Source organism: Serratia liquefaciens (genome assembly GCF_027594825.1).
Lineage (GTDB): Bacteria > Pseudomonadota > Gammaproteobacteria > Enterobacterales > Enterobacteriaceae > Serratia > Serratia liquefaciens_A.
Map to the genome: position 1 here is coordinate 3,579,543 of NZ_CP088930.1, position 461,373 is coordinate 4,040,915.

General features: G+C 56.2%; 412 protein-coding genes, 7 tRNA genes, 3 rRNA genes, 1 riboswitch and 2 other annotated features (2 of these 425 running past the window's edge). Of the genes, 274 read left to right on the forward strand and 148 right to left on the reverse strand.

Annotated elements, in window-relative coordinates; all coding sequences use genetic code 11:
• From LQ945_RS16395 to yjjJ, 8 genes are all read left to right on the forward strand, one after another.
• Positions 1-887, forward strand: partial view of a patatin-like phospholipase family protein gene (locus tag LQ945_RS16395; RefSeq protein WP_269934952.1) — the 3' portion only. It extends 235 nt beyond the left edge of the window; the window shows 887 of its 1,122 coding nt (coding positions 236-1,122); its start codon lies beyond the left edge, outside the window; the stop codon is at positions 885-887.
• Positions 884-1,660 (forward strand): TatD family hydrolase, encoded by a 777-nt coding sequence (locus LQ945_RS16400; protein ID WP_269934953.1) that lies wholly within the window; start codon positions 884-886, stop codon positions 1,658-1,660. Before LQ945_RS16395 ends, LQ945_RS16400 begins: the two co-directional genes overlap by 4 nt.
• Before the next feature lie 195 nt (positions 1,661-1,855).
• Positions 1,856-3,133 (forward strand): NupC/NupG family nucleoside CNT transporter, encoded by a 1,278-nt coding sequence (locus tag LQ945_RS16405; protein WP_269934954.1) that lies wholly within the window; start codon positions 1,856-1,858, stop codon positions 3,131-3,133.
• Positions 3,134-3,500: 367 nt separating this feature from the next.
• The gene (deoC, locus tag LQ945_RS16410; protein WP_044554098.1) at positions 3,501-4,280 is read left to right on the forward strand and encodes a deoxyribose-phosphate aldolase; all 780 of its coding nucleotides are present in this window, start codon (positions 3,501-3,503) and stop codon (positions 4,278-4,280) included.
• Positions 4,281-4,348: 68 nt separating this feature from the next.
• The gene (deoA, locus tag LQ945_RS16415; protein ID WP_182820709.1) at positions 4,349-5,671 is read left to right on the forward strand and encodes a thymidine phosphorylase; all 1,323 of its coding nucleotides are present in this window, start codon (positions 4,349-4,351) and stop codon (positions 5,669-5,671) included.
• Positions 5,672-5,740: 69 nt separating this feature from the next.
• Entirely contained in the window at positions 5,741-6,964 is a 1,224-nt protein-coding gene (gene deoB, locus LQ945_RS16420) for a phosphopentomutase (protein ID WP_044554100.1), read from the forward strand.
• Positions 6,965-7,130: 166 nt separating this feature from the next.
• Positions 7,131-7,862 (forward strand): purine-nucleoside phosphorylase, encoded by a 732-nt coding sequence (gene deoD / locus LQ945_RS16425; RefSeq protein WP_182820707.1) that lies wholly within the window; start codon positions 7,131-7,133, stop codon positions 7,860-7,862.
• 139 nt (positions 7,863-8,001) lie between these two features.
• Entirely contained in the window at positions 8,002-9,345 is a 1,344-nt protein-coding gene (gene yjjJ / locus LQ945_RS16430; protein WP_270101251.1) for a type II toxin-antitoxin system HipA family toxin YjjJ, read from the forward strand.
• Between the two features lie 219 nt (positions 9,346-9,564).
• Here the strand turns inward: yjjJ and LQ945_RS16435 are convergent, their stop codons facing one another.
• Positions 9,565-10,251, reverse strand: coding sequence for a YtjB family periplasmic protein (locus tag LQ945_RS16435; protein WP_270101253.1), 687 nt, complete (start codon positions 10,249-10,251; stop codon positions 9,565-9,567).
• Positions 10,252-10,355: 104 nt separating this feature from the next.
• Here LQ945_RS16435 and serB point away from each other — a divergent pair, with 104 nt between their 5' ends.
• The 3 genes from serB to nadR all read left to right on the forward strand — a co-directional run bounded on the left by serB (position 10,356) and on the right by nadR (position 14,096).
• Complete coding sequence (gene serB, locus LQ945_RS16440; protein WP_020825122.1) at positions 10,356-11,333, forward strand: phosphoserine phosphatase; 978 nt, start codon at positions 10,356-10,358, stop codon at positions 11,331-11,333.
• A 64-nt stretch (positions 11,334-11,397) separates the two neighbouring features.
• On the forward strand, positions 11,398-12,783 hold the full coding sequence (gene radA / locus LQ945_RS16445; RefSeq protein ID WP_020825123.1) for a DNA repair protein RadA: 1,386 nt from the start codon (positions 11,398-11,400) through the stop codon (positions 12,781-12,783).
• Positions 12,784-12,839: 56 nt separating this feature from the next.
• Complete coding sequence (nadR, locus tag LQ945_RS16450; protein ID WP_020825124.1) at positions 12,840-14,096, forward strand: multifunctional transcriptional regulator/nicotinamide-nucleotide adenylyltransferase/ribosylnicotinamide kinase NadR; 1,257 nt, start codon at positions 12,840-12,842, stop codon at positions 14,094-14,096.
• A gap of 33 nt (positions 14,097-14,129) precedes the next feature.
• Here nadR and LQ945_RS16455 read toward each other — a convergent pair whose 3' ends face one another.
• Positions 14,130-15,131, reverse strand: coding sequence for a zinc-binding alcohol dehydrogenase family protein (locus tag LQ945_RS16455; protein WP_270101254.1), 1,002 nt, complete (start codon positions 15,129-15,131; stop codon positions 14,130-14,132).
• A gap of 98 nt (positions 15,132-15,229) precedes the next feature.
• Here LQ945_RS16455 and LQ945_RS16460 point away from each other — a divergent pair, with 98 nt between their 5' ends.
• Positions 15,230-16,141 carry a LysR family transcriptional regulator gene (locus LQ945_RS16460; RefSeq protein ID WP_270101255.1) on the forward strand — a complete coding sequence of 304 codons (912 nt, stop codon included), beginning with the start codon at positions 15,230-15,232 and terminating at the stop codon, positions 16,139-16,141.
• 29 nt (positions 16,142-16,170) lie between these two features.
• Here the strand turns inward: LQ945_RS16460 and ettA are convergent, their stop codons facing one another.
• The 4 genes from ettA to LQ945_RS16480 form a co-directional block, all read right to left on the reverse strand.
• On the reverse strand, positions 16,171-17,838 hold the full coding sequence (ettA, locus tag LQ945_RS16465) for an energy-dependent translational throttle protein EttA (RefSeq protein WP_041414175.1): 1,668 nt from the start codon (positions 17,836-17,838) through the stop codon (positions 16,171-16,173).
• Between the two features lie 140 nt (positions 17,839-17,978).
• Positions 17,979-18,476, reverse strand: coding sequence for an OmpA family protein (locus LQ945_RS16470; RefSeq protein ID WP_020825128.1), 498 nt, complete (start codon positions 18,474-18,476; stop codon positions 17,979-17,981).
• A gap of 35 nt (positions 18,477-18,511) precedes the next feature.
• Entirely contained in the window at positions 18,512-19,759 is a 1,248-nt protein-coding gene (locus tag LQ945_RS16475) for a diguanylate cyclase domain-containing protein (RefSeq protein WP_269934959.1), read from the reverse strand.
• Positions 19,756-20,370: a YfiR family protein gene (locus tag LQ945_RS16480; protein WP_044554106.1), complete on the reverse strand. Its 615-nt coding sequence runs from the start codon at positions 20,368-20,370 to the stop codon at positions 19,756-19,758. The genes LQ945_RS16475 and LQ945_RS16480 overlap by 4 nt, the downstream gene beginning before the upstream one ends.
• A gap of 741 nt (positions 20,371-21,111) precedes the next feature.
• On the opposite strand from LQ945_RS16480, the gene sltY reads away from it, so the two are divergent.
• Complete coding sequence (gene sltY, locus LQ945_RS16485) at positions 21,112-23,040, forward strand: murein transglycosylase (protein ID WP_269934960.1); 1,929 nt, start codon at positions 21,112-21,114, stop codon at positions 23,038-23,040.
• 55 nt (positions 23,041-23,095) lie between these two features.
• Positions 23,096-23,425, forward strand: a complete 330-nt coding sequence (trpR, locus tag LQ945_RS16490; protein ID WP_262242108.1) for a trp operon repressor — start codon at positions 23,096-23,098, stop codon at positions 23,423-23,425.
• 21 nt (positions 23,426-23,446) lie between these two features.
• Here trpR and yjjX read toward each other — a convergent pair whose 3' ends face one another.
• Positions 23,447-23,986: an inosine/xanthosine triphosphatase gene (gene yjjX / locus LQ945_RS16495; protein ID WP_020825133.1), complete on the reverse strand. Its 540-nt coding sequence runs from the start codon at positions 23,984-23,986 to the stop codon at positions 23,447-23,449.
• A gap of 111 nt (positions 23,987-24,097) precedes the next feature.
• On the opposite strand from yjjX, the gene gpmB reads away from it, so the two are divergent.
• Positions 24,098-24,745, forward strand: coding sequence for a 2,3-diphosphoglycerate-dependent phosphoglycerate mutase GpmB (gene gpmB / locus LQ945_RS16500; protein ID WP_270101257.1), 648 nt, complete (start codon positions 24,098-24,100; stop codon positions 24,743-24,745).
• On the opposite strand, the gene robA is transcribed toward gpmB, so the two are convergent.
• Complete coding sequence (robA, locus tag LQ945_RS16505; RefSeq protein WP_182820696.1) at positions 24,742-25,611, reverse strand: MDR efflux pump AcrAB transcriptional activator RobA; 870 nt, start codon at positions 25,609-25,611, stop codon at positions 24,742-24,744. The two genes, gpmB and robA, sit on opposite strands and share 4 nt — an antisense overlap.
• A 342-nt stretch (positions 25,612-25,953) precedes the next feature.
• Here robA and creA point away from each other — a divergent pair, with 342 nt between their 5' ends.
• On the forward strand, positions 25,954-26,433 hold the full coding sequence (gene creA / locus LQ945_RS16510) for a protein CreA (RefSeq protein ID WP_044554110.1): 480 nt from the start codon (positions 25,954-25,956) through the stop codon (positions 26,431-26,433).
• A gap of 45 nt (positions 26,434-26,478) precedes the next feature.
• On the opposite strand, the gene arcA is transcribed toward creA, so the two are convergent.
• Entirely contained in the window at positions 26,479-27,195 is a 717-nt protein-coding gene (gene arcA / locus LQ945_RS16515; protein WP_004949989.1) for a two-component system response regulator ArcA, read from the reverse strand.
• Between the two features lie 634 nt (positions 27,196-27,829).
• On the opposite strand from arcA, the gene LQ945_RS16520 reads away from it, so the two are divergent.
• The 5 genes from LQ945_RS16520 to thrC all read left to right on the forward strand — a co-directional run bounded on the left by LQ945_RS16520 (position 27,830) and on the right by thrC (position 33,563).
• Positions 27,830-28,516: a tRNA/rRNA methyltransferase gene (locus LQ945_RS16520; RefSeq protein WP_262242106.1), complete on the forward strand. Its 687-nt coding sequence runs from the start codon at positions 27,830-27,832 to the stop codon at positions 28,514-28,516.
• Positions 28,517-28,728: 212 nt separating this feature from the next.
• On the forward strand, positions 28,729-28,797 hold the full coding sequence (gene thrL / locus LQ945_RS16525) for a thr operon leader peptide (protein ID WP_071998276.1): 69 nt from the start codon (positions 28,729-28,731) through the stop codon (positions 28,795-28,797).
• Positions 28,736-28,854 (forward strand) — a sequence feature (Thr leader region). (Overlaps the previous gene by 62 nt.)
• A gap of 25 nt (positions 28,855-28,879) precedes the next feature.
• Complete coding sequence (gene thrA, locus LQ945_RS16530; RefSeq protein WP_270101260.1) at positions 28,880-31,339, forward strand: bifunctional aspartate kinase/homoserine dehydrogenase I; 2,460 nt, start codon at positions 28,880-28,882, stop codon at positions 31,337-31,339.
• Between the two features lies 1 nt (position 31,340).
• Positions 31,341-32,270 carry a homoserine kinase gene (gene thrB, locus LQ945_RS16535; RefSeq protein WP_044554113.1) on the forward strand — a complete coding sequence of 310 codons (930 nt, stop codon included), beginning with the start codon at positions 31,341-31,343 and terminating at the stop codon, positions 32,268-32,270.
• Between the two features lie 3 nt (positions 32,271-32,273).
• A complete protein-coding gene (gene thrC, locus LQ945_RS16540; protein ID WP_044554114.1) occupies positions 32,274-33,563 on the forward strand; it encodes a threonine synthase in 1,290 nt (429 codons plus the stop codon).
• A gap of 63 nt (positions 33,564-33,626) precedes the next feature.
• On the opposite strand, the gene yaaA is transcribed toward thrC, so the two are convergent.
• Both yaaA and LQ945_RS16550 read right to left on the reverse strand, forming a co-directional pair.
• Complete coding sequence (gene yaaA, locus LQ945_RS16545) at positions 33,627-34,400, reverse strand: peroxide stress protein YaaA (RefSeq protein WP_269934965.1); 774 nt, start codon at positions 34,398-34,400, stop codon at positions 33,627-33,629.
• Between the two features lie 105 nt (positions 34,401-34,505).
• A complete protein-coding gene (locus LQ945_RS16550) occupies positions 34,506-35,930 on the reverse strand; it encodes an alanine/glycine:cation symporter family protein (protein WP_269934966.1) in 1,425 nt (474 codons plus the stop codon).
• 381 nt (positions 35,931-36,311) lie between these two features.
• Here LQ945_RS16550 and tal point away from each other — a divergent pair, with 381 nt between their 5' ends.
• The 3 genes from tal to LQ945_RS16565 all read left to right on the forward strand — a co-directional run bounded on the left by tal (position 36,312) and on the right by LQ945_RS16565 (position 39,435).
• Entirely contained in the window at positions 36,312-37,265 is a 954-nt protein-coding gene (gene tal, locus LQ945_RS16555; protein WP_270101262.1) for a transaldolase, read from the forward strand.
• Positions 37,266-37,415: 150 nt separating this feature from the next.
• Positions 37,416-38,003: a molybdopterin adenylyltransferase gene (gene mog, locus LQ945_RS16560; RefSeq protein WP_044554118.1), complete on the forward strand. Its 588-nt coding sequence runs from the start codon at positions 37,416-37,418 to the stop codon at positions 38,001-38,003.
• Between the two features lie 124 nt (positions 38,004-38,127).
• Positions 38,128-39,435 (forward strand): MFS transporter, encoded by a 1,308-nt coding sequence (locus tag LQ945_RS16565; protein WP_270101263.1) that lies wholly within the window; start codon positions 38,128-38,130, stop codon positions 39,433-39,435.
• 51 nt (positions 39,436-39,486) lie between these two features.
• Here LQ945_RS16565 and satP read toward each other — a convergent pair whose 3' ends face one another.
• Positions 39,487-40,086 carry an acetate uptake transporter gene (satP, locus tag LQ945_RS16570; RefSeq protein ID WP_041415204.1) on the reverse strand — a complete coding sequence of 200 codons (600 nt, stop codon included), beginning with the start codon at positions 40,084-40,086 and terminating at the stop codon, positions 39,487-39,489.
• A 324-nt stretch (positions 40,087-40,410) separates the two neighbouring features.
• Here satP and dnaK point away from each other — a divergent pair, with 324 nt between their 5' ends.
• The 4 genes from dnaK (at position 40,411) to nhaR (ending at position 46,057) form a co-directional block, all read left to right on the forward strand.
• Positions 40,411-42,324, forward strand: a complete 1,914-nt coding sequence (dnaK, locus tag LQ945_RS16575) for a molecular chaperone DnaK (RefSeq protein ID WP_020825147.1) — start codon at positions 40,411-40,413, stop codon at positions 42,322-42,324.
• 106 nt (positions 42,325-42,430) lie between these two features.
• Positions 42,431-43,561: a molecular chaperone DnaJ gene (gene dnaJ / locus LQ945_RS16580; RefSeq protein ID WP_020825148.1), complete on the forward strand. Its 1,131-nt coding sequence runs from the start codon at positions 42,431-42,433 to the stop codon at positions 43,559-43,561.
• Between the two features lie 235 nt (positions 43,562-43,796).
• Positions 43,797-44,963 carry a Na+/H+ antiporter NhaA gene (gene nhaA / locus LQ945_RS16585; protein ID WP_044554120.1) on the forward strand — a complete coding sequence of 389 codons (1,167 nt, stop codon included), beginning with the start codon at positions 43,797-43,799 and terminating at the stop codon, positions 44,961-44,963.
• A gap of 194 nt (positions 44,964-45,157) precedes the next feature.
• The gene (gene nhaR / locus LQ945_RS16590) at positions 45,158-46,057 is read left to right on the forward strand and encodes a transcriptional activator NhaR (protein WP_004950031.1); all 900 of its coding nucleotides are present in this window, start codon (positions 45,158-45,160) and stop codon (positions 46,055-46,057) included.
• A 69-nt stretch (positions 46,058-46,126) separates the two neighbouring features.
• On the opposite strand, the gene rpsT is transcribed toward nhaR, so the two are convergent.
• Positions 46,127-46,387, reverse strand: coding sequence for a 30S ribosomal protein S20 (rpsT, locus tag LQ945_RS16595; protein ID WP_012005147.1), 261 nt, complete (start codon positions 46,385-46,387; stop codon positions 46,127-46,129).
• A 390-nt stretch (positions 46,388-46,777) separates the two neighbouring features.
• Here rpsT and ribF point away from each other — a divergent pair, with 390 nt between their 5' ends.
• Genes ribF through ispH form a run of 5 tightly spaced genes read left to right on the forward strand, consistent with a single transcriptional unit; the run spans position 46,778 to position 52,481 of the window.
• The gene (gene ribF, locus LQ945_RS16600; RefSeq protein WP_270101264.1) at positions 46,778-47,716 is read left to right on the forward strand and encodes a bifunctional riboflavin kinase/FAD synthetase; all 939 of its coding nucleotides are present in this window, start codon (positions 46,778-46,780) and stop codon (positions 47,714-47,716) included.
• A gap of 32 nt (positions 47,717-47,748) precedes the next feature.
• Positions 47,749-50,565, forward strand: coding sequence for an isoleucine--tRNA ligase (gene ileS, locus LQ945_RS16605; protein ID WP_270101265.1), 2,817 nt, complete (start codon positions 47,749-47,751; stop codon positions 50,563-50,565).
• Complete coding sequence (gene lspA / locus LQ945_RS16610; RefSeq protein ID WP_270101266.1) at positions 50,566-51,075, forward strand: signal peptidase II; 510 nt, start codon at positions 50,566-50,568, stop codon at positions 51,073-51,075.
• 1 nt (position 51,076) lies between these two features.
• Positions 51,077-51,547 (forward strand): FKBP-type peptidyl-prolyl cis-trans isomerase, encoded by a 471-nt coding sequence (gene fkpB, locus LQ945_RS16615; protein WP_044554124.1) that lies wholly within the window; start codon positions 51,077-51,079, stop codon positions 51,545-51,547.
• Entirely contained in the window at positions 51,528-52,481 is a 954-nt protein-coding gene (gene ispH / locus LQ945_RS16620) for a 4-hydroxy-3-methylbut-2-enyl diphosphate reductase (RefSeq protein ID WP_044554125.1), read from the forward strand. The genes fkpB and ispH overlap by 20 nt, the downstream gene beginning before the upstream one ends.
• Positions 52,482-52,784: 303 nt before the next feature.
• On the opposite strand, the gene LQ945_RS16625 is transcribed toward ispH, so the two are convergent.
• Entirely contained in the window at positions 52,785-53,645 is an 861-nt protein-coding gene (locus LQ945_RS16625) for a LysR family transcriptional regulator (protein ID WP_231478998.1), read from the reverse strand.
• A gap of 255 nt (positions 53,646-53,900) precedes the next feature.
• Between LQ945_RS16625 and pvcA the strand changes: the two genes are divergently transcribed.
• The 3 genes from pvcA to LQ945_RS16640 all read left to right on the forward strand — a co-directional run bounded on the left by pvcA (position 53,901) and on the right by LQ945_RS16640 (position 57,100).
• Positions 53,901-54,866 (forward strand): L-tyrosine isonitrile synthase, encoded by a 966-nt coding sequence (pvcA, locus tag LQ945_RS16630; protein ID WP_182820682.1) that lies wholly within the window; start codon positions 53,901-53,903, stop codon positions 54,864-54,866.
• 90 nt (positions 54,867-54,956) lie between these two features.
• Positions 54,957-55,820: a TauD/TfdA dioxygenase family protein gene (locus tag LQ945_RS16635; protein WP_044554128.1), complete on the forward strand. Its 864-nt coding sequence runs from the start codon at positions 54,957-54,959 to the stop codon at positions 55,818-55,820.
• A gap of 20 nt (positions 55,821-55,840) precedes the next feature.
• Entirely contained in the window at positions 55,841-57,100 is a 1,260-nt protein-coding gene (locus LQ945_RS16640; RefSeq protein WP_270102999.1) for a glycosyltransferase, read from the forward strand.
• Positions 57,101-57,219: 119 nt separating this feature from the next.
• Here LQ945_RS16640 and LQ945_RS16645 read toward each other — a convergent pair whose 3' ends face one another.
• The 7 genes from LQ945_RS16645 to LQ945_RS16675 form a co-directional block, all read right to left on the reverse strand.
• Positions 57,220-58,122 (reverse strand): dihydrodipicolinate synthase family protein, encoded by a 903-nt coding sequence (locus LQ945_RS16645; RefSeq protein ID WP_270101268.1) that lies wholly within the window; start codon positions 58,120-58,122, stop codon positions 57,220-57,222.
• Positions 58,122-59,834: a dihydroxy-acid dehydratase gene (gene ilvD / locus LQ945_RS16650; RefSeq protein WP_270103000.1), complete on the reverse strand. Its 1,713-nt coding sequence runs from the start codon at positions 59,832-59,834 to the stop codon at positions 58,122-58,124. Before ilvD ends, LQ945_RS16645 begins: the two co-directional genes overlap by 1 nt.
• A gap of 2 nt (positions 59,835-59,836) precedes the next feature.
• Complete coding sequence (locus LQ945_RS16655) at positions 59,837-61,237, reverse strand: MFS transporter (RefSeq protein WP_182820678.1); 1,401 nt, start codon at positions 61,235-61,237, stop codon at positions 59,837-59,839.
• Between the two features lie 34 nt (positions 61,238-61,271).
• A complete protein-coding gene (locus LQ945_RS16660; protein WP_270101269.1) occupies positions 61,272-62,702 on the reverse strand; it encodes a sugar porter family MFS transporter in 1,431 nt (476 codons plus the stop codon).
• Between the two features lie 72 nt (positions 62,703-62,774).
• On the reverse strand, positions 62,775-63,422 hold the full coding sequence (locus tag LQ945_RS16665; RefSeq protein WP_270101270.1) for a 2-dehydro-3-deoxy-6-phosphogalactonate aldolase: 648 nt from the start codon (positions 63,420-63,422) through the stop codon (positions 62,775-62,777).
• A complete protein-coding gene (locus LQ945_RS16670; protein ID WP_269934976.1) occupies positions 63,419-64,321 on the reverse strand; it encodes a 2-dehydro-3-deoxygalactonokinase in 903 nt (300 codons plus the stop codon). The genes LQ945_RS16665 and LQ945_RS16670 overlap by 4 nt, the downstream gene beginning before the upstream one ends.
• A 100-nt stretch (positions 64,322-64,421) precedes the next feature.
• Complete coding sequence (locus LQ945_RS16675; RefSeq protein ID WP_044554136.1) at positions 64,422-65,153, reverse strand: FadR/GntR family transcriptional regulator; 732 nt, start codon at positions 65,151-65,153, stop codon at positions 64,422-64,424.
• A 322-nt stretch (positions 65,154-65,475) separates the two neighbouring features.
• Here LQ945_RS16675 and dapB point away from each other — a divergent pair, with 322 nt between their 5' ends.
• The 5 genes from dapB (at position 65,476) to kefC (ending at position 73,739) form a co-directional block, all read left to right on the forward strand.
• A complete protein-coding gene (gene dapB, locus LQ945_RS16680; protein ID WP_269934978.1) occupies positions 65,476-66,297 on the forward strand; it encodes a 4-hydroxy-tetrahydrodipicolinate reductase in 822 nt (273 codons plus the stop codon).
• Between the two features lie 469 nt (positions 66,298-66,766).
• Positions 66,767-67,915, forward strand: a complete 1,149-nt coding sequence (gene carA, locus LQ945_RS16685) for a glutamine-hydrolyzing carbamoyl-phosphate synthase small subunit (RefSeq protein WP_270101271.1) — start codon at positions 66,767-66,769, stop codon at positions 67,913-67,915.
• Between the two features lie 16 nt (positions 67,916-67,931).
• The gene (gene carB / locus LQ945_RS16690; RefSeq protein ID WP_020825167.1) at positions 67,932-71,156 is read left to right on the forward strand and encodes a carbamoyl-phosphate synthase large subunit; all 3,225 of its coding nucleotides are present in this window, start codon (positions 67,932-67,934) and stop codon (positions 71,154-71,156) included.
• A gap of 179 nt (positions 71,157-71,335) precedes the next feature.
• Positions 71,336-71,893 carry a glutathione-regulated potassium-efflux system oxidoreductase KefF gene (gene kefF / locus LQ945_RS16695; RefSeq protein WP_044554140.1) on the forward strand — a complete coding sequence of 186 codons (558 nt, stop codon included), beginning with the start codon at positions 71,336-71,338 and terminating at the stop codon, positions 71,891-71,893.
• Complete coding sequence (kefC, locus tag LQ945_RS16700; RefSeq protein ID WP_270101272.1) at positions 71,886-73,739, forward strand: glutathione-regulated potassium-efflux system protein KefC; 1,854 nt, start codon at positions 71,886-71,888, stop codon at positions 73,737-73,739. Before kefF ends, kefC begins: the two co-directional genes overlap by 8 nt.
• A 44-nt stretch (positions 73,740-73,783) precedes the next feature.
• Here kefC and LQ945_RS16705 read toward each other — a convergent pair whose 3' ends face one another.
• Positions 73,784-74,398, reverse strand: coding sequence for a LysE family translocator (locus LQ945_RS16705; RefSeq protein WP_270101273.1), 615 nt, complete (start codon positions 74,396-74,398; stop codon positions 73,784-73,786).
• 129 nt (positions 74,399-74,527) lie between these two features.
• Between LQ945_RS16705 and LQ945_RS16710 the strand changes: the two genes are divergently transcribed.
• The 4 genes from LQ945_RS16710 (at position 74,528) to LQ945_RS16725 (ending at position 78,498) form a co-directional block, all read left to right on the forward strand.
• Positions 74,528-75,328: a threonine/serine ThrE exporter family protein gene (locus LQ945_RS16710; RefSeq protein WP_044554143.1), complete on the forward strand. Its 801-nt coding sequence runs from the start codon at positions 74,528-74,530 to the stop codon at positions 75,326-75,328.
• Positions 75,325-75,789, forward strand: coding sequence for a threonine/serine exporter (locus tag LQ945_RS16715; RefSeq protein ID WP_020825172.1), 465 nt, complete (start codon positions 75,325-75,327; stop codon positions 75,787-75,789). The genes LQ945_RS16710 and LQ945_RS16715 overlap by 4 nt, the downstream gene beginning before the upstream one ends.
• Positions 75,790-75,932: 143 nt before the next feature.
• Entirely contained in the window at positions 75,933-76,415 is a 483-nt protein-coding gene (gene folA / locus LQ945_RS16720) for a type 3 dihydrofolate reductase (RefSeq protein ID WP_020825173.1), read from the forward strand.
• A 193-nt stretch (positions 76,416-76,608) separates the two neighbouring features.
• Complete coding sequence (locus LQ945_RS16725; RefSeq protein WP_270101274.1) at positions 76,609-78,498, forward strand: PhoX family protein; 1,890 nt, start codon at positions 76,609-76,611, stop codon at positions 78,496-78,498.
• Between the two features lie 39 nt (positions 78,499-78,537).
• Here the strand turns inward: LQ945_RS16725 and apaH are convergent, their stop codons facing one another.
• From apaH to lptD, 6 genes are all read right to left on the reverse strand, one after another.
• Entirely contained in the window at positions 78,538-79,389 is an 852-nt protein-coding gene (apaH, locus tag LQ945_RS16730) for a bis(5'-nucleosyl)-tetraphosphatase (symmetrical) ApaH (RefSeq protein ID WP_270101275.1), read from the reverse strand.
• 2 nt (positions 79,390-79,391) lie between these two features.
• The gene (gene apaG, locus LQ945_RS16735; RefSeq protein WP_012005174.1) at positions 79,392-79,769 is read right to left on the reverse strand and encodes a Co2+/Mg2+ efflux protein ApaG; all 378 of its coding nucleotides are present in this window, start codon (positions 79,767-79,769) and stop codon (positions 79,392-79,394) included.
• A 12-nt stretch (positions 79,770-79,781) separates the two neighbouring features.
• Positions 79,782-80,600 carry a 16S rRNA (adenine(1518)-N(6)/adenine(1519)-N(6))-dimethyltransferase RsmA gene (gene rsmA / locus LQ945_RS16740; RefSeq protein ID WP_262240587.1) on the reverse strand — a complete coding sequence of 273 codons (819 nt, stop codon included), beginning with the start codon at positions 80,598-80,600 and terminating at the stop codon, positions 79,782-79,784.
• Positions 80,593-81,585: a 4-hydroxythreonine-4-phosphate dehydrogenase PdxA gene (gene pdxA, locus LQ945_RS16745; protein ID WP_044554147.1), complete on the reverse strand. Its 993-nt coding sequence runs from the start codon at positions 81,583-81,585 to the stop codon at positions 80,593-80,595. Before pdxA ends, rsmA begins: the two co-directional genes overlap by 8 nt.
• A complete protein-coding gene (gene surA, locus LQ945_RS16750; protein ID WP_182820658.1) occupies positions 81,572-82,870 on the reverse strand; it encodes a peptidylprolyl isomerase SurA in 1,299 nt (432 codons plus the stop codon). The genes pdxA and surA overlap by 14 nt, the downstream gene beginning before the upstream one ends.
• 65 nt (positions 82,871-82,935) lie before the next feature.
• Positions 82,936-85,299 carry an LPS assembly protein LptD gene (gene lptD / locus LQ945_RS16755; protein WP_270101276.1) on the reverse strand — a complete coding sequence of 788 codons (2,364 nt, stop codon included), beginning with the start codon at positions 85,297-85,299 and terminating at the stop codon, positions 82,936-82,938.
• Between the two features lie 228 nt (positions 85,300-85,527).
• Here lptD and djlA point away from each other — a divergent pair, with 228 nt between their 5' ends.
• Positions 85,528-86,349 (forward strand): co-chaperone DjlA, encoded by an 822-nt coding sequence (gene djlA, locus LQ945_RS16760; protein ID WP_020825180.1) that lies wholly within the window; start codon positions 85,528-85,530, stop codon positions 86,347-86,349.
• A gap of 47 nt (positions 86,350-86,396) precedes the next feature.
• On the opposite strand, the gene rluA is transcribed toward djlA, so the two are convergent.
• The 3 genes from rluA to LQ945_RS16775 form a co-directional block, all read right to left on the reverse strand.
• Complete coding sequence (gene rluA, locus LQ945_RS16765) at positions 86,397-87,047, reverse strand: bifunctional tRNA pseudouridine(32) synthase/23S rRNA pseudouridine(746) synthase RluA (protein ID WP_270101277.1); 651 nt, start codon at positions 87,045-87,047, stop codon at positions 86,397-86,399.
• A gap of 56 nt (positions 87,048-87,103) precedes the next feature.
• Positions 87,104-90,010 (reverse strand): RNA polymerase-associated protein RapA, encoded by a 2,907-nt coding sequence (rapA, locus tag LQ945_RS16770; protein WP_182820654.1) that lies wholly within the window; start codon positions 90,008-90,010, stop codon positions 87,104-87,106.
• Between the two features lie 269 nt (positions 90,011-90,279).
• Entirely contained in the window at positions 90,280-92,643 is a 2,364-nt protein-coding gene (locus LQ945_RS16775) for a DNA polymerase II (RefSeq protein WP_270101278.1), read from the reverse strand.
• 184 nt (positions 92,644-92,827) lie between these two features.
• Between LQ945_RS16775 and LQ945_RS16780 the strand changes: the two genes are divergently transcribed.
• Complete coding sequence (locus LQ945_RS16780) at positions 92,828-93,598, forward strand: DedA family protein (protein WP_270101279.1); 771 nt, start codon at positions 92,828-92,830, stop codon at positions 93,596-93,598.
• A 27-nt stretch (positions 93,599-93,625) separates the two neighbouring features.
• Here LQ945_RS16780 and ilvN (LQ945_RS16785) read toward each other — a convergent pair whose 3' ends face one another.
• The 7 genes from ilvN (LQ945_RS16785) to sgrR all read right to left on the reverse strand — a co-directional run bounded on the left by ilvN (LQ945_RS16785) (position 93,626) and on the right by sgrR (position 101,054).
• Positions 93,626-93,919, reverse strand: a complete 294-nt coding sequence (ilvN, locus tag LQ945_RS16785; RefSeq protein WP_020825185.1) for an acetolactate synthase small subunit — start codon at positions 93,917-93,919, stop codon at positions 93,626-93,628.
• A 3-nt stretch (positions 93,920-93,922) separates the two neighbouring features.
• Entirely contained in the window at positions 93,923-95,617 is a 1,695-nt protein-coding gene (gene ilvB / locus LQ945_RS16790; RefSeq protein ID WP_270101280.1) for an acetolactate synthase large subunit, read from the reverse strand.
• Positions 95,618-95,728: 111 nt separating this feature from the next.
• Positions 95,729-95,842 (reverse strand): ilvB operon leader peptide IvbL, encoded by a 114-nt coding sequence (gene ivbL, locus LQ945_RS16795; protein ID WP_218167600.1) that lies wholly within the window; start codon positions 95,840-95,842, stop codon positions 95,729-95,731.
• 88 nt (positions 95,843-95,930) lie between these two features.
• The gene (gene thiQ / locus LQ945_RS16800; protein WP_044554155.1) at positions 95,931-96,635 is read right to left on the reverse strand and encodes a thiamine ABC transporter ATP-binding protein ThiQ; all 705 of its coding nucleotides are present in this window, start codon (positions 96,633-96,635) and stop codon (positions 95,931-95,933) included.
• On the reverse strand, positions 96,622-98,229 hold the full coding sequence (thiP, locus tag LQ945_RS16805) for a thiamine/thiamine pyrophosphate ABC transporter permease ThiP (protein ID WP_044554156.1): 1,608 nt from the start codon (positions 98,227-98,229) through the stop codon (positions 96,622-96,624). The genes thiQ and thiP overlap by 14 nt, the downstream gene beginning before the upstream one ends.
• Positions 98,205-99,191, reverse strand: a complete 987-nt coding sequence (thiB, locus tag LQ945_RS16810) for a thiamine ABC transporter substrate binding subunit (RefSeq protein ID WP_044554157.1) — start codon at positions 99,189-99,191, stop codon at positions 98,205-98,207. The genes thiP and thiB overlap by 25 nt, the downstream gene beginning before the upstream one ends.
• A gap of 58 nt (positions 99,192-99,249) precedes the next feature.
• Positions 99,250-99,355: riboswitch (TPP riboswitch) on the reverse strand.
• Between the two features lie 37 nt (positions 99,356-99,392).
• A complete protein-coding gene (gene sgrR, locus LQ945_RS16815) occupies positions 99,393-101,054 on the reverse strand; it encodes an HTH-type transcriptional regulator SgrR (protein WP_270101281.1) in 1,662 nt (553 codons plus the stop codon).
• 90 nt (positions 101,055-101,144) lie between these two features.
• Here sgrR and sgrT point away from each other — a divergent pair, with 90 nt between their 5' ends.
• The 3 genes from sgrT to LQ945_RS16830 all read left to right on the forward strand — a co-directional run bounded on the left by sgrT (position 101,145) and on the right by LQ945_RS16830 (position 104,297).
• Positions 101,145-101,318, forward strand: a complete 174-nt coding sequence (gene sgrT / locus LQ945_RS16820; protein ID WP_071827067.1) for a glucose uptake inhibitor SgrT — start codon at positions 101,145-101,147, stop codon at positions 101,316-101,318.
• 159 nt (positions 101,319-101,477) lie between these two features.
• A complete protein-coding gene (locus LQ945_RS16825) occupies positions 101,478-102,683 on the forward strand; it encodes a sugar efflux transporter (RefSeq protein WP_270101282.1) in 1,206 nt (401 codons plus the stop codon).
• Positions 102,684-102,824: 141 nt separating this feature from the next.
• The gene (locus LQ945_RS16830) at positions 102,825-104,297 is read left to right on the forward strand and encodes a DASS family sodium-coupled anion symporter (RefSeq protein WP_044554160.1); all 1,473 of its coding nucleotides are present in this window, start codon (positions 102,825-102,827) and stop codon (positions 104,295-104,297) included.
• A gap of 36 nt (positions 104,298-104,333) precedes the next feature.
• Here the strand turns inward: LQ945_RS16830 and leuD are convergent, their stop codons facing one another.
• The 5 genes from leuD to leuL form a co-directional block, all read right to left on the reverse strand.
• Positions 104,334-104,936 (reverse strand): 3-isopropylmalate dehydratase small subunit, encoded by a 603-nt coding sequence (gene leuD / locus LQ945_RS16835; protein WP_044554161.1) that lies wholly within the window; start codon positions 104,934-104,936, stop codon positions 104,334-104,336.
• 9 nt (positions 104,937-104,945) lie between these two features.
• Positions 104,946-106,346, reverse strand: coding sequence for a 3-isopropylmalate dehydratase large subunit (gene leuC, locus LQ945_RS16840; RefSeq protein WP_262240577.1), 1,401 nt, complete (start codon positions 106,344-106,346; stop codon positions 104,946-104,948).
• A 1-nt stretch (position 106,347) separates the two neighbouring features.
• On the reverse strand, positions 106,348-107,439 hold the full coding sequence (leuB, locus tag LQ945_RS16845) for a 3-isopropylmalate dehydrogenase (RefSeq protein ID WP_041414192.1): 1,092 nt from the start codon (positions 107,437-107,439) through the stop codon (positions 106,348-106,350).
• A gap of 2 nt (positions 107,440-107,441) precedes the next feature.
• Entirely contained in the window at positions 107,442-109,016 is a 1,575-nt protein-coding gene (leuA, locus tag LQ945_RS16850) for a 2-isopropylmalate synthase (protein WP_044554163.1), read from the reverse strand.
• Positions 109,017-109,105: 89 nt separating this feature from the next.
• Complete coding sequence (gene leuL, locus LQ945_RS24910; RefSeq protein WP_156033875.1) at positions 109,106-109,189, reverse strand: leu operon leader peptide; 84 nt, start codon at positions 109,187-109,189, stop codon at positions 109,106-109,108.
• Positions 109,190-109,869: 680 nt separating this feature from the next.
• Between leuL and leuO the strand changes: the two genes are divergently transcribed.
• The 5 genes from leuO to cra all read left to right on the forward strand — a co-directional run bounded on the left by leuO (position 109,870) and on the right by cra (position 116,838).
• The gene (gene leuO / locus LQ945_RS16855; protein WP_270103001.1) at positions 109,870-110,817 is read left to right on the forward strand and encodes a transcriptional regulator LeuO; all 948 of its coding nucleotides are present in this window, start codon (positions 109,870-109,872) and stop codon (positions 110,815-110,817) included.
• 462 nt (positions 110,818-111,279) lie between these two features.
• On the forward strand, positions 111,280-113,082 hold the full coding sequence (locus LQ945_RS16860) for an AMP-dependent synthetase/ligase (RefSeq protein WP_270101283.1): 1,803 nt from the start codon (positions 111,280-111,282) through the stop codon (positions 113,080-113,082).
• A 322-nt stretch (positions 113,083-113,404) separates the two neighbouring features.
• The gene (ilvI, locus tag LQ945_RS16865) at positions 113,405-115,123 is read left to right on the forward strand and encodes an acetolactate synthase 3 large subunit (protein WP_270101284.1); all 1,719 of its coding nucleotides are present in this window, start codon (positions 113,405-113,407) and stop codon (positions 115,121-115,123) included.
• A 2-nt stretch (positions 115,124-115,125) separates the two neighbouring features.
• Positions 115,126-115,617 carry an acetolactate synthase small subunit gene (ilvN, locus tag LQ945_RS16870; RefSeq protein WP_004932806.1) on the forward strand — a complete coding sequence of 164 codons (492 nt, stop codon included), beginning with the start codon at positions 115,126-115,128 and terminating at the stop codon, positions 115,615-115,617.
• A 216-nt stretch (positions 115,618-115,833) separates the two neighbouring features.
• Complete coding sequence (gene cra, locus LQ945_RS16875; RefSeq protein ID WP_020825201.1) at positions 115,834-116,838, forward strand: catabolite repressor/activator; 1,005 nt, start codon at positions 115,834-115,836, stop codon at positions 116,836-116,838.
• A 46-nt stretch (positions 116,839-116,884) separates the two neighbouring features.
• Here cra and LQ945_RS16880 read toward each other — a convergent pair whose 3' ends face one another.
• Positions 116,885-117,325, reverse strand: coding sequence for an L-alanine exporter AlaE (locus tag LQ945_RS16880; protein WP_044554167.1), 441 nt, complete (start codon positions 117,323-117,325; stop codon positions 116,885-116,887).
• Positions 117,326-118,195: 870 nt separating this feature from the next.
• On the opposite strand from LQ945_RS16880, the gene mraZ reads away from it, so the two are divergent.
• The 16 genes from mraZ to lpxC all read left to right on the forward strand — a co-directional run bounded on the left by mraZ (position 118,196) and on the right by lpxC (position 136,046).
• Entirely contained in the window at positions 118,196-118,654 is a 459-nt protein-coding gene (gene mraZ / locus LQ945_RS16885) for a division/cell wall cluster transcriptional repressor MraZ (protein WP_041414198.1), read from the forward strand.
• 2 nt (positions 118,655-118,656) lie between these two features.
• The gene (gene rsmH / locus LQ945_RS16890) at positions 118,657-119,598 is read left to right on the forward strand and encodes a 16S rRNA (cytosine(1402)-N(4))-methyltransferase RsmH (protein WP_044554168.1); all 942 of its coding nucleotides are present in this window, start codon (positions 118,657-118,659) and stop codon (positions 119,596-119,598) included.
• The gene (gene ftsL, locus LQ945_RS16895; protein ID WP_012005204.1) at positions 119,595-119,915 is read left to right on the forward strand and encodes a cell division protein FtsL; all 321 of its coding nucleotides are present in this window, start codon (positions 119,595-119,597) and stop codon (positions 119,913-119,915) included. The genes rsmH and ftsL overlap by 4 nt, the downstream gene beginning before the upstream one ends.
• 42 nt (positions 119,916-119,957) lie before the next feature.
• On the forward strand, positions 119,958-121,721 hold the full coding sequence (locus tag LQ945_RS16900) for a peptidoglycan glycosyltransferase FtsI (protein WP_044554169.1): 1,764 nt from the start codon (positions 119,958-119,960) through the stop codon (positions 121,719-121,721).
• Entirely contained in the window at positions 121,708-123,195 is a 1,488-nt protein-coding gene (gene murE / locus LQ945_RS16905; protein ID WP_044554170.1) for a UDP-N-acetylmuramoyl-L-alanyl-D-glutamate--2,6-diaminopimelate ligase, read from the forward strand. Before LQ945_RS16900 ends, murE begins: the two co-directional genes overlap by 14 nt.
• Positions 123,192-124,553: a UDP-N-acetylmuramoyl-tripeptide--D-alanyl-D-alanine ligase gene (gene murF, locus LQ945_RS16910; RefSeq protein ID WP_044554171.1), complete on the forward strand. Its 1,362-nt coding sequence runs from the start codon at positions 123,192-123,194 to the stop codon at positions 124,551-124,553. The genes murE and murF overlap by 4 nt, the downstream gene beginning before the upstream one ends.
• Positions 124,547-125,629, forward strand: a complete 1,083-nt coding sequence (mraY, locus tag LQ945_RS16915; RefSeq protein ID WP_012005208.1) for a phospho-N-acetylmuramoyl-pentapeptide-transferase — start codon at positions 124,547-124,549, stop codon at positions 125,627-125,629. The genes murF and mraY overlap by 7 nt, the downstream gene beginning before the upstream one ends.
• 2 nt (positions 125,630-125,631) lie before the next feature.
• Positions 125,632-126,951: a UDP-N-acetylmuramoyl-L-alanine--D-glutamate ligase gene (gene murD, locus LQ945_RS16920; protein WP_044554172.1), complete on the forward strand. Its 1,320-nt coding sequence runs from the start codon at positions 125,632-125,634 to the stop codon at positions 126,949-126,951.
• A 2-nt stretch (positions 126,952-126,953) separates the two neighbouring features.
• Complete coding sequence (ftsW, locus tag LQ945_RS16925; protein WP_262240608.1) at positions 126,954-128,150, forward strand: cell division protein FtsW; 1,197 nt, start codon at positions 126,954-126,956, stop codon at positions 128,148-128,150.
• A gap of 3 nt (positions 128,151-128,153) precedes the next feature.
• Positions 128,154-129,218 carry an undecaprenyldiphospho-muramoylpentapeptide beta-N-acetylglucosaminyltransferase gene (gene murG / locus LQ945_RS16930; protein WP_270101290.1) on the forward strand — a complete coding sequence of 355 codons (1,065 nt, stop codon included), beginning with the start codon at positions 128,154-128,156 and terminating at the stop codon, positions 129,216-129,218.
• A gap of 83 nt (positions 129,219-129,301) precedes the next feature.
• Positions 129,302-130,780 (forward strand): UDP-N-acetylmuramate--L-alanine ligase, encoded by a 1,479-nt coding sequence (murC, locus tag LQ945_RS16935; protein ID WP_044554175.1) that lies wholly within the window; start codon positions 129,302-129,304, stop codon positions 130,778-130,780.
• Positions 130,770-131,690 (forward strand): D-alanine--D-alanine ligase, encoded by a 921-nt coding sequence (locus LQ945_RS16940; RefSeq protein ID WP_269934995.1) that lies wholly within the window; start codon positions 130,770-130,772, stop codon positions 131,688-131,690. The genes murC and LQ945_RS16940 overlap by 11 nt, the downstream gene beginning before the upstream one ends.
• 1 nt (position 131,691) lies before the next feature.
• On the forward strand, positions 131,692-132,543 hold the full coding sequence (gene ftsQ / locus LQ945_RS16945; protein ID WP_020825213.1) for a cell division protein FtsQ: 852 nt from the start codon (positions 131,692-131,694) through the stop codon (positions 132,541-132,543).
• On the forward strand, positions 132,540-133,796 hold the full coding sequence (gene ftsA, locus LQ945_RS16950) for a cell division protein FtsA (RefSeq protein ID WP_004950148.1): 1,257 nt from the start codon (positions 132,540-132,542) through the stop codon (positions 133,794-133,796). The genes ftsQ and ftsA overlap by 4 nt, the downstream gene beginning before the upstream one ends.
• 74 nt (positions 133,797-133,870) lie before the next feature.
• Positions 133,871-135,025: a cell division protein FtsZ gene (ftsZ, locus tag LQ945_RS16955; protein ID WP_004950150.1), complete on the forward strand. Its 1,155-nt coding sequence runs from the start codon at positions 133,871-133,873 to the stop codon at positions 135,023-135,025.
• 103 nt (positions 135,026-135,128) lie between these two features.
• A complete protein-coding gene (lpxC, locus tag LQ945_RS16960) occupies positions 135,129-136,046 on the forward strand; it encodes a UDP-3-O-acyl-N-acetylglucosamine deacetylase (RefSeq protein ID WP_037426060.1) in 918 nt (305 codons plus the stop codon).
• A 14-nt stretch (positions 136,047-136,060) separates the two neighbouring features.
• Here the strand turns inward: lpxC and LQ945_RS16965 are convergent, their stop codons facing one another.
• The gene (locus tag LQ945_RS16965) at positions 136,061-136,585 is read right to left on the reverse strand and encodes a DUF721 domain-containing protein (protein ID WP_044554177.1); all 525 of its coding nucleotides are present in this window, start codon (positions 136,583-136,585) and stop codon (positions 136,061-136,063) included.
• 26 nt (positions 136,586-136,611) lie between these two features.
• Here LQ945_RS16965 and secM point away from each other — a divergent pair, with 26 nt between their 5' ends.
• The 3 genes from secM to mutT all read left to right on the forward strand — a co-directional run bounded on the left by secM (position 136,612) and on the right by mutT (position 140,453).
• Positions 136,612-137,145 (forward strand): secA translation cis-regulator SecM, encoded by a 534-nt coding sequence (gene secM / locus LQ945_RS16970; RefSeq protein WP_262240570.1) that lies wholly within the window; start codon positions 136,612-136,614, stop codon positions 137,143-137,145.
• An 89-nt stretch (positions 137,146-137,234) separates the two neighbouring features.
• Positions 137,235-139,946: a preprotein translocase subunit SecA gene (secA, locus tag LQ945_RS16975; RefSeq protein WP_269934997.1), complete on the forward strand. Its 2,712-nt coding sequence runs from the start codon at positions 137,235-137,237 to the stop codon at positions 139,944-139,946.
• A gap of 102 nt (positions 139,947-140,048) precedes the next feature.
• Positions 140,049-140,453, forward strand: a complete 405-nt coding sequence (gene mutT / locus LQ945_RS16980) for an 8-oxo-dGTP diphosphatase MutT (RefSeq protein ID WP_269934998.1) — start codon at positions 140,049-140,051, stop codon at positions 140,451-140,453.
• Positions 140,454-140,494: 41 nt separating this feature from the next.
• Here the strand turns inward: mutT and yacG are convergent, their stop codons facing one another.
• The 3 genes from yacG to coaE are packed head-to-tail and all read right to left on the reverse strand — an operon-like array spanning position 140,495 to position 142,109.
• Positions 140,495-140,686 (reverse strand): DNA gyrase inhibitor YacG, encoded by a 192-nt coding sequence (yacG, locus tag LQ945_RS16985; protein ID WP_262240567.1) that lies wholly within the window; start codon positions 140,684-140,686, stop codon positions 140,495-140,497.
• 50 nt (positions 140,687-140,736) lie between these two features.
• Complete coding sequence (zapD, locus tag LQ945_RS16990) at positions 140,737-141,489, reverse strand: cell division protein ZapD (RefSeq protein ID WP_044554181.1); 753 nt, start codon at positions 141,487-141,489, stop codon at positions 140,737-140,739.
• Between the two features lie 5 nt (positions 141,490-141,494).
• Complete coding sequence (gene coaE / locus LQ945_RS16995; RefSeq protein ID WP_270101291.1) at positions 141,495-142,109, reverse strand: dephospho-CoA kinase; 615 nt, start codon at positions 142,107-142,109, stop codon at positions 141,495-141,497.
• A 378-nt stretch (positions 142,110-142,487) separates the two neighbouring features.
• Here coaE and LQ945_RS17000 point away from each other — a divergent pair, with 378 nt between their 5' ends.
• Positions 142,488-143,531, forward strand: coding sequence for a GMP reductase (locus LQ945_RS17000; protein ID WP_262240565.1), 1,044 nt, complete (start codon positions 142,488-142,490; stop codon positions 143,529-143,531).
• Positions 143,532-143,596: 65 nt separating this feature from the next.
• Here the strand turns inward: LQ945_RS17000 and hofC are convergent, their stop codons facing one another.
• The 4 genes from hofC to nadC all read right to left on the reverse strand — a co-directional run bounded on the left by hofC (position 143,597) and on the right by nadC (position 147,778).
• The gene (hofC, locus tag LQ945_RS17005; protein WP_270101292.1) at positions 143,597-144,796 is read right to left on the reverse strand and encodes a protein transport protein HofC; all 1,200 of its coding nucleotides are present in this window, start codon (positions 144,794-144,796) and stop codon (positions 143,597-143,599) included.
• Positions 144,793-146,241 carry a type II secretion system protein GspE gene (gene gspE, locus LQ945_RS17010; protein WP_270101293.1) on the reverse strand — a complete coding sequence of 483 codons (1,449 nt, stop codon included), beginning with the start codon at positions 146,239-146,241 and terminating at the stop codon, positions 144,793-144,795. Before gspE ends, hofC begins: the two co-directional genes overlap by 4 nt.
• Entirely contained in the window at positions 146,238-146,687 is a 450-nt protein-coding gene (ppdD, locus tag LQ945_RS17015) for a prepilin peptidase-dependent pilin (protein ID WP_182825131.1), read from the reverse strand. The genes gspE and ppdD overlap by 4 nt, the downstream gene beginning before the upstream one ends.
• Before the next feature lie 200 nt (positions 146,688-146,887).
• Positions 146,888-147,778, reverse strand: a complete 891-nt coding sequence (nadC, locus tag LQ945_RS17020; RefSeq protein WP_270101294.1) for a carboxylating nicotinate-nucleotide diphosphorylase — start codon at positions 147,776-147,778, stop codon at positions 146,888-146,890.
• A gap of 85 nt (positions 147,779-147,863) precedes the next feature.
• On the opposite strand from nadC, the gene ampD reads away from it, so the two are divergent.
• Together ampD and ampE are read left to right on the forward strand one after the other, a co-directional pair.
• Positions 147,864-148,460, forward strand: coding sequence for a 1,6-anhydro-N-acetylmuramyl-L-alanine amidase AmpD (gene ampD, locus LQ945_RS17025; protein WP_044554188.1), 597 nt, complete (start codon positions 147,864-147,866; stop codon positions 148,458-148,460).
• Positions 148,460-149,314, forward strand: a complete 855-nt coding sequence (ampE, locus tag LQ945_RS17030; protein ID WP_262240561.1) for a beta-lactamase regulator AmpE — start codon at positions 148,460-148,462, stop codon at positions 149,312-149,314. Before ampD ends, ampE begins: the two co-directional genes overlap by 1 nt.
• A 70-nt stretch (positions 149,315-149,384) precedes the next feature.
• Here the strand turns inward: ampE and hemL are convergent, their stop codons facing one another.
• Entirely contained in the window at positions 149,385-150,674 is a 1,290-nt protein-coding gene (hemL, locus tag LQ945_RS17035; protein WP_182825134.1) for a glutamate-1-semialdehyde 2,1-aminomutase, read from the reverse strand.
• 179 nt (positions 150,675-150,853) lie between these two features.
• On the opposite strand from hemL, the gene clcA reads away from it, so the two are divergent.
• Positions 150,854-152,293 (forward strand): H(+)/Cl(-) exchange transporter ClcA, encoded by a 1,440-nt coding sequence (gene clcA, locus LQ945_RS17040; protein WP_270101296.1) that lies wholly within the window; start codon positions 150,854-150,856, stop codon positions 152,291-152,293.
• A gap of 89 nt (positions 152,294-152,382) precedes the next feature.
• On the forward strand, positions 152,383-152,727 hold the full coding sequence (gene erpA, locus LQ945_RS17045; protein WP_004950184.1) for an iron-sulfur cluster insertion protein ErpA: 345 nt from the start codon (positions 152,383-152,385) through the stop codon (positions 152,725-152,727).
• A gap of 60 nt (positions 152,728-152,787) precedes the next feature.
• Here the strand turns inward: erpA and LQ945_RS17050 are convergent, their stop codons facing one another.
• The 4 genes from LQ945_RS17050 to mtnN all read right to left on the reverse strand — a co-directional run bounded on the left by LQ945_RS17050 (position 152,788) and on the right by mtnN (position 155,389).
• Positions 152,788-153,036, reverse strand: coding sequence for a hypothetical protein (locus LQ945_RS17050; RefSeq protein WP_270101297.1), 249 nt, complete (start codon positions 153,034-153,036; stop codon positions 152,788-152,790).
• Positions 153,037-153,265: 229 nt separating this feature from the next.
• Positions 153,266-153,880, reverse strand: a complete 615-nt coding sequence (locus LQ945_RS17055; RefSeq protein ID WP_044554193.1) for a TRIC cation channel family protein — start codon at positions 153,878-153,880, stop codon at positions 153,266-153,268.
• On the reverse strand, positions 153,880-154,686 hold the full coding sequence (btuF, locus tag LQ945_RS17060) for a vitamin B12 ABC transporter substrate-binding protein BtuF (RefSeq protein WP_270101298.1): 807 nt from the start codon (positions 154,684-154,686) through the stop codon (positions 153,880-153,882). The genes LQ945_RS17055 and btuF overlap by 1 nt, the downstream gene beginning before the upstream one ends.
• 1 nt (position 154,687) lies before the next feature.
• Positions 154,688-155,389, reverse strand: a complete 702-nt coding sequence (mtnN, locus tag LQ945_RS17065) for a 5'-methylthioadenosine/S-adenosylhomocysteine nucleosidase (protein WP_020825234.1) — start codon at positions 155,387-155,389, stop codon at positions 154,688-154,690.
• 129 nt (positions 155,390-155,518) lie between these two features.
• On the opposite strand from mtnN, the gene dgt reads away from it, so the two are divergent.
• The 3 genes from dgt (at position 155,519) to LQ945_RS17080 (ending at position 160,012) form a co-directional block, all read left to right on the forward strand.
• Complete coding sequence (dgt, locus tag LQ945_RS17070; RefSeq protein ID WP_269935003.1) at positions 155,519-157,036, forward strand: dGTPase; 1,518 nt, start codon at positions 155,519-155,521, stop codon at positions 157,034-157,036.
• A gap of 190 nt (positions 157,037-157,226) precedes the next feature.
• Positions 157,227-158,666, forward strand: a complete 1,440-nt coding sequence (gene degP / locus LQ945_RS17075; RefSeq protein ID WP_270101299.1) for a serine endoprotease DegP — start codon at positions 157,227-157,229, stop codon at positions 158,664-158,666.
• 188 nt (positions 158,667-158,854) lie between these two features.
• Entirely contained in the window at positions 158,855-160,012 is a 1,158-nt protein-coding gene (locus LQ945_RS17080; protein ID WP_270101300.1) for a CdaR family transcriptional regulator, read from the forward strand.
• 5 nt (positions 160,013-160,017) lie between these two features.
• Here LQ945_RS17080 and garD read toward each other — a convergent pair whose 3' ends face one another.
• Positions 160,018-161,583 (reverse strand): galactarate dehydratase, encoded by a 1,566-nt coding sequence (gene garD, locus LQ945_RS17085; protein WP_270101301.1) that lies wholly within the window; start codon positions 161,581-161,583, stop codon positions 160,018-160,020.
• Between the two features lie 470 nt (positions 161,584-162,053).
• On the opposite strand from garD, the gene LQ945_RS17090 reads away from it, so the two are divergent.
• The 5 genes from LQ945_RS17090 to LQ945_RS17110 all read left to right on the forward strand — a co-directional run bounded on the left by LQ945_RS17090 (position 162,054) and on the right by LQ945_RS17110 (position 167,725).
• Positions 162,054-163,400 carry an MFS transporter gene (locus LQ945_RS17090; protein WP_270101302.1) on the forward strand — a complete coding sequence of 449 codons (1,347 nt, stop codon included), beginning with the start codon at positions 162,054-162,056 and terminating at the stop codon, positions 163,398-163,400.
• A 41-nt stretch (positions 163,401-163,441) separates the two neighbouring features.
• Entirely contained in the window at positions 163,442-164,782 is a 1,341-nt protein-coding gene (gene gudD / locus LQ945_RS17095) for a glucarate dehydratase (RefSeq protein WP_270101303.1), read from the forward strand.
• 41 nt (positions 164,783-164,823) lie between these two features.
• Complete coding sequence (gene garL / locus LQ945_RS17100; protein WP_270101304.1) at positions 164,824-165,594, forward strand: 2-dehydro-3-deoxyglucarate aldolase; 771 nt, start codon at positions 164,824-164,826, stop codon at positions 165,592-165,594.
• 31 nt (positions 165,595-165,625) lie between these two features.
• Complete coding sequence (garR, locus tag LQ945_RS17105; protein ID WP_270101305.1) at positions 165,626-166,510, forward strand: 2-hydroxy-3-oxopropionate reductase; 885 nt, start codon at positions 165,626-165,628, stop codon at positions 166,508-166,510.
• A gap of 75 nt (positions 166,511-166,585) precedes the next feature.
• Entirely contained in the window at positions 166,586-167,725 is a 1,140-nt protein-coding gene (locus LQ945_RS17110) for a glycerate kinase (protein WP_270101306.1), read from the forward strand.
• A gap of 36 nt (positions 167,726-167,761) precedes the next feature.
• Here LQ945_RS17110 and barA read toward each other — a convergent pair whose 3' ends face one another.
• Positions 167,762-170,503: a two-component sensor histidine kinase BarA gene (gene barA / locus LQ945_RS17115; RefSeq protein ID WP_270101307.1), complete on the reverse strand. Its 2,742-nt coding sequence runs from the start codon at positions 170,501-170,503 to the stop codon at positions 167,762-167,764.
• 68 nt (positions 170,504-170,571) lie between these two features.
• Here barA and rlmD point away from each other — a divergent pair, with 68 nt between their 5' ends.
• The 9 genes from rlmD (at position 170,572) to LQ945_RS17160 (ending at position 182,568) form a co-directional block, all read left to right on the forward strand.
• Positions 170,572-171,921: a 23S rRNA (uracil(1939)-C(5))-methyltransferase RlmD gene (rlmD, locus tag LQ945_RS17120; protein ID WP_270101308.1), complete on the forward strand. Its 1,350-nt coding sequence runs from the start codon at positions 170,572-170,574 to the stop codon at positions 171,919-171,921.
• A 9-nt stretch (positions 171,922-171,930) separates the two neighbouring features.
• The gene (gene relA / locus LQ945_RS17125; protein ID WP_262240553.1) at positions 171,931-174,162 is read left to right on the forward strand and encodes a GTP diphosphokinase; all 2,232 of its coding nucleotides are present in this window, start codon (positions 171,931-171,933) and stop codon (positions 174,160-174,162) included.
• A gap of 154 nt (positions 174,163-174,316) precedes the next feature.
• Positions 174,317-175,111 (forward strand): nucleoside triphosphate pyrophosphohydrolase, encoded by a 795-nt coding sequence (gene mazG, locus LQ945_RS17130; RefSeq protein ID WP_270101309.1) that lies wholly within the window; start codon positions 174,317-174,319, stop codon positions 175,109-175,111.
• Positions 175,112-175,182: 71 nt separating this feature from the next.
• On the forward strand, positions 175,183-176,046 hold the full coding sequence (locus tag LQ945_RS17135; RefSeq protein ID WP_270101310.1) for a hypothetical protein: 864 nt from the start codon (positions 175,183-175,185) through the stop codon (positions 176,044-176,046).
• Between the two features lie 393 nt (positions 176,047-176,439).
• The gene (pyrG, locus tag LQ945_RS17140; protein ID WP_020825241.1) at positions 176,440-178,077 is read left to right on the forward strand and encodes a glutamine hydrolyzing CTP synthase; all 1,638 of its coding nucleotides are present in this window, start codon (positions 176,440-176,442) and stop codon (positions 178,075-178,077) included.
• 81 nt (positions 178,078-178,158) lie between these two features.
• Positions 178,159-179,454 carry a phosphopyruvate hydratase gene (eno, locus tag LQ945_RS17145; RefSeq protein WP_262240551.1) on the forward strand — a complete coding sequence of 432 codons (1,296 nt, stop codon included), beginning with the start codon at positions 178,159-178,161 and terminating at the stop codon, positions 179,452-179,454.
• A gap of 298 nt (positions 179,455-179,752) precedes the next feature.
• Positions 179,753-180,943 (forward strand): NAD(P)/FAD-dependent oxidoreductase, encoded by a 1,191-nt coding sequence (locus LQ945_RS17150; RefSeq protein WP_270101311.1) that lies wholly within the window; start codon positions 179,753-179,755, stop codon positions 180,941-180,943.
• 10 nt (positions 180,944-180,953) lie between these two features.
• The gene (locus tag LQ945_RS17155) at positions 180,954-181,325 is read left to right on the forward strand and encodes a hypothetical protein (protein ID WP_044554201.1); all 372 of its coding nucleotides are present in this window, start codon (positions 180,954-180,956) and stop codon (positions 181,323-181,325) included.
• 46 nt (positions 181,326-181,371) lie between these two features.
• A complete protein-coding gene (locus tag LQ945_RS17160) occupies positions 181,372-182,568 on the forward strand; it encodes a methionine gamma-lyase (protein ID WP_270101312.1) in 1,197 nt (398 codons plus the stop codon).
• A gap of 29 nt (positions 182,569-182,597) precedes the next feature.
• On the opposite strand, the gene LQ945_RS17165 is transcribed toward LQ945_RS17160, so the two are convergent.
• The 8 genes from LQ945_RS17165 to LQ945_RS17200 form a co-directional block, all read right to left on the reverse strand.
• Positions 182,598-184,121: an HAL/PAL/TAL family ammonia-lyase gene (locus LQ945_RS17165; RefSeq protein WP_270101313.1), complete on the reverse strand. Its 1,524-nt coding sequence runs from the start codon at positions 184,119-184,121 to the stop codon at positions 182,598-182,600.
• Between the two features lie 10 nt (positions 184,122-184,131).
• Positions 184,132-184,989: a quaternary amine ABC transporter ATP-binding protein gene (locus LQ945_RS17170; RefSeq protein WP_269935016.1), complete on the reverse strand. Its 858-nt coding sequence runs from the start codon at positions 184,987-184,989 to the stop codon at positions 184,132-184,134.
• 5 nt (positions 184,990-184,994) lie between these two features.
• Positions 184,995-185,840: an ABC transporter permease gene (locus LQ945_RS17175; RefSeq protein ID WP_044554204.1), complete on the reverse strand. Its 846-nt coding sequence runs from the start codon at positions 185,838-185,840 to the stop codon at positions 184,995-184,997.
• 66 nt (positions 185,841-185,906) lie between these two features.
• The gene (locus tag LQ945_RS17180) at positions 185,907-186,872 is read right to left on the reverse strand and encodes an ABC transporter substrate-binding protein (RefSeq protein ID WP_270101314.1); all 966 of its coding nucleotides are present in this window, start codon (positions 186,870-186,872) and stop codon (positions 185,907-185,909) included.
• Between the two features lie 52 nt (positions 186,873-186,924).
• The gene (locus LQ945_RS17185) at positions 186,925-188,316 is read right to left on the reverse strand and encodes an amino acid permease (protein ID WP_270101316.1); all 1,392 of its coding nucleotides are present in this window, start codon (positions 188,314-188,316) and stop codon (positions 186,925-186,927) included.
• A 100-nt stretch (positions 188,317-188,416) separates the two neighbouring features.
• Complete coding sequence (gene hutH / locus LQ945_RS17190) at positions 188,417-189,952, reverse strand: histidine ammonia-lyase (protein ID WP_269935018.1); 1,536 nt, start codon at positions 189,950-189,952, stop codon at positions 188,417-188,419.
• Positions 189,949-191,640: a urocanate hydratase gene (hutU, locus tag LQ945_RS17195; protein WP_044554208.1), complete on the reverse strand. Its 1,692-nt coding sequence runs from the start codon at positions 191,638-191,640 to the stop codon at positions 189,949-189,951. Before hutU ends, hutH begins: the two co-directional genes overlap by 4 nt.
• A 464-nt stretch (positions 191,641-192,104) precedes the next feature.
• Positions 192,105-193,451, reverse strand: coding sequence for an MFS transporter (locus LQ945_RS17200; protein ID WP_262240544.1), 1,347 nt, complete (start codon positions 193,449-193,451; stop codon positions 192,105-192,107).
• Between the two features lie 321 nt (positions 193,452-193,772).
• Here LQ945_RS17200 and queE point away from each other — a divergent pair, with 321 nt between their 5' ends.
• On the forward strand, positions 193,773-194,444 hold the full coding sequence (queE, locus tag LQ945_RS17205) for a 7-carboxy-7-deazaguanine synthase QueE (RefSeq protein WP_044554210.1): 672 nt from the start codon (positions 193,773-193,775) through the stop codon (positions 194,442-194,444).
• 29 nt (positions 194,445-194,473) lie between these two features.
• Here queE and queD read toward each other — a convergent pair whose 3' ends face one another.
• A complete protein-coding gene (gene queD / locus LQ945_RS17210) occupies positions 194,474-194,833 on the reverse strand; it encodes a 6-carboxytetrahydropterin synthase QueD (RefSeq protein WP_020825254.1) in 360 nt (119 codons plus the stop codon).
• Between the two features lie 561 nt (positions 194,834-195,394).
• On the opposite strand from queD, the gene cysJ reads away from it, so the two are divergent.
• From cysJ to LQ945_RS17225, 3 genes are all read left to right on the forward strand, one after another.
• A complete protein-coding gene (cysJ, locus tag LQ945_RS17215) occupies positions 195,395-197,194 on the forward strand; it encodes an NADPH-dependent assimilatory sulfite reductase flavoprotein subunit (protein WP_270101324.1) in 1,800 nt (599 codons plus the stop codon).
• A complete protein-coding gene (cysI, locus tag LQ945_RS17220; RefSeq protein ID WP_270101325.1) occupies positions 197,194-198,909 on the forward strand; it encodes an assimilatory sulfite reductase (NADPH) hemoprotein subunit in 1,716 nt (571 codons plus the stop codon). Before cysJ ends, cysI begins: the two co-directional genes overlap by 1 nt.
• A 71-nt stretch (positions 198,910-198,980) precedes the next feature.
• A complete protein-coding gene (locus LQ945_RS17225) occupies positions 198,981-199,715 on the forward strand; it encodes a phosphoadenylyl-sulfate reductase (RefSeq protein WP_020825257.1) in 735 nt (244 codons plus the stop codon).
• Positions 199,716-199,776: 61 nt separating this feature from the next.
• Here the strand turns inward: LQ945_RS17225 and LQ945_RS17230 are convergent, their stop codons facing one another.
• Positions 199,777-200,853, reverse strand: a complete 1,077-nt coding sequence (locus tag LQ945_RS17230; RefSeq protein WP_044554213.1) for an aminopeptidase — start codon at positions 200,851-200,853, stop codon at positions 199,777-199,779.
• A 276-nt stretch (positions 200,854-201,129) separates the two neighbouring features.
• Between LQ945_RS17230 and LQ945_RS17235 the strand changes: the two genes are divergently transcribed.
• From LQ945_RS17235 to LQ945_RS17260, 6 genes are all read left to right on the forward strand, one after another.
• Positions 201,130-201,402, forward strand: coding sequence for a hypothetical protein (locus LQ945_RS17235; RefSeq protein WP_270101326.1), 273 nt, complete (start codon positions 201,130-201,132; stop codon positions 201,400-201,402).
• A gap of 187 nt (positions 201,403-201,589) precedes the next feature.
• Entirely contained in the window at positions 201,590-203,020 is a 1,431-nt protein-coding gene (gene cysG / locus LQ945_RS17240; RefSeq protein WP_270101327.1) for a siroheme synthase CysG, read from the forward strand.
• 9 nt (positions 203,021-203,029) lie between these two features.
• Positions 203,030-203,938 carry a sulfate adenylyltransferase subunit CysD gene (cysD, locus tag LQ945_RS17245; RefSeq protein WP_044554216.1) on the forward strand — a complete coding sequence of 303 codons (909 nt, stop codon included), beginning with the start codon at positions 203,030-203,032 and terminating at the stop codon, positions 203,936-203,938.
• A gap of 11 nt (positions 203,939-203,949) precedes the next feature.
• Positions 203,950-205,377 (forward strand): sulfate adenylyltransferase subunit CysN, encoded by a 1,428-nt coding sequence (cysN, locus tag LQ945_RS17250; RefSeq protein ID WP_262240539.1) that lies wholly within the window; start codon positions 203,950-203,952, stop codon positions 205,375-205,377.
• A gap of 1 nt (position 205,378) precedes the next feature.
• Entirely contained in the window at positions 205,379-206,008 is a 630-nt protein-coding gene (gene cysC, locus LQ945_RS17255) for an adenylyl-sulfate kinase (RefSeq protein WP_270101328.1), read from the forward strand.
• A gap of 85 nt (positions 206,009-206,093) precedes the next feature.
• Positions 206,094-206,411, forward strand: coding sequence for a DUF3561 family protein (locus LQ945_RS17260; RefSeq protein ID WP_044554218.1), 318 nt, complete (start codon positions 206,094-206,096; stop codon positions 206,409-206,411).
• Between the two features lie 51 nt (positions 206,412-206,462).
• Here the strand turns inward: LQ945_RS17260 and LQ945_RS17265 are convergent, their stop codons facing one another.
• The 3 genes from LQ945_RS17265 to LQ945_RS17275 form a co-directional block, all read right to left on the reverse strand.
• Positions 206,463-207,185: an amino acid ABC transporter ATP-binding protein gene (locus LQ945_RS17265; protein WP_270101329.1), complete on the reverse strand. Its 723-nt coding sequence runs from the start codon at positions 207,183-207,185 to the stop codon at positions 206,463-206,465.
• Complete coding sequence (locus LQ945_RS17270; RefSeq protein ID WP_044033777.1) at positions 207,169-207,888, reverse strand: amino acid ABC transporter permease; 720 nt, start codon at positions 207,886-207,888, stop codon at positions 207,169-207,171. The genes LQ945_RS17265 and LQ945_RS17270 overlap by 17 nt, the downstream gene beginning before the upstream one ends.
• A gap of 100 nt (positions 207,889-207,988) precedes the next feature.
• A complete protein-coding gene (locus LQ945_RS17275; RefSeq protein ID WP_270101330.1) occupies positions 207,989-208,759 on the reverse strand; it encodes a basic amino acid ABC transporter substrate-binding protein in 771 nt (256 codons plus the stop codon).
• 406 nt (positions 208,760-209,165) lie between these two features.
• On the opposite strand from LQ945_RS17275, the gene ftsB reads away from it, so the two are divergent.
• The 8 genes from ftsB to rpoS all read left to right on the forward strand — a co-directional run bounded on the left by ftsB (position 209,166) and on the right by rpoS (position 215,710).
• Positions 209,166-209,486 carry a cell division protein FtsB gene (gene ftsB / locus LQ945_RS17280; RefSeq protein ID WP_044554220.1) on the forward strand — a complete coding sequence of 107 codons (321 nt, stop codon included), beginning with the start codon at positions 209,166-209,168 and terminating at the stop codon, positions 209,484-209,486.
• Between the two features lie 3 nt (positions 209,487-209,489).
• Entirely contained in the window at positions 209,490-210,197 is a 708-nt protein-coding gene (gene ispD, locus LQ945_RS17285) for a 2-C-methyl-D-erythritol 4-phosphate cytidylyltransferase (RefSeq protein WP_270101331.1), read from the forward strand.
• A gap of 10 nt (positions 210,198-210,207) precedes the next feature.
• A complete protein-coding gene (ispF, locus tag LQ945_RS17290) occupies positions 210,208-210,681 on the forward strand; it encodes a 2-C-methyl-D-erythritol 2,4-cyclodiphosphate synthase (protein WP_004950274.1) in 474 nt (157 codons plus the stop codon).
• Between the two features lie 4 nt (positions 210,682-210,685).
• Positions 210,686-211,732, forward strand: a complete 1,047-nt coding sequence (gene truD / locus LQ945_RS17295; RefSeq protein ID WP_262240536.1) for a tRNA pseudouridine(13) synthase TruD — start codon at positions 210,686-210,688, stop codon at positions 211,730-211,732.
• A 225-nt stretch (positions 211,733-211,957) separates the two neighbouring features.
• The gene (gene surE / locus LQ945_RS17300) at positions 211,958-212,719 is read left to right on the forward strand and encodes a 5'/3'-nucleotidase SurE (protein ID WP_044554224.1); all 762 of its coding nucleotides are present in this window, start codon (positions 211,958-211,960) and stop codon (positions 212,717-212,719) included.
• Positions 212,713-213,339, forward strand: a complete 627-nt coding sequence (locus LQ945_RS17305; RefSeq protein ID WP_044554225.1) for a protein-L-isoaspartate(D-aspartate) O-methyltransferase — start codon at positions 212,713-212,715, stop codon at positions 213,337-213,339. The genes surE and LQ945_RS17305 overlap by 7 nt, the downstream gene beginning before the upstream one ends.
• 325 nt (positions 213,340-213,664) lie before the next feature.
• Positions 213,665-214,657, forward strand: a complete 993-nt coding sequence (gene nlpD / locus LQ945_RS17310; RefSeq protein ID WP_262240534.1) for a murein hydrolase activator NlpD — start codon at positions 213,665-213,667, stop codon at positions 214,655-214,657.
• Positions 214,658-214,711: 54 nt separating this feature from the next.
• A complete protein-coding gene (rpoS, locus tag LQ945_RS17315; protein ID WP_044554227.1) occupies positions 214,712-215,710 on the forward strand; it encodes an RNA polymerase sigma factor RpoS in 999 nt (332 codons plus the stop codon).
• Positions 215,711-215,905: 195 nt separating this feature from the next.
• On the opposite strand, the gene glsA is transcribed toward rpoS, so the two are convergent.
• Both glsA and mutS read right to left on the reverse strand, forming a co-directional pair.
• Positions 215,906-216,910, reverse strand: coding sequence for a glutaminase A (gene glsA, locus LQ945_RS17320; protein ID WP_270101332.1), 1,005 nt, complete (start codon positions 216,908-216,910; stop codon positions 215,906-215,908).
• 434 nt (positions 216,911-217,344) lie between these two features.
• Positions 217,345-219,900: a DNA mismatch repair protein MutS gene (gene mutS / locus LQ945_RS17325; protein WP_269935030.1), complete on the reverse strand. Its 2,556-nt coding sequence runs from the start codon at positions 219,898-219,900 to the stop codon at positions 217,345-217,347.
• 481 nt (positions 219,901-220,381) lie between these two features.
• Here mutS and LQ945_RS17330 point away from each other — a divergent pair, with 481 nt between their 5' ends.
• Complete coding sequence (locus LQ945_RS17330; protein WP_270101333.1) at positions 220,382-221,155, forward strand: type IV toxin-antitoxin system AbiEi family antitoxin; 774 nt, start codon at positions 220,382-220,384, stop codon at positions 221,153-221,155.
• Positions 221,148-222,065, forward strand: a complete 918-nt coding sequence (locus LQ945_RS17335) for a nucleotidyl transferase AbiEii/AbiGii toxin family protein (RefSeq protein WP_044554231.1) — start codon at positions 221,148-221,150, stop codon at positions 222,063-222,065. The genes LQ945_RS17330 and LQ945_RS17335 overlap by 8 nt, the downstream gene beginning before the upstream one ends.
• A gap of 209 nt (positions 222,066-222,274) precedes the next feature.
• On the opposite strand, the gene LQ945_RS17340 is transcribed toward LQ945_RS17335, so the two are convergent.
• From LQ945_RS17340 to LQ945_RS17350, 3 genes are read right to left on the reverse strand one after another with little or no spacing between them, the layout of a single operon-like run.
• Positions 222,275-223,285, reverse strand: a complete 1,011-nt coding sequence (locus LQ945_RS17340) for a hypothetical protein (RefSeq protein ID WP_270101334.1) — start codon at positions 223,283-223,285, stop codon at positions 222,275-222,277.
• A 29-nt stretch (positions 223,286-223,314) separates the two neighbouring features.
• Positions 223,315-224,289 (reverse strand): aldo/keto reductase, encoded by a 975-nt coding sequence (locus LQ945_RS17345; RefSeq protein ID WP_270101335.1) that lies wholly within the window; start codon positions 224,287-224,289, stop codon positions 223,315-223,317.
• 43 nt (positions 224,290-224,332) lie between these two features.
• Positions 224,333-225,136 (reverse strand): SDR family NAD(P)-dependent oxidoreductase, encoded by an 804-nt coding sequence (locus LQ945_RS17350; protein WP_270101336.1) that lies wholly within the window; start codon positions 225,134-225,136, stop codon positions 224,333-224,335.
• A 106-nt stretch (positions 225,137-225,242) separates the two neighbouring features.
• On the opposite strand from LQ945_RS17350, the gene LQ945_RS17355 reads away from it, so the two are divergent.
• The 6 genes from LQ945_RS17355 to chbG all read left to right on the forward strand — a co-directional run bounded on the left by LQ945_RS17355 (position 225,243) and on the right by chbG (position 231,543).
• Positions 225,243-226,157: a LysR family transcriptional regulator gene (locus LQ945_RS17355; RefSeq protein WP_270101337.1), complete on the forward strand. Its 915-nt coding sequence runs from the start codon at positions 225,243-225,245 to the stop codon at positions 226,155-226,157.
• 483 nt (positions 226,158-226,640) lie between these two features.
• Entirely contained in the window at positions 226,641-226,958 is a 318-nt protein-coding gene (locus LQ945_RS17360; protein ID WP_020825274.1) for a PTS sugar transporter subunit IIB, read from the forward strand.
• An 11-nt stretch (positions 226,959-226,969) separates the two neighbouring features.
• Positions 226,970-228,331, forward strand: coding sequence for a PTS N,N'-diacetylchitobiose transporter subunit IIC (gene chbC, locus LQ945_RS17365; RefSeq protein WP_020825275.1), 1,362 nt, complete (start codon positions 226,970-226,972; stop codon positions 228,329-228,331).
• A gap of 48 nt (positions 228,332-228,379) precedes the next feature.
• On the forward strand, positions 228,380-229,765 hold the full coding sequence (locus LQ945_RS17370; protein ID WP_270101338.1) for a glycoside hydrolase family 1 protein: 1,386 nt from the start codon (positions 228,380-228,382) through the stop codon (positions 229,763-229,765).
• Between the two features lie 14 nt (positions 229,766-229,779).
• On the forward strand, positions 229,780-230,628 hold the full coding sequence (chbR, locus tag LQ945_RS17375) for a transcriptional regulator ChbR (protein ID WP_044554237.1): 849 nt from the start codon (positions 229,780-229,782) through the stop codon (positions 230,626-230,628).
• A 153-nt stretch (positions 230,629-230,781) separates the two neighbouring features.
• Complete coding sequence (gene chbG / locus LQ945_RS17380; protein WP_270101339.1) at positions 230,782-231,543, forward strand: chitin disaccharide deacetylase; 762 nt, start codon at positions 230,782-230,784, stop codon at positions 231,541-231,543.
• A gap of 29 nt (positions 231,544-231,572) precedes the next feature.
• Here the strand turns inward: chbG and LQ945_RS17385 are convergent, their stop codons facing one another.
• Positions 231,573-232,967: an MFS transporter gene (locus LQ945_RS17385; protein ID WP_270101340.1), complete on the reverse strand. Its 1,395-nt coding sequence runs from the start codon at positions 232,965-232,967 to the stop codon at positions 231,573-231,575.
• A gap of 250 nt (positions 232,968-233,217) precedes the next feature.
• On the opposite strand from LQ945_RS17385, the gene pncC reads away from it, so the two are divergent.
• From pncC to luxS, 13 genes are all read left to right on the forward strand, one after another.
• On the forward strand, positions 233,218-233,706 hold the full coding sequence (gene pncC / locus LQ945_RS17390; RefSeq protein ID WP_270101341.1) for a nicotinamide-nucleotide amidase: 489 nt from the start codon (positions 233,218-233,220) through the stop codon (positions 233,704-233,706).
• 112 nt (positions 233,707-233,818) lie between these two features.
• Positions 233,819-234,880 (forward strand): recombinase RecA, encoded by a 1,062-nt coding sequence (recA, locus tag LQ945_RS17395; protein WP_044554241.1) that lies wholly within the window; start codon positions 233,819-233,821, stop codon positions 234,878-234,880.
• Between the two features lie 64 nt (positions 234,881-234,944).
• The gene (gene recX, locus LQ945_RS17400; RefSeq protein ID WP_269935037.1) at positions 234,945-235,457 is read left to right on the forward strand and encodes a recombination regulator RecX; all 513 of its coding nucleotides are present in this window, start codon (positions 234,945-234,947) and stop codon (positions 235,455-235,457) included.
• A 133-nt stretch (positions 235,458-235,590) separates the two neighbouring features.
• Positions 235,591-238,218, forward strand: a complete 2,628-nt coding sequence (gene alaS, locus LQ945_RS17405; protein WP_270101342.1) for an alanine--tRNA ligase — start codon at positions 235,591-235,593, stop codon at positions 238,216-238,218.
• Positions 238,219-238,470: 252 nt separating this feature from the next.
• Positions 238,471-238,656: a carbon storage regulator CsrA gene (csrA, locus tag LQ945_RS17410; protein WP_004091602.1), complete on the forward strand. Its 186-nt coding sequence runs from the start codon at positions 238,471-238,473 to the stop codon at positions 238,654-238,656.
• Between the two features lie 310 nt (positions 238,657-238,966).
• Positions 238,967-239,059, forward strand: a tRNA-Ser gene (locus LQ945_RS17415).
• 3 nt (positions 239,060-239,062) lie between these two features.
• Positions 239,063-239,139 (forward strand) — tRNA-Arg (locus tag LQ945_RS17420).
• 61 nt (positions 239,140-239,200) lie between these two features.
• Positions 239,201-239,277, forward strand: a tRNA-Arg gene (locus LQ945_RS17425).
• Between the two features lie 52 nt (positions 239,278-239,329).
• Positions 239,330-239,406, forward strand: a tRNA-Arg gene (locus tag LQ945_RS17430).
• Between the two features lie 172 nt (positions 239,407-239,578).
• Complete coding sequence (gene yqaB / locus LQ945_RS17435) at positions 239,579-240,145, forward strand: fructose-1-phosphate/6-phosphogluconate phosphatase (RefSeq protein ID WP_270101343.1); 567 nt, start codon at positions 239,579-239,581, stop codon at positions 240,143-240,145.
• On the forward strand, positions 240,142-240,570 hold the full coding sequence (locus tag LQ945_RS17440; RefSeq protein ID WP_041414225.1) for a YqaA family protein: 429 nt from the start codon (positions 240,142-240,144) through the stop codon (positions 240,568-240,570). The genes yqaB and LQ945_RS17440 overlap by 4 nt, the downstream gene beginning before the upstream one ends.
• Positions 240,571-240,652: 82 nt before the next feature.
• The gene (gene gshA, locus LQ945_RS17445) at positions 240,653-242,215 is read left to right on the forward strand and encodes a glutamate--cysteine ligase (protein ID WP_270101344.1); all 1,563 of its coding nucleotides are present in this window, start codon (positions 240,653-240,655) and stop codon (positions 242,213-242,215) included.
• A gap of 166 nt (positions 242,216-242,381) precedes the next feature.
• Positions 242,382-242,897 carry an S-ribosylhomocysteine lyase gene (gene luxS, locus LQ945_RS17450; RefSeq protein ID WP_020825287.1) on the forward strand — a complete coding sequence of 172 codons (516 nt, stop codon included), beginning with the start codon at positions 242,382-242,384 and terminating at the stop codon, positions 242,895-242,897.
• Positions 242,898-242,965: 68 nt separating this feature from the next.
• On the opposite strand, the gene LQ945_RS17455 is transcribed toward luxS, so the two are convergent.
• Together LQ945_RS17455 and LQ945_RS17460 are read right to left on the reverse strand one after the other, a co-directional pair.
• Positions 242,966-244,255, reverse strand: coding sequence for an HlyC/CorC family transporter (locus LQ945_RS17455; protein WP_270101345.1), 1,290 nt, complete (start codon positions 244,253-244,255; stop codon positions 242,966-242,968).
• 40 nt (positions 244,256-244,295) lie between these two features.
• A complete protein-coding gene (locus tag LQ945_RS17460; protein ID WP_020825289.1) occupies positions 244,296-245,087 on the reverse strand; it encodes a cytochrome C assembly family protein in 792 nt (263 codons plus the stop codon).
• Positions 245,088-245,256: 169 nt separating this feature from the next.
• Between LQ945_RS17460 and ffh the strand changes: the two genes are divergently transcribed.
• From ffh to rplS, 5 genes are all read left to right on the forward strand, one after another.
• Complete coding sequence (gene ffh / locus LQ945_RS17465) at positions 245,257-246,618, forward strand: signal recognition particle protein (RefSeq protein WP_262242400.1); 1,362 nt, start codon at positions 245,257-245,259, stop codon at positions 246,616-246,618.
• Positions 246,619-246,834: 216 nt separating this feature from the next.
• The gene (gene rpsP / locus LQ945_RS17470; protein WP_004932501.1) at positions 246,835-247,083 is read left to right on the forward strand and encodes a 30S ribosomal protein S16; all 249 of its coding nucleotides are present in this window, start codon (positions 246,835-246,837) and stop codon (positions 247,081-247,083) included.
• Between the two features lie 18 nt (positions 247,084-247,101).
• Positions 247,102-247,650: a ribosome maturation factor RimM gene (gene rimM, locus LQ945_RS17475; protein ID WP_044554248.1), complete on the forward strand. Its 549-nt coding sequence runs from the start codon at positions 247,102-247,104 to the stop codon at positions 247,648-247,650.
• Between the two features lie 52 nt (positions 247,651-247,702).
• Positions 247,703-248,470, forward strand: coding sequence for a tRNA (guanosine(37)-N1)-methyltransferase TrmD (trmD, locus tag LQ945_RS17480; protein WP_270101346.1), 768 nt, complete (start codon positions 247,703-247,705; stop codon positions 248,468-248,470).
• A 54-nt stretch (positions 248,471-248,524) separates the two neighbouring features.
• Positions 248,525-248,881 (forward strand): 50S ribosomal protein L19, encoded by a 357-nt coding sequence (gene rplS, locus LQ945_RS17485; protein WP_012005300.1) that lies wholly within the window; start codon positions 248,525-248,527, stop codon positions 248,879-248,881.
• A gap of 159 nt (positions 248,882-249,040) precedes the next feature.
• Here rplS and LQ945_RS17490 read toward each other — a convergent pair whose 3' ends face one another.
• The 3 genes from LQ945_RS17490 to LQ945_RS17500 all read right to left on the reverse strand — a co-directional run bounded on the left by LQ945_RS17490 (position 249,041) and on the right by LQ945_RS17500 (position 251,941).
• On the reverse strand, positions 249,041-249,259 hold the full coding sequence (locus tag LQ945_RS17490; RefSeq protein ID WP_020825293.1) for a DNA-binding transcriptional regulator: 219 nt from the start codon (positions 249,257-249,259) through the stop codon (positions 249,041-249,043).
• A 332-nt stretch (positions 249,260-249,591) separates the two neighbouring features.
• Positions 249,592-250,356, reverse strand: a complete 765-nt coding sequence (locus tag LQ945_RS17495) for a DUF481 domain-containing protein (RefSeq protein ID WP_020825294.1) — start codon at positions 250,354-250,356, stop codon at positions 249,592-249,594.
• A gap of 238 nt (positions 250,357-250,594) precedes the next feature.
• Positions 250,595-251,941, reverse strand: a complete 1,347-nt coding sequence (locus LQ945_RS17500; RefSeq protein WP_182824504.1) for an anaerobic C4-dicarboxylate transporter — start codon at positions 251,939-251,941, stop codon at positions 250,595-250,597.
• Between the two features lie 642 nt (positions 251,942-252,583).
• On the opposite strand from LQ945_RS17500, the gene LQ945_RS17505 reads away from it, so the two are divergent.
• Both LQ945_RS17505 and tyrA read left to right on the forward strand, forming a co-directional pair.
• Entirely contained in the window at positions 252,584-253,657 is a 1,074-nt protein-coding gene (locus LQ945_RS17505; RefSeq protein ID WP_270101347.1) for a 3-deoxy-7-phosphoheptulonate synthase, read from the forward strand.
• A gap of 6 nt (positions 253,658-253,663) precedes the next feature.
• Positions 253,664-254,785, forward strand: coding sequence for a bifunctional chorismate mutase/prephenate dehydrogenase (gene tyrA / locus LQ945_RS17510; RefSeq protein ID WP_270101348.1), 1,122 nt, complete (start codon positions 253,664-253,666; stop codon positions 254,783-254,785).
• Positions 254,786-254,826: 41 nt separating this feature from the next.
• Here tyrA and pheA read toward each other — a convergent pair whose 3' ends face one another.
• The 4 genes from pheA to bamD form a co-directional block, all read right to left on the reverse strand.
• Positions 254,827-255,984: a bifunctional chorismate mutase/prephenate dehydratase gene (pheA, locus tag LQ945_RS17515; protein ID WP_270101349.1), complete on the reverse strand. Its 1,158-nt coding sequence runs from the start codon at positions 255,982-255,984 to the stop codon at positions 254,827-254,829.
• 41 nt (positions 255,985-256,025) lie between these two features.
• Positions 256,026-256,152, reverse strand: a sequence feature (Phe leader region).
• A complete protein-coding gene (locus LQ945_RS17520; RefSeq protein WP_193378397.1) occupies positions 256,104-256,151 on the reverse strand; it encodes a hypothetical protein in 48 nt (15 codons plus the stop codon). It overlaps the preceding feature by 48 nt.
• Positions 256,153-256,272: 120 nt before the next feature.
• On the reverse strand, positions 256,273-256,614 hold the full coding sequence (gene raiA, locus LQ945_RS17525; RefSeq protein WP_020825298.1) for a ribosome-associated translation inhibitor RaiA: 342 nt from the start codon (positions 256,612-256,614) through the stop codon (positions 256,273-256,275).
• Between the two features lie 312 nt (positions 256,615-256,926).
• Positions 256,927-257,658 carry an outer membrane protein assembly factor BamD gene (gene bamD, locus LQ945_RS17530; RefSeq protein WP_020825299.1) on the reverse strand — a complete coding sequence of 244 codons (732 nt, stop codon included), beginning with the start codon at positions 257,656-257,658 and terminating at the stop codon, positions 256,927-256,929.
• Positions 257,659-257,789: 131 nt separating this feature from the next.
• Between bamD and rluD the strand changes: the two genes are divergently transcribed.
• The 8 genes from rluD to LQ945_RS17570 all read left to right on the forward strand — a co-directional run bounded on the left by rluD (position 257,790) and on the right by LQ945_RS17570 (position 268,064).
• Entirely contained in the window at positions 257,790-258,767 is a 978-nt protein-coding gene (gene rluD / locus LQ945_RS17535; RefSeq protein ID WP_020825300.1) for a 23S rRNA pseudouridine(1911/1915/1917) synthase RluD, read from the forward strand.
• Positions 258,767-259,498, forward strand: coding sequence for a purine nucleoside phosphorylase YfiH (yfiH, locus tag LQ945_RS17540; protein ID WP_270101350.1), 732 nt, complete (start codon positions 258,767-258,769; stop codon positions 259,496-259,498). Before rluD ends, yfiH begins: the two co-directional genes overlap by 1 nt.
• A gap of 130 nt (positions 259,499-259,628) precedes the next feature.
• Entirely contained in the window at positions 259,629-262,202 is a 2,574-nt protein-coding gene (clpB, locus tag LQ945_RS17545) for an ATP-dependent chaperone ClpB (RefSeq protein ID WP_020825302.1), read from the forward strand.
• Positions 262,203-262,763: 561 nt separating this feature from the next.
• A 16S ribosomal RNA gene (locus LQ945_RS17550) occupies positions 262,764-264,306 on the forward strand.
• 141 nt (positions 264,307-264,447) lie between these two features.
• Positions 264,448-264,523 (forward strand) — tRNA-Glu (locus LQ945_RS17555).
• Positions 264,524-264,768: 245 nt separating this feature from the next.
• Positions 264,769-267,678 (forward strand): 23S ribosomal RNA (locus LQ945_RS17560).
• 98 nt (positions 267,679-267,776) lie between these two features.
• Positions 267,777-267,892, forward strand: a 5S ribosomal RNA gene (rrf, locus tag LQ945_RS17565).
• Together the 16S, 23S and 5S rRNA genes with 2 tRNA genes alongside form the textbook arrangement of a ribosomal RNA operon.
• Before the next feature lie 95 nt (positions 267,893-267,987).
• Positions 267,988-268,064: transfer RNA gene (locus LQ945_RS17570), tRNA-Asp, on the forward strand.
• 188 nt (positions 268,065-268,252) lie between these two features.
• Here the strand turns inward: LQ945_RS17570 and LQ945_RS17575 are convergent.
• Entirely contained in the window at positions 268,253-268,642 is a 390-nt protein-coding gene (locus LQ945_RS17575) for a hypothetical protein (RefSeq protein ID WP_269936290.1), read from the reverse strand.
• Positions 268,643-268,926: 284 nt separating this feature from the next.
• Between LQ945_RS17575 and LQ945_RS17580 the strand changes: the two genes are divergently transcribed.
• The 17 genes from LQ945_RS17580 (at position 268,927) to dkgB (ending at position 283,408) form a co-directional block, all read left to right on the forward strand.
• Positions 268,927-269,649 carry a beta-ketoacyl synthase chain length factor gene (locus tag LQ945_RS17580; protein WP_270101351.1) on the forward strand — a complete coding sequence of 241 codons (723 nt, stop codon included), beginning with the start codon at positions 268,927-268,929 and terminating at the stop codon, positions 269,647-269,649.
• A complete protein-coding gene (locus tag LQ945_RS17585) occupies positions 269,649-270,467 on the forward strand; it encodes a lysophospholipid acyltransferase family protein (protein ID WP_269936288.1) in 819 nt (272 codons plus the stop codon). The genes LQ945_RS17580 and LQ945_RS17585 overlap by 1 nt, the downstream gene beginning before the upstream one ends.
• 4 nt (positions 270,468-270,471) lie before the next feature.
• A complete protein-coding gene (locus LQ945_RS17590; RefSeq protein ID WP_044548404.1) occupies positions 270,472-270,732 on the forward strand; it encodes a phosphopantetheine-binding protein in 261 nt (86 codons plus the stop codon).
• Between the two features lie 9 nt (positions 270,733-270,741).
• Positions 270,742-270,993: an acyl carrier protein gene (locus tag LQ945_RS17595; protein WP_012005336.1), complete on the forward strand. Its 252-nt coding sequence runs from the start codon at positions 270,742-270,744 to the stop codon at positions 270,991-270,993.
• 14 nt (positions 270,994-271,007) lie between these two features.
• A complete protein-coding gene (locus LQ945_RS17600) occupies positions 271,008-271,589 on the forward strand; it encodes a hypothetical protein (protein ID WP_420136157.1) in 582 nt (193 codons plus the stop codon).
• Positions 271,556-272,929 carry an AMP-binding protein gene (locus LQ945_RS17605; RefSeq protein WP_269936287.1) on the forward strand — a complete coding sequence of 458 codons (1,374 nt, stop codon included), beginning with the start codon at positions 271,556-271,558 and terminating at the stop codon, positions 272,927-272,929. The genes LQ945_RS17600 and LQ945_RS17605 overlap by 34 nt, the downstream gene beginning before the upstream one ends.
• Positions 272,926-273,270 (forward strand): 3-hydroxyacyl-ACP dehydratase FabZ family protein, encoded by a 345-nt coding sequence (locus tag LQ945_RS17610; RefSeq protein WP_269936286.1) that lies wholly within the window; start codon positions 272,926-272,928, stop codon positions 273,268-273,270. Before LQ945_RS17605 ends, LQ945_RS17610 begins: the two co-directional genes overlap by 4 nt.
• Positions 273,261-274,979, forward strand: coding sequence for a glycosyltransferase family 2 protein (locus LQ945_RS17615; protein ID WP_270101352.1), 1,719 nt, complete (start codon positions 273,261-273,263; stop codon positions 274,977-274,979). Before LQ945_RS17610 ends, LQ945_RS17615 begins: the two co-directional genes overlap by 10 nt.
• Positions 274,976-275,404: an acyl-CoA thioesterase gene (locus LQ945_RS17620; protein ID WP_270101353.1), complete on the forward strand. Its 429-nt coding sequence runs from the start codon at positions 274,976-274,978 to the stop codon at positions 275,402-275,404. The genes LQ945_RS17615 and LQ945_RS17620 overlap by 4 nt, the downstream gene beginning before the upstream one ends.
• Complete coding sequence (locus LQ945_RS17625) at positions 275,401-276,006, forward strand: LolA family protein (RefSeq protein ID WP_262242597.1); 606 nt, start codon at positions 275,401-275,403, stop codon at positions 276,004-276,006. The genes LQ945_RS17620 and LQ945_RS17625 overlap by 4 nt, the downstream gene beginning before the upstream one ends.
• Positions 275,996-278,299, forward strand: coding sequence for an MMPL family transporter (locus tag LQ945_RS17630; protein WP_270101354.1), 2,304 nt, complete (start codon positions 275,996-275,998; stop codon positions 278,297-278,299). The genes LQ945_RS17625 and LQ945_RS17630 overlap by 11 nt, the downstream gene beginning before the upstream one ends.
• Positions 278,299-278,871, forward strand: coding sequence for a DUF3261 domain-containing protein (locus LQ945_RS17635; protein ID WP_270101355.1), 573 nt, complete (start codon positions 278,299-278,301; stop codon positions 278,869-278,871). The genes LQ945_RS17630 and LQ945_RS17635 overlap by 1 nt, the downstream gene beginning before the upstream one ends.
• Positions 278,871-280,040, forward strand: coding sequence for a beta-ketoacyl-[acyl-carrier-protein] synthase family protein (locus LQ945_RS17640; RefSeq protein WP_270101356.1), 1,170 nt, complete (start codon positions 278,871-278,873; stop codon positions 280,038-280,040). Before LQ945_RS17635 ends, LQ945_RS17640 begins: the two co-directional genes overlap by 1 nt.
• Positions 280,037-280,510 carry a hotdog family protein gene (locus LQ945_RS17645; protein ID WP_270101357.1) on the forward strand — a complete coding sequence of 158 codons (474 nt, stop codon included), beginning with the start codon at positions 280,037-280,039 and terminating at the stop codon, positions 280,508-280,510. The genes LQ945_RS17640 and LQ945_RS17645 overlap by 4 nt, the downstream gene beginning before the upstream one ends.
• Positions 280,507-281,238, forward strand: a complete 732-nt coding sequence (locus LQ945_RS17650) for a 3-ketoacyl-ACP reductase FabG2 (protein WP_269936279.1) — start codon at positions 280,507-280,509, stop codon at positions 281,236-281,238. The genes LQ945_RS17645 and LQ945_RS17650 overlap by 4 nt, the downstream gene beginning before the upstream one ends.
• Positions 281,235-282,464, forward strand: a complete 1,230-nt coding sequence (locus LQ945_RS17655) for a beta-ketoacyl-ACP synthase (protein ID WP_270101358.1) — start codon at positions 281,235-281,237, stop codon at positions 282,462-282,464. The genes LQ945_RS17650 and LQ945_RS17655 overlap by 4 nt, the downstream gene beginning before the upstream one ends.
• Positions 282,465-282,604: 140 nt before the next feature.
• Entirely contained in the window at positions 282,605-283,408 is an 804-nt protein-coding gene (gene dkgB, locus LQ945_RS17660) for a 2,5-didehydrogluconate reductase DkgB (protein ID WP_270101359.1), read from the forward strand.
• A gap of 42 nt (positions 283,409-283,450) precedes the next feature.
• Here dkgB and yafC read toward each other — a convergent pair whose 3' ends face one another.
• A complete protein-coding gene (gene yafC / locus LQ945_RS17665; protein WP_270101360.1) occupies positions 283,451-284,338 on the reverse strand; it encodes a DNA-binding transcriptional regulator YafC in 888 nt (295 codons plus the stop codon).
• 106 nt (positions 284,339-284,444) lie between these two features.
• Here yafC and LQ945_RS17670 point away from each other — a divergent pair, with 106 nt between their 5' ends.
• Together LQ945_RS17670 and LQ945_RS17675 are read left to right on the forward strand one after the other, a co-directional pair.
• A complete protein-coding gene (locus LQ945_RS17670; protein ID WP_270101361.1) occupies positions 284,445-285,620 on the forward strand; it encodes an MFS transporter in 1,176 nt (391 codons plus the stop codon).
• A gap of 264 nt (positions 285,621-285,884) precedes the next feature.
• Positions 285,885-286,658 carry an endonuclease/exonuclease/phosphatase family protein gene (locus LQ945_RS17675; protein ID WP_044548429.1) on the forward strand — a complete coding sequence of 258 codons (774 nt, stop codon included), beginning with the start codon at positions 285,885-285,887 and terminating at the stop codon, positions 286,656-286,658.
• Between the two features lie 62 nt (positions 286,659-286,720).
• Here the strand turns inward: LQ945_RS17675 and mltD are convergent, their stop codons facing one another.
• Both mltD and gloB read right to left on the reverse strand, forming a co-directional pair.
• The gene (mltD, locus tag LQ945_RS17680) at positions 286,721-288,106 is read right to left on the reverse strand and encodes a murein transglycosylase D (protein WP_170868526.1); all 1,386 of its coding nucleotides are present in this window, start codon (positions 288,104-288,106) and stop codon (positions 286,721-286,723) included.
• 71 nt (positions 288,107-288,177) lie between these two features.
• Positions 288,178-288,933, reverse strand: coding sequence for a hydroxyacylglutathione hydrolase (gene gloB, locus LQ945_RS17685; protein ID WP_269936274.1), 756 nt, complete (start codon positions 288,931-288,933; stop codon positions 288,178-288,180).
• Between the two features lie 44 nt (positions 288,934-288,977).
• On the opposite strand from gloB, the gene LQ945_RS17690 reads away from it, so the two are divergent.
• Positions 288,978-289,697: a class I SAM-dependent methyltransferase gene (locus LQ945_RS17690; protein ID WP_269936273.1), complete on the forward strand. Its 720-nt coding sequence runs from the start codon at positions 288,978-288,980 to the stop codon at positions 289,695-289,697.
• Here the strand turns inward: LQ945_RS17690 and rnhA are convergent.
• Complete coding sequence (gene rnhA / locus LQ945_RS17695; protein WP_044548437.1) at positions 289,694-290,161, reverse strand: ribonuclease HI; 468 nt, start codon at positions 290,159-290,161, stop codon at positions 289,694-289,696. The two genes, LQ945_RS17690 and rnhA, sit on opposite strands and share 4 nt — an antisense overlap.
• Before the next feature lie 72 nt (positions 290,162-290,233).
• On the opposite strand from rnhA, the gene dnaQ reads away from it, so the two are divergent.
• Together dnaQ and LQ945_RS17705 are read left to right on the forward strand one after the other, a co-directional pair.
• A complete protein-coding gene (dnaQ, locus tag LQ945_RS17700) occupies positions 290,234-290,974 on the forward strand; it encodes a DNA polymerase III subunit epsilon (protein WP_020825328.1) in 741 nt (246 codons plus the stop codon).
• A gap of 157 nt (positions 290,975-291,131) precedes the next feature.
• Positions 291,132-291,208 (forward strand) — tRNA-Asp (locus tag LQ945_RS17705).
• A 46-nt stretch (positions 291,209-291,254) separates the two neighbouring features.
• On the opposite strand, the gene LQ945_RS17710 is transcribed toward LQ945_RS17705, so the two are convergent.
• Positions 291,255-292,715, reverse strand: coding sequence for an NCS1 family nucleobase:cation symporter-1 (locus LQ945_RS17710; protein WP_044548440.1), 1,461 nt, complete (start codon positions 292,713-292,715; stop codon positions 291,255-291,257).
• Positions 292,716-292,881: 166 nt separating this feature from the next.
• Here LQ945_RS17710 and LQ945_RS17715 point away from each other — a divergent pair, with 166 nt between their 5' ends.
• From LQ945_RS17715 to puuE, 3 genes are read left to right on the forward strand one after another with little or no spacing between them, the layout of a single operon-like run.
• Positions 292,882-293,631 carry a GntR family transcriptional regulator gene (locus LQ945_RS17715; protein WP_270101362.1) on the forward strand — a complete coding sequence of 250 codons (750 nt, stop codon included), beginning with the start codon at positions 292,882-292,884 and terminating at the stop codon, positions 293,629-293,631.
• The gene (gene hpxA / locus LQ945_RS17720) at positions 293,628-294,371 is read left to right on the forward strand and encodes an allantoin racemase (RefSeq protein WP_046374450.1); all 744 of its coding nucleotides are present in this window, start codon (positions 293,628-293,630) and stop codon (positions 294,369-294,371) included. Before LQ945_RS17715 ends, hpxA begins: the two co-directional genes overlap by 4 nt.
• Before the next feature lie 19 nt (positions 294,372-294,390).
• Positions 294,391-295,329 (forward strand): allantoinase PuuE, encoded by a 939-nt coding sequence (gene puuE / locus LQ945_RS17725; RefSeq protein ID WP_270101363.1) that lies wholly within the window; start codon positions 294,391-294,393, stop codon positions 295,327-295,329.
• Positions 295,330-295,389: 60 nt separating this feature from the next.
• Here puuE and LQ945_RS17730 read toward each other — a convergent pair whose 3' ends face one another.
• From LQ945_RS17730 to LQ945_RS17750, 5 genes are read right to left on the reverse strand one after another with little or no spacing between them, the layout of a single operon-like run.
• Entirely contained in the window at positions 295,390-297,612 is a 2,223-nt protein-coding gene (locus LQ945_RS17730) for a TonB-dependent siderophore receptor (protein WP_270101364.1), read from the reverse strand.
• A gap of 35 nt (positions 297,613-297,647) precedes the next feature.
• Complete coding sequence (locus tag LQ945_RS17735; RefSeq protein ID WP_270101365.1) at positions 297,648-298,976, reverse strand: lysine N(6)-hydroxylase/L-ornithine N(5)-oxygenase family protein; 1,329 nt, start codon at positions 298,974-298,976, stop codon at positions 297,648-297,650.
• Entirely contained in the window at positions 298,973-300,721 is a 1,749-nt protein-coding gene (iucC, locus tag LQ945_RS17740; protein WP_270101366.1) for an aerobactin synthase IucC, read from the reverse strand. The genes LQ945_RS17735 and iucC overlap by 4 nt, the downstream gene beginning before the upstream one ends.
• Positions 300,718-301,668 carry a GNAT family N-acetyltransferase gene (locus LQ945_RS17745; protein ID WP_270101367.1) on the reverse strand — a complete coding sequence of 317 codons (951 nt, stop codon included), beginning with the start codon at positions 301,666-301,668 and terminating at the stop codon, positions 300,718-300,720. The genes iucC and LQ945_RS17745 overlap by 4 nt, the downstream gene beginning before the upstream one ends.
• Positions 301,665-303,410 carry an IucA/IucC family protein gene (locus LQ945_RS17750; protein ID WP_270101368.1) on the reverse strand — a complete coding sequence of 582 codons (1,746 nt, stop codon included), beginning with the start codon at positions 303,408-303,410 and terminating at the stop codon, positions 301,665-301,667. Before LQ945_RS17750 ends, LQ945_RS17745 begins: the two co-directional genes overlap by 4 nt.
• A 137-nt stretch (positions 303,411-303,547) precedes the next feature.
• Here LQ945_RS17750 and LQ945_RS17755 point away from each other — a divergent pair, with 137 nt between their 5' ends.
• Together LQ945_RS17755 and LQ945_RS17760 are read left to right on the forward strand one after the other, a co-directional pair.
• On the forward strand, positions 303,548-304,771 hold the full coding sequence (locus LQ945_RS17755) for an MFS transporter (protein ID WP_420136166.1): 1,224 nt from the start codon (positions 303,548-303,550) through the stop codon (positions 304,769-304,771).
• Positions 304,772-304,775: 4 nt separating this feature from the next.
• A complete protein-coding gene (locus LQ945_RS17760) occupies positions 304,776-305,660 on the forward strand; it encodes a siderophore-interacting protein (RefSeq protein WP_270101370.1) in 885 nt (294 codons plus the stop codon).
• A gap of 9 nt (positions 305,661-305,669) precedes the next feature.
• Here the strand turns inward: LQ945_RS17760 and LQ945_RS17765 are convergent, their stop codons facing one another.
• The 6 genes from LQ945_RS17765 to LQ945_RS17790 form a co-directional block, all read right to left on the reverse strand.
• A complete protein-coding gene (locus LQ945_RS17765) occupies positions 305,670-305,960 on the reverse strand; it encodes a type II toxin-antitoxin system RelE/ParE family toxin (protein WP_262242271.1) in 291 nt (96 codons plus the stop codon).
• Entirely contained in the window at positions 305,948-306,226 is a 279-nt protein-coding gene (locus tag LQ945_RS17770) for a CopG family ribbon-helix-helix protein (RefSeq protein ID WP_044548457.1), read from the reverse strand. The genes LQ945_RS17765 and LQ945_RS17770 overlap by 13 nt, the downstream gene beginning before the upstream one ends.
• An 89-nt stretch (positions 306,227-306,315) precedes the next feature.
• Positions 306,316-306,699 carry an oxalurate catabolism protein HpxZ gene (gene hpxZ, locus LQ945_RS17775; RefSeq protein WP_270103002.1) on the reverse strand — a complete coding sequence of 128 codons (384 nt, stop codon included), beginning with the start codon at positions 306,697-306,699 and terminating at the stop codon, positions 306,316-306,318.
• 3 nt (positions 306,700-306,702) lie between these two features.
• Positions 306,703-308,103 carry an AtzE family amidohydrolase gene (locus LQ945_RS17780; RefSeq protein WP_270101371.1) on the reverse strand — a complete coding sequence of 467 codons (1,401 nt, stop codon included), beginning with the start codon at positions 308,101-308,103 and terminating at the stop codon, positions 306,703-306,705.
• The gene (gene hpxX / locus LQ945_RS17785) at positions 308,100-308,291 is read right to left on the reverse strand and encodes an oxalurate catabolism protein HpxX (RefSeq protein ID WP_270101372.1); all 192 of its coding nucleotides are present in this window, start codon (positions 308,289-308,291) and stop codon (positions 308,100-308,102) included. Before hpxX ends, LQ945_RS17780 begins: the two co-directional genes overlap by 4 nt.
• A 27-nt stretch (positions 308,292-308,318) precedes the next feature.
• Positions 308,319-309,905 (reverse strand): gamma-glutamyltransferase family protein, encoded by a 1,587-nt coding sequence (locus tag LQ945_RS17790; protein ID WP_270101373.1) that lies wholly within the window; start codon positions 309,903-309,905, stop codon positions 308,319-308,321.
• Between the two features lie 146 nt (positions 309,906-310,051).
• Between LQ945_RS17790 and LQ945_RS17795 the strand changes: the two genes are divergently transcribed.
• The 10 genes from LQ945_RS17795 (at position 310,052) to LQ945_RS17840 (ending at position 318,730) form a co-directional block, all read left to right on the forward strand.
• Complete coding sequence (locus LQ945_RS17795) at positions 310,052-310,891, forward strand: MurR/RpiR family transcriptional regulator (protein WP_270101374.1); 840 nt, start codon at positions 310,052-310,054, stop codon at positions 310,889-310,891.
• A gap of 218 nt (positions 310,892-311,109) precedes the next feature.
• Positions 311,110-311,901 carry a transporter substrate-binding domain-containing protein gene (locus tag LQ945_RS17800; protein WP_044548462.1) on the forward strand — a complete coding sequence of 264 codons (792 nt, stop codon included), beginning with the start codon at positions 311,110-311,112 and terminating at the stop codon, positions 311,899-311,901.
• Between the two features lie 12 nt (positions 311,902-311,913).
• Positions 311,914-312,579 (forward strand): amino acid ABC transporter permease, encoded by a 666-nt coding sequence (locus LQ945_RS17805; protein ID WP_269934672.1) that lies wholly within the window; start codon positions 311,914-311,916, stop codon positions 312,577-312,579.
• Complete coding sequence (locus LQ945_RS17810; protein WP_270101375.1) at positions 312,579-313,235, forward strand: amino acid ABC transporter permease; 657 nt, start codon at positions 312,579-312,581, stop codon at positions 313,233-313,235. Before LQ945_RS17805 ends, LQ945_RS17810 begins: the two co-directional genes overlap by 1 nt.
• On the forward strand, positions 313,216-313,959 hold the full coding sequence (locus tag LQ945_RS17815) for an amino acid ABC transporter ATP-binding protein (protein WP_044548464.1): 744 nt from the start codon (positions 313,216-313,218) through the stop codon (positions 313,957-313,959). The genes LQ945_RS17810 and LQ945_RS17815 overlap by 20 nt, the downstream gene beginning before the upstream one ends.
• A gap of 56 nt (positions 313,960-314,015) precedes the next feature.
• Positions 314,016-315,257 carry a pyridoxal-phosphate-dependent aminotransferase family protein gene (locus tag LQ945_RS17820; protein ID WP_270101376.1) on the forward strand — a complete coding sequence of 414 codons (1,242 nt, stop codon included), beginning with the start codon at positions 314,016-314,018 and terminating at the stop codon, positions 315,255-315,257.
• Positions 315,257-316,531: an allantoate amidohydrolase gene (gene hpxK, locus LQ945_RS17825; protein ID WP_270101377.1), complete on the forward strand. Its 1,275-nt coding sequence runs from the start codon at positions 315,257-315,259 to the stop codon at positions 316,529-316,531. The genes LQ945_RS17820 and hpxK overlap by 1 nt, the downstream gene beginning before the upstream one ends.
• Positions 316,512-317,012 (forward strand): 2-oxo-4-hydroxy-4-carboxy-5-ureidoimidazoline decarboxylase, encoded by a 501-nt coding sequence (gene uraD / locus LQ945_RS17830; RefSeq protein ID WP_270101378.1) that lies wholly within the window; start codon positions 316,512-316,514, stop codon positions 317,010-317,012. The genes hpxK and uraD overlap by 20 nt, the downstream gene beginning before the upstream one ends.
• A complete protein-coding gene (uraH, locus tag LQ945_RS17835) occupies positions 317,005-317,340 on the forward strand; it encodes a hydroxyisourate hydrolase (protein ID WP_262242261.1) in 336 nt (111 codons plus the stop codon). Before uraD ends, uraH begins: the two co-directional genes overlap by 8 nt.
• Positions 317,341-317,377: 37 nt before the next feature.
• Positions 317,378-318,730, forward strand: a complete 1,353-nt coding sequence (locus LQ945_RS17840; protein ID WP_270101379.1) for a nucleobase:cation symporter-2 family protein — start codon at positions 317,378-317,380, stop codon at positions 318,728-318,730.
• A gap of 39 nt (positions 318,731-318,769) precedes the next feature.
• Here the strand turns inward: LQ945_RS17840 and LQ945_RS17845 are convergent, their stop codons facing one another.
• Both LQ945_RS17845 and LQ945_RS17850 read right to left on the reverse strand, forming a co-directional pair.
• On the reverse strand, positions 318,770-319,543 hold the full coding sequence (locus tag LQ945_RS17845) for an amidohydrolase (protein WP_262242259.1): 774 nt from the start codon (positions 319,541-319,543) through the stop codon (positions 318,770-318,772).
• Positions 319,531-320,691 carry a pyridoxal phosphate-dependent aminotransferase gene (locus LQ945_RS17850; RefSeq protein ID WP_270101380.1) on the reverse strand — a complete coding sequence of 387 codons (1,161 nt, stop codon included), beginning with the start codon at positions 320,689-320,691 and terminating at the stop codon, positions 319,531-319,533. Before LQ945_RS17850 ends, LQ945_RS17845 begins: the two co-directional genes overlap by 13 nt.
• Positions 320,692-320,853: 162 nt before the next feature.
• Between LQ945_RS17850 and LQ945_RS17855 the strand changes: the two genes are divergently transcribed.
• The 3 genes from LQ945_RS17855 to LQ945_RS17865 are packed head-to-tail and all read left to right on the forward strand — an operon-like array spanning position 320,854 to position 322,693.
• Complete coding sequence (locus LQ945_RS17855; protein WP_270101381.1) at positions 320,854-321,468, forward strand: methylthioribulose 1-phosphate dehydratase; 615 nt, start codon at positions 320,854-320,856, stop codon at positions 321,466-321,468.
• Positions 321,465-322,154 (forward strand): acireductone synthase, encoded by a 690-nt coding sequence (mtnC, locus tag LQ945_RS17860; RefSeq protein ID WP_270101382.1) that lies wholly within the window; start codon positions 321,465-321,467, stop codon positions 322,152-322,154. The genes LQ945_RS17855 and mtnC overlap by 4 nt, the downstream gene beginning before the upstream one ends.
• Positions 322,151-322,693 carry a 1,2-dihydroxy-3-keto-5-methylthiopentene dioxygenase gene (locus tag LQ945_RS17865; protein WP_044548476.1) on the forward strand — a complete coding sequence of 181 codons (543 nt, stop codon included), beginning with the start codon at positions 322,151-322,153 and terminating at the stop codon, positions 322,691-322,693. Before mtnC ends, LQ945_RS17865 begins: the two co-directional genes overlap by 4 nt.
• Positions 322,694-322,706: 13 nt before the next feature.
• On the opposite strand, the gene mtnA is transcribed toward LQ945_RS17865, so the two are convergent.
• Positions 322,707-323,735, reverse strand: a complete 1,029-nt coding sequence (gene mtnA / locus LQ945_RS17870; protein ID WP_270101383.1) for an S-methyl-5-thioribose-1-phosphate isomerase — start codon at positions 323,733-323,735, stop codon at positions 322,707-322,709.
• 144 nt (positions 323,736-323,879) lie between these two features.
• On the opposite strand from mtnA, the gene mtnK reads away from it, so the two are divergent.
• Positions 323,880-325,079, forward strand: coding sequence for an S-methyl-5-thioribose kinase (gene mtnK / locus LQ945_RS17875; protein WP_270101384.1), 1,200 nt, complete (start codon positions 323,880-323,882; stop codon positions 325,077-325,079).
• A gap of 84 nt (positions 325,080-325,163) precedes the next feature.
• Here the strand turns inward: mtnK and LQ945_RS17880 are convergent, their stop codons facing one another.
• A complete protein-coding gene (locus LQ945_RS17880; protein ID WP_041414251.1) occupies positions 325,164-325,316 on the reverse strand; it encodes a Hok/Gef family protein in 153 nt (50 codons plus the stop codon).
• 287 nt (positions 325,317-325,603) lie between these two features.
• Positions 325,604-328,060, reverse strand: coding sequence for an acyl-CoA dehydrogenase FadE (gene fadE / locus LQ945_RS17885; RefSeq protein ID WP_044548480.1), 2,457 nt, complete (start codon positions 328,058-328,060; stop codon positions 325,604-325,606).
• Positions 328,061-328,305: 245 nt separating this feature from the next.
• Between fadE and lpcA the strand changes: the two genes are divergently transcribed.
• A complete protein-coding gene (gene lpcA / locus LQ945_RS17890; protein WP_004949058.1) occupies positions 328,306-328,887 on the forward strand; it encodes a D-sedoheptulose 7-phosphate isomerase in 582 nt (193 codons plus the stop codon).
• A gap of 97 nt (positions 328,888-328,984) precedes the next feature.
• Positions 328,985-329,791: a class II glutamine amidotransferase gene (locus tag LQ945_RS17895; RefSeq protein ID WP_044548487.1), complete on the forward strand. Its 807-nt coding sequence runs from the start codon at positions 328,985-328,987 to the stop codon at positions 329,789-329,791.
• Here the strand turns inward: LQ945_RS17895 and dpaA are convergent.
• Complete coding sequence (gene dpaA / locus LQ945_RS17900; RefSeq protein ID WP_269934684.1) at positions 329,723-330,493, reverse strand: peptidoglycan meso-diaminopimelic acid protein amidase; 771 nt, start codon at positions 330,491-330,493, stop codon at positions 329,723-329,725. The genes LQ945_RS17895 and dpaA overlap by 69 nt on opposite strands.
• Positions 330,494-331,070: 577 nt before the next feature.
• Here dpaA and LQ945_RS17905 point away from each other — a divergent pair.
• The 8 genes from LQ945_RS17905 to nqrM are packed head-to-tail and all read left to right on the forward strand — an operon-like array spanning position 331,071 to position 338,180.
• Complete coding sequence (locus LQ945_RS17905; protein ID WP_270101385.1) at positions 331,071-332,420, forward strand: Na(+)-translocating NADH-quinone reductase subunit A; 1,350 nt, start codon at positions 331,071-331,073, stop codon at positions 332,418-332,420.
• 3 nt (positions 332,421-332,423) lie between these two features.
• Complete coding sequence (locus LQ945_RS17910; RefSeq protein WP_182824949.1) at positions 332,424-333,665, forward strand: NADH:ubiquinone reductase (Na(+)-transporting) subunit B; 1,242 nt, start codon at positions 332,424-332,426, stop codon at positions 333,663-333,665.
• Entirely contained in the window at positions 333,655-334,449 is a 795-nt protein-coding gene (locus tag LQ945_RS17915) for a Na(+)-translocating NADH-quinone reductase subunit C (RefSeq protein WP_269934686.1), read from the forward strand. The genes LQ945_RS17910 and LQ945_RS17915 overlap by 11 nt, the downstream gene beginning before the upstream one ends.
• The gene (locus LQ945_RS17920; protein ID WP_020825369.1) at positions 334,442-335,071 is read left to right on the forward strand and encodes an NADH:ubiquinone reductase (Na(+)-transporting) subunit D; all 630 of its coding nucleotides are present in this window, start codon (positions 334,442-334,444) and stop codon (positions 335,069-335,071) included. The genes LQ945_RS17915 and LQ945_RS17920 overlap by 8 nt, the downstream gene beginning before the upstream one ends.
• A 6-nt stretch (positions 335,072-335,077) precedes the next feature.
• The gene (gene nqrE / locus LQ945_RS17925; protein WP_012005400.1) at positions 335,078-335,674 is read left to right on the forward strand and encodes an NADH:ubiquinone reductase (Na(+)-transporting) subunit E; all 597 of its coding nucleotides are present in this window, start codon (positions 335,078-335,080) and stop codon (positions 335,672-335,674) included.
• Positions 335,675-335,689: 15 nt separating this feature from the next.
• Positions 335,690-336,913, forward strand: coding sequence for an NADH:ubiquinone reductase (Na(+)-transporting) subunit F (gene nqrF, locus LQ945_RS17930; RefSeq protein ID WP_262242246.1), 1,224 nt, complete (start codon positions 335,690-335,692; stop codon positions 336,911-336,913).
• Positions 336,914-337,945, forward strand: coding sequence for an FAD:protein FMN transferase (locus LQ945_RS17935; protein WP_122077395.1), 1,032 nt, complete (start codon positions 336,914-336,916; stop codon positions 337,943-337,945).
• A 7-nt stretch (positions 337,946-337,952) separates the two neighbouring features.
• A complete protein-coding gene (nqrM, locus tag LQ945_RS17940; protein WP_270101386.1) occupies positions 337,953-338,180 on the forward strand; it encodes a (Na+)-NQR maturation NqrM in 228 nt (75 codons plus the stop codon).
• Positions 338,181-338,242: 62 nt separating this feature from the next.
• Here the strand turns inward: nqrM and LQ945_RS17945 are convergent, their stop codons facing one another.
• Positions 338,243-339,127, reverse strand: coding sequence for a glycerophosphodiester phosphodiesterase family protein (locus LQ945_RS17945; protein WP_270101387.1), 885 nt, complete (start codon positions 339,125-339,127; stop codon positions 338,243-338,245).
• 207 nt (positions 339,128-339,334) lie between these two features.
• On the opposite strand from LQ945_RS17945, the gene dinB reads away from it, so the two are divergent.
• Positions 339,335-340,396: a DNA polymerase IV gene (gene dinB / locus LQ945_RS17950; RefSeq protein WP_044548508.1), complete on the forward strand. Its 1,062-nt coding sequence runs from the start codon at positions 339,335-339,337 to the stop codon at positions 340,394-340,396.
• 78 nt (positions 340,397-340,474) lie between these two features.
• On the opposite strand, the gene pepD is transcribed toward dinB, so the two are convergent.
• Positions 340,475-341,935, reverse strand: a complete 1,461-nt coding sequence (gene pepD, locus LQ945_RS17955) for a beta-Ala-His dipeptidase (protein ID WP_270101388.1) — start codon at positions 341,933-341,935, stop codon at positions 340,475-340,477.
• A 324-nt stretch (positions 341,936-342,259) separates the two neighbouring features.
• On the opposite strand from pepD, the gene gpt reads away from it, so the two are divergent.
• The 6 genes from gpt to LQ945_RS17985 all read left to right on the forward strand — a co-directional run bounded on the left by gpt (position 342,260) and on the right by LQ945_RS17985 (position 347,958).
• On the forward strand, positions 342,260-342,718 hold the full coding sequence (gene gpt, locus LQ945_RS17960) for a xanthine phosphoribosyltransferase (RefSeq protein ID WP_044548512.1): 459 nt from the start codon (positions 342,260-342,262) through the stop codon (positions 342,716-342,718).
• Between the two features lie 144 nt (positions 342,719-342,862).
• Positions 342,863-344,110 carry an esterase FrsA gene (gene frsA / locus LQ945_RS17965; protein WP_044548514.1) on the forward strand — a complete coding sequence of 416 codons (1,248 nt, stop codon included), beginning with the start codon at positions 342,863-342,865 and terminating at the stop codon, positions 344,108-344,110.
• Positions 344,111-344,170: 60 nt separating this feature from the next.
• A complete protein-coding gene (crl, locus tag LQ945_RS17970; RefSeq protein WP_041414255.1) occupies positions 344,171-344,572 on the forward strand; it encodes a sigma factor-binding protein Crl in 402 nt (133 codons plus the stop codon).
• A gap of 115 nt (positions 344,573-344,687) precedes the next feature.
• Positions 344,688-345,791: a glutamate 5-kinase gene (gene proB / locus LQ945_RS17975; protein ID WP_020825379.1), complete on the forward strand. Its 1,104-nt coding sequence runs from the start codon at positions 344,688-344,690 to the stop codon at positions 345,789-345,791.
• Positions 345,792-345,800: 9 nt separating this feature from the next.
• Complete coding sequence (proA, locus tag LQ945_RS17980; RefSeq protein ID WP_270101389.1) at positions 345,801-347,054, forward strand: glutamate-5-semialdehyde dehydrogenase; 1,254 nt, start codon at positions 345,801-345,803, stop codon at positions 347,052-347,054.
• Between the two features lie 256 nt (positions 347,055-347,310).
• On the forward strand, positions 347,311-347,958 hold the full coding sequence (locus tag LQ945_RS17985; RefSeq protein WP_270101390.1) for an EcsC family protein: 648 nt from the start codon (positions 347,311-347,313) through the stop codon (positions 347,956-347,958).
• Positions 347,959-348,924: 966 nt separating this feature from the next.
• On the opposite strand, the gene LQ945_RS17990 is transcribed toward LQ945_RS17985, so the two are convergent.
• From LQ945_RS17990 to LQ945_RS18000, 3 genes are all read right to left on the reverse strand, one after another.
• Entirely contained in the window at positions 348,925-349,464 is a 540-nt protein-coding gene (locus tag LQ945_RS17990) for a hypothetical protein (protein WP_044548521.1), read from the reverse strand.
• 381 nt (positions 349,465-349,845) lie between these two features.
• Complete coding sequence (cybB, locus tag LQ945_RS17995) at positions 349,846-350,370, reverse strand: cytochrome b561 (protein WP_270103003.1); 525 nt, start codon at positions 350,368-350,370, stop codon at positions 349,846-349,848.
• A gap of 147 nt (positions 350,371-350,517) precedes the next feature.
• Complete coding sequence (locus LQ945_RS18000; protein WP_122077405.1) at positions 350,518-352,116, reverse strand: ABC transporter substrate-binding protein; 1,599 nt, start codon at positions 352,114-352,116, stop codon at positions 350,518-350,520.
• 303 nt (positions 352,117-352,419) lie between these two features.
• Between LQ945_RS18000 and bhsA the strand changes: the two genes are divergently transcribed.
• Both bhsA and LQ945_RS18010 read left to right on the forward strand, forming a co-directional pair.
• A complete protein-coding gene (gene bhsA / locus LQ945_RS18005) occupies positions 352,420-352,674 on the forward strand; it encodes a multiple stress resistance protein BhsA (RefSeq protein ID WP_262239258.1) in 255 nt (84 codons plus the stop codon).
• A gap of 460 nt (positions 352,675-353,134) precedes the next feature.
• The gene (locus LQ945_RS18010; RefSeq protein WP_269934693.1) at positions 353,135-354,481 is read left to right on the forward strand and encodes a condensation domain-containing protein; all 1,347 of its coding nucleotides are present in this window, start codon (positions 353,135-353,137) and stop codon (positions 354,479-354,481) included.
• 93 nt (positions 354,482-354,574) lie between these two features.
• Here the strand turns inward: LQ945_RS18010 and LQ945_RS18015 are convergent, their stop codons facing one another.
• Together LQ945_RS18015 and LQ945_RS18020 are read right to left on the reverse strand one after the other, a co-directional pair.
• Positions 354,575-357,670, reverse strand: a complete 3,096-nt coding sequence (locus tag LQ945_RS18015) for an amino acid adenylation domain-containing protein (protein ID WP_270101391.1) — start codon at positions 357,668-357,670, stop codon at positions 354,575-354,577.
• A gap of 76 nt (positions 357,671-357,746) precedes the next feature.
• The gene (locus LQ945_RS18020; protein ID WP_270101392.1) at positions 357,747-359,348 is read right to left on the reverse strand and encodes a condensation domain-containing protein; all 1,602 of its coding nucleotides are present in this window, start codon (positions 359,346-359,348) and stop codon (positions 357,747-357,749) included.
• A 505-nt stretch (positions 359,349-359,853) separates the two neighbouring features.
• Here LQ945_RS18020 and LQ945_RS18025 point away from each other — a divergent pair.
• The 4 genes from LQ945_RS18025 to LQ945_RS18040 all read left to right on the forward strand — a co-directional run bounded on the left by LQ945_RS18025 (position 359,854) and on the right by LQ945_RS18040 (position 367,149).
• Positions 359,854-361,977 carry a TonB-dependent receptor gene (locus tag LQ945_RS18025; protein WP_270101393.1) on the forward strand — a complete coding sequence of 708 codons (2,124 nt, stop codon included), beginning with the start codon at positions 359,854-359,856 and terminating at the stop codon, positions 361,975-361,977.
• A 154-nt stretch (positions 361,978-362,131) separates the two neighbouring features.
• Complete coding sequence (locus LQ945_RS18030; RefSeq protein WP_270101394.1) at positions 362,132-365,068, forward strand: condensation domain-containing protein; 2,937 nt, start codon at positions 362,132-362,134, stop codon at positions 365,066-365,068.
• A gap of 46 nt (positions 365,069-365,114) precedes the next feature.
• Positions 365,115-366,347: a YncE family protein gene (locus LQ945_RS18035; RefSeq protein WP_270101395.1), complete on the forward strand. Its 1,233-nt coding sequence runs from the start codon at positions 365,115-365,117 to the stop codon at positions 366,345-366,347.
• A gap of 217 nt (positions 366,348-366,564) precedes the next feature.
• Positions 366,565-367,149: a flavin reductase family protein gene (locus LQ945_RS18040; protein WP_269934697.1), complete on the forward strand. Its 585-nt coding sequence runs from the start codon at positions 366,565-366,567 to the stop codon at positions 367,147-367,149.
• Positions 367,150-367,225: 76 nt separating this feature from the next.
• Here the strand turns inward: LQ945_RS18040 and LQ945_RS18045 are convergent, their stop codons facing one another.
• The gene (locus tag LQ945_RS18045; RefSeq protein WP_270101396.1) at positions 367,226-367,447 is read right to left on the reverse strand and encodes a hypothetical protein; all 222 of its coding nucleotides are present in this window, start codon (positions 367,445-367,447) and stop codon (positions 367,226-367,228) included.
• 577 nt (positions 367,448-368,024) lie between these two features.
• On the opposite strand from LQ945_RS18045, the gene LQ945_RS18050 reads away from it, so the two are divergent.
• The 3 genes from LQ945_RS18050 (at position 368,025) to feaR (ending at position 371,802) form a co-directional block, all read left to right on the forward strand.
• On the forward strand, positions 368,025-368,666 hold the full coding sequence (locus tag LQ945_RS18050) for a DsbA family protein (RefSeq protein WP_270101397.1): 642 nt from the start codon (positions 368,025-368,027) through the stop codon (positions 368,664-368,666).
• A 183-nt stretch (positions 368,667-368,849) separates the two neighbouring features.
• On the forward strand, positions 368,850-370,697 hold the full coding sequence (locus tag LQ945_RS18055; RefSeq protein ID WP_269934700.1) for a hypothetical protein: 1,848 nt from the start codon (positions 368,850-368,852) through the stop codon (positions 370,695-370,697).
• A gap of 190 nt (positions 370,698-370,887) precedes the next feature.
• Positions 370,888-371,802, forward strand: a complete 915-nt coding sequence (feaR, locus tag LQ945_RS18060) for a transcriptional regulator FeaR (RefSeq protein WP_270101398.1) — start codon at positions 370,888-370,890, stop codon at positions 371,800-371,802.
• A 199-nt stretch (positions 371,803-372,001) separates the two neighbouring features.
• Here the strand turns inward: feaR and LQ945_RS18065 are convergent, their stop codons facing one another.
• The 4 genes from LQ945_RS18065 to LQ945_RS18080 form a co-directional block, all read right to left on the reverse strand.
• Positions 372,002-373,501: an aldehyde dehydrogenase family protein gene (locus tag LQ945_RS18065; RefSeq protein WP_270101399.1), complete on the reverse strand. Its 1,500-nt coding sequence runs from the start codon at positions 373,499-373,501 to the stop codon at positions 372,002-372,004.
• Between the two features lie 155 nt (positions 373,502-373,656).
• A complete protein-coding gene (leuE, locus tag LQ945_RS18070) occupies positions 373,657-374,295 on the reverse strand; it encodes a leucine efflux protein LeuE (RefSeq protein ID WP_020825394.1) in 639 nt (212 codons plus the stop codon).
• A 178-nt stretch (positions 374,296-374,473) separates the two neighbouring features.
• Complete coding sequence (tehB, locus tag LQ945_RS18075) at positions 374,474-375,334, reverse strand: SAM-dependent methyltransferase TehB (RefSeq protein WP_270101400.1); 861 nt, start codon at positions 375,332-375,334, stop codon at positions 374,474-374,476.
• Between the two features lie 119 nt (positions 375,335-375,453).
• A complete protein-coding gene (locus LQ945_RS18080) occupies positions 375,454-375,924 on the reverse strand; it encodes a GNAT family N-acetyltransferase (protein ID WP_270101401.1) in 471 nt (156 codons plus the stop codon).
• A 132-nt stretch (positions 375,925-376,056) separates the two neighbouring features.
• Here LQ945_RS18080 and LQ945_RS18085 point away from each other — a divergent pair, with 132 nt between their 5' ends.
• Positions 376,057-377,175 (forward strand): DUF1615 domain-containing protein, encoded by a 1,119-nt coding sequence (locus LQ945_RS18085; RefSeq protein WP_270101402.1) that lies wholly within the window; start codon positions 376,057-376,059, stop codon positions 377,173-377,175.
• On the opposite strand, the gene LQ945_RS18090 is transcribed toward LQ945_RS18085, so the two are convergent.
• Together LQ945_RS18090 and LQ945_RS18095 are read right to left on the reverse strand one after the other, a co-directional pair.
• A complete protein-coding gene (locus tag LQ945_RS18090; protein ID WP_270101403.1) occupies positions 377,172-377,777 on the reverse strand; it encodes a glutathione S-transferase in 606 nt (201 codons plus the stop codon). The two genes, LQ945_RS18085 and LQ945_RS18090, sit on opposite strands and share 4 nt — an antisense overlap.
• 28 nt (positions 377,778-377,805) lie before the next feature.
• Complete coding sequence (locus LQ945_RS18095; protein WP_182821657.1) at positions 377,806-378,648, reverse strand: alpha/beta fold hydrolase; 843 nt, start codon at positions 378,646-378,648, stop codon at positions 377,806-377,808.
• Between the two features lie 107 nt (positions 378,649-378,755).
• On the opposite strand from LQ945_RS18095, the gene LQ945_RS18100 reads away from it, so the two are divergent.
• Complete coding sequence (locus LQ945_RS18100; RefSeq protein ID WP_182821659.1) at positions 378,756-379,628, forward strand: LysR family transcriptional regulator; 873 nt, start codon at positions 378,756-378,758, stop codon at positions 379,626-379,628.
• Between the two features lie 22 nt (positions 379,629-379,650).
• On the opposite strand, the gene LQ945_RS18105 is transcribed toward LQ945_RS18100, so the two are convergent.
• Complete coding sequence (locus LQ945_RS18105; protein ID WP_270101404.1) at positions 379,651-381,327, reverse strand: alpha-keto acid decarboxylase family protein; 1,677 nt, start codon at positions 381,325-381,327, stop codon at positions 379,651-379,653.
• A gap of 813 nt (positions 381,328-382,140) precedes the next feature.
• On the opposite strand from LQ945_RS18105, the gene pagP reads away from it, so the two are divergent.
• The 3 genes from pagP to LQ945_RS18120 all read left to right on the forward strand — a co-directional run bounded on the left by pagP (position 382,141) and on the right by LQ945_RS18120 (position 383,844).
• Positions 382,141-382,734, forward strand: a complete 594-nt coding sequence (gene pagP, locus LQ945_RS18110) for a lipid IV(A) palmitoyltransferase PagP (RefSeq protein ID WP_197022753.1) — start codon at positions 382,141-382,143, stop codon at positions 382,732-382,734.
• A gap of 249 nt (positions 382,735-382,983) precedes the next feature.
• Positions 382,984-383,469, forward strand: coding sequence for a DUF2501 domain-containing protein (locus LQ945_RS18115; protein ID WP_020825399.1), 486 nt, complete (start codon positions 382,984-382,986; stop codon positions 383,467-383,469).
• A gap of 111 nt (positions 383,470-383,580) precedes the next feature.
• Positions 383,581-383,844: a DUF333 domain-containing protein gene (locus tag LQ945_RS18120; RefSeq protein ID WP_270101405.1), complete on the forward strand. Its 264-nt coding sequence runs from the start codon at positions 383,581-383,583 to the stop codon at positions 383,842-383,844.
• 9 nt (positions 383,845-383,853) lie between these two features.
• Here the strand turns inward: LQ945_RS18120 and LQ945_RS18125 are convergent, their stop codons facing one another.
• Together LQ945_RS18125 and LQ945_RS18130 are read right to left on the reverse strand one after the other, a co-directional pair.
• Positions 383,854-384,471 carry a hypothetical protein gene (locus LQ945_RS18125; RefSeq protein ID WP_044548552.1) on the reverse strand — a complete coding sequence of 206 codons (618 nt, stop codon included), beginning with the start codon at positions 384,469-384,471 and terminating at the stop codon, positions 383,854-383,856.
• Between the two features lie 106 nt (positions 384,472-384,577).
• Positions 384,578-385,267, reverse strand: a complete 690-nt coding sequence (locus LQ945_RS18130; RefSeq protein ID WP_270101406.1) for a ZIP family metal transporter — start codon at positions 385,265-385,267, stop codon at positions 384,578-384,580.
• A gap of 134 nt (positions 385,268-385,401) precedes the next feature.
• On the opposite strand from LQ945_RS18130, the gene LQ945_RS18135 reads away from it, so the two are divergent.
• Together LQ945_RS18135 and LQ945_RS18140 are read left to right on the forward strand one after the other, a co-directional pair.
• Complete coding sequence (locus LQ945_RS18135) at positions 385,402-386,184, forward strand: DeoR/GlpR family DNA-binding transcription regulator (RefSeq protein ID WP_270101407.1); 783 nt, start codon at positions 385,402-385,404, stop codon at positions 386,182-386,184.
• A gap of 1 nt (position 386,185) precedes the next feature.
• The gene (locus tag LQ945_RS18140; protein ID WP_044548556.1) at positions 386,186-386,569 is read left to right on the forward strand and encodes a VOC family protein; all 384 of its coding nucleotides are present in this window, start codon (positions 386,186-386,188) and stop codon (positions 386,567-386,569) included.
• Here LQ945_RS18140 and LQ945_RS18145 read toward each other — a convergent pair whose 3' ends face one another.
• Complete coding sequence (locus LQ945_RS18145; RefSeq protein WP_044548557.1) at positions 386,570-387,478, reverse strand: LysR family transcriptional regulator; 909 nt, start codon at positions 387,476-387,478, stop codon at positions 386,570-386,572.
• A 128-nt stretch (positions 387,479-387,606) separates the two neighbouring features.
• On the opposite strand from LQ945_RS18145, the gene LQ945_RS18150 reads away from it, so the two are divergent.
• The 6 genes from LQ945_RS18150 (at position 387,607) to LQ945_RS18175 (ending at position 392,251) form a co-directional block, all read left to right on the forward strand.
• On the forward strand, positions 387,607-388,488 hold the full coding sequence (locus LQ945_RS18150) for a pirin family protein (protein WP_262239281.1): 882 nt from the start codon (positions 387,607-387,609) through the stop codon (positions 388,486-388,488).
• A 135-nt stretch (positions 388,489-388,623) separates the two neighbouring features.
• Positions 388,624-389,250, forward strand: coding sequence for an isochorismate family cysteine hydrolase YcaC (gene ycaC / locus LQ945_RS18155; protein WP_262239282.1), 627 nt, complete (start codon positions 388,624-388,626; stop codon positions 389,248-389,250).
• A 436-nt stretch (positions 389,251-389,686) separates the two neighbouring features.
• On the forward strand, positions 389,687-390,856 hold the full coding sequence (locus LQ945_RS18160; RefSeq protein WP_269934711.1) for a type I restriction endonuclease: 1,170 nt from the start codon (positions 389,687-389,689) through the stop codon (positions 390,854-390,856).
• 196 nt (positions 390,857-391,052) lie between these two features.
• On the forward strand, positions 391,053-391,385 hold the full coding sequence (locus tag LQ945_RS18165) for a hypothetical protein (RefSeq protein WP_270101408.1): 333 nt from the start codon (positions 391,053-391,055) through the stop codon (positions 391,383-391,385).
• 64 nt (positions 391,386-391,449) lie between these two features.
• The gene (locus tag LQ945_RS18170) at positions 391,450-391,902 is read left to right on the forward strand and encodes a thiol-disulfide oxidoreductase DCC family protein (protein ID WP_270101409.1); all 453 of its coding nucleotides are present in this window, start codon (positions 391,450-391,452) and stop codon (positions 391,900-391,902) included.
• Positions 391,903-391,987: 85 nt separating this feature from the next.
• Complete coding sequence (locus LQ945_RS18175; RefSeq protein ID WP_044548565.1) at positions 391,988-392,251, forward strand: hypothetical protein; 264 nt, start codon at positions 391,988-391,990, stop codon at positions 392,249-392,251.
• Here the strand turns inward: LQ945_RS18175 and LQ945_RS18180 are convergent.
• The 3 genes from LQ945_RS18180 to LQ945_RS18190 form a co-directional block, all read right to left on the reverse strand.
• Positions 392,239-392,790, reverse strand: a complete 552-nt coding sequence (locus LQ945_RS18180) for a GNAT family N-acetyltransferase (protein WP_270101410.1) — start codon at positions 392,788-392,790, stop codon at positions 392,239-392,241. The genes LQ945_RS18175 and LQ945_RS18180 overlap by 13 nt on opposite strands.
• A gap of 99 nt (positions 392,791-392,889) precedes the next feature.
• Positions 392,890-393,642: a DUF2076 domain-containing protein gene (locus LQ945_RS18185; protein WP_270101411.1), complete on the reverse strand. Its 753-nt coding sequence runs from the start codon at positions 393,640-393,642 to the stop codon at positions 392,890-392,892.
• 126 nt (positions 393,643-393,768) lie between these two features.
• Positions 393,769-394,554, reverse strand: a complete 786-nt coding sequence (locus LQ945_RS18190; protein ID WP_269934717.1) for a helix-turn-helix transcriptional regulator — start codon at positions 394,552-394,554, stop codon at positions 393,769-393,771.
• Positions 394,555-394,671: 117 nt separating this feature from the next.
• Between LQ945_RS18190 and LQ945_RS18195 the strand changes: the two genes are divergently transcribed.
• Positions 394,672-395,442, forward strand: coding sequence for a class I SAM-dependent methyltransferase (locus LQ945_RS18195; RefSeq protein ID WP_270101412.1), 771 nt, complete (start codon positions 394,672-394,674; stop codon positions 395,440-395,442).
• Between the two features lie 114 nt (positions 395,443-395,556).
• Here the strand turns inward: LQ945_RS18195 and aqpZ are convergent, their stop codons facing one another.
• The gene (gene aqpZ, locus LQ945_RS18200; RefSeq protein WP_044548573.1) at positions 395,557-396,252 is read right to left on the reverse strand and encodes an aquaporin Z; all 696 of its coding nucleotides are present in this window, start codon (positions 396,250-396,252) and stop codon (positions 395,557-395,559) included.
• 445 nt (positions 396,253-396,697) lie between these two features.
• Here aqpZ and LQ945_RS18205 point away from each other — a divergent pair, with 445 nt between their 5' ends.
• On the forward strand, positions 396,698-398,062 hold the full coding sequence (locus tag LQ945_RS18205) for an esterase-like activity of phytase family protein (protein WP_270101413.1): 1,365 nt from the start codon (positions 396,698-396,700) through the stop codon (positions 398,060-398,062).
• 67 nt (positions 398,063-398,129) lie between these two features.
• Here the strand turns inward: LQ945_RS18205 and LQ945_RS18210 are convergent, their stop codons facing one another.
• The gene (locus LQ945_RS18210; RefSeq protein WP_270101414.1) at positions 398,130-399,305 is read right to left on the reverse strand and encodes a low temperature requirement protein A; all 1,176 of its coding nucleotides are present in this window, start codon (positions 399,303-399,305) and stop codon (positions 398,130-398,132) included.
• A gap of 306 nt (positions 399,306-399,611) precedes the next feature.
• Here LQ945_RS18210 and LQ945_RS18215 point away from each other — a divergent pair, with 306 nt between their 5' ends.
• Positions 399,612-399,896 (forward strand): DUF1471 domain-containing protein, encoded by a 285-nt coding sequence (locus LQ945_RS18215; RefSeq protein ID WP_044548577.1) that lies wholly within the window; start codon positions 399,612-399,614, stop codon positions 399,894-399,896.
• Between the two features lie 236 nt (positions 399,897-400,132).
• A complete protein-coding gene (locus tag LQ945_RS18220; protein WP_044548579.1) occupies positions 400,133-400,690 on the forward strand; it encodes a class I SAM-dependent methyltransferase in 558 nt (185 codons plus the stop codon).
• Here LQ945_RS18220 and LQ945_RS18225 read toward each other — a convergent pair.
• Entirely contained in the window at positions 400,687-401,151 is a 465-nt protein-coding gene (locus LQ945_RS18225; protein ID WP_270101415.1) for a GNAT family N-acetyltransferase, read from the reverse strand. The genes LQ945_RS18220 and LQ945_RS18225 overlap by 4 nt on opposite strands.
• Before the next feature lie 216 nt (positions 401,152-401,367).
• Between LQ945_RS18225 and LQ945_RS18230 the strand changes: the two genes are divergently transcribed.
• The 6 genes from LQ945_RS18230 (at position 401,368) to LQ945_RS18255 (ending at position 407,749) form a co-directional block, all read left to right on the forward strand.
• The gene (locus LQ945_RS18230) at positions 401,368-402,483 is read left to right on the forward strand and encodes an ABC transporter substrate-binding protein (RefSeq protein ID WP_269934720.1); all 1,116 of its coding nucleotides are present in this window, start codon (positions 401,368-401,370) and stop codon (positions 402,481-402,483) included.
• Positions 402,476-404,605 carry a TonB-dependent siderophore receptor gene (locus LQ945_RS18235; RefSeq protein ID WP_270101416.1) on the forward strand — a complete coding sequence of 710 codons (2,130 nt, stop codon included), beginning with the start codon at positions 402,476-402,478 and terminating at the stop codon, positions 404,603-404,605. Before LQ945_RS18230 ends, LQ945_RS18235 begins: the two co-directional genes overlap by 8 nt.
• Positions 404,606-404,695: 90 nt before the next feature.
• Entirely contained in the window at positions 404,696-405,214 is a 519-nt protein-coding gene (locus tag LQ945_RS18240) for a GNAT family N-acetyltransferase (protein WP_270101417.1), read from the forward strand.
• 115 nt (positions 405,215-405,329) lie between these two features.
• Positions 405,330-405,854, forward strand: coding sequence for a shikimate kinase AroL (gene aroL, locus LQ945_RS18245; RefSeq protein WP_270101418.1), 525 nt, complete (start codon positions 405,330-405,332; stop codon positions 405,852-405,854).
• A 178-nt stretch (positions 405,855-406,032) separates the two neighbouring features.
• Positions 406,033-407,079, forward strand: a complete 1,047-nt coding sequence (locus LQ945_RS18250) for an aldo/keto reductase (RefSeq protein ID WP_270101419.1) — start codon at positions 406,033-406,035, stop codon at positions 407,077-407,079.
• Between the two features lie 82 nt (positions 407,080-407,161).
• A complete protein-coding gene (locus LQ945_RS18255; RefSeq protein WP_269934729.1) occupies positions 407,162-407,749 on the forward strand; it encodes a TetR/AcrR family transcriptional regulator in 588 nt (195 codons plus the stop codon).
• Here LQ945_RS18255 and LQ945_RS18260 read toward each other — a convergent pair.
• Complete coding sequence (locus LQ945_RS18260; protein ID WP_420136139.1) at positions 407,706-408,464, reverse strand: helix-turn-helix domain-containing protein; 759 nt, start codon at positions 408,462-408,464, stop codon at positions 407,706-407,708. The two genes, LQ945_RS18255 and LQ945_RS18260, sit on opposite strands and share 44 nt — an antisense overlap.
• 101 nt (positions 408,465-408,565) lie before the next feature.
• Here LQ945_RS18260 and LQ945_RS18265 point away from each other — a divergent pair, with 101 nt between their 5' ends.
• From LQ945_RS18265 to ppnP, 14 genes are all read left to right on the forward strand, one after another.
• Positions 408,566-408,970, forward strand: a complete 405-nt coding sequence (locus tag LQ945_RS18265) for a nuclear transport factor 2 family protein (protein ID WP_270101420.1) — start codon at positions 408,566-408,568, stop codon at positions 408,968-408,970.
• Positions 408,971-409,016: 46 nt separating this feature from the next.
• Positions 409,017-409,217: a YaiA family protein gene (locus LQ945_RS18270; protein WP_044548598.1), complete on the forward strand. Its 201-nt coding sequence runs from the start codon at positions 409,017-409,019 to the stop codon at positions 409,215-409,217.
• A 143-nt stretch (positions 409,218-409,360) separates the two neighbouring features.
• Positions 409,361-409,861, forward strand: coding sequence for an RNA polymerase sigma factor (locus tag LQ945_RS18275; protein WP_044548599.1), 501 nt, complete (start codon positions 409,361-409,363; stop codon positions 409,859-409,861).
• Between the two features lie 76 nt (positions 409,862-409,937).
• Entirely contained in the window at positions 409,938-410,891 is a 954-nt protein-coding gene (locus LQ945_RS18280) for a FecR family protein (protein WP_262239300.1), read from the forward strand.
• A gap of 215 nt (positions 410,892-411,106) precedes the next feature.
• Positions 411,107-413,794, forward strand: a complete 2,688-nt coding sequence (locus tag LQ945_RS18285; RefSeq protein ID WP_270101421.1) for a TonB-dependent receptor — start codon at positions 411,107-411,109, stop codon at positions 413,792-413,794.
• 84 nt (positions 413,795-413,878) lie between these two features.
• Complete coding sequence (locus LQ945_RS18290; protein WP_044548605.1) at positions 413,879-414,445, forward strand: heme acquisition protein HasA; 567 nt, start codon at positions 413,879-413,881, stop codon at positions 414,443-414,445.
• Between the two features lie 72 nt (positions 414,446-414,517).
• Positions 414,518-416,296 (forward strand): type I secretion system permease/ATPase, encoded by a 1,779-nt coding sequence (locus tag LQ945_RS18295; protein WP_269934732.1) that lies wholly within the window; start codon positions 414,518-414,520, stop codon positions 416,294-416,296.
• Entirely contained in the window at positions 416,296-417,627 is a 1,332-nt protein-coding gene (locus LQ945_RS18300; protein WP_333482963.1) for an HlyD family type I secretion periplasmic adaptor subunit, read from the forward strand. Before LQ945_RS18295 ends, LQ945_RS18300 begins: the two co-directional genes overlap by 1 nt.
• 5 nt (positions 417,628-417,632) lie before the next feature.
• Positions 417,633-418,433, forward strand: coding sequence for an energy transducer TonB (locus LQ945_RS18305; protein ID WP_270101423.1), 801 nt, complete (start codon positions 417,633-417,635; stop codon positions 418,431-418,433).
• A gap of 264 nt (positions 418,434-418,697) precedes the next feature.
• A complete protein-coding gene (locus LQ945_RS18310; protein WP_270101424.1) occupies positions 418,698-419,471 on the forward strand; it encodes an IclR family transcriptional regulator in 774 nt (257 codons plus the stop codon).
• A 199-nt stretch (positions 419,472-419,670) separates the two neighbouring features.
• Positions 419,671-421,236, forward strand: a complete 1,566-nt coding sequence (locus tag LQ945_RS18315; protein WP_270101425.1) for an OPT/YSL family transporter — start codon at positions 419,671-419,673, stop codon at positions 421,234-421,236.
• A 31-nt stretch (positions 421,237-421,267) separates the two neighbouring features.
• Positions 421,268-422,197: a DUF1177 domain-containing protein gene (locus tag LQ945_RS18320; protein ID WP_044548612.1), complete on the forward strand. Its 930-nt coding sequence runs from the start codon at positions 421,268-421,270 to the stop codon at positions 422,195-422,197.
• Positions 422,198-422,201: 4 nt separating this feature from the next.
• Positions 422,202-422,879, forward strand: a complete 678-nt coding sequence (locus LQ945_RS18325; protein WP_262239307.1) for an AroM family protein — start codon at positions 422,202-422,204, stop codon at positions 422,877-422,879.
• A gap of 211 nt (positions 422,880-423,090) precedes the next feature.
• Positions 423,091-423,381: a pyrimidine/purine nucleoside phosphorylase gene (ppnP, locus tag LQ945_RS18330; protein WP_044548616.1), complete on the forward strand. Its 291-nt coding sequence runs from the start codon at positions 423,091-423,093 to the stop codon at positions 423,379-423,381.
• A 98-nt stretch (positions 423,382-423,479) separates the two neighbouring features.
• On the opposite strand, the gene LQ945_RS18335 is transcribed toward ppnP, so the two are convergent.
• The 4 genes from LQ945_RS18335 to LQ945_RS18350 form a co-directional block, all read right to left on the reverse strand.
• On the reverse strand, positions 423,480-423,683 hold the full coding sequence (locus LQ945_RS18335; protein WP_071827004.1) for a hypothetical protein: 204 nt from the start codon (positions 423,681-423,683) through the stop codon (positions 423,480-423,482).
• Positions 423,684-423,738: 55 nt separating this feature from the next.
• On the reverse strand, positions 423,739-424,080 hold the full coding sequence (locus LQ945_RS18340; protein ID WP_044548619.1) for a hypothetical protein: 342 nt from the start codon (positions 424,078-424,080) through the stop codon (positions 423,739-423,741).
• 346 nt (positions 424,081-424,426) lie between these two features.
• Entirely contained in the window at positions 424,427-425,338 is a 912-nt protein-coding gene (gene rdgC / locus LQ945_RS18345) for a recombination-associated protein RdgC (protein WP_020825435.1), read from the reverse strand.
• 88 nt (positions 425,339-425,426) lie between these two features.
• Positions 425,427-428,039 carry an ATP-binding protein gene (locus LQ945_RS18350; RefSeq protein WP_270101426.1) on the reverse strand — a complete coding sequence of 871 codons (2,613 nt, stop codon included), beginning with the start codon at positions 428,037-428,039 and terminating at the stop codon, positions 425,427-425,429.
• Positions 428,040-428,179: 140 nt separating this feature from the next.
• On the opposite strand from LQ945_RS18350, the gene LQ945_RS18355 reads away from it, so the two are divergent.
• The 6 genes from LQ945_RS18355 (at position 428,180) to LQ945_RS18380 (ending at position 434,367) form a co-directional block, all read left to right on the forward strand.
• Entirely contained in the window at positions 428,180-429,700 is a 1,521-nt protein-coding gene (locus LQ945_RS18355; protein WP_270101427.1) for a sugar ABC transporter ATP-binding protein, read from the forward strand.
• 32 nt (positions 429,701-429,732) lie between these two features.
• Positions 429,733-430,722 carry an ABC transporter permease subunit gene (locus LQ945_RS18360; protein ID WP_044548626.1) on the forward strand — a complete coding sequence of 330 codons (990 nt, stop codon included), beginning with the start codon at positions 429,733-429,735 and terminating at the stop codon, positions 430,720-430,722.
• A 66-nt stretch (positions 430,723-430,788) separates the two neighbouring features.
• Positions 430,789-431,733: an ABC transporter substrate-binding protein gene (locus tag LQ945_RS18365; protein WP_270101428.1), complete on the forward strand. Its 945-nt coding sequence runs from the start codon at positions 430,789-430,791 to the stop codon at positions 431,731-431,733.
• Between the two features lie 62 nt (positions 431,734-431,795).
• Entirely contained in the window at positions 431,796-432,482 is a 687-nt protein-coding gene (locus LQ945_RS18370) for a D-lyxose/D-mannose family sugar isomerase (protein ID WP_270101429.1), read from the forward strand.
• 11 nt (positions 432,483-432,493) lie between these two features.
• On the forward strand, positions 432,494-433,354 hold the full coding sequence (locus LQ945_RS18375; protein ID WP_270101430.1) for a ketose 1,6-bisphosphate aldolase: 861 nt from the start codon (positions 432,494-432,496) through the stop codon (positions 433,352-433,354).
• On the forward strand, positions 433,351-434,367 hold the full coding sequence (locus LQ945_RS18380) for a carbohydrate kinase family protein (RefSeq protein WP_269934743.1): 1,017 nt from the start codon (positions 433,351-433,353) through the stop codon (positions 434,365-434,367). The genes LQ945_RS18375 and LQ945_RS18380 overlap by 4 nt, the downstream gene beginning before the upstream one ends.
• On the opposite strand, the gene LQ945_RS18385 is transcribed toward LQ945_RS18380, so the two are convergent.
• Positions 434,342-435,082 (reverse strand): response regulator, encoded by a 741-nt coding sequence (locus LQ945_RS18385; RefSeq protein WP_044548634.1) that lies wholly within the window; start codon positions 435,080-435,082, stop codon positions 434,342-434,344. The two genes, LQ945_RS18380 and LQ945_RS18385, sit on opposite strands and share 26 nt — an antisense overlap.
• A 211-nt stretch (positions 435,083-435,293) precedes the next feature.
• On the opposite strand from LQ945_RS18385, the gene mak reads away from it, so the two are divergent.
• The 3 genes from mak (at position 435,294) to LQ945_RS18400 (ending at position 436,921) form a co-directional block, all read left to right on the forward strand.
• The gene (gene mak / locus LQ945_RS18390; RefSeq protein WP_182821714.1) at positions 435,294-436,202 is read left to right on the forward strand and encodes a fructokinase; all 909 of its coding nucleotides are present in this window, start codon (positions 435,294-435,296) and stop codon (positions 436,200-436,202) included.
• A gap of 102 nt (positions 436,203-436,304) precedes the next feature.
• On the forward strand, positions 436,305-436,538 hold the full coding sequence (locus LQ945_RS18395) for a type II toxin-antitoxin system Phd/YefM family antitoxin (protein WP_044548636.1): 234 nt from the start codon (positions 436,305-436,307) through the stop codon (positions 436,536-436,538).
• Entirely contained in the window at positions 436,535-436,921 is a 387-nt protein-coding gene (locus LQ945_RS18400) for a type II toxin-antitoxin system VapC family toxin (RefSeq protein WP_270101431.1), read from the forward strand. Before LQ945_RS18395 ends, LQ945_RS18400 begins: the two co-directional genes overlap by 4 nt.
• Positions 436,922-436,923: 2 nt before the next feature.
• On the opposite strand, the gene licT is transcribed toward LQ945_RS18400, so the two are convergent.
• The 3 genes from licT to sbcD all read right to left on the reverse strand — a co-directional run bounded on the left by licT (position 436,924) and on the right by sbcD (position 442,442).
• Positions 436,924-437,766: a BglG family transcription antiterminator LicT gene (licT, locus tag LQ945_RS18405; RefSeq protein WP_044552818.1), complete on the reverse strand. Its 843-nt coding sequence runs from the start codon at positions 437,764-437,766 to the stop codon at positions 436,924-436,926.
• Between the two features lie 195 nt (positions 437,767-437,961).
• A complete protein-coding gene (gene sbcC, locus LQ945_RS18410) occupies positions 437,962-441,213 on the reverse strand; it encodes an exonuclease subunit SbcC (RefSeq protein WP_270101432.1) in 3,252 nt (1,083 codons plus the stop codon).
• Positions 441,210-442,442, reverse strand: a complete 1,233-nt coding sequence (gene sbcD / locus LQ945_RS18415; RefSeq protein ID WP_270101433.1) for an exonuclease subunit SbcD — start codon at positions 442,440-442,442, stop codon at positions 441,210-441,212. Before sbcD ends, sbcC begins: the two co-directional genes overlap by 4 nt.
• Positions 442,443-442,643: 201 nt before the next feature.
• On the opposite strand from sbcD, the gene phoB reads away from it, so the two are divergent.
• From phoB to proY, 6 genes are all read left to right on the forward strand, one after another.
• Positions 442,644-443,333 (forward strand): phosphate response regulator transcription factor PhoB, encoded by a 690-nt coding sequence (phoB, locus tag LQ945_RS18420; protein WP_020825449.1) that lies wholly within the window; start codon positions 442,644-442,646, stop codon positions 443,331-443,333.
• 24 nt (positions 443,334-443,357) lie between these two features.
• Positions 443,358-444,674, forward strand: coding sequence for a phosphate regulon sensor histidine kinase PhoR (phoR, locus tag LQ945_RS18425; RefSeq protein ID WP_046374371.1), 1,317 nt, complete (start codon positions 443,358-443,360; stop codon positions 444,672-444,674).
• Positions 444,675-444,688: 14 nt separating this feature from the next.
• The gene (locus tag LQ945_RS18430) at positions 444,689-445,627 is read left to right on the forward strand and encodes a PstS family phosphate ABC transporter substrate-binding protein (RefSeq protein WP_270101434.1); all 939 of its coding nucleotides are present in this window, start codon (positions 444,689-444,691) and stop codon (positions 445,625-445,627) included.
• A gap of 211 nt (positions 445,628-445,838) precedes the next feature.
• Positions 445,839-446,945, forward strand: coding sequence for a cobalamin-independent methionine synthase II family protein (locus LQ945_RS18435; RefSeq protein WP_270101435.1), 1,107 nt, complete (start codon positions 445,839-445,841; stop codon positions 446,943-446,945).
• 447 nt (positions 446,946-447,392) lie between these two features.
• Positions 447,393-448,712, forward strand: a complete 1,320-nt coding sequence (gene brnQ / locus LQ945_RS18440; RefSeq protein ID WP_182821723.1) for a branched-chain amino acid transport system II carrier protein — start codon at positions 447,393-447,395, stop codon at positions 448,710-448,712.
• Positions 448,713-448,783: 71 nt separating this feature from the next.
• Positions 448,784-450,190, forward strand: a complete 1,407-nt coding sequence (gene proY / locus LQ945_RS18445; protein ID WP_182821725.1) for a proline-specific permease ProY — start codon at positions 448,784-448,786, stop codon at positions 450,188-450,190.
• Positions 450,191-450,223: 33 nt separating this feature from the next.
• Here the strand turns inward: proY and LQ945_RS18450 are convergent, their stop codons facing one another.
• Together LQ945_RS18450 and LQ945_RS18455 are read right to left on the reverse strand one after the other, a co-directional pair.
• Positions 450,224-450,487 carry a hypothetical protein gene (locus LQ945_RS18450; RefSeq protein WP_270103005.1) on the reverse strand — a complete coding sequence of 88 codons (264 nt, stop codon included), beginning with the start codon at positions 450,485-450,487 and terminating at the stop codon, positions 450,224-450,226.
• A 132-nt stretch (positions 450,488-450,619) separates the two neighbouring features.
• The gene (locus tag LQ945_RS18455; RefSeq protein ID WP_270101436.1) at positions 450,620-451,885 is read right to left on the reverse strand and encodes a mechanosensitive ion channel family protein; all 1,266 of its coding nucleotides are present in this window, start codon (positions 451,883-451,885) and stop codon (positions 450,620-450,622) included.
• A gap of 249 nt (positions 451,886-452,134) precedes the next feature.
• On the opposite strand from LQ945_RS18455, the gene malZ reads away from it, so the two are divergent.
• Positions 452,135-453,958 carry a maltodextrin glucosidase gene (malZ, locus tag LQ945_RS18460; RefSeq protein WP_270101437.1) on the forward strand — a complete coding sequence of 608 codons (1,824 nt, stop codon included), beginning with the start codon at positions 452,135-452,137 and terminating at the stop codon, positions 453,956-453,958.
• Between the two features lie 67 nt (positions 453,959-454,025).
• Here the strand turns inward: malZ and ggt are convergent, their stop codons facing one another.
• From ggt to LQ945_RS18475, 3 genes are all read right to left on the reverse strand, one after another.
• Positions 454,026-455,789: a gamma-glutamyltransferase gene (gene ggt, locus LQ945_RS18465; protein WP_270101438.1), complete on the reverse strand. Its 1,764-nt coding sequence runs from the start codon at positions 455,787-455,789 to the stop codon at positions 454,026-454,028.
• A gap of 230 nt (positions 455,790-456,019) precedes the next feature.
• The gene (locus LQ945_RS18470; protein WP_020825459.1) at positions 456,020-456,622 is read right to left on the reverse strand and encodes a peroxiredoxin C; all 603 of its coding nucleotides are present in this window, start codon (positions 456,620-456,622) and stop codon (positions 456,020-456,022) included.
• A gap of 229 nt (positions 456,623-456,851) precedes the next feature.
• On the reverse strand, positions 456,852-457,433 hold the full coding sequence (locus LQ945_RS18475) for an ACP phosphodiesterase (RefSeq protein ID WP_270101439.1): 582 nt from the start codon (positions 457,431-457,433) through the stop codon (positions 456,852-456,854).
• A 244-nt stretch (positions 457,434-457,677) separates the two neighbouring features.
• Here LQ945_RS18475 and queA point away from each other — a divergent pair, with 244 nt between their 5' ends.
• From queA to secD, 4 genes are all read left to right on the forward strand, one after another.
• Entirely contained in the window at positions 457,678-458,748 is a 1,071-nt protein-coding gene (gene queA, locus LQ945_RS18480) for a tRNA preQ1(34) S-adenosylmethionine ribosyltransferase-isomerase QueA (RefSeq protein WP_044548656.1), read from the forward strand.
• A 72-nt stretch (positions 458,749-458,820) separates the two neighbouring features.
• Positions 458,821-459,945: a tRNA guanosine(34) transglycosylase Tgt gene (gene tgt, locus LQ945_RS18485; protein ID WP_270101440.1), complete on the forward strand. Its 1,125-nt coding sequence runs from the start codon at positions 458,821-458,823 to the stop codon at positions 459,943-459,945.
• 33 nt (positions 459,946-459,978) lie between these two features.
• Positions 459,979-460,311 carry a preprotein translocase subunit YajC gene (gene yajC, locus LQ945_RS18490; protein WP_012005503.1) on the forward strand — a complete coding sequence of 111 codons (333 nt, stop codon included), beginning with the start codon at positions 459,979-459,981 and terminating at the stop codon, positions 460,309-460,311.
• 25 nt (positions 460,312-460,336) lie between these two features.
• Positions 460,337-461,373: the 5' portion of a protein translocase subunit SecD gene (secD, locus tag LQ945_RS18495; RefSeq protein ID WP_262239329.1), read on the forward strand. Its footprint extends 811 nt past the window's final position; 1,037 of the gene's 1,848 nt are visible here — the first part of the coding sequence; it begins with the start codon at positions 460,337-460,339; its stop codon lies beyond the right edge, outside the window.

Genomic DNA, 461,373 nt, shown 5'->3' on the forward strand with positions numbered 1-461,373 from the left:
GACGCGTGATCACCCGTTACACCACCTCCGCTGAATTCTTTAACCCGCTGCGTTTTGTACGCGGTGGACATCTGATCGATCTCGACTGGCTCATTGATACTACTTCTCAACAGCTGCCGCTGGCGATGGACGTGGCGGAAAAGCACCTGACCGATGGCCGTGAGTTTTTGATGTGCGCCTGCCGCAGCGATGACTTCGAACCCACCTACCTACCGGCGCAGCGCGCCAGTTGGTTACCGGCGATCAAGGCATCCAGCGCCATTCCGGGTTTTTACCGTATGGGCGTGGATTTGGACGGCGTCAGCTATCAGGACGGTGGCATCAGCGATGCGATCCCGGTCGAAGAGGCCTATCGCCGTGGCGCGGACACCATCGTGGTGATCCGTACCGTGCCTTCGCAGATGTATTACACCCCACAGTGGATGAAGCGCATGGAGCACTGGCTGAGCGAAAGCAGCCTGCAGCAGATGGTGCGCATCCTTCAGCACCACGAACAAAGCTATCACCGCATTCAGCAATTCATTGAGAAGCCGCCCGGCAAGCTGCGCATCTTTGAAATTTTCCCGCCAAAACCACTGGCCAGCAATGCCTTGGGCAGCCGATTGACGTCGCTCAATCAGGACTATCACCTGGGGCGCCGCTGCGGACGCTATTTCCTGGCAACCGTCGGGCACTGGCTGGTCGAGCAGGACAAACTGGACGGTATGAAAGTGAAGAAGGCGCTGTCGCGCCGTTTGATTCAGCCGGAGAACGTCATTATGCCTTCGCCGATCGTGACCGACGTGACGCATCCGCGTGAGCTGTCGACCCAGCCGGAGGCCAATCTGGCCGCGAGAGAGATTATTCTGCCGGGTGATGTGCCGCCGGGCGAAGGTGGCCTGCTGTGAGTCCTGACTTCATCGATACCCACTGCCACTTCGATTTCCCGCCGTTCAGTGGAAATGAACTCGAAAGCCTCGCGTTGGCTGAACAGGCCGGCGTACGGCGAATTATCGTGCCGACGGTCACTGCCGATCGCTTTGCGCTGGTGTTAAAGCTGGCGCGCGACTATCCGCCGCTGTTTGCTGCCCTGGGGCTGCACCCGTTGTATATCGCCCAGCATCAGGAAGCGGAACTTGAGCAGTTGGCGGGGTTTCTGGCCAGCCGTCCCCAGAAGTTGGTGGCGGTGGGGGAGATTGGTCTGGATCTGTATATGGAGGATCCGCAGTTCGAACGGCAACAACGGCTGCTGAAGGCTCAGTTGAAGCTGGCCAAGGAATATGACCTGCCGGTGATCCTGCATTCTCGCCGCAGTCACGATCAACTGGCGGCGATGTTGCGTCGCGCTGAGCTACCGCGCCGGGGCGTGGTACACGGTTTTGCCGGCAGCCTGTCCCAGGCGCAGGCGTTTATCCGCCTGGGGTATTACATCGGTGTGGGGGGCACCATCAGCTATGAGCGGGCACAGAAAACCCGTAGCGTGATGGCCCAACTGCCGTTGACCTCCTTACTGTTGGAAACCGATGCGCCGGACATGCCGCTGGCCGGCTACCAGGGGCAGCCCAACCGCCCTGAACGTGCCGCCGAAGTTTTCCAGGTGTTGTGCCAGCTGCGCCCGGAGTCTCCCGATCAGATTTCGGCCCAGCTGCAACACAACACTCACGCCTTGTTTACCCTTTAAGCCTCTGCTACGCGATAACTGTGATGCTTATCACGTTATAAGATTTTCATTTGCTTCTTGTTGTATGCATTTGTGACATAAATCGGTACGAGGGTTACCTCGCTCCGTATAATCGCTCCCCGAAATTACTCTAAAGCAACCCCGTGTTCCTCTCTGACAGGGATGCATTTCTTTTTCGCAACAGGGATACTTTGCATGCAACTCATCATGAGCCTGGTCGGCATGGCGGTGCTGATCGCCATTGCGGTGCTGCTCTCCAGCAACCGCCGCGCGATCAATCTGCGCACCGTTGTTTGGGCATTTGTGCTTCAGGTCGCCATCGGCGCGCTGGTGCTGTATGTCCCGGTAGGACGTTCGATTCTTGGTGGCATGTCGGCCGGTGTGGCCAACGTGATCGCCTACGGTAATCAGGGCATTTCATTTATCTTCGGCGGTCTGGTATCTGACAAGATGTTTGAAGTCTTCGGCGGCGGCGGTTTCGTTTTTGCGCTGCGCGTACTGCCGGTGATCGTGTTCTTCTCCTCGCTGATTGCGGTGCTGTATTACCTCGGCATCATGCAATTGGTGATCCGCGTGTTGGGCGGTGGTTTGCAAAAGCTGCTGGGCACTTCGCGGACCGAATCGCTGTCGGCGACCGCCAACATTTTTGTCGGCCAAACTGAAGCCCCGCTGGTGGTGCGTCCGTATATCGCCACCATGACCCAGTCTGAGCTGTTTACCGTGATGTGTGGCGGCCTGGCCTCGGTGGCCGGTTCGGTGCTGGCGGGTTATGCCCAGATGGGCGTGCCGCTGGAATACCTGATCGCCGCTTCGTTTATGGCTGCGCCGGGCGGCCTGCTGTTCGCCAAGCTGATGGTGCCGGAAACCGAAAAAACCCACGATAAAGACGACGCGATGAAGTTGATCGCAGAAGATGAACGCCCGGCCAACGTGATCGATGCGGCAGCTTCAGGTGCGGCTTCAGGCATGCAGCTGGCGCTGAACGTCGGCGCGATGCTGTTGGCGTTTATCGCGTTAATCGCTTTGCTGAACGGAATCCTTGGCGGTATCGGCGGCTGGTTCGATTATCCGCAGCTGTCGTTGGAGCTGATACTCGGTTGGGTGTTCTCACCGATCGCCTTCCTGATCGGCGTACCTTGGCATGAAGCGATGGCCGCCGGCTCGTTTATCGGTCAGAAGATTATCGTTAACGAGTTTGTCGCCTACATGAACTTCGGTGCTTACCTGCGTCCGGATGATGTGGTCGCGGCAGAAGGGCTGCAGGTGTTGTCCACGCACACCAAGGCGATCATCTCCTTTGCGCTGTGCGGCTTTGCCAACCTGTCGTCGGTGGCGATCCTGCTCGGCGGGCTGGGCAGCATGGCACCGAACCGTCGTCACGATATTGCTCGTTTCGGTCTGAAAGCCGTGGCTGCGGGTACGCTCTCCAACCTGATGAGTGCAACCATCGCCGGGTTCTTCCTGGCGCTGTAACCCCCGGTCCTGTCCTGTGATAGCGCCGCGAGCCCTATTGCAGGACAGCGCCTATACTCTAAGACGGGCACAGCGTGCTGTGCCCGCGTCTGTTTCTTTAGCGAATTTGTGAACGATATCGCGTTATTTTGTGATGGTCTTCACATATAATTCCGGCCTGTTACAGTGTTATTTCATATAGTGTGACCCCGAACGCGAATTGCCTTCGGCGATCATGTTCAAATAGCTATTACTGACCCTGCGCGATGCGAAGGGTTATGTGCGGTGAGAAGGATCTCAGTTGCCGCGGTGGGAACCCGTTCCCCAGCGCTATCTTCAAGGAACCAAGTCCGCTCGCCAACACCCAGGTTCTCAGTTGGAGAGTTTTATGACCGAATTAACCGCAGCAGCGCAACGTGCGCTGACCTTAATGGATTTGACCACGCTGAACGACGACGACACCGATGAAAAAGTGATCGCGCTGTGTCGTCAGGCAAACAGCCCGGCCGGCCATACCGCGGCCATCTGCATTTACCCGCGTTTTATCCCGGTGGCGCGCAAGGCTCTGCGTGAGCAGGGGACGCCGGACATCCGCATTGCGACCGTCACCAATTTTCCGCATGGCAACGACGATATCGAAATCGCGCTGGCGGAAACACGTGCGGCAATCGCCTATGGCGCTGATGAAGTGGACGTGGTGTTCCCTTACCGCGCGCTGATCGCCGGTAATGAGCAGGTGGGTTTTGAACTGGTCAAACAGTGTAAGCAGGCCTGCCAGGCGGCCAACGTGCTGTTGAAAGTGATCGTTGAAACCGGTGAGCTCAAGCAGGCCAGTCTGATCCGTAAAGCATCGGAAATCGCCATCAACGCCGGTGCTGACTTTATTAAAACTTCTACCGGTAAAGTGCCGGTCAACGCGACGCTGGAAAGCGCCGAGCTGATGATGTCGGTGATCCGCGATCTGGGCGTTGCCAAAACGGTGGGCTTCAAGCCGGCCGGTGGCGTACGCACTGCGGAAGACGCGCTGCACTATCTGCAACTTGCCGATCGTATTCTGGGCGAAGGTTGGGCCGATGCGCGTCATTTCCGCTTCGGGGCTTCCAGTCTGTTAGCCAGCCTGCTGACGACGCTGGGCCACAGTGCCGGGCAGTCCGGCAGCGGTTACTGATCGATTACGTCGGCAAGGCGAGATGATCGCCAGCCTGCACTCTACTCTAGCTAAAACAGGGGGACGCTTTGTTCCTGGCCCAAGAAATTATCCGTAAGAAACGTGACGGTCAGCCGTTGAGCGAAGCAGAAATCCGCTTTTTCATCAATGGTATCCGTGACAACGTAGTCTCAGAAGGTCAAATTGCCGCGCTGGCGATGACCATTTATTTCCACGATATGACCATGCCGGAGCGCGTGGCGCTGACCATGGCAATGCGTGATTCCGGTACCGTACTGGACTGGAAAAGCCTGTCACTGAACGGGCCACTGGTCGACAAGCACTCCACCGGCGGCGTGGGCGATGTCACTTCGCTGATGCTGGGCCCGATGGTGGCGGCTTGCGGCGGCTATGTGCCGATGATCTCCGGCCGTGGTTTGGGCCATACCGGCGGCACGCTGGACAAGCTGGAAGCGATCCCGGGTTTTAATATTTTCCCGGACGACAATGCCTTCCGCAAAATTATTCAGGACGTCGGCGTGGCGATTATCGGCCAGACCAGCTCGCTGGCCCCAGCGGACAAACGTTTCTACGCGACCCGCGATATCACCGCTACCGTAGATTCCATTCCGCTGATCACCGCCTCTATCCTGGCGAAGAAGCTGGCGGAAGGTCTGGATGCGTTGGTGATGGACGTTAAAGTCGGTTCCGGTGCCTTTATGCCGACTTACGCGCTGTCGGCTGATTTGGCGCAGGCGATTGTTGGCGTAGCCAACGGCGCCGGGTGCAAAACCACCGCGCTGCTGACCGACATGAACCAGGTGCTGGCCTCCAGCGCCGGCAACGCAGTGGAAGTTCGCGAAGCTGTGCGCTTCCTGACCGGCGAATACCGCAATCCGCGCCTGCTGGAAGTGACCATGGCGCTGTGCGTGGAAATGCTGCTTTCCGGTGGCCTGGCGAAAGATGATGCCGATGCGCGTGCCAAACTGCAGGCGGTGCTGGACAATGGTAAAGCGGCAGAAGTGTTTGGCCGCATGGTCGCTGCACAGCAAGGCCCGACCGATTTCGTCGAGCGCTACGACAGCTATTTGCCTGCCGCGACCCTCAGCAAGCCGGTTTACGCCGAGAAAACAGGTATCATCAGTGCAATGGATACCCGTGCGCTGGGCATGGCGGTGGTGTCTTTGGGCGGCGGTCGTCGCCGTGCAACCGACAGCATCGACTACAGCGTGGGCCTGACCGGCATGGCACGCCTGGGCGACAAAGTGGATACCCAGCAGCCGCTGGCGGTGATCCACGCCAACGACGAAGAGAGCTGGCAGCAGGCGGCCGACGCGGTACGCAGTGCGATGGTGCTGAGCGACAAAGCGCCGGAAGTGACGCCTGTGGTCTACAAGCGCATCACGGAATAATTAACGAATCAGGAGCTGCAGCGGCCTTTTCGCTGTCGCCCACAGCGTGAGAACACGCAGGAGAGCATGATGAAACGTACATTTATTATGGTATTAGACTCATTCGGTATTGGCGCAAGTGAAGATGCCGAGCGTTTTGGCGACAAGGGCTCCGACACTCTGGGCCACATTGCCGAAGTTTGCGCACGCGGTGAAGCCAACGTTGGCCGTCAGGGCCCGTTGACGCTGCCTAACCTGAGCCGTCTGGGCCTGGGCAAAGCGGCGGAAGAATCCACCGGCACCTTCCCGCAAGGGCTGGATCGCAATGCGGACATCATCGGCGCCTACGCTTACGCCAGCGAACTCTCTTCTGGTAAAGATACTCCGTCAGGCCACTGGGAAATCGCCGGCGTGCCGGTACTGTTCGATTGGGGTTACTTCAGCGACGAACACAACAGCTTCCCGCAGGAACTGCTGGACAAGCTGGTCGAGCGCGCTAACCTGCCGGGCTACCTCGGTAACTGCCATTCCTCCGGCACCGTGATCCTCGACCAACTGGGCGAAGAGCACATGAAAACCGGCAAGCCGATTTTCTACACCTCTGCCGACTCGGTATTCCAGATCGCCTGCCACGAAGAGACCTTCGGCCTGGATCGTCTGTATGAACTCTGTGAAATCGCCCGTGAAGAGCTGACCGAAGGCGGTTACAACATTGGCCGCGTGATCGCGCGTCCATTCCTGGGCGACAAGCCGGGCAACTTCCAGCGTACCGGTAACCGTCACGATCTGGCCGTAGAGCCACCGGCGCCAACCGTGCTGAAAAAGCTGGTGGACGAGAAGGGCGGCGAAGTGGTGTCGATCGGTAAGATTGCCGATATCTACGCCAACGTGGGCATCACCAAAAAGGTCAAGGCTACCGGCATCGACGCGCTGTTCGACGCCACCCTGATCGAAATGGAAAAAGCCGGTGACAACACCATAGTGTTCACCAACTTCGTTGATTTTGACTCCTCTTACGGCCACCGCCGCGACGTTGCAGGCTATGCCGCAGCGCTGGAGCTGTTCGACCGCCGCCTGCCGGAGCTGCTGAAACTGGTGAAAGATGAAGATATCATTATCTTCACCGCTGACCACGGCTGCGATCCGACCTGGCCGGGCACCGACCACACCCGTGAGCACATTCCTGTCCTGGTTTATGGCCCGAAAGTGAAACCGGGTTCGTTGGGCCACCGTGAAACCTTCGCCGACATCGGCCAGACCGTAGCCAGCTACTTTGGTGTGTCACCGATGGACTACGGTAAATCCATGCTCTAAGCCCCGTATTTCAAGCCGCAGCGTTGTTAGCTTCACGAGTGAACCCCAGTCACTTACTCAAGTAAGCTCCTGGGGATTCACCCGCTAGCTGCCTAGCTGCAACTCGAAATTCAAGGCTTAGATGTTTGACGTTTTTATTAAATATGATTTCTGAAGGAAGATAATTATGGCTACGCCGCACATTAATGCTGAAATGGGTGATTTCGCTGACGTAGTACTGATGCCGGGCGATCCGCTGCGTGCAAAATACATCGCCGAAACTTTCCTGGAAGGCGCGGTGGAAGTGAACAACGTGCGTGGCATGCTGGGCTTTACCGGTACCTACAAGGGCCGCAAAATCTCGGTAATGGGCCACGGTATGGGTATCCCATCCTGCTCCATCTATGCGCGTGAACTGATTGCCGAATTCGGCGTGAAGAAAATCATCCGCGTGGGTTCTTGCGGCGCGGTGCGTGACGATATCAAACTGCGTGATGTGGTGATCGGTATGGGTGCTTGCACCGATTCCAAAGTGAACCGCATGCGTTTCAAGGATCACGACTACGCGGCGATCGCCGACTTCGACATGGTGCGTAACGCAGTAGATGCGGCAGCGGCGCAGGGCATCCCGGCACGCGTAGGTAACATCTTCTCCGCTGATCTGTTCTATACGCCGGATCCGGATATGTTCCAGGTGATGAAGAAGTACGGCATCCTAGGCGTGGAAATGGAAGCGGCCGGCATCTACGGCGTGGCGGCTGAGCTGTTCGAAGAGTTCGGTTCCAAGGCCCTGACCATTTGTACCGTTTCCGACCACATTCTGCGTCATGAAGCGACCACCGCGGCAGAGCGTCAAACCACCTTTAATGAAATGATCATTATCGCGCTGGAATCTGTGCTGTTGGGCGACAAAGCCTAATCATACTGCGGGCGCAGCGTTCTGCTGCGCCCCAGCTAATCTATTCATCGTACTCCCCTCATTTTCTTGAAATGCTTTACCTTATAGATAATTAGCGCTATTACTCTATTCACCAATCTATTCACTCATCTATTCATCTATGACTAGCCTCGAGCAAGTTCTGCGTAAGGGGCCCGCCGCGTCGAAAGCACTCACCGATGCGCTGGGTATCAGCCAACCGACGCTGTCGCGCCGTATCCATACGCTGGCGGAAGCGGTGCTGACTATGGGTAAAGGCCGAGCCACCCGCTATGCATTGCGCAGGGTTGTGGGAGGGGAGACGCATTTTCCACTCTATCAGGTGAGCGAGCAGGGCAAGGTCTCTAAGCTGGCCACGCTTTATCCTGTCTATCCGGCGGAGAGTTATGCGGTCCACAATGAGCAAAATGGCGAATGGCACCTCTATGATGGATTGCCTTGGTACCTTAATGATCTGCGGCCGACAGGTTTTCTTGGTCGGGCGTGGGGGAAAGCCATCTCGCATGTTTTGCGGCTGCCGGAAGATACCTTGCTATGGAGCGAAGAACAGCGCTTGGTAGCCGTTTGTCACTTTGGGGATGACATGAGTGGCAGTCTGTTGCCCGGTAATGGAAGTTATCAACGCTGGCTGGCCCGGAGTCCGCAGGAAGCCGTGCCGATGACGGATAAAAAAATCCGCTACGCGCAGCTGGCGAAGCTGGCGCTGGCAGGGGAACTGGTCGGGTCTTCTGCAGGCGGAGAGCAACCCAAGTTTATCGCCTATGCCGAACTGAAGGATGATCGATGCGGTCATGTGCTGGTGAAATTCAGTACGGCGCCGGAAAACCCGAATGCTCAGCGTTGGAGTGATTTGCTGATCGCAGAATCACTGGCGTTGCAGGTTGTGGCGGAAGCCGGATTTCCTGCTGCACAGGGTGAAATCCTGCTGGGTGAGGACCGGCAATGTTTTCTGGAGATCGAGCGGTTCGATCGCATAGGTCAGTTTGGCCGGGTGGCGATGGTTTCGTTGGAAGCCCTGGATGCCGAATTCAGCGGGAGCGGCAATGTTAACTGGGCCACTGCCGCCAAGGGGTTACTGCGGCAAGGTGTGATCGACCGTCCGACCTGTCAGCGAATGGCTCTGTATTGGGCATTCGGCAGATTGATAGCCAATAGTGATATGCACCAGGGTAATTTATCGTTCTTGCGCCCTGAACAGCGGCCGATAGCGCTGGCGCCGTTATACGATATGTTGCCGATGGCATTTGCTCCAACCAGCAGCGGCAATATGCGGCACACCGCGTTGGAAATTCGGCTGAGCCATGAAGTCAGCGGCGCTATTTGGCGGCAGGCGGAATTGATGGCGCTGGCGTTCTGGCAACGTACGGCACAGCATGAGCTGATCAGCGAGGCGTTCCGTGGTGTTGCCGACCAGATGTTGATGCAGGTTCAAGGGCTGAACGAACACATCCAGCGCATGGCTTAGAGGGAGCCTAGGGCTGAGTTTGATGACAAAGTAGTCTTTGAGCCTGAGATACCCGGGCCTAGCGCACCGAGGGGCCATTATGGGACACGTCCATGTGTCCCACCCTACGGGCCGACTGGAAGTCGTTCCCATTTGCTCCCGGCAAATGGGTCGGCGGGCAAGCCGCTACGACCCCTACGGCACGCTCTCCCTAATAACGGGCTTTGTCAGCGGTCTAGCCTAGGGCTTCTTCTCTTCTTTCTTTTCTTCCGGCCGTTCGTCATCGTCATTCTCCACCGTATTACCTTCTTCCAATGGCGTATTGGCGGTTAACAGGTACGGGGACTGCTGCCAGCGGCTGCGGCGGTGCTGCAGCAGGGTACGCGCCAGGATGATGCCGATGGCCAGCGCCAGCAGGATCATCAGGCGCAGCAGGTTGGTGGTGTTATCCACCTGTTTGGATTCGGTCGCCAGCACGTGGGTGTCCAGCGTGATGCGGATAAAGCCGATCGGCCCGTCTTTGTTCTCGATGGGCTCTACCAGTTGATGATTGAAGTAGCTGCCGGCGCGTTTACCGTCAAGCGACAGGCGATCGCGTATACTTATCTGCTCACCGGCGTGGGAAACCAGGGACCCGTCCAGTTGATAGACGCTGGCGTCCAGAATGCGGCTGTGGTCAGTGAGCTGGTTGAGGATGGCGTCGATGCGTTGGTTGTCGACGTCGCTGTCGTCATCCATCAGGGGGGCCAGGCTGGATGCCACCTGTTTGGTCAGCGTTTGCGCCAGCTCTTCCACCTGTTCGGATCGCGCCAATTGGTGACTCAGGCTAAAATAGGAAGCACCCTGCATCAACAGCACCAGCAAAGCCAGGCAAATCAGGATAATAGCGGTGCGGTGCAGGCGGAATTTCAGTTTAGCGCGGGCCATGCAGGTTCCTTGGGCATCTTGGACACTTTATGTTGCCAGAAGCAATGGCGATAGGATAGCTTGATGCGTCGTTTTATCATGCAGTGTTTTTTCAGGAGTTAAGGATGTCGAATAGTCTGACCTATTGCGATCTCCCGGCTGAGATCTCTCAATGGCCGGGTCTTCCCCTTTCGCTGAGCGGTGACGAAGTGATGCCGCTGGATTATCGGGCGGGTCATACCGGTTGGCTATTATATGGCAGAGAACTGAACAAAACGCGCATTACCGATTTCCAGCGCAAGCTGGGCGCGGCGATGGTGATCGTCACCGCCTGGTGCGTGGAGGATTATCAGGTGGTGCGTCTGGCGGGCACGCTGACGGCACGCGCCAAAACGCTGGCGGCGGAGAGCGGGCTGGATGTGGCGCCGCTGGGCAAGATCCCTCACCTGCGCACCCCTGGGTTGCTGGTGATGGATATGGACTCCACCGCGATTGAAATTGAATGCATCGACGAGATCGCCAAACTGGCGGGCGTCGGTGAGCAGGTGTCGGAAGTGACTGAACGCGCGATGCGCGGCGAGCTGGACTTTACTGCCAGCCTGCGTCAGCGCGTCGGCACGCTGAAAGGCGCCGATGCCAATATCCTCAAACAGGTGCGCGACGAGCTGCCGCTGATGTCCGGACTGACCAACCTGGTGCGCAAGCTGCAGGCGATGGACTGGCACGTGGCGATTGCCTCCGGCGGCTTCACCTACTACGCCGAATATCTGCGTGACAGACTGAAGCTGGTGGCCGTGGTGGCTAACGAGCTTGAGATCCGCGACGGCAAGCTGACCGGCGAGGTGCTGGGGCCGGTGGTGGACGCGCAGTTCAAAGCAGATACGCTGGTGGCACTGGCGGAAAAGCTGGGCATTCCACCGCAGCAAACTGTCGCCATCGGTGACGGCGCCAACGATTTGAAAATGATGCAGGTTGCCGGGTTGGGCATTGCCTATCATGCCAAGCCTAAAGTGTATGAGAAGGCGCAGGTGTCGATTCGTCATGCCGATCTTATGGGCGTGCTGTGCGTGTTGACCGGCAGCCTGAAACACGAAGTTCGCTAAGTAGGCCCCTGACACGGCGATGACGCCCGTCAGCAGCAATGTGGTAATAAAGCAGAGGTAATCAGTGGCAAAAGCAGCAAAACGGGCGTTTGTATGTAATGAGTGCGGCGCAGATTATCCGCGCTGGCAGGGGCAGTGCAGCGCTTGCCACGCCTGGAACAGCATTACAGAAGTGCGTCTGGCTGCCGTGTCTTCCTCTTCTCGCAACGAGCGCCTGAGCGGTTACGCCGGCGATGCCGGTATCAGCAAGGTGCAAAAGCTGTCGGACATCAGCCTGGAAGAGCTGCCGCGTTTTTCCACCGGTTTCCTTGAGTTTGACCGCGTGCTGGGCGGCGGGGTGGTTCCGGGCAGTGCGATCCTGATCGGCGGCAACCCTGGCGCAGGGAAAAGTACCTTGCTGCTGCAGGTGCTGTGCAAACTGTCCGAGCAGATGAAAACCCTGTACGTCACCGGCGAGGAATCGCTGCAGCAGGTCGCCATGCGCGCCCATCGCCTCGGTTTGCCGACCGGCGGCCTGAATATGCTTTCGGAAACCAGCATCGAACAGATCTGCCTGATCGCCGAGCAGGAACAGCCGAAGCTGATGGTGATCGACTCCATTCAGGTGATGCACATGGCGGATATTCAATCCTCGCCGGGTAGCGTAGCGCAGGTCCGTGAAACGGCGGCTTATCTGACGCGCTTCGCCAAGACGCGCGGCGTGGCGATTGTCATGGTCGGCCACGTTACCAAAGACGGTTCGCTGGCCGGACCGAAAGTATTGGAACACTGCATCGACTGTTCGGTGCTGCTGGACGGCGACGCCGATTCGCGTTTTCGTACTCTGCGCAGCCACAAAAACCGCTTTGGTGCGGTGAACGAACTGGGCGTGTTCGCCATGACCGAGCAGGGCCTGCGTGAGGTCAGCAACCCGTCTGCCATCTTCCTCAGCCGGGGTGACGAGGTGACCTCCGGCAGTTCGGTGATGGTGGTTTGGGAAGGCACGCGGCCGTTGCTGGTGGAGATTCAGGCGCTGGTGGATCATTCCATGATGTCTAACCCGCGGCGGGTTGCGGTCGGTCTGGAACAAAACCGATTGGCGATCCTGTTGGCCGTGCTGCATCGCCATGGCGGATTGCAGATGTCCGATCAGGACGTGTTCGTTAACGTGGTCGGTGGGGTGAAGGTCAGCGAAACCAGCGCCGATTTGGCGTTGCTGATGTCGCTGGTGTCCAGCCTGCGCGACCGCCCATTGCCGAACGATTTGGTGGTGTTTGGCGAAGTGGGGCTGGCGGGGGAGATCCGTCCGGTACCGAGCGGTCAGGAACGTATTTCCGAAGCGGCGAAGCACGGTTTCAAGCGCGCCATCGTGCCGCACGCTAACGTACCGAAAAAACCGCCGGCCAATATGCAGGTGTTTGGCGTGAAGAAACTGGCGGATGCGCTGGACGTGTTGGAGCAGTTTTATTAATTGCCATGGGGTACGCAGATTATGCTATTTTGTTTAGCATACTAAACGGAGGGGCTATGCGGCAATTTGATTACCTGAAGGCGTCGATTAAGCAGAAGAACTGCACTCTGCAGCAGGTGGCGGATGCCAGTGGCATGACCAAAGGCTACCTTAGCCAGCTGTTAAACGACAAAATCAAAAGCCCCAGCGCCCAGAAGCTGGAGGCGCTGCACCGTTACCTCGGGCTGGAGTTCCCACGCCGTGAGAAAAAGGTCGGCGTGGTGTTTGGTAAATTTTACCCACTGCACACCGGTCATATTTACCTGATCCAGCGAGCCTGTAGCCAGGTGGATGAGTTGCACGTGATCCTGTGCCACGATGAACCGCGCGATCGGGAGCTGTTCGACAACAGCTCCATGTCGCAACAGCCGACGGTCAGCGATCGTCTGCGCTGGCTGCTGCAAACCTTCAAATATCAGAAAAACATCCATATTCACTCGTTTGACGAACAGGGCATCGAGCCCTATCCGCACGGCTGGAACGTGTGGAGCGACGGGGTGAAAGCTTTTCTGGAGCAGAAAGCCATAGTGCCGAGCTTTATCTATTCCAGTGAAGCACAGGATGCTCCGCGCTATCGCGAACATCTGGGCATTGAAACCATTCTGATCGATCCCGAACGTTCATTTATGAACATCAGCGGCCGCCAGATCCGTCAGGATCCGTTCCGCTATTGGGACTATATTCCGACCGAAGTGAAGCCGTTTTTTGTTCGCACCGTGGCCATCCTCGGCGGCGAGTCGAGCGGTAAATCGACCCTGGTCAATAAGTTGGCGAACATCTTCAATACCACCAGCGCCTGGGAATATGGCCGCGACTACGTGTTCTCTCACCTGGGCGGGGATGAGATGGCGTTGCAATATTCCGACTACGACAAAATTGCCCTTGGCCAGGCACAGTACGTCGATTTTGCGGTGAAATACGCCAATAAAGTGGCGTTTATCGATACCGACTTCGTGACCACTCAGGCGTTCTGCAAAAAGTACGAAGGACGCGAGCACCCCTTTGTACAGGCGTTGATCGACGAGTACCGGTTTGATCTGGTGATCCTGCTGGAGAATAACACCCCATGGGTGGCGGATGGGTTGCGCAGCCTGGGCAATCCCAACGATCGCAAGGCATTCCAGTATTTGCTGGAAGAGATGCTGCGGGCCAACAACATTGAATACGTACACGTAGAGTCCAGCGATTACGACGAGCGCTTCCTGCGCTGCGTCGAACTGGTCAAACAGCTGTTGGCGGCCGATGCCAGCCGCCTGGTCGGCGTTGCAGTCTAAGCCTGCGGGGCGCAGGCTGCGCCCCGTCGGTCATCAGTAAACAATCACCAGTTTTCCCTGCATATGTCCGTCGAGCAGTTTTTGGTGCGCGGCGGTCAGCGTCGGCACCGTTAGCCCCTGCATCGTTTCGCTCAGGGTGGTGCTCAGCTTCCCTTCATCCAGCAGTTGCGCCACTTGCTTGAGGATTTCGCCTTGCTGTGCGATATCCGGCGTGTTGAACATGCTGCGGGTAAACATCAATTCCCAGTGCAGTGCGGCGCTTTTCAGCTTCAGTGCGCTTTGGTCCAACGGCTGGGCATTTTCTACGATGGTGCAGATGTGGCCCATTGGCGCGATCAGATCGGAGATGGCTTGCCAGTGGCCGTCGGTGTCATTCAGGCAAAGAATATAATCCACGTTCTCAATGCCCTGTTGCGCCAGGTTAGCTTTCAGATCGCGATAGTCCACCACCAGATCGGCACCCCGCTCCAGACACCAGGCCGCCGACTCGGGACGAGAGGCGGTGGCAATCACCTTCACCTGGCTGCGCTGTACCGCAAACGGGATCGCCAGCGAACCAACGCCACCGGCGCCGCCGATGATCAGCAGGGTTTTCCCCGGTGCCGCGTCCTGAATTTTCAGATGTTCGAACAGCGCCTCCCAGGCGGTCAGGGCGGTCAGCGGCATGGCGGCAGACTCGGCCCAGTTCAGGCTGCGAGGCTTGTGGGCAGTAATACGTGAATCGATCAACTGTTGGGTGCTGTTGCTGCCCGGGCGAGTGATATCACCGGCGTACCAGACCTCGTCACCGGGTTTGAAGCCGCTGACGCTGCTGCCCACTTCAACCACGACGCCGCTGGCATCCCAACCGAGAATGCGTGGCTGCTGCAGGCCGCTTTTTTGCAGGCCGGCATGGACCTTGGTATCCACCGGGTTGACCGACACCGCTTTCACTTCCACCAACAGATCGTACTGACCCGGCGTGGGTTTTTCCGGGCTGATCTCTATGAAGGCGGCGGGGTTTTTCGGGTCTACGGCAATGGCTTTAATCGGCATGACTGTGCTCCTTTCGAATGAATAACCTCAGTGTAGACCTCTTGAGAGGGAGTGATAAGATGGACAATAACTAACTAAGTGTTCGTTTAAGGTGAACAATGAGGTTTAAGCAGTTGCAGGATATGGCGCTATTCGCGCTGGTGGCCGAGTGCGGCAGTTTTACTGCCGCCGCCAAACGTGCCGCTTTGCCGAAGTCCAGCGTCAGCCAGCGCATCAGCCAGTTGGAACAGACGTTGGGCCTGCGCCTGTTGAACCGCACCACCCGCCAGCTCAACCTGACGTTTGCCGGTGAACGCTATCTGGAACACTGTCAGGAGATGCTGACCGCTGCCGAACGGGCGGATTTGGCACTGCAACGGCTGCGTGACAACCCCAGCGGCCGGTTGCGCATCTCAACCCCTGCCGGGCTGGGGGCGACCTTGTTGGCACGGCTGGCGGCGGATTTTCAGCGCCAATATCCGGACGTTTCGCTGGAGGTGTCGGTATCCGATGCGATGGTGGATATGGTGCAGGACGGGTTCGATGCCGCTTTGCGCACCGGCAAACCACAGGATTCTTCTTTGATTGGTCGCCGCTTGGGGCATGCGCCGCGCTATTTGCTGGCATCGTCGGCGTATCTGGCACAGTACCCGCCTATCCTGCATCCGCAACAGTTGCAGCAGCACCGCTGCATCGCGCACCGTTCCTGGCCCGCATGGAATCTGCGCCGAGGCGATGAGTATTTTCGCTGGCAACTGCCGACGCTGCATATCACCGATAACCTGTTATACGCGCGTGAATGTGCAATCGCCGGCGCGGGCATCACTTTACTGCCGGCATTTCTCAGCCGCGAAGTGGTGGCGCAAAAGCAATTGGTGGAGGTGTTGCCGGACTGGCAGGCGGAGGGCAATGAACTCTATTTGGTTTATCCGAGCCGCAAGCTTAATTCGCCGGCGCTGGCCTGTTTTATCGATGTGGTGTTGCAACATCCGGTATTCGACGATTATGCCCGCGAACTGGCTCGGGATTAAAAAAGGCGCCGCATGCGGCGCCTTCCGGATTACTTGGCGATTCTCTTGTACTTGATACGGTGCGGCTCAAGCGCTTCAGCGCCCAGCGTACGTTTCTTGTACTCTTCGTATTCGGTAAAGTTACCTTCGAAGAACTCGACGTTACCTTCATCCTGGTAATCCAGAATGTGGGTGGCGATACGGTCGAGGAACCAACGGTCGTGCGAGATAACCATCGCACAGCCCGGGAACTCCAGCAGGGCGTTTTCTAGTGCGCGCAGGGTTTCGATATCCAGGTCGTTGGTCGGTTCGTCGAGCAGCAGGACGTTGCCGCCAACCTGCAGCAGCTTGGCCAGGTGCAGACGGCCACGTTCGCCCCCGGACAGCTCGCCTACGCGTTTGCCCTGGTCGACGCCTTTGAAGTTAAAGCGGCCGACGTAAGCACGGCTTGGCATTTCGGTGTTGCCGATACGCATGATGTCCTGGCCGCCGGAGACTTCTTCCCAAACGGTTTTTGAATTATCCATGCTGTCACGGAACTGATCGACCGAGGCCAGTTTAACGGTGTCGCCCAGCACGATGCTGCCGGAATCAGGCTGTTCCTGACCGGACATCATGCGGAACAGCGTGGATTTACCGGCGCCGTTCGGACCGATAATGCCGACAATCGCGCCTTTCGGCACGGCAAAGGAGAGATCGTCAATCAGCACGCGGTCGCCGTAGGACTTGCGCAGGTTGCTGACTTCAACCACTTTATCGCCCAGGCGTGCGCCAGGTGGAATAAAGAGTTCGTTGGTTTCGTTACGCTTTTGGTATTCGGTGCTGTTCAGCTCTTCAAAGCGGGCCAAACGCGCCTTGCCTTTGGACTGACGGCCTTTAGCGCCTTGGCGAACCCATTCCAGCTCTTTCTCGATGGATTTGCGGCGTGCGGCTTCGGAAGAGGCTTCCTGCGCCAGACGTGCATCTTTCTGCTCCAGCCAGGAAGAGTAGTTGCCTTCCCACGGGATGCCTTCGCCGCGGTCCAGCTCGAGGATCCAGCCGGCCACGTTGTCGAGGAAGTAACGGTCGTGGGTGATCGCCACCACGGTCCCTTCGAAGTCGTGCAGGAAGCGTTCCAGCCAGGCCACGGATTCCGCATCCAGGTGGTTGGTTGGTTCGTCCAGCAGCAACATGTCCGGTTTTTCCAGCAGCAGGCGACACAGCGCTACGCGGCGACGTTCACCCCCGGAGAGGTTGGCGATTTTGGCGTCCCATTCCGGCAGGCGCAACGCATCGGCGGCGCGCTCGAGCTGGGTATTCAGGTTGTGGCCGTCGTGGGCCTGAATGATTTCTTCCAGACGACCCTGTTCAGCGGCCAGCTTGTCGAAGTCCGCACCTTCTTCAGCGTACAACGCGTACACCTCATCCAGACGTTTCAGGGCACCGACCACTTCCGCCAGCGCTTCTTCGACCGACTCGCGGACGGTGTGCTCCAGGTTCAGCTGCGGCTCCTGAGGCAGGTAGCCGATTTTGATCCCTTGCTGCGGGCGAGCTTCACCTTCGATATCGGTGTCGATGCCGGCCATGATGCGCAACAGAGTGGATTTACCCGAGCCGTTCAGACCCAGCACGCCGATTTTGGCGCCAGGGAAGAAGCTCAGTGAGATGTTTTTCAGGATATGACGCTTCGGCGGAACCACTTTGCCGACGCGGTGCATGGTATAGACGTATTGAGCCACGGTGCTCTAGCCTCTCTATATCAGTTTTTATAGGATGTCTGGCTGCGGAGTGTAGCCCGTTTCGAAAGCGGATCCCAGACATCACTCAGCGATCGCTAAGTATAACCGGTTATGCGCCCGTGAAGGCGCATATTGGTCGCTTAAGGAGTGACGACGATCGCGACGCGGCGGTTTTCCGCCCGGCCGCTGGAGGTGCGGTTATCGGCGACCGGGTCGCGTTTGCCCATGCCGCGAGTTTCGATGTTAGCGCGCGGAATACCCACGCTGGCCAGCAGGTCGGCCACCGCATTGGCGCGGCGCAGCGAGAGCTGGTCGTTATAGCTGTCTTCACCGTAATTATCGGTGTGACCATCCAGACGGAATTTGGTGATGCCGACGCTCATCAGCGCTCGGCCCATTTTCTGCACCGTGTCGGTGCTTTCCGGGTTCAGTTTGCCCACGTTGTTGCCGAACAGCACCTTGTCGGACAGGCCAAATTCCCAGCCGTTATCCGTCAGTTTGAACCCTTGTGACTGCAACAGGGCAATCTGCTCGGGCGTCAGGCCCTGCGGTTTGCTCTGGCAGCCGGCGAGGGCCAGCAGGGCGATAAACATCATCGTCAGCAGTGAAAAACGGTTTTTTAGTGTTTGCTGTATCATAATCAAATCCCTAGTTTTATTTTATAGCCGGGGCTTTATTTCTGTATTGCCAGCCGCCAGCCTCCGTTATAACGATGCTTGGCCTGGTACATCGCATCGTCAGCTTCGTGCAAGAGTCCCTGAGGCGTCACCGCATGTTCAGGGTAAAGTGCAATACCGATACTCAAAGAGGAAATGACCTCTTCGCCGTTCGGTAACATCACCGGTTGGGTCATGCAGTCGATAATGTTATCGGCAATCTGCAGTACATCTTCCGTAGTGTGGACCGGTGCCAACAGTACGGCGAACTCATCACCTCCTAAACGTGCAACCAGGTCGCTCTCGCGTAATTGCGCGCGGATACGCCCGGCAATGGTGGTCAACACTACGTCGCCGGCGGCGTGGCCGTAGCTGTCGTTAACTTCCTTGAAGCGATCGCCGTCGATAAACAGCACCGCCAGTTTTTCGGGTGACTCGATGTCTCCCAGCGCGCGACTCAGTCGGCCTTCGAAGAACGCGCGGTTCGGCAAGCCGGTCAGGCTGTCGTGGGTTGCCCGGTGGGTCAGCGAGTCATTCTCCTGTTTCAGGTGCGCTTGCCAGGCCTCCAGTTCGTCCAGCAGGCCATTAAAGTCGCTGCTCAGCTCATGCAATTCGGCAATCGGTGCCGAAGGTACCCGCAGCCCAAAGGCGCGATCGCGCCGTACTGCATGCGCCACGTTGGCGATATCGTCCAGCGAACGGACGATCCCCTGCAGCATGCGGCGGGAAAGCACCAGCGCGCACAGGGTACTGAGCACCAGGCAGGCGATCATACCCACCATGCCACGGAGCAAAAAACGCAGCAGGCTGCCGCCGTGGCCGCTCAGCCACACTTTGCCGACCTCTTTGCCTTCATGCGTGATCGGCAGGATCACCGGTTCCGGCAACGCCCAGTGCGCCACGATTTGCTCCATGCCGTGCAGCGGGCCGTCCTTGGGGTGATACCAGGTGGCGAGCACTTTGCCGTTGTTGTTCAGGATCCTGGCTTCCGACACTTCCTCTTTGGAGGCGATCAGCACCAGGGCTTCGCGGGCGGCGGCACGGTCTTCGAACACCACGGCGGCTTCAACGGTATAGCTGATGGAGCGTGCAATCAGATGCAGGTTGTGGTTGGCATAGGCGCGCAGGGCAAACAGCGCCACCAGGGTCAGAAAGATCCCCGCAGTACCCACGGCAATCAGTGCCAGCCCAAGGTGGACTCTTTGCAGCACCCGGCCCAGCGTAGGGCGTGACTGACCCGAACGGTTCTTGCGCAACCACTTCATAGCGGTGGCGCCTGTTTGCGTGCCAACTGCAGCACGTTGGGGTGAACGCGCACGCCGCTACGCGCCAGCGCATCGAGGTTGGCTTTAAAACTCGCGGTATCCCCTTCGATTTGCAGGCAGAACGCGCTGCCGGCTGAGCATTCAACATCGTTCTCGCTGATGCTGAGAATGGAGTGGCCGCTGATGCGTTGTATAAAATTCTGTTTCTGGCCGGCGTTAATATTGCCTAAATAAATGACATCGCAACCGGTGCTCAGTAGCGGGCTGTCAAAGGATACTCGCTCGGCCTTAATCGGCCGCGGAGCACTAAGCAGGATCGGATCGAACAGGCCTTCGGCATACTGGGTGGGTGCTGTCACGCACAGCCGGATCGGATTGGGTTCGCTGGGCCAACGGGCATAGCTGATAATGCCTACCACCACGGTGGTGACGGCATGGATGCGATTTTGATAAGGATCACCGGTTTCGGGGCGGGCTGAACCGGGAAAGGCCAACAGGGTGAGCAGCACCAGCGACAACAGGCGGCCGTAGTCCAGACGTGCGCAAATGAAACTCGCAAGAGAATTTTTTGCGCATGTCGCTAACGACGCGGCATATTTTGCCATCTTCATCTGCCATTCCTGCCCACGTCCGCAGTACCGATGCGGCAACATAACAATGAGAAGCCTGACCCGCTCGAAGGGATAATTGCCTTGCTGAAAACTGTCAATCGCACTGCCTGATGAACACTATCTACCCATAATTGGCGCGGATTGTATTATAAGATATCCCGGTTGCGCGCTTTATGTGCCGTTTTCTCAGAATTATCTTACCTTTTTTTAATAGTATAAAAACGTCCGCCAGGGTTTGCCAGGCGTTTTCTGCAAAGTGAGCCCGCCCGGCCTGAGGTTTGGGGGATTTGCGCAACGCCTTGGTTCGTCGACGTCGGAATATATTCTGTGATGGCTAATTATTTCAAATGACTTCATCTTATTGTCGGCGGTGATTATTAATTATAAATGGGCCGTTCGTTTCTCAGTGTTAACCTCGGGTTAAATGATTAATACGCTGTCTTAGGTGCCGGCTTTATTTTATTTGTCAGCGAGGGTAAACCTTTTTTACCTGAAGCCCTTCGTGACGATAAACTTCATCTACAGTAGTGAATGGATAAGCGATCGCGCTGTCTATGGTAGATGGCTGAGTCAGTCACTCAGCGCCCACTTTTGTTCTGGCGTGCCGGATGAAGCGATATCCCACGACAGAGCGCGAAACACTCGGAGAGCCGTTTCACTGTCCGTTGGCTGCTGTCGTAGCGCGGCAATGGGGGAATCGGCTCTGGCAACACCATCAGCATTAGCGAGGAAAGAGTCAGTATGGTCAAGGTAGACAAGTGGCGGTTTTTGGCTGTGGGCCTGTGCCTGACGGCATTCTCAGGCGCCGCATTGGCGGACTCGCTGGACGCCCAGCGTCAGCGTTACCTGCAGATTAAGCAGGCGTGGGACAGCAAGCAGATGGACGTCGTGGCGCAATTGATGCCGACGCTGCGTGATTACCCGCTATACCCTTATCTGGAATACCGTGAGCTGACGCAAGATCTCAGTCAGGCCGGGTTCTCCGAGGTGAACGATTTTATCAAACAGCATCCGACGCTGCCGCCGGCCAAATCACTGGCCCCGCGTTTTGTTAACGAACTGGCGCGGCGCGAAGACTGGCGCACCCTGTTGTCCTTTAGCCCACAGGCGCCGAAACCTATCGCTGCGCGTTGCAATTACTACTACGCCAAGTGGGCCACCGGCGATCAACAGGCGGCCTGGAGCGGCGCCGAAGACGTGTGGATGAGCGGTAAGTCGTTGCCGGGTGCCTGCGACAAGCTGTTTAACGTCTGGCAGGGCGCCGGGAAACAGACGCCGTCGGCCATTCTGGAGCGCATGAAGTTGGCGTTGAAAGAGGGCAACAGTGGCCTGGTCAACAGCCTCTACCGACAGCTGCCGTCAGATTATCAAACCATGGGCGATGCGCTGGTGCGCCTGCAAAACGATCCTGCCACGGTAGAATCCTTTGCCCGCAGCGTGGGGCCAACCGATTTTACCCGTGCCGCGACCGGTATCGCCTTTGAACGCCTGGCGCGCCAGGATGTAGAAAATGCTCGCGCGATGATCCCGACGCTGGTGCGTCTGCAAAAAATGAGCGACAGCGAGCAGTTGGGGTTGGAAGAGGCGGTGGCGTGGCGCCTGATGGGCAGCGATGCCACCTTCGAACAAACCCAATGGCGAGATAAGGTGATCCTGCGCAGTCAGTCCCCGGCTCTGCTGGAACGTCGTGTGCGTATGGCATTGGGCAATGGCGATCGTCAGGGGGTGGCTACCTGGCTGGCTCGCCTGCCGGCAGAGTCACGCAATAAAGATGAATGGCGTTACTGGCGTGCGAGCCTGCTGCTGGATGAAGGCAAACGTAGCGAAGGTGAAGAGATCCTGCGTCGCCTGATGAACGAACGCGGCTTCTATCCCATGGTGGCGGCGCAGAAACTGAATAAGCCTTACCCGGTAATGGTGGCCGTGGCGGCGAAACCTCGCGCTTCGCTGGTGGACGGGCCGGAGATTGCCCGGGTGCGCGAGCTAATGTATTGGAATATGGATAACCTGGCGCGCAGCGAGTGGACCTCGTTTGTGTCCAGCCGCAGCCGTCCGGAGCAGGAAGCGCTGGCGCGTTATGCGTTCGAGCAAAAATGGGCCGATCTCAGCGTGCAGGCAACCATCGTTGGCAAACTGTGGGATCACCTTGAAGAGCGCTTCCCGGTAGCCTGGCCGCAAGAGTTCCGGGCCGCGACCGATGACAAGGGGATCACGCCAAGCTACGCCATGGCGATAGCCCGTCAGGAGAGCGCCTGGAACCCGAAAGCCCAGTCGCCGGTAGGTGCCAGCGGCCTAATGCAGGTGATGCCGCGCACTGCGCAACATACCGTGCAAATGTACAATATTCCCGGTTACACCAGCCCGAGCCAGCTGCTTGATCCCCGGGTAAACATCACTATCGGCACCAGTTATCTGGAGTATGTGTACCAGCAGTTCGGTCGTAACCGTATTCTGTCATCGGCGGCCTACAACGCCGGTCCATCGCGGGTGAATACCTGGTTGGGCAACAGCGAGGGACGGGTGGATGCGGTGGCGTTTGTCGAAAGCATTCCGTTCTCGGAAACCCGTTCCTATGTGAAGAACGTACTGGCCTACGACGCATTTTATCGCTATCTCATGCATCGTCCGGCCAAGGTGCTGACCGATGCCGAGTGGCAGAGGCGTTATTGATTTTTGCGGCGCTATGCTATGCTGCTGTACTAGTTAAATAGTATGGTGGCTTGCCATGACGCAATTATCGCTTAACGACCCGGCTCTTTCAGAACAAGGCAATGAGGATTGGCTGCGCTTTGTCGCGCTGCTGCAGAATTCGTTCGCCCAGGATCTGCACCAACCGCTGCTGCAACTGCTGCTGACGCCGGACGAAAGAACGGCCTTGGGGACGCGGGTGCGGATTATTCAGGAGCTGATGCGCGGTGAGATGAGCCAGCGTGAGCTGAAGAACGAACTGGGGGCCGGTATTGCCACCATCACTCGCGGTTCGAACAGCCTGAAGGCCGCGACGCCGGCGTTGAAACAGTGGCTGGAGCAGCAATTACTGAGCGAGGCACCTTAGTCGCGCCTCGCTCGTCAACGCTTATTTTTGCGGCGCGTTGTTATGGTTTTGGTAGATCGGGTTGTGGAAGGGCACCAGCGCCAACAGCAGAGCCTGATGGTAAACGCTGGTGCGGCTCAACCGCCCATCGGTGAAGATACCGATAGCGCCGCCCTGGCGCTTCACTTCGGCATTGCCGGTGATGGTCGCCATTTCAGTCCCCAATTCGCGGCCGGCGCGAATTCCCTGTAAAATCGTCTCCGGCAGCATCAGACTGGCTGAACGCGATTCGCCCCGGGTGTACGGGTTTTCCACCGTCATCCAGGCGAAGGTCATATTCTCTTCGATACCCGCTTCCACGCCGACCCAAAAGTCGGCCTCCGGGCGTACCTGGCGCGCTTCCATGACGCGCTGGCGTGCGCCGGTGCGGGTTTCGAGATTGCCGATGGGTTGCAGTGAGACGCCGCTGGCGACGTCGACCGATTCAATGCGGCATTGGTCCACGCCAAAGGTGTCCTCAAAGGCCAACTGAATAGCCTTGATCTTTGCCGGGTTGGTAGTTGCAGCGACAACATGATACATAACGGGTTTGGCATCCTTAAGCTAAGAGCCTATTCAATACGTCAGACGCTTGCGCAAGCGGCCTGTGACGAAGATAAACTCAGGTTTCACGCAGTATAACGGAAAAGCAAAATGTTACAGGTATACCTCGTTCGCCACGGCGAAACGGAATGGAATGCGGCTCGCCGTATCCAGGGTCAGTCCGACAGCCCGTTAACCGCCCACGGTGAGCATCAGGCTCATCTGGTTGCCCAACGCGTCAGCAAGCTCGGTATCACGCACGTGATTACCAGCGATTTGGGGCGTACCCGACGCACCGCGCAAATTATCGCAGAAGCTTGCGGTTGCGAGGTTATAAACGATCCACGTTTGCGCGAGTTGCACATGGGGATTCTGGAAGAACGCCTGATCGACAGCCTGACGCCGCAGGAAGAGCAGTGGCGCAAGCAGATGGTCGATGGTACTGCCGACGGCCGTATCCCTCAAGGTGAATCCATGAGCGAGCTGGGGGGGCGGATGCGCGAGGCGTTGGAAAGCTGCCTGATGCTGCCTGAAGGGAGCAAGCCGCTGATTGTGAGCCACGGTATCGCGCTGGGGTGTTTGATCAGCACCGTGCTAGGGTTACCGGCCTATGCCGAACGTCGCCTGCGTTTGCGCAACTGTTCGCTGTCGCGTGTCGACCATCAGCAGAGCCCTTGGCTGGCTTCCGGTTGGATTGTCGAAACGGCGGGCGATGTCACGCATCTGGACATGCCCGCATTGGACGAACTGCAGCGTTAACGGCGGATCGGGATCAAATAGTCGCAGTTGATCTCGGTCGGCGGTTGGGGTGGCCGACGGTCACCCTTGGGATAAAAGCGCTCAATGTCGTGCCCTTTGCGGCGCGTGAGTTTGAGTGCCGGCAGGCAAGTGCCGTATAGCGTCAGAATAAAGTCCTGCAGACCAGAAGTAGGGCCTTCATAACTGAACATTGCATACTCACCACCTTGCAGCGTCAGCGGCTGCCCAGCCTGAATTTCCTTCGGAACGTGATGCGGTTCCAGCGCCGTGGTATACAGCACTTCCTGCTCGTCGTCCTTTTCCTGGCTTGGGCGCGAATGGTGCAGACCGTACAGCACCGGCGGCAGCGTCTCTGCTTCGCCCAGGTATTGGCGCCAGAACTGTGAGCGCAGCTCGGTACGGAAGTTCGAAATTTGCTCCAGCGTGCACGAATAGCTTTGCGTCAGGCCAATCAGATGCTGTTCCGGCAACGTGACAAACTCTGGCTGCGGCAGGGTAAATGCGCCCAGGCGGATTGGCGGACAGATGCCGAATGCGCTCCAGTCTTCGGCGCGGCGATACAACGCCGGCGTTTGCGCAAACTGTTTTTTAAATGCGCGCGTGAAGGTCTGCTGCGAGTCGAAGCGATACTGTAAGGCGATATCCAGAATAGGGCGGCTGGTTAAACGCAGCGCCACTGCAGCCTTGGATAATCTCCTTGCCCGGATATAAGCGCCGATGGCGTTACCGGTAATATCTTTGAACATCCGTTGTAGATGCCATTTTGAGTAACCCGCTTTCGCCGCCACGTTGTCCAGCGACAAGGGTTGGTCCAAATGGCTTTCCAGCCAGCTAAGCAGATCACGAATGATACCGGCTTGATCCATAGATCTTCCTCGTAGAGCTTTAGGGTCGGGACCCGAACTGTTTATTCGTCACGCTGGTGCTTGCGCTATCAGACCAATCCATGAGCCATTTTGCGTAGCACTCTTTGCCTCTCGCAGCGGGTTGCGCGGGAGTTGGACAGGGGCACACCTTAAAGGGCGCAAAGAAATAACGACGCCGCATAATAGCAATTTTTTTCCTCCGAGACTCTCAAAGATTTTTTTCACGCTCTGTGCTAAAAAGACCGGTGCAGACCGGAAAAACCCCTATTCTGTGACCTAAAACATAAACAATATTAATTGCCTGCGGCTATTTTTAGCGCCCAGGTTATTGGAGTTAAGTGAATGAAAAAAGGATGGATATTTTTGTTTGGTTTAGTTTGCGCAACGGTAAACAGCGCGCAGGCAGAACAGGTTGGGTCGGTGGATACGGTATTCAAACTCTTCGGTCCGGACCACAAAATCGTGGTGGAAGCATTCGACGATCCCGATGTTAAAAATGTAACTTGTTATATCAGCCGTGCCAAAACCGGTGGCATTAAAGGCGGTTTGGGATTAGCGGAAGACACTGCGGATGCAGCCATTTCTTGCCAGCAGGTCGGGCCGATCGCGCTGAACGATAAAATCAAAAACGGCAAGGCGGAAGGGACGGTGGTGTTCCAGAAGCGGACGTCGCTGGTGTTCAAGAAGCTGCAGGTGGTGCGTTTTTACGATGCGAATCGCAATGCGTTGATCTATCTGAGTTATTCAGACCGTGTGGTGGACGGTTCGCCGAAGAACGCGCTGAGCGCTGTGCCGATCATCCCTTGGGGTGAAGCAAAATAAGAGACTTGGGGTTCAGTTGAACCCCAACTATTTTAACGCGCAGGCTTACTCTTCCAGATCGCCGCAGAAACGGTAGCCTTCACCGTGAATGGTAGCGATGATTTCAGGCGTGTCCGGCGTGGATTCGAAGTGCTTGCGGATGCGACGAATGGTCACGTCCACGGTGCGGTCATGCGGTTTCAGCTCGCGGCCGGTCATCTTCTTCAGCAGTTCGCCACGGGATTGGATCTTGCCCGGGTTTTCGCAGAAGTGCAGCATGGCGCGGAATTCACTGCGCGGCAATTTGTATTGCTCGCCCGCTGGGCTGATCAGAGAGCGGCTGTTGATGTCCAGCTCCCAACCGTTGAACTTATAGCTTTCAACCAGACGGCGTTCTTCGCCGACGCTGCCCAGGTTCATGGTGCGGGACAGCAGGTTGCGTGCGCGAATGGTCAGTTCACGTGGATTAAATGGCTTGGTGATATAGTCATCAGCGCCGATTTCCAATCCGAGGATCTTATCAACTTCGTTATCACGGCCGGTCAGGAACATCAGCGCAACGCTGGCCTGTTCGCGCAGTTCACGCGCCAGCAGCAGGCCATTTTTGCCTGGCAGATTAATGTCCATGATAACCAGATTGATATCATTTTCAGACAGGATGTTGTGCATTTCTGCACCATCATTGGCTTCATGAACAACGTAGCCTTCCGCCTCGAAAATGCTCTTCAGGGTGTTACGAGTGACTAACTCGTCTTCGACAATCAGAATGTGCGGGGTCTGCATATTTGCTACCTAAAATTGCCAACAAAATAGAAAATAGGAAGTACAGAAGTCTTTGTTTTCTTAGCGGAGGGCAGAGATTAGCGCTCACGTTCCCTCTTACCAAATGACTACAGTACGTAAACTCGTTCTTGATGCACTTTCCATCTCATGTCAACAAGATCGCTAGCTTGGTGGGGGTGCTATTCCTTACATCCCCAAAGGTGCCAAAACGGCGCATATCCTAACCCTATTAACAGCAATATAACAGTGCGTACCGAATTCATCACCCAACAAAACTAAGCTTTGTTGACATATATCAAATTCAATTGTAGCACGTTAACAGTTTTGTGAAAAACACTTACAGAAATGCCAGCTTAAGTCACAGAACCATAAATTCTGTGTACGATTCAGCATTGTTGCGCCTAATGAGGTAGAATTAACGGCTTATTGATAAAGCAGTTATTTTAACACCTTGATTAATAAGAGTAGTAAATCATAAGAAGTAATAATATGTATTCCGTGCCATTTATAAGGCCAATAGCGCATTTACCCCTGTCTATCGCAGCCTGCGGGATTATTGTTGCACACTTGTAAATATAATCAGACTATCCTGAACAGTCAAAAACCTGCGACCCCCTTATTCTGTGGAGTATTGATGCAGCTGCATATTGTTTTAGTGGCTCCGGCACGGCCGGAAAACGTCGGCGCTGCGGCGCGGGCAATGAAAACCATGGGCTTCACTTCGTTGCGTATCGTCGACAGCGAAGCGCACCTGCAGCCGGCGGCGCGTTGGGTTGCTCACGGGGCGGGGGAGATCCTCGACGGCGTGCAAACTTTCGCCACTCTGGAACAGGCGCTGGCGGACGTAGATTTCACCGTAGCCACCACGGCCCGCAGCCGGGCGCGTTTTCATTATTACTGTACGCCGCAGCAACTGTTGGGCCAGCTGAGTGAGCGCAGCCAGTGGGTAAACCAGGCGGCGCTGGTGTTTGGCCGTGAAGATTCCGGCCTGACCAATGAGGAGCTGGAACTGGCGGATTTGCTGACTGGCGTTCCTATGCAGGCGGATTACCCTTCGCTCAATCTCGGCCAGGCGGTGATGGTGTACTGTTATCAGCTGTCAGAGCTGATGAACGTCAGCGCGCCGCAAGAGGCGGTCGCCCACGAAGGCCAGCTTAAGGCATTGCGTCAGCGTGCTGATGGGTTACTGGCGGCGCTGGAGGTCAGTGACGATCAAAAATTGCGCGACTGGCTGCATCAACGGCTTGGTACTTTGCAACAGCGGGACACGGCGATGCTGCATACTTTGTTGCATGATATCGAAAAAAAACTGACAAAGTGATACCCGTAAACATGGCTAATTTTGCAGTGTGATCCACTGCAAATTTGCCGCCTGCCTGTCTTTTTGTTCTGTCATCTGGCTTTTCAGCTCTCGCATCGCCCGGTTAGCTCGCTGGACGATAAATAAGCAAAAACAAGAAATAATTTGACTTGGGATAGCGATTGCTTTAACCAATAGAGGGGACAGAGTATTTAATGAGACAGACAGAAAAAATGCGAAACATCAGCCTGAACACAACAATTATTACCACCACCGATACCACAGGTAACGGGGCGGGCTGACGCGTACAGGAAACAAAAGAAAAAAGCCCGCACCTAACCAGTGCGGGCTTTTTTTTCGGCTTAAATTCGGGAGAGACAAGAAATGCGAGTGCTGAAATTTGGCGGAACCTCGGTAGCGAATGCAGAACGTTTTCTGCGCGTTGCCGACATCATGGAAAGTAATGCACGTCAGGGACAGGTGGCCACGGTCTTGTCCGCTCCGGCTAAAATCACTAACCACCTGGTGGCGATGATTGAAAAAACGGTAGCGGGGCAAGACATTCTGCCAAATATGAGCGATGCAGAGCGCATCTTCGCCGACCTGCTGAGCGGGCTGACGCAGGCGTTGCCCGGCTTTGAGTACGACCGTCTCAAGACGTTTGTCGATCAGGAGTTCGCCCAGCTCAAGCAGGTGCTGCATGGCGTTGCGTTGCTTGGGCAGTGTCCGGACAGCGTGAATGCGGCCATCATCTGCCGCGGCGAGAAGCTCTCCATCGCCATCATGGAAGGGGTATTTCGCGCCAAAGGTTTCCCGGTCACGGTGATTAACCCGGTTGAAAAGCTGCTGGCACAGGGGCATTACCTGGAGTCCACGGTAGATATCGCAGAATCCACATTGCGTATCGCCGCATCGGCCATCCCGGCGGATCACATTGTGCTGATGGCCGGTTTCACCGCCGGCAACGACAAGGGCGAATTGGTGGTGCTGGGCCGTAACGGTTCTGACTACTCCGCCGCCGTGCTGGCCGCCTGCCTGCGCGCCGACTGCTGCGAGATCTGGACCGACGTTGACGGCGTTTATACCTGTGACCCACGCACCGTGCCGGACGCCAGGCTGTTGAAATCGATGTCGTACCAGGAAGCCATGGAGCTTTCCTACTTCGGCGCCAGCGTTCTCCATCCCCGCACCATCGCCCCCATCGCCCAGTTCCAAATCCCCTGCCTGATCAAAAACACCGCTAATCCACAGGCGCCTGGTACGCTGATTGGTGGCGAAAATCTGGATTCCGATACGCCGGTGAAAGGCATCACCAACCTGAACAATATGGCGATGATCAACGTCTCCGGTCCGGGGATGAAAGGCATGGTCGGCATGGCCGCGCGGGTGTTTGCCGTGATGTCACGCGCCGGTATCTCGGTGGTGCTGATCACTCAGTCTTCTTCCGAATACAGCATCAGCTTCTGCGTGCCGCAGAGCGAACTGCAACGTGCGCGTCGTGCGCTGGAAGACGAGTTCTATCTTGAATTGAAAGACGGCCTGCTGGAGCCGCTGGACGTAATGGAACAGCTGGCGATCATCTCGGTGGTCGGCGACGGCATGCGTACCCTGCGCGGCATTTCGGCCAGCTTCTTCTCTGCGCTGGCTCGCGCCAATATCAACATTGTCGCTATTGCTCAGGGCTCTTCCGAACGCTCCATCTCGGTGGTGGTCAGCAATGACTCCGCGACCACCGGGGTGCGCGTTTGCCACCAGATGTTGTTCAACACCGATCAGGTGATTGAAGTGTTTGTCATCGGCGTTGGCGGCGTTGGCGGCGCGTTGATCGAGCAGATTTACCGTCAGCAGCCTTGGCTGAAACAAAAGCATATCGATCTGCGGGTGTGCGGCATTGCCAATTCACGCGCCATGTTGACCAACATTCACGGCATTCAGCTTGAAAGCTGGCGTGATGAGCTGGCCGGCGCGCAAGAGCCGTTCAACCTGGGGCGTTTGATTCGTTTGGTGAAGGAGTACCACCTGCTGAACCCGGTGATTGTCGACTGCACCTCCAGCCAAGCCGTTGCCGATCAATACGCGGACTTCCTGGCCGACGGATTCCACGTGGTGACGCCGAACAAAAAGGCCAACACCTCGTCGATGAACTACTACCAACAGTTACGCACCGCCGCGGCCGGTTCGCGCCGCAAGTTCCTGTACGACACCAACGTCGGTGCGGGTCTGCCGGTGATCGAAAACCTGCAAAACCTGCTGAACGCCGGTGACGAGCTGACGCGCTTCTCCGGCATTCTGTCCGGTTCGCTGTCGTTTATTTTCGGCAAGCTGGACGAAGGCATGTCGCTGTCGGCGGCGACCCTGGAGGCCAAGGCCAAAGGCTATACCGAGCCGGATCCCCGTGACGATCTTTCCGGTATGGACGTGGCCCGCAAGCTGCTGATCCTGGCCCGTGAAGCGGGGTATAAGCTGGAACTGGAGGATATCGAAGTCGAGTCGGCTTTGCCGCCTTCATTTGATGCCTCCGGGGATGTGGAAACCTTTATGGCGCGCCTGCCGGAGCTGGACAAAGAGTATGCCCGCAATGTGGCCAACGCGGCCGAGCAAGGCAAGGTGTTGCGTTACGTCGGCGTCATTGAAAATGGCCGCTGTCAGGTTCGCATAGATGCGGTAGACGGCAACGATCCGTTGTATAAAGTGAAGAACGGCGAGAACGCCTTGGCTTTCTACAGCCGTTACTATCAGCCGTTGCCGTTGGTACTGCGTGGCTACGGTGCCGGTAACGATGTGACTGCAGCAGGGGTCTTCGCCGATCTGTTGCGCACACTGTCATGGAAGTTGGGAGTTTAATATGGTTAAGGTGTATGCGCCGGCCTCAATTGGCAACGTAAGCGTCGGCTTTGACGTTCTGGGTGCAGCGGTGTCACCGATCGATGGTACCTTGCTGGGCGACTGCGTCAGCGTCGAGGCCGCCGCCACGTTCAGCCTGCAGAACGCCGGTCGCTTCGTCAGCAAACTGCCGGACGATCCAAAAGAGAATATCGTTTATCAGTGCTGGCAGCGTTTCTGTCAGGAGATCGGCCGTGAGATCCCGGTGGCGATGCGGCTGGAGAAAAACATGCCGATCGGTTCGGGGTTGGGTTCCAGCGCCTGCTCGGTGGTTGCCGGGCTGATGGCGATGAATGAATTCTGCAACCGTCCTCTGGATAAAATGACCCTGCTGAGCCTGATGGGCGAGCTGGAAGGCCGCATCTCCGGCAGCGTGCATTACGACAACGTGGCGCCTTGCTACCTCGGCGGCTTGCAGCTGATGCTGGAAGAAGAAGGCTTCATCAGCCAGGAAGTGCCATGCTTTAAAGACTGGCTGTGGGTGATGGCCTATCCGGGCATCAAGGTGTCCACCGCCGAAGCGCGCGCGATTTTGCCCGCGCAGTATCGTCGCCAGGACTGTATCAGCCACGGCCGCTATCTGGCGGGCTTTATTCATGCCTGCCACACCCAACAGCCACGCTTGGCCGCCAAACTGATGCAGGACGTGATTGCCGAACCGTACCGCACCCGCCTGCTGCCTGGCTTCGCCGATGCGCGCAAGGCCGCGCAGGATATAGGTGCGCTGGCTTGCGGTATTTCCGGCTCCGGCCCGACGCTGTTCGCCGTCTGTGATGATGGTGCTACGGCACAACGCATGGCCGATTGGTTGACTAATCACTATCTGCAAAACGACGAAGGTTTTGTTCATATTTGCCGTCTGGATACCGCAGGCGCACGACTACTGGGATAACGCATGAAACTCTACAACCTTAAGGATCACAACGAGCAGGTCAGCTTCGCGCAGGCGATCAAACAAGGCCTGGGCAAACAGCAAGGGCTGTTTTTCCCGCTGGAACTGCCGGAGTTTGAGTTGACCGAAATCGACCATCTGCTGGAGCAGGATTTTGTCACCCGCAGCAGCCGCATTCTGTCGGCGTTTATTGGCGACGAAGTTTCCGAAGAGGCTTTGCATAAGCGCGTAGCGGCGGCCTTTGAATTCCCGGCGCCGGTTGCGCAAGTGGAAGACGACATTGCCTGCCTGGAGCTGTTCCACGGGCCGACGCTGGCCTTCAAAGACTTCGGCGGCCGCTTTATGGCGCAAATGCTGGCGGAAGTGGCGGGCGATCAGCCGGTGACTATCCTGACGGCGACTTCCGGCGATACCGGCGCGGCGGTGGCACATGCTTTCTACGGCCTGAAAAATGTTCGCGTGGTGATCCTGTATCCGCAGGGCAAAATCAGCCCGTTGCAGGAAAAACTGTTCTGTACCCTGGGCGGCAACATTCACACCGTGGCGATTGACGGCGACTTCGACGCCTGTCAGGCCCTGGTCAAGCAGGCGTTTGACGATCAGGAGCTGAAAGAAGCGCTGCACCTGAACTCGGCCAACTCGATCAACATCAGCCGCCTGCTGGCGCAGATTTGCTACTACTTCGAAGCGGTAGCGCAACTGCCGCAGGAAGCGCGTAATCAACTGGTGATTTCGGTGCCAAGCGGCAACTTCGGCGATCTGACCGCCGGCTTGTTGGCAAAATCGCTGGGCCTGCCGGTGAAGCGTTTTATCGCCGCGACCAATGCCAACGATACCGTGCCGCGCTTCCTGACGAATGGTCAGTGGCAGCCGCATGCCACGGTGGCAACGCTGTCGAACGCAATGGACGTCAGCCAGCCGAATAACTGGCCGCGCGTAGAAGAGCTGTTCCGTCGGAAGATTTGGCAGTTGAAAGAACTGGGGCACGCAACGGTGAGTGACGAAACCACCAAGGACAGCATGCGTGAGCTGGCGCAACTGGGCTACCTTTCTGAGCCGCATGCGGCAATTGCTTATCGCGCGTTGCGTGACCAGTTGCAGGAAGGAGAGTTTGGCTTGTTCCTCGGCACCGCGCATCCGGCCAAGTTTAAAGAGAGCGTAGAGGAAATTCTCGGTCAGGAGCTGCCGCTGCCGAAGGCGCTGGCACTGCGCGCCGATTTACCGCTGCTGTCCCACAACCTGCCGGCCGGTTTTAGCGAGCTGCGCAAGTTCCTGATGGCCTTGCCTGCCTGATCCCCCTGGGTGCATAAAGCGAAAAGCCGTCATTGCGACGGCTTTTTTTATGGGCGTGGCGGATTACTGCTCGGGGCGTTTGAACACCAGTTCGTTGCCTTTGGAGTCGGCTTCATCGAATGCATAGCCTTCCAGGTTGAAACCAAGCAGTTGTTCGCGCTGCGTCAGGCGATTCTTGATGATATAGCGGCTCATCAATCCACGCGCCTTCTTGGCGTAGAAGCTGATCACCTTGTATTTGCCGTTCTTCTCGTCGAGGAACACCGGCTTAATCAGCGTGCCGTGCAGTTTGGCCGGCTTCACCGATTTGAAGTATTCGTCGGATGCCAGGTTGACCACCACGTCGTCGCCCTGTTGTTCCAGCGCTTCGTTAAGCTTTTTGGTGATCTGCTCGCCCCAGAAACTGTACAAATCCTTGCCCTTGGCGTTGTCCAGTTTGATGCCCATCTCCAGACGGTAAGGCATCATCAGATCGAGCGGGCGCAGCACGCCGTACAGCCCGGACAGCATGCGCAGATGCTGTTGGGCGAAGTCAAAATCGTCCTCGCTGAAATCCTGTGCTTGCAAACCGGTATAGACGTCGCCTTTGAAAGCCAATAGGGCCTGGCGAGCGTTGTCCGGGGTGAACTTTGGCTGCCAGTCGCCAAAGCGAGCGGCGTTCAACCCGGCCAGTTTGTCGCTGATGCCCATCAGCTTAGCGATTTGTACCGGCGTCAGCTCGCGGCAGATCTTGATCAACTGCTTCGACTTGTCCAGCAGCTCCGGCTGCGTGAAGCGTTCTGTTGCCAACGGGCTTTCGTAATCAAGGGTTTTTGCAGGTGAAATAATAACGAGCATGGCCAGATCCTGTTTATCCAAGAACGGATACTGTAGCAAAAAGCGCGGGAAAAAGGGTCAATGGGTCTGATAGGCAGGGCGCGTGACAGACGCGCCCGTAAAAACTCAGTTTTTATCCCACACGCCGGGTTCCAGTTGAGACTTCAGTTCCGGAAAACGGGTGGCGTCGAAAGTAGGCAATTTGCCCAGTGTGCGCTGGCGGTGATAATCATCGGCCAGTTTCAGCGCCACTTTTGACAACAGCAGGATGGCCGTCAGGTTGGTGATGGCCATCAACGCCATGGAGGTGTCCGCCATCTTCCATACCACCGGCAACTCGGCCAGCGCGCCAAACATCACCATGCCCAGTGCGGCACAGCGGAAAACCAGCAGGCCGGCCGGGTGGTTATGCTCGAGGAACACCAGATTACTCTCGGCATAGGCATAGTTGGCGATGATCGAGGTAAAGGCGAAGAAGAAAATGGCGATGGCGACAAAGGGGGAGCCCCAGCTGCCGACGGCGGCGGACAATGCCCTCTGGGTCATGTCGATACCGCTGACGTTGGCCACCGGCTGATCCAGTACGCCGGAAGACAGAATGATCGCGGCGGTCGCGCTGCAAATCACGATGGTATCGATAAAGACCCCAAGCATCTGCACGTAGCCCTGAGAAGCCGGATGTGGCGGGTAAGGGGTAGCGGAAGCCGCCGCATTGGGGGCAGAGCCCATACCGGCCTCGTTGGAAAACAGGCCACGCTGAACGCCCTGGGTCATCGCCTGTGAAATGCCGTAGCCGACGGCGCCGGCGGCCGCTTCCTGCAGCCCGAAGGCGCTCTTGAACACCAGCGACAAGATTGCCGGCATATGCTCAATGTTATGGCCAATCACCCAGAAGGCCAGCAGTAAATAAGCGGCGGCCATCAGTGGCACCACCCATTCGGCTACGCGAGCAACGGAACGGATGCCGCCGAAGATCACCAGACCGCTCAGGATCACCAGACCGATACCGACATACAGAGGCTTCACGTGGAAGGCGACGGCGGAGGCCTGGGCAATGGAGTTGGCCTGCACGGCGTTGAACACTAATCCGAAGGCAATTATCAGGAAGATGGAAAACAGCACGCCCATCCAGCGCATGCCCAGCCCTTTCTCCATATAGTAAGCCGGACCACCGCGGTAGTTACCCCGATCGTCTTTGGTTTTGTAGAGTTGTGCCAAGCTGCTTTCGACAAAAGAAGTGGCCATGCCGATGAACGCCACCACCCACATCCAGAAGATGGCTCCCGGGCCACCGGCGGTGAGGGCAATAGCCACGCCGGTCAGATTACCGGTTCCGACGCGTGCGGCGAGAGTGGTGCACAAAGCTTGAAAAGAGGAGATGCCAGCGCTGTCGCTTTTGTTGCTGTGCTTGAGCACCGAGAACATGTGGCTGAAATGGCGGACCTGGATAAAGCGGGTGCGTAGGGTGAAGTAAATGCCTGTGCCGAGCAGCAAATAAATCAGTACCGAGCCCCACAAAATATTATTTATAAAATTCATCAGGTCCGTCACGGATCCCTCCTTGTTGTTATTTGTTACGCACCGCGTCGCGTCCACCACGGGTGAAAATATATTGATTGAATTTTTACAAGAGCTTAGCTGAAACCGGCTGGGTTCCGAGCAATTGAGATTTTTCTCAGATTACTGGCCCCATTGCATCAATTTTCGCGAATTTAACATAATTTATTCAATCGATAGCACGTTATTGCCTTTTCATCAGCTCGAGAATGACGAAAGATACTGGCGTAAACGGTTGCTCGCTCAAGGATAAAACTAGCGCCGCCGGGCCGCGATTTTCCAGCCTTGCACCGCGCCTTGCGCATGTTATTATCAGGGCAGGGCATGGTTGAACGATGCCAAAAGTTCATGCACAAACGATGAGATAATGCCAACATGACCGATAAATTAACTTCCCTGCGCCAACTCACTACCGTGGTTGCAGATACGGGCGATATCGCGGCAATGAAGCTGTATCAACCGCAAGATGCTACGACCAACCCTTCGCTGATCCTCAATGCAGCCCAAATTCCTGAATACCGCAAACTGATTGACGAAGCCATTGCCTGGGCGCGCGAGCAGAGCAGCGATCGCGAACAGCAAATCGCCGACGCCGCCGACAAGCTGGCCGTCAACATCGGTCTGGAAATCCTTAAGCTGGTTCCTGGCCGTATCTCTACCGAAGTGGACGCACGCCTGTCCTACGACACCGTGGCCAGCGTTGCCAAGGCCAAGCGCCTGATCAAACTGTACAACGATGCCGGCATCAGCAACGATCGCATCCTGATCAAACTGGCTTCCACCTGGCAGGGCATCCGCGCTGCAGAGCAGTTGGAGAAAGAAGGCATCAACTGTAACCTGACGCTGCTGTTCTCCTTCGCCCAGGCGCGTGCCTGTGCCGAAGCCGGCGTGTACCTGATCTCTCCGTTTGTCGGTCGTATCCTCGACTGGTACAAAGCCAACGGCGACAAAAAAGAGTTCGCGCCGCACGAAGATCCGGGCGTGGTTTCCGTTACCGAGATCTACCAGTATTACAAAGAGCACGGTTACAAAACCGTGGTGATGGGTGCCAGCTTCCGTAACGTCGGTGAAATCATCGAACTGGCTGGCTGTGACCGTCTGACCATCGCCCCTGCACTGCTGAAAGAGCTGGCAGAGAGCGAAGGTTCCCTGGAGCGTAAACTGGCTTACACCGGCGAAGTGAAAGCGCGTCCTGCGGCGCTGACCGAGCCTGAGTTCTACTGGCAGCACAACCAGGATCCAATGGCGGTTGAGAAACTGACCGACGGTATCCGCAAGTTTGCCGTAGACCAGGGCAAGCTGGAAAAAATGATCGCCGATCTGCTGTAATTCAGGCAGTCAGCGCAGAAAAAGGTGGCTTAGGCCGCCTTTTTTTATGCCCGCAGATCCCCGGCGCGGGCAGACACCTTATACTCTCGGGATGAATAACAGGGCGGGAAGCGAACCCGTTCGAACCCCATTAGGCTGTAGAGGTTACGCATGGACATATTACGTATTGGTTTGGTTTCTGTTTCTGACCGCGCTTCCGGCGGCGTTTACCAGGACAAAGGCATACCGGCTTTGGAAGCGTGGCTGACCGACGCGCTGGCCACGCCGTTCAAACTGGAAACCCGGCTGATCCCCGATGAGCAAACGTTGATCGAGCAAACCCTGTGTGAGTTGGTGGATGAAATGGGCTGCCATCTGGTGCTGACGACCGGCGGAACCGGGCCGGCACGACGTGACGTGACCCCGGACGCCACGCTGGCGATCGCCGATCGCGTGATGCCCGGCTTCGGCGAGCAAATGCGTCAAATCAGCCTACACTATGTGCCAACGGCAATTCTTTCGCGCCAGGTGGGGGCGATCCGCAAGCAGGCGCTGATCATCAACCTGCCGGGACAACCCAAGTCAATCAAGGAAACGCTGGAAGGGGTCAGGGACGAACAGGGCAAGGTGGTGGTGCATGGTATCTTCGCCAGCGTGCCGTACTGCATCCAACTGCTCGAGGGGCCTTATGTGGAAACTCAGGCTGAAGTGGTAGCAGCATTTCGTCCGAAGAATGCGCGTCGCGAGATAAACCTCTAAATTTCAGCGTTATGTAAGATAAGCCCCAAGCGATCTGGTGTGAAAATATTTTGCCGTTATAGTAAGGATTCGTTTACAGAAAGCCACTGGCTTTTATTTTAACAGTCTCCTCCGACGGTACCCTATGCCTCACGATAATAATCGCCGGTTAAACCGGCAAGACTACAAAACTCTGACGTTAGCTGCCCTGGGCGGAGCGCTGGAGTTCTACGACTTCATCATTTTCGTTTTCTTTGCTGCGGTGATGGGCGAACTTTTCTTCCCGGCGGATATGCCTGAATGGCTGCGTCAGGTGCAAACCTTCGGCATCTTTGCCGCCGGTTACCTGGCCCGTCCGTTGGGTGGCATCGTGATGGCGCACTTCGGCGATTTGGTCGGCCGTAAAAAGATGTTCAGCCTGAGCATTCTGCTGATGGCGCTACCGACGCTGGGCATGGGCTTGTTACCGACCTACGCCAGCATCGGTATTGCCGCACCGCTGTTGCTGCTGCTGATGCGCGTGCTGCAGGGCGCAGCGATTGGGGGTGAAGTGCCGGGGGCCTGGGTGTTTGTTGCCGAACACGTACCGCGCCGCCGCATTGGTTTTGCCTGCGGCACCCTGACCGCCGGTCTGACGGTCGGTATCTTGCTGGGCTCGTTGGTGGCTACGGTGATTAACACCACGCTCAGCCAACAGACCATTGCCGAAGGGGGCTGGCGCATTCCCTTCCTGCTGGGCGGTATTTTCGGCCTGGTGGCGATGTACCTGCGCCGCTGGTTGCAGGAAACGCCAATTTTCATCGAGATGCAGGCGCGCAAAGCTCTGGCGGAAGAGCTGCCCCTGAAGTCCGTGGTGCTGAACCATCGCAAGGAAGTGGCGGTGTCGATGCTGCTGACCTGGCTGCTGTCCGCCGGTATCGTGGTGGTGATCCTGATGACCCCCACCTATCTGCAAAAGCAGTTAGGTATCGCCCCGGCGCTGTCGCTGCAGGCGAACAGCATTGCCACCATCATGCTGATTGCCGGTTGCATCATCGCGGGTTTGGCGGCGGATCGTTTCGGTGCCAGCAAAACCTTTATCGTTGGCAGCTTGCTGTTGGCCGGTTGCAGCTGGCTGTTTTATCGCACGGTGGGAGAACATCCTGAAATGCTGTTCGCCTGCTATGCGCTGGTGGGCTTCAGCGTGGGCGTGGTGGGCGCGGTGCCCTATGTGATGGTGCGGGCTTTTCCGGCGGAAGTACGATTTACCGGGATTTCGTTCTCATATAATGTCGCATACGCTATTTTTGGGGGTTTAACCCCAATATTTGTGACGTTGATCATGAAGTTAACCCCGTTAGCGCCCGCTTACTACGTGTTGGCGCTGTCGGGAATAGGACTGCTGCTGGGGATTTACCTTCATCGCGATCTGAACAGCGAAACCAAGGCGCAACGCGCCGGTTCTTACAGCTAAAAAAAAGCCCTGCAATCAACCGCAGGGCTTTTCATTTCAGGTCAATGACGCTTATGCCACTGCCCGAATTGGCTCTACATTGTTGACGCTGGGTTCGCCAATCGGCAGCACCGTACGGCCAAACTGCTCGTTGAGCACTTCCGCCATGGCCAGGTAGATGGCGCTGGCGCCACAGATGATGCCTTCGTAGCCGGCAAATTTCAGCAGCGCAGGGTTGCCGGTGATGTTACCTACGGCCAGCAGGGCGAACAGCAGCGTCAGGCTGCCGAACACGAACTGCAGCACGCGGTTGGCGCGCAGGGTGCCGAAGAACATGAACAGGGTGAAGACGCCCCACAGTGCCAGATAGATACCCAGCACGCTGGCATCGGTCGGTTCAGCCAGGCCCAGGCGCGGCAGCAGCAGCAGCCCGACCAGGCTCAGCCAGAAGCTGCCGTAAGAGATAAAGGCCGTCATGCCAAAGGTGTTGCCTTTCTTGTATTCCAGCAGGCCAGCCATAATCTGGGCCAGTCCACCGAAGAAAATCCCCATGCTGATGATGGAAGAGTTCAATGGGAAAAAGCCCGCGTTGTGCAGGTTCAGCAAGACGGTGGTCATCCCGAAGCCCATCAGGCCGAGAGGGCCGGGATTCGCCAACTTGTTGGTGTGCATATGTCCTCTGCGATAACAGAATTTTAACGAAAATGGATAGGTAAATTCATAAATGGTCTGAATGGCCGAAAAAACCATAACTTCCATCAGAGCGCGCGGCATCATAATGATCCCCAGAACAGGAAACAATGATCTGAGTGACGATAAAAACGAATTTTTTTTTGCCCTGCCCCTTGATGCTGGATTGTATGGCCCCATCTTATTTGCAACCGCAGTTGCTGACCGCGGGTAAGTCTGAAATGTTGGGCAGTTGAAAAGCAAAAATTCGCCCGCATATAGGTTAGCAACCTGATCGAATATGAATTTATTAGTGGAGACGTTTAGATGGGCAAAATCATTGGTATCGACCTGGGTACTACCAACTCTTGTGTAGCAATTATGGATGGTGGTAAAGCGCGCGTGCTGGAGAACAGCGAAGGCGACCGTACTACACCTTCGATCATCGCATATACCCAGGATGGTGAAATTCTGGTTGGCCAGCCTGCTAAGCGTCAGGCTGTTACTAACCCACAAAACACCCTGTTTGCGATCAAGCGCCTGATTGGCCGTCGCTTCCAGGATGAAGAAGCACAGCGTGATAAAGACATCATGCCGTACAAAATTGTGGCTGCTGATAACGGCGACGCATGGGTAGAAGTGAAAGGCCAGCGTGTTGCACCTCCGCAGATCTCTGCTGAAGTGCTGAAGAAAATGAAGAAAACGGCGGAAGATTACCTGGGTGAACCGGTAACTGAAGCGGTTATCACCGTACCTGCATACTTCAACGACGCACAGCGTCAGGCGACCAAAGACGCCGGCCGTATCGCAGGTCTGGAAGTAAAACGTATCATCAACGAACCGACCGCTGCGGCCCTGGCTTACGGCCTGGACAAAGAAGTCGGCAACCGTACCATCGCGGTTTATGACCTGGGTGGCGGTACTTTCGATATCTCCATTATCGAAATCGACGAAGTTGACGGTGAAAAAACCTTCGAAGTTCTGGCAACCAACGGTGATACCCACCTGGGTGGTGAAGACTTCGACAGCCGCCTGATCAACTATCTGGTGGAAGAGTTCAAGAAAGAACAAGGTTTCGACCTGCGCAACGATCCGTTGGCGATGCAGCGTCTGAAAGAAGCCGCTGAGAAAGCGAAGATTGAACTGTCTTCCGCTCAGCAGACCGACGTAAACCTGCCGTACATTACTGCAGATGCGAGCGGTCCAAAACACATGAACATCAAAGTGACCCGTGCAAAACTCGAGTCGCTGGTAGAAGATCTGGTCGCGCGTTCTATCGAGCCGCTGAAAGTCGCTCTGAAAGACGCAGGCCTGTCGGTTTCCGACATTCAGGACGTGATCCTGGTGGGCGGCCAGACCCGTATGCCAATGGTTCAGAAGAAAGTCGCTGACTTCTTCGGTAAAGAACCGCGTAAAGACGTTAACCCGGACGAAGCCGTTGCGGTGGGTGCTGCGGTACAGGGCGGCGTGTTGGCCGGTGATGTGAAGGACGTTCTGCTGCTGGACGTTACCCCGCTGTCGCTGGGTATCGAAACCATGGGCAGCGTGATGACTCCGCTGATCACCAAAAACACCACCATCCCGACCAAGCACAGCCAGGTGTTCTCTACCGCTGAAGACAACCAGTCTGCGGTAACCATCCACGTGCTGCAGGGTGAGCGTAAACGCGCTAACGATAACAAGTCACTGGGCCAGTTCAATCTGGACGGCATCCAGGCGGCTCCACGCGGTATGGCGCAAATCGAAGTGACCTTCGACATCGACGCCGACGGTATTTTGCACGTGTCTGCCAAAGACAAGAATACTGGCCGTGAGCAGAAGATCACCATCAAGGCTTCTTCTGGTCTGAACGAAGAAGAAATCCAGAAAATGGTGCGCGATGCTGAAGTGAACGCCGAAGCTGACCGTAAGTTCGAAGAGCTGGTGCAGACCCGTAACCAGGCCGACCACCTGATCCACGGTACCCGTAAGCAGTTGGAAGAAGCGGGCGATAAACTGCCAGCGGAAGACAAAACGGCTATCGAAGCGGCGCTGAAAGATCTGGAAGTTGCGGTTAAAGGCGAAGATAAAGCCGAGATCGAAGCTAAGACCCAGGCTCTGGTGCAGGTTTCCGGCAAGCTGCTGGAAATGGCTCAGGCGCAGCAGGCTCAGCAAGGTGCTGATGCCGGTGCTGACAACGCGGCGCAGAAAGACGACGACGTGGTTGACGCTGAGTTCGAAGAAGTTAAAGACAAAAAATAATCGCCCTTAAGCGGGCACGGAACGGTCGAAAGGCCGTTACCGGAAACCAGCACGGGCGTCGAGGCAACTCTACGCCCGTGCACGCATGTTAAGGGTTACAGAAATAATGGCGAAGAAAGACTATTACGAGATTCTCGGCGTCTCCAAGACGGCGGAAGAACGTGAGATCAAAAAGGCGTATAAGCGCCTGGCGATGAAGTACCATCCTGACCGCAACCAGGATCAGGACGCCGAAGCCAGATTTAAAGAGGTCAAGGAAGCGTACGAAGTTCTGACCGACGATCAAAAGCGTGCGGCCTACGATCAATACGGCCATGCGGCGTTTGAACAAGGCGGCATGGGCGGCGGCGGTGGATTTGGCGGCGGCGGTGCCGACTTTAGCGATATCTTTGGCGACGTATTTGGCGACATCTTCGGTGGTGGCCGTCGTCAACGCGCCAGCCGTGGTTCCGATCTGCGCTACAACATGGAGCTGTCCCTCGAGGAAGCGGTTCGTGGCGTGACCAAAGAGATCCGCATCCCGACGCTGGAAGAGTGTGGCGTTTGCCACGGCAGCGGCGCGAAGCCAGGCAGCTCGCCGGTGACCTGTCCAACCTGTCACGGTCAGGGCCAGGTGCAGATGCGCCAGGGCTTCTTTACCGTGCAGCAGGCCTGTCCGCACTGTCATGGCCGCGGTCAGATCATCAAAGACCCTTGCAACAGCTGCCACGGCCACGGCCGGGTAGAGAAAGCCAAAACGCTGTCGGTGAAAATCCCGGCCGGCGTGGATACCGGTGACCGCATCCGCCTGGCGGGTGAGGGTGAAGCAGGCGAACACGGCGCACCGGCTGGCGATCTGTACGTTCAGGTTCAGGTGAAAGCTCACCCTATCTTCGAGCGTGAAGGCAACAACCTGTACTGTGAAGTACCGATTAACTTCGCGATGGCAGCATTGGGCGGTGAGATCGAAGTGCCGACGCTGGATGGCCGAGTGAAGCTGAAAGTGCCGACGGAAACCCAGACCGGCAAGCTGTTCCGCATGCGCGGCAAGGGTGTTAAATCGGTACGTGGCGGCAGCCAGGGCGACCTGCTGTGTCGCGTGGTGGTGGAAACCCCGGTTAACCTGAACGACAAGCAGAAGCAGTTGCTGAAGGAACTGGAGGAAAGCCTGGGTGGCCCTTCCGGTGATAAAAACAGTCCGCGTTCGAAAAGTTTCTTCGATGGCGTGAAAAAGTTTTTTGACGACCTGACGCGTTAAGCTTCTGTCTCCGTTAGCGTTCTGCATAACCCCGGTGTCAAAACCGGGGTTTTTTATTGACGTTCACTTGCCAATATCCCTATAAAAAATGTGACATACATCGTAAATAGATCGGTTTTATCGATGTTTAAAGCATTTATAAACGTATTTTATCGAGCTAAATCGCCGTCTATACTCGTTCCATTACTTTGTCTGCGGGGGCCTTGCGCCACGCACAAATCTGGAGAGACGTATTGTGACCAACATTATTCGTCAGTTTTTGCGTCAGGAGGCCGCGGGCGGCATCATCCTGATCGTAGCCGCGATTATTGCGTTGATCATGGCCAATACCCCGGCTCAGGGGATCTATCACGCTTTCCTCAATTTACCGGTCATGGTGAAAGTGTCTTCGCTGGAGATTGCCAAGCCGCTGCTGTTGTGGATTAACGATGGCCTGATGGCGATCTTTTTCCTGGTGGTCGGGCTGGAGGTTAAGCGTGAGCTGATGCAGGGCTCATTGGCCGGTCGCGACAAGGCGGTCTTCCCGGCAATTGCCGCGCTGGGTGGCATGCTGGCGCCGGCGCTGATTTACCTGATGTTCAACGGCGCGGACGAGGTGACCCGTCAGGGCTGGGCAATCCCGGCGGCGACCGATATTGCGTTTGCCCTCGGGGTGATGGCGCTGTTGGGTAACCGCGTGCCAACCAGCCTGAAGGTGTTCCTGCTGGCGCTGGCGATTATTGATGATCTGGGCGTGATCGTGATTATCGCGTTGTTCTACACCCATGAAGTCTCGATGGTGGCGTTGGGCGTGGCGGCGGCCGCTGTTGCCGTATTGGCGTTTATGAACTGGCGCGGCGTGGGGAAAACTTCGCTCTATATGATTGTCGGCCTGGTGCTGTGGGTAGCGATCCTAAAATCCGGGGTGCATGCAACGCTCGCCGGGGTGATCGTCGGCTTTATGATCCCGCTGAACGTGAAGAAAGGCCCGTCGCCTTCAGAAACGTTAGAGCATGAACTGCATCCGTGGGTGGCCTTTATGATCCTGCCGCTGTTTGCTTTCGCCAACGCCGGCGTTTCATTACAGGGCGTGTCGTTGAGCGGGCTGACCTCACTGTTGCCGGTCGGGATCGCGGCGGGTCTGTTTATCGGTAAGCCGTTGGGTATCTTCACCTTTAGCCTGTTGGCGGTGAAGCTGGGCATTGCCAGGTTGCCTGAAGGAATTGGTTTCAAACAGGTGTTTGCCGTTTCTGTGCTCTGTGGTATTGGTTTCACCATGTCGATTTTCATCGCGTCACTGGCGTTTGGTGATGCGGATGTTGTACTAAGCACCTATTCGCGACTGGGGATCCTGATTGGGTCAACCACGGCGGCGGTGGTCGGGTACGGTCTGTTGCGCATGTCGTTACCACGGGTCAGATAACCCCTTTAGGGTATCCCCTGTTTGCGGGGACACACTACAATAGCTGGTCGGAGCTGCACAGTATAAAATATGTGCAGCTTCGGCCGTTCTGTTTGGGACGAATGCAGCAACAGGTTGTCTGAAACAGGGAAAGGACATTAGTCGCTCGTCACGGTCGAAAGTTCGCCGCGATGAAATGTTAAGGAGAGCACCTCGTGAGGATGTCGCATATCAACTTTAATCACCTTTACTACTTCTGGCAGGTCTGCAAGGAAGGTTCTGTGGTCGGCGCCGCCGAAGCGTTGTTTCTGACGCCGCAGACCATCACAGGCCAGATCAAAGCGCTGGAAGAGCGTTTGGACGGCAAGCTGTTCAAGCGGCAGGGGCGTGGGCTGGTGCCTTCTGAATTGGGGCAGCTGGTGTTCCGCTATGCCGACAAGATGTTTATGCTCAGCCAGGAAATGCTGGATATCGTCAACTATCGCAAGGAATCCAACCTGCTGTTCGACGTTGGGGTGGCGGATGCGCTGTCCAAGCGTTTGGTGAGCCAGGTTCTGGAAACGGCGGTGGTGGTGGATAATGAGCAAATTCACCTGCGTTGCTTTGAGTCGACGCATGAGATGCTGCTGGAGCAGCTCAGCCAGCATAAGCTCGATATGATCCTGTCAGACTGCCCGGTGGACTCCAGCCAGCAGGAAGGGTTGTTTTCACTCAAGCTGGGTGAGTGCGGCATCAGCTTCTTCTGTCGTCAGCCGGCGCCGGACCTGCCGTTCCCCGCCTGCCTGGAACAGCGCAAATTGTTGATCCCTGGCCGACGTTCGATGCTGGGGCGTAAATTGCTTAACTGGTTTAACACTCAAGGCATTCAGGTGGAAATCCTGGGCGAGTTTGACGATGCGGCCCTGATGAAGACCTTTGGCATGTACCACAACGCGATCTTCGTTGCTCCGACGCTGTATGCGCAAGATACCTATAACGACGATGACGTGGTGGAGATTGGACGTATTGATAGCGTGCAGGAAGAGTACTACATCATCTTTGCCGAGCGCATGATCCAGCATCCGGCGGTACAGCGGGTGTGCAACAAGGACTTCTCTGCGCTGTTTGCCTACTAGACCGGGTAGCGCAGACGTAAAAAAACCGGCCTGAGCCGGTTTTTTTTCAAGCAGACAACACTTTGCTTATTACAAAGCGTTGATGCGCGCCGACAGGTTTGACTTATGGCGTGCTGCTTTGTTTTTGTGGATCAGGCCTTTAGCAGCCTTGCGGTCCACGATTGGTTTCATTACAGCGTAAGCAGCTTGCGCAGCTTCTTTGTCGCCAGTGGCGATAGCAGCTTCTACTTTCTTGATGTAGGTACGCATCATTGAGCGGCCGCTAGCGTTATGCTTACGACGCTTCTCAGACTGTACGGCGCGCTTCTTAGCTGATTTGATATTAGCCAAGGTCCAACTCCCAAATATATTCTATTGAGGACAATTCGAAGGCCGAGGAATATGCCCTTTTAGCCTGCGTTTGTCAATGAATTTGTGCAAATAAGCGCCGTTTGTACGGGCGGCACTTGCTACGTTGTGATGGCGCAGGATTTTACCAGCTTCGGTCATGGGAATACAGTCTTTCGCGAGAAAATTCACCAATGATTTGCCAGGGGGGTCGCAACCCATTGGCCGCAGTCGGTAATCACGCGGATGACGCCGGATAAACTGCGGTTAGGGCGTTTCACCTGCAGATTATCTCCGGTATGGTATGTCTATTACATAAAGGCACCAATCGCGGGTTAACCTTAACCGCTGTACAAGGTATAATCCGGCGATTTCCACTGTTTTGAGCCAGCTATGGAGCTAATTCGCGGCATTCACAATATCCGGGCACGCCACCATGGTTGCGTGCTCACCATCGGCAACTTTGACGGCGTACACCGCGGTCACCAAGCGTTGCTGGAGCAGCTGAAACAAGAGGGGCAACGCCTCGGGCTGCCAGTGATGGTCATGATCTTTGAGCCGCAGCCGCTGGAAATGTTTGCAGCGGACAAGGCACCGGCCCGTCTCACGCGTTTGCGTGACAAGGCCAAATATCTGGCGCAGGCGGGCGTTGATTACCTGCTGTGCGTCAAGTTTGATCCGCGTTTTGCCGCCAACACGGCTCAGGCGTTCGTCGCCGAACTGCTGGTGGAAAAACTGGGCGTGAAATTCCTGATGGTTGGGGATGATTTTCGCTTTGGCGCTACCCGCCAGGGCGATTTTCCGCTATTGCAAAAAGCCGGGAAAGAATACGGTTTTGAGGTGATCAGCACGCCGACCTTCCGCGAGGGCGATCAACGCATCAGCAGCACGGCGATCCGCAATGCGCTGCGCGATGACGACCTGGCGCAGGCGGAAACGCTGCTGGGCCACCCGTACAGCATTTCTGGTCGGGTGGTGCACGGCGATGAGCTGGGTCGTACCATCGGCTTCCCGACCGCCAACCTGCTGCTGAAGCGCCTGGTTGCCCCGGTGAAAGGGGTTTATGCGGTAGAAGTTTATGGTCTGGGGCCTGAGCCGCTCCCTGGCGTAGCCAATATCGGCACGCGCCCAACCGTTGCCGGTGTGCGTCAGCAGCTGGAAGTCCACCTGCTGGATGTCACAATGGATCTTTACGGGCGCCATATAGACGTGGTGCTCCGCGCGAAATTGCGCAATGAACAGCGTTTTGCTTCGCTCGATGCCCTGAAGCAGCAAATCGCCAATGATGTGGTGACGGCCCGAAAGTTCTTCGGGCTACAGACACCGGTTTAATCTCTATAGCCGAAAACGGAACCGAGAATCTAATGAGTGACTACAAGAATACCCTGAACTTGCCGGAAACAGGGTTCCCGATGCGCGGCGATCTGGCCAAGCGTGAACCTGGCATGCTGCAACGTTGGTATGAACAGGATCTGTACGGGATTATTCGTACTGCCAAAAAGGGCAAAAAATCCTTCATTTTGCATGACGGCCCTCCGTATGCGAACGGCAGCATTCACATTGGTCACTCGGTTAACAAGATTCTCAAAGACATTATTATCAAGTCGAAAGGGATGTCCGGCTTCGACTCGCCTTATGTTCCGGGTTGGGACTGCCACGGCCTGCCGATCGAACTGAAAGTTGAACAGCTGTACGGCAAGCCGGGTGAGAAACTCTCCGCCGCGGAATTCCGTGTGAAGTGCCGTGAGTACGCCGCAGAGCAGGTTGAAGGTCAGAAGAAAGACTTTATCCGTCTGGGCGTGTTGGGCGACTGGGATCACCCGTACCTGACCATGGACTTCAAAACCGAAGCCAATATCATCCGCGCGTTGGGCAAAATCATCGACAACGGCCATCTGCTGAAAGGCGCCAAGCCGGTGCACTGGTGTACCGATTGCCGCTCTTCGCTGGCGGAAGCGGAAGTGGAATATTACGACAAGACTTCGCCGTCGATCGATGTGGCTTTCCACGCGGTTGACGCGGCTGCCGTGGCGGCCAAGTTTGGCGTTACCAGCTTCAACGGCCCGGTTTCCCTGGTGATCTGGACCACCACGCCGTGGACCTTGCCGGCTAACCGCGCGATCTCTTTGCACCCGGAATTTGCTTATCAATTGGTACAGGTTGAAGGTCAGTGCCTGATCCTGGCGGCTGAACTGGTGGAAAGCGTAATGAAGCGCGCCGGTATCAGCTCATGGACCGTGCTGGGCAGCTGCAAAGGCGCCGATCTGGAACTGATGCGTTTCGAACACCCGTTCATGGGCTTCGACGTGCCTGCGATCATGGGCGAACACGTCACGCTGGATGCCGGTACCGGTGCGGTCCATACCGCCGGTGGCCACGGTCCGGATGACTTTGTCATCAGCCAGAAATACGGTCTGGAGATTGCCAACCCGGTAGGGCCGAACGGCTGCTACCTGACCGGCACTCATCCGCTGCTGGACGGCAAGTTTGTCTTCAAGGCCAACGATCTGATCGTAGATCTGCTGCGTGAGAAAGGCGCACTGCTGCACGTGGAAAAATTGGTTCACAGCTACCCATGCTGCTGGCGTCACAAAACGCCAATCATCTTCCGCGCAACGCCACAGTGGTTCATCAGCATGGATCAGAAAGGCCTGCGCAAGCAGTCGCTGGAAGAGATCAAAGGCGTACAGTGGATCCCTGAATGGGGCCAGGCACGTATCGAAACCATGGTTGCCAACCGTCCGGACTGGTGTATTTCGCGTCAGCGTACCTGGGGCGTGCCGATGTCGCTGTTCGTGCACAAAGACACCGAGCAACTGCACCCACGCAGCGTTGAGCTGATGGAAGAAGTGGCGAAGCGCGTTGAGCAAGACGGCATCCAAGCCTGGTGGGATCTGGACGCGGCCGATATTCTCGGCGCGGATGCTGCCGACTACGTCAAAGTGCCTGATACCCTGGACGTGTGGTTCGACTCCGGTTCTACCCACTCTTCCGTGGTCGACGTGCGTCCTGAGTTCCAGGGCCACGGTGCCGACATGTATCTGGAAGGCTCCGATCAGCACCGCGGCTGGTTTATGTCATCGTTGATGATTTCCACCGCGATGAAGGGCAAGGCGCCATACAAAGAAGTGCTGACCCACGGCTTCACCGTTGACGGTCAGGGCCGCAAGATGTCCAAGTCCATCGGCAACACCGTCAGTCCACAAGACGTGATGAACAAGCTGGGTGGCGATATCCTGCGCCTGTGGGTGGCCTCTACCGACTACACCGGTGAAATCGCGGTGTCTGACGAGATCCTCAAACGTTCCGCCGACTCTTACCGCCGCATCCGTAACACCGCGCGCTTCCTGCTGGCCAACCTGAACGGGTTTGAGCCAAGCACCGATTGCGTGGCCCCGGAAGACATGGTGGTACTGGATCGCTGGGCGGTGGGCCGTGCACTGGCGGCGCAAAAGGATATCGAACAGGCTTACGCCAACTACGATTTCCATGAAGTGGTGCAGCGCCTGATGCAGTTCTGTTCGGTCGAGATGGGCTCCTTCTATCTGGATATCATCAAGGATCGTCAGTACACCGCGAAGAGCGACAGCGTCGCCCGTCGCAGCTGTCAGACCGCATTGTTCCACATCGCGGAAGCGCTGGTTCGCTGGATGGCGCCGATCATGTCGTTCACCGCCGATGAAATCTGGAGCTTCCTGCCAGGCAAACGTGCCCAATACGTGTTCACCGAAGAGTGGTACGACGGTCTCTTCGGCTTGGCCGAAGGTGAAGGCATGAACGACGCCTTCTGGGCCGAGTTGCTGAAAGTGCGCGGCGAAGTGAACAAGGTGCTGGAGCAGGCACGTGCCGACAAACGCCTGGGGGGTTCTCTGGAAGCGGCGGTCACGCTGTATGCCGATGCCGAACTGGCCGAGCGTCTTAACAGCCTGCAGGATGAGCTGCGCTTTGTGTTGCTGACCTCGGCGGCGCGCGTTGCTCTACTGGCCGATGCGCCGGCGGATGCACAAACAGCAGAATTGGTGAAAGGTCTGAAAATTGCCTTCAGCACCGCAGAAGGTGAGAAGTGCCCGCGCTGCTGGCATTACACCACCGATATCGGCCTGGTGGCGGAGCATGCAGATCTTTGCGGCCGCTGTGTGATCAACGTAGCCGGTGACGGCGAAAAGCGTAAGTTTGCCTAAATGAGTAAACCAATCTGTTCGACCGGTCTGCGCTGGCTGTGGCTGGTGTTGGTGGTGTTGGTACTGGATTTCGCCAGCAAACAGTGGATCCTCGGTAACTTTGTGCTGGGCCAGACCCAGCCGCTGATCCCGTCGTTCAATCTGTTTTATGCGCGCAACTACGGCGCCGCCTTCAGCTTCCTCGCCGATCACGGCGGTTGGCAGCGCTGGTTCTTTGCCGGCATCGCCGTCGCTATCGTGGCGGTGTTGTTGGTGATGATGTACCGCAGCCAGGCGCAGCAAAAGCTGAACAATATTGCCTATGCTTTTATCATCGGCGGGGCGCTCGGCAACCTGTTCGATCGCCTGTGGCACGGCTTTGTGGTCGATTTCATCGACTTCTACGTAGGCGACTGGCATTACCCGACCTTCAACCTGGCGGACAGCTTTATCTGCGTGGGGGCGGCGATGATCGTGCTGGAAGGCTTCTTGTCGCCGGCGAGCAAAAGCGCAAAGAGTAAAGGTGAGTAATATGACGGCTCAGGTTAACGGTAACAGCGCAGTGCTGGTTCACTTCACGCTGAAACTGGAAGACGGTTCGACCGCAGAATCTACCCGCAGCAGCGGCAAACCGGCGCTGTTCCGTCTGGGTGACGGCAGCCTCTCGGCACCGCTGGAAGCGGAATTGATTGGCCTGCGTGCGGGCGACAAGTGCGCCTTTACCTTGCAGCCGGAAGCCGCATTCGGTGCGGAGAACCCGGACCTGGTCCAGTACTTCTCACGCCGCGATTTCGCGGAGACCGGGGTACCGGATGTGGGCACCATCATGCTGTTTACCGCCGTCGACGGCAGTGAAATGCCGGGAGTGGTGCGTGAAGTGGCGGAAGATTCGATTACCGTTGACTTCAACCATCCGCTGGCGGGCCATCCGGTAAGCTTCGACATTGAAGTCCTGGAGATTGATCCCGTGCAGGAGGAGACGCATGCAAATATTGCTGGCTAACCCACGTGGCTTCTGCGCCGGGGTTGATCGTGCGATCAGTATCGTAGAGCGCGCACTGGAAATTTACGGTGCGCCTATCTATGTGCGCCACGAAGTGGTGCATAACCGCTATGTGGTGGATAGCCTGCGCGAGCGCGGGGCGGTGTTTATTGAGGAGATCGCTGAAGTGCCGGACGGGTCGATTCTGATCTTCTCGGCGCACGGGGTTTCCCAAGCGGTACGGGCTGAAGCCAAGGCGCGCGATCTGACCATGCTGTTTGACGCGACTTGTCCGCTGGTAACCAAAGTGCATATGGAGGTGGCGCGCGCCAGCCGTCGTGGCACTGAGGCGATCCTGATTGGCCATGCCGGTCACCCGGAGGTGGAGGGCACCATGGGCCAGTACAGCAACCCGAAAGGGGGCATGTATCTGGTTGAGTCGCCGGACGACGTGTGGAAGCTGCAGGTGAAGGATGAAAGCAACCTGTGCTTTATGACGCAAACCACGCTGTCGGTGGATGACACTTCTGACGTGATCGATGCCCTGCGCAAGCGTTTCCCGAGCATCATCGGGCCACGCAAGGACGACATCTGCTATGCCACGACCAACCGCCAGGAAGCGGTGCGTAACCTGGCCGGGGATGCGGACGTGGTGTTGGTGGTGGGCTCGAAGAACTCATCCAACTCCAACCGTCTGGCTGAGTTGGCTCAGCGCGTTGGCAAGCCGGCTTACCTGATCGATTCCGCTGCGGATATTCAGGAAGCCTGGCTGAAGAACGCGACTAACATCGGCGTTACCGCCGGTGCGTCTGCCCCTGACGTGCTGGTACAGGATGTTATCGCCCGTCTGAAAGCCTTGGGCGGCCTTAACGTCCATGAAGTCAGCGGTCGTGAAGAGAATATCGTGTTTGAAGTGCCAAAAGAGCTGCGGGTCGATATCCGTCAGGTTGACTAGGGCACAGTGGTAAATAAATGAACGGGGAGCTTAGGCTCCCCGTTTTGCTTTTGGGGAACGGGGGCTGGAGGAAATATTAGAACGGGGGAGGAATAGGATGTAATTCAAATTTTCTGCTATTTAAAGTCAAATTTGTTCTGACAATTTGAATTAATGAAAAAGGAAGTGCTTATATAGACAGTAATAAAGTTATTAAGACTAATATCATTAGTCTGCAATCTAAATAAAAGCTGGTGTTGGTCAGCAAAGGGCTGAGTGGTTAAATAACTAAATTAATTGTCGTTGCAGACACTGTTTATTTAATTAAGTTCGCAACTGGTTAAAAGAATTTTTCTCTTTTTGCTGCAAATGGATTTTCATATGCTCAAGCAAGCGGCGAACTTTTAAAGGTTGGCTGTCCCGGCGTGGCATAATCGCATAGCAATTAATCTCCGGTAATCGCCAATCAGGCAGCACTTCCACCAAATCGCCGTTGTGTAATTCACGCTCAACATTGACAAAGAAATTACGGATGATCCCTTTGCCCGCCAGCGCCAGTTCTTTCATGGCCATACCGTTATTGGTAAATAAACGGCCGGTCATTCTCAGCCGATGTTCGTCACCGTTATGGTGGAGAAGGCGAACAAACTGCGGGTTGCCCAAAGGAGTAAAAGTCACCCATTGATGCCGGGTTAACGCTTGTGGGCTATCAGGAATGCCATGGCCGGCAAGGTAGGCCGGTGAGGCACACAACACTTCGCGAAAGCGCGCCAGGCGGGTGGAAACATAGCTGGAGTCCGCCAGGACGCCGCCGCGGATCGCCAGATCAATGCGCTGGCCTATCAGGTCAATCTTCTCGTCATGGATCTCCAACCTCAGCGTGATGCGCGGGTGATCGTCAAGGAAGCTTTGCAGTGCAGGCACCAAATAGTGAGTGGCGAACTCGGTAGAGGTCGCGACGCGCAATTCACCACTCAGTTCACCACGCAGGGCGGCGATACGTTGTTGCCCCCGTTCGGCGGCATGCAGCATTAAAACGCAGTCTTCATAAAAACAGAGCCCGGCTTCGGTCAGGCTCAGTGAACGAGTGGAACGCAGAAGTAATTGAATGCCCAGCTCGTTTTCCAGCAGGCGGATATGCTGGCTGACGGCAGAGGTGGTAATGCCTAATTCTTTAGCTGCCATGCTGAACGCGCCGCAATCGACAACTTTAGAAAAAATGGCCATGCGCTTTAGAATATTACTCATAGTTTGTTAAGTTCAACTTAACCAAGATTGTTAATTATACGGGCTAATAATATAGCACTATCTCTTCTATATTGCCTGAAGCAGATAAATCTCAGTGGTGAGTATTATTCCCTGATGATGCCTCTTTTTTCGAAAAGTCTTATTGCGTTTGTGAATAAGTCACCTGCGCCATGATCTGAACAGGAGTTAATTGTGGACAGTGCCCGTATTGAAAAAATATCGTTAAAGATCCTTCATGAGCTATTGCAATATCGGCGTCGGTTCCCAGGAATGGAAACATCAAATTCCGAGGAAGAGCTGCTCGTTACTCAAGTGCAATTGCCGCGCATCCGGGCGTTCATTGAACAACAACAGCGGATTGAGTTTGTACTGCCTGCCTTTCCAACAAAATCACCCAATACCAATAAGGTAATTGGTGCGGTGCCCGATATGGCGGAACGCCTGTCGCTGATATTCCTTAATTCCCTCTGCCAGCGTATTCAGCTTTATTATCCGCCGGGTGCACATATTGTCATCTGTTCGGATGGTCACGTCTTCGGCGATTTAATCCGCGTCAGCGACGATGCCATCAACCACTATCAGCGCGAAATTGAAACTCTGCTGCATGAGGTTGGGGCCACGCACCTGAGCGTATTCAACCTGGGGGACGTGGAAGGGCTGGCGGAACATACCGACGACTACGACTTGCTGCGCCAGTTGCTGGTCGACGGTTATGCCGAACCGGAGTCGGCAATCAAACAACAGCTGATGGAAAGCGAGCAAGGGCTGCAACTGTACCGCGCCATTACCCGTTTCCTGTATGAAGACAGTCAACTGCCGGGCTACAGCGGCTCGAATGCCGCGCTGCAGAAAGACGCCAAGCTGCGGGCCTGCGGTGTGATCCAACGCAGCTGGGCCTGGGGCAATTTGCTGGCTCAGCATTTCCCGGCGGCGATCCGCTTGTCGATCCACCCGCAGCCTGCGGACAGCCTGAAAATAGGTATTCATATGATGCCGACCAAAGATGATTGGCTCACGCCATGGCACGGCGTCGCGGCCAACGTCAACGGACAGTTCGTGCTGATGAAACGCAAAGACGCTCAGGAGTTAGAGGGCGAACTGGTGGCGATCCGCGGTACGCCAAGCCATTACCTGATTGAACAACCTCAAGTGGTGTAACACGCCACCTTGCGCTCGCTATCTTGGCGAGCGTGTTTTAACGGCACGGTTGCCGTGTGAGCAGCAAATTTGCTTCAAGGAGAGTCACCGATGGACAAGCAACAATTGAACTGCCGTATTGAACTCAATAGCCCCTTTGGCGCTGTATTGACCCCAGAACGCCCAGGGCAATCCATCAGCGAGCTGCCGGTGGCGGCGTTGCGGGCGCTGGCACAGCAGCATCACCTGCTGGTGCTGCGCGGCTTCGATTCCGGTTTTACCGATCCTCGGGTACTGACCCGTTATGCCGGCAATTGGGGCGAGATCATGATGTGGCCCTTCGGCGCGGTGCTGGATGTGAAAGAACATCCAGACGCCAAGGACCATATTTTCGACAGCAGCTATGTGCCGCTGCACTGGGACGGCATGTATAAACCGACCATCCCGGAATTTCAGCTGTTCCACTGCGTAGCCGCGCCCTCGCAGGATGAAGGCGGTTGCACTACCTTTGTCGATACTACGCGCCTGCTGGCCAATGCCGATGAGTCGCAACTGGCACAGTGGCTGACGGTGTCGATCTCATACCGAATCAAGCAGGTGGTGCACTATGGTGGCGAGGTTTGCTCGCCGCTGGTGGTAACGCACCCGAGCGGGAGTGGGCTGATCATGCGCTACAACGAGCCGCCGACAGAGGGGAAGAAATTCCTCAACCAGCATGCGCTGGAATATCACGGGGTGCCGGAAGATCAGCAGGAAGCGTTCCATCAGACTCTGCAACAGCATCTCTACGATCCGCGCCACTATTACGCCCACCAGTGGCAGCAGGGCGATGTGGTGATCGCAGACAACTTCTCGCTGCTGCACGGGCGTGAAGGCTTTACCGCCCGCTCGGCCCGCCATTTGCAACGGGTTCATATACAGAGCAACCCGGTGTGCGCCAATCTGGCGCTGAAACCGGCCAACGCAGAGGCTTAAGAGTTATGGCACGTATACTGATGACCGCCGTGGCAACGCCCGGTCACGTTTACCCAATGCTGGGCATTGCCCGGCACCTGATCGCACAAGGGCACCAGGTTCGGGTGATGACCGGCGCGTTGTTCCGTGAACGTGCGGAGGCGATAGGGGCGAAGTTTGTTGCCTTCGATCCGAAGGTCGATTTCGACTACCGCTATCTCGAGGAACATTTTCCGCAACGAGCTGCACTGCCGCCGGGCAATGAGCAGATGGCGCTGGCGTTGAAAGACTTCTTCGCCGCCCCAATCCCGTTGCTGAATCAACAGCTGCGTACGGTGATCGCCGCCGAGGCTACCGATCTGCTGATGGTGGAAAACTGTTTCTACGGGGTATTGCCGCTGCTGCAGGTGGAGGATCGTCCTCCGGTTATCGGTATCGGCGTAACGCCGCTGTCATTCTCGTCTGAAGATTCCATCTTCTACGGGCCGCGCATTCCTCCGGCGCTGTTGCCGCGGGAGTTGCGTCGCGAACAGCTGGTGGATGACGCTACACGTGCCTTGATAGATGAGGTGCAGCAGAGTTTTGATGCCGCGATGACGCAATCCGGTGGCAGGCCGCTGCACCAACCCTTTAGCGATGCCTTGATCGGCGGTTGCGATCGTTTCTTGCAACTGGCGACCCCTGCGCTGGAGTATCGGCGTGACGATCTGCCGGCCAGCGTACGATTTATTGGCCCGTTGCGAAGCGCGTCGGCGCAACCGCCTGCCGATGCTCTTTGGGATGAAGCCGATCAGCGGCCGCTGGTGATTGTCAGCCAGGGCACACTGGCGAATGTCGATCTGCACCAGTTGATTGTTCCGACGCTTAAGGCGCTGGCACAGTTACCGGTACGGGTGCTGGCGACCACCGGTGGTCGTTCGGTCGACGGGCTGTCGGATCTGCTGCCGGACAATGCCAGAGTACGGGAGTTTATCTCTTTCGAACACTGGCTACCGCGGGCCGCGGTGCTGATCACCAACGGCGGTTACGGTTCGATCAACTACGCGTTGGATCAGGGTGTGCCGTTGATTATCGCCGGTACCGGCGAGGACAAGCTCGAGGCGGCTTCTCGGGTGGTGGCGGCTGGCTGCGGAATTAATCTGCACACCAGCAATCCGGATGAGTCGCAACTGCGTCATGCCGTGCAGCAGATCCTGACGCAACCGGCTTATCGGCAGCACGCGGCATGGGTTCAGGCCGATTACGCCCGCCATGATGCGCTGGCGGCTATCGCCAAAGAGGTGGCGGCGTTAACTGCTTGAATCGCCTTAATCACGGGGGCTTTCGCCCCCTTTTTTGTCTTCCGCTATCAGTCGTCCGTCCTCTTTCTCGTGTTGCCATGTCCACTGTCTATCACAATCGTAATGCGCTGCCTGCTTGGTTACAGAGAGAACCGACTTAGAAATCGATCGATCGTCTGGTGATCGTCGGCGGTCAGTTGCCAACCGGGGTGGCGGCAGTAATCGGTGGCGATGATATTGCGTCGTTGCAGGATCGTCTTTTCGATCTGAATGATGTATTCGCAGTGGCTCATCCAGCGTTGGATGTAAGGCAACAATGCCTGATGCAGCCCGTTCGCTTGTTCCACTTCGCCGGCCTGCCAATGGCGATAAATAAGCAGGTAAATCTCGCTGAACGAGCAACCCGGCATCACGCCTTTGCCGCCCGCCGCCAGCATCTGCAACATATAAAGCCCGGCATAGCCGTTCAGCACGTTGGCTTCAGGGGCCAGTTGCAGAAATTCTTTGGTGTATTCCACCGGCGGATTACATTCAATTTTGAACACCGCATGGGGATAGCGGGCTGCCACGTCGGCCAATTGTTGCGGAGTGATCGGCAAACCGGTTTCACTCGGCGCGTATTGCACCATTACCGGGATGTCTACGGCCTCCAGAACGGCGAAAATATGCTGCTGGATCGCCTGTGGGCTGGGTTGAAGGAAAAAGGGGGGCAGCAGCATCAAAGCGTCGGCGCCCAGAGTTTGATAATGACGAGCGCGTTTGACGGCGACTTCGCTGCTGTGATCGGTGACCGAGATAGCACGATACAGCGGGGCTCCTGCCAGTTCGCTGATAAATATCTCCGCCAGGCGTTCACGCTCAGGCTCCTCGAGCTTCGGGAATTCGCTGGCGATGCCAAACAGCGTCATTCCCTGAACGCCGGTTGCTGCCAGATGCTCCAGCAACTGGGTAAAACTCAGCGGGTCGATTTCGCCATTGGCCTTGAACGGCATGGCGACGATAGGGTTGACCCCTGCAATGTCGATAGCTTGGTAACGGCCCATTATTCCTCCTCCCGATCGGCCAGTACGGCACCCTGCGCAGCAGGTAAAGCCCAGCGACGATATAAACGCAGGAAGCCGCGTGGCACTTCTTTGTCCACGGACTGCCAGTTTTGGCGCCGCTGCGCCAACATCGTCTCGCTGACATGCAGCGTCAGGGTACGCGCGGGAATATCGATGGATATATCGTCACCGTCTTGCACCAATGCCAGCTCGCCGCCGTCCACCGCTTCAGGTGAAATATGGCCGACAAACAGCCCGCGGTTGGAGCCGGAGAAACGGCCGTCGGTGATCAGAGCGCAACTGTCAGCCAGGCCCATGCCTTCCAGCGACTTCATCGGTTTATACATTTCCGGCATGCCGGGGCCGCCTTTGGGCCCTTCATAGCGCAGGACCAGGGCGCTACCCGGCCTAATCTGGCCGGACATAATCGCCTCGACGGATTCTTGCTCGCTGTTGAACACCACGGCAGGTCCCCGGAAGCGCATCAAATTTTCCGGCACGGCCGCAGGCTTCACCACGCAGCCGAGAGGCGACAGATTACCGTGCAGTACGGCGACGCCGGCTTCATTGCGGACAGGAATGGCCAGGGTATGGATGACTTCCGGGCGGCGGCTTGGCCGGGTTTTCGCCAGCATTTCCGCTTTGGTTTTGCCGGTGACGGTTAACGCGTTGAGATCGAGCAGTTTGGCAATCTCAAGCTCTACTGCCGGTACGCCACCCGCTTCCCAAAAATCAATCATGTCATGTTCGCTGGCCGGGTAGAGCGAGGCGACCAGCGGTACCTGATGGCTCAGTTCATCGAAGACGGACAGCGGCAGGTGGCCCAGTTCCGCCTCGTAGTGAATGGCTTGCAGATGCAGGATGGCATTGGTGGAGCCGCCGGTTGCCAGCAGGTAGATCACCGCATTGCGAATCGACTCGGCGGTGATGATTTGGCGGGCATTGATGCCGTTCAATACCAGTTCCACCGCGGTGCGTCCGGTTTCGATAGCGCACTCGCGGCGTTCGGCCGACACCGCCGGCAGCGTGCTGCTGCCCGGCAGGCTCATACCCAGCACTTCACCGATGCAGCACATGGTGTTGGCGGTGCCATACATGGTGCAGGAACCCGGGCCGGGTTCGGCAATATTTTCGATATGGGCAAATTCCGCCTCATCGATCTCGCCCCGCATCTTCCAGCCGATGGCCTCGGTGACGATGTTGCCGTCCCAATGTTTGCCTTTATATTCAGCCGGGTACATCGGCCCGCCGTTGACCATGATGGCCGGAATATCCAGCCGTGCCGCCGCCATCAGCATGGCGGGGACAATTTTGTCGCAGGAGCCAAGCAACACCATGCCGTCGAAACGATGGGCACGCATCATCACTTCGATGGAGGCGGTGATCACTTCACGAGCAGCCAGAATGTAGCGCATGCCGAGATGCCCTTCTGCGATGCCGTCACAGGGGGCAATAGTGCCGAACACCATGCCGACCCCGCCGGCTTCTTCAATGCCCTGCAATACCTTGGCCGTCAGTTCGTTCAGGTTGGCGTGGCCGGCGGTCGCGTTGGTATAGCTGTTGACCACGGCGATCACCGGACGGCGCAGTTGTTCGTCGCTGTGCCCCATGGATTTGTATAGTGCACGCTTCAAAGCGCCGTCATCGCCCTCCAGAATAGGGTTGAAATGCGAGCCGCAACCGCCGCTGCCACAGGTTCCACATCCGCTCATCATCAAAATCTCTCAGTGATATTTAAAGGATCCTCAGCGTCAGGCTGAGCAACATCCTGGTAATGCATGCCAGGGGTTTTGCCGGGGGAGACCAGCTTGGCAGGCAGCATGAAAATCAACGGTGCACAGAGCAGCAGGAAGCCCGCCAGAATGTACAGACCGCTGTCGGTTTGTCCGGTTTGATCTTTCAGCCAGCCGAGCACCGTGGGGCCGAAGAAACCCGCGAGGTTGCCGACAGAGTTCACCAGTGCAATACCGGCGGCAGCGGCGGTGCCTGAAAGTAGCGTGCCGGGCAGGCTGATATAGGTGGGGATCAGCGCCAGGGTGCCGGACATCGCTACGCAGATCCACGTCATCATCCAGAAGGTGGAACCGCTGCAGTAGGCGCTCAACGTCAGGCCGATACAGCCAATGACCGCCGGAATGGCGATATGCCAGCGACGCTCCTGTTTCAGATCGGAATGGCGGCTGTTCCATATCATAAATACCGCGCCAAACACGTAGGGCAGGGCTGCCAGCAGGCCGATTTGGAGATCGTCGCTGATGCCCGAAGTCTTGATGATGGAAGGCAGCCAGAAGCTGACGCCGTAATATCCGACGTTGAAACTGAAGAAAATCAGCGCCAGCAACCAGACATAGCGGTTAGCCAACATCTCTTTCAGACTGTGGGACGCTTTGCCGTTTGCCGCCCGATCGCGGTTGGCGCGATCTTTGGCCAGATCGGTTTGAACGATCTTTTTCTCTTCGACGGTGAGCCATTTGGCTTCGTCCACGTTGTTATCCAGGTAACGCAGTACCACAAAGGCCAGTACGAAAGAGGGAATGGCCTCGACCAGGAACAGCCACTGCCAGTTATGTAAACCGCCGACATTTTCGAACAGTTTGAGGATCAGCCCTGAGAGCGGGCTGCCGATAATTACCGACAGCGGCGTAACCAGAATAAACAACCCCAGCGTGCGGGCGGAACGCCATGAAGGGAACCACAGCGTTAAATAGAACACGATGCCGGGGAAGAAGCCGGCTTCGGCCACGCCAAGCAGGAAACGCAATACATAGAAGGTGGTTGGCGTGGTAACAAACATCATGGCCGCGGACAGGATCGCCCAGGTAGCCATGATGCGGGCAATCCAAAAACGCGGCCCGAAGCGTTGCATCAGCAGATTGCTTGGCAGCTCGAAAATAAAATAGCCGATGAAGAATATGCCGGCGCCCAGGCCATAAACGGTATCGCTGAAGCTCAGGGCATCCTGCATATGCAGCTTGGCGAACCCGACGTTAACGCGGTCCAGATAGGCGAAGAAATAGCACAAAATCAGGAAAGGGATCAGGCGGCGGGTAATTTTTCCGTACACCCGCGTTTCAGCGGCCTGTTCCGTCGTAGGGGTTTCCGTGGTCAGCTTCATGATGGTTTCCTTTGATTTATTTTTATTAGCCGGGTTATGCCGGCGTATTCAAGGAACGGTCGACAGTCTTGGACTGGGGTGGCCCGCCTATGTGGCGCAGGGCGGCACCCTGCATCAGATTTTTTTCAATGCGTTCAAGGGAGATATTTTTGGTTTCCGGTACGAAACATAACGTCAGAACGATGCACAGCAGGTTGAGCAGCGCGTAAAGCCAGAAGGTCCCGGCGCTGCCGAGGTTGTCGATCAGCGTCAGGAAGGTGGCACCGATGATCATGTTGGCAATCCAATTGGCCATGGTGGAGCAGGTGACGCCAAAGTCTCGTCCGGCCAGCGGTTGGATTTCGGAGCACAGCACCCAAATCAATGGGCCGGCACTCATGGCGAAACCTATGATAAAGATCAGCAACACCGTCACTGCGGCGTATTGCTCCGTGGGATTGCCGATGCCGATATAAAACATATAACCGAGCGTCGCCATGCAGATTGCCATCAGGCTGAAGCCGAGTTTGAGGATCGGTTTACGGCCCCAGCGATCGACCAGCGCGATCGCGATAAAGGTGGCCAGCACGTTGGTCAGGCCTGCTATCACGGTGCACCACATTTGCTCTCGGGTGGTGGCGAAACCGGCGATTTCAAAAATCTTGGGGGCGTAATACATGATGATCGTCATGCCGGTGAACTGCTGCATAAATTGCAGCAGAACGCCCAGGTAGGTGGAGCGGCGAAAGTGCGCGTTGTAGCGAAACAGCTGCCAGCCTCGTTGCTTCATTTGCAGGCTTTCACGGATTTGGTTGAGTTCGTCGCGAGCCTCATCATCCGAATTGCGTAACAGTTGCAAGACCTTGCCGGCCAATTCACCGCGCCCCTTCATCGCCAACCAGCGTGGGCTTTCCGGCAATGTCAGTACCCCGATAAATAGCACCAGCGCCGGGAAAGTGATGATGCCCAGCATCCAGCGCCAGTGTCCGCCGGCACTGAATGCGGTATCGGACAGGAAGGCGGCCAAAATTCCAATGGTAATCATCAACTGATAGAGAGAAATCATGCTGCCGCGAATGCGCTCTGGAGCGATTTCCGACAGATACAGCGGCGCGGTGAACGAGGCTATGCCCACGGCTAGTCCGAGGATAAAGCGGGAAATCACCAGCACTTCTAGATTCTGGGCCACGGCGCAACCGATCGAGCCGACGACGAACAAAACCGCGCCTAACAACAGGCTTTTTTTACGGCCCAGATGGGAAGACATAGGCCCGCTGCTTAGTGCCCCCAACGCGGCTCCGAACATCATGATGCTGACGACGACTTCCTGCTGTTGGTTCGAGAGGCTAAATTCGTTCGCCAGGAATGGCAATGCACCGGCGATCACCCCCATATCCAGGCCGAACAGCAAGCCGGCTAACGCGGCAAGAAAACAAACCTGTAGGGTTTGGCGGTTTGCTTTTGCGGGAATAGATGATTTATTCATAACAACACCTTTTTATTCAATGCGTTATATTTTTTTGAGACAAGCATCGGCAACGTCGCAGTGGGTAAACAGCTATTCCACGCAATGTTGCCAGGCGGCCTGATAAGCCAGGGCCCGTTGGCGCAACGTCGCCAGGCTGATGCCGGGTTGATAGAGCCCGCCACCCAACCCAAATCCGTTGCTGCCGGCCTGGATATAGGCACGCATCTGCATGGGGTCCGGCTGAATGCCGCCAACCGGCAAGCAAACCAGCCTTTGCGGAAGCACGGCACGCAGCGCCTTGATGACGGCGGGAGTGATGTTTTCTGCGGGAAAAAATTTTAACCCGCTGGCCCCGGCGGCGAGGGCAGCAAAGGCTTCGGAAGGCGTCGCCACGCCGGGCAAACCGATCAGATTCAGGTAACGGGAATGGCCGATCACGGCGGCGTCGGCATTGGGAGAAATAATCAGCTGCCCTCCGGCTTTGGCTACCTCTTCAACCTGCTGAACGTTCAGTACGGTGCCGGCACCGACAAAACCCCTGTCACCAACGGTATGCCTGATCGAGCGGATAGAGTCGTACGGGCTGGGGCTGTTAAGCGGCACTTCCAGATAGCGGAAGCCGCAGTCCAGCAGAGTTTCGGCGACCGGCTCCGCCTCCGCTGGCGTGATACCACGTAAAATGGCTACCAGCGGGAGGGGCTGCTGCTGCCACTGTTGGAAGAAAATCTCTGGGCTCATTGGGCGGTTCCTTGCAGTAGGGGATACAGTTGACTTAATCCGTTGATAAAGCAGCTATCGCCATCCGCGGCGCGCAATGACAGGCCCAACGGCTCCGCCGCCATTTGGTAGCGTGCAATCAGCGACGGGCTGGCGACTACCCAGATGGACTGGTTAGTGGGCAGCGCATGAAGCTCATAGCCGATCAACAGGCCGGAAAGGTAGCTGTGTATATTCGCCGCGGCTATTTCACTGCTCAGGCGGCGGGTACGTGCCGAAAAAATCAGATGGCTGAAGGGGGCGCCGGTGCGTGCGGTATTGGCCCCGAGCATGAACGCCTGCGCGTCTTCCCGTTGTTCCGGCAGGGCGTTGCCCAAAATGGAGTGTCGGCTGAGCAGCGAGAACAGTTCGCCGGTCATAAAGGTGGAGAAGTGGCCGATTTCCCCATGATTCAACTGAACGTGCTTGCTGTGGGTGCCGGGCAGGATAGCCAGGCATTGCGCGGCCGGATGCAGCCTGGCCAAACCGAGCAACTGCACCTCTTCCCCTCGCATGACTTCGGGTTGTTGAGCCAGACCCTGGCCCCGAACGCCGGGAATGATCCACGCCGGACTTCCCCAGTCGGTGGTGAATGCCATGGCCCTGGCCGCCAAACTTTTCAGACCGCACGGCTGGGTTAGATAGGCGACCTCATGCCAGCCCTGCTGCGAACCCACCATGCCGGCCATGACCACCGGCAGAGCCCCTTGGTCGGCTAGCCAGGGCTGTAATAAGGTTTTCAGGGTGTCGGCAAACCGGTTTTTTTCTACGGCCAGTAACCCGCAGGGGCGGCTGAGAGTGCTCAGACATTGCTCCCCACGCATTAAAAAAGCGCGAAAGTTAGTGGTGCCCCAGTCGATAGCAATCCAGTTGTTATTCATTCAAGTAATACAAACCATTCAACCTTGTCATACAAGAATGCTAGGGCGAAAATTGCTCAGGATCTGTGAGGACGATCGAAATTACAGCAAAGAGGGATTTTTAGAGGATGTGGGCGAACATTTCCGGTTGCTGATGCCAGTGACTCTTTTTGGCCGCGTTAAGCAGAATGACTCGCATACGCTGACGCGCAGTTTCCACCTGCTTGAAGCGAATGGCTTCCAGCAGTTGTTGGTGTTCTTCTACCGCACTTTTGGTCAGCCGGATATCTTCTTCCAGCGTTTGCTGAAAAGAGAGCGCCATGGCGGCGGAAAGGGCACTGCCCAGGGAATGCAAAAAAGGATTATGGCTGGCGCCCAGCAACGCGAGATGAAACGCCATATCGCCCTGCTCGAAGAGTTGGCGGCTGGCTTGCTGCTGCCCTTGCGACATCAGATTGCAGGCGTCTTCCAGCGCGGCCAGGTCATGACCGGTGGCGTTAACGGCCGCTAATGCTGCGATATTCGGTTCAAAGATCAGACGGGTAACCATCAATTGTTCGACCAGTTGCTGGTCGAGACTGCCTTCCGCCAACCAGCTCAGGACGTCAGGATCCAAAAAACTCCATTGTTCGCGGGCATTGACCGTACTGCGCTTCTTGGCCTGAATGGAGACCAATCCCTTCGCCGCCAGTACCTGCAGCGCGTTACGAACCGAAGTGCGTGAAACCGAATACTGCAGCGCCAATTCATTTTCGCCCGGCAGCGACAGGCCGGGCGGCAGATCGCCACTGATGATACGGCGGGCCAAATCTTGCGTCAGGGTTTCCGATATGGTGGTTTGCGCGGTTTTCATCCGTGGCTCTCAGGCAATTAAAGCGGCAGTTGCACCCTATACTAAGCTAAGCGGCGGGTTGACGGTACCAGCACCGGTTTGAATGAAGAAAATGAGCGCTTTTTCATGCAATTTCTACCGGTTGAATTTGCATGATTATGTACAATCGCCAATGGGCGTGGACCGGCCGGATTGTTAACCCGTTGACAGCATTACTGATGAAAAGCGGGGGATATCATAATTTTCTAATTATGAAATGAATCCTCTGGCGATGATAAGGTGGGGCAGTTAACCTGAACCAATAGCCTAATGCGATAGGCGTTAAATCAACAAGAGAGCAAGTATGACTGATTCACCCATCCGCATTGCGATTGCGGGTTCCGGCGGCCGTATGGGCCGCCAATTGATCCAGGCCGTACATCAGGCGCAGGGCGTGGTTTTGGGGGCGGCAGTATCGCGTCCTGGCTCAAGCCTGATTGGCACCGATGCCGGTGAACTGGCGGGCATTGGTGCGCTGGGCGTAACCGTCAGCGACAGCCTGGAAAAAGTGGCCGACGATTTCGATATTCTGATCGACTTCACCCGCCCGGAAAGCACCCTGGCGTACCTGGCTTTCTGTGTCGAGCACAAAAAAGCCGTGGTGATCGGTACTACCGGTTTCGATGATGCGGGCAAAGAGGCCATCCGCGCCGCAGCTGAGCAGATTGGCATCGTCTTCGCCGCCAACTTCAGCGTCGGCGTGAACCTGGTGTTAAAACTGCTGGAAAAAGCCGCGCAGGTGATGGGCGACTATACCGATATTGAGATTGTTGAAGCGCATCATCGTCATAAGGTCGACGCCCCTTCGGGCACGGCTCTGGCGATGGGCGAGGCGATTGCCGGCGCGCTGGGGCGCGATCTGAAAGAGTGCGCGGTGTATGCGCGTGAAGGTCATACCGGTGAACGCGATCCGAAGAGCATTGGCTTTGCCACTATTCGCGCCGGCGATATCGTCGGTGAGCACACCGCCATGTTCGCCGACATCGGTGAGCGGGTAGAAATCACCCATAAGGCCTCCAGTCGCATGACTTTTGCCAGTGGTGCGGTTAAGGCTGCGATATGGCTTGATGGCCATGATAAAGGTCTGTTTGATATGCGTGATGTGCTCAATTTAGACCAGTTATAATTGATTTGTATGCCATCGTGATGTGGCTGTATTAATCATAATGCTATGATTAACGGACAATAATTTTATTGTCCTTTTTTTTAACATGATAAATTGGTGTTTTAAGTTGTTTTTATTGGTTTTCCTTTATTTTCGATAGTTAACTTTTGCTTTGTGGTGCTTTTGTCCCTTCTGACGTATCCCTCGCTCGTAAAAATGCCTGCAGAATGGTGATTTTCTGTCTTTAGCGCTCGCAACCGTTTACTCACCCGAGTTTAGACGTGTTTTTATGGCTACTAACCTCATTAAACGCCGAGAAGTGCAAAAATAAGAGAAAAAATGGCGCTTTGGGTAGACAAGCGGAGCACTCATCATTAAAATGCGCCCAATTTGCCAAAAATTGACCTTGAGGGCGGTTTTTGCATTGATTTAGATCTCGATATCTGAATTAATATGCAAATATTGTGATTGATTATTCCTGGAGGGTGTTTTGATTAAGTCAGCGCTATTGGTTCTCGAAGACGGAACCCAATTCCACGGTCGGGCCATCGGGGCAGAGGGTACGGCAGTGGGGGAAGTGGTCTTCAATACGTCGATGACCGGTTATCAAGAAATCCTCACTGATCCTTCCTACTCCCGCCAGATCGTTACTCTTACTTATCCTCATATCGGCAATGTCGGCACCAATGCTTCCGACGAAGAATCCTCCGCTGTACACGCCCAAGGCCTCGTCATTCGCGACCTCCCACTGATTGCCAGCAACTACCGCAACGAAGAAGGCCTGTCTGACTACCTGAAGCGTCACAACATCGTGGCGATTGCCGATATCGATACCCGCAAGCTGACCCGTCTGCTGCGCGAGAAAGGGGCACAGAACGGCTGCATCATCGCCGCCGACACGCCGGATGCCGCATTGGCGTTAGCGAAGGCCAAAGCCTTCCCGGGTTTGAAAGGCATGGACCTGGCGAAAGAAGTCACCACCCAGGAAGCCTACAGCTGGCAGCAGGGCAGCTGGACGCTTGAAGGCGAACTGCCGGAAGCCAAACCGGCCTCTGAGCTGCCGTTCCACGTGGTGGCCTATGACTTCGGCGCCAAGCGCAACATTCTGCGTATGCTGGTGGATCGCGGCTGCCGCCTGACGGTGGTGCCGGCGCAGACCCCGGCGGATGAAGTCTTGAAAATGAATCCGGACGGTATTTTCCTGTCCAACGGCCCAGGTGACCCGGAGCCATGCGATTACGCCATCGCCGCCATCAAGCAGTTCCTGACAACCGACATTCCGGTGTTTGGCATCTGCCTCGGCCACCAGTTGCTGGCTTTGGCCAGCGGCGCGAAAACCGTGAAGATGAAGCTAGGTCACCACGGCGGTAACCACCCGGTAAAAGATCTGGATAACGACTGCGTCATGATCACCGCGCAGAACCATGGTTTTGCGGTAGACGAAAACAATCTGCCGGCCGAACTGCGCGTCACGCACAAATCCTTGTTTGACCACACGGTGCAGGGCATCCACCGCACCGATAAAGCAGCGTTCAGCTTCCAGGGCCACCCTGAAGCCAGCCCGGGCCCACACGACGCCGCGCCGCTGTTCGATCACTTTATCGAACTGATCGAGACTTACCGTTCTAACGCCAAATAATCAGGAGCAGTAAAAAATGCCAAAACGTACAGACATAAAAAGCATCCTGATCCTCGGCGCTGGCCCGATTGTTATCGGCCAGGCGTGTGAGTTCGACTACTCGGGTGCCCAGGCGTGTAAAGCGCTGCGCGAAGAAGGTTACCGCGTCATTCTGGTCAACTCCAACCCGGCCACCATCATGACCGACCCGGAAATGGCGGATGCAACCTACATCGAGCCAATCCACTGGGAAGTGGTGCGCAAAATCATCGAAAAAGAGCGTCCGGATGCCGTGCTGCCGACCATGGGCGGCCAGACCGCACTGAACTGCGCGCTGGAGCTGGAACGTCAGGGCGTGCTGGCCGAGTTCGGCGTGACCATGATTGGCGCTACTGCTGACGCGATCGACAAAGCGGAAGACCGTCGTCGCTTCGACGTGGCGATGAAAAAAATCGGCCTGGACACCGCGCGCTCCGGCATTGCGCACAATATGGAAGAAGCGCTGGCGGTGGCCGCTGACGTCGGTTTCCCATGCATCATCCGTCCTTCCTTTACCATGGGCGGCACCGGTGGCGGCATCGCCTACAACCGCGAAGAGTTCGAAGAGATCTGCGAGCGTGGTCTGGACCTGTCGCCAACCAAAGAGCTGCTGATTGACGAGTCGCTGATCGGCTGGAAAGAGTACGAGATGGAGGTGGTGCGCGATAAGAACGATAACTGCATCATCGTCTGTTCGATCGAAAACTTCGATGCCATGGGGATCCATACCGGCGACTCCATCACCGTAGCACCGGCGCAAACCCTGACCGACAAAGAATACCAAATCATGCGTAACGCCTCGATGGCGGTACTGCGTGAAATCGGCGTGGAAACCGGCGGTTCCAACGTGCAGTTCTCGGTCAACCCGAAAACCGGCCGTTTGATCGTCATCGAAATGAACCCACGCGTATCCCGCTCTTCGGCGCTGGCGTCAAAAGCCACCGGCTTCCCGATTGCCAAAATCGCCGCCAAGCTGGCGGTGGGTTATACCCTCGACGAGCTGATGAACGACATTACCGGTGGCCGTACGCCGGCTTCGTTTGAACCGTCCATCGACTACGTCGTGACCAAGATCCCTCGTTTTAACTTCGAGAAATTTGCCGGTGCCAACGACCGTCTGACCACCCAGATGAAATCCGTCGGCGAAGTGATGGCAATTGGCCGCACCCAACAAGAGTCGCTGCAGAAAGCGTTGCGCGGGCTGGAAGTGGGCGCCACCGGTTTTGACCCTAAAGTGAGCCTGGATGATCCGGAAGCGCTGACCAAAATCCGTCGCGAGCTGAAAGACGCTGGTTCTGACCGCATCTGGTACATCGCTGACGCCTTCCGCGCCGGCCTGTCCGTTGACGGCGTCTTCAACCTGACCAATGTTGACCGCTGGTTCCTGGTGCAGATTGAAGAGCTGGTGCGTCTGGAAGAGCAGGTTGCCGGTACCGGCATCAACGGCCTGACGAAAGAGTTCCTGCGCACCCTGAAGCGCAAAGGCTTCGCCGATGCGCGTCTGGCCACCTTGGCCGGCGTCGCAGAAAGCGAAATCCGCAAGCTGCGTCACGGCTATGGCCTGCACCCGGTTTACAAGCGTGTGGACACCTGCGCGGCGGAATTCGCCACCGACACCGCTTACATGTACTCCACCTATGAAGAAGAGTGCGAGTCCAACCCGACCAACGACCGTCCGAAAGTGATGGTGCTGGGCGGCGGGCCAAACCGTATCGGCCAGGGTATCGAATTCGATTACTGCTGCGTGCATGCCTCGCTGGCACTGCGCGAAGACGGTTACGAGACCATCATGGTCAACTGTAACCCAGAAACCGTGTCTACCGACTACGACACCTCCGACCGTCTGTACTTCGAGCCGGTAACGCTGGAAGACGTGCTGGAAATCGTGCGCATCGAGAAGCCGAAAGGCGTGATCGTGCAATACGGTGGCCAGACGCCGCTGAAATTGGCGCGTGAACTGGAAGCCGCAGGTGTCCCTATTATCGGCACCAGCCCGGACGCGATTGACCGCGCCGAAGACCGTGAGCGTTTCCAGCAGGCGGTACACCGTCTGGGCCTGAAACAGCCGGCCAACGCCACCGTGGCAACCATTGAGCAGGCGGTAGAGAAAGCGGCCGGAATCGGTTATCCGCTGGTGGTACGTCCTTCCTATGTGCTGGGCGGTCGGGCGATGGAGATCGTTTACGACGAAATCGACCTGCGCCGTTACTTCCAAAACGCAGTCAGCGTTTCCAACGACGCCCCGGTGCTGCTGGATCGCTTCCTGGATGACGCGGTAGAAGTCGACGTCGACGCCATCTGCGACGGCGAGCGGGTGCTGATTGGCGGCATCATGGAACACATTGAACAGGCGGGCGTGCACTCCGGTGACTCGGCTTGTTCACTGCCGGCCTACACCCTGAGCAAGGAAATTCAGGACGTGATGCGCCAGCAGGTTGAGAAACTGGCGTTTGAACTGCAGGTGCGCGGCTTGATGAACGTGCAGTTCGCCGTGAAGAACAATGAAGTTTACCTGATTGAAGTCAACCCACGTGCCGCGCGTACCGTGCCGTTTGTTTCCAAGGCTACCGGCGTGCCGTTGGCCAAAGTGGCCGCGCGCGTGATGGCAGGCAAAACCCTGGCTGAGCAGGGCGTGACGGAAGAAGTCATCCCGCCTTACTACTCGGTAAAAGAAGTGGTGCTGCCGTTCAACAAGTTCCCAGGCGTCGACCCGATTTTAGGGCCGGAAATGCGCTCTACCGGGGAAGTGATGGGCGTGGGCCGTACCTTCGCCGAGGCCTTCTCCAAGGCGATGCTCGGCAGCCAGTCAGGCATGAAAAAACAGGGCCGTGCGTTGCTGTCGGTGCGTGAGGGCGATAAGGCCCGGGTGGTGGATCTGGCGGCAAGCCTGCTGAAACAGGGCTTCGAGCTGGATGCCACTCACGGTACTGCCGTGGTGCTGGGCGAGGCGGGGATTAACCCACGCCTGGTCAACAAGGTGCATGAAGGCCGTCCGCACATTCAGGACCGTATCAAGAATGGCGAGTACACCTACATCGTCAACACCACCGCCGGTCGCCAGGCGATTGAGGACTCCAAGCTGATCCGTCGTAGCGCATTGCAGTACAAGGTGCATTACGATACGACCCTGAACGGCGGCTTTGCCACCGCGATGGCGCTAAAAGCGGATCCGACCGAACAGGTGACATCGGTGCAGGAGTTGCATGCGCGTATCACCAAGTAATTCGATGATGCCGTAAGCTCCAGGGCGCTGCTATTGCAGCGCCCTTATTTTTTAACTTGTTCAGTGAATTTGTTGTCGTGAATTAGAAATTTCCGCTATCAATCATTCAGCAAACTGTCACCCTGTGCGATTGGTATATGCTTGATGTATTGGCATGGAACGAAGGAACGACGACAACAATGATTCTGATTATTTACGCCCATCCCTATCCCCGGCATTCGCATGCCAATCACCGCCTGCTGCAGGCCGTGAAGGATATTCCCGAGGTGGAGGTGCGCTCGCTGTATGAGCTGTATCCCGACTTCAACATCGATATCAACGCTGAACAGCGGGCACTGGAGCGCGCCGATCTGGTGGTGCTGCAACATCCGATGCAATGGTACAGCCAACCGCCGCTGCTGAAATTGTGGATCGATAAGGTGCTGGAGCACGGCTGGGCCTATGGCCATGAAGGCAATGCCCTGGTGGGCAAGGATGTGCTGTGGGCAGTGACCAGCGGTGGCGATGAACACCATTTCGAGCTGGGCGATTACCCCAACTTCGCTGCTCTGGGGCAGCCGCTGCAGGCGACGGCGCTGTATTGCGGTATGCATTGGCAACCGTATTTTGCCGTGCATAACACCTTTACCTGCAATGAACCGGCGCTGATTGCCGCTGGGGAAGCCTATCGCCGGCGGCTGGTGGCCTATCTGATGGAACACAGCGAGCCCGCCGAACAGGGAGTTGAGCATGGATAATCACCAGATGATGATTGAGGGGCTGATCTATTTGGGATCGGCCGCGTTGTTTGTGCCGATTGCGGTGCGGCTCGGGCTAGGCTCGGTATTGGGCTACCTGATTGCCGGCTGCATTATTGGTCCCTGGGGGCTGAAGCTGGTTTCCGATGCCGAATCGATCCTCACCTTTGCCGAGATTGGCGTGGTGCTGATGCTGTTTATCATCGGCCTGGAGTTGGATCCAAAACGGCTGTGGACGCTACGCGCCTCGGTGTTTGGCGGCGGCATTATTCAGATGGCGGCATGCGGACTGGCACTGAGCGCCTTTTGCTATTTCCTCGGGTTGAACTGGAAGGTGGCGCTGCTGATTGGCCTGACGCTGGCGTTGTCATCCACCGCCATCGCCATGCAGGCGATGAGCGAGCGAAACCTGACGCCGTCGCCGATTGGCCGCAGTGCGTTTGCGGCACTGCTGTTCCAGGATATCGCGGCGATCCCCCTGGTGGCGATGATCCCGCTGCTGGCCAGCAGCGGTGCCACTACTACGTTAGCGGCGTTTTCCCTGTCAGCGGCCAAAGTGGTGGGTGCGCTGGCAATAGTGGTACTGCTGGGGCGCTATGTGACCCGGCCGCTGCTGCATTTTGTCGCGCGATCGGGCATGCGTGAGGTTTTCAGCGCCGTGGCGCTGTTCCTGGTGTTCGGCTTTGGCATTCTGCTGGAAATGGCCGGGCTGTCGATGGCGATGGGCGCCTTTCTCGCCGGGGTGCTGCTGGCGAGCTCGGAATACCGCCATGCGCTGGAAAGCGATATTCAACCGTTCAAGGGGCTGCTGCTCGGGCTGTTCTTTATCGGCGTTGGCATGTCGATCGACTTTGGCACCTTGTTCCATCACCCGCTGCTGATCGCCTCGCTGCTGTTGGGCTTTATGCTGATCAAGGCGGCGTTGCTGTGGCTGATTGGCCCCTGGCTTGGGGTACCGAAGCGCCAACGTGGCATGTTCGCGATCCTGCTGGGCCAGGGCAGTGAGTTTGCTTTCGTGATCTTCGGCGCCGCTCAACTGGCCGGAGTATTGCCGCCAGACTGGGCCAAATCCTTGACGCTGGCGGTTGCCCTGTCGATGGCGGCGACGCCGCTGCTATTGGTGGTGGCAACACGGCTCGAGAAAAATGCGCCGAAAGACGAACGTCCGGCGGATGTGATTGATGAAGAGAACGCCAGCGTGATCATCGCCGGGTTTGGTCGTTTCGGTCAGATCGCCGGCCGTTTACTGTTGGCCAATGGCGTACATACCGTGGTGTTGGATCACGATCCTGACCATATTGAAACGCTGCGCAAGTTCGATACCAAGGTGTTTTATGGTGATGCCACCCGCGCCGATCTGCTGGAGGCCGCTGGGGCCGAGCACGCCAAGGTGTTGATTAACGCCATCGACGACGTGGAGGCTAACCTGCAACTGACCGAGTTGGCCAAACGGCACTTCCCGCACCTGAAAGTGGTAGCGCGCGCGCGTGATGTCGATCACTGGTATCAGCTGCGTCAGTTAGGCGTGGAAAAGCCGGAGCGTGAAACCTTTGAAAGTTCGTTGCGCATTGGTCGTGAGACGCTGGAGTTGCTGGGGCTGGACGCCTACGAGGCGCGGGAAAAAGCGGATACTTTCCGCCGCTATAACCTGAAAATGCTGGAGGACACGCTGGATAATTATCAGGATACCGAATTCCGCGTTGCCAGCCTGCAGCGGGCGAAAGAAATGCTCAGTGCCGCCATCGAACAGGATCAGGATCGGTTGGCGCGGGTACCGCAGAGTGGGTGGCGTGGCAGTATTGATGGCAAAGCGCCGGAAGCTGAAGTGGTGGAAGCCAAGGGATAAGCCTAATGGGCGCAGCCGCCGGGCTGCGCCCACGATGGCGCGAATTAACTCAGCGCCACCTTGATACCCAGAGCAATCAGCATCCCGCCCAGCAGCTTATCCACCACCTTTTGCGTTTTCTCCAGGCCACGACGCACCGGTCCGCTTTGGATCAGGAACACCAGAACCGGCCACCAGAGTGCAGACAGGCCAAGGATAATCCCCGCATACCACAGTTTTTCGCCCAACCCTGAGTCGATTTGCAGCACCTGAGTGAACACCGCGAGGAAGAACAGCGTAGCTTTCGGATTTAGCAGGTTACACAGGTAGCCCTGTACGAAGGCGCTTTTCAGGCTTGTTTGCTGCTGCGGCAGGTTACTGACGTTCATCTTACTGCCGCTGCGCGACAGCAGCGCCTGAATGCCGACCCAAATCAGGTAGACGGCACCGGCGTATTTCAGCACGTTGAACAGCCATGGCGTGGTGGTGATCACTACCGCCAGCCCGGCGACGCAGTAAGACATGTGAGTGGCGACGCCGCAGATCACGCCGAAAGCCGTCATCATCGCGGCCAGACGCGGGTAGCGGGCGGCGTTCTTGATCACCAGGAAAAAGTCCGGGCCGGGTGACAGCATACCCAGGGTGGCGATGCCGGCGACGAACAGCGAAGTTTCAAGCATGATTTGACTCTCTGCACAAAAGGCGTAATGGAGGCGATAATAACGCCACGTCCCCTGATACGCATCAACCAAATGAGGTAATGTTTGGCAATATGATGAATATTCACTCAGGGATCACGACGGAGCCTCATGCATCAGACAACCCACATAGATCTGCCGGAAGCGCAGCGGCAGCAGCGTGAAATTACCCGCCTGTGCATTCAGTGCGCTTTGCTGTTGCTGCAGCACGGCGCCGAGAGCACGGTGGTTGAGCAGTTATCGACCCGTTTGGGGATAGCGCTGGGGATGGACAGCGTTGAAAGTTCAATCTCGGCCAATGCGGTAGTGCTGACGACCATCAGCAACGGTGAGTGTCTGACTACTACGCGCAAGAACGTCGATCGCGGTATCAATATGCAGATGGTGACGGAGGTGCAGCACATCGTTATTTTGGCGGAGCATCGGCTGGCGGATGTGCATGACGTTGCCCGGCGCTTCGACAAGATCCGCCCGTTGCGTTATCCACGCTGGCTGGTGGTATTGATGGTGGCGCTGTCATGCGGTTGTTTCAGCGTGCTGAACGGGGGCGATCAAAAGGCCTTTGCCGTCACCTTTATTGCCAGCGGTCTGGCGATGACGGTGCGTCAGGTGCTGACCGCGCGCCACATGAATCCCTTGATCAACTTTTGCCTGACGGCCTTTGTCGCGACCTCGGTTTCCGGGCTGCTGCTGCGGCTGCCGGTGTTTAACGAAACTTCCACCGTGGCGATGGCCGCCAGCGTATTGCTGCTGGTACCCGGTTTCCCACTGATTAACGCAGTGGCCGACATGTTCAAGGGGCACGTCAATACCGGGCTGGCACGCTGGGCTATGGCCAGCCTGCTGACGCTGGCCACCTGTATCGGCGTGGTGATGGCGATGTCGCTTTGGGATCTGCGGGGGTGGTCATGAGTCTGCTCTGGGCCTTATTGCAAGATATGCTGCTGGCGGCGGTGCCGGCGTTGGGTTTCGCCATGGTGTTCAACGTGCCGCTTCGCGCTCTGCGCTATTGTGCGCTGTTGGGGGCAATTGGCCACGGCTCCCGCATGCTGATGATGCATGTGGGGATGAACATTGAATGGTCATCGCTGCTGGCGGCGATCCTGATTGGCATCATCGGTATTTATTGGTCGCGCTGGTTGCTGGCGCATCCGAAGGTGTTTACCGTGGCTGCAGTGATCCCGATGTTCCCCGGTATCTCCGCCTATACCGCGATGATCAGCGTGGTGGAGATTTCGCATCTGGGTTACAGCGAGGCGTTGATGGCCACCATGATGACCAACTTCCTCAAGGCCTGCTTTATCGTGGGGGCATTATCGATTGGGCTGTCATTGCCTGGGCTGTGGTTATACCGCAAACGTCCCGGCGTTTAAGGAGCATGGGCCAAAAATTGTTGGGTATTAGATATACTGATAAGAGCTATCTTATATATTCATATTGCTTGATTAGCCTATCGACGACCGTTGGGGCTTTACGTATAGTGTGAGCAATTTTGCTGCCTACACAGGGTTTAACAATGATTATCAGCCTGATCGCTGCCTTGGCGGCGGATCGCGTTATTGGCATGGAAAACGCCATGCCTTGGCACCTGCCGGCGGACCTCGCGTGGTTTAAACGTAACACGCTGAATAAACCGGTTATTATGGGCCGTAAAACTTTCGAGTCTATTGGTCGTCCGTTACCGGGCCGCCATAACATCGTTTTAAGCAGCCGTCCTGGCACTGACGCTGGGGTGACCTGGGCGACTTCGCTGGACGAAGCGCTGGCCGCAGCCGGTGATGTGGAAGAAGTGATGGTGATGGGCGGCGGGCGTATTTATACCCAGTTCCTGGCACGCGCTAACCGTATGTACCTGACGCATATCGATGCCGAAGTCGGTGGTGACACCCATTTCCCAGACTATGAGCCGGACGAATGGGAAACCTCGTTCAGCGAGTTCCACGATGCCGACGAGTTGAATTCTCACAGCTATTGCTTCGAGATCCTAGAACGCCGTTAATGGCCGCTGATTAACCCTATCCTTCTGAGGGCGCAAGTGATTGCGCCTTCGTCTTTTTACGCTCCGCCTGTCTCTGACTTTTTGTTGTAACATTTTCGTCACACTTCCTGATTAGTATGAAGCCCAACTCTGAGCGCCCCGGCAACTCTGGTGAATCTCGATCGTGGCGCCATATTAAAAAGGAAATAGACCCATGACGACCAAAATTGAGCAATTAGATGCCGATCGCCTGACCGATCCCACTCGCCGTAAACTGTTGCTGGGCAGCGCCGGTGCCGTTGGCCTGGCCGGTTTCCTCGGGGGCGGTATTTGGACGGTTTCCGCTCAGGCTCTGGCGGAAGATTTGCCACCGAACAAGCTGCTGGGCTTTAAAGGGATTGCCGCTTCCACCGCCGATGAGGTGGCAATCGCGCCAGGGTATCGCGCCGAGGTGCTGATCTCCTGGGGTGAGCCGCTGGTCGAGGGGGCTGCCGCTTTCGACCCACAGGGCAACAACAGCGCCGCCGATCAGGAAAAGCAATTCGGCGATAATAATGACGGCATGAGCTTCTTCCCGATTGATGACAACCACGGCGTGATGGCCATCAACAACGAATACGTCAACGAACAGTACCTGTTTGCCCACGGCGGCAGCAAAGCCACCAGTCTTGAAGACGTACGCAAGTCACAGGCTGCCCATGGCGTTTCTATTGTAGCGGTACGCCGTGTGGGTGATAGCCAACGCTGGGAAGTTGAGCGCCCATCGCGTTACAACCGCCGGATCACCGCCAACACCGAGATGCAGTTCAGTGGCCCGGCTGCCGGACACGCGCTGCTGCAAACGGCGGCGGATCCTAGCGGTCGCAAGGTGTTGGGTACCTTCGGCAACTGCGCCAATGGGAAAACCCCCTGGGGCACTTACCTGACCTGCGAAGAGAATTTCGATACCTATTTCGGCACTCACCAGGCCGACTACAAGACCACGGCGGACCAGAAACGCTATACGTTGAAAGTCAGCGAACCTGAGCGTAACTGGCCGGATTTCGACGAGCGCTTTGACGTGGCGAAGAACCCTAATGAATTCAATCGACATGGCTGGATCGTCGAAATCGATCCGATGAATCCTGCCTCAACGCCAATCAAGCATACCGCGCTGGGTCGCTTCAAACATGAAAATGCGGCGGTAACCGTCGCCAAGGATGGTCGCCTGGTGGTCTATATGGGTGACGATGAGCGTGGTGAGCACATCTATAAATACGTCTCCAAAGGCGTGGTTGACGTGGCTAACCCGGCCAACAACCGCAGCCTGCTGGATGAAGGCACTTTGTATGTGGCGCAGTTTGACGGGGATGCCGGCGGCACACCGCTGAAAGGTACCGGGCGCTGGATAGCGCTGGAGTTCGGTAAAAATGGCCTGACGCCGGAAAATGGCTTCCGCGATGAGGCGGAAGTGTTGATCTTCGCCCGCAAGGCTGCGGCGCAGGTGGGGGCGACCAAAATGGACCGGCCGGAATGGATTGCCGTCAACCCGCATGATGGGCGCGCCTACTGCACGCTGACCAACAACAGCAAACGGGGTGAAGAAGGCATGCCGTTGAATGCCGCTAACCCGCGTCCGAACAATGTCTACGGCCAGATTATCCGTTGGGATGAAGGCGGTGATGCCACGGCGGCGTCGTTCAACTGGGATATTTACGCGCTGTGCGGTAACCCGATTGCCCATCCGGAAGGCGTGAATCGCGGTACGCCAAATATCACGGCCGACAATACTTTCAACAGTCCGGACGGACTGGGCTTTGATAAGACCGGTCGCCTGTGGATCCTCACCGACGGTAAATACAGCAACAAGGGCGACTATGCCGGGCAGGGCAACAACCAAATGCTGGTGGGCGATCCGCAAAGCGGCGAAATTCGTCGCTTTATGGTTGGGCCAAAGTCATGCGAATTGACCGGCATTACCTTTACTCCCGATTACAAGACGATGTTCGTCAACGTACAGCACCCGGGTGAAGAAGGTGACTCTCATTTCCCGAACAATAGCCCGCGTCCGCGTTCATCCGTATTGATGATTACGCGTGAAGACGGTGGAGTGATTGGGGCTTAAGAAGAAAACAGCGGGGCGGCATTGACCGCCCCGGCTGGATTATGACGCGGCCTGTTGATGAACGCTGTCGGACAGATCGCTGCGGTGGGCCGGTTGGGTAAAGTATTGCCGATCTTCCCAGCGCAACATGGTCAGATCGCCCCCCCAGCAACAGCCGGTGTCCAGGCCAATAACGCCTGCCGGCGTGCCTTTGCCTTCCAGTGATGCCCAATGACCGAAGACAATGGTGTAATCGGCATCAACCAATCGCGGCAATTCAAACCAGGGTTTCAGCGGAGCAGGCGCGGTGCCTGGCGCATCTTTGCAGATCATATCTAGCTGGCCGTTCGGGAAGCAGTAACGCATGCGCGTCAGGGCATTGGTGCTGAAACGCAGACGCGCCAACCCGCTCAGTTCCGGACTCCAGTTGTTCGGCATGTCGCCGTACATGGCGTCGAGGAACAGCGGATAGCTGTCGCTGCTCAATACGGCTTCCACTTCGCGGGCGCAAATTTGCGCGGTTTCAATGTCCCACTGCGGCGTGATACCGGCATGCGCCATCACCAGCTTGAGTTTCTCATCGACCTGCAGCACCGGTTGGCGGCGCAGCCAGTTGATCAGCTCATCGGCATCCGGGGCTTCCAGCAGCGGCGTGATGCGATCTTTGGGCTTATTGCGGCTGATGCCGGCGTAAACGGCCAGCAGATGCAGATCGTGATTGCCCAGCACCATGCGTACTGCCGGCCCGAGCGAGCGCACGTAGCGCAGTACGTCCAGCGAACCGGGGCCACGCGCCACCAGATCACCGGTCAGCCACAGCTGGTCATGCTGGGGATCGAAGGCAACCTGGGCCAATAGCGACTTGAGTTCATCAAAACAGCCATGAACGTCGCCGATAAGATATGTCGACATAATCAGTGAATCAGCGTTGGAATGGCTAAGCGGAACACGGGAATAGCGGTCTGGAACGGCTGACCCTGATGATCAACCATTTCGTAATGGCCTTCCATGGTACCCAGCGGCGTTTCAAGAATGGCGCCGCTGGTGTATTGGAATTCGCCCCCGGGCGGAATGAGCGGCTGCTCGCCGACCACGCCTTCGCCCTGAACTTCGGTTTGACGGCCATTGCTGTTGGTGATCAACCAGTAACGGCCGAGCAGCTGCACGTTGAAACGCCCCAAATTGCGAATGGTGATGGTATAAGCGAAGACGTAACGTTCTTCCTCAGGTATCGACTGTGATTCCACATAGACACTTTGTACCTGAATACATACGCGAGGCGAATCAATCATGATCACTACTCCTTATTGCTGCGGCGCGGGATTGGCTGAAAGCCAGTTAGCCAGCTTACAGTATTGCGCCACAGAAATATTTTCTGCTCTAAGTATCGGATCGATACCCAATTCCGTCAGTTGCTCCGGAGTGAACAAATCCCCCAGGCTATTGCGGACAGTTTTCCGGCGCTGGTTGAACGCCTGAGTCGTAATGCGGCTCAGCATGCGCACGTCACCCACCGGATTTGGATTCACCTTGTGCGGTACCAGACGTACCACTGCGGAATCCACTTTCGGCGCCGGAGTGAACGAAGTTGGTGGCACTTCCAGCACCGGAATAACGTTGCAGTAGTACTGCGCCATCACGGTTAAGCGCCCGTAGGCTTTGCTGTTAGGGCCGGCAACCAGGCGGTTGACCACCTCTTTTTGCAACATAAAGTGCATGTCGCGAATGGCCTGAGTATAGCTGAAAAGGTGGAACATCAGCGGCGTCGAGATGTTGTACGGCAGGTTGCCAAATACGCGCAGCGGTTGGCCTGCCTGCTCGGCCATTTCGGCAAAGTTCACCGTCATGGCATCTTGCTGGTGAATGGTCAGTTTGTCTTTCAGCTGCGGATGGTTTGCCAGACGAGCCGCCAGATCGCGGTCGAGCTCAATCACCGTCATGCGGTCCATGCGTGCGCCGACCGGCTCGGTCAGTGCGCCCAGGCCGGGACCGATTTCCACCACGGCTTCACCCGGCATCGGGTGAATGGCGGAAACAATGCTATCGATGACAAACTGATCGGTTAAAAAGTTCTGTCCAAAGCGTTTGCGGGCAAAGTGCCCTTGGTGGACTTTATTATTCATTACAATTAATTATCATTTTAATGGCGAGATTCAAGGCCGTTTTGAAACTGCCCGCATCGGCGGTGCCGGTGCCGGCCAGTTCCAGAGCGGTACCGTGGTCGACCGAGGTACGGATAAAAGGCAAACCGAGGGTAATGTTTACCGCCCGGCCGAACCCTTGGTATTTTAGCACCGGCAGACCCTGATCGTGATACATCGCCAGCACCGCATCCGCATGTTGCAGATACTTGGGCTGGAACAGGGTGTCCGCCGGCAGCGGGCCGATCAGATGAATACCTTCAGTACGCAGCGCGTCTAGCGCCGGGATGATGGTATCTATCTCTTCGCGTCCCATATGGCCGCCTTCTCCCGCATGCGGGTTCAGTCCGCAAACATATATCTGCGGCTGGGCGATGCCAAATTTGGTTTTCAGATCGTTGTCTAGAATGCGGATGACTTCAAACAGGCTTTGGCGAGTGATGGCACCAGGCACCGCCAGCAAAGGCAGGTGGGTGGTTGCCAGCGCCACGCGCAGCTCTTCGGTTGCCAACATCATCACCACGCGCTCGCAACCGCTGCGATCGGCAAAGAATTCGGTATGGCCGATGAAGGGCACTCCGGCGTCGTTGATCACGCCCTTGTTCACCGGGCCGGTGATCAGCGCAGCGAACTCGCCGTTTAGGCAACCGTCGCAGGCTCGCGCCAGCGTTTCCACCACGTAAGCGCTGTTACCCACATTCAGCTCACCGGCCACCACTGGATGAGCTGTCGCAACCGGCAACACCGTCAACGTACCCGCACGCTGTGGCTGAGCGGGGTGCTGTGGCTGATAGGTGCGCAGCTGTAGCGGCAGGTTCAACTGTCGGGCGCGTTCAAGCAACAAGGCCGGATCCGCGCACACCACCAGTTCAACAGGCCAATCCTGTTGCGCCAGCGCTGCCACTAAATCCGGCCCAACCCCGGCAGGCTCGCCGGGGGTGATTACGATACGATTATTGTTGTGCATTACCGTCAAGGATCTTCACGTAAGCCTGAGCACGTTGTTCCTGCATCCAGGTCTGCGCTTCTTCAGCAAACTTGCGGTTGAACAGCATGCGGTAAGCGCGATCTTTTTGCGCCGCATCGGTTTTGTCCACCTGACGCGTATCCAGCAGCTGGATCAGGTGCCAGCCGAAGGAAGAGTGCACCGGTTGGCTGACTTCGCCTTTGCTCAGCTTCATCAACGCGTCGCGGAAGGCCGGATCGTAGATGTCTGGAGAAGCCCAGCCCAGATCGCCGCCCTGCAGTGCAGAACCCGGATCCTGAGAAAGCTGTTTGGCTTCGTCAGCAAACTTGGCGCGACCGCTCTTGATGGCTTCGGCTACCGCTTGCAGCTTGGCGCGCGCCTGATCGTCGGTCAGCACTACGGAAGGTTTCAGCAGAATATGGCGAGCATGAACTTCGGTAACCGACACAGACTGGTTGGCGCCACGGATATCATTCACTTTCAGGATGTGGAAGCCTACGCCGGAACGGATTGGCCCAACCACTTCGCCTTTCTTGGCGTTAACCAGTCTTTCGGCGAACAGGGTAGGGATTTCCTGCAGCTTGCCCCAGCCCATGTTGCCGCCTTTCAGCGCCTGGGAGTCGGCAGAGTAGGAGATCGCCAGCTTGCCGAAGTCGGCACCGCCGTTGATTTCGCCCATCAGCTTTTTAGCCAGGGCTTCAGCATCGTCAACCTGCGCCTGCGACGGGTTTTCCGGCAGCGGGATCAGGATGTGGCTGATGTTCATTTCGGTGTCGCTGCCGTTCTGAGCGCCAACCTGGGTAGCCAGTGAGTCTACTTCCTGAGGCAGGATGGTGACGCGGCGGCGAACTTCGTTGTTGCGCACTTCACTGATCAGCATTTCTTTGCGGATCTGTGAACGGTAAGTGTTGTAGTTCAGGCCTTCATACGCCAGACGACTGCGCATCTGATCGATGCTCATTTTATTCTGCGCGGCGATGTTGCCGATGGCTTTGTCCAGATCGGCATCGGAGACGTTAATCCCCATTTTCTTGGCCATCTGCAGCTGGATGTTATCCATAATCAGACGTTCAAGGATCTGGTGACGCAGGGTCTTGTCATCCGGCAATTGCTGACCGGCCTGCTGCGCATTGAGCTTCACCGACTGCAACAGGGTGTTTACGTCGCTCTCAAGTACCACGCCGTTATCCACGACGGCGGCGACTTTATCCACTTCTTGGGGTGCTGCGAACGCGGTATTGGCACAAACCACCAATCCGAGAATAAGCGTTCTCCAGTTCTTCATACTTTTCCCATTCTGTAATCCGCAAATGCGGGTGAAAGTTCTCGTTTTCAAAGTGTTACAAAGTATCAAAATGCACGCTGGTAAGGCAGTATGCCGGAACGCAACATTTCCGCGGAGCCCAGACTGTGATCGCTGCTCAGGCCACGCAGTTCGATGTTGAATGAAACTTTGTTGTCATAAACGCTGGTATTGTTGCTGTTGTTCCAGTCGGTGATCTTGCGCTCGTAGCCCAAGGTCACTGCCCAGCAGCAGGTGTTGTACTTCAGACCGAGCAGCTGATCGGCAGACTGTTGGGCACGGGTGTCGTAGTAATAAGCCCCCACGACGGCCCAGCGATCGGCGATTGGCCAACTGCCGGTGACGCCCACCTGCGAAATACCATCCTGATAAGCCGGCACCTGCCTGGTGTTCAGTGCGGTTTCAATATACTCCGGCGTAGCGTAACGGTAGTTCAACTGCAAGACGCGCTCGGAATCCTGGCGGTATTCCACCACGGCGTTACCCAATGAGACGCTATTGAGACGCGTATCATACTGCAGGCCGCCACGCAGGCCCCAACGATCGTCGATCTTCCAATAGGTGTCGCCGGCCCAGGCCAGGCTGCCGGTGTCGTCATTGTTGTCGTAATTCGTCGTCTTGTCGCCGGTACGGGAACGGCTGAAGTAGTAGATTTGACCCACGGAAACGTTAAAACGTTCAACCAGCGCGTCATCATAAATGCGCGAGGTCAAACCGGTCGATACGCGGTTCTGTGAGGCAATGCGATCCAGGCCGCTGTAGGTGCGGTCGCGGAACAAGCCGGAGTAGTCGGTTTGCAGCAGCGTGGTGTCGTAGGTGTAGATGTTGCTTTGGTCGCGATAAGGGACATACAGGTACTGTACGCGTGGTTCGAGGGTCTGGGTATAGCCCTCGGACCAGTTCATTGGGCGATCGAACACCATCTTGCCGTCGACCTTGAACTGCGGCAACACGCGGTTGACCGAATCTTCGAGATCGGGGGCATCGCTGCCGGTACGGTTCTTGTAGTTGTTGGCGAAACCGTCAGGAATATCCTGCTGGTAATGGGTCGCCAGCAGCTTGGCTTCGGTATTGATACTGCCCCAGCCGTTGGTCAACGGCAGGCTCAGCGTCGGTTCCATATGCAGACGGGTGGCGTCCGGGCTATACGGGTTGACGCTGATAAACTTGGCGGCCTGGCCATAAATGCGGAAGTCGAACGGGCCGAGATCCTCTTTATAGTAGTTCAGATCGAGCTGAGGCTGAACTTTGTAGGAGTCTGAGCTGCTGCGATCGGTATCGTCGTAGATCTGGAACTGTTTGGAGCTTAAGGTCGCGTCCCAGTTATCAATGGCGTAGCCGACGCTGAATTTCTGCGTCGCATAACCGTCGGTGGTCGAACCGTATTTGGAATCCAGATCGGTAAAGTATTTGGAGTCGCTGACCTTGGTGTAGTCGACATTGAAACGCCACACCTGATCCATCACGCCGTTGTGGTTCCAGTAGAACAACCAACGCTTACTGTCGTCAGGATTGTCCTTGCTGTATTCCTTGTCGTCCGGCAACCAATCGAACTCCATCAGGCCCAGCCCCGGCTGCACCAGATAACGGAATTCGTTCTGTAACTGCAGACCACGTTTGGACATGTAATGCGGGGTGATAGTGGCGTCGAAGTTCGGCGCAATGTTCCAGTAATACGGCAGCATGAACTCAAAGCCATTGCTGCTGCCATATTTTGCGTTCGGGATCAGGAAACCGGAACGGCGCTTATCACCGACCGGCAATTGCAGGTACGGGCTGTAGAATACCGGTACGCCGCCAATTTTGAAGCGGGCGTTCCAGATTTCAGCGACCTGCTCTTCGCGGTCGTGGATCACTTCGGAACCGACTACGCTCCAACTGTTATCGCCCGGCAAACAGGAGGTAAAGGTCCCGTTTTCCAAAATGGTGTAACGGTTGGCGCCGCGCATCTTCATTTTGTCAGCGTCGCCACGTCCCTGACGGCCTACCATTTGGTAGTCGCCTTCATAAACGTCGGTATCTTTATTATTCAGGTTCGACCAGGCTTTCGGGCCTTTCAGCTTGATCTGGTTGTCGCTGTAGTGCACGTCACCCGTCGCGGTCACGGTGCGAACCGGTTCGGTTTGCCCCGCGTCCTGCGTCTGGTTCAATTCCACCTGTTTGGCGGTCAGGGTGCTGTTGCCTTGTTCAATATTCACGTTACCGGTGAACAGCGCGCTTTTCGGATAGTCCGCGCGGGAGTCATCAGCGTGAATAGTGACGGGCAGGCTGTTAGGATCGCCGCTGACCAGCGGTTTGTCATAAACAGGAACGCCAAGCATACATTGCTCGGCCAGGTCAGCCAGCGCGTGCTGACTGTAGAGTGCCGTCCAAATCAGTGTGGCCAGCAGTGTTGGGAAACTTTTTTTCATACGCGGTTTTGGTGTTCCGTCATCAGAGGCGTCATGTCCGGCAAACGGTCAGAGACTATATCACTCATCTGCGTTGCGCTAGTGTTAAATCCGGCCGTTTACTTGCGTCGTCGATAGGCGCAAAGATAAATGACAGGTATGATAATCCAAATCCTGAGAAAAATCGCCTTAACCCTTACCTAAGACGGAAGGGAGCAGTCGGCTTTCGGCATGATAATTGAGGAGTATATGCAGTATTGGGGAAAACTGCTCGGGGTCATCGTGGCCATTTGGGCTGGCGCGGGATTCTGGGGTGTAGTTTTGGGGCTGATTGTCGGTCATATGATCGACTCTGCGCGCAGCAACAAGCGCAGCCGGGGCTTTTTTACCGACCAGCAAACGCGGCAAACGCTGTTTTTCCGCACCACTTTTCAGGTGATGGGCCACCTGACCAAATCAAAAGGGCGCGTTACCGAGGCGGATATTCAGATCGCCAGCCTGTTTATGGATCGTTTGCAACTGCACGGGGAAGCCCGTACCGCGGCGCAGCAGGCGTTTCGTGAAGGCAAACAGAGTCAGTTCCCGCTGAGAGAAACGCTGCAGCAGTTCCGTAGCATCTGCTTTGGCCGTTTTGACCTGATTAGGATGTTTCTGGAAATTCAGATCCAGGCGGCGTTTGCCGACGGGTCACTTCATCCTAACGAGCGTCAGGTACTGTATGTGATAGCCGAAGAGCTGGGCATTTCGCGTGCGCAGTTCGATCAGTTCCTCAGCATGATGGAGGGCGGACGCCAGTTTGGCGGTGGTCAGCAGGGCGGTTATTCGCAAGGCGGTTACCAACAGGCGCAACGCGGGCCCACGCTGGAGGACGCCTGCAAGGTATTGGGTGTCAGCAGCAGCGACGACGCGACCACCATCAAGCGTGCTTACCGCAAGCTGATGAGCGAGCACCATCCGGATAAGCTGGTGGCGAAAGGTTTGCCGCCGCAAATGATGGAAATGGCCAAGCAGAAAGCGCAGGAAATTCAGGCGGCTTACGACCTGATCAAACGCGAGAAAGGCTTTAAGTAAAAAGAGGTGAGGGCTCGGTATTCGCTGAGCCCCTCTTTATATATCAGTCAGAAGTCGGGCTCGGCGCGAAAGTGCATCGGCGTCTGGAAAGCCGGATGGGTAATGCGCAGCTCTTGTGCATGAAGCTGTAAACGCGGAGCCATGGCTTTGGCTTCCGGCGTGGCATAGAAACCGTCACCGAGGATCGGATGACCCAGCGCCAGCATATGCACGCGCAGCTGGTGCGAACGGCCAGTGATCGGCATCAGTTTGACCCGCGTGCTGCCGTCGGCGTCGCGTGACAACACCAGATACTCGGTTTGCGCCGCTTTGCCGGTCTCGAAACACACTTTCTGCAGCGGCCGATTCGGCCAGTCGCAAATCAGCGGCAAATCCACCAGGCCTTCATCCAGCGCCAGATGCCCCCATACGCGGGCAATGTAGGACTTCTTCGGCTCGCGCTCACGGAACTGGCGCTTCAACTCACGCTCCGCCGCCTTGTTCAGCGCCACCACAATCACCCCGCTGGTGGCCATATCCAGACGATGCACCGATTCGGCAGCCGGAAAATCCGCCTGAATACGCGTCATCAGGCTGTCTTTGTTTTCCGGCGCGCGGCCCGGCACCGACAGCAGGCCACTTGGCTTGTTGACCACGATAATGTGCTCATCCTGATACAGGATATGCATCGGGCCCTGCGGGGGATTGTAGGGTTCCATTTTGTTGGCTCCGCTGAGAGTAACGGCAAGGGGAACCGCAGTTCCCCATGCACGGGTTACTGGTGAGTAACGACCACCAGACGGATCGCATCCAGACGCCATCCCGCTTCATTCAGGTTGACCAACACCTGCTTGCGGTTGAACTCCAGCGCTTCCACTTCGTCATCACGAATGTTTGGATTGACCGCTTTCAGCGCTTCCAGACGTGCCAGCTCGGTGCTCAGCTTGTCATCCGCTTCCTGTTTGGCCTGCTCGATCAGGGCGCGAGCCTGATCTTCAACCAGACTTTCCGCCTGTTGCAACATGGCGTGCACATCCTGTTGCACCGCGTTGACCAGCTTGCTGGAGGTGTGGCGGTTGACCGCGTTCAACTGGCGATTGAAACTTTCGAATTCAACCTGCGCGGCCAGATTGGTACCTTTGCGATCCATCAACATGCGGATTGGCGTTGGCGGCAGGAAGCGAGTCAGCTGCAGGTGCTTCGGCGCCTGCGCTTCGACCACGTACACCAGTTCGACCAGCAGGGTACCGACCGGCAGCGCCTTGTTTTTCAACAGGGAAACTGCACAGCTGCCGGTATCGCCGGACAGGATCAAGTCCAGGCCGTTGCGGATAATCGGGTGTTCCCAACTGACGAACTGCGCATCCTCACGCGACAGAGCCTGCTCGCGATCGAAGGTGACGGTGCACCCGTCCTGCGGCAGACCCGGGAAATCCGGCACCAGCATGTGGTCGGACGGCGTCAGCACAATCAGGTTGTCGCTGCGATCGTCCTGGTTGATGCCGACGATATCGAACAGGTTCAGCGCGAAGCCCACCAGATTGACGTCGTTGTCCTGATTGGCAATGGCTTCCGCCAGCGCTTGCGCTTTCTCGCCGCCGTTGGAGTGCATTTCCAGCAGGCGGTCACGGCCCTGCTCCAACTGTATTTTCAGCTGGTCGTGCTGCTGACGGCAGGCGTGAATGAACTCGTCCAGCCCTTCCTGTTCGGTCGGCGAAGCCAGGAAAGCGATCAACTGCTCGTAGCCGCTGTCGTAAATGGTACGGCCGGTTGGGCAGGTATGCTCGAAGGCATCCAGCCCTTCGTGGAACCAGCGGCCCAGCACTGCCTGAGCGGTGTTCTCCAGGTACGGCACCATGATTTGAATGTCATGCATCTGGCCGATACGGTCCAGACGGCCAATACGCTGTTCCAGCAGGTCCGGGTTGAACGGCAGGTCGAACATCACCAGGTGGCTGGCGAACTGGAAGTTACGGCCTTCCGAGCCGATCTCGGAGCACAACAGCACCTGGGCACCGTCTTCTTCGGAGGCGAAGTAAGCGGCGGCGCGGTCGCGTTCGATAATTGACAGGCCTTCGTGGAAGACGGCGGCGCGGATGGCTTCACGTTCCCGTAGCACTTGCTCCAATTGCAGCGCGGTGGCGGCCTTGGCGCAGATCACCAGCACTTTCTCGTGGCGATTGGCCACCAGATAATTCAGTAACCATTCAACGCGGGGATCGAAGTTCCACCAGGTGGCGTTCTCGCCTTCGAATTCCTGATAGATTTGCTCTGGATAGAGCATGTCGCGCGCGCGAGCCTCAACGGTTTTCTTCGCGCCCATGATGCCGGACACTTTAATGGCGGTCTGGTACTGGGTCGGCAGCGGCAGCTTGATTTGGTGCAGGTTGCGGTGCGGGAAACCTTTGACACCGTTGCGGGTGTTGCGGAACAGCACGCGGCTGGTGCCGTGGCGGTCCATCAGCATGGTGACCAGCTCCTGACGCGCCTGCTCGCTGTTTTCGCCGTCGCTGTTGGCGGCTTTCAGCAGTGGTTCAATGTCTTGTTCGTCGATCAGCTCGCCGAGCAGGTTCAGCTTGTCGTCGGCCAGGCGCTCACCGCTCAGCAGCAGGGTGACGGCATCGGCCACCGGGCGATATTTTTGCTGTTCGGCAACAAAATCGTGGTAGTCGTGGAAACGGTTCGGATCCAGCAGGCGCAGACGGGCGAAGTGGCTTTGCTGGCCAAGCTGCTCCGGCGTTGCGGTCAGCAGCAGCACGCCGGGAATGTGTTCTGCCAACTGCTCGATCACCTGGTATTCACGGCTTGGTGCGTCTTCGCTCCAGGCCAGGTGGTGAGCTTCATCCACCACCAGCAGGTCCCACTGGGCATCGGCCAACTCTTCCAGGCGCTGTTTGTTGCGGCGCACGAAGTCCAGCGAACAGATCACCAGCTGTTCGGTTTCGAACGGGTTGCTGCTGTCGAGTTTGGCCTCTGAGTAACGGCTGTCGTCGAACAGAGAGAAATACAGGTTGAAGCGGCGCATCATTTCGACCAGCCACTGGTGTTGCAGGGTTTCCGGCACCACGATCAATACGCGCTCGGCACGGCCTGCCAGCAGTTGCTGGTGGATGATCATCCCGGCTTCGATGGTTTTACCCAGTCCCACTTCGTCCGCCAACAAAACGCGCGGCGCATGGCGCTGGCCGACTTCATAGGCGATATGCAACTGGTGCGGGATCAGGCTGGCACGCATGCCGCGCAGGCCGGCAAACGGCAGGCGGTACTGCTCGCTCTGGTATTTGCGTGCGCGGAAACGCAGGGCGAAACGGTCCATACGGTCGATCTGGCCGGCAAACAGGCGATCCTGCGGCTTGCTGAAGGTCAATTTGCTGTCCAGCAGCACTTCGCGCATCGCCACACCGCTCTCCTGGGTATCCAGGCGGGTGCCGATATAGGTCAGCAGACCGTTATCCTCTTTGACCTCTTCGACCTGCAGCTCCCACCCTTCGTGGTTGCTGATGGTATCGCCCGGGTTGAACATCACGCGGGTGATTGGCGAGTCATTTCTGGCGTAGAGGCGGTTTTCACCGGTTGCGGGGAAAAGCAGGGTAATCATGCGTGCATCCAGTGCCACGACGGTTCCCAGTCCTAATTCGCTTTCCGTATCGCTGATCCAGCGTTGACCAAGTGTAAAAGGCATATATTGTCGGCTCGATTCTTTTAAGTAAGTCTTGTTACCGGGCGGAAAGGGCCGCGGCACCCGTATCAAACGTCTGCTAATCCCGATTTATTTTAATATGGCGGGCAATAGCTATTCATCCCATGCATACATCGTCAGACGACATGGGGGGTGTGTGGGTCCAGAATTTGGGAAGGGCGCTATGGTAATGGAAGGCGACGCGTTCGTCACCTGCAAAACCCGATGATTTTTCTTAACCCTTCACCAAAGCCCGCTTGGCGGGTGGAATGTCAAAACAGTCCCATCTGCCCGGTCACCAGCGTCGTAAAATCGTCATGTAAAAATGGCAGTATAGCGTCAGCCACCGGCTGCAGCTGGCGCTCCAGATAATGGGGATAATCAATCGCCGACTGCTGGGTCTCCAGCGGCTCCGGCCCGGCCACGGTCATGATATAGCTGATCCAGCCGCCGTTTTGGTATTGCAACGGTCGTCCCTGCTGACGATTATAGTCGTCGGCGATGCGTGCTGCGCGCACATGCGGCGGAACGTTGCGCTGATAGTCGTCCAGCTTCCTGCGCAGACGCTTGCGGTAGACCAGCCGATCGTCGAACTCGCCGTTAAGCGTTTGACTAACGTATTCACGCACAAAATCTTGGTAGGGCTGGCGTTTGAAAATGCGTTCATACAGCAGACGCTGAAACTGTTGCGCCAGCGGCGTCCAGTCGGTACGCACCGTTTCCAATCCCTTGTAGACCATCTCTTCACTGCCGTCTGGCTGGGCGATAAGCCCGGCGTAACGTTTCTTGCTGCCCTGCTCGGCGCCGCGAATGGTGGGCATCAGGAAACGCGAGTAATGGGTTTCAAACTCCAGTTCCAGCGCATTTTCCAGCCCGTACTCTTGCTGCAGATGCTGTTGCCACCATTGGTTCACCTGTTGCACCAGCGTTCGGCCTATTTGCGCCGCTTGCTGCTCGTCATGCGGCTGTTTGAGCCAAACGAAGGTCGAGTCGGTATCGCCGTAGATCACCTGATACCCCTGCGCCTCGATCAGTTCGCGCGTTTGCCGCATGATCTCATGGCCGCGCAGGGTGATCGACGAGGCTAATCGGGGATCGAAAAAGCGACAGCCGCTCGATCCTAATACGCCATACAGCGCGTTCATGATGATCTTCAATGCCTGCGACAGGGCTTTGTTCTGCTGACGTTTCGCCGCTTCACGACCTTGCCAAATCTGCTCGACGATCGCTGGCAAACAGTGCTTGCTGCGCGAAAAACGCGCGTGGCGAAAACCGGGCACCGAGTCCGCATCGCCTGGGTGCCGCATTCCTTCCACCAAGCCGACCGGGTCGATCAGAAAAGTGCGGATGATCGAGGGGTACAGGCTCTTGTAATCCAGCACCAGCACCGAGTCATACAGGCCGGGTTGCGAATCCATCACAAACCCGCCGGGGCTGTGTTCCTCGGGCTGTTCGCCGAGGTTGGGGGCCACAAAACCCAGCCGATGCATGCGCGGCATATACAGATTGCTGAAGGCGGCCACCGAACCGCCGCTGCGGTCGGCTGCCAGCCCGGTAACCGTGGCGCGTTCCAGCAGGAAGGTCAGCAACTCGGTTTTGGCAAAAATCCGCGTAACCAGTTCGCAGTCTTTCAGGTTGTAACGCGCCAGCGCGGGCTTGTCTTCGGCAAAGCGTCGGTCGATTTCGGCCATGCGCTGGTACGGGTTATCGATAGACTTGCCTTCTCCCAGCAGCGTTTGCGACACGTATTCCAGGCTGAACGAAGGGAAGTTCCAGGTGGCGGATTTCAAGGCTTCAATGCCGTCGATAATCAGGCGACCGGCGGCGGAAGCGAAAAAGTGATTCTGTTTGAAACCGTGTTCGCGCCACTCCAGCAGGTTGCCGCCACGGCCCAGTCTCAATGGGATCTGATAGCGTTCGGCGTGTTTTTGCAGCACGCGTAAATCGAACTGCACCAGGTTCCAGCCAATAATGGCGTCGGGATCGTGCTGCTCAAGCCATTGGTTCAGTCGTTCCAGCATTTGCGGGCGGCTGACGCAGTATTCCAACTCAAAATCCAGCGGCTCATTGCCGCCGTTGGCAGGCCCGAGCATATAAACCTGGCGCTGACCGCAGCCTTCCAGGGCAATCGAGTACAGCTCACCGTGCGCGGTGGTTTCAATGTCCAGAGAGACCAGCTTCAAGGTTGGGCGGTATTCCGGCGCCGGTTTCATTTGGCCGCCCTGCAGCAGGCCATTACCGTTTGCCTGACCGCTGAACCACACCGGTGCGGTGATGAAACGCTCCATCAGGTAGCGTTCCGGCGGACGGATATCGGCCTCGTAGACATTGACGCCACCGTCTTTCAGCAATTTTTCCAGCTTGATCAATTGGCGGTGCTGACGGCAGTACAGCCCCACCACCGGGCGATGGTGAAAGTCAGTCAACGGCAGGGGTTTCAGTTCCAGTTGCCGCTCCTCACGCAGCAGCAGTTCGGCGCGCTGGCGCTGTTCGGCCGGGATAAAGGCTACGGAGGTCTGCGGCGCCAGACGGAGTTGCTGCGGCCCATTGTCGGTCGCCAGCCAAAACTCCACCTCGGTGCCGGCAGGCGTATCACGCCAGTGGCGGGTGAGCAAGAAACCCTGTTGGAGTGACATCACGCTGTTCCTGAGAAGCTAAGCTGAAAGGGGAGATAGATAAATTATAGTATGGGTTTTTATACAGTCATTGTCCATGGCGGCACAGCTCTGCCAAAAAAGCATACAATTCACCGGTTGACTCGCTCCCGGCCGCACCGGACAATCCCACGCCCACGCGCTTTGGATAACGAACAGAGGTTTAATGGAAGCCTATTTACAACATTTGATCACCCAATCACTGGCTTTCACTCTGATGGTGGTCATGTTTGTCGCGTTTCTGGAATCGCTGGCGCTGGTGGGGCTGTTGCTGCCCGGCACGGTCATGATGGCCAGTATCGGTGCGTTGATCGGCAGCGGTCAGGTAGATTTCTATTACGCCTGGGCGGCGGGCATCGTGGGTTGCCTGTTGGGCGACTGGATTTCTTACTTTATCGGCCGCGCCTTCAAGGGGCCGCTGCACCGCTGGTCATTCTTGAAGAAGAACAAAGCGATGCTGGACAAGACCGAGCACGCGTTGCATCAACACAGTATGGCGACCATCCTGATTGGGCGTTTTGTCGGCCCAACGCGCCCGCTGGTGCCGATGGTGGCCGGCATGCTCGATTTGCCGCCGTATAAATTCGCGTTGCCTAACATCATCGGCTGTATTGCCTGGCCGCCAGTCTATTTCTTCCCGGGTATTTTGGCCGGCGTAGCCATCGACATCCCTGCCAGCGCCAACAGCGCGTTATTTAAGTGGCTGCTGTTTGCGGTAGTGGTATTGATTTGGCTGGCCGCCTGGCTGAGCTGGCGATGGTGGCGCGTGGGCAAACGCAGCGCCGACCGGCTTGGCAAGTGGCTGTCACCGGTACGTCTGCGGATGGCCTGCGTCCTGAGCTGGGGATTGGCGATCGGCACCTTTTATTACCTGCACCAGCAACCGCTGATGCCGGTCTACCGTCACCTGCTGTGGAAAGTGCTGGCCGGTCAATAACAAGGGGGCGTGACGCCCCTTTGCACCTTACTGGAAGAAGGCTTCCAGCTGTTCAAACACCCGCACGTCTTCACTGTGGCGTTTTACCTGCAGCACATCTTCGAGTTTTTCTACCTGGCTGATCATCTGCACCAAACGTTGATCGTCCGCCACCAATAGCCAGATGCGGCTTTGCTTACCGTCTTTCAGCGGCAGGCACAGAATGCCCTCCACGTTGAAGGCGCGGCGGGCAAACAGACCGCATACGTGCGACATCACGCCAGGGTGGTTACGTACCGCCAGTTCCAGGATCACCTGTGGGTTATTGCGTTGTTCTGACATGGCTTATTCTCCAATCATGTCGATGTTGGCAGCGCCCGGCGGCACCATAGGGAAAACTTTTTCATTAATATCAATCAGCGCGTGGATCAGGCAAGGGCCCGGGCGTTGGAGCGCTTCGGCCAGTGCCGCCTGCGGATCTTCTGCGGCATTCAAATCGCAGGTGTCCATCCCGAAGCCGGCGGCAATCTTGATAAAGTCGGTGCGCTTGGGATAGGCGGCGGCGAAGATGCGCTGCTGGTAGAACAGCGTTTGCTGCTGGTGCACCAACCCCAACGCCTGGTTGTTCATCAGGATGATTTTCACGTCCAGGTCATGCTCGACGGCGGTTGCCATTTCCTGAATGTTCATCATCAGGCTGCCGTCGCCGGAGAAACACAGCACCTTGCGCTGGGGTTCGGCCAAGGCTGCGCCGATCGCTGCCGGCAAGCCGAAGCCCATGGTGCCCAGCCCGCCGGAGGTCAGCCACTGGCGCGGCCGGCTCAGCGGATAGGCTTGCGCCACCCACATTTGATGTTGCCCCACGTCGGTGGTAATGATGGCGCTTTCGTCCACGCAGTGCGCGGCAGCCAACACCAGCCCGTAGTGGCTCAGCGGATCTTCGGCGTTAGGCATACTGAACGGGAACTCGCGCTTGAGATCATTGACGGTACTCAGCCATTCACTGCGTGGCTGCGCTTTGATTTGAGGCAGCAGTTGTTGCAGTACCTGCCCAACGTCGGCGTGAATGGCAATATTGGCCTGTTTGACTTTGCCCAGTTCGGCGCGATCGATATCTACGTGAATGATGCTGGCGTTTGGACAGAATTGCTCGGTCTTGCCAATCGCCCGATCGTCAAAGCGCGCGCCCAGCACGATCAGTAAATCAGCCTCTTGCAGAATAAAGTTGGTACTGCGCGCCGCGTGCATACCCAGCATGCCCAGCGACAACGGATGCTGCACCGGCATGGCGCCCAATGCCATCAGCGTCATGGTGGTGGGCAGGTTAGCGCGTTCAGCGAGCTCAATGGCCTGCTGATAGGCGTTGGCGCAGATGATGCCGCCGCCCAAATACAACACCGGTCGTTTGGCCTGGTTGATCATCGCGGCGGCCTGCGCCACGGCGGTGGCTTCAAAGGTTGGTGCCGCATCGGGAACGGCGATCGGCGGCAGTTCGTCCAGGCTGATAACCGCCGTTTGCACATCTTTCGGTACGTCGATCCACACCGGGCCAGGGCGGCCGGATTCAGCGATGCGGAATGCGTCGCAGATCACCTGCGGCAGTTCGCGGATATCGCGGACCAAATGGTTATGCTTGGTGATAGGAATCGAGATGCCGTAGGTGTCTACTTCCTGGAAGGCGTCGGTACCAATCATTGAAGAGGGCACTTGGCCGGTGATGCACACCAGCGGGATAGAATCGAGTTTGGCGTCGGCGATGGCGGTGACCAGATTGGTCGCGCCCGGGCCGCTTGAGGCGATACAAACCGCCGCCTTACCGTTAGCGCGTGCCATACCCTGCGCCATAAAACCCGCGCCCTGCTCGTGGCGAGCCAGGACGTGATGAATGCGGGTGCTTTGGCTCAGCGCGTCATACAGCGGCAGTGCCGCGCCGCCGGGAATACCGGCGACGGTGGTGATGCCCTGACGCTCCAGCAGATGAACGATCAACTCTGCGCCAGTGAAGCGGTTACCTTGATGTGGCGTGCCCGAAATTGCCATGTTCCTATCCTTTCTCAAGGCCGGTTTGCTTTTCTGGGCAGGGGGCTAAAACTAAAAACCCCGCCCGGTTTGCGCCGGCGGGGTTTGGGAATCGATGCGTTGATTCGGACCCTACGGCGCATTGCCGACGACCACCACCACACGCACGACGACCACCGCGGCTGGTAGCGCGGTAATTAGTAGGGTCGAAGTCAGCGAGGATGCGATCACAGGGAACCTTATCATCAGTAAAAAAAGTCAGGTTTTTATAAAACCACAGGCGAAAAATTCGCACAACAGGTTTATTTGCACAGCATAAAAAACGGGCGGAAGATCACGGTTTGTGTGAAATGCCCAGCACCTTGGCTTCCGGCGCGCTGCCGTCCAGCAGTGCCTGCGTCGGGCCGTCGTAATAAATGCGGCCGTCCACCACCAGCAGGGTCCGTGGCGCCATGCGTGCGGCGTCATCCAGGTTGTGCGATACCATTAACAGCGTCAGGTTTCTCTGGTCGCAAACTTCCTGCAGCAGTTGCAACATCTCATTGCGTAAAGCCGGATCGAGCGCCGAAAAAGGTTCGTCGAGCAACAGGATGGGCCGCTGGCGGATCAGGCAACGCGCCAGGGCGGCGCGCTGACGTTGGCCACCGGAGAGTTGCGACGGCAGGCGGGGCAGATGTTCTTCCAGCCCCACTTGCCGGGCAATTTGCGCCAACTGCCGCTTCTGCTCTTCATTCAGCCGCAGGCCGGGATCCAGGCCCAAGCCGATGTTCTGCTCCACCGTCAGGTGGGCGAACAGGTTATTTTCCTGAAACAACATCGAGACCGGGCGTTTGGCCGGCGGTGTGCCGGTGTGGTCGCTGCCGTTAAGCAGCAACCTGCCGCTGGCGGCCGGCAGAAAACCGGCGATCAGGCTGAGCAGGGTACTTTTCCCCGCCCCGCTGGGACCCAGCACCGCGACGCGTTCGCCCGGTTGAATACGCAGGTCGAAGCGCATTGGCAGGTGTTCATACAGATAGGTCAGTTTTTCAAGCTTTAGCATGGCGGCCCGGTAAGCGTTCGATCAGGGTAAACAGCAGGAAGCACAGCAGCAGCAACAGCAACGCGGTGACCGCGCCGTCATTGCTGCGGTAGGCGCCGATCTGCTGGTACAGGTAAAAAGGCAGGGTGCGGAAATGTTCGTTGCCAAACAGCGCCACCACGCCGAAATCGCCGATCGACAGCACGCAGGCGAAGGCCAGCGCCTGGGCCAACGGGCGGCGCAGCGCTTTCAGCTCAATCCAGCGTAGCCGCTGCCAGCCCTGAATATCCAGCGACAGGCACAGCGGATTATAGCGTTCGGCCAGGTCGCGCATGGGGTTTTCCAACACTTTTAGCGCATAGGGCACGGCCATCAACGCATTGGTGAGGATCACCAGCGCATACGGCGACTGCGGCAGCCCGACGGTGTCGCTTAACAGCAGGAAGAAACCGGTGGCCAGCACGATGCCCGGCATCGCCAGGATCACCATGCCGCTCAGCTCCAGCGCGTGGCCCCAACGGAGCCTCTGTTGCAGCTTCAGCTCACGGCTGCTCCATAGCAGCATCATGGCCAGCACGACACAAAGTACGCCCGCCCCCAGAGCAATGCGCAACGAAGTGAACAACGCCTGCCACAACACCTGTTGCTGCAGGACGCTGACCAGCGTTTGATTGGCGCCGTCGGCGATCACCGCCAGCAGTGGGGGCAACAGCAGCAGCAACGCGGCGGCAATCAGCAAAAAGTCACTGATGCGTCGCCACAGGCTGTCTTCCGGATTACGCCAGATATGGGCATGGGTATTGCCGACCGGCAGCGCCTGGCTCAGCCGCTGGCTGAATATCACCAGTCCCAGGCAGCATGTCAGTTGGATCAGCGCCAGCAGGGCGGCGCGGCTGAGATCGTAGTCGTAACTGAGCGCCTGATAGATGGCCAGTTCGATGGTGGTCGCCTGCGGGCCGCCTCCCAGCGACAGTACGGTGGCGAAGCTGGCGAAGCACAGCATAAAGATCAGCGCGCCGCTCGGCAGGATTTGACGGCGCAGCGCCGGCCATTCGACAAAGCGAAACTGCTGCCAACCGCTCATGCCGAGCTGGGCTGACAATTGGCGCTGTTCAACCGGAATGTTTTCCAGCGCCTGCAGCAACAGACGTGTCGCCAACGGCAGGTTGAAAAACATGTGCGCCAGCAGGATGCCCTGCAGACCATAAGGCGTGAAACTGTAGTTAATGCCCAGCCAGCCACACAGCATTGCCAACCAGCCCTGGCGGCCATAGACGCTGAGCAGGCCGAACACCGCCACCAGTACCGGCAGCACCAGCGTCATGGCGCAGAGCCGCAGCAGTAACTGACGGCCGGGGAAACGGCGGCGATAGAGCGCCCGAGCCAACAGAATCGCGGGCAGCACCGAGATCAGCGCGGACAGCAGGGCTTGCCAAAACGTAAAGCGCACCACGTGCCACAGGTAGCTGTCTTGCCATAAACCACGCCAGTCGCTGTCCGGGGCGTGCCGCCACAGCGACCCCATCGCCAGCACGGCGATGGTCAGGATCAGGCCGGCGGCCAGCAGCCCCGGCCAGAGCCACTGCGGGATCAGTGGCTGACGGCGGTTTGCCATGCCCGGATCCAGTTGCTGCGTTGTTTGGCCACTTCTTCTGCGCTGTATTGCAAGGCGGTCTGCGGCACGGTCATTTGGTCAAATCCGGCCGGCAGTGAGGTCTTGATCACCGGGTACATCCAGTTGCCGGTAGGAATGGCATTTTGGAACGCCGGGGATACCATAAATTGCATAAAGCGTTCCGCCAACTCAGGCTGCTTGCCGGCCTTGAGTTTGCCCGCCACTTCCACCTGCAGATAATGGCCTTCACTGAAGTTGGCCGCGGCGTAACCGTCTTTTTTTTCTTCAATCAGATGGTAAGCCGGGGAGGTGGTGTAGCTGAGCACCAAATCGCCTTCGCCTTTCAGGAACAGGCCATAGGCTTCGCTCCAGCCCTTGGTCACGGTGACGGTCTTCTTCGCCAGCTTCTGCCAGGCCGCCGGTGCCTGATCGCCATACACTTTCTGCATCCACAGCAGCAGACCCAAACCTGGGGTACTGGTACGCGGATCCTCGTAGATCACTTTCCAGTTCTGGCTGCTGTCGACCAGCTCATGCAGGCTTTTGGGCGGGTTCTTCAGCTTTTCTTTGTTATAAACGAAGGCAAAGTAGCCGTAGTCATAAGGCACGAAGGTTTGGTCTTGCCAGCCGCCCGGGACGCTCAATTTGCTGCTGTCGACGTCGCTTGGCGCGAATAACCCGGTTTGTTGCGCAGCCTGCAGCAGGTTGTTGTCCAGCCCCAGCACCACGTCGGCGGCGCTGTTTTTGCCCTCCATGCGCAGGCGGTTAAGCAGTGAGACACCGTCTTCCAACGCGACAAATTTCAGCTCGCAATCGCACTGGGCCTCAAAGGCCTTTTTAACCGCCGGGCCAGGGCCCCAGTCAGCGGCGAAGGAATCGTAGGTGTAGACCGTCAGCGTGGGCTTGGCGAACACCGATGCGGCGCACAGCAACAGTAACAAGGGCAGGCTTTTTTTGACCACTTTGCACTCCTGAAAATTTAGGGGGGCAAGGGTATCTGAGGGGGCAAGCGGCTGATGCCGGATCGCTGGGCTCAAATCCCTCCGCCGGTATTGACCGGATCAGGTTCGACGGGTTTGTTCTCAGCAAAACCGGCCGCTGGCGTTTTGCACCCCGTTGAGACGGCGCCATTGTAAAGACTAACGGGCGCCGGTGAAAGGTGCTTATGCTTCCGGGGGGGCAAACCAGGCAGATTTGAAATCAAACCAACCCAGAGTGTTCATTCGTACGCCGCGCATGCTGCGCTGGCCATGCAGTTGCAGCCAGTGGTGGAACAGGGGATGCAATTGATGGCCGCTGACCAGACGTTGGCAAAAATCCGCCAGCGGCAGCGTATTGGCGCGCCACAGCGCCGCATCTTCGGACAAGTCCTCACTCATGCAGTGCTGCATCAGCGGCAGTTCATACAGGGTGGCGAACAGTGAAAACTCCAGTGGCAGGTAAAAGTTGGCGCTGCCGAGCCACAGGTCGGTGCTCGCGTCGCCTTTATGCCAGGTAGCGTAATCGACAATCTGAATATTCAGCTTGATGCCGTGCTGCGCGAGCAAGGGTTCGATGGCCTGCTGAATGGCGTGAAACTCTGAGTGTTCGCTGTAGTAGGTCAGGGTCAGCTCGGTCAAACCGGCCGGTTTGGGCTGCAAAGCCAGCGCGCGATTGTGGTGCCAGCGCGGCAGAATGCCGTAGGCCGGTGACCAATAGCGTTGATAAACAGGGCCGGCATTGCTCAGGAGCGAAATGGGGTTGATCAGTTCACACAACCAGCTGCGCATGATCGGATCGGCGGCCAGCGGTGAGCGCTGATCGAACAGCAGAAAATAGCAGCCTTCTTCCAGCCGGCTTTCCAGCTCGTTTTTCCCGGTATCGTCCGCCTGTAGCTGTACGCCGGAGTGCACCAGTTCTTCGGTCACCTCTGGCAGCACCCAGATATTGACCTCGTCGATCAGCGCGCGATAGCCAAAGTAATCGTCAAAGGCGTGAATTTTCATCTGGCTGCGGTGATTGCGCACCACGCTGTAGGGGCCGGTCCCTACCGGATGGCGCGAGAATTCCGGCAGGCTCTGCCACTCGCGCGGCAATATCATGGCGTGCACGCTGCCCAGCAGCCACGGCAGCCAGTAATCGGGCGCGTGCAAATGCACGTCAATCACGTAAGGCGTCGGCGAAGTCACGCGTTCGATATGGGAGAACAGCGGTTGTGGCATCAACCGGCTGAGCGAACGGATGACATCCTCCATTTCCAGCTCGCGCCCATGGTGAAAATGAATGGCCGGGCGTAGATAAAATCGCCAATGCAACGGCGTTAAAGCTTGCCAATGATGAGAAAGGTCGGATTCAAGTTCCCCGTTTTCCTCGTTTATCCGCGTCAGGCCGCTGAAAATCTGTCGGGCCAAATGGGTTTCCGAGCGCCGCAACGCCGAACCCGGCAACAGATTGTACAGTTGCCGGTAATAGAGCACGCGCAGGATATGTTTACCCTGACGAAAGCTGCGGCCCAGCTGGGATAGCAGCATCTGTCGCACTACGTTTTTATCGCCGACCAGCTGCACCAGCTGATCGATACGATCCTGCTCCAGCAACTCCTCGGCACGCTGCTGCTGTAGCGCCAGACCGGTATAGTGAAAGGTCAGTTGCGAACGCTTGCCGCGCCCCGACTCTGCCTGCCAGGTCAGCCAGCCCTGCTGCTGCATGGCGCCCAGTAACGAACGCACATGGCGGCGGGAACAGCTGAGCACTTCGGCCAGCTCCTGTAGCGTGGTTTCGGTCGTTTCACCGTGGCAGCGCTGCCACAGGCGAATGAACTGCTGTTGCAATCGGGATGTGGACATAAAAGAGGAAGGCTCCGGCGGTAACCCATCAATTTATCTTTCCCTATATTACGCCGATAATTTTCCTCAATGAAAGGGGGAGGGCGACGGATGAAAGTTTTCTTGTCAAAACAGTTCTATCAGCGCTACTTCAGTGCGATACGTCGGCAGCACGCCGACTGGTTGGGGCTGGTGCCTGAACAGGCGCGGCTGGAGATGTTGGCCCACCTGACCCAATGGGATATCGCGTCAATGACGGACAAGCAATACCGCGAGCATCTCTGAGGCTTCGGTAGCGAAAGTGTTTCTGAGTAATGGTGTTGTTCACCAGCCAGTGGGGTCATACCCACTGGTTTTTTTATTGTGGGCCACGGGGATATTCTTGCATTTTTTTCCCCTTGGCCTAAGGTTCTGTCTTCCGCATTAAAGCCCAGAGACGACGATATGAAACGACTGCATTGGCTGCCACGCCGCTTTAATCCCGTCTTTGCTGCTTTCCTGCTGATTGCTTTCCTTTCCGGTATTGCCGGCGCGCTATTGGCACCGACCCTGAGCCTGTTTTTAACCACCGAGGTTAAAGTCCGGCCGCTGTGGGTGGGTCTGTTCTATACCGTTAACGCTATTGTCGGTATTGCGGTCAGTTTTCTGCTGGCCAAACGCTCGGACACGCGCGGCGATCGACGCAAGCTGATCCTGGTGTGTTGCCTGATGGCGGTCGGCAATTGCCTGCTTTTTGCCTTCAACCGCGACTATTTGACGCTGATCACGGCCGGGGTGCTGCTGTCGGCGATTGCCAACACCGCCATGCCGCAGATTTTCGCACTGGCGCGGGAATATGCCGACAGCTCGGCGCGTGAAGTGGTGATGTTCAGCTCGGTCATGCGTGCGCAGCTGTCGTTGGCATGGGTCATTGGCCCGCCGCTGTCGTTTACGCTGGCGCTGAATTACGGCTTTACGGTGATGTTCGTCATTGCTGCGGCGACTTTTGCAATCTGTGCATTGTTGGTGTGGTTTACGCTGCCTTCGGTGCCGCGTGTTGTGCCGGTAGAACCTGCCGATACGCTAATCGCAGCGCCTTCGGCACCGATTGTCCCGGTCAGCGCCTGGCGGAATCCGGATGTCAGGCGGCTGTTTATCGCCTCGGTGCTGATGTGGACCTGCAATACCATGTACATCATCGACATGCCGCTGTATATCACCGCCGATCTGGGCCTGCCGGAGAACCTGGCGGGGCTGCTGATGGGCACGGCGGCCGGGCTGGAGATCCCGGCGATGCTGCTGGCCGGTTATTACGTCAAACGCTTCGGCAAACGCAATATGATGCTGTTCGCCGTGGTGGCAGGCATTCTGTTTTATGCCGGGCTGGTGGTGTTTAAATTCAAGCTGGCGCTGATGGTATTGCAGTTGTTCAACGCCATCTTTATCGGCATCATCGCCGGTATCGGCATGCTCTATTTCCAGGACCTGATGCCGGGACGGCCAGGCGCGGCGACAACGCTGTTTACCAACAGTATTTCTACCGGGGTGATCCTGGCCGGGGTGCTGCAGGGCGCATTGGTGGAAAACCTGGGCCATTACGCCGTGTACTGGCTGGCGACACTTTTGGCCGTGGCGGCGTTGTGGATGAGCGTTCGCGTACGAGAAGTGTGAGTTTAAACGGCATCAACATTGACGCATGTCATTGAGAACATTGCGCCAAGCCCCCAAGCTAAACGGATCCGGAGCTTCATCGCTGTGCTCCCGTCCATCTCTCTGCTGAGATGCCGATCCGTTTAGAAAAGTGGGTATGTTATGGATAAACTAACACCGCTCAAACCTGTCCCTTCCCTGTGTGCTGTCGCCGCCGCTCTGCTTATCTGGTTTGTGATCCCGGTTCCCGAAGGGGTTGCGCCCAATGCCTGGCATCTGCTGGCGCTGTTTATCGGCACTATCATCGCCATCATCGGCAAGGCAATGCCGATCGGTGCCGTTTCTATCGTGGCCATTGCACTGGTGGCCGTAACCGGTGTCACTAACCCCGGCAAACCGGGCGCGGCGCTGAATGATGCGCTCAGCGGTTTCTCCAACCAGTTGATTTGGTTGATCGGTTTTTCGATCATGATCTCGCTTAGCCTGAACAAAACCGGGCTGGGGGCGCGCATTGGCTACTACTTTATTTCGTTGTTCGGCAAGAAGACGCTGGGGATCGCCTATGCATTGACGCTGGCGGAAACGACCCTGGCGCCGGTCACCCCAAGCAATACCGCCCGAGGCGGCGGGATTATTCACCCGATCATGAAGTCAATCGCCGACAGCTTCGGCTCCCGGCCCGATCTGAATACCTCCGGTAAAATTGGCCGCTATCTGTCGCTGGTGAATTACAACATCAACCCCATCACGTCGGCGATGTTTATCACGGCTACTGCGCCCAACCCGTTGATCGTCAGCCTGATAGCCAAAGGCACGCACGGCAACTTCGAACTCTCCTGGTCTATGTGGGCAATCGCCGCGCTGGTGCCGGGCGTGTGTTCGTTGATCGTTATGCCGCTGGTTATTTATCTGCTGTATCCGCCGGAGGTGAAAAGCACCCCGGACGCGCCGCGTTTCGCTCGCGACAAGTTACAGGCTTTGGGCCCGGTCACTTTGCCGGAGAAAATCACCCTGGCAGTGTTTGCCCTGCTGCTGGTGCTGTGGGCGGGTATCCCGGCGATGATCTTCGGCCCGGCGCTGGCGGTTAACCCAACCACGGCCGCGCTGATTGGCCTGGCGGTACTGTTGGCGACCGGCGTGTTGAGTTGGGAGGACGTGTTGAAGCACAAAGGTGCCTGGGACACGGTGGTGTGGTTCTCCGCGCTGGTGATGATGGCCAGTTTCCTTGGCAAGTTGGGGTTGATCGGTTGGCTGTCGCAGACCGTGGGCAGCGGCATTGATCATATGGGGATGAGCTGGGTGGGCGGTACCGTGCTGCTGACCATCATCTATCTGTATTCGCACTACTTCTTTGCCAGCACCACCGCACACGTCACCGCCATGTTTGCCGCTTTCTTTGCCGCCGGCGTTGCGCTCGGGGCGCCACCGGCGCTGTTGGGCCTGATCCTGGCGTTTTCGTCTTCTCTGATGATGTCACTGACCCACTATGGTACCGGGACGGCACCGATCATTTTCGGTTCCGGCTATGTGACGCTGGGCGAATGGTGGAAAGCCGGTTTTGTGATGAGCGTGATTAACCTGCTGATTTGGATGTTAATTGGCGGGGCCTGGTGGAAGTGGCTGGGTTACTGGTGATAAAAAAACACCCGCCAGTCGGCGGGTGTTTGCTGTTCAGTTCAGGAAGGCCGGCTGCTGCGCCTCGTAGCGCGAAATATCCGCTTCGTGCTGCAGCGTCAGGCCGATGCTGTCCAGCCCATGGATCATGCAGTGGCGGCGGAAACTGTCGATCTCAAACGGGTAGCTTTTGCCACCGGCATTGACCGTCTGATTCTCCAGGTCGACCACGAATTCAACCCCTTCGTTGTCTGCAACCAGGTTGAACAGCTCATCGACCTGCTGTTCGCTCAAAGTAACCGGCAGCAGCTGGTTGTTGAACGAGTTGCCGTAGAAGATATCGGCGAAGCTTGGTGCAATCACCACTTTGAAACCGTAATCGGTCAGTGCCCACGGAGCGTGCTCACGTGAGGAGCCACAGCCAAAGTTTTCACGCGCCAGCAGGATGCTGGCACCTTTGTAGCGCGGCTTGTTCAGCACGAACTCAGGGTTTGGCTGCTGGCCGGCGTCGTCGAGGAAGCGCCAGTCGTTAAACAGGTGCTGGCCGAAGCCGGTACGCGTCACTTTCTGTAAAAACTGTTTTGGAATGATGGCGTCGGTGTCGACGTTAGCCGCGTCCAGAGGCACGACTAAACCAATATGTTGAGTAAATTTAGACACGTTAGCCCCTTAGTGAATATCACGGATATCGGCGAAATGACCGGCAACGGCCGCCGCCGCGGCCATCGCAGGGCTGACCAGGTGAGTACGTCCACCGCGGCCCTGACGCCCTTCGAAGTTACGGTTGCTGGTAGATGCACAGCGCTCGCCAGGGTTCAGACGATCGTTGTTCATCGCCAGACACATTGAGCAGCCTGGCAGACGCCATTCGAAACCGGCTTCAATAAAGATTTGATCCAGGCCTTCCGCTTCCGCTTGAGCCTTCACCGGGCCGGAGCCCGGCACCACGATAGCCTGTACGCCGTTGGCAACCTTGCGGCCTTTGGCGATTGCCGCCGCCGCGCGCAAATCTTCGATACGTGAGTTGGTACAAGAACCGATAAACACTTTGTCGATCGGCACTTCGGTCAGCTTGATGCCCGGTTTGAGGTCCATATAGGCCAACGCTTTTTCTGCTGAGGCACGTTCAACCGGATCGCTGAACGATTCCGGCGCCGGAATAGCCTGATTGACAGCAATGACCTGGCCTGGGTTGGTGCCCCAGGTGACCTGTGGCGCGATGTCTTCGGCGCGCAGGGTCACTACGGTATCGAACCTGGCGTCGTCATCGGACTTCATGGTGCGCCAGTAGGCGACAGCCTGCTCCCAGTTATTGCCGGTTGGGGCAAACTGACGGCCTTTCAGGTATTCAAAGGTGGTGTCGTCCGGAGCCACTAACCCGGCTTTGGCGCCCATTTCGATCGCCATGTTGCACAGGGTCATACGGCCTTCCATGCTCAGCGCTTCAATCGCTTTGCCACAGAATTCCACGACGTGGCCGGTACCGCCGGCACTGCCGGTTTTGCCGATAATCGCCAGCACGATGTCCTTGGCGGTAATGCCTTCGGCTGCGTCGCCGGTGACTTCAATCTTCATGGTCTTGGCGCGCCCCTGTTTCAGGGTCTGGGTAGCCAAAACGTGCTCCACTTCCGAAGTGCCGATACCGAAGGCCAGCGAGCCGAAAGCGCCGTGCGTCGCGGTGTGGGAGTCGCCGCAGACGATGGTCATGCCCGGCAGCGTCATGCCCTGTTCAGGGCCGATGACGTGTACGATGCCCTGGAACGGGTGGTTCAGGTCATACAGTGAGACGCCGAATTCAGCACAGTTCTTGATCAGCTCCTGCATTTGAATACGCGCCATCTCGCCGCTGGCATTGATGTCTTTGGTTTGGGTCGAGACGTTGTGATCCATGGTGGCAAAGGTCTTACCCGGTTGGCGCACTTTGCGGCCCATGGCGCGCAGGCCGTCAAACGCCTGTGGTGAAGTGACTTCGTGCACCAGATGGCGGTCGATATACAACAACGGCGTTTCGTTCGGTGCTTCATACACCACGTGGGCATCGTACAGCTTCTGATATAAGGTCTTGGCCATGTTATGCCCCCTGAGCTACAAAGCGGGCGATGATGTCGCCCATTTCATCGGTGCTGATGGCTTTACCGGTGCCAGCCAGATCGGCGGTGCGGTAACCCTGTTCCAGCGCCTGGTTGATGGCGCGTTCTACGGCATCTGCTGCTTCAGTGGCACCCAGGCTGTAACGCAGCAGCAGGGTGGCTGACAGGATCTGGGCGATCGGGTTGGCGATGCCTTTACCCGCGATGTCCGGCGCAGAACCGCCTGCGGGCTCGTATAAACCGAAGCCTTGCTCGTTCAGGCTGGCGGACGGCAGCATGCCCATCGAACCGGTGATCATTGCGCACTCATCGGACAAAATATCGCCGAACAGGTTGGAACACAGCAGCACGTCGAACTGCGACGGGTCTTTGATCAACTGCATGGTGGCGTTGTCGATATACATATGCGACAGCGACACGTCTGGGTAATCCTTAGCGACCTGATTCACCACTTCGCGCCACAGAATGGAGCTCTGCAATACGTTGGCTTTATCAATCGAGGTCACTTTATTGCGGCGCTTGCGGGCAGATTCGAAGGCGATGCGCGCAATGCGTTCGATCTCGAAACGATGATAGACCTCGGTGTCGAAAGCGCGTTCCTGCATGCCCTGGCCTTCGCGGCCTTTCGGCTGGCCGAAATAGATGCCGCCGGTCAGTTCACGCACGCACAGAATATCGAAACCGCGGGCGGCGATGTCGGCGCGCAGCGGGCAGAACTCTTCCAACCCTTGATACAGGCGAGCAGGGCGCAGGTTGCTGAACAGTTTGAAGTGCTTGCGCAAGGGCAGCAAGGCACCGCGTTCAGGCTGCTCTGCCGGCGGCAAGTGTTCCCATTTCGGGCCACCTACTGAACCGAACAGAATAGCGTCGGCTTGCTCGCAACCGGCGAGGGTTGCCTGCGGCAGCGGACTGCCATGACGATCGATGGCAATACCACCGACGTCGTACTCGGCTTCGGTGATGCGGATATCAAAGCGCTGACGCACTGCGTTCAACACTTTACGCGCTTGGGCCATTACTTCCGGGCCGATTCCGTCTCCGGGCAAGACGGCAATGTGGTAGGTCTTCGTCATGTTCACACCGTTTCCTGATTATTTTGATGTTTGCTTTGCTGCAGACGCTGCTTTTCTTTTTCTACCTGCTGGGAGCGCCAAATATTATTCAATACGTGAACCATCGCCTTGGCGGAGGATTCCACGATGTCGGTCGCCAGACCTACGCCATGGAAGCGGCGGCCGTTGTAGGACACCACGATATCAACCTGGCCCAGCGCATCGCGCCCCTGGCCCTTGGCGGTTAATTGATATTTCACCAGTTCGATCGGGTAACCGGTAATCCGGTTGATTGCCTGATAAACCGCGTCAACCGGGCCATTGCCGGTGGCCGCTTCGGCTTTCTCTTCTTCGCCGCAGACCAGTTTCACCGAGGCGGTGGCCATAATGCTGCTGCCTGACTGCACGCTGAAGTAATCCAGGCTGAAGTGCTCTGGCTCTTCCTGTTGCTTATTAATGAACGCCAGCGCTTCCAGGTCGTAATCGAACACCTGGCCTTTTTTGTCGGCCAGCTTCAGGAAGGCGGCGTACAGATTGTCCAGGTTGTAGTCCTGTTCCTTATAGCCCATCTCTTCCATACGGTGTTTCACCGCAGCGCGACCGGAACGGGAAGTCAGGTTCAACTGTACATCCTTCAGACCTATGGTCTGCGGGGACATGATTTCGTAGTTTTCGCGATTTTTCAGCACGCCGTCTTGGTGAATACCGGAGGAGTGGGCGAAAGCATTGGAACCGACGATCGCTTTGTTGGCCGGGATCGGCATGTTGCACAGCTGGCTGACAATCTGGCTGGTACGGAAAATTTCCTGATGGTTGATGTTGGTGTGCACGTTCATGATGTCCTGGCGCACTTTGATCGCCATGATCACTTCTTCCAGTGAGGTGTTGCCTGCGCGTTCACCGATACCGTTCAGGGTCCCTTCAACCTGGCGGGCGCCGGCCTGCACTGCGGCGATGGAGTTGCCGACCGCCATGCCCAGATCGTCGTGGCAATGGACGGAGATAATGGCTTTATCGATATTCGGTACGCGGTCATACAGGGTGGTGATAATGCCGCCAAACTGGTTCGGCGTGGTGTAGCCCACGGTGTCCGGGATATTGATGGTGGTAGCGCCGGCATTGATAGCGGCTTCTACCACGCGACACAGGTTATCGATTGGCGTGCGGCCAGCGTCTTCGCAAGAGAATTCTACGTCGTCCGTGTAGTTACGGGCGCGCTTCACCGAGCGTATTGCCATCTCCAGCACTTCGTCGAACGAGCGCTTCAGTTTTGATTCAATATGCAGGGTCGAGGTGGCCAGGAACACGTGAATGCGGAACGCTTCGGCGACGCGTAATGCTTCGGCCGCGACGTCGATATCTTTATCTACGCAACGCGCCAGGCCACAGACACGGCTGTTTTTAATCTGGCGAGCGATGGTTTGCACGGATTCGAAATCACCCGGTGAGGAGACAGGGAAACCCACTTCCATGACGTCGACACCCATTCTTTCCAGCGCCATCGCAATCTGAATCTTCTCTTTCACGCTCAGGCTGGCTTGCAGCGCCTGTTCGCCATCACGCAAAGTTGTATCGAAAATAATGACTTGTTGGCTCATCGGGTGGTTCCTTATCGTGTTTATTTCACGCTAAGCGGGTAAAAAAAAACCCGCGCAGTAGCGCGGGTTTGTTATGAGGGTGGGTTGAATCAGCTCTGAACTCCGTCCACCGGCATACCGCGCAAAGAAGATGCGTTAAGTAGTAGGCCTAGTAGACGGTAAGTGCGGTTCATGGCGGTTCAACTCTCTAAATAATTTCGTTGTCTAATTTGATACGTTATTGGCCTAACTATGTCAACACCTGATTGAAAATGAGGGTACTCCTTTAGAGTCCGATTAACGCACCCGCAGCAACAGACGATAGTTCGGTGAAAAATGACATTGTCAGAGAAAAGGTGAAGGCGGATTTGCGGCCCGGTTAGCATAAACGAAATGAATATATATCCTCGCAATTGCTTCTGAGGGACAGTGCGTTAAAATTAAAGATGCAAAACAACGGGAGCCGTGCTAGCCAGCATTGAAGGTGGTGATTTTGTATTGTTGGCGTCAATGTTTTACGGTGGTTTATATTTTTCGTGAATTGGTCATAGGACTAAGATGGGCCGATAAGTCACGGTTGTTTGATTGGGTGATGTGTTTTTTAATATGGTTTATCGGAAGGAGTGATAATGATTTTTTACTGTAATCCATTAAAAATAACAATTGCAGAATCTCTATCGGGAGGTGAATGATAAACCTGTTGCAAACCGGATGTTGGCTTTTAACCATGTTTATAAACAGGACGATGCTTTAGCCCGATTTCAAACGAACGGAGCGAGAGATAACTAATTCTTCCCGGTGTGATTAATGCCACAATTTTGTTGTTTTAATTATGCCTGATGAATTATCTACACAGGACTTAGTGGAGTGGGATATGTCGGAATGTAATTCAGGAGTTATCATTGATAAGGACGCCACTGATATTCATTTACGCAGTGTCGATCTGAACTTGCTCACCGTGTTCGATGCCGTGATGCAGATGCAAAATATTACCCGGGCTGCGGGTTTTTTGGGAATGTCACAACCGGCAGTCAGCAATGCGGTTGCGCGGTTGAAACTGATGTTTAACGATGAGCTGTTCGTACGCTGTGGACGTGGTATTCAACCGACGGCACGAGCCCGACAGCTGTTTGGGCCCGTCAGACAGGCTTTGCAGTTGGTGCAAAATGAGCTGCCGGGCGCGGAGTTCGAACCCTTCACCAGTGAACGTGTTTTCTCCATCGCCATCTGCAGCCCGCTTGATCTGCGACTGGGGGCCGGAATAATCAATCACTTGAGGGAAATTGCCCCGCAAACTCATTTAAAAATAAAATCCTATATAAGTAATAATATCGATAATCAATTACGTTATCAGGAAGTCGAGTTTGTGATTGGTTATGCCAGTTTTGATCCGACAGAGTTTAAAAGTGTGGCGATTTTTGACGATGAGTTAGTGTTGGTTACCGCCAGAAAGCATCCCAGAATTGGAACAGATATTACGCCTGAACAGATTATGTCAGAGCAGCATGCTGTAGTTTCACTGGAGAGTTTTTACTCTTTTAGTAAACCTTACTATATAGAAGAAGCAATGCAGCGCCTCGTGGCTCAGCAATGCACCGATTTATACAGCGTATTGAATATGGTTTCCAATACCCACATGATGGCAATTGTTCCTGCATGGTTGGCCCAGCAACAGTCGGAAGCATTGCAATTGCAGTTCGTTCCATTACCCTGGAATGAAAACAAGGTCACCTGTTACCTGTCTTGGCATGAATCGGCAGAGCGTGATAAGGGCCATCAATGGATGAAAATCCAGCTTGGTCAGTCTGATATATCGGAGTAAGTCAGTCTATTATTACCCCCATGGTGGTAATGTCCCATTGGGGGGTAATTTACACTGCCGATTTATTAAGAATTATCTTGGTATTATCTAAGGGGTTTCTTTATTTCAGCACTCTGGATGAATTCATTTATAATGATTTATACAGTTTCATTAAAAATATCGATATAAAATTATATACTGAAATGTTATTCATACCTGGTTTTTATCTCTGTTCTCGGGTGGGCTTTTCGGCCTTGCATTTTGTGGCCTGGATAAAACCTTTTCCTCCCCTTTTTGTCCAACGATGAGACGCGGTGAAATTAACCTGAGTTTTGGCTCACACTTCTACGCTGAAATCTCTTTTCCCGCCGCCTGAGAGTAGGTAGACTGCGCGAAAAAAAGTAAACACGTGTAAGCTGAGATGTGAGAAGAGGTTATCTCGCACTCCGCTAACTGTTTGATTCATTTCAGGCTTAGAGCGCTATGATCAATAATCTGCTGCAATACCATTTGACTCACCGTATACAGCACCAAATTTCTCACCGTGCCGATCGCATTGCTTTTCGCCAATGGTCTCCCCAGGGGGAGACCCAAATGACCTGGAAACAGGTCGATACTCATATCAATCTCATCGCCAGTGCGCTGTTGGCATTGGGTGCCGACGTGCAGGAACGTATCGCGATTTTTGCCAATAACTGCATGGCCTGGTCGCTGGCGGATTTGGCCATTTTGCAATTGCGTGGTGTGAGCGTGCCGCTGTATGCCACCAACACGCCGGCCCAGGCGGCTTTTATCATCAATGATGCCGATATCCGTATTCTGTTCGTCGGCGAGCAGGCTCAACTGGATGCCGCCATCGCGCTGCGCGGCGTGTGTCCGCAACTGAGCCACATTATTGTATTTGATGACAGCGTCGACCTGCATGGCTGTGAGATCGCCCAACACCTGAGTACCTTTGAACGTGAAGTCGACGTAGCGGCGTTCTCATCTCAATTGCAGCAACGCGTAGCCGATTGCGATCTGCGGGATCTCTTCACGCTGATCTATACCTCCGGCACCACCGGCGAACCCAAGGGCGTGATGCTGGACTACCGTAATCTGGCCGCACAGCTTTATCTGCATGATGAGCGGCTGACGGTGAATGAAGAGGATGTGTCTCTCAGTTTCCTGCCGATGTCACACGTGTTTGAACGTGCCTGGAGCTTCTTCATCATGCACTCTGGCGCGCAAAACGTGTTTTTACCGAATACCGATTGGGTGCGCGAAGCCATGGCGGCGGTGCGTCCGACGCTGATGTGCGCGGTGCCGCGCTTTTACGAAAAAATCTTCAGTGCAGTGCATGAAAAGGTCGCGCGCGCGCCCTGGCTGCGCCGGGCATTGTTCCATTGGGCGATTGTCTGCGGTGAGCGCAAGTTCCTGCAGGAGCGCGCCGGCAAGCCATTGGGCAAGCTATTCGATCTTTCTCATCGCTGGGCCGATAAACTGGTGCTGAGCAAGTTGCGCGGTATCCTTGGTGGACGAGTGCGCTTCTTGCCGGCTGCGGGCGCCAAACTGGACGACAATGTCATCCTGTTTTTCCAGGCGATGGGCGTTAACATCAAATACGGCTATGGCATGACCGAAACCTGCGCCACCGTTTCCTGTTGGGAAGAGGGCAATTTCCGCTTTGGCTCTATTGGCAAGCCCTTGCCGGGGGTAGAAGTGCGCATTGGCGAGGAGAATGAAATTCAGGTGCGTGGGCCGGTGGTGATGCGCGGCTATTTCAATAAACCGCTGGAAACCGCCGCCTCCTTTACCGAGGATGGTTGGTTGAAGACCGGCGATGCCGGCGCCATGGACGAAGGCGGCAACCTGTTTATCACCGAACGCCTGAAGGATTTGATGAAAACTTCCGGCGGCAAGTACATAGCTCCGCAGATGCTGGAAGGCACGCTGGCGCAGGATCGCTTTATCGAGCAGGTGGCGATCATCGCCGATGCGCGTAAATTCGTTTCCGCCCTGATCGTGCCCAGCTTTGAATCCCTGGAAGAGTATGCGAAATCTATCAATTTGAAGTATCAGGATCGGATCGAGCTGTTGCGTAACAGCCATATTCTGGAGATGTTTGAAAGCCGCCTGCGTGAGATGCAAAAAGAGCTGGCGCGGTTTGAACAGGTAAAAAGGTTTACTTTGTTGCCTGCCGCCTTCTCGATGGAGTTGGGTGAGCTGACGCCAACGCTGAAGCTGCGACGTAAGGTCATTTCACAGCGCTATCAGCGTGAAATTGACTCCATGTACCAGGATTAGATCAGAGGCTGTCGCCGGACGGAGTGTTCGGCGAAAAAAACAGCGTAATTCTTGCCTGATATAGTTCTGTAATTCCTCGCCTGATTGGAACAATGCCTAGCCCGAGCCGCTAGCGGCTAGTGCATTGTTTCTGTAAACCTCGGATCCCCAGCCGCTTGGCAATAACCATTCTATTGCTGAGTCTTTTTGCTGTTTGCCTGCCCAATATTCTGACGTTATGTTAATCAGTTAGAATCAATCCACAAAAACTTTGGGGCAATGCCCCACAGCAGGCGCTACGTTCCGGCGCCAGACAAGTATAAGTAAGCCTGGAGGCAAACCCATGGAGATGTTGTCAGGAGCCGAGATGGTCGTCCGATCGTTGATCGATCAGGGCGTTAAGCATGTATTCGGATATCCGGGCGGGGCGGTACTCGATATTTACGACGCCCTGCATACGGTCGGAGGCATCGATCACATATTGGTGCGCCATGAACAGGGTGCAGTGCATATGGCCGATGGCTATGCGCGCGCCACCGGTGAAGTCGGGGTGGTTCTGGTGACCTCAGGCCCGGGAGCGACCAACGCGATCACCGGTATTGCGACAGCCTATATGGACTCCATCCCGATGGTGGTGCTTTCCGGGCAGGTCCCCAGCTCGCTGATTGGTTACGATGCCTTCCAGGAGTGCGACATGGTCGGGATTTCTCGCCCGGTGGTCAAACACAGTTTCCTGGTGAAGCGCACCGAAGATATTCCCGGCATTTTGAAGAAAGCTTTCTACCTGGCCTCTACCGGTCGTCCAGGTCCGGTGGTGATTGATCTGCCGAAGGACATCGTTGGCCCGGCGGTAAGAATGCCTTATGCCTACCCGCAGGAAGTGAGCATGCGCTCCTATAACCCGACGGTGCAGGGCCACCGCGGGCAGATTAAACGCGCATTGCAAACTATCCTTACGGCCAAGAAGCCCGTGATGTACGTCGGTGGCGGCGCGATTAATTCGGCCTGTGAGGGCGAATTGCTGGAGCTGGCGGAAAAACTGAATTTACCGGTTACCTGCACCCTGATGGGGTTGGGCGCGTTTCCCGGCACGCACCGCCAGAGCGTCGGCATGCTCGGCATGCACGGGACTTACGAAGCCAACAAAACCATGCACCACTCTGACGTGATCTTTGCCGTCGGCGTGCGCTTTGACGACCGCACCACCAACAACCTGGCGAAATATTGCCCGGATGCCACCGTACTGCATATCGATATCGACCCTACCTCAATCTCCAAGACGGTGGATGCCGATATCCCGATCGTCGGCGATGCCAGGCAGGTGCTGACCCAGATGCTGGAATTGTTGGCGCAGGAGGACAAAACGCAGGATCACGATGCGCTGCGCGATTGGTGGCAGTCTATTGAACAGTGGCGCGCGCGCGACTGCCTGGGCTACGACAAAAACAGCGGTACCATCAAGCCACAGGCCGTGATTGAAACCCTGCATCGGCTGACCAAGGGCGATGCTTACGTCACTTCCGATGTTGGCCAGCACCAGATGTTCGCCGCACTTTACTATCCGTTCGACAAACCACGCCGTTGGATCAACTCCGGCGGGCTGGGCACCATGGGCTTTGGTCTGCCTGCCGCGCTGGGCGTCAAGCTGGCATTGCCTGATGAAACCGTGGTGTGCGTGACCGGCGACGGCAGTATCCAGATGAATATCCAGGAGCTTTCCACCGCATTGCAGTACAACCTGCCGGTGATCGTAGTGAACCTCAATAACCGCTATCTGGGGATGGTGAAGCAGTGGCAGGACATGATCTACTCTGGCCGTCACTCCCAGTCCTATATGGATTCCCTGCCGGACTTCGTCAAGCTGGCAGAGGCTTACGGTCATGTGGGCATCGCCATTCGTACGCCGGATGAACTGGAAAGCAAACTGGCGCAGGCGCTGGCAGAAAAAGAGCGCCTGGTATTTGTCGATGTGACCGTCGATGAGACCGAACATGTTTACCCGATGCAGATCCGCGGTGGAAGCATGGACGAAATGTGGTTAAGCAAAACGGAGAGGACTTGATCATGCGCCGAATTTTATCTGTCTTGCTGGAAAACGAATCCGGCGCGTTATCGCGTGTGGTGGGTTTGTTCTCTCAGCGTGGTTACAACATTGAAAGCCTGACGGTCGCGCCAACCGACGACCCTACGCTGTCGCGCATGACGATCCAAACCGTCGGCGATGAAAAGGTGCTGGAGCAGATCGAAAAGCAGCTGCATAAGCTGGTGGACGTGCTTCGCGTCAGCGAACTGGTGCAGGGCGCGCACGTCGAGCGTGAAATCATGTTGGTGAAGCTGCAGGCCAGCGGTTACGGGCGCGAGGAAGTGAAGCGCTGTGCCGATATTTTCCGCGGCCAGATCGTTGACGTTACCGCTACGCTGTACACCGTTCAACTGGCCGGCACCAGCGATAAGCTGGATGCGTTCCTGAGCGCGGTGCGTGAAGTGGCCGAAATTGTCGAAGTGGCGCGTTCCGGCGTGGTCGGCGTATCGCGCGGCGATAAAATCATGCGCTGAGGAGTGAGATTGGCGTAATCTGAGGGCGCGGCCAGGCTGCGCCCTTTGTTTTTCGGCGTTTTTTGCCCGTTTGCTGGCACCTTTCGGCAAAAGCGGTTGCTAGGCAGAGTTTTCTGCTGTTAGATCGCAGAGGCTGGATTGAATAACCGCACAGGATGCGATGGTTAATCCGGGCATGGTTTTCACTTCTATTTTCAGCGTCATTAAGGGGTTAACGTGAAACTGGATGAAATCGCGCGTCTCGCGGGCGTTTCGCGCACTACGGCCAGTTATGTCATCAACGGCAAGGCGAAGCAGTATCGTGTCAGCGATAAAACCGTCGAGAAAGTGATGGCCGTGGTCAGGGAGCACAACTATCACCCAAATGCCGTCGCGGCAGGGCTGCGCGCCGGGCGAACGCGCTCTATCGGCCTGGTGATACCGGATCTGGAAAACACCAGCTACACCCGGATTGCCAACTATCTGGAGCGTCAGGCGCGCCAACGCGGCTACCAGCTGTTGATTGCCTGTTCGGAAGATCAGCCGGATAACGAAATGCGCTGCATCGAACATCTGCTGCAACGTCAGGTCGATGCACTCATCGTTTCCACCGCTTTGCCGCCAGAGCATCCATTCTATCAGCGCTGGGCCAACGATCCGCTGCCGATTATTGCCCTGGACCGTGCGCTGGATCGCGAGCATTTCATCAGCGTGGTGGGGGCCGATCAGGAGGATTCCTTCGCACTGGCGCAGGAACTGCGTACTTTCCCTGCAGAGTCGGTGCTGTATCTGGGCGCGTTGCCGGAGCTTTCCGTCAGCTTCCTGCGTGAACAGGGTTTCCGTCAGGCCTGGCAGGATGACGAGCGGCATGTCGATTATCTGTATGCCAATAGCTATGAGCGCGAGGCTGCTGGCGTGCTGTTTGCCGAATGGCTGAAGACCCATCCGATGCCACAGGCGCTGTTCACCACTTCATTCTCTTTGCTGCAAGGGGTGATGGACGTGACCTTGAAGCAGCGTGGCCGCTTGCCGACCGATCTGGCGATCGCCACCTTCGGTGACCATGAGCTGTTGGACTTCCTGGAGTGTCCGGTGCTGGCGGTTGCGCAGCGTCACCGTGACGTGGCCGAACGCGTATTGGAGCTGGTGCTGGCCAGTCTGGATGAACCGCGTAAGCCTAAACCGGGCCTGACGCGCATTCGCCGCAATCTGTTCCGCCGCGGCAGTCTGAGCCGGAAATAATCCTATCGCAGGGGCGCTTTGTCGCGCTCCTGTTTCAAACTCCCCGTTATACGTAGCCCGTTACCCTGAACAGCCTTCTGCAGTACTCGAGAAAATATCCGTACACCACCCCCATCGCCATCGATACCACAGCATTGCTGGCCACGGCCGTTATGATTTGCTGCCCGTCGGCACCGACGCTCCACAGGATGGCGGCATAAACCGGCGATTGGAAACTGACATAGGCCAGCAGATCGGCAAGGTTACGCAATAAAAAGGGGTATCGATCAGAGCGCCTGGCGATGCGGATAAACAGGTCCCGATAGCGCCCATAGGGCCAGGCGATCAGGATATTCACCGGAATCGACAGCAAGCGGGACGAGAGCGACTGCTGAAAGCTCATGCCGGAGACCAGAATTTCTATCGCCATACCGGCGATAAAGCAATACACCACCAAAGCAAAGGTATCGGCGGCGGCACTGCGCCAGTGAGTGGCAGGCGAGAGCATGGTGCAATCTCCGGTATCTTGGTTAAAATTCTGTTAATTTAATTGATTTTGGTTGTTAATTCTGGTTTTTTATTTCATATGTAGTTTACATTGCCAGCTTGTGTTGGATAAGTAGCTGAATATTTTTATTTGTTGGCGTTGGGTGGTTTTTGTGCTGAGGACTGACGGCAGAATGTGGCGCGAAGGGATTAAAAATGGATTATTCTTAACTATTCTATTAAAAACAATTAGTTGCATAATTTTTGGTCATAAAGCCGTTTTACACAGTAAAAATTGTGGTCATTAATCATGTAAGGAAATGAAACCATAATTGTAAACAGGTATTTTGGGAGTAATCTTACTAAATTGATTTGAATCGAAATTAACTCGCCTCGTAATATCCGAGCAATTTATTTTTCCATTTGGCTTATCAGTGGCACTTTAATTGAAGTAAAATAGCGCCCGGTTTGAGGATAAATAACCGTTGTGCGTTATTAACTCAATGGCTTACGCCGCATTTCCTTTGTAGAGTGAGTCAACGCCGAGCCTTGTCTGGCGCGGCTCGCGCTCGGTTACTGCGATGTGATTGCCGAGCTGAAAAATGAGACATCGATTGCAGAAGGAAGTATTGAGTTAATTAATCGCCAATTTGTCAGGTTTTTAATCAGGCTCTTTCCGCTTAGAAAATTCTCCCCGTTTATCATGATGTTAATTTTTAATCATCTAATAAATAGCGTTCCTTTCGCGAGTCAGCTCCCAAAATGACCGAAGAAATATTGCCAAAGCGCCGGCGCTCTGGCTTGACAAGGTTTTCATACCCTCCGTAAACTCCATTATGTGGGAATTTGTGGGGTAAAGTGGTGAAAACGGTCGTGAAGGGGTAACTCAGGTATGTTCCGTGGAGCAACGATGGTTAACCTCGACAGCAAAGGGCGGCTTGCCGTACCCACCCGATATCGGGATTTGCTGAACGAGCAATCGCAAGGCCAAATGGTTTGCACCATTGACCTCCACCAGCCCTGCCTGCTGCTCTACCCACTGCCCGAATGGGAAGTTATTGAACAAAAGTTATCCCGTCTGTCGAGTATGAATCCCGCCGAGCGTCGCGTTCAGCGCCTGCTGTTGGGTCATGCCAGTGAGTGTCAGATGGACAGCGCCGGCCGTTTGCTGTTAGCCACTACGCTACGTCAGCACGCCGGGCTTACCAAAGAAGTGATGCTGGTCGGGCAGTTCAACAAGTTTGAACTGTGGGATGAACAGACCTGGTATCAACAAGTCAAGGATGATATTGACGCAGAACAGTCGACTCAGGAACCGTTGTCTGAGCGGCTACAGGACTTGTCGCTATAAGCATGTTGGAAAACTATAAACACACTACCGTACTGTTGGATGAGGCGGTTAACGGCCTCAACATTCGCAGTAACGGCATCTATATCGACGGTACTTTTGGCCGCGGTGGCCATTCGCGTCTGATTCTGTCCCAGCTTGGGCCGGAAGGACGCTTGTTGGCAATTGACCGCGACCCACAGGCGATTGCAGCCGCCAAGTCTATTGATGACCCTCGTTTTAGCATCGTACACGGCCCATTTTCAGAGTTGTCGCACTATGTGCGGGAACGCGAATTAGTGGGGAAAATTGATGGCATTTTGCTCGATCTGGGGGTTTCTTCACCGCAGTTGGATGACGCGGAACGCGGTTTCTCCTTCATGCGTGACGGCCCACTGGATATGCGGATGGACTCCTCAAGCGGTCAGTCAGCCTCCGAGTGGCTGATGAAAGCGGAAGCAGACGATATCGCCTGGGTGCTGAAAACCTTCGGCGAAGAGCGTTTTGCCAAGCGTATCGCTCGCGCCATCGTGGAACGAAATCTCGTCGAGCCGATGACCCGTACCAAAGAGCTGGCGGACTTGATCGCCAACGCCAGCCCGTTCCGGGATAAGCACAAGCACCCGGCAACCCGCAGCTTCCAGGCGATACGTATCTACATCAACAGTGAATTGGAAGAGATCGAACGTGCGCTGGACGGCGCGCTGGAAGTGCTGGCCCCGCAGGGCCGCCTGTCGATCATCAGTTTCCACTCGCTGGAAGACCGCATCGTTAAACGCTTCATGCGTCACCATAGCCGCGGTGCTCAGGTGCCGGCCGGTATTCCGCTGACGGAAGAGCAACTGCGCAGTATGGGCGGACGCACGCTGAAAGCGCTGGGCAAGATGATGCCTGGGGAAGCTGAGGTGGCGGAAAACCCACGAGCACGTAGCTCAGTGCTGCGTATTGCCGAGAGGATGCCGGTTTGATTGGCAACGAACGCCACGGTTTGGTCGGCGTAATTGGCGGCGATCTGCTGCGTAACGCCAAGATCCCACTGATTTTGCTGATTGCTTCGTTGGTGTCTGCGGTTTTCGTTGTGACCACCGCGCACCGCACCCGCTTGCTGACTGCCGAGCGCGAGCAGTTGGTTCTGGAGAGGGACGCTCTGGACATTGAGTGGCGCAACCTGATTCTTGAAGAGAATGCCCTTGGGGATCACAGTCGGGTAGAACGCATCGCAACGGAAAAGCTGCAGATGCAACATGTTGATCCATCTCAGGAAAATATCATCGTTAAACAATGAAAGGTTTAACTGAAATCATTACACGGAGTAGAAAGGGAACGCATGAAAGCAGCACGCCCCGGTAAGTTGAAACGCCAGGAAGATCAGGCCAGCTTTGTAAGCTGGCGTTTTGCGTTGCTGTGCGGCTGTATTTTGCTGGCGTTGGTAGGGCTGATGCTGCGGGTAGCTTATCTGCAGGTGATTAACCCGGACCGCCTGGTGAAAGAAGGCGACATGCGTTCACTGCGCGTGCAGGAAGTACCGACTGCGCGCGGCATGATCAGCGATCGTTCAGGTCGCCCGCTGGCGGTAAGTGTGCCGGTGAATGCAATCTGGGCGGACCCGAAAGAGCTGAATGAGCGTGGTGGCATCACGCTGGACAGTCGCTGGAAGGCTCTATCCGATGCGCTGAATGTTCCGCTGGATCAGCTTTCTACCCGCATCAACGCCAACCCGAAAGGGCGCTTTGTCTACCTGGCCCGCCAGGTGAACCCGGCGATCGGCGACTACATTCGCAAGTTGAAACTGCCGGGGATTTACCTGCGTCAGGAATCCCGTCGCTACTATCCTTCCGGCCAGGTGACCTCGCACATTATTGGCGTGACCAACATTGACGGTCAGGGGATTGAAGGCGTCGAAAAGAGCTTTGACCGCTGGCTGACCGGGCAACCGGGCGAGAGAACCGTGCGTAAAGACCGCTTTGGCCGGGTCATCGAGGATATCTCCTCGGTGGACAGCCAGGCAGCGCATAACCTGGTGCTGAGCGTCGATGAGCGCTTGCAGGCATTGGTTTACCGCGAACTCAACAACGCCGTGGCCTTCAACAAGGCTGAATCCGGTACTGCGGTGCTGGTGGACGTGAATACCGGCGAAGTGTTGGCGATGGCCAACAGCCCGTCTTACAACCCGAACAATATGGCCGGTACGCCGAAAGAAACCATGCGTAACCGGGCTATCACCGATATTTTTGAGCCTGGCTCCACCGTAAAACCTATGGTGGTCATGACGGCATTGCAGCACGGTATTGTGAAAGAAAACAGCGTGTTGAATACCGTCCCTTACCGTATCAACGGCAAGGAAATCAGGGACGTTGCGCGTTACGCGGAACTCTCCCTGACCGGGATCTTGCAGAAGTCGAGTAACGTCGGCGTTTCACGGCTGGCGTTATCGATGCCGTCCTCAGCGTTAGTAGATACTTACTCTCGTTTTGGATTGGGAAAAGCGACCAATTTGGGGCTGGTCGGAGAAAGCAGTGGCATATACCCAAAAAAACAACGGTGGTCTGACATAGAGAGGGCCACCTTCTCTTTCGGCTATGGGCTAATGGTAACTCCGTTACAGTTAGCGCGAGTCTACGCAACGATCGGCAGTCTGGGCGTTTATCGCCCGCTGTCGATTACCAAAGTTGACCCACCGGTTGCCGGTGAGCGCGTCTTCCCCGAACCTCTGGTGCGCACCGTTGTGCACATGATGGAAAGCGTTGCCTTACCGGGCGGCGGCGGGGTTAAGGCGGCCATCAAGGGCTACCGCATTGCCATCAAAACCGGTACCGCCAAAAAGGTGGGCCCAGACGGCAAATACGTCAACAGATACATCGCTTATACCGCCGGCGTGGCGCCGGCCAGTAATCCTCGTTTTGCTCTGGTGGTGGTCATCAACGACCCGCAGGGTGGGAAATACTACGGTGGTGCGATCTCCGCACCGGTGTTTGGCGCCATCATGGGCGGCGTATTGCGCACCATGAACGTTGAGCCGGATGCGTTGCCTACCGCTGAGAAAAGCGATTTTGTAACTAACAGAAAAGAGGGTTCAGGTGGCAGATCGTAATTTGCGCGATTTACTCGCTCCGTGGGTGCCAACGGCTCCCGGGCGCGCGCTGCGGGAAATGACATTAGACAGCCGTATTGCGGCTGCCGGGGATCTGTTTGTCGCCGTTGTCGGCCATCAAACGGATGGACGCCGCTATATTCCGCAGGCCATCGCGCAGGGCGTAGCCGCTGTGATTGCCGAAGCTGAAGGCCAGGCCGAAGACGGCGCTATCACCCAAATGCACGGCGTGCCGGTGATTTACCTGAGCCAGCTCAACCAGCGCCTTTCCGCACTGGCCGGGCGTTTTTATCATGAACCGGCGGAACGTCTGCGTCTGGTCGGCGTCACGGGCACCAACGGCAAAACCACCACCACTCAGCTGCTGGCGCAGTGGGGCCAACTGCTGGGTGAGACCAGCGCCGTAATGGGCACCGTCGGCAATGGTTTGTTGGGCCAGGTTTGCCCGACTGAGAATACCACCGGCTCTGCGGTTGATGTTCAACACGTATTAAACGAGCTGGTCGATCGCGGCGCTACCTTCGCGGCGATGGAAGTTTCTTCCCACGGCCTGGTGCAAAACCGCGTGGCGGCGCTGCCGTTTGCCGCTGCGGTGTTCACCAACCTGAGCCGCGATCACCTGGACTACCACGGTGACATGGCCAATTACGAAGCGGCCAAGTGGTCGCTGTTCGCCAGTCACGAAGTGGGCCAGGCGATTATCAATGCCGATGACGAAGTCGGTCAGCGCTGGCTGAGCCAATTGCCGGATGCGGTCGCTGTCACCATGCAGGACAACCTGCAGCCTGGCTGCCACGGCCGCTGGCTGAAAACCACCGCGGTTAACTATCACGATAACGGCGCCACGATCCACTTCAGCTCAAGCTGGGGCGACGGTGAGATTGAAAGCCGCCTGATGGGGGCGTTTAACGTCAGCAACTTGCTGTTGGCATTGGCGACCCTGCTGTCGTTAGGGTATCCACTGGATGAACTGGTGGCCACCGGCAATCAGCTGCAACCCGTGTGTGGCCGAATGGAGGTCTTCAACGCGCCGGGTAAACCGACGGTGGTGGTCGATTATGCCCACACTCCAGATGCGCTGGAAAAAGCATTGGAAGCCGCGCGCCTGCACTGCCAGGGGCAGTTATGGTGCGTGTTTGGTTGCGGCGGCGATCGCGACAAGGGCAAGCGTCCGCTGATGGGCGGCATCGCCGAACAGTTCGCCGATCGCGTCGTTGTCACCGACGATAACCCTCGTACCGAAGAGCCGCAGGCGATCATCGCCGATATCCTGACCGGCCTGCTGGATGCCGGGCGTGCCCTGGTGATCCACGGCCGTGCGGAAGCCGTAACCAGCGCGATTATGCAGGCGCAAGAACAAGACGTGGTGCTGGTGGCCGGTAAGGGCCACGAGGATTACCAACTGGTGGGGAATCGCCGTCTGGATTACTCCGATCGCACCACCGTCGCGCGTTTGCTGGGGGTAGTAGCATGATCCCTGTCTCCCTTCAGGCACTGGCCGACGTATTGAGCGCTGAGCTGATCGGCGCCGATTGCCAAATCGTTGAGGTGACGACAGATACCCGTCAGGTAACCGCTGGTTGCCTGTTTGTGGCATTGAAAGGTGAGCGTTTCGACGCTCACGATTTTGCTGTTGATGCGGTAGCCGCAGGTGCTGGGGCACTGCTGGTAAGTAAGCGCTTATTGGTGGATGTCCCTCAACTAGTGGTGAAAGACACCCGTCTGGCGTTAGGCCAGTTGGCTGCCTGGGTACGCAAGCAGGTACCGGCCCGAGTCGTGGCGTTAACCGGCTCATCGGGCAAGACTTCGGTGAAAGAGATGGCTGCCGCTATCTTGCGTGAATGCGGCGAAGTGCTTTATACCGCCGGTAATTTCAATAATGACATCGGCGTGCCTTTGACGCTGCTGCGTTTGCAGCCGCAGCACGACTTTGCGGTGATTGAGCTGGGCGCTAACCACATTGGCGAAATCGCCTATACCACCGCATTAACTTGTCCGCAGACCGCCCTGGTGAATAACCTGGCGGCCGCTCACCTGGAAGGTTTTGGTTCTTTGGCCGGTGTTGCCCAGGCGAAGGGCGAAATTTTTACCGGCTTGCCGGCTGACGGCGTGGCGATCATCAACGCCGACAATAACGATTGGCCGCACTGGCAGAGCATGCTGGAGGGGAAAACCGTTTGGCGATTCTCTCCGCAGGCGGCAGAAGGCGTCGATTTCTTCGCCAGCGACGTGCAGGTCAACGGTGAAGGCACACAGTTTACGTTGCATAGCCCATTCGGTACTGCGCCTATCGCGCTGCCACTGCCAGGGCGTCATAACGTCGCCAACGCGTTGGCGGCAACGGCACTGGCAATGTCGGCCGGGGCATCGCTCGAGGCCGTGCGTCAGGGACTCAAGCAACTGCAGGCGGTGCCGGGGCGTTTGTTCCCCATTGCGCTGGCTGCCGGCAAGCTGCTGCTGGACGACAGCTACAACGCCAACGTCGGTTCGATGACCGCCGCTGCGCAGGTACTGGCGGAAATGCCAGGCTACCGCGTGATGGTGGTTGGCGACATGGCAGAGCTGGGGGCGGAAGCTGAAGAGTGCCATCGTCAGGTGGGCGAAGCGGCTCGGCTGGCGGGGATCGATAAGGTGCTGGGCGTAGGGCCATTGAGCCAAGCGCTGATTGCAGCCTCCGCTAACGGCGAACATTTTCAGGATAAGGCAGCGGTGACCGCGCGCGTGGCGGAATTACTGTCGGAACATGCGGTAATTACCGTGTTAATCAAGGGTTCACGTAGTGCCGCAATGGAGCAGGTAGTACGCGCGTTACAGGAGAAAGCACCATGTTAGTTTGGCTGGCCGAACATTTGGTCAAATATTATTCCGGCTTCAACGTCTTTTCCTACCTGACGTTCCGAGCCATTGTCAGCCTGCTGACCGCGCTGTTCCTCTCCTTGTGGATGGGGCCGCGGGTGATCAAACGCCTGCAGGAGATGTCCTTCGGCCAGGTGGTGCGTAACGACGGTCCAGAGTCACATTTCAGCAAGCGTGGCACGCCGACCATGGGCGGCATCATGATCCTGACCTCCATCACCGTTTCGGTGTTGATGTGGGCTTATCCGTCCAACCCATATGTCTGGTGCGTGCTGTTCGTGCTGGTGGGTTATGGCATCGTCGGCTTCGTTGACGATTACCGCAAGGTGGTACGTAAAGACACCAAAGGGCTGATCGCTCGCTGGAAATACTTCTGGCAGTCGGTGATTGCGCTGGTGGTTGCTTTCGCCATGTATGCCGTAGGAAAAGACACGCCAGCCACCGAGCTGGTTGTGCCGTTCTTTAAGGACATCATGCCTCAGCTTGGCCTGTTATACGTGCTGCTGGCGTACTTTGTCATCGTGGGGACCAGCAACGCGGTCAACCTGACCGACGGGTTGGACGGCCTGGCGATTATGCCGACGGTGTTCGTGGCCGCCGGTTTTGCGCTGGTAGCCTGGGCGACCGGTAACATGAACTTCGCCAACTACCTGCATATTCCGTATCTGCGCCACGCCGGCGAACTGGTGATCGTCTGTACCGCCATTGTCGGTGCCGGCCTGGGCTTTTTGTGGTTCAACACCTATCCGGCTCAGGTCTTCATGGGCGACGTGGGTTCGTTGGCGCTGGGCGGCGCGTTGGGCACCATTGCGGTGTTGCTGCGCCAAGAGTTTTTGCTGTTGATTATGGGCGGCGTGTTCGTGGTTGAAACGCTGTCGGTGATTTTGCAGGTGGGGTCGTTCAAGCTGCGCGGACAACGTATTTTCCGCATGGCACCGATTCACCACCACTATGAATTGAAAGGCTGGCCGGAACCACGCGTGATCGTGCGCTTCTGGATTATTTCGCTGATGCTGGTGCTGATTGGCCTGGCGACGCTGAAGGTGCGGTAACTATGGCGGATTATCAGGGTAAAAAAGTGGTCATCATCGGGCTGGGCCTCACCGGCCTGTCCTGTGTTGATTTCTTTATGGCGCGCGGCGTAACGCCACGCGTTATGGATACCCGCATTTCACCTCCAGGGCTGGACAAGCTGCCTGAAAGCGTTGAGCGACACCTTGGGGATTTGAATCAGGATTGGCTGTTGGCGGCGGATTTGATCGTCGCCAGCCCGGGCATGGCCTTGGCGACCCCGGCGTTGAGCGCTGCTGCCGAGGCGGGCGTAGAGATTGTCGGCGATATCGAATTGTTCTGCCGTGAAGCCCAGGCACCGATCGTGGCGATTACCGGTTCCAACGGGAAAAGTACCGTCACCACCCTGGTGGGTGAAATGGCGAAAGCCGCAGGTTGGGCGGTGGGCGTCGGTGGCAACATCGGTCTGCCTGCTTTGAGCCTGCTGCGCCAGGAGTGCCAGCTGTACGTGCTGGAACTGTCGAGCTTCCAACTGGAAACCACTTACAGCCTGCACGCGGCGGCGGCGACCATTTTGAACGTCACCGAAGATCATATGGATCGCTATCCGTTTGGGCTGCAGCAATACCGTGCAGCCAAGCTGAAGGTCTATGAAAATGCCAGCCTGTGCGTGGTCAATGCCGATGACGCATTGACGATGCCGATTCGCGGGGCGGATCAACGTTGCATCAGCTTTGGCGCCGATGTGGGCGACTATCACCTGAACCGCCAACTGGGCGAAACCTGGTTGCGCGTGCGCGGTGAGAAAATCTTGAACACCCGCGAAATGAAGCTGACTGGCCGCCATAACTACACCAATGCGTTGGCGGCGCTGGCACTGGCCGATGCGGTGAACATCCCGCGTGCTTCCAGCCTGAAAGCACTGACCACTTATACCGGCTTAGCGCACCGCTTCCAATTGGCCTGGGAACATAACGGCGTTCGCTGGATTAACGATTCTAAAGCTACCAACGTTGGCAGTACCGAAGCGGCGTTGAATGGTCTGCAGGTGGACGGCACCTTGCATCTGCTGTTGGGCGGCGACGGCAAATCGGCCGATTTCTCCCCGCTGGCGCGCTACCTGCAAGGCGATAACGTTCGCCTTTACTGCTTCGGCCGCGATGGCGAACAGTTGGCTCAGCTGCGGCCGGAGGTCGCTACGCTGACCGAGACCATGGAACAGGCGATGCAGACGATAGCCGGCCGGGTGCAGCCTGGCGATATGGTGTTGCTGTCACCCGCCTGTGCCAGCCTGGATCAGTTCCGCAATTTTGAAGTACGCGGCGACGAGTTTGCCCGTTTGGCACAGGAGCTTGGCGGATGAGACTGCGCTTGCCGAACTTCGGGCTGACAGAGCTCTTTAAAAACTGGGTAGCGGGATCGCGAGATAACGATTCGGCCAATATGGTGCTGTACGACCGTACCCTGCTGTGGCTGACCTTTGGGTTGGCCATTATTGGTTTTGTGATGGTGACTTCGGCTTCGATGCCGATCGGTCAGCGCCTGGCGGACGATCCATTCTTGTTCGCCAAGCGTGACGCGCTGTATCTCGGGCTGGCGTTCGGTCTGTCGATGGTGACCTTGCGCATTCCGATGGAAGTCTGGCAGCGCTATAGCAACATCATGCTGCTGCTGTCGATCGTGATGCTGTTGATCGTATTGGTGGTCGGCAGCTCGGTAAACGGGGCATCGCGCTGGATCTCGCTGGGGCCGCTGCGTATTCAGCCGGCAGAGCTGTCCAAGCTGTCGCTGTTTTGTTACCTGGCGAGTTATCTGGTGCGCAAAGTAGAAGAGGTGCGCAGCAACTTTTGGGGCTTCTGCAAGCCGATGGGCGTCATGGTGGTGTTGGCCGTGCTGCTGCTGGCTCAGCCGGATCTGGGTACCGTGGTGGTGCTGTTTATCACCACGCTGGCGATGCTGTTCCTGGCCGGCGCGAAAATGTGGCAATTCCTGGCGATTATCGGTTCCGGAGCCTTCGCGGTGGTGCTGTTGATCATCGCCGAACCTTACCGTATGCGCCGTGTCACCTCGTTCTGGAACCCGTGGGCCGATCCGTTCGGCAGCGGCTACCAGTTGACCCAGTCGCTGATGGCCTTTGGTCGTGGTGAATTCTGGGGGCAAGGGCTGGGTAATTCGGTGCAGAAACTCGAGTATTTGCCGGAAGCGCACACCGACTTTATCTTCTCGATTTTAGGCGAAGAACTGGGCTATATCGGTGTGGTTTTCGCATTGTTAATGGTATTCTGCGTCGCTTTTCGTGCTATGTCGATTGGCCGTCGTGCGCTGGAGCTTGATCAGCGCTTTTCTGGCTTTTTGGCCTGCTCCATCGGCGTGTGGTTCAGCTTCCAGGCGCTGGTCAACGTCGGCGCGGCTGCCGGTATGCTGCCGACCAAAGGTCTGACGCTGCCGCTGATCAGTTACGGCGGTTCGAGCCTGTTGATTATGTCGACGGCGATCGTGCTGTTGCTGCGTATTGATTATGAAACGCGTCTGGCTAAAGCCCAGGCGTTTGTGAAGAGGTAAGGGATGAGCGGGAAACCTAAGCGTTTAATGGTGATGGCAGGCGGTACCGGCGGACACGTATTCCCGGGGCTGGCGGTCGCACATCATCTGATGGCGCAGGGCTGGCAGGTGCGCTGGCTTGGAACCGCAGACCGAATGGAAGCCGATCTGGTGCCAAAGCACGGGATCGAGATTGATTTCATCCGTATTTCCGGCCTGCGCGGCAAAGGGCTGAAGGCCCAGTTGAGCGCGCCGCTGCGTATCTGGCAAGCCGTACGTCAGGCGAAGGCGATTATGCGCAGCTACCAACCGGACGTGGTGCTGGGAATGGGCGGTTACGTTTCCGGTCCTGGCGGTTTGGCCGCATGGCTTTGTGGCATCCCGGTGGTGCTGCACGAACAAAACGGCATTGCCGGGCTGACCAACCGCTGGTTGGCGCGCATTGCCAGGAAAGTCCTGCAGGCCTTCCCTGGCGCGTTCCCCAATGCGGACGTGGTGGGCAACCCGGTACGCACCGACGTATTGGCGCTGCCGCTGCCGGCAGAGCGATTGGTGGGGCGTGAAGGACCCATTCGCGTGCTGGTGATTGGCGGCAGTCAGGGTGCCCGCGTGCTGAATCAGACAGTTCCTGAAGTCGCGGCGAGATTGGGCGATAGAATTACGCTCTGGCATCAGGTAGGCAAAGGTGCGCTGGAAAATGTGTTGCGCGACTACGAGAGGGTAGGGCAGGCGCAGCACAAGGTGACCGAGTTTATTGATGACATGGCGGCCGCATACGCCTGGGCTGATGTCGTGGTGTGTCGCTCCGGTGCACTGACGGTCAGTGAGATCGCTGCGGCGGGGCTGCCTGCGATATTTGTGCCTTTCATGCACAAAGACCGCCAGCAGTACTGGAATGCCCGCCCGCTGGAAGAAGCGGGCGCGGCGAAGATTATCGAACAACCGCAGTTTAACGCTGATGTGGTGGCGGAACTGCTGGCTGGCTGGGATCGTCCGGCGCTGTTGGCGATGGCCGAAAAGGCCCGTGCAGTGGCCATTCCGGATGCTACCGAGCGCGTAGCGGCGGAGCTGGTGCGCGTCGCCAAATAATATGCAGGGGTCCGGTTCGCCGGGCCTGAATTAAAGAATGTCATGTAGGGGGCCGGCATGCCGGCCCCGGATTAGAGAGAGTGATGAATACACAACAACTGGCGAAACTACGTACTATCGTGCCCGAGATGCGACGCGTCCGGCACATTCACTTTGTCGGCATCGGTGGCGCCGGCATGGGTGGTATCGCCGAAGTGTTGGCCAATGAGGGTTATCAGATCAGCGGTTCCGACCTGGCACCGAATCCGGTAACCCAGCAGTTGAGCGCGCTCGGGGCGACGATTTACTTCCATCACCGTCCGGAGAACGTACTGGATGCCAGCGTAGTCGTGGTTTCTACCGCTATTTCTGCCGACAACCCGGAAATTGTCGCCGCTCGCGAAGCGCGTATTCCGGTGATCCGTCGCGCAGAGATGCTGGCCGAGCTGATGCGTTTCCGCCATGGCATTGCCGTTGCAGGCACGCATGGCAAGACCACGACCACGGCGATGGTGTCGAGCATTTATGCCGAAGCCGGCCTGGACCCGACCTTTGTTAACGGCGGGCTGGTGAAAGCGGCAGGAACTCATGCGCGTTTGGGCTCCAGCCGTTACTTGATTGCGGAAGCGGATGAGAGCGATGCCTCGTTCCTGCATTTGCAGCCGATGGTGGCGATTGTCACCAATATCGAGGCCGACCATATGGAGACCTACCAGGGCGACTTCGAAAACCTGAAGCAGACGTTTATCAACTTTTTGCACAACCTGCCGTTCTACGGCCGTGCGGTGATGTGTATTGATGATCCGGTGGTGCGTGAATTGCTGCCACGCGTGGGTCGCCATATCACCACTTACGGTTTCAGCGACGATGCCGACGTTCGCATCGAGAGCTACCGTCAGGTTGGAGCCCAGGGCCACTTTACCCTGAGCCGCCAGGACAAGCCGCTGATGACGGTGACGCTGAATGCGCCGGGTCGTCACAACGCGTTGAACGCGGCGGCGGCAGTCGCGGTTGCAACGGAAGAAGGCATTGACGACGCAGATATTCTCAGCGCGTTGGCCAGCTTCCAGGGGACCGGTCGCCGCTTTGATTTCCTTGGCGAGTTCCCGCTGGAGCCGGTAAACGGCAAAAGCGGCAGTGCGATGCTGGTGGACGACTATGGTCACCACCCGACCGAGGTCGACGCGACGCTGAAAGCCGCACGTGCAGGCTGGCCAGACAAGCGTCTGGTGATGATTTTCCAGCCGCACCGTTACACGCGTACTCGCGATCTGTACGACGATTTTGCCAACGTGCTATCGCAAGTGGACGTGCTGCTGATGCTGGACGTTTACTCTGCCGGTGAAACGGCGATCCCGGGGGCGGACAGCCGCTCGCTATGCCGCACGATCCGCAGCCGCGGCAAGCTGGATCCGATTTTGGTTTCCGATGCGGATACCGTGCCGGAAACCCTGGCAGGGTTGCTGCAAGCAGACGATTTAGTGCTGGTGCAGGGCGCCGGCAACGTGGGTAAAGTCGCTCGCAAACTGGCTGAGCTGAAGCTGCAGCCACAGAAAAAAGAGGAGGAACATCATGGCCGATAAAGTCGCCGTACTGCTGGGTGGAACCTCCGCTGAACGTGAAGTGTCATTGCAATCCGGCGCCGCCGTGCTGGCCGGGCTGCGTGAAGCCGGTATCGACGCTCACGGCATCGATATCCGCGATTTCCCGGTCACCCAGTTGAAAGAACATGGGTTTACCAAAGTGTTTATCGCGCTGCATGGCCGAGGCGGTGAAGACGGTACCCTGCAAGGCATGCTGGAATTCCTCGAACTGCCTTATACCGGCAGTGGCGTGATGGCTTCGGCACTGACCATGGACAAGTGGCGCACCAAGATGGTGTGGCAGTCGATGGGCCTGCCGGTGGCGCCTTATGTTGCGCTGAACCGTCAGCAGTATGCCGGTGCAGAAAAAGAGGCGCTGATCGCGCGAGTAGAGGCCTTGGGCCTGCCGCTGATCGTCAAGCCGAGTCGTGAAGGTTCCAGCGTTGGTATGAGCAAAGTCACCGAACGTGGCGCTCTTGAAGCGGCTCTGGAAGAAGGTTTCCGCCATGACGACGACGTCCTGGTCGAGAAGTGGCTGAGCGGTCCGGAATACACGGTAGCGATGCTGGGTGATCAGGTTTTACCCTCCATTCGCATTCAGCCGGCCGGCGTGTTTTACGACTATCAGGCCAAATACATCTCGGACGATACCCAGTATTTCTGTCCGAGCGGCCTGAGCGCGGAACATGAAGCCGAAATGGCGGCTCTGGCGTTACGCGCCTATCGTGGGCTGGACTGCAGCGGCTGGGGCCGCGTTGATGTGATGCAGGACAGCGATGGCAGCTTCTATCTGCTTGAGGTGAATACCTCGCCGGGCATGACCAGTCATAGCCTGGTGCCGATGGCAGCGCGCCAGTCTGGTTTAAGCTTCTCGCAGCTGGTAGCGAGAATTTTGGAGTTGGCCGACTGATATGTCGCAAGCTGCCCTGAATGCGCGTGAACGCGAGGTGGATAACAACCCGCGCCGCAGCAATGGAACCCAGTTGGCGGGAATGATTTTCCTGCTGATGGTGTTGGGAACGGTCCTGTGGAGTGGTTGGGCGGTGATTGGCTGGATGAAAGACGCCAGCCGCCTGCCGCTGTCACGACTGGTGGTGACCGGTGAACGTCACTACACCACCAACGACGATATTCGCCAGGCTATCCTGGCACTGGGATCGCCGGGGACGTTCATGACGCAGGATGTGGATATCATCCAGCAGCAGATTGAACGCCTGCCGTGGATCAAGCAGGCCAGCGTGCGCAAGCAATGGCCGGATGAGCTGAAGATCCACCTGGTGGAATATGTCCCGGTGGCGCGCTGGAATGATTTGCACATGGTAGATGCCGAAGGCAAATCCTTCAGCGTGCCTGCAGAACGAATTGGCAAACAGAAGTTGCCGTTGCTCTATGGTCCGGAAGGGAGCGAACAGGATGTTCTTGAAGGTTACCGGACCATGAGCAGCATGTTAGCGGCCAGCAAATATACGCTGAAAATGGCGGCCATGAGCGCTCGCCATTCCTGGCAGCTGGCTTTGGATAATGATGTTCGGCTGGAGCTGGGACGCGACGATCGCACCGGACGCCTGCAGCGCTTTATCGAGCTTTACCCGGTATTGCAGCAGCAGGGACAGGCAGAAAGCAAGCGAGTCAGTTATGTCGACTTACGCTACGAGGCCGGTGCATCGGTAGGTTGGGCCCCCGTGTTTATCGACCCGCAGGCTGCAGGCGATCGGCAGAACAGTAATCAGCAACAGAATCAGGCACAGGCAAAACAACAATGATCAAGTCGACGGACAGAAAACTGGTAGTTGGACTGGAGATCGGTACTGCAAAAGTCTCCGCATTGGTAGGGGAAGTTCTGCCCGATGGCATGGTCAACATTATCGGGGTGGGCAGTTGCCCGTCTCGCGGTATGGATAAGGGTGGCGTTAACGACCTGGAGTCGGTAGTGAAGTGCGTACAGCGCGCTATCGATCAGGCCGAACTGATGGCTGATTGTCAGATTTCTTCGGTTTACCTCGCATTATCGGGTAAACACATCAGCTGCCAGAACGAAATAGGGATGGTTCCTATTTCCGAAGAGGAAGTGACGCAGGAAGATGTGGAAAACGTGGTGCATACCGCTAAATCGGTACGCGTACGTGATGAACACCGCATCCTGCACGTCATCCCTCAGGAATACGCCATCGATTATCAGGAAGGCATCAAAAACCCGGTTGGGTTGTCCGGCGTGCGTATGCAAGCCAAGGTGCACCTGATCACCTGCCATAACGATATGGCGAAGAACATCGTTAAGGCAGTAGAACGTTGCGGTCTGAAAGTTGACCAACTTATTTTCGCCGGTCTGGCTGCCAGCTATGCGGTACTGACCGAAGATGAGCGCGAACTCGGCGTTTGTGTGGTGGATATCGGCGGCGGCACCATGGATATGGCGGTGTACACCGGCGGTGCGCTGCGCCACACCAAAGTGATCCCTTACGCCGGGAACGTGGTCACCAGCGATATCGCTTACGCCTTCGGCACGCCGCCGACAGACGCGGAAGCGATCAAAGTTCGACACGGCTGTGCGCTTGGGTCGATTGTTAGCAAGGATGAAAGTGTAGAGGTGCCAAGCGTTGGAGGACGTCCTCCTCGGAGTCTGCAAAGACAGACACTGGCTGAAGTGATTGAGCCACGCTACACCGAACTGTTGAATCTGGTTAACGATGAAATTTTGCAATTGCAGGAGCAACTGCGTCAGCAAGGGGTGAAGCATCATCTGGCAGCGGGTATTGTGCTGACCGGTGGCGCCGCCCAGATTGATGGCCTGGCAGCCTGTGCGCAACGGGTGTTCCACACCCAGGTACGCATCGGCCAACCCTTGAACATCACGGGTCTGACGGATTATGCGCAGGAGCCTTACTACTCTACGGCGGTAGGTCTGCTGCACTATGGAAAAGAGTCTCACCTGAGCGGTGAGGCAGAAGTAGAAAAACGCGCCTCGGTGGGCAATTGGTTTAAACGTATCAATAGCTGGCTGAGAAAAGAGTTTTAATGTTTCAACAAAGAGATCATGCTGAGTAATCTTTTTATGATCTCGCAGCGACAGGCACAAAACGGAGAGAAACTATGTTTGAACCAATGGAACTAACCAATGACGCGGTGATTAAAGTCATCGGCGTCGGCGGTGGCGGTGGCAACGCCGTTGAACACATGGTGCGCGAGCGCATCGAAGGTGTTGAATTCTTTGCCGTTAATACAGACGCTCAGGCGCTTCGTAAAACGGCAGTTGGCCAAACCATCCAGATCGGTAGCGGTATTACCAAAGGTCTGGGTGCAGGCGCGAACCCTGAAGTGGGTCGCAATTCAGCGGAAGAAGACCGTGAAGCCCTGCGCGCCGCACTGGATGGTGCAGACATGGTCTTCATTGCAGCCGGCATGGGCGGCGGTACCGGTACCGGTGCAGCGCCAGTGGTCGCTGAAGTTGCTAAAGATCTGGGTATTCTGACAGTGGCCGTGGTGACCAAGCCTTTCAATTTTGAAGGCAAGAAACGCATGGCGTTCGCTGAGCAGGGCATCGCAGAATTGTCCAAACATGTGGACTCACTGATCACTATCCCGAACGACAAACTGTTGAAAGTTCTGGGTCGCGGCATTTCTCTGTTGGACGCGTTTGGCGCGGCTAACGACGTGCTGAAAGGCGCGGTACAGGGTATTGCCGAACTGATCACCCGTCCGGGCCTGATGAACGTCGACTTCGCCGACGTTCGCACCGTAATGTCCGAAATGGGCTACGCGATGATGGGTTCCGGCGTTGCCTGTGGTGAAGACCGTGCTGAAGAAGCAGCGGAAATGGCGATCTCCAGCCCACTGCTGGAAGATATCGACTTGTCCGGCGCTCGCGGCGTGCTGGTCAACATCACCGCCGGCTTCGACCTGCGCCTGGATGAGTTCGAAACCGTGGGTAACACCATTCGTGCTTTCGCTTCCGACAACGCGACCGTGGTAATTGGTACGTCGCTGGATCCGGAAATGAACGACGAACTGCGCGTGACCGTGGTTGCGACCGGTATCGGCATGGACAAACGTCCGGAAATCACTCTGGTGACCAACAAACAGGCCAGCCAGCCAGTGATGGATCATCGCTACCAGCAGCACGGCATGTCGCCGCTGCCGCAGGAAGTGAAACCTGCCGCCAAGGTGGTTAACGATCCGACTGCGCAGCCTAATAAAGAGCCCGACTATCTTGATATTCCAGCCTTCCTGCGCAAGCAGGCAGACTAAGAATATCCTGAGAATTTGGAATCTCCGCTCTTTGTGCTAAACTGTCCCGCCAGCCATGCTGTATGCTTGGCTGGTAGGATTGATAACATTGCGAGATAAAACGATGATCAAACAAAGGACATTAAAACGTATTGTTCAGGCGACTGGTGTCGGTTTGCATACCGGCAAGAAAGTCACGCTGACAATGCGACCCGCGGCGGCTAATACCGGGGTCATCTATCGTCGCACTGACTTGAATCCACCGGTTGATTTTCCGGCTGATGCAAAATCCGTGCGTGATACCATGCTCTGTACCTGCCTGGTCAATGAGCATGACGTGCGTATTTCTACCGTTGAGCATCTTAATGCCGCGCTGGCTGGGTTGGGCATCGACAACATCGTTATCGAAGTTGACGCTGCTGAAATCCCTATCATGGACGGCAGTGCCAGTCCGTTCGTCTTCCTGTTGCTGGATGCCGGCATTGAAGAACTGAACTCTGCGAAGAAATTCCTGCGTCTGAAAGACACCGTGCGTGTTGAAGATGGCGACAAGTGGGCCGAGCTGTCCCCGCATAACGGGTTCCGCCTGGATTTCACCATCGACTTCAACCACCCGGCGATCGACGCCAGTACGCAACGCTACCGCCTTGATTTCTCTGCCGACTCGTTCGTGCGTCAAATCAGCCGTGCGCGTACTTTCGGCTTCATGCGTGACATCGAGTATTTACAGTCACGTGGCCTGGCCTTGGGCGGCAGCTTTGACTGCGCCATCGTGGTAGATGATTACCGCGTGCTAAACGAAGACGGCCTGCGCTTCGAAGACGAATTCGTACGCCACAAAATGCTGGACGCCATCGGCGACCTGTTCATGTGCGGCCATAACATCATTGGCGCGTTTACCGCGTACAAGTCTGGTCATGCGCTGAACAACAAACTGCTGCAAGCAGTGCTGGCGAAGCAGGAAGCGTGGGAGTACGTCACCTTCCAGGACGAAGCCGAAATGCCGCTGGCATTCAAAGCTCCGTCTACCGTATTGGCATAAGTCGATACCGCTGATTATTTATCACGACTGGTAGCGTTGGCACTCTCTCCGGCCAACGATGCCAGTCGTTCCAATATCTTGCGCAGTTTTTCCGGACTGCGGCTCGCCAATACCCTTAATTCCCCAGCACTTTCCTGACTCAGATGACGCATAGGCACGCTTGACTGCGTATTTTCTGCCGTTTTTGCGGCGTCCTGCACAAGGTTGCTCCCTTTTGCCATCAAGGCCGGATTAATCCTGATGTCGATCGACGACAATGATGGTAGAATTTGCGCTCGTAGTGCTGATAATAAAGCCGGTTGTTCGTAACGTAGACGCATCATCCAGCTGGCATTTGCCGTTTCTAGCACTAAAATACCCTGTCGGAAATTTGCGACGCGGCACCAAGGATGCAGTTGAACGGGCAACAGGCCTTTCACTGCACGGTTAAGCTTAAGCAACGCGACTGCGCGTTGTTGGACGTTATGCAGTGGCCCTTTGTCTTCTGCAGACGCGTCGTCGAACAGGGAATCTAATAATTGTGGACGGCTATCGCGCATAATGGGCTCCGGCGGATTATAAACTCGTGATCGGTATTCTAAATCGTTGGCGACAATTTGGCAGACGTTATTTCTGGCCCCATCTCCTTTTAGGGATGGTTGCGGCCACGCTTGGCGTACCTACCAATCTGACCGGCAACCCCGATCAAGCCGCTCTGCCGAGCACCTCGTCCAGCCTCAACCGGCAAAACTCCGCCAGTGGCGCCTTTAATAGCTTGGCGTTGCTGCAAGAAGCGCACCGCCGCCCGACCTTCAGTGTCGATTACTGGCACCAGCATGCGCTTCGTACCGTCATTCGTCACCTCTCTTTTGCGCTTGCGCCGCAGGCCGTTTACGCTCGGGTGCAGGAAAGCGAAGCGGAAGTTACCGAACCCCCATTGCAGGTGGCGCAATTGGCGCTGCTTTCTACCCTTAATGCGCTGCTGACGCACGAGCCGAAGCCGCCGACCATCATTCGCAACACTCACCATGCCGTGCTACCCGCTGTTGCGCAGCATCAGGCTGGGTTGTGGCTTGCGCAAGTGCAGGGCATTCGCGCCGGACCTGCAGCCTTAAGCTGATTTCTTGCCCCTCGGGCGACAAAAAAACCTAAAAAATAACAGTAAATTGACTGCCTGTGTTGGCCGTCATGACAGAGATATCAAACATCATGTTAGTGAAATTATTGACCAAAGTTTTTGGTAGCCGTAACGATCGTACGCTGCGCCGCATGCGCAAATCGGTTGAGCTGATCAACCAGATGGAACCGGACATGGAAAAACTGTCCGATGACGAACTGAAAGCCAAGACCAACGAGTTCCGCGCGCGCCTGGAAAAGGGCGAAGTGCTGGAAAACCTGTTGCCTGAGGCCTTCGCGGTAGTGCGCGAGGCGAGCAAACGCGTCTTTGGTATGCGTCACTTCGACGTGCAGCTGCTGGGTGGCATGGTGCTGAATGACCGCTGTATCGCAGAGATGCGCACCGGTGAAGGTAAAACCCTGACCGCCACCCTGCCAGCCTATCTGAACGCCCTGAGCGGCCGTGGCGTGCACGTGGTAACCGTCAACGACTATCTGGCACAGCGTGACGCCGAGAACAACCGCCCGCTGTTCGAGTTCCTCGGTTTGAGCATCGGTATCAACCTGCCGGGCATGCCGGCACCGGCCAAGCGTGAAGCCTATGCCGCAGACATTACCTACGGCACCAACAACGAATACGGTTTCGACTATCTGCGCGACAACATGGCGTTCAGCCCGGAAGAGCGCGTTCAGCGTAAACTGCACTATGCGCTGGTGGATGAGGTTGACTCCATCCTGATCGATGAAGCGCGTACGCCGTTGATCATCTCTGGCCCGGCTGAAGACAGCTCCGAGATGTACATCAAGGTTAACAAGCTGATCCCTAAACTGATCCGTCAGGAAAAAGAAGATTCGGATTCCTTCCAGGGCGAAGGCCACTTCTCGGTTGACGAAAAGGCGCGCCAGGTGCACCTGACCGAACGCGGCCTGATCCTGATCGAAGAAATGCTGATGGAAGCCGGCATCATGGACGAAGGGGAGTCACTGTACTCACCGACCAACATCATGCTGATGCACCACGTGACCGCGGCTCTGCGCGCCCATGTGCTGTTCACCCGCGACGTTGACTACATCGTAAAAGACGGTGAAGTTATCATCGTTGACGAACACACCGGCCGTACCATGCACGGCCGTCGCTGGTCCGATGGTCTGCACCAGGCGGTGGAAGCCAAAGAAGGCGTTGAAATCCAGAACGAAAACCAGACCCTGGCCTCCATCACCTTCCAGAACTACTTCCGCCTGTATGAGAAGCTTGCCGGGATGACCGGTACCGCCGACACCGAAGCTTTTGAATTCAGCTCGATCTACAAGCTGGATACCATCGTGGTGCCGACCAACCGTCCGATGATCCGTAAGGACATGCCGGATCTGGTCTACATGACCGAGTTGGAGAAGATTGGCGCGATCATTGAAGATATCCGTGAGCGTACCGTCAATGGACAGCCAGTGCTGGTGGGTACTATCTCGATTGAAAAATCCGAGGTGGTTTCCCGCGAACTGACCAAGGCCGGGATTGACCACAAAGTTCTGAACGCCAAATTCCACGCCATGGAAGCGGACATCGTAGCGCAGGCAGGCCAAAGCAGTGCGGTCACTATTGCCACCAACATGGCGGGCCGTGGTACCGATATCGTGCTGGGTGGCAGCTGGCAGGCCGAAATTGAACAGTTGGAAGATCCGACTGAACAGCAAATTGCTGAAATTAAAGAAGCCTGGAAAATCCGTCACGATGCCGTACTGGCTGCGGGTGGCCTGCACATCATTGGTACCGAGCGTCATGAATCACGCCGTATCGATAACCAGTTGCGTGGCCGTTCCGGTCGTCAGGGTGATGCCGGTTCATCCCGCTTCTATCTGTCGATGGAAGATGCCCTGATGCGTATTTTCGCCTCCGATCGCGTTTCTAGCATGATGCGTAAACTGGGGATGAAAGAGGGCGAGGCGATTGAGCACCCATGGGTCACCAAAGCGATTGCCAACGCTCAGCGTAAAGTAGAAAGCCGCAACTTCGACATTCGTAAGCAACTGCTGGAATACGATGACGTTGCCAACGATCAGCGCCGCGCCATCTACAGCCAGCGTAACGAACTGCTGGACGTGTCCGACGTTAGCGAAACCATTGCCAGCATCCGTGAAGACGTGTTCAAGACCACCATCGACGGCTACATCCAACCGCAGTCGCTGGAAGAAGAGTGGGATATTCAGGGGTTGACCGAACGTCTGAAAAACGATTTCGATCTGGATATGCCTATCGCCGAATGGTTGGATAAAGAGCCTGAGCTGCACGAAGAAACGCTGCGTGAGCGTATTCTGGAAAAAGCCAAAGAAGAGTACCAGCGTAAAGAAGAAGTGGTTGGCACCGAGATGATGCGCAACTTCGAGAAAGGCGTGATGCTGCAGACGCTGGATTCCCTGTGGAAAGAGCATCTGGCGGCCATGGACTACCTGCGTCAGGGTATCCATCTGCGCGGTTATGCGCAGAAAGATCCTAAGCAGGAGTACAAGCGCGAGTCCTTCAACATGTTCGCCACCATGCTGGAATCACTGAAGCATGAAGTGATCAGCGTGCTGAGCAAGGTTCAAGTGCGGATGCCGGAAGAGGTTGAAGCCTTGGAACTGCAACGTCGTGAAGAAGCCGAGCGTCTGGCCAAACAGCAGCAGCTGAGCCACTATGAAGAAAACGCGTTGGTGACCGAAGATCCTAATGCGCCGACCATCGCAGAACGTAAAGTGGGCCGTAACGATCCGTGCCCATGCGGTTCCGGTAAAAAATACAAACAGTGTCACGGTCGTCTGCAGAACTAAGCCGACACCGTTTAACGAATAAAACCCAGGGGTTCAGCGTGCTGAGCCCCTGTTTTTTGGCGCTGCATTCCGCGCTCCAATGACCCAAATCAGGAGGATGCGATGAAACACCTGAACATCGCCGTCGGCATCATTCGTAACGCCCAGCAGGAAATCTTCATTACCCGCCGCGCGGCCGATTCGCATATGGCCGGTTTCTGGGAGTTTCCTGGCGGAAAAATCGAACAGGGAGAGACGCCGGAACAGGCGCTTAGCCGTGAACTATTGGAAGAGACCGGCATTGAAGCCCAGCGTGCGGAGTTGTTGGACGTGCTTGAGCATCAGTTTAGCGATCGCATCGTCACGTTGAATTTCTATCTGGTGGAAGCCTGGGCTGGCGAACCCTTCGGTCGCGAAGGCCAGCCTATGCGCTGGGTAAAGCAGGCTGACCTGCGGGAAGACGAGTTCCCTCAGGCCAATATCAGTATTATCAAACTGCTGGTGGAGCAGGCAAAGGCCGCGCAGTAACACAATCGGCCTCGCAAGCGCCAGGCCGATAAGCAAGACGATCAGCGATCGTCTGCTTCACTCCATTCATCGCTTTCAGACAGGTCGCTGTTGCTGGGAATACGCTTCTCTTCATCGGCCCATTCGCCCAGATCAATCAGCTGGCAGCGTTTGCTGCAAAACGGACGAAATGGGCTCACTTCTCCCCAAACCACACCTTTGCCACAGGTTGGGCATTTCACTACGGTAGTCATATCTATTCCTTACTCCCTTCCAACGCGTGAAAGGTCTTTATGTCATTGGGTCAGCAACAGGCCAACTCAAAGGTTAGTCGTTCCGGCACCACGCCAAGCTCACTGTCCAGCGGCAGAAAGCGAATCGCATAGCGCGTCTTATGGCCGGAAATTTGTGGGTAAAGCTGGTGCGCCAGATTGATGCGCAAGCGCAGCAGATCCGCCCCCTCGGCGTTATCCTGGAAAAAACCGTTCAGGCTGATCTGATTGCGAAATGGGCCGGCCTGACGGATCAGATCCAGCACCATAGTCAGTGCCTGGTTCAACGGTTCCAGCGTTTGCAACCATTCGGCTACGTCGTTATCCCGCTCTTGCTGAGGCGCATGCATCCACATGTGCAGCGTCGGCAAGTCAAAGCTGCAGCACCCGCCGGGGATGCTCAGGCGTTGCCGCACCAAACTAATCAGCCGATCTTCGCGCAGTGATTGACCCAGTCGCGGCGCCGACATCAGTGCGGTACCACGTTGCTTCAACTGGTTGCGCAACTGATCCACCAGCGACATATCGACGCCGGGCACGTCGGCCCATGCCAGCAACTTTTGCTGCTGGCGTTCCAGCTCTTTCAGTAACTCGGTGCGTACTTCACCGCGTTCCAGCACGTCCAGCAGATCGGCGACGGTGCGGAAAAAGGTCAGGGCGATGGCCGTTTCGCTTAATGCACGCTGGCCATGCAGCTGTTGCAGCAAAAATTCCATGCGCAGCCAGGTGCGCATTTTTTCATTCAACGGATGTTCAAAAAGAACGCTTGGGGAAACATCACTCATTCAGTTTAATCCTGTCGGGTCGCTGATGCCGCCAGCTCAAGGTAACGGCAATGCAGTGCGGCAACCAATGGCTCTATCCCCTGAGCGGCGCCGCTATTATCAATGATGTCGTCTGCAGCGGCCAGGCGCTGCTCACGCGTGACCTGTGCGGACAGTATGTTCTGTGCCTGCTGACGGCTGATACCGTCGCGAGCGATGGTTCTGGCCAACTGAGTCTCGCTGTCGACGTCAACCACCAGCACGCGATCGGCACGCGCCTGCAGGTTGTTCTCGACCAGCAACGGCACCACCCAGAGAGCGTAGGGGCTGGTGACTTGCGCCAGTTGACGTTGAGTTTTCTGATGAATCAGCGGGTGCAGCAGCTGGTTTAGCCAGCGCTTTTCATCAGGATTACTGAAGATACACTGACGTAAGGCGGCACGGTTCAGTGAACCGTCCGGCTGCAACATTTCATTACCAAAACGGTCGGCGATGGCAGCCAGCGCCGGGGTGCCAGGCTCGACAACCTGCCGGGCGATAACGTCAGCATCGACCACCGTCACGCCGTGGCGAGCGAAGGCGTCTGCCACGGTGGACTTACCGCTGCCGATACCCCCTGTCAACGCAACAATGTAGGCCATGGTAGGGAATGCACCTGAGGTTCATAAAAAAATAATAGACGAATCATAAAGCGATCGCACAGAAGTGCAAGTAAGCCGGCGGCGCTTGCCGGGCCGCTTCGGCCGTACGGTGATAAAAAACGCAGCCGGAAAGGGAAAATGAGCGGGAGGTCACACTGCGGTGTCGCAGGTAAATTTGTCGGATTGTAGCGCAAATAAAGGAGAATTCGCAGTCTTGTCCGGCGATTATTAGCGCGTATGATAGCGTCACTGGAACTGGCATTAATCTACCCGTCGCCTTTCAAGCCGCAGCGTTGTTGACTGCAACTTGAAATTCATAGGGTATAGGTTCGAATACTATCCTGCGATCCGTCGCCATAAACCAGGAAATCATAAGTCATGCGTATTGAAGAAGATTTGAAGTTAGGCTTTAAAGATGTGCTGATTCGCCCAAAGCGTTCCACGCTGAAAAGCCGCTCAGAAGTTGAACTGGAACGTCAGTTTACCTTCAAACATTCTGGCTGTAGCTGGTCTGGTGTGCCGATTATCGCCGCCAACATGGATTCAGTCGGTACCTTCAGCATGGCAGAGGCCCTGGCTTCCTTCGATGTTCTCACCGCCGTACACAAACACTACACCGTAGAGCAGTGGGCCGCCTTTGTGCAGCGCGTGCCGGCATCGGTGCTGCGCCACGTGATGGTTTCAACCGGCACGTCTGACGCTGACTTTGTGAAAATGAAGCAGATCCTGGCGCTGTCACCCGAGCTGAAATTTATCTGTATCGACGTAGCCAATGGCTATTCCGAGCATTTTGTCGCCTTCCTGCAGAAAGCGCGCGAAGCCTGCCCGAAGCATGTTATTTGCGCCGGTAACGTCGTCACCGGTGAAATGGTGGAAGAGCTCATCCTGTCCGGCGCCGACATTGTTAAAGTCGGTATTGGTCCAGGCTCTGTCTGCACGACCCGCGTGAAAACCGGCGTCGGTTATCCGCAGTTGTCCGCGGTGATCGAATGCGCCGATGCGGCACACGGCCTTGGCGGCCAAATCGTTAGCGATGGTGGTTGTTCGGTCCCGGGCGACGTAGCGAAAGCCTTTGGCGGCGGCGCGGACTTTGTCATGCTGGGCGGCATGCTGGCCGGCCACGACGAGTGTGAAGGCACCATTGTGGAAGAGAACGGTGAGAAATTTATGCTGTTCTACGGCATGAGCTCCGAGTCGGCGATGAAACGCCACGTCGGCGGCGTTGCCCAGTACCGTGCGGCCGAAGGGAAAACCGTCAAGCTGCCGTTGCGGGGAGAAGTTGAGTTCACCGTCCGCGACATCCTCGGCGGCCTACGTTCCGCTTGCACCTACGTCGGTGCGGAGCGTCTGAAAGAGCTGACCAAGCGCACTACTTTCATCCGCGTTGCAGAGCAGGAAAACCGCGTCTTCGGCAGCAAGTAAGCGGCGCCTTTCGGCACCAGCAACTGGTGGGCGCAGTTCAATGCTGCGTCCAATCACTGACGGACTTACCCCAAAACATTCCCCAACTGAAATATCGGCAGATACATGGCGATCACCAATGTGCCGACGATCCCTCCCACTACCAGCATCAATAGGGGCTCCAGCGTTTGCGCCAGGGTATCGGCCAGCTCAAAGGTTTGCTGTTCATGCCACGCGGCCAGTTTGCCCAAGAGGGTATCTAACGAACCGGATTCTTCGCCCACCCGCACCAATTGCTGGCATAACGAAGGGAAAAGCGCCTGCTGTTCCAGGGCGTGATGAAAAGTCTGCCCTTGCGCAATCTGTTGCCTGATGGTGTCAATCGCCTGGCGATAAAACAGGTTATCCACCGACAGCGCTGCTGCATTCAATCCGTCAACCAGGCTGAGCCCAGCCTGCTGGGTCATGGCCAGAATACGGAATATTTGGCTCAGGCAGCCGCCTTTGATCAGGTGCGCAATCAACGGCAGCCTCAACAGCGCCGCCTGTTCGCGCCTGCGCCATTGGGGCTGTGGATGCAGGCGGCGGAGATAGGTGTATGCCATACAGACCAGAATCGCTGCCAGCCAGGGACCGCTGCCGATCAGCAGGGAGGAAAGGTTCAGCAACCCTTGGGTAAACCACGGCAGCGGCGCATTGAAGGACTGATAGACGCCGGCAAATTCAGGCAACACCATCACCAGCATCAAAATACTTACCAACAGCGCCACCGCGCAGATAAACAAAGGATAACGCAGCGCCTTGATGACTTTCTTTTGCAGTTTTTGCTGTGCTTCCTGCTGTTGGGCCAGTTGCAGGCAGCATTCATCCAGGTGGCCGGTCAGCTCGCCAATGGCGATTAGCTGGCGGTAGATCAGAGGAAACACGGCATGTTGCTCAGCGATGACCTCAGAAAATGGCTGACCCTGGCGCACCTGTTCACTCACTTCCCGCAGCAGGCAGCGCCAGGCTGCGGACGGGTGCTCTGCCGCCAGTAGCTGTAGCCCGCTGACCAGCGGCAACCCGGCCTGCAGCAGGGTGGCCAACTGGCGGGTGAACTGGATCAGCGGTTCACCGCGCCACTGGCCGGCAGCAATGCGTTTCCCGTTGTTGATCTGGCAGGGCTGTAGACCTTGTTCAATAAGCCACTGGCTGACCTCATTCCTCTCACTGCTCATCAGCTCACCCTCACGCAGTTGTCCGTGTGGGTCAATTGCCTGCCAGAGGAAAAGGCGCAGCGTTTTCACGGAGCGCCTCCGCTGTCGGCAATAACACCGACAATGCGATACACCTCCTCCAGCGAGGTGACGCCCTGAGCGGCCAGCGTTAGTCCGGCTTGCAGTAACGTCGTCTGCCCCTGCTGCCGGGCGATTTCAGCCAACATGCCGGGGGTTGCCCCCGCCAGCAGGCCGGCTTGCACCTCCGGGGTAATGGTCAACAGTTCATACACCCCGGTACGGCCGTAGTAACCGCTGAAGCAGTGTTCGCAGCCATCGGCCTGCCAGGGCAGCAGAGGTGTAGCCCAAATGGCTGTGGGAAAACGTACGGGCTGGCTTTGTTGATAGCGACAGTGGCTGCATAGCTTGCGCACCAGACGTTGCGCGATAACCAGTTTCAGACAGGCGGCAATCAGGTAGCCTGGGATACCCATATGGGTCAGGCGCGTCAGGGTTTCGCTGGTGGAATTGGTGTGCAAAGTGGAAAGCACCAGGTGGCCGGTTTGAGCGGCTTTTACTGCGATCTCCGCCGTTTCCCGATCGCGGATCTCACCGATCATGATGACGTCCGGATCCTGTCTCAGCAAGGCGCGTAATACGCGGGAGAAATCCAGTTCCGTTTTGGCGTTGGTCTGCGTCTGATTGATACCGAACAGGGGAATTTCAATCGGATCCTCGACGCTGCATAAATTACTTTGCGCATCATTTAACTGACGCAGACCGCTGTACAGCGTGACGGTTTTGCCGCTGCCGGTGGGGCCGGTGACCAGGATCATGCCCTGCGGGCAGGACAAGGCAGAGGAAAACTGCGCCAGTGCCGTCGGATCCATACCCAATTGATCCAACGGCAACTCCTGGCGTTCAGTTTGCAAAATTCGCAGCACCACTTTTTCGCCGTGCAGGGTGGGCAGGGTGGCGATACGCATGGAGTAGCGAGCGTTATCCAACCGCACGCTGAGCTGTCCATCCTGCGGCAGGCGGCGCTCGGCGATGTCCAACTGCCCCATGATTTTCAATCGGGCCGTGAGGCGAGCGGCTAGCGTGAATGGCGGTGAGGCTATTGCCTGCAATACGCCGTCAATGCGCAGCCGGATACGGAGAGTCTGTTGGTAAGGCTCGAAATGAATGTCCGAGGCTCGTCGCTGAATGGCGATGCGAAGCGTCTGATTGATAAATTGCACCACGGGGGCGTCACTTTCGTCGTTTAATGAGGGCGCGGCGGGTTGATCCTCCGGTGCGACCTGTTCGAGCCGATCGCCCCGCATTTGTCGACGATTCAGCTCTGACTCCAGCCTGGCCGCCGGCCATTGTTCCAGGTGAATGCGTTTACCGGTGGCAAAACGCAGGGCCGACAGCAGTGCCTGGGGAGCCTCGGCAGTCAGTGCGACGTTCAGGCACTGGTCATCTTCACTGAGAGCCAGTGCCTGATAGCGCTGGCACAGGGTATGGATTTCATCGCTGATTACCGTACTCATGATGTTGGCGCCACGGCGGTAGTGTCAAAACGGAAAACTTCCTGACAGGTTTCCTGCAGATTGCTGTTTTCGCTGGTGCACTGGCGTGTCCAACGCGTCAGGCCGCTGGCATTTTGGGTTGGCGTCAGTGCGACCGTCAACCCCTGCAGCGTTTGCGTGCCGGTCAGCGAGATCACGCCCTGGCTGACCTGCACCGCGCTGACGTAACGTGAGGCGTCGCCGGTAGGGATGCCTTTGCTGCCGGCGTTGCAGCCGGTCGGCGTGCCGCTGTCGAGCACGCACAGTTCAACTGCCAGCTTATACGGCGTCATGGTTTGCAGCATGTCGGTCATCGCTGCCTTTTGGATATAGCGCTGATAGGCAGGAATACCTATGGCGCTCAGTATGGCGATAATGGCGATTACCACCATCAGTTCTATCAGGGTAAAACCGCGCTGCGTTTCCATCCGTTGCTTCCTCCGTGTCAATGTGAGGGCCAGAGTAATCAGGCCAACGGGGCGCTTCGAGCGAGTGATGACTGTTTTTAGGCGCAGTTCCACAGCAATCGACTGAGGTTGCAGCAGCGGGAAAAGAGATGAGGCGTGTTTCGCAATTTTGGTGAAAAAACACCTCCCCGCTGGTTCAGAGAGGTGTTGGGGAGAGGATGTTATTTGAAGCGCATGGAAAGATCGAGGGCGGTCACATGTTTGGTCAGCGCACCTACAGAGATGTAGTCCACACCGGTTTCGGCGAAGGTACGCAGGGTTTCGCTGGTCACGTTGCCGGAGACTTCCAGCTGTGCGCGGCCCTGGGTTTGCGCCACGGCGGCGTGCATCATTTCGACGCTGAAATTGTCCAGCATGATAATGTCTGCACCGGCGTCCAGCGCCTGCTGCAGTTCGTCCAGCGACTCGACTTCCACCTCGACCGGCACGTCGGCATGCAGCCAGACGGCCTTCTCAACGGCATTTTTGATCGAGCCGGAGGCAATGATGTGGTTTTCCTTGATCAGGAAGGCGTCCGACAACCCCAGACGGTGGTTGCTGCCACCGCCGCACAATACGGCATATTTCAGTGCGGTGCGCAGTCCTGGCAGGGTCTTGCGGGTGTCGAGCAGGCGGGTTTTCGTCCCCTGCAACAGTGCCACATAGCGGCTGACTTCGGTCGCTACACCGGACAGGGTCTGCACAAAATTCAGCGCGGTGCGCTCACCGGTCAACAGCACTCGTGCCGGACCGGTCAGTTTGCAAAGCGGTTGGTCGGGCACCAGGCTATCACCGTCCGCCACCTGCCAGTCCACCTTCACCTGGTTGCCCAGTTGGATAAAGACTTCATTTAGCCAGCGCTTACCACAAAATATACCGGGTTCGCGGGTGATGATCGTGGCTTCGGCCTGGGTATCTGGCGGTAACAATTGCGCGGTAATATCGCGTTCGGCATCGACTTCGCCTCCCAGATCTTCACGCAGCGCCTGGGCAACGGCATAGGGGATATCGCTTTCAATTCGTTCAAGAAGCTCGGTGCGGCGAGTGTCGGCACTGTAGCGGCGTGTCGGCATAGAAAACTCCGAAATGGACGGTAAGATCGTAGGGGGAACATGCTACTCTGTTGCCGTGACAAGTACCACCGCCCAGAGGTATCTGATGCAGTTAGAACAAGGCTGGATTGTCGGGGTAACCCGGGTTGTCTCGCCGCATTGCGATCTTCGCCCGAATGAGGAGGCGCCTTCGCTGCTGGTGATCCACAATATCAGCCTGCCGCCCGGCGAGTTCGGCGGCCCCTATATCGATCGGCTGTTTACCGGTACTCTTGATCCTGCGGATCACCCCTATTTTTCTGATATTCATCAGCTGCGCGTTTCGGCGCACTGCCTGATCCGTCGCGAGGGTGAAATCGTTCAGTATGTGCCCTTTGACCGCCGAGCCTGGCACGCGGGCGTTTCGTCATATCAGGGACGAGAGCGCTGTAACGATTTTTCGATCGGCATTGAACTGGAAGGTACCGATCAGGTGGCGTTCACGCCGCAGCAATACCAAAGTCTGAACGCGGTGACCGCGCTGCTGATCCGGCATTATCCGATGTTGGCGGCGCATATCGCCGGGCACAGTGACATTGCCCCTGGCCGCAAAACCGATCCCGGCCCGGCGTTTGACTGGGATTTATATCTGGCATCTCTGGAACAACCCGGCGGACCAGATGACGCTATGCTTGGAACAATGGAAAGGGAGAGGAGTCGCTAATGACGCTGTTTACGCTGTTACTGGTTCTGGCGTGGGAACGTTTATTCAAGCTGGGTGAGCATTGGCAGTTGGATCATCGCCTTGAGGTGGTATTTCATCGGCTGCATCGGTTTTCACTGGCGCAAACGCTGCTGATGACGCTGGCCTGGATGGTGGTGGTGGCAGGGATCCTGTGGCTGTCCCAGGGGCTGTTTTTCGGCGTAGTGACGCTGTTGCTGTGGATCGTCATTGATCTGCTGTGTGTCGGCGCAGGGATCAAGCGTAAACACTATCGGGCCTATCTGAAGGCCGCTCGGCAGGGGGACGCGCATGCCAGCGATCAAATGGCGGAAGAACTGGCGCTGATCCACGGTTTGCCGGTGGATTGCAGCCAAGAGCTGCGCTTGCGTGAACTGCAAAATGCGCTGCTGTGGATTAACTTCCGTTATTATCTGGCGCCGCTGTTTTGGTTCGTGGTCTGTGGGCCTTACGGGCCGATTGCGCTGGCAGGCTACTCTTTCCTGCGCGCTTACCAGACCTGGCTGGCGCGCCACAACACGCCGCTGGAGCGTTCGCAGTCAGGCATCGATCATCTGCTGAACTGGTTGGACTGGATCCCGGTTCGTCTGGCCGGTGTGGCTTACGCCCTGTTTGGCCATGGTGAAAGAGCGCTGCCGGCGTGGTTTGCGTCGTTGGGCGATCGTCACTCCTCGTCGTATCAGGTGCTGACGCGGTTGGCGCAGTTTTCACTGGCGCGCGATCCTCACATGGATCCGGTACAGACCCCACGGGCGGCGGTCACCCTGGCGCGTAAGGTGACGATGATTATCGTGGTGGTGGTGGCTCTGCTGACAATTTACGGTGCCTTGCTCTAAAGCGAGAGCGGGGGGCACGATGGAAATAAAAACGGGCGCCAGGCGCCCGTTTTTATTGGCTTGACCAATCTTACAGCTTGGCGAAACAGCGACGTGCGGCATCGATGGTGCGCTGAATGTCTTCCTTGCTGTGAGCAACGGACATAAAGCCAGCCTCAAAGGCGGAAGGCGCCAGATAAACCCCTTCCTCCAGCATCAGGTGGAAGAAGCGCTTAAAGCGTTCTACGTCGCACTGCATCACGTCCTGATAGCAGGTTACTGCCGGGGCATCGGTAAAGAACAGGCCAAACATCCCGCCAACGTGGTTAACCACCAGCGCGATGTTTTCTTCTTCAGCCGCGTGCAGCAGGCCAGCCGCCAGCATATCGGTCAGTTCGGTCAGGGTCTGGTGAATGCCAACCTGAGAGACTTCGGTCAGACAGGCATAACCGGCCGCCATCGCAATCGGGTTGCCGGACAGGGTGCCAGCCTGATAGACCGGCCCGGTTGGCGCCAGCGCTTCCATCACTTCACGACGGCCGCCAAAGGCGCCGACAGGCATGCCGCCACCGATGATTTTGCCCAGGCAGGTGAGATCAGGTTCTACGCCGTAATGAGCCTGAGCCCCGGCCAGCGCTACGCGGAAGCCGGTCATGACTTCGTCGATAATCAACAGCGCGCCGTACTTGTCGCACAGTGCGCGCAGACCCGGCAGGAACTCCGGCAGTGGCGGCACGCAGTTCATGTTGCCGGCGACCGGCTCGACGATGATGCAGGCGATCTCGGAAGGGTATTGTTCAAATGCGGCCTGCACCGAATCCAGATCGTTAAAGGTGCAGGTCAGGGTGTGTTTGGCGAAATCGGCCGGTACGCCCGGCGAATTAGGCTGGCCCAGGGTCAGCGCGCCAGAGCCGGCTTTGACCAGCAGGCAGTCGGCGTGACCGTGGTAGCAGCCTTCAAATTTGATGATCTTGTCGCGGTTGGTGTAGCCACGCGCCAGACGGATTGCGCTCATGGTGGCTTCGGTACCCGAGTTCACCATTCGCACCATATCCATGGTCGGCACCAGTTCGGTCACCAGCTCCGCCATTTTAACTTCCATCTCGGTCGGCGCGCCAAAACTCAGGCCGCGCTGCGCCGCTTCAATGACCGCGTTGCGGATCGCCGGGTGGTTGTGCCCCAGCACCATCGGGCCCCAGGAACCGACGTAGTCGATATAACCTTTGCCGTCGACGTCGAACAGGTAAGCCCCGTCCGCCCGTTCGATAAACAGCGGCACACCGCCAACGCCGTTGAATGCACGCACCGGAGAGTTAACCCCGCCTGGGATTACCTGTTTTGCCTCGGCATACAGACTTTCGGACTTGCTGTTTAAGCTCATAGAACGGCTCCTGGATTCTCTTTTGAATGATTTGACCGCGCTATTCTAGTGAAGTGTTCGTCGATATGAAACGATCACAGTCAGATACCTATTTAGAGGGGCGATCGATTAGCGGGTGGGTTAGAATAATCAACTAGCCTATTTGTATTACATTTAATTCCATTAATGAATAACCCATTATGACTGAATTACAGCAACAGCCGCGGGTGGCGCAGGCCCCACGTCTAAAACGCAGTGACGCAGTGCGCCAGCTTTTACGCCGCGATAAAACGCCGGTGGCGATCCTGTTTATGGCGGCGCTGGTGGGCACCCTGGCGGGTCTGCTCGGGGTGGCCTTTGATAAGGCGGTGGACTGGGTACAGCAGCAGCGCTTTTCTGCGCTGGCGCAGGTCGCCGATTATTGGATCCTGGTTTGGCCGCTGGCCTTTATTCTTTCCGCCGCGCTGGCGATGTTGGGATATTACCTGGTACGTCGCTTTGCTCCTGAGGCTGGGGGATCGGGCATACCGGAGATCGAAGGGGCGCTGGAAGAGCTGCGTCCGGTGCGTTGGTGGCGGGTGATCCCGGTGAAGTTTATCGGCGGTATGGGTACCTTGGGCGCGGGTATGGTGCTGGGCCGCGAAGGGCCTACGGTGCAGATGGGCGGCAACGTCGGGCGCATGGTGCTGGATATCTTCCGCATGCGCGGTGCCGAAGCACGCCATTCTTTGTTGGCTACCGGTGCAGCCGCCGGCCTGTCCGCAGCCTTTAACGCCCCGCTGGCGGGCATTTTGTTTATCATTGAAGAGATGCGGCCGCAGTTCCGCTACAACCTGATTTCGATTAAAGCCGTGTTTATCGGCGTCATCATGTCGAGCGTGGTGTTCCAGCTGTTCAACGGGGAAGGTTCGGTGATTGCGGTGGGCAAGCTTTCCTCGGCGCCGATCAATACCCTTTGGCTGTATTTGGTGCTGGGGGCGATATTTGGTGCGGTGGGGGTGATGTTCAACGCGTTGGTCTTCCGCACTCAGGATATGTTCGCTCGCCTGCACGGCGGCAAAATGCGCAAAATTTTGCTGATGGGCGGTTTGCTCGGCGGTATTTGCGGCATTCTGGGGTTGATCCAGCCCGAAGCGGCTGGCGGCGGTTTTGGCCTGATCCCGATCGCCGCAGCGGGTAACTATAGCGTCGGCATGCTGATGTTTATTTTTATCACCCGGGTGATCACTACGCTGCTGTGTTTCGGTTCGGGGGCTCCGGGCGGCATTTTTGCGCCGATGCTGGCGTTGGGCACGCTGTTTGGCACCGCCTTTGGCCTGGCCGGCGGCCATTTGTTCCCCGAGTACGGCATCGAAGCCGGCACCTTCGCCATTGCCGGCATGGGTGCGCTGTTTGCTGCCACGGTGCGTGCGCCGCTGACCGGGATCGTGCTGGTGCTGGAGATGACCGACAATTACCAGCTCATCCTGCCAATGATAATTACCTGCCTGGGTGCTACGCTGGTGGCGCAGTTCCTCGGGGGCAAGCCATTGTATTCCTCAATATTAGCCCGCACCTTACAACGGCAGGAAGCGTTGCAGGTGAGCGAGGCGGCAGATAAAACAGGTAAAGAAAATACAACAAATGCGGTGAATACTTGAACGCAACACTCAGGTATTGGATAATCATTAACATTAATCCGGCCGCCATTGTAGCGACCTGATGCAGAACAATGTTGGGAGTAAAGAGTATGAGTGATGAAACAGCACTGCCCCTGCAATTTACCGAGGCAGCAGCAAGCAAGGTTAAAGTCCTGATTGCTGATGAAGAAAATCCGAATCTGAAGTTGCGGGTTTACATTACCGGTGGCGGTTGCAGCGGATTCCAATACGGCTTCACTTTTGACGACAAGGTCAACGATGGCGATATGACCATCGAGAAGCAGGGCGTTGCGCTGGTGGTTGACCCGATGAGCCTGCAGTATCTGGTGGGCGGCTCGGTCGATTATACCGAAGGGCTGGAAGGCTCGCGCTTCGTGGTGACTAACCCGAACGCCAAAACCACCTGCGGCTGTGGATCTTCCTTCAGCGTCTGATCCTGAATGCCGTGGTGCAGAGAACCCGCCAACCTCACCGGTTTGCGGGTTTTTTTATGGTTACCATTCTACGGTGACCAATTCGCGATACGCTTCGCTGCCGCCCTCGTTTTGTAACCTGCTACGGGTCACTTTGGGTTGGGTGTCGGTCGCATTGCCGCATTTCACCTGAGGGACCGTGTCACTGACATCTACGCTGCAGATGGGCATTAGGGTTAGGCTGACGCCAATTTTGCCGCTGGTGGTTCCGGCGTAAGCGAGAGAGCTGCAGAGCAGCATACTGAGCGAGAAGATAATATTTTTCATCATTAGGACAACAGCCATCCGTAAGCAATCACATAATGGCTTATCGGCAAAAAGTTAATAAAATTTAACAGGGTGGGAGAATGGTTAACTTGAACTTAAAAAGTTTATTACATTGTTTTCCCTGATTTTTTCAGGCGTTGATAATAACACTTGTTTATTAATTGGTCGAATATTCTGCTTTTGGGGGAAAAGGGGCGTGATAAGGCTCCGCCCGGATTCGGGCGGAGTGGGATTAGCGCTCGAGGATAAATGCGGGCAGTTTTAGGTGCCAACGAATGGCCGCCAGCCGGATCGCCAGGGTGATGACCATGCCGAGCATCATCGCCTGCTGCAGCGGCATACCGAAGGTTGCGTAGGCAGTAGCATGTACGATGCCGCCGATAATGCAGGCGGTGGCGTAAATTTCGGTTCTCAGGATCATGGGGATTTCACGCGCCAGTACATCGCGGATAATGCCGCCGCCGACGCCGGTGATCACTCCCATACAGATTGCCACTAACGGGCTGGCATCGGCCGCGAAGGCTTTATTTACCCCGATGCCGACGAACACCGCCAGCCCGACGGCATCCAGCACCGGCAAGATCCATTTAGGCAGGCGGCGCGGCTGTCGCACCAGCAGCAGCGTCAGCACGCAGGTGATCATCGCCACCACCAGGTCGGTCGGATCTTTCACCCAAAATACCGGCCCGTTGGCCAATGCCATGTCGCGAATGGTGCCGCCGCCCACCGCAGTCACCACGCCAAGCACCAGCACGCCAAAGGGATCCATCCGCAACTTGCCCGCCAGCAATACGCCGGAAATGGCGAAAACCGCCGTTCCCAGGATATCCAGCCAAAACACCAGCATTAACGGATCTCCGCCAGTTGGCTGCACAGCTGTTGCGCTGCCAGCATAATGCGGGGGCCGGCGCGGTTGAACCAGTCGCCATTGAGCGCAATCACGGGTACCTGCAGTTGCGGAGCCCAGAAGGCCTTCACGCTGGCGATCTCTTTTTGGCCGCCGGTAATAACGATGGCCTGGGGTTGACGCGCCAACACCTGCTCACGGCTGATTTGCGGCCACGGCATACGGCTGTCGGCAAAGATGTTTTCCGCACCGCACAGCGACAACACCTGGCTTTGCAAGGTGGCACCGGAAGTGGTGAACAGAGGTTGGGTGCCGAATTGCAGCAGGACTCGTCTTGGCTGAGTGTGAGGATATTTGGCTTTCAGGTCGGCAATTTGCTGACGAAGAGCCTCTGCGGCCTGATGCGCCTGTTCAGGGTGCGGGCTGTATTGGGCCAGTTGATCCAGTGAGCGGGGAATATCATCCAGGGTGGTGGCGTCGGCATAAAAAATCGGAATGCCGAAAGCGGCGAGCTGATCCAGCACCCGCTGTGGGTTGCCGCCGCGCCAGGCCAGGATCAGATCCGGCTTTAGCGCCAGCACCCGCTCCAGATTGATGCCTTGCCAGGAGGCCACCTGCTCGAGTTTCCTGGCGGCCGGGGGATAATCTGAATAGGCGCTTACCGCCAGCAGGGTTTCGCCCATGCCGGCGGCATAGGCAAGTTCGGTGGTATTGGGTGCCAGGCTGATCACGCGCTGGGCAGCGCCGACAGGCAGCGCCACCCACAATGCCAGCAGCCACAACAGGGCTGAAAAGCGTCGCGTCACATTAACCGCGCTTAGCCAGAGTCTGCAGCATGGCGTTAACCATCAGCGTGGATTGCTGAGCGGCCACCACCAGGAACTCGTCGAAGCTCATGTGCGATTCACTGTCGGCAACGTCAGAGATTGCGCGCACTACGACAAACGGGGTGCCGAACAGGTGGCAAACGTGGCCCACGGCCGCCGCTTCCATTTCTACTGCCGCCACGCTCGGGAAAGTAGCGCGAATACGGGCCAAAGGCTCTGCGCCGTTAATAAAGGCGTCGCCGCTGCAAATCAGGCCTCGTACGGCGTTCAGATCCAGTTGCTTGATGCAGCTTTCCGCCAGGGCAATCAGCGCGTCGTCCGCGACAAACGCCGCCGGGCAGCCGGCCATTTGGCCTGGTTCGTAACCGAAAGCGGTCACGTCGGCATCGTGATAACGCACTTCTTCGGACACCACGATATCGCCGACCTTCAGCGTGCTGGCCAGGCCACCGGCGGAACCGGTGTTGATCACCACGTCCGGCTTGCAGTGTTCCAGCAGCAAGGTGGTCCCCATGGCCGCAGAAACCTTGCCGATGCCGGATTTAAGCAACGCCACGTCAACGCCGCCGATCTGGCCGGTATAGATTTCACAGCCCGCGCGTTGAATGGTCTGACGGTTTTCGATTTGATCGCGCAGCAGGGTGACTTCCTGCTCCATTGCGCCGATGATGCCTACTTTCATAAATAACACTCGCTGATTGGGTGTGGGAATTGCGGCATAGTCTATCATGGCTCTCATAGAGAGATAATGCGTTGCATATGCCGTCGGGAATTGTTATCACGGGGGCTGGGCGCAACGGCGGAGAAACAGATGTCCGGGATCGACTTTAAGCAGAAAATCAGCTTCCAACGGCCCTTCAGCAAGCCGATTGAAGCCGAAGAAGAATACGACATAGTGCGGCAGTTCGAGAGCGATCGCGGGCGTATTGTCAATTCCGCCGCCATTCGCCGTCTGCAGCAAAAAACCCAGGTGTTCCCGCTCGAACGCAATGCCGCGGTGCGCAGCCGCCTGACGCACTCCATGGAAGTGCAACAGGTAGGGCGGCATATCGCCAAAGAGATCCTTAATCGTTTCAAACAGGAAGGGCGGATCGACGAGCTCGGCCTGACCAAACTGCTCGATCCTTTTGAAAGCATTGTCGAAATGGCCTGTCTGATGCACGACATCGGCAACCCGCCTTTCGGCCATTTTGGCGAGTCGGCGATTAACGACTGGTTTTCGCAGCGGCTCGATCCCGCCAGCTGTGGCAGTGAGCCCGCCAGTCACGATCGCTGTCAGGTCAGCGTATTGCGTTTGCACGAGGGCGAGAGCGATCTTAACCGCCTGCGCAGCCGCATTCGTCACGATCTCAGCCACTTCGAAGGTAATGCCCAGGCAATCCGGCTGGTTTATACCCTGCTGAAGCTTAACCTGACCTATGCACAGGTGGGCTGTATCCTGAAATATACCCGCCCGGCCTACTGGGCCAGCGATATTCCAGCCAGCCACAACTACCTGATGAAAAAGCCGGGCTTTTATCTGGCGGAAGAGGCTTTTGTCGATCGGTTGCGGCGTGAGTTGAATATGGGCGAGTTCGACCGTTTCCCATTGACCTATATTATGGAAGCTGCTGACGATATTTCGTACTGCGTGGCGGATTTGGAAGACGCGGTGGAAAAAAACATTTTCACCGTCGAACAGCTTTACCAGCATTTAACTCAGGAATGGGGCGAGGTCACGCCGGGAGATTTGTTTGATAAAACCGTGGCCAGCGCTTTTCGCAAAATCGATCGCGGCGGTGCGCGGCGCAGTTCTGAAGATCAATTCTTCATGTATTTGCGAGTTTTCACCGTGGCACGTTTGGTCCCGCATGCGGCGCAGCGGTTTATTGATAATCTGGATGCGGTTTTCCAGGGAAACTTTAATCAGGCGCTGCTGGAGGATTCCAGCCCGGCTTACCAACTGTTGAAAATATTCAAGAATGTTGCCTTCAAACACGTCTTCAACCATCCGGAAGTCGAACAGCTTGAGCTGCAGGGCTACCGGGTGATCAGCGGCCTGCTGGATATCTACAGCCCGTTGCTGGCAATGTCCTTGGCGGATTTTACCCGGCTGGTGCAGGAAGACAGCCATCGTGCTTATCCGATAGAAACACGCCTGTTTCACAAGCTCTCGACCAAACATCGCCTGGCGTATATCGAAGCGATTGAAGGTTTGCAGCACCTGTCGCCCGAGCAACTGGCTATCCGGGAGTATTATTTCCGCGCGCGTTTGCTGCAGGATTATATCAGCGGCATGACCGATCTTTATGCCTATGACGAATACCGCAGATTAATGGCTGCGGAATAATTCATTCGGCTAATTAATATTATTTTAAGCCGTTTTCCTGGCGCCGCGAGCTTATTTGGAGTTTTGTAAAGACGGACAATATTTGTTTACTATTACCAATAATCTGCGCCGGAACTTCGGGTTATTAATAGGCTCTCACTATGCACAAAGACCCTAATACTTTCTGAACGACTTTAGAAGAGACACACAGATGAAAAAAATCGCATTAGTTCTGAGCGCATTGGCATTCAGTATTGGTATGGCGATGGGCCCGATGACGGCCGTCGCCGCAGAAACCGCGTCTTCCAGCACGCAGCAATTGCCGAGCCTGGCACCGATGCTGGAAAAAGTGATGCCTTCCGTGGTCAGCATCAATGTTGAAGGCAGCACCACGGTCAATACGCCGAAGATGCCACAGCAGTTCCAACAGTTCTTCGGTGAAGATTCACCGTTCTGCCAGGACGGTTCGCCGTTCCAGGGTTCGCCGATGTGTCAGGGGGGGGCCGGTGCTGAACCGGGGGCTCCTGATCAGGGCACGCAGCAAAAATTCCAGGCGCTGGGCGCCGGCGTGGTGATTGACGCGGCCAAAGGCTACGTGGTGACCAACAACCACGTGGTGGACAATGCCAACAAAATTCAGGTCCAACTGAGCGACGGTCGCAAATTTGACGCCAAGGTGATCGGCAAGGATCCGCGTTCTGATATTGCGCTGATCCAGCTGAAAGACTTCAAGAACCTGACGGCGATCAAGATGGCGGACTCCGAACAACTGCGGGTCGGTGATTACACAGTGGCCATCGGTAACCCGTATGGGCTGGGCGAAACCGCCACTTCCGGGATCGTTTCTGCGTTGGGTCGCAGTGGATTGAACATCGAGAACTACGAGAACTTCATCCAGACCGATGCGGCAATTAACCGCGGCAACTCCGGCGGCGCTTTGGTTAACCTCAACGGCGAACTGATCGGCATCAACACCGCGATCCTGGCGCCGGACGGCGGCAACATTGGTATCGGTTTCGCTATCCCGAGCAACATGGTGAAAAACCTGACCGCGCAAATGGTCGAGTACGGCCAGGTCAAACGCGGTGAATTGGGCATTATGGGCACCGAATTGAACTCTGAACTGGCGAAAGCGATGAAAGTGGACGCGCAGCGCGGGGCGTTCGTCAGCCAGGTGATGCCGAAATCTTCTGCCGCCAAGGCGGGCATCAAGGCCGGTGATGTGATTGTCACCATGAACGGTAAAGCCATTTCCAGCTTTGCGTCGTTCCGCGCGGAAATTGGCACTCTGCCGGTGGGCAGCAAAATGTCGTTAGGCATTCTGCGCGACGGCAAGCCTGTTACCGTTGACGTCACGCTGGAGCAAAGCACTCAAACGCAGGTTGAATCCGGCAATATTTACACCGGCATCGAAGGTGCCGAACTGAGCAATGGCCAGGTCGGCAACCAGAAAGGCGTGAAGGTAGATAGCGTTAAAGCCGGCAGCGCTGCCGCACGTATTGGGTTGAAAAAAGGTGACGTGATCCTGGGCGTTAACCAACAGCCGATCCAGAACCTGGGTGAATTGCGCAAGATCCTCGACAGCAAACCTTCGGTACTGGCGCTGAATATCCTGCGCGGCGACACCAGCTTGTACCTGCTGATGCAGTAATCATTGCCAACCGGTTTCCACTTACAAGGCACGCTACGGCGTGCCTTTTTCATGGCATCAACTTGAAACTGTGAGCCTTGCCACAACTTCAGTGGCCGCCGTTGAGCTTTGGGCAACTGCACAATGTGCCTGACGATCGCCGTCGCTATGCTGGGCCTTTGGCACCCTTCGGGGCAGGAGAATATGGCATGTCGCAATACCATCTCGATGGCAAGCTGGCGCAAGAAATCGTTGCGCGCACCATGCAAATCATTGGCAGTAATGTCAATGTGATGGATGCGCGCGGCAAGATTATCGGCAGTGGCGATCGCGAACGGATGGGAGAACTGCATGAGGGGGCACTACTGGTATTGTCTCAGGCGCGGGTAGTAGATATTGACGAAGGGGTTGCACGACACCTGCACGGAGTTCGCCCTGGCGTTAATCTGCCGTTGCGCATTGATGGACGCATTGTGGGCGTTATTGGTTTGACCGGTAACCCGAGCCAATTGCGTCAGTATGGTGAACTGGTCTGTATGACGGCTGAAATGATGCTGGAACAGGCGCGGTTGCTACACATGCTGGCCCAGGACAGCAGATTGCGAGAGGAACTGGTGTTGAACCTGATCCGCACCGATGAGCTTTCCCCGGCGCTGATGGAGTGGGCACAAAGGTTGGGGATTGATCCTAATCAGCCGCGGGTGGCCGCAGTGGTGGAAGTGGACAGCGGCCAGCTTGGTGTCGACAGTGCGATGGCTGAGTTGCAGCAATTGCAAACGCTGCTGACCATGCCGGAACGCAACAATTTGATTGCCATAGTTTCACTGAGTGAGATGGTGGTGCTAAAACCGGCGCTCAATAACCACGGGCGATGGGATGCTGAAGATCATCGGCGGCGGGTCGATAGCCTGTTATCGAGAATGAATGACAGCAGCAGGCTTCGTGTACGTATTGCGCTTGGCAACTACTTTACCGGCCCGGGCAGCATTGCCAGATCTTATCGTACTGCGCGCACTACCCTGATGGTCGGCAAACAACGCATGGCAGAACAACGTACCTATTATTATCAGGATCTGATGTTGCCAGTCCTGCTGGATAGCCTGCGTGGCGGTTGGCAAGCCGATGAACTGACGCGCCCGCTGGCGCGGCTCAAATCTATGGATGGCAATGGTTTACTGCTGCGTACATTGGCGGCCTGGTTTCTGCATAACGTGCAGCCAACGGCGACCGCCAAAGCCTTGTATATTCACCGTAATACCCTGGAATACCGCCTCAACCGAATTGCGGAGTTGACCGGGCTTAATTTGGGCAGCTTTGACGATCGCCTGCTGTTGTATATCAGCCTGCAGTTAGATGCTGATGCCTGAACGGCTCAGGTCACCGGAGCCGGGTTAAATACCGCCAGCGCGTTGTGTAGCCCCCAGCGATCTGCCCAGGTTTTTTTGCGCCCGCTAGCGATGTCCAGAATCAGCTCAAACAGCTGCCAACCCACCTGCTCGATGGTGGCTTCGCCGCTGGCAATGGTGCCGGCGTCAATATCTATCAGATCGTACCATCTCTTAGCCAGGGCACTGTGAGTCGCCATTTTAATTACTGGCACTGCAGCCAGGCCATAAGGCGTTCCGCGACCGGTGGTGAAGACCTGCAATGTCATACCTGAAGCCAGTTGCTGAGTGCCGCAGATGAAGTCGCTGGCGGGCGTTGCGGCGAAAATCAGTCCGCGTTTGCTGGGGCGCTGGCCGGGAGAAAGCACCTCTACGATGGCGCTGGTACCGGATTTGGCGATGGAACCTAAAGCCTTTTCTACCACGTTGGCCAGCCCCCCTTTTTTATTGCCCGGTGAAGGATTGGCGCTGCGATCGCTTTGACCGGCCTCGAGATAAGTATCGTACCAGGCCATCTCCTCCAGTAAGCGCTTGCCAACTTGTTCATCCGACACCCTTGGCGTCAGCAAATGCACGGCGTCGCGTACTTCGGTAACTTCCGAGAACATGACTGTTGCGCCACAACGCACTAATAAATCAGAGGTAAAACCCACAGCAGGATTGGCGGTTACACCGGAAAATGCGTCGCTACCGCCGCACTGCATGCCTACCACCAGCTCTGCGGCGGGGCAGCGTTGGCGACGACGAGTGTTCAAACGTTGCAGATGACGTTCGGCAATCGTCAAAATGCCATCGACCATCGATTGGAAACCAAGATATTTCTCATCCTGCAAACGGACAATATGATTCTCGTCGACTGAAATGACCTGCACGTCAGGCGGGCCCAGCAGCAGGCGTTCCGGCTGCAGTTTTTCACAGCCGAGGCCAATCACCATCACTTCACCGCCGAAATTGGGGTTAATGGCCAGGTTGTGAATGGTGCGAATAGGCACTACTGCTGCCGGAGCGTTGATCGCGACGCCGCAACCGTAGAGATGGTTGAGGCCGACTACGCCATCGACGTTGGGGTAGCGTGGCAGCAACTCGCGTTCGATAATCTTTACCACGTAATCCACGACACCGGCGACGCAGTGCACGCTGGTGGTGATGCCGAGCAGATTTCGGGTACCAACGCTGCCATCAGGATTACGGTAACCGTCGAAATAGTAACCTTCAAGCACTGGCTGTGGTGTCGGCACCTTATTAGCCAGAGGCAGGTGGCTCAGCTTTGGGGCTTCGGGCAACGATACCCGTGATTCGTCAATCCATCCGCCGCGTGAAATAGCGCGCAACGCATGGCCGATGATCTCGCCATAGCGGACAATACTTTCACCCGCAGCTATATCGTACAGCGCCACTTTATGCCCTTGGGGTACGTGTTCCAGCAGCTGCAATCCACAGGAAAATAACGTGCCTTTTGGCAAGCCGTGATTATTGACGACGATGGCGACATTATCGCTGTTATTGACTTTTATATAAAGCGGCGTCTCATTGGTGTTATTGATTTCGGACATGCTTGTCACCCCAAAGTTTTTATTTAGGCGGTGCTGAAAATAGTAACCGGCACGATTGCTCGTTAATCAGTATAGGCATGTCGATATTGCCGGGCATTATGCAAATGACCTGGATTAACTACGGTTGAGCACGGATTATTTGGCATCGGAACAGCAGGTTGTGAAGCAAGTCACGTTAACGGGCGCTGGTGCGGCTTTTCGTGAGCCAATCGCCATTCCCCTGGGCAAATGCCATAAATTATCTGAAATATTACCGTTATCCTTAGAGTATTGCCTGATGAGGTGGACAACCTGGGCGCATATAATTTTCAGCGTAGTGAAATTCATTGGATAAAAATATTGCCGCTGACGTATTAACCGCACTGCTCAATGCTGGTCGCAATTTAATTCAATCGGTTTCATTCTGAGATGGTAAATATATCCGCGGTTCAGGGTGAATATAGCAATCCGCTATCATTCAGGAGAACATAATGTCGACAATCAGCTCTGCTACGAGTTCGATAAAGAGAACCAACACGCGTTATTGGATTGTGGTGATGTTATTTATCGTTACCTCGTTCAACTATGGCGATCGTGCCACCTTATCGATTGCAGGATCGGCGATGGCCAAGGATATCGGCCTGGATGCGGTCGGCATGGGGTATATCTTCTCTGCCTTCTCATGGGCCTATGTCATCGGGCAGATCCCCGGCGGCTGGCTGCTTGATCGCTTTGGCTCCAAGCGCGTTTATTTCTGGAGCATCTTCATCTGGTCGCTGTTTACTTTACTGCAAGGGTTCGTGGATATTTTCAGCGGCTTTGGCATCGTGGTATCGCTGTTTGCCCTGCGTTTTCTGGTTGGTCTTGCCGAAGCACCATCCTTCCCCGGTAACAGCCGTATTGTTGCTGCCTGGTTCCCAGCGCATGAACGCGGCACTGCCGTATCAATTTTCAACTCTGCCCAGTATTTCGCCACGGTTATTTTCGCGCCGATCATGGGCTGGTTGACGCAGACGGTTGGCTGGTCACACGTCTTCTTCTTTATGGGGGGGCTGGGGATTGTACTCAGTTTCATCTGGCTGAAGGTGTTACACAATCCTAAGGATCATCCCGGCATCAATCAGGCTGAGCTGGACTATATCGAAGCCGGCGGTGCCTTGACCAATATGGATCAAAAGCAGGAGCAACAGGTCAAAGTCAAAGGTGAAAAGTGGCATCAGATTAAACAGTTGCTGCAGTCACGCATGATGGTAGGGGTATATATTGGCCAATATTGCATCAATGCGCTGACCTATTTCTTCATCACCTGGTTCCCGGTTTATCTGGTGCAGGCTCGCGGCATGTCGATCCTCAAGGCGGGTATGGTGGCCTCGGTGCCGGCCCTTTGCGGCTTTGCCGGTGGCGTGCTGGGCGGCGTAATTTCCGATTACCTGATGCGTCGAACCCAATCGCTCACTTTTGCCCGTAAAACGCCGATTGTTCTCGGCATGTTGTTATCGATGTCGATGGTGTTCTGCAATTACGTCAGCACGGAATGGATGGTAGTCGCGATTATGGCGCTGGCGTTCTTCGGTAAAGGCGTCGGGGCGCTTGGATGGGCGGTGATGGCAGATACTGCGCCGAAAGAAATCAGCGGTCTGAGCGGCGGGTTGTTCAATATGTTCGGCAACGTTTCCGGCATCGTCACGCCTATCGCCATCGGTTACATCATCGGTACCACGGGTTCATTTAACGGCGCGCTAGTCTACGTAGGCATTCATGCTCTGCTGGCGGTAGTGAGCTACTTATTCATCGTCGGCGAAATCGAACGTATCGAGCTGAAACCGATACAGCGCTAATGCCCGGCCTTTGGCCGTTGATTTTCAGAAAGGAGAGCACCATGACCTCATTCAGTACCGCAGCCAAAATTACCGCCATGCAAGTGGTCCCGGTCGCCGGCCACGACAGCATGTTGCTTAATCTAAGCGGAGCGCATGCACCATTTTTTACTCGCATCATTGTGATCTTGAAAGACAACGCTGGCCATACCGGCGTGGGGGAGGTGCCGGGCGGCGAGAAAATCCGCCGCACGCTGGAGGAAGCCTTGCCGCTGGTGATAGGTAAAACGTTGGGTGAATACAAAAACGTGATGGCAGAGGTACGCAGCCGATTTGCCGAACGGGATGCCGGGGGGCGTGGCCTACAAACTTTCGATCTACGCACTACCATCCATGTCGTCACCGGTATAGAGACGGCGATGCTTGATTTGCTTGGTCAATTTCTTGAGGTGCCGGTGGCGGCATTATTGGGTGACGGCCAGCAGCGTGACTCAGTAGAGATGCTTGGCTACCTGTTTTATGTCGGCGATCGTGGCAAAACACCGCTGCCTTATCAGTGCCAGTCGGATGAGCGTAGTGACTGGTACCGACTGCGACATGAGGAGGCGTTGACCTCGGCTGCGGTCGTTCGGTTGGCGGAAGCAGCATATGAGAAATATGGCTTTAACGATTTCAAGCTCAAGGGCGGGGTACTGTCCGGCGGCGAGGAGGCTGAGGCTGTCACTGCACTGGCGGAACGCTTCCCGCAGGCGCGTATTACGCTGGATCCTAATGGTGCCTGGTCGTTGAATGAGGCGATCTCCCTTGGCAAACAGCTGCGCAACGTACTGGCCTATGCGGAAGATCCTTGCGGCGCGGAACAGGGGTTTTCGGGGCGTGAAATTATGGCGGAGTTCCGCCGTGCCACCGGTTTGCCGACCGCCACTAATATGATCGCCACTGACTGGCGGCAGATGGGCCATACGCTGCAGTTACAGTCAGTGGACATTCCGCTGGCGGATCCCCACTTCTGGACTTTGCAGGGTTCGGTGCGGGTAGCGCAGATGTGTCATGAGTTCGGTTTGACCTGGGGCTCGCACTCCAACAACCACTTCGATATTTCCCTGGCAATGTTTACTCATGTTGCTGCCGCTGCACCGGGACGGATCACCGCTATCGATACCCATTGGATTTGGCAAGAGGGTAACCAGCGCCTGACGCGTGAACCGCTACAAATTATTGGCGGAAGGGTTGATGTACCGAAAAAACCGGGGCTGGGTGTTGAGCTGGATCCTGATCGGCTGATGAAAGCTCATGAGCTGTATAAAACCCAGGGGTTGGGTGCTCGCGATGATGCCCAGGGCATGCAGTATTTGGTGCCGAATTGGACCTTTGATCCCAAACGTCCCTGCCTGGTGCGTTAGCGCCGTCGCCGTTTTTTCATTATGAACCACAAGGAAACGCCATGAAGAGTCGCCTTCTTCCTAACCGTTTTCGCCGCTCGCTGCTGCAAGGGGAAACCCTGATTGGCTGCTGGTCGGCGTTGGGCAGTCCGATCTCTACTGAAGTGCTGGGGTTGGCCGGTTTCGACTGGCTGGTGTTGGACGGTGAGCATGCGCCGAACGACATCACAACCTTTGTGCCGCAGTTGATGGCGCTGAAAGACAGCGAGAGTGCCGCTGTGGTGCGCCCGCCCTGTAATGAACCCGTGATCATCAAACGCTTACTGGATATCGGTTTCGATAATTTCCTGATCCCGTTAGTTGAGAATGCTGCGCAGGCACGATTGGCCGTGGCGGCAACTCGCTATCCACCCGCGGGCATTCGCGGGGTATCGGTTTCCCACCGCAGTAACGGCTACGGTACGGTGCCGGACTACTTCGCCACCATTAACGACAACATCAGCGTGATGGTGCAAATCGAGAGCCAGGCGGGAGTGGACAGTCTGGATGAGATTGCCGCGGTGGAGGGGGTCGACGGTATTTTTGTCGGTCCGGGTGACCTGTCAGCTGCGCTGGGTTATCTCGGTCAGCCTAATCATCCTCAGGTTCAGGCGGCCATTCGCCACATCTTTGAACGCGCCAAACTGCATGGCAAACCCAGCGGCATTCTGGCGCCGGCCGAGGCCGATGCGCGCCGCTATCTGGATTGGGGCGCCAGCTTTGTTGCGGTCGGCAGCGATATCGGCGTATTTCGCAACGCCACTCAGGCGTTGTGTGGTCGATTTAAAAAATAACCTATTGCAGACAGGAAAGAAGGGTAACCATATGAAAATTGGATTTATTGGCCTGGGCATCATGGGCAAACCGATGAGTAAAAACCTGCTGAAGGCCGGTTATTCGCTGGTGGTGCTCAATCACCACGCACCAACCACAGCTGAACTGACCGCTTTAGGGGCTAGGGCGGCAGAAACCCCGAAAGAGGTGGCGGCACTGAGTGACATTCTGATCACTATGCTGCCCAACTCGCCGCAGGTACGGGAGGTGGCGTTGGGAAAAGATGGCATTATTGAAGGCGGTAAACCCGGTTCCGTATTGATAGACATGAGTTCGATTGCTCCGCTTGCCAGCCGTGAAATCAGCGTTGCGCTGGCTGAAAAACAGATTGCCATGCTGGATGCGCCCGTCAGCGGCGGAGAACCCAAGGCGATAGATGCCACACTGTCGGTGATGGTGGGGGGCGATAAGGCGGTGTTCGACCGTTGTTTTGAGGTGATGAAAGCGATGGCTGGTTCAGTAGTGCATACCGGGGAGATCGGTGCGGGCAATGTCACCAAGCTGGCAAATCAGGTGATCGTGGCACTGAATATCGCAGCAATGTCTGAGGCGTTGGTGCTGGCGACCAAGGCAGGGGTGGATCCACAGCGGGTGTATCAGGCCATTCGCGGGGGACTGGCGGGCAGCACCGTGCTGGATGCCAAAGCACCGATGGTGATGGATCGCAATTTCAAACCGGGTTTTCGCATCGAGCTGCATATTAAGGATCTGGCTAATGCTCTGGATACCTCTCAGCAGATAGGCGCACCGTTGCCGCTTACGGGGGCGGTCATGGAAATGATGCAGGCGCTGCGGGCTGACGGACTGGGTGGAGCCGATCACAGCGTACTGGCCTGTTATTACGAGCAGTTGGCGCAGATTGAAGTGACCCGCTAGAAGCGGCGAGCCGGGCAGTGCTGGTCGGCTCGTTTTATCAATGAAGGACCTGTGCAGTTGAGGAAGCGGGCAGTTATGAAAATAGTGATCGCGCCGGACTCATACAAAGAAAGTTTGTCGGCATTGGAGGTTGCGACCCTAATTGAGGCGGGGTTTCGTGAAATTTTCCCCGATGCCGACTATATCAAATTACCGCTCGCCGATGGCGGAGAGGGTACGGTGGAAGCGATGGTGACTGCCACCCGCGGGCGAAAAGTGGATGTGGAGGTGACCGGCCCGCTAGGCAACAGAGTTCAGGCTTTTTTTGGTTTGTCCGGCGACGAGCAGAGTGCTTTTATCGAAATGGCTGCTGCAAGTGGCCTCGAACGGGTGCCGTGGCGGGAACGTAATCCACTGAATACTACGTCTTATGGTACCGGAGAGTTAATACGTTCAGCGCTGGATCTTGGGGTAAAACACTGCATTATTGGCATTGGTGGCAGCGCCACCAATGACGGTGGCGCCGGCATGGTACAAGCGTTGGGGGCGAAGCTGCTGGATAAGCAGGGGAACGCCGTTGGCTTTGGCGGTGGGCAACTGGGACAGTTGGCGACCATTGATCTCAGTGAGCTGGATGCGCGTATTGCACGGTGTCGCTTTGAGGTAGCCTGCGATGTGACCAATCCATTGACCGGCCGGCAGGGCGCTTCGGCGATTTTCGGCCCACAGAAAGGGGCAACGCCACAAATGGTAGGGCTGCTTGACGACTGCCTCAAGCATTATGCGCAGGTGATTACCCGGGATATGCATATTGATGTAGACAAGGTGCCTGGGGCTGGTGCTGCCGGTGGCATGGGGGCGGCGTTGCTGGCATTTTGTCATGCAGAACTGCGGCCCGGAATTGAGATTGTCACCGAAGCATTGGGGTTGGATGCGCTAGTACGCGATGCGACACTAGTGATCACCGGTGAGGGGCGTATTGACAGTCAGAGTATCAACGGCAAGGTGCCGATTGGCGTAGCTCGTATCGCCAAACGTTATAACAAACCGGTTATCGGCATTGCCGGTAGTTTGACGGCTGACGTGGGCATAGTCCATCAACATGGTCTGGACGCTGTTTTCAGCGTGCTTTATAGCATAAGTACATTGGAAGAGGCGCTGAAAAACGCGGCGGACAATGTGCGTATGACCGCGCGTAACATCGCGGCAACCATCAAGCTGGCACAGCAGACTTAATCATACCGCCCTTGACGAGAAGGGCGGTTTTTTGGGTTAAGACTGGCGACCGTTTGCCAGGTGAGAGTGTGCCGCCTGACTGACCAACTCAATCTCATCCAGCAGCTCCAGCCATTCCGGCTCCAAATCGTCGCTGCTCACTCCCCGACGCAACTGCTGTTCAAGGTAGAAACACAACTGTTTCAGACGCGGTACGCCGCTGTAGCTGCAACTGCCGTGCAGTTTGTGGATCAAATCCAGAATGTCAGCGTCCGGCGTGCCGTCGAGCATCGCTTGCACGCGTTCGCTAACCTGTGGCAGAAAGTCGAGCAGCATCTGCAACAGGTCACGGGCCAGATCGGGCTTGTTGGCCGCCTGACGCAGTGCCAGGGCCCAGTCGAGCGACAGCAGCGGTTCATTAACGTTAACCGGGGTTACCGGGTCGGGTTCACCGCTGTGATAGCGCGCCAACACGCGAGTCAGCATGGCTTCGTCAATCGGTTTGGCCAGATAGTCATCCATGCCTGCCTGCAGCAAATGTTCGCGCTCGCCACTGACCGCATGGGCGGTGACGGCGACGATCGGCGTTGAATTATGGTGCGGCAGTTGGCGGATCAGCTCGCTGGTTCGAATTCCGTCAATATTCGGCATCTGGATATCCATCAGGATCAGGTCCAGCACGTTATCGCGGGCCAGTAGCAGCGCTTCTTCCCCGCTTTCACACAGCAGGGTCTTTTCCACCTGTTCGGCCAGCAGGGTGCCGATCAGCTTCAGGTTAGCCGGGTTATCGTCAACCGCCATCACCGTCAGCGGCAGGCGTTTACGTTCCGGCAGCGCGGTGATACGCGGCGGCGTTTCCATACGCAGCAGCGGGAACAGGCGATTGCTGGTGATCGGCTTGATCAGGCAGCCGGCGGCGCCCTGTTGTTTAAGCATTTCGGCGTTGATCTGCGACTGGCAAGGCAGCGCCAGAATCACCCGGTCAGCGACCTTCAATGCCGCCAGCAGCTTGCTTTCGTGCTGAGCCATATTGTCGCGGAAGGGGATAGGCACGCCGACCAGCAGGAAGTCGTAATGTTTCTTCGGCAGTTGGGCCAGCGTAGGTGAATGGGTAATCACCAGTTGGGTGACGTTCAGCATATTGAGCGTCGCCTGCGCTGCCATCGGGTTGGCTTCGATATACCCCAACGTCTTGCCTTGCAGATCCGGGAGGCTTGGCGGCAGCGACAGCATGCCTTCGTGCAGATCGAGCGTGATGTGGAACCAGAAGGTCGAGCCGCGGTTCAACTGGCTGTGGAAGCAGATATCGCCGCCCATTTCTTTCACCAGTTTCTGGGTGATCACCAGCCCCAGGCCGGTACCACCGTGGCGGCGCGAAATGCTGGCGTCCGCCTGACGGAACGCCTGGAACAGCTGTGACTGCTGTCGTTCGGAGATGCCTATGCCGGTGTCATGGATTTGCACTTCCAGCTCAATTTGGCGGTCCTGCAGGCCACGCAGTTCGACACGGATATCGATGTTGCCGGTCTCGGTGAACTTGATCGCGTTACCCAACAGATTGGTAATGATCTGCTGTAGCCGCAGCGAATCGCCGATCACCTGCTCCGGCACGTCGTTGTGCACGTCCAGCGTCAGCTCCAGTCCTTTTTCGTGGGCGCTCGGTGCCAACAGCACAATGACCTCGTCGAGCGTCTCACGCAGCGAGAACGGAATATGCTCCAGCACCAGCTTGCCGGCCTCCAGTTTGGAGAAGTCCAGCACGTCGTTGATGATGGTCAGCAAGTTGTTGGCCGAGCGCTCGATGGTTTGCAGGTAGTCGGTTTGGGTGACGCTCATTTCGGTTTTCAGCATCTGGCGGGTAAAGCCAATCACGCCGTTGAGCGGAGTACGCAGTTCGTGCGACATGTTCGCCAGGAATTCGGACTTGATGCGAGCCGCTTCCTGGGCGCGTTTTTTCGCCAGATCCAGCTCCACGTTCTGGATCTCCATTTGCTCCAGTGTTTCACGCAGATCGGAGGTCGCCTGATCGATGTTCTGCTGCATCTCTTCGTGGTAGGCAGTAAGCGACATCGCCATCGAGTTGATGCCGTTCTTCAGCATATGCAGTTCGCCCAGCATAAAGCCTTCGACGCGGCTGTCGAGCTGGCCGCGACGGATGCGATCGACGGTATTGACCATATTGCGGATCGGGCCGGTGACGTCGCGCATCAGGCGGTAAGCGAACAGGATCGCGATGCACATGCACAACAGCAACAGCAGGGTGGAGACGAAGACCTCTTTGTATTGCTGCAGACGAACCGACTGCAGATCCAGCTCGATCGCCACGTAGCCCAGGCGGTTGTCCTGTTGGGGATCGCTGCTGGCAGCCTGGTCGGGGTACTGGCTCTCCGCCAGGATCGGGGTACGCAGGATCAGGGAGTCGCCGCGCCGGGTCAGCATCAGATCCGTAGGGATTGGAACCCCTTTCGGCAGTTGCAACTGGGTAAAATTGTGATGGTAATTGGAGGTGACAAACAGATTATTCTGCGCATCGAATACCGTAATTGAGCGCACAATATCTGAATGACGGCGGTGCAACAGACTGACCAACTGCCTGACCGACTCGCGGCTGCGGAATGTCATGCCGTACTCGCTGGCCACTGCCAGCGGTTCGATAATGCTGGCGCCGGCGTCAACCAGTTGTTCTTGCAATTCATTGTAGCGATGCACTACGAAGAAAGTGCTGAGCAACAGACCAATCAACAGCGTTGGGGCCAGAATCAGGATCATCATGCGCGCCCGCAGGCTGTATTTGGTCATGGGTTTCCAATGTGGGAGAATTGCCGGACAATCTCTACTTTAAATGAACCAGCACTCAATCGACAAATATGGCGCAATTCTACTCTCCGAAACGCCGCATGACGACCCGGCAAAATTCTCCCGTGTTAACACTGACGGTGGACAATCTCGATCCCTTTGGTCAGGGCGTGGCACACCACAACGGCAAAGCGATTTTCGCCCCAGGGGTATTACCGGGTGAGCAGGCGGAAGTCCAACTGACGGAAGAAAAAAACAAGTTTGCCAAAGGCAGGTTAAAGCACCTGCTCAGTTGCAGTCCGCAACGTGTCAAACCACGCTGCCCACATTTTGGCATGTGCGGCGGCTGCCAGCAGCAACACGCGGATGAAAGCCTGCAGCAGCAGAGCAAGGCGGCGGCGCTGGTGCGAATGATCGCTCGCGAAACCGGCGTTACACCACAGCAGGAACCGGTGATCGCCGGTCCGCAATACGGCTATCGCCGCCGCGCCCGTCTCGGGCTGTTGTGGCAGCCTAAGCAGCAGCGTCTGGTGATGGGCTTTCGCCAGGCGGCGTCCAGCGATCTGGTGCCGGTGACGCAATGCCCGGTGCTGCATCCCGAACTGGAACAATTACTGGCGCCGTTGCGAGCCTGCCTGAGTGCATTGCAGGTCGCCAAACGACTGGGGCATGTCGAACTGGTGCTGGCAGACAACGGTCCGGTACTGGTTCTGCGCCATCTCGACGCCTTGAAAGAGGATGACCGCCAGGCCCTGCAGGCTTTTGCGCGGACAAAAAACGTAGCCATTTATTTGGCGCCGGACAGCGATAGCCTCGAAAAACTGTGCGGTGAAACGCCGTATTATCAGGTCGACGGGCTACGCTTAGACTTCAGTCCGCGTGACTTTATTCAGGTAAATGACAGCGTAAATCAGCAAATGGTGGCCCAGGCCCTTGAATGGCTCAGTATTCAACCCAATGATCGGGTATTGGATCTGTTCTGCGGCATGGGCAATTTTACCCTGCCGTTGGCGCGACGCGCCGCTGCGGTGGTGGGCATAGAAGGTGTTGCCACACTGGTAGCGAATGGGCAATATAATGCACATAAGAATAGGCTGAATAACGCCAGCTTCTTCCATGAAAATCTGGAAGAAGACGTTGAGCAACAACCTTGGGCAGCACAAGGATTTGATAAAGTGATGCTGGACCCTGCCCGTGCGGGCGCGGCCGGAGTGATGTCACATATTGTTAAACTGGCGCCAGAGCGGGTGGTTTATGTTTCCTGTAACCCGACCACGCTGGCACGCGACAGCAAAGTGCTGCTGAGCGCCGGTTATCGTCTTGCACGTGTGCGGATGTTGGATATGTTTCCGCATACGGGGCATCTTGAGTCAATGGCGCTGTTTATTAACGGTTCTGCGCCAGAGGTCGCTGCAAAGTAGGGAGAGGGTATGGTTGCGGTAAGAAGTGCACATCTGAACACGGCTGGTGAATTTGCTCTCGACGAGTGGATTGCCAGCTTGGGGCTACCTAACCCGCAGTCATGTGAGCGATTAGCCGCAACCTGGCGCTACTGTGAGCAGCAGACCCAGAACCATCCTAATGCGCCGCTGTTGCTGTGGCGCGGGCTGGAAATGGTCGAGATCCTCTCTACTCTGAGCATGGATAACGACAGCATGCGCGCCGCGCTGCTGTTCCCGCTGGTGGATGCCGGCATCGTGCAGGAAGAAACCCTGACCGAAGAGTTCGGCAAGGGCATCACCTATCTGGTGCATGGCGTACGCGATATGGACGCCATCCGCCAACTGAAAGCCACCCAAAACGATTCGATGGCCTCCGAACAGGTCGACAACGTGCGCCGCATGCTGTTGGCGATGGTGGAGGATTTTCGCTGCGTGGTCATCAAGCTGGCGGAGCGTATCGCTCACCTGCGCGAAGTGAAAGATGCGCCGGAAGACGAACGCGTGCTGGCGGCGAAAGAGTGTTCGAACATCTATGCCCCGCTGGCTAACCGTCTGGGTATCGGGCAGCTCAAATGGGAGCTGGAAGATTTCTGCTTCCGCTACCTGCATCCGGACGAGTACAAACGCATTGCCAAGCTGTTGCATGAACGCCGCATCGATCGCGAACAGTTTATTGACGATTTCGTCGCCTCGCTGCGCAATGCGATGGTCGATGAAGGCGTCAAGGCGGACATCTACGGCCGTCCAAAACACATTTACAGCATCTGGCGCAAGATGCAGAAGAAGGCATTGGCGTTTGACGAGTTGTTTGACGTGCGCGCGGTGCGCGTGGTGGTCGAGCGCTTGCAGGACTGCTATGCCGCGCTGGGGATTGTGCATACCCACTTCCGCCATCTGCCGGATGAGTTCGACGACTACGTCGCCAACCCGAAGCCCAACGGTTATCAGTCGATCCACACCGTAGTACTGGGCCCGCGTGGGAAAACGCTGGAAATTCAGATCCGCACCCGACAGATGCATGAAGATGCAGAACTGGGTGTCGCCGCGCACTGGAAATACAAAGAGGGTGCGGTTGCGACGGTACGTTCCGGCTACGAGGAACGCATCGCCTGGCTGCGCAAACTGATCGCCTGGCAAGAAGAGATGGCGGACTCCGGCGAGATGCTCGACGAGGTTCGCAGCCAGGTGTTCGACGATCGGGTTTATGTATTTACCCCGAAAGGCGATGTGGTGGATCTGCCGGCAGGCTCTACGCCGCTCGACTTCGCTTATCATATTCACAGCGATGTCGGCCACCGCTGCATCGGCGCCAAAATTGGCGGGCGTATCGTGCCCTTTACCTATCAGCTGCGGATGGGGGACCAAATTGAGATCATCACCCAGAAGCAGCCGAACCCAAGCCGCGACTGGCTGAACCCGAACCTGGGCTATGTCACCACCAGCCGCGGACGTTCCAAGATCCACAACTGGTTCCGCAAACAGGATCGCGATAAAAATATCCTTGCCGGTCGCCAGATGCTGGACAGCGAGCTGGAACACCTCGGCATCAGCCTGAAAGAGGCTGAGAAGCTGCTGATCCCGCGTTACAACATGAATTCGCTGGATGAAATACTGGCGGCGATTGGCGGCGGTGATATTCGCCTGAATCAGATGGTGAATTTCCTGCAGGGCAAGTTCAACAAGCCGAGCGCCGAAGAGCAGGATCGCGAAGCGCTGCGGCAGCTGGTGCAGCAGAAAGCGCCTCCGGCAACCCGCAGCAAGGACAATGGCCGGGTGGTGGTGGAAGGGGTAGGCAATCTGATGCACCACATTGCCCGTTGCTGCCAGCCGATCCCGGGTGACGATATTATCGGTTTTATCACCCAGGGGCGCGGTATCTCCATCCACCGTGCGGATTGTGACCAACTGGTGGATCTGCAATCGCACGCGCCGGAGCGTATCGTCGACGCGGTATGGGGCGAAAGCTATTCCAGCGGTTACTCGCTGGTGGTGCGCGTGATGGCCAACGATCGCAGCGGTCTGCTGCGTGACATCACCACCATTTTGGCCAACGAAAAGGTCAACGTGCTGGGCGTGGCCAGCCGCAGCGACACCAAAAAACAGCTGGCAACCATCGATATGGACATTGAAATCTATAACCAGCAGGTGCTGGGCCGGGTGTTAGCCAAGCTCAATCAACTGCCGGACGTGATAGACGCCAAACGCCTGCACGGCAGCTAAATCACCTGCGCCTTTCGGGCCACATCATTGTTGGCCAGGCTCTGTGGCTTCAGTTATCGTAGGGGCGAACATATTCGCCCCGATTGACCCGGGCTCAGCACGCTGCGCCGCTACACTAATGACCGGCGCCGATTCTTTTGTCAGAGACTTTCTTATGACCCAATCTTCTCCACTGCAACGCTTGCTGAACATCATGAAAACGCTGCGCGATCCGCAGGTCGGTTGCCCATGGGACCGTAAACAAACCTTCTCCACCATCGCCCCTTACACGCTGGAAGAAACCTATGAGGTGCTGGACGCCATCGAACGTCAGGACTACGGCGATCTGCGGGACGAACTGGGGGACCTGCTGTTCCAGGTAGTGTTCTACGCCCAGATGGGCCAGGAGCAGGGGCTGTTTGGTTTCGACGAGGTGTGTAACGCCATCAGCGACAAGCTGGAACGTCGCCATCCGCATATTTTCGGGGAAGCCGATGCCGCCGACAGCGAGGCCGTTGCGGCGCGTTGGGAGCAGTTGAAGGCCGGTGAGCGTGCAGAGAAAGCGCTGCATTCTGCGCTGGATGACATTCCTCAGGCGCTGCCGGCGCTGATGAAGGCGCACAAGATTCAGAAACGCTGCGCTTCGGTCGGTTTTGACTGGCATACCTTGGGCCCGGTGCTGGACAAGGTCTACGAAGAGATCGACGAAGTTATGCATGAAGCGCAGCAGGCGGTTGTCGACGAACAGAAACTGGAAGAGGAAATCGGCGACCTGCTGTTTGCCACGGTGAATTTATCGCGCCATCTTGGCCATAAGGCAGAAAATGCTTTGCAGGCCGCCAACCGCAAGTTCGAGCGCCGTTTCCGTCAGGTGGAAGAGATCATCCAACGGCGTGGGTTGCAGATGGGCGAAGCGACGCTGGAGCAGATGGAAGAGGCGTGGCAGCAGGTTAAGAAATCTGAAATCTGATGCGTTGCCGGCGTTAATGGCGCCCGGTTGGACATGAAGGAAGTTCCACGCAGACAAAGGAAGGTGGCATCATGATCAAGAGGCTGGTGCTTTTAGCATGTTTTTTTCCCGATTTCAGCACGGCGTTGCCTCCTGCCGATGTTGGGCGGCTGAGGTATGATGAACGCAGGCTGCCATTAGTCGATGTGCAGATCGATAACCGGTTACACACACTCATGCTGGATACCGGCAGCGCAGAAGGGATACACCTTTATCAACACGATCTGGAGCGTCTGGTCGCGCAACCTAGCCCTAAGGTGGTGCGGTTGGCGCCTCGGCGACTGAGAGATCTCTCTGGCGGTGAAAATCAGGTGTCTGCCTGGCGGATTAGTCGGCTGTTTATTGGCAATATTCCTTTTAACGACGTCGAAGCGGTGAGTTTTAAGCCCTGGGGACTCAGCCTGGGAAACGAGGTGCCGGTAAGTGAAGTGATGGGACTCGGGTTGTTCCGCGATCGAAAAGTGCTGATGGACTTCGAAAACGATCGCTTGCAAATGTTGGCTCATCTGCCTTCAGATATTGCAATATGGGCTTCTTATCCGTTCGAACAGACCGATGAGGGACTGAGCGTGACGGCCTTCGTTGGCAATAAACCGTTGCGCCTGATTGTTGATACCGGTGCCAGCCATTCTCTTTTGTTTGCCGCGGGCTTGCCGGCTGGCCTCTTGTTTTCCGGCTGTCGTTCCATTGAGCCTGAGGCTACGAACCTGGATTGCCGAGTGACCAGATTCACGTTGACCGATCGCCGGGGCCGGCATCACAACGATTTGGCCATCGTTACCGAAGGCCCAACATCTGAGGTGCTGGGCTTTGATGGTCTGTTGGGGATGGGCTTTATGCGGGGTCATCGTGTGATTGTTGATATGCCTGCACGCATGCTCTACATCAGTCGTTAACCCGACGTGCCTTGAACCCAGGCTAAACGGGTTTAGGAAAGCTGAACCGCCGCTACAATGTTGATCGGCGACAAGGTTCACCCAAGCTGAAACGGTTAAGCTCAGAGCCATAATTTGCTGAGCCGTGGCTTACCGACAGCAAAACGCCAACAAACTGAAATCTAAGGCGTTTTATTGTCTCGAAAGGGCGGAAAAATAAAATTTTCCATGCTAACTCCTTGTTTTAAAAAGACAGGCACTGGCAGGCCGATAGAGTAAACCCTGATGAACCCTTGATGGTGACAGAGATGATGGACAGTAAAACGATCGTTTGTAGGTCTGGAGAGGTTCGGGTATACTACTTTCCCGTCTTGGTTCTTCCATCGTCTTTAAACCTAAACTCTCAGGTTCAGCATGACAACTAATTATATTTTTGTGACCGGCGGGGTCGTATCCTCTCTGGGTAAAGGCATTGCCGCAGCCTCTCTGGCGGCTATTCTTGAAGCCCGTGGCCTCAACGTTACCATCATGAAACTGGACCCGTACATCAACGTGGATCCGGGCACCATGAGCCCGATTCAGCATGGGGAAGTTTTCGTCACCGAAGACGGCGCAGAAACCGATCTGGATTTGGGTCACTACGAGCGCTACATCCGCACCAAAATGTCGCGCCGCAACAACTTCACCACCGGTCGCATTTACTCCGACGTTCTGCGTAAAGAACGCCGTGGCGACTATCTGGGCGCAACCGTACAGGTCATCCCGCACATCACCAACGCGATTAAAGAACGCATCCTCGAAGGCGGCGAAGGCCACGACGTGGTGTTGGTTGAGATCGGCGGTACCGTCGGCGATATCGAATCGCTGCCGTTCCTGGAAGCCATCCGCCAGATGGCCGTGGAAGTGGGCCGCGAGCACACCCTGTACATGCACCTGACGCTGGTGCCGTACATGGCCGCTGCCGGTGAAGTGAAAACCAAACCTACTCAGCATTCCGTAAAAGAGCTGCTTTCCATCGGTATTCAGCCAGATGTGCTGATTTGCCGTTCCGATCGCACAGTTCCTGCTAACGAACGCGCGAAAATCGCACTTTTCTGTAACGTGCCGGAAAAAGCCGTTATCTCCCTGAAAGACGTTGATTCTATTTATAAAATCCCAGGCCTATTGAAATCTCAGGGGCTTGATGATTATATTTGTAAACGATTCAGCCTCAACGCGCCGGAAGCCAACCTGGCCGAGTGGGAGCAGGTTATTTACGAAGAAGCCAATCCGGGCGGCGAAGTGACTATCGGTATGGTCGGCAAATATGTCGAACTGCCGGATGCTTATAAGTCGGTGATTGAAGCTCTGAAACACGGCGGTCTGAAAAATCGTCTGACCGTGAACATCAAGCTGATCGACTCGCAGGATGTTGAAACCCGCGGCGTAGAAGTGCTGAAAGGTCTGGATGCGATCCTGATCCCAGGCGGCTTCGGCTACCGTGGCGTAGAAGGCAAGGTGATGACCGCGCGTTATGCGCGTGAAAACAACATCCCTTATCTGGGCATCTGTCTGGGTATGCAGGTGGCACTGATGGAGTTCGCCCGCAACGTTGTGGGTATGGAGAACGCCAACTCAACCGAGTTTGTGCCAGACTGTAAGTACCCGGTGGTGGCATTGATCACCGAATGGCGTGACGAAGACGGCAACGTCGAAGTGCGTACCGAAGAAAGCGATTTGGGTGGCACGATGCGTGTCGGTGGTCAGCAATGCCACCTGACCGACAATAGCCTGGTGCGTCAGATGTACGGCGAACCGACCATTGTTGAACGTCATCGTCACCGTTATGAAGTTAACAACATGCTGTTGAAGCAAATTGAAGCCGCCGGGCTGTTGGTTGCCGGCCGTTCCGCAGACAACAAGCTGGTTGAGATTATCGAACTGCCGAATCACCCGTGGTTTGTAGCTTGTCAGTTCCACCCGGAATTTACTTCGACGCCGCGTGATGGTCATCCGTTGTTCGCCGGCTTTGTGAAGGCCGCTGGTGAGTATCAGAAGCGCCAGGTGAAATAAAATATTTGGTAGGCGGCGCGCGGTGAGAACCGCGCGCTGTTTGTCTGGAGTTTTAGTTTAACTTGTACTGAGGAAAACCTAATGTCCAAAATCGTTAAAGTCATCGGTCGTGAAATCATCGACTCCCGCGGTAACCCGACTGTTGAAGCCGAAGTGCATCTGGAAGGCGGTTTCGTAGGTCTGGCTGCTGCGCCGTCAGGTGCTTCTACCGGTTCCCGTGAAGCACTGGAACTGCGTGACGGTGACAAGTCTCGTTTCCTGGGTAAAGGCGTACTGAAAGCCGTTGCTGCAGTAAACGGCCCGATTGCTCAGGCAGTATTGGGCAAAGATGCCAAAGACCAGGCTAACATCGACAAGATCATGATCGACCTGGACGGTACTGAGAACAAATCCCAGTTCGGCGCTAACGCCATTCTGGCGGTTTCCCTGGCAGCGGCCAAAGCGGCTGCAGCTTCCAAAGGTATGCCGCTGTATGAGCACATCGCTGAGCTGAACGGCACCCCAGGCAAATTCTCTATGCCACTGCCTATGATGAACATCATCAACGGCGGCGAGCACGCTGACAACAACGTCGACATTCAGGAATTCATGATTCAGCCGGTTGGCGCGAAATCTCTGAAAGAAGCCGTTCGCATCGGTTCTGAAGTTTTCCATCACCTGGCGAAAGTGCTGAAGGCCAAAGGCCTGAACACCGCTGTAGGTGACGAAGGCGGCTACGCACCGAACCTGGGTTCCAACGCCGAAGCCCTGGCTGTTATCGCTGAAGCGGTAAAAGCAGCAGGCTACGAGCTGGGCAAAGACGTAACTCTGGCGATGGACTGTGCGGCTTCCGAATTCTACAAAGACGGTAAATACGTACTGGCCGGCGAAGGCAACAAAGCCTTCACTTCCGAAGAGTTCACTCATTTCCTGGAAGACCTGACCAAACAGTACCCAATCGTGTCTATCGAAGACGGCCTGGACGAATCTGACTGGGATGGTTTCGCATACCAGACCAAAGTGCTGGGCGACAAAATCCAGCTGGTGGGCGACGACCTGTTCGTTACCAACACCAAGATCCTGAAAGAAGGCATCGAGAAAGGCATCGCTAACTCCATCCTGATCAAATTCAACCAGATCGGTTCTCTGACCGAAACTCTGGCTGCTATCAAGATGGCGAAAGACGCAGGCTACACCGCGGTGATCTCTCACCGTTCAGGTGAAACCGAAGACGCAACCATCGCTGACCTGGCTGTGGGTACTGCGGCTGGCCAGATCAAAACCGGTTCCATGAGCCGTTCTGACCGCGTTGCTAAATACAACCAACTGATCCGTATCGAAGAAGCGCTGGGTGCACGCGCTCCGTTCAATGGCCTGAAAGAAGTTAAAGGTCAGTAATAACGGTTTGGTTCGTTGCTAAATAAAAACCCGCTACGGCGGGTTTTTTTATCACTGATTATTTACATGAGTGATAGTGCGTTATTTATTATTATTGAACCAATATCGAATTGTCTGTTTTTTAACTTGATGTATTAATTATAATAATAAAATTCCTATTTATATATTCCATTTTATATTGCTTTATATTATTTAGTTACTAGACTGCCAGTAAGGCAGAAAGATAAAGCCTGTACTCCTGCCTCCGTTCGTTTCCTCATAAAATCGTCGACCTGCGGGCCGGCTGGGCGAGGGCTTGATGCGTAACAGGATTGTGGTTGTCGGTGGCGGCACCGGAGGGACCATATTAGCCAATTTACTGGCCACGAAATTACATCGGGAAATCTTGAATAATAAAGTTGAGTTATTGATGATTTCGGATTCTCCGGTCCATTATTATAAACCCGCTTTTATGTACGTTGCCTTTAACGCTTTTTTCAAACAGGAATTAACCCGCTCCCAGCAAAGCCTGCTGCGTCCGGAAATTCAGTTTATTGTCGATAAAGCGGAGCGCTTTGATTTAATTCAGCGTGTGATCCATACCCGCAGCGGCAAACAGTATTCCTATGATTTTTTGGTGTTTGCCACCGGCTGCGTACCCTGGCCTGAACGTATTGAAGGGCTGGCGCAGGCAGGCGATCATTTTTACCAATATCAGGCGGCCCGGCAGCTGGCGCAGAAGTTGTCGAGCATCGAAAAAGGCCGCATTTTCATTACCGTCTCCTTCCCTGAGACGCCCAATGTGCCGCACCAGTGTGGTATTGCCCCGATAGAAACCACCCTGATGCTCGATGATTACCTGCGTCGACGCGGAGTGCGTAAAGCGGTTGAAATTGTTTATACCTATCCGAGTGTTTCGCAGTTGCTGCGTAACTGCCTGTTTTTACAGCGTCCAACCGCGGAGGCCTTGCCGGGTATTTTCGCCGAGCGGGATATTCGCCATCAGCGCGGGTTTACTCTCAGTCGGGTGGATGCACAGCAGAAAATCGCTTATTCCGCCGAAGGTGAGCAACAGCCGTTCGATATTTTGATGGCTACCCCGCCTATCCGCGCGGTAGAGGCGGTGCGCAACACGGGCCTGAGCGAGAGCCACAACGGCGAAGGCTGGTTGCCGACCGACCACCAGACGTTACAGGTCTACGGCCAGCAAGGAGTCTATGTCATCGGCGATACGGTGGATCTGCCGGTCAGCAAGGCCGGTGGCTCCTGCCACAATCAGGCACCGGTGATTGCCGACAATATCGTGGCGGAACTGAGGCTGGGCCAGACCGTCAGCCACTACGACGGCAAGGTGCAGGCCATTGCCCAAATGGGGCTGCAGGCCGGGATGCCGCTGGTTTATGACTACCGTCACGATGTGTTGCCAACTCCCTCAACCAAGGCGGGCGGCATGCTGCGCAACGGTTTTAATCGCGGGCTCTACTGGGCAACGGTACGCGGGCTGATATAACGGAGGGCCTATGAACGCATCTGAACATGAACCGCTGGCGGCTTTGCTGGAAAAGCTACAGCCGCTGCTGGCCGGCGGGCGGCTTGATAACGTGGTCGATCTGTTGTCACTGCTGTCTGATCTGGTGGATATCGCCGATAACGCACTGGTGGAAAAGTTGGCCGGCGTTTTTGAAGACCTGGTAGCCGCGGGGTGGGAGAGTGGAACGGCGCTGAAAATGGCGCATACCGAATTGCAGTTGGACTCGTCTCCCGCCACTTTTCGTGCGCTGTATGCCTTGTTGCGACAGCCGGACACCTTGCTGGGCCTGATGCTGGTACTGCGCACTTTGCAAATCGTTGGCCAGCGCATGCGCAGCAGCGCACTGCCCACGGACGTTTGATCGAACTAATCGTCATTGCTTTCACTCACTCAGGTAAGGAGTTGTCATGTCTGCCACCTTCAGGCAAGCCTTTGCAACACGCGCCATCCATCATGGTTACGATCCTCAGCAGTTCCTCGGGGCGCTCAGCCCACCGGTGTTTATGAGTTCGACCTTTACCTTCCCGACGGCGGAATATGGCGGTGCCTGTTTTGACGGCAGCGAGACGGGGTATTTTTATTCACGCATCTCCAACCCGACCCTTAACCTGCTGGAACAGCGGATCGCCAATCTCGAGGGCGGAGAGGCTGCGGTGGCCTTTGCTTCGGGCATGGGCGCGATTACCGCCTGCTGTTGGACGCTGCTCAATCCGGGGGATGAGCTGATTGTCGATGAAACCATTTACGGCTGCACCTTCAGTTATTTCCATCACGGATTGGCGCGCTACGGTGTGAAAATCACCCACGTCGACCTGACCCGACCGGAGCGGCTGGCGGCGGCGATAGGTCCCCGGACCCGCATGGTATATTGCGAAACGCCGGCCAACCCGAATATGCGTTTGGTCGATATTGCCGCAGTGGCCGAAATCGCTCACCGCCAACAGGCGTTGCTGCTGGTGGATAACACCTATTGCACGCCGTATCTGCAACGGCCGCTGGAACGGGGGGCCGATATAGTGGTGCACTCCGCCACCAAATACATCGGGGGGCATGGCGATTTGTTGGCCGGGTTGGTAGTGACGCGTCAGGATTTGGCTCAGGACATCCGCTTGGTCGGGCTGAAAGACATGAACGGTGCGGTGCTGTCGGCCCAGGATGCCGCATTGCTGCTGCGCGGTTTAAAAACCCTGCCGTTGCGTATGGAACGCCATTGCGACAACGCCCAGCGTCTGGCGGAAATGCTGGCTCAGCATTCGGCGGTAGAACGTGTCTATTATCCCGGACTGGAGGATTTTCCCCAGTATGAGTTGGCGCGGCGGCAAATGGCGCGGCCGGGCGGCATGCTGGCATTTGAACTCAAAGGCGGCATGGCGGCGGGCATCCGCTTCCTCAATGCGTTGCGTTTGATCTTGCGCGCCGTCAGCCTGGGGGATTGCGAATCGCTGGCACAGCATCCCGCCAGCATGACCCACTCGGCCTACAGCCCCGAAGAGCGGCAGCGTCACCATATCAGCGATGGGCTGATACGCTTGTCCGCCGGCCTGGAAGATCTTGGCGACCTGAAGGCCGATATTCGTCAGGCCTTGGCGCAAAAAGAGCCTTGATGCCCCCGCCCAGCGGGAAGGGGCAAGCGTTAGCCTAGCGCAGGGGCAATTTCCGCCAGCGCCCGTTCGTCCTGCAATAGCGCCGCGCTGCTGGCAATGTCGGGCGCCAACCAGCGATCCTGATGGTAAGGTTCTACCCTTTGGCGCAGCTGTCGCCAGGCGCGCCCGGTACCTTCGCCGAAGCGTTGCTGTTGCAAAAACTCGAAGGCCTGGGCCGCCAGCAGGTATTCAATCGCCAGGATCTGGTTAACGTTGGCCAACAGCTTATGCAGCCGCAATGCCGCACCGGTCCCCAGACTGAGGTGATCTTCCTGCAGCGCCGAAGTGACATAGTTATCCACTACGCAAGGCTGTGACAGCTGGCGGTTCTCTGCGCACAGCGATGCCGCCACGTATTGGGCGATCATCATGCCGGAATTGACGCCCGGCTCACTGACCAAAAATGGCGGCAAACCGCTGACCAGCGGGTTAATCAGACGATCGATACGCCGTTCGGCGATACCGCCGAGTTCGGCGATAGCGATCGCCAACACATCGGCGGCCATCGCGACCGATTCGCCGTGCGGATTGGCCTGTGACATGACGCGGAAGTTATCCGGCGTGCCAAGCAGCAGCGGGTTATCGGTGGTGCCGTTCAGTTCGGTTTCAATCTGTCGTTCGGCATGGATAATTTGATCGCGGCAGGCGCCGTGTACCTGCGGAATAGAGCGGATGCTCAGCGCATCCTGCGTGCGAATACCTTTGCTGGCGGCAATCACCTCGCTGCCGTTGAGCAGCGCCCGCAGATTTGCGCCCACCCGTTGCATGCCTGGGTGCGGTTTCAACGCCAGTATTTCCTCGTCGAAGGCGGCAATTTGTCCGCGTAAAGCTTCAAAGCTCATGGCACCCAACACATCTGCCCAACGGGCCAGTCGCCAAGCGTCGGCAAGCGCCAGGCAGCTCAGCCCGGTCATGCAGGGCGTACCATTGACCAGGCACAGGCCATCTTTGGCCCCGAGCGAGGGCTGCGCTATGCCTTCTTCCGCCAGCGCCTGAGCGGCGGCGACGACCTGCCCGCGATAGCTGACCTCACCGAGCCCGAGCAGGGCAACGCCGACGTGCGCCATATGGGTCAGATAGCCGACCGACCCCTGCGACGGCACCTGGGGCGTGACGCCGCGGTTGAGCAGTGCCAGCAGCGCCTCAACCACCGGCCGTTGGATGCCGGATTTGCCGTGGCTGTAGTTCACGATAGCGCAGCAAATAATGGCGCGGGTCTGTTCGTCGCTCAACGGTGTACCTACCCCGCAGGCGTGGCTCATCAAGGTATTGCGCGACAGCTGCGCCAACTGTTCGCCGTGCAGTGCCTGGTTACAGAGCGCGCCCAGGCCGGTATTGACGCCGTAGGCGCGTTGTTCGCTGGTGACGATTTGCTGGACGATAGCCTGCGCGTTCTCAATACGTGCCCAGGCCGTGTCCGACAGGCTGAGCGGCACCCTATGACGCGCGACCGCCACCACGTCCTGCCAGCGCAGCGGCTGGCGATCGATCTCTACTGAAGAAGGATAGTGCATTTGGGGTTCCTCAGGCACGGGCCACACTCATCGGACGGGGTTTTTGCACATTTTCATCCAGCGCCAGGCGGCGTTGCACGAAGCGGTTAACGTATTCGTCGGCCGGGTTGTTAAGAATGTCCTGCGGCGTGCCGACCTGGATCAGTTTACCGTCCTTCAGGATCGCGATCCGGTTGCCGATGCGTACCGCCTCATCCAGATCGTGGGTGATAAACACCAGCGTTTTGTGCAGCTCTTTTTGCAGCGCCAGCAGTTGATCCTGCATCTCGGCGCGAATCAACGGATCCAGTGCGCTGAAGGCTTCGTCCAGCAAAATGATATCGGTATCGGTGGCCAGCGCACGCGCCAGCCCGACGCGTTGACGCATGCCGCCGGAGAGTTGATGCGGATAGGATTTCTCATAGCCCTTCAACCCTACGGTGTTGATCCAGTGCAGCGCACGCTCCTGATACACCTCTTTATTCTCCCCCCGCACTTTCAGGCCATAGCCCACGTTGTCCAGCACCGTTTTGTGCGGCAGCAGGCCAAAGCTCTGAAACACCATGCTGATCTTGTGGCGACGGAAGTGCTCAAGCTGCTTTTCGTCGTAGCGCAGGATATCTTCACCGTCTACCAGGATCTGGCCGCTGGTGGGATCGATCAGGCGGTTAAAGTGACGCACCAAGGTGGATTTTCCCGATCCGGACAGGCCCATGATCACGAAGATCTCACCGGCTTCGATCGACATCGACAGATCGTGCACGCCGATCACGCAGTCCGTCGCGGCCTGCACTTCCTGCTTGGTTTTTCCTTGTTGGCTCAGCGCCAATGCCGCCGCCGTTTTATGGCCGAAGATCTTGTAGACGTTTTTGATTTCTATTTTGTTCATCGGGGTTACCTCGCAACGGCGGTGCGGCCGTAAGCCTGAGTGATGCGATCAATGACCACGGCCAGAATGACGATCGCCAGCCCGGCTTCCAGTCCCAGCCCGACGTTCAGCGTCTGAATGCCCACCAACACGTCTTCGCCCAACCCACGAGCGCCGATCATTGACGCGACCACGACCATCGACAACGACATCATGGTGGTCTGGTTGATACCGGCCATGATGCTCGGCAGCGCCAACGGCAACTGGACGCCGAACAGCTTCTGCCAGCGGTTGGCGCCAAAGGCGGTCACGGACTCCATCACTTCCTTGTCCACCTGGCGGATGCCCAAATCGGTCAGGCGGATCAGCGGTGGCGTGGCGTAGATCACCGTTGCCAGAATGGCCGGCACCTTGCCCAGGCCGAACAGCATCAATACCGGGATCAGGTAGACGAAGCTCGGCATGGTTTGCATCACGTCCATCAGCGGCATCATCACCGCCCTTACGCGATCGCTACGCGCCGCCAATATGCCTTGCGGAATGCCGATAATCACCGCCAGCAGCGTGGCGACCAGTACCAGCGCCAGGGTTTGCATCAATTTGTCCCACATCCCGGCGGTACCGACCAGCAGCAACAGGCCGACGATCACCAGGGTTGGCAGCCAACGGCGGGTGGCGTGCCAGGCCAGTAGCCCGACCACGGCCAGCATCACCCACCATGGGGTGGCGCGCAGCAGGCTTTCGAGGTGGATCACCGCCCACAGCAGGGTGTCGGAGATCTTGCGGAACATATCGCCATAGTTGGTGACCAACACGTCGACCCAGCGGTTGATCCAATCGGCGATGGAAAAGGTAAAGCGTTCTGGAAACATAAATTTCCCCTGTCTGGCCCGAAACCTATCCGATTACGGGTGGGTGTTCACGGAATGCCAAAGCGGTTACAAGGAAGCCTGAATTTTTTTCGCTGCGTCTTCGCTGACCCACTGTTTCCAGATATCCGGGTGCTGCTTGAAGAACTCCAGCGCCAGCTTCTGGGAGCTGATGCGTTCCTTGCTCATGCGCGCCAGATTCTGGTTAACCAGATCGAGCGGCAGATTCACTTTTGACAACACCTGCACCAGCTCAGGTGCCTGCTGGTTAAACACGCTGGAAATGCCGACCTTGATGTGGATGTTCTTGTCCACGCCAGGCTCTTCCAGTTTCACCAGATCGAGCTGGCCCATGATCGGGGTAGGGGACCAATAGTAGAAGAGGATAGGTTCGCCGCGGCGGTAGCTGGAAAGAATGGCGGTATCCAGCGCCGGGCCGGTGCCAGGACGGAAGTTGGTGAACTTGTCGTCCAACCCGAATTTTTTCAGGATCGCACTGTTGTCCAGTTCGCAGGTCCAGCCGGCCGGGCAGTTGTAGAAGCGGCCTTTGTCCGGCTCTTCCTGATCGCGAAACACCTGCACGTATTTGGCGAGGTCCGGGATGCTTTTCAGGTCCGGTGCCAGCGGTTTCAACTTACGCTTGGCATTGCCTTCAATCACATAACGCGGCACGTACCAGCCTTCAACCGCGCCGACAATGGGGGCACCGACGCTGACCGCTTTGCCGGCTTTCTCGGCCTTGTTCCAGACCTCACTGCGGCCGATCCACTCTTCGGCGAAAATCTGAATGTCGTTGGTGCCGACCGCCTGCTCCATGGTGATGGAGTTGCCCGGCAACGCGTCGGTTTTACAGTCGTAACCCTTTTGCAGTACGTATTGCATCACGTCGGTCAGCAGCATGCCGCTTTCCCAGTTCAGTCCGGCGAACTTGACCGGTTTGCCGGATTCGCACCAGCCTGCTGCGCGTGCGGAGAGGCTGCCTGTCATCAGCCCCAGCGCGATCAGCGGTATCCATAATTTGTGTCGTGTTTGCATGTTGATACTCCACTTTAATGACGAAGAGCCCGGGAACGGCGGGCTCGTGAGACTAATACTGTGGTGAGGACGTGACGGGTGAACCCCCGCCTTTTTTACGCACCCACAACCAGTAAGCCAGGGCAAGGAAGGCTACCCACACCAACCCCACGTACAGGGCGATGCGGCTGTCTTCGAAGTAACCGAGCAGGCCGATGACGAACAGCATGAATACCGTCGCCAGTGCCGGTGCAACCGGCCACCAGGGCACCGGGAAGCTCAGTTTGCTGACCTCTTGCGGCGTCAGCGTGCGGCGCATGGCGATCTGCGACAGCAGGATCATCAGCCATACCCAGACGGTGGCGAAGGTGGCGATGGAGGCGATGATCATAAACACCTGTTTTGGGATCAGGTAATTGAGCACCACCCCCAACAGCAGGGCAATGGACATCACCAGCACCGTCATCCAGGGCACGCCGTTGCCGGTCAGGCGGGTGAAGCTTTTGGGCGCCTGACCTTCCTGCGCCATGCCGTACATCATGCGGCCGGCGCCGAAAATGTCGCTGTTGATGGCGGAAATGGCGGCGGTGATCACCACCACATTCAGCACGTTGGCGGCGGAACTGATCCCCAGATTGCTGAAGATCTCAACAAACGGGCTGCCGTTTTGGCCGATGCTGTTCCAGGGATAAATTGCCATCAGCACCAGCAGCGTCAGCACGTAGAACAACAGAATGCGAATCGGTACCGCATTGATCGCTTTCGGCAGCACCTTCGCGGGGTCTTTTGCCTCGCTGGCGGTAATGCCGATGATCTCAATGCCGCCGAAGGCGAACATCACCACCGCCAGCGAAGCGACCACGCCGCCGATGCCGTTAGGCATAAAGCCGCCGTGTTGCCACAGGTTGCTGAGGCCGGTAGCGTGCTGGGTCTGACCGAAGCCAAACAGCATGACCGCCGCCCCGCCGATGATCATCGCGACAATCGCCGCCACCTTGATCAACGACAGCCAGAACTCCATTTCGCCGAACACTTTCACGCTGCACAGGTTGAGCGCACCGATAAACATGATGATGCTGAGCACCCACACCCATTGGGCGACGTCCGGGAACCACAGCCCCATATAGATGCCGAAGGCGGTGACGTCTGCCAGGGCAACAATCACCATTTCGAAGGTATAGGTCCAGCCGGTGAGGAAACCGGCCAAGGGGCCAAGGTAGTGACTGGCATAATGACCGAAGGAGCCGGAGACCGGCTGATGCACCGCCATTTCACCCAGCGCGCGCATCACCATAAAGACCGCTGCACCGCCGACCAGATATGCCAGCAGCACCGCAGGGCCGGCCAACTGGATGGCTCCGGCGGAGCCGTAGAACAGACCGGTGCCGATGGCTGAGCCGAGCGCCATAAAGCGGATATGCCGCGCGTTTAGTCCGCGTCTGAGTTGTGTTGTTTCGTTATGCATGTTGCTTCCCGTCGAGTTTTTACGGCAGAACAGGCACGCGCTATCCGCACCGGGTGGAACGCACCCGGTGGGACAGAACAAACTGCGTGGTAGGTTTTATTTATGCCTGGCTAGGCAGCAATGCCGCAGGCATCAGCGAGGTCAGATGACCGGTTGCCAACAGCAGGCTGGCAGCTTCAATGTCGGGGGCGAAGAAACGGTCCTTGTCGTAGTAACTGACCTGCTCGCGCAGCACGCGGCGTGCCTGCTCCAGACTTTCGGTGGTTTTCAGGCCCTTGCGCAAATCCAGCCCCTGGCAGGCCGCCAGCCATTCGACGGCCAGGATACCGCGCACGTTATCCGCCATTTCCCACAGGCGGCGTCCTGCGGCCGGTGCCATGGAAACATGGTCTTCCTGGTTGGCGGAGGTCGGGATGCTGTCGACGCTGGCCGGGTGCGCCAGCGCTTTGTTTTCGCTGGTCAGCGCCGCGGCGGTGACCTGGGCAATCATAAAGCCGGAGTTGACGCCGCCGTTGTCCACCAGGAAAGGCGGCAGTTGCGACATGTGCTTATCCATCATCAGCGAGATGCGACGCTCGGACAGCGAGCCGATTTCGGCAAATGCCAGCGCCAGATTGTCGGCGGCCATCGCGACCGGTTCGGCGTGGAAGTTGCCGCCGGACAGGACATCGCCCTGTTCTGCGAACACCAATGGGTTGTCGGACACCGCATTGGCTTCGACCTCCAGCACTTCGCTGGCCTGGCGGATCTGCGTCAGGCAGGCACCCATCACCTGCGGTTGGCAGCGCAGGGAGTAGGGGTCTTGTACCTTTTCACAGTTGCGATGCGAGTCGGACACTTCGCTGCGTTCGCCCAACAGGTGGCGGTAAGCGGCGGCGGCGTCGATCTGGCCACGTTGGCCGCGTACCGCATGAATACGTGCGTCAAACGGGCTGCGAGAGCCCAGAGCGGCTTCCACCGTCAGGCAGCCGGTGACCGTGGCTGCGGCGTACAGGTCTTCTGCGTCAAACAGGCCGCGCAGCGCGAAGGCGGCGGAAACCTGGGTGCCGTTCAGCAGCGCCAGGCCTTCTTTGGCCGCCAGCGTTAGCGGCTTCAGGCCTGCTTTGGCCAGCGCTTCGGTGGCGGGCAGCCATTCGCCTTGATAGCGGGCCTTGCCTTCGCCCAGCAGCACCAGACTCATGTGTGCCAGCGGTGCCAGGTCGCCGGAGGCGCCCACGGAGCCCTTCAGCGGGATGTGCGGATAGACTTCGGCGTTGACCAAGGCCATCAGTGCCTGGATCACTTCCAGACGGATGCCGGAGAAACCGCGCGACAGGCTGTTGATCTTCAACACCATAATCAGGCGCACCAGATTGTCGTCGGTCGGTGCGCCAACGCCGGCGGCATGTGACAACACAATCGATCGCTGCAGATTTTCCAAATCTTCAGGTGCGATACGGGTGGATGCCAGCAGGCCGAAGCCGGTATTGATGCCGTAGGTGGTGCGGTTTTCTTCGACAATGCGTTCAACACAGGCCACGCTCTGCTGGATTGCGGCGTAGGCATTGTCGTCCAACGTCAGGGTCACCGGGTGTTGATAAACTTCGCGTAGCTGAGCCAGTGTCAGTTGGCCTGGGCGGATAGTCAGCGCTTTCATGCTTTGTCTCCTTGAGTCGCGGCCACCATCGGCAGGTTCAAACCTTGCTCACGGGCACATTCAATCGCAATGTCGTAGCCGGCATCGGCGTGACGCATCACGCCAGTGGCTGGGTCATTGTGCAACACGCGGGCGATACGTTCGGCGGCTTCATCGGTGCCGTCACAAACGATAACCATACCGGAATGCTGCGAGAAGCCCATGCCGACGCCACCGCCGTGGTGCAGGGAAACCCAGGTCGCACCGCTGGCGGTATTGAGCAGGGCGTTAAGCAGCGGCCAGTCGGAAACGGCGTCCGAACCGTCCTGCATGGATTCGGTTTCGCGGTTCGGGCTGGCGACCGAGCCGGAGTCCAAGTGGTCGCGGCCGATAACGATCGGGGCGGACAGTTCGCCACTGCGCACCATTTCGTTGAATGCCAGGCCCAGCTTGGCGCGCTGGCCCAGGCCGACCCAACAGATACGTGCCGGCAGGCCCTGGAAGCTGATGCGTTCGCGCGCCATATCCAGCCAGCGGTGCAGATGCTCGTCATCTGGGATCAGCTCTTTAACCATAGCGTCGGTTTTGTAGATGTCTTGCGGATCGCCGGACAGTGCAGCCCAGCGGAACGGGCCGATGCCGCGACAGAACAGCGGACGGATATAGGCAGGCACAAAGCCTGGGAAATCGAAGGCGTTGTTGACGCCCATTTCTTTCGCCATCTGACGAATGTTGTTGCCGTAGTCGAAGGTAGGTACGCCCATCTTCTGGAAGGCCAGCATGGCTTCGACGTGTTCTGCCATCGACTGCTTGGCGGCGGTCACCACCTGCGCAGGTTCGGTCTGTGCACGTTCGCGGTACTCTTCCCAGCTCCAGCCTTTTGGCAGATAGCCGTTCAGCGGGTCGTGGGCGCTGGTCTGGTCGGTGACCATGTCCGGGCGCACGCCGCGGCGCACCAGTTCCGGCAGAATGTCTGCCGCATTGCCGCACAGGGCGATGGAGATGGCTTTGCCTTCGGCGGTGTATTTCTTGATGCGAGCCAGCGCGTCGTCCAGATCTGTCGCTTGTTCATCGACATAACGGGTCTTCAGACGGAAATCGATACGGCTTTGTTGGCATTCGATGTTCAGTGAACAGGCGCCTGCCAGCGTGGCGGCCAGCGGTTGCGCGCCGCCCATGCCGCCCAAACCGGCGGTCAGCACCCAGCGGCCCTGCAGGCTGCCGTCGTAATGCTGGCGGCCCGCTTCCACGAAGGTCTCGTAGGTTCCCTGGACGATGCCCTGGCTGCCGATGTAGATCCAGCTGCCGGCGGTCATTTGGCCATACATGGCCAGACCTTTGGCGTCCAGTTCGTTAAAGTGTTCCCAGGTGGCCCAATGTGGCACCAGGTTAGAGTTGGCAATCAGCACCCGTGGCGCGTTGCTGTGGGTTTTGAATACCCCGACCGGTTTGCCGGACTGAACCAGCAGCGTTTCGTCTTCTTCCAACGTTTTCAGGGTGGCGACAATTTTGTCGTAGCAGTCCCAGTCACGCGCGGCGCGGCCGATACCGCCGTAGACCACCAGCTCATGCGGGTTTTCCGCCACTTCCGGATCGAGGTTGTTCATCAGCATGCGCAACGGCGCTTCGGTCAGCCAGCTTTTTGCATTTAATTTTGTGCCGCGTGGCGCGCGTACATCGACATTGCGAACTTTGTTATTTGCAGTCACAGCATTTTCCTCAAACAGTATCGGTGCAGATCCCATGGTGCGGTGGGGTGAATCACCACGCCATAACAATGCGTAGGGTTTATTAACATATACTTGTATGTACAAGCATATGCAACACCGACCAGTGGGCGGCCAAAAAGGCATAAGAGAAAGTTATTCTTGTTTTAAATCAATGGCATGATTTCTATTTTGACGGCTGGGCCATTAGGCTCGCACTGAAGAACAGTGAGCTATTCAACAAAAATGAATTAAAAATGGGTCATTTTTGAGCGGCGAATCACAATAAATTTACATACCCATTACAAGTTAGGGCGAGCGATAAAAAAGTCCTATCGCTGGAGGGGGGGAAGCCGTTGACAGAGTGCTGTGTTGTTTTATGGTAGGGGCAGCTGCATGCTGCGCCCAATAGCATAATCAATGGGTTAAATCGGGTCGAACATGTTCGACCCCTACCGGTTTAGCCCTTATACGGGTTTGTCAGCTGGTTGCAGCAGCGCTCTTCGGGTCATTTTGAATACCGTGGCGATGGCGGCGATCAACGCCGGCACGCACAGGAACATCAAAATGCTCTGCACTTCCCACTGCATGGCCAGCAACTGTGCCCCCATCATGGTTCCCGCCACGCCACCAAAACGGCCGATGCCCTGCATCCAGGCTATGCCGGTTGCACGGCTGTGGGTCGGGTAGAAGGTGGCCGCCAGCGTTTGCAGACCGGACTGCGCACCGTTCATGGTGATGCCCATCAGGAAGATAAAGGTGCCCAGCAGCACGATATGGCTGTCCTCGGTCGCCATCGCCACGATGAGCAGGGCGGTGATCACAAAGCCGCTCGACACCACTTTATGGGCGTTCCAGCGGTCCATCAGCCAGCCGGCCACCAGAATGCCAAGCGTGCCGCCGAAGGTGAACAGCGAGGTCAAAATGGCCGACTGCTCCAGCTGATAGCCCAGCCCCTGCATCAGGATCGGCATCCAGCTCAGCAGCACGTAATAAATCACCAGGCCCATAAAATAGGTCAGCCACAGCATCAGCGTACCGGTCAGATAAGGGCGGGTGAACAACAGGCCGACGCTGGTTTTGGACTGTGCCAATTTCTCTTCATACAGATAAAAGCGTGTCACCTGAGCGAGATCCTGGCTGACGAAACGCTGGGCAATGCGTTTGATTTTTGCCGCCTCCTTGCCGCGGTTTACCATGTATTTCACCGATTCCGGCAGGAACAGGATCAACAAGACCGTCAGCGCCAACGGAGCGATCGCGCCCAGCAGCAGTACGCTGTGCCAGCCGTAGGCCGGGATCAGCCACGACGAAATCGCGCCACCGCCGGCCGCCCCGAGCGGGAAACCGCAGTACATGGTGTTAATCGCCAACGAACGACAGCGCTTTGGCGCATATTCGGAAATCAGCGTGATAGCGTTCGGCATCGCGGCCCCCAGCCCCAGGCCGGTGAGGAAGCGCCACAGCGTCAGGCTATTGAGCGAACCGGCGTAGGCGGTCGCCAGGCTCGACAGGCCGAAGAACAGGCACGAAAACACCAGTACCCGCTTACGGCCGATGCGGTCGGAAATCGGTCCGGCAACCAGGGCGCCAAGGGACAGGCCCAGCAGCGCGGCGCTCAGCACCGGGCCCAGATCCTGTTTCACAATGCCCCAGTCTTTGGCGACCGAAGGGGCGATATACCCCATGGCCGCCGTGTCAAAGCCATCAATGGCCAGGATCAGGAATCCCAAAATGATCAAAGTCCAGTGAAACAGCGAGAATTTGCTGTCGTCGATGGCCTGCTGAATGTTCAACTCGGTGGAATGAGCCATGGCAACCTCTAACGCAGATGTGATGGTGTGGATGAACCGCCGGAACTGATGCCCGGCTTGTGCTTGCCTGTATATACATCTGCGCGCAGGCGCTTTATGTCAAATATATTTATCTTATGCGTTAAATAAATGTTGTTTTTGCGAAGCAGATTACATCGTCAGCGCAAGGGGATTGCCCGGGAAGCGAATTAAATGAAGTGGATAGCCGGTGAGATCAACTGGCCCAAGGGCGGAGGATAAAATTTAATACAATTTCGCCTGTTTGGTCGCCGGGCTGGAATCTGCGATAATCCCTTTTTACCTTTCCAGATTGAGAAACCGATGCAGTACCCGATTAATGAAATGTTCCAAACCTTGCAGGGCGAAGGCTTTTTCACCGGCGTTCCAGCCATCTTTATTCGCTTGCAGGGCTGCCCGGTAGGATGCAGCTGGTGCGACACCAAACATACCTGGGAAAAGGAAGCCAATCGGGAAGTCGACATGCAACGGATCCTGGTGAAAACCGAAGAAAGTGATGCCTGGGGCAGTGCCAGTGCCGAACAGCTGCTGGCGGTGATGCGTCAGCAAGGGTATACCGCACGCCACGTGGTGATCACCGGCGGCGAACCCTGCATTTACGATCTGGCCCCGTTGACCCAACTGCTGGAAGACAACGGTTACGGCTGCCAGATTGAAACCAGCGGCACCCACGAAATCCGGTGCTCGGCGAAAACCTGGGTGACGGTATCCCCCAAGGTGAATATGCGCGGTGGCATGAAGGTGTTGGATCAGGCTTTGCAACGTGCTGATGAAGTGAAGCACCCGGTTGGGCGTGAGCGCGATATCGAAGCATTGGATGCGTTGTTGGCGACGCTGCATGATGAGAAGCCGCGCATTATTGCACTGCAACCGATCAGCCAGAAGGAAGAGGCGACCCGTTTGTGCATTGAAACCTGCATTGCGCGCAACTGGCGGCTGTCGATGCAGACGCATAAATATCTGAACATCGCATAAAATTCAGGGCGCCATGGGGCGCCCTTTCTTTAACCTTTATACACGCATCCTGCGGTACAGGTTTCTTTCACCATCACCGCAGTCAGCTCCGGCAACTGAGGTTTGAGCTGTTGCCAGATCCAGGCGGCAAGCACTTCGCTGGTGGGATTTTCCAATCCTGGAATATCGTTCAGATAATGGTGATCCAAGCGCTCCCAAATAGGGGAGAACACGGCTTTAAGCTCGGCGAAATCCATCACCCAACCGGTGTGCGCATCCACTTCACCGGTCACTTCCAGACGCACCATAAACGAATGCCCGTGCAGACGGCCGCATTTATGGCCCTCAGGTACGTGTGGCAGACGGTGGGCGGCTTCAAACTGAAAATCTTTAAACAGCGTGGTTGCCATTATTACGGCCTCATTGACTCAAAAACCGCCGAAGTTTACCGGAAACGGAGCCTGCTTGCCATTTATACCGCTATGGTCTACTGCCACCGTGGTCAATGCACGGTTAACACTTTTTTTGTTTGGTGCCGACCGGACCTATCGGTTGGGGTAATGAGTAGTAAATACGATTCATTCAAATAACGTCAAAAAAACAGCTTTATTTTCAGTTGGATAAAAATCTCTGCTTAACGCTTTAAGCACTATCCGTTACCAGAAAAACAGCTTAGTCATTTTGGTTATTAATTATTGCTATCCCTTATTTAATCGTTGCTATTGTGCTCGGTAACCTTACAAACTCTCCTGATCTTTTCAGGACCGCAGACTGAACGAAAAGACAGCGACTGACACAGGCGAGCACCTGGCTGGATAGGTGCCATACCCGTTGCCTTTCAAACTGCAGCGTTGTTACCTGCACTCGCTAACCACAGTTACTTACCTAAGTAAGCGCCTGGGGATGAGCGAGCTGGCCGCCTGGCTGCAGCTTGAAATTCATAGGCTATAAGTAAGGAAATAAGTACTGCAATGACGACTCAGGCTCCTCCAACATCGATGCTCCCGCTGACACCCGAACAGCTGGCGCGCCTGCAGGCGGCGATTGGTGAATATTCACCTACGCAGCTGGCGTGGCTGTCAGGCTACTTCTGGGGAATGGTTAATCAACAGCCTGGCGCGGTAGCCATTGCGCCGGCTGCCACCGCTGCCGCCAGCATCACGCTGATTTCCGCTTCGCAGACCGGCAATGCGCGTCGCCTGGCGGAACAATTGCGCGACGATCTGTTGGCCGCCAAGCTGAGCGTCACGCTGGTTAACGCCGGCGACTACAAATTCAAGCAAATTGCCCAGGAACGTCTGCTGGTGATCGTCGCCTCCACCCAAGGGGAAGGTGAACCGGCGGAAGAGGCGGTTGCCCTGCATAAATTCCTGTTCTCCAAGAAAGCGCCGAAGCTTAACGAAACCGCGTTTGCGGTGTTTGGCCTGGGGGACACTTCCTACGAGAACTTCTGTCAGTCGGGTAAAGATTTCGACGGCAAGCTGGCCGAACTGGGCGCTGAGCGTCTGGTTGAGCGGGTAGACGCCGACGTGGAATACCAGGACTTGGCTACTGCCTGGCGTAAACAGGTGGTGGAGGTGTTGAAAGCGCGCGCACCGGCTGAAAACGCCGCACCGGGCGTGCTGGCCAGCGGCGCGGTTGACCTGATCGACAGCAGCCCGTACAGCAAAGAACAACCGCTGACCGCACAGCTGGCGGTGAAGCAAAAAATTACCGGTCGCGCCTCAGACAAAGACGTACGCCATATTGAAATCGATCTGGGTGATTCTGGCCTGCGTTACCGGCCGGGTGACGCGCTGGGCGTGTGGTTTGACAACGACCCCGAGCTGGTGGATGAACTGGTGCAACTGCTGTGGCTGAAGGGCGACGAACCGGTGGAGGTCGAGGGTAAAACCTTGCCGCTTTCGCAGGCGTTGCGCAGCCATTTCGAGTTAACGCAGAACACCACGTTGATTGTCGATAAATATGCGGCGCTGTCGCGCGACGAAAAGCTGATTGGCCTGCTGGCGGATAAAGCGGCTTTGCAGCATTACGCGCACAACACGCCGATTGTCGACATGGTACGGCAGGCGCCGGCCGATCTGAACGCAGAGCAGTTGATTGGCCTGCTGCGTCCGCTGACGCCGCGCCTGTATTCCATTGCCTCGTCGCAAGCCGAGAACGAAAATGAAGTGCACGTGACCGTCGGCGTGGTGCGTTACGACATCGAAGGGCGCACCCGCGCAGGCGGTGCCTCCAGTTTCCTGGCCGATCGGCTGGAAGAAGATGGTGACGTGCGGGTGTTCATCGAACATAACGACAATTTCCGCCTGCCGGCCAACCCGGAAACTCCGGTGATCATGATTGGGCCAGGTACGGGCATTGCGCCGTTCCGCGCCTTTATGCAACAGCGTGATGCTGACGGTGCCGGCGGCAAGAACTGGTTGTTCTTTGGCAACCCGCACTTTACTGAAGACTTTTTGTATCAGGTCGAATGGCAGCGCTATGTGAAAGACGGCCTGCTGACCCGCATCGATCTGGCCTGGTCACGTGACCAGCAGCATAAAGTCTATGTCCAGGACAAACTGCGCGAACAGGGAGCGGAAGTGTGGCGTTGGATCCAGGAAGGCGCGCACATTTACGTTTGTGGCGATGCGAACCGCATGGCGAAAGACGTGGAAAACACATTACTGGAACTGGTGGCCGAGCACGGTGGCATGGATACCGAGCTGGCGGATGAATTTTTAAGTGAGCTGCGCCTTGAGCGCCGTTATCAGCGAGATGTCTACTGATGAGTGATAAACACCCGGGGCCTCTGGTGGTCGAAGGCAAATTGGCCGATGCCGAGCGTTTGAAGAAAGAAAGCAACTTCCTGCGCGGCACCATCGCCGAAGACTTGAAGGACGGCCTGACCGGCGGTTTTAACGGTGATAACTTCCTGCTGATCCGCTTCCACGGGATGTACCAGCAGGACGACCGTGACATCCGCGCCGAACGTGCCGAGCAGAAGCTGGAGCCGCGTCACGCCATGATGCTGCGTTGTCGTCTGCCGGGGGGCATTATCTCCCCACAGCAGTGGCTGGGCATTGACAAGTTCGCGCAGGAAAGCACGCTGTACGGCAGCATCCGCATCACCAACCGTCAGACTTTCCAGTTCCATGGCATTGTGAAGGGCAACGTTAAGCCGGTTCACCAGCTGTTGGGTCGCCTGGGGTTGGACGCGCTGGCCACGGCTAACGACGTCAACCGCAACGTGCTCTGCACCTCTAACCCGGTGGAGTCCGAGCTGCACCAGGAAGCCTACGAGTGGGCGAAAAAGATCTCCGAACATCTGCTGCCGCGTACCCGCGCCTATGCCGAAGTGTGGCTGGATCAGGAAAAAGTGGCGACCACCGACGAGGAACCGATCCTCGGGGCGACCTATCTGCCGCGCAAGTTCAAAACCACGGTGGTGATCCCGCCGCAAAACGACGTGGATCTGCACGCCAACGACATGAACTTTGTCGCGATTGCCAAAAACGGCAAGCTGGTGGGCTTTAACCTGCTGGTAGGCGGTGGCCTGTCGATTGAACATGGCAACAAGAAAACTTATGCGCGCAAGGCCAGCGAATTTGGCTATATCCCGTTGGAGCATACGCTGGCGGTCGCCGAAGCGGTGGTGACCACCCAGCGCGACTGGGGTAACCGTACCGATCGCAAGAACGCCAAAACCAAATACACTCTGGAACGCGTTGGGGTTGATACCTTCCGTGCCGAAGTGGAAAAACGGGCCGGTATCACCTTTGAACCGATCCGTCCGTACGAGTTTACCGGCCGCGGCGATCGCATTGGTTGGGTTAAAGGCATCGATAATCAGTGGCACCTGACGCTGTTTATCGAGAATGGCCGTCTGCTGGACTATCCAGGGCGCCCGTTGAAAACCGGCGTTGCCGAGATCGCCAGGATCCACAAAGGGGATTTCCGTTTAACGGCCAACCAGAACCTGATCGTCGCCGGCGTACCGGAAAGTGAGAAGGCGAAGATCGAAGCGATCGCTCGTGAACACGGGTTGATCGACGACGGGATCAGCGAGCAACGTCAAAACTCGATGGCCTGCGTATCCTTCCCGACCTGTCCGTTGGCCATGGCGGAGGCTGAGCGTTTCCTGCCGGCGTTCGTCACTAAAGTGGAAGGGATCCTGCACAGCCACGGCGTGGGTGACGAGCACATTGTGTTGCGCATTACTGGCTGTCCGAACGGCTGTGGCCGCGCGCTGTTGGCGGAGATTGGCCTGGTGGGTAAAGCGGTTGGCCGCTATAACCTGCATCTGGGCGGCAACCGGGAAGGTACGCGTATTCCGCGCATGTACCGTGAAAATATCAACGAAGAAGAAATTCTGCGAGAGATTGACCAACTGGTTGGCCGCTGGGCCACAGAGCGTAACGCGGGTGAAGGTTTTGGTGATTTCACCATCCGCGCCGGCGTGGTCAAGCCGGTGATTGATTCGGCACAGGATTTCTGGGACTGACGCCGTTTGGCCCCGCTTACACCGGGGGCCGGATCCGCGCGGTATGATTCAAGCATCAGGAGGCAGGCAACATGGCTGAATTCGATCTGGCGGCGCTGAATGCGCTGCCCAAGTCTGGGCAGGCGTTGGCACTGGCGGTAGTTAACGGTCAGTTGGAAACGCTTTCCGCCGAGCAACGCGTGGAATGGGCGCTGGAACATCTGCCCGGCGAGTTTGTGCTCTCTTCAAGTTTTGGCATTCAGGCGGCGGTGTGCCTGCATCTGGTCACGCGGATCAAACCGGATATTCCGGTGATCCTCACCGATACCGGCTATCTGTTTCCTGAAACCTATCAGTTTATCGATCAACTGGTCGACAAACTGAAGCTGAACCTGCAAGTGTTTCGTGCCGAGCAGTCGCCAGCCTGGCAAGAGGCCCGCTACGGCAAGCTGTGGGAGCAGGGCGTTGAAGGTATCGAAAAATACAACCTGATCAACAAGGTTGAGCCGATGAACCGCGCATTGGAAACGCTGGGCGGACAAACCTGGTTCGCCGGCCTGCGCCGCGAGCAATCAGGCAGCCGCGCCAATCTACCGGTGCTGGCGGTGCAACGTGGGGTGTTCAAGATCCTGCCGATTATCGACTGGGACAACCGCAAGATTTATCAATACCTCACCGAGCACGGCCTGAGTTATCACCCGCTGTGGGAGCAGGGCTATCTGTCTGTGGGGGATACCCATACCACGCAGAAGTGGGAACCGGGCATGAGCGAAGAAGAAACCCGCTTCTTCGGCCTGAAGCGTGAGTGTGGTCTGCACGAAGGCTAATAGCGTATTAACATCGTCAAAGGGCTCAGCATTCGCTGGGCCCTTGGCGTTTTCAGGAAGACTACTTTTTCTGTTTTTGGACTTTGGGCGGGTGGGCCTGAGCCAGCTCTTTAATCAGTGGCAGCAGGATCTGTACGCTCTCGCGGCTGCGCTTGTCGATACGCCCTGGCAGATTGCGCTCCAGATACTGCAGGTTATCGTACTGCGGACGATGCCAGGTGATGCCCTGCGGGAAATGGGGGCTGACAGCGCGCTGCTGATAGCCGTCTTTATCGCCCAGTGACCAGTTGGTGGCTTCTACCGACAGCACCGGGATACCGGCTTTATCGAACACTTCCTGATCGGAACAGCAGCCGGTGCCTTTCGGGTGCGCTTTGCTGCCTGGGTTAGTGGCAGCGGCGATGCCGTAGCGGTGGGCAATATCCAGTGCGCGGTCGCGACTCTGCTTCGCCAGCTTTGGCGGCGTATTGAGGCCGGCGTTGAAATACAGGCGATCGCCGGTAATCAGGCTGTCGAGGTTAATCACCAGCAGGGTATTGCGTTTCTCTTCTTCGCTCATTCGCTGCAGGTAGTTCTGCGCGCCCAGCGAACCCAGCTCTTCGGCGCTGGTGGCGACAAAGCGCAGGGCGTAAGCGGTGGGAATATTCTTCAGACGATCCGCCAGCTCCAGCATTACGCCGACGCCAGAGGCATTGTCATCGACCCCCTGCAACGTCAGGCCGCCAAGGTTGTTGTCCAGATCGGCGTCGCTTTGCGGCGTGTAGGTATCAAAATGCGCCACAATCAGAATTTGCTGCGGAAGGCTGCCATTTTTAGCGGCGATCACCGAGCTGGCGGTGATGTTATTCCAGTTCTTCTTGCCGTCTTTGCTGGTGTACAGATAGCGCGTGTTGAAACTGCGGATATCGCTCTGATACCCCATCTTGCTGAACTGCTGTTTCAGATAGTCTGCGGTGAGCAATTCTGCCGGGCTGCCGGCCATGCGGCCAGGGAAATAAGTGGCGATGTGGCGAGTCTGCTCGGCGGCGAATTTGCCCATCGGGGCATCTTTTGCGGGCTGAGTGGCGGCCGAAACGCTGAAAACACCGCCGAGCGCTGCCAGCAGCAGGCCGGTCTTCAGGTAAAAACGGGAAAACATACCGAAAAATCCTTCTTTGATATCGACGAGACCGATTGTTTTTTGCGGTGTCCAGTATGAGACGGTCGGCAAGATTAAACAATTTCTCCCGCTCTTAATTTTGGTGCTGCCTGGGCAAAATTTCGGTGCTCTGCGCAACGATGAATCTCGATTGATGGCCCGTGCGACGCATTTTGCGAAATGCTTGGCATATTACGAGTATCACTATTTAACCCCGCCCGTAGAGTGGTTTATTATTCGGCGGTAAGGTTCTTACGGATCGAAGGAGAAACCCTGATGTTGGACAAATGTGATAACAGGATCGGCCTGATAGAGAAAAAAGGTGAGTATGTGGATCATGCTCTTAATCAGGTCAAAACCGATTTGGCCACGCTGACCTCACGTTCAGTGGAGTTTGTCACCAAAGGCGATTTGCATAAGGAAGTGGGATTGCTGCACCGGGAGATCGGTTTGGTCCATAAAGAGATGTCCAATCAAACCAAATGGATGGTTAGCACTATATTGGCCGCCGCTGCTTTGTGCATGACCGCCGCGAAGTTTTGGTTTTAACATCTGCCTCCTGACGCATACCTGGTCTGAATAATGATCACGGCCTTGTTCGGCGCATAACTGCCGCAAACCCCGACGCACTGCGCCTTATTCCATTATTGAACTAGTCATTCCTTTTCGTCATTTCAGAGGCCAAATCTCAGCCCGTATAGTCACACTATCATTCTGCATATATGAAAAGGCTGTTGTGGACTATCTACCTATATTTGCCGACCTGAAACAACGCCCGGTGTTGGTCGTTGGCGGCGGCGAAGTGGCTGCGCGCAAAGTGGATCTTCTCCTGCGCGCCGGGGCTGAAATACGGATAGTTGCGCAGTCACTCTCACCCATACTCGAAGAACTGCGTCAGCAGGGGCGCATCCGCTGGCAGGGGCAGGCTTTTGCCGCTCAGCAACTGGATGAGGTGTTTCTGGTGATCGCCGCAACCGACGACAGCGCGCTGAATGCAGAAGTCTTTGCCGAAGCGGATAAACGTCGGGTGCTGGCCAACGTGGTCGACGATCAGCCGCGCTGCTCGTTCATCTTTCCGTCGATTATCGATCGTTCCCCGCTGGTGGTTGCCGTCTCTTCCAGCGGCCAGGCGCCGGTGCTGGCACGTATGCTGCGTGAAAAGCTCGAAGCTTTGTTGCCCGCCAGTCTGGGGCAGATGGCTGAGGTGGCTGGACGCTGGCGCGGCCAGGTAAAACAGCGACTGAATGCCATCGGCGAACGTCGTCGTTTTTGGGAAAAAACATTCGGCGGACGTTTTGCCACGCTGGTGGCTAATGGCCAGTCCGCCCAGGCCGAGCGGCAGTTGGAGCAGGATTTACAGCAGTTTGCCCTGGGCGGTGAAGGTACCCAGGGGGAAATTGCGCTGGTGGGCGCCGGGCCTGGCGACGTGGGGTTATTAACCCTGCGCGGGCTGCAGGTGATGCAGCAGGCTGACGTGGTGCTGTATGACCATCTGGTCAGCGATGAAATTCTGGATCTGGTACGTCGCGATGCCGAACGCATCTGCGTGGGAAAACGAGCAGGAGCACACTCGGTGATCCAGGAAGAAACCAACCGTCTGTTGGTGGAACTGGCGCAGCAGGGTAAGCGCGTGGTGCGATTGAAAGGCGGAGATCCCTTTATCTTTGGCCGCGGCGGCGAAGAGCTGCAGGTGGCCGCCGCCGCGGGCATTCCGTTCCAGGTGGTGCCTGGCGTCACCGCGGCGGCCGGAGCAACGGCCTATGCCGGCATTCCGCTGACGCACCGCGATCATGCGCAGAGCGTGACTTTTATTACCGGCCACTGCCGTCCTGACGGCGACGGGCTGGACTGGGCAGACTTGGCGCGAGCGCGTCAGACTCTGGCTATCTACATGGGCACCATGAAGGCGGCGGACATCAGCCAGCGCCTGATAGCCCACGGCCGCGCGCCCACGACGCCGGTGGCGGTGATCAGCCGCGGCACGCGTGCGGATCAGCTGGTGCAAACCGGCACGCTGCAACAGCTTGAAAAATTGGCTCAACAGGCACCTTTGCCGGCGCTGCTGGTGATCGGCGAAGTGGTGGAGCTGCATCATCAAATTGCCTGGTTTGGGCATCAACCGCAGACGGAAGGGGCCTCTCGCCCCGCCGTCGTGAATTTGGCTTAAGGATCTGTTATGGACGAAAAACGACTCACTCATTTGCGGCAATTGGAGGCGGAGAGTATCCATATCATCCGTGAAGTCGCCGCTGAATTCGGCAACCCGGTGATGCTCTATTCCATCGGTAAAGACTCTTCCGTGATGCTGCACCTGGCGCGTAAGGCATTTTACCCGGGTACGCTGCCGTTCCCGTTGCTGCATGTGGATACCGGTTGGAAATTCCGTGAAATGTACGAATTCCGCGATCGCACTGCAAAAGAGTACGGGTTTGAACTGCTGATCCACAAAAACCCGGAAGGTGTGGCGATGGGCATCAACCCGTTCGTTCACGGCAGCGCCAAGCATACCGATATCATGAAAACTGAAGGCCTGAAGCAGGCGCTTAACAAATACGGTTTTGATGCCGCCTTTGGCGGTGCTCGCCGTGACGAAGAGAAGTCACGCGCCAAAGAGCGTATCTATTCATTCCGTGACCGCTTCCACCGTTGGGATCCGAAAAACCAGCGCCCGGAGCTGTGGCACAACTACAACGGCCAAATCAACAAGGGCGAGAGCATTCGCGTGTTCCCGCTGTCGAACTGGACCGAGCTGGATATCTGGCAATACATTTTCCTGGAAAAAATCGACATCGTGCCGCTGTATCTGGCAAAACCGCGTCCGGTGGTAGAGCGCGACGGCATGTTGCTGATGGTGGACGACGATCGTATCGATCTGCAGCCGGGCGAAGTGATCAGCCAGCGCATGGTGCGTTTCCGCACGCTGGGCTGTTGGCCGCTGACCGGCGCGGTGGATTCCGAAGCGGAGACGCTGCCGGAGATCATCGAAGAGATGTTGGTGTCTACCACCAGTGAGCGTCAGGGACGGATGATCGACCGCGATCAGTCCGGTTCGATGGAGCTGAAAAAGCGTCAAGGGTATTTCTAAGGAGCCGCCGGATGAACAACGCAATTGCACAACAAATCGCTGAGCAGGGCGGGGTCGAGTCTTACCTGCATGCGCAGCAACACAAAAGTCTGTTACGGTTCCTGACCTGCGGCAGCGTCGATGACGGCAAAAGTACCCTGATCGGCCGCTTGCTGCACGATACCCGTCAGATCTACGAAGATCAGCTGTCTACGCTGCACAGCGACAGCAAACGCATTGGCACCCAGGGCGAGAAACTCGATTTGGCGCTGCTGGTCGATGGCCTGCAGGCAGAGCGCGAGCAGGGCATTACCATCGACGTGGCCTATCGCTATTTCTCGACCGAAAAGCGCAAATTTATTATTGCCGATACGCCGGGGCATGAGCAGTACACCCGCAATATGGCGACCGGGGCCTCGACCTGCGATCTGGCGATCCTGTTGATCGATGCGCGCAAAGGGGTTCTGGATCAAACCCGCAGGCACAGCTTTATCGCCACGCTGTTGGGCATTCGCCATCTGGTGGTGGCGGTCAATAAAATGGATCTGGTGGATTACCAAGAGTCGGTGTTCGAGCAATTCAAGCAGGACTACCTGACCTTCGCCCAGCAGTTGCCGAACGATCTGGACATCAAGTTTGTGCCCTTGTCGGCGCTGGATGGCGACAACGTGGCCAGTGAGAGCGCCCAGATGCCTTGGTACAGCGGCCCAACGCTGCTGCAGGTGCTGGAGAGCGTGGACGTGATCAGCGAACGCGAGACGCAGCCGCTGCGTTTCCCGGTGCAGTATGTCAACCGTCCTAACCTGGATTTCCGGGGCTATGCGGGCACGCTGTCCGCGGGTGTGGTGCGCGTCGGACAACGCGTGAAGGTATTGCCTTCCGGCGTGGAATCTACCGTAGCGCGCATTGTGACCTTTGATGGCGATCTGCAGGAAGCGGTGCCGGGCGAGGCGATCACGCTGGTGCTGGCAGATGAAGTGGACATCAGTCGCGGCGATCTGCTGGTCGATGCCGGGGAAACCCTGCAGGCGGCGCAAAGCGCGCTGGTGGACGTGGTGTGGATGGCTGAAAAACCGCTGTTGCCGGGCCAAAGCTACGACATCAAAGTGGCCGGCAAAAAGACCCGTGCACGCATAGAGGGCATACGCCACCAGGTGGAAATCAACTCGCTGGCGCAGCACCAGGCGGACACCTTACCGCTCAACGGCATTGGTTTGGTGGAACTGACCTTTGATGAACCGCTGGTGCTGGACAGTTATCAACGCAACCATGATACCGGTGGGCTGATCTTTATCGATCGTCTGAGCAACGTCACCGTGGGGGCCGGCTTGATCCGCGAAACCTTGCAGGACGCACAGACATCCGCCGGCGAGTTCAGCGCATTTGAGCTGGAATTGAATGCACTGGTGCGTAAACACTTCCCACATTGGGGCGCGCGTGACCTGATTGGGGGAAAATAACGTGACCGACGCTCAACTGCGGCCGACCGGGCCGGATGATGACAACGTGGTCTGGCATCCGCATGCGGTAACGCGTGCGGATCGCGAAGTCCGCAACGGCCACAAAGGCGTGGTGCTGTGGTTTACCGGGCTGTCCGGCTCGGGCAAATCTACCGTCGCCGGTGCGCTGGAACAGGCGCTGCACGCCCATGGTGTCAGCACCTATCTGCTGGATGGCGATAACGTGCGTCACGGCCTGTGCCGCGACTTGGGTTTCTCCGACCACGACCGGCGCGAGAATATTCGCCGCGTGGGCGAAGTGGCGAAACTGATGGTGGACGCCGGCCTGGTGGTGTTGACCGCTTTCATTTCCCCACATCGCGCCGAACGGCAGATGGTACGTGAACTCCTGGATGAAGATCGTTTTATCGAGGTGTTTGTCGACACGCCGTTGGCAGTTTGTGAAGTGCGGGATCCGAAAGGATTGTACAAAAAAGCCCGTGCCGGCGAGCTGCGTAATTTCACCGGCATCGACTCGGTTTACGAGGCACCGCAACGGCCGGATATTCACCTTGATGGCCAACAATTGGTAACAAATTTGATTGCGCAATTGTTAGACGTGCTGCGTGGTCGGGCTATTATCAAACCCTGAATTCAGAAAAGCGTGTGGCGTTTTTGCGCCATACGCTTTTTACGCTAAGCCCGCCGGAGAGCGCGCCGAATAACCAGGGATCGCTATGCAAAATGTCTCGCCTATCTTGATTGACGCAAACCAGGAGAAAGAGGAGCCCTCTTATTCTTTCCTGGGCGGTGTCTGCGGCTTTGTTTTCTACTGGCTGGCCTTCGCGGTGCCGTTTTTGGTTTATGGCTCCAACACCCTTTTCTTCCTGCTCTACACTTGGCCGTTTTTCCTGGCGCTGATGCCGGTTTCGGTGCTGATTGGCATCACGCTCAGCATGCTGCTGCGTGGTCGGCTGATTTTTACGCTGCTGCTGACCGGGACCCTCGTTCTGTGCCTGTTCTGGCTGGTGTTCAGCTTTTTGACCGGTTGGTGAGGGAAGGGCGCAGTCGCCTGCGCCCAAAGCATTGCAAAGCCGTGCCGAAGGTTACAAAACTTTGCTCAGAAAAGCCTGAGTGCGTGGATTGGCCGGCTGGCTGAAAATCTGCTGTGGCGAACCTTCTTCCTGGATGATCCCCTGATCGATAAACAACACCCGATCGGCCACTTCACGGGCAAAGCCCATTTCATGCGTCACCACCACCATCGTCATGCCTTCGTGCGCCAATGACTTCATCACCGCCAGCACTTCGCCGACCAACTCGGGATCGAGCGCGGAGGTCGGTTCGTCGAACAGCATGATTTTCGGTTCCATCGCCAGCGCGCGAGTAATGGCTACCCGCTGTTGTTGACCGCCGGACAGGCTGTTGGGATAGGCGTCAATCTTGTCCAGCAAGCCCACCTTTTGCAGCAGCGCCTCTGCCCGCAGTATGGCCTCTGCGCGCGACAGCTTTTTCACCCCCATCGGCGCCATGATGATGTTTTCCAGCACCGTCATATGCGGGAACAGGTTAAAGCGTTGAAACACCATGCCGACGCTTTCACGCATTTTATTGAGATCGGTTTTCTGGCTGTGTATGGCAAAACCGTTCACCAGGATCTCACCGCCGGACAGCGTTTCCAGCGCATTGATGCAGCGCAGGAAGGTGCTTTTACCGGAGCCGGACGGGCCGATGACGCAGACCACTTCGTTGGCTGCGATTTCGCAGGAAATACCACGTAGCACGTGGCTTTCGCCGAATTGTTTTTGCAGGTTATGTACGCGAATCACTTTTCCCGAACCTCTTTTCCATGTGTTGCACCATCAGCGAAAGCAGGAAGGTGAGGACCCAATAGACCAGCGAAATGGTCAGGTAGGGCTCCCAATAGGTGGCATAGGCGCCGGAAACCGTGCGGGCGGCATAGGCCAGATCGGCAAGTCCGATGGCGGAGGCCAGCGAAGAGTCTTTGACGATGGCAATGGCATTGTTGCCCAGCGGCGGCAGCATGCGGCGAAACGCCTGCGGCAGGATCACTTTGCGCATGGTTTTGCCGTAGCTCATGCCCAGCGAACGTGAAGCTTCCATCTGACCGCGATCGATAGACTGAATGCCGGCGCGGAAAATTTCCGAGACGTAGGCACCTGCGTTAAGCGTAATCGCCACCACGCAGGAGAGAAATGCGCCGTAATCGGAGCGCAGCGCGCGGGCGAAATCGGTGCTCATCAGACCGCTGGTGACCAGCAGACCGTCACGTGGGTTGATAAACAGCGGCACCAGCGCGAAATGCACCACCATAATCTGGACAAACAGCGGCGTACCGCGAAAGGCGCTGATGTAGATGCGCACCGGCCACTGAACGCCGTAATGCAGTATCGGTTTCCAGATGCCGTGTGGTGCCTGCGCCAGACGACCGAGCCCGAGGATCAGCCCCCAGGTGGTGCCCAGTATCACGCAGATAATGGTGCATTTGATGGTCATCCAGGCGCCTTCCATAAACAACGGGGCGTACTCCTGGATTATCTCCCAACGGAAATTCAAGGTCGGATCCTTTTTAAAAAGTTTTCAGGCTGCCGTGCTGACGAGCGCCGGTCGATTATTCGGCGGGCAGCGTGGGAACGTTGCTGTCAAACCAGGTCTGGTAGATTTTGGCGTAGGTGCCGTCGGCTATGATTTTCTTCAGGCCGGCGTTGATTTTGCCGCGCAGTTCGTCATTGCCTTTGGCCACGGCGATACCGAAATACTGGCGTTCGAATTTGGCATCGGACACCAGTTTGAACTCTTTTTCCGGATGGGTTTTGATATAGAACTTGGCCACGCCGACGTCGCCCACGGCCGCGCCGATACCGTCTTCATACAGCTCTTGCAGCATTAACGGGGTATTGTCGAAACGTTTGATGGCGGTGTTGTTTTTGCCTAACACGTCGGACACCACGATGTCGCCGGTGCTGGAGTTGACTACGCCGACCTTCAGCGTTTTCAAGGCGGCGATGGAGTCGACGCTGGAGTCTTTGGGGACCACGATAGCCTGCTCTGCCGGGAAGTAAGGTGCAGAAAAATCAACCATTTGTTTGCGTTTGTCGGTAATGGTGATGCCGGAAATAATGATGTCGCGATCGCCGGAGTTCAGCGTTGCGAAAATACCTTCCCACGGCGTATTCACCAGTTTGACCTGAAAGTTCTCGGCCTTGGCCACGGCCTTGATGATATCGATATCAAAGCCTTCCAGCTGTTTGCTGCTGTTTTCGAATTCGAACGGACGGTAGGTGCCGCCAGAGCCGACGACGTAGATAGGCTCAGCCGCCAGGACTGAGGCCGACAGGGTGGCGGCCAGGCAGGCGCCAATCATAACTAAAGATTTAAACATCGCTATCCCCGGTAATTAAAAATGATCCATTGGATTTATTTATGCACTATGAGTGCATAAAAATAATCTTTAATGAATAAAAACACAACTCCTACCTGATGGTGAAATTTTTAATGGTGTTAAATATGCAGTTTGTGCTTGTCGGTGGCGAATGCTTTGGTGAAATCAGCGGGTAGCCAGTTTTTCTTACTGCATAACCGGAAAAAACGCTGAAGGGGAAAAATGCGGGGGCGTTGGTTGGTTTTTCTGCGGTGAAAGTGGTTTTTTTTGCCGCTTTCGAAGTGAATTTAGGTTATAAACTCAGGAAATTATCATCCTACTCTGAATTTGGCGGCGAAATGCCGTTCTCTGTGTGGAGTCCAACGAAAAGTTGTGGGATGATTGGTCGGTTTTTCAGGGGGCGGAGATGGGAAAACTTACGCTGCTATTGCTGGCATTGCTCGGTTGGTTACAGTATTCACTGTGGCTGGGCAAAAATGGTGTTCACGATTACGTGCGGGTCAATGAAGACGTTGCGCTCCAACAGGGCAGCAATGCTAAATTGAAAGCGCGTAACGATCAGCTGTTCGCCGAAATCGACGATTTGAACGGCGGTCAGGAAGCGATCGAAGAGCGTGCGCGCAATGAACTGAGCATGATTAAGCCCGGTGAGACTTTCTATCGTCTGGTTCCTGACCAATCCAGACGCAACGCGGCGTCCGCCTCGCAAAATAACCTACAAAAGTAACGCATGAATCACTCCGCAGGAACCTTTCCATCGGTGATCGCCGTCCTGCCCGCTGCCGGTATTGGCAGCCGCATGCAGGCTGATTGCCCAAAGCAATATTTAACCATCGGCCACCAAACCATTCTCGAACACGCGATCTATGCGTTGCTGCGCCATCCGCGCATCTCGCAGGTGATTGTGGCAATCGGGCCGGATGACCAGCAGTTTCACCAGTTGCCGATTGCGCAAGATCCCCGCGTGCAGGTCACCATCGGCGGACAGCAACGCGCTGACTCGGTAATGGCGGGCTTGCAGTTGGCCGGCGAGGCCAAATGGGTACTGGTGCACGACGCGGCGCGCCCCTGTCTGCATGCCGACGATCTCGATCGCCTGTTGGCGATTACCCAACACAGCGACGTGGGGGGCATTCTGGCCGCGCCGGTGCGTGACACCATGAAGCGTGCAGAGCCTGGCCACGGTGCCATTTCTCATACGGTAGAACGTCAGGACCTGTGGCATGCGTTAACGCCGCAGCTGTTCCCGCTGGCGTTGCTCAAGCAGTGCCTGCAGCGCGCGCTGGATGACGGGGCGACGGTGACCGACGAGGCTTCGGCCCTGGAGCACTGCGGCTATCACCCGTTGCTGGTCAACGGGCGTTCGGACAATATTAAGGTCACGCGGCCGGAAGATTTGGCGCTGGCGGCATTCTATTTAACTCAGTTAGACAATTAAGGAGCGCATCATGCGTATCGGCCACGGTTTTGACGTACATAAATTTGGCGGCGAAGGCCCGTTGGTGATCGGTGGCGTTCGTATTCCTTATGAAAAAGGTTTGCTGGCCCACTCCGACGGCGACGTAGCACTGCACGCCGCGACCGATGCCCTGCTGGGCGCGGCGGCGCTGGGGGATATCGGCAAGCTGTTCCCGGATACCGACCCAGCCTTCAAAGGTGCCGATAGCCGCGAGTTGCTGCGCGAAGCCTGGAAACGCATCCGTGCCAAAGGCTATCGTCTGGGGAACCTGGACATCACTATTATTGCCCAGGCCCCTAAAATGGCACCGCACATCCCGCAAATGCGCATCTTCCTGGCGGAAGATCTGCAATGCCATATGGACGACGTTAACGTCAAGGCTACCACCACCGAACAACTCGGTTTCACCGGGCGTGGCGAGGGTATTGCCTGCGAAGCGGTTGCCTTGTTGATCAAGGAATAAGCGCATGGATATGGCTAACCTGACCTGGCTGCATGGCCAGCCGCAAAGCACCGGCGTGCTGAAGGCCAACCCGGAAGATTTCGTGGTGGTGGAAGACCTGGGCTTTGAGCCGGATGGCGAAGGCGAACACGTGCTGGTGAACATCCGCAAAAACGGCTGTAACACCCAGTTCGTCGCCGATTATCTGGCGCGCTTTGCCGGTATTCATGCCCGCTCCGTCAGCTACGCGGGCCTAAAAGATCGCCATGCGGTAACCGAACAGTGGTTCTGTTTGCATCTGCCAGGGAAAGAAACGCCGGACTTTACCCAGTTCTCATTGGAAGGTTGTGAAGTGCTGGCCAGCGCCCGCCACCTGCGCAAAATGCGGATTGGCACGTTAAAAGGCAATGCCTTTACCCTGGTGCTGCGTCATATCTCCGATCGTCAGGATGTAGAGCAACGCCTGCAGGCGATTGAGGCCGGCGGTGTACCGAATTACTTCGGCAGCCAGCGCTTTGGGCGCGGCGGTAACAATCTGGTGATGGCACGGCGCTGGGCGAATGACGAGATCCGGGTGAAAGAACGCAGCAAGCGTAGCTTTTATCTTTCCGCCAGCCGCAGCGCTCTGTTTAACCTGATCGCCAGCCGGCGATTGGCCAACCAGCAGCAACATACCGTGATGGAAGGGGATGCCCTTCAGCTTAGCGGTCGTGGCAGTTGGTTTGTTGCCAAACCGGAAGAGCTGGAAGCGTTGCAGCAACGCCTGGAGGCCGGTGAGCTGATGATTACCGCTCCTTTGCCGGGTGATGGTGAGCCGGGCACCGCCGGGGAAGCGTTGAGCTTCGAACAGCAGTGCCTGCTGGAACAGCCGGAGCTGATGTCGCTTTTAAAGCGCGAACGCGTAGATCCGGCCCGCCGAGCATTGCTGTTACAGCCGAAAGATATGCAGTGGGACTGGTGGGACGATGCCACCGTCGAACTGCGTTTCTGGTTGCCGGCCGGCAGTTTCGCTACCAGCGTGGTGCGCGAAATTATGCGGCAGGACAGTAGCGATGCGGACATTAGCGAGTAATAATCAAGAAACCTGCGCAAGCAGGTTTTTTTTCGCCATAAGATTGGCTCGCGGCAGTTTAGCCTTGAGTTCCCTGCCTTTTCCCATGGTCACTGGACATGGCGGGGGCAGTAAACATAATATCTGCTGATTAAGCGCCTCCTTTTGGGCGGTCATATCGAGTAGTTAAATCCCAGGCTGCGTTAAGCGGTGCCTGGTTGAGAGATAAAAAGAAGACAACCTCTTATGCGGATATTGCTGAGTAATGACGACGGTGTTACCGCCCCAGGCATTCAGGTGCTGGCGGCAGCGCTGCGAGAGTTTGCTGAGGTGCAGGTTGTGGCACCCGATCGTAACCGCAGCGGTTCTTCCAATGCGCTGACGTTGGAATCCCCATTGCGCACCCTGACGATGCCCAATGGGGATATCGCCGTACAGCAAGGAACACCGACCGATTGCGTCTACCTGGGGGTGAATGCCCTGATGCAACCTGCGCCGGATATTGTGGTTTCCGGTATCAATGCCGGCCCCAATCTGGGCGATGACGTTATCTACTCCGGCACCGTGGCTGCCGCCATGGAAGGGCGCCATTTGGGCTTGCCTGCGCTGGCCGTGTCGTTGAACGGCCATCAGCATTATGCTGCGGCGGCGGCGATCACCTGCCGGGTGCTGCGAGCCTTGCTGCGTGAGCCGTTGCGCACCGGTAAAATTCTCAATATCAACGTGCCGGACTTGCCGTTGGATGAGATAAAAGGCATCCGAGTGACCCGCTGCGGCAGCCGTCACCCGGCAGATAAGGTGTTCTGCCAACAGGACCCGCGCGGGCAAAACCTCTACTGGATCGGGCCGCCGGGTGATAAGTTTGATGTCGGGCCGGACACGGATTTCGCTGCGGTAGAACAGGGTTATGTGGCGATCACGCCATTGCAGGTGGATTTGACCGCCTATGCGGCCCAGGACGTGGTAAAAACGTGGTTAACCAAAGCAGGGGTTGGCGGGGAATGGTGAACAAGCGTATGCACACATTGCTGACGCAACTGCGTCAACAAGGGATCCAGGACGAACGATTGCTGCTGGCCATTGAGGCCGTGCCGCGTGAGCGCTTTGTTGATGAAGCGCTTGAGCACAAGGCTTATGAGAATACCGCGCTGCCGATCGGCTCGGGTCAAACGATCTCCCAGCCCTATATGGTGGCACGGATGACCGAGCTGCTGAACCTGACGCCCACTTCGCGAGTTCTTGAGATTGGCACGGGTTCCGGCTATCAGACCGCCATCCTGGCGCATCTGGTGCAGCACGTGTGCTCGGTTGAGCGTATCAAGGGATTGCAATGGCAGGCGAAGCGCCGCCTGAAGCAACTCGATCTCCATAATGTTTCCACTCGCCACGGCGACGGCTGGCAAGGGTGGGCGTCGCGGGGGCCGTTTGACGCCATCATTGTCACCGCCGCGCCGCCGGAAATTCCCCCGGCGCTGATGGAACAGTTGGACGACGGTGGCATTTTGGTGCTGCCGGTCGGTGAGCAGGCCCAAACCCTCAAACGTATTCAGCGTCAGGGGAACGAATTTGTTATCGATACCGTCGAAGCGGTACGCTTTGTTCCTTTGGTGAAGGGCGAATTGGCCTAGCGATTGTCTGAATTTTCGGCAGGAAATGAAATCTGTTGCACTTTCATCCCCTCCGGTTAAGGTTTTAGCGTTTCAATAAAACTAATTTTCAATACAATTGCCTTTCTGCGCAGTTGTCTTATGGTGCAGCAGCGCTAATGTGGTTAGCATTGGCGCGCTGTTTTGAGGCTCCGGCATGAGGTTTTCTGACGTTCAGGAATCGGCCGCGGGCACCTTTCATTGTAGGAACGTAGAGAATGTTAAAAGCTCAGCTACGATGTAAAGGGTATTTTGGATATATCGCTGATATTGCTGTCATGGGGGAAGCATGAGCACGGGAAGCCCAATGATTACATTACGCCGGGTTGCGGTGTGTACGATGGTAAGTTTGTGGTTGGCGGGTTGTACGAACACTGCGTCAACATCGGCCCCTATCAGTAGTGTGAACGGTGGTGGCGCCGGAGCCGCTGCATCCAGCAACGCTGGAACACAGGCTGGCTCTGAGGGGCACATTGTTTACAACCGCAGTTATACTTCGATCCCCAAAGGGAGCTACAGCGGTAATACCTATACGGTTAAGCGTGGAGACACGCTGTTTTACATCGCCTGGATCACCGGAAATGATTACCGTGACCTGGCGCAACGCAACAATATTCCTGAGCCTTACAGCCTGAATGTGGGTCAAAACATTCAGCTTGGTAATGGTTCGGCAGCTGGAAACGGCGGCATGCTGGCGGCAACAGACGCCACCAGCGGCGGCGTACCAAAGCCGCCATCGACCTCCCAGATACAAACTGCAACGGTTGATTCTCAATCAACTAACGCGTATTCTGATAATTCGGGTAAACAGAATGTAGGTAAGATGTTACCTGCAGCAGGCGCAGTGGCGGCAACTACCGCAACAGCCCCTGTTACCGCACCGGTCGTTGCTCCACCAGTGAGCAGCACCGTCAGCAACAGCGCTCCGGTAAGTACCTGGAGATGGCCGACTGACGGGAAGATTATTGATAACTTTTCCTCATCAGAAGGTGGGAATAAAGGTGTCGATATCGCCGGGTCCCGTGGGCAGCCTATCTTCGCTACCGCCGATGGTCGTGTAGTGTACGCAGGCAACGCTTTACGGGGTTACGGTAATCTGATCATCATCAAACACAATGATGATTACCTGAGCGCCTACGCTCACAACGACACAATGCTGGTCCGGGAACAACAAGAAGTGAAGGCGGGTCAAAAAATAGCCACCATGGGTAGCACCGGAACCAGTTCAGTACGTTTGCATTTTGAAATTCGTTACAAGGGGAAATCCGTAAACCCGCTGCGTTATCTTCCGCAGCGATAGATTGGGCAGAATACGCTGTTATTCTGCTCGCGGTATCACGGGTAGGAGCAGCATATGAGCCAAAATACGCTGAAAGTTAACGAGTTACATGATGATGCGGATTTCGACGAGAACGCAACGGAAGCGGAATCATTCGACGAAAAAGCACTGGTAGAAGAAGAGGCCAGTGAGAATGATCTAGCGGAAGAAGAGTTGTTGTCACAAGGCGTGACCCAACGCGTATTGGATGCGACGCAGCTCTATCTGGGCGAAATCGGTTATTCTCCGCTGCTTACCGCAGAGGAAGAAGTTTATTTTGCGCGGCGTGCACTGCGCGGTGACGTGCCGTCCCGCCGCCGAATGATTGAAAGCAACCTGCGGCTGGTGGTGAAAATCGCCCGCCGTTACAGCAACCGCGGCCTGGCGCTGCTGGATCTGATTGAAGAGGGTAACCTCGGTCTGATCCGCGCAGTGGAAAAGTTTGACCCAGAACGCGGTTTCCGTTTCTCGACCTACGCTACCTGGTGGATCCGGCAGACGATTGAACGGGCGATCATGAACCAAACCCGTACTATCCGCTTGCCTATCCACATAGTTAAAGAACTGAATGTCTATTTGCGCACCGCGCGCGAGCTTTCTCACAAACTGGATCATGAACCGAGCGCTGAAGAGATTGCAGAGCAACTCGACAAGCCGGTGGATGACGTCAGCCGCATGCTGCGCCTGAACGAACGTATCACTTCTGTGGATACGCCGTTGGGTGGGGATTCGGAGAAAGCGCTGTTGGACATTCTGGCAGACGAGAAAGACAACGGACCGGAAGACACCACGCAAGACGATGACATGAAGCAGAGCATCGTGAAATGGCTGTTCGAACTGAACGCCAAACAGCGTGAGGTGCTGGCGCGTCGTTTTGGCCTGTTGGGCTACGAAGCGGCGACGCTCGAAGATGTGGGCCGTGAAATTGGCCTGACTCGCGAGCGAGTTCGTCAGATCCAGGTTGAAGGTTTGCGTCGCCTGCGTGAAATACTGCAGATGCAGGGCCTGAGTATCGAGGCACTGTTCCGCGAGTAACGTTGGCAGTTGAACCGCATCAAAATAAAAACGGTGAGCATAATGCTCGCCGTTTTTTTTTAACGAATACTGCAAAACCGCGATTAGGGAAAGACCCGCCGCCGCCCGCTGGTCGAGGGTTAATGCGATCTTTTTGCTGTCAGCCTATAGAACATTCTTAGAAGTCGCCGATGCGCTGGCACGACGGGAATGAGATCAGTGAGCGTCGTAAAGGTTGGCTTTGGTTGCGTGCGCGACGTAGCTGATTGCTTCCTGTGCACGGACGCTATTGCCGGCTTTATCCAGGGGGGGTGAGTAGACCGCAATGGCGTATTGGCCAGGGACGACGGCGACCATACCGCCGCCAACACCGCTTTTGGCTGGGACACCTACGTTGTATAGCCATTGCCCTGAGCCGTCATAGAGACCGGCAATCGCCATTTCTGACAGCACGTTTGGGACGTATTGTTGCTGCAGTAGCTGCTTGCCAGTGAAGGGGGATTTCCCCGCGTTTGCCAATACGGCCCCCATCTTGGCCAGTTGCTCAGTGGTGGCGCTCACCGAACACTGTTTGGTGTAGATATCGAGCGCTTCGTCGGCATTGCTGTACATGCGGCCATAAGACATCATCAAGCGACTCAGCGCCTGGTTATGCTGGTTAGTCACGGATTCGGAATGATAAACGTCAAGATTAATGCTCAATTTAGCATCGGCATAGGCGTTCATATTATCGATAATCTGTTGCCAACGATCGTTGGCATTTTTCGCATTGATAAAGCTGACGGTGCTAATGGCGCCGGCATTAACCAGTGGATTCTGCGGGCGCTCTGGACGCAGTTCGATGGCGAGGCCAGAATTAAAGGGTAATCCGGTTGAGTTTGCACCCAGCTCATTCAGTACTTTGTCAGCGCCATGTTGATTTAATGCGATAGATAAAGAGAATATTTTGGTTAATGATTCCAGTGGAAATGTTTTTTGTGTATCTCCGGCGGTATAGAGCTTGCCATCTACAGTTGCAATCGCGATAGCGTAATTTTTATCACTGTAAGCCGCCAATGCAGGAATATAATCAGCAACCTTACCACGATTGTCATTTTTAAATTTCTGATAAGCCGATTGCACGATGGCAGCATAGTCGGGAGAGTCAGCAGCTAAGGCGCCGGTGCTTGTCAGGGAAATGAACGGAATGGAAAAAACTATAGCTAAAAGCTTAGGTTTCATAAAATGACTCCTACAGGATGGATAGGTGTTTGTATTAAATAAAATGACTGACGTGGGCATTCACAATGGGCATTTTGAAAGTGAGAGTGCTTTATTTATTTAAATACATGCAGCTATAACAGTGCTGTTTTCAAAGGGTTTTAATAACAGTGTGGTGGTACAGAGCACCGTGGGGAGGGTTGTGCTTTCTCCAATGCTGTAGCAGCGGGCGATCCCGCATTGACAACTGACTGGATATATTGAGGCCTAATTATTCGCTTCGATATGCATCACGTCCAATTGATTATTTTAATTGATAGACAATGGCTAATAGCCATGGCGAATCAAAAACAGGATATGAAACATCATTACCTTCATTGTGTAACAATAACGATAAACCTTATTAAATAAAAACGGTGAGCATGATGCTCACCGTTTGCTGTTTATGCGTCGAGTTAGACCATATTCTTCAGGCGGTAAATCCATTCCAGCGCCTGGCGCGGAGACAGTGAATCCGGATCCAGGGCTTCAAGCGCTTCAACCGCCGGAGAGGTTTCCTCGTTCAACAGCGTCATTTGGGTGGCGTCAACGGTACCGCTGGCGGTGTGGCTGGAGATGGCTTCCAGTTCCCGCAATTTCTGGCGCGCGCGTTTGATCACTTCACGCGGCACCCCGGCCAGTGCGGCAACCGCCAGCCCGTAACTTTTGCTGGCGGCACCGTCCTGCACGCTGTGCATAAAGGCGATGGTGTCACCGTGCTCGAGCGCATCCAAATGCACGTTAACCACTCCTTCCATTTTTTCCGGCAGGGTGGTCAGCTCAAAGTAATGGGTGGCGAACAGGGTCATGGCCTTGATGCGGCTGGCCAGATTTTCGGCACAGGCCCAGGCCAGGGATAAACCGTCATAGGTCGAGGTGCCGCGGCCAATCTCGTCCATCAGCACCAGGCTGTGTTCGGTGGCGTTATGCAGGATATTGGCCGTTTCGGTCATCTCAACCATAAAGGTGGAGCGGCCGGAGGCCAGATCGTCAGCCGCACCTACGCGGGTAAATATGCGATCGACCGGGCCAATGACCGCCTTGCTTGCCGGCACGTAGCTACCGATATGGGCCATCAGTACGATCAGCGCCGTTTGGCGCATATAAGTACTTTTACCACCCATATTAGGACCGGTAATGATCAACATTCGGCGTTGGGGCGACAGTGACAGCGGGTTGGAGATAAAGGGTTCGCTCAACACCTGCTCCACCACCGGGTGGCGACCTTCGGTGATGCGCACGCCAGGCTGCTCGCTCATGGTCGGGCAGGCGTAGTTCAGCGTTTCGGCGCGTTCAGCCAGGTTGGCCAGCACGTCCAGTTCTGCCAAAGCCGCAGCGCTTTGTTGCAATTCACCCAGATGTGGCAACAGCAAATCGAACAGCTCTTCGTACAGGCCTTTCTCGATGGCCAGCGCTTTCCCTTTAGAGGTCAGCACCTTGTCTTCGTACTCTTTCAGTTCGGGAATGATGTAGCGTTCGGCGTTTTTCAGCGTCTGACGACGCACGTAATGGATCGGTACCAGGTGGCTTTGCCCGCGACTGACCTGAATGTAATAGCCATGAACGCCATTGAAACCGACCTTCAGCGTATCCAGCCCCAGTTTTTCGCGCTCGCGGATCTCGAGACGGTCGAGATAGTCGCTGGCACCATCGGCCAAGGCTCGCCATTCGTCCAGCTCGCTGTTGTAGCCGGGGGCGATAACGCCACCGTCGCGGACCAGCACCGGCGGAGCTTCCACCACGGCGCGCTCCAGCAAGTCCTGCAGTTCATCAAACTGGCCCACCTGTGACAGCAGGTGCTGCACATGCGGAGTGTTTACGCCTTTTAACAGCGCATGGATATCCGGTAACTGCTGGAAGGCATGACGCATGCGTGCCAGATCGCGCGGACGGGCGCTGCGCAACGCCAAACGGGCGAGGATACGTTCCAGATCGCCGACCTGACGCAAAGAGGGTTGCAGATCGGCATACAGATCCTGCAGTGCACCGATGGCTTGCTGACGATCATTCAGTACCTTGATGTCACGAGTCGGCATATGCAGCCAGCGCTTAAGCATACGGCTGCCCATGGCCGTGACGCTGTGATCGAGGATCGCCGCCAGGGTGTTTTCAGTACCGCCGGACAGATTCTGGGTCAACTCGAGGTTACGCCGGGTGGCGGCGTCCATGATGATGCCGTCCTGTTGACGCTCCATGGTGATGCCACGGATGTGCGGCAATGAGGTGCGCTGAGTATCTTTGACGTACTGCAGCAGGCAGCCGGCGGCACGCAGTGCCTGATGGGCCTGTTCAACGCCGAAGCCGGTAAGATCGCGGGTGCCGAATTGCAGGTTAAGCTGCTGACGGGCGGTCTCCGGTTCGAATTCCCACAGCGGGCGACGACGCAGACCATGGCGCTGCTCAATCAGCGACATCTGTTCAAAGGTTTCGGGATAAAGCAGCTCGGCGGGATTAGTGCGTTGCAGCTCGGCCGCCATGGTCTCGATATCTGCCGGTTCGGCAACGCGGAAACGGCCGGAGCTGATGTCCAGCGTCGCGTAACCAAAGCCACGTGCGTCCTGCCAGATGGCGGCCAGCAGGTTGTCCTGACGCTCCTGTAACAAGGCTTCATCGGTGATGGTGCCAGGCGTGACGATGCGCACCACTTTGCGCTCAACCGGACCTTTACTGGTGGCCGGATCGCCGATTTGTTCGCACAGGGCAACGGATTCACCAAGCTGCACCAGTTTGGCCAGGTAGTTTTCCACCGCGTGATGGGGGACACCGGCCATGGGAATAGGCTCCCCTGCCGAGGCACCGCGCTTGGTCAGCGAAATATCCAGCAGTTGGGACGCGCGCTTGGCATCATCGTAGAACAGCTCGTAGAAGTCGCCCATGCGGTAGAACAGCAGGATCTCGGGATGCTGGGCCTTGAGGCGCAGGTACTGCTGCATCATTGGCGTGTGTGAATCGAGCTTGTCGGTGCTATTCATAAGATTACTGTTTCCAATCCATTGAATTTAAAATGAGTTTTGACGCTGTTTTTCATCGTTAGGTTTCACGCCGTTTTACAAAAAATCACGCCTGCAGGCGGCCGCAGGGCGAGGTAAAGCCATTTATCAAACCGATCCCAAACGGAACGGAGGGCGCCGCGGCTACCGGCGATGGGGATCAATAAGCTTTTTATACCGACGCTATACTAGCCCAGCGGGTAATCCGCTGTCACAGGTAAAAATGGGGAGCGCTGCGCAAAGTGAGTTTGTAAGGCTGGTATAAAGTTGCATGAACTCAAACTCACCAGAAATGAAGGGATTGTCGGGCATCTGAGCCGAAAGATGAAGAAGCAAAAGTCATTAGAGTAGATGGCAGCTAAAGAGTTGGTCCAGTTCCGTCCCGTGATAGTGGGTTAAATATTGACATATCTTCTGCTCGGTAGTTTACTATTTGTATTATTGTCGAACCATAGGTGAATCTATGGCATCAAAACTAAACTGGCTTTTGCAAAATACGGCCCCGGGATCTCTGGTGTTGCAGTCTTGGTTGACAAAAAACGCTATCAGCCCCTCTTTAGCCAATAAATATATGCACAGCAACTGGTTGCAAAAACTGCGCTCTGGGGTTTATGCCCGTACTGGACGTGAACCACAGTGGGGCGACGCTGTCCTGTGCCTGCAAAACCAGCTCGGGGTTTCTGTGCATTTGGCGGGGTTGACCAGCTTGGCTTACCAAGGACGCTCTCATTATCTTCAGCTAACACGGCAGCCTGTTTGGCTCTGTGTAGAAGACAAAGCTTCGTTACCAAAGTGGTTCAAAGAATTCCCCCATGTTGAGTGGCTTTTTTTTTCGAATCAGAAACTCGATATGCATGACGAAAAATATCTGACAGAGATAGACATTAAGGGAGGGCAGTTAGTAGCGAGTGTGCCGGAGTTAGCGGCTTACGAGATTGCTAATGCAGTCCCGGGTTCGCTTTCATTTGAGCACGCAGCGGAGCTGTTTCAGGGGTTGGTCAATCTGAGTCCACGTAAAGTCGAAACGTTGTTACGATCGAGCCGAGCAGTGAAAACTAACCGCCTTTATCTGTTTCTTGCCGATTACTATGCCCACGTATGGAGTAAGCGAATAGATAAAGCCAACATCGATTTGGGGGCCGGGAAACGGCAGATCGTAGCCGGTGGCAAGCTGGACCCAAAATATCAGATCACTGTTCCCGAGCGTTTCGTTAGCAAAGGGATCTCATATGGATAAGCAATCACCTTATTATCGGCAAGTGGCGTTACTGCTCAGCGCATTACCTGTTGTAGCATCAGAGCGATGCTTTGCGCTCAAAGGTGGAACGGCCATAAACTTATTTGTTTGTCAGTTTCCACGTTTGTCGGTTGATATCGATTTGGCTTACATTCCGCTGGAAAACCGAGATGTCGCATTACCCAATGTTAGGGCTGCATTGGCACGTATCGCAGAAGTATTGCAACAACAAGCCGGTGTTTCGGCTGTGCTACAAGATAACCGTGCAGATGAAATGCGTATCGTGGTCTCTTCTCAGGAAGCACAGATAAAGATTGAGGTTTCGCCTGTTACGCGGGGCACTCTGTATCCTCCAGAAGAGCGTGATGTTGTTGAAGCGGTAGAAGACGAGTTCGGTTTTGCCACTCTTCAGATTGTATCTCTTGCCGATCTCTATGGTGGCAAGCTTTGCGCTGCACTGGATAGGCAGCATCCCCGTGATTTTTATGACGTCAAAATGCTACTCGAAACGGGTGGGATCGATCGCCACATCTTTAATGGATTTATCACCTATCTACTGGGACACCCGCGCCCGTTATCAGAGGTACTTAATCCCCGCTGGAAAGATATTTCTGAACTATATGCGAATGAATTTAATGGAATGACATTCGATGCGGTCACTCTGGAAGAACTCAATGCGATACCCAACTTAATGGTCGCTGCTCTCAAAGCACAATTCACACGGCGTGATTATGATTTTCTGATGGCTTTCAAGAGTGGCCAACCGGACTGGAGTCTGGCTCCTGAAGAGCAGGTCCAGCATCTACCCGCAGTGAAGTGGAAGCTGCAGAATATCGGCAGGATGCCCGAAGATAAGCATACTCAGGCGTTGGCGAAGCTTGAGGCCGTTCTCACCGAATGGGTAGTTTAGAATTTTACCTATACATATACCTTGGGTTTTACAGTACGGTTTTTTTTAAACCCAATGCATGGTTTTCGCTGGGGGGCGCTGCACAAAGTGAGTTTGTAAGGCAAGGGAGATCGTTGCAGCGCACAGGACGCCGCTCGCGAAAGATCATAATGCTCCACCTTTGACGGGCTTGAGGAGCTTATTCTCCCGCAAGCCCGGAAGGGAAAGTGTCAGTCCGCAGCGGTGAGGGGCAGTTGGAGTTGATAGATGCGAAAGCTGTCGGGCACCTCGGCTGCGCGTCCAGGAAGCAAGCGGTGACGAATGCGCGATTCACTGACGAAAGCGCAGCCTTGCGGCGTGATATCCAGATTGACCGGTGACTCCATTCCTTCGCGAATCACTTCAATAGCGTGCATGCCCGCAGTGCCGGGGGACATAATCCGCAGGATCCTGCCCTGACCGCTTTTAATGCCATTTTCGAGTACGACCAGCGCGCCGTCCGGGGCTAATCCCATGCCGTCCGGATTCTCGATGGTGCGTGGCAGCCCTATTTCAGACAGCTTTGGCGTTTGTTCCCCATAGCTCAGGGTATAGAGCTTCCCGCTGCCGAAGTTGCTGATTGCCATGCTCCGATCGTTTATCAGGACAATACCTGCGGCACCGAGGCCACTTGGATCGGACAGGCGTGGATCGCGAAAGATGAACTTAAACTCGCTCTCGCCCGGGCGTAACCTCATGATGCTGCCCGCTTTGGTTTCGGTGACGTACACCGTGCCATCTTTGCCGACGACCAGGTCATTGCCCATTCCTCCCTCAGGTAGCGTTAAACTTCGATTGATCGTGGCATCCGAGATATTGAGGGCGAAAATACGGTGAGGGCGGGTTTGGCCTGCCGGCAGGAAATCGGGAGAGTTTCCCCATAACAGCCCATGCTGTTCATCCAGCCTCAGGGTGGTTGAGGAGAAAACGGTGTCGGCCCCGGCAAAGAAGGTCTGCCAATTCTCGTTCGGACGTTTGCGCAGGATACGCCCACTGGTGATCAAGCCTACGTACAACGTTCCGTCAGAGGCACGGGCTATGCCATTTGGATAGCGCGCGCCAGGCGGTAGCTTCAGGCTGGTTGATGTGCAGGCGGGGGTTGAAATGGGTGCCGCGGAAACGGAAACCGCAGGCATCATCATGGCTAATGCCAGGGCGGTTAATGCGACCCGTGCAGGGTGATATTTCAATAGGTTTAACATGAAGCCTCTCTTGTTCTGGATGATGGGGGTTACCAACGCGGAGGGCGAATTTGCTCTTTCATGGGTGCTTCAAGCGATGCGATTTCCTGACTGGACAGCGTGAGAGACAGTGCCTTAAGGGCATCCTGGAGATGGTGCGATTTGGACATGCCCACAATGGGGGCCGCGACCGCCGTTTTGGACACCAGCCAGGCGAGGGATACCTGAGCCGCAGGCACTCCCCGAACGGCGGCGATGCTTTCGACGGCCTGGATGGATTGCTCTACTTCGCTTCTTCCACCGTACCAGCGTGAGCTTTGTTCGTCAGTTTCGGCGCGTATTGTGCCGGATCCCTTTGCTCCGGCCAGGGTGCCGCGAGCCAACGGCGACCAGGGTGTAAGGCCAATACCTTCCTCCTGACACAGCGGAATTAAATCCAGTTCATCTTCGCGCGTGATCAGGTTGTACTGACTTTGCATGGAAATAAAGGAGGCCAATTTATTATGACGCTGAAAATCCAGCATTTTCATAAAGCGCCAGGCATGCATGGAAGACGCGCCGAGGTAACGGATTTTGCCGGCACGCACCAAGGTATCGAGCGTGTCGGCCGTTTCCTCAATCGGCGTTTCCTCATCGAAACGGTGCATGACGAACAGGTCTATATAGTCTGTCCCCAGACGCTGTAGAGAAGCCTCGACGCTCTGAATGATATGTTTGCGCGACAGGCCGCGGCTGTTGGGATGTTCGCTCGTAGGGAAGAACGCCTTGGTGGCTATCACCATATCCTCCCGGCGAGCAAAGTCTTTCAACGCACGGCCGAGAATGCGTTCGCTTTCGCCTGCGGAGTAGATATTGGCGGTATCGAAAAAGTTAATTCCGGCTTCCAGCGCGTCACGGATAAAAGGGCGGGCTTGGGCTTCGGGTAATACCCAGGGCCGCCAGGCGGGATCTCCATAGGTCATGCAGCCCAGACAGAGACGGGAAACTTTCAGGCCGCTGTTACCAAGGCGAACGTAGTGCATCATTTTTCCTTCTGAGGTGCGGGTTAAGGGGCGGCATGCTTGCCTTTCAACGCATTCCGGCGATGGTGTAGCCACCGTCGACCAGCAGGCTTTGGCCGGTAATAAAGCGGGCGTCATCCGTTGAAAGCCACACGGCGACATCAGCGATATCTTCAGGCAGGCCGAGGCGTTGAGCGGGCGTGTGGGCGATGAACGGCGTGAAGGCGGAAGGATCAGAGATACTGCTATGGGCCATCGGCGTATCGATAATGCCGGGATTGATGTTATTGATGCGAATAGCTTTTTCGCCATATTCAAGCGCCACCGCACGGATCAGTGCATCGAGGGCCCCTTTGCTGGCGGAATAACTTGATGAACCGGCAAGCGCGCCTTTGGCGAGCCAGGAGGAAGTATTGACGATAACGCCGCCTGCATTCTGCGCCAGAAACGTCTCGACCTGGTATTTAATCGAGAGCCACACGCCCCGGAGATTGGTGGCTATCACCGCGTCGAAATCCGCGCTGGTTTGCTGATGAATGGGGACGAAGTTACCGAGAATGCCGGCATTGTTGAAGGCGATATCCAGCCGCCCGTAGTGAGCCGTCACCGTGTCGAGCAGGCGGCGGATATCCTCTTCCTGCGTAATGTCCGCCACCACGGCCAGCGCGTCGCCGCCCTCTTTGATCACGTCGAGCCGGGTGGCCTCGATTTCTGCCCAACGTCGCCCGGCCAGCACCACTTTGGCGCCTTCACGGGCATAGGCCAGGACGGCGGCGCGCCCGATGCCGGTGCCCCCTCCGGTGACCAGAACGACTTTTTCTTGCAGACGTTTGCGCAGCGGCGTTTGTACTGAATCAGCATATTGAGTCATGGCGTTAATACCGGGTAATTGAACACTTCACCATGCTATGTTGTTGCCATATGGATAACTATCCGTTAAAAATTCATCTCACTATTAAATTATTTATATCAATCTAATGAAAAAAACCGACCTGTCAGGGCTGGTGGCCTTTGTGGCTATTGCCAAAGAACGCAGTTTCAGGCGAGCCGCAGCCAGGCTTGGTGTGACGCCACCCACCCTTAGCCACACCATGCGCGAGCTGGAGGCTCAGGTCGGCATTCGTTTGTTGAATCGAACCACGCGTAATGTGTCGACGACCGAGGCGGGTGAGCATTTGTTGGCGAAGCTGGCGCCGGCGTTTACGGACATCGATACCGCTCTGGAAGGCTTGAATGGCTTTCGCGACCAACCCCAGGGGCTGGTCAGGATCAATGCCCCCCGAACGGCCATTGAGCTGGCGCTGGTACCGCATTTGGGGCGCCTGGCGCGCGATTATCCCGGTATTACGCTGGAAATTGTGGCGGAGGAGGGGTTTGCCAATATTGTGGAACAAGGCTTCGATGCGGGCATCAGGCTTGGTGAAGACCTGCATAACGATATGCGAGCCGTACGGGTTACGCCGGATTTGCGGTTTGCCATCGTCGCCACGCCTGAATATTTTGAGCGCTATGGCAGGCCTGAGCATCCCGAAGATTTATTGAATCATCGTTGTATCGGATGGCGCAAGATTGCTTCGAGCAAGCTCCACAAATGGCATTTTAAAAAAGGTGACCAAATGCTTTCCGTGACGGTGAACAGCCCGCTGGTGCTTGATGATGCCAGGCTGATGCTGCAAGCCGCATTAACCCATGCCGGTATCGCCTTCGCGATAGAGCAGGAAGTGCGCGAGCACCTTGCCGCAGGGCGTCTGGAGCAAGTTATGGCTGAGTGGTGCGCGCCGTTCCCAGGCTTTTATCTCTATTACCCGAATCGCAGAAACCACTCGGTGGCATTGTCTACCGTCATTAATGTGGTGCGCTATCCCAGCCAGACAGGCCACAACGAAGAGTAATGCTTGCCCGTTAGCCAATCTTGCCGGTTCAAAAAAACTCTCATTCCCGCCGCTTTTTCGTCGGTCTTTACGCCAGCCCTTGGTGACCGGTTCTTATCAAGGGCGAACTATTTTCTGCTCACTTATCCCCCGCTGCACGATCCCGCGAGAAGAATAATCCATAAATACTCTGCATGTTTATAACGCATTGTTTATAATTGGTATTTGTTTATTTTTGATGAATTTATTCGATAATTTAAGGTTATTCGTGAGCCCGGTCACACTAATTTTTTATGCAAAATGTGAAGAGGGTCAATCGGAAAGGTCAAGGAGAGACGGTTCTCTCTATCAATGGCTTACCGGTCCGCTCCGATGCCTCCGTATACTGTTCTCAACCAGGGCAGAGCAACGGAAATTTTCATAAGGAATGTGCGTGAGGCAATCGCTATTGCATCTGGCAAACAAATGACACGGGGCTTTTTTGATTATCTTGAGGGATTGGGTATGGAAAAGAAAAAAATCTATCTGTTTTGTTCTGCCGGTATGTCGACTTCCCTGCTGGTTTCAAAAATGAAGGCGCAGGCCGAGAAGTACGAGGTGCCGGTGATCATTGCCGCCTATCCTGAGGCGCTGGCCGCAGAAAAGGGCGCTGAGGCAGATTTGATCCTGCTGGGGCCGCAGATTGCCTATACGTTAGCCGAAGTACAAAAACAGTTGCCCAATAAGCCCGTCGAAGTGATCGACTCCGCTCTATACGGCAAGCTCGATGGCCTTGGGGTGTTGAAGGCCGCGGTCGCCACCATAAAAAAAGCTAACCAATAAAGGGGTCTGCCGTGAATACGTTAATTGCCTCGTTGGAAAAGGTCATACTGCCTTTTGCCGTGAAAATTGGTAAACAGCCCCATGTTAATGCCATCAAAAACGGGTTCATTCGATTAATGCCGCTGACGTTGACCGGGGCGATGTTCGTTCTGATCAACAACGTATTCCTCAGTTTCGGCGAAGGCTCGTTCTTCTTTTCATTGGGGGTACGGCTGGATGCGTCCACCATTGAAACGCTAAACAGCCTGAAGACCATCGGTGGCAGCGTTTATAACGGCACCCTGGGGATTATGTCCCTGATGACGCCCTTCTTTATCAGTATGGCTTTAGCGGAGGAACGTAAGGTTGACCCGCTGGCGGCCGCGCTGCTGGCGGTTGCCGCCTTTATGACGGTAACGCCGTTCAGCGTCGGAGAGGCTTATGCCGTTGGTGCTAACTGGCTTGGCGGCGCCAACATCATTTCCGGCATGGTGATCGGCCTGGTGGTGGCGGAGATGTTTACCTTTGTGGTGCGCCGCAACTGGGTCATCAGCCTGCCTGACAGCGTACCTTCTTCCGTGTCTCGCTCGTTCTCCGCACTGATCCCCGGCTTCCTGATCCTGTCGATTATGGGCGTGATTGCCTATTGCCTGACGCTGTGGGGAACCAACTTCCACCAGATCATCATGGACAGCATCTCGGCTCCGCTGGCGAAAATGGGCAGCGTGGTCGGCTGGGTGTATGTGATGTTCTCCTCACTGCTGTGGTTCTTCGGGGTGCATGGCTCTATGGCGCTGGCCGCGCTGGACAGCGGCATCATGACGCCATTCGCGCTGGAAAACGTAGAGCTTTACAACAAGTATGGTTCGGTCGAAGCCGCCGTTGCCGCCGGCAAAGAGTTTCACATGTGGGCGAAGCCTTTCGTCGACTCCTATATCTATCTGGGGGGAACCGGGTCTACGCTGGGGCTGATTATCGCCATCTTTATCGCCTCGCGCCGTGAAGATTATCGTCAGGTCGCCAAGCTGGCTACCCCGTCGGGCATCTTCCAGATCAACGAACCTATCCTGTTCGGGCTGCCGGTGATCATGAACCCGGTGATGTTTATCCCGTTCATCCTGGTTCAACCGGTATTGACGATCATCACCACGGTGGCCTACTACACGGGAATGATCCCGCCGATCACCAACATTGCACCCTGGACCATGCCGGTGGGCCTGGGGGCGTTCTTCAACACCAACGGCAGTATCGTCGCCATGTTACTGAGCTTCTTCAACCTGGGCGTGGCGACCTTGATTTACCTGCCGTTTGTGATGATTTCCAACAAGGCGCAGAGCCAGATCGATCAGGCTACCGAAAGCGAAGAAGACATCGCCAAGGCGCTGAAATTCTAACTGTCAGTCCGGGGCAGCTGTTGCTGCCCCAGTTTTAGGGGCGTTTGGATGAAATATCAATTTGCTGACGATTTCTGGTGGGGAAGCGCGACCTCTGCGCCGCAGTCGGAAGGGGCCTCTGCACGGGATGGCAAAAGTCAGAACATCTTCGATTACTGGTATGACATTGCGCCAGAACGCTTTCATCATCGGGTCGGTCCGTCCGAGGCATCCACCTTTTATGACCATTTCCAGCAAGACATCCTGCTGTTAAAAAAGCTTGGGCATAACACCTTCAGAACCTCTATCTCCTGGTCACGGTTGATCCCGGACGGGGAGGGCGAGGTAAACCCGAAAGCCGTCGCTTTCTATAACGCGCTTATCGATGGCCTGCTGGCTGAGGGCATTACGCCGTTTATCAACCTTTACCATTTTGACATGCCGATGTGCATGCAGCGAAAAGGCGGCTGGGAAAGCCGGGCGGTGGTGGAAGCCTATGCCCGCTACGCCAAAACCTGTTTCAGCCTGTTCGGCGATCGCGTCACTCATTGGTTTACTTTTAACGAGCCGATTGTGCCGGTCGAAGCGGGCTATCTGAACGACCTGCATTATCCTTGCGTGGTTGATTTTAAAAGGGCCGTCGCGGTGGCTTACCACAGCGTACTGGCCCATGCCAAAGCGGTGAAGGCGTTCAGGGCGCTGGGCCATCAAGGTGCGATTGGCATTATTTTGAACCTGAGCCCGACTTACCCTCGTTCGAACAGCCGGGAGGATGGCGTGGCCGCCCATCATGCGGATCTGTTGCTGAACAAAAGCTTCCTCGATCCTGTGACCAAAGGGCGTTATCCGCAAGATCTGGTGGATATACTGCGGGCCAATGATTTATTGCCACAAACGGCACCGGAGGACGCACAGCTGATTGCCGACGGCGTGGTGGATATTCTGGGCGTCAATTACTACCAACCGCGCAGGGTTAAAGCGAAAGAAGGCTACCGGGCCGACGCACCCGTGACGATGCCGGAAGATCTGTTCAGCTATTACGACATGCCTAGCCGCAAGATCAATCCGCATCGGGGTTGGGAAATCTATGAAAAAGGGCTGTATGACATCCTGATGGATCTGAAGGAAAACTACGGCAACATTCCCTGCTATATTTCAGAAAACGGCATGGGCGTAGAGGGTGAAGAGGCCTTTATCGGCCCTACTGGGCGGGTGGAGGACGATTATCGAATCGACTTTATCCGCGATCATCTGAAATGGCTGCATCAGGCGCTGTCAGAGGGTTCCAACTGCAAAGGTTATCATTTGTGGACCTTTATCGACTGCTGGTCCTGGCTTAATGCCTACAAGAATCGCTACGGGTTAGTTCGGCTCGAGCGGGAGAGCCAACAGCGCACGCTGAAGAAAAGTGGCTATTGGTTTGCCGAGACGGCCCGGCAGAACGGCTTTGATTAACGGGAGCGCATGCGATGTCTGAGAGCCTGGTTTCGCTGAATGCGAACGACGTTAAGCTGATACGGGAGCAGGATTTCTTTAACTGCAAAGATTTCCATTTGTTTATTTATAACAAGGTGGAAAGCGCCACCGGGTTGCATCAGCACGATTACTACGAGTTCACCATCGTCCTGAGCGGCAAATGTTATCAGGAGATCAACGGCAAGCGCGTGCTGCTGGAACGGGGCGATTTTGTCTTTATCCCCATTGGTTCGCGCCATCAGAGCTTTTATGAGTTCGGCGCCGCGAAAATCTTCAATGTGGCGGTTGGCAAGGTGTTCTTCGAAGAGAACTATTTGCAACAATTGCCACGCTGTTTTGTCGCTTCCCAGGCCTACAGCCTGAAGAATGAATTCCTCGCCTACATCGAGTCGGTGGTGGGTTCCCCGCAGTTTCGCGAGGATGACTTTGCCGAATTCCTGGAAACGCTAACCTTTTATATCATCAGCCGCATTCGTCACTATAAGGAAGAGAGCGGCGAGGGGGACGATATCCCGCAGTGGCTGAAAAACACCCTGGCCGGCATGCATGATAAAGCGATGTTTGGTGAAAAGGCGCTGCTCAATATGGTGGAGTTGTCGGGAAAAACGCAGGAGTACCTGACTCGGGCGATGCGGCGCTATTACCATAAAACGCCGATGCAGGTGATTAATGAAATTCGCATCAACTTTGCCAAAACGCAGCTTGAAGTCACCAACTATTCGGTTTCGGATATTGCCTTCGACTCCGGCTATGGCGACGTGAGCCTGTTTATTAAAAACTTCAAAAGACTCACTGAAGTGACGCCGGGGAATTATCGAAAAAAGTTCTACGGCCCTGTTTAGGGCCGATCCCGATAAGCATTAACGCCGATATTCCGAATGCCTTTCAGGCCGCCAATAGCCTGATGAAATAAATTTCTTTGCTTAAGCGAAGGGGAATTGCCGTACCTGACGGACGGTATTCCCTTGCCAAAAATTTGTTAAATGGATGCCAAAATGGAAAAGTTACTGATAGTGAATGCCGACGATTTTGGTCTGAGCAAGGGACAGAACTATGGGGTGATTGAGGCGTTTCACTATGGGGTGGTCACTTCAACCACGGCAATGGTGAACAGCCCGGACGTACGGCATGCGGCCAGCCTCAGCCGGCTTTATCCTGGGCTGCAGATCGGCCTGCACTTTGTGCTGACTCACGGGCATCCGTTGACGGCCATGCCTTCGCTGGTCAACGAACGCGGAGAACTGGGCAAGTGGTTATGGGAAAGGGCAGAGTCCGAGTTGCTGAGCCTGGACGAAATCCATGATGAGTTGGTGAGCCAATACGACAGGTTCGTGGCAGTGTTTGGCAAAGCGCCGACGCATATCGACAGCCATCACCACGTGCATATGCTGCCGCAGATTTACCCGCTGGTGGAGGCGTTTGCACAGTCCCGCTCGATCCCGCTGCGCATTGGGCGCCAGGAAGTTGAACGGCAAGATATTCCATTGCGGTATGACCGCAGTACCGAGTGGTTTGATGCGGGTTTTTATGGCGAAGCGATATCCGAAGCGCTGTTTTTGCAGGTGCTCGAACGTGCCGATCAACGTGGTGCCAAGTCGGTGGAGATGATGTGCCACCCGGCGTTCCTGGATAACACGATTTTGGCGAGCAAATATTGCTACCCACGGCTTGTCGAAGTGGACGTTCTGACTTCGCCAGGCATGAAGAACGCCATCGCGGAACGCGGTTACCGTCTGGGATCTTTCCTCGATCTGTGACAAGCCCATCGGATACCGCGATGGCCCGCTTAAAGCATTGAGTGGGCCTTTTTCAGCCCGGTATCTTCATCAGGATCGGCGCCCTGCGGAACGGGGGGCTCCGCTTCTTCCTCGCCCGACGCTTCGCTGGCCTGCGGTTCTATCGGATCGGGGGCCGCCTCCGGTGGTGGCATGGTGTCGTGGATAATCTGTTCATCAAAGGTTGGGTTCAGCGCCGGCGAGAGCGGAGAACTGGTCAGGCTGTCCGGCAGGGGAATGTGCGGCAAGGGCGCATCCTGCACAAACTGCGATTCGTCCTGTTTTACCGTCCGGCTGAAGGCCACCAGAACTACACCACAGAGTGCAAAGAAGGCATACAGCGTATTCCCGCCCAGCGGCTCTATCAGTGCGCCGACCGCCAGGGGGCCGACACTGGCGCCCACGCCGAAGGCCATCAGCAAACAGGCGGCTAACGAGACGCGCCGCTCCGGCTCTATCAAATCGTTCGCCAGGGCAACCACCAAGGGATACAGCGTAAACTGCAGCATGCTGACGATAAAGCCCACCACCAATAGCACTGGGAAATCAATGTGCGGCACCAGCGCCAGCGGCAGCGCGGCCACGATCAATAAAATGGCGTTGATGCGCATCAACAGCGTACGGTTATAGCGATCCGACAGCCAACTGAGCGGGAATTGCGCCACCAGTCCGGCGAAGATCGATATCGCCATAAACAGGCCGGTCTGCTGGGTGGTCAGTGCCTGCATGCTGGCATAGACCGGAGCCAGCCCGTAGAAAGATCCCACCACCATGCCGATGACCAGCGTGGTCGCCAGCACCTTGGGGATGGCGCCGATAAAATAGCGTAGCTCCATCGGTGCCGGTGACATATGACGTGCATTGGTGCGGGTAGTCAGGGCGATAGGCACCAGGCAAAGCGCAAAGCACAGGGCGATCACCAGCAGAGTGGTAATGCCGAGGTTGGTTTGCAGCATCAGCACCACCTGACCTAACGACATGCCCAAATAGGTGGCAGCCATATAGAAGCCGAAGACCATCCCGCGCTGATTGGATTCCGACTGATCGTTCAGCCAGCTTTCCAGCACCATGAACTGACACATCATGCACAGGCCGATAATCAGCCGCAGAACCACCCACACGGGAATGTATTCCGTCAGGCCATGCCCAAGCACCGCCGCGGTAATAATGCCGGCGCAGGAAACGTAAGCGCGGATATGGCCGACGCGAGCAATCAGAAAATGACCGACCTTGCCGCCGATCACCAAACCGATGTAGTTGGCGGCAATAATCGCGCCGATCAACGCGCCGGTCACGTGAATAGAGGTTAAACGCAGGGAGATGTAGGTGGTGAGTAACCCTGAACCCAGCAGCATCAGCAGGGTGGTGGTATACAACGGAAAGAAGACGCCTAACGTTTTTTTCACTCTATCATCCTAATCTTTTATCCTGGTTTGCCATGGGCTGGCCATGCCGGCGGCAAAAACAACCCTGTGAGATCCCTCTTGATAAAACGCCGCTCATTAACCCGAACGCTACATTCGATACTAGCAGTTTGGGTTAAGGCTTAACACCGCATCGGCTGCGAAGCGTCGCGCATTTCTGTCATCGCCGCGTCAGATAAGCTTGATAAATGCTACTATCGGGCGCATATACCTGATTCGCTAAGGAGAGGTTATGAGTGAACAGCAACTGCGTAAACTCAGCGTTGCAGTAGGGGAAAAACTGAAGGCCAATGGCCAGTGGATCACCAGCGCAGAATCTTGCACCGGGGGCGCTATCGCCAAGGCCATCACCGATATTGCCGGCAGCTCCGCCTATTTCGACCGCGGTTTTGTCACCTACAGCAATACGGCGAAGCATGAGCTGTTAGGCGTGGCGGAAGCCACCCTGAATGCCCATGGCGCCGTAAGCGAAGAGGTGGTGCGCGAGATGGCTCAGGGGGCTTTGCATGCGGCTCGGGCCAACCTGGCGCTGTCGGTCAGCGGCATTGCCGGACCGGACGGTGGCAGCGTGGAAAAACCGGTGGGTACGGTCTGGTTTGGTTTTGCCGAATCCTCAGGACGCGTGCTGGCGAAAAAGATGCAATTTTCCGGCGATCGTGATGCGGTGCGGCTTCAGGCGACGATTTTCGCGCTGCAAACCGCCCTTGACGAATTTTTGTGAAATTAGGCTTGATACTGTATGACCATACAGTATAATTAGTGACATTTCCTGCACAACATACATTCAGTGGCAGTGTGGGGTAACACCGACATTGCGTAACGAAGGAGCAACAATGGCTATTGATGAGAACAAGCAAAAGGCGCTAGCTGCGGCACTGGGCCAGATTGAGAAACAGTTCGGCAAAGGCTCCATCATGCGTCTGGGTGAAGACCGTTCTATGGACGTAGAAACGATCTCTACCGGCTCGCTGTCACTTGATATCGCACTGGGTGCAGGCGGCCTGCCAATGGGCCGTATCGTTGAAATTTATGGTCCGGAATCTTCCGGTAAAACCACCCTGACGCTGCAGGTTATCGCTGCGGCGCAGCGCGAAGGCAAAACCTGTGCCTTTATCGATGCCGAGCACGCGCTGGATCCAATTTATGCGAAGAAGCTGGGCGTTGATATCGACAACCTGCTGTGTTCTCAGCCGGACACCGGTGAGCAGGCGTTGGAAATCTGTGATGCCTTAACCCGTTCTGGCGCGGTTGACGTGATCATCGTTGACTCCGTGGCGGCCTTGACGCCGAAAGCGGAAATCGAAGGTGAAATCGGTGACTCACACATGGGCCTGGCGGCACGTATGATGAGCCAGGCGATGCGTAAGCTGGCCGGTAACCTGAAAAACGCCAATACGCTGTTGATCTTCATCAACCAGATCCGTATGAAAATCGGTGTGATGTTCGGTAACCCGGAAACCACTACTGGTGGTAACGCACTGAAATTCTACGCTTCCGTCCGTCTGGATATCCGCCGCATCGGCGCGGTGAAAGAAGGCGATGAAGTCGTCGGCAGTGAAACCCGCGTGAAAGTCGTCAAAAACAAAATTGCTGCGCCGTTCAAACAGGCCGAATTCCAAATCCTGTACGGTGAAGGTATCAACAGCCGCGGCGAACTGGTCGATCTGGGCGTGAAGCACAAGATGATCGAGAAAGCCGGTGCCTGGTACAGCTACAACGGCGATAAAATCGGTCAGGGTAAGGCAAATGCCTGTAACTTCCTGAAAGAGAACCCGGCGGTTGCCGCCGAGTTGGACAAGAAACTGCGTGACCTGCTGCTGCACAGCAACGGTGAACTGGTTGCGGCAACCAACGAAGGCTTCGATGACGAAGCTGAAACCAGCGAAGAGTTTTAATCGCTGCTGACGCCGGTGAACGCCGTTATGGGTTTACGGGCGTCGACTAGATCAGGCTTGAATAATGAATGACTTGCTAAGCCGCGCCATGCGCCTGCTGTCGCAACGCGATCATAGTGAAGCTGAACTGCGCCGCAAGCTTGCGGCGCAGCCATTTATGGCGAAAGCCAGATTTGGCGCCAAAACGTCTCCCTCCTCTGCATCTGCTCCGTCTTCCGAAGAACCTATTGATCCTGCCGTTATCGAACAGGTAATCGCCTATTGCTATCAACATAATTGGTTGGATGATCAACGCTTTGCCCACAGCTACATCGGTAGCCGCAGCCGTAAAGGTTACGGTGCGCAGCGCATCCGCTCGGAACTGATGCAAAAGGGCGTGGACAAAGAGCTGACGCAGGCGGCGCTGGCAGACTGTGATATCGACTGGTGTGAGCAGGCTAAACAGGTTGCGCAGCGTAAATTTGGCGACAAACTGCCAACGGACTGGAAAGAGAAAGCCAAAGTGCAGCGTTATCTGCTCTATCGTGGCTTCTTCCAGGAAGAAATTCAGTCAATTTACCGTGATTTTGCGCAATGAACGCACACGGGGTTTTACTTCCCCTTGAAGAAAATTTATCTTATCCCCACTTTTTGTTCGTGAGTTAGATGCCATCGTCAGGATGTCGCGTATCTTGCTCACGTGTCGTTATTCTAGCCTTTCCGGGAAAATTATGAGCAAGAGCACCGCTGAGATCCGTCAAGCGTTTCTCGATTTCTTTCATAGTAAGGGCCACCAGGTTGTAGCAAGCAGCTCCCTGGTGCCTAACAATGATCCGACATTGTTGTTTACCAATGCCGGCATGAACCAATTTAAAGATGTTTTCCTGGGGCTGGACAAGCGCGCCTATTCCCGAGCCACCACCTCACAGCGTTGCGTGCGTGCGGGCGGTAAGCATAACGATCTGGAGAACGTCGGTTATACCGCACGTCACCATACCTTCTTTGAAATGCTGGGCAACTTCAGTTTCGGCGACTATTTCAAACATGACGCCATCAGCTTCGCCTGGGAACTGCTGACCGGTGAAAACTGGTTTAACCTGCCGAAAGAAAGGCTGTGGGTGACCGTCTATGAAACCGATGACGAAGCTTTCGACATCTGGCAGAAGCAGATTGGTGTGCCGGCAGAGCGCATTATCCGTATTGGCGACAATAAAGGCGCAGCCTTTGCCTCTGACAACTTCTGGCAGATGGGTGACACCGGCCCGTGCGGTCCGTGCACCGAGATTTTCTACGATCATGGCGATCATATCTGGGGTGGCCCACCGGGTAGCCCGGAAGAAGACGGCGATCGTTACATCGAGATCTGGAACATCGTTTTCATGCAGTTCAACCGTCAATCCGACGGCACCATGCTGCCGCTGCCAAAGCCATCGGTAGATACCGGTATGGGCCTGGAGCGTATTGCGGCAGTTCTGCAGCATGTGAACTCCAACTATGAAATCGACTTGTTCAGTACGCTGATCGCGGCAGTGGCCAAGGTGACCGGTGCGGTTGATTTGGACAACAAATCCTTGCGCGTTATTGCCGACCATATCCGTTCCTGTGCTTTCCTGGTGTCCGATGGCGTTACGCCGTCAAACGAAGGCCGTGGTTACGTGCTGCGCCGCATCATTCGCCGTGCAGTCCGCCATGGCAACATGTTGGGTGCGAAAGACAGCTTCTTCTACAAGCTGGTTGCTCCGTTGATCGAAGTGATGGGGCCGGCCGCTGACGAACTGAAGCGCCAACAGTCTTTGGTTGAGCAAGTGCTGAAAACGGAAGAAGACCAGTTTGCTCGTACCCTGGAGCGTGGTTTGACGCTGCTGGACGAAGAGCTGGCTAGCCTGCAGGGCGATACCCTGGATGGTGAAACGGCCTTCCGTCTTTACGACACCTACGGTTTCCCGGTCGATCTGACGGCGGACGTGTGCCGTGAACGTGGCCTGAAAGTGGATGAGGCCGGTTTTGAGCTGGCTATGGAAGCACAACGTCGTCGTGCACGTGAGTCCAGCGGTTTCGGCGCAGACTATAACAGCATGATCCGCGTTGATGGCGCCAGCCAGTTCAGTGGGTATGACCACGAGCAGCAACAATCAACCGTGATCGCGCTGTTCCGCGACGGTCAGTCGGTCAATGAGATCCACGCCGGTGAAGAAGCCGTAGTGGTGCTGGATGAAACCCCGTTCTACGGTGAATCCGGTGGTCAGGTTGGCGATAAAGGCGTGCTGAAAGCCGCCGGCGCTGATTTTGAAGTGAGCGATACCCAGAAATATGGCCAGGCTATCGGTCATCAGGGCAAGCTGGTTCAAGGTTCTTTGAAGGTGAAGGACCGCGTTGATGCGCAGATCGACACCGTTCGCCGCAATCGCATCCGTCTGAATCACTCCGCAACTCACCTGCTGCACGCTGCACTGCGTCAGACGCTGGGTGAGCATGTGGCACAGAAGGGATCGTTGGTTAACGATAAATACCTGCGTTTCGACTTCTCGCATTTTGAAGCGATGAAGCCGGAGCAAATCCGCCTTGTAGAAGACTTGGTGAACCAGCAGATACGTCGTAACCTGCCGGTACAAACCGAAGTCATGGCGCTGGGTGATGCCAAAGAGAAGGGCGCTATGGCGTTGTTCGGCGAGAAGTACGACGATAACGTGCGCGTACTGACCATGGGAGACTTCTCGACCGAACTGTGCGGCGGCACCCATGCCAGCCGTACCGGTGATATCGGTCTGTTCCGTATTCTGAGCGAATCAGGTACCGCTGCGGGTATTCGTCGTATTGAAGCCGTTACCGGTGAAGGCGCGATTGCTACCCTGCATCAGCAAAATGATTTGTTGCAGGACGTTGCGCACCTGGTGAAAGGGGATAGCAACAACCTGACGGATAAAGTGCGTGCGGTACTCGATCGCACTCGCGCATTGGAAAAAGAACTGCAGCAGTTGAAGGATCAGCAGGCGGCGCAGGAGAGCGCTTCATTGTCCAGCAAGGCAAAAATGGTTAACGGCGTCCCGCTGTTGGTCAGCCAGCTTGATAACGTCGAGCCAAAAATGTTGCGTACCATGGTTGATGATCTGAAAAATCAACTGGGTTCCGCGATTATCGTGCTGGCCACCACGGCCGATGATAAGGTGAGCCTGATTGCCGGCGTGACCAAAGATCTGACCGACCGGGTGAAAGCCGGCGAGTTGATCGGCAACGTAGCGCAGCAGGTTGGCGGTAAAGGGGGCGGACGCCCTGATATGGCGCAGGCAGGGGGGACCGACGTCAGTGCCCTGCCGGCGGCACTAGACAGCGTAGAGGCCTGGGTGGCCTCGAAACTGTGAATATAAATAAATAGCACTTATAAACGCCATAACTCATTGCTGATTATGGCGTTTTTAAACTGTGCTAACACAATTTGGTTACAATTACGGGAACAAAGTTTTTCAGGTCGGCTAAACTTATCATTATCTGAGGTGAGACCAAGTCTGCTTACACTTATTGTGGGTTACATGACTTACGTTTTCACAGCATATGATGGATAATGACGGGGAAACTGAGAGACCCGACTCTTTTAATCTTTCAAGGAGCAAAGAATGTTAATTCTGACTCGTCGAGTTGGTGAAACCCTCATGATTGGCGATGAGGTCACGGTCACAGTGCTAGGGGTCAAGGGCAACCAGGTTCGTATTGGTGTGAATGCCCCCAAAGAGGTGTCAGTTCACCGCGAAGAAATCTATCAGCGCATTCAGGCAGAGAAGTCTCAACAGACGACTTACTGATTTCGAAGCAGCGTCTCGTTGCTCAGCGAGACGCTACTGCGCTTTTTTGTGCCCATCACCGTTCCTTTCCTGACTTCTCCGATTAAATCTTTTTGCCGCCTCCCTGACTTTGTTTGCTATTTCGCTGTGGTTGCCTGTTGATAAAACACTCTTTTTGCCGTGAAATCGCCCATGTTGAGTGGGAAATGTGCAAACGCGCATGAGTTGGGAAAAATTGTTTGACTTAAAAGTCGGAGAAAGTAATATGTGCGCCACGCAGTGCCGATGAGCTTCTCCAAAGCAAGTTAGGCACAATTCGAAAGAAGCGTATGGTGAGGTGGCCGAGAGGCTGAAGGCGCTCCCCTGCTAAGGGAGTATGCGGTCAAAAGCTGCATCCGGGGTTCGAATCCCCGCCTCACCGCCATTTGCATCCATAGCTCAGCTGGATAGAGTACTCGGCTACGAACCGAGCGGTCGGAGGTTCGAATCCTCCTGGATGCACCATATTTTGCAGTATGGTGGGGTAGTAACAACGTACCATACGGTATCAAAAAAGAATTCCTGTGCATCCATAGCTCAGCTGGATAGAGTACTCGGCTACGAACCGAGCGGTCGGAGGTTCGAATCCTCCTGGATGCACCATTCTTTCTGTCGCACTTGTTTCTTCAAGCAGACAAAACAAAAAATTAGTAATGCATCCATAGCTCAGCTGGATAGAGTACTCGGCTACGAACCGAGCGGTCGGAGGTTCGAATCCTCCTGGATGCACCATCTAAGAAAAACCCGCTTCGGCGGGTTTTTCGCTTTCTGGCTCGGGGCATAGACTATTGAACCCTCGGCCCTTCACTCTCCCGCACAGCACATTCCGCTATTACGCGATCAGCGACAACCCTCCGGCTTTACGCTAAAGTAGTTTTCTTTCCTCAACGATCATGGAGTAACGATGTACGACCGCTATCAGGGTCTTATTTTCGATATGGACGGCACCATTCTCGATACCGAGCCGACGCACCGCAAGGCGTGGCACGAGGTGCTGTCCCGTTACGGTATGACGTTTGATGAGGCGGCGATGGTGGCGTTGAGCGGTTCTCCGACCTGGCGCATTGCCCAGGCGATCCTTGCCAGCCATCAAGCCGATCTCGATCCCCATCAGTTGGCTGCAGAGAAAACCCGCGCGGTAGAAGCGATGCTGTTGGACAGCGTGCGTCCATTGCCGTTGATCGAGGTAGTCAAAGCTTATCATGGCCGCCGCCCAATGGCGGTGGGTACCGGCAGTGAGCACCGCATGGCAGAAACCCTGCTGCGCCATCTGGGCCTGTTTTACTGCTTCGATGCGATTGTGGGTGCCGATGACGTGCAACGCCACAAGCCTGAGCCGGATACCTTCCTGCGCTGCGCCGAACTGATTGGCGTGCCGCCGGAGAAATGCGTGGTGTTTGAAGACGCAGACTTCGGTATTCAGGCCGCGAAAAGCGCCAATATGGCCGTGGTAGACGTCCGTACGCTGTGAGTAGTACGCTGGCGGTCATGTCGTTATTTGGCAGCAGTTTCCTCAGTGCGACGTTGCTGCCGGGAAATTCAGAAATTGTGTTGGTCGCCTTGCTGACCAACAGCCGTGTCTCACCAGAGTTGCTGGTGTTGGCCGCGACGTTGGGGAATACCCTTGGCGGGCTGACCAATGTCATTATCGGGCGCCTGTTACCGGCGTTGAAACCGCAGCGAGGGCTGGATACAGCGCTCGGGTGGATGCAACGCTTTGGCCCGGCTGCGCTGTTGCTCAGTTGGGTACCGGTAGTGGGCGATTTGTTGTGCGTGTTGGCAGGCTGGCTGCGCATGCCCTGGGGCCCTGTCGCGCTGTTTCTGTGTATCGGAAAGGCGCTGCGTTACATCATTTTGACTATGATAACGTTACAGGGAATGGCCTGGTGGCATTAACGACGTGAATATAACTCAATATTCTCTCGGGTGCAGATTCAGTATGCTTACGAGTTATTGTTTTTAGAAGCGGGAGGTCAATTTGATCCCGGACGTATCCCAGGCGCTTTCTTGGTTGGAAGCCCATCCCCATGCATTAAAAGGCATCCGTCGCGGCATTGAGCGTGAAACGCTGCGTGTCACCGAAGACGGAAAGCTGGCAACAACCGGACATCCGGAGAAACTGGGGGCGGCATTAACGCACCACTGGATAACCACAGACTTTGCTGAGGCGCTGTTAGAGTTTATTACGCCGGTTGACGATAACCTCGATCACATGCTGACGTTCTTGCGTGATATTCATCGTTACGTAGCACGCAATCTGGGTGATGAGCGTATGTGGCCACTTAGCATGCCGTGCTTTATTGAAGCCGAGCAGGACATTGAGCTGGCACAGTTCGGTTCGTCGAACATTGGCCGCATGAAAACGCTGTACCGCGAAGGGTTGAAGAACCGCTACGGTGCGCTGATGCAGACCATTTCAGGCGTGCACTACAATTTCTCATTGCCGCTGGAATTCTGGCAGGCATGGGCCGGCGTTAAAGATGCCGAAAGCGGCAAAGAGCAGATTTCGGCGGGTTATTTCCGCCTGATCCGTAACTATTACCGTTTTGGCTGGGTGATCCCGTATCTGTTCGGCGCCTCGCCGGCAATCTGTTCCTCGTTCCTGAAAGGGCGTGAAACCTCGTTGCCTTTCGAGCGTACCGAGCAGGGCATGTGTTATCTGCCGTATGCCACCTCGCTGCGGTTAAGTGACCTGGGGTATACCAATAAATCTCAGAGCAATCTGGGTATCACCTTCAACGACCTGCAAAGCTATGTTGAAGGCCTGAAGCGAGCGATTGTCACGCCTTCCGAAGAGTTTGCCAAACTGGGCGTGAAGGATGGCGATCGTTATCTGCAACTGAACAGTAACGTGTTGCAGATCGAAAACGAACTCTATGCGCCAATCCGGCCGAAGCGTGTGACCAAAAGTGGCGAGACACCGTCAGATGCGCTTCTGCGTGGCGGTATCGAATATATTGAGGTTCGCTCGCTGGACATCAACCCGTTCTCGCCTATCGGTGTGGATGCGGTACAAGCGCGTTTCCTGGACCTGTTCCTGGTGTGGTGCGTGCTGGCCGATGCGCCAGAGATGAGCAGCGATGAATTGCTGTGTACGCGCAAGAACTGGAATCGGGTGATCCTCGAAGGGCGCAAGCCGGGCCAAACCATTGGCATCGGGTGTGACGACAGCCGCGAGCCGTTGGCCAAGGTGGGTAAAGCGCTGTTTGACGATCTGCGCCGCGTGGCAGAAGTGTTGGATAGCGAAGCCGGCGATCGCCAGTATCAACAAGTGTGTGACGAACTGGTCGCGGCGTTTGACGATCCTGATTTGACGTTTTCCGCTCGTATCCTGAAGGCCATGAAGGAGGAGGGGACGGGGCGTGTGGGCCTGCAGCTGGCTGAACAGTATCGTCAGATGCTGACGGAGGAGCCGTTGGAGATTTTGACGGAGGCTGCATTGGCACAAGAGCAGAAAGCTTCGTGGCAGCGTCAACGCAACATAGAAGCCAGTGATACGCTAAGCTTTGAAGAGTTCCTGAAGCAACACGGCGGGGGCTAAAAAAAGAAAAGGCCACATCAATGTGGCCAAATATGCATCTCTGATGACAGGGATGATGATAACAAATGCGCGTCTTTCACATACTCAGACTCGCTGGGTTGGAAAAGGTTTCCTGGTTAGATAAAAAAGTTTCGAAATAAATACTCTTTTACGAGGAGGTAACGAAATGCCACTGCTGGATAGCTTCACCGTAGACCATACCCGCATGGCAGCCCCGGCTGTCCGCGTCGCGAAAACCATGAAAACTCCTCATGGCGATACCATCACCGTGTTCGATCTGCGCTTCTGCCGGCCGAACCTGGAAGTGATGCCAGAGCGCGGCATTCATACGCTGGAACACCTGTTTGCCGGCTTTATGCGTGACCACCTGAATGGTCAGGGCGTCGAGATTATCGATATCTCCCCAATGGGATGCCGCACCGGTTTCTACATGAGCCTGATTGGCGTGCCGGAAGAGCAGCGTGTTGCCGATGCGTGGAAAGCGGCGATGGCCGACGTGCTGAAAGTGACTGACCAGCGTAAAATTCCTGAGTTGAATGAATTCCAGTGCGGGACTTACCATATGCACTCGCTGGAAGAAGCGCAGGAAATCGCGAAGCACATTCTTGACCATGACGTCGTAGTGAACCACAACGAAGAGCTGGCGCTGCCGAAAGAGAAGCTGCAGGAACTGCACATCTAGTTCGCCATCGAGCTACAGCGATAAAAAAAGACGCGATATTCGCGTCTTTTTTCCTTTCTGGCGGCCGGTCAGCGTTGTTGAACGCTGGACTGCAGCGACTTGATCGGCGTGACGCGTACCTGTTTGATCATATTGTCCTGCACGTCGAGGATACTGATGTCGTAATGGCCGATGCGGACTCGGGTGCCGACTTCCGGGATCTCTTCCAGCTCTTCCAAAAGCATGCCGTTGATGGTGCGCGCATCGGTGGCCGGCAACGTCCAGTTGAATGCCTTGTTTAACTCGCGCACGTTGGCAGTACCGTCTATCAGTACGGAGCCGTCACTTTGCGGATTTACCTCTTCTGCCAGCGTTGGTGACATGGACGTGGTGAAATCGCCTACGATCTCCTCCAGGATATCCTCGACCGTCACCAGCCCCTGAATATCACCGTATTCATCGACCACGATGCCGACTTTCTCTTTGTTGCGTTGGAACTTCACAAGTTGGACGTTTAGCGGCGTACCTTCAGGCACGTAGTAAATTTCGTCGGCAGCGCGCAGCAGGTTCTCTTTGTTGAACTCTTTCTTCTCGGTCATCAGGCGGTAGGCTTCACGTACCCGCAGCATGCCGATGGCGTCATCCAGCGAGGTACGGTACAGCACGATGCGACCGTGTGGGGAGTGAGTCAGCTGACGCATGATCGACTTCCAGTCGTCGTTGACATCGATGCCGACAATCTCATTGCGTGGCACCATAATGTCATCGACCGTCACCTTCTCCAGATCCAACACCGAGATCAGCATGTCCTGATTGCGGCGAGAAATCTGCGAGTGCGATTCCTTCACAATGGTGCGCAGCTCGTCCTTGCTGACTGCATCGCTGATCCGCACATTGGTGCGAATGCCGAACAGCCGTAAAATCAGCGTGGTGATGCCATTGAGCAGCCATACCAGCGGGAACATCACCTTTTGCAGCGGTGCCAGCAAGAAGCTGCTGGGGAATGCAATGCGTTCCGGATACAGGGCGGCAAAGGTTTTTGGCAGCACTTCGGCGAAAAGCAACACGGCGAAGGTCAGGATGCCGGTGGCGATGGCAACGCCTAAATCGCCATACAGGCGCATGCCGACAATGGTGGCCAGCGCCGAAGCCAGAATGTTGACCAGGTTATTGCCAATCAGCACCAGGCCTATGAGGCGATCCGGTTTTTGCAGCAGCTTTTCGACCCGGCGGGCGGAACGGTTGCCCTGTTTGGAGAGATGACGCAGACGATAGCGGTTCAGCGTCATCATGCCGGTTTCGGATGCTGAGAAGTAAGCGGAAACCACAATCATGACCACCAGGATAATGATCAGGGTCCCTGTCGAAACGTGCTCCAACGCGGTATTCCTTATGTATGGAGAAAGAGTGCCTGAGAGCTTAGCGAACCATCACTTGCTGAATCAGACGGCTGCCAAAGTAGGCCAGCGTGAGTAGGAAGGCACCGGCAAAGCTGAACCAAACGACGCGGCGGCCGCGCCAGCCTTCGTGATAATGGCCCCACAGCAAGACGATATACACAAACCACGCCATGATGGACAACACGGCTTTGTGCACGTTCTCTTTGCTGAACAGGTTATCCATATAAAGCAGCCCGGTGCATAACGTGAGCGTGAGCAACACGACGCCAATCTGGGTGATGTGGAACATCTTGCGTTCGATGCTCATCAGCGGCGGCATATCGGCGCTGAAAGACAGCTTTTTGTTTTTCAGCAGGTAATCCAGCCAGGCCAGTTGCAGCGCATACAGCGCGGCAATGATCAGCGTAGCGTAGGAGAACAGCGCCAGGCCGATATGTACCATCAGTTCCGGGCTGGCTTCCAGATGCGTAATAAACTCACCCGGCATAAAGCTGGCGAAGGCGAGGTTGATCATCGCGAAGCTGTAAACGATAGGCAGCAGGAACCAGCCGCGATCGCGCGAAGCCACGAAGGTCATGACCGAGCAAATGATCAGGCTGACTATCGAACCTATGTTCAGCAAGCTGAGATTTTGCCCGGCGCTGACGTCAAAGATACGCTGCTGAAGTGCGATGGCATGGCAAATTAGCGCCACCACCGCCGAGACGAGAGCAAGCCGACGGTATGCGCTGTTCTTCCGCAGCAAGCTGGGAATAATCAGTCCAAGGCTGAGCAGGTAGGCGATCAAAGCCACAATGGAGAAAACTGGCATAGCGTTTAATTTTGCTTCGACGTGGTGAATTGGATTGTCAGTATAGCGTCGAGCGCGTCCCACTCCAACCGATCTCCAACGCTGAGGCAGAGATCCTCTACGCTTCGTGTTATAATCGCCGCAATTATGTCGCCAGAGCGGCCTGTCATTACACGTTGAGCATGAGACGATGTTTGAAAATTTAACCGATCGTTTGTCGCGCACCCTGCGCAATATCAGCGGCCGTGGGCGGCTGACCGAAGAAAATATCAAGGAAACCCTGCGTGAAGTGCGCATGGCATTGCTGGAAGCGGACGTTGCGCTGCCGGTCGTGCGGGACTTTATCAACCGTGTGAAAGAGAGCGCGGTGGGTCATGAAGTCAACAAAAGCCTGACGCCGGGGCAAGAGTTCGTCAAGATCGTCAAGAGCGAGCTGATTGCCGCGATGGGCGAAGTGAACACCGAGCTGAACCTGGCGGCGCAACCGCCGGCAGTGGTGCTGATGGCGGGCCTGCAAGGTGCCGGTAAAACCACCAGCGTCGCCAAACTTGGCAAGTTCCTGAAGGAAAAACAGAAGAAAAAGGTTTTGGTGGTTTCCGCCGACGTTTATCGCCCTGCGGCGATCAAACAGCTGGAAACCCTGGCGGAAAGCGTCGCTATCGACTTCTTCCCGTCTGATGTCAAAGAAAAACCGATCGACATCGTTAACCGTGCACTGCAACAGGCAAAGCTGAAGTTCTACGACGTACTGATCGTCGATACCGCCGGTCGTTTGCACGTTGACGAAGCGATGATGGACGAGATTAAGCAGGTACACGCGGCGATCAAGCCGGTAGAAACCCTGTTTGTGGTCGACGCCATGACCGGCCAGGATGCTGCCAACACCGCCAAGGCCTTTAATGAAGCGTTGCCGCTGACCGGTGTGGTACTGACCAAGGTCGACGGTGATGCGCGTGGCGGTGCCGCGTTGTCTATCCGTCACATCACGGGCAAGCCGATCAAGTTCCTTGGCGTGGGCGAGAAGACCGAAGCGCTGGAGCCCTTCCATCCGGACCGCGTGGCATCACGCATTCTCGGCATGGGCGACGTGCTGTCGCTGATCGAAGATATCGAAAGCAAGGTTGACCGCGAGCAGGCGGAGAAACTGGCTAACAAGCTGAAGAAAGGTGACGGTTTTGATCTGACCGACTTCCTGGAACAGCTGAAGCAGATGCGTAACATGGGCGGTATGGCCAGCATGCTGAGCAAACTGCCTGGCGCCGGCCAACTGCCGGACAATGTGAAATCGCAAATGGACGACAAGGTTCTGGTGCGTATGGAAGCAATCATCAACTCGATGACGCTGAAAGAGCGCGCCAAACCGGAAATCATCAAAGGCTCGCGCAAGCGCCGCATTGCGATGGGTTCCGGTATGCAGGTGCAGGATGTAAACCGCTTGTTGAAGCAGTTCGACGAAATGCAGCGCATGATGAAAAAGATGAAGAAAGGCGGAATGGCGAAGATGATGCGCGGCATGAAAGGTATGATGCCGCCGGGCTTCCCAGGCCGCTGACAGGCGCTTGCCCTCTGGGGTGAGCGTGTTTAAGCATTTGCCGCTCGCGGCAAAAACCGCCCGAAATATTGCTGGCCGAAAAAAGTAGTTGACGCTGATCTACGCTTTAGATTGCTTTTTGCGCCAAAATGAGTAAAATTTTCGGGCTTTTTATATTGCAACCGGGCCCCGTTCCCTCAATGGGGCCCGGCTGTTTTATTAACTAAAGAGGATGTTATGGTAACAATTCGTTTGGCACGTGGCGGCGCTAAAAAGCGTCCGTTCTATCAAGTAGTAGTGACCGACAGCCGCAATGCTCGTGATGGTCGTTTCATCGAGCGCGTAGGCTTCTTCAACCCGATCGCATCTGGTCAGGCTGAAGCACTGCGTCTGGACCTGGACCGCATCGAACATTGGGTCGGCCTGGGTGCAACCGTTTCTGATCGCGTTCACGCGCTGATCAAAGACGCTAAGAAAGCAGCTTAATCTGTCGCGGTGGTGGCAATGAGCAAGCAACTCAAACCGGTAGCACCTAAGCAGCCGATTGTACTCGGTAAAATGGGGTCTACTTACGGCATTCGTGGTTGGCTCAGAGTATTTTCATCCACCGAGAACGCCGAAAGCATTTTTGACTATCAGCCGTGGTTTATCCAGCGGGCGGGTCAATGGCAGCTTGTCGAGTTGGAAGACTGGAAGCGCCACAGTCAGGATCTGATCATCAAAGTCAAAGGCGTTGACGATCGGGATGCTGCGAATCTACTGACCAATTGCGAAATTCTGGTGGATTCGGAACAACTTCCTCCACTGGTGGGTGATGATTACTACTGGAAAGACCTTATGGGTTGCCAGGTAGTCACGACCACCGGGTACGAACTGGGTAAAGTCGTCGATATGATGGAAACTGGTTCAAACGACGTGATGGTGGTGAAAGCTAACCTGAAAGATGCATTCGGCATGAAGGAGCGGTTGGTCCCGTTTCTTCATGGGCAGGTTATCAAGAAAGTCGATCTCACTGCTCGCGTGATTGAAGCAGATTGGGATCCTGGTTTTTGACCTCCGAATTAAACGGTCGAAACAAGTGGAATGACAGTATGGGGATTGGCTTGTGTTCATTGGTATTGTAAGCCTGTTTCCTGAGATGTTCCGCGCAATCACCGATTACGGGGTGACTGGCCGGGCAGTAAAAAATGGCCTGCTGAGCGTGCAGTGTTGGAGTCCGCGTGACTTCACCTACGACCGGCATCGTACCGTGGACGATCGCCCTTATGGCGGCGGCCCGGGAATGTTGATGATGGTGCAACCCTTGCGGGAAGCCATTCATGCAGCAAAAGCAGCGGCAGGCGAGGGAGCAAAGGTGATTTATCTGTCACCTCAGGGGCGTAAGCTGGATCAAACCGGCGTACGCGAACTGGCGGCCAACCCGAAGATGATTCTGGTGTGCGGTCGTTATGAAGGGGTAGATGAGCGCGTAATCCAAACCGAAATTGATGAAGAATGGTCAATCGGCGATTACGTTCTCAGCGGCGGGGAATTGCCGGCAATGACCCTGATTGATTCAGTCGCCCGTTTTATACCGGGTGTGCTGGGCCATCAGGCCTCAGCAGAAGAAGATTCTTTTGTCGATGGATTGCTGGACTGCCCGCACTATACCCGTCCTGAGGTGTTGGAAGGGATGGAGGTTCCGCCAGTTTTACTGTCGGGCAACCATGCCGAGATACGTCGCTGGCGCTTAAAGCAGTCGCTGGGCCGTACCTGGCTTAGAAGACCTGAACTTCTAGAAAGCCTAGCTCTGACTGACGAGCAAGCGGTGTTGCTGGCTGAGTTCCAACGGGAACATCAGGCCAAGCAACAGGACTATGAAGGGAACGTCTGAGCAATTGGCTCGACGGGACCGATATATCAGTTTACCTAGGGTAAGAGACATATTATGAGCAACATTATTAAGCAAATTGAACAAGAGCAGATGAAGCAAGACGTACCTGCATTCCGTCCGGGTGATTCCGTGGAAGTTAAGGTATGGGTCGTTGAAGGTAGCAAAAAACGTCTGCAGGCATTCGAGGGCGTGGTTATCGCTATCCGTAACCGCGGTCTGCACTCTGCATTCACTGTTCGTAAGATTTCCAACGGCGAAGGTGTTGAGCGTGTATTCCAGACTCACTCACCAGTAATTGACAGCATTGCTGTTAAACGTCGTGGTGCCGTTCGTAAAGCCAAACTGTACTATCTGCGTGAGCGTACTGGTAAGTCTGCTCGTATCAAAGAGCGTCTGAACCGCGTCGGCTAACGCTGCATCCAAAAGTTAATAGCTATGAAGGGGTTGGCACTGTGCCAACCCCTTTTTTTATGCCTGCAGATCGGGGATTGCATCTGCAAGATGCGAAAATGCTCCCAGGATGTCTGTTTTTACAGGCATAAAAAAGCCTGCGTTTGCAGGCTCTTTGCATTACAGCGCTGCGGCGCGCTGTTTGCTTTTTTCCGGATGCGGCTGTGCAGGAACGATATCGCCAGGCTTTACAATCACGCGCGCGACAGACTCGTGCGTGGCAAAGGTACAGCTGCAGTTAATGTTTTGGCATTGGTGATAGCGCTCTTTGGTCGCTTCGCTTAGATAACGGCTGGAGCGAGTATGGGCCACGCTACCGCAGAGTGGACAGTGCATCATAAAAACCCCCTTGCAATATTTTAAGTGAAAACGGGTTGGGCATTGAGCCACAATCAAAATCAGCAGCCTGCCCAATTAGGGGGGAGTTACACCCCTGCTCATTAACGGACACTCCTGATAGTGGTAACGGCTTCAGCTGCGATGATTTAGTTTGCTCATACTCTGCACCCATTCAATCAGTACTGTGTATACATACAGTATTAAGCTATTTGCTAAACTCGTCAATAGTAAACGTTATGTTTTTAGCAAAATGTCTAAATTTGATTTTCAGGCATAAAAAAAGCCCATCAATGATGGGCTTAGTCGTATAACAGGTGCAGAAACGAGAAGGATTACAAACCGTACACCAGGCTGATAGAAGTGGTGGTGTCGGTATTCTTCGGCGCAGAGGCTGGAGGTTTGCTGTTGTAAGTCACGGTGTAAGCCAGACGCAGAGCGAACTTCTCATTGATGGCAACGCTGAGTGCGGTTTCGGAGTTCAGCGTGGTTTCTTCGTTCGCCAGAGCGGAAACGCCTTCAGAGAACTTGGTGTTGTCGGTCAGCTGGTATGAATAGTTGGCTGCGCCGTAAGCCAGTGCTTTGGTTGAACGCCCGCCGCCATGGTATTCGTCGTGACGTACGCCCGGACCGAATTCAACTCGCAGATCGCTAAGCGGCCCATTGAGGATTTGGCGACCGTAACCGCCGGTCAGCGTGGAACGGGAATCATAGCCGTTGAAGCGGTCGCTCAGCCAACTTGCCTGACCGAACAGGTAGTTGCGGTCGGAAAGATTATAACGGGTACGGCCGCCGGCCTGATACTTCTCTGACGAGCGCACGTTGGAGGATGTGGTGTTGTTGGCCGCTCCCCAAAGGCTGTAGGCGGCATCGCTGTTGAACCAGGTCATGCTGGTATTGGCCAACAGGGTAGAGCTTTGTGAGTTGCCTGACTGCGAGTTGTAACCGGCCTGGACGTTGCCTTCAAACGGTTTTTTCGCGGTGGCCGGATCGTCCATCGCGGTGAAAAGCGTATTGTCGGCAAGGGCTGAAACACTGGTGAAAGTCGTTAAGCAGCTAATGAACAGCGGAATAGCGCGGCGAGCGCGTAAAGAGAGCATTTTTGATCCAGTTGTTAAGAGTGGTTATAAGTGATTTCGGTCACATTATATCGGTTCGCCATTGCGACCAAAATAGCGACTATTAGCTTAAGTTTTTAATTTTTCCTCCTCACTTATTCACTTTTCTTCTACTGACTTTTAACGCTGTTAACGGCATAAAATACTGATTGTCATTACTATTTGAAGGGATAATGATGTTGACGGCAACGGCAGGATCCCGTTGCCGCCAAGAAAGTGATTACAGGAAGGTGGTGACCAGAAGATACCCGGTGATGCAGGAACACAGCACGCCGATCAGGCCTGGAATAATAAAGCTGTGGTTGATGATGAATTTGCCGATGCGCGTTGTTCCGGAGCGGTCAAAACCAATACAGGCCAAATCGCTTGGGTAAGTGGGCAAGACGAAGTAACCGTACGCGGCCGGGAAGAAAGCCAGCAGCATTTTGGGGTCGACACCCAGCTGCAGAGCCATTGGGGCAATGGCGGTGAGCGCAGCCGCCTGGCTGTTAACCAGCTTGGAAACCAGAAACAGAACGATCGCGTAAGTCCATGGCTGGCTTTTGACCACATCCTCCAACAGCAGCTTTAAGTCTCCCATATGTGCCTGGAAGAAGGTGTCACTCATCCACGCCACGCCGAACACGGAAAAAATGGCGACCATACCGGCTTTGAAAACAGCGCCGTTGGCGATATCGCCGGGTTTGACTTTGCAGCCCATCAGAATAACGGCGCCGGCTATCAGCATCATCATCTGGATCACCAGATTCATCGACAGCGGTTTCAGTACCCCTTTGGCGTTTGCAAAGGAAGGGCGTAAGTCAGCGAAGGCCCCGAGAAGCACGACGATGGCGATAGCCGCAAAGAAGATCGCTGTGGACCAGTAAGCCTGCTTGGGGAATCTCTGGTTGAGCAGCGTTTCGGTGCTGCCAAAAATATAGGCTCGTTGCTCTGGATCTTTGATTTTCTCCTGGAATTCAGCGTCCTTATCCAGATCTTTACCGCGACGCAGGCTCCATAAGGCCGCCATTAATACCCCGACTAATGAAGCCGGGATCGAAACGGCAAGAATCTCTACCAGCGTGTAAGCTTTGCCAATCCCATGTCCTGCGGCAATGATTGAAACCAGGGAGACTACGGCGACGGAAACCGGCGAAGCCGTGATGGCCATTTGAGAGGCGACGGAAGCCACGGCCATTGGGCGTTCTGGGCGGATCCCTTTTTTGATGGCGATATCGGAAATGATCGGGAACATGGTGTACACCACATGGCCCGTACCGCACAGGAAGGTCAGAGTCCAGGTGGTGAAAGGGGCAAGCAGCGTGATGTGCTGAGGGTGGCGGCGCAGCAGTCGCTCTGCATATTGCATCATCACGTTCAAACCGCCGGCAGTTTGCAACACCGAAGCGCAACCTATCACGGCAAGAATGGTGAGCATAACCTCAACCGGAGGTTTACCTGGCTCCAGCCCGAATATAAAACACAACAGGAATAAACCAATACCGCTTATTAGGCCCAGCCCCATACCGCCAAACCGAGTGCCGACTAATAAACAGATTATAATAATGGAGAACTGCAAAGTGATCATGATAGTCCCTTGTCAAGAAATGAAAAGCTGCTGACGCTCATACATTCTCAATGCAGGTGACACGGGTTCTGTCTACGCAGATTACCCCTAAAGAGGTGCGAACGAACAAGACCATAATTATTTATTTTTCGCGTGATAACTGTGAGGTTACGCAATATTTATTCAATGGTTTTACTCATCTTTTCGTATTGAAATTTACAGATGAAAGTAATTGAAAATAAATCTCCGGTTAATTGTTTGTTATTTGTATTTCAGTTGTTTAGTTTTTAGGTAATTTGATTTTCCCGTTAAGGTTCTCTGCGGAGGAAAACGTAATCCTCAGGTTTTTTGCACGTCCGCTGGATGGGACTGTGGGCTGTTGAATTTCTGGTGTATATAATTGTTTACGATTTTGTCGGATTTTAGGATTTTGAGGCACCCAAAGGACCCTAGCGAGATCTCGCCTTAAAAATCATTAATAATCATTGTGTTAATTTGTTATCTTTGTTGTTTTTATTACTTCTTTAGCGCCTTTTATTTGTGGTAATTTTTTATTTACAGTAAATGGATTGAAATCTTTACATTTCGTGATAGGGTAAGAACCTGAAACGCTCAATGTTCTATCAACGCTTACGCATAACGGCAAACGACAGGAATAGCATCATGCAAAAAGACGCGCTCAATAACGTTCATATCAGTGCAGAACAAATTCTGATCACTCCGGAAGAGCTGAAAAACCAGTTCCCGCTCAGTGCCAGCGACGAGAATGAAATCGCCACTGCACGCAAAACCATCGCCGATATTCTGCAGGGGCGCGATCATCGCCTGCTGGTGGTGTGCGGACCTTGTTCTATTCATGACCCGGATGCGGCACTGGATTACGCCCGTCATTTGAAAACCCTGTCGGCTGAATTGAGCGATCAGCTGTATATCGTTATGCGTGTCTATTTTGAAAAACCTCGTACCACCGTCGGCTGGAAAGGTCTGATTAACGACCCGTACATGGACGGTTCGTTTGATGTTGAAGCCGGTCTGCACATTGCGCGTCGCCTGCTGCTGGACCTGGTTGGTATGGGCTTGCCGTTGGCGACCGAAGCGTTGGATCCGAACAGTCCGCAATACCTGGGCGATTTGTTCAGCTGGTCAGCGATTGGTGCGCGCACGACGGAATCACAAACTCACCGTGAGATGGCTTCAGGGCTGTCGATGCCGGTAGGTTTTAAAAACGGTACCGACGGCAGCCTGGGCACGGCGATCAATGCTATGCGCGCCGCAGCAATGCCACATCGTTTTGTCGGTATAAATCAGGCTGGGCAAGTGTGCCTGCTGCAGACGCAGGGTAACCCTGATGGCCATGTGATCCTGCGCGGTGGTAAAACGCCAAACTACAGCGCTGAGGACGTGGCGGCCTGTGAAAAACAGATGCTGGATGCGGGACTCCACCCGTCCTTGATGATAGATTGCAGCCATGGCAACTCGAATAAAGACTATCGCCGTCAACCGGCGGTTGCCGAGTCCGTGGTAGAGCAGATCAAAGCGGGTAACCGTTCGATCACCGGCATCATGCTGGAAAGCCACCTGCACGAAGGCAGCCAGTCGTCTGAGCAGCCGCGTGCAGATATGCGCTATGGGGTTTCTGTGACCGACGCCTGCATTAACTGGGAAAGTACAGAGACGCTGTTGCGCCATATGCACCAGGAACTCGGCGCCGTGCTGACGGCACGCACTGGAGAGTAGTAAGTTATGGTGGCTGAACTGACCGCGTTGCGCGATCAAATCGACGAAGTGGATAAGGCGCTACTGGAGCTGCTGGCGAAACGCCTGCACCTGGTGGCGGAAGTAGGAGAGGTTAAAAGCCACCATGGCTTGCCGGTGTATGTCCCTGAGCGTGAGGCGGCGATGCTGGCCTCGCGGCGCAAAGAAGCGGAAAACCTTGGCGTGCCGCCCGATCTGATTGAAGATGTGCTGCGCCGGGTGATGCGCGAGTCTTACGTCAGCGAGAACGACAAAGGCTTTAAAACGCTACACCCGCAACTGCGTCCGATCGTCATTATCGGCGGCAACGGTCAAATGGGGCGGTTGTTTAATCGCTTGCTGACGCTGTCCGGTTACCAGGTCAAAGTGTTGGACCAGGAAGACTGGGCTCAGGCTGATGCGCTGCTGGCCGATGCCGGTATGGTCATTGTCAGCGTGCCTATTCACGTGACCGAACAGGTGATTGAGCGGTTACCGCCATTGCCTGCCGACTGTATTTTGGTTGATCTGGCCTCGGTAAAAAATCGCCCGTTGAATGCCATGCTGGCGGCGCACAGCGGCCCCGTGGTGGGGTTGCATCCGATGTTTGGCCCAGACGTTGGCAGCGTGGCCAAGCAGGTGGTGGTCTATTGTGATGGCCGCGAACCGCAAGCCTACCAATGGTTACTCGAACAGCTGCAGGTATGGGGTGCGCGTTTGCACCGCATCAGCGCGGTTGAGCACGATCAGAACATGGCGTTTATTCAGGCGTTACGCCACTTCGCGACCTTTGCCTACGGCTTGCATCTGGCGGAAGAAAACGTGCAGCTGGAGCAATTGCTGGCACTCTCTTCCCCGATCTATCGCCTGGAGTTGGCGATGGTCGGGAGGCTGTTTGCTCAAGACCCGCAGTTGTACGCGGATATCATTATGTCTTCTGAAGAGAACATTGCGCTGATCAAGCGTTACTACCAGCGGTTTGGCGAGGCAATAAAACTGTTGGAGCAGGGCGATAAACAGGCGTTTATCCAGAGCTTCCAGAAGGTCGAGCATTGGTTTGGCGACTATGCGCAGCGTTTCCTGGTGGAAAGCCGCTCGCTGCTTCGTCAGGCGAACGACAGCCGGCAATAAGCGATAAGGGTTCGGTCATGCCGAACCCTTTTTTAATGTGTTCAGGACGGGTTAACCGGTACCACGGTGTCGCTTGGGTAACATCCCAGCACCTTCAGCGAGCGGGTGATAGGCGTCAGATCTCTCAATGCCTTCTGCATCGCTTCAGACCGCAGGTTAGCCTGCACATCGATATAAAACATTTCTTCCCACGGGTTACCGTTAATCGGGCGAGATTCCAGCTTGGTCATGATGATGCCGTTGTCGCGCAGTACCAACAGCGCTTCCACCAAGGCACCCGACTGCTGGCCTGTAGCCATAATCAGCGTAGTTTTAGCCGGTACCTGCTCAGAAACTTCGATAGCCTTGCGTGCCAATACGATGAAGCGGGTAATGTTCTGCTGCTGATTGGCCAGATTATGTTCCAGTACCTGCAGGCCATAGAGTGCGCCGCCGGCTTCGCTGCCCAGCGCCGCCGCTTTTGGTGAGTTCAACTTTGCCACTTTTTCCATTGCCGCAGCGGTGCTTTCACAGTATTCGATTTTCCAGTGCGGGTAGCGATTAATGAACTGACTGCACTGCTGGAAAGGTTGCGGGTGGCTATAGACGGTTTCGATTTGGGCAAGGTCGGTATCACTGGCGATCAGCACACAGTGATCGATAGGGTTAGTCAGTTCACCGACGATCGACAGGCTGGTGTGTTGCAGCAGGTCGTAAACGTCATTAATAGAACCAGAGCTGGTGTTTTCGATCGGCAGGATGGCGTAATCCGCCTGACCGGTTTCGACCTGGGTGAAGATATCCTGGAATTTCTGGCAACCGCACTCGATCAACTGATCGAAATGGCGAGCGGCATATTGGCGGGCAGCCAGGTGCGAATAAGAGCCTTTCGGGCCAAGGAAAGCGATGCGGGCAGAATGCTGGCTGATTTGGTTGAGCTGGTGCTGCAGCAGTGCCTGCTGAGTCAGTACGGAGTCTTCGATAATCAGTTGGAACAGACGGGTGACGTAAAATCCGTCCAGATCGTAGGGTTTGGCTGCGGCGATCAGCGCATCCAGCAGATCCCGCTCGCGCTCTTTATCACGGATTGGCCGATGGGAGTGAAGCTTGGTTCTTCCTACTTCTACCGCCAGCTCACGGCGTTCTGCCAGTAAAGACAGCAGTTTCAGATCCAGTGCGCTGATGCGTTTGCGCAGCACGAGTAACGGGTTGTCGGTCATAATCAGCTTCTGCCTTATTTTTTATACGTCGTAAAATAGCCATAAAAAAAGCCCCCTGGTTTCAGGAGGCTTTGCTGTTCGTCTTCGCATTCTTTATCACACGACGAAACGCCTCCCAATCAGGGGAAGGTAAAAAAGAATGCGAAGAAAAACGGTTTACGGGCCATGTGCTATCCAAAGTGTATGAGACAGGTTTTAAAGTAACCGCAGGCTTTTATCCCGTCAATAAAAAAACCAGACAAAAAACGCGCCCTCAGGCGCGTTTGATGCGAAACAGCCGCTAAACGGTTATTCCTGTTCCGGCTCCACTTCCGGAACGATGTCCTTCACGCTGGCGGCGGCACGGCGAGCTTCGCCTTTGTGCTGCACCTTATTCAACTGACGCTCCAGCTTGGCGATCAGTTCGTTAACGGCGGTGTACATGTCTTCATGTTTTGCGCTGGCGACCAGCGGGCCGTTAGGGGTGGTAATGGTGGCATCGGCAACAAACCCTTTCGGTTCTTTGGATAAGACGATATGAGGGTTAATCAGTTGGGCCTGCCATTTTTCCAGTTTGGTGAGACGGTCTTCGACGTGACTGCGGATTGCGGGAGTGATATCCATTTGTTTGCTGGTAATGTTCAATGTCATATAACTTACCTCTCTGTCTTTCCGTCTTGGATGAGTCCAGCATACCGCGCTTTTTGCTTAAATGCGTGATGAAAATCACGTTTTTTTGTCACTTTTTGCAAAGTTAGTTCAATCTGTGATTCAGCATTTGAAATGGTCATCTAACGCTTGAGTCTTGGCAGCGGAACGCGCATTATTGAAAGGATAAGCGGTGTCGCACTCTTGCTAACATCGTGTTTTTGCTTGAGTATTTATCCTGCGCTGGCTAGATGCTCAGCCAATAAAAACGGCAGCCGAGGCTGCCGTTTTGTTTTTCTGCCGTTACTCACCAGACTAAGCCGGGTTGGCGCTAATCACTTTGGCCACTTTGTCGGCCTGGCCGTTCAGTTGCAACTGCTTGTACGCATTTTCCATCAGCGGCAGCGCGTCGCGCGTCGCTTGAGTATCAGGGAATTCACGCAGCATCTGTTCGGCACGATTAACGACCGCGACGTAGGCACCGCGTTTAGTGTAGTATTCCACCACCGAAAGCTCATACTTGGCCAGGCGGTCTTTCAGATACACCAAACGCTTGTTGGCATCGGTAACATACTGGCTGTTCGGGTACTGCTGAATCAGCTGGCTGAAATCGCGAAATGCAGCGCGGGCATGCTGTGGATCGCGGTCTGATCGATCGACCCCGAAGAAGCCTTGCAGTGCACTGTCATCCAACGCCATATCGGTCAGGCCACGCATATACATCACGTAGTCGATGTTTGGGTGCGTTGGGTTCAGACGCATGAAACGATCGATAGATGCCTGAGCCATAGGTAAATCGGCAGATTTATAGTAGGCATAAATCAGATCCAACTGTACCTGCTGAGAGTAAGGTCCGAAAGGATAGCGGTTATCTAACGCTTCGAGTTGCGTAATCGCGCCCTTAAAGTTACCGTCCTGCAGTTTTTGCTGGGCAGTAGCATAGATTTCCGAAGGCGGGTTGTCGGGAACCGCATCCTTGGATGTGGAGCAACCTGCCAGCGCCAGGCTCAACGTGGCTGCCGCCACCAGATATTTCATACGCGTCATGACGTTTTGATTATCCTCAGGGTGTTATTCCGGGAGACTGTCCGTTAAGCTCCCGACAAAGACCAGTTACAATAGCACATTATATTAAACGGCATCGCCGTGAAAACCCAACGTTAACGAAGAAGCTGCATATGGCACAACAAGTACAACTCACCGCAACGGTGGCCGAATCTCAACTCGGACAACGTTTAGATCAGGCTTTGGCCGAATTGTTCCCTGATTATTCACGATCTCGCATAAAAGATTGGATCCTGGACGATCGGGTGCAGGTCAATGGCAAAACGATAAACAAACCGAAAGAGAAGGTGCTGGGGGGAGAGACGGTCGCCATTGATGCACAGATTGAAGAAGAGGCCCGTTGGGAACCGCAGGACATCGCGCTGAATATCGTCTATGAAGACAGTGATATTCTGGTCATCAACAAGCCGCGTGACCTGGTTGTGCACCCTGGCGCCGGTAACCCGGACGGCACGGTGCTCAATGCGCTACTGCATTACTATCCTGAAATTGCCGACGTCCCTCGTGCCGGCATCGTGCACCGTTTGGATAAGGACACTACCGGTCTGATGGTGGTGGCAAAAACCGTTCCTGCGCAAACCCGGTTGGTAGAAGCGCTGCAGGCACGCGAAATCACCCGCGAGTATGAAGCTGTCGCCATTGGCACCATGACCGCCGGCGGTACCGTCGAAGAGCCGATTTCGCGCCATTCGACCAAGCGTACCCATATGGCGGTGCACCCGATGGGGAAACCGGCGGTGACGCACTACCGCATTATGGAGCACTTCCGCGCACATACCCGTCTGCGTTTGCGTCTGGAAACAGGCCGTACTCACCAGATCCGTGTACATATGTCGCATATTAACCACCCGCTGGTGGGGGATCAGCTATACGGTGGCCGTCCACGCCCGCCAAAAGGGGCTTCGGAGGCATTCATTGCTACGCTGCGCGGTTTTGATCGCCAGGCTCTGCACGCCACCATGCTGCGTTTATATCATCCCATCAGCGGTATCCAGATGGAGTGGCATGCGCCGCTGCCGCAGGATATGGTCGATCTGATTAACGCGCTGAAGCTTGATACCGAAGAATTCAAAGATCAGATGAACTGGTAATGGATTCGCTTATCCTGCCCGATTGGCCACTGCCTGCAGGAGTTAAAGCCTGCAGCACCACCCGTAATGGTGGCGTTAGCCTGCCGCCGTACGGTTCACTCAATCTCGGCACTCACGTGGGTGACGAGGCTCAGGCAGTGGCGGATAACCGTCAACGTCTGGTCGCGGCGGCGAATCTGCCGCAGATGCCGGTTTGGCTGGAGCAAGTGCATGGCACGCGCGTAGTTCGGCTGGATGGGCAAACGCCTGCCGATCTGCAAGCGGATGCGGTTTACAGCAATGTGCCAGGGCAGGTGTGTGCGGTAATGACAGCAGACTGCTTGCCGGTTTTATTCTGCTCGCAGTCTGGTGATGAAGTAGCAGCAGCCCATGCCGGTTGGCGTGGGTTGTGTAACGGCGTGCTCGAGCAGACTTTAGCGACGTTTTCCGCTGAACCTGCAGGCATCAGTGTTTGGCTCGGCGCGGCGATCGGCCCGCAGCAGTTTGAGGTGGGGCCGGAAGTTCGTGCGGCATTTATTGCCGTTGATGCCGCCGCTGAGCTGGCTTTTACGCCCCGTGGCGATAAATACCTCGCAGATATCTATTTATTGGCTCGTCAGCGTCTACAACGTGCAGGGGTCGATGTCATCTACGGCGGTGATCGTTGTACGGTGAGCGAAATCAGTCATTTTTTCTCCTATCGACGCGACGGAATAACCGGACGTCTGGCAAGTTTAATCTGGCTGATATAACCTATTGAATTAGGACGGTCCAACGGCGCATGATGTAGTACCGAAAATATACAGTCGAAATAACCTTGAAAATTTGAGGGATGACCTCATTTAATCTCCAGTAGCAATTTCGACCAATCTTGGAGGTGTTATGCGTCTGGATCGTCTTACCAACAAATTCCAGCTTGCCCTCGCCGATGCCCAATCTTTAGCCCTTGGGCGCGACAACCAATTTATTGAACCGTTACATCTGATGAGCGCTCTGCTTAATCAGGATGGGGGCACGGTTCGTCCATTATTAACTTCTGCCGGTATCGATGCCGGGCGCGTGCGCACCGAGATCGAACAGGCCTTGTCTCGTCTGCCTCAAGTTGAAGGTACCGGTGGCGACGTTCAACCGTCCCATGAGCTGGTGCGCGTCCTGAATTTGTGCGACAAGCTGGCACAAAAGCGGGCGGACAAGTTTATTTCATCCGAACTCTTTGTCCTGGCGGTGCTTGAAGATCGCGGCAACCTGACCGATCTGCTGAAGGCCGCAGGGGCGACGACTGATAAAATCAGTAAGGCCATTGAGCAAATGCGAGGCGGTGATAGCGTGGAAGATCAAGGTGCTGAAGACCAACGTCAGGCGTTGAAGAAATACACTATCGATCTGACCGAACGTGCTGAACAGGGCAAACTGGACCCGGTTATCGGCCGTGACGAAGAGATCCGCCGTACCATTCAGGTGCTGCAACGTCGTACCAAAAACAATCCGGTATTGATCGGTGAACCTGGCGTGGGTAAAACCGCCATCGTCGAAGGTCTGGCGCAGCGCATCATTAATGGTGAAGTGCCGGAAGGCCTAAAACATAAACGCGTGTTGTCCCTTGATATGGGGGCGTTAATCGCCGGTGCTAAATATCGCGGTGAGTTCGAAGAACGTCTGAAAGCCGTATTGAGCGATCTGTCCAAGCAGGAAGGCAGCGTCATCCTGTTTATAGATGAGCTGCACACTATGGTAGGCGCGGGTAAAGCCGATGGCGCCATGGATGCCGGCAATATGTTGAAACCGGCGTTGGCTCGTGGTGAGCTGCACTGTGTTGGTGCGACGACACTGGATGAATATCGACAATATATAGAGAAGGACGCGGCGCTGGAACGTCGTTTCCAGAAAGTGTTTGTGGCGGAACCCAGTGTTGAAGACACCATCGCTATCTTGCGCGGTTTGAAAGAGCGTTATGAACTGCATCACCACGTGCAGATCACCGACCCGGCAATCGTTGCTGCGGCGACGCTGTCGCACCGCTACATTTCCGATCGTCAGTTGCCGGATAAGGCCATTGACCTGATTGATGAGGCGGCGTCCAGCATTCGCATGCAGATGGACTCCAAACCGGAATCGCTCGATCGCCTTGAGCGTCGCATTATTCAGCTCAAGCTGGAGCAGCAGGCGTTGAGCAAAGAGTCGGACGACGCCAGCAAGAAACGCCTGGAAATGCTCAGCGGTGAGCTGGAGCAGAAAGAACGCGAATATTCAGAGCTGGAAGAAGAGTGGAAAGCGGAAAAAGCTTCGCTCTCCGGCACGCAAAATATTAAAGCGGATCTTGAGCAGGCCAAAATCAGCCTGGAGCAGGCGCGTCGCGTTGGCGACCTGGGGCGGATGTCGGAGCTGCAGTACGGCAAGATCCCAGAGCTGGAAAAACAGCTTGCCGCCGCCACCCTGGCCGAAGGCAAGACCATGAAGCTGCTGCGTAACCGGGTGACCGACGCAGAAATCGCGGAAGTGCTGGCTCGTGCTACCGGTATTCCTGTCGCCAGAATGCTGGAAGGCGAACGGGATAAGCTGTTACGTCTGGAACAAGAGCTGCATTCGCGGGTCATTGGCCAGAACGAAGCGGTGAGCGCGGTATCCAACGCGATCCGTCGTAGCCGTGCCGGGCTGTCAGATCCAAACCGGCCTATCGGTTCGTTCCTGTTCCTCGGTCCGACCGGGGTAGGTAAAACCGAACTGTGTAAAGCGCTGGCTTCGTTCCTGTTCGACAGCGACGACGCTATGGTGCGTATCGACATGTCCGAGTTTATGGAGAAACATTCGGTATCGCGGCTGGTGGGCGCACCTCCAGGCTATGTCGGTTATGAAGAGGGCGGTTATCTGACCGAAGCAGTGCGTCGCAGACCTTATTCAGTGATCCTGCTGGATGAAGTGGAGAAAGCGCACCCGGATGTGTTCAACATCCTGTTGCAGGTATTGGATGACGGTCGTCTGACCGATGGCCAGGGTCGCACCGTCGATTTCCGCAATACTGTGGTGATCATGACTTCCAACCTGGGGTCTGATCTGATCCAGGAGCACTTTGGTCAGATGAACTATACGCAGATGAAAGAGTCGGTAATGGAAATGGTCACACACCACTTCCGTCCGGAATTCATCAACCGTATAGATGAGGTGGTAGTGTTCCACCCGCTCGGCCAGAAACACATCGCCGAGATCGCCAAGATTCAGTTGGCGCGTCTGTACAAACGTTTGGAAGAGCGTGGTTACGAAGTGACTATGACCGAACCGGCGTTGGAGCTGTTGGGCAAGACCGGTTTCGATCCTGTATATGGGGCTCGTCCGTTGAAACGTGCTATTCAGCAGGAGATCGAAAACCCGTTGGCGCAGCAAATCCTTTCCGGCAAGCTGATTCCGGGTATACCGGTGACGCTGGATGTGGAAGACGAGCATATCGTCGCCAAACAGTAACGACTATATAGTCATGAAGGGAGCGGGTGACCGCTCCCTTTTTTTATCTGCTTTCGATAGGTTCAAGCTGTTTGCCCTGGCAATGGCGCGAAAACCCCGTAATTTCGTCTAATAAATATCCTAAAATGGCTTTATTGGTGGTTATTTGAGCGCTTGAAAAGTTTTTTGCATTTAGGGGTTGCGGCCTTCTGAGAACTCCCTATAATGCGCCTCCACTGACCGGGAACAACGACTCCTCTAACGAGAACCAGTCGCCCAGCCAGAAAGATTCAAGCCGGTGAAAACACCGTTTCTTAATAAGAAAAAAGCTTGACTCTTCAGGTGAAAAGCGTAATATACGCCACCTCGAGTTAGCAACCTAACTCACTGCTCTTTAACAATTTATCAGACAATCTGTGTGGGCACTCCACAAGACGATATCCAGAACCTTCGGGTTCGAAAAAATATCAAGTCTTGAAGAGTGACCAAGCAATAAGTCAGTCGGTTGATTCGTCAACGGTCTGATTATTACGAAAGTTAATTTTCGAGCATCGCTTCACGAGTTGAAGCAAATCAAGCTTTTAATTGAAGAGTTTGATCATGGCTCAGATTGAACGCTGGCGGCAGGCCTAACACATGCAAGTCGAGCGGTAGCACAGGAGAGCTTGCTCTCCGGGTGACGAGCGGCGGACGGGTGAGTAATGTCTGGGAAACTGCCTGATGGAGGGGGATAACTACTGGAAACGGTAGCTAATACCGCATAACGTCTTCGGACCAAAGTGGGGGACCTTCGGGCCTCATGCCATCAGATGTGCCCAGATGGGATTAGCTAGTAGGTGGGGTAATGGCTCACCTAGGCGACGATCCCTAGCTGGTCTGAGAGGATGACCAGCCACACTGGAACTGAGACACGGTCCAGACTCCTACGGGAGGCAGCAGTGGGGAATATTGCACAATGGGCGCAAGCCTGATGCAGCCATGCCGCGTGTGTGAAGAAGGCCTTCGGGTTGTAAAGCACTTTCAGCGAGGAGGAAGGGTTCAGTGTTAATAGCACTGTGCATTGACGTTACTCGCAGAAGAAGCACCGGCTAACTCCGTGCCAGCAGCCGCGGTAATACGGAGGGTGCAAGCGTTAATCGGAATTACTGGGCGTAAAGCGCACGCAGGCGGTTTGTTAAGTCAGATGTGAAATCCCCGCGCTTAACGTGGGAACTGCATTTGAAACTGGCAAGCTAGAGTCTTGTAGAGGGGGGTAGAATTCCAGGTGTAGCGGTGAAATGCGTAGAGATCTGGAGGAATACCGGTGGCGAAGGCGGCCCCCTGGACAAAGACTGACGCTCAGGTGCGAAAGCGTGGGGAGCAAACAGGATTAGATACCCTGGTAGTCCACGCTGTAAACGATGTCGACTTGGAGGTTGTGCCCTTGAGGCGTGGCTTCCGGAGCTAACGCGTTAAGTCGACCGCCTGGGGAGTACGGCCGCAAGGTTAAAACTCAAATGAATTGACGGGGGCCCGCACAAGCGGTGGAGCATGTGGTTTAATTCGATGCAACGCGAAGAACCTTACCTACTCTTGACATCCAGAGAATTCGCTAGAGATAGCTTAGTGCCTTCGGGAACTCTGAGACAGGTGCTGCATGGCTGTCGTCAGCTCGTGTTGTGAAATGTTGGGTTAAGTCCCGCAACGAGCGCAACCCTTATCCTTTGTTGCCAGCGCGTAATGGCGGGAACTCAAAGGAGACTGCCGGTGATAAACCGGAGGAAGGTGGGGATGACGTCAAGTCATCATGGCCCTTACGAGTAGGGCTACACACGTGCTACAATGGCGTATACAAAGAGAAGCGAACTCGCGAGAGCAAGCGGACCTCATAAAGTACGTCGTAGTCCGGATCGGAGTCTGCAACTCGACTCCGTGAAGTCGGAATCGCTAGTAATCGTAGATCAGAATGCTACGGTGAATACGTTCCCGGGCCTTGTACACACCGCCCGTCACACCATGGGAGTGGGTTGCAAAAGAAGTAGGTAGCTTAACCTTCGGGAGGGCGCTTACCACTTTGTGATTCATGACTGGGGTGAAGTCGTAACAAGGTAACCGTAGGGGAACCTGCGGTTGGATCACCTCCTTACCTAATGATATTGATTGCGTGAAGTGCTCACACAGATTGTCTGATGAAAAGTAACGAGCAAAGCGCTACCTGTTGATGTAATGAGTCACTGACTCATGCTGATACGAGAAACGGTTAAACCCTGGTTTAATCGGATTTTGTGTCCCCATCGTCTAGAGGCCTAGGACACTGCCCTTTCACGGCTGTAACAGGGGTTCGAATCCCCTTGGGGACGCCATCCGATAATGAGTGAAAGACATTATCACCGGTTAGCAATAACCGAAAACATCTTAAAGATGACTCTTGCGAGTCGTGTTTAAGATATTGCTCTTTAACAATCTGGAACAAGCTGAAAATTGAAACATGACAGCTGAAACTTATCCCTCCGTAGAACTATTGGGGTAAGGATTAACCTGTCATAGAGTCTCTCAAATAAACAGCACGACAGTGTTTTCTGTTTACAGAAACACCTTCGGGTTGTGAGGTTAAGTGACTAAGCGTACACGGTGGATGCCTAGGCAGTCAGAGGCGATGAAGGGCGTGCTAATCTGCGATAAGCGTCGGTAAGGTGATATGAACCGTTATAACCGGCGATACCCGAATGGGGAAACCCAGTGCAATTCGTTGCACTATCATACGATGAATACATAGTCGTATGAGGCGAACCGGGGGAACTGAAACATCTAAGTACCCCGAGGAAAAGAAATCAACCGAGATTCCCCCAGTAGCGGCGAGCGAACGGGGAGGAGCCCAGAACCTGAATCAGTTCTTGTGTTAGTGGAAGCGTCTGGAAAGTCGCACAGTAAAGGGTGATAGTCCCGTACACTAAAATGCATTAATTGTGAGTTCGATGAGTAGGGCGGGACACGTGACATCCTGTCTGAATATGGGGGGACCATCCTCCAAGGCTAAATACTCCTGACTGACCGATAGTGAACCAGTACCGTGAGGGAAAGGCGAAAAGAACCCCGGCGAGGGGAGTGAAATAGAACCTGAAACCGTGTACGTACAAGCAGTGGGAGCCTACTTTGTTGGGTGACTGCGTACCTTTTGTATAATGGGTCAGCGACTTATATTTTGTAGCAAGGTTAACCGTATAGGGGAGCCGTAGGGAAACCGAGTCTTAACTGGGCGAATAGTTGCAAGGTATAGACCCGAAACCCGGTGATCTAGCCATGGGCAGGTTGAAGGTTGGGTAACACTAACTGGAGGACCGAACCGACTAATGTTGAAAAATTAGCGGATGACTTGTGGCTGGGGGTGAAAGGCCAATCAAACCGGGAGATAGCTGGTTCTCCCCGAAAGCTATTTAGGTAGCGCCTCGTGAACTCATCTTCGGGGGTAGAGCACTGTTTCGGCTAGGGGGCCATCCCGGCTTACCAAACCGATGCAAACTCCGAATACCGAAGAATGTTATCACGGGAGACACACGGCGGGTGCTAACGTCCGTCGTGAAGAGGGAAACAACCCAGACCGCCAGCTAAGGTCCCAAAGTCATGGTTAAGTGGGAAACGATGTGGGAAGGCATAGACAGCCAGGATGTTGGCTTAGAAGCAGCCATCATTTAAAGAAAGCGTAATAGCTCACTGGTCGAGTCGGCCTGCGCGGAAGATGTAACGGGGCTAAACCATGCACCGAAGCTGCGGCAGCGACGCTTAGGCGTTGTTGGGTAGGGGAGCGTTCTGTAAGCCGTTGAAGGTGACCTGTGAGGGTTGCTGGAGGTATCAGAAGTGCGAATGCTGACATAAGTAACGATAAAGCGGGTGAAAAACCCGCTCGCCGGAAGACCAAGGGTTCCTGTCCAACGTTAATCGGGGCAGGGTGAGTCGACCCCTAAGGCGAGGCCGAAAGGCGTAGTCGATGGGAAACAGGTTAATATTCCTGTACTCGGTGTTACTGCGAAGGGGGGACGGAGAAGGCTAGGCTAGCCGGGCGACGGTTGTCCCGGTTTAAGCGTGTAGGGGGAGTGACCTGGTAAATCCGGTGACTTATTCAACCCTGAGGCGTGATGACGATGCACTACGGTGCAGAAGTAGTTGATGCCAAGCTTCCAGGAAAAGCCTCTAAGCATCAGGTAACACAGAATCGTACCCCAAACCGACACAGGTGGTCAGGTAGAGAATACCAAGGCGCTTGAGAGAACTCGGGTGAAGGAACTAGGCAAAATGGTGCCGTAACTTCGGGAGAAGGCACGCTGGCGCGTAGGTGAAGAGACTTGCTCTCGGAGCTGAAGCCAGTCGCAGATACCAGCTGGCTGCAACTGTTTAATAAAAACACAGCACTGTGCAAACACGAAAGTGGACGTATACGGTGTGACGCCTGCCCGGTGCTGGAAGGTTAATTGATGGGGTCAGCCGCAAGGCGAAGCTCTTGATCGAAGCCCCAGTAAACGGCGGCCGTAACTATAACGGTCCTAAGGTAGCGAAATTCCTTGTCGGGTAAGTTCCGACCTGCACGAATGGCGTAATGATGGCCAGGCTGTCTCCACCCGAGACTCAGTGAAATTGAACTCGCTGTGAAGATGCAGTGTACCCGCGGCAAGACGGAAAGACCCCGTGAACCTTTACTATAGCTTGACACTGAACATTGAGCCTTGATGTGTAGGATAGGTGGGAGGCTTTGAAGCGTGGACGCCAGTCTGCGTGGAGCCAACCTTGAAATACCACCCTTTAATGTTTGATGTTCTAACTCGGCCCCGTAATCCGGGGTGAGGACAGTGTCTGGTGGGTAGTTTGACTGGGGCGGTCTCCTCCCAAAGAGTAACGGAGGAGCACGAAGGTTAGCTAATCACGGTCGGACATCGTGAGGTTAGTGCAAAGGCATAAGCTAGCTTGACTGCGAGAGTGACGGCTCGAGCAGGTACGAAAGTAGGTCTTAGTGATCCGGTGGTTCTGAATGGAAGGGCCATCGCTCAACGGATAAAAGGTACTCCGGGGATAACAGGCTGATACCGCCCAAGAGTTCATATCGACGGCGGTGTTTGGCACCTCGATGTCGGCTCATCACATCCTGGGGCTGAAGTAGGTCCCAAGGGTATGGCTGTTCGCCATTTAAAGTGGTACGCGAGCTGGGTTTAGAACGTCGTGAGACAGTTCGGTCCCTATCTGCCGTGGGCGTTGGAAGATTGAGAGGGGTTGCTCCTAGTACGAGAGGACCGGAGTGAACGCACCACTGGTGTTCGGGTTGTCATGCCAATGGCACTGCCCGGTAGCTAAGTGCGGAAAAGATAAGCGCTGAAAGCATCTAAGCGCGAAACTTGCCTCGAGATGAGTCTTCCCTGGGCCTTTAAGGCCCCTGAAGGAACGTTTAAGACTAAGACGTTGATAGGCTGGGTGTGTAAGTGCAGCGATGCATTGAGCTAACCAGTACTAATGATCCGTGAGGCTTAACCTTACAACACCAAAGGTGTTTTAGAGAGACAGATTTTCAGCGAAGTTCCGAGATTGGTTCTGATGGCTACGTGAGTAGCGGTTAGAATGAAACAGAATTTGCCTGGCGGCAATAGCGCGGTGGTCCCACCTGACCCCATGCCGAACTCAGAAGTGAAACGCCGTAGCGCCGATGGTAGTGTGGGGTCTCCCCATGCGAGAGTAGGACACTGCCAGGCATCAATTAAACGTTATCAGCCTGACAACTGGTAATGAGCAGGATCGCCAAGCGCGGTTTTGCCGACATCGAAAGATGTGACGTAAAAGAATCGGTGGAGCGGTAGTTCAGTTGGTTAGAATACCTGCCTGTCACGCAGGGGGTCGCGGGTTCGAGCCCCGTCCGTTCCGCCACTTATTTGATAAGCCCTGAGTCTCTGACTCAGGGCTTTTTCATATGCAAAATTCAAGGAAATGCCGATCGCTGCGTGATTTATGCGGTGAAAATATGCTTTGATAAATAATTATCTTAATTAAACGCTAATATAAAGGATAATATACCCGGCAATATTATTCTCGCCGGGCAATCTCTTTCTTTATTGTTATTTAATATTCTGGCGGGTCAGTTCCAGCTGAATATCTTTATCCAGGTTGGCGACCCAACGATTATAATTCGGGTGAATATTTCCGTCTTTGGCATCCATATTACTGCTGGCAATATACTTAATCTGATAACTATTCGAATTGTAATTGATACGAATATCGGCGCTATGGCCACGCAGTAAGATCTTGCCATCGATCACACCGTCATTGACGGGGTTCATGATCCAACCACGATTCAAGCCGGCGGCGAGAATGGCCTGACGCACCTGAGCATTACTGTGACTACCAGCAACGTTTTGACTGACGTTTTTTACTGGCGCTGTGCCTGCACAACCACTGACCAAAATCGCTGCGAATACACCAGTTAAAATGAGTTTTAAAGGTTTCATACTCTTTTCCATGAGTGTTCGTTATTAAGATGTGTAATATTCATACATGAGATGTTATGTATGCTTACCTTCAATAAGATACTCCTCCGGGAGATTTTCGACAAATATTGCTGCTTTTCATCGTGATAATTCCCTCTGCGCTCAAGTCTCACGACGTTATGTCGATAAATAACCCTAATCGTTTAATCGAGTATTTCAGCTAAAAATAGGAATTTTGGGAATGCAATCCAGGATTAAATATAATAGATTTAGCCACGGAATTTTTCTGACCGGTAATACCATTAATGGCGGGCGACATGAATATACTCAGTTGGTGGGCAATGGCTCCCGATCGTGGAACGCGTGAAGCATGGCATCAATGGGCATCAGATGACTTTCTCGCCTCCGATTATCAGGGCTCGTTGCCTGCCTGTTCTCATATCCCCATGATGTCGCTGCGCCGAATGAGCGCCGGAGCGCGTTTGGCAGTAGAGAGCGGACTGATCTTATTGAAGGACCACCAGGCAGATATGGCGATCTTCACCAGTCGGCATGGTGAGTTGGAGAGGACGCACAAGATCCTTCAACATCTGCATCAGGAACAGCCGCTATCGCCAACGGATTTTGCCATGTCGGTGCATAATACGGCAGCGGGATGGTTAACGATTATAGCGAAGAACACCTTGCCGACTACCTCGTTGGCTGCTGGCGAAGACAGTTTTCAGCAGGGCATGATAGAGGCTCAGGCCTTGTTAGCTACGGGCAGTGCGCAACGGGTGTTATTAATTGATTTCGACGGTACCGTACCGGATGTCTATCGGCCTTTCGCGCCAAAAAATACATTCCCTTATGCCGTCGCCCTGTTGCTGGAAAACGGTGGCTCGTTACACTGCAAGGTTGCTGAGTCGGCGCAGATTCAGGCTAACCGTCAGGAGCCTCAGAGTCTGGCATTCTTGCGGGGTTGGCTTGGCGTTGATGATGCATTCACTGTCCCCGGTCAGCGGCACGGTTGGGTGTGGGAGCGCTGATGGAAAAGGCGATGCCTGCGGAAAGTACGCCGGAACAATCCTCATGGTTTAACCGTTGTTGGCGGGTTATAGCTACGGGGTTTTGTTTCTCGCTGTTTGGCCTGGGCGGTCTGTTGCTGTCCGGTGTCTGGTTTAATTTTATGCGCCTGATAGTGCGAGATCCTGCTCGTCGCAATCAACTGACACAAAGTTCTATCCGTCACAGTTTCCGTTTCTTCCTGGCTACCACGAGGTTTTTCGGCGTACTGGACTACCATTTCGACAATGCGGAGCGCTTTCGCGAAGATCGCGGTTGTTTGGTGATCGCCAATCATCCCAGCCTGTTGGATTACGTGTTATTGGCTTCGCAAATGCCACGTTGCGACTGCATAGTGAAAGAGGCTTTGCTGAGCAATGTGTTTGTCAGCGGAGTGATCAAGGCCGCCGGGTATCTGGCCAATGCACAGTCGGATATATTGTTGGAACAGTGCGGACAAAGACTGGCTGCAGGGGGGACAATCTTAATCTTCCCGGAGGGCACCCGCACCACACCAGGCAAGGCTCTTGCGCTGCAGCGAGGAGCGGCCAATATTGCGCTGCGTAGTCAGTGTAGCATCCGTATTGTGCATATCCACTGCCAGCCCCCCATGCTGACGAAGCAGGGTAAATGGTATAAGATCCCGGCGGTAAAACCGCAGTTCCGGATCACCGTTCAGGATAAGATCGACACCCGCGCATTCATTCATGCAAATGATGTTTCGCCCGCCCTTGCGGCAAGAAGATTAACCCAGCATTTAACTGACGCTTTACAGTCAGAACCTATAAATAATGAGAAATAGCGTAATGAATTTATTGAGCACCGAAATCAAGCAATTGATCATTGATACGCTCAATCTTGAAGGTATGACACCGGAGGAGATTGACGCCGAAGCGCCGCTGTTTGGTGATGGACTGGGTCTGGACTCCATTGATGCATTGGAGCTGGGGCTGGCTTTAAAGAACCGTTACGGCGTGGTGCTGTCGGCTGAAAGCCAGGATATGCGCCAACACTTTTATTCCGTGGAAACGCTGGCGAAGTTTGTTTCTGCACAGCGTAGCCAATAAGGGGTTTTCATGGATAAGCAAGAAATTTACCTGCAAATTCAGGCGCTGCTGGTCAAACTGTTCGAGCTGGATGCCGATGACATCAAGCCAGAGTCGCGTTTGTACGAAGAGCTGGAGCTAGACAGCATCGATGCGGTGGACCTGGTGGTGCACCTGCAGAAAACGACCGGCAAAAAGATCAAGCCGGAAATGTTCAAGTCGGTGCGAACCGTACAAGACGTAGTTGACGCCATTGATGAACTGCTGAAGTCAGACAGCTAAGGCTGCGGGCCAAGGTGGAGAGTCGTTTTCTGACCCCGTTGTTGCGGTTGCTGCAGGGCGCAGTCTGGCTGGTGCTGTTGCTGTATCCGCTGGCGGTTTGGGTCGGCCTGACGCATTGGGGAACCGCTCTCCTGGCACCGCTGTTGGTGGGTGTCTTTAGCTTGCGCTTGCTGATGTTGCGCGGAAAACTGCGCCAACAGATGTGGCTGGGGAAAGCCTTGGCCATGGTGGGCATCTTGCTGGCGCTCGCCAGTTGGGCGTTAAAACAGAGCCACTGGCTGCTGTATTACCCGGTGTTGGTCAACGCAATACTGCTGCTGCTGTTTGCCTATTCGCTGTTTGCGCCGCCTACGGTGGTGGAGCGATTGGCCCGGATAACGGAACCGCAGTTGGACGCTGCCGGCATTGCTTATACTCGCCGGGTGACTCAGGTGTGGTGCGGGTTCTTTATTGTTAACGGTGCGATAGCGCTGGCAACCTGTCTGTCCGGTGATATCACACTCTGGACGCTGTATAACGGCGGCATCAGCTATCTGCTGATGGGGGCATTAATGGGTATTGAATGGATAGTCAGGAAAAGGATCCGGCACGCCTGAGTTTGCCAATGAACCGCTGGCTCAGCACGCAGCGCGATGATTCGGCGCCGATCGCCTGGCGTGGCGATCAGATATTCTGTCTCGGCCAATTTCGCCGTGACGTTGCCACATTGACCGCAGTACTGACTAGCAGGGAAGAACGTCGCTGGGCGCTGTGCTTTGATGATAGCTATCGCTTTGCCGTCGCCTTGCTGGCGTCGTTGTATGCCGGCAGGCTACCGGTGATTTTTGGTCACCAGCGAGAAGCTATCCTCAAAGAGCAACGAGCGGATTACGATGCGCTGCTGACCGATTTGCCTCTCAATCCCGGCGTGCCCGTTTTGGCGGTGCGCGAAGGCGGCGGTGAGGATATCGCGCTGCCCGCCTGGCCTGAGGATCCTCGTTTTATTCTTTACACTTCCGGCTCGACCGGCCAACCGCAGGCGGTGTGCAAATCCGTCGCCTGCATGGACCATGAAAGCGAACTGTTGGCAGCCGCTTTTGGTGAAGCCTTACGAGGGTGCTGCGTCGTTGCATCGGTATCCCATCAGCATATGTATGGCCTTAGCTTCCGGCTGTTTCTGCCGCTGGCTTTTGGTCTGCCGTTTGATGCGCAGTTGACGCAATACCAAGAGCAGTTGATTGCCCGACATCAGGGCCGGCGTTTAGTGTTTGTCAGCAGCCCGGCATGGCTCAAGCGCCTGGATAATCGTTTGACGCTGGCCGAGTGCGTTGAGGTTTTTTCCGCCGGCGGCCCGTTATCCGAGGTGGAAGCACGGCTTGCCCGGCAAATGCTGGGGGTATTGCCACTGGAAATCTACGGTACCACGGAAACCGGTTCACTGGCCTGGCGCAGGCAAAACCGGGACATCGCCCTGTGGCAACCGTTTGCTTGCGTCAGGTTAAGGCTGGATGCAGACAACCAGGTTGAGGTTGAGTCGCCCTTGATACCTGATACGGGTAAAACATTGCTGAGCGACATTATCGAACTGGCGCCGGATGGTCGACAATTCCAGTTAAATGGCCGCGCCGACCGTATTATCAAGCTGGAAGAGAAACGGTTGTCGTTAACCGAGGTGGAACGTCGCCTGATGGCCCTGCCGGAGGTCGCCGATGCTGCCGTTCTAACGCAGCAGCAAAGAGGGCGCACACTGTTGGTGGCGGTTGTCGTGCTATCTCCGTACGGCGAGTCCCGCCGACAAACCTTGTCCGAAGGGGCTTTTACCCGTGAACTGCATCAGGCGCTGCGAGACTGGCTTGAGCCGGTGGCTCTGCCGCGCAGTTGGCGCATTATCGACGCCATTCCGCTTAATCCGCAGGGCAAGCGCGCCTATGCTGAGCTACAGGAGCTGTTCTTATGATGCAACCTGAGGTGCTGCAACAGCAGGTGAGCGATGCCACCCATGCCAGCCTGCAGCTGCATTTGTCCGCTGAACTGTTTTGGTTTCGCGGCCACTTTCCGCAACATCCGATCCTGCCGGGGGTTACGCAACTGAACTGGGTCATGCAGTATGCCCGTCAGCTGCTGGCTATCGAGGCCGGATTCAAAGGGATCGAGGTGGTCAAGTTTCAACAACCGTTACTGCCGGGGCAGAGGGTGTTGCTGCAGCTTGAATGGCAACCGGAACGGCACAAGCTGTTGTTCAGTTATCAAGTCGGTGAGGCGACCGCCAGCAGCGGCAAGATCTCGTTATGTCAGTAAGCGCTCCTTTCTCCCCCTGTCTTCTTATCCCTTGTTTCAATCACGGGCAGATGATGGCAGCGGTGCTGACATCGCTGGCTGGCTATGGCCTGCCTTGCCTGGTGGTGGACGACGGCAGCGCCGCTGCCACCGCCGAAACGCTACAGCGGCTGGCCGCCGAACTGCCCTGGGTTAGCCTGTTGCGGTTGGAAAAAAACCAGGGGAAGGGTGCTGCGGTCATCGCTGGCCTGCAGTGGGCTCAGAGACAGGGCTACAGCCATGCTTTGCAGGTGGATGCCGACGGTCAGCATCAACTTAGTGATATACCGGCAATGATTGCAGAAGCACGCGCACACCCGGATTGTCTGATTTCCGGCAGGCCAGTCTATGACAGCTCGGTACCCAAAGCTCGCCTGTATGGTCGCTACGTCACTCATGTCTGGGTGTGGATCGAAACCCTGTCGCTGTCCTTAAAGGACAGTATGTGCGGTTTTCGTGTCTACCCGGTGGCACCGACGCTGGCGTTGACGGCACGCCAACCGCTTGGCAAACGCATGGATTTCGATACCGAAGTGATGGTTCGGCTGTATTGGCAGGGGGTGCAAAGCCGTTTCTTGCCGACACGCGTCACTTATCCTGTCGATGGCGTTTCGCATTTCGATGCGCTGCGCGATAACTTGCGCATTTCCTGGATGCACACCCGATTGTTTTTCGGCATGTTGCCCCGCATTCCGCGCTTACTGCGTCAGCGCCAACAGGTGAAGAAAGCACAGCATTGGTCGACAACTCAGGAGCGTCATGGGTTGTGGGGGATCCGACTTATGCTTCAGGTTTACCGAGTGTTTGGCCGCCGGGCTTTCCAATGGCTGCTGTACCCGGTGATCGGCTATTTCTGGCTGACCGGGCGTGCCCAACGAGAAGCTTCGCGTGATTATCTGCAACGTTTGCAGCAGTTTGCCCGTGGTCGGCAACAACCTTTACCCACGCCGCTCAGCAGCTTTCGGCACTTTATGCGTTTTGGCGATGCGATGCTCGACAAGCTGGCGAGCTGGCGTGGTGAACTTCGTGACGTTCGGCTGGTAGATTCCGCGGCCTGTGAACGGCAGATCGCTTCCGGCAAAGGTACGCTGATCCTGGCGTCGCATCTGGGAGATATCGAGTCCTGCCGCGCTTTGGGTGAGTTGGACTCTGGCGTCAAGGTGAATGCCCTGGTATTTACCGAACATGCCGAACGTTTCAACCAGATAATGAAAGAGGTGAATCCTCGCGCCAATCTTAACCTGATCCCCGTGACGTCGTTGGGGCCTGAAACCGCCATGCGTCTGCAGGACAAACTCGACGCCGGCGAGTGGGTGGCGATCGTTGGCGATCGCACGTCGGCCGGAAAACATCAGCGTGGTGAACAACCGAGGGTGGTGTGGAGCCGCTTCCTTGGTCAACCGGCGCCCTTCCCGCAGGGGCCTTTTGTTCTGGCCGCTGCGCTGCGTTGTCCGGTGTACCTGATGTTCGGCCTCAAACAGCAGGGGTATCTGAACGTTTATTTCGAACCGTTTGCCGATCCGCTGTCATTACCCCGGCAGCAGCGCCAACAGGCGTTGCAGGATGCGGTGGACCGCTATGCCGCCCGGCTGGAGCATTATTGCCTGCTGGCGCCGCTCGACTGGTTTAATTTTTTCGATTTCTGGCAGTTGGCGGCACCGCCGCCAACGCAACAGGGGCCTGAGACATGAAGCTAAAAGACAATCCGCGATTCTCCGTCAGGGTTGAAATCGCCATCCCTTTCCATGATACCGATGCCATGGGCGTGGTCTGGCACGGCAACTACTTCCGTTATTTCGAGATCGCCCGCGAAGCCTTGCTCAAACAGTTCAATTATGGGTACCGGCAGATGCAGGCGTCGGGCTATGTCTGGCCGATCGTAGATACGCGGGTGAAATACATTGCGCCAGTCCTGTTTGAACAGCGCATCATCGTTTGTGCAGAGCTGGAAGAGTATGAAAACCGCCTGCGCATTGGCTACCGCATTCTGGATGCAGAGAGCGGAATAACCACCACCCGCGGCCATACTATTCAGGTCGCGGTGGACGCCGACAGCAAAGAAATGTGCTTTGTCTCGCCGCAGGTACTGCTGGATAACATCGAGGGGGCACAATGAAATTTTGGATGCTGGCTGTTGTGACCTTCTTCAGTCTGGGCGTGCAGGCGGTAACGCTGCCGGAGTTGCAACAGCGATTTAGCCAACAGCCGGTGCTGCGCGCCGAGTTTGAGCAGCAGCGCAGTATCAGCGGCATGGCAAAACCGCTGAAGTCCAGCGGCGAGCTGTTGATTTCCCAGCAGAAAGGATTGTGGTGGGCGCAACAGAAACCTTTCCCGCTGACCCTGTTGCTGGATGATAAACGCATGGTGCAAACCCTGGCTGGCCAGCCACCGCAGGTGGTAACGGCGGACAACAACCCGCAGATGTTCCAGTTCAATCACCTGCTGACCGCGCTGTTTCATGCCGACAGCCAGGCGCTGGAACAAAACTTTGCTCTGCAGTTCACCGATTTGGGGCATAGCCGCTGGCGGCTGGTGCTGACGCCGAAAACCACGCCGCTCGACAAACTGTTCAAGCGCATCACCCTCAACGGCGAACAGTTCCTGGACACCATTGATATTGATGACATGCAAAGTGACGCCACCCATATTCGCTTCTTTAATCAACGTACGGTGCCGCAGGCGCTGACTGACGAGGAGCAACAGCGTTTTGCGTCCTGAACTGCATCGGCGGCTGGCGTTTGGCTGGCTGGCGATTTGCCTGCTGCTGATCGCGGCCTTGTACTGGCTGTTGCCGCGCAGTCAGATCAACAGCAGCGTCCTGGCGTTATTGCCGAAACAGCAACTGGTTGGCGTGCCGGATGAATTGGCCGACGGCTTCAGCCGCCGCCTGGATCGTCAACTGATGTGGCTGGTCAGCCCGCCGCCGGGGGCGGACAACGCCGCAGTGGATTGGTGGTGGCAGCAGCTACGTCAGATGCCTGAGCTGCAGCAGGTTGGCGGGCCTATGGATGCACAACGTCAGCAGCAGTGGGGGCGTTTTTTCTACCAGCATCGCAATGTGCTGCTGGATGATGCCACCCGGCAACGTTTGCAGCAGGGTGCGGAAGCGCAGAGCCAGTGGATCCTCGGCCAACTCTATTCTGCTTTCGCCGGCGTCAGCGGCAAAGAGCTGGCGAACGATCCGCTGATGCTGGTACGCGCTTCACAGTTGGCGCAGCAACAGAACGGCGGCTTGCTGAGCCTGTCCAAGGGTTGGCTGGTGGCGCGTGATGCGCAGGGACGCAGCTGGTATTTGTTGCACGCCGAGCTTAGCGCATCATCCTATGACATCAGCAGTGCCCGGCGAACGGTAGATAAACTGACAGCGCTGCAGCAACAGCTGCAGCGCTGGCCGGGAGCCGAAGTGCTCAACCGCGGCACGTTGTTTTACAGCAACTACGCCAGCCAACAGGCCGAAAAGGATATTTCAACGATTGGCCTGGCGTCGGTGGCGGGCGTGTTTTTACTGGTGTTGTTCATGTTCCGCTCACCTTTGCCGCTGTTGTTGTGCGCGCTGTCGGTGGGTATTGGCGCTCTGGCCGGCACCGTCGCTACGCTGTTGGCCTTTGGTGAAATACATTTGATGACGCTGGTGCTGAGCATCAGCATCGTCGGCATTTCGGCTGACTACACGCTCTATTTCCTGACGGAACGTATGGTGCATGGTCGGCAGTCGGCGCCATTAGCCAGTTTGCAAAAGCTGTTGCCGGCATTGTCGATGGCGTTGCTGACCACCGTAGTGGCCTATCTGGCGCTGTTGATTGCGCCGTTCCCCGGTCTGCAGCAGTTGGCAGTATTCGCCGCTGCCGGATTGAGTGCCGCCTGCATTACCGTTATTTGCTGGTACCCACAATTGTCGCGACGGCTGCCGGTACGCCCAGCGCCGGGATTAACGCTGATCCTGAATTGGCTGCATGCCTGGCGCCATCGGCCACCGTTGCGTTATGGGTTGCCCGGTGCGGTGCTGTTGCTGGTGGTCGCGGGGTTCAGCCAGTTAAAGGTAGATGACGACATTGGCCAACTGCAGGCACTACCTGCGGCGTTGCAGCAGCAAGAGCAGCGTATCGCTGCACTGACGGGTCAACATAACGATCAGAAGTGGCTGGTGGTCTACGGCGCCAATGCCGAGCAGCTGTTGCAACGCATCGAGTTGTTGCAACCCAAACTGGCTGAGGCCAAACGGCAAGGCGTGCTGGCGGATTATCGCCTGTTGCCTCTGCCTTCTCTCCAGCGCCAACAAGAAAACATCGCTTTATTGCAGCGCGTGGCGCCGCAGGTGATGAACAATCTGCAGCAGGCAGAGTTGGCGCTGAGTACACCAGATTTAACGCCTGAATGGGTGAGCCCGCAGCAGTGGCTGGCCAGCGTGGTGAGCGAAGGTTGGCGTCTGCTGTGGTTGACGTTGCCCGATGGACGCAGTGCAGCGCTGGTGCCCGTTAACGGCGTGAAGAACAGTGCGATGATGAAGACACTGGCGGAGCAGGTTCCCGGCACCGGTTGGATCGATCGGAAAACCGAGTTCAGTGAGCTGTTTGGTCAATATCGCCTGTATCTATCATATTTGTTGGCATTGTCGGTTGCAGCGATTGCGCTGATTTACCTGTGGCGTTTTGGCCTGCGTCATGGCTTGCGCTGCATGGTGCCGACGCTGTTGTCACTGGGTAGCGGTATTGCGGTATTGGCACTGAGTGGCCATACGCTGAATCTGTTTTCGCTGTTGGCGCTGGTGCTGGTTTTGGGGATCGGCATTAACTATACGTTGTTCTTTACCAATCCCCGGGGCACACCGACCACCTCGATGTTCGCCATTTTTATGGCGGTATTCACTACCCAACTGACGTTCGGCATGCTGGTACTGAGCCACACTCAGGCCATCAGCAGCTTTGGTATCGTATTGAGCAGCGGAATTGCCGTGGCATTTTTATTGGCACCGCTGACGTTAGCAACAAAAAGAAAAAGAGGAAAAGCCTGATGCGTGGCTTACGAAGGGTGCTGTTAATGTGGATTGTCGTGCTGGCCGGCTGCGCCGGTAAGCAGGATCCGACGCTGCCGCAGGCGTGGCTAAAACCCGGTACGCAGGTGACGTTACCTCCCCCTGTGCTGGCTCAGCCGATTAATCAGCAACAGTTGCTGACCGCCGAAGTCAAAGGGCAGCAGCACTCGATGCTGGTGCTGCTCAATGCAGACGGTCAGCGCTTGCAACTGGTGGGCATGTCACCGCTCGGTATCCGCCTGTTTAACCTGACCTACGATCGTCAGGGGATCCACACCGAACAATTGATCAAGGTGGGGGAACTGCCGCCAGCCAGCCAGGTGTTGGCGGATATCATGTTGAGCTACTGGCCGGTGAAGGACTGGCAACCCTTGCTGCCAGCAGGGTGGCGGCTGGAAGATCAGGCGCTGGTGCGTCGCTTGTATGACGAGCGTGGGGCGGTGATCAATGAAATCCGTTATCAGCAGGTAGGCGGGACGCGAGAGCCGGTGTCGATCGCTCAATCAGCCTTCCATTACCGCATAACCATTCAAACGCTGGGGAGCGAATAATGATCTATTTCTCCGCCGTAGGGATGGTGAACGCACTGGGCAACGATCTGCCGCAAATCGCGCAAAATCTGGCGCGAGGTATTTCGCCCGGCATGCAGCAGCAGACGCAGTGGCTGATCGGCGGTGCGCCATCCTGGTTTGGCAACGTACAGGGGGAGTTACCGGCGATCCCCGAGCCGCTCAAGCGGCATAACTCCCGCAATAATCGCCTGCTGTTGGCCGCTTTGGCACAGATCGAGACGTCGGTGCGCGAGGCCATTACCCGCTACGGCGCCGATCGCGTCGCGGTGATTATGGGCACCAGCACTTCCGGGATCCACGAAGGCGAACTGGCGCTGCAACAGTATCTGGCGGGGCAGTGGCCTCCGGGCTACCATTATCACCAGCAGGAACTGGGCGATCCGAGCCAGTTTCTCAGCGCCTTTCTCGCGACCCGCGGTCCGGCCTATACCCTGTCGACGGCCTGTTCGTCCAGCGCGCGGGCCATTATCAGCGGTAAACGTCTGATTGAAGCCGGGTTGGTGGACGCAGCGATTGTGGGCGGGGCCGACAGCCTGTGCCAAATGCCGATTAACGGTTTCCACAGCCTGGAGTCACTGTCTGCGGAGCGCTGCACGCCGTTTGCCGCAAAACGCAGCGGGATTAATATCGGTGAGGCGGCGGCGCTGATGCTGTTGACGCGGGAACCTGCGCCGGTGGCGTTGTTGGGCGTTGGCGAATCTTCCGATGCCTGGCACATGTCGGCGCCACATCCTGCAGGAGAAGGTGCCGAACGGGCCATGGCCATGGCGTTGCGGCAGGCCGGCTTGAGCGCCGAACAAATCGGTTATATTAATTTGCACGGCACCGCTACACGACTTAACGATCAGGTTGAAGCCCTGGTGGTGAACCGCCTGTTTGGCGAACGGACACCGTGCAGTTCGACCAAGCACCTTACCGGGCACACGCTGGGTGCCGCCGGGGCAGTGGAAGCCGCGTTGAGCTGGCTGTTGTTGACGCACCCGTTGCCACTGCCGCAGCAAGATTTCAGAACCGTCCCCCGCGATGCCGAACTGGCACCGATCGGTCTGGTGTGCAAGCCCCAGGCATTGGGATCGCGCGCTATCCTCTCCAATTCATTTGCCTTCGGCGGCAACAATGCCTGCCTGTTGTTGGGAGATGCTCCATGAACGCTTACCGGACGGCAGAATATTACTTACCTCATGCCTCACCGATGGTGCTGCTGGAACAGGTGCTGGAAGTGGGTGAAGAGCATGCACGCTGCGCAGTCAAGGTCAGTACGAATAGCGTGCTGGCGCCGTTTCTCGACGAGCAGGGGGCGCTGTCGGGTTGGTACGGGATTGAGCTGATGGCGCAGGCAATTGGGGTTTGGAGTGGCTGGCACGGTCGCCAGAGTGCCAAGCCGCCGCAGCTTGGCATGTTGCTTGGCGGGCGGGCCATTCACTGTGCGTTGCCCGCTTTTCCTGCCGGCAGCGAGTTGGTGGTTAGCGTGCAGCAGTTGTTGAAAGACGAGAAGTTAGCCAGTTTTGAGTGTGAAATCAGTATCGATAATGTGCCGATCGCACAGGGCAGGTTGAACACCTATCAACCTGATCAACAAGAAATTATTCAATTGACGACCTTAAGGGGAGACGCATGATGCGTTCCGTTTTAGTCACCGGCGCCAGTAAAGGGATCGGTCAGGCCATCGCCTGCCGCCTGGCTGCGGATGGCTTTTTGATTGTAGTTCACTACCACAGCGATAAGACCGGGGCAGAACACACCTTGCAGCAAATTGTCAGTGCCGGCGGGCAAGGGCGATTGATGCAGTTTGATATCAGCAACCGCATTCAGTGCCGTGAGACGTTGGAGCAGGATATTGAAACCCACGGTGCGTACTACGGCGTGGTGAATAATGCGGGGATCACCCGCGACGGCGCTTTCCCGGCGCTGAGCGACGAGGATTGGGATGGGGTGATCCATACCAATCTCGACAGTTTTTACAATGTGCTTCACCCCTGTGTCATGCCAATGATTGGCCTGCGCAAAGGCGGGCGTATCATCGCGCTGTCGTCGGTGTCGGGCGTTATGGGCAACCGTGGGCAGGTAAACTACAGTGCGGCCAAGGCAGGAGTGATCGGTGCCTGTAAAGCATTGGCTATCGAACTGGCGAAACGCAAAATTACCGTTAACTGCATCGCCCCAGGTTTGATCGACACCGGCATGATCGACATCGAGCCGGCCGCGCTGGATGAAGCGATGCGGGCTATCCCGCTCAAGCGTATGGGATCGGCAGAAGAGGTGGCCGGGTTGGCCAGCTACCTGATGTCCGATATCGCCGGCTATGTAACGCGGCAGGTCATTTCCATTAATGGAGGAATGGTATGACGCAACGAGTGGTCGTCACCGGCATGGCGGGCGTTACGGCGTTCGGCAATAGCTGGGCAGAGGTGTCCAGCCGGTTGAAGCAGGGCAAGAATGCGGTGCGTTACATGACGCAATGGGAAGAATATCAGGGACTGAATACCCATCTTGGCGCCCCGATCGAGAATTTCGTGCTGCCGGATCACTATACGCGCAAGCGTATTCGTTCCATGGGCCGCGTTTCACTGTTGGCTACCCGGGCGACGGAGCTGGCGCTAGAACAGGCCGGGCTGCTGGGTGAAACGGTGCTGACCAACGGTGAGACCGGCATCGCCTACGGTTCTTCGACCGGCAGCACCAAGCCGGTCAGCGAATTTGCCACCATGCTCACCGAAAAGCACACCGGCAATATCACCGGCACCACCTATGTGCAGATGATGCCTCACACCGCGGCGGTAAACACTGGCCTGTTCTTCGGCCTGCGGGGCCGGGTGATCCCAACGTCCAGTGCCTGCACTTCCGGCAGTCAGGCGATTGGTTATGCCTATGAGAGCATCCGCCACGGTTATCAGACGGTGATGGTGGCCGGCGGCGCCGAAGAGCTGTGCCCTTCGGAGGCGGCGGTGTTCGACACGCTGTTTGCAACCAGCCAGCAGAACCATCGCCCCGAGTTTTCGCCACGTCCGTTTGATCGTCAGCGTGATGGGTTGGTGATTGGCGAAGGGGCAGGCACGCTGATCCTGGAGTCGCTGGAACATGCCCTGGCACGGGGGGCGACCATCTACGGTGAGGTTATCAGCTTCGCCACCAACTGCGATGCGGCACACATCACCCAACCGCAGCAGGAAACCATGCAGATTTGCATGCAGCAGGCGCTGAAGGCTTCTGGGCTGACCACCGGCGATATCGGCTACATCAGCGCCCACGGCACGGCGACCGATCGTGGCGATATCGCTGAAAGTCAGGCAACGGCGGCGATTTTCGGCAATCGAACGCCGATCTCCTCGCTGAAAAGTTATTTTGGCCATACGTTGGGCGCCTGCGGTGCGTTGGAAGCCTGGATGACGTTGGAGATGATGCGCGAAGGCAGCTTCGCCCCTACCATTAACCTGAGCGAACCGGACAGCGCCTGTGGCGATCTGGATTACATCATGGGCGGTTACCGCCAGATTGATACTGAGTTTGTGCAGTCGAATAATTTCGCTTTCGGCGGCATCAATACTTCACTGATCCTGCGCCGCTGGGCGTAATCTTGCATTGCCGGAGGTTTTCTCCGGCAATTGTTGCTATCTAATCAAAAGTCTTATGCGCAATAGGGCGTTTTTGATCAACAAAACAGTTGCCATAATCCTCCCATATCGCTTCAACATCCTAATGAGAGAATAAAATTATGAGCATCCCTGCATTTGGTTTAGGCACCTTCCGTCTCCAGGATCAGGTGGTGATCGACTCGGTCACTACGGCACTCGAGCTGGGATACCGCGCGATCGATACGGCGCAAATCTATGAAAACGAAGCGGCGGTGGGGCAGGCGATTGCCGCCAGCGGCGTACCGCGTGAAGAGCTGTTTATCACCACCAAGATCTGGATCGCCAATTTGGCGAAAGGCAAGCTGATCCCGAGCCTGCAAGAGAGCCTGAACAAGTTGCAAACCGGCTATGTTGATCTGACCCTGATTCACTGGCCTTCGCCGAACGACGAAGTTCCTGTTGCCGAGTTTATGGCCGAGCTACTGGAGGCGAAAAAACTAGGACTGACGCGCCAGATTGGCGTTTCCAACTTCACTCTGGATCTGATGCAGCAAGCGATTGACGCCGTTGGGGCAGAGCAGATCGCCACAAATCAGATTGAGCTTTCGCCCTACCTGCAGAACCGTAAAGTGGTGGAGTTTGCCCAGCAGCATGGCATTGCCATCACTTCCTACATGACGCTGGCCTATGGCCAGGCGCTGAAGGATGAGACCATCAAGGCGATTGCGTCACGTCGCAATGCCACCCCGGCGCAGGTTATTCTGGCCTGGGCGCTGCAGCTGGGTTACGCGGTGATCCCATCATCGACCCAACGTGAAAACCTGGCGAGCAATCTGTTGGCTCAGAAACTGACGTTGACCCGTGAGGAAATGGCGGAGATCGCCAAGCTGGAAAACAATGGCCGTTTGGTCAGCCCGGAAGGCCTGGCGCCGAACTGGGATTAATTTTCGTACCTCTGCATCAGGGCGCCCAGACGGGCGCCTTTTTTATTGCCCCAGATGTTTGCTGAGAAAGTCGATAAAGCTACGCAGACGGTTGCTGACGGCGCTGTCGCTGTAGTACACCGCATTGACTGGCATGGCGACCGGCAGCGTTTCCTCCACCAAAACAGGCACCAGATCGCCGCGCTCGATGTCTGCGCTAATCATAAAATCGGACAGGCAGGCAATGCCGTTGCCATGCAGGCACAGATGACGCTGAGTTTCACCACTGTTGGTGGTCAGGCCTGGGGTGATTTCCAATTGGCGACCATCGGCACAAGCCAGCGGCCAGCGGTTCAAACTGGGCAGATCGTTAAAACCGATGCAGCAGTGTTGCGCCAAGTCCTCCACCTTTTGCGGCATGCCGTATTGTGCCAAATAGGCGGGGGAGGCCAGCACGCGTCGATAGCTGGTCATCAGTTTGCGTGCCTTCAGGCTGGAGTCGGTCAACTCACCGACGCGGATGGCAATATCCACCTTACGCTCGATCAGATTAATAAAGTTCTCTGACGACACCAGTGACAGCGACATTTCCGGATACAAGGCCCGAAATTCCGCCACCAGCGGCGTTAATACGTGCAGCACGACTGGCGTAGCAGCATCGACGCGCAATAGCCCCTGTGGACGCTGACGGCTTTCCATCAGCGCATTCTCCGCCGCGGCCATATCACTCAGTACCTTCTGCACCTGGCGGAAATAGTTTTCCCCTTCCTGCGTCAGGCTGATCTGACGCGTCGTGCGGTTGAGCAGCGTAACGCCGAGCTTGGTTTCCAGCTTTTTGACGGTGCGGCTAACCACCGAGTTGGCCTGATCAAGTCGTTCAGCCGCGCGGCTGAAACTGCCGCTTTCCACCACGGTCACGAAAGTAATCAACTCATCGGAATTCGCTTTCACTGTTGCTCCATTGGCAAAATTCATTTGATATTTTGAGCATTTTTATCATTTAAGCACGGGCCGATAATAGTCGCCATCAACCTGAACGCTATTTGGAGTAAAAAAGATGCCTCTCGCATTACTTGCATTGACCATCAGTGCCTTTGCTATCGGTACCACCGAGTTTGTGATAGTCGGGCTCATCCCGACCATCGCGGAACAGCTGGGGGTGACAGTACCGTCCGCCGGGCTGCTGGTTACCATTTATGCTATCGGCGTGGCGATTGGCGCGCCGGTACTTACGGCTTTAACCGGCCGTGTACCGCGCAAGCTGCTGCTGATCAGCCTGATGGTGCTGTTTACCCTCGGCAACCTGCTGGCCTGGCAGTCGCCGAGCTACGAGTCGCTGGTCGTGGCCCGTTTGTTGACCGGCCTGGCCCACGGGGTGTTCTTCTCCATCGGTTCTACCATCGCCACCAGCCTGGTCGCGAAAGAGAAAGCCGCCTCGGCGATCGCCATCATGTTCGGTGGCCTGACCGTGGCGTTGGTGACAGGGGTACCCTTGGGGACCTTTATCGGCCAGCATTTTGGCTGGCGTGAAACCTTCCTGGCGGTGTCGCTTATTGGCGTGATTGCCACGGTGGCCAGCGTCATCCTGGTACCCAACAGCATTAAAAATCAGGCCAGCGCCAGCATTGGCGAGCAGTTTAAAGTGCTGACTCATCCGCGCCTGCTGCTGATTTACGCAATCACCGCGCTGGGTTACGGCGGCGTATTCACCACCTTCACCTTCCTGGCACCGATGATGCAGGAACTGGCGGGGTTCTCCGCCCCCGCGGTCAGTTGGATCCTGCTGGCCTACGGCATTGCGGTAGCGATTGGCAACATCTGGGGCGGAAAATTGGCGGACCGCCATGGTGCCGTACGTGCCCTCAGCTTTATCTTTGCCGCGCTGGCCGTTTTGCTGCTGGTATTCCAGTTCACCGCCAGCCATAGCATCGCAGCGCTGATGACGGTGGTTGTGATGGGCGTGTTCGCCTTCGGTAACGTACCGGGGCTGCAGGTTTACGTGGTGCAGAAAGCCGAGCAATACACGCCGAACGCGGTGGATGTTGCTTCCGGTCTGAACATCGCGGCCTTCAACGTAGGTATTGCTCTGGGCTCAGTCATCGGCGGCCAGACCGTATCCACATTGGGCCTGGCGCAAACGCCGTGGATTGGCGCGCTGATCGTGCTGGTGGCTCTGCTGCTGGTGGGGGTTAGCGGGCGTTTGGATAAGAAGTATCAGCGGCAATGGGCTTGATCGCCACTCTTTCCCCTTATCTGGCCCGCATTTTGCGGGCCTTTTCGCATTTATCATCGACCATCGCTAACCTTTACACACATATACTGTCAGAAGATTGAAATCCCTGCACCACGCCCCTATAACTGGAAAGGATATACCCCGTAAAAGCCATGCCGTCAGGTGAGGGCCGGCGTATAATCGATTCAATGTTGGCGGGAATGTCACCGCCAGTTTCATCCTAATGGGAAATAGGCGAATAGCGTGCCGAAACGAACTTATGCAATGAGGTATGTTGCAGGCCAGCCAGTTGAGCGAATTTTCCCTGGCGCCATTAATCAACCGCTGCCGCCTGGGGCTGCATTGCCTACGTCCGGCGCGTTGCGAGTGATGGTGTGGAACATCTTTAAACAGCAACGGGCAGACTGGCTCTCGGTGTTGAAAAACTATGGCAAGGATGCGCAACTGGTCCTGCTGCAGGAAGCGCAAACCACGCCAGAACTGGTGAGCTTTGCCACGTCAAACTATCTGGCTGCCGATCAGGTGCCGGCCTTTGTTTTGCCGCAACACCCTTCGGGCGTGATGACCCTCGCGGCGGCGCATCCGGTGTATTGCTGCCCGCTACGTGAGCGTGAACCGCTGCTGCGGTTGGCCAAATCGGCCTTGATCACCGTCTACCCGTTGTTTAACGGCCAGCTTTTGATGGTGGTAAATATTCATGCGGTGAACTTCAGCCTGGGCGTGGACGTTTACAGTAAGCAACTGGGGCCGATTGGTGAGCAGATTGCCAATCACTATGGGCCGGTGATCATGGCCGGGGATTTTAATGCCTGGAGCCGCAAACGAATCAATGCGTTGTACCAGTTCGCCAGCGATATGGCGCTGCGTGAGGTAAACTTCACAGACGATCATCGTCGCAAAGCCTTTGGCCGACCGCTGGACTTTGTGTTTTATCGCAATATGGGCGTGGCGGAGGCTTCGGTGCTGGTGACCAGCGCGTCCGACCATAATCCGCTGTTGGTGGAGTTTCATCCCGAGGCTGATAAACCTCACTGGTGATTATCGTCCTTATTCAGACAATAAAAAAGCACCCCGAAGGGTGCTTTTTTTGTGCCGAAAATTTAGGTATCCGGCGATGACTTGTCACTGACAAACAGGGTCAATTTCAGACCCGGTTGCAGATTATTAGCCTTGGCTAGCGTTGAGTTCCAACGCATCACGTCGTTAATATCGACGCCGTGACGACGTGCAATACTGGCCAGCGAATCACCTTTGCGAACCTGATAGGTGATACTGCTGTTACTGCCGGTGTTGCTGGCCACTTGCAGGGTTTGCCCAACTTTTAAGGTGCTCTTGGCACGTAAGTTGTTCCAACTCTGCAAATCGCTGGACTTAATATTCAACCGCTTGGCAATGCCCGATACCGTATCGCCGGAGCGAACCTTATACGAGCTACCGCCTGTCAAACCGCTGTTCTTCGCCAACTGAGTGGTTGGCTGAGTCACTGCGATCTGGCCATCGGCCAACGAGTCTTTCAGCTGATCGGCATGACCTTTGGGAACCATGATGTAATGGGGCCCGTTGGGTGCCGTAACGCCTTTTTTGTAGCCCGGGTTATAAGCTTTCATCTTGGTGATTGAAAGCCCAGCCATCTCAGCCGCCTGAGTTAGCTGTATTTGCTGCCCAACATCAATACGCGCCAGTGCACGGGTATTATCAGTCTTCGGAAGATTGATACCGTACTTCTTGCTGTTTTTAATGATGTCGCTCAGCGCCAGCATTTTCGGAACATAAATTGACGTTTCACGCGGAAGCGACAATGCCCAGAAATTGGTTGGCTTACCCTGGCGTTTATTCGCCTTAACCGCCTGCATGACACGGCCTTCACCACTGTTATAAGCGGCAACGGTCAGTAACCAGTCACCGTTAAACATGCGGTTCAAATACTGCATCATATCAAGCGCAGCAGTCGTCGAGGCGACGACATCGCGTCGCCCGTCATACCACTGGTTGTTTTTCAAACCATAATTGCGACCCGTTTGCGGCACGATTTGCCATAGCCCTGCGGCGTTGGCACTTGACGTGGCGTGTGGGTCAAAAGCGCTCTCCACTATGGGTAGCAGTACCAGTTCCATCGGCATATTGCGTTTCTTAATCTGCCCGACTATCCAGTACATGTACGGCTCTGCCCGTAATGTTACATCGTGGAGATAGCTCTTACTTTTTAGGTACTTTCTTTTTTGATCACGGATCCGGGAATTTTCCGGAACCTCCATCTTCAGCTCGTCGCTAATGAAGTTCCACAGGTTCTGTTGCGCGGCACCACTATTATTATCTAGCCACCGCGCCGAGCTCGCTCGACCATTCGCTGTGTACTCTCCTGCTTCACTCTCTTGACCTGCCGAAGACAAACTCTGTGCATGCTGTTCTGGGGCCGGTGCGTCCTGCCTGGACGACTGGCACCCCACTAGCAAGACTGAGGCGAGAAATATCGCTTTAGCCTTCATGTGTGTGTCAATATAGTTGCTTAAAAGACGAGCAATCATACTTTGCTTCGTCAAATAACACAACTAAAAGCTCAGAAGTTGTCTTTTCGCAGGCGTAATTCGGAAAAAACCGAATGAAGGTGTTGTGGTGGCGTGTGAAATCCTAATTTTCTTTGTAAATCAGTGTCATGGCAGCGTAAAAATAGGTTAATTTTACGCTCTAATTGTAGCTGAGTGGGAACGCTAGGCTGGTCTTTTGCCCGTAACGCTTCAACTTGTTGCTGATATGTTTCAATTCCTCGATCTTCCGGCAAAATAGCCCGCGCAAACTTAAGATTTGAAAGTGTATATTCATGCGCGCAACAAATTAAGGTGTTATCGGGAAGTTGCGCGAGTTGTTGAAATGAGTCGTACATTTGCTCGGCGGTCCCTTCAAATAACCTTCCGCAGCCGCCAGAGAAAATAGTGTCTCCGCAGAACAGATAAGGTGCGCTATAGAATGCAATATGGCCAAGCGTATGTCCGGGAACCGCGATTACAGCGAATTTTTGGCCATTGATTTCGAGGGTTTCTCCGTCATGAACGATGCGGTTAGCACCTTTGTCGGCAGTTTCTTGCGGTCCATAGACCTTCAGCCCGGGATAGCGCGCCACAATCTGCGCTACGCCACCGACGTGATCGTGATGATGGTGGGTCAACAGAATCGCGTCAGGCGTCAAATTCAGGCGTTCCAGCGCATCAAGCACCGGCTGCGCCTCACCGGGATCGACAATGATGCCGTGTCCCTGCTGGTTATCTAACAACCAAATGTAATTGTCCTGGAAGGCGGGAATGCTGATAAGATTCATCTTGGACCTCTCGTTGGCAACGGCTTGAAAGAAGATAATAAATCATGAAACCAGCCCATACTCTACAAAAGCTCACCAGCCCACAGTCTTGGGCCGAGTTGCCGTGGGGGGAATACTATCGTGAGGCGCTTGAGCGGCAGTTGCAACCCTGGTGGCCGAAGCTGTTTGGTTTCCACCTGCTTAAAATCGGTAATCTCAGCGCCAGTCTGGCTACGGATAAATGCGCCATTTCCCACCAGGTCAACGTCAGTCTGGTAGGCGACAACCTGCAAGTGGTCGCAGATGCTTACCAATTGCCCTTCGCCGCCAAGTCGGTGGATGCCTGTTTACTGGCACACACGCTATCCTATGCTGACGATCCGCACCGCATGCTGCGTGAAGTCGATCGCGTGTTGATCGACGACGGCTGGCTGGTGATCAGCAGCTTCAACCCGTTCAGTCTGTTGGGGTTGGGGAAACTGGTGCCAGGGTTACGCCGCCGCCAGCCCTACGTCAGCCGGATGTTTACTCAAATGCGCCTGCTAGACTGGCTGAGTTTGCTGAATTATGAGGTGTTGCATCAGTCGCGTTTTCACGTGCTGCCTTGGCAGCGTAAAGGCGGGAAGTTTTTGTGCACTCATTTACCGGCGTTGGGGTGTATGAGCGTGATTGTGGCACGTAAGCGTACTTTGCCGTTAACGCCAACGCCGATGAAGCTCGGGGCGCGAAAGCCTTCTCTCAGCCGCGCCGTCGGCGCGACCAAGAGTTATCGCAAGCAGCCTTAGTTTTCCGGTTTGTAACCCACGTCTTCCTGCGTTGGATTACCGGCCGCATCGCGTGCCAGCACGTCGCAGCGTTCGTTTTCCGGATGGCCGGCGTGGCCCTTGACCCATTCCCATTTAACGGTGTGGCGCTGAATGGCCAGATCCAGACGCTGCCAAAGATCGACATTCTTGACCGGCTTTTTGTCGGCGGTCTTCCAGCCACGCTTTTTCCAGTTATGGATCCAACTGGTAATGCCCTGGCGCACATATTGGCTGTCGGTGCTGAGGATCACTTCGCAAGGCGTGGTCAGCGCTTCCAATGCGACAATCGCCGCCATCATCTCCATGCGATTGTTGGTGGTCAGGCGGAAGCCCGCGCTGAAGGTTTTTTCCGTCTGCTTATAGCGCAGTATGGCGCCGTAACCACCGGGGCCCGGGTTGCCAAGGCAGGAGCCGTCGGTGAAAATTTCTACCTGTTTGAGCATCTCTGGTAGACTCTTCCTATCAGTTTTATAAAAGCCAAGTCTGACATAAACGAACGCTGTGAGCACTGCAATATGATCACTACAACCACCAGACAGATTGTCCTCGATACCGAAACCACCGGTATGAACAAGCTCGGGGTGCATTACGAAGGTCATCGCATCATTGAAATTGGTGCGGTCGAAGTCATTAACCGTCGTCCGACCGGCCGTCACTACCATGTCTACATCAAGCCGGACCGGCTGGTGGATCCGGAGGCCTATGGGGTTCACGGCATCAGCGACGAGTTCCTGGCGGATAAACCCACGTTCGACCAAATTGCCGATGAGTTTATCGACTTTATCCGCGGCGGCGAGTTAGTTATCCATAACGCAGCGTTCGACATCGGCTTTATGGATCACGAATTCCGCATGCTGCAGCAGGGGATTCCGAAGACCGATACCTTCTGCACCATCACCGACAGCCTGTTAATGGCGCGTCGCCTGTTCCCGGGCAAGCGCAACAACCTCGACGCCCTGTGCAGTCGTTATGAGATAGACAACAGCAAGCGTACGCTGCACGGCGCATTGCTCGATGCCGAAATCCTGGCGGAAGTCTATCTGGCGATGACCGGCGGTCAGACGTCGATGGCCTTCCAGATGGAAGGAGATACGCAAAACAACAATTCGACGCAGGACATTCAGCGCATTGTGCGTCCGGCAACGGCCATGAAAGTGGTCTACGCCAGCGATGAAGAAGTGATGGCCCATGAGGCGCGTCTGGATTTGGTGGCGAAAAAGGGCGGCAGTTGCCTGTGGCGCACGGAAGCGGAATAACGGTATTTTCGACGTAAATAATCCGGGCTTTATCCCCTTTGCGTTCCGTTAGCTGAAAAACTGTGCAAACGGTTCATTTGGTAAGAAAAAGGCATTGACGGCATAGTGGCTCAACCGTAATATGCGCCTCGTTCCTCTCGCAAGAGAAGAACGGCGCGGAGCGGTAGTTCAGTTGGTTAGAATACCTGCCTGTCACGCAGGGGGTCGCGGGTTCGAGCCCCGTCCGTTCCGCCAACATTCAGAAGCCCTGAGTTAGCAATAACTCAGGGCTTCGTTGTTTTTAATCTTTGCTCAATTGCGTTTTGGCGAAGGTCACCGCCTGATTGGCTGCCCACTCCCGGCGCGCAATGATCCGATAACATCCCCCACCCAGCGCTGCCCCGATAAACCAACTGAAGTTAGCCACCTGATGCAGACTCGGCGTGAAGCTGATTGCCAAGCCGATAATCACTGAAGGCACCAGCGCCCAAATCGCATTCGGATTGAAGCCGTTTTTATACCAGTAACGGCCGTCCGGCGTGGCATTGTACAGGTCATCGACGTGCAGTTCGCCGCGCTTGATAATGTAGAAATCCACCAACAGAATACCGAACAACGGGCCGATAAAGGCTGCCAACACGTCCAGCGTGTAGTGAATCAGCTCGGGTGACTGGAACAGGTTCCAGGGGGTCAACAGGAACGAGCCGACGGCGGCAATCATCCCGCCGGTACGGAAGCTGATCTTCTGCGGTGAACAGTTAGAGAAATCAAAGGCCGGCGAGACAAAGTTGGCCACGATATTGATGCCGATAGTGGCGACGATCATCGTCAGCAGCCCGAGGGCTACGGCGATATCGCTATCGAGGCGGGTGACGGTTTCGATCGGATCGGTAATCAGCTGTCCGAACAGCGGAAGGGTGCCGGAAACGATCACCACGGTTACCAAAGAAAACAACAGGTAGTTGAACGGCAAACCCCAGCGATTGCCGCGCTGTACCTCGGCAAAACTTTTGCCATAACGGGTAAAGTCGCCGAAGTTAAGCAGCGGGCCGGAGAAATAAGAGACCACCAGCGCGGTGGCGGTCAGCATCAGCCAGCCTTGCTCGCCGGCACTCAGGTTTTTGCTTGCCAGGGTCAGGGAGAGATTAGAGAAACCGACGCGGTAAACAATCCAGCCGGCCAGTGCGAACATCACTATGTAAACTGCCGGCCCGGCGATATCGATAAAACGCTTAATCGCCTGCATACCGTGCCAAAACACCATCGCCTGCAGCAGCCACATGGTGATGTAACAAACCCAGCCAAGCTGCGACAGCCCAAGGAAATGCGGTTGGGTCATCGGCTCCAGCGACGGGAAGAATTTCAGCAGTGTGAGCATCAGCGCGTTGGAGGCCAGATAGGTTTGAATGCCATACCAGGCGAAGGCGATCATGCCGCGGATCACCGCCGGGATATTGGCGCCGAACACGCCAAACGCCTGGCGGCTTAATACGGCGTAGGGCACGCCGCCGAGCTGGCTGGGCTTGGCCACCAGGTTAGCGCAAAACTGCACGATGCAAATCCCCACCAGCAGACAAATCAGGACCTGCCAGCTCGACAGGCCGAGGGCGAAGAAGCTGGCGGCCACCACATAGCCGCCCATGCTGTGTACATCGGACATCCAGAAAGAAAAAATGTTGTACCAGCTCCAGTTCTGGTCACGCGTAGGTGCCAGATCGTCGTTGCACAGTTTGGGACTGTAGTTTTCATTAGGGTTTGGCATAAATCGTGCTCCTCTCAAGAACGTCACCCGGATGTTGTGATCTGTTTTTTGGCAAAGGTTGCTGAGAGGGCTTTTGCAGGATCCAGGCCAGACTGTTCTTTTTTGTATACAAAATATCTTCTTCTTGTATACGATTTGACTATTCAAGGGGACGGGGAGCAGAAAAATGGTCGGCACGACGATCGGTAGCAACGCCGCGTGGCATGGGCAACAGGCCACTTATTTCATTGAAGATAAAGACGATCATATTTACAACTCGTTGGTGAAAGCGATTGTCGAACATCGGTTGCTGCCCGGCAGCAAATTGCCGGAAGAAGCCTTGGCCGAGACCTTCGGCGTAAGCCGAACCGGGATCCGGCGGGTGCTGCAGCGCCTTGCCGCAGTGCAATTGGTGACCCAACTGCCCAAACGTGGTGCACAGGTCGCTACGCCCGGGCAGGACGAGGCAACCCAGGTATTCCAGACGCGCAAGATGCTGGAATGCACCAACCTGCCGCAGGTGCTTGCCCACTGCGACGAAAATCATCTGCTGGCGATGGAGGAGATCGTGGCGCAGGAACAGCAGGCGTACCGCGATCAGGACGGCGCTGCGGCGATCCGTCTGTCTGCCGCATTTCACGTTCAATTGCAGGCCATCGCCGGCAATCAGGTGCTGACTGAAATGGTGTCACAGCTAACTTTGCGATCGTCGCTGGCGATCGCCGTTTATGGTTCACCCTGGCAGCAGGGGTGTCGCTGCCACGATCACAGCGATTTGCTGGCGCTGTTGAGGCGGAAAGACAGCGCGGCGCTGGCAGATCACATGGTCCGCCATTTTGACGATATTGTGGCGAATTTACGGTTTAACCACGACGCGAATGAAACGCCGGATTTCGCCCATATTTTTGCCGAAGCCCACCTGCGGGAGACGCTATGACAACTCGCTGCATTATTCAGGTCATCAATCCGAATACCAGCCAGGCAATGACCGAAACCATCGCCGCTGCGGCGCGAGCGGTGGCTGCGCCGGGCACCGAGATCCTGGCGGTCTGCCCACAAGAAGGGGCACCATCAATCGAGGGGCATTTTGACGAAGCCATTGCTGCCATTGGCGTCTTGCAGCAGGTGAAAGCCGGCCGGGAGGCCGGTGTGAGTGGTCATGTCATTGCTTGCTTTGGCGATCCGGGCTTGCTGGCCGCGCGTGAGCTGGCCGACAAACCGGTGGTCGGTATCGCCGAGGCGGCAATGCACATGGCAACGCTGGTGGCGACGCGTTTTTCCATTGTTACCACGCTGCCGCGTACGTTGGTGATTGCAAGGCATTTACTGCATCAATACGGTTTTGAGCGGCACTGTGCGGCGCTGCATGCGATTGATCTGCCGGTGCTGGCGCTGGAGGACGGCAGCGGTCGGGCTCAGCAAAAAGTGCGTGAGCAGTGCATCCGGGCTAAACAACAGGATGGCAGCGGCGCGATTGTGCTTGGCTGCGGCGGCATGGCCGATTTGGCGCGAGAATTGACGCTGGAATTGGGGATCCCGGTGATCGACGGCGTCAGCGCCGCGGTAAAAATGATCGAGTCGCTAAGCGCGCTCGGTCTGAGCACCAGCAAGCACGGCGATCTGGATTTTCCGCGGGCAAAGCCTTTGTCCGGCATGTTCAGTCATTTTAACGGGTGATCGGTAAAGGGAAACAACGATGAGTGATTTCGCGTTCAATAAAGATTATCCCCGTGATTTGATCGGCTACGCCGGTCGTCCACCGCATGCTCGTTGGCCTGGTCAGGCGCGCATCGCGGTGCAGTTTGTCCTCAATTATGAGGAAGGGGCTGAAAACAACGTGCTGCATGGCGATGCCGGTTCCGAACAGTTTCTCTCTGATATCATCGGCGCGGCCAGCTATCCTGAGCGGCATATGTCGATGGATTCCCTTTACGAATATGGTTCACGCGCCGGGTTCTGGCGGATCCATGATGAGTTTCAGCGCCGAGGCCTGCCATTGACGGTCTTTGGCGTGGCGATGGCACTGGCGCGCAACCCGCAGGTGGTCGAAGCGATTAAAAATGCCGGCTACGATGTGGTCAGCCACGGCTGGCGCTGGATCCACTATCAGCAGATGGACGAAAAGACCGAACGGCAGCATATGCAGCAGGCGATGACGGTATTGCGGGATCTGTTCGGCCAGGCACCGCTTGGTTGGTATACCGGCCGCGACAGCCCTAACACCCGCAGGCTGGTGGTAGAGCACGGGGGCCTGCAGTACGACAGCGACTATTACGGCGATGACTTGCCGTTCTGGACCGAGGTGCAGTGCGCCAATGGCGAAACCAAGCCGCACCTGATCGTCCCCTATACCCTCGAGGCCAACGATATGCGCTTCGCCTCGCCGCAAGGCTTTAACACCGGCGAGCAGTTCTTTACCTATCTGAAAGACAGCTTTGACGTGCTGTATGCCGAAGGCGAGGAGTCGCCGAAGATGCTGTCGATCGGCATGCATTGCCGTTTATTGGGCCGTCCGGGCAAGTTTCGCGCGCTGCAGCGTTTCCTGGACTATATCGAGCAATATGACCGGGTCTGGGTGTGCCGACGCCAGGATATTGCTGACCACTGGCTGGCACAGCATCCGTTTAAGAAGTAAAAAAGGGCCGATGTGGCCCTTTTCGTTGTGTTTGAGCGCAGGATTGCGCTCGGGTATGGATCAGAACAGTACAGAGTAGTTCAGACCAAAGGTGCGGCCGCGGCCTTTATAGCTGTAAAGCTCGGGTGAGCCGTAGGTCGGGCTATAGAGGATTGGCGCGCGCTGGCCCCAAACGGTGGTGTATTCCTTGTCCAGCAGGTTTTCTACGCTGAAGCTGAGTTTACCCACCGGCAACGCGTAGCTGCCGAGGAAATCGATGGTGTTGTAGCCATCAATTTTACGCCCCTGGGTCGAGCCGGCCTTGGTGTAATCGCCGTCATCCGATACGTCGAAAGTCTGCTGTGACTGCAGGCGCAGGTTCCAGTCGCCCGGTGCCCAGCCGACGTAGGCGGTCACTTTGGATGGGCTGGCGGTATCCACCACCAGCTTTTTCCATTCGCCGTTGACCTTGGTCTCGGAACGAATGAAGTTGAAGTTGGTGCCTGCGCTCCAGTCGCTGTCTTCGAAGAAGTAATCGACCGCGCCTTCCATCCCGTAAATGCGGCGTTTGTCCGAGTTGACGTTAATGGTCATGTCGGTTTTGTTGATCGAAATACTCTTATCGGACAGGGAGTAGTAGCCGGCAATCTGCGTACGCAGGTTATCGCCGGTGTAACGCCAGCCAAGCTCGTAGGAGTTAACCTTGATACCTTCCAGCTTGGAGTCGCCAACGTTGACGCTTTTGTTCAACTGGTAGTGGCCGTTGTTCAGCGCATAGGTACCGTTGCCGTAATATTTTCCCGGATCCGGGATCTCGTAACCCTGCGAGAAGTTGATCCAGGTTTGCTGGCGTTCGGTCAGGTGAGCCAACAGACCGGCGTTGAACAGGGCGTTGTTGTAGTCCGTTTTCCCGCCTGGGATGGCATCGGCCGAGGTGGCGGCGCCGGTAGCGATAGCCTGCTGCTGGTTGTAGCCAACGAAGTCATCAATCTTGTTTTCGGTGTACTGGTAGCGCACGCCGCCGCTCAGGGTGAAGATAGGGTTGATGTCGTAGCTGGCCTGCAGGAAGGACGCCAGATTGGTGGTGCTGTAGCCCGGGTAGCGCCCGGTGTTATACGCGTTTTGCAGATCCATACCGCCAGACTGCTGTGCTTTGGCCAGATCGAAGAACTGCTGGTTGGAGTTGAACGTCTCATGCTCGGCGTCGATGCCGTAGGTTAACGTCAGGGCATCGATCGGCTTGCTGTTCAGCGTCAGTTTGCCGCCGTAAAAGTCGGTCTTCTGTTGGGAAGCACCGATGCTGGTGACCTGTCCGGCCGTCAGGGTCGGGAACGGGTAGAAGGTCAGCGACTCATCGCGATAGTAGACCTGCGCCACCAGATCCTGACCGAGGAAGTCGGTGTTGGAGTACTGCAGGTTGATCAGGTGGCGTTCGGTCCCCGGAATACGATCCGAATTGAGGTTACCGCTGTTGTAAGCCTTGGCGTTGCCGGTCACCGCAGCGAAATTTTCCCCCAGGAACAGGCCGTGGTCGCCATCGGACTGACTTTTGTAATACTGAGTGGTCAGCTGCAACTGCTGGTGGTCATCGATATTGATGGTGCCGGTGCCCATCACGTCGAGGCGATCGGAGTACTGCAGGCCGGTCTGAGTATTATCAATCAGGACTTCGTTGCCCTTGCCGTCGTACCAGCCACCGTAGCGCTGATAGGAAACCGACAACCGGCCTGAGGCGTTGTCGTTGCCGCCGCTGACCGCTGCCGCCACGTTCTCGTCGTGGTCGTTATGGCCGCCAAAGCCGGTTTTACCGCCGATCTGCAGTTCAACCTGCTGCTCTTTCTGGCCTTTTTTGGTGACGATATTGATCAGGCCGCCGGTGCTGCCGCCGCCGTACAGCGAGGTAGCACCGGAGATCACTTCAATGTGATCGATATTAAAAGGATCGATCGAATCCAGCTGGCGGCTGTCGCTACGCGATGAGTTCAAACGTACGCCGTCGATCATCACCATCATTGAACGGCCGCGCAGGTTCATGCCGTAGTTGGTACGCCCCTGACCGCTGACGTCCATGCCCGGGATCAACTGCGCCAGCATGTCCTTGATCTCTTTGCCGCCCTGGACTTGCTGCTCAATTTCCTGGCTTTCAATCACCCAGGTGGTCTGCGCCATTTCTGCCACTGTACGGTGCGTACGGCTGGCGGAAACCACCATTTGCTCTTCGCTTTTTTGTTCTTCTGCCCAGGCCGTAGGGGCGAGCATCGCCAGCAGGCAAGGGTTTAATACCCAGAGGTGTTTGCGTTTCATCGTTATTTTCCAGTGTGTCCCATATTGGTGTGTAGTTAAAACTCGGTGTAATTGAGCATGACGTGCTCGGCGCGGGAGGGGATACCCGGCTGCCGACTACGCCATTGGATCACCGCCGGGGTGGACGTTAAATCGAACTGGTCGCGTCCTAAAGCCCGGTTGAGAATGCGTGCCGAACGCCAGGCCATCAGGCTGAGCTGGGGTTCGGCGATGCCGTGGCTGTGCATGCCGGCATTAACGGCAAACAGGCAGTTTTCCTTGGGGCCTTCCCACTCCAGGCTGAAGTCGGGGGCTACGCGGAACTGGTCATCGGCGGTGGTCAGCAGGCGGTCAGCCAGAGGTTCGAGGAACGCCGGGCGATCCTGCTGATAGCCGGTGGCGAAAATCACCACGTCGGTGTCGAAGGTTTCTTTACCCTGATCAAGATGGTGATGGGTAACCAACTGCCAGCCATCGCCTGCGGCCTGGATTGCCGCCAGCGAACGGCTTGGCAGCAGGTGCGCCCAGGGCTTTTCGCGCAACACTTCAAACTGGTGATACATCGCGCGGTAAATAGCCAGCAGCGAATCGCTGGTGATGCCGTCGGAGGTCATCTTCTGCTCGGTCAGCATGCGCTGCTTGGCGCCGTCGTTCAGGCCATAGAAGCTGTCAACGTAGTCCGGCGTGAAGTACTCGTTGGCGAAGGCGGCTTCATCCAGCGCGTTATAGTTATTGCGACGCGAAATCCAATTCAGTTGCGCAGGCTTGCCCCATTCGGCGCGGAAAATGTTCAGGAACAGGTCCGCACCGCTCTGGCCGCCACCGACGATGGTGACGCGTTTTCCGGCCAGGTTCGGGTTGCGCATCGTCATCTCGCTGGCATGGAAGCAACGATCGTTTTGCTCGGTAACGCAGTCCGGCAGTTTGATGCGTTTGCCGATGCCCAGGCAGACGTGGCGCGCCCGGTAAGTCGCACGCTGGGTCGTGACGACAAATTGGCGCTGCTGGTCGTCAAAATCCACGCTCTGAATATCCTGACTGAACTCCAGCGACTTCAGCCCGTTGGCGGCCCAGTCGAGGTAGTCGGCGAACTCTTCGCGCGATACCGTACGCAGTTCAGTGGTCAGAAATCGATAAAATTTCTTCCTTTTCACCAGGTAGTTAAGAAAGCTGTAGGGATTGGTTGGCGATACCGCGCTGACCAGATCTTTCAGGAAGCTGGTCTGCATATGGCAATCCGGCACCATCATGCCGGGATGCCAGGAAAAGTGCGGCTTGCGTTCGAGGAATTTACTGTTAAAACCGGCAACTTCACTGCCGAGTGCGGCAATGCTGAGGTTGAACGGGCCGATACCAATGCCGATGAAATCCAGGGGCTGATTCATTGGGCAAACTCCTTGGTGACCAAGTAGAGAGGGTTATCCAGATCCTGCAGATAGTTTGGCAACATGCGACTGCCGCCATCCTGCTCTGAGTAGGTGAGTTTTACCGGGTTGAGCACCACGCGAATAATTTGTGGCTTGAAAAGATCAAACAACGCAAAGCGTTCCGCCATGTCCGGATGCTGTGCCATATAGCCTTTCAGCACCTGTGCCAGCAGTTGATAGAAGCGAGGTTCACTGACCCCACAGGCCTTCATCAGCGGTGAGATAAAGCGCAGCACGGTGACGAAATGCCCGGTTTGCAAATCATGGATCAAATAGTCGGCGGACAGGCGCACGGTGACGTCTCTCACCACTTTCGGCAGCGATGCCGCTTCGGGGAAGTCCTGATCCACCAGGCGCATATCGCCCTGGAAGTCTTTCAACAGCACGCGCTGCGGCACATGATCTTTCATCACCAGCGTGATGTTTTGCCCATGGGCGATCAGCGCTACGCCGTAGCGGCACATCAGGTGGTACATCGGCACCACCACCACGCTGAACATCTGTTGCAGCCAGGCTTCAGCGCTCAGGCCGGAACGGGCGATATAGGCGGCAATCAGCGGCTGGCCGTGGTTGTCGGTTTCCATCAGCGTCGCCATCAAGATGGCTTGTTCGTCTTCCTGCAGGTAGCAAGAAGGGTTCTCACGCCAGATCACCCCCAGCATTTCCTGGTAGCGGTAAGGCGCTTTGGCCAAAGAGGCGTAGGTCGGATGGGTCATATAGCCTGCCGCCGGCTCGCCCAGGATCTCGGCGCCGCTGGCGCTCAGCGTATCGTCCTCGGTAAAAATCTGCTGTAGCCAACGGGAAGCGGCCGGTCCGGCGCTGATGTATTTGCCTGGAATGCCGCGATAACACGAGGTGTTGTAAATGGTCAGCGGCAGCTTGATGTCGAAAGCGGAGCGGCGGCTGATGTTGGTCAGCGTGCGCAACGATTGCTGCGCCAGATAGCTGTCGCCGAATTCACCCAGTTCCACCAGCTCCCCTTCGGCCAGCTGTGGCAGAAAGTGCAAAGCGATCTTTTGTTGCCACTGCCAGGGGTGGAGCGGCACCGGGATCCAGTCATGGCTCAGTTTCAGCTCACGCCAGCGCCGTTCGAAACGTTGGCGTTCGGCACTGTCCATCGCGCTGTTAAGCAGGTTATCCAGTGAATATTCTTCGTCGGCGCACCAGACAAAGCTGCCGCGTTTAGCCGCGACCCAGTGCAGTCGGAACTGCCCCTGGTATTCGGGCGCGTACTGATGCAGCGCGGTCAGGCCCCAGCCACGACGACCTTTATTGAAGATAAACTTGGGGTGTCCGGCCAACAGGCACTGCAGCGCGTCAGCATCCAGGGCAATCAAATCCTGTGCGCTCATGCCGTGACGGGCGGACAGCAACTGCATATCGCCGCGCAGCGTGGCGTACAAATCCTCCAGATGCTCGGCGACCTGCGCATCGTCCATTTTCAACACCTGAGCCAGTTGGCGCAGCGTTTGGTCGGCGGCTAACGGCGATTGATCGCAGGCCAGCGTTGCCGGGTCGATGTGCAGCCAACCCCAAATACCGCGTTCGGCGCTGAAGCTATACTGAGCGTCGCCCAGCAGAATGCGCCATTGTCCGTCGTGTTGCTCGGCATGCAGCGTGCGTTCGTATTCCAGTTCGGCAAGGATCTTGGCGATCATCTGACGGTTTACGCGCTGCCAGTCGGCGTAATCTACGGTGTTCATACTGAAGCCCCCCGGAAGAATTCATCACGCTGATTCATAATCAAACGCGAGCGCTTATGCGGGAAATCGAACTCTTTGACTGTGTGGTAGCCGGCGGCCGGCAGGTGACGGAACAGTCGCTGATTATCCGCGCGCGGTTCGGCGACCACGCGCGTGGTGCGCGGTTCATCCAGATACAGATAATGCGTCAGGCCACGTAGCCAACTGCGAATGTATTGCGCGCCGCGGCAGTCTTCTTCACCGACCAGCATGTGCAGCCCACGGTCGAAAGGCTGCCAGCGGTAGTGGCGACCGATGCGATCTTCTGGAGCCCAATAGACTTCGAAATAGCCGAACGGGCGATCGTCAAAGCACCCCAACAACGGATAGCAGTAGCTGGAGTCCAACTGACGCTGCAGGTAGGCGGCCTGGGTTTCGAGCGGGCCGCTCATTTCCCAGAAGGCATCTACGCGCGGTGAATTCATCCAGCGGGTGAACTGCGCGGCATCGTGCTCCACTTCTGGTAGACGAAAGCTCAGGGTTCGCTTGAGCTGCGGGTCGTAACGACGATAGACCTCGCCGCTGGGGCGGGGCGGGCGCTGCGGGAACCACAGGCTACGCTCCGCGTCATACTGCATTTTCTCGGACGCGGAGTGGCGTTCGGCACCGAGCCACAGCGGTAACTGGTAAAAGGTTTCGCGCGCCAGATAGTCACTGCTGGCTAACGCGAACAGCGTCTGTGCCTGCGGCTCTTCACACCATTGCGCATAAGGCAGGGTGACGCCGCTGAGCTGCGGTGCTGCCACCAACAACTGGTCCAGCGCCTGCACCAGCCAGCCCTGCGGCAGCGGTCCCGGACAGTGCAACACCGCGCTGCCGTCCAGGCCCAGACCGAGTTGCAGCGCCTTTCCCAGCTGCTCACAGCAAAAACCGTTGTCGGCATGCGTCAGTTTGGCTTGCGGCATCATTGAGCGGCTCCCTGGCGCAGCGGGTTGACGAAGTCGAAGTAAATCACCGCCGGATCGACGATGGTGTTTTCGTTATGGTCATGCAGGTAACAGAAGAAGTTGCCTTTGCAGTTCCAGTGGCTGCTGTCGAGGACGTAGTCCAGACACAGGGTGTTTTTGGCGCTGGCACGCAGGCCACTCAGCGCATCGCGCACCCGGGCCATCAGCTGTTCTTCAGTGTCGAAACCGGCCGCGGCTAACGCCGCAGTGACCGCCAGGCTGGAGTTCACCAGCAGGTAGTAAGGGAAGTAACGCAGTAACTGCTGTTCGCTGAAGCGGTTTTCCGCCTCGGCCTCGCCAATTTCTGCTAACCAGGGTCCGGCATCGCGGGTAAAGCCGCTGCCCTGACAGTCGCGGTACAGCATGCCGACCGGCAGATCCTGCTGCATTTCCACCAGAATATTTTGTTGATGGGCCAGCAGCACCAGTCCGTAATCGGCTTCAGTGCTGAACAGCGGCAGTAAGACATGTTGGCAGTAAGCATCCAGCCAGGTATGAGCGGCCTGTTGCACCGGCAGGTTCAGTCGGGTGGCCAAACGCCGCACCGCTGCTGCCAGCAGGCTGTCGCCGCCGTCCGGTGCGGCCTGGGTCAGGGTGACCAGCACATTGGTCTGGCTTTCCGGCTGCTCAAACAGCAGGTTATCGCGCAGTGCCATCAGGCTTTCTTCCTGAATCGTTCCGTCCGCAGAGCGCAGCCCGGCCCAGCCGTCTTCCTGCATCACGCGGAAGGTGGGATAACGTGCCTGCAACTGCTGCCAGCGTGGCGTTTGCGCCAAACGGGCCAAACGGATGCCGCGTTTCACTTCTTTGACCGACAGGGTACGCACCGAGTTGGTCAGGCGCACGCTGAGGGAGAATTTGATCATGTCACGATTGCTGGCGCTGTACAGCGAGCGGGAAGAGCTGGTTGGCAACCAGCGCTCGCCGGCTTCGCCCAGATCGCTGAGCAATCCTTGGGTCACCAGTTCCTGGCACCAGGCCTGCGTCAGCAAATGGTCGGCCTGCCACGGATGCATCGGCAACAGCCAGACGTCATCGGTAAAATGCGCCAGCAGTTGCGGTGCGCTTTCTGCGGCAAAACGCTGCAGGCGCTGCTGTAGCGTCAGGTTCAGGCTGTCGCCGCACAGGTGGTGTTTATCGACGGCAAACCAGCGCAGCGGGAAACGGACGCCAAAATCTGGCAGGTAACGGCGCGCCTGCTGTTCGTCGAAAGGTTCATGGGACTTGGGAGCCGGGTGGAAGGCGTGGCCTACCAACAGGCCCTGTTCCGCCTGAGCGAAGTTCAGCGGCTTGTCGCGCAGCGTTGGCCAGTCCAGGCGCACTGCGATCGCCTGTTGGGTATTGTCATGACTCTCCAGCACGCGCTGGCGGAAACGGGTAACGACCTCATCCGGCAGTTCTCCCTTCACCGACGGTTTTTCCAGCAATAAAGTCACCCATTGTTCCACGCTCAATGCAACACCAGCGCCGTCGTCTTGCTGATGCAAGCGGGCAGGGAACAGATATTGGTGATGTTGGGTGGGGGAGGTGTGACGTAAAGTGATGCGGATAGCCTGAGAAGGCGAAAGTGGAATATGAAGCTGCGGATACTGTTGGTTGTTGGCCGCCGGAACGATTTGCCAGTCCCGGGTTTCACGCATCAACGCGTTGAGAAAACATTGCGCAGCCACGTCGGTCGTCGCGGTTTCAAACTGGATTGTCATGATCCCATTTCACTATTGAATCAATTGAGAATGATTCTTATATCAATAATATTTATTGTTATCAATCGCCGTATGATACAATTTTTCAATGAATTGAACATAACCTTATAATTTTATTAACGGTAAATTTACGTTTGATGCATATTTCTTCTCCTCCTGAATCACCGCCAATGGCGAATACGTCTCCTTCCAACTGGCCGCTGGCTTTGTGCGCCGGGCTGCTGGGTATCGGGCAAAACGGCCTGCTGGTGGCGTTGCCGGTGCTGGTCAGCATGACCCAGCTGTCGCTTTCAGTCTGGGCCGGACTTTTGACGCTCGGCTCGATGCTGTTTCTGGTGGGGTCACCCTGGTGGGGCAGGCAGTCTGAAATTCGCGGCTGCAAGTTCGTGGTAACCATGGCGTTAGCAGGGTATTTGTTCAGTTTTGCTTTACTGGCACTGGCGGTTTGGGGGCTGGCGTCTGGCTGGCTTTCATCGACGCTGGGGTTGGGCGGTCTGATTGTGGCACGCGTTATCTACGGGCTGACGGTGTCCGGTATGGTGCCTGCCAGCCAGACCTGGGCGCTACAGCGTGCCGGCTATGAACAGCGTATGTCAGCGCTGGCGACCATCAGTTCCGGGCTGAGCTGCGGGCGACTGTTGGGACCGCTGTGCGCCGCGCTGGCGTTGTCGATTCATCCGATGGCGCCGCTGTGGTTGATGGCGCTTGCGCCATTGATCGCCCTATTGGTGGTGTGCCGCCAGCATAACGATCCGCCGCTACCGCCGGTTGCCCATCAGCAAAACCGACTTCGCCTCAATATGGTGCCTTACCTGCTGTGCGCTCTGCTGCTGGCCGCATCGGTCAGCTTGATGCAATTGGGATTGGCACCGCATTTGACCGGTTTATTCAGTCATTCCGCTACCACCGTCAGTCATCACGTGGCGGTGTTGCTGAGCGTGGCGGCGGCCTGTACGCTGTTGGCTCAGTTTCTGGTGGTGCGCCCGCAGCGCTTTAGCGCGCCGCAGCTGCTGCTGATTGCCGCCGTGCTGATGATGGTGGGACTGGGCCTGATGTGCGCTCAGCCTTTGGCGCTGTTCTATGTCGGTTGCGCACTGGCCTCTTTTGGCGCGGCCATGGCGACGCCGGGCTATCAACTGATGTTGAACGATAAATTGTCTACCGGCAAAGGGTCGGGGGTCATTGCTACCAGTCATACGCTGGGTTACGGCCTGAGCGCATTGATGGTGCCGGTGGTGGCCAAATTTTATGGTGAGTCGCAGCTGATCGCCGCGGCTCTGATGATGGCGGTTCTGCTGGGGGGCATCAGCAGCTGGCTGTGGCGCCAGCACCGCATCAGCGTAAATTCTGCAGGAGAGTAAAAGAATGTCCGGTGCATCAAGCTACAGAATTTTTGATATCACACTGAAAGTCAAAGAAAATGTGTCTCCCTCCTTGCTGCGCTGCGTTTTCGAGGGACCGGACGTCCATCGCATGAAGCTGGAAGCGCCGGATCAGCGCATCAAACTGTTGTTCCCGGCCCAAGAGGGGCAGATCCTGCGTCTGGAAAACAGCGACGACTGGTATCGCGACTATATGGCAATACCGAAAGAGCAACGCCCGGTGATGCGCACCTATACGCTGCGGGCGCTGCGTGCCGAACAGAATCAAATGGACGTCGAGTTTGTGCTGCATGGCGTGAACGGCCCGGCCTCTGCGTGGGCGACCCATGCCAAACCGGGGGATGTTATTCAAACCGTTGCCCCCAATGCCGATTTTGACGGTGACAGCGGCGGTTACGAGTGGGTGCCCCCGAGCGAGCTGCAGCAGGCCCTGTTGATCGCCGACGAGACGGCGGTACCGGCGGCGGTAGGCATTCTGGAACAGCTGGCGCAGCGGGCCAATCCACCGCAGGTACAGGCTTTCTTCGAGGTTCCTGTGGCAGGCGACTGCCTGAATATGGACCGCTTCCCGTTTGCCGAGGTGTATTGGTTGCCGCGCGACGTCGGGCATCAGCAGATGCACGGCACGCTGCTGGTGGAGTCGGTGCGCCAGCGGGTAAATATTCCCGAATCGGCACGGACGCAAGCGCAGTCGCTGGCGGAAAACAGTTTGGGCGGCGATCTGCTGTGGGAACGAGCCGAAGGGGCGAAAAGTTTCTACGCTTGGGTTGCGGCAGAGTCTTCCGCGGTGAAGGCGTTGCGCCGTTATCTGATTGGCGAACGCGATCTCGATCGCTCCACCGTTAACTTTATGGCGTACTGGTGTTGAGGGGCCCCGTCAATAACTGACTTCACTTTGATGGCGCACCGCCAGCAGTACAGCGGTGCTGCCATCAAAGTGATACAGGGCAATATAGCCGCTGTTGCCGAAATCGATCGGCCATTCCCTAAACTCAATTTCCATATCTTCAACGGGCCGACCGGCCTGAGGATGATGGGCCAGGATATTGACGCTGCTACGAATGGATGCGATGGCCTTTTGCGCAGCCTGGCGATCTTTGGCCGCCAGAAATCGGTACAAGCGCTGAATATCGAGCAGTGCGGCAGGCGTCCATATCAGTTGTGGCACTCCGGTATCTCCGTATCATCACCTTTTTCCAGGTTAGCGAGCCAATGATCAGCCTCGTCTTGGGTCAGATGTTTACCATTGGTCTGATACGTTTCCCAGGCTTGTAGTGCGTCTTTGCGCAGCGCTTCGCGCTTTTCTTCTCGCTCGACGTATTCACGGATCGCCTCACGCATAATCCAGTGCGCACTTCGCTGACGCGTGGTCGCGATTTGTTGCACCCGTTGCTTGAGCTCATCATCAATTTTTATCGATGTAGCCGTAGTCATAAGTAGCCTCGGTTAGCTAAAGGTAATACCTCTGACGACTATAAGGCCCAATATGCCAGGCTGTCCATTTTTTGTGCGCCCGGTTTGCCTTAAGCCATCAAGCTCACGTGCGCGGCGACGATACGCCAGCCGCAGGGGAGTTTGACCCAGGTTTGCATCTGGCGGCCAACGCTTTCGCTGCCGGGGCGGCGGAATTCGGTACTGGCGACGGCCATATCGTCACCGTAGGTGGTGATAACGGTGTTCTCCAATAGGCGATCCAACCCTTTGGAAGGACGTTGTTGGCGGAAGTCACGGATCTGATCGATGCCGTACAAATTCTCCGTCGCGCCGTAACGGACGGTGCGACCATCGTGCCAAAACAACTCATCCAGCACTTCAATATCATTGCCGACCAGCGCCTGTTCGTAACGGTAAAAGGCGGCGTTCACCTCAGCCAGCACCGCCGGACGATCGATATACTCACTTTTCATCATTTAGTCCTGTTTTCCCGGTAAAACACATCTCGCCACGCCTCGTTGTTCCAGAGCGTAAGCGGCTCGCAGTGCCAGATCCTCCCGCCAGGGCGGGGCAATCAGTTGCAGGCCTATCGGCAGGCCAGAGGCGGTTCTCAGCGGCACCGTCACTACCGGCAGGCCGAGGAAAGAGACAGGCTGCGTCAGCATGCCCATACTGGCGCGGATCGGCAGATCCGTGCCGTTGATATGCATGGTTTCCTGGCCGATCGGCGTGGCGCTACAGGGCGTTGCCGGGGCGATGAGGATGTCCCAGCGTTCGAACAACGGCAGCACCTGTTGCTGAAAATGGGTACGAAAGCGCTGCGCCTGTACATACCAGGCGGAGGGCAGCATGGCGCCGGCCAGCAGGCGTTCACGCGACAGCGGTTCAAAGCGGTTCGGCTGGCTGCGCAACAGCGGCAGATATTGATTGCCCCCCTCGGCGGCGCTGATGATAAACGCCGCCGAGCGGGCCAGTTCGGCCTGCGGAAATTCAACTTCAGCCACGGCCTCCAATGCCTGCGCGACCTGCCTTACGGCGGTTTTAGCGTCATCGTTGCACCACTGCTGAAAATACCCGCCCAGCACCGCGCAACGCAGGCCTTGTTGGCCACGGGGCAACAGCGATTCGGTTTGCGTGACCGGTTTATCCGCCTGAAAACGGTCTTCGATATCCGTGCCCTGCATCACGTCATACACCGCCGCCAGATCGCGTACCCGGCGGGCAAAGGGGCCGAGATGATCCAGACTGGCGACGAATGGCTGACTACCGCTGCGTGACAGACGGCCAAAGGTTGGCTTCAGCCCAAAGACGCCGCACAGCGACGCGGGTACGCGTATGGACCCATTGGTGTCGCTACCGAGGGAAAATGTCACCAGCCCGGCAGCGACCGCCGCCGCTGAACCGCCTGAGGAGCCACCGGCAATACGCGTAGTGTCGTGCGGGTTACGCGTCGCGCCGTAGTGGCTGTTTTCGGTGGTAAAACCGTAGGCATAGGCGTCCATATTCAGCATGCCTGACAGCAAGGCGCCTTGTCCGGCCAGTCTGCCGATCGCCCAGGCGTCCTGTTTGGCCGGCGGGTTATCGCTGAACAGGCTGGCACCCGCCAGGGTGGTTTCGCCGGTGACGTCGAACAGGTTTTTTACCGCGTAAGGGATCGCCGCCAGGCTCGGCAATGGAAGACCTTTGGCACGTGCGCGATCGAGGTGATCGGCTTCGCTCAACATGCGTTCGCGCGTGATATGGGTATAGGCGTTCAGCGCCGGATCCAGTGCGTCAATATTCTCTAACGTTTGTTGGGCAATCTCACGTGCAGAAATCGCACCTTGCTTCAGGGCCGCGCGGATCTCGGCGATCGATAGGGTACTTAACGAATTCATGCGCGATACACTCCTGCGATCTCCATGCGTGGATCGAGCGGAAAGGCCATCAAGGGTTCCGCCAGTGCAGCGATGCGATTGAACTGGATCAGCAGTTCCTGACGGCGCGCGTCATCCATTTCCAGCGCCAGTATCGCTTCCATTTGGCTGATATAGGCCGCCCAGTCGACGGCAGGTTGGTTTTTCATTTTACTTCTCCCCAATCAAAATGGCGGCTAGAAGCCGGCGGCACTGCCGTTGCTGCGGGGATCGAAAGCCCCTTCAAGCATGCCGTTCGTATGGCGAACAATGGCGCCGGCGTGGCCGACCGCTTCGCTAAAGTCCGGTAACAACTCCACGTCGTGGCCCCGTTGGCGCAGGTAGTCGACGGTTTCCGCGCTAAAGCGACCTTCCAGCTTCAGTGAGTCAGAGCTTTCACCCCAGGTGCGGCCCAGCAGCCAGCGCGGCGCACTGATCGCTTGCTGCAGCGGCAGACCCTGCACCACATGGCGAACAAACACCGCCGCCTGGGTTTGCGGCTGACCATCGCCGCCCATGGAGCCATACACCAACGTGCGCCCGTCATACAGGCGAGCCGCCGCTGGGTTCAGGGTGTGGAAAGGTTGTTTGCCCGGTGCCAGTGCCAGCAGATGGGCGGCATCCAGGCTGAAGGAAGCACCGCGGTTTTGCCACAGGATGCCACTTTGCGGCAATACCACGCCGCTGCCGAATTCGTGGTAAATGCTTTGGATAAAGGACACCGCCAGACCGCTGCTGTCCATCACGCCCATCCAGACGGTATCACCAGGCCCCTTGCCTTTGCCCCAGGCTGCGGCATGCTCATGATCGATACGCTGTGCCAGCGCATCCAGGCGTTCGGTCGTCAGGAGTGCCTGCGGATCCTGCGTCATTTGGCGTGGATCGGTGATGAATTGGTCACGCAGACCGAAAGCCAGCTTGGTGGCCTCGACGATGCCATGCACTACTGCGCCTTCGCTTTTGCTGGCAAGGGGCAGGCGATCGGTCAAACCGAGGATCGCCAGCGACACCAGGCCCTGAGTGGGGGGGGTGAGATTGAAGACCTCGCCTTTCTGGTGCTCAAGTCGCAACGGCGTGCGCCGCCGTGGCCGATAATCCGCCAGATCTTGTGCGGTGAGCGGCATGCCCAGCCGGGCCATGTCGGTCGCGATGCTTTGTGCCAGTGGGCCGCGATAGAAGCTGTCTAATCCGTCTTCGGCCAGGGCAATCAGGGTATCCGCTAACTGTGGCTGGCAGAAACGCTGCCCGGCAAGGGGGATTTCCCCCTGCGGCAAATAAGTGCGAGCAAAATGTTCCACATCCGCCAGTTCATGATATTTGCTGCGTGTGGCGGCCTCCTGCGAGGCGGTGACCGGAATGCCGTCCGCCGCATAGCGAATGGCATCGGCCAGCAGGCGCGGTAGCGGCAGCTGTTCGCCGCCCAGCTCGCTGGAATAGTCTAGCGCTTCGCGCCAGCCGCCTACGGTGCCGGCAACGGTCAGCGCCGCTCTGGGGCCGCGATGTGGGATGTGGCTTTCGCCCGCATAAAAATCCAGCGTGGCCAGCGAACCGGCGGCACCGCTGGCGTCGATCGCCACCGGATCGCCCTGGGGAGGAACAATCAGCCAGAAGCCGTCACCGCCCAGGCCATTCATGTGCGGATAAACCACGGCGATAGTCGCGGCGGCGGCCACCATGGCTTCGATGGCGTTCCCCCCTTCACGCAAAACCGCCAGCGCGCTTTCGCTGGCGAGGTGGTGAGGCGTGACGGCCATGCCCAATGGCGCGGTATTGCTGTTAATCATTTCTTGGCCCTTGTTTGAGGTCAGCTTCTGTCTCAAAGACAAGCAAGAGGCGTTCCATGTTTTCTTCAGCGGTAATAAACGCTTGCCAGCGGGTAGATTGGCCGTGCTATGTTCCGCTGAAACAAAGGTTACAAGCAGGAGCAGCAATGAAGCAGATCGATGAACGCCTGCGCGGGGAATATTCGCAACTTACGCCGCAGGAACAGCGGGTAGCCGACTTCATTTTCGATCACTTTGACGACCTGATCAGCTACAACAGCGCCGAGTTGGCACGCCTGAGCGGCGTATCCAAAGCCACCGTCAGCCGCCTGTTCAAACGCCTGGGCTACCCAAGCTACCGTGCAATGCGTGGCGAACTGCGTACCCTGCGCCAGAGCGGTATGCCGCTGACCGATAATCGTGACGCGGTGCAGGGCAACACCCTGCTGGCGCGGCATTACAAGCAGGAAATGGCCAACCTTACCCAGTGGGTGAACCATATTGACGCCGGCCAGTTCAATGCGGTGATCGCCGCCCTGGTGCAGGCTCGGCGTGTGGTACTGATGGGATTTCGCAACAGTTATCCGATCGCTATGCACCTTCGCCAGCAATTGATGCAGGTACGTGAGCAGGTGTTATTGATGCCGCAGCCCGGGCAAACGCTGGCGGAAGAGCTGGTCGATTTGGACCACGGAGACGTGGCCGTAGTTGTGGCTTTTCGCCGTCGGCCGCGTCAGCTGCGAGCCTTGCTGACGCAGTTGCAGATCCAGCAGGTACCGACGCTGCTGGTGTGCGAGCCGCAGGCGCAGTCGCTGATCCCATTGGCGAACTGGCATCTGGCGGCGCCGCTGGATAGCGTTTCCGCCTTTGACAGCTATTCTGCCGCCATGAGCCTGGTCAATCTGCTCAGCAATGCGCTGCTGCATGAGACGCTGGCGCAAGGGCGTCAAAGGATCCATCAGATCGCCGATCTGTATGGCGACCTGGATGAGCTGGAGCAACGTTGATTTCCGCGCCATTTTGGTGCTTTCGCACTTTGATGGTGCGCATTTTTCTCCGTGATATCCCTTCCTCCTGCCACCGTCATGGCAGAGGAGTTTTCTCTCTGGCCCCTAAGTTAAAGACAGCAAAGGCTAACCTTGCTGCCGCTACCGATTGGCACATTAGTTGCAAAGTGATAATCAAAGAATCTTTTGTTTCATCATTTCACCATCGGGGATAGTCTATGAACTTCAAGAAAATCGGGGTAGCGGCGTTAGGGGCGGTGCTGTTGATGGCGCAGGCCACGTCGGTGATGGCGGATCAACTACAAGAAATCCAGCAGCGCGGCGTGTTGCGGGTGGCAGTTCCTCAAGACTTCCCGCCGTTTGGCTCGGTAGGTACCGATCTGCAGCCGCAGGGTTACGACATCGATATGGCGCAGTATCTGGCTGACAAGATGAAACTTAAGTTGCAGCTGGTGCCGGTCACCAGCGCCAATCGTGTCCCTTATCTACAGACCAACAAAGTGGATCTGGTGATTTCCAGCCTGGGCAAAAACCCAGAGCGCGAAAAGGCAATCGCTTTCAGCCGTGCCTATGCGCCGTTCTTCCTGGGGGTGTTTGGCCCTAAAGACACCGCGTTGAGCGATGCCGCTCAATTGGAAGGCAAGACCGTTGGCGTGACGCGCGGGGCGGTGGAGGACATGGTGTTGAGCGACACTGCCCCGAAGGGCGCGCAGATCAAACGCTACGAAGACAACAACACCACGCTGTCGGCCTACCTGTCCGGTCAGGTGCAATACATTGCTACCGGCAATCTGGTGGTGAGCGCTCTGGCGCGACAGAATCCGACTAAAGCGCCGGTGGCCAAGTTCATGTTGAAGGATTCACCGTGCTTCGTCGGCCTGCGCCTGGGCGAGCCGGCGCTGAAAGCCAAAGTGGATGAATTGATTGAACAAGCGCTGAAAGACAACACCCTGAATGGGTTGTCGGAAAAATGGCTGAAAGCGCCGTTGCCCGCCCATCTTGGCGCATAACGGGAGCGCCTGATGACCTATCAACTAAATTTTCCTGCGCTGCGGCCCTACCTGCCTGAGCTGTTGGCCGGTTTGCTGACCACCATTGAGTTGACGGCACTGGCCACCTTGATCGGCGTTGCGCTGGGGATTTTCGGGGCGGCGATCCGCAGCGGCAAAGCCAACCTGTTTAGCCGTACCTGGGGGATTTATGTCGAGGTGGTGCGTAACACGCCGTTTGTGGTGCAGCTGTTTTTCATCGTCTTTGGTCTGCCGAGCCTGGGGTGGAAGCTGACCGCCGGGCAGGCGGCTCTGCTGGCGATGGTGATTAATCTGGGTGCCTACAGCACCGAAATTATACGCGCCGGTATTCAGGTGACGCCGAAAGGGCAGTGGGAAGCCGGGCGGGTACTGGGTTTTAGCCGCAGTCAGACATTTTTGCGCATTGTATTGCCGCCTTCGCTGCAGCGCATTTACCCGGCGTTGGTCAGTCAGTGCATTATCGTCATGCTGGGCTCATCGGTGGTGTCGCAGGTGTCGTTCGAAGAATTGACCTTTGCCGCCAACCTGATCCAGTCGCGCACCTTCCTCAGTTTTGAGGTGTATTTAGTGACGGCGCTGTTTTACCTGCTGTTATCGATATTGATGCGCCAGCTGTTACTGGCCGCCGGCCGCCGCTTTTTAGGGAGCCAGAACTGATGCTGACTTTTACCGATTGGGACATTGTACGCAACCTGCTGCTGGCCGCGCGCTGGACGCTGTTGCTGTCGCTGACGGCGTTCTTTGGCGGCACGCTGGTGACGCTGCCGCTGCTATTGCTGCGCCTGAGCAAGCGCCGGTGGGCGCTGCGTTTTGTCCGCTGTTATGCCGAACTGTTTCAAGGCACGCCCCTGCTGATGCAGCTGTTTCTGGCCTTCTTTGGGCTGGCGCTGTTCGGCATTGATGTCAGCCCCTGGACCGCTGCGGCACTGGCGCTGACGTTATTTACCAGCGCTTTTCTGGTGGATATCTGGTCTGGCAGCATCGCTGCCTTGCCCAAAGGCCAATGGGAAGCGTCGCGCTGTCTTGGGCTGAACTTTAGCCAGACCCTGGTACGGGTGGTGGTGCCGCAGGCGGTTCACATTGCCATTGCGCCGACCGTCGGGTTTTCAGTTCAGGTGATCAAGGGCACCGCGTTGGCGTCGATCATTGGTTTTGTCGAGCTGACCAAGGCAGGCACCATGCTAAACAACGTCACTTATCAACCCTTTAAAGTGTTCGGCCTGGTCGCGTTGGGCTATTTCCTGATGTGTTATCCGCTGTCGCGCTACAGCCATTACCTGGAGAGGAAGTTCCATGCCGCTCATCACAATTAATCAGGTTCAGAAATATTACGGTCAGAACCACGTGCTGAAGGGCGTGGATCTGGATATCGATATGGGCCAGGTGATTTCGATTATTGGCCGTAGCGGATCGGGCAAGAGCACCCTGTTGCGCTGTATCAACGGGCTCGAAGGTTACCAGGAAGGCAGCATCAAACTGGGCGGCATGACCATCACCGACCGTGATTCGCAGGCGCGTGAGATCAGTCGCTCCATTGGCATGGTGTTCCAGAACTTCAATCTCTTTCCCCATATGACCGCGTTGGAAAACGTGATGTTGGCACCGCGTCGGGTATTGAAGAAAAGCCCGGCGGAATGCCGCGAACTGGCGGAAGAGATGTTGAACAAGGTTGGGCTGGGTGAGCGGATGCATTATTCCCCGGCTAACCTTTCCGGAGGGCAGCAGCAACGGGTGGCGATTGCCCGGGCGCTGGCGATGAACCCGAAGGTGTTGCTGTGCGACGAGATCACCTCGGCGCTGGATCCTGAGCTGGTGGGCGAGGTGCTGAAAGTCCTGGAGCAGTTGGCCAAAGAGGGTATGACGCTGATTCTGGTGACCCATGAAATGAACTTTGCCCGTGAGGTCGGTGACCGGGTGGTGTTTATGCACCAGGGCAAAGTGTGGGAGCAAGGCGACAGCCGCACGCTGTTCGCTAACCCGCAAACGCAGGAATTGAAACAGTTTATTGCTTCAGTTCGCGGCCTGTCTGAGGCGTGACACGCCATGGGCCGCGAGCTGAGTTTACTGAGTTATTAAGCTGGTAAGGAATTAACATGTTAGATATTACCCAGTTCGATCAGATTAACCCACCAGCCCGTCTGCTGATGGGGCCAGGGCCGATCAACGCCGATCCGCGCGTGTTGCGTGCCATGTCTAGCCAGTTGATTGGGCAGTATGATCCGGCGATGACCGGCTACATGAATCAGGTTATGGAGCTGTATCGCGCGCTGTTTCGTACCGAAAACCGCTGGACGATGCTGATCGACGGCACCTCCCGTTCGGGCATCGAAGCGATGCTGGTCTCCGCCATCCGCCCCGGCGACAAAGTGCTGGTGCCGGTGTTTGGCCGCTTTGGCCATTTGCTGTGTGAAATTGCCCGCCGCTGTCGTGCCGAAGTGCACACCATCGAGGCACCGTGGGGGGAAGTGTTCAGGGCCGATCAGATTGAAGATGCGATCAAGAAGGTACGTCCGCGTCTGCTGTTGACGGTGCAGGGAGACACTTCAACCACCATGCTGCAGCCGCTGGATCAACTGGGGGATATCTGCCGCCGCCACGGCGTATTGTTCTATACCGATGCGACCGCATCCTTCGCCGGTAACCCGCTGGAAACCGATGCCTGGGGGCTGGACGCGGTATCCGCAGGCCTGCAGAAATGCCTGGGTGGCCCGTCTGGCAGTTCACCTGTCACCCTAAGCCCGCAGTTCGAAGAGATTGTGCGCCGCCGCAAGTGCGTGGAGCAGGGGATCCGTACTGCCGATCATGCCGACGGTGACGATGAGATGATCTACTCCAACTATTTTGATCTCGGCATGATCATGGATTACTGGGGCCCCGAGCGTCTGAATCACCATACCGAAGCCACCAGCATGTTGTTCGCCGCGCGCGAATGCGCACGGGTGATCCTGGAAGAGGGGCTGGACAACACAATAGCTCGCCACAATCTGCATGGTGCGGCGATGCTGGCCGGCATTCAGGGCATGGGGCTTGAGGTGTTCGGCGATCTCGAAAACCGCATGAACAACGTGTTGGGGGTGGTGATCCCGCCGCAGGTGCATGGCGAACAGGTTCGTCAGATGATGCTCAACGATTTCGCCATTGAGATCGGCACTTCGTTCGGTCCGTTGCAGGGCAAGATTTGGCGCATCGGCACCATGGGTTACAACGCGCGTAAAGACTGTGTGCTGCAAACCCTGACCGCGCTGGAAGCGGTGCTGAACCGTCTGGGCTTCGCCAGCAAGCAGGGGGAAGCGCTGCAGGCAGCCTGGAACACCTACGACGATGGGAGCCGGTGATGGCAGTGCGGTTAACCGCCCAGGAGGCGGAACAGGCGGCCGCACGGGTGATGGCTCGTTGCGATGCGCTGGCGGCGATCAGCGCCACGCCGGGCCAACTGACGCGGGTTTATCTGTCGCCGGAGCATCGGTGCGCCAACGCGTTGGTGGGCGATTGGATGCGCAGTGTCGGTATGCGGGTCTGGCAGGACGCCGTTGGCAATGTTTGTGGCCGCTATGAAGGTCAAACGCCAGATGCACCCGCGCTGCTGCTCGGTTCGCATTTGGATACGGTGCGTAATGCGGGCCGTTATGATGGCATGCTCGGCGTCTTGACCGCGCTGGAGGTGGTGGCGCATTTGCATCAGCAGCGGCGGCGCCTGCCGGTGGCGGTCGAAGTGATTGGCTTTGCCGATGAAGAAGGGACGCGCTTTAGCGTCGCCCTGCTGGGCAGCCGAGGCATTACCGGCCAGTGGCCGGCCGACTGGTTGGATCGCACCGATGCCGAGGGTATCAGCGTGGCGCAGGCGTTGCGCGAGTTTGGCCTGGATCCGGCGGCGGTGGTTGAGGCGCGGCGAGCGCCAGGTGATATCTGCGCCTATCTGGAATTGCACATTGAACAGGGGCCCTGCCTGGAAGCCGCCGATCTGGCTCTGGGCGTGGTGACGGCGATTAACGGCGCGCGTCGACTCCATTGCACCTTTAGCGGCGAGGCGGGCCATGCAGGCACGGTGCCGATGGGGCAACGCAAAGACGCCTTGGCGGCCGCGGCGGAGTGGATGGTGGCGGTTGAAGCGATAACCCGCACCCGCGATGAACATTTGGTGGCGACTGTCGGCTGTATCGAAAGCCTTCCGGGGGCGGTCAACGTCATTCCCGGTGAGGTGAAACTGTCGCTGGACGTTCGCGGTCCGCAAGATGGCCCGCTGGCAGCGTTGCTTGCACAACTGTTGGAGCGGGCGCAGGAAATTTGTGCTCGTCGCGGATTAGGGTTTGCCAGCGAGGAGTTTTATCGCATAAATGCAACGGAATGTGATGCAAATTTGCAGCAACGTTGGCAGCAGAGCGTGGAGGCGGTGCAGGGTCGCAGCATGGCTTTGCCCAGCGGTGCCGGGCATGACGCGATTGCCGTGGCGGCGTGCTGGCCGGTGGGTATGCTGTTTGTCCGTTGCGATCGCGGCATCAGCCATCATCCGGCCGAAGCCGTAAGCCAGGCTGATGTGGCGCTGGCTATTCAAGCCTACTGCCAGACCGTGGCCAGTTGGGAGAGTCCCGATGAATCTGCAGCAGTTTAATCAGTTGCCCGTGGCGGAAGCCGAGCGTTTGCTGCGGCCCTGCGTGAACATTGCAACCTGGATAGCCTCCGTGATTGCGGCCCGGCCGTTCAGCAGCAGCGATGCCGCGTTGGCGGTGGCCTGGCAGGCGGCGCAGCGTTGGCGACCTGAAGAGGTCAGCCAGGCATTGGCGCAGCACCCGCGCATTGGCGAACGTGCCGCAGGCCAGGGGCAAGAGGCGCAGTTCTCCAAGCGTGAACAGTCGGCGGTCAATGCCCGGGATCCGGAATTGGCTCAGGCGCTGCTGGTGGGTAACCGGCGTTATGAACAGCAGTTTGGTCAGGTGTTTTTGATCCGTGCCGCCGGTCGAGATGGGCGAGCCATTCTGAGTGAGCTGGAACGACGCTTGAACAACGACGTGGAGCAGGAACGGCAGGAAACCGCCGAACAGCTGCGCGAAATCGTGATGCTGCGTTTTAAGGAGTTACTGAGCGATGAGTAATATCAGCACCCATATTTTGGATACTTCCCTGGGGAAACCGGCGGCAAAGGTGCGAGTCTGGCTGGAACGGGAACAGCAGGGGCAATGGCGGGCGATAGCCGAAAGCACCACCGATGCCGATGGCCGCGCCCGTGAACTAACGCCGAATGAGCTGCCCGCGGGGCATTACCGCCTGCATGCCGACGTGGGCAGTTACTTTACCGCTGGTCAGCGCGAAACGCTGTACGCCACGGCGATCATCGATTTTGTCATCAAGGATGCGGCGCAGCATTACCATTTACCGCTGCTCATCAGCCCGTATTCCTATTCAACCTACCGGGGCAGCTAAACGCCCTTAGCGGTTAACCCGCATTGACGAGGTATCTATGGCTCTGTCTCAGGATAAGGGCGCGGCTTCGTGCTGCCCGGAAGATGAAAAACTGCCGCTGGTAAAAACCTTCGCCTACGGCCTGCAACATATTCTGACCATGTATGGCGGCATCATTGCGCCGCCATTGATCATAGGTTCTGCCGCAGGTTTAGACGCCGCGCAAATTGGCATGCTGGTGACGGCAGCGCTGTTTGTCAGCGGTTTGGCGACGTTATTGCAAACGCTTGGTGCGCCGGGTTTCGGCTCTCGTTTGCCGTTGGTACAGGGCGTTTCCTTTGCGGGGGTCGCGACCATGGTGACCATAGTCACTGGCGACGGCGGGTTGCCTGCGGTGTTTGGTGCGGTGATCGCGGCTTCGTTGATTGGGTTACTGATTGCGCCGTTTTTCTCGCAGATCATTCGCTATTTTCCGCCGGTAGTGACCGGCACCGTGGTCACGGTGATTGGGCTGTCGCTGATGCCGGTGGCGGTGCGCTGGGCGATGGGCGGCAACGCCAGGGCGGCAGATTGGGGATCAACCGGGAATATTGGCCTGGCGGCTTTTACGCTTGCGGTTATTTTGTTGCTGCACAAGGTGGGTTCCCCGGCGTTAAAACGGTTATCGGTGCTGCTGGCGATGGCGGTCGGCTGTGTGGTGGCAGCGTGGGTGGGCAAGCTGAACTTCGCCGCCGTAGGCCACGGGCCCTGGCTGGCATTCCCTGCGCCCTTTGCCTACGGTTGGCCAACCTTTGAGCTGAGCGCGGTGCTATCCATGCTGTTGATCGTGCTGGTATTACTCACGGAAACCACCGCCGGGCTGATGGCCGTCGGCGAGATTGTCGGTTCGCCGGTGAATGCGCGCCGTATCGCCAATGGGCTGCGTGCCGATATGTTGTCCAGCGCACTGTCGCCGGTATTCAACTCGTTTCCGCAAAGCTCGTTTGCCCAGAATATCGGGCTGGTGGCGATCACCGGCGTGAAGAGCCGCTTTGTGGTCAGCGCCGGCGGGGCGATTCTGGTGCTGCTGGGGTTGATGCCGGTTCTGGGACGGCTGGTGGCCTGCATTCCGCTGCCGGTCCTGGGCGGCGCGGGTGTGGTGCTGTTCGGCTCGGTGGCCGCCAGCGGCATCCGCACTCTGGCCAAGGTCGAGTACAAGGACAACATGAATCTGGTGGTGGTGGCGACGGCGATTGCCTTTGGCATGATCCCGATCGTGATGCCGACCTTCTACGATCAATTCCCGAACTGGGTGCGCACTTTGCTGCATTCAGGCATCAGTGCCTCGTGCCTGGTGGCGCTGTTGCTGAACCTGTTGTTTAACCGCATTGAGGGGACAGAAGAAAAAACGGCGGAAGAAGAGCTTTCATGAAGCAACGGGCGCGGTGTACCGGTACCGCGCCCGGAATGCTTAATCGTGGCGCAGGAAACTGTCGGCATCTCGCCAGGCCGGGAAGGCGCTGCGATAGCTTTGCAGGGTTTCCAGCGACAGTTCCGCGTCAAGCCGTGCGGCAATACCGGGCTCCGCCTGCGCCAGCGTTTCGCCCTGTGGGCTGAGGATCAGGCTGTCACCGCTGTAGTTCAGACCGTTGCCGTCTTCGCCGACGCGGTTGCAACCGGCCACATAGACCTGATTCTCAATGGCGCGTGCCGCCAGCAGCGTTTGCCAGTGTTTGCTGCGTGGTGCCGGCCAATTGGCGACGTACAGCGCCAGATCGTAATCCTGCTGGTAGCGAGACCAGACCGGAAAACGCAGGTCGTAGCAGATTTGTGGCAGGATGCGCCAGCCGCGCCATTCGAAGATTTCACGCCGTTTGCCTGCCTGATAGTGCAGGTGTTCACCCGCCATGCGAAACAGGTGGCGCTTATCGTAGGCATGTACCCGGCCGTTGGGCTCCACCAGCAGGAAACGGTTAACCGCGCCCTCGGCGGTTTTCAGCGCCACGCTGCCGCCAACCAGAGCGTTACTTTTGTTCGCCCAGCCGTGCAGCCAGTCAATTACCTGCTGTTCCGGCAGTGCACTTTCCCCGGCATCCATAGCAAAACCGGTAGTAAACATCTCCGGCAATACGATCAGATCGCGGCCACTCAAGGGGGCCAGCAAGGCGTCAAAATGTTGCAGATTGGCTTGGCCATCGCGCCACACCAGGGGTTGCTGCAACAGGGTAATTTTTAAAGTCGACATAACCGCTCCGCAGCTGCATCCAGCGTGGCATCCTGTTTAGCGAAGCACAGCCGGATCAATTTATGAGGGAAAGGATCGGCACAGAAGACCGACAGCGGGATAGCCGCCACGCCTACGTGCTCGGTTAACCAATGGCAAAATGCCACGTCGTCCAGATCCGAGACGGCGCTGTAATCCGCCAGTAAGAAGTATGTCCCTTCGCAGGGTAAAATTTCCAGTCGACTATTGGACAGCGCCTGCACGAAACGGTCGCGCTTGGCGCGGTAAAACGCTGAGAGCTGCTGCCAGTGTTCCGGCTCGCTGCGCAGCATATCGGCCAGCGCAAACTGTGCCGGGGTGTTAACCGAGAAGGTCAGGTACTGGTGCACCTTGCGCACTTCCGCACTCAGCGCTGCCGGCGCGACGCAATAACCCACTTTCCAGCCGGTCATGTGGAAGGTTTTACCGAAAGATGACACCGCAATGGCGCGTTGGCGCAGCTGCGGGTGGGCCAGCACGCTGGCATGCCCCCCTTTGGCGAAACAAATGTGCTCGTAGACTTCATCGCTGAGCACATAGATTTCACGATCGCCGATGGCATGCCACAGCTGCTGCATATCTTCAGCCTGCCAGGCGGTGGCGGAAGGGTTGTGCGGCGTATTGAGGATCACCAGGCGGGTGCGGGGCGACAATAATTCTTCGAACTGTTGCCAATCGACGCTAAAGGCCGGTGGCTGCAGCGCAATGCGTTTCAGCGTACCGCCGGACAAGGTGACCGCCGGCGCATAGCTGTCATAGCTGGGATCGAAGCAAATCACTTCATCACCGGGACGCACCAGCGCGCTGATGGCGGCGAACAGCGCTTCGGTAGCCCCCGCCGTGACGGTAACCTCGGTGGTCGCATCCGGCAGCCAGCCATACAGCGCCGCCGTTTTCTCGGCGATGGCTTCGCGCAGGGGCGCGACGCCGGTCATCGGTGCATATTGGTTTGCGCCCTGGCTGACATGCCAGGTCAGACGCTCTTTCAGGTAGTCCGGGCCATCGAAATCGGGGAAGCCTTGCGACAGGTTGATCGCCTGATGCTGCGCTGCCAGCGCGCTCATCTGAGTGAAAATGGTGGTGCCCAGAGCGGGCAGTTTGCTTTCGGGAATCAATGCTGAAGTGCTCATAGCAGGCTAATACTCCTGGCGCTTGTGTTGCCGTCAATATAACACGATGTTAGTATTTGGCAATCAAGACGCTTAGATGGCTAAATGAAGAAAAAATCTAATCATTAATCAAATCATTCTAAGCTTCACCTGCTGAACGACCTTACTGATCGGGAAACGATAATGACCGAAAATCCGCAACTTACAGCGCTGTTGTCTGCCTGTCACTGGATTGGCGAAAAGGGCTGGTGCCCGGCGACCGGCGGCAACATGTCGCTGCGTCTTGATGACCGGCACTGTCTGGTGACCGAATCCGGCAAGGATAAAGGCAGCCTGAGCGAATCGGATTTCCTGCTGGTGGAAACGGCCACCAACCATGTGCCGAGCGGCCGCACGCCCTCGGCGGAAACCGGCCTGCATACCCTGATTTACCGGCTGTATCCGCAGATTGGCGCGGTGTTGCATACGCATTCGGTGAATGCGACAGTGTTGTCACGCGTTGAATCCAGTGAGCGTTTGGTGCTGCAGGGTTATGAGATGCAAAAATCTCTCGCCGGGCAGAGCTCTCATCTGGATACCGTAGCGATCCCCATTTTCGACAACGATCAGGACATTCCGCGCTTGGCCGCGCGCGTCGCGGCCTATGCCGAAGTGACGCCTTTGCAGTACGGTTTTCTGGTGCGGGGTCACGGCCTGTATTGCTGGGGCCGCCAGGTTGCGGAGGCTCGTCGTCACCTTGAAGGGCTGGAATTCCTGTTCCAGTGCGAACTGCAACGCCGTTTACTGGAGGCAAAATGATCCGCGCCATCGTCACTGACATTGAAGGTACCACCAGCGATATCCGCTTTGTTCATCAGGTGCTGTTTCCCTATGCGCGTGAACGTTTGGCCCCGTTTATCCGTCAGCACCAGGCAGAGGCAGAGGTGGCTGCGCCGCTGGCTGCCCTGCGACATGAGATTGACCAACCGCAGGCGGATATTGAGCAACTTATTGCCGCGCTCTACCGTTTTATGGACGAAGATCGCAAATCCACCGCGCTGAAGGCACTGCAAGGCATCATCTGGCGCAGCGGCTACCACAACGGTGATTTCCGCGGGCATTTATACTCTGAAGTGGCCGGGCAACTGAGCGCCTGGCAGCAGCAGGGACTGAAGCTATACGTTTACTCTTCCGGCTCGGTGGAAGCTCAGAAACTGCTGTTCGGCAACAGTGATGCCGGCGATCTGCAGCCATTGTTCAGCGGGTATTTCGATACCCACGTCGGGGCCAAGCGTGACACCGCCTCGTACCGCAATATTGCTAATGAAATCGGTATCGCCGCCAACGAGCTGCTGTTCCTTTCCGATATTCATCAAGAGCTGGATGCCGCGCGAGCCGCCGGTTGGCACACCTGTCAGCTGATCCGCGACGACGCCGATGCGCAGAGCCGGCACCCGCAGGTTAACCGTTTTGATCACATCGATTTAGGGGAGTTTGCCTCATGAGTGGATTGACGATTTTCAGCGATAAAGAGCCGCAGCAGCCGCTGTGGCAGAGCCGCGATGCCGAAGCTATTCAGCAGCAATTGGCACAAATCGGCGTGCGTTTTGAACGCTGGCAGGCCGATCGTGAACTGGGCGACAACCCGGAGCCGGCGGCGGTGATTGCCGCCTACCAGCATGAAATTGACCGTCTGGTGGCGGAAAAAGGCTACCAGAGTTGGGATGTGATCAGCATGCGTCCGGACAACGCCCAGCGCGAAGTGCTGCGCGAGAAGTTTCTTTCCGAACACACCCATGGTGAAGATGAAGTGCGGTTTTTTGTCGAAGGCGCGGGGCTGTTCTGTCTGCATCTGAACGGCAAGATCTACCAGATCCTGTGCGAGAAGAACGATCTGATTTCCGTGCCGGCAGACACTCGCCATTGGTTTGATATGGGATCAGCACCGAATTTCACGGCGATCCGCGTGTTCGATAACCCGGAAGGCTGGGTGGCGCATTTCACCGGCGATAAAATCGCCGATGCTTATCCGCGTCTCAACTGATACTGCGCGGGCGTTAGCCTAACGCCCGCTGTAAAATCCCATCATTGACCTGCTGTGGCGAAATCACGCCGCTGTCAAATACCCAACCGCTGATAAGCTTCGCCGGTGTGACGTCAAACGCCGGGTTGTAAACCGGCGCACCGGTTGGTGCCCATTGGCATGAGCCAAAACTGCCCGACACGCCGGTCACCTCAGTTGCGGCGCGCTGCTCGATAGGGATGGCTGCGCCGTTCGGACAGTGGGGATCGTGCGTTGTATGCGGGGCGGCGACGTAGAATGGGATGTTGTGGTAATGCGCCAGGACCGCCAGGCTGTAAGTGCCAATTTTATTGGCGACGTCACCGTTGGCGGCGATGCGATCGGCACCCACCCAGACGGCGTCGACCTGGCCCTGCGCCATCAGGCTGGCGGCCATAGCGTCGCAAATCAACCGATAAGGAATACCCAACTCGCCCAGCTCCCAGGCGGTTAAACGGCCACCCTGCAGCAGCGGTCGTGTTTCATCCACCCACACCTGTTGCACTTTTCCCTGCTGATGGGCGCGCAACAGCACGCCGATGGCGGTACCGATGCCGGCGGTGGCTAACCCACCGGTGTTGCAATGGGTCAACAGACGGCTGCCGGGCTTGACCAGTTCGGCCCCGTGGTCGGCAATGCGATCGCACAATTTGCGGTCTTCTTCCACTAACCGCAAGGCTTCTTCCACCATCGCCGGCACCCAGTGTGGTTGCGCTAGTGCCAGCTTCATGCGGTCCAGATTGTTCATCAGATTGACCGCCGTCGGCCTTGAAGCACGCAGAGTGATCAGCGCTTGCTCAAGCTGTTCACGCGGCAGCCCACGCTCTGCCAACAGGGCCAACAGCAGGCTGGCGGACAGGCCGATCAGCGGTGCGCCCCGCACCCGCAAGCTGTGAATATGCTCAACCAGCTCCTCTACGCTGTCGCAGGTTCGCCACTGTTTTTCCTGCGGCAAAGCCTGCTGATCGAGGATCCAAAGTCGGTTGTCACTCAGGGTCAAACTGGTGGTGTTAAGCGCTTGCATCGGCGGTTAATTCCTTGTTGCGTAGTTATTGCATCTGGAAAGCTATTCTGCCAACATGATTTCCGGATGTATAGACGTCCAAATGCTTTTACGTCTAAAAAATAATAATCGTTGTGTCAGAGAGACAGGAAAGAGGGGTTGGGAATGTCGCATTATCGTACGTTTACTGCTGCCGATGCCGTTGAGTATGCCCGCCAATACGGGCAGTTAGCCGATCCGCTGGCGCTGGTTAGCGCTGACGAGATTGGTGACGGCAATCTGAACCTGGTGTTCAAGATCCGCGATCGCGACGGCGTGAGCAGGGTGATCGTTAAACAGGCGCTGCCGTACGTACGCTGCGTGGGCGAATCCTGGCCGCTGACCCTGGATCGGGCGCGAATTGAAGCGGAAACTCTGTTGATCCACGGCGGTTTTTGCCCAAGGCATACGGTAAAAGTATTGCATCACGATCCCGAGCTGGCGGTGATGGTGCAGGAAGATCTTTCCGACCACCATATCTGGCGCAGTGAATTGCTCAAGGGCCACTATTACCCTCTGGCGGCCGGGCAATTGGCAGAGTATTTGGCGCAGACCCTGTTTCATACCTCCGATTTTTATCAGACGGCACAGGCGAAAAAAGCCGAAGTCAGCCGCTTCACCAACCCAGAACTGTGTCAGATCACCGAAGATCTTTTCTTTACCGATCCCTATATCGATCATGAGCGTAATCAGTTTGATCCTGCGCTGTTGCCCCAGGTGCTAGAGCTGCGTGACGATTCAGCGTTGAAGCTGGCGGTGGCAGGACTGAAACACCGCTTTTTGAGCAAGGCGGAAGCGTTGCTGCACGGCGACATCCACAGCGGCTCAATCTTTGTTGCGGAAGGCAAGTTGAAGGCGATAGATGCCGAGTTTGGTTTCTATGGCCCGATCGGGTTTGACGTTGGTAGCGCCTTGGGCAATCTGTTGCTGAACTACTGCGGCCTGCCGGGGTTGTTAGGGCCGCGTGACGCCGCTGCCGGGCGAGAACAACGTCTGCAGGATGTGCGCGAACTCTGGCTGATTTTTGCCGATCGCTTCCTGGCGCTGTGTCACCAATACACTCGTGAGCCGGCGCTGGCGGTGCCGGGTTACGCCGAGCAGTTCCTGCAGCAGGTGTGGTCGGATGCAGTCGGTTACTGTGGCAGCGAACTGATTCGCCGCACTATTGGTCTGGCACACGTTGCCGATCTGGACAGTATTAGCGATGCCGAGATGCGTGCAGAATGCCAGCGCCACGCATTGAGTCTGGGCCGCGCGCTGATCGTTAATGCGTCGCAGATCGAACATATCGATGCGCTGCTGGCGCGGATCCGCCAAAACGGCTAGTAGCTTGACGGATACGGGAGGAAGGGTGCTCATGGATCTGTCGTAACAACTAACAGGCGGGGCAAGCCCCGCCGTTGGGTTGCCTTACCGTTCGGGTTCGTAAGCCAAAATGGCTGCAACCTCCGTGTCCCCCAGTTTGATGCGCAATTCACACAGTGAACCGCGAGTGATCCACATCAACGCGATAAGCGTTATGCAGATAATCATCAGCCTAAGAACGACCCGTTCCTGCTGCATTTTTGACCTCCTTATCCTTGCCTTCCGGCGGGTAAGAGGCTAACCTGACGTTGCTAGACGTTCAGAGTGGCCTCGGGTTGATGTATCGACTCGGGGCCTTTCTCTTTCTATCCTCGACTAAACTGAAGCTCCGGATAAAAAGATCCAGAGCACCCACCAGCAGTCTATCCGATAATCCCCAGGGTTAAATTAGCCGTTCTGTTAACGTTGCGAACGGCGGCGCATTTCTCAGTAGAAATAAAAGAGGGGCGATGATTATCGCCCCTGGGTGAATGTGTTTATTGCAATTAAGCGGCTTCGGTGTGCTTCTGGCGCTTATCCTGCTTTAGCAACTTTTCCGGCTTACTGGCCGCCAGCGCATCCGGCTCGAAATCATCCACGTTGATCGAACGCAGACGGCTCTCTTCGGCTTTCACCAGGATCTTCGCTTCATCGGCGCTGATTTTACCTTCCTCCAGCGCCCGCTGTGCCAAACGATCCAGTCGGGTGAATGGCAGGTTTTTACCACTCTCCTTGCAAAGACGCAGGTGAATGGGCTCAGCGGCAATCACGTCCGCCAATGCGGCTTCCAGCAGGCCGACCGGGTTATGCTCGCTCGGCGTCAGATACTGACCGCGCCCCAGACGGCTGCGGGTGGCAGACGGCTGTTGGAGGATCTTGGCCAATTGGTGATCCAGACGGTCAGAAGGTGCAGTATGCACGCGGCCGAACGGGAAGATCACGAAGCGCATCGCACCGGCGATAAAGCGGTTCGGGAAGTTGCGCAGCAGATCGTCCAACGCTTGTTCCGCCTGGTGCAGACTGTCCTGCACGCCCCAGTGAACCAGCGGTAAGTCTTCTTTCTGGCGGCCTTCGTCTTCAAAACGCTTCAGCGTAGCGGAAGCCAGGTACATTTGGCTGAGAATATCCCCCAGACGCGCCGAGATACGCTCGCGGCGCTTCAGGCTGCCGCCCAGCACCCCCATAGAAACGTCCGACAGCAGCGCCAGGTTAGCGCTCAGGCGGTTCAACTGCTGATAATAACGGCGAGTCGCGTCTTTGGTTGGTGTGCCACTGGTGCGGCCGTTGGTCAGGCCCAGCCAGAAGCTGCGCACCTTGTTGCTGCCCACGTGGCCCAGATGGCCGAACAGCGATTTATCGAAGGCGTTCAGGTCGTTATTTTGCGCTGCCGCCATTTCATCCAGCACATAAGGATGGCAACGGATAGCGCCCTGACCGAAGATCATCATGGTGCGGGTCAGGATATTCGCGCCTTCCACCGTAATGGCGATAGGCGCACCCTGATAGGCACGGGCCAGGAAGTTGGATTTGCCCAGCATGATGCCTTTACCGCCGGCAATATCCATTGCATCGATGATTGCCTGCTGGCCTCTGTGGGTACAGTGGTATTTCACGATGGCCGACAGCACCGCCGGTTTCTCGCCCAGCATCAGGCCGCTGGTGATAAGCGTAGCCGCAGCATCCATCACATAGGTGTTACCGGCGATACGCGCCAGTGGTTCTTCGATGCCCTCCATCTTGCCGATCGAGATTTTGAACTGACGGCGGATATGGGCGTAAGCGCCAATGCCCAACGCCATGGATTTCACGCTACCGGTGGAGTTGGAAGGCAGGGTGATGCCGCGGCCTACCGACAGGCATTCAACCAGCATACGCCAGCCCTGACCGGCCATTTTTGGTCCGCCAATGATGTAATCGATCGGCACGAACACGTCGTTGCCGCGGGTAGGGCCGTTTTGGAACGGCACGTTCAGCGGGAAGTGACGGTTACCGATTTCAACGCCCGGAGTGCTGGTTGGGATCAGCGCACAGGTGATGCCCGGCGATTCGTTATTGCCCAGCAGGTGGTTCGGGTCATAAAGTTTGAACGCCAGGCCCAGCACAGTCGCCACCGGTGCCAGCGTGATGTAGCGCTTGTTCCAGGTCAGGCGCATGCCCAATACCTGTTCGCCTTGCCACTCACCCATGCAGACGGTACCGACGTCCGGAATAGCGCCGGCATCGGAACCCGCTTCCGGGCTGGTCAGGGCGAAGCAAGGGATCTCGTCGCCGCGCGCCAGGCCCGGCAGATAATGATTTTTCTGCTCGTCAGTCCCGTAATGCTGCAGCAGTTCGCCCGGGCCGAGGGAGTTCGGTACGCCGACGGTGATAGCCAGGATGCCGGAAACGCCAGCCAGTTTTTGCAGCACGCGCGCCTGAGCATAAGGAGAGAAATCCAGGCCGCCGTACTCTTTCTTGATGATCATCGCGAAGAAACGGTGTTCTTTCAGGTATGCCCACAGTTCCGGCGGCAAATCGGCCAGTTCGTGGGTGATCTGGAAGTCGTTGGCCATGCGGCAAGCTTCTTCCACCGGGCCGTCAATAAACGCCTGCTCTTCGGCGGTCAGCTGCGGTTTCGGGTAATTATGCAGCTTGTTCCAGTCCGGCGTCCCGCGGAACAGATCGCCTTCCCACCAGGTGGTACCGGCTTCGATCGCTTCCTTTTCGGTGGTGGACATAGGGGGCATTACCTTGCGGAACGCACGCAGCGCCGGTGCAGACAGCATCGAACGGCGCAGTGACGTGATGTTCAGTGGCAGCAGGATAATCGCCAGCGGCAGCAGCATCCAGAAGGTCCAAAGACCTATGGCGCCCATGGCAGCGGTGTATGCCAGAAGGATAAGGCTACTGAGGGTGAGGTTCACTCGGTGATAGAACACCACACCAATGAGTGCCAGTAAAACAACAATACTAAGAACCATCATAAGAAGCTCCAAAGTGGCAAGAGGTCTGACCTGTTGTGTGTATGTAATAGGTTTTAGTACAAGCCCATATTTTTATCAATGCATTTACAGTTTAATTACAACTTAAGTCACAATCTGACCGCATCAATCATCAAAAACCTCAGCGGCACCTCAACGAAGGCGCTGTTTGACTCAGAGTGCTTCTCGGTTTTTCCCCGATCCGGTACACTGCGGGGCGGAAGATTGACGATAACAAGAGGTTCCTCATGTACCACGACCTTATTCGCAGTGAACTGAACGAAGCGGCCGATACCCTGGCGAAATTTATCAATGACGATGCCAATATCGACGCCATTCAACGCGCGGCAGTGCTGCTGGCCGACTCCTTCAAAGCCGGCGGGAAAGTCATTTCCTGCGGTAACGGTGGCTCCCACTGTGACGCCATGCACTTTGCCGAAGAGCTGACCGGCCGCTACCGTGAAAACCGTCCGGGTTATCCGGCGATTGCCATTTCCGATGTCAGCCACCTGTCTTGCGTCAGCAACGACTTCGGCTACGAGTATGTGTTTTCGCGCTATGTGGAAGCGGTAGGCCGCGAAGGCGACGTACTGCTGGGGATTTCCACCTCAGGTAACTCCGGCAATATCATTAAAGCTATTGAAGCGGCACGTGCCAAAGGGATGAAAGTGATCACCCTGACCGGCAAAGACGGCGGCAAAATGGCCGGCTCCGCAGACGTGGAAATTCGCGTACCGCACTTCGGTTACGCCGACCGTATTCAGGAAATTCATATCAAAGCGATCCACATCTTGATTCAGCTGATCGAAAAAGAGATGGTTAAGGCTTAACGGCTTTAGGGGGCGTACTGCCCCCGCTAATATTGCATTGGGGTGCGCGTGCCGCGCTCCAATAGACGGCGTCAGGGTGGTTAAGGAGTGGCAAGCGATGTGTGAACTGCTCGGGATGAGCGCAAACGTACCGACCGATATTTGCTTTAGCTTTACCGGGCTGGTTCAGCGCGGTGGCCGTACCGGGCCACATAAAGATGGTTGGGGCATTACCTTCTATGAAGGGAACGGTTGCCGCACGTTTAAAGATCCCCAGCCGAGTTTCGACTCGCCGATCGCCCGTCTGGTGCAAGAATATCCAATTAAGTCCTGCGCGGTGGTGTCGCATATCCGCCAGGCCAATCGCGGTGAAGTGGCGCTGGAAAATACCCACCCCTTTACCCGTGAGCTGTGGGGCCGTAACTGGACCTACGCGCACAATGGCCAATTGAAAGGTTATCGCCAGTTGGAAACCGGCAACTTCCGCCCGGTCGGCCAGACTGACAGCGAATATGCTTTCTGCTGGTTGCTGCACCAGCTTTCCCTGAAGTACCCACGGACTCCGAGCCGTTGGCCGCCAGTATTCCGCTATATCGCGCTGTTGGCAGATCAACTGCGCCAGAAAGGGGTCTTCAACATGCTGCTGTCGGACGGGCGCTTTGTGATGGCGTACTGTTCCACCAATTTGTATTGGATCACGCGTCGCGCGCCATTTGGCAAAGCTACGCTGCTCGATCAGGACGTGGAGATTGATTTCCAGCAGCAGACCACACCTAACGATGTGGTCACGGTGATTGCCACCCAACCGCTGACGGCGAATGAAACCTGGCACAAGATTGCACCAGGTGAATTCGCGTTATTTCACTTCGGTGAGCGGCTTGGCCTGGGCGAAGGGATTGGTGCTGACGGCGGGAGCCGTGGTTGACGCATACTGCGTCATCTGGCTGCTGCTCATCAACGGTTGGCCCAGCACGTACTGACCGTTGGATACCCCTACCATTGGCGGTTGATGGTTTTTGACGAAGTAGTCATAACCTGGCTTCAACTGGCGCCAAAAAGCGATGTAGTTAGACGAACTGTGGCGTTTGAGGTTCTGCTCGGTCATGCGGAACGGGTAGATACTGATATCAATCCGGCTCTGACCATAAGCGAACGCAGCTTCGACATAACGGTAAATCTCATCCATATAGGTGTTGGTCATCGCATAACACCCAATTGATTTACATTCACCGTGGATCATCAGATAAGCGCCGGAATACCCCTGTGATTTATCGTAATCATTAGGGAAGCCGATATTTATTGCCCGATAATACTTACTGTCGGGTTTTAGATGGCGCGAGTCGACGCTATAAAAGCCTTCCGGACTTTTAAAGTCACCTTCACGGCGTTTCGGGCCGAGACCGCCGGAGAAATTGCAGATGGGGAAAGAGTTCACCAGGCGGAATTCGTTGCCCATTTTGGCATACAACTCCAGCGTGCGTTCCTCTTTGAATATCTGAATATAAACCGGTGAACCCACTAATTGCTGCTTAACGACCGGTGCCTCGGGAACCTGCTCGCTGGCGCTGCAGGCCGTGATCATCGGCATAGAAAAAAGCATCGCAAACAACAACGCGATTTTGCTCATTATTATTCCTGCTTATATTTATCTGCTGGCTCAATGTAGACATGGCCAACATGCCACTGATTATTGTTTTACGGTGTTAAAACTCCGTCAGATTACCAGCGTGTTCTTTTTTAGCAATATGCGATGTGTATAAAAAAACTACAAACTTCGATAAAAGTGAATCGACAGGCAGATTTTAACGATTGGTGGTGTAAAACAGCGGAAATTTAATTGCGTTTGCTTGACTCAGGTCACTGCCCAGCGCAGAAAAATGTTGTGAAAAATGTTAATATCCCGGCTCGAATTAATCTGCTGTTACGTCCGCAGAATGAGGTGTTGAGCTTATCTCTCGGGGTATTGAATTGCCCCCGCGGCAACAAAGTTTTAACAGCGTTTTAGCACGCAAAAAATGGATCCAGGAGTTAATCAACGGAATGTTCGCGACCCCATTTTGTCAGTGCGAAAGATTTCATGTTGAGCGTGATGCCGTTGCGCTTAACCCAGAGGCTGCAGATGCAGTCTCATCATCCAGGCATCGTCAGCACCAGCCTCTGGGGCCGGTAAGACGTGTGAAACTAACCAACATCGTATAAATCTTATGATTAAAATCAGAAAAGGGTTAGATCTGCCCATTGCCGGAACACCGGTTCAGGCAATTCATGACGGCCCAATCATTCAGCATGTCGCCCTGCTTGGGGAAGAATACGTCGGAATGCGCCCGTCCATGCTGGTGCAGGAAGGCGATAGCGTTAAGAAAGGTCAGGCGCTGTTCGAAGATAAAAAGACCCCTGGAGTATTCTTCACTGCGCCAGCCAGCGGTCGCATCGTAGCCATCAACCGTGGTGAACGGCGCGTCTTGCAGTCGGTGGTGATCGCCATCGAAAATGGCGGTGACGAACAGCTGGAGTTTGCCCATTACCCGATGGCGGAACTGGCCATGTTGCCGCGTGAGCAGGTCGAAAGCGAACTGATCGCCAGTGGCCTGTGGACCGCGCTGCGCACCCGCCCCTTCAGCAAAACCCCGGCACCGGGGACAACGCCGCGTGCCATCTTTGTTACCGCCATGGACAGCCAGCCGCTGGCTGCCGATCCGTTGGTGATCATTACCGAACAACTGGCGGCCTTCAACGCCGGGTTGTCGGTATTGGCACGTTTGACCGACGGTAAAGTCCACGTCTGTCACGCACCAGGTGCGAGCCTGGGCAAGCAGCCGGATGCGCAGGTAACCTATAACGAGTTCGTCGGCCCGCATCCTGCCGGGTTGGTGGGCACCCACATCCACTTCCTCGAACCGGTCAGTTTGAAAAAAACCGTCTGGCATATCGGTTATCAGGACGTGATCGCTATAGGGACGTTGTTCACTACCGGCAAGCTCGATACCGATCGGGTGGTGGCGCTGGCCGGCCCACAGGTGGAACAGCCGCAGCTGCTGCGTACCCGCCTGGGCGCCAGCCTCGATGAACTGACCGCCGGCCGTCTTAAAGCCGGTGAAAACCGGGTGATTTCCGGCTCGGTGCTGAGCGGTACCCACGTCGCCGGCCCGAACGCCTATCTTGGTCGTTTCCACTCGCAGGTTTCCGTGCTGGAAGAAGGGCGCGATAAACAGCTGTTCGGTTGGATCGCGCCGTCGCCGGATAAATTCTCCATCACCCGCACCACGCTGGGCCATTTCCTGAAAAACAAGCTGTTCGCCTTCTCGACCACCACCCACGGTGGCGAACGCGCCATGGTTCCGATCGGCAACTATGAGCGGGTGATGCCGCTGGACATCCTGCCGACGCTGCTGCTGCGTGACCTGCTGGCGGGCGACAGCGACAGTGCACAGGCGCTGGGCTGTCTGGAACTGGATGAAGAAGATCTGGCGCTTTGCACCTTCGTTTGCCCCGGCAAGTATGAATACGCTCCGGTGCTGCGCGACGTGCTGACCAAGATTGAGCAGGAAGGATAACCGATGGGCCTGAAGAACTTTTTTGACAAGATTGAGCATCACTTCACTCCGGGCGGCAAGCTGGAAAAGTGGTACCCGCTGTTTGAAGCCACGACGACGGTGTTTTACACCCCGGGTCTGGTGACTCGCGGCGCTTCGCACGTGCGCGACGCCATCGATCTGAAACGCATGATGATCCTGGTATGGCTGGCCGTTTTCCCGGCGATGTTCTGGGGCATGTACAACGTTGGTCAGCAGGCCATTCCGGCGCTGCACCATCTTTACAGCGGCGATCAGCTGCAACAGGTATTGGCGGGCGACTGGCACTACCGGCTGGCGCAATGGTTGGGGGCTTCTCTGACGGCGGATGCAGGTTGGGTCAGTAAAATGGTGCTGGGTGCCTGCTACTTCCTGCCGATATACGCCGTGGTGTTTCTGGTCGGCGGATTTTGGGAAGTGCTGTTCGCTATCATTCGCAAGCACGAGATTAACGAAGGCTTCTTCGTCACCTCGATTCTGTTTGCGCTGATTGTGCCGCCCACGCTGCCGCTGTGGCAGGCCGCGCTGGGGATCAGCTTCGGCGTGGTGGTAGCGAAAGAAATTTTCGGCGGCACCGGGCGCAACTTCCTTAACCCGGCATTGGCGGGGCGCGCTTTCCTGTTCTTCGCATACCCGGCGCAGATTTCCGGTGACCTGGTGTGGACCTCCGCCGACGGTTTCTCCGGCGCGACGCCGCTGGCGCAATGGAGCGCGGGTGGGGCGCACAGCCTGAGCAACGTCGCTACCGGTCAGTCAATCAGCTGGATGGACGCGTTTCTCGGCAACATTCCCGGCTCCGTCGGCGAAGTTTCCACGCTGATGATCCTGCTTGGCGGGGCGATAATCCTGTTCGGCCGTGTGGCATCCTGGCGCATCGTCGCCGGCGTGATGCTGGGCATGATGGCCACTGCCTTCCTGTTTAATTCCATCGGTTCTACCACCAACCCGCTGTTCGCCATGCCGTGGTACTGGCACCTGGTGTTAGGTGGCTTCGCCTTCGGCATGATCTTTATGGCCACCGATCCGGTTTCCGCCTCGTTCACCAATAAGGGGAAATGGTGGTACGGCATCTTGATTGGCGTGATGTGCGTGCTGATCCGGGTGGTCAACCCGGCCTATCCGGAAGGCATGATGCTGGCGATCCTGTTCGCCAACCTGTTCGCGCCGCTGTTCGATTACCTGGTGGTGCAGGCCAACATCAAGCGGAGAAAAGCCCGTGGCGAATGAATCTAAAAACGACAGCATCGGTAAAACGCTGCTGGTGGTACTGCTGTTGTGTCTGGTGTGTTCTGTGGTGGTGGCGGGTTCCGCCGTCGGCCTGAAGTCCAAACAGCAGGAGCAAAAGCTGCTCGACAAGCAGCGCAATATCCTCGATGTGGCCGGCCTGTTGCAACCGAAAATGGAGGGCGAGCAGGTCAAAACGCTGTTCACCCAACGCATCGAACCCCGGTTACTGGATTTAAACAGCGGTGAGTTTGTTACCGGCAAGGCGGCGGCGTTTGACCTGGCTGCGGCATTGCGTGACGACAGCAAAAGCGCGGCGTTGCCGGCGGCTGACGATCCGGCGGGTATCAAACGCCGCAGTAACCAGGCGGAAATCTATCTGGTGCGTGACGACAGCGGCGCGGTGAACAAAATCGTGCTGCCGGTTTACGGTACGGGCCTGTGGTCAATGATGTACGCCTTTGTTGCATTGGATAATGACGGTAACACGGTGAAAGGAATTACTTACTACCAGCAAGGGGAAACTCCGGGTCTGGGAGGGGAAGTAGAGAATGCCAGCTGGCGTCAGCAGTGGATCGGTAAAAAGCTGTTTGACGATAACGGGCAACCGGCGATCCGCGTAGTGAAAGGCGGAGCGCGTCAGGGAGATGAACACGGGGTGGACGGCTTGTCCGGTGCCACGCTGACCTCCAACGGCGTACAGCATACTTTTGACTTCTGGTTGGGCGAGCACGGCTTTGGCCCGTTCCTGAAAAAAGTTCGTGAAGGAGCGCTGAAAAATGGCTGATTCCAAAGAGATTAAACGGGTCCTTTTAGGGCCTCTGTTCGACAACAACCCGATCGCCCTGCAGGTGTTGGGCGTCTGCTCCGCGCTGGCGGTGACCACCAAGCTGGAAACGGCGGTGGTGATGACCATCGCGGTGACGCTGGTCACGGCGTTCTCCAGCTTCTTTATTTCGTTGATCCGTCACCATATTCCGAACAGCGTGCGCATCATCGTGCAGATGGCGATTATCGCCTCGCTGGTGATCGTGGTCGATCAGCTGTTGCGTGCCTATGCGTTCGAGATTTCCAAGCAGCTGTCGGTGTTTGTTGGCCTGATCATCACCAACTGTATCGTGATGGGGCGCGCCGAAGCTTATGCCATGAAGTCACCGCCCATCGAGAGTTTCATGGACGGTATCGGCAATGGGCTGGGGTACGGGGTGATCCTGGTGCTGGTTGGCTTCCTGCGTGAGCTGTTCGGTTCTGGCAAGCTGTTTGGCATCCCGGTGCTGGAAACAGTACAGAACGGTGGTTGGTATCAGCCAAACGGTTTGTTCCTGCTGGCACCGAGCGCGTTCTTTATCATCGGCCTGCTGATTTGGGCGCTCCGCACCCTGAAACCAGCGCAGATCGAAAAGGAGTAATGGCCGATGGAACATTATATCAGCCTGTTTGTACGCGCAGTGTTCGTAGAGAACATGGCGTTGGCGTTCTTCCTGGGGATGTGTACCTTCCTGGCGGTGTCGAAGAAGGTCTCGACCGCCTTTGGTTTGGGGATTGCGGTTACCCTGGTGCTCGGCATCTCGGTGCCGGTGAACAACCTGGTCTACAACCTGATCCTGCGTGATGGCGCACTGGTGGAAGGCGTTGATCTGAGCTTCCTCAACTTCATCACCTTTATCGGCGTGATTGCTGCGCTGGTGCAGATTCTGGAGATGATCCTCGATCGCTTCTTCCCGTCGCTGTACAACGCACTCGGCATTTTCCTGCCGCTGATCACCGTGAACTGCGCCATCTTCGGCGGCGTGTCCTTCATGGTGCAACGTGACTACAACTTCGCCGAATCGGTGGTGTACGGCTTCGGTTCCGGCACCGGTTGGATGTTGGCGATAGTCGCGATGGCGGGGATCCGCGAAAAACTCAAGTATGCCAATGTCCCCGCAGGGTTGCGCGGCCTGGGCATTACCTTTATCACCACCGGGCTGATGGCGTTGGGCTTTATGTCCTTCTCCGGTGTTCAGTTGTAAAGGCGGGAAGAATTTATGGAAATTATTTTAGGCGTCGCGATGTTTACCGGCATCGTTATGGTGCTGGTACTGCTGATCCTGTTCGCCAAATCGAAGCTGGTGAACACCGGTGACATTGCGGTGGAAGTGAACGGCGATTTGGACAAAAGCTTTACCGCTCCGGCGGGCGACAAGTTGCTGAATATGCTCTCCAGCCAGGGGATCTTCGTGTCGTCCGCCTGTGGCGGCGGCGGTTCCTGCGGGCAATGTCGGGTGGTGATCAAAGAGGGCGGCGGCGATATCCTGCCGACTGAACTGTCGCACATCAACAAGCGTGAAGCGAAAGAGGGTTGCCGCCTGGCCTGTCAGGTGAACGTGAAGCAAAACCTGAAAATCGAGCTGCCGGAAGAAATCTTTGGCGTGAAGAAGTGGGAGTGCGAAGTTATCTCCAATGATAACAAAGCCACCTTTATCAAAGAGCTGAAGCTGAAAATTCCTGACGGTGAAGACGTGCCGTTCCGTGCAGGTGGGTTTATCCAGATCGAAGCGCCGGCGCACGACATCAGCTATGCCGATTTTGACGTGCCGGAGGAGTACCGCGGTGACTGGGACAAATTCAACCTGTTCCGCTATCGCTCAGTGGTGAATGACACCACGGTGCGCGCCTATTCCATGGCGAACTATCCGGATGAAAAGGGCATTATCATGCTCAACGTGCGTATCGCTACGCCACCGCCGCGCGATCCTGACGTGCCGCCGGGCATTATGTCTTCCTATATCTGGTCGTTGAAGGCCGGTGACAAGGTGACCATCTCCGGGCCGTTCGGCGAGTTCTTCGCCAAGGACACCGACGCCGAAATGATCTTTATCGGTGGCGGTGCCGGCATGGCGCCGATGCGTTCACACATCTTTGACCAGCTCAATCGCCTGAAGTCCAAGCGCAAAATCACCTTCTGGTACGGCGCGCGTTCGCTGCGTGAGATGTTCTACGAGGACGATTTCAACCGGTTGCAGGAAGAGAATGAAAACTTTACCTGGCACGTGGCGCTTTCCGATCCGCAGCCAGAGGATAACTGGACGGGTTACACCGGCTTTATCCATAATGTTCTGCTGGAAAACTATCTGCGGAACCACCCGGCACCGGAAGACTGCGAATTCTACATGTGCGGTCCGCCAATGATGAACGCCGCGGTGATCAAGATGCTGAAAGATCTGGGCGTCGAAGACGAAAACATCATGCTGGATGACTTTGGTGGCTAAATGCGCGTAGGGGCTATGAAGGGCTGGATGACGACGGTGGTGCTGAGCGCCACCCTGTTATTGACCGGTTGCGGGCCGGAGCAGGTGAATCTCGAGGGTAAAACCATGGGGACCTCCTATTCGATCCGCTACGTCACCGGTGACGACACGCCGTCCGCCGCCAAGATACAGGCGGAGATCGACAAGCGGCTGGAGTTGGTGAATGACCAAATGTCCACCTATCGGCCGGGCTCGGAACTGAGCCGCTTCAACGCCAGTCGCGCAGTGGATAAACCCTTCCCGGTGTCGGCGGCCACGGCCGAGGTGGTGCTGGAGGCGCTGCGTATCAACCGCGTTACCGACGGCGCGCTGGACGTGACCGTCGGGCCGTTGGTTAACCTGTGGGGCTTCGGGCCGGAAGGGCGGCCGGACAAGGTGCCGAGCGCCGCCGCACTGGAACAGCGCCGCGCCTGGACCGGTATCGACAAGCTGTCGGTACAGGGCAACGCGTTGGTCAAACGCATTCCGGAGCTGTACGTCGATCTGTCCTCGATCGCCAAGGGGTACGGGGTGGATGTGATTGCCCAGTACCTGCAGTCGCAGCAGGTGAAAAACTATATGGTCGATATTGGCGGCGAGGTGCGCACTCGCGGCCATAACGGTGAGAAAAAACCGTGGCGCATCGCCATTGAGCGGCCGACCGCCGGCATGGAGCAGAAAGCGCAATTGGTGATCCAGCCCGGTGAGATGTCGATAGCCACCTCCGGGGATTACCGTAACTATTTCGAACAGGACGGCGTGCGTTATTCGCATACCATAGATCCGATCACCGGCCGCCCGATCCATCACCATCTGGTGTCGGTCACGGTGTTGAGCCCAACCTGCATGGCTGCAGACGGTTTGTCGACCGGATTAAACGTACTGGGGCCGGAACGCGGCATGGCATTGGCGAACCTGATGGGGATCCCGGTGTTCATGATTGTGAAAACCGCCGCCGGTTTTGAAGAACGCTACTCTGAGGCGTTTAAACCCTATTTGAACAAGCACTCGTGAGGTCGCTATGTTGACGATATTTGTCGCCACCTTCGTGTTGTTTCTGCTGATTGTCGGCGGCATGTCCCTGGGCTACGTGTTTAAACGTAAAAGCCTGCAGGGCAGCTGCGGCGGCATTACGGCGCTGGGGATGGATAAGGTCTGCGACTGTCCGGAACCTTGCGATGCGCGTAAAAAACGCCTGGAGAAAGAGGCGTTGCGCCAGCAGCAGTTGGAAAAGCACCGGATTATCTGACTTGGAAAAGCATCGGATTATCTGACTACAAGGGGCGCATGCGGCGCCCCTTTTTCTATCGGTTATTTGGCCTGGCGAAAGTTTTTCGCGTCGGCCGGTGAGTTGACCATCACCCCGTCGACCCCAAGCGCCAGCGCCTGCTGGTAGTCTGCCGGGGTATTGATACCAAACAGCACGATGTGCGCCGGGCCTTGCGAACGGAAGCAGTCGATCGATTCTTTGTCCCAGGTCAGAAACGCCTTGGAGCGCCCCTCGCCCAGGGTAAATTTCTCCACCACTTCCACTTCCCGCTTCAGTTCAAGCCCGTACCAGCGTGGCTGCTGGTTATCCGGCTTCAGTTCGCACAGGTGCGACAGGCTGATATTCGCCAGCAGGTCGCGGGTTTCATCGCGGGTTTCGAAATGCTTGATAGCCGGCGGTAACGCCTGCAAATATTTGGCATCGGTGGAGTAAACGCGGGTGCGGTTCAGGCTGTCGGTTTTCTCCAGCGTTGCCAGCAAGGTTTTACCGAACTGGGCCGGATTGGCATCCGGTGACTTGATGTCCAGATAGAAATTAACCTTGGGGAAGTCGTTGAGTATTTCATCCAGCCGAGGAATGCCAATGCCTTTCCCCCGGAACGGATGCGTTTCCCCTTTGGCAAATGACCAGCCGGCGTCAACTTTTGCCAGTTGTTCGGCGGTGTAAGCGGAGACCAGACCCTGTTGGTTGGTCAGCGCCTTCAGATCTGAAGGGCGGTACAGCACGATAACGCCGTCTTTGGATTCCTGCAGGGTGATCCAAATGGCGTCGGCATCGTTTTTCAGTGCGGTTTCAATCGCGACGCGGGTATTTTCCGGTGCGTCGGCAGTGCCACCGCGGTGCGCAATAATGGCAGGGGCTGCGCTCGCGGCAAGGGAGATCAGGGATAATGCTGAAGCGAATAAATAGACCGAGAATGTTTTCATGTAGGGCACCTTCCTGTGCGTAAGGTTTATTGTTATCAGTAATTGAGGCGATTAATTTGCCACAGCGTACTATTCAAAAATTACGCTTTTTTAACAAGTCGAAGATAATTGGGTGAAACCCTGTTTTCTCCGAGCTGATCCGAGTTTTGCCGAGGCTTGAGCTTTCCATTATTGGCTGTATACTTATACAGTATTATTGGAGGGGCGATGCGTAAAATCATTCATGTCGATATGGACTGCTTCTTCGCGGCGGTAGAAATGCGCGACGATCCCAGCCTGCGCGATATTCCGTTGGCGATTGGCGGCAGCGCCGACCGGCGTGGGGTGATCAGCACCGCCAACTATCCTGCGCGTCGCTATGGCGTGCACAGTGCCATGTCGACGGCGATGGCGCTCAAGCTTTGTCCGCACCTTAAGCTGCTGCCCGGTCGCATGGCGGCGTACAAGGAAGCCTCGCTGCATATCCGTGAAATTTTTGCCCGCTACACCCCGCTGATCGAACCGCTGTCTCTGGATGAAGCCTATCTGGACGTAACCGACTGCAGCCAGTGCAACGGCTCGGCGACGCTGATCGCCGAACAAATCCGTCAGGCGATAGCCGATGAACTGAACCTCACCGCGTCTGCCGGTATCGCGCCCATCAAATTCCTCGCCAAAATAGCCTCGGAGCTGAATAAGCCGAACGGCCAATACGTCATTACCCCGGCGCAGGTTCCCGCGTTTTTACAGCAACTGCCGCTGAGTAAAATCCCGGGCGTGGGAAAAGTGACCGCCAAACGGTTGGAAGAAGTGGGGTTGATCACCTGCGCCGACGTGCAGCAGTACGATCTGGCAGCGTTGTTAAAGCGCTTTGGTAAATTTGGCCGCGTCCTTTGGGAACGCTGTCAGGGCATCGATCTGCGTGAGGTTTCGCCTGAGCGGCTGCGCAAGTCGGTGGGGGTAGAACGCACGCTGGCGGAGGACATTCATGCCTGGGAAGAGTGCGAAGCGCTGATCGTCGAAAAACTCTACCCGGAACTGGAAATGCGCTTGCGTAAGGTAAAACCGGATCTGCATATCGCCCGCCAAGGTGTGAAGCTGAAGTTTCAGGATTTCCAGCAAACAACGCAGGAACACGTTTGGCCGGTGCTGAACAAAGACGATTTGATCAACGTAGCGCGGCAGGCATGGAGCGAGCGGCGTGAAGGACGAGGGGTGCGGCTGGTAGGTTTGCACGTGACGCTGCTGGATCCGCAGCTGGAGCGCCAGTTGTTGCTGCCGTGGGAATAACAAGGGCGCAATGTACAATTGCGCCCTTATCTGAACTGCTCGGTCATTTCTGGGGTTCAGCGTGCCGAACCCGGCAGATTACGCGCGCTCTGGGATAGCCTTCAGCAGCGCCGTCAGCAGCTTCCAGTACAGACCCACGCTTTCGATATGCACCTGCTCATCCGGCGAATGTGGCCCGGTGATGGTTGGCCCAATCGACACCATATCCATATTCGGATAAGGCTTTTTAAACAGGCCGCATTCCAGCCCGGCGTGGATCACCATGATGTTCGGCGTCTTGTTGAACAGATCCTGATAGATCTCGCGTACCAAATGCATGACCGGTGAGTCAGCGTCCGGCTGCCAGCCAGGGTAGCCGCCTTTCGGTGCCACTTTGGCGTTGGCCAACTGGCCCAGCGCGGTCAGCATGCCGACCACGTAATCTTTACCGCTGTCGATCAACGAACGGATCAGACAGATGATTTCTGCTTCGCTGTCGCTAGTGGTCACTACGCCCACGTTCAGTGAGGTTTCCACCACGCCTTTCACCGCGTCGCTCATGCGGATCACACCGTTTGGCGTACCGTTGAGCAGCGCCAGGAAACGTTGCTGGCTGTCGGCGGTCATCGCCTGAGACGTACTGGTGGTTGGCTCCAGCAGTACGGTAATGTTCTTCTCTTTAGCGGACAGCTCATTTTGCAGGGTGGCCAGGAACGCCTGGCTCAGTGCTTTGAGCTCATCGGCCTTAGCCGCCGGTACGGCAACCACGGCAGAAGCTTCACGCGGGATGGCGTTGCGCAGGGTGCCGCCGTTCAGGTCCAGCAAGCGCAGGTTCAACGCAGAGGCATTATCGAACAGGAAGCGCGCCAGCAGCTTGTTGGCGTTGCCCAGACCGACGTGAATATCCGCGCCGGAGTGGCCGCCTTTCAGGCCCTTGAGCGTCAGTTTCAGAGTCTGGTAACCGGCCGGTACGGCTTCACGCTGCAGCGGCAGGGTGGTGATAAAATCAATACCGCCGGCGCAACCCATGTAGATCTCGCCTTCTTCTTCGGAGTCGGTGTTGATCAGGATATCCGCCTGCAGCCAGTTAGCCTGCAGCCCGAACGCACCGTCCATGCCGGCTTCTTCGGTCATGGTCAGCAGCACTTCCAGCGGACCGTGCTCGACGCTGTCGTCTGCCAGTACCGCCAGCGCGGAGGCCATGCCGATGCCGTTGTCGGCGCCCAGCGTGGTGCCGCGCGCTTTGATCCACTCGCCGTCGATATACGGCTGGATTGGATCCTTGGTGAAGTCGTGCACGGTGTCGTTATTCTTCTGCGGCACCATGTCCAGGTGCGCCTGCAGGGCAACCGGCTTGCGGTTTTCCATGCCTTTGGTGGCCGGCTTGCGCAGCAGGATATTGCCTACCTGGTCACGCTCGGCGTGCAGGTTTTTCTCTTTGGCCCATTCGAGGATGTGCTGCGCCAGCGCTTCTTCATGATAAGAAGGGTGCGGAATAGAGCAGATTTTGGCAAAAATATCCCACAGCGGCTGTGGCGAAAGTTGAGACAATTCAGACACAATAAGTCTCCTGTAACGGCATTCTCGGCATAGCGGGAATGCCGCTCGGTTAGGGTTAGGGGCATCTGTGCGGCTTTGGCACGATCTCCAGAGAATATCACTTTCTACCGGGCGGTGCCCGTCCCGAATTGTGCTGTTTAAGCGCTTGATCACACTAGTTTGCTGCGCCGCAGCTCATTTTTTCAGCATCAATCACCAGAGGAAATACTTATGATTTCCACGGTACAACTGGTATTCGTCGCGTCCAGTCTCTATAATCTCGCGCAACCTTTTTTCCCCTGATTACTGAATAAGCCACACCTTGGCTGGCTGGGACACCATTCTATGAGCGAAAAATACGTTGTTACCTGGGACATGCTGCAAATGCAAGCGCGCAAACTGGCTCACCGCCTGCTGCCCGTAGACCAATGGACAGGAATTATTGCCGTAAGCCGCGGCGGCCTGGTGCCTGCAGCCTTACTGGCGCGTGAACTGGGTATTCGCCATGTGGATACCGTGTGTATTTCCAGCTATGACCATGACAACCAACGCGAAATGAAAGTGCTCAAGCGCGCTGAAGGCGACGGTGAAGGCTTTATCGTCATCGACGATCTGGTGGATACCGGCGGTACTGCGAAAGCCATCCGCGAGATGTACCCGAAAGCGCATTTCGTCACCATCTTCGCCAAGCCGGCAGGTCGTCCACTGGTGGACGATTATGTGGTTGATATCCCACAGGATACCTGGATCGAGCAGCCATGGGACATGGCGGTGACCTTCGTGCCACCGATCGGCGGTCGTTAAGTTCGACAGGCTGTTCCATTAAAACGCCCGGTTTCGCCGGGCGTTTGCGTTATTTTGGTTTATCGCCCCAGAGTTAGGTACACTACCTCCAGTTGATTAGGCTGTTTGCGGCCTATAGCCAGATTTACGGAGGCTGTTGTTACCATGGCACAAGCCAACCTTTCTGAAATTCTGTTCAAACCCTCATTTAAACATCCTGAGACCTCGACGCTGGTGATGCGCGCGCGCAACAAAGTTAGCGCCGATCTGCATTCCACGCTGGAAGGCAACACAGTCAGCAATTGGTATCGCATGCTTAACCCGCTGTTGTGGGCCTGGCGCGGCGTTGATCCGATCGAAATCAACGAAGTGCTGGCGCGCATCGCGGTCGCCGATGTGGAGCACACCAACGACAAGTGGCTGGATACCGTGGTCGGTTACCGTAACGGCAACTGGATTTACGAATGGGTACACCAGGGCATGCGCTGGCAACAGAGCGCGTTGGAACAGCAGGATCCTTTGATCGGCGGCCAGCACTGGCTCAACGCCGCCAATTTTTACAGCATCGCCGGCTACCCGCACCTGAAAGGGGACGAACTGGCCGAGCAGGCCGAGGCGCTCTCCTGCCGGGCTTACGAAGAAGCCGCGCTGTTGCTGCCTTATCAGTTGAAAGAGCTGGAGTTCCGCATTGAAGGTGGCAGCAGCATCAATGGCTTCCTGCACCTGCCGGAAAAGGGCGAGGCTCCGTTCCCGACGGTGTTGATGTGCGGCAGCCTGGATACGCTGCAAACTGACTATCACCGCCTGTTCCGCGATTATCTGGCACCGCACGGCATCGCCATGCTGACCATCGATATGCCTTCCATCGGCTCCTCTTACAAGTGGAAGCTGACGCAAGATTCCAGTTTCCTGCATCAGCAGGTGCTGATCCAACTGGCCTCGGTGCCGTGGGTCGATCATCAGCGCGTTACCGCGTTTGGCTTCCGTTTTGGTGCCAACGTGGCGGTGCGTCTGGCCTATCTGGAGCCACAGCGGCTGCGGGGCGTGGCTTGTCTGGGGCCGGTGGTGCATCGCCTGCTGTGCGACAGCAAAACGCAACAGCACGTGCCAGACATGTACATGGACGTGCTGGCCAGCCGGATGGGGATGGCCAATGCATCGGATAACGTGCTGAAGGTAGAACTGAACAGCTATTCGCTGAAAACTCAAGGGCTGCTGGGCCGCCGTTGCCCGACGCCAATGCTGGCCGGTTACTGGGATCAGGATCCGCTCAGCCCGAAAGAAGAAGCGCAGTTGATCGCTTCATCCTCGTTGGACGGCAAACTGATCGCCATACCGCGCGCGCCTGTTTACAGCAGTTTCCACAAGGCATTGCTGCAAATGACCCACTGGATGAAAGATAAAATGCGTTAATTAGTTGCTAAATTTTAACAATTTGTTAAAAAGAGTGGTCTACATTGAGGAGGTTAAAGAATGACGTTACCGAGTGGTCACCCTAAAAGCCGACTAATGAAACGTTTCGCCAGCTTGGGGCCGTACCTGCGTGAAGGGCAGTGTGAGAACGACCGTTTTTTCTTTGATTGTTTAGCCGTGTGCGTCAATGTTAAGCCTGCTCCAGAGAAGCGTGAGTTCTGGGGTTGGTGGATCGAACTGCATGCCGAAGATACGCGTTTCACCTACGCCTATCAGTTTGGCCTGTTTGATAAAGATGGGCACTGGACGCCGGAAAAGATTAAGGATGCTGAAGTGAAAACCAAGTTGGAAACCACCCTGCGTGATTTCCACCGTCGTCTGGGCGAGCTGCTGACCACCATGGAACTGACGCTTGAACCGGCCGAGAATTTCAAAGAAAAACTGATTAAACTTTCCGCCTGACCCCGTTAGACCACAAGTATTCTGCTGATTTCGCGTTGTGCCTGTTGGCATAACGCGTCTCTCCTGTTACAAAGTCCTTTGCATTATTCTTCTCATCTTACACGGCAGAAATACTATGAACGGCAGCCAGACACTGGTTGTGAAATTGGGCACCAGCGTGTTGACCGGCGGATCGCTGCGTCTTAACCGTGCTCACATTGTCGAACTGGTACGCCAGTGCGCACAACAGCATGCAGCGGGTCACCGCATCGTTATCGTCACCTCCGGCGCAATTGCCGCCGGGCGCGAACATTTGGGTTACCCCGAACTCCCCGCCACCATCGCCTCCAAGCAGCTGCTGGCGGCGGTCGGACAGAGCCGGCTGATCCAACTGTGGGAGCAACTGTTCTCCATTTACGGCATCCACGTCGGGCAGATGTTGCTGACGCGCGCCGATCTGGAAGACCGCGAACGCTTCCTCAACGCGCGTGACACCATGACCGCGCTGCTGGACAACCGTATCGTGCCGGTAATCAATGAGAACGACGCGGTAGCGACCGCAGAAATCAAGGTAGGCGACAACGACAACCTGTCGGCGCTGGCGGCGATCCTGGCCGGGGCAGACAAATTGCTGTTGCTGACCGATCAGCAAGGCCTGTACACCGCCGACCCACGTAATAACCCGCAGGCGGAACTGATCCGTGAAGTGCACGGCATCGACGATGCACTGCGTGCAATCGCCGGCGATAGCGTTTCCGGCCTGGGCACCGGCGGCATGGGCACCAAGCTGCAAGCTGCCGACGTGGCTTGTCGCGCCGGCATCGACGTGATCATCGCCGCCGGCAGCAAGCCGGGCGTGGTGGCGGACGTTATTGAGGGTAAACCGGTGGGCACGCGTTTCCACGCGCTGGAAACCCCGTTGGAAAACCGTAAACGCTGGATCTTCGGCGCACCGCCGGCCGGTGAGATCACCGTCGACGACGGCGCGGTCGATGCGATTATGGCGCGCGGCAGTTCGCTGCTGCCGAAGGGCATTCGCGAAGTGAAAGGTGATTTCTCCCGTGGCGAAGTGATCCGCATCCGTAACCTGGCGGGGCGCGATTTGGCCCACGGCGTCAGCCGCTACAACAGCGACGCAATGCGCATGATTGCCGGCCATCACTCGCAGGAAATCAGCGAAATTCTCGGTTATGAATACGGCCCGGTGGCAGTGCACCGCGACGATATGATAGTCAGTTAAGGAGTGAGCATGCTAGAGCAAATGGGGAAAGCCGCCAAACAGGCTTCCTGGCAACTGGCGGTGCTGAGCACGGCGAAGAAAAACCAGGTGTTGTCGGTTATCGCCGACCGGCTGGAAGCCGAAAGCGAAGTGATTTTACAGGCTAATGAACAGGACATGGCGCAGGCACGCGCCAGCGGGATGACCGAAGCGCTGCTCGATCGTCTGCTACTGACCCCGGCGCGACTGGCGGCGATCGCCAACGATGTGCGCCAGGTGTGCCGTTTAAACGACCCGGTCGGTCACGTGTTGGACGGTAGCCTGCTGGACAGCGGGCTGAAACTGGAACGCCGTCGCGTGCCGTTGGGCGTGATTGGCGTGATTTATGAAGCACGGCCAAACGTCACCATCGACGTTGCCAGCCTGTGCCTGAAAACCGGCAACGCGGTGATCCTGCGCGGCGGTAAAGAAACCCACCACACCAATCAGGCGACGGTGAAAGTGATCCAGCAGGCGCTGGAACAGTGCGGCCTGCCGGCGGCGGCGGTGCAGGCTATCGACAGCCCGGATCGCGCGTTGGTGAATGAACTGCTGCGCCTGGATCGCTACGTCGATATGCTGATCCCACGTGGTGGCGCGGGCCTGCACAAGCTGTGTCGCGAACAGTCGACCATTCCGGTGATCACTGGCGGTATCGGCGTTTGCCACACCTATGTTGATGACAGCGTTGATTTCGACAAGGCGCTGACGGTGATAGAAAACGCCAAAATTCAGCGCCCAAGCGCCTGTAATTCGCTGGAAACGCTGCTGGTGAACCGCAGCATTGCCACAGAGTTCCTGCCGGCGCTGAGTGCCAGAATGGCAGCGGTGGGGGTTACGTTGCACGCGGCGGAGAATGCCATGCCGCTGCTGCAAGACGGCCCGGCAACGGTGGTGGCGGTCGCGGCAGAGGATTATGACGACGAATGGCTGTCGTTGGATCTGAACGTGGCGCTGGTGGACGATATCGATCAGGCCATCGACCATATCCGCACCCACGGCACCAGCCACTCCGACGCGATCCTCACCCGTTCACTGAGCAGCGCCGAGCACTTCGTTCGCGCGGTGGATTCAAGCGCGGTGTATGTGAATGCCAGCACTCGCTTCACCGACGGCGGCCAGTTCGGCTTGGGCGCAGAAGTGGCGGTCAGCACCCAGAAACTGCACGCCCGCGGCCCAATGGGCCTGGACGCACTGACCACCTATAAGTGGATCGGCTACGGCGACGATTTGGTTCGGGGTTAACGTTTAGTACGGCGTTGAGATTTCATGTAGGGGCGCAGCATGCTGCGCCCTTTTTGTATGCTGGTTCATACCGGAAATTGGCATCGTTGCAGGTCTCAGAGAAACCTAATCTGACAGTCAGCTTGGTGCCAAAAAGGGGCATAACGACTGGCGGCCAAGAGTAAAAAAACAGCCTAAGAATAATTTAAATATCAAGAAAATCAAATCGTGGTCGATAAGCTTATAACTCTTCATTTCTATTTTAATAGGAAATAAAATGGCTGAAAAACTTAGCGAAGGAAAAATAATGGTAGCCCTTAATTGGGCTTACGATAAAGCATTGGATGGTACTATTCCGGGAACGGATTCTTCTTATGAAATGGCTGAAAACTACCAAAAGGGTGAGGCGGACTTAGCGGATAAGGTTAATTCTCTCATCAGATGGCAAAACACCAAATCTGCGACTACCGGGTTTGTTTCCGGGCTTGGGGGGATAATTACTATGCCTGTTGCAATTCCAGCAAGCATTGCAACCGTGATTTATGTCCAAATCCGCATGATAGCAGCAATTGCTATCATGGGAGGATATGATGTGAAAGATGATCGTGTCAAAGCTCTAGTGTACTCATGCTTAGCTGGTAATGCTGCAAAAGATATCCTTAAAGGAACAGGGATCATTATTGGCTCGAAGATGTCCACTCAGTTAATTAAAAGCATATCAAAGGAAACGATTTTCGCAATTAACAAACGGGTTGGTTTTAGACTGCTAACTAAATTTGGTGAAAAAGGTGCGATCAACTTAGGTAAAATGATTCCACTCGTGGGCGGCGTTATTGGTGGTACGTTTGATGGTATTTCGACCAATGTCGTTGGTAATGTTGCTAGGAAAACCTTCATTGAAGCTAGCGCTATAAATGAAGTGTAAGAATGTCTATGTATATCGATCTTGTGATATGCATTTAAGATGCTCATGATGCCTTAGGAATACTCACCTGCTGCAGTTTCTATCAACTCTTACGGACGTTACAGTCAGTCAACGTCCGCACTTCGTGCATTGTAGACGTCATGTTCTTCGGACCTGTCCGCTTTGTGCTAAAAGCCGACCCTTGGTTTATATTATTCAATATCGCCTTATGCCAGCAATCATATTGCATTTTTAGCGACCATCACGCCATCATATTATTGACGGCATGACTACCAATGTCATGCCGTCAACTTGGTCTCATCGAACGATGTTTCTGAGACGTAGCTCCTGAATAAAAAGAATAATAGCAACAATCATGACAATTGCAAAAAAAACAATGCCAGAGACATCGTAATTAAAAATAGTTTTAAGATTATCATTGTTATATAAAAGATTGTGCCGATATGAATACGTTGTGTAAATATTACTGAAGATCTCGAAAAATGATCCAATTATTAAAAAAAACCATAATAAGAGGCAGTTTGCAGTGATTTTATTACTTTTGCGTCTTTTGGTGAATATGAGTAAACCAATAATAGCGGGGATTATAAATGAAACTAAATCGGTAAAAGTGAATGCTAATAGATTTTTCATTGATAAAAGTCCTTTTTTATTCAATTTAGGTGGGCAGTCTTTGTGCCATCACTGAATGTTTAGTCTGAATTCTGACGGTATTCTATGATCTGTTTGATAATCATTATAATTCAATTTACACTCTGTGTCCTTCTTTTTATGAGCGGATTTTATCTTGTCGTTTGAACCAAAATTAGCGAACTGCACGCACAATGATGTCCGCTTTCACTATAGCGGCCATTCTTTAGTAGAACCCAGAGATGTTTATTAAGGATAATGAAAACAGAAGATAAAATAATGGGGCGGCGGTTAACCCTTCCCGCCGATCCCACTATTTTCTAATGAATATAAAAATTATTTCTTAACCATAAGATGACTGCGTTCTTCTTTACTCATCGCCTTGTTTGAGCTGGAAATAACGCAGTTATATTCTTTACCTTCATTAATAATCATAAAGGTGCTGACGGGGTTTTTAAAATCTTTGCCGATGGTGAAGTAAACATAATCCTTAGGCAACACATTGGGCTTGAAGGCGCCAAATGCATAAACCCCTTCCAGGCCGAGTGCTGATAAATCAACCGTAAGCTCCAGCGGCTGCGTGGCCATCGGTGATGGCAGCATGGATTTAGCCGACATCATCATCGAACTGGTATTGACGGTGTATTCGCTGGTGACTTTCATCCCGACATACTTGGAGGTTGGCATCGAAAGTTCTTTCATACAGGCGGCATCGTGTTGGGGCGCGGGGCTGCCGTTTTGTTGCACTGCGTGTACGTGTTCCAATGTCACCTGCACTTTGCCAGTCACCGGTTGTTTAGTGTCTGCTGCGTGAGCCATGCCGACCATCGTGATGGCAGCAATTGTAGGTAAAATAACGCCAGTCATTATTTTCATTACTATTCTCCTGACTTTTAAGTTTGGAAAAGTCGCATTAACTTTTCCGTGTGTGTAGCCGATGGAATTTAATTAATGAAATCATGGGTAGCACTATGCGGCCCTGTGCCGTCATCGGGCATGGCATAGTGGACTTTAAAACAACTGGCGTTTTTAAGAGCAATGCAATGAATGGATAAGGGTTTTTGCTTTCGGAACTCTGTCAGCCCATGGGCTTATATTTTGTATGAATAACCTTAGTCAAGATCCGGGATGGATACAACTCGCCGTATATAAATTTTTTTAACCGTTTGGCACCTGGAAATTAATAAGCCAATGGACTATTTCCATTGGCTTATATTTATATGCTTATTATTACACTTTTGGGGATATCTCTTAGGGCTAACGTTTATTCAACCAAGGCAGCATACGCACCAGCGCATTGTCCTTAACAATATAGTGATGGAACAGCGCGGCGGCGGCATGCAGCCCGATCAGCCAATAGCCGAAAGCTGCCAGCGTCTTGTGCCAGCCGATAATCGTTCGCGCCTGCGGCCGGTCGGCAATCTCGGCGAACGGCATTGGCAAACCGAATAAAAACCACTCTTTCCCCCCCAGATAGCGGGAATAGACGCCCAGAATCGGTAACGTCAGCAGCAGCAGGTAAATCAGGCTGTGCACCAGATGCGCCGCGCCGGTTTGCCATTTTGCCGGTTTCGGCTCGATAGCGGGGCTGGTGTGGCGCCAGCGCAGAAACAAGCGGGCGATCATCAGAACAAATACCGTCACTCCGCAACTGAAATGGGTCACCACCAGCACGTACCACACCGGGGTGCCCGGTACGGCAAGCCCTCTCAGCTCAATCGTCGTGCAGGTCACGACCAGCAGGATCGCCACCAGCCAGTGCAGACGGATCTGCATCGGCATATAAGAGTTCTGCACCGGGTTACCTTTTGATGTTAAATCACAGTGTTGATGAGAGTAACCAAATGTTACAGGAGAGGAAAGCACCGGATGAGAATTTCATCCGACGGATTGCCGGTGTGGCACCCAACGCGGGTGCCACACTTTCACTCAGTTGATCTTGGCCTTGGCAAAGTCACTGCCGTTAACGTCAACGACATAGCCGCTGACGTTGCTGCGGGTGGCGTAGAACACCTTGCCGTTAGCCAGCGGCAGCAGCGGAGCCTGCTGGGCAAAAATCACCTGCGCCTGCTGATAAAGCTTGGCGCGTTCGGCCGGGACGCTAACCTGAATCGCCTGCTGGATCAGTTTGTCGTAGCTGCTGTCGCACCAGCGGGCCGCGTTGGCACCGGTTTGCACACCGGCGCAGTTGAGCAGGGTAGCGAAGTTGTCCGGGTCGCCGTTATCCGACATCCAGCCATACAGCGCGCTCTGCTGTTCCCCTTTGCGCAGCCCGGCCAGGTACTGGCCCCACTCCCAGGTGACGATTTTGGCTTTCACGCCCACTTTCGCCCAGTCGTTTTGGATCATTTGGGCGATGCGGCGAGAATTCGGGTTGTAAGGGCGGGCTACCGGCATCGACCAGATGTCGGTCTCAAACCCTTTCTCCAGCCCGGCCTGCTTGAGCAGTTCACGCGCTTTTTCCGGGTTGTAAGCGTATTCAGGCAGTTTGTCGTTATAGCCCAGCATGCCCGGCGGCAGTATCGAATAGGCCGGCGTGCCGCTGTCTTTGAATACCGCCGCAACGATGGCCTTTTTGTCCACCGCATAGCTCAGCGCCTGGCGTACCAACACGTTGTCGAACGGCTTCTTCTGGGTATTGAACGCCAGATAGCCGACGTTCAGGCCGTCGATATTGTGCAGCTGCAGGTTTTTATCGCTCTTGATGGCGTCAAACTGCTCCGCCAGCGGGGCAGGGATGATCTGACACTCGTTGGTTTTCAGCTTGGCCAGCCGGGTTTCCGGGTTTGGCGTAATGGAGAAAATCAGGTGTTTGCTGGCCACTTCGCCCTGCCAGTAATGCGGGTTGGCGATGTAGCGGATCAGCGAGTCCTGCTTGTACTGCTGCAGCGCAAACGGACCGGTGCCGATCGGCCAGTTATCGACATATTCCGGGGTGCCTTTTTTCAGCATGGCATCGGCATATTCGGCGGAAAGGATCGAGGCGAAGTCCATCGTCCAGTCGGCGAGGAAAGCGGCGTTAGGCTGGCTCAACGTAAAGCGCACGTGGTCGTTATCCACCGCCTCCACTTTGGTGATCAGCTTGTCCAGCCCGGTGTCGGTGAAGTACTCGTAGTTGCCGCCGGACACCTTGTGATACGGATGGTTGGGGTCCTTTTGACGCATCACGGTGAACACCACGTCCTCGGCGTTGAAGTCGCGTGTCGGGGTGAAGTATTTGTTGCTGTTGAACTTCACGCCCTTGCGCAGCGTAAAGGTGTAGGTTTTGCCATCCGGGCTGATGGTCCACTCGGTCGCCAGTGAGGGCGCCGGGGTTTTATCGCTTTCACGCAGCGTCAGCAGGCGGTTGTACAGCACCTGCGAGGTGGCGATAAAGGTGGTGCCGGAGCTGGAAAGCTGCGGGTTGAAAGATTCGGGCGAGGCTACGGTGCAGTAGACCAGGGTATCCGTGGCGGCCAGTGCGCTGCCCGCCGTCAACAGGCCGGTTCCTGCCAACAACAGACCCGCAGTGCTTTGTTTTAAACGCATAAAATGGATGGCTCCCTCAGGTTGATTGAGGACACTGCCGCCGCTGTGGCATTCAGGCAGCCCTCAATTTAAATATAAGTGATTGATCGCGAATATGGGAACTGGGGAATGACGATTGATCGGCGGTCGCAGACCGGCCGGGCGTCAAGATAGCCGATGAAATTGTATGCTTAGGTAAATAACCCCGCTTTTCCGGTTGTCTGACAAAAATGTTATCGACGGGTCACTTTGGGGTAAGCAACCCCCACTTAGAATCACCTCACCAGGCAGAACCTGGTCTGGTCAATCCAATGAGGTGGTTATATGAAAGCGATTAAATATGTCATGGCGGCGTTTATCCTGGCGATGGTGTCCACCAGCAGCTTTGCGGCCAACAGCGTCAGTTCCGAGCAGGGGCTGACTAAAATCGGCGTGGTCTCCGCCAGCGGAGCACTGACGCTCTCAGGGCTGGAAAAGCAATTGGCGAAGAAAGCCGATCGGGCCGGAGCCAGTTCATACCGCATTATTTCCGCCAGCGGGGGCAATAAACTGCACGGCGTGGCGGTAATTTACCAATAATGGCAGGTGCATGCCGTTAGAACGGGGCGGTACTTGCTTTTACCGCCCCAGAAGGTCCCTGTTTTGTTGATTTTGAGCCCCCATAGTCCCGCCATTTAGCCCTCGATCACTCCTCAACCGCACTCTCCCCGTCAAGTAAGTTTGCAGCATGAACAGGTTGTTCTATATTCATGAAAATGATAATAAGTGTTATTATCATTTTCATTTGTAACCGAACCGAAACATCTTCAGTGCGTTGCCCTGGCCTTGGAAAAGGCGGCTGCGCCATCTCGCTTTACGTGCGCCAGGGAGGTCAGGCACGCCAACCACAACACAATAATAAGGATCACGCCGGGCAGCCCATGGGCTGGTCATCCAGTCGTGTCCGCCATTTACCCCGTTTTTGGTCGTTATCGGCGGCAGCGGGGTTTTCGCTTCCGTTGTTTCAACATTTGTTTATGGCTTATCAAAGGTAGGTAACATGTCGGAAACTGTTTTGGCTACTGAATGGCTGCCGCTGACACCGGCGCAGTTAGACTTCTGGGACGAATTTACCTTGCACCCCGGGCAGCCCTTTTCCACCGTCGCTCACGTCACCGAACTACGCGGCGCGGTAGATGAAGAGGCTCTGTGTCGGGCTATCACTCAGACCATGGCGGAAACGCAGGCGTTTGCATTGCGTTTTCGCGCCGGCACTGGCGAGAGTTTGCCGCTGCAGCGCTACGATCCCCAGGCAACACCGCAACTTAATCGCCTTGATCTCCAGGCACAGCCCGATCCCTACCAGGCCGCGATGCGGCTGATGCAGGCTGATGTCGATCAACCACTGGATCTGTGCAGCCAGCTGGTGGCCACGGTGTGGTTGATCAAACTGGGGCCTTCGCGTTTTATTTGGTACCTGCGCGCTCACCATATTGTGATCGACGGCTTTGGCATGGCGTTAGTCGAACACCGTTGTGCCGCGCTGTATACGCATTTCCTCGACGACAGCGCGGCAGGGCATGGACTGGGCGAGTTTCATGCTTTTCAGCATCATGAACTGGCCTATCCGGCTTCTGAACGCTGCGCTAAAGACCGGCATTTTTGGCAGCGGTATTTGCCGCCGTCGCAGACTTTGCCAACGGTGCGCAAAGGCGGCAGGGAATATGGTGTCAAATCCCTGAGTACCAGCACGGCGCTGCCGGAGGAAATATCGCAGCGGTTGCGTTGGCTGTCGGAGCGTAGCGGTATCGGTTGGCCCGATCTGTTGCTGGCGCTGTCCGCCGCCTGGTTGTTCTTTGCCTTGCCGCCGTTGCCGCATGATAAGGGCGATACGCGCACCATGTGGATGCCGGTGATGAACCGCCGCAGCAGCCTGGCGACCAATACGCCGGCGCTGGCGGTCAATACGCTGCCGTTTTTGGTGTCGCTGCGCGCGGAAGAGACGCTGGGCCATTTTCTGTCGGGCATGGCGAAGATGCTGCGTGAGCTACGCAGTCACGCCGGTTACCGCCTGCGCCACATTGCCACCGATCGTGGAGTGACGCCGGCCTCTCGTTTGTTCATTTCCCCGTTTATCAACGTCCAGCCTTTCGATCCTGCCGGTTTCAGCGGTTGCACCTGTGCGCGGCGTGTTCTGGCTGGTGGATCTGGCGACGGCGCTAACCTGACCTTCCGCGGGCGCACCGATGCTGGCGATCTACACCTGGATATCGATGTTTACGTGCAGCAGTTTCCCTGCGATGGAGTCGAAGACTACGGGCGTGATCTGCAGGCGTTTTTATTGCGTGCGTTGCGGGAAGAAGCGCTGGAGACGGCGCTCGGCGAACTGGTGGCGGTGCCCGCCTGATGGCGATCCTGTAGGGGATGAACACGTTCGACCCGATTTACCCTTGGGTGATGTGATAGGGGGCTGCTTGCAGCCCCCTAAGTTTGAACCGCGTTAACGCGCCAGCAGCGCCGCCACTTCCCGCGCATTTTTGCAGGGGATTAACAGCGTTGGCGGCAGTTGGGTGCCAAAGGCCTGGTTAAGCTGCGCCGCCACCTGGCGAATGTGCGGCAGCTTCAACCCCATGCTGATAAAGGTCGTTTCTTCTCCCCATTCCGGGCGCGGCGTTGCGCCGATGGCCTGTAAATAGATGGTCAGGATCTTACCGCTGTGCGCCGGTGGTGCGCTCGGCAGCGGTGCCGCACAGGCGTTCAGTCCCGGCGCGGCACGATCGGCGCTGAAGGCTGCGCGGATGCGGTGACGGTCGGTCTTGCCGTTACCCGACAGCGGCAGCACCTCGGTATGAATAAAGCGTGTCGGGATATGGGTACAAGGCAGGTAGCCGGTCGAAAAAGCTCGGATCGCCGCCAGCGACAGCGGTTTGCCGTCGTGGGTGAGGTACATCGCCCCGAGCGTCGCTTCACCACTGTCACCGCCAGGGTAATCCACCACCACGATATCGAGAATGGCCTCGTGCCCGCGCAGCACATCTTCAATTTCCGGCAGCGAAACGCGCACGCCACGGATTTTCACGTAGCCGTTCACCCGGCTGGCGAACAGGATATTGCCGTCCGGGCGATAGTACCCCTGATCGCCGGTACGGAAAGCCCGCAGCGTTTGCCCGTCGGGCCCATCCAGCGTAACGAAATCATGTTGTTTTAAATCGCCGTCTTCCAGATACCCCAGCGCCAGATTCACCCCGGTGGTGTGGATGCGGCCGACCACGCCGGTCGGGCAGTGGGTACCGTCATCATGGCAGATAAAGTATTGGTTAGCCGGTAGAGGCTGGCCATAGGGCACGGTGCCGGTGTCCTGCGGCGCTATAGGGTGCCAGATGCTCCAGATGGTGGTTTCGGTCGGGCCACCGAGCGAGAACAGGCTGATGTCCGGGCGCAGGCCGCGCAATTGTTGCACCGTCGCCGGTTTGATGTAATCGCCGCCCTGTGCCACCAGGCGCAGCGAACGCAGGCTGTCGTCGGTTTTACAGGTAAGCAGCATTTCCAGAATGGCGGGGACCGAACACCACAGGCTGACGCCATGGCGCTCAACCAACTGGTTCCAACTGATGGCGTCTTTTTCCTGGTGCGGTGCCGGTAATACCAGGGTGGCGCCGGCGCTGAGCGAGCCGAACAGATCAAACATCGACATATCGTGGTGCGGCGGCGTGACCGAAATCATCACGTCGTCGGCGGTGACCGCCCAGCGCTGCAGGGTCTGGCCGATAACGTTGGCGGTGGCGCGGTTATTGAGCACCACGCATTTAGGTTTGCCGGTGGTGCCGGAGGTATACAGATAATAACTGGCTTCGGTGCTGGCGCTGCGCTCGGTCAGCGTCTGGCTGTCCGGCAGTGCGGCGGCACCTGCCGTCGAGTCGAGCAGCGCCTCTGGCGTCACTGCGTGCGGCGTGTCCAGCTCCCCTTTGTGGACCACCAGATCCGGCCGACAGTTGGTCAGCAGATAGGCGGTGCGTTCCGGTGGCGAGTTGATGTCGATCGGCACCCAGATAATGCCCAACAGCGCACAGGCGAGGGAGATGGTCACATGCTCCGGGCTGCGCGCCAGATATAAGGCCAGCACGCTGCCAGGTTTCAGACCGCGCCGTTGCAGGTTTGCCATCACTGCGCCGACACGCAGGCCCAGCTCCGGGTACGTCAGGCTTAGTTGGTCGCAGATTAACGCGGGGCGTGGTTGCGGATCGTTAAACAACCGGTCTGCCAGCTGCGTCAGGTAAGGGTAAGCGCTGAATGCCGTCTCGCTGTGGTTATGGCGGTAATGTTGGTAATCGATAAATTGCGCGGGGGGAATTTCCACATCGCCGTCCCGACACATCAACATCACCCGACGTTGCAATGCGTCCAGCATCGCCTGCACCTGCTCGCCATCCAGCGCCTGCTCGGCGTAGTCGACGCACAACAGCAGATTCTTGTCGGCGTCCTGCGTCAGGCGGATATCGATCGCCACCTGTGGCGTTTGGGTAACGCCGTCATGGTAGCGCACCGGCGCGTTGGCAGGCAGCGTCTCCCATCCCAGGCAGTTGGTGAGGATCACCGGCAGCGCCGGGGAACCCTGGCTGTGATTGAGTAACTGCCGTGCCAGATCAACGCCGGAAAATGCCAGATGGTCGAGCGCACCCAGCACGTCGTCCTGCAAGGCCTGGGCGCGGCTGATAAAGGTGCCCCCCAGGCGGGAATAGCGCACCGCCACAAAGGTAGAGGCGTTGCTGAGTGAACCATTTGCCGCAGGAAAAGCCACCGGCACGCCGACGCAGAGTTCGCCGTCGGTGGTCCACTGCGCCAGCGTATCGAGGATCAGTGCCGAAAGGCTGCTGTTGCGCAGCAGGGCATGGGCGGATCCCAGGCGCGAGAACTGTTTAAGTACTTCGCGCGGCAAAGTCAGGTTGGCGCGGCGATAGCGAGAGGATTTGATATTGGCCAGCGGGGTGCGCCACGGCAGCGCTGACGGCGTGGTGATGTCCTGTAGCTTGGTCTGCCAATAGGCGGCATCAATCTGACGCTGTGCCGCCGTGGCGGTAACCGGCGGGCTTGGCGGCGCGACAGGCGGCAGCGGGGCGTCGTCGAACAGTCGGGCGATGACGGTGGAGATGCCCTGACCGTCGAGGATCAGCGCGTCGAAGCTGGTGAAAATCACGGTGTCGTAGGGGCTGCCGGTGGTGTCCTGCGTCTCCGAGAGCTGAATGGCGGCAATGCGCCACAGGGGCTGCGCGGGATCGTGGCGCTGATGCGAATATTGCTCGCGCAGGTCAGCCAATTGGCGTTGCGCTGTCTGATGATCGAGCGCACGCAGATCGTGTCGATCCAGATTCAGCGTGGCCTCTGCCCGCACATGCTGAGTGAAACGCTGGGTGTCGATACAGGTGCGCAGCGCCGCATAGTGTTGCACCAGTTCGCTCAATCGGTTTTCCAGGCGGGCCAAATCCAGCCCCAGACCACGATATTCGCGAAAGTCATGCATCGCTACGCCGCCGAGCGGCCATTGTTCGCTGCGACCGAGCAGGTAAGCCTGCTGCAGTGCATTTAATGGTGTCTCCATGGTATTTCCCTATTGATTGTCACTAACCCACGAAATAGAAAGCAGGGCGCGTGAGGCCACGCGCCCGGAACCGATATCAGGCTTTGGGCGCCAGCACCTTCAGCAGCATTTGCACCCCCTCGGTGGCATTGGGAGCCAGCTCGCAGATCAACGCGGCAAGCGCTGCCGGGGTCGGGTTCGCCTCGACGTCCGCCGGCGTCAGCGCTAACGGCAGATATTTGTTCAGTACCGCTAACAGCGCCTGCAGAGCGTCCTGCGGCAGCTGCAGGGTGCGGATATCGTCATCGTCACCCAGCCTGGCACCCGGCGCGACCCGCGCCAGCAGCCGGTGCAGCAGTTGACGAACCGGTATCTGGCGTGCCAGGCCCGCCGCGGAGCATTGGGCCAACCACTGCGAAAGTGGCTGATTAAAGCTGTTCGGCCGGTTGGCGGCCCGCTTCAGCATGGCACCGTACGTGGCGAACAGCTGCGGCAGCAGCCGATCCGGGAAGGCGTCCAGACGGACGTCCCAGTTGATCAGAATGCCACCGTTGGCGTGTGCCACCTGGGCGTCCAGCGCCACCTGCGGCCCCTGGGAAATTACCCACTCCAGTGGGCCAAAAGTGCGGGTGACGTTGTCAGAAAACAACGCTTTGCCATGGATGCCAAACCCGGCGGTAAATACCACGGGGGAAGGCTGCATGCTGCCTTGCAGGCGCGACAGATCGCGCATCACGCTGACGCCGGGGTAGTCGGCGTTAGCGATCAATTCAGCCAGCTGGGTCATCAGGCGGCGGCTGAAAGCCGGCAAGTTTTCAGCCGGGTTCAGCTCCACGCCAAGCAGCACCAGGTTAGAGAAGTCGCCGATGATCGGGGCGAGGCTGGCTTCATCCCGGTGGAACAGCGGCACATTGAGCCTGAAACGCGGCATGTTCCAGCCATGGCCGACGGTAACAGCAAACAGCGCCAGAAACAGGGATGAAAGCGTGATGCCGTGCGCCCTGGCGACATCTTCCAGCGCTTTGGTTTCGCTTGCGCTCAGTTGCAGCGCCAGCCGATCGCTGCGGCAAATATCCGGTGTGCGTAACAGGTGCGGTGCCGGCGGCAGTTGAGGCAGGCGTTCGCGCCACCAGGCCTGAGCGCGGGTGCGACGTGCCTGCTGCGCGGTATCGGCATAGTGACGATCCAGATAGTCAAAGTAGGGCACGCCATGGTCGGCGGGTGATACCGGACATTGGTGATAAAACCGCGCCAAATCCTCCATCAACACGCGGAAACCCATGGCATCGCTGGCGATCATATCCAGATCGACATGCAGCCTGCTGTGGCCGCCCGGCAGCAGGCTGAGGCTGATATCACAGGGGATACCTTGTTCCAGCGGCAGTTTTTGGCTGCTTTTTTGCTGCCGTTTGGCTGTGAGCAGGCGGCTCACTTCGGGAGTATCGGCCTGGCTGAAATCATCCAGATGCAGGCCATGCTCAGGGCCGCAGGGAGTGATGGTCTGCTGGCCATCGGCCGTGATGCGCAGGCGCAACATGGGGTGATGCAGGTAAAGGGCGGCAACGGCCTGTCTCAGTCGTTCGACATCCAGGTCGCAGCAGTTAAATTCCGCATACAGGTGGGCGGATACGCCCCCCAGCGGCGCTTCGGATTGCCGGCCTACCCAGTAGGCGGCCTGCATCGTGGTCAACGCTTTCATCGGGTTTCCATCAGTATTGAGAGACTGTAAGAATATATTGCAATGTTAATGGGAATGAAAATTATTACTATTTTTATTTGTTGATATAAAACGTAGGGATAATGCGTAAAAGTAAGAGGGCACTCGCTGAGAGTAAATATAAAATTAGATATAATTATGTTTTATATTCATTTTAAGTGAAATCATTGGTTTTGAAAGTGACGAAAATCCCATCCTCCCTTGTCAGCTTTACTGACCTCCTCTCGTGATGTTTATTTACTTAGGTGATAATGATTTGCATTAAAAAATGTAAAATATTATCATTATTAACATTTCTTTACGTTTCCAGACAAAAAATCTGCATCCGCCCCCGGTTTATCTGGGGTTGGGCGGCTGTCTGCGGCAGGGATATGCAATAGCAAGGTCAGGAAGGCCGTAATGCCATTGTCAGTGTGAGAATCAGCGTCGTTACCTATGTGAAATAAAACATATTTTTGTGCATCTGGGATGAAAGGAGAATACATCTATGAGCAAGCATTCAGCGGCTCAAAGGCATAAAATCGTAGGAAACAAGGAAAAAGCAGGCTTGCAGGCCATTGGGGCATTTTCCTCACTCTTTCTGGGTCTTTGTACTTTATCTGTGGGGAGCGTTAACGCCGCCGTAGTGGATGAAAAGGTTCAGGAAGCCGCCGACAGCAAACGTAACGATAATTGGCAGGACTCCGAGAGTCTGCTGGTGACCGGGGAAAAAATAAAACGCAGCATTTTCGACACCGGCTCCAGCGTGCAGGTGTTCGACAGCGAGCGGATCGCCGCGATGCCCAATGCGTTGCAGATCCCCGATTTATTACGCATGACCGCCAACGTCATGGATGTCGGCATCGGTAACGATCTGCCTACCGTACGTGGTATCGACGGCTCCGGCCCGAACACCGGCGCCAATGCCTTCCTCAGCGGTACCCGTCCACGCCTCAATTTGTCTTTGGATGGCCGCTCCCTGACCTATAACGAGCAGGCCTATGGCCCGCAGTCGCTGTGGGATCTGGATCGCGTCGAAGTGTTCCTCGGCCCGCAGAGCTACATTCAGGGGCGTAACGCCATTGCCGGTGCGATCGTGATGGCCAGTAAGGATCCCACTTTCGATTGGGAAAGTGCCTTCAAGGGCGGTGCGGGCAACCAGCACTCTTCACAATTGTCCGCTATGGTTTCAGGCCCGTTGGTGGAAGACCAATTGGCCTTCCGCGTCAGCGTCGATCGTCAGCGCCGCCGCAGCGATGTTGACCTTCCTGCTTATGAGCCGGTGGGCGATCCGCGTGAGGTTGAAGCCACTACCGCCCGTGCCAAACTGTTGTTCAATCCGGCAGGCCTGCGTGAGCTGACCACCAAGCTGACCTTTAACCACTTTGGCAGTACCTCGCCACAAAACGAGAGCCTCAACCCGCTGGTTCACCCGACCAGTTTGCGCCACGATCCGCGCCGAGCGGTGTTTAAAAGCAACACCAACAGCGGCGTTTGGGATCTGTCCTGGGAGCAATCCGACAGCCTGACGCTGGAAAACCGCGTTATTTATACCGACTTCAATATTAACCGTCCTACGGCTTATGCCTTGCCATACGCCGATATCGGCGGAAAAGAAGTGCACGTGGAGCCGGTGGCGCGCTTTGGCGGGCCAGACAGCCGCCTGCGCGGGTTGGCGGGGCTGCGTTATTTCCATTCCAAGCAGGATGAGTTCGTTAACATTTTCGGCGGTTCGACCTTCAAGGATAAAACCGACACCAACTCGGCCTTTGCCGAGCTGACCTACGCCATCACGCCGAAGGTGGATATCACCGCCGCCAGCCGTGTGGAGCGTGAACACCGCCAGCGTACCGGCGGCAGCAAGGCCGTGCGTATCGATTTCGATGAAACCTACGACGTGTTCCTGCCGAAGCTCGATCTGGCCTGGAAACCGACGGATACCCAGACCTACGGCGCCAAGGTGGCACGCGGCTATAACGCCGGTGGCGCAGGCATCACCATCGGTACGCCGGTGGTTAACTACACCTACGGGTCCGAATATGTCTGGAACTATGAGTTGTACACCCGCCACCACCTGAAAGATGCCAACGTCATTCTGACCAGCAACGTCTTCTACAACGATTACAAGGATATGCAGCTGCCGTATTCCCTGGGGCCGAACTCATCGGTGATCCGCAATGCCGATAAGGTGGAAACCTACGGCGCGGAAATGGGGGCGACCTGGCAACCGCGTTGGGACTTCGAACTGTTCACGAACGTCGGTCTGTTGAAGACCAAGATCAAGAAGTTCTCGGGCAGCGGCGTAGATGGGCATGAACTGGCGCGTGCGCCGGCTTATACCGCCAACATGGGCGCCAAGTACCAGTTGATGGCCGGGTTGGAACTGAGCGGCAACGTGGCGTTCTCGGACTCCTACTACTCGCAGTACGACAACGATTCTCGCGGGCGCATCGGTTCTTACTGGTCGGCAAATACCCAACTGGCGTACACCTTCGCCTATGGTCGCGCCACCCTGTATGCGCAGAACCTGTTTGACTCGGAACGTCGCGTGATGGTCAGCGGCAACGACGTTTACACCGCGACTCAGCAGCGTCCACGCATGATCGGTGCGGCGCTGGAACTGACATTCTGATGCGATAGCAATCGGTCTGCAGCAGGGGCGTATCCACACCCTGGATTGTTGGCGCTTGCGCGAGTGTGTCAGCAATCTGCGGAGGATACGCCCCTGTTTATGACCCGCGTTCCCCCCGAGGTTCCGGTATGGCCGGGCACAAGGAGATAGAGCAGTGAGCGGTTATTTTGACAATATTCTCAGCGATGACGAGGCCCAGCGTCTGGACCTGGCGTTTCAGACGCTGGGCGAGCGGGCGGCGGATGCCTCTCAGCCATTGAGCGAAGCGGAAGAACAAGCATGGTTCATGCACCAGCAACGGGGTGATGGCGGTTGCCAGCAGGCGATGGCCTGGCGGCTAGGCGGCGAGCCGGATATCGGCAGACTGGCCAGCGCGCTGGAAGCCTTGACCCGGCTGATGCCTGAACTGGATGTTCGTTACGATTTCGACGATGAGCAAGGCTTACGCAAACTGCGCGGCAACGCAACGCTGAACCCGGTGAGCATTCAGCCGGTCACGGACGAACAGCAGGCGGTAAGCCGTTTGTTGCAGGCGCAAGCCTCTCCTCTCGAGCTGGCGAGCGAAGCGCCGGTTCGTTTTCTGTTGTTTACCGGTGCCGGTTCGGTGCTGGGCGTCGTCGCTCACGATATTTTGGCGGAAACGCTGTCTTGCCGGCAGTTATTGACGACGCTGTCGGCGCTGTATAACCGCCATGATCCCCTGCCTGTCTCCGTCGCTCTGTCGCCGGTTGCACTGAATACGCCATTGTCGGAAACAACGGAACTGGTTCTGCCGTGGCCACGCCATGCAACGGCGCTGCGGGACTACCGGCAATTGGCAGCACAGGATGAGCATCTGGCGCAGGCCGGGGTACGCATAGCGACCCGAGTGGCGCGCAAGATTTTGCCCGTAACCGATAACCCAACCACCTTACTGGCGGCGATCGCCGTTCGCTTTGGCCGCTTTATCGCCGCTCAGTCCGGCGGGCAGCCGGTGCAGCTGTGCGTGCCGCAGGACGACGCTCAACAGGCAAACGGCATGGACGGCTGGCAGGGTGCCAGCCGATTGAAACGCCTGACCTTGCAGCCTGCCGATCAGGAGGCGGAAAGTCGACTGCTGGCGCAGCAAACGGCGGAAGCACTCAACCCAGAATTGGCTCAGATCCTGGTGAGCTGGCTGACGGATCCTTCGGTGGCGCTGCAGTTGGATGGGGTAAGCGCTGAACGCCTGTTGTTGCCGCCGCTGCATACGCCATTTGAACTGATGCTGGCTTTGAGCCTGCCGGATCAGGATTCGGTGGTGTTGGAGTTAGTGGCGGATCCACGCCTGACCCCGTACGTAGCTCCTTTCCTGCTGGAACAGTTCGTCGCTTATCTCGCTGGACGGACGATCACGGCAGCCCAGTTGCCCGCTGCCGAGCAACCGTTGGCCCAGCCCGAAGCCGTCCTGGCGGCCGCGGATGCACAACAACAGGAAAATGATGAAATCGCCCAATTGATCCTGACGGAATTCCGCGACGCCCTGGTGGCGCCGGAGATGACCGTCGATGAAGATTTCTTCGATCGCGGCGGGCATTCGCTGGTCGCGACCCGTGTCATCGGCCGCTTGTTAAGCCTGCACCGTATCGAACTCAACATTAATGACTTGTTCAGTCACGCCACGGCCCGTGGCCTGTCGGCCTATGCCAAACGTCAGGCGGTTGCGGCACCGGCGGTACCAGCGCTCAGTGCGCAGAAGCAGGATGAGGCCGTCCAGGCACCGCTGTCGCTGGCCCAGCATTCGCTGTGGAAAGTTTACGAGGCCTTTGGTCACGACGAGATTTTCAATCTGCCTTTCGCCATCAATTTCCTCGATCCGGTGGATGAAATGGCCCTGCGTCAGGCGTTTATCGACGTCATGACGCGCCACAGCGTATTGCGTTCACTGTTTATCGAACATCAGGGGGCGGTTCGCCAACAGGTTGTGCCTGCGGCTGAACTGCTGGACTACGGTTGGTTCCGTTTCTCCCATGAAACGCCGGCCGGTAACGCCGGCGAACTGCTGGCCAAGGCCGGTGACCACCGCTTTGATCTGACCCGCGAGCTGCCGCTGCGCGCAACCTTCCTGCGTGACGCAGCAACCGGCCGACAGCTACTTTCGCTGTTGTTCCATCATGTGGTGCTGGATGAATGGTCGCTGAACCTGATGATGGACGAACTGGGCATTGCCTACAGCCACCGTGTGGCGGGGCAAAAGCCGCAGTGGAAAGGTGAAGTGCCGCAGTTTTATGCCTTTGCCCGGCAGCAGCAGGCCGGCGGCGTCGCACAGCAACATCTGGACTATTGGCTCGATAACCTGCGCGATGCACCGGTCGGCCAGCCGCTGTTCCAGCAGGAACCTTCGCACCATCCTGCAGTTCCGGCCGATGCAGACGTCAACGGCGGATGGCTGGAGTTTGACGTCGAACCGACGGTGGCTGAGGGGTTGTACGCGCAGGCCAGGAAGAACAACGCCTCACTGTTCAACGTGGTCTATGCCGGGATCGCTACGGCGCTGCGCCTGTTGGGCGGCCCGACGGACCTGCTGGTGGGGACTTCCACCTCCGGCCGTAACGACGCCGAGTTCTTTGACACTATCGGCTATTTCACGACCGTGGTGGTGCACCGGGTTCGCTTCGCTGAACAGTTGACGGTCGCCGGTTTGATTGACCAGGTGAAAAACACCATCAACGGTTCTATGCCTTACACCGATATTCCTATCGATCTGGTGGAGGAAGGGCTGTTTGGCGCCCATGCCGATCGCAAGAACCACATGTTCGAAGTGTTCATTCAGATCCACAGCCGTATCAAGCTGAATGGGGCATTTACCCTGCAGGACGGCAGCACGGTGGCCTATCGTCAGGTGGAGCCGGAGAAAACCGAATCGCTGCTCGGTTTGCAGTTTGAAGTGATGGAGGAAAATCTCGACGGCGTGAAATCCCTGCGCGTGATGATGACCTACCGTACCGATCATTACACCGCGCAACAGGCGGGGTTGATCGCTTCAACTATTCAGCACGTGTTCTCCCACTTTGCCCAGCAGGCTGGCGGGGACATGCCACTGTCGGCTTTACCGCCGGCGCCGCAGCAATAACGTTGTTCACCCTAACTGACTTTATTACTTTCATGGAGATAAACGGATGTCTGGAACAATAGGAACACCCCGCGCTTTACTGTCGCTGTTGATCGCAACGTCGTTGGTGGTGGCCGGTGCGGCGCAGGCCCGTGACGCAGGGATCACTCAGCAGGATCTCAAGCGTCAGCCATTGTCGTCGGCGCTGGTGGAGATGGCCTACAGCCCAAGCCAGAAGTCGCTGTTCGTCAGCGCGCCGGACTGGAAGGAAGAGGCGAAATCCCGCGTGTTGCGTCTGGATCCGACCACCTTGACGGTGCAGGCGGAGATCCCACTGCAGGTGAAAGGCTTCGGCGTGGCGCTGGATGATGCCGGTCACCGGCTGTATCTGACTCAAGGGTTCAATGGCTCGGTCGGCGTGGTGGATACCACCACCAACCGCGCGCTGAACAGCATTCCGGTAACCGAAAAAACGATGCTGGAGCAGACCTACAAAGAGGCCGGCATCAGCGGCAAGCGTCTGGAGTTCCTGCTCAAGGAGCTTAAGCGCTTCAAGATCACCGAGGACTACCAGTACCGCATCCGCGAAATGAAGTATGACGCGCAGAGCGGCCGCCTGTTCTTGCCGGGATTGGGGTTCGGGGTGGATAGCGTGCTGTTTGTGGTCAACACCCGGACGCAAAAGCTGGAGAAAATGGTCCCCGGTTTCGGCTATAACGCGGTGGGTATCACTCTGGATGAAAAAGGACGGCGCGTATTTGTCTCTAACATGCAGGGGCAACTGATTACCCTGAATGCCGATACCCTGGCGATCACCTCCACCAAAGAGATCCAAGCGGATCAACTGCTGAACCTGGTGTACGACGGGAAGAACAACCGCCTGTTAGGGGTGGATCAGGGGATCGACCGCGACAACTACCGCAACACCCACCTTGAGCGCGACTACGTGAAGCGCAGCAGCGGTCACCGGGTGTTTGCGCTGGATGCGGACAGCGGCAAAGTGTTGGCCAGCGAACTGACCGATGAAGTGCCGATCGGCCTGCTGTTGGACGATCGCAACCAGCGTGTGTACGTCGCCAACCGTAAAGGGATCCGCGTCGATCATGGCGCTGGTACGTTGACGGTGTTTGATTCAAACAGCCTCAAGCGCCTGCAAACCGTAGAACTGCCGCCGCACCCTAACAGCCTGGCGCTGGACACCAGCAACAACGTGCTGTTCGTGACGGTGAAGAATGACGGTGCCAGCACCAAAGCCGGTAAACCGGAAAGCGTTGTCCGTATTCAACTGCCAAAAAACTGAGTTTTATCCCGCTGCGTCAGCCTTCGCTGACGCAGCCTATTCTGGTTCGTCTTCCATAGCCCTGCGGCTGCATGCCGATCGGGCACACACATTCTGTGCTTCTTCATCACCAACGCGATTGATCCCCGCCGCAACGCAGATTTACACTGCTGAACATCAGTCCATTGCCAGTTCAGCTGCGATTTTGTCTCCCAGAGCTACTCATTAAGGATCTTCCATGAATCATTTTCGTCCCGTTGCATTGGAACATGCCAGCCGTTTGCTAAATCATGGCCCGACGGTGTTGATCACCAGCAGAAGCCAGGACGGGGCTCGACGTAATGTGATGGCCGCTGCCTGGTCGATGCCGGTTGAGTTCACGCCACCGCGCATTGCCATTGTGGTCGACAAGGGGGCGCATTCCCGGCAAATGATCGAAGAAAGCGGCGTGTTTGGCATCTGTATTCCGGCGGCGATGTTTGTCGATACGACTTATGCGGTGGGCAATATCTCGGGCGTGGAGGTGGAGGATAAATTTTCTCTCTTCAATATTGCCACGATCTCCAGTGCCCAACTGGAAGTCCCCTTGATAGAACAGGGTTGTGTAGCCTGGCTGGAATGCCGTCTGTTGCCGGAAAGCGGTGCGCAGCAGAAATATGACACCTGTTTCGGTGAAGTGGTGGCTGCGGCTGCGGACGAGCGAGTGTTTCGCGCAGGGCGATGGAACTTTGCCGATGCCGATCCACAATTGCATACCATCCATCATCTGGGGGCCGGTAATTTTATTCGCAGCGGCGATACGTTGCGGGCAAAAAGCCTGTAGGCGACGTTCATGCGGTTACACTTGCACTCACGTCAGGCACTGTGAGTGCGAGTATTCGGTATTTGTCAGCGATGACTTAATGACTTTGAGCCAAACGGTGTTCGGGTAGCGGTTTTTTTTGCGTTTTTTTATGCTGCTGTGCGGGCCGTTTTTTATTGGGATGCGGCTTGGGCGGTATTTTATTATTATCCTGATGAATAACCTGGTGTTCATTGTTTTTATTGATCGGCGGTGCGGAAAGTGCCGAGCTGCAATTTAATGCCATTACCGCGGAAATAATAAATACTGTTTTTTTCATTGTTATATCCTGAGCTGTCTCATCATATTCTTGAGTTGCCACCGGGTGGGTGGCGGGTATCTTTAACGAGGACCGTTAAAATGGTAACCCGGCCCACCTGGGCCGCCATGTCGACCGCCGCCACCACCACCGCCAGGCGGTGGGAATAGGCAACCAGAAAGTACAGCGCTAATCGTCAGCGCACTGATGAACATTAGAATACGACGCATAATATAACCTTTAATCTCTATATTGGAGGGGGCAGTATCATCTTAGACTGCATCTGTTAGCAATATGGAAAAGGTAGGCAAAACGAAAAGGTTCCGTAAGTAAGAATATTCTAATCGGGATAAATTCGGGGACGGTAAGCTGCTGGATTAAATTTATCATAACGGTATTTCACTTGTTGGAGGCTGAACCATTGCGCAGGTGCAATGAGTGAGGCTAACGGCTGGAAATGACGTGGAGCATTTATTCCTGGTCATTGATTTGGGTCAAGGGGACACCAACAGAAGGTAATAAAAACTGGTCTTGTTCCGATAATTTGATTATAAACACCGCCGTTAGGGACAATGTTCTCATCTGAATTGGAGTAGTTATGTTGGCTAAAGTTAATCGGCTGTTCGCCGGTGCGCTCCTGGCGCTATTGCTTCCTGCTGTCGCCGTGGCGGCGGATTACCATGCTGGCGAGCAATATTCTCGTCTGGACAAACCGGTGGCATCGGCCCCGGCGGTGGTGGAGTTTTTCTCCTTTTATTGCGGCCCCTGCTACCAGTTTGCCGAAACTTACCATGTGGGCAGCACCGTCAGCCAGGCCCTGCCTGAAGGTACCAAACTGACCAAATACCACGTCGGCCTGATGGGCAAATTGGGCAATGAGCTGACCGAAGCCTGGTCGATCGCGATGGTGATGGGGATCGAGGACAAAATCGAAGGCCTGCTGTTCGAAGAACTACAAAAGAAGCGTGCCATCAACAGTGAAGAAGATATCCAGCGGGTGTTTGCCGCCGCCGGCGTGGATGCCACGGCCTATGAAAATGCGCGTCACAGCCTGCTGGTGAAGGGCATGATTGCCAAGCAAAATGAAGCGGTGAAAGCGTTGGACGTACGCGCAACCCCATCGTTTTATGTTTCCGGCAAGTACAAAATCGACAATGCCGGTATGGCAAGCCAAAGCGTCGACGGTTATGCGAAAGAGTACGCGGCCGTGGTGCGTTATCTGCTGGCGACCCAGCCATAATATCTGAGGATGCATAAGGTACAGGGGGCTTGCCCTGTGCCTTATCCTCTGTTTTTTTATCTCGATTGTTGTGCCAACTACAAGTGGACGGACTCCGCTAATCCAATCACGTCGTTGTCGATATAGTTGCGACTCCTTCGCAGGCGTTAACTGACACCTGCTACTGACACCCTGGAGCCCACTATGCCATTGCCTTCATCAAGTACAATTTATTATGTTGCAACGCTGAATGACGTCACGTTAAACACCAGCAATACCGAAGAGATTGTCGTAACGGACAGCTATACCGGTGGGCGATTTATCAAGCAAGCAACTAGCCCGACGGTAGATCGCTGGGATATTGATGGTGTAATGCTGATTAAGGATGCTAATAACGTTATTTGGGAGAGAGTTTTTGAAGACTGCGTAGATCCTGAGTGGTGGGGAGCCCGACCATATTACCGTAATAAATCCGGTAACTTTGTAAACGATGGTTATGATAGCGCCCCGGCATTTAGCAGTATGCTGGCCTGGTTGGTTGGTACTTCAGGCACAGCGCCGGGTGGTACCTATATCAACTGGACTCCCAAACCGGCAGGTGTACGCTTTAAAGGCAATCGTCAATATGGTTTCGGTTCAACCGTTATTTGGAACACTCGCATTAATTTATACGCTAATGGTGGCGCTATCTTTGCCTGCGAAGGTTTTAATCAGGATGTGAACAACCCGAAAGCCCTGTTGCAGTTATACAACGAAAAAAATCGGCCGACTATTGAATGCACGCTAGAAAAACTGGAAATGTATTCATGCAGCCCAAATCGTATTGACAGTGGCACCATTAACCTGGGTGTGACGGGAATGCTGTTTGAAGGTGCAGGTGTCGCGGGGGATTTTCGTTTTTGTCGATGTGTTGTTCGTGAGGCAAAATTCTATCATTTCCATACGGCTCCAGCGGTCAGATACGGCGCACGTGCCTATTTGATCCGTTTCTATGACTGCTATTTCTCGCAAAACGCAGGTGGGGATGTTTTTTACCCGGGAGGTATCGTCGACGCCGGGGAGAACCTCAGTTATACCAATTGCACTTTTGCCAATGGAGGGACTCTGAATCTGGAGGGGGGCGCGCATAACTTTGTCAACTGCTCTGTCGATTATCAAAAATTTGGTTTTATGATTAAAAATGCTCGGGTATGTATGCTCGGTGGCCATATGGAAATTAACAGTAATATTATTGATAGCCGTGTGGTGATTACTGGTACCGGCAGTTTTAGCGCCGTTGGCACCAAGTTTTACGGTACCACCAATGTCCCTATCACTGCGCCTTCCTACTTCGATGCCCAACAATATCACAGCAAGGTGATCCTGCAGGATTGCGAGTTTGAGAACACCTTTGGGCACAACAGCTTGTTATCTGGTGAAGGGCAATTAAGAACCCAGGGCTGCTTTATGGTTAATCAAAATCAATGCCCGGTGTTACAGCCTCTTACCTCGAAAAATAATAGAATGCTGAAGTTGCAAACGGCTGAGCAAGTGACCTCTTATTTGGCCACTTTATACGGTTATGCATTTACCGCCGCAAGTTATCTGGTGCAAACCGTTTATCCACCCTCTGGGTCTGCTTTTACCGGTAAGGTAATTGAGATTAGGAAAACGGCCGATACTGTCGGTAGCCAACGAATTGCCATCCCGATGGCAATGGAGTCGGGTAAAGTGCCTTATTGCAGAGTGCAGGTGATGGGCTCGGTAGACTTTACTACTACCGCCGGTTATGCATTTTCCGGTGAGGGGATCCGCAGTGTAACCGCACCCGCCGGCTATTATTTCTCCAACATAAAGGACACCTGGAACTTCGGTACGCTCAATGTGACCACAACGCCAACAACTGCAATCAACATGTTCGGTAACGCCAGCGATTTTAACGTAGGCAGCGGGCAAGCACCGCGTAATATTGCCGATGGTAGCCAGCAATGGTTGTTGTTCTATATTGACCTGACCAACTTACCGACCGGGGCGTCATTATATATCGGTAATATCAACTTTAACGTTTTGTGATCCTACTTGTCTGGCAAACCCGGCTGCGGCCGGGTTTTTCATGCCTGATGAGTAATATGTAATCTGTGATCCCGGCGCCAGATCCCACGCTCGGCATTGCTTGTATGTTATCGGGTTGTTATGTTGATTTTCTGTTCATTGCCGCTTGCGGTTCGAACGCGTCCATCGCTGATGTGTGAAGGGGGGATCCATGGCAATTTCCGTACCGGTCAGGGAGGTTGGCTTCGAAGAGTGGTTGGCGAAAATCAACTCCGCCTGTGGCCGGTTCAGCGCCCGGACTCTGGGGCCGGGATTCAGCGGCGCGATGCAAGAGTTCCGCGCCCACGCGTTACGTATGAGCGTGGTGGATGCGGCGCAAACCCGCCTGTATCGAACCCAAAAAGAAATTGACCGCAGCGACGGCTCGCATTTTTTCACGGTCTTTCAACTGCGTGGCAGTTCATTGATGGAGCAGGGAGACCGACAGGCGGTCTTGTCCGCCGGTGACGTCACGCTGATCGACGCTTCACGTACCAGCAGTTTTACCTTTCAACAGGACTCCCGCCAAATCTCATTACTGATGCCACGCAGCTATTTCGAACGCTCTGCACGCTTGAGCGACCTGCAATTCGCGCGACGGCTGGATGGGCAAAACAGCATGGCGCGCCTCAGTCGGCAACTGGTCTTGGGCTGCATGCAGGACGCGCAGATGAGCGCAGCGGAGAGCGAGGCGATACTGAGTGCCGTGGCGACGCTGTTGCGCCCGGCAATGATCGAACCTGAAGTGGGGGCTGAGGTTTTCCCGCAGGCTTTCACCCGAACGCTGGCGTTTATCGATGCGCATATCCAGTCGCCGCAGCTGCGGCCTGAGTGGATCGCCGGTGAGTTGGGCGTTTCGGTACGCAGCCTGTACCGGATGTTTGCCCGTCAGGGACTGGTGGTGGCGCAATATATCAAGCACCGCCGTCTTGATTTGTGCGCCCAGGCGCTACGCACGGCGCCCGAGCGGCAAAAGTTGGCCACTATCGGCTATGACTGGGGTTTTGCCGATCACAGCCATTTCTCCACCGCCTTCAAAAGCCGTTTTGGCGTTTCGCCCAGCGAATACCGCAAGCAGTATCAGTAGCGCCCTGAAGGCGCTACTCAGATTATTGACAAAGGGGGATAAAAGCGCGGTTTTTCCCCCTTTGAGTTATCAGCCGAAAATCAATAATTTGATTTTCCCGATCTATTTTCAAAACCTTTAGCGCCTGCCGCCAAACATTTTATGTTTGTCAGCAGTCTCAGTAGCGCCCTGAAGGCGCTACTGGCGATTAAGACGCGGTTCAGTAACGAATGCACACCGATTTGGATTCGGTATAAGCATCCAGCCAGTCAGGGCCGAAATCACGGCCGCTGCCCGATTGTTTGAAGCCGCCGAAAGGCATGTTGGCGTCGATTAACGTATGGGTATTGACCCACACCGTGCCGGCCTGAATGCGTGGTGTAAAGGCCATTGCCGCTTGCAGGCTGGTGGTCCACAGGCTGGCGGTCAGGCCGTAGTCCGTGTCGTTGGCTTTGCGCAACGCTTCTTCAGCATCCGCCACGCGGATCAGATTGACCACCGGGCCAAACACTTCTTCGCGCGTCAGGTTCAGCTTGTCGTCCGGGTTAATCACCAGCGTTGGCGGGATATAGAACCCTTGCGAGTCCGGCCCGGTTGCGCCACTGATCAGCTCCGCCTGTTTGGATCTGGCGTCATCCAGATAGGCCGCCACTTTATTGCGGTGGTCGCTAGAGACCAGCGGGTTGATCTGCGCACTGGCATCCATGCCCGGCCCGACAGACAGGGATTTCACCGCCTGCTCGAACCCGGCCACCAGTGTGTCGTATATTGGCGCTTCAATATAAATCCGCGAGCTGGCGGCGCACACCTGCCCCTGATTCAGGAAGCTGCCCGCCATCAGGCCTTCGATAACCTGCTGCGGGTCGGCATCTTTCAGCACGATGGCCGGGTTTTTACCGCCCAGCTCCAGCGTCACGCGTGTCAGGCGATCCGCCGCCGCGCGGGCGATGTTTTTGCCGACCGGCGTGGAGCCGGTGAAGCTCACTTTGGCAATCAGCGGGTGTTCGGTCAGCGCTTTGCCGCAGCCGGTGCCTTTGCCCGTCACCACGTTGAAGACGCCCGGCGGGATACCGGCCTCGGTCGCCAGTTCAGCCATGCGCAGCAGGGTGAGTGGCGTAGTCTCCGAGGGTTTGATCACGATGGAGCAACCCGCCGCCAGTGCCGGCATCACTTTCCACATGCCGATCATCAGCGGGAAGTTCCAGGGCACAATGCCGGCCACCACGCCAATCGGCTCTTTACGGGTATACACCTGATATTTGGCCCCCGGCGGCATCGGGATCGACACGTCCAGGGTCTGGCCGGTGATCTTGGTGGTCAGCCCGGCGGTGTAGCGCATCCAGTTCAGCGTGCAGCCCACCTCGAACATGCGGGCAATATTGATCGACTTGCCCTGTTCCAGCGTTTCCAACTGGGCCAGTTCTTCGGTGTGTTGCTCAACCAAATCGGCATAGCGCAATAAAATACGCTCGCGCTCGGCAGGTAAACGTTGCGCCCAGACCCCTGAGATAAAAGCCTGATGGGCCGATTGTACGGCGCGCGCGACGTCTTGTGCGTTGGCGTCGGCGGTGGAGGAAATTTGTTGTCCGTCGGCGGGGTTATACACCGCCAGCCGGCCTTCGGCGGTGGATTCACACCATTGGCCGTCGATATACAGCCCATGATGACGATCGAGAAAACGCGAAACGCTGTCCATCACTGCTACGTTATTGTCAGGCATACGCCCTCCTGTCAGACAAAAAAGGTCGCTATCGTTAACCTTAAAAGTCTATAGCAGGCAGAGAAGAGGGGCTTTTGTCTGTCTGACATTCGGTTTGTCGTGCGTGACAGATGTTGGGAAAAACGGCTGAAGTTATCAGCCGTTATTGCGGCGAACTAGGAACTGAGGGTAGCCAAACGAGTGGCGAAGCCGAGGAACAGCAGGCCGATCAGGCCATTGCCCAGTTTTGCCAGGCCCTTCTTATGGTTAAAGAAGTGCGCCAGCATCGCGCCGGAGAAGATCAGCGTGGTCATGTAGATAAAACTGACCGATTCGAGGATCAGCGCCAGAATGGTGAACGACAGGCCGGTGTGCGCATAGTTGAAGTCGATAAACTGCACGAAGAACGACACGTAGAACAGGATCGCTTTCGGGTTGGTCAGGCTGAGCGTCAGCGATTTGCGCAGAATACTGTGGCCGCCTTCAATCTGTTGTTGCTGCGCCGCGTTTTTCTGGATAAAGGTGGCGTAGAGAATTTTCGCACCGAGGAACAGCAGGTAAATCGCGCCGAGAAAACGTACCAGGGTAAACAGGAACGGCGTGGTACGGATCAGCGAAGCCACGCCAATATAGGCGCAGAAAATCAGGATTGCATCGCCGATAAACACGCCCAGCGCGGCGGTATAACCAGCACGTACGCCACGCGTCACGCCGGTCTTCAGCACGTACAGCGTATTCGGGCCAGGCAGGATGATGATAAAAACCACCCCGGCCAAATAGGTCCAAAGATTCAGGACGCCAAAACTCTCTAACACAATAACCTCTCCATGCGCGGAACTGACAGCCAATAACACTGGCTACACCCGTAGCCGGGCGCGATCCTAACGCCGCAGCGCCAGGTTGGCAACGTATTAAACTTCATGTTGTTTGCCGTATTTTGCTACAGGCCGGCGCCGGTCAATACCGTATCGAGCGGCGCCATTTGAAGGGATTTTAGGGCTTACGCGCCAGCAGCGTGGCGAAACGCAGTGAAATACGGTTGCCGGCGGCGTCGGTTTTGTGCAGTTGGCCGACATCCTCGTTGTACTTCAGGATTTCCCAGTCGGCGTAATATTCCTTCAGCTCGCCCGGTTTAAAGGTGAAGGGGAAGGGCAGGCTGCAAGGGTAGTCCGGCGTATCCATCGCGGCGACAATCAGGTTGTAACCGCCGTTCAGGGTGCTTTCCTGCATGTTTTTCACCAGCTCCGGGATCCGTTCGCGGCTGAGGAACATAAACACTACGGTGGAAAGAATAAAGTCGTAATCGCCGCTGAAGGTGTGAGTATTGAGATCTTGCACGCTGGCGCGAATGTGCGACAACCCTTCGCTCTCGATCAGGCTATTGAGGTTGTCGATCGACGGGCCATGTTTGTCCCAGGCGGTGACGTCAAAGCCCTTCAGGTTGAGATAGAGCGAGTTGCGTCCGCCACCGCAGCCCAGATCCAGCGCTTTGCCGGGTTTTATGCGCTGTACGGCTTCGATCACCTCGGAATGGGTGCGCGTCAGCTGGTGCTTTTTGTGGTAGTAATCTTCCGGTGAGCAGTAAAAAGCCAGTTGGCAGGTCATATCATCGGAAAATGAAACGATGCGGTGCCATTGCTGAGGCTCGATAAACGGCGGCTGGCTCTCAGGGCTGAACTGCCAGGTTTCGGTGGTCTCGCCCTCTTCGGTCATCAACGCAAAGGTCAGGGTGCCGCTCAGCAGCGTGAGTTTGGCCCAGGTACCGCTTTGGGTGTTGTGCTTTTGCTGGAAACTCTCCGGCAGCGTTGCGCTGTTCCATACCGGCAGGGTTTTATAACAAAGCAGCTCATTCATGCGTCTCTCCTTAAATTTTGCGTTGCCCTGGTGTGGGCGAATAAACGATTTTATATGTTGCATATAAAATACATGTTTATCGGCTCATTGAAAATGCCCGCGATCAAGAAAGGCCGGGTTTAGAGTTTTCGATGCATTCGGGTATTGACGGCCTTGAAGCCGAGCCGGGTATACAGCCTGACCGCCGTCGGGTTGTCGTTAAACACCGCCAACTCGGCATATTCCGCACCGGCAATCCGTCCGGCTTCCAGTACTGCGCAAAGTATTTTCTCGCCGTAGCCCTTGCATCGCCAGGCCGTATCCACCTCGAAATCATAGACAAACAGCTGCTTGCCGTAGGTGCGTTGTTTGAGGGTGTACCAGACGATGCCGATATTTTCTTCTGAACCCGCCAGTCGGGCGCAAACTAGCCGGTGGTTTGGTGTCGCCAACCCTTGGGGCAGTGAGGCGTTGTAGGTGGCCACGGCTTCCACCCGCGCCGATTCCCGGCTAAGTTGCAGAGCGCGCTCCAGATCCCGGGCATATTCTTCGATTCCATGTGCGCGGTAACGCTCGAATTCTTGCGGGCTCATATCTCTGAGTTCAATCATGCGGTCATTCCTTTAAGGTGTATTTCCTGGCGCCCGCCGGCTCTTTCCGCCGGATCAATACATTTAGACTGGATCGGGTTCCGCTGCTGGGCTAACGTCACTGCAGTGTATGTCAAAACGATCAGGGAAAAGATGCCAATTCGCCGTTTTATCAACCCGATGACCTTGCGTCCGTTGAGCCTGGCCGCGCTGCTGGTGCTGGCCGGTTGTACCACGAAAACTACCACCACTTCACCGGTGCAACGCCCGGCTGACGTGAAGGCTCAACTGGTGCGCTTGATGCCGGCTAACACCGCCGATCGCCAGGGGTGGGCCACCGATATCACCGCCGCTTTTGCCGCACAGGGTATCGAGCCCAGCGACCAAAATCTGTGTTCAGTACTGGCGGTCACCGAGCAGGAGTCGACCTTCCAGGCCAATCCGCCAGTGCCGGGGCTGCCCAAAATCGCCTGGAAAGAGATCGACCGCCGCGCTGACCAACTGCATATTCCCAATTTTCTGGTGCATACCGCTTTGTTGATCAAGTCATCGAACGGCAAGAGCTACAGCGAGCGTTTGGATAAGGTGCGCACCGAGAAAGACCTGAGCGATATCTTTGACGATATGATTGATTCGGTGCCGATGGGGCAAAAGCTGTTTGGCAGCCTGAACCCGGTGCATACCGCCGGGCCGATGCAGGTGAGCATCGCCTTTGCCGAAGCGCATGCCAAAGGTTATCCGTATCCGATTGACGGTTCGATTCGCCGTGAAGTGTTCAGTCGCCGCGGCGGCATGTATTTCGGTATTGCGCACCTGTTGGGGTACCCGGCCAACTACAGCCAGCCGATCTACCGCTTCGCCGACTTCAATGCCGGTTGGTACGCCAGCCGTAATGCCGCATTCCAAAGTGCGGTCAGCCGCACGACGGGCATTCCGCTGGCACTGGATGGCGACTTGATTAACTACGGCACCGACAAACCCGGCACCACCGAACTGGCGGTGCGCACCCTCGGCAAACGGCTCAATATGAGCGACTCGTCAATTCGTCGGGCGCTGGAGAAGGGGGACCTGCCCGAATTTGCCGACACCGACCTGTATGAGCGGGTGTATGCGCTGGCAGAGAAAACCACCGGCAAGAAACTGCCGCGGGAAATGCTGCCAGGCATTCAGTTGGAAAGCCCGAAAATCACCCGTAAGCTGACCACCGCCTGGTTTGCCAAACGGGTGGATGAGCGGCGCCAACGCTGCATGACGCGCGCTTCGGCGGGTTAAACCTGCGGAGTGCTGATAAACGCCGGGTGTTGTTCGGCCTGAGCGGAAAATGCCGCCAAAGTCGGATGTTGCTCGTCGCTAATCTGCCCGGGCAGCATCAGTTGGGTGAAGCTCCAGGCCACCGCCACGCTGACCTCTGCGCTGCCGATAAAGGGTGACGCGGCGGACTGCAGCAACTGTTTTTCCAGCTCGGCGTAGGCCGCCAGCAGTTGGCCCTGAACGCGATCCAGCCAGGGCTGGTACTGCTTTTCTTGCGGACGCAACTGTTGTTCATAAACGATTTGCACCGTTTTTTCGCAGGCTGCCAATGCCAGCCCGTTCAACTGCAGGGCGTTCAGCTTCGCCGCATCCTGGTTTGGCAGTAAAGCTCTGCCAGAGGGGGAGATACCTGCGGCGTATTCCAGAATAAGCGAAGAATCCATCAAGATCTGGCCGTCGGCCAGCACCAGCGTTGGGGCCTTTACCACCGGATTAATGGCTTTAAACCGGTCGAAACCGCTGAACACTGAAATTGCCCGGTGCTCAAACTCTATCTCCAACAATTTCAAACAAATAGCGACCCTGCGCACATAGGGTGAATCCAGCATGCCTATCAATTGCATTGTGTTCTCCTGAGCGCATTTGCCCGATTTAAAGTGAATGAATAAACGTCTCCAGCCGTTGGGATACGGCTTCCGGTGCATCTTCCATAAGAAAATGCCCCGCCTGCGGGATCACCTGCAGCCTGGCGCCGGGAATGTCAGCTTGTAAACGGTAGGCGTAACTGACCGGCTGCCATTCATCGTTTTCTCCCCACAGAATTTGCACCGGCAGGCGCAGTTTTGGCAGACGCTGCGCGAAATCATCAGTATAGCGGGCATCATAATGGGCGATCTGTTGCTGATAAAAGGCCGGTTGGCCGAGCACGCCGACGATCGGGGCCAGATAGCTTTGCAACAGCTCTCCCGTCATCAGCGATTTGTTGAACACGGCCATTTGCAACTGGCGCGTCAGGGTTTGTTGATGTTGTAAGGGGTCCATGACGGCGTACTGACGATAATTATCGCGGATGCTGCGCCAGGTGGGTGAAGGCCAGGAGTCGTAGCTGCAAATATCCGCAATGGTCAGCGAGCGAAAGCGATTGGCGTTCTCGAAAGCCGCGCGCAGGGATAACGCGCCACCAATATCGTGGCCAAATACGTGGGCGGAGTCCAGTTGCCAGTGGTTCAGCAGGGCGATCAGTAAATCCGCCTGCGCGACAATCGAGGTCTCTGCGGACAATGGGCGTTCCGATGCGCCGTAGCCCAGCAGGTCATAGTAATAAACCTGGAAGCCGGCCGCCGTCAGGCGGGGCAGCAAATTTCGCCAGATGATCGAATGGGCGGGGGTTCCGTGAACCAACACCAGTGGCACACCGGTCCCCTGTACGCCAGTGGCAATCCGATACCCTTGAATAATGACCTGCTGATTAACCTGAGAAGTTAAGCCGCTCATGATGATTTCCCCCATTACCTTGTTGAATATCACCCTACCTCTCGTCTTTTCATGACGCCAATGACAAGTTATGGTGATTCAATCCAACTTTTGTCATGAGGGCGTTTATGAACCAGCGTTTATCCATCGATGCATTGCGGGCGCTGCAGAGCGTACTCGACACCGGCAGCATGACGCGTGCGGCGAAACAGCTGAATCTCAGTCAGTCGGCAGTGAGTTGGAAAATCAAACGGTTGGAGGAGCAGCTGGGCCGCACTCTGATCGATCGCCAGGGAGCCGCTTTGATCGCCACCGTGGACGGCGAGGCGCTGTTGATGCATGGACGACAGATCTTGCAGGCACACGATCGGGCATTGGCGCATTTTTCCCCCTCGTTATTGCAGGGGACAGTACGTTTTGGCGCCACAGAGCAGATGTCGCTGTCCCGGTTGGCCACCTTGCTGGCGACCTTTACCCATCAACATCCGCAGGTTGATGTGCAGTTGGTCATCGATCAAAGCCAGGTGTTGCGTAACGCTTTGGCTCAGGGAGAGTTGGACCTGGTACTGCATCAGCAGTTTTGCGATGCGCTAAGCTCGGAAGATGTGGTGCTGGCAACGGAACACATTCACTGGTGTGTACCGCCAGGGTGGCGTTTTCAGCCTGGTGACTGTGTGAAATTGGTCAGTTACGGGCCAGACTGCTTTTATCGCCGGCTGGCTGAAGAGCGCCTGAGTGCCGCGGGCATTGCCCACAAGGTCTCGGTGGAGTGTCCTTCGATATCCGGTATGTTGGCAGCGATTTCTGCCGGTATGGGGATTGGCCTGCTCAATCAGCAATCTGTCGATCGGCGGGTGCGGATCGAGACGGTATTTGAGCGTAAGTTACCCTTGCCGAAGGTGGCACATGCGTTGCGTTTGGGCCACCGGCGGCAACACCCGCTGCTGCAAAGTTTGCAGCGGCAGGTTGTGCAAGGTCTGGAAGGATCCGCCGAGCTATGAGCTACGGCGGATTTTGTCGGGGTTAAGCGCGACGCGGATTGGTCAAGCCGAAGTTAAAATTATTGCAGCGGTTGCAGAATTCCTTCATCACCGGTGGGGTGTCCATCATCGGCACCTTAACTTCGATAAAGGCCAGCCGATCCTGACGCGAGGCGTGCTCCAGCGCCAATTCCAACTGGTGGGTAGTTTCTACCGCCACGCTGAACGGCTTCGCCTGGGTATTGAGCACTGCCGGCAGTTTGGCGTAGTCCCAGGGGCCGATATCGTTATACGACGAGTTCTCCCCAAGAATATAACGTTCGATGGTGTAACCATCATTGTTAATCAAGAAGATAATCGGCTTCTGATCGTAGCGCAGCAGGGTGGAAACTTCCTGAGCGGTCAGTTGGAAAGAACCGTCGCCGATAAACAGCAGGTGCCGGCGATCCGGTGCGGCCATCATGGTCCCCAGCAGTGCCGGCAGGGTATAGCCAATCGAGCCCCAGATCGGTTGATTGACCACCTGAACACCGTCCGGCATGCGCATGCCGCCAATCGCCGCGCCCGAGGTGCCATTCTCCACCACTATTACGTCATCGGCGCGAATAAAGCGTTGGATGCGTTGCCATAAATAAGCCTGATCGACAGGGGCATCGCTGGGCGTTGCCAACCGATGCCGCGCTTCAGGTAGGGGCGCCGGCTGGTGGTCTGTTACCTTTTCACCCAGTGCCAGCAGCGTCTGTAACAGGTCGGCGGTCGCCACTGCCGGGTAAGAGGTGGTGCCCAGCTTCACGGAGAACGGCTGAATATCAATTTGCGCGTCAGACGGGATCCGGTGCGAAAAATAGCCGGTTGTGGAGTCCACCAGACGAACGCCGAAGCTCAGCACGCAGTCGGCGTGCGCCATGTGTTCATAGAGTTCGGGGCGCGAAAGGTTGCCGCTGTAACCGCCCAACCAGCCCGGTGTGGTTTCCGGAATGATGCATTTGGCCGTCGGCATATTGGTGAGGGGAATGGCAAATTTATGTGCGACCTCAATCACCAACTGCTGCAGTTGAAAGCGTTTCACCATTTGGTCGACCAGAATAATCGGTTTCTTCGCCTGTTTTATTCGCGCCAGTAATGCCATGGCCGCCAGTTGGACATTATATGGGTCGCTGGGTGGCAATTGCGGCGCGGCGATTGGCTGAGTGATTTCAATTTCCACATCGCAAATATCAGAAGGCAACTGTAAATAAACCGGTTTCTTTTCCGTCCAGGCGCGGGAAATAACGCGAGGGATCTCCACCGCCGCATTTTCTGGCGTGATCAACGCTTGGGCGACGGTGAATTGTTTAAAACAATTCATGACGTTATCAAAGTTGCCGTCCGCCAGCGTATGGTGCAGCAGCTCATGGTTTTTCATCGCGTGCAGTGGCGGAGTACCGGCCAGACAGATCACCGGTGCGGATTCGGCATAAGCCCCGGCAATGCCGGACAGCGCAGCCAGGTCGCCGACGCCGTAGGTGGTGATCAGCGCCCCAGCCCCTTTTAACCGCGCATAGCCGTCGGCCGCGTAGGAGGCATTCAGCTCGTTGCAGTTGCCGATAAATTCAATATTGCCGTCGTGTTCGATCAATTCCAGCAGCGCCAGATTATAGTCGCCGGGTACGCCATAAATACGATCGATGTTCAGGGTGCGGAGCTGTTGCAGGATGAATGCCCCGATAGTGATTTTCATGTGTTTCTCCGGATTTTTTATCTTTCTTTTATCAGGCAGAGAGCAGCAAATAACTTGCTGGCGATGTTGTGTTATTGAGCAATCCAATAAACGTTCAGCCCTTGCTGACCGGGTCGTGCTCGTTAGCATTAACAATTATTTAAACTATCGGCTTGTTCAAGTTGAGTGGGGCGCATGAAAGGGTAGCTTATTGTATTTTCGGGTTTACATTGGGGGTGGGTGGGATTTACCGCGGCGATGTGATGGGTGGTATTTTTCACCTAATGTAATAGAGATGTGAAATATGGCGGCTTGGGCCGGAACATGGCATACGGGATGAACACCGGTACTTTTGCCTGCCGGTAAAAATAATGGCGGGAAGTCCCTCGTTTTTGCCGTTGCAGGTCTCTAAAGCAGCGATGTAACTGCAAATTTACAGCCATTGCGCCTGACAGGGCCTTGAGCTTATTGAGATTGCCGTAAAATGGGCGGCGAGAACCCACGAAAAGCGTGACGGCGATTCCAGTTGCTTATGGGGCGGCAGTAAAGATTTCGCTACGCTCAGAGCAGGAAAGAAGTTCTGTAGCCAGCTGGCGGGCCGCCGGGTTTTACTCTGGGAGCAGCATTATTGCGGAGTATTCCGACAGACGGTGCAGGGGGGGCGCAGTAGCCTGAGCGCCCGGAGTCGACCCGCCGGGCCGTTTCCCTTTACCTGCGGCTAAACTTAACCAAGTGACAACGAGGCAGGAGAAAACGGTTGGATAAATAAGATACAGCTTGATCTTGATGGGTCGATCGGTAAGAATCGCCGGCCTTATTTTTTACAGGAGTTTGATGATGTTTTTTAAGCGGACAATTTTAGCTTGCTCAGTGGCGCTGCTATTTCCTGCACTACCTTCTTACGCTGAGGTTGGTGCAGGAAATGGCAGCGCGACGCAGGCTGAAAAACCGGGGTTGTGGCAGCGTTTCACCGATAACGTGGCGGAAACCTGGAATAACTCGCCGAATAAAGACATCTATCTGCCGGCCATTACCTGGCATAACCGCTGGACTTACGACGACGAGCATATCGATAAGTACAACGAGCGTCCCTGGGGCGCCGGTTATGGCATTTCGCGCTACGACAGCGACGGTGACTGGCACGGCATTTATCTGATGGCATTCAAGGATTCGTTCAATAAGTGGGAACCGATTGGCGGTTACGCTTATGAGAAGATCTGGCGTCCTCTGGACGACAAGGACTTCCGTCTGGGTCTGGGCTTCACCGCCAGTGTCACCGCGCGCGATAACTGGAATTACATTCCTATCCCGGCCCCGCTGCCTTTGGCTTCTATCGGTTATAAGCGCCTGACCTTCCAGGCCACTTATATTCCCGGCACCTATAATAACGGCAACGTGTTCTTTGCCTGGCTGCGCTGGCAGTTCTGATCCCTGGTGGGTCGCTCAGTTTGGCGGCCCATAGCCCCCCGAGCTGTACATTCTTCGCCCAAAAAATTACCTGAATTCTGAAAAAACGTCCTATTGCCGGCTAAAAGGAACTTGTCGCCGCGGGTGGCGTCCGAAGATGTGACCCGGCGCATTGCGCTGATTGCACACGATTCGCCCATCCGCTTTTTCCCGTCGCCAATCGCTAGGGGGATGCTGAAAGGATGGCGAGATAAACAGGAGCTTTACCCCATGAACACCAAGCATCGTTTACTGCTGGCGCTGACATTGACCTCCGCCATGACCTGCGGCGCGGCTCAGGCTGCCGGACTGATGGATTCCCTCAGCAGCGCGGCCGGTGAACTGAGTAAATCGGGTGGCAGCACCAGTGGCACTTCACTGTCCTCCCTGACCGGTTTACTGAACGGTGGCGACAAGGCGCTGAGCTCCAGCAGCATGACCAACGCGGCCGGCATCCTGCAGTACTGCGTGAAAAATAACGTCCTGTCGGCCAACGGCACCGAAGCGGTGAAAGACCAGTTGCTGAGCAAACTTGGCATCACCAGCACAGAGAACGCCAAAAGCCAGGACTACCAGCAAGGGCTGGGTGGCCTGCTGAAAACCGGCGAAGGCAAGAGTCTGGATCTGAACAGCCTGGGCACTTCGCAAATCACTGAAAAAGTGAAGCAAAAAGCCTGTGATTTGGTCCTGAAACAGGGCGCATCCTTTATTTCCTGATAGCTTAAACGGCGGTATGCTCCGGCTGCCGCCGTTTTTAACTTTCCCCGTCGTATTTCAAATTAGCCGGCTATCCGCGGCATGAAATAGACTGGAGTGGTAAGAGAAAAAATGAAAAAAATTCTGATGGTCTCCCTGTTGGCAGGGATGGCGATATTGCAGGGCTGCACCATAAAATCTAACGATGCACCACCGCCACCGCAGGTAAAACCAATCGGCATGGCGAACCCGGCGGACGTTTATTGCACCAAGATCGGCGGCAAGCTGAACGCCAAGCAAAATGCTGACGGCCAGTACTCCACCTGTACCTTGCCGAACGGCCAGGAAATCGAAAGCTGGGAATTGTTCCGCCGCGATCATCCGGTGAAGAAATAAGCCTCGCGATTAAAACTCGCGGTCGCTGATCGGCTGGTATTGCACGCTGCCGTCCGTTTGCAGTTTCAGCGACAGCCGCCAATCCTGATGACGACTCAGGGTGAAGGGTTTGGAGCGGAAGTTACAGCCGGTTTTGATGTTTTTGATTTTCATCACGTATTCCCCGGCCGGGTTGGTTTTGATATTAAAACTGCCGGCTGCGGGAATAAAAACCTCCGCCAAACGCTGTGGCGCGCCCGGTGTCTCCAGTTTGACCAATACCGCAAAATTGTTGTTTTGATTATCCAGCGTCAGTTGTTGCTGTGGGGCGGCGGCTTTGCCTTCCGGCTGATGCAGATAGCCGGCCGAAAGAGGCCAGGGTTGCCCGGCGTTGTCATGCAGCGGGCCGCCGCACTGTTCGCGTGCTTCGCGCATCGGCATTTCACGCTGGATGGCCCGGTTGTAATCTGTGGTGGCCGTCGTGACAAACTCATCGTCGCTTTGATGGGCTCGCAGATAGCGTTTGGCGCTGAAAACCCCAGCGGCAATCAGCATAAAGAAGATAAAAATCGTCAGGCGGCTCCTGAAAATGCCCCCAAACAGCCTGCCCGGCAATTGAAATAGCCACTTCGCAATTTTTGACAGCATCCTTTTCCCTTAGCGCCCAAGCCGTTACGTTCTGCGGTAACCTTGCTCGCCTCAGTATAGCCAAATCACCTGGGGGGAGGTAATAGCCCCGTAAAATTCCTGCGTGTTACCTCATCCCCTCTTCCAGCAGCAACAGCAGTAAAAAACCGACAAAAAACATCGCGGTGGCGAGCGGGGTATCTTTACCTCCTTCGTGCGCCTCAACCAGCAGCTCCTCCGTGACCAGATAGAGCAAGGCAATCAGGCCGAAGGCCAGAAACGTGGTTAGCCAGAAAGCCCCCAGCATGGCAATCGGTGCACCCAACAGACCGCCTATTGGCAACAGCAGAGCCAGACCGCCAATCGCCAGCATGGCTTTTATCCGCCGGCCGAAAAAATCACGTAAATCGCCTACGATCGACAGCCCCAGAAACAGCACTTCCAACGTTAGCGCGAGCGTCAATAACAGGCCCGCTTTGGCACCGGCAGCGAAGGCGATGCCCAGCACCAGACCATCGATAAAGATATCCACACCGACGGTTGCCACAAAGCCCGCCGGTCCCTGAGCCCGTTCTCCCAAGCGCCTGACCAGCAGCATCATCAGCACACCTGCGGCACCGCCGAGCAGCACTGCCCAGGGTGATTGTTGCTTGAGATCGGGCAGAATTTCGGTCGCGGCTGCGGCAAAGACGATGCCAGCGGTAAAGTGATGAATGATGCGCATGGCGGCATCGCCAGGGCGGCGATAAAGCGCGATGGCGGCGCCAACGACGGTCGCTGCGGCGGGAAATAAGGTATACAGCACGGCTGAGGTCATCAATATTCCTTTATCTGAGACGTAAAGTTTCAGTCTAGTCGAGTGCTACTCCTTCGCACCGTCGCAAAAAACATTTGTACGATTTTAAACGTTTGTGTACATTTGTGATCACTTGTTCGCCATCGAGAAGTCGAATGTCCAAACTGTTACCCAATCAGCGCCATGATGCGATCCTTGCCACCTTGCAGCAGCAGGGGCGAGTGCTGGCGGTTGAAATGGCGGAGCGCCTGAAAACCACTGAAGCCACCATTCGGCGCGATCTGCGTCAGTTGGCGGCACAAAACCTGTGTAAACGCATTTATGGCGGTGCGTTGGCACCCACGCCGGCAACCGGCCCTATCAGCGCACGGCTGCAATTGAGCGGTGATGAGAAGCAGGCGCTGGCGCTGGCTGCACTGTCGTTGATCAAGGAAGGACAGGTTATTTTCCTCGATGCCGGCAGTACCCACCTTTATTTGGCCGACCTGTTGCCGCGCGATTTACGGCTGACGGTGGTCACTAACGCGTTGACTATTGCCGGCAAAATGCTGGAACAGCCGGGGATCCGCACGATTTTAATCGGCGGCGAGCTGGATGCCGACGTCGGCGGCTGTGTGGACGCCAAAGCGGTGCAGGAAATCGACGATTTTTACTTTGACCTCGCTTTCATCGGTATTTGTGCTTACGACCCAGGCAGCGGTTTTTCGGCGCTGAATTATCAGGATGCCCAGTTCAAGAAACGTTTGCTGGCGCGGTCCGGTAACCTGGCGGTGCTGTGCACCGGCGACAAACTTAACACCTATGCCCCTTATAGCTTTCTGCCCGCCAGCCGCGTCGATTATCTGGTTACGCCAGCCGGCAGCCATCCGCAGCTCGAACAGCAGATAACTCACAGCGGCGGCAAGGTGCTGTACAGCAATTCACCCATTGGAGACTGAGATGAAAATAGCCCATGTTGCACTCTGGACCCGCGATATCGATGCCCAGGTGGCGTTTTGGCAGCGGTATTTTGACGGCGTTGCCGGGGAGCAGTACGTTAGCCGAAACCGCCCGGGGTTTGTTTCGCGTTTTGTCAGCCTGGCGGCCGGCCCAACGCTGGAGATCATGAGTCTGCCGGAACTGCTGCCGTTGGAGCAGACCAATGAACGCATCGGGTGGGCGCATATTGCATTGTCGGTGGGAGATGAAAGCCGCGTCGATCAGCTGGCGCAGCGCGCACAGCAGGAGGGGATCCTGCTGGCGGCGCCACGCCGGACGGGGGATGGTTTTTATGAGGCGATCGTTCGCGATCCGGACGGTAATGCCATCGAAATTACCGCCTGATCACTCCTCTTCGATACTGGCAAACTGCTGCGCCAGATAGTCGAGCAGCAGCCGCACTGCCGGCAGTAGGCCGCGACGTGAAGGGTACACCGCATGCACCACGCCACCCTGCGGTTGCCAACCTGGCAGCAGTTGTACCAATTCGCCGCGCAGCATGTCGTCGCGCATCATCATCGACGGCAGCTGCACGATGCCGGCCCCGGCGATCGCCGCTGTCCGCAACATCAGCATGTCGTCGGTCACCAACCTCGGCCGATGTTCCCACTCCATTTTCTCACCCTGTGGTCCGGTCAACTGCCACAGGTGCTGTGCGCGTGCCGGGCCAAGATCCAGTGTGGGGTATTTATGCAATTCCTCGGGCCGTTCCACCGGGCCGAGGGTTCGCACCAGCGCCGGGCTGGCGGCGATGCACCAGGTGCGCTGCGCCAAAATTTTCAGCACCAGATCGCTGTCTTCCAGCGGCGGTGGCCGCACGCGGATGGCCAGATCCAGGCCTTCACCTACCACGTCCACCCGGCGGTTAGTGGCTTCCAGATGCACCGTGACTTTCGGGTAATCGGCCATAAAGGCCGCGACCATGCTGCCGACCCGGGTATGCAGAATGGCCACCGGGCAGGTCATGCGTACCGTGCCGCAAGGTTCGGCGCGGGTTTGCTCGATAGCCTGCTGCGCCGCATCGGCTTCCACCAGCATTGCCTTGCAGTGCGCATAGTAATTCTGGCCGACGTCGGTGACGGAAAACCGTCGCGTCGAGCGTTGGATCAGGCGCACGCCCAGGCGTTCTTCCAGCAACGCCACGCGTCGACTCAGTTTGGACTTGGGGATACCCAGCGCACGGCCTGCGGGGGCGAATCCCTGATGGTCGACCACGCTGGCGAAATAAAACAGATCGTTCAAATCGGTGAACATCGCCGTCCTTATCATCGTTCCATATCTAGAACACTGAGTGTACATCTTGCCTACTACTGCGGCAAACGCGACAGGATTAAACTTCTGACATCAACTTAAGGTCGTGAGACCTGAAACAGGAGTTCAAGATGAAAAAGATCCTCGGTATTTACAACAGCCCTGAAGCCCACTGGGTCGGCAACGGTTTCCTGGTGAATTCGCTGTTCTCCTATAACGATTTGGGGGCGGAAATGAGCCCGTTCCTGCTGTTGGATCATGCTGCGCCAACCAAGTTCCGCTCTGCCTCTGGCACCCGTGGCGTGGGTCAGCACCCGCATCGCGGATTTGAAACGGTGACCATCGTCTACCAGGGCGAAGTGGAGCACCGCGATTCTACCGGCAGCGGTGGGGTGATTGGTCCCGGTGACGTGCAGTGGATGACCGCCGCCTCGGGTATTTTGCACGAAGAGTTCCACTCACGGGATTTCTCGCGCAACGGCGGCACCATGGAAATGGTCCAACTGTGGGTGAATCTGCCGGCCAAGGACAAAATGGCTGAGCCGGGTTACCAGACGCTGCTGAATGCGGATATTCCAGTCGTTCCACTGGCGGATGGCGCAGGTCAGGTTCGGGTGATTGCCGGTAACTTCGACGGCCACGCTGGGCCGGCACGCACCTTCAGCCCGCTCAATGTGTGGGACATGAAGCTGAACGCCGGTCATACCACCACGTTGACGGTGGAAGAAGGGCATACGTTGGCGCTGGTCATGCTGCATGGCGCTATTCATGTTAACGGCGAAGAAGTGGTGCGCGAAACCCAAATGGTCAGGTTTGACCGTGCGGGGGATTCAATCACCCTCGAAGCCAATAACGATGTCAGTTTGCTGGTTCTGAGCGGCGAGCCGATCGACGAGCCTATCGTCGGTTATGGTCCGTTTGTGATGAACAGCGACGCGGAAATTCAGCAGGCTTTCCGTGACTTCAACGGGGGCAAGTTCGGCAGCATGGCGGCAGAACACGACGCCGTCTAAACCCTCAGCACGCCCTCAGAACCGATCCGGAGAAACACCTCCGGATCCGGTTCTACACTTAAGTAACCTCTGCGCTTTGGCCTGTCGGTCAAGGGCAACCTTTAGCTGCAACAATCAACCCCAAAGGAGTAAACCATGACTGCAAATTACAAACGCCTTGATAAGGATCAGGCGGCCGTTTTGCTGGTGGATCATCAGGCAGGGCTGCTTTCACTGGTACGCGATATCGACCCCGATCGTTTTAAAAACAACGTACTGGCACTGGGTGATTTAGCGAAGTATTTCAACCTGCCGACCATTCTGACCACCAGCTTCGAAGACGGCCCCAACGGCCCGCTGGTCCCCGAGCTAAAAGCTCAATTCCCCGATGCGCCCTTTATTCCACGCCCTGGACAGATTAATGCCTGGGACAACGACGACTTCGTCAAAGCAGTAAAAGCCACCGGCCGTAAGCAGCTGATTATTGCCGGCGTGGTGACCGAAGTGTGCGTGGCCTTCCCGGCATTGTCTGCCCTGAGCGAAGGTTTTGAGGTCTTCGTGGTCACCGACGCCTCTGGCACTTTCAACGAATTGACGCGTCAATCGGCCTGGAGCCGTATGGAAGCCGAAGGCGCGCAGCTGATGACCTGGTTCGGCGTGGCCTGTGAGCTGCACCGTGACTGGCGCAATGATATTGAAGGCTTGGGCGCGCTGTTCTCCAACCACATTCCCGATTACCGCAACCTGATGACCAGCTACAGCACGCTGACCAAAGGCAAGTAATTCCCCCGGAGCGCAGCCAACAGCTGCGCTCCGTTTGAGCCAGATTACGTGAGATTGCATATCTGAAGTCTTTTAGTCGATAAATCCATTCACTCGCCTTCCTTCCTGTAATTATCCAACCCTGCAGCCCATCAGATTTGAAAAAAAACACCCTGTAAACAGTGAAATTTAATTGTGTTTGAAATCATTAAATTTCTATAAATTTTTTTTGGGTTAAAAATACCTGACCGATTATTTTGAACTCGGTATTAATATTGATTTAATGCCTTTGATTAAAGCAGGCGTGTTCTGCTATATATTTAATGTTTAAAGTTATTTAATTCAATAAATAAAACAGCCAGCGGCCTACCAGGTCGTGCTGTGGGAAAACGTAAAACTTTCTGTAGGTCTGATTTTAAGAGATGAAGAATGTCTAACACAGCAAGAGGGATGGTTGATGAATGCATTCAGAGATAAGCTTAAAGCGCATGTGCATCATGTGTCCGCGGTCGGTCAGCATTGCAATACAGAAGAAACGACAAAGCAGGCTTTAATTTTGCCATTATTGGAAATCCTCGGTTTCCACCCTTATGACCCCACGAAGGTAAAAGCAGAGTATGGTGCTGATTTTCCTGGTGTTAAGGTCGGTGAGCGAGTCGATTATTCTCTTTTTTGCCATGCCGTACCTGTCATGTTTATTGAGGCGAAGTCCTTCAATCAAAACTTAACGAATCACAGCCCGCAGCTATCACGTTACTTTAATGCCACACCCGAAGTCACGGTTTCTGCTATCACTAACGGAAAAGAATGGCGTTTCTTTACCGACCTGAAAGATAAAAATATTATGGATGATACGCCCTTCCTAAAAATAGATTTTAATGATTTAAACGACTCTGATATTGAACAGCTTTATAGATTTAGACATGATCAATTTCAGCCGGAAGCTCTGAGGACGCTGGCTGAGGAGAGCATTTATCTGACATCATTCACTAAAACAATCAGTGCCAGCCTGAGAGACGTAGACTTGGATTTTGTCAGGTATGTGGCGAACAGATCCAATGTTCAACGCCAACTTAACCAGCGTTTTCTGGAGACAATCACTCCTTTGGTCCGTCAGGCCGTTGAGAAAGCGGTAAGTGCTATGGTGGTGTCTGGATTGTCTGTGACGTCTGAAAATAAAACGCTCTCCGAAGAGAGCGGCGAAGGCGAGCAAAACAGTAACGCAGATCCGTTAGCGCCGATCATTGATCCAGAAAACAGCAAGATAGTTACTACTTATGCTGAAAGAGCTTTATTCGATAATGTGGCGATGATTCTGGGTGAGAGTGCAGATTTAACGGCAAAAGATACGGAAAGCTATTACAGCATTCTGGTGCAGGGAAAAACCACTCGCTGGGTCCTTCGGTATTTTGATAATAAACAAAGGCCTACCGTGCTTCTCCCCTTGGAAATCAATGAGGAAAGACATGCGGAAATTGTCCGTGCGGGTTTGGAGCTTGCTGCTGGAGGGCACATCATTATCGATCGACCTGAGAATATCTTGCGGCTCACGGGGTTGATCATCGACTCCTACCATTATTGTATTGATGATGAGAACTTCAGGCAGAAGAAAAAAACGCAGGGATGAGTTTTTTCATAAAGTACTGCAAGGCGTAATCAATAAAAATTTTCCCTGATGCCTTTACACAATCCTTAAGCTTTCATCACGTTAGCGCAGGGATGTAAGCAAAGATCATCGGGATGCAAAGGTCGTGAAAAGCGGCTTTCTCATCGGCCGGGAGCGGGGTAGGTTAGGCCCAATCCCGGCAAATGAGAGCGACACCATGAAAAATGCATGCAAAGTACTGATACTGCCCGTTCTGGCTGCCACGACGTTGTTCAGCGTCAGTGCGCTTTCTGCGCCGCCGGCGGCAGATAAAAATGGGCCGCCCGCAGAACAGGGTTCCCGCCAGCCTCCTTTCCCTGGTGGGCATATGCCTAAACCGGGTTTCTGTCACGGTGGCGAACTGTTCTGTGCGACCTCCGCCAGCGATAACCCCACCGAAACCATCAATAAGCTGACTTCGGTGATCCCTGCCGGCAACGCCAAGCATTACGAAGTACGTATCTCGGTAGTGGCATTACCGGATAAGCCGCTCGCCCCTCCGGCTCCTTAAATCGGGCCGCTGGTTCTGAAGGGGAATGCGCGTTAGTCTGGGGTGAATCACCTCAGGAGGCAGGATGAATCCGTCAATACTTCCCCCTTATCTCCAGCCCGGTGACCGGGTGCTGCTATTCGATGGCGAGTGTAATTTGTGTCACGGGCTGGTGGGATTTTTGATCCGTGCCGATCGGCAGGGCAAGATCCTGTTGGCCACGGTGCAATCCGAAGAAGGGCAGGCAATCCTGAATTGGCTGGCCTTGCCCACCGATCGTTTTGACTCCATCGTCTATCTTGAACCGGGCCGACATTGGCTGCGTTCGGCGGCGTTTTTTCAGGCGTTGCGCCAACTCGGCTGGCCATTTCGCCTGTTGGCGCTGGCGCGCTTTTTGCCGCAGCGGCTGGCGGATGGGTTTTACAATGCAGTGGCGAGCAACCGCTATAGGTTGTTTGGCCGCAATGCCGGCACGGCGTTGCCTGGAGAGGCTTTGCCGGAGCGTTATCTGCGCCATCGTCGTGGGAAATCTCGCTGAGCTTTACGCTTCTTTACCCTTTAATCGATTGAATTATCATCATTCTGGCCCCATATAATGGAACGTTCAGCCAAAAGGAGTGCGTATGGGGATCAGCGAAGAAGAGTACATCCGCCGTTTAAGTCAGGAAAAGAATGCGGTGGGAAATACGGCAAAATGGGTGGCGATCGTTTCCGCCATTTATTTCGCCCTTATGGTGTTTTACGGCCATCCGATCGGCGTGCTGACCATGTCCGGGCTGATTTTTATTGTCTCAACCACCACCTGGTTGAAGAAGCGCCAAAAGGTGAAGTCCTACCGTCGGGCGCTGGCAAGGATCAACGACGAACCACCGGTTCAGCAGCCTTGATATTCGCTGCGCATGATGCTGTAAACCAGGCTTGGCGTATCGCCGGGCACGTCATCCAGAGTATCGACCAGACTTAACCCCGCTTTTTCCAGCACGCGGCATGAGGCCAGATTTTTTTCGCGCACAAGGGCGGAAATCTCTGCCAACTGCAGGTGTTTGAAACCATACTCCAGCGAGGCCAGCGCCAACTCCGTAGCCAGGCCACTGCCCCAGACCTGCGTATCAAAACGATAGCCCAAATTCACCGTGCGCTGTGCCCCTAGCGGCCGCCAGGACAGCCCGCCAAAGCCGATAATCCACTCCGGCCGTTCACGTAGCGCAATTGCCCAGGAACCATAACCGTGTTGCTCCCAGCATTCGATCCGTTCCGTCAGCGCCAGCCGCGCCCGTTGTTCCGTGGTGATGGGGCCTGCGGGGTTAAAGCGTTGGGTGTCGGGATCGCCAAAAATGGCGTAAAACCGGGCCAAATCATCGGCCACCGGGGGGCGCATCAACAGGCGTGGGCTGGTATAGGGATCGGTAGGGTTCATTTTCGACATGGTTCACGTAACCTGCTGTGATTGGACAGATTTAACTGTAGACCAGACGTGGGGGATGAGGAAACAGAAAACCCCTCTCCGGGGAGAGGGGAAAAGGGATCAGATAAACGAATCGTCGTCGCTGTAGTCGTCATCGGAGAAGTCGGTGTTATCGTCGTTTTGATAATCCGCGTTCTGGAAGCCGTTGTCTTGGTTGAGGAAGCGGCTATCTCCGCCGTTGTTAAAGGTATCGAGATTATTGGACGCGTCGAAATTATTCATCGCGCTGTCATCCACCGGCGTTGTCGGCGTCTCATCGATAATATTAACAATTTCCTGAGGTTGTGAATGGCGGAACATGCCGGTCAACATGTCAGCCAGCACCACACCGCCCGCCACGCCGGCAGCAGTTTGCAATGCCCCACCGAGGAACCCGCCGGCACGTGAAGGCGCCGCCTGTGGCGGTGGATTGTTGTAGGCGGGTTGCTGCTGGGCATAGCCCGTCTGAGGCTGATTGTTCCATGCCGCGTTATTCTGCTGTTGCGCCTGATACTGTTCGCGCGGGCTTGGCGCGTTGCGGTTACCGCCGCCAAACAGCCCGGCCAGGAAGCCGCCGCTGCTTTGTTGATTGGCGTTATTTTGCTGTTGCTGGGCAATCTGGCTTTCCAGATCCTTCACCCGCTGGTCGAGCTGTTTCAGCGCCGCTTCCTGAATGATCATCGCCTGCGCCATGTAATAAGGTGCGGAAGGCTGTTCGCGGATGTGCTGGTTGATTTGCTGCTCTGCCTGAAGATCCCTCTGGCCCGTCTTGGTCTCGGCTTCTTTCAAGCGGCCAAACAGACCATCGATAAGACGTTGTTCTTCGGATTGCATAGGATTACCTCAAGGAGATGAATAACGGTACTGGATGAGAGATCTCATCGGTAGCTGTCACCCTAGCGCGTTTAGATGAACCAATAAATAAATGGCAGGTAAACCTGTTTATGAATTTGTTACCCGTTACGTCAGAGGGATCAGCATCACCAGTTTCAGCCCGCCGTTTTCCACCGGATTAAACGTCAGTTGCCGATAGCGCAGCTCGCCTTGTTGCCCATGAGTAAAAGCTCGTTCTCCCCCTTCGCGCGCCAGCACATCATGCTGTTTCCACCAGTGATGGAAGGCCTCGCTGTTGTGCGTCATGTTGCGTACGAAAGCGCGCATCTCTTCGGTATTTTGATGGTGGCTGGTTTCGGCGCGAAACTCGGCGACCACGCGTCGTGCCCGGTCCTCCCAGTCGCTGACCAGCGCTTTGGCCAAGGGATGAAAAAACATAAAGTGCAGCAGATTGGGCGCGGCGGTTTGGTCCAGCCAGCCACAGAACAGGCTTTCCGCCGCCGGGTTCCAGGCGAGCACATTCCAGGTGATATCCAGCAGGTAGCAAGGCACCGTCACCTGGTTAACGCTTTGCAGCACCGCGCTGTTGTCGGCTTCGTGAGGCTGTTCCTGTTCGGGATCGGCGACTCGCGCCAGGGTAAACAGGTAGTGACGCTCGGCATGCCCTAACCGCAGTGCTTTGGCGATACGCGCCAGCGTATGCGGCGAGATGGAGACCTCGCGGCCTTGCTCGATCCAGGTATACCAGGTGGCGCTGATACCGCTGATTTGCGCCAACTCTTCACGGCGCAGTCCACTGGTGCGACGGCGGGGAGCAGTGGGTAAACCCAGCATTTCCGGCGTGATGCGCTCACGGTGTGCACGCAGAAATGCGCCGAGGGCTTTGGGGCCGGACAAGGCTTCAGTTTGCATAGGCTGGTACCTGTTTATACTAGGATAACTGCTCATATTGTACCCGTATATTAAGCTGATTATAGTAATAAAAAAGCCATCCGGCACCGGCGCAAGCCCGACAAAAAGGAAGCACATATGAGCAACAGCAACAGCCATAAGAATGCGGTCGACCGCCAGTTTGGCGAGCAGGCCAACGCCTATCTCACCAGCGCAGTGCATGCACAGGGGAAGGATCTGCAGCGACTGGCTCAGTTGCTGGAACCTTATCCCGATGCCAGGCTGCTGGATCTGGGGTGCGGAGCCGGGCATGCCAGCTTTACCGCCGCAGCGAAAGTGGCGCAGGTAGTGGCCTATGATTTGTCGGCGCAAATGCTGGCGGTCGTGAGCCAGGCCGCGGTAGACAAAGGTATCAATAATATTCAGGTGCAGCAGGGCGTGGCGGAATCCCTGCCGTTTGAAGAGGCCAGCTTTGATCTGGTGATTAGCCGTTATTCGGCCCACCATTGGCACGATGTCGGCCAGGCGCTGCGTGAAGTGCGTCGGGTGCTCAAACCGGGTGGCAGAGCCATCTTTATGGATGTGGTCTCACCGGGGCATCCGCTGCTGGATATCTATCTGCAAACCGTTGAGGTGCTGCGTGACACTTCGCATGTCCGCAATTATGCACCGGGCGAATGGCTGAGCCTGCTGACCGAAGCAGGGCTGCTGGTACGGCAGGTGACGTCTGACAGGTTATATCTGGAATTCAGCAGTTGGGTTGCACGCATGCGTACGCCGGAGCATTTCGTTACCGCGATCCGAGCGTTGCAACAGGGGGTTTCTGAAGAGGTGCTGCAGCATTTTGCCATCCAGCCGGACGGCTCATTCACCAGCGACATCATGATGTTTGAAGCGGCCAGAGGCTAAATAACTTCAGGGCAGCCAATATACCCTTTGGTTTTTCGATTGCCGCGTAATCGGCAATAATCGGAAAACCCTGGGATATAGCGGCTGCCCTGACAGAACAAGAACGGGTATAAATTACTTCTTGTCTTCCAGCAGGCAGCGATAAATCAGGCCGCCAATAACACCGCCGACTAACGGTACCAGCCAGAATACCCAAAGCTGTTGCAATGCCCAGGTTCCCTGGAATATTGCCACGCCGGTACTGCGCGCTGGGTTAACGGAAGTATTGGTTACCGGAATACTGATCAGGTGAATCAGGGTTAATGTCAAACCAATGGCCAGCGGAGCAAATCCTGCCGGTGCACGCTTATCGGTCACGCCATGAATAACGATCAGGAAGAATGCGGTCAACACCAATTCAATGACGATGGCGGATTGCAGAGAATAACCGCCCGGTGAGTGTTCACCATAACCGTTGGAAGCAAAGCCGCCGCCGGTAGGATCAAAGCCTGCCTTACCGCTGGCGATCAGGTACAACACCGCCGCTGCGGCAATCCCGCCAATCACTTGAGCAATCACGTAAGGAATAACGTCTTTGGCGGCGAAGCGACCACCGGCAAACAATCCCACGGTAATGGCCGGGTTAAAGTGCCCGCCAGAAATATGACCAACGGCATAAGCCATGGTGACCACTGTAAGACCAAATGCGAGTGCGACACCAAGAAAACCAATACCCAGTTGTGGAAATGCTGCTGCTAATACTGCGCTACCACAACCACCGAACACTAACCAAAATGTGCCAAAAAATTCGGCAAAAAGTCGCTTTGACATAGATTCCATCCCACGGAAAATACTAACGGGCGTTAGCACTAAAAACTATAGAACACCTTTTTAAATAAATGCAGGTTTCTATCAGTAATTTCTTAATGCACCTTGAGTAATCGAGGGTATTAAATCCCCGGGGATTAATTTTGTCTATGCGAATACGCTTATATTTTAGGGTTCTCAGCCTGTTTGGCGGTTTTTTTAGCACTATTATAAGAATTTACCCTATGCTTTATCGATATAAGTATTTCCAGTGAGAAATAGCCACGGTTAAATTCATTTTTTCATATGATTATTCCATTCGATTTGTTCTCGTTAATTGTTAATTCCTATTTGCCATGTTTAATTGTTGCTTCAATTCATGGCATTAGACGCTCCCGTCATCAAAATGTCATGATGGGTTAATACATTAACAGGCTGCAAACTTTCCCCTTAACTCTGAGCCAACATCATGAAAATAAAACCGGTTTCGCTGTTAATCAGTTCGTTGTTCCCCCTGTTTTCCTATGCTGCCACCGACGTTGAAGTGGCGCGTTATGTGGTCAGCTTTCCCGGCGGGGAGCATGTGAGTTATCAGGGGGCGTTCGCCAAGAATTTCCCTCAGGGGCTGCCGGTGGGCATTGGCTCGGGCCTGGTCTTCAATGGGCGCGAGGGTAAGGACTTGCTGTTAACGACTTTGACCGATCGCGGCCCGAATGCTGACGCGCCTGCGGTGGGCGAACAGGAAGCGAAAATCTTCGCTAATCCGAAGTTTGTGCCGCTGTTGATGGATATTCGCGTTGGCGACGGCAAAGCGGTCGCCAGCAACTTGCGCCCGCTGCACGATCAGCAGGGGCCGATCAGCGGGTTGCCTTTGCCGGCGGGGTTGATCGGTACAACCAACGAAGTGGCGTTGAGCGATACGCTGAAAACGTTGGAGAGCGATCGACGCGGGCTGGATACCGAAGGCATCACGCCGGACGGTAAAGGTGGTTACTGGCTGTGTGATGAATATGGTCCTTTCCTGATCCATATCGACAACCAGGGCAAGATCCTCGCCAAGTATGGCCCGACCCCTGAACAGGGGGAACAAGCGGTCGCCGGCGGATTGCCGAACATCATCAAGTGGCGCCAGCCGAACCGAGGCTTCGAAGGGATCACCCGTTTGCCGGACGGCCGTATTCTGGCTGCGGTGCAGAGTACGCTCGACGTTGACGGTAAGAGTAAAAACAAGGCCCAATTTACTCGCTTGGTCAGTTTTGATCCGGCCAGCGGCAAAACGGCCATGTACGGCTATCCGATCGATGTCGACAGCTATAAAAAGGCCAAAGACGCCAAGGTGGGTGACATCGTGGCGGTGGACAACCAACACATCCTGTTAGTTGAGCAGGGCAGTGATAAAGACAAGCAGATGATCAACAAGATCTATCTGGTCGATCTCAGCCAGGCTAGCGATCTGACGGCCTTTGACGGCAAAGGCAAGGCGCTGGAGTTTGACGATGCCAAGGATCTCGCCAAGCGCGGCGTGAAGCTGGCGCAGAAACGTGAAGTGGTGGATCTGCGTAAATTGGGCTGGCAGCAGGAGAAGGTAGAGGGCCTGTCGCTAATTGACGATCGCACCCTGGCAGTGATTAACGATAACGATTTTGGCCTACAGGCCAAGCTGGTGGACGCCCAGCCCAAGGCCAAGAAAATTAGCGATTATCAGTTGGATAAGCAGGGCAGCCTGAGCCTGGACGGTAAAGCGGTATCCACCCGCATCGAGCTGCAACCGCTGGAGAAACCGGAATCGCTCAGCGAGCTGTGGGTACTGACGCTACCGCAACCGCTGAAGTAATAGCGAAACAGGGGACCGCCGCCCTAATATTGCGCTTCAGTGAGCGCGTCCCCTGCTTTCTACTTTATCAGTGAACGTCGCTGGCCTGTGGCGTTCTGCCGCGTGAAATACTCTCCCACACCGCGACGGCCACCATAATCAGCGTGGTCAGGCCATTCACCATCAGTAAATCGGTGAGGTAAGCTATCGGCGCCAATACCGCCAAAGCGATCAATCCCACCAGGTGCGAAAGCGGGAAACGGTGATACACCAGTCGTTTGTAAAGCGCATTGGCGAGCAGATAAATCGCCGGGCCCAGCAGCAGCACTGCTGCCGTTACATTGTCGATATGGCCGTCAGGGTGGGCGATCACCAGTTCATTGGCAACGGCGCAGACGATGATCGCACCAACCAGCACCACGTGCACGTAATGGAAGTTGGCGCCCAGTTGGCCGGGGTTTTCCGCCTGGCTGATAGCATGGCTGCCGGCTTTGCTGCTGGTATCGAAATAGACCCACCACATCGCCAGGCTGCCGAGAAACGCCACCAGTGAGGCTATCAGCACCGGTGCGCTCCAGGACTCCATTTCGCTAAGGGTCGAACCGGTAATCAGAATGGTTTCCCCCAACGCCACGATCACGAATAGCTGGCAGCGTTCCGCCAGATGATGGCCTTCGATAGTCCATTCGCTGCTGCTGTCGGAGCGACCCAGCACCGGCAAGCGGAAACCGAGCATCGGCGAAACGTATTCGCACAATACTGCCAGGGCCCACAGCAACAGTCGGTTATGACCTTCCGCCAGCCCGCCAAGGATCCAGAACACCGCTGAAATACACATCCAGCCAAGAATGCGGCGGAAGTTTTGTTTCAGTGGATGGCCGGCGGGCAGCAGGTTCAGCACCACGCACGATCGGCCCACCTGGATCGCCACGTAAAACAGCGCAAACGTCAGCCCGCGTTCGCCAAAGGCCTGCGGCAGAGCAGAAGAAGCGAACAGGCCCAACAGCATGATGCCGAACAGCAGGATACGGATAGGGCGCGTATCGGGATTAAACCAGTTGGTGACCCAGGCGGTGTATTGCCAGGCCAGCCAAACGGCGAACCACAGCAGCAGCGTTTCCACCGCGCCGGTCAGCGTCAGATGGTGCAGCAGGTAGTGGGAAAGTTGGGTAACGGCAAAAACGTAAATCAGGTCGAACAGCAGTTCCGAAAACGAAACCGAAGCACCATGACCATCACGAACACGCAGTAAGGTTTGCGACATAGGGAGTCCTTCCATAATGATAACCTTCAGAAATAGCGTAGTTCAGTCGCGGGTACGGGGAGAAGAATCTTAAAAGGGGCGGTTTTTATATCCCTTGGCCAAACGGACTTTTAATTGTCATCTGTCAGGGGTAGAGTGACTGCATAGACCCGCGTTGTCCTGCCAAAGACATACCTGCACGTACTTCCTCCTTATTTTCATCACAATGATTGATGTTCTTTACATTGGATTACGTCCGCTTTCATTGCCTGGTAGATAATTAACTCCACTGATACGAGAAATAAACAAAAACATCTGGAGTTCATTATGAAACTATTACCTGGCATCGCAGCAGTTCTTTTGGCAGCCGCTTCATTCTCTTCCTTTGCAGCGCCGCTGTCATCGGTAAAACAGATCAATACAGAGCAGGCCAGCGGTATGCAAAGCCTTGGTGTAGTGTCGGTTTCCGGCATTAGCGGTTCTCCGGGCGATGCGGTTCACGCACTGAAAGAAAAAGCTCAGGCGGACGGCGCCAGCAGCATTCGTATTATCGGGCTGGACACCCCGGGGGATTCCAGCAACTGGCGCGGTAATGCGGAAATATACCGCTAATCGGTTACAGTAAATAAATTCGGCCAGGGCAACAGCTGGCCGATAAAATAAACGGGTGTGGATAATAATCTGACCGGTAATGCAATGACTTGATTACCCGACGATGATTTCCGCACCCTTTTTTTCTGTGTCGGTTGCATTTTATTACAACTGCGTCGGCGGTTTTAGGAAACATGTTAATGAATACTTAAGAAATTGGGGTCAGATTGGTGGCTACTCAACCAAAGGAGGCCCCAATGTTAAACGCGACACGGCTGCAACTGAAAAACCACTTTTCCTACCTCCAGCAGTTTATGGCTTCGCCGCGCACCATTGGCACGCTGGCGCCTTCTTCCCCCTGGCTGTGTCAGGCGATGTTGAATCAGGTTGAATGGACCGGGGCGCTGTCGATCGCCGAACTGGGCGCGGCGGATGGCGTGCTGACCAAGCGGATATTAGGCCGGATGCGTGCAGATGCTTCGCTTGAGGCCTTTGAAATTCAATCTCATTTTGTCCATCAGCTACGGAAAATCGACGATCGCCGCCTGCAGGTAATGGATCGTTCGGCTGAAGAGATGGCCGGCGATTATGACGTGGTGTTCTCTTGCCTGCCGTTGCTGTCGATCCCGCTAAAAATCAGCATTCGTATTTTGCAGCAGGCCCAGCAGCGTTTGCTCGCGCGCAACGGCACCCTGGTGCTGTTCCAGTACAGTCACCTGTCGGAAAAGCTGCTGTCCCGTTATTTTCACTGGAAGCGGCTGCGGGTCGTGCGCAACTTCCCGCCGGCGTTGGTTTACATCTGCACGCCGCGTTAGCCAAGCCTTTTTTCCATCACCACCACTTCGCCATCATATTGCCGTCGGCGTTCGATGGTCTGCCAGCCCCAACCCGCATACAGCGCCTCGGATTTATCGGTGATCAGGTGCAATAGGGGGTGATTGCGCTGGCGTGCCAACAACACGATGGCCGCCTCCAGCCGCTGTGCAATACCCTGGCGACGGTGATCCGGGTGGACGAATACGCCGGCCAGCCAGGGAGAAAGGTCCATCCGATGATGATCGTCGCTCGGCCACAGGCTGGCCATGCCCAGCGGGCGTTCGTCCTCAATCACCAGCAGGGTGGTGTAATCTTCGCTCGGCTGGGCGCACTGGGCAAAGCGTTGGCGCGTGCGTTCCAGTGAACCGCCGCGTTGCGAACCCCATTGACCAAACGCCCATGCGGCGCAAACGTCGCTGAACTGTGGGCACTCCGCCAATGGAATAATACGTTGGGTCATCTCAGTACCTCCTGAATTATCTGCAATCTGACTGGCCTTTTACTGGATTATCGACCGATTTTTTAACTTTATAAAACGGCATTTACAGCGATTTTTCGCGTATCCGCGCCGAAACAGCGTGATTCAGCGGATTTAACCGTCCCGTCAAGCGTTGTGATTGAAAGTGCTAATGAGAGTGATTATCATGCGCGCATATTTTGTTGATCCGGCCCACTTATGCGCAATTCCCTCATGTTACTGCTGTTTTCCCTGCTGCTTGGCGGTTTTAGTGCTCAGGCGAAAAGGGTCACCGATATCACCGGCCGCCAGGTCGAGGTGCCGGATAACCCGCAGCGTATCGTGCTGGGCGAGAGCCGCATGCTGTATACCCTGGCGTTGCTGGAGCCGGGCAATCCGGCCCAGCGTATCGTTGGTTGGCCGGAAGACATGGCGCGTTTCGATGCGCAGAGCTGGCAGCTCTATACGCAGAAATTTCCTCAAATCAAAGCCATACCCTCTATCAGCAAGGGCAACTTCCGTCAGGTTAACATTGAAAATCTGATCCGGTTGAAACCGGATCTGGTGATCCTTGCCCGCTATGCGAAGGAGGAGGGCGACAGTGACTTGCTGCTAACGGCGCTGAGTAAGGCGGGTATTGCAGTGATCTACGTCGATTTACGGGTCGACTTGCTGCATAACACCGTACCCAGCGTTCGACTGTTGGGCGAGGTGCTCAACCGTCAGCAGCGTGCTGAGCAGTTTATCGACTTCTACCAGCAGCATATGGCGGTGATCCAGCAGCGCCTGGCCGGCTACCAGGGGCCAAAGCCCAAGGTCATGCTGCATCTGCACCTCGGGCGGCGTGAAACCTGCTGCACCACTGCGGCTCATGGCAACCTCGGCGATCTGCTGGCCTTTGCCGGCGGTGACAATATCGCCAGCGCCAGCATCAAAGGGGTTTACGGCGAGCTGAACCCGGAAACCATTCTGACCGCCAATCCTGATATTTACATTGCCACCGGCATGGCCGGCCCACAGGGCAAGCGCTTTTCCGATTTGCGTCTGGGACCGCTGGTTACCCAGCAGGAAGCGGATGAGAGCTTCCGTCAGATCATGCAAAAACAGCCGATGCTCGCCAACCTGAAAGCGGTAAAAGACCGTCAGGCCTGGAGTATCTGGCACAACTTCTACCTTAGCCCGTACCACGTCGTGGCGGTCGAAATGTTCGCCAAAGCGTTTTACCCGGATCTGTTTGCAGACATCAACCCGCAACAGACCTTCAAACAGCTCTATCAACAATTTTTGCCGTTACCTTTTTCAGGGACCTATTGGAGTCAGTTACATAATGAATAATACCCAGCGTGGCTGGTGGTGCGCACTGCCTCTGGCGGCCTGTGCGGCTGTACCGGCGATCGGCGCCGACAAAACCGCCGAAAAAGAAAAAGGGGAAACCCTGGTGGTGGTCGGCCAGGCATCGGCGAAGGGCGTGCAAAGTTACCAGCCGCTGACCAGCGTGACCGGCACCCGAACCGAGACCAGCCTGCTGAACGTGCCGCAGGCTATCGACGTGGTGCCACAGCAGGTGATTATCGATCAGGCGGTCAGCAACCTCGATGAAGCGCTAAATAACGTCAGCGGCATTACCCAGGCGAACACCCTGGGCGGCACCCAGGACGCGGTGATGAAGCGCGGTTTTGGCGATAACCGCGACGGCTCCATTCTGCGTGACGGCGTGCGTTCGGTACAGGCCCGCAACTTTACCCCGACCACCGAACGGGTTGAGGTGCTGAAAGGCCCGGCTTCGATGCTTTACGGCATGGGTGAACCCGGCGGGATGATCAACATGATCACCAAAAAGCCGCAGTTGCAGCAGCATACCCACGTGGAAGGCTGGGGCAGCAGCTTCAAGGGCGGCGGTGGCCAGTTGGACGTCACCGGGCCGCTTGGCACCTCCGGGTTCGCCTATCGGATGATTGTCGACCACGATGAAACCGACTACTGGCGCAACTTTGGCCGTAACCGCCAAACGGTGATTGCGCCGTCGCTGATGTGGTTCGGTGAGAGCACCACGGTACGCGTCGCCTACGAACATATGGAATATTTAGTGCCCTTCGATCGTGGCACCATTATTGATTCGCGTACCGGCAAACCCGTGAATACGCCGCGCGATCGTCGCTTCGACGAAAGCTATAACGCCACGCGTGGCGATCAGGACAGCGTCACCCTGCAGGTTGATCAGGTGCTGAATGAAAGCTGGAAAAGCTCTCTGACCTACGCCTACAGCCGCAACAGCTACAGCGATAATCAGGCGCGTGCGCTGGCTTTGGATCCTGTAAACGGCAAACTGACGCGTCAGGCCGACTCCACCGCCCATGCCGTCAGCCATGCCAATGCGGTACAACTGACGCTCAATGGCGACGTTGACTGGGGCAGTATCAACCACCAGATGCTGTTCGGGTTTGATTTTGAAGATAACCGCACCTACCGCGGCGACATGATCCGCGGCACCAAGAACAGCGATTTCGATATCTATAACCCGGTGTATGGCCTGATGCCGACCTCGAACGCCGTCAATGCCAAAGACAGCGACCAGCGTGAAAATCTCACCAGCTACGGCTGGTTTATGCAGGATTCCGTTCAACTGACCGATAAATGGTTGGTGATGGGCGGGCTGCGCTATGACGCCTTTGACGTTTTTGCCGGTAAAGGGCGGCCGTTTGTCACCAATACCGACAGCTCCGACAGCAAGCTGGTGCCGCGCCTTGGGGGGGTCTACAAACTGACGCCATATGTGTCGCTGTACAGCAGCTACACCGAGTCGTTCAAGCCAAACTCCTCCATTGCCAGCCAGATTGGCTCGCTGCCGCCGGAACAGGGCAAGGCCTGGGAAGTGGGCAGCAAGGTTGAACTGCCCAATGGCGTCACCGGGACCCTGGCGTTGTTCGACATCACCAAACGCAACGTAATGGTCAGCGAACTGGTGGATGGCGAAACCGTCACCCGAACCGCCGGGCGCGTACGCTCGCAGGGCGTGGAGCTGGATGTTGCCGGCAATATCACCGATTCGTTAAGCATGATCGGTTCTTATGCTTATACCGACGCACGGGTGGTGGACGATCCGGACAACAAGGGCAAGGAGATGACCAACGTGGCACGTCATACCGCCTCGCTGTTCCTGACGCAGGATCTGGGGTCCCCAGGGCTTTACAGCGGGGACAACGTACGTATTGGCGCAGGGGCGCGTTATGTGGGCCGCCGTCCAGGCGACACCGCCAACAGTTTCACTCTCGATAACTACACCGTTGCCGACGCCTTCGCCGCTTACACCATGCCGGTGCAGGGGTATCGGGTGAAATGGCAATTGAACGTGAAGAACCTGTTCGACAAAACCTATTACCCTTCCAGCGGCAATAAATTGCGCGTAGCGATAGGGGAACCGCGAGAAGTGGTGCTGCGCGCCAGCGTCGACTTCTGATTTTTCGAGCAGCAATACATGCCCGGCGGCGGGTATCTGCCGTCGGGGAAATCTGATTAAATAGCCGGCCCTGACGTTAAGGAGAGCCCGATGAGCCTGCAAATCCGGTTAGCGCAGCCGCAGGATATCGCCCAGTTGATGGCGGTTGAGCACTCGGCAGCCCAGCTGTTCCGCCAACAGCCGGCCTGGCGTTTTATCGCCGAAGGCCCGGTGATGAGTTCCGATCGGCATGCCGATTTTATTCAGCGACAGCACGAGTGGCTGGCTGAAAGTGCGGCGGGGGAGGTTGCTGGCTTTATCGCCGTCGTGCCGCAATCGCAGGATTGGCACATCGCCGAGCTGTCGGTGGGCGCCAACTGGCAGCGTCAGGGCATTGGGCGCCGCTTGCTCATCGAGGTTGCGGCGCAGGCCGCATTATTGGGCGCACAGCGCCTGACGTTAACCACTTTTATTGATGTGCCCTGGAATGCGCCTTATTACCGGCGCCTGGGGTTCATGCCGATAGCCGCCGGGCGGCTCAGTCCGTCGTTGAGGGCGGGGTTGGCGGAAGAGGTGGCGCAGGGTTTTGCCGCAGGCAGCCGCTGTGCCATGGAATTTACACTATCGTAAATATTGAAATACAGGCTGATGGCGGTATGATGCAGCATCTACGCCATCGCACGATCTGCACGCCGGATTCTGGCGTGCTCACGCATTCAAGTCACCGTATAAGGGACAACCCGTAATGACACAAACCATTTTCATGGTGGGCGCTCGCGGCGCCGGTAAAACCACGGTGGGCAGTGCACTGGCGTTGGCGCTGGGCTATCAATTCACCGATACCGATCTGTTTATGCAACAGACCACGCAGATGAGCGTGGCGGAAATGGTCGCAAACGAAGGCTGGTTGGGTTTTCGCCGCCGTGAAAGCAATGCTCTGCAAACCGTTACTCAACCGTCAACTGTAGTTGCCACCGGCGGCGGCGCGATCCTGGCGGAAGAGAACCGTCAATTTATGCGTCAGCACGGCACCGTTATTTACCTGCGCGCTCCGGCCGAGGTGTTGGCTCAGCGGCTGGAAGAATATCCGCAAGACGCGCAGCGCCCCACGCTGACAGGGCGTCCAATCGCCGAAGAGATGCTGGAAGTGCTGGCCGCACGCGAGGCCTTGTATCAGGAGACCGCGCACTACGTGATGGACGGTACCGGAAATCCACAGCAGGTGGTCGAAAAGATCCTGGCCGTGCTGCAGCGGGAAACGGTAAAGTAATCCGCCGCTTATGTTATCGGGCACCGAGTCTTGTGCCCGAACTCCTCCCATTCTCCCTGTTGGTCTTTTTTTGTTCATGGTAGATTGCGCTTGTTTTTATAGATGATGAATGACATATATAAAATAATGATGATCATCATCTATATTGATAAACGCAACGTAATCGCGAGGTTTTCCCATGAAATACACCACCTTTGGCCGCAATACCGGCCTGCGCGTTTCTGAAGTGGCATTAGGGACCGGCAACTTTGGCACCGGTTGGGGCTACGGTTCGGAAAAAGAACAGGCCAAACAGGTTTTCGATCGCTATGTCGACGCCGGCGGCAACTTTATCGACACGGCTGATACCTACCAATTCGGTCAGTCAGAACAGATGGTGGGGGATTTCATCGCCGCCGAACGCGACCGTTTCGTGGTCGCCACTAAATACACCCTGGGTGCCGCGCCGGACGCGGGTATTGCCTATACCGGCAACAGTCGCAAAAACATGATTGCCTCGGTAGAGAGTAGCCTGAAACGCCTGAAAACCGATCGTATCGATCTGCTGTGGGCGCATTTTTCTGACAACCTGACGCCGCTTGAAGAGATCGTCCGTACCTTTGACGATCTGATCCGCGCCGGCAAGATCCAATATGCCGGGCTGTCCAATTTTCCGGCGTGGCGTATTGCCCGTGCGGATACGATGGCCGAACTGCGCGGCTGGGCGCGCATTGCGGGCATTCAGGTGGAATACAGCCTGGTAGAGCGAACCGCAGAACGTGAATTGCTGCCGATGGTCGAAGCGCTGGGAATGGCCGCCACCCTGTGGTCGCCGCTGGGCGGTGGCCTGCTGACCGGCAAGTATCGCCACAGCGACGCCGGGCGGTTGAGTGAGCTGGGACGTTTGGTGCATCGCGAGAAAGATACCGCGTTGCTGGATGAAGTGCTGGCGATTGCGCAAGAGCATCATGCCCAGCCGACTCACGTCGCTATCGCCTGGTTGCGCAACAGGGCCGCGCATTCCAGCACCAGTCTGATCCCCATTCTGGGTTCGCGCACCTTGGATCAGTTAGAGGATACGCTGGCGGCGCTTGATTTGACGTTGGATGAGCAGCAGATGGCGCGTCTTGATCGGGTCAGCGCCATCGAACCGGGCACGCCCCATCGGCAGATTGCCGACACGCTGGCGCGTGCGCAGGGCGGTGACAGTTCCCGCTTTGCCGCGCCGCGCACCCCGCGCGCCTGACTCTTTGGATGAAAGGCATCATCTATTGAGCGCTGTCGGTGGATAGCCTAAGATGATGCCTGATTGATAAGGAGAAAACGCCATGGCACGGGTTTCAAAGCAGCAGATGGAGCGCAATCGCGAGGCGATTGAGCAGGTGTCTTCACAGCTTTTTCGCGAACGCGGCCTCAATGGCGTCAGCGTTAACGATCTGATGGCGGCCGTGGGGCTGACGCACGGGGGGTTTTATGGCCATTTTAGCTCCAAGGACCAACTGGCGGCGGTGGCCAGCCGCAGGGCGGTAGAGGAATCCGCTCAGCGCTGGGAAGCCGCCAGCCGTCAGCCCGATCAGCACAATTTACAGACCTTGGTTGATGCCTATCTGAATGTCAGGCACCGCGACTGCCCGGGCGAAGGCTGCATGGTTGCCGCTCTGGCTGCTGATGTGGCGCGCGAAGAGGCGGATAAACCGGTGCATCAGGCTTACCTGAGCGGTGTGAAAGCCATGTTGGCGCGGCTGGAGTCGCTTTCGCCAGATGAACAGCAACCTCAACGACACCAGCAGGCGCTGGTGCAGATGGCGATGCTGGTGGGAGCGCTGACGCTGGCGCGGGCAACGCAGGGCGATGCGTTGTCAGAACAGTTTCTTAACGCGACGCGTCAGGCGCTGTTGCCGGCTGACGCTGACTAAAATATAGCCCAGGCGTGGTGCCAAAACGTTGACGGAAGGCGGCAATATAGGCGCTGACATTGTCATAACCGTATTCGCCGGCGATTCGACCGACCGATTCACCGCGCGACAGCGGCTCCAGCGAGCGGATCACCCGTGCTTGCTGGCGCCAACGGGCAAAGGTCACACCGGTTTCGCTGATAAAACGGCGGCTGAGGGTGCGCACGCTCAGCCCGGCCCAGGCGGCCCAGTCACTCTGGGTACGCTCGCTGGCGGGTTCATTCAGCAGGGCACGGGCGATTTTCAACAGCCTGGCGTCCTGCGGTAGCGGTAACTGCAGCGGTATGCTCTGTTCCACAGAAATCTCATCCAACAAGACCCTCAATAGGCGTTGTTGCGCCGGAGCCAGCTTATGTCCGGCAAAAGAAGCTATGCGCTCCATTAGCGCCTGAATCAATGCGGAGGCAGGGCTCAGATGCGGCTGCGTCGGCAGCGTCGCACAGCAGGACTCCGGCAGATACAGGCTCCAGCCGGCGACGTTACCGCATGCCAGCGCCTGGTGCGCACAGTTGGGTGGCAGCCAACCGATGCTGCCGGCGGTCATCGCCCACTGCCGCTCCCGGGTTTCCAGCGCCATCATGCCATGGGTCAACAGGTAGATTTGTCCGCTGGCATGCTGGTGCCAGGGCGTCAGGTGTTTTTTCTCATGCCAAAGTCGCTGGCTTTGCAGGATCATAATGATTGGCCGATTTACGGTATAAAAAGTCTTGGTGTGGTTATTATGCCATGACTTGTTCGTTTTATGATCTCCGCGTCATTCAATTTTGGAGATCGACCATGACCCCGAAAACCCCCACAACCCTGGTGCTCGATGCCTTGCAAAAGGTCGTCGCCGCCCCGCAACACCAGCCGGCGCTGATCGCCGAGCTTTTCAGTGCGGATTACCGCCAACAGGTGGACGGCAAGGCGCTGGACTATATGCAGTTTGTGCAACACATGGCGCTGCTCAAGCAATTGACTCGCAGCATGACGCTGGAGATGGTCGCCATTGCCGGGCAGGATGACTGGGTGTTGACACACCATAGGGTGCGGGTGGAAAAGCGCGATGGCAGCCTTAGTCGGGTTAAGGTACTGGCGCATTTCACCGTGCGTGAGGGCAAAATCTGCGCCTGCGATGAACTGACGCAGTTGCTGGAAGGCGATCGTGCCGATCGCGATCTGGGGTCCCGCATGTCGGCATAAATCGCGCTGCTATACTTAGCTGTGTGAAATAACACGGGAGATCAGCATGCGCGAAAATAACCGACCTGGCTATCCGAGAACCGCCCGAGTGGTCGCCGTTGACCGAGGCGATCCCAGCTTGCATATGCACCGTTTTGAGGTGCGCACCGATGATATAGAGCCCAATACGCTGCTCAGTGAGCACGAAACCGAGCAGGAGGCGCTGGATGCCAAGCATCGCTATGAGGATCCTGCGCTGGAAGACTAATCACTTCTCCCTCAGAAACCGGCGTAAAGCCGGTTTCTTGTTTTGCCCGCCATGGCCGCTATTTTCCAGTCTTTTATTGATAATGATAATCATTTGTGTGATTTTTATCGCCCCTATTGGGTGTTTCACTTCTGGGAAAAGAGATGTCCAATTCCGAGTTGCAGGCGTTGTTTCAACGCCACATGCGGCCATTGCAAGCTTATTTGAACGCCAAACTGCGCGATCCACAGCTGGCCGCGGACTTGGCTCAGGAAAGTTTTACCCGGCTGACTGAGCTGTATCCGCAGGGCAATATTATCGACATTGAGGCGTACCTGTATAAAACGGCCAAGAATCTGATGCTGGATCATATCCGGCAGCAGCAGCGTCGGCAGACCGATCTGGTCGAAGATGACGTACTGGCACAGCTTCCCGCCGGCGGACCGGCTCTGGAACAGCTGGCGATAGATAGCCAGATGCTGCTGTTGTTGCAACAGGCACTGGCATCGATGCCGGTGCGCACGCAGCAAATCTTCCGGCTTAATCGGCTTGAGGGGTTGACCCAGGCGCAGGTGGCGGCGGAGCTGGGCGTGTCGCTCAGCACGGTGGAAAAACATCTGGCCGGTGCGCTGGAAATCCTGATGGCACGGATGGATGCACAATAATGACAATTTTTTTACGGGTTTATCCGCGTTCAGACGTCTTACTCTATAACCAGACAAAACAGGGGTCTACGCCATCATGAAACAGCTTACTGCGCAGGTGCGACAACAGGCGGCCAGTTGGGCCGTGCGCCTGGCCGAAGGCCCGCTGTCTGCTGAAGACCAGCGCGAGTTGAGCACATGGTTGGCCAGTGAACCGCAGCATGAAGCGGCGTTGCGACAGGCCCGGCAGCTGTGGGCGGCGCTGGGCCAATTGCCCGAATCACAGCGGCAACGGCTGCAACCGAAAGTCGCCGAGCTGAAGCGCCCGGTGCGAAGCATATGGCGCACCTGGGCGGTGGCTGCCCTGGTGGTGATCGCGGTTTCCGTTGGCGTTTATGGCGGGCCCGGCTGGTGGATTGATATGCAGGCGGACTATCAGACCCTGCGCGGTGAAGTGCGTCAGATCGCGCTACCGGACGGCAGCCAGGTAGATCTCGACAGCGGCAGTGCCATTGCGCTGGCTTACAGCGGGAGTGAACGCAAGGTCAGGCTGTTGAGCGGAGCGGCCTATTTTACCGTGGCACCAGTGACCGGCAGCGAAACGCGCCCGTTCCGGGTAGAGGCAAATAATGGCGTCACTCAGGCGTTGGGTACCGAATTCAGCGTGGCGCATGTGGCGCAAGGGGTTGATATCAGCGTCCATCAGCACAGCGTGCGCGTATCGCTGGAGGGGGGCGAACGCTCGTTGGTGGTGGCTGAGCGACAGGCCGCACATTATCAAGGGCAAGCGCTGCAGTTGACCAGGCAAAAAACCTCCGACGATGCCTGGCGGCGAGGTTGGTTAGTGATCGACCGTCAGCCGCTGGCGCAGGCGCTTGAGCAGCTTAACCGTTATCGTCGCACCAATGTGGTGGTGCTTAACCCGACGCTTAAGCAGCGGAAAGTCAGCGGCGTATTTGCGTTGAACAATCTCGACGGGGCAATGCAGGCGATCCGTCAGGAGTTGTCCGCCGATCAGCTAACCCTTCCCGGCATAACGCTTCTCTACTGACGTCCTTTGGGGGCGTTTCACCCCCGGGGCGCCCTGGCTTTTTCCAAACTCTTAACCGATTGATATTACGGGCCTGGTGCCCGTTTTAACCTTTATTTTTCATTCTTTGTAAAAAATCTTTACGGGTTTTTAGTCCCCGGAACGTCCTTATGTTTAAACGAGATTGATTTCCATTATCACTAAGTTTGACATTTTCAGGGCGGAACGCACACACCATGTTTAACCTCAGGGCAGCAACACCGGCCAGCCAACTGACCACGGCGGTACGCGCCGCGTTGGCGGCGATGGTTCTATCACAGCCGTTAACTGCCGTCGCAGCGCCGGTCCCGGCGACCAACACGCAGGCGACGCAGCAAAAAAATTTCAGTATCGCGGCCCAGCCGTTGCAAAGCGCCATGCTGCGTTTTGCCGAACAGGCCGGGATGCAGGTGTTTTTTGACGATATAAAGCTCGACGGCATGCAAGCTGAAGCGCTGAACGGCAACATGAGCGTTGAGCAGGGCATGCGGCGCCTGATTGGCGGTAATCCGGTGGCTTTTCGCCTGCAACCGCAGGGGCAGATTGTGTTGAGCCGCTTACCGGCAACGGTGGGCGCCCAGGGGGCGCTGGAGCTGGACAGCCTGACGGTCGTGGGCACCGGCGGCTTTACTCCCAATGACTGGGTTTATGACGAACCGCGTTCGGTCAGCGTGATCAGCCGCGAGCAGATGGATAATCGCCCGGCGCGCCACGCGGCCGATATTCTGGAGCAAACCAGCGGTACCTATTCCAGCGTCAGCCAGCAGGATCCTGCACTGTCGGTCAATATCCGCGGTATTCAGGATTATGGTCGGGTGAACATGAACATTGACGGCATGCGCCAAAACTTCCAGAAAAGCGGCCACGGCCAGCGCAACGGCACCATGTACATCGATTCTGAACTGCTGTCTGGCGTCACCATAGATAAGGGCACGACCGGGGGGATGGGCAGCGCGGGCACCTTGGGCGGGATCGCGACCTTCAACACCGTCAGCGCCAGCGACTTCCTGGCCCCGGGCAAAGAGCTGGGCGGCAAGTTGCACGCCAGCACCGGCGATAACGGCACCCACTTTATTGGCAGCAGCGTGCTGGCGCTGGGCAATGAAACCGGCGATATCCTTTTGGCCGCCAGCGAACGTCACCTGGGCGATTACTGGCCGGGCAACAAGGGCAGCATCGGCAACATTCGCATCAATAACGATACCGGGAATTACGATCGTTACGCCCATGACATCAAAAACAACAAGATCCCCGATACTCACTACCGCATGCATTCCCGGCTTGCCAAGCTGGGCTGGAATCTTCCGGCCAATCAGCGTGTACAACTGAGCTATCTGCAAACTCAAACCTCGTCGCCGATCGCCGGCACGCTAACCAATCTGAGTAACACGCCGCCCTATGATTTGGGCTGGAAAAGTACCGGCTACAGCGAAGTGATGGCGCGCAATGCGGCGCTGGACTACAGCCTGGCGCCGGAGGACGTCGGCTGGCTGGATCTTCAGGCAAAGCTGTATTACGTCGATACCCAGGATGACAGCGACACGTACGGCACCGGCACCTTGTTGAACAACGGCTATGACAGCCGCATCCGGCTACGCACTTATGGCGTGCAGGTGCAGAATACTTCGCGCTTCAGCCTGGCGCCGGGCCATGACTTTAGCGCCAACTATGGTCTGGAAGGGTATTACGACAAGGCCACCAGCGACTCTTCTCGCGAAGGGATGGATGGGGTAACGCCGGCCGGCAACCGCTCGGTCAGCAGCCTGTTCGCCAACCTGACCTATGACTATGACGGCTGGCTAACGCTGGAAGGCGGGTTGCGTTATGACCACTATCGGCTGCGTGGCCAAACGGGCCTCAGCTATGCTGATTTCCCGTACACTATCGACAACCCTTGCAAGCAATTGCGGTTGCGTAATTGCCTGGCCACCACTACCCATCAGGAGTGGAACGTCGATCGCGATGAGGGCAAGCTTTCACCGACGCTGGCAGTGGCCGTGCGCCCTGGGGTCGAGTGGCTGGAACTGTACAGCACCTACGGCAAATCCTGGCGCCCGCCGGCCATCACCGAAACGCTGACCAACGGCAGCGCTCACAGTTCTTCCACTCAATACCCCAACCCTTTTCTGCAGGCCGAACGTTCACGCGCCTGGGAAGTCGGTTTCAACGTACAGCAGCCGGATCTGTTCTTCAACGGCGATCGCCTGGTGGCCAAGGTGGCCTACTTTGACACCAAGGTCGACAACTACATCAATCTGGCGATTAACCGTGACAAGCCGGGGCTGGTGCAGCCGAGCATCGGTAACGCGGCCTACGTCAATAACCTGTCGAAGACCCGTTTCCGTGGGTTGGAATACCAGCTTAATTATGACGCCGGCGTATTTTACGCCGACCTGACCTACACCCACATGATCGGCAAAAACGACTTCTGCTCGAAAAATGCCTGGCTCGGCAACCGCCTGCGCTATGGCGCAGGGGTAGGCCCGGGCAACTACTACATGGAGCCTGATCCAATGAGCAATGACTATGTCTCCTGCGACGGGGGTTCACAGTTTGGCACCGCGGCCTACCTGCCGGGGGATCGCGGCTCGGTCACGTTGGGCGGTCGCGCTTTCGATCGCAAATTGGACGCTGGGGTCACCGTGCGCTTTGCGCCGGGTTATCAAGACAGCTCGGTGCCGACCAACTACCCGTATCTGGCCGACTGGCCGAAATACACCCTGTTTGACCTGTACGCCAGCTACAAGCTGACCGACAGCCTGACCCTGCGCGGTTCGGTGGAAAACCTGACCAACCGCGCCTATGTCGTCAGTTATGGCGAAACCCTGGCCAATACCCTGGGGCGTGGCCGTACGGTGCAGGGGGGCGTGGAATACCGTTTTTAAGCAGTAGCAGTAAAAGGGCGTTGCTCATCGTTGAGCACAAGGGCCGCTCCGCAAGGGGCGCCGTTAATCAATGGAGATAGAGAAATGGCATTTTCAGTAAATTATGACAGCAGTTTCGGCAGTTACAGCATTCATGACTATCTGAACGAGTGGTCTACGGCGTTCGGCGACGTCAACCACACCAACGGCAATGTCACCGACTCCAACAGCGGCGGTTTCTATGGTGGCAGCCTGTCCGGCAGCCAATATGCCATTACCAGCACCGCCAATGGCCTCACCTCTTTCGTCGCGGAAGGCAACCTGACCTACACGCTGTTTAACGAGCCGGCGCACACGCTGTATGGCCAACTGGATGGCTTGTCATTCGGTGACGGTCTGAGCGGCGGCGGGGCTTCGCCGTACAACATTCAGGTGCCTGACGTGAGCTTCGGTGGTCTGAACCTCAGCAGCCTGCAGGCGCAAGGACACGAGGGCGTGGTGCACCAGGTAGTTTACGGCCTGATGTCCGGCGACACCGGCGCGTTGGAAACCGCGTTGAACGGCATCCTCGACGACTACGGTTTGAACGTCAATTCCACCTTCGATCAGGTGGCGGCGGCAACGGCGGTGGGCGTGCAGCACGCCGACAGTCCGGAATTGCTGGCGGCCTGATTCAGGTCGTTTGCCCGCCGGTGCAGGGAGCCCCGGCGGGCGCTTTATCGGTTCTAACCTATGGGAAACATCATGAAAAACGCCGTCAGGCGCGGAGAAGTGTTAAGCGTGCTGGCCGCGTATCGGCGCGGATTCTGGGGCATCGCGCTGTTTACCGCAGTGATCAACCTGCTGATGCTGGCCCCGGCACTGTATATGCTGCAAGTCTACGATCGCGTGCTGCCTTCGGGTAATCGCATGACGTTGGCGATGCTGACGTTGATGGTGGTCGGCCTTTATCTGTTTATGGGCCTGCTGGAGTGGGTACGCAGCCAGGTGGTGATCCGCCTCGGCGCCCAGATGGACATGCGTTTAAACCAGCGGGTGTATAACGCCGCCTTTGAAACCAATCTAAAAACGGGCAACCCGTTGGCCGGACAGGCATTGAACGATCTCACCCATCTGCGGCAATTCGCTACCGGCAATGCTTTATTCGCTTTCTTTGATGCCCCCTGGTTCCCGGTTTATCTGCTGGTGGTTTTCTTGCTGCATCCCTGGCTTGGCGCGTTGGCAAGCGTTGGGGTGATCATTTTGGTGCTGTTGGCCTGGCTCAACCAACGGGTATCGCAGGTACCTCTGGCGCAGGCCAGCCGGGTCGCCCTGAGCGCCACTCAACAGGCCAACGGCAATTTGCGCAATGCCGAAGCCATTGCCGCCATGGGCATGCTGACCGCCCTGCGCCAGCGCTGGCTACGTCAACATCAGCAGTTTCTGCTATTGCAAAATCGCGCCAGCGAGAAAATCGCCACGGTCTCCGCCTGGTCGAAAACCGTGCGGCTGGCGTTGCAATCGCTGATGCTGGGGTGTGGTGCGCTGCTGGCGGTCAATGGAGATATTACACCCGGGATGATGATAGCCGGGTCGATCCTGATTGGCCGGGTATTGGGGCCGATTGACCAATTGATTGGCGCCTGGAAGCAGTGGTCTTCCGCTCGAGAGTCGTTGCAAAGGCTGGAAGTGATGTTGGCGGCCAACCCGACGCGGGCGGAAAGCTTGCCGCTGCCTGCTCCCACAGGAAAACTGAGCGTCAATCAACTGGTGGCTTGTGCCCCGGGGGGCAGTACGCCGGTGCTGCATAACCTCAGCTTTCGTCTGGAAGCCGGTGAAGTGTTGGGGGTGATCGGCGCTTCAGGCTCCGGCAAGACCTTGCTGATGCGGCAATTGGTGGCTGCGCAGGCGCCGTTGAGCGGTGATGTGCGGTTAGACGGGGCGGACATCCATCAGTGGGACCGGCAGTCGCTGGGGCCCTATATCGGCTATCTGCCCCAGGACATCCAACTCTTTGCCGGTACGCTCACGGAGAATATCGCCCGCTTTGGTCAGGTTGACGCCGAAAAGGTGGTCGCCGCCGCCGCGTTAGCCGGGGTACACCAACTGATTTTGCACCTGCCCAAAGGCTATGAAACCGAACTGGGCGAAGGGGGCAGTGGCCTTTCCGGCGGCCAACGTCAACGGGTGGCGCTGGCGCGGGCGTTGTATGGCTCGCCGGCCTTGCTGGTGTTGGATGAGCCGAACGCCAATCTTGACCGTGAAGGGGAAGAGGCGTTGCAGGCGGCGATCGTTGCGCTGAAACAGCAGGGGGCAACGGTGGTGTTGGTAACGCATAAACCGGCGATCCTGGCGGCGACTGACAAGCTGCTGGTTTTGAGTGCCGGGCAGGTGCAGCACTTTGGCCCCAGCGCTGCCATTTTGAATAAATTGCCCGGCTTTGCGCCCGTCGCCTCTGTTGCACCGGCGAATGCCGGGCACCGCGGTGGGTTTAACGTCGGTTATGCCAACTTTGCCAAAACGGCCAGCGGTGAGCGTAAATGATGAGTCATCAGACAGCCATTTCCCAGGATCTTGAAGCAATAGCTCTGCAGTTTGACGAACGGCGGCATCTGCGCCTCGGAGGTTGGTTGGTGTTGCTGGGGTTTGGCGGCTTTTTACTGTGGGGGCTGTTAGCACCGCTGGACAAAGGGGTGCCGGTTTCCGGCAGCGTGGTGGTTGCCGGCAATCGTAAAGCGGTACAGCATCCCAGCGGTGGCGTGGTGTCGCAAATCAACGTCCACGAAGGCGATCGGGTTAGCGCCGGGCAGGTGTTATTGCTGATGGATACCGTCGACAGCCGGACCCAGCGCGATGCGTTGCGCAGCCAGCATCTGGCCAACATCGCGCAGCAGGCGCGGCTACAGGCTGAACGTAGTGATTTGAGTGAGGTGCAGTTCCCCGCCGCTTTGCTGGAGCAGGGGGCGCAACCGGAGATCCAGTCGCTGATGCTGCTGCAGCAACAATTATTCACCAGCCGCCGCGCGGCATTGCGCAGTGAGCTTGCGGCTATAGAAGAGAGCATCGCCGGCTCGCAGGCCATGCTGATTGGCCTACGGCAATCTTACGCCAGTAAGCAGCGGCAGAAAGGCATGTTGCAGGAACAGCTGAACGGTATGCGCAAGCTGGCGGCGCAGGGGTATGTGGCGCGTAACCGGTTGTTGGATCTCGAAGGGCAGCAAGCGCAAATTGACGGTCAGGCATCCGAGGACAGCGGCAATATCGGTCGGTTAAGTCGGCAAATTCTTGAGCTGAAGCTGCGGAGCATCCAACGGCGAGAAGAATATCAGAAAGAGGTGAACAGCCAGTTGGCCGATGTGCGGATGAAGCTGGACGAGTTGGACAATCGGCTGGCCAAGGCAGAGGCAGATCTCGGTCATACGCAGGTGCGGGCACCGGTGGCGGGGACGGTGGTGGGGCTGAGCGTCTTCACTGAGGGAGGGGTGATCGGCGCGGGTCAACAGCTGATGGAGATTGTGCCCAGCGATCGGGGCCTGCTGGTGGAGGCGCATATTCCGGTAGAGCTGATCGACAAGGTACAGGTTGGGCTGCCGGTCGAACTGCTGTTTTCGGCCTTTAACCAAAGCACCACGCCACGGGTGGAAGGAGAGGTGACCTTGGTCGGCGCTGACCGCTTGAACGATGAGAAAACCGGGGCTCCCTACTACAACGTGCGGGCCAAGGTCGGCGAGGAAGGCCTGCAGCAGCTTAATGGGCTGGAGATCCGCCCGGGCATGCCGGTAGAAGGGTTTATCCGCACCGGTGAACGTTCGATGATGAACTACCTGTTCAAGCCGCTGACCGATCGGCTGCATCTGGCATTGACGGAAGAGTGAGTCTCGTGGTCTCGCAACCGACGTTGCCGTTTGGCGCGCCCCACCAAGCCTTGCCGTGGCGACGCAGCCTGTTGGTGGTGCTCGCACTGCACCTGCTTGGCGCGGTGTTGTTCTGGCAATGGCAAAATCGACAGGCCCCGACGGCGATGCCGACGCCGGCGGTGATGATGGTGTTTGCCGAAGCGCCACAGGCGGCTCCGGCCGACAGTACGCCGCCGGGGCAGGCCATGTCACAACCTGAGCCTGAGCCATCGGCGCTGCCAGAACCCTTGTCGCTCCCCCAGTTGCCCGAGAGCTCACAGCCGCGTATTGCGCTGCCGCCGGTAAAAAAGAAGGTGCCTAAACCGATTGAAAAAACGCGCAGGATCGCGCAACCGAAGCCGCCTCAGGAGGCGGTGAAAAGCCATCCGCCGGCTCTCGAACAAAACGCCGGTGCGCCGCCCCCGGGGAATACCAATCGGACTGCCGCGCCGCAAACTCAGTTGACGCCTTATTCGCAGGCAGGTGAAGACAGTTGGCGTAGCCGTATTAATAGCCGTCTCAACCGTTTTAAACGTTATCCCAAAGACGCGCTTCGCCTGAAGCGTCAGGGTATCGGGCGGGTTAATTTTACGCTGGATCGGCAGGGCAACGTGCTGGCGGTTTCACTGGTCAGCAGTGCCGGCCTGCCTTCACTGGATCGTGAAATTATTGCCCTGGTAAAACGCGCTTCACCTTTACCTACGCCGCCGGCCGACACTTTCCATAACGGCGTGGTGGAATTAACCATGCCGATAGATTTCAGTCTGCATAACGCTCGCTTCTGATGCTGGGGCGGCAAAGCCTATTTGCCTGCTCTGGTGAATGACGTTTTCAGCAGCTTGTGCTGATATTTCCCATAGCTTAAGTACATGTGCAAATTAATTCCCGCTATGACTTTGGCGATCTGTCCGCTATTTTATTTTCAAAAGCATCATTCTCTTTAATTTTCCACGGCGTAAAAAATAAACTGCTTGACGATAAGTTGTGCGGGTTTTAGTTTCTTATTATCAAACAGGAACTAAGTTCCATATAGTGGAACAAGGCGTGCCATGACAACCTTGGAAAATGCCGCAGCGGTATTAAAGTTATTTTCACAACAGCGGATGATGCATGGGCAACCCGGTATTTCATTCAGCGATGTGGTGAACCAACTGGCGCTGCCGAAAAGTACCGTATCGCGCCTGCTGCAGACCATGGAATCGCAGGGCATGTTGGAGCGCGATCCCGACAGCAAGCTGTACAAAATCGGTCGCTTGCTGCTATCGGTTTCCAGCCATTATCTGTCGACGCCGCTGGTGGACAGCGTGGCGGCCAGCATGGTGCAGCTCAGTCAACAGACTTGCTGCACGGGCTATGTTTCGGTGCTCGAGGGGCAGGAAATCATGGTGATGCGCATGTTCCCGGGCCGTCATTTCCTCCAGGTAGTGACGCCGGCGGGCAGCCGTTCACCGGCGGCGGAAACGTCGGTAGGCAGGGCAATTTTGGCGCGTGACAGTGATGAACAGGCTATTGCGCGCTATGCCGCGGGTTACCGCGTGGCTTCGCCCAATGCCCCGCAATCGCCGGATGCGTTGTTGAGCAAGCTGGCGCAGATTCGGCGGCAGGGCTGGTCGCTGGCGCGTAACGAAACCCTGCAGGGCATCAGTTCGTTGGCGACGGCGGTGATCAACAAGCACCGCAATGAGACGGTAGGGCTCTGTTTGTCCTTTGCTACCCAAGCGGATGAACAACCGTTTTCTTCCGCCGTATTGGCGGCATTGATGACGGTGTCCCGGCAATTGGCGGAAAAATTCGGTGATGATTATTGGCAACAGATCAAATAACGCACTGAAATAATTCCGCCACCACCCAATAATTAATGAAAGCCAACACCAGGGAATTTATTGATTATTTAACTTGGGATTAAGGGGCAATAAATTATTAATTCAACGCACAGTTCCAAATATCGGAACTGTGACGGCCGCTCTGCGCCGAAAAAATGCCCCTTGTCCAGCGTCAGCGAATATTCAGGGAAATGACTTTATGAAACCCAATACCACCATAAATCCGTTGAAAGATATAGGTACGCTGCTGGTGATGGTGATCCTGTCCATCGTCGGCGCCATCATCGGCGTACAGCTGATCACCACGCTGGGCGTGACGCCCAACACGTCAATCATTGGCGCGCTGTTTGCGATGCTGTTGGCGCGAATTCCGTTGCAGATGTTTCAGCGTTACCGGTCGGTGCATACGCAAAACCTGGCGCAAACGGTGATCTCCTCCGCCACCTTTGGCGCGGCCAACTCATTGCTGATGCCCATTGCCGTGCCTTATGTGATGGGGCAGCCACAGCTGATCCTGCCGATGTTCAGCGGTGTGGCCGTGGCAATGTTGCTTGACGCCTACCTGCTGTATCGCATGTTTGACACCAAAATATTTCCTGCCGCCAACGCCTGGCCGCCGGGCGTTGCGGCGGCGGAAGCCATCAAGGCCGGCGATCGTGGGGGCAAACAGGCCTGGTTACTGGTGGTGGGCGTAGTGGTGGGTATCGCCGGGTCGATGCTTAAAATCCCGATGGCGGCCTTCGGCACCGCCTTCATTGGCAATATTTGGGCTTTGGGAATGTTTGGCGTCGGTCTGCTGCTGCGCGCCTACGCAGAACCTATGGCGGGTTTCGACATCAATGCGCATTTTATTCCTCATGGGGTGATGGTCGGCGCCGGATTGGTGGCGTTGATCCAGGTGGTGCAGGTGATCCGCAGCAAAAACGTCGACGCGGCCGGTTACAGCCAGGCAGATAGCGAAGTGCGTAAGGCGCTGGGGCTGGGAGCCGTTGGCTATGTCGTCATCGCTGCATTGCTGGCGTTGGCCGGCGGACTGTACAGCGAGATGTCACTGACCATGCTGGTATTGTTTGTGATTTATGCCGCGTTCGCCGCCTTTGTGCATGAGCTGATTGTCGGTATCGCCGCGATGCACTCTGGCTGGTTCCCGGCCTTTGCGGTGGCGTTGATCACCCTGATTATCGGTATTTTGATTGGTTTCCCGCCGGTGGCGCTGTGCGTACTGACCGGGTTCACCGCCGCCACCGGCCCGGCGTTTGCCGACATGGGGTTTGATCTGAAAGCCGGCTTTATTCTGCGCGGCTACGGCAAAGATTTGCAGCAGGAGCTGCTGGGGCGTCGCATTCAACTGTTCGCCGCCTTGATCGCCTTTGTTATTGCCATTCCGGTGGTGTACTTCGCTTACAGCAGCTACTTCCTGCAGGACCTGATCCCACCGGTAGCGCGGGTGTACGCCAAAACCATCGAGGCGGGCGCGCAGCCGGGCATTGCCTTCAGCTTGCTGATCTGGGCCATTCCCGGGGCCATTGTGCAGCTGATTGGCGGACCCAAACGCCAGCTCGGTGTGCTGTTAGCTACGGGCCTGCTGATCAACAACGCGTTGGCCGGGTGGGCAGTTCTCCTTGGCATTGCGCTGCGCATCCTGATTATCCGCCGCTGGGGCGACAAGGGCCGCACGCCGATGGAGATCATGGCGGCCGGTTTCATTGCCGGCGACGCGCTGTACAACTTTTTCAATTCGATTTTTTCCAGCAAAGGGAAATAACCCCCCGGTTAAATTGTGAGGTCAGCCGATTATGAGTTTGCAACAAACGCTGCAGGTTTTTGAATTAATAGATAATGCTTATGTAAGCGGTCAGGATGTCGTCGATCTGTTTGCGTCTTATCCCGGCATTCGAGCCAGCACGTTACGTGCCAGCGGACCGAAAGGCGCCACCGATTTCGTGCGAATCGACATCCCCGGCAGCGCCGGTAAAAAACGCGGTGGGGATGCGCCAACCCTGGGCATTGTCGGCCGGTTGGGCGGCATCGGTGCGCGGCCTACGCGCATCGGTTTGGTGTCCGACGGCGACGGGGCGATTGCCGCGATTGCCAGCGCGTTGAAGCTGGCGGAAATGCAGCGCAAGGGCGATGTGTTGGCGGGGGATGTCATCATCACCACCCATATTTGTCCTGATGCCCCAACCCGTCCGCATGATCCGGTGGATTTTATGGATTCGCCGATCGACGACGTGACGATGAACGACAATGAAGTGGTGGCGGAAGCCGACGCGATCTTGTCTATCGATACCACCAAAGGCAACCGCATCATCAACCACAAAGGTTACGCGCTGTCGCCGACGGTGAAAGAAGGCTACATCCTGCGGGTGGCGGAAGATTTGCTGCGGATTATGGAGATGACCAGCGGGCGTCCGGCGGTGACGTTCCCGATCACCACGCAGGACATTACGCCGTACGGCAATGGGGTGCATCACCTGAACAGCATCCTGCAACCTTCTACCGCGACTTCTGCGCCGGTGGTTGGCGTAGCGATCTGTACCGAGTCGGTGGTGCCGGGCTGCGGTACCGGGGCCAGCCATGAGGTGGATATTGCGCTGACCGTGAAGTTCGCGGTGGAAGTGGCGAAAGAGTTCGGGCGCGGTACCTGCCATTTTTACCAGACCGATGAGTACGCGCAGTTGCTGGCGTTGTACGGCAGCCTCAGCCACCTGCAAAAAAGGAAATAACCGGATGAATGCCTCATTTGCCACGCTGACTATCGGCCAGGCGCCGCGCAATGACATCATGCCGCTGCTGTCGGCCTATCTGCCTGCGGATCAGGTGAGGCATGTCGGGCTGTTGGATGGGCTGAGCTTCGGCCAGATTGCCCAAGGCTACGCCCCTATGGCCGGTGAGAAGGTGCTGGTTTCACGCCTGTTGGACGGCACGCAGGTGAAGCTGGCTGCCCCGCGGGTTGAGCAGGGGCTGCAGCAGAAAATCAGTGAGCTGGAAGCGGAAGGTTGTGAGGTGATCCTGCTGTTGTGCACCGGAGAATTTGGCCGACTGCACGCCGAACGTGCTCTGTTGCTGGAGCCGGATCGCATTATTCCACCGCTGATTTCCGCCATTGTCAGCCAGCATCGGGTCGGCATTGTGGTACCGGTGGCGGAGCAAATCAGCCAGCAAGCCGGCAAGTGGCAACGGCTGGCGACGCCGCCCTGTTTCGCCGTGGCCAGTCCCTATCTGGCGGACGACGTGGCGCTGGAACGGGCGGCAAGTGAGTTGCAGCGGCAAGGGGCGCAGGTGGTGGTGCTGGATTGCATCGGCTATCACCGTCAGCATCGCGATTTCCTGCAGGCGCGGCTTGAAATACCGGTGCTGTTGTCCAATGTGCTGGTTGCCAAGTTAGCGGCTGAGCTAATTAACTGAATAAAAAGCAAATAAAATCTTATTTTGCTGAATGTCTGCGGCTTGCCTGCGCCTTTTTGCGAATGGAACCAGGACGGCTGGCTGAGGGGCAATTGCCCGGCAGAATTTTACTCTGCGTCGCGATCGCATTTCGCGTGAAAAACCAGTGACAGATCAACCGCAATCCCCCAATATGGTTTTCCCATAAAGTTGATTACGCGGGTGTCAGTCTATGCTGAAAGTGAACGAGTATTTTGCCGGAAAAGTGAAGTCTATCGGTTTCGATAGTAGCAGCATCGGCCTTACCAGCGTCGGTGTCATGGAAGAGGGAGAGTACACCTTCAGCACCGCCCAGCCGGAAGAAATGACCGTGATTACCGGCGCGTTGAAAGTGTTGCTGCCGGGCTCACCGGACTGGCAGGTGTTTATGCCGGGTGAGAAATTCTTCGTACCGGGCCACAGTGAGTTCAACCTGCAGGTTGCCGATGCAACCGCCTATCTGTGCCGTTATTTAAGCAAATAATTTTCGCCCCAGTGTGATAAATCAGGGCTCTGCATGCAGAGCCCTAAGACGTCTTACAAAATGAGATATTAGTGAGCGCGCTGCGGTAGAAGGTGCGGTCATTCATCATCTTTTATTTTTAAAACATATTTTTTCCAAAGACGGCTGGAAAGAAATGCATAAATTAATGTGAATATAATAGACGCAAGAAATGCTTTTATTAATGATGCTGGGAAAGTAAGTATCCTGATGTTTGCGATTAAATAAGTGGAAAAAGAAACTCCTGATATAAATGCCAATCTTCTTATTCTTTCTTTTTTCACAATGAATCCCTTTTACCTAAAAAGGAGAGATTACAATCTCTCCTCATGTAACTACTTACCAATGGCATTGACCGTTTACACTATTCTTATTTCTGTCTCCGCCAAAAGCACCACGTCCGTTATCGCCATTATTCCGGGGATCATTTACTGCATCTACTGCGGCATTATAACCAGCTTCGCCGATAATACCACCGATCCAACCCCCAAGAGCGGCCCCCAGAGGTGCTCCGGGCCCGGTAATGAGGGCTCCGATGTACCCCCCTGCTATGGCTCCTGCCCCTGCAGCTGCCGTTTTGCCTGCGCTATTAGCCCGGCTACTATTGTCAATCCGGTCACCGCCATTATTCCCGCGGCCGCCAGAAATAGAGTCAAGCATCGATGAATCAATAACTTTCATAAATAATTCCTTTTCATGATGTGATTGATATGAATATATATTGGTGTGTGAGGCTATTTACAGATAGCTTGTTTTTCCGTCTAGATCAATACGGGTGGGTAAAAGAAAAATAAAAGGCAGTTAATGGTTGTACTAAAAAGGAATGTTGAAAGGTAAATAAGTCACTGATTGATATGTTTTTAAATGTTTGGTCGCTGATTATATATGTAAAAAATTGGCAGTTATAAGGATGAGAGAGTTAGCTCAATTTATATCGGTTACTGGAGGATTCGGATGTGTCCCTGATAAAGAATGGTGCAGTAGATCAAAGGCTCTGCATGCAGAGCCCTTGGTATTTACGGTGGGATTAACGCTGGGCTTCGCCACCCAGAGCTTCGATGGTGTTTTTGATTAACGCCGCCAACTCACTGGTCATCAGGATGAAATCGGCATCAAAACGCTGGGCGAAGTCGTCACGATCGATATCGTCATTCTGCTCACGCAGCGTATCGGCAAACTTCAGACGCTTCAACGAACCGTCATCTGCCAGCACCAGTTGAATGCGCTCTTGCCAGTCCACTGCCAGCTTGGTAACCAGCTTGCCGGCTTCAATATGTACCGCAATTTCATCGCTGATCAGGTTCTGCTTCTTGCAGCGGATCACGCCACCGTCTTCCAGAATCGCTTTCAGCTCCGCCTCGTCCTGAATAATAAAGCCGGCCGGCAGTTCACCGGAACGCACCCATTCGGTCAGCGTCAGCTCGATCGGGCTTTCCATGGTCAGTGGCACCACCGGCAGAGAGCCCAGGCTTTTGCGCAGCAGCGCCAGGGTATCTTCCGCGCGCTTGGCGCTGGCGGCGTCAACCATGATCAGGTCGTTGACGGTGTCGATCCACATAAAGGTTTGGTTAAAACGGCTAAAGGCGCGCGGCAACAGGCTGTGCAGCACTTCGTCTTTCAGCGCGTCTTTTTCGGTTTTCTTCAGTTTGCGGTGTTGCTCGCCTTCGAGGCGTTCAATTTTGGCCTGCAGCTCTTGCTTGATGACCGGTGACGGCAGGATTTTTTCTTCCTTACGTGCGCAGATGACGATCTGGCCGTTAACCGCATGCGTCAATGCGTCGCTGTGGGAGCCCATCGGGGAGACCCAGCCGGTTTTCGCCATGTCCTGGCTGCCGCACGGGGTGAAAGCAAAAGCGCTGAGCTGTTTTTCCATTTCATCCGCGTTTAGCGCAACTTCGCGGCTCAAACGGTAAACCATCAAATTCTTAAACCACAGCATAATGTTATCCCTGGCTGGGCGTGCACCTGGCACGCTTATTCATCAAAAGCAGGGCGGCATAATAACGAATCAGAGGCGAAAAATCGCCTCATTCCCTCCGAATTGCGTCGCCGTCCGCGTTTGAACACCGTGCCCGTTGCAGCGCCAACGCCAGTTGCCGCTGGCTGAAAGGCTTACGCAGCAGTTCAACGTTTGGCAGATTTTCTTCGTGCTGACGGCGGATGTCCTGGCCGCTGATCAGCAGGGCGGTAAGCCGTGGGTTAATCTCTCGCGCCAGCCCAATCACCTGCACACCGTCCAGTTCGCCCGGCAGCATCAGGTCGCTGATCAGTATGTCTATATCCGGTGTCTGGCGCAGCAGCGCCAAAGCTTCCTGACTGTCCGCGCTGTCCAGCGTCAGGTAGCCGAGCTGGTGCAAGTGTTCGCACAGCGTATGGCGAACGTCGTTTTCATCTTCCAGTACCAGCACCAGATTGTCGGTGTTCAGGCTTTCCTCGAGCGCGGGCGAAGGCGCTTCCTCTGGCGCTGGCGTCGGCGCTCGCGGCAATTGCAGGCGCACCAGCGTGCCCTTGCCCGGTGTGGTTTCAATCTGTACCCGGCCGCCGGACTGGCGGACAAAGCCATAGACCATCGACAGCCCCAGCCCACTGCCGCTGCCTACCGCCTTGGTGGTGAAGAAGGGTTCGAACACCTGAGCCTTCACCTCTTCCGACATGCCGCAGCCGGTATCAATCACTTCCAGCGCCACCATGTCCTGCTTTTTGCCGCCGCTGCGCACTACCCGTTGGTTGTAGATGCGAATATTCACCACGCCGCTGCGGCCTTCCATCGCATCCCGAGCGTTGACCACCAGGTTGATGAGCGCATTCTCCAACTGATTGGCATCGATCCAGGCAGGCCAGCCAGGGCGCTGTGCCTCGATGCTCAGCGAAAGCGTGCTGGGCAGTGAATGGCGCAACAGCTCCTGCAGGTTTTCCACCAGCGCCTGCAGCGTGATGGCCTGCGGATGCAGCGCCTGCTTGCGCGAGAATGCCAGCAGCCGCTGGGTGAGCTGTGCGCCACGTTCGGCGGCCTTCAGCGCCCGAAGGATGCGCTGTTCGGTCTGTGCGTCCTGGGTTTGTTGAGTGGTCAGTTCCAGGCTGCCGATAATCACCGCCAGCAGGTTGTTGAAATCATGCGCCAGGCCGCCGGTGAGCTGGCCGACCGCCTTCATTTTCTGGCTGTGCAGCAGCGCTTCTTCCAGCGCTTTGCGCTCGGTGCGTTCCAGCACCACGTTGACCACGCCACGGTTAGGTACCGGACTGAAGCGCAGCTCTACGGTTCGGCCATCGCTCAGGCGCAGTTCCTGCGGCTGTGGTAGTTCGCTCGACAGGTTGGCCAGCACCGCCTCCCAACGCTGACCCGCCGGTGGCGTAACCTGTTGCAGTAGTTCACGGTAGTGCAGGCCGCGGTGCAGCTGGTGCTCGTTGAGTCCCAGCAGCAGGGGGTATTGCGGGTTCCACACCACCAGTTGACCGTCGTTATCAAACAGCGCAAAACCGTCGCGCATCGCCAGAAAGGTGGTTTCCAGCTGGGTGCTTTTTTCTTTCAGCAGGCGGGAGGTCTGTTCCAGCGAGGCGGTGTTGCGCGCAAAAACGTTGAATGCGCGCGCCAGTTCGCCCAGTTCGTCACGGCGTTGCAGCGCCGGTACGCTGACGTCACGTTCGCCGCGCGCCAGCCGCGTCATGGCGCCGGCGATTGCCGTCAGGTTGGAGCCGAGGTTGCGGTAGATATACAGTCCGGCGAAGCCGGTAATCACCAGTGCCAGCAACGCGAACAGGCCGATAAACCAGCTGATGGAACTGAGCTCATTATGGGTTTGGTGAGTGCGCAGCTCCGACTCGTTGGCCACCTTTTGCACGTAAAGGTTGATATCGTCGTTGAGCATCGCGACTAACGCTTTGATGTGGTAGGTGTAATAGGCTAGGGCCAGGTCGCTTTGTTCCAGCTCCAGCGTTTCGGGCAGCAGGCGCTGTTCGCTGAGCCGAAACTGGCGCATTTTCTCGTCTACCAAGGCATCCGGGCTGTGTTGCGGCCAGTAGGCCATAACGCTGTCGAGCTGCTGGGCCGCAGCCTTGGGGGTTGGGGTCTGTATGGCGATCGCCAGCAGCCGGTCGATCTGGCTTAGCAGCGGCTGCGAGGGCTGGTTGAGATTATTGCGCTGATTGAGGGTGGCGATATGCCGCAGCGTACTCTGTGACTGATACAGCCCGCTGAGCAGAATATTGCGTTGCAGATGCCGTTGGTGTCCCAGATCCAGCATGCGGGTTACGCTGCTTTCCAGCGCGTTGCTGCGGCTAATGATGCGCTTGACCAGTGCCGGTTCGCTGTGGGCCAACGGGGCGTCTGCCAGCCGGCTGAGCGAGGTTTGCAGCACCAGCTGCGTTTGTTTCAGCCGGGCGGATTCGCTCTGGTATTCCAGAGCACCCACCACTTGCGAGAGCCGAATAGCCGCGGTCGCCACGTTGGAGGTATCCCGGCTCAACGCCATGCTGCCGTTCATTTCTGCCAGGGTTTGCGCCTGCATCTGTTCCTGCAGCTTGCCCGCATGGTAGAAACCGAAGATCGCCACGCCGCTGACCATCAGCGTCACCGCCACCACCAGCAGGTTGAACATCAACAGGCGCCCACGCGCGCCGGCAAGGAAAGGCAGTCTGCGCATCGAATCCCCCGTAACTGACTGTTCGCAGTATAAATCCCCGTCCCATTAACAATATGACAAAGATGAACGAGCGCTGACATTTTGCATTTATTTATGCGTGGTTAACTGCTGCCATCCGAACCGCAACCAGAGGTATGACGATGAGCGCGACCCCGATTCTGGAAATGCACAACATCGCCAAGAGTTTTGGTCAGTTCTATGCGCTCAAGGGCGTCAACCTGACGGTGTATCGCGGTGAGATCCACGCGCTAATGGGTGAAAACGGCGCGGGTAAAAGTACCTTGATGAAAATATTGGCCGGCGCTTATATCGCCAGCAGCGGGGAAATTATTATCGATGGGCAGCCGTTCGCCATCAAAGGGCCAAAAGATGCTCTGGCGGCAGGTATCACGCTGATTTACCAGGAAATGAATTTGGCCCCGAATCTGACGGTGGCGGAAAACATTTTTCTGGGCAGCGAGATCCAACGTGGCGGCCTGGTGAAACGCGGACAGATGTTGCTGGAAGCGCAGAAGGTGATCGATCGTTTGGGGGCGCAGTTCAGCGCCGGCGATCGCGTGATGAAATTAACCATCGCCGAGCAGCAACAGGTGGAAATCGCCCGTGCGCTGCACCGTAACAGCCGCATTCTGGTGATGGACGAACCTACGGCGGCGCTTTCTTCACGCGAGACGCATCGACTGTTCGAGCTGATCAAACGGCTGCGCGATGAAGGCATGGCAATCATTTATATCAGCCACCGCATGGCGGAGGTGTACGAGCTGTCGGATCGCGTCAGCGTGCTGCGCGACGGTCAGTATGTTGGCAGCCTGATGCGCGACAAGCTGTCCGCCAGCGAGTTGGTGCGCATGATGGTGGGGCGACCGCTGAGCGACTTGTTCAATAAGGAACAGGGCATCCCGGTGGGGGAACCTCGGCTGACGCTGCGCGGCCTGACTGACGGCAAAAAGGTGAAGCCGATCAGCCTTCAGGTCCGCGCCGGTGAAATTGTCGGCCTTGCCGGGCTGGTGGGCGCCGGCCGCTCCGAACTGGCGCAGCTGATTTTCGGCGTGCGCAAGTCCAGCGGCGGTACGGTGGAGATCGACGGCAAACTGGCCAGTATCCACTCGCCGCGCGATGCCATTGCTCTGGGCATCGGCTTTCTCACTGAAAACCGCAAGGAGCAGGGGTTGTTTCTCGATCTGGCCGCGCATGAAAACATCGTGATGGCGACGCTGGAACGCGACAGCCGCTATGGACTGCTCAATCGCCGCAAGGCGCAGCGTATTTCCAGCGACGCTATCGGCCTGCTGAATATCCGCGTGCCACATGCTCAGGTGCGGGCCGGCGGCCTGTCCGGCGGTAATCAGCAAAAGCTGCTGATTTCACGCTGGGTAGCCATTGGCCCACGGATCCTGATCCTCGATGAACCGACACGCGGCGTGGACGTGGGGGCCAAAAGCGAGATTTATCGCATCATGAGCCAGATGGCGCAGCAAGGCGTGGCGATCCTGATGATCTCCAGCGAACTGCCTGAGGTGGTCGGCATGAGCGACCGGGTCTACGTGATGCACGAAGGCAGCATCGTCGGGGAACTGAGCGGCGATGAGATCAGCCAGGAAAACATCATGACGCTGGCCACCGGCGTTGACGCCACCCAGCCGCAGGCGACTACCGCATGAATAATTCCATCCCTACGCTCAAGGAGCCGACCATGACTTCGAATCCATTGCCGCCAGGCGCAAAAAATCCGACGCTGAAACGGGCACTGTTGGGCGATATGATGCAAACCGTCGGTATCTTGCCGATATTGATCCTGATCGTCGCGGTTTTCGGCTTTGTCGCACCAAACTTCTTTACCGATGCCAACCTGCTGAATATCGCCCGGCAGGCGTCGATTAACATCGTGTTGGCGGCGGGCATGACCTTTATCATTCTGACCGGCGGTATCGATCTTTCGGTCGGTTCGATGCTGGGCACCACCGCGGTGGTAGCGATGGCGGTGTCACTGATGCCAGGCATGGCCGGAATGTCGATCCCGCTGGCGCTGCTGGCCGGTTTAGGCATGGGGCTGTTTAATGGTTTTCTGGTGGCCTACGCTGGTTTGCCGCCGTTTATTGTCACCCTCGGCACCTATACCGCGCTGCGCGGTGCCGCTTATCTGTTGGCGGACGGCACCACCATCATCAATTCCAATATCAGTTTTGAATGGATCGGCAACGCTTACCTGGGGCCTATCCCCTGGTTGGTGATTATCGCCTTTGCGGTGATTGCAGTGTGCTGGTTCATTCTGCGCCGCACGACGCTGGGGGTTCATATCTACGCGGTAGGCGGCAACATGCAGGCGGCGCGCCTGACCGGGATCAAGGTCGGTGCCGTGCTGCTGTTTGTCTATGGCATGAGCGGCCTGCTGTCCGGGTTGGGCGGAGTGATGAGCGCCTCGCGGCTGTACAGCGCCAACGGTAACCTTGGCATGGGCTATGAGCTTGATGCTATCGCCGCAGTCATTCTCGGCGGCACCAGCTTCGTCGGCGGCATCGGTACCATTACCGGTACGCTGGTAGGGGCGTTGATTATCGCCACCCTGAACAACGGCATGACGTTGATGGGCGTCTCTTACTTCTGGCAACTGGTGATCAAAGGAGCGGTGATCATCATAGCAGTGCTGATTGATAAGTACCGCACCCGCAATTATCAACATTGATTTATCCGTCACCGACGCCCACCGGGGCAGGTTTTTCGTATCTCAGAAAATAATGGGGAAAACACTATGCGTTTCAAGCCATTGATTACCGCTTTGCTGGTTACCGCCGCACTCGGCAGCGCTTCGTTGGTGCAGGCGAAAGAATTGAAATCGATTGGGGTGACGGTGGGCGATTTGGCCAACCCGTTCTTTGTGCAGATCACCAAGGGTGCGGAACTGAAAGCGCGCGAACTGGCCGGTGACAAGGTTAACGTGACGCTGGTGTCGAGCGGTTACGATCTCGGTCAGCAGGTGGCGCAGATCGATAACTTTATCGCCGCCAAGGTGGATATGATCATCCTGAACGCCGCAGATTCCAAAGGGATCGGCCCGGCGGTAAAACGCGCCAAAGACGCCGGCATCGTGGTGGTGGCGGTGGACGTGGCGGCGGAAGGTGCCGATGCCACCATCACCTCGGACAACACCCAGGCCGGCGCCATGGCCTGTAAATACATCAGCGATCGCCTGAAAGAGAAAGGCAACGTGGTGATCATCAATGGCCCACCGGTGTCCGCGGTACAGAACCGGGTGGAAGGCTGCATGACCGAACTGAAGAAACACTCGGAGATCAAGCTGCTGTCCTATAACCAGAACGCCAAGGGCAGCCGCGAAGGCGGGCTGGAGATCATGACCGCGCTGTTGGCGGCCAATCCGAAGATCGACGGCGTATTTGCGATTAACGATCCTACGGCGATCGGTGCCGATCTGGCAGCCAAGCAGGCGCAGCGCAGCGAATTCTTTATCGTTGGCGTAGACGGATCGCCGGACGGCGAAGAGGCGCTCAAGCGCGGCGGAAAATCGCTGTTTGTGGCGACACCGGCACAGGATCCGCAGGTGATGGCGGCCAAAGCGGTCGAGATCGGTTACGAAATTCTGCAGGGTAAACCCGCACCAACCGGTCCGGTGCTGATCCCGGTCACCATGATCGATAAAAACAATATTGGCAGCTACAAAGGCTGGACGGTGAAATAACCTGTTATCGGCGGGGTCTGCTACGCCAGGCCCCTCATTTCATCCCCACTTCCGGAGGCGATATGAACCGTTCCGCCGTGAACCAGACTCTGCAACAAACCCAGCATTTTTTTGCCCGCTTCGACGTCCATCTGCCGCCCTTTGCCCACTTTAGCCTGCCGGTCTGGCGTCAGCTCGATCGCCAGCCGTGGCAGGAAGTATTCGACCTGAAGTTGGGTTGGGACGTCACGGCGTTCGGCGGCGATGATTTTGCTCACAAGGGGCTCACGCTGTTCACGTTGCGAAACGGTTCGCCCGGCGGTCGACCTTATGCCAAATGCTATGCGGAGAAAATAATGCATTGCCGTGAAGCGCAGGTGACGCCGATGCATTTCCACTGGCGCAAGCGGGAAGACATCATCAATCGCGGTGGCGGCAACCTGATCGTCGAGCTGCATAACGCCGATCCGCAGGAAGGGCTGGCCGATAGCCCGGTGAGCGTGACCCTGGACGGTTGCCGACAAACCCATACTGCCGGTTCGCGCCTGCGGCTGGCGCCGGGGGAAAGCATCTGCCTGACGCCGGGGATCTATCACAGCTTTTGGGGCGAGGAAGGTTTCGGCGACGTGCTGGTGGGGGAGGTCTCTACGGTGAATGACGACGACAGCGATAACCGCTTCCTGACGCCGCTCAGCCGCTTTAGCCAGATCGAAGAGGATCAGCCGCCCCAGTGGTTGCTGTGTAACGAGTACTTGCGCTTTATCGATTAAGGAGATGCACCATGGCATTGATTTCACTGGCACAGGGGCTATCGCACGCGCGTCAACACGGCTATGCGCTTGGCGCGTTCAACGTGCTCGACAGCCACTTCCTGCGCGCGCTGTTTACCGCCGCGCAGGCCGCGCGATCGCCCTTTATCATCAATATTGCCGAAGTCCACTTTAAGTACGTCTCGCTGGAGTCTTTGGTCGCGGCGATCAAAAGCGAAGCGGCGCAGCACGACATTCCGGTGGTGTTGAACCTCGATCACGGTCTGCATTTTGAGGCGGTGGTGCAGGCATTGCGGCTGGGATTCAGCTCGGTGATGTTCGACGGTTCCGGGCTGAGTTACGAAGAAAATGTGCGCCAAACGCAGGAAGTGGTGCGCATGTGTCATGCGGTGGGCGTCTCGGTGGAGGCCGAGCTGGGTGCCGTCGGCGGTGACGAAGGCGGTGCTCTGTATGGCGAGGCCGACAGCAATAAATTTACCGACCCGCAGCGGGCGCGCGAGTTTGTCGAATTGACCGGCATCGATGCACTGGCGGTGGCGATCGGCAACGCGCACGGCAAATACAAGGGCGAACCCAAGCTCGATTTCGAACGTCTGGCGGCTATCCAGCAGCAGGCTGGCATCCCTTTGGTGCTGCACGGCGGTTCCGGCATCAGCGATGCCGACTTCAAGCGGGCAATCAGCCTGGGCATTCACAAAATCAACTTCTATACCGGCATGTCGCAAGCGGCACTGGGGGCGATTGAACAGCGGATGACGCAGCGTCACGCGATTTATGATGAGTTTGCCGAAGTGCTGTTGGCGGTGGAGCGGTCGATCAGCGAAGTGGTGCAGCAGCAGATGCATATTTTCGGCAGCGCCGGGCGGTTGTGATGATCCGGCGCGGCATTGTTTCTGCCGGTAACATGCTGGTGGATCATGTCCATCAAATTGCGCATTGGCCTCAGCCGGGCTGGCTGGTGGAGATTGAGCATAGCCAGCGTGCTACCGGCGGTGCGCCGCTCAATGTGCTGCTGACGCTGGCACGGATGGAAACCGGGTTGCCGCTGGCGGCGCTTGGGCTGATCGGATGCGATGCCGATGGCGACTATATTTTGCAAATGCTGGCGCAGCACCAAGTCGACAGCGGCCGGGTGCGTCGCAGCGAAACGGCGATGACCTCGATGTCGCAGGTGATGACCGAGCCGGGGGGGCAGCGGACCTTTTTCCATGCGCCGGGCGCGAATCGGTTGTTGGACCTCGGCGATTTTGACGCGCTGCACAGCAGCCATAAAATTTTCCACCTGGGCTATCTGCTGCTGCTCGACAGCCTGGATTGTCCGGACCAGGAGTTCGGCACCCGCAGCGCACGCCTGCTGGCACAAATGCAGCAGCGCGGTTACCAAACCTCGTTGGATCTGGTGTCGCGCCAGGGCGATCCACGCTATCGGCCTTTGGTGTTGCCGGCGCTGCGCTGGCTGGATTATCTGGTGATCAACGAGCTGGAGGCCGGTGAGTTTACCGGACTGGCGCTGCGTACGGCTAATGGCTCGCTGCAGCAGTCATTGATGGCGCGGGCCGCAGAACAATTATTGCAGGCCGGTGTGCGGCGGCGGGTGGTGATCCACTGTCCGGAAGGGGCCTACGGGCTGGAGAGCGGTGGCGAAGCGCGTTGGCAACCCTCATGGCGGGTGAGGGAAACTGAAATCGTGGGCAGCGTCGGCGCCGGTGATGCGTTCTGCGCCGGCGTGCTGTACGCCAGCCATGAAGACTGGCCTTTGGTGGAAACCCTGCAGCTGGCGCATGCCTGTGCGCGTTTCAACCTACTGTGCGCCAATGCTATCGACGGCGCTCGGCCACTGCCTGAACTGCAGGATTTTATCAGGCGGCAGCCACCGGTTGGCTGACGTCGGCGGCAAAGACGTAACCCAGCCCGCGAATAGTGCGGATCAGTTCGGGCTGGTGCGGATTGATTTCGATCTTGCGGCGCAGTCGCATGATCAACACGTCGATAGTGCGATCGAAGACCTCCAGAGTTTCGCCGTGGGTCAGTTCCAGCAGGCGATCGCGGGTCAGTACTTTACGCGCATGTTGTACCAGCGCCAGCAACAAACCGTACTCGCCCTGGGTCAGATCGACAGCCTGGCGCTGAGGGTTGTGCAGCGTGCAGCGGTTGGTGTCCAGACACCAGCCGTTAAACTGCCAGCCTTCCGCTCTGGTCTGGCCGACAGCGGCAGGTTCCAGCGCCAGCGCACCGGTACGGCGCAAAACCGCCTTGGCGCGAGCGACCACCACGCGGGGATTAAAGGGTTTAGCGATGTAGTCGTCGGCGCCCATTTCCAGGCCGACCACCACGTCGGATTCGGCGCCGAGACCGGTCAGCATCACCACCGGCAGATCCGGGCGCAGGCGGTGGATCTGCTGTAACACCAGCAGGCCATTGGTATCCGGCAGGATCAGATCAAGCAGCACCAGCGCAATATCCGGTTGCTGATTGAGTAACGCCAGTGCCTCGCTTCCCCGGTGGCAGGCATGTACGGTAAACACGTGCTCATTGAGTACGTCACAAAGCAGATCACAGATAGCGGGATCGTCGTCGACGATCAATATGGCAGGTTTCATCGCTGCTCTCCGAATTTTATGATGGGTAAAAATGTTATCAACAGGTTAACTGATAAAATCCAGTGTACCCGATGGCTAATTAATAAGCGGCAGCCGGTGCGGTTCTGATGCGGAAATTGCCATCGCCGTCACACTCGGCGTTTATGGGGTGATCCCGCAAGCCGGTTACATTAGGCTGTAGCAATGTTGTTGTGCATTGAGGAGAAAAATCGTGCGCATTGGTATCGACCTGGGTGGCACCAAAATTGAAGTGATCGCGTTGGCCAACGACGGGCAGGAGTTGTTCCGCCATCGTATTGCCACGCCGCGCCATGACTATCAGCAAACGTTGGAGGCCATCACCGGACTGGTGAAGCTGGCGGAAGACCACACCGGGCAACAGGGCTCGGTCGGCGTGGGCATTCCCGGTACGCTGTCGCCCTATACCGGGCTGGTGAAAAATGCCAACTCGGTGTGGCTCAACGGTCAACCCCTGGATAAAGACCTGTCGGCCATGCTGGCGCGTGAAGTCCGCATCGCCAACGACGCCAACTGCCTGGCGGTTTCGGAAGCCACCGACGGCGCTGCCGCCGGCAAACAAACCGTATTTGCGGTGATAATTGGCACCGGCTGCGGCGCAGGGGTGGCGATTAACGGCCAGGCGCACTCGGGCGGTAACGGCATTTCTGGCGAATGGGGACATAACCCGCTGCCGTGGCTGGACGATGACGAACTGCGTTTTCGCGCTGAGGTCCCTTGTTACTGTGGGAAGCAGGGCTGTATCGAGACTTTTATCTCCGGCACCGGCTTTGCCATCGATTATGCGCGCCTGAGCGGCAATCCGCTGAAAGGGCATGAGATCATGGCGTTGGTGGCGCAGGGGGATACTCTGGCGGAGCAAGCCATTAGCCGCTATGAGCTGCGGTTGGCCAAATCGCTGGCGCACGTGATCAATATTTTTGATCCGGACGTGGTGGTGTTGGGCGGCGGTATGAGCAATGTGGACCGTCTTTATCAGCGTGTGCCGCAGTTGGTGAAATCCTGGGTTTTCGGTGGCGAGTGTGAAACCCCGATCCGCAAGGCCGTGCACGGAGACTCCAGCGGCGTGCGCGGCGCGGCCTGGTTGTGGCCACAGCTGTAACTGTTGCAAAAAAGCGCGGGCCCGCTCGCGCTTTAATCAATTTCCTGTGCAAAAAATAGACTCCCCTCTATGCTTTAGCTAACTTAGCTAAGGAGATCGCGTATGCCTATTCAGGCCAATATGCACGAAGCCAAATCCAACCTGAGCCAATTGGCGGATAAAGCCGCACAGGGAGAAACCGTGATTATAGCGAAAGCAGGGAAGCCGTATGTTCAACTGGTCGCCATCAAGGGGCAAACCCGCAAACCTGGTGCCGCCAAGGGCAAGTTTACCGTGCCGGACAATTTTAATGATGGCGATGCAGATATCACCGCGCTGTTTGAGGGCGATGAATGAAACGTCTGCTGCTGGATACCCATGCGTTGCTGTGGTGGCTGATCGATGACGTCAGCCTGGGGGAGAACGCCAGAAGGCAGATCGCCGATCCCGGTAATGTGGTGTACGTCAGCGCGGCCAGCATTTGGGAGATTTCAATTAAGCGGGCGTTGGGCGAGCTGGCACTGCCGGAGGACATTTTCGAGGTCATTGAGGCCGAAGATTTTCTGCCGTTGCCGATGGCCGCCTTTCATGGTCAGCAGACGGGCCAATTGCCGCCACACCATCAGGATCCTTTTGATCGCATGTTGATCGCCCAGGCGCAGGCCGAAGGGCTGACGCTGGTTTCCGCCGATGTCGCTTTCCCGCAGTATGGCATCCGGGTGTTTGACGCCCGGCGCTAGATCTATTTCACTTCGCTCTCGCTGCGTACCCGTTCTATATGAATGGTCAGAAACATCATTTCTTCGCGGGTGAGCTGATGTTGATAGTTTTTCTCGATGTGCTGGTTGATCTTGCCTGCGCAGGCAAAGGAGTCAGGGTACTTTTCTTTCACCACCAGATAGAGTGAGTCGTCGTCGCTGTCGACATAGTTTTTACCCAGCAGACGCTGGGCGAAGAACTTCAGGTGAGTGATAAAGCGGTGATAGCTCAGGGCTTCTTCGTTGTAGTCAAAACGGAAGTGGTATTTGACGATATTCAGGATTTCCTGCATGACGCGAGTGATATGCAGGGTGTTGTGCATTTCATCATTCAACTGGGCGTTAACCAGATGCAGGGCGATAAACCCGGCTTCGTCCTCCGGCAGCGTGGTGCCGAGCCGTTCGGCGATCAGCGTCAGTGCTTCCAGCCCGACGGCAAATTCGGCCGGGTAGAGTTTCTTGATTTCCCACAGCAGCACGTTTTTGATGTCCAGCCCCTGGGCATGGCGCTGCAGCGCAAAGTGGATGTGATCGGTCAGCGTGATATAAACGATGTTATGCAGTTTGCCCGGCAAACGCTGGCGGGCGAGGGTGATGATTTTGTCGGCCGTGGTCACGCAGGCCAGGGGGATCTCCGACAGCAGCGTTTTAAAGCGCTCAGCCATTTCGCTGCCGTTAAGGGTGAAGACCTTCTCGATCAGATTTTCGTCCAGCAGATCGCCGGCCTTCTTTTTAAAGCCGATGCCTTTTCCCATAACCACCGTCTCTTCCTGACGGTCGTCAAGCGTAATCACCACGTTATTATTAAGTATTTTTGCGATCTTCATGGTTTTTCCCGGATGTTTCAGCATGCTGAAAACGAAAAAACCTGACGTCCAGGAGCGATCCCGTGCGTCAGGTTTTGCCTGTATATTTACAGTAACAATCCTGTTATCGATAGCATCATAACCCTTGTCTGCGGCGGCTCAACGCTTTTCGCCGGGGAGTGCCGCCGCGGTCACATTTCTCAGGCCGGTGCAAAGTTATTCCCGTCGGAACTGCGGTTCCAGCCGGCTGATACCGAGGCCGTTCACCTTTTTCACCTTAATTTGCACCGGAATTCGGTCTTTCATGGCTTCAACGTGGCTGATCACGCCGATGGTTTTCCCGGAGGCATTCAGACTGTCGAGGGCGTCCAGCGCGGTATCCAGGGTTTCCGCATCCAGCGTGCCGAAGCCTTCGTCAAGGAACAGTGAGTCGATGCTGGTCTTGTGGCTGACCAGATCGGATAGCGCCAGTGCCAATGCCAGGCTCACCAGGAAACTTTCACCGCCGGACAGGGTACGGGTGTCGCGCAGTGCGTCCGCCTGCCAGGTGTCCACCACCTGCAATTCCAATGCATCACTGGTTTTGCGCTGCAGCAGATAACGGCCGTGCAACCGCCCCAACTGGTTATTGGCGAGGTACACCAGATGATCGAGCGTCAGTCCTTGGGCAAACTTACGGAATTTATCCCCCTCTTTGGAGCCGATGAGCTGATTGAGGTAGCTCCAGTCGTCGTACTGCTGCTGACTTTGGCTGATTTGCTCAAACAGCGACTGCTGATTGAGACGGCGTGCGGCATCACTTTCCAACTGGTTGCGCACTTCGCCCTGGCGTAGCTGCAGAGTTTTGAGCTGCTGCGCCAGCGCGGCCAGATCCTGGCCCAGGGTTTGGGGATCGGCCTGGGTTTCATCCAGCCCTTCCGGACGCTGTTGGCGTTGCTGTTCCAGATTGGCTACGGCCTGGGTCAGCAGGGCGCTGGCTTCAACTTGCCGTTGCTGCAGTTGCTCCTTGCGATGTTGCAATTGTTGGCGCTGGTCGTCATTCAACAGGGCGGCGTTGAAGGCCGCTTCGTCGCTGAATTCGCTGGTGGATAACGCTTGCTGCCAATCTTGCTCAGTCTGTTGCAGCCGTTCGGTCAGGTGCAACAGCTGTTGCTGCAACCCGGTAAGTTGCCCGCTCAGACGATCGCGTTGTTCCTGCGCCTTCTGCCATTGCTCTGCGGCCAGTTGTACAGCCTGTTCGCAGGCCGTCTGCCGGGCGCGCAACTGTTCACGCACCTGCACGATTTGCCGTTCGCCAAACAGCGCCAGCCGCTGCGTACGCTGTTCGCCAAGGGCAAGCTCTGCTTCCTGACGCTGTTGCTGCAGGCGTTGCTGCTGCGATTGGGCCTCGGCGTGGCTTTTTTCCTGCAGGCTGAAACGCTCGTCCAGCCGCGCCTTTTCTTGCTGCGCCTGTTGCTGCTGTGCCTGCAGTGCGGCCAACCGATCTTTAGCCTGCTGTACCGCCTGGGCTGCCTGCTCGTGTTGCAGCAGACTGGCCTGAGCCTGACGTTCCTCATTGTCGCAGTCGCTTAACCACTGGCTAAGGCGAGCGGCGTCCTGCAGATCAAAATCAAATGCCAGAGGCGTGCTGAGGGTTTGCCATTGCTGACGATGAGCGGCCAACTGTTGTTCATCTTGTCCGATAAGATGCTGCTGGCGTTGCAGTTGCTCTTTCAGGCTTTCGCAGCGGGTGCGCAGCTCGGTGCCCTGGGTGTACAAGGCCTCGGTTTTGATACGCATATCCGCCAAACGCAGGGCTGTCTCAGAGGGTTTTACCGCCTGATACTGTTCGATGGCCGGATGTTCGGAAGATCCGCACAGTGGGCAAGGTTCGCCGGTTTGCAGGCGAGCGCGTTCAGCCTCCAGGCTGACGATGCGTTGCTCCAGCTCAAGGGCTTTCTCTACGTCCGTCTGATGCGCTTTTTGCTGTTTGTACTGCTGGCGTGTTTCTTCGAGCTGTTTTTCAAGTTCGCCGAGCTGGGTCTGACGGGCCGTGAATTCCTTACGTTGCTGTTCCAGACGTTCACTGACCTGGCCAAACAGCGAGGAGAGGGTAAATAATTGCTGACGCACCGGACGCAGCTCGGCCAGCTCGGTCTGACGTTGGCGCAGCCCTGTTAAGGGGACTTGGGCTTCCAGCGCATTTTGCTGCTGTTGCTGCGTTGCCAGTGCGGCAGTCAGGCCGTTAAGCTGCTCCTGATGCTGTCCGGCCTGGGCGGTGAGCCGGGCTCGTAAGACCTCTAGCTGTTCCAGCTCCGTTTGTTGCTGTGCGTACTGTTGCGTGGCGACATCGCAGGCCTGTTGCAATTCTGTCTGCGTTTTTTGCAACTGGGTTATCTGGTGGTCGAGCGGGACGATCTGCTCGTCGATCAGCCGTTGTTGGATCTGCTGGTGTTCGACATGCGCCTGCAGTTGCGCACGCGCTTGTTCCACTGCCTGCTGCAACGGGGCCATCTGGGCAAGCTGTTGCTCCTGTTGCTGCGTCAACTGGGCAATCTGCTGTTGTAGCGCCTGTTGATCGTTGCGGCAGCGGTTGCGTTCGTTGAGCAGTGGGCGCAGTTTCTCTGCCGGCTCGCTTCGCGCCAACTGCTGCAGCTGCGGTTCTGCCTCAGCCTGCTCCTGTTGCACGGCGCTCAACTGACGCTGGTATTCCTGCTGTTTCTGCTGCGTCTGTTGCCATTGCTGCAGCCAGTTTAACGCCCGTTGCTGACGCTGGGTCTGTTCACTGAGGGCATTTTCCTGCGAACTGAGCTCCACGAGCTGGCTTTCCAGCTGTTGGCGTTGTTCCTCGTTCAGCAACTCAATGCCGCTGGCGCGCTGATGCAACGCGTCCAGATCGGTTTTGGCCTGCTTGTGCTGCTCGAAAACACGTTCCGAAAGCTGGCCGTAAATCTCGGTGCCGGTCAACTCTTCCAACAGTTCGGCCCGATCATTGGCATCGGCATTCAGGAAGGCAGCGAACTGCCCCTGAGACAGCATCATCGATTTGGTAAAACGACCGAAATCCAGCCCGGTGATCGCGGCGGTAAGATCCAGCTTGTCGCGGACTTTATCGGCCAGGATCTTGCCGTCATCGCGCAGCGCCAGTTCCACCTTCGGTGCCTGCAGGTTGCCGTCCGGGGCATTTTTGGCACGTCGTTGGCTCCAGAACGCGCGGTAACCGACGCCTTTAACCTCAAACTCGACCTCCGCCAGCGACTCGGCGGTGTGGCGGGTCATCAGCTCATTTTGGCTTGGCGTGACATTCAGACGCGGCGTCTGGTGATAAAGCGCCAGGCAGATGGCGTCCAATAGGGTGGTTTTACCCGCGCCGGTGGGGCCGGTGATGGCAAATAATCCGTTGCTGGCGAAGGGCTCGGCGGTGAAATCTATCTTCCATTCCCCCTGCAGCGAATTCAGGTTTTTTAATCTCAGGCTGAGAATTTTCATTGGTTCGGCTCCTGATCCTGGTGCCGTACGGCTTCGACCACCTGTTGGAACATCTGACTCATTCGCTGTTTGCGTGCTTCGGCCATTTCAGGTTCCTGCGCCAACCGCCGCTCGAAGACTTCGTTGACGCTCAGCTCGTTGAGCGTTTCCTTGTCTTGCTGCTCAATGGCCTGGCGACGCTGCTCCTTGCTGCGGCGCAGCAGCACGACCTCTACCGGCAGTTGATCGGCCAGCAGCTGAATGCGACGCTGAATGTCGCTAAGGTAATCCTGGGTCGCCACTTCGATATCCAGCCATACGGGTAATTCACCCTGATAATCGGTGAATTGCCGTAATTGTTGCTCGATCTGCGCCAAATCTCCTTTAATGAGCTGCATCGGCTGGAAGGTTGGGATCTCCAATGTGCTGACCTGCTGCAGGGCACCCGCGGCGAAATCCACCATAAACACGCTTTTGGCCTTACCCAGCTCGTCAAAACTGAGCGGGATAGGGGAGCCGCTGTAGCGAATATGCTCAGATTTGGCAACGTTTTGCGCGCGATGAATATGCCCCAGCGCGATGTAATCTGCCGGCGGGAAGGCCTGGGCGGGGAAGGCGTCCAGCGTACCAATATAGATGTCGCGCACCGAATCGGAGGTCGTTACGCCGACGGTGGTTAGATGGCCGGTAGCGACGATGGGCAGCGGTAAGCCCAGCGCATCACGGCGCGCACAGGCGGCCTGGTACAGCGTGTGATAGTGGTCGGCGATAGACTCTTGCAGCGCCTGCTGTTTTTGCACCCCGGACTCACCGGCGCGGCTGGTGAGCAGATCGCGCGGGCGCAGAAAAGGAATGGCGCACAATACCGCACCCGGTTGGCCGTCGCGTTGATTCAACACCAGCACCTGTTGTTCGATTTCGCTCTGTGCATTGGCGATCACGGTGGTATTCAGGCAGGAAAGCAATTCGCGCGATTCATTTAAGGTTGCCACGGAGTCGTGATTGCCGCCCAACACCACTAACTGGCAGCCGGTGCGCTGCAGTTCCACCACGAAGCGGTTATACAGCTCGCGGGCGTAGCTTGGCGGCGAGCCGGTATCGAACAGGTCCCCGGCGACGATCAGCGCGTCCACCTGGTGTTGTTCGATCTGTTCGATCAGCCAGCGCAGAAAGGCCTGATGCTCGGCGGCGCGGCTTTTGGTGAAAAAGTACTGGCCAAGATGCCAGTCAGAGGTGTGGATCAGGCGCATGACACTCCCGGGGCGATAGGGTAATGGCGGTGATTATAAAGGGAATATGATGTTTCTGTGTGATTAGAAATAACCGCTATGCTTACTGCCCATAACAGCCCGTTTTTTTCATGGCTATTTATTTCATAAATCTGTCACAAAACTGACGCATAATGGCGCCCGCAATCAACTGTGATCGCTAACACATTGGCAGGATTGACGATGGCAAGACGCATACTGGTGGTGGAAGACGAAGCGCCGATCCGTGAGATGGTGTGCTTTGTGTTGGAACAGAATGGTTACCAACCGTTGGAAGCTGAGGATTATGACAGCGCCGTGACGCGCCTGTCTGAGCCGTTCCCTGATTTAGTGTTGCTCGACTGGATGTTACCCGGGGGATCCGGCATTCAGTTTATTAAACATATGAAGCGTGAAGCCCTGACCCGTGACATTCCGGTGATGATGCTGACCGCGCGCGGTGAAGAAGAAGATCGGGTGCGCGGCCTGGAGGTCGGGGCGGATGATTACATCACCAAACCTTTCTCACCGAAGGAGCTGGTGGCGCGCATCAAGGCGGTAATGCGCCGTATTTCACCGATGGCGGTGGAAGAAGTGATTGAAATGCAAGGGCTGAGCCTGGACCCTTCCTCACACCGCGTGATGGCTAACGAACAGGCGCTGGATATGGGGCCGACCGAGTTCAAGCTGTTGCACTTCTTTATGACCCATCCGGAACGCGTTTATAGCCGTGAGCAGTTGCTTAATCACGTCTGGGGCACTAACGTTTATGTGGAAGACCGCACCGTTGACGTGCACATCCGTCGGCTCCGTAAGGCGTTAGAGACCAGTGGTCATGACAAAATGGTTCAAACCGTTCGGGGCACCGGCTACCGATTCTCAACGCGCTACTGATCGCGCCGCGCTGGAGAATATGCCGTGTTAGAACGTCTATCCTGGAAGAGGCTGGCCCTGGAGCTGGCCCTTTTCTGCCTGCCTGCCTTACTGCTGGGGCTGATTTTCGGTTATCTGCCCTGGTTGCTGCTGGCCTCCGTGCTGGCGGCGTTGGTATGGAATTTCTACAACCAACTCAAACTTTCCCACTGGCTGTGGGTTGACCGCAGCATGACCCCGCCGCCGGGTCGCTGGAGCTGGGAACCGCTGTTTTACGGTCTGTATCAGATGCAGCAACGGAACCGCCGTCGACGCCGTGAGCTGGCGCTGTTGATCAAACGCTTCCGCAGCGGAGCGGAATCGCTGCCCGATGCGGTGGTGATGACCACCGTCGAAGGCAATATCTTTTGGTGCAACGGGCTGGCGCAGCATTTGCTGGGTTTCCGCTGGCCGGAAGACAATGGTCAGCACATCCTTAACCTGCTGCGTTATCCGGAGTTCAGCCACTATCTGCAACAGCAGGAGTTCTCCCGCCCCTTGACGCTGCAACTGAACAACGAACATTACGTAGAATTCCGCGTGATGCCTTATTCCGAAGGGCAGTTATTGATGGTGGCCCGCGATGTGACCCAGATGCGTCAACTGGAAGGCGCACGGCGCAACTTCTTCGCCAACGTCAGCCATGAGCTGCGCACGCCGCTGACGGTATTGCAGGGCTACCTGGAAATGATGAGCGATGAAGAGCTGGATGGTTCGCTGCGCGGCAAGGCGCTGGGTACCATGCAGGAGCAGACTCGCCGCATGGACGGACTGGTCAAGCAACTGCTGACGCTGTCGCGCATCGAGGCGGCGCCTAACGTTGAAATGAACGAGCGGGTCGATATCCCTTTGATGCTGCGGGTGTTGCAACGTGAGGCGCAATCGCTGAGCGGCGGCAACCACGAGATCACCTTCCGGGTAAATGAACAGCTCAAGGTGTTCGGTAACGATGACCAACTTCGCAGTGCGGTGTCGAATCTGGTGTATAACGCAGTCAATCATACGCCGAAAGGCACCAATATTGAGGTCAGCTGGCAGCAGACGCCAAACGGCGCGCAGTTTCAGGTCAGTGATAACGGGCCGGGCATCGCGGCCGAACATATTCCCCGTTTGACCGAGCGTTTCTACCGCGTCGACAAGGCACGTTCACGCCAGACCGGCGGCAGCGGGTTGGGGTTGGCGATCGTCAAGCATGCGCTCAGCCACCACGATGCGCGACTGGAGATCCTCAGCGAGCAGGGCATTGGCACCCGATTTATCTTTACCTTGCCTAACCGGTTGATTGTTCCCGCAGCTTTGTCAGAGAATGCGGTGAAAAATTAACGCGAGAGGCTGGCATGATCCGAATCACCCGAGGGCTGTTGTTTTGCCTGGCGCTGTTGGCAAGCCGAGGCGCGCTGGCGCAGCCGGATGGCATGCTGTCCGGCAACCTGTCCAGCGTCGGCTCCGATACGCTGGCGAATCTGATGGCGCTATGGGCGCAGGACTTCAGCCAGCATTATCCCAACGTTAATCTACAGATCCAGGCCGCCGGTTCTTCGACGGCGCCAACCGCATTGGCGGCGGGTGCCGCGCAGCTCGGCCCGATGAGCCGGCCGATGAAGGCAGCGGAAGTGTCGGCGTTCGAACACCGCTATGGCTATGCGCCGTTGGCGGTACCGGTCGCGGTCGATGCGCTGGTGGTGCTGGTGCATCAGGACAATCCGCTGCGCGGTCTTAACCTGCAGCAGCTCGACCGAATTTTCTCCGCAACCCTGCGCTGTGGTGAAAGCCAGCCTTTGACCCGGTGGGGGGAGCTGGGGCTGACCGGTGATTGGCAACAGCGTGCGTTGCAACGTTTTGGACGTAATTCAGCCTCCGGCACCTACGGTTATTTCAAGCTGCGTGCGCTGTGTGGCGGTGATTTCATGCCGCGCGTCAATGAACTGCCGGGGTCGGCTTCGGTGGTGCAGGCGGTGGCCGGTTCGTTGAACAGTATCGGCTACGCCAGCATTGGTTTTCGCGCCAGCGGCGTGCGGCTGCTGCCGTTGGCGGAATTCGGCGAAAACTACGTCACCCCCAATGACGCCAACGTGCGCAACGGCAGCTATCCGTTGTCGCGCTATCTGTATATTTACATCAATAAGGCGCCTAACCAGCAACTGGAACCGCTGACGGCGGCATTTCTCGATCGCGTGCTGTCGGGCACCGGGCAAAATCTGGTCAATCACGACGGCTATCTGCCGCTGCCGCCAGAGACTCTGCAGAAAACCCGCCTGGCGCTGGGCCTGCAATAAGCTGGCCTCTGGGCACCTTCGGTGCCCAACATGAATTTCTTTCATCCCCCGTGAAAATTCTTCCGTTGCCGCCCGGCAGTCGACGTGACAGCATGCTGAACATAATTCATCTAGACGTCTGGAAGTCCATTTTGTAACCCGACGTAATAGTTCACACTGTAAATCACTGAGGCAAAGGCCCGAGCTTTTGCCTGCTAGCGGGAGTCATATTATGTGCGATTGCAATTCTGCCTTTCACGCTGACGTTGTCGGCAGTTTGTTACGCCCTGCGGCGCTGAAAACCGCTCGCCAACAGTTTCTGCAGGGCGAGATTGATGCCGTTCAGTTACGGGAGGTTGAAGACCAACAGATCCGTCTGGCGGTGGCAAAACAGAAAGATCTCGGTTTGGCGGTCGTGACGGATGGGGAGTTTCGTCGGGCGTGGTGGCACTTCGACTTTTTGGAAGGGCTGGACGGCGTGGAAGGTTATGACGCGGAGCAGGGGATCCAGTTTAACGGCGTACAGACGCGGGCGCGCAGTATCAAGGTGGTCGGCAAATTGGGCTTCAATCCGCAACATCCGATGCTGGCGGACTTTCGTTTTCTGAAGGCCACCGCCGGTGATGCGGTGCCGAAGATGACCATTCCCAGCCCAAGCGTGCTGCACTTTCGCGGCGGGCGCAAGGCCATCGACAGCCAGGTTTATCCGGATCTGAACGCCTATTTTGACGATCTGGCACAGACCTACCGCGACGCGATCAAGGCATTTTATGATGCCGGTTGTCGCTATCTGCAGCTTGACGACACCGTCTGGGCCTACCTGTGCTCTGACGATCAACGGCGGCAGATCCGTGAGCGTGGAGAGGATCCCGATCTTCTGGCGCGGATTTATGCCGATGTGCTGAACGCGGCGATCGCCGACAAACCTGAGGATCTGATCATCGGGTTGCACGTTTGCCGCGGTAATTTCCGTTCCACCTGGATCTCCGAGGGCGGTTATGAACCTGTGGCGGAGATCCTGTTTGGTCAGGTGAATATCGACGCCTTCTTCCTCGAGTACGACAATGAGCGTTCCGGGGGTTTTGAACCGCTGCGTTTTATCAAACCGGGCAAGCAGCAGGTGGTGCTGGGCCTGATTACCACCAAAAACGGCGAACTGGAAAACCCCGAGCAGGTGAAACAGAGGCTTGAAGAGGCGGCGCAGTTTGTCGATCGCCGACAGCTTTGCCTCAGTACCCAGTGCGGTTTTGCTTCGACCGAAGAGGGTAACAGCCTGAGTGAGCAGCAGCAGTGGAATAAGCTGCAAAGCGTGGTGAATATTGCCGAACAGGTTTGGTAGGGCAGAAAAATCGGTTCAGACCGCGCGGAAACTGGTGGTTTATTGGCGTTTTCGCGCGGTCATGAGTCATCTGCTTCACGTTTTGTGAATGCGTTGCTCAAAAATGATACAAATCATGTATTGTATATTTATTGATAGCCCCTATGATCGACTGGCGCCGAAAGATTATCTGGTCGATAGCTCTGCTTTTTGTCATGCGACTTGCCTTTCAACGCTATAAACGTTTAACTTAGCCTCCGTTGTCGGACTAAACCTCCATTTATAACTCCTAAAACTCTGCCCATCATCATGAGTGGTCACTTTCGAATAAGGACAAAACGCCGGACGTTATGCGTTTTCTGCTCTTATTGGTCTCGCGATGAAATGGCAAGCCGGCAACCGGATGGGGCTTAACGCTACCTCCATATCGGGCATTTTTTTTCATTTGAACAGGCAACACGACATCGTATGAGTCATCGTTTAACGTCAAAAGATATTATCGCATTGGGTTTTATGACCTTTGCCTTATTCGTCGGCGCCGGGAATATCATTTTCCCGCCGATGGTCGGTTTACAGTCCGGTGAGCACGTCTGGACCGCAGCTGTCGGCTTCCTGATCACCGCCGTCGGTCTGCCGGTGATGACCGTGATCGCCCTGGCGCGCGTCGGTGGCGGTATTGACGCCCTGAGCTCGCCGATTGGCCGTCGCGCCGGTCTGTTGCTGGCTACCGTCTGCTATCTGGCCGTAGGCCCGCTGTTCGCCACGCCGCGTACCGCGACCGTCTCCTTTGAAGTGGGCATTGCACCGCTGACCGGTGATGGCGCCATGCCGCTGTTTATTTACAGCCTGGTGTATTTCGCACTGGTGATCGGCATCTCGCTGTATCCGGGCCGTCTGCTCGACACCGTGGGCCACGTGTTGGCACCGCTGAAAATTGTTGCGCTGGGCGCGCTCGGCATTGCCGCGCTGGTTTGGCCGGCAGGCACGCCTATCCCGGCGACCGACATTTATCAGAATGTTCCTTTCTCCTCCGGCTTCGTCAACGGCTATCTGACTATGGATACGTTGGGCGCGCTGGTATTTGGCATCGTTATCGTTAACGCCGCGCGTTCCCGCGGCGTCAAAGATGCCGGTTTGCTGACGCGTTACACCATTCTGGCCGGGCTGATTGCCGGTGTGGGCCTGACGCTGGTTTACCTGAGCCTGTTTAAACTGGGCTCCGGCAGCGGCGTGTTGGTACCTGACGCGACCAACGGCGCGGTGATCCTGCATGCTTACGTGCAAAACACCTTCGGTGGGCTGGGCAGCTTCTTCCTGGCGGCGCTGATTTTCATCGCCTGTATGGTGACTGCGGTTGGCCTGACCTGCGCTTGCGCCGAGTTCTTTGCCCAATATCTGCCTTTCTCCTACAAGACGCTGGTGTTTATTCTGGGGCTGTTCTCGATGGTGGTGTCCAACCTGGGCCTGAGCCATCTGATCCAGATCTCCATCCCGGTGCTGACCGCGATTTACCCGCCGTGCATCGTGCTGGTGGTGCTGAGCTTCACCCTGCGTTGGTGGAACAGCGCGCCGCGTATTATTGCGCCGGTGATGTTAGTCAGCCTGTTGTTTGGTATCCTTGACGCGGTGAAAGCGTCCGCCTTCCAGCAAGTGCTGCCGGATTGGACCAATCACCTGCCGCTGGCGGAACAGGGTCTGGCATGGTTGTCGCCTTCGCTGTTGATGCTGGTGCTGGTCGCGATTTATGACCGGGTTTGTACGCGTTCCGAAGTGACCGCGCACTCCTAAATTCCCGGCTAAATTTTGGGCCACGGACTTGTCCGTGGCTTTTTTACGTTTAAAAAACACGGGTTATTTTCATGCAACAACAGTCACCCACCGCTCCCGCGCCCAATAAGCTAAAACGCGGTCTCAGCACCCGTCACATTCGCTTTATGGCCCTGGGTTCGGCTATCGGTACCGGCCTGTTCTACGGTTCGGCAGACGCGATTAAAATGGCCGGGCCAAGCGTTTTGCTGGCGTACCTGATTGGCGGCATCGTCGCTTTTATCATCATGCGTGCGCTGGGCGAGATGTCGGTCAACAACCCGCAGGCCAGTTCGTTCTCGCGTTACGCGCAGGACTACCTTGGCCCGATGGCCGGGTACATCACCGGCTGGACCTACTGTTTTGAAATCCTGATCGTCGCCATTGCCGACGTGACCGCCTTCGGTATCTATATGGGGGTGTGGTTCCCCGAGGTGCCGCACTGGATTTGGGTGCTGAGCGTGGTGCTGGTGATAGGCGCCATCAACCTGATGAGCGTGAAGGTGTTCGGCGAGCTGGAGTTTTGGTTCTCCTTCTTCAAAGTAGCCACCATCATCATCATGATTGCCGCCGGTATCGGTATCATCATCTGGGGGATTGGCAACGGCGGTCAGCCGACCGGCATCCATAACCTGTGGTCTAACGGCGGCTTCTTCAGTAACGGCTTTATCGGCATGATCCTGTCGCTGCAGTTGGTGATGTTCGCCTACGGCGGCATCGAGATTATCGGTATCACCGCCGGTGAAGCCAAAGACCCGAAAACCTCCATTCCCAAGGCCATCAACTCGGTGCCATGGCGTATCCTGGTGTTCTACGTCGGTACGCTGTTTGTCATTATGTCGATCTATCCGTGGAATCAGGTGGGAACCAACGGCAGTCCGTTCGTGCTGACTTTCCAGCATATGGGCATTACCGTGGCAGCAGGCATCCTTAACTTTGTGGTGATCACCGCGTCGCTGTCGGCGATTAACAGCGATGTGTTTGGCGTTGGCCGCATGCTGCACGGCATGGCCGAGCAGGGCCATGCGCCGAAGATGTTCAGCAAGGTGTCCAAACGCGGGATCCCGTGGGTCACGGTGGTGGTGATGATGCTGGCGCTGTTGCTGGCGGTGTATCTCAACTACATCATGCCGGAAAACGTGTTCCTGGTGATTGCCTCACTGGCGACCTTCGCCACCGTGTGGGTGTGGATCATGATCTTGTCCTCGCAGATTGCCTTCCGCCGCGGCCTGAGCAAAGAGCAGGTGAAAGGCCTGGCGTTCCCACTGCGCGGCGGGGTGTTTACCTCGGTGGTGGCGATCGTCTTCCTGGTATTTATCATCGGTCTGATTGGTTACTTCCCAACGACTCGGGTATCGCTGTACGCCGGGCTGGTGTGGGTAGCGGTGCTGCTAGCGGGGTATTACTTCAAGGTCAACCGCCAGAAAAAGCTGGCGATACTGGCACAGCAACAGGATTGAAGATGAAAACACCGGCCATGAGCCGGTGTTTTTTTAATGCTTTTCCTCAGGTTCGTCGTCACCGGAGGCGCGCGCTTCGATACGCAGGCTGCTGTCGCTCAGCCTTTCCTCTTTCCCCTCTCCGGCGCAGCGCGCCAGCACTTCGCGAATATCCTGCATGCTGCTGCTCAGGGCGCTAAGCGACGGTTGCAGAGTGCGGCTCATGCGGTTTTCATCCAGCGAAGCGCTGTGCAGACAACCGATGAACAACAGCGTGGCCAGCAGGGTAAACAGCCGATGTTTTACCTGTTTCAGCAATGGCATCTCTTCTTTCACGTGGCTGGGTGAGCGTATTAACACCGCTTTCGGTGGGCAAGAAAAGAGGCTGGAGATATCTGCTGGCAATTGGTGGAGAATAATTACCAGCAGAAACAGTTACGTCAGCCTGCGTCAGGAAATGTCTGCCGCCTGCCGCAGAGGGCTTAGCATGCTACGCATGTCGTTACCGGTCGGCGTTTGGTGCACCCGCAAATCGAATTCGTTAATCACCGCCAGGATATGGTCAAAGATATCCGACTGAATACTTTCGTATTCTGCCCATACCGTAGTGTTGGTGAAGGCGTAAATCTCCAGCGGCAATCCCTCTGGCAGCGGTGCTAACTGGCGCACCATCAGCGTCATATTCTGGTGAATGCCAGGGTGGGCGCGAAGATAGGCCACCAGGTAAGCGCGCAGCGTACCAAGGTTGGTCAGTCGGCGGCCGTTGAGCGGTGAACTGAGATCTACTCCAGTCTGCTGATTATGCTGGCTCAGCTCCTGCGTTTTATCGTTCAGGTAGCGTTGCAGCAGCGGGTTACGGTTCAGGCGCTGTTGTTCCTCTTCCGACAAGAAATGCACGCTGGTGGTGTCGATATTGATACTGCGTTTGATGCGGCGGCCACCGGATTCCGACATGGAGCGCCAGTTTTTGAAGGAGTCGGAGATCAGCGCATAGGTCGGGATGGTGGTCACGGTATTATCCCAGTTGCGCACTTTCACCGTGGTCAGGCCAATGTCGGTCACCGCGCCGTCGGCGCCGTATTTCGGCATTTCCAGCCAGTCGCCGATGCTCAGCATGTCGTTGGCGGAAAGCTGGATGCCGGCCACCAGGCCGAGGATCGGGTCCTTAAATACCAACATCAGCACCGCCGTCATCGCCCCCAGGCCGCTGAGCAGCAGCAAGGGCGATTTCCCCATCAGCAGTGAAACGATCATGATGCCAATCAGGATCGCCGCCACCAGCTTCAGGCCCTGGAAAATACCGCGCAGCGGCAGCTGATTGGAGATCGGGCTTTGGCGCAGCATCGCCAGCAGCGTGTCCAACAGGGAAAACAGCGACAGCAGGGTGAAGCCCATGATCCACACCTGGGCGGCGGTAATGATAATCGCCTGAGTTTCGCTACCGGCGTGCAACCACAGCACCGCCTGCAGATTAATGATCACCCCTTGCAGCAACAGCGCCATACGCTGGAACAGCTTGTACTGGGTGATAGCCTGCTGCCAGACACGTTGTGACCGTTGGCCACGGCGTTGGATCGCCGCCAGCACCACGCGGTGCAACACCAGGTGGATCACCACCGAAATCAAGAGGATCAGTCCCAGCACCATCAACAGGGACATCATCCCGCTGAACTCCAGCCCGAACTTCTCCAGCCACAGGGTTATCTGTTGTTGCATTGCCGCTCCTTTAAAAAATGCGCAAAAAATATCCAATACACTCAAAAGACGTTAGCCTAATGGTTACGGGTCATAATGTGCGGCTGTTTACCCTTTTTTACATAGGGTTAGCGCTGACTGTTTATCTCCACCCCCCGGCTCCTCCCCGAGTTTACCGGCCAGAGAGGAGGGGGACTGACACTCAACGTGGCATTGTTCGTGGCATTGAATAACGTCGTCGATTTCGTTTTGTACAGCTGGAGGAAAGTCATGCTTAACGCCTGGCATCAACCGGTCCCGCCTTTTGTGGTGAAGAAGGGACAACGCCTGGATATCACGCTGTGGTTACAGGGCAATGAACTGCCTGAACAGGTTTTTTTACGCGCCGAGCCGGACAATGAAGAATGGTTGCTGATCATGAAGGGGCAGCAGGTTGGCGGGCTGCAGCGATACCAGGCCAGCCTGACCCTGAATGAGGGCGAAGCGACCCGCCGCTACTGCTTCAAGCTGGTCTGGGCCGACCGCCAGCAATGGTTCGGTCCACAGGGAGAGTCTCTGACGCCGCCGGGGCAACTGACGCAATTTGCCGTCGACGTGCCTGACAGTAGCCCGCAATGGGTGGCCGACCAGATTTTCTATCAAATCTTTCCCGATCGCTTTGCCAGCAGCGGCGGCGAACATGGCATTCAGAGCGGCAGCTATCGTCATCATGCCGCCGGCTGCGATGTCGTTCGCTGCGACTGGCAGCAGCCGCTGGAGGACCGACACGCCGCGTCCACCTTCTATGGCGGCGACTTGGACGGCATTAGCCAAAAATTACCTTACCTGCAGCAGTTGGGCGTGACGGCGCTCTATCTGAACCCGATCTTCACCGCACCCAGTGTGCACAAATACGATACCGAAGACTATTATCAGGTCGATCCCTACTTGGGCGGCAACGTTGCTTTGCAACGTTTGCGAGTGAGCACTCACAAGGTGGGGATGAAACTGGTGCTCGACGGGGTGTTTAACCATACCGGCGATTCCCACCCGTGGTTTGATCGTCACCAGCAAGGCGACAACGGCGCTTGCCACCATCCGGATTCTCCCTACCGTGGCTGGTTTAATTTCTACCCGGATGGCCGTGCGCTTGACTGGAAGGGCAACGCCAGCCTGCCGAAGCTCAACTTTGCCGAACCCCAGGTGGCGGAGGCGATTTATCGCGGTGAGGGCAGCGTAGTGCGCCATTGGTTACGCCCGCCCTACAGCATTGATGGCTGGCGGCTGGACGTGGTGCATATGCTGGGTGAAAACGGCGGAGCAACCGGCAACCTGCGGCATCTGGCAGGCATTTATCACGCGGTTAAACAGGAAAATCCGCAGGCCTATGTGCTGGGCGAGCATTTTGGCGATGCGCGGCGCTGGCTGCATGCCGGCGTTGAAGATGCGGCAATGAACTATATGGGCTTCGCCCTGCCGGTCAGGGGATTCCTCGCCGGGTTGGACGTCGCGCATCACCCGGTGCGGATGTCGGCGGCGGACTGCGCACAATGGATGGACGGCTACCGGGCCGGCTTGCCGCATGGCCGCCAGTTGATTCAGTTCAATCAACTCGACAGTCATGATACCGCGCGCTTTCTGACGCTGTTGCAGGGCAACCGGGCGCGGATGCAGATGGCGGCAGTGTGGCTGATGAGCTGGATCGGTGTGCCCTGTTTATATTATGGCGATGAAATTGGTCTGGATGGCGCCAACGACCCGTTCTGTCGTAGACCCTTCCCGTGGGATGAAAGCCACTGGGATCAGTCCCTGCTGGCGTTGTTCCAGCGTATGGCGGCACTGCGCAAGCAGAGTCTGGCGTTGCGTCGCGGTGGCTGTCAGGTGCTGCATGCGGTCGGAGAGACCTTGGTGTTCGTGCGTCTCTATCAACAAGAACAGGTGTTGGTGGCGTTACAGCGTGCCGGCAGCGGTGCAGTGACCTTGCCGCACACGCCGTTGCTGGCCGCAGGCCAATGGCAGCGACTGGAAGGAAAGGGCGAAATGGAAGAAACGCAGAACGAGGTGTCGCTGCAATTGAGCGAAGAGTCCGTTACCCTGTGGCGACGTCTGGGTTAAGACAGAAAAGGGCCGGCATCCCGGCCCTTCATTCAGTGAGTGGGCGTTCACACGCCTAATGAGCCGATCAATATCCCACGGCAGAACCGGCTGGGCGGCGAACGTCATTGGCACCGTACAGGTAGCCTTCGCGCACTTTGCCGGACACTGCCGAATCGTTGCCGGAGTTGGCCGGACTGACGCCTGCGGCACCCGGCAGGCCCACCAGAATCAGCTCGGCCGCGCCCCATGGCGTTTGCTCGACCATCTTGTAACCCATAGCGGCAAGAATTTTAAGCGTATCGGCAGAAACGCCGCGCTGCTCGTAGTAAACCTCATCCGGCAACCACTGATGATGGATGCGTGGCGCATCTACCGCCTCCTGTGGCGCCATGCCGTGGTCAATCACGTTGAGCGCGGTCTGCAGGGTGATGGTGATGATGCGGGAACCGCCCGGCGAGCCGAGTACCATAAAGATTTTATTGTCTTTGGTCACCAGCGTCGGGCTCATCGACGATAGTGGGCGCTTACCGGGGGCAATGCTGTTGGCGGTACCCTGCACCAGACCATAGAGGTTTTTCTCGCCGACCTTGACGGTGAAGTCATCCATTTCATCGTTGAGGAAGAAGCCGGTGCCCGGTGCGATCACCACCGCTCCAAAGCGGCCGTTAACGGTATAGGTGGTAGAGACGGCGTTGCCATCATGATCGACAATCGAGTAATGGGTGGTTTCCGGCTTCTCGTGGGGTTCCATGCCAGGCTGTACGTTTTCCGACGGTGTGGCTTTATCGGCGACGATTTTCTTGCGGATTTCTTCGGCATAGCTCTTGCTGACCAGCCTGTCGATCGGATTCTTGATGAACTCCGGGTCGCCAAGGTAGGTGTTGCGGTCCATATAAGCGTGACGCATCGCTTCGGTCATGGTGTGGATTGCGGCCGCCGAATTGAAGCCCATGCTCTTCAGGTCATAACCTTCAACCACGTTAAGGATTTCACACAGCGTCACGCCGCCTGAGCTGGGTGGCGGGGCCGATACAAATTTATAGCCGCGATAGCTACAGGTGATCGGCGGAGTTTCGGTCACTTTGTAGTGGGCGAAATCGGCCGCGGTCAGGATGCCGCCGCCTTGTTTGGCCGCTGCTTCAACCGCCTGAGGAATTTTGCCTTTATAGAAGGCGTCCGTCCCCTCTTTGGCGATAGCGGCCAGGGTGTCGGCCAAATCACTTTGCACCAGGCGATCGCCTGGCTGTAGCGAAGAGCCGTCCGGGCGCAGGAAGATTTTGGCGGCCTCCGGGTCTTGTTTAAAGCGCGCCGTGGTCGTATCGAGAATATCGGTGTCGGCACGGGTCAAGATAAAGCCCTCGCGCGCCAGTTTGATGGCCGGCGCCATGACCTGTTCGCGGCTCAGCTTGCCGTATTTAACGCGCGCAGTTTCCATGCCCAGTACGGTGCCCGGCACGCCCGCCGCCAGATAGCCATACAGGCTGGCACCTTTCTTCACGTTGCCCTCGGCATCCAGATACATATTGGCATTGGCCGCCGCCGGCGCGGTTTCACGGAAGTTGATAAAGGTATCGGTGCCGTCGGCCAGGTGCACCGTCATAAAGCCCCCGCCGCCAATGTTGCCGCAGCACGGGTTGACCACCGCCTGCGCGTAACCCACCGCCACGGCGGCGTCTATGGCATTGCCGCCCAGCTTCAGGATATCGACGCCGACCTGTGAGGCCAGATGCTGCGATGTCACCACCATGCCGTTTTTGGCTTCGACCGCCGGATTGGATGCGGCATACAGGCTGCTGCTGACCAGCAGCGCCGCCATGGTCAGCGGCTTGCTCCATTTCTGTAAAAACATAGTTATTCCTACCCTGTCAGTTTTCTTATTGTGTTTGGCTTGCCCCCGGTGTCGTGCAAAGAGTGGGCCAGCGTTATTGATACTAGCTGCAGATAAGGGATTGTGCGGAAAACGGCCAGGGAAATGTGAGCGGAAACAAGGAAATGAAGCACGCAAAGCGGGCAGTATGCCCTGATTCGGCGCAAAAAAAACCGGCCACGGGGGCCGGTTGATACGCTGACAGGCTGAAATTACAGCTTGGAAGCGTTTTCGGACAGGTATTTAGCCACGCCGTCCGGAGAAGCGCCCATACCTGCTTTGCCTTTTTCCCACTGAGCCGGGCACACTTCGCCGTGCTGCTCGTGGAATTGCAATGCGTCAACGGTACGGATCATTTCGTCGATGTTACGGCCGATTGGCAGATCGTTAACAACCTGAGCGCGAACTACGCCATCTTTGTCGATCAGGAAAGAACCACGCAGGGCAACGCCTGCTTCTGGGTGCTCGATGCCGTAAGCTTTCTGAATTTCACGCTTAATGTCAGCAACCATTGCGTATTTCACTTCCCCGATGCCGCCATTCTCGACTGGGGTTTTACGCCATGCGTTGTGGACAAATTCTGAGTCGAATGAAACGCCAACCACTTCAACGCCACGCTTCTGGAACTCTTCATAGCGGTGATCGAAAGCGATCAGCTCAGAAGGACATACGAAGGTGAAGTCCATCGGCCAGAAGAACAGGACGGCCGGTTTGCCGTTCAGGTGCTTCTTGAAGTTGAAGTTTTCAACGATTTCGCCATTGCCGAGTACGGCAGCTGCGGTGAAGTCAGGGGCTTGACGAGTTACCAGGACCATAATTACTCCTGTAATAGGTGTTAAGGGGTTGATGTAAAAACAAGGGCCAGTATAGGGGCCACGACTGGGTGAATAAAGGGTAAAAGACCAATCGATGAGATAGCTTTTACCTATCAAAGTCGTTGATTAAATTTAGCGAGCTTTAAAAATAACCTTTTCCCGTAAAAGGGCAAGGCTTAAAAAGCAATTTCTTGTAAAGCGTCGCATTTTCAATGGGTTTGGTTTGACCTTACAGCTTTTTCTCTTTTGCCTGCTGCATCATCTGTGGGTAAAACTGCCAGAACTGTGTTTCAAGCTGATGATAATTGCGCTCTACGTCGGCGAAAGAGCCCGCCAGCGCCGCCAGACGCGGACGACGGCTGGCCATGCCCGCCAGCACGTTGCCGATAAACGGCAGCTCGGCGTAGCGCTCCAGCCAGCGTTCCGGCCATAAATAGCCATTCAAATTCTGAAAGCGCACCGGCGTCAGCGGCAAATGCGGCACGATCTGGCCGCGGGCTTGCTGGGTGAAGCCGTGCAGGCTGAGGGACGGTTCCAGTTGCTGCCAGTGGCGAGCCAGAAAGTGATCCCACACCACGTCGAGCGTGATTGGCGCTACGCGCCGGTATTCTGCGGAGAAATAGTCGCGGCAGGCTTTGACCTGCGGCAGGCTGTCGGTCAAGACATCGACGCGGCGGTGCATCATAATGCCGGCCACCACCTCGGGATCGTACTCGCCTGCGGGGTTGCCGCGCACGAAGTCGGCCAACAGATTACCCAGTAAAGAGCTTTCCGCAAGCTGGGCCAAATGGAGATGAGCGAGAAAATTCATCCGGCAACTATACCTGAAGTCATGCAAATCCTCCTTATTTCTTGCCGCTGACCGCCCACAGCTTTAGACTAGGCCGCCTGTTTTTTATGACCAACATACCCGTCGCCTTTCAAGCCGCAGTGTTGTTGGCTGCACTTGCCCACTCCGGTCACTTACTCAAGTAAGCTCCCGGAGATGGGCAAGCTGGCCGCCTAACTGCAACTTGAAATTCATAGGGTATATACAATTGAAGAAGTGAATACCCATGCGCGTCGCCGATTTTTCATTTGAACTTCCCGAGTCCCTGATTGCCCGCTATCCCCAATCTGAGCGTAGCGGTTGCCGCTTGCTGCAGTTGGACGGGCCGAGCGGGGAGCTGACGCACGGCGTATTCACCGATCTGCTGGATAATCTGGAAGCCGGCGATCTGTTGGTGTTCAACAATACCCGGGTGATCCCGGCGCGTATGTTTGGCCGCAAGGTCAGCGGCGGCAAGATTGAAGTTCTGGTTGAGCGCGTGCTGGACGACCATCGTGTGTTGGCGCACGTTCGCGCCTCGAAGGCCCCTAAACCAGGGGCTGACCTGCTGCTCGGCGACGATGAAAGCATCTCCGCCACCATGGTGGCGCGCCACGATACGCTGTTCGAACTGCGTTTCAACGATGAGCGCGACGTGTTCACTATCCTCAATGCCGTCGGCCACATGCCGTTGCCACCCTATATCGACCGCCCGGACGAAGACGCTGACCGCGAGCTTTATCAGACGGTCTACAGCGAGAAGCCGGGTGCCGTAGCGGCGCCGACCGCCGGGCTGCACTTCGATGAGCCGCTGCTGGCTGCGCTGCGCGAGAAGGGCATCGAGATGGCCTTTGTCACGCTGCATGTGGGCGCGGGCACCTTCCAGCCGGTGCGGGTGGAAACCATCGAAGAACACGTCATGCACGCCGAATATGCGGAAGTGCCGCAGGATGTGGTTGACGCAGTATTGGCCTGTAAAGCTCGCGGCAAGCGCGTGGTGGCGGTAGGTACGACCTCGGTGCGTTCTCTGGAAAGCGCCGCCAACGCCAGCAAGGACGCGTTAATTGCCCCGTTCTTCGGCGACACCAGCATCTTTATCTTCCCCGGCTACCATTATCAGGTGGTTGACGCGCTGGTGACCAATTTCCACCTGCCGGAGTCGACGCTGATTATGCTGGTTTCCGCCTTTGCCGGTTATAAAAACACCATGAATGCCTATCAGCAGGCGGTGGCCGAGCAGTACCGATTCTTCAGCTATGGCGATGCGATGTTCATCAGCCGTAACCCGCAGGCGGAGCAAGAGTCCGTCGGCGCCTGATTTTCTGGGCTGCGCATCTGGTGCGGCCCTGTTTTAACGACATCAGACTGTTTCTCTGATGCTGGAGGCTTTGTGAAGTACGAATTAGACACAACCGATGGCCGCGCTCGCCGTGGCCGCCTGATCTTTGACCGCGGCGTGGTGGAAACCCCGGCCTTTATGCCTGTCGGCACCTACGGCACGGTAAAAGGCATGACGCCGGAAGAAGTGAAAGAGACCGGCGCGCAGATCCTGCTGGGCAACACCTTCCACCTGTGGCTGCGCCCAGGCCAGGAAATCATGAAGCTGCATGGCGACCTGCACGACTTTATGCAGTGGCATGGCCCGATCCTCACCGACTCCGGCGGCTTCCAGGTGTTCAGCCTGGGCGCGATGCGCAAGATTAAAGAGGAAGGCGTTCATTTCCGTAACCCGATCAACGGCGACAAGGTGTTCCTCAGTCCGGAAAAATCGATGGAAATCCAGTATGACCTGGGTTCCGACATCGTGATGATTTTCGACGAATGCACACCGTACCCGGCAGACTGGGACTACGCCAAGCGTTCGATGGAGATGTCTCTGCGCTGGGCGCAGCGCAGCCGTCAGCGTTTTGACGAACTGAATAATAAAAATGCGCTGTTCGGCATTATTCAGGGCGGAGTTTACGAAGATTTACGTGATGTTTCAGTAAAAGGGCTGGTGGATATCGGTTTTGATGGTTACGCTGTGGGCGGCTTGGCGGTCGGCGAGCCAAAAGAGGATATGCACCGCATTCTTGAACATGTTTGCCCGCAAATTCCGGAAGATAAGCCACGTTACCTGATGGGCGTCGGCAAGCCGGAAGACCTGGTTGAAGGCGTGCGTCGTGGTATCGATATGTTCGACTGCGTGATGCCAACGCGTAATGCCCGTAACGGCCATCTGTTCGTGACTGACGGTGTGGTAAAAATCCGTAATGCCAAGCACAAGGATGATATTTCTCCGCTGGATAAAGACTGTGATTGCTATACGTGTCGCAATTACAGCCGCGCCTACTTGCATCATCTCGATCGTTGCAACGAAATACTGGGTGCCCGATTGAACACCATTCATAACCTTCGTCACTACCAACGCCTGATGGCGGGTTTACGCGAGGCCATTGAACAGGGTAAATTAGAGCTGTTTGTTGCGGATTTCTACGGTCGGATCGGTAAACCGATTCCACCTTTAAACGCTTGAATTAATAATTGATAACTTAATGAGGGAATTTCAATGAGCTTTTTCATTTCTGACGCCGTCGCATCCGCAGGAGCTCCGTCTCAGGGAAGCCCGTACTCTCTGATCATTATGCTGGTGGTGTTTGGTCTGATTTTCTATTTCATGATCCTGCGCCCACAGCAGAAACGCGCTAAAGAGCACAAGAAACTGATGGACTCGATCGGCAAGGGTGATGAAGTGCTGACCACCGGTGGTCTGATTGGCCGCGTGACCAAAGTGGCTGACACCGGCATTATCGCCATTGCGCTGAACGACACCACTGAAGTGATGATCAAGCGTGACTTCGTGGCGGCCGTTCTGCCGAAAGGTACCATGAAGGCCCTGTAATTTTGTTTTCCCGAAGGGAATTGCCGTGCTAAACCGTTATCCTTTGTGGAAGTATCTGATGCTGATCGTGGTGATCTTCATCGGTCTGCTTTACGCGCTTCCCAACATCTATGGTGAGGATCCGGCTGTACAAATCACTGGCGCGCGCGGTGTCGCCGCCAGTGAAACTACGCTGGACCAAGTCCGTACCGTATTAGAAAAAGACAAGATCGCGAGCAAGTCGATTGCGCTGGAAAATGGCGCCATCCTGGCTCGCTTCAGCAATCCTGACATTCAGCTGCGTGCCCGTGAAGCCTTGATGGCTGAACTGGGCGACAAGTTCGTGGTGGCATTGAACCTGGCTCCGGCGACGCCAGCCTGGCTGGCCATGCTGGGCGCCGAACCGATGAAGCTCGGTCTGGACCTGCGTGGTGGTGTTCACTTCCTGATGGAAGTCGACATGGACACGGCGCTGAGCAAGCTGCAGGAACAGACCATGGATACCCTGCGCAGCGATCTGCGTGAAAAGGGCATTCCTTATGCGTCTATCCGCAAGCTGGACAACAACGGCGTGGAAGTGCGTTTCCGTGACGATGCTGCCCGCGATCAGGCCATCAGCTACCTCAGTCCGCGTCAGCGCGATATGGTGTTCTCTGCCAATGGCAGCAATACCCTGAAAGCCAACTTGACGGATGCCCGTCTGAGCGAAGCGCGCGAATACGCGGTACAGCAGAACATCACTATCCTGCGTAACCGTGTTAACCAGCTCGGCGTTGCCGAACCGCTGGTGCAGCGTCAGGGCTCCGACCGCATCGTGGTCGAGCTGCCGGGTATTCAGGATACCGCTCGTGCCAAAGAGATCCTCGGCGCTACCGCTACGCTGGAATTCCGCTTGGTTAACACCAATGCGGACGTCACGGCTGCGGCCAATGGCCGTGTCCCTGGCGACTCAGAAGTGAAAGACACCCGTGAAGGCCAGCCTGTTGTGCTGTACAAGCGTGTGATCCTGACCGGTGACCATATCACCGACTCCACTTCCAGCACCGACGAATATAACCAACCGCAGGTGAACATCTCGCTGGA

Bases quoted from the DNA above. Each gene is read 5' to 3' on its own strand.
- LQ945_RS16405 (WP_269934954.1), top strand. From the start codon at position 1,856: ATGCAACTCATCATGAGCCTGGTCGGCATGGCGGTGCTGATCGCCATT.
- deoC (WP_044554098.1), top strand. From the start codon at position 3,501: ATGACCGAATTAACCGCAGCAGCGCAACGTGCGCTGACCTTAATGGAT.
- deoB (WP_044554100.1), top strand. From the start codon at position 5,741: ATGAAACGTACATTTATTATGGTATTAGACTCATTCGGTATTGGCGCA.
- deoD (WP_182820707.1), top strand. From the start codon at position 7,131: ATGGCTACGCCGCACATTAATGCTGAAATGGGTGATTTCGCTGACGTA.
- yjjJ (WP_270101251.1), top strand. From the start codon at position 8,002: ATGACTAGCCTCGAGCAAGTTCTGCGTAAGGGGCCCGCCGCGTCGAAA.
- LQ945_RS16435 (WP_270101253.1), bottom strand. From the start codon at position 10,251: ATGGCCCGCGCTAAACTGAAATTCCGCCTGCACCGCACCGCTATTATC.
- serB (WP_020825122.1), top strand. From the start codon at position 10,356: ATGTCGAATAGTCTGACCTATTGCGATCTCCCGGCTGAGATCTCTCAA.
- nadR (WP_020825124.1), top strand. From the start codon at position 12,840: ATGCGGCAATTTGATTACCTGAAGGCGTCGATTAAGCAGAAGAACTGC.
- LQ945_RS16455 (WP_270101254.1), bottom strand. From the start codon at position 15,131: ATGCCGATTAAAGCCATTGCCGTAGACCCGAAAAACCCCGCCGCCTTC.
- LQ945_RS16460 (WP_270101255.1), top strand. From the start codon at position 15,230: ATGAGGTTTAAGCAGTTGCAGGATATGGCGCTATTCGCGCTGGTGGCC.
- LQ945_RS16470 (WP_020825128.1), bottom strand. From the start codon at position 18,476: ATGATACAGCAAACACTAAAAAACCGTTTTTCACTGCTGACGATGATG.
- LQ945_RS16475 (WP_269934959.1), bottom strand. From the start codon at position 19,759: ATGAAGTGGTTGCGCAAGAACCGTTCGGGTCAGTCACGCCCTACGCTG.
- LQ945_RS16480 (WP_044554106.1), bottom strand. From the start codon at position 20,370: ATGAAGATGGCAAAATATGCCGCGTCGTTAGCGACATGCGCAAAAAAT.
- sltY (WP_269934960.1), top strand. From the start codon at position 21,112: ATGGTCAAGGTAGACAAGTGGCGGTTTTTGGCTGTGGGCCTGTGCCTG.
- trpR (WP_262242108.1), top strand. From the start codon at position 23,096: ATGACGCAATTATCGCTTAACGACCCGGCTCTTTCAGAACAAGGCAAT.
- yjjX (WP_020825133.1), bottom strand. From the start codon at position 23,986: ATGTATCATGTTGTCGCTGCAACTACCAACCCGGCAAAGATCAAGGCT.
- gpmB (WP_270101257.1), top strand. From the start codon at position 24,098: ATGTTACAGGTATACCTCGTTCGCCACGGCGAAACGGAATGGAATGCG.
- robA (WP_182820696.1), bottom strand. From the start codon at position 25,611: ATGGATCAAGCCGGTATCATTCGTGATCTGCTTAGCTGGCTGGAAAGC.
- creA (WP_044554110.1), top strand. From the start codon at position 25,954: ATGAAAAAAGGATGGATATTTTTGTTTGGTTTAGTTTGCGCAACGGTA.
- arcA (WP_004949989.1), bottom strand. From the start codon at position 27,195: ATGCAGACCCCGCACATTCTGATTGTCGAAGACGAGTTAGTCACTCGT.
- LQ945_RS16520 (WP_262242106.1), top strand. From the start codon at position 27,830: ATGCAGCTGCATATTGTTTTAGTGGCTCCGGCACGGCCGGAAAACGTC.
- thrA (WP_270101260.1), top strand. From the start codon at position 28,880: ATGCGAGTGCTGAAATTTGGCGGAACCTCGGTAGCGAATGCAGAACGT.
- thrB (WP_044554113.1), top strand. From the start codon at position 31,341: ATGGTTAAGGTGTATGCGCCGGCCTCAATTGGCAACGTAAGCGTCGGC.
- thrC (WP_044554114.1), top strand. From the start codon at position 32,274: ATGAAACTCTACAACCTTAAGGATCACAACGAGCAGGTCAGCTTCGCG.
- yaaA (WP_269934965.1), bottom strand. From the start codon at position 34,400: ATGCTCGTTATTATTTCACCTGCAAAAACCCTTGATTACGAAAGCCCG.
- tal (WP_270101262.1), top strand. From the start codon at position 36,312: ATGACCGATAAATTAACTTCCCTGCGCCAACTCACTACCGTGGTTGCA.
- mog (WP_044554118.1), top strand. From the start codon at position 37,416: ATGGACATATTACGTATTGGTTTGGTTTCTGTTTCTGACCGCGCTTCC.
- LQ945_RS16565 (WP_270101263.1), top strand. From the start codon at position 38,128: ATGCCTCACGATAATAATCGCCGGTTAAACCGGCAAGACTACAAAACT.
- satP (WP_041415204.1), bottom strand. From the start codon at position 40,086: ATGCACACCAACAAGTTGGCGAATCCCGGCCCTCTCGGCCTGATGGGC.
- dnaK (WP_020825147.1), top strand. From the start codon at position 40,411: ATGGGCAAAATCATTGGTATCGACCTGGGTACTACCAACTCTTGTGTA.
- dnaJ (WP_020825148.1), top strand. From the start codon at position 42,431: ATGGCGAAGAAAGACTATTACGAGATTCTCGGCGTCTCCAAGACGGCG.
- ribF (WP_270101264.1), top strand. From the start codon at position 46,778: ATGGAGCTAATTCGCGGCATTCACAATATCCGGGCACGCCACCATGGT.
- ileS (WP_270101265.1), top strand. From the start codon at position 47,749: ATGAGTGACTACAAGAATACCCTGAACTTGCCGGAAACAGGGTTCCCG.
- lspA (WP_270101266.1), top strand. From the start codon at position 50,566: ATGAGTAAACCAATCTGTTCGACCGGTCTGCGCTGGCTGTGGCTGGTG.
- fkpB (WP_044554124.1), top strand. From the start codon at position 51,077: ATGACGGCTCAGGTTAACGGTAACAGCGCAGTGCTGGTTCACTTCACG.
- ispH (WP_044554125.1), top strand. From the start codon at position 51,528: ATGCAAATATTGCTGGCTAACCCACGTGGCTTCTGCGCCGGGGTTGAT.
- LQ945_RS16625 (WP_231478998.1), bottom strand. From the start codon at position 53,645: ATGGCAGCTAAAGAATTAGGCATTACCACCTCTGCCGTCAGCCAGCAT.
- LQ945_RS16635 (WP_044554128.1), top strand. From the start codon at position 54,957: ATGGACAAGCAACAATTGAACTGCCGTATTGAACTCAATAGCCCCTTT.
- LQ945_RS16640 (WP_270102999.1), top strand. From the start codon at position 55,841: ATGACCGCCGTGGCAACGCCCGGTCACGTTTACCCAATGCTGGGCATT.
- LQ945_RS16645 (WP_270101268.1), bottom strand. From the start codon at position 58,122: ATGGGCCGTTACCAAGCTATCGACATTGCAGGGGTCAACCCTATCGTC.
- ilvD (WP_270103000.1), bottom strand. From the start codon at position 59,834: ATGAGCGGATGTGGAACCTGTGGCAGCGGCGGTTGCGGCTCGCATTTC.
- LQ945_RS16655 (WP_182820678.1), bottom strand. From the start codon at position 61,237: ATGAAGCTGACCACGGAAACCCCTACGACGGAACAGGCCGCTGAAACG.
- LQ945_RS16660 (WP_270101269.1), bottom strand. From the start codon at position 62,702: ATGAATAAATCATCTATTCCCGCAAAAGCAAACCGCCAAACCCTACAG.
- LQ945_RS16665 (WP_270101270.1), bottom strand. From the start codon at position 63,422: ATGAGCCCAGAGATTTTCTTCCAACAGTGGCAGCAGCAGCCCCTCCCG.
- LQ945_RS16670 (WP_269934976.1), bottom strand. From the start codon at position 64,321: ATGAATAACAACTGGATTGCTATCGACTGGGGCACCACTAACTTTCGC.
- LQ945_RS16675 (WP_044554136.1), bottom strand. From the start codon at position 65,153: ATGAAAACCGCGCAAACCACCATATCGGAAACCCTGACGCAAGATTTG.
- dapB (WP_269934978.1), top strand. From the start codon at position 65,476: ATGACTGATTCACCCATCCGCATTGCGATTGCGGGTTCCGGCGGCCGT.
- carB (WP_020825167.1), top strand. From the start codon at position 67,932: ATGCCAAAACGTACAGACATAAAAAGCATCCTGATCCTCGGCGCTGGC.
- kefF (WP_044554140.1), top strand. From the start codon at position 71,336: ATGATTCTGATTATTTACGCCCATCCCTATCCCCGGCATTCGCATGCC.
- kefC (WP_270101272.1), top strand. From the start codon at position 71,886: ATGGATAATCACCAGATGATGATTGAGGGGCTGATCTATTTGGGATCG.
- LQ945_RS16705 (WP_270101273.1), bottom strand. From the start codon at position 74,398: ATGCTTGAAACTTCGCTGTTCGTCGCCGGCATCGCCACCCTGGGTATG.
- LQ945_RS16710 (WP_044554143.1), top strand. From the start codon at position 74,528: ATGCATCAGACAACCCACATAGATCTGCCGGAAGCGCAGCGGCAGCAG.
- LQ945_RS16715 (WP_020825172.1), top strand. From the start codon at position 75,325: ATGAGTCTGCTCTGGGCCTTATTGCAAGATATGCTGCTGGCGGCGGTG.
- folA (WP_020825173.1), top strand. From the start codon at position 75,933: ATGATTATCAGCCTGATCGCTGCCTTGGCGGCGGATCGCGTTATTGGC.
- LQ945_RS16725 (WP_270101274.1), top strand. From the start codon at position 76,609: ATGACGACCAAAATTGAGCAATTAGATGCCGATCGCCTGACCGATCCC.
- apaH (WP_270101275.1), bottom strand. From the start codon at position 79,389: ATGTCGACATATCTTATCGGCGACGTTCATGGCTGTTTTGATGAACTC.
- apaG (WP_012005174.1), bottom strand. From the start codon at position 79,769: ATGATTGATTCGCCTCGCGTATGTATTCAGGTACAAAGTGTCTATGTG.
- rsmA (WP_262240587.1), bottom strand. From the start codon at position 80,600: ATGAATAATAAAGTCCACCAAGGGCACTTTGCCCGCAAACGCTTTGGA.
- pdxA (WP_044554147.1), bottom strand. From the start codon at position 81,585: ATGCACAACAATAATCGTATCGTAATCACCCCCGGCGAGCCTGCCGGG.
- surA (WP_182820658.1), bottom strand. From the start codon at position 82,870: ATGAAGAACTGGAGAACGCTTATTCTCGGATTGGTGGTTTGTGCCAAT.
- lptD (WP_270101276.1), bottom strand. From the start codon at position 85,299: ATGAAAAAAAGTTTCCCAACACTGCTGGCCACACTGATTTGGACGGCA.
- djlA (WP_020825180.1), top strand. From the start codon at position 85,528: ATGCAGTATTGGGGAAAACTGCTCGGGGTCATCGTGGCCATTTGGGCT.
- rluA (WP_270101277.1), bottom strand. From the start codon at position 87,047: ATGGAACCCTACAATCCCCCGCAGGGCCCGATGCATATCCTGTATCAG.
- rapA (WP_182820654.1), bottom strand. From the start codon at position 90,010: ATGCCTTTTACACTTGGTCAACGCTGGATCAGCGATACGGAAAGCGAA.
- LQ945_RS16775 (WP_270101278.1), bottom strand. From the start codon at position 92,643: ATGTCACTCCAACAGGGTTTCTTGCTCACCCGCCACTGGCGTGATACG.
- LQ945_RS16780 (WP_270101279.1), top strand. From the start codon at position 92,828: ATGGAAGCCTATTTACAACATTTGATCACCCAATCACTGGCTTTCACT.
- ilvN (WP_020825185.1), bottom strand. From the start codon at position 93,919: ATGTCAGAACAACGCAATAACCCACAGGTGATCCTGGAACTGGCGGTA.
- ilvB (WP_270101280.1), bottom strand. From the start codon at position 95,617: ATGGCAATTTCGGGCACGCCACATCAAGGTAACCGCTTCACTGGCGCA.
- ivbL (WP_218167600.1), bottom strand. From the start codon at position 95,842: ATGATAAGGTTCCCTGTGATCGCATCCTCGCTGACTTCGACCCTACTA.
- thiQ (WP_044554155.1), bottom strand. From the start codon at position 96,635: ATGCTAAAGCTTGAAAAACTGACCTATCTGTATGAACACCTGCCAATG.
- thiP (WP_044554156.1), bottom strand. From the start codon at position 98,229: ATGGCAAACCGCCGTCAGCCACTGATCCCGCAGTGGCTCTGGCCGGGG.
- sgrR (WP_270101281.1), bottom strand. From the start codon at position 101,054: ATGTCCACATCCCGATTGCAACAGCAGTTCATTCGCCTGTGGCAGCGC.
- sgrT (WP_071827067.1), top strand. From the start codon at position 101,145: ATGAAAGTTTTCTTGTCAAAACAGTTCTATCAGCGCTACTTCAGTGCG.
- LQ945_RS16825 (WP_270101282.1), top strand. From the start codon at position 101,478: ATGAAACGACTGCATTGGCTGCCACGCCGCTTTAATCCCGTCTTTGCT.
- LQ945_RS16830 (WP_044554160.1), top strand. From the start codon at position 102,825: ATGGATAAACTAACACCGCTCAAACCTGTCCCTTCCCTGTGTGCTGTC.
- leuC (WP_262240577.1), bottom strand. From the start codon at position 106,346: ATGGCCAAGACCTTATATCAGAAGCTGTACGATGCCCACGTGGTGTAT.
- leuB (WP_041414192.1), bottom strand. From the start codon at position 107,439: ATGACGAAGACCTACCACATTGCCGTCTTGCCCGGAGACGGAATCGGC.
- leuA (WP_044554163.1), bottom strand. From the start codon at position 109,016: ATGAGCCAACAAGTCATTATTTTCGATACAACTTTGCGTGATGGCGAA.
- leuL (WP_156033875.1), bottom strand. From the start codon at position 109,189: ATGAACCGCACTTACCGTCTACTAGGCCTACTACTTAACGCATCTTCT.
- leuO (WP_270103001.1), top strand. From the start codon at position 109,870: ATGTCGGAATGTAATTCAGGAGTTATCATTGATAAGGACGCCACTGAT.
- LQ945_RS16860 (WP_270101283.1), top strand. From the start codon at position 111,280: ATGATCAATAATCTGCTGCAATACCATTTGACTCACCGTATACAGCAC.
- ilvI (WP_270101284.1), top strand. From the start codon at position 113,405: ATGGAGATGTTGTCAGGAGCCGAGATGGTCGTCCGATCGTTGATCGAT.
- ilvN (WP_004932806.1), top strand. From the start codon at position 115,126: ATGCGCCGAATTTTATCTGTCTTGCTGGAAAACGAATCCGGCGCGTTA.
- LQ945_RS16880 (WP_044554167.1), bottom strand. From the start codon at position 117,325: ATGCTCTCGCCTGCCACTCACTGGCGCAGTGCCGCCGCCGATACCTTT.
- mraZ (WP_041414198.1), top strand. From the start codon at position 118,196: ATGTTCCGTGGAGCAACGATGGTTAACCTCGACAGCAAAGGGCGGCTT.
- rsmH (WP_044554168.1), top strand. From the start codon at position 118,657: ATGTTGGAAAACTATAAACACACTACCGTACTGTTGGATGAGGCGGTT.
- LQ945_RS16900 (WP_044554169.1), top strand. From the start codon at position 119,958: ATGAAAGCAGCACGCCCCGGTAAGTTGAAACGCCAGGAAGATCAGGCC.
- murF (WP_044554171.1), top strand. From the start codon at position 123,192: ATGATCCCTGTCTCCCTTCAGGCACTGGCCGACGTATTGAGCGCTGAG.
- mraY (WP_012005208.1), top strand. From the start codon at position 124,547: ATGTTAGTTTGGCTGGCCGAACATTTGGTCAAATATTATTCCGGCTTC.
- murD (WP_044554172.1), top strand. From the start codon at position 125,632: ATGGCGGATTATCAGGGTAAAAAAGTGGTCATCATCGGGCTGGGCCTC.
- murG (WP_270101290.1), top strand. From the start codon at position 128,154: ATGAGCGGGAAACCTAAGCGTTTAATGGTGATGGCAGGCGGTACCGGC.
- murC (WP_044554175.1), top strand. From the start codon at position 129,302: ATGAATACACAACAACTGGCGAAACTACGTACTATCGTGCCCGAGATG.
- LQ945_RS16940 (WP_269934995.1), top strand. From the start codon at position 130,770: ATGGCCGATAAAGTCGCCGTACTGCTGGGTGGAACCTCCGCTGAACGT.
- ftsQ (WP_020825213.1), top strand. From the start codon at position 131,692: ATGTCGCAAGCTGCCCTGAATGCGCGTGAACGCGAGGTGGATAACAAC.
- ftsA (WP_004950148.1), top strand. From the start codon at position 132,540: ATGATCAAGTCGACGGACAGAAAACTGGTAGTTGGACTGGAGATCGGT.
- ftsZ (WP_004950150.1), top strand. From the start codon at position 133,871: ATGTTTGAACCAATGGAACTAACCAATGACGCGGTGATTAAAGTCATC.
- lpxC (WP_037426060.1), top strand. From the start codon at position 135,129: ATGATCAAACAAAGGACATTAAAACGTATTGTTCAGGCGACTGGTGTC.
- LQ945_RS16965 (WP_044554177.1), bottom strand. From the start codon at position 136,585: ATGCGCGATAGCCGTCCACAATTATTAGATTCCCTGTTCGACGACGCG.
- secA (WP_269934997.1), top strand. From the start codon at position 137,235: ATGTTAGTGAAATTATTGACCAAAGTTTTTGGTAGCCGTAACGATCGT.
- mutT (WP_269934998.1), top strand. From the start codon at position 140,049: ATGAAACACCTGAACATCGCCGTCGGCATCATTCGTAACGCCCAGCAG.
- yacG (WP_262240567.1), bottom strand. From the start codon at position 140,686: ATGACTACCGTAGTGAAATGCCCAACCTGTGGCAAAGGTGTGGTTTGG.
- zapD (WP_044554181.1), bottom strand. From the start codon at position 141,489: ATGAGTGATGTTTCCCCAAGCGTTCTTTTTGAACATCCGTTGAATGAA.
- coaE (WP_270101291.1), bottom strand. From the start codon at position 142,109: ATGGCCTACATTGTTGCGTTGACAGGGGGTATCGGCAGCGGTAAGTCC.
- LQ945_RS17000 (WP_262240565.1), top strand. From the start codon at position 142,488: ATGCGTATTGAAGAAGATTTGAAGTTAGGCTTTAAAGATGTGCTGATT.
- gspE (WP_270101293.1), bottom strand. From the start codon at position 146,241: ATGAGTACGGTAATCAGCGATGAAATCCATACCCTGTGCCAGCGCTAT.
- ppdD (WP_182825131.1), bottom strand. From the start codon at position 146,687: ATGGAAACGCAGCGCGGTTTTACCCTGATAGAACTGATGGTGGTAATC.
- nadC (WP_270101294.1), bottom strand. From the start codon at position 147,778: ATGCCGACACGCCGCTACAGTGCCGACACTCGCCGCACCGAGCTTCTT.
- ampD (WP_044554188.1), top strand. From the start codon at position 147,864: ATGCAGTTAGAACAAGGCTGGATTGTCGGGGTAACCCGGGTTGTCTCG.
- ampE (WP_262240561.1), top strand. From the start codon at position 148,460: ATGACGCTGTTTACGCTGTTACTGGTTCTGGCGTGGGAACGTTTATTC.
- hemL (WP_182825134.1), bottom strand. From the start codon at position 150,674: ATGAGCTTAAACAGCAAGTCCGAAAGTCTGTATGCCGAGGCAAAACAG.
- clcA (WP_270101296.1), top strand. From the start codon at position 150,854: ATGACTGAATTACAGCAACAGCCGCGGGTGGCGCAGGCCCCACGTCTA.
- erpA (WP_004950184.1), top strand. From the start codon at position 152,383: ATGAGTGATGAAACAGCACTGCCCCTGCAATTTACCGAGGCAGCAGCA.
- LQ945_RS17050 (WP_270101297.1), bottom strand. From the start codon at position 153,036: ATGATGAAAAATATTATCTTCTCGCTCAGTATGCTGCTCTGCAGCTCT.
- LQ945_RS17055 (WP_044554193.1), bottom strand. From the start codon at position 153,880: ATGCTGGTGTTTTGGCTGGATATCCTGGGAACGGCGGTTTTCGCCATT.
- mtnN (WP_020825234.1), bottom strand. From the start codon at position 155,389: ATGAAAGTAGGCATCATCGGCGCAATGGAGCAGGAAGTCACCCTGCTG.
- dgt (WP_269935003.1), top strand. From the start codon at position 155,519: ATGTCCGGGATCGACTTTAAGCAGAAAATCAGCTTCCAACGGCCCTTC.
- degP (WP_270101299.1), top strand. From the start codon at position 157,227: ATGAAAAAAATCGCATTAGTTCTGAGCGCATTGGCATTCAGTATTGGT.
- LQ945_RS17080 (WP_270101300.1), top strand. From the start codon at position 158,855: ATGTCGCAATACCATCTCGATGGCAAGCTGGCGCAAGAAATCGTTGCG.
- garD (WP_270101301.1), bottom strand. From the start codon at position 161,583: ATGTCCGAAATCAATAACACCAATGAGACGCCGCTTTATATAAAAGTC.
- LQ945_RS17090 (WP_270101302.1), top strand. From the start codon at position 162,054: ATGTCGACAATCAGCTCTGCTACGAGTTCGATAAAGAGAACCAACACG.
- gudD (WP_270101303.1), top strand. From the start codon at position 163,442: ATGACCTCATTCAGTACCGCAGCCAAAATTACCGCCATGCAAGTGGTC.
- garL (WP_270101304.1), top strand. From the start codon at position 164,824: ATGAAGAGTCGCCTTCTTCCTAACCGTTTTCGCCGCTCGCTGCTGCAA.
- garR (WP_270101305.1), top strand. From the start codon at position 165,626: ATGAAAATTGGATTTATTGGCCTGGGCATCATGGGCAAACCGATGAGT.
- LQ945_RS17110 (WP_270101306.1), top strand. From the start codon at position 166,586: ATGAAAATAGTGATCGCGCCGGACTCATACAAAGAAAGTTTGTCGGCA.
- barA (WP_270101307.1), bottom strand. From the start codon at position 170,503: ATGACCAAATACAGCCTGCGGGCGCGCATGATGATCCTGATTCTGGCC.
- rlmD (WP_270101308.1), top strand. From the start codon at position 170,572: ATGGCGCAATTCTACTCTCCGAAACGCCGCATGACGACCCGGCAAAAT.
- relA (WP_262240553.1), top strand. From the start codon at position 171,931: ATGGTTGCGGTAAGAAGTGCACATCTGAACACGGCTGGTGAATTTGCT.
- mazG (WP_270101309.1), top strand. From the start codon at position 174,317: ATGACCCAATCTTCTCCACTGCAACGCTTGCTGAACATCATGAAAACG.
- LQ945_RS17135 (WP_270101310.1), top strand. From the start codon at position 175,183: ATGATCAAGAGGCTGGTGCTTTTAGCATGTTTTTTTCCCGATTTCAGC.
- pyrG (WP_020825241.1), top strand. From the start codon at position 176,440: ATGACAACTAATTATATTTTTGTGACCGGCGGGGTCGTATCCTCTCTG.
- eno (WP_262240551.1), top strand. From the start codon at position 178,159: ATGTCCAAAATCGTTAAAGTCATCGGTCGTGAAATCATCGACTCCCGC.
- LQ945_RS17150 (WP_270101311.1), top strand. From the start codon at position 179,753: ATGCGTAACAGGATTGTGGTTGTCGGTGGCGGCACCGGAGGGACCATA.
- LQ945_RS17155 (WP_044554201.1), top strand. From the start codon at position 180,954: ATGAACGCATCTGAACATGAACCGCTGGCGGCTTTGCTGGAAAAGCTA.
- LQ945_RS17160 (WP_270101312.1), top strand. From the start codon at position 181,372: ATGTCTGCCACCTTCAGGCAAGCCTTTGCAACACGCGCCATCCATCAT.
- LQ945_RS17165 (WP_270101313.1), bottom strand. From the start codon at position 184,121: ATGCACTATCCTTCTTCAGTAGAGATCGATCGCCAGCCGCTGCGCTGG.
- LQ945_RS17170 (WP_269935016.1), bottom strand. From the start codon at position 184,989: ATGAACAAAATAGAAATCAAAAACGTCTACAAGATCTTCGGCCATAAA.
- LQ945_RS17175 (WP_044554204.1), bottom strand. From the start codon at position 185,840: ATGTTTCCAGAACGCTTTACCTTTTCCATCGCCGATTGGATCAACCGC.
- LQ945_RS17180 (WP_270101314.1), bottom strand. From the start codon at position 186,872: ATGCAAACACGACACAAATTATGGATACCGCTGATCGCGCTGGGGCTG.
- LQ945_RS17185 (WP_270101316.1), bottom strand. From the start codon at position 188,316: ATGCATAACGAAACAACACAACTCAGACGCGGACTAAACGCGCGGCAT.
- hutH (WP_269935018.1), bottom strand. From the start codon at position 189,952: ATGAAAGCGCTGACTATCCGCCCAGGCCAACTGACACTGGCTCAGCTA.
- LQ945_RS17200 (WP_262240544.1), bottom strand. From the start codon at position 193,451: ATGGCTCATTCCACCGAGTTGAACATTCAGCAGGCCATCGACGACAGC.
- queE (WP_044554210.1), top strand. From the start codon at position 193,773: ATGCAGTACCCGATTAATGAAATGTTCCAAACCTTGCAGGGCGAAGGC.
- queD (WP_020825254.1), bottom strand. From the start codon at position 194,833: ATGGCAACCACGCTGTTTAAAGATTTTCAGTTTGAAGCCGCCCACCGT.
- cysJ (WP_270101324.1), top strand. From the start codon at position 195,395: ATGACGACTCAGGCTCCTCCAACATCGATGCTCCCGCTGACACCCGAA.
- cysI (WP_270101325.1), top strand. From the start codon at position 197,194: ATGAGTGATAAACACCCGGGGCCTCTGGTGGTCGAAGGCAAATTGGCC.
- LQ945_RS17225 (WP_020825257.1), top strand. From the start codon at position 198,981: ATGGCTGAATTCGATCTGGCGGCGCTGAATGCGCTGCCCAAGTCTGGG.
- LQ945_RS17230 (WP_044554213.1), bottom strand. From the start codon at position 200,853: ATGTTTTCCCGTTTTTACCTGAAGACCGGCCTGCTGCTGGCAGCGCTC.
- LQ945_RS17235 (WP_270101326.1), top strand. From the start codon at position 201,130: ATGTTGGACAAATGTGATAACAGGATCGGCCTGATAGAGAAAAAAGGT.
- cysD (WP_044554216.1), top strand. From the start codon at position 203,030: ATGGACGAAAAACGACTCACTCATTTGCGGCAATTGGAGGCGGAGAGT.
- cysN (WP_262240539.1), top strand. From the start codon at position 203,950: ATGAACAACGCAATTGCACAACAAATCGCTGAGCAGGGCGGGGTCGAG.
- LQ945_RS17260 (WP_044554218.1), top strand. From the start codon at position 206,094: ATGCAAAATGTCTCGCCTATCTTGATTGACGCAAACCAGGAGAAAGAG.
- LQ945_RS17270 (WP_044033777.1), bottom strand. From the start codon at position 207,888: ATGGAAGGCGCCTGGATGACCATCAAATGCACCATTATCTGCGTGATA.
- LQ945_RS17275 (WP_270101330.1), bottom strand. From the start codon at position 208,759: ATGTTTAAATCTTTAGTTATGATTGGCGCCTGCCTGGCCGCCACCCTG.
- ftsB (WP_044554220.1), top strand. From the start codon at position 209,166: ATGGGAAAACTTACGCTGCTATTGCTGGCATTGCTCGGTTGGTTACAG.
- ispD (WP_270101331.1), top strand. From the start codon at position 209,490: ATGAATCACTCCGCAGGAACCTTTCCATCGGTGATCGCCGTCCTGCCC.
- ispF (WP_004950274.1), top strand. From the start codon at position 210,208: ATGCGTATCGGCCACGGTTTTGACGTACATAAATTTGGCGGCGAAGGC.
- truD (WP_262240536.1), top strand. From the start codon at position 210,686: ATGGATATGGCTAACCTGACCTGGCTGCATGGCCAGCCGCAAAGCACC.
- surE (WP_044554224.1), top strand. From the start codon at position 211,958: ATGCGGATATTGCTGAGTAATGACGACGGTGTTACCGCCCCAGGCATT.
- LQ945_RS17305 (WP_044554225.1), top strand. From the start codon at position 212,713: ATGGTGAACAAGCGTATGCACACATTGCTGACGCAACTGCGTCAACAA.
- nlpD (WP_262240534.1), top strand. From the start codon at position 213,665: ATGATTACATTACGCCGGGTTGCGGTGTGTACGATGGTAAGTTTGTGG.
- rpoS (WP_044554227.1), top strand. From the start codon at position 214,712: ATGAGCCAAAATACGCTGAAAGTTAACGAGTTACATGATGATGCGGAT.
- glsA (WP_270101332.1), bottom strand. From the start codon at position 216,910: ATGAAACCTAAGCTTTTAGCTATAGTTTTTTCCATTCCGTTCATTTCC.
- mutS (WP_269935030.1), bottom strand. From the start codon at position 219,900: ATGAATAGCACCGACAAGCTCGATTCACACACGCCAATGATGCAGCAG.
- LQ945_RS17330 (WP_270101333.1), top strand. From the start codon at position 220,382: ATGGCATCAAAACTAAACTGGCTTTTGCAAAATACGGCCCCGGGATCT.
- LQ945_RS17335 (WP_044554231.1), top strand. From the start codon at position 221,148: ATGGATAAGCAATCACCTTATTATCGGCAAGTGGCGTTACTGCTCAGC.
- LQ945_RS17340 (WP_270101334.1), bottom strand. From the start codon at position 223,285: ATGTTAAACCTATTGAAATATCACCCTGCACGGGTCGCATTAACCGCC.
- LQ945_RS17345 (WP_270101335.1), bottom strand. From the start codon at position 224,289: ATGATGCACTACGTTCGCCTTGGTAACAGCGGCCTGAAAGTTTCCCGT.
- LQ945_RS17350 (WP_270101336.1), bottom strand. From the start codon at position 225,136: ATGACTCAATATGCTGATTCAGTACAAACGCCGCTGCGCAAACGTCTG.
- LQ945_RS17355 (WP_270101337.1), top strand. From the start codon at position 225,243: ATGAAAAAAACCGACCTGTCAGGGCTGGTGGCCTTTGTGGCTATTGCC.
- LQ945_RS17360 (WP_020825274.1), top strand. From the start codon at position 226,641: ATGGAAAAGAAAAAAATCTATCTGTTTTGTTCTGCCGGTATGTCGACT.
- LQ945_RS17370 (WP_270101338.1), top strand. From the start codon at position 228,380: ATGAAATATCAATTTGCTGACGATTTCTGGTGGGGAAGCGCGACCTCT.
- chbR (WP_044554237.1), top strand. From the start codon at position 229,780: ATGTCTGAGAGCCTGGTTTCGCTGAATGCGAACGACGTTAAGCTGATA.
- chbG (WP_270101339.1), top strand. From the start codon at position 230,782: ATGGAAAAGTTACTGATAGTGAATGCCGACGATTTTGGTCTGAGCAAG.
- pncC (WP_270101341.1), top strand. From the start codon at position 233,218: ATGAGTGAACAGCAACTGCGTAAACTCAGCGTTGCAGTAGGGGAAAAA.
- recA (WP_044554241.1), top strand. From the start codon at position 233,819: ATGGCTATTGATGAGAACAAGCAAAAGGCGCTAGCTGCGGCACTGGGC.
- recX (WP_269935037.1), top strand. From the start codon at position 234,945: ATGAATGACTTGCTAAGCCGCGCCATGCGCCTGCTGTCGCAACGCGAT.
- alaS (WP_270101342.1), top strand. From the start codon at position 235,591: ATGAGCAAGAGCACCGCTGAGATCCGTCAAGCGTTTCTCGATTTCTTT.
- csrA (WP_004091602.1), top strand. From the start codon at position 238,471: ATGTTAATTCTGACTCGTCGAGTTGGTGAAACCCTCATGATTGGCGAT.
- yqaB (WP_270101343.1), top strand. From the start codon at position 239,579: ATGTACGACCGCTATCAGGGTCTTATTTTCGATATGGACGGCACCATT.
- luxS (WP_020825287.1), top strand. From the start codon at position 242,382: ATGCCACTGCTGGATAGCTTCACCGTAGACCATACCCGCATGGCAGCC.
- LQ945_RS17460 (WP_020825289.1), bottom strand. From the start codon at position 245,087: ATGCCAGTTTTCTCCATTGTGGCTTTGATCGCCTACCTGCTCAGCCTT.
- ffh (WP_262242400.1), top strand. From the start codon at position 245,257: ATGTTTGAAAATTTAACCGATCGTTTGTCGCGCACCCTGCGCAATATC.
- rpsP (WP_004932501.1), top strand. From the start codon at position 246,835: ATGGTAACAATTCGTTTGGCACGTGGCGGCGCTAAAAAGCGTCCGTTC.
- rimM (WP_044554248.1), top strand. From the start codon at position 247,102: ATGAGCAAGCAACTCAAACCGGTAGCACCTAAGCAGCCGATTGTACTC.
- rplS (WP_012005300.1), top strand. From the start codon at position 248,525: ATGAGCAACATTATTAAGCAAATTGAACAAGAGCAGATGAAGCAAGAC.
- LQ945_RS17490 (WP_020825293.1), bottom strand. From the start codon at position 249,259: ATGATGCACTGTCCACTCTGCGGTAGCGTGGCCCATACTCGCTCCAGC.
- LQ945_RS17495 (WP_020825294.1), bottom strand. From the start codon at position 250,356: ATGCTCTCTTTACGCGCTCGCCGCGCTATTCCGCTGTTCATTAGCTGC.
- LQ945_RS17500 (WP_182824504.1), bottom strand. From the start codon at position 251,941: ATGATCACTTTGCAGTTCTCCATTATTATAATCTGTTTATTAGTCGGC.
- LQ945_RS17505 (WP_270101347.1), top strand. From the start codon at position 252,584: ATGCAAAAAGACGCGCTCAATAACGTTCATATCAGTGCAGAACAAATT.
- tyrA (WP_270101348.1), top strand. From the start codon at position 253,664: ATGGTGGCTGAACTGACCGCGTTGCGCGATCAAATCGACGAAGTGGAT.
- pheA (WP_270101349.1), bottom strand. From the start codon at position 255,984: ATGACCGACAACCCGTTACTCGTGCTGCGCAAACGCATCAGCGCACTG.
- raiA (WP_020825298.1), bottom strand. From the start codon at position 256,614: ATGACATTGAACATTACCAGCAAACAAATGGATATCACTCCCGCAATC.
- bamD (WP_020825299.1), bottom strand. From the start codon at position 257,658: ATGACGCGTATGAAATATCTGGTGGCGGCAGCCACGTTGAGCCTGGCG.
- rluD (WP_020825300.1), top strand. From the start codon at position 257,790: ATGGCACAACAAGTACAACTCACCGCAACGGTGGCCGAATCTCAACTC.
- yfiH (WP_270101350.1), top strand. From the start codon at position 258,767: ATGGATTCGCTTATCCTGCCCGATTGGCCACTGCCTGCAGGAGTTAAA.
- clpB (WP_020825302.1), top strand. From the start codon at position 259,629: ATGCGTCTGGATCGTCTTACCAACAAATTCCAGCTTGCCCTCGCCGAT.
- LQ945_RS17575 (WP_269936290.1), bottom strand. From the start codon at position 268,642: ATGAAACCTTTAAAACTCATTTTAACTGGTGTATTCGCAGCGATTTTG.
- LQ945_RS17580 (WP_270101351.1), top strand. From the start codon at position 268,927: ATGGCGGGCGACATGAATATACTCAGTTGGTGGGCAATGGCTCCCGAT.
- LQ945_RS17585 (WP_269936288.1), top strand. From the start codon at position 269,649: ATGGAAAAGGCGATGCCTGCGGAAAGTACGCCGGAACAATCCTCATGG.
- LQ945_RS17590 (WP_044548404.1), top strand. From the start codon at position 270,472: ATGAATTTATTGAGCACCGAAATCAAGCAATTGATCATTGATACGCTC.
- LQ945_RS17595 (WP_012005336.1), top strand. From the start codon at position 270,742: ATGGATAAGCAAGAAATTTACCTGCAAATTCAGGCGCTGCTGGTCAAA.
- LQ945_RS17605 (WP_269936287.1), top strand. From the start codon at position 271,556: ATGGATAGTCAGGAAAAGGATCCGGCACGCCTGAGTTTGCCAATGAAC.
- LQ945_RS17610 (WP_269936286.1), top strand. From the start codon at position 272,926: ATGATGCAACCTGAGGTGCTGCAACAGCAGGTGAGCGATGCCACCCAT.
- LQ945_RS17615 (WP_270101352.1), top strand. From the start codon at position 273,261: ATGTCAGTAAGCGCTCCTTTCTCCCCCTGTCTTCTTATCCCTTGTTTC.
- LQ945_RS17620 (WP_270101353.1), top strand. From the start codon at position 274,976: ATGAAGCTAAAAGACAATCCGCGATTCTCCGTCAGGGTTGAAATCGCC.
- LQ945_RS17625 (WP_262242597.1), top strand. From the start codon at position 275,401: ATGAAATTTTGGATGCTGGCTGTTGTGACCTTCTTCAGTCTGGGCGTG.
- LQ945_RS17635 (WP_270101355.1), top strand. From the start codon at position 278,299: ATGCGTGGCTTACGAAGGGTGCTGTTAATGTGGATTGTCGTGCTGGCC.
- LQ945_RS17640 (WP_270101356.1), top strand. From the start codon at position 278,871: ATGATCTATTTCTCCGCCGTAGGGATGGTGAACGCACTGGGCAACGAT.
- LQ945_RS17645 (WP_270101357.1), top strand. From the start codon at position 280,037: ATGAACGCTTACCGGACGGCAGAATATTACTTACCTCATGCCTCACCG.
- LQ945_RS17650 (WP_269936279.1), top strand. From the start codon at position 280,507: ATGATGCGTTCCGTTTTAGTCACCGGCGCCAGTAAAGGGATCGGTCAG.
- LQ945_RS17655 (WP_270101358.1), top strand. From the start codon at position 281,235: ATGACGCAACGAGTGGTCGTCACCGGCATGGCGGGCGTTACGGCGTTC.
- dkgB (WP_270101359.1), top strand. From the start codon at position 282,605: ATGAGCATCCCTGCATTTGGTTTAGGCACCTTCCGTCTCCAGGATCAG.
- LQ945_RS17670 (WP_270101361.1), top strand. From the start codon at position 284,445: ATGCCTCTCGCATTACTTGCATTGACCATCAGTGCCTTTGCTATCGGT.
- LQ945_RS17675 (WP_044548429.1), top strand. From the start codon at position 285,885: ATGAGGTATGTTGCAGGCCAGCCAGTTGAGCGAATTTTCCCTGGCGCC.
- mltD (WP_170868526.1), bottom strand. From the start codon at position 288,106: ATGAAGGCTAAAGCGATATTTCTCGCCTCAGTCTTGCTAGTGGGGTGC.
- gloB (WP_269936274.1), bottom strand. From the start codon at position 288,933: ATGAATCTTATCAGCATTCCCGCCTTCCAGGACAATTACATTTGGTTG.
- LQ945_RS17690 (WP_269936273.1), top strand. From the start codon at position 288,978: ATGAAACCAGCCCATACTCTACAAAAGCTCACCAGCCCACAGTCTTGG.
- rnhA (WP_044548437.1), bottom strand. From the start codon at position 290,161: ATGCTCAAACAGGTAGAAATTTTCACCGACGGCTCCTGCCTTGGCAAC.
- dnaQ (WP_020825328.1), top strand. From the start codon at position 290,234: ATGATCACTACAACCACCAGACAGATTGTCCTCGATACCGAAACCACC.
- LQ945_RS17710 (WP_044548440.1), bottom strand. From the start codon at position 292,715: ATGCCAAACCCTAATGAAAACTACAGTCCCAAACTGTGCAACGACGAT.
- LQ945_RS17715 (WP_270101362.1), top strand. From the start codon at position 292,882: ATGGTCGGCACGACGATCGGTAGCAACGCCGCGTGGCATGGGCAACAG.
- hpxA (WP_046374450.1), top strand. From the start codon at position 293,628: ATGACAACTCGCTGCATTATTCAGGTCATCAATCCGAATACCAGCCAG.
- puuE (WP_270101363.1), top strand. From the start codon at position 294,391: ATGAGTGATTTCGCGTTCAATAAAGATTATCCCCGTGATTTGATCGGC.
- LQ945_RS17730 (WP_270101364.1), bottom strand. From the start codon at position 297,612: ATGAAACGCAAACACCTCTGGGTATTAAACCCTTGCCTGCTGGCGATG.
- LQ945_RS17735 (WP_270101365.1), bottom strand. From the start codon at position 298,976: ATGAATCAGCCCCTGGATTTCATCGGCATTGGTATCGGCCCGTTCAAC.
- iucC (WP_270101366.1), bottom strand. From the start codon at position 300,721: ATGAACACCGTAGATTACGCCGACTGGCAGCGCGTAAACCGTCAGATG.
- LQ945_RS17745 (WP_270101367.1), bottom strand. From the start codon at position 301,668: ATGATGCCGCAAGCCAAACTGACGCATGCCGACAACGGTTTTTGCTGT.
- LQ945_RS17750 (WP_270101368.1), bottom strand. From the start codon at position 303,410: ATGACAATCCAGTTTGAAACCGCGACGACCGACGTGGCTGCGCAATGT.
- LQ945_RS17755 (WP_420136166.1), top strand. From the start codon at position 303,548: ATGCATATTTCTTCTCCTCCTGAATCACCGCCAATGGCGAATACGTCT.
- LQ945_RS17760 (WP_270101370.1), top strand. From the start codon at position 304,776: ATGTCCGGTGCATCAAGCTACAGAATTTTTGATATCACACTGAAAGTC.
- LQ945_RS17770 (WP_044548457.1), bottom strand. From the start codon at position 306,226: ATGACTACGGCTACATCGATAAAAATTGATGATGAGCTCAAGCAACGG.
- hpxZ (WP_270103002.1), bottom strand. From the start codon at position 306,699: ATGAAAAGTGAGTATATCGATCGTCCGGCGGTGCTGGCTGAGGTGAAC.
- LQ945_RS17780 (WP_270101371.1), bottom strand. From the start codon at position 308,103: ATGAATTCGTTAAGTACCCTATCGATCGCCGAGATCCGCGCGGCCCTG.
- hpxX (WP_270101372.1), bottom strand. From the start codon at position 308,291: ATGAAAAACCAACCTGCCGTCGACTGGGCGGCCTATATCAGCCAAATG.
- LQ945_RS17790 (WP_270101373.1), bottom strand. From the start codon at position 309,905: ATGATTAACAGCAATACCGCGCCATTGGGCATGGCCGTCACGCCTCAC.
- LQ945_RS17795 (WP_270101374.1), top strand. From the start codon at position 310,052: ATGAAGCAGATCGATGAACGCCTGCGCGGGGAATATTCGCAACTTACG.
- LQ945_RS17800 (WP_044548462.1), top strand. From the start codon at position 311,110: ATGAACTTCAAGAAAATCGGGGTAGCGGCGTTAGGGGCGGTGCTGTTG.
- LQ945_RS17805 (WP_269934672.1), top strand. From the start codon at position 311,914: ATGACCTATCAACTAAATTTTCCTGCGCTGCGGCCCTACCTGCCTGAG.
- LQ945_RS17810 (WP_270101375.1), top strand. From the start codon at position 312,579: ATGCTGACTTTTACCGATTGGGACATTGTACGCAACCTGCTGCTGGCC.
- LQ945_RS17815 (WP_044548464.1), top strand. From the start codon at position 313,216: ATGCCGCTCATCACAATTAATCAGGTTCAGAAATATTACGGTCAGAAC.
- LQ945_RS17820 (WP_270101376.1), top strand. From the start codon at position 314,016: ATGTTAGATATTACCCAGTTCGATCAGATTAACCCACCAGCCCGTCTG.
- hpxK (WP_270101377.1), top strand. From the start codon at position 315,257: ATGGCAGTGCGGTTAACCGCCCAGGAGGCGGAACAGGCGGCCGCACGG.
- uraD (WP_270101378.1), top strand. From the start codon at position 316,512: ATGAATCTGCAGCAGTTTAATCAGTTGCCCGTGGCGGAAGCCGAGCGT.
- uraH (WP_262242261.1), top strand. From the start codon at position 317,005: ATGAGTAATATCAGCACCCATATTTTGGATACTTCCCTGGGGAAACCG.
- LQ945_RS17840 (WP_270101379.1), top strand. From the start codon at position 317,378: ATGGCTCTGTCTCAGGATAAGGGCGCGGCTTCGTGCTGCCCGGAAGAT.
- LQ945_RS17845 (WP_262242259.1), bottom strand. From the start codon at position 319,543: ATGTCGACTTTAAAAATTACCCTGTTGCAGCAACCCCTGGTGTGGCGC.
- LQ945_RS17850 (WP_270101380.1), bottom strand. From the start codon at position 320,691: ATGAGCACTTCAGCATTGATTCCCGAAAGCAAACTGCCCGCTCTGGGC.
- LQ945_RS17855 (WP_270101381.1), top strand. From the start codon at position 320,854: ATGACCGAAAATCCGCAACTTACAGCGCTGTTGTCTGCCTGTCACTGG.
- mtnC (WP_270101382.1), top strand. From the start codon at position 321,465: ATGATCCGCGCCATCGTCACTGACATTGAAGGTACCACCAGCGATATC.
- LQ945_RS17865 (WP_044548476.1), top strand. From the start codon at position 322,151: ATGAGTGGATTGACGATTTTCAGCGATAAAGAGCCGCAGCAGCCGCTG.
- mtnA (WP_270101383.1), bottom strand. From the start codon at position 323,735: ATGCAAGCGCTTAACACCACCAGTTTGACCCTGAGTGACAACCGACTT.
- mtnK (WP_270101384.1), top strand. From the start codon at position 323,880: ATGTCGCATTATCGTACGTTTACTGCTGCCGATGCCGTTGAGTATGCC.
- LQ945_RS17880 (WP_041414251.1), bottom strand. From the start codon at position 325,316: ATGCAGCAGGAACGGGTCGTTCTTAGGCTGATGATTATCTGCATAACG.
- fadE (WP_044548480.1), bottom strand. From the start codon at position 328,060: ATGATGGTTCTTAGTATTGTTGTTTTACTGGCACTCATTGGTGTGGTG.
- lpcA (WP_004949058.1), top strand. From the start codon at position 328,306: ATGTACCACGACCTTATTCGCAGTGAACTGAACGAAGCGGCCGATACC.
- LQ945_RS17895 (WP_044548487.1), top strand. From the start codon at position 328,985: ATGTGTGAACTGCTCGGGATGAGCGCAAACGTACCGACCGATATTTGC.
- dpaA (WP_269934684.1), bottom strand. From the start codon at position 330,493: ATGAGCAAAATCGCGTTGTTGTTTGCGATGCTTTTTTCTATGCCGATG.
- LQ945_RS17905 (WP_270101385.1), top strand. From the start codon at position 331,071: ATGATTAAAATCAGAAAAGGGTTAGATCTGCCCATTGCCGGAACACCG.
- LQ945_RS17910 (WP_182824949.1), top strand. From the start codon at position 332,424: ATGGGCCTGAAGAACTTTTTTGACAAGATTGAGCATCACTTCACTCCG.
- LQ945_RS17920 (WP_020825369.1), top strand. From the start codon at position 334,442: ATGGCTGATTCCAAAGAGATTAAACGGGTCCTTTTAGGGCCTCTGTTC.
- nqrE (WP_012005400.1), top strand. From the start codon at position 335,078: ATGGAACATTATATCAGCCTGTTTGTACGCGCAGTGTTCGTAGAGAAC.
- nqrF (WP_262242246.1), top strand. From the start codon at position 335,690: ATGGAAATTATTTTAGGCGTCGCGATGTTTACCGGCATCGTTATGGTG.
- LQ945_RS17935 (WP_122077395.1), top strand. From the start codon at position 336,914: ATGCGCGTAGGGGCTATGAAGGGCTGGATGACGACGGTGGTGCTGAGC.
- nqrM (WP_270101386.1), top strand. From the start codon at position 337,953: ATGTTGACGATATTTGTCGCCACCTTCGTGTTGTTTCTGCTGATTGTC.
- LQ945_RS17945 (WP_270101387.1), bottom strand. From the start codon at position 339,127: ATGAAAACATTCTCGGTCTATTTATTCGCTTCAGCATTATCCCTGATC.
- dinB (WP_044548508.1), top strand. From the start codon at position 339,335: ATGCGTAAAATCATTCATGTCGATATGGACTGCTTCTTCGCGGCGGTA.
- gpt (WP_044548512.1), top strand. From the start codon at position 342,260: ATGAGCGAAAAATACGTTGTTACCTGGGACATGCTGCAAATGCAAGCG.
- frsA (WP_044548514.1), top strand. From the start codon at position 342,863: ATGGCACAAGCCAACCTTTCTGAAATTCTGTTCAAACCCTCATTTAAA.
- crl (WP_041414255.1), top strand. From the start codon at position 344,171: ATGACGTTACCGAGTGGTCACCCTAAAAGCCGACTAATGAAACGTTTC.
- proB (WP_020825379.1), top strand. From the start codon at position 344,688: ATGAACGGCAGCCAGACACTGGTTGTGAAATTGGGCACCAGCGTGTTG.
- proA (WP_270101389.1), top strand. From the start codon at position 345,801: ATGCTAGAGCAAATGGGGAAAGCCGCCAAACAGGCTTCCTGGCAACTG.
- LQ945_RS17985 (WP_270101390.1), top strand. From the start codon at position 347,311: ATGGCTGAAAAACTTAGCGAAGGAAAAATAATGGTAGCCCTTAATTGG.
- LQ945_RS17990 (WP_044548521.1), bottom strand. From the start codon at position 349,464: ATGAAAATAATGACTGGCGTTATTTTACCTACAATTGCTGCCATCACG.
- cybB (WP_270103003.1), bottom strand. From the start codon at position 350,370: ATGCCGATGCAGATCCGTCTGCACTGGCTGGTGGCGATCCTGCTGGTC.
- LQ945_RS18000 (WP_122077405.1), bottom strand. From the start codon at position 352,116: ATGCGTTTAAAACAAAGCACTGCGGGTCTGTTGTTGGCAGGAACCGGC.
- bhsA (WP_262239258.1), top strand. From the start codon at position 352,420: ATGAAAGCGATTAAATATGTCATGGCGGCGTTTATCCTGGCGATGGTG.
- LQ945_RS18010 (WP_269934693.1), top strand. From the start codon at position 353,135: ATGTCGGAAACTGTTTTGGCTACTGAATGGCTGCCGCTGACACCGGCG.
- LQ945_RS18015 (WP_270101391.1), bottom strand. From the start codon at position 357,670: ATGGAGACACCATTAAATGCACTGCAGCAGGCTTACCTGCTCGGTCGC.
- LQ945_RS18020 (WP_270101392.1), bottom strand. From the start codon at position 359,348: ATGAAAGCGTTGACCACGATGCAGGCCGCCTACTGGGTAGGCCGGCAA.
- LQ945_RS18025 (WP_270101393.1), top strand. From the start codon at position 359,854: ATGAGCAAGCATTCAGCGGCTCAAAGGCATAAAATCGTAGGAAACAAG.
- LQ945_RS18035 (WP_270101395.1), top strand. From the start codon at position 365,115: ATGTCTGGAACAATAGGAACACCCCGCGCTTTACTGTCGCTGTTGATC.
- LQ945_RS18040 (WP_269934697.1), top strand. From the start codon at position 366,565: ATGAATCATTTTCGTCCCGTTGCATTGGAACATGCCAGCCGTTTGCTA.
- LQ945_RS18045 (WP_270101396.1), bottom strand. From the start codon at position 367,447: ATGAAAAAAACAGTATTTATTATTTCCGCGGTAATGGCATTAAATTGC.
- LQ945_RS18050 (WP_270101397.1), top strand. From the start codon at position 368,025: ATGTTGGCTAAAGTTAATCGGCTGTTCGCCGGTGCGCTCCTGGCGCTA.
- LQ945_RS18055 (WP_269934700.1), top strand. From the start codon at position 368,850: ATGCCATTGCCTTCATCAAGTACAATTTATTATGTTGCAACGCTGAAT.
- feaR (WP_270101398.1), top strand. From the start codon at position 370,888: ATGGCAATTTCCGTACCGGTCAGGGAGGTTGGCTTCGAAGAGTGGTTG.
- LQ945_RS18065 (WP_270101399.1), bottom strand. From the start codon at position 373,501: ATGCCTGACAATAACGTAGCAGTGATGGACAGCGTTTCGCGTTTTCTC.
- tehB (WP_270101400.1), bottom strand. From the start codon at position 375,334: ATGAATGAGCTGCTTTGTTATAAAACCCTGCCGGTATGGAACAGCGCA.
- LQ945_RS18080 (WP_270101401.1), bottom strand. From the start codon at position 375,924: ATGATTGAACTCAGAGATATGAGCCCGCAAGAATTCGAGCGTTACCGC.
- LQ945_RS18085 (WP_270101402.1), top strand. From the start codon at position 376,057: ATGCCAATTCGCCGTTTTATCAACCCGATGACCTTGCGTCCGTTGAGC.
- LQ945_RS18090 (WP_270101403.1), bottom strand. From the start codon at position 377,777: ATGCAATTGATAGGCATGCTGGATTCACCCTATGTGCGCAGGGTCGCT.
- LQ945_RS18095 (WP_182821657.1), bottom strand. From the start codon at position 378,648: ATGAGCGGCTTAACTTCTCAGGTTAATCAGCAGGTCATTATTCAAGGG.
- LQ945_RS18100 (WP_182821659.1), top strand. From the start codon at position 378,756: ATGAACCAGCGTTTATCCATCGATGCATTGCGGGCGCTGCAGAGCGTA.
- LQ945_RS18105 (WP_270101404.1), bottom strand. From the start codon at position 381,327: ATGAAAATCACTATCGGGGCATTCATCCTGCAACAGCTCCGCACCCTG.
- pagP (WP_197022753.1), top strand. From the start codon at position 382,141: ATGATGTTTTTTAAGCGGACAATTTTAGCTTGCTCAGTGGCGCTGCTA.
- LQ945_RS18115 (WP_020825399.1), top strand. From the start codon at position 382,984: ATGAACACCAAGCATCGTTTACTGCTGGCGCTGACATTGACCTCCGCC.
- LQ945_RS18120 (WP_270101405.1), top strand. From the start codon at position 383,581: ATGAAAAAAATTCTGATGGTCTCCCTGTTGGCAGGGATGGCGATATTG.
- LQ945_RS18125 (WP_044548552.1), bottom strand. From the start codon at position 384,471: ATGCTGTCAAAAATTGCGAAGTGGCTATTTCAATTGCCGGGCAGGCTG.
- LQ945_RS18130 (WP_270101406.1), bottom strand. From the start codon at position 385,267: ATGACCTCAGCCGTGCTGTATACCTTATTTCCCGCCGCAGCGACCGTC.
- LQ945_RS18135 (WP_270101407.1), top strand. From the start codon at position 385,402: ATGTCCAAACTGTTACCCAATCAGCGCCATGATGCGATCCTTGCCACC.
- LQ945_RS18140 (WP_044548556.1), top strand. From the start codon at position 386,186: ATGAAAATAGCCCATGTTGCACTCTGGACCCGCGATATCGATGCCCAG.
- LQ945_RS18145 (WP_044548557.1), bottom strand. From the start codon at position 387,478: ATGTTCACCGATTTGAACGATCTGTTTTATTTCGCCAGCGTGGTCGAC.
- LQ945_RS18150 (WP_262239281.1), top strand. From the start codon at position 387,607: ATGAAAAAGATCCTCGGTATTTACAACAGCCCTGAAGCCCACTGGGTC.
- ycaC (WP_262239282.1), top strand. From the start codon at position 388,624: ATGACTGCAAATTACAAACGCCTTGATAAGGATCAGGCGGCCGTTTTG.
- LQ945_RS18160 (WP_269934711.1), top strand. From the start codon at position 389,687: ATGAATGCATTCAGAGATAAGCTTAAAGCGCATGTGCATCATGTGTCC.
- LQ945_RS18165 (WP_270101408.1), top strand. From the start codon at position 391,053: ATGAAAAATGCATGCAAAGTACTGATACTGCCCGTTCTGGCTGCCACG.
- LQ945_RS18170 (WP_270101409.1), top strand. From the start codon at position 391,450: ATGAATCCGTCAATACTTCCCCCTTATCTCCAGCCCGGTGACCGGGTG.
- LQ945_RS18175 (WP_044548565.1), top strand. From the start codon at position 391,988: ATGGGGATCAGCGAAGAAGAGTACATCCGCCGTTTAAGTCAGGAAAAG.
- LQ945_RS18180 (WP_270101410.1), bottom strand. From the start codon at position 392,790: ATGTCGAAAATGAACCCTACCGATCCCTATACCAGCCCACGCCTGTTG.
- LQ945_RS18185 (WP_270101411.1), bottom strand. From the start codon at position 393,642: ATGCAATCCGAAGAACAACGTCTTATCGATGGTCTGTTTGGCCGCTTG.
- LQ945_RS18190 (WP_269934717.1), bottom strand. From the start codon at position 394,554: ATGCAAACTGAAGCCTTGTCCGGCCCCAAAGCCCTCGGCGCATTTCTG.
- LQ945_RS18195 (WP_270101412.1), top strand. From the start codon at position 394,672: ATGAGCAACAGCAACAGCCATAAGAATGCGGTCGACCGCCAGTTTGGC.
- aqpZ (WP_044548573.1), bottom strand. From the start codon at position 396,252: ATGTCAAAGCGACTTTTTGCCGAATTTTTTGGCACATTTTGGTTAGTG.
- LQ945_RS18205 (WP_270101413.1), top strand. From the start codon at position 396,698: ATGAAAATAAAACCGGTTTCGCTGTTAATCAGTTCGTTGTTCCCCCTG.
- LQ945_RS18210 (WP_270101414.1), bottom strand. From the start codon at position 399,305: ATGTCGCAAACCTTACTGCGTGTTCGTGATGGTCATGGTGCTTCGGTT.
- LQ945_RS18215 (WP_044548577.1), top strand. From the start codon at position 399,612: ATGAAACTATTACCTGGCATCGCAGCAGTTCTTTTGGCAGCCGCTTCA.
- LQ945_RS18220 (WP_044548579.1), top strand. From the start codon at position 400,133: ATGTTAAACGCGACACGGCTGCAACTGAAAAACCACTTTTCCTACCTC.
- LQ945_RS18225 (WP_270101415.1), bottom strand. From the start codon at position 401,151: ATGACCCAACGTATTATTCCATTGGCGGAGTGCCCACAGTTCAGCGAC.
- LQ945_RS18230 (WP_269934720.1), top strand. From the start codon at position 401,368: ATGCGCAATTCCCTCATGTTACTGCTGTTTTCCCTGCTGCTTGGCGGT.
- LQ945_RS18235 (WP_270101416.1), top strand. From the start codon at position 402,476: ATGAATAATACCCAGCGTGGCTGGTGGTGCGCACTGCCTCTGGCGGCC.
- LQ945_RS18240 (WP_270101417.1), top strand. From the start codon at position 404,696: ATGAGCCTGCAAATCCGGTTAGCGCAGCCGCAGGATATCGCCCAGTTG.
- aroL (WP_270101418.1), top strand. From the start codon at position 405,330: ATGACACAAACCATTTTCATGGTGGGCGCTCGCGGCGCCGGTAAAACC.
- LQ945_RS18250 (WP_270101419.1), top strand. From the start codon at position 406,033: ATGAAATACACCACCTTTGGCCGCAATACCGGCCTGCGCGTTTCTGAA.
- LQ945_RS18255 (WP_269934729.1), top strand. From the start codon at position 407,162: ATGGCACGGGTTTCAAAGCAGCAGATGGAGCGCAATCGCGAGGCGATT.
- LQ945_RS18260 (WP_420136139.1), bottom strand. From the start codon at position 408,464: ATGATCCTGCAAAGCCAGCGACTTTGGCATGAGAAAAAACACCTGACG.
- LQ945_RS18265 (WP_270101420.1), top strand. From the start codon at position 408,566: ATGACCCCGAAAACCCCCACAACCCTGGTGCTCGATGCCTTGCAAAAG.
- LQ945_RS18270 (WP_044548598.1), top strand. From the start codon at position 409,017: ATGCGCGAAAATAACCGACCTGGCTATCCGAGAACCGCCCGAGTGGTC.
- LQ945_RS18275 (WP_044548599.1), top strand. From the start codon at position 409,361: ATGTCCAATTCCGAGTTGCAGGCGTTGTTTCAACGCCACATGCGGCCA.
- LQ945_RS18280 (WP_262239300.1), top strand. From the start codon at position 409,938: ATGAAACAGCTTACTGCGCAGGTGCGACAACAGGCGGCCAGTTGGGCC.
- LQ945_RS18285 (WP_270101421.1), top strand. From the start codon at position 411,107: ATGTTTAACCTCAGGGCAGCAACACCGGCCAGCCAACTGACCACGGCG.
- LQ945_RS18290 (WP_044548605.1), top strand. From the start codon at position 413,879: ATGGCATTTTCAGTAAATTATGACAGCAGTTTCGGCAGTTACAGCATT.
- LQ945_RS18295 (WP_269934732.1), top strand. From the start codon at position 414,518: ATGAAAAACGCCGTCAGGCGCGGAGAAGTGTTAAGCGTGCTGGCCGCG.
- LQ945_RS18300 (WP_333482963.1), top strand. From the start codon at position 416,296: ATGAGTCATCAGACAGCCATTTCCCAGGATCTTGAAGCAATAGCTCTG.
- LQ945_RS18310 (WP_270101424.1), top strand. From the start codon at position 418,698: ATGACAACCTTGGAAAATGCCGCAGCGGTATTAAAGTTATTTTCACAA.
- LQ945_RS18315 (WP_270101425.1), top strand. From the start codon at position 419,671: ATGAAACCCAATACCACCATAAATCCGTTGAAAGATATAGGTACGCTG.
- LQ945_RS18320 (WP_044548612.1), top strand. From the start codon at position 421,268: ATGAGTTTGCAACAAACGCTGCAGGTTTTTGAATTAATAGATAATGCT.
- LQ945_RS18325 (WP_262239307.1), top strand. From the start codon at position 422,202: ATGAATGCCTCATTTGCCACGCTGACTATCGGCCAGGCGCCGCGCAAT.
- ppnP (WP_044548616.1), top strand. From the start codon at position 423,091: ATGCTGAAAGTGAACGAGTATTTTGCCGGAAAAGTGAAGTCTATCGGT.
- LQ945_RS18340 (WP_044548619.1), bottom strand. From the start codon at position 424,080: ATGAAAGTTATTGATTCATCGATGCTTGACTCTATTTCTGGCGGCCGC.
- rdgC (WP_020825435.1), bottom strand. From the start codon at position 425,338: ATGCTGTGGTTTAAGAATTTGATGGTTTACCGTTTGAGCCGCGAAGTT.
- LQ945_RS18350 (WP_270101426.1), bottom strand. From the start codon at position 428,039: ATGCGCAGACTGCCTTTCCTTGCCGGCGCGCGTGGGCGCCTGTTGATG.
- LQ945_RS18355 (WP_270101427.1), top strand. From the start codon at position 428,180: ATGAGCGCGACCCCGATTCTGGAAATGCACAACATCGCCAAGAGTTTT.
- LQ945_RS18360 (WP_044548626.1), top strand. From the start codon at position 429,733: ATGACTTCGAATCCATTGCCGCCAGGCGCAAAAAATCCGACGCTGAAA.
- LQ945_RS18365 (WP_270101428.1), top strand. From the start codon at position 430,789: ATGCGTTTCAAGCCATTGATTACCGCTTTGCTGGTTACCGCCGCACTC.
- LQ945_RS18370 (WP_270101429.1), top strand. From the start codon at position 431,796: ATGAACCGTTCCGCCGTGAACCAGACTCTGCAACAAACCCAGCATTTT.
- LQ945_RS18375 (WP_270101430.1), top strand. From the start codon at position 432,494: ATGGCATTGATTTCACTGGCACAGGGGCTATCGCACGCGCGTCAACAC.
- LQ945_RS18385 (WP_044548634.1), bottom strand. From the start codon at position 435,082: ATGAAACCTGCCATATTGATCGTCGACGACGATCCCGCTATCTGTGAT.
- LQ945_RS18395 (WP_044548636.1), top strand. From the start codon at position 436,305: ATGCCTATTCAGGCCAATATGCACGAAGCCAAATCCAACCTGAGCCAA.
- LQ945_RS18400 (WP_270101431.1), top strand. From the start codon at position 436,535: ATGAAACGTCTGCTGCTGGATACCCATGCGTTGCTGTGGTGGCTGATC.
- licT (WP_044552818.1), bottom strand. From the start codon at position 437,766: ATGAAGATCGCAAAAATACTTAATAATAACGTGGTGATTACGCTTGAC.
- sbcC (WP_270101432.1), bottom strand. From the start codon at position 441,213: ATGAAAATTCTCAGCCTGAGATTAAAAAACCTGAATTCGCTGCAGGGG.
- sbcD (WP_270101433.1), bottom strand. From the start codon at position 442,442: ATGCGCCTGATCCACACCTCTGACTGGCATCTTGGCCAGTACTTTTTC.
- phoB (WP_020825449.1), top strand. From the start codon at position 442,644: ATGGCAAGACGCATACTGGTGGTGGAAGACGAAGCGCCGATCCGTGAG.
- LQ945_RS18430 (WP_270101434.1), top strand. From the start codon at position 444,689: ATGATCCGAATCACCCGAGGGCTGTTGTTTTGCCTGGCGCTGTTGGCA.
- LQ945_RS18435 (WP_270101435.1), top strand. From the start codon at position 445,839: ATGTGCGATTGCAATTCTGCCTTTCACGCTGACGTTGTCGGCAGTTTG.
- brnQ (WP_182821723.1), top strand. From the start codon at position 447,393: ATGAGTCATCGTTTAACGTCAAAAGATATTATCGCATTGGGTTTTATG.
- proY (WP_182821725.1), top strand. From the start codon at position 448,784: ATGCAACAACAGTCACCCACCGCTCCCGCGCCCAATAAGCTAAAACGC.
- LQ945_RS18455 (WP_270101436.1), bottom strand. From the start codon at position 451,885: ATGCAACAACAGATAACCCTGTGGCTGGAGAAGTTCGGGCTGGAGTTC.
- malZ (WP_270101437.1), top strand. From the start codon at position 452,135: ATGCTTAACGCCTGGCATCAACCGGTCCCGCCTTTTGTGGTGAAGAAG.
- ggt (WP_270101438.1), bottom strand. From the start codon at position 455,789: ATGTTTTTACAGAAATGGAGCAAGCCGCTGACCATGGCGGCGCTGCTG.
- LQ945_RS18470 (WP_020825459.1), bottom strand. From the start codon at position 456,622: ATGGTCCTGGTAACTCGTCAAGCCCCTGACTTCACCGCAGCTGCCGTA.
- LQ945_RS18475 (WP_270101439.1), bottom strand. From the start codon at position 457,433: ATGAATTTTCTCGCTCATCTCCATTTGGCCCAGCTTGCGGAAAGCTCT.
- queA (WP_044548656.1), top strand. From the start codon at position 457,678: ATGCGCGTCGCCGATTTTTCATTTGAACTTCCCGAGTCCCTGATTGCC.
- yajC (WP_012005503.1), top strand. From the start codon at position 459,979: ATGAGCTTTTTCATTTCTGACGCCGTCGCATCCGCAGGAGCTCCGTCT.